The organism is Pseudomonas sp. H3_C08 (assembly GCF_054669455.1).
The window spans coordinates 1,139,211-1,600,583 of record NZ_CP162803.1; the positions used below are offsets into that span (position 1 = coordinate 1,139,211).

Below are 461,373 nucleotides of genomic sequence, written 5' to 3' on the forward strand. Positions count from 1 at the left end.
TGCCGGGCGCCGGCAGCAGCGAGCACATGTACGAAGGTGCGCCGGGCGTGCTCGGCACGCGAGAGCTGAGTGCTTTGGACAGGCACAGATCCAGGGTGCGACCGTGGGTGTCCTGATACCAACTGGCGAAACCGCCAGTGGCCACCGTGTACGGACCCGGGTCAACAGCAAACAAAGCGGCCTGGGCTATGCCCTGGGCCAACGCGCTCACGACCAGGACAGTCGCGGTTTTGGACAGTAAAGGGTGCATGAGTTAATCCCTCTATCGAAGTACCTGCCCCTTGGGGATGGGTCAGTTGCACAGGGCCTGTACACCTTCCATGCCAAGGTGTGGTGGATGGGCGGGAGAGGACCGGGGTAGAGGGCTTGACGCGCAGAAGGGTCAGGTTTTTGGCCAGCGGGGAAAGGGCGTCATTCCCCAGGATTGGGGACGGTGGGGATGAACACTCATGGCCTGCCGAACACAGATCCTTGTAGGAGTGAGCCTGCTCGCGAAAGCGGACTTCCTGTGACGAAAATGTCGATTGATCTGCCGCCTTCGCGAGCAAGCTCGCTCCCACAGGGATTTGTGGTGGTTTGGGCGGTCTTATCGGGTCGATATCCCCGCATCCGGGCAAACCCCCACCCGTGGGCTATAACCCTATAGGACGTATCGGGAAGTCGCCGCCATGAACATGCAGTCGAAATCGCTTCCGGTTGAGGAGGGCACGCTACGCTTGGGTTCGCGCAAGCAACCGTTCAACCTGCTGCGCTGGTTTTCGCTGATCAGCATGGCCGTGATCGGCACCGTGGCCATCGCACTAGGCGCGGTTTCAACGCGTTTCGTGATCGAAGAAAGCGTGCAGCGCGATGCCTTGCTCACCGCGCAGTTCATCCAGGCCATCGCGTCTGCCGAAGTGCGCCACGTGTCGATTCCCAACATCCGCACGATGGGCGAGTTGCTCGATCCACGTCAGGACAAGGATTTTCCCGATGTCGACCCGCAGGCCCGGGCAGGTGCGCGCGGTGAATTTCTCGACCACATCGAACACCTGCCGGACGTGATTCTCGCCAACATTTACGCGCCGGACCGCCAGGTGATCTGGTCGACCAATCCAGCACTCATCGGCACCAGCATCCATGCCGACGACGACCTTGATCGCTCCTTTAACGAAAAGATTCCGGTGTCGGCCAGCTACCACGATGTCGACAAGGCCCGTGAGGAACAGAAGTTCGTCATCCCGCCGGATTACATCTTTATCGAGAACTACATTCCGCTGTTCGACGCCGAGGGCAAGAACGTCACGGCGATGGTCGAGATCTACAAGGAACCCAAAGACCTGATCGCGCGCATGGAGCGCGGGCTGGCCCTGATCTGGCTGGCCACTGCGCTTGGCGGCGGGCTGATTTACCTGGGCCTGTACTGGATCGTCCGGCGCGCGGCGATTCTGCTCGCCGCCCAGCAAAAACAACTGATCGCCAACGAAACCTTTGTCGCCTTGGGCGAGATGTCCTCAGCTGTGGCGCACAGTTTGCGCAACCCGTTGGCGACGATCCGTTCCAGTGCAGAACTGGCGCTGGAGTTCGATGCCGGCCCGGCAGAAAAGAACATCAAGGACATCATCGGCCAGGTCGACCGCATGTCGAAATGGGTGCGCGAGCTGCTGCAGTCCCTGCGTCCGCTCAACGATGACCCGGAACCGGTGAACCTGGTAGCGGCGCTGCACGAAAGCCTGGTCGCGTTTGAACAGCAGATCGCCAAGGCCGGCGTGCAGGTGGTGTTTCATCCGCAACACACGCCGATGGTGCTCAGCCAACCGGTACAACTGACGCAGATCCTCAACAGCCTGCTGGCCAACGCGCTGGAGGCGATGGACAAGGGCGGCACATTGACTGTCAGCCTCGAACCGAGTGATGACCGTGGCGTGTGCGTGGTGCTCAGTGACACGGGTAAAGGCATGAACGAAGAACAACGGACCATGGCCTTCCGGCCGTTTTTTACCACCAAGTCTGGCGGCCTCGGGGTCGGTCTGGTGCTGGTCAAACGCATCATGGAGCGCTTCGGCGGCGGCGTGACCCTCGACAGCCGCGAAGGTGAGGGCACCTCGGTTCGATTGGCATTCCAATTAGTCCAATGACGGGCCTATTCCATTTCGCGGACTGCCGAAGACTGCGATCTATCGACTGATCGTTCCCTCGCTCTGCGTGGGAATGCAGCCGGGGACGCTCTGCGTCCCATGGAACGCGGAGCGTCCCTTGAGGCATTCCCACGCAGAGCGTGGGAACGATCAACACTTCCACCGCTGCAGAATTTCACGGGCCAAAATTTTATGAACTTCCCCCATCACTGGGTGTCAAGCCCCGGTCACCGGGGAGTGGGGAAACCCGCAGACCTTCCAAGTCCCTGTTACAACTGGAAATAATTTCTTGGCGCACTAGTTGCAAAACACCATCACCCCTTCCTTGATGAGGCGGCTGGTGATGGACAGAACAACGCGTAACCCAAGCAATACCTTTCTGCTGACGCCTCTGAGTGTCTTTCTGATGTTGACCCTCGGCACCATGGCCGGCGTTCGCGCCAGTCCGATCGATGACGAACGACAGCCAGAAACCTCCGACCCGTCGGCGTACTACGACGAGCCGGCAGACGAACCAACGGCGCTCAACGCCATCCTGACCATGCCCGAGGCCAACGAAGACTCCTTCGATTTGCCCGACGGCGTCAAAGGCACCCGTGCCTCGACACGCACGGAGAACGTCCTGCCGCCGGCCGTGCAGACCAGTTTCAACTACCCCACCAACGGCAAGCCGAGCCCGCTCTATGGCGCGCAGCCGTTCACCCAGCAGTTGACCCTGTTCGAAGAGTTCGGCCCGGAAAAACTCGACCCGACCACCCCGGCCGCGCCATTGCCGTTTCCGCCCGCTGCGATCGGCCCGGCACCGGCTCAGGACCCGAACAACGTCGCCCGCAGCGCGCCACCCGGCACCGCCCTTGATGCGTTTTTGCGCCAACCGGGGCTGACGCCGTTTCCCAGCCAGTTCTCTAACGTGGTCGACCGCAACCCGTGGCAGGCGCAGATCGAAGTGTTCCTCAATCGCCACATCGGCTCGTCCGCTGAAGGCCGGCCACCAGGAAAAGGCTGGGCACACCAGCGCTGGAACGAGTTCTACCCACAGGTCGCCTATAAAACCGCGCAGACCGGCGCGCGCCTCAATGGTGGCCTGCGTGACAGCGTGCAAATGCACCATTACGCGGTGGGCGAATTCGGCCCCGGCGGCCTTTACCACAACGTCGCGGGTGTACCGCTGACTGACGGTACTGCGAAAGGCGTCGACCCGCGTTTCCACCCGGCCATGCCGGTGCAGAACCACAACGCAGTGTGGACCTTCGACGGCACGTTGCCGCCAAAACTGTTGATGGTGCGCTACGGCCAACCGGTGATGATGCGTCACTACAACGGCTTGCCGATCGATCCGTCGGCCAACCGTGGTTTCGGTCTGCACACCATCAGCACCCACGAGCACAACGGTCACGCGCCGGCAGAAAGCGACGGTTATGCCAACGCGTTCTTCTTTCCGGGGCAGTTCTATGACTATCGCTGGCCGATCCAGCTTGCCGGTTACGACAGCATCAACACCAAGGCTGAAGACCCGCGCGCCGCGTTCCCGTGCGCACCGGGTGAAACCCTGTGGGTCAACGACCTCGCACCGGCGAAAAAGACCTGTGACAACGGCACCATCAAGATCCGGGGCGACTGGCGCGAGACCATGAGCACCCACTGGTTCCATGACCACATGCTCGATTTCACCGCGCAGAACGTCTACAAGGGCAACGCGGCGATGATGAACTACTACAGCGCGCTGGATCGCGGCAACGAGTCGGTGAACGACGGCGTCAACCTGCGATTCCCCAGTGGCAGCGCCTTGCCATGGGGTAACCGTGACTACGATGTCAATCTGGTGTTCGCCGACAAGGCGTGGGATCAGGAAGGCCAGTTGTGGTTCAACCCGTTCAACACCGACGGCTTCCTCGGTGATCAGGTGCTGGTCAACTGGCAGTGGAAACCGGCCCTCGACGTGCGTGCGCGCAGTTATCGCTTCCGCATCCTCAATGGCTCGGTGTCGCGCTACTTCAAACTGGCGTTGGTGCGCGAAATCAAAGGCAGCGGCGGCGAGTTCCAAGGGCCGAAAAACTCCGGCGTGACCTACAGCCGCGTGCCGTTCCACATGATCGCCAACGACGGCAACATCATGGAGCACAGCGTGCCGTTCGACGGCAGCATGGACCTCGACGCCGATGGCGATAAACAGAACCACAACGCGATCCTGCCGACCCAGGGCATCGCCGAGCGCTTCGATATCATCGTCAACTTCTCGAAAAACGGCATCAAGCCGGGGGACAAGCTGTTTTTCGTCAACCTGCAGGCCCACGACGACGGCAAGGGACCCAAAGAGGTCATTCCGTTGGGCGACATCCTGTCGGAAAAATACCTGGCAGTGATCAAGCAGACCAGCAAAGGCCCGCAATGGGACAGAGGCGATCCGGCGGTGGGCAAGGTCTTGCAGCTCAACGTCAAGGCTTACACCGGTCAGGATCTGGCGATGAACCCGGCAGCCTACGAACCGGCGAAACCGGGCAAGGCGGAAGGGCTGGTGATGATCCCGTTGAAGCTCCATCGCGACAACGCCGCCGACAAAGCCGTGCTGGCCAAGGCTCGCCACCGCACCTTCACCTTCGGCCGTTCCGACGGCACCGATGAAGCGCCCTGGACGGTCAAGACTGACGGCGGGTTCGGCTTCCACATGGACCCACGCCGACTCAATGCCTCGACCCAATTGTCCAGTGGCCCGACCGATGCCGGTGTCACCGGGTTCGGCACCCTCGAAGTGTGGAACATCAAGGCCGGCGGCAAGGGCTGGAGCCATCCGGTGCATGTGCACTTCGAGGAGGGGATCATCCTCAGTCGCGGCGGCAAGGCCCCGCCAGAGTGGGAAAAGTGGGCGCGCAAAGACGTCTATCGCATAGGCTCGGAAGCGGATGGCCTGGACAGCGTCGAGATGGCGATCAACTTCCGCGAGTTCGCCGGGACCTACATGGAGCACTGCCACAACACTCAGCATGAAGACAACTCGATGCTGCTGCGCTGGGACCTTGAGAAGCCCGGGCAATTGCAGTTGATGCCAACCCCACTGCCAAGCTGGGACGGTGTGCGCTACGTCAACTCGGCCGCGCTGCCTACCTTCCGCAGCGGCGACGGTATGGGCCCACAAGTGGTGATCAAGCCATGAACCGTCGCCACGGTGACAGCCAACCCGTGCATACCCCGCGCTCCCGGGCGCTGGGCATGCACCTGGTGCTGATGCTGGTGGTCTGTGTGTTCGCCAGCCGTGTGCTGCTGGCGCATCAGGCCAGCGTCGGCGAGCCACCAGCGGCGAGCGAATCCGCCACCCCGTGGGGTGGCGACTATTTCCCCAACACCTTGCTGACCGATCAGGACGGTCAGCAGGTGCATTTCTTCGATGACCTGATCAAAGACAAAGTGGTGGTGATCAACTTCATCTTCACTTCGTGCAGCGATTCCTGCCCCTTGGAAACCGCGCGCCTGCGCCAGGTGCAAAAACTGCTCGGTGATCGGGTCGGCCAGGACATCTTTTTCTACTCGATCAGCATCGATCCGCTCAGTGATACGCCCGAAGTGCTCAAGGCCTATTCGCAGCGCTTTAAAGTTGGCCCCGGCTGGAGGTTTCTCACCGGCGAGTTCGAAGACGTCACCGACCTGCGCAAAAAACTCGGGCTGTTCATCGAAGGCGTCGACAACGGCCGCAACAAGGACCACAACCTCAGCCTGATAGTCGGTAACCAGACCACCGGGCGCTGGATGAAAGCTTCGCCGTTCGAAAACCCGTGGATCCTCGCCGATCAACTGGCCAACACCTTGCAGAACTGGAAGCAGCCGAGCATCGAAGAAAGCTACGCCAATGCCCCGGACATTCGTCCGCCGAGCAATGGCGAAGAACTGTTCCGCACCCGCTGCGCCTCCTGCCACAGCCTCGGCCCAATGGATGGCCAGGGCCTTGGCATGCGCAGCATCGGCCCTGACCTGATCGGCGTGACCCGTCACCGTGATCCGAAGTGGCTGAACCGCTGGATCCGCGAGCCGGATCGCCTGCTCGCGGAAAAAGACCCGATTGCCCAGCAACTCTACGAACAGTTCGAGCGAATTCCGATGCCCAACCTGCGTCTCGACGAGGCATCTGCGCAGTCGATCATCGATTTCCTCCGTGATGAAACCGAGCGTCAACAACCGTCCACCCCGGCCGTGGCCGACGGTGCATTGACGCCAGTAAAACCGGGCGATTCAGCCGCGACGGTGAGTCAGATGCGGTAGCGGCGAAATAGCATCATTGAACCGTGTGTCGCGGTCAGAGCCACCTACACTGATGGCAGTAACTGGCTCGATACAAAACCTCCAGGGCACTCCCATGCAGCGACTGGAAGCACAACAAACACCTGCGCCGGACACCCCGGCGGCAATGGGCAAGAGCTGGCGCGAACAGTTCAATCTGCTGCGCTGGTTCTCGCTCGCGAGTTTTTTCATCATTGCCGCCGTGGCGGTGGGCCTTGGCTATATCTCCACGCGCTTCATCGTCACTGAAAGCGTTGAGCGCGATGCGTTGCTGACGGCGCAATTCGTTCAGGCCATCGGCGCAGCGGAAATACGCCACGCCGGTATCACCCCGGCGCGCACCATGGGCGAAATGCTCGACCCGCGCCAGGACGACAACTTTCCCGATGTCGATCCCGTTGCCCATGCAGCCGCCCGCGCCGAGTTCCTCGACCATGTCCAACACCTGCCCGACGTTCTCCTGGCCACGGTGTACGCGCTGGATCGCACGGTGATCTGGTCGACCAATCCGGAACTGATCGGGGTCAAATTCGAGGATGACGACGAACTCGACGAATCGTTCGAGATGAAAGTCGCGGTGTCTTCCAGTTATCACAAGATCGACGATGAGAAACCCGAGCAGCAGTTACTGCGCGAGCCGAAGTATTTGTTCATCGAGAACTACATCCCGATGTTCAACGCCGACAAAAGCAAAGTCGTCGCCATGGTCGAGATCTACAAGGAACCGGCGGATCTGGTCGACCGCATCGACCGTGGATTCGCCTCGATCTGGGCGGCGACCTGTTTCGGTGGTGCGGTGATCTTTCTCGCGTTGTTCTGGATCGTCCGCCGCGCGGCGAAACTGCTGCAGAGCCAGCAGCAACAGTTGATCAGCAATGAAACCTTTGTCGCCCTCGGCGAGATGTCTTCGGCGGTGGCGCACAGTCTGCGTAATCCGCTGGCGACCATTCGCTCCAGCGCCGAACTGGCCCAGGAAATCGCCAGCCCCGGTGCGCAGCGCAACATCGGCGACATCATCAGCCAGGTCGATCGCATGTCGCGCTGGGTGCGCGAGTTGCTGGTGTCGCTGCGGCCGATGAACGACGACGGCGAGGCGGTGGACCTGGTGATGGCGGTCGAAGACACCGTTGGCGCCTTCGAAGCATTGATCAAACGCTGCAACGTCGAAGTGCGCTTCACTGCGCAGAATTGCGCGCCGGTCGTCAGCCAGAAGGTGCTGCTCACGCAAATCCTCAATAGCCTGTTTGCCAACGCCCTGGAAGCGATGCCCAAGGGCGGTGTGCTCAGCGTCGAATTCGAATCGCCGCAGCCCGACCGCGTGCGCCTGACCGTGAGCGACACCGGCAAGGGCATGAGCGCGCAGCAGCAACTGTTGGTGTTCAAACCGTTTTTCACCACCAAACAGGGCGGCCTCGGGGTTGGTCTGGCGTTGGTCAAAAGAATCATGGAGCGTTTTGAAGGTTCGGTCGTGCTGACCAGCCGCGAGCAGGAGGGAACCCGCGTCAGTCTCAACTTCAAAGTGGCATCGGGAGGGGAATATGGAACACAGCATTCTGCTGGTCGAGGATGACGAACTGCTGGCCGAGAATATTCAGACCTACCTGGAGCGCAAGGACTTCGAGGTGACCGTCTGCCATTCGGCCGAAGACGCGTTGGCGCAACTGGAAACCTTCATGCCCGACATTGTGCTGACCGACAACTCGCTGCCGGGCATGAGCGGTCACGACCTGATCCAGAAGCTGCGCATCAGCGCGCCGGATCTCAAAGTGATCATGATGACCGGTTACGGCAACGTCGAAGATGCGGTGGTGGCGATGAAGGAGGGCGCCTTTCATTACGTCACCAAACCGGTGGCTTTACCGGAGCTGAAACTGCTGCTCGACAAGGCTCTGGCCACCGAACGAATGGAGCGCACGCTGTCGTTCTATCAGGAGCGCGAGGCGCAGAAATCCGGGGTGCAGGCGCTGATCGGCGACTCGGCGCCGATGCAGTACCTGAAAAATACCATCGGCCAGTTGCTCGACGCCGAGCGACGCATGGCCAACACCGATCTACCGCCGGTTTTGGTGGAAGGCGAGACCGGCACCGGCAAAGAGTTGGTGGCCCGCGCGTTGCACTTCGACGGTCCGCGTAGCAAAGGGCCGTTCATTGAATTCAACTGCGCGTCGATTCCATCGAATCTGGTCGAGTCGGAGCTGTTCGGCCATGAGAAGGGCGCATTCACCGACGCCAAGGATCGTCGCGTTGGTCTGGTGGAAGCCGCGGATGGCGGCACGCTGTTTCTGGATGAAATTGGCGAGATGGATCTGCTCTTGCAGGCGAAGATTTTGAAGTTGCTGGAGGATCGCACCATTCGCCGGGTCGGTTCGGTGAAGGAGCGCAAGGTCAATCTGCGGGTGATCAGTGCGACCAACTGCAATCTTGAACAGATGGTGCAGCAGGGCAAATTCCGCCGCGATCTGTTTTTCCGCCTGCGGATCATTTCGATCAAAGTGCCACGCCTGTATGCCCGGGGCGACGATATTCTGTTGCTGGCGCGGCACTTTCTCGCCAGTCATGGCAAACGCTACGGCAAACCGAATCTGCATTTCAGTCAGCAGGCCGAAGAGCTGCTGCTCAGTTACACTTGGCCGGGCAATGTGCGCGAGCTGCGCAACATGCTCGAGCAAACCGTACTGCTGGCGCCGAGCGACACCATCGCTGCGCATCAGCTCAACGTGTGCATGAGCCTGGTCGACGAGCCGCCGCTGCATATTCATGAAGCACCGATGCACTACGAACCGCGTCCGGCGAGCAACACCGAGTCGATGAACCTGCCGGAAGTCGAGCGCGACATGGTGCGCAAAATGCTCGACAAGACCGACTGGAACGTCACCAAATCCGCGCGCCTGCTGGGCCTGAGCCGCGACATGCTGCGCTACCGCATCGAAAAACTCGGCCTCGCCCGCCCGGATAAACGGCAGTGGTAACCCAGGCACACCGCATTTCCCCTGTAGGAGTGAGCCTGCTCGCGATAGCGGTGTGTCAGTCGACCTCTTTATTGCTGACACACCGCTATCGCGAGCAGGCTCACTCCTACAAGGGATCGGTGGTGCCGCAGATGTTGTGAGCAACCCGGATCAATGCTGCTGCCGACTCAAACACTCCAGCAAACAACCCGGATCCAGCACCTCGTCATTCACATAAATCCCGCGCTCGGCATCGTACGTGCGGATAAACACCCGCACCGTCGCGTCCGCCACAGTCGGCAGTTGTGAATCGTAGAACTCATGGTCACCCGGAATCACCACAAAATCCTGCGGCGCCGTATCGTCGTAAGGCTTGGGCGGCGTGGAACTCAGTGAATACGGGGCAGGGTGGGCGAAGGGCTGGTTCGGCCCGTAATAATTGAAATTGCTGTCCAGCGCTTGCGCCTGAGTGGCAGCGAGCAGACAGCCGGTCAACAACAGCCGATCGAGCATATGCATGGCGGCACCTGCGAGTGCGGTTTTCCCCAAGGCTATTAACTATAGCTGCCCGACATTCAAACAACCGGGTGATTGATCACATGCTCCGGTTGTGCGCAGGCCTTGAGCACATAGCCGATTGCGCGAAGAAACTCTTCGTTATCCCCATTTGCAAGAACCTGAGACAGGTATTCGTTGATGGCTTCGTCACTGTCCAGCAGTGCTATCACGTCGAAATTCGTCAAAGTCTGGCTCATGGTTAAACCTCCTTAGCCATTTTTGTGCGCGTCGGATGACTGCGCTTTGTGAGGGTATCCACGTGAGCAGAGTTGAATAGTCAGCCGTGTCCTTTATCTGTTTTGATAATTCGCCGACATTTGTAGGCCAGAACACCCTGATATGTAGGAGTTGCCGCAGGAATTGGCTTACAAGTTTGCAACAACCGCAATTGCCGGGCTGATCTAGACTCGGATCCGCTCAATCACGAGCATCGTCCGGAGTGCGCCATGGAAGTGCCTAACAACAAAACCGCCATCGAAAGCAATCGACAGGCGTGGAACGATTCCGCCCGCCATCACCAGGATTCGCCTGATTGGCAGGCCTTGCTCGGCGAAGTCGCACAGGCGGATTTCTCTTGCCTCGATGAGACCCTGAGCGGGTTGCTGGAGGTCGATGGCAAGGATGTGATTCAACTGGGCTGCAACAATGGCCGTGAGAGTCTCTCGCTGTTTGCGCTTGGTGCCAGAAGCGTGGTCGGCGTCGATCAATCGGCGGCGTTTCTAGAACAGGCCCGCGAGCTGAACAAGCGTTCACCGCACAAAGCCGAGTTCATCGAAAGCGATATCCATCATTTGCCAGCGTCCTTGCACAATCGCTTCGATGTGGCGCTGATCACCATCGGTGTTTTGAACTGGATGCCGGACATCGGCGAGTTTTTCCGCCATGTCGCTTCAACGCTGAAACCGGGCGGGAAACTGGTGATCTACGAAACCCACCCGTTTCTGGAAATGGTCGACCCGGATGGGGAAGATCCCTATCGCCTCGCGAGTTCGTACTTCCGCGCCGAACCGTTTGTGCAGGAAGAACCGATTGTCTATGTCGGCAAGGTTGAGCAGCAGGCGGCGAAGTCGTATTGGTTTGTGCACACGCTGGGGGCGATTTTCGGTGGTGCCATCGGGGCAGGGCTGAATATTGCGCACTTCAGGGAGTATGCGCATTCGAATCGGGAAGAGGTGTATGACCGGTATCTGAATCGAGAGGCGCAGATGCCGATGTGTTTTACCTTGGTCGCCAGCAAGGCCTGAAAATAATCAGCGCGGCTACCGGCCTCATCGCGAGCAGGCTCACTCCTACAGGGGAATGCATTTCAAATGTAGGAGTGAGCCTGCTCGCGATGACGGCATCACTGCCGCTGAATATTTCAGAGTTGAATCAAGCCTGCGCCGCCGCACTCACCACCGGCCGCCCTGGTTTGCGCAGCGGTTCCAGACGCGAACCCTCATACCGCGTTTCGCGGAAAAACTTCCAGCGCCCGAACAGGCAGTAAACGTGCATCACGCGGCCCTGCTCGTGGTAACCCATGCGCAGATGCAGCTTCAGCGCCGGAATATTGTGCGTCTCGCAAACATCCACCACCTTGTCGCAACCCTGCGCCGCCATCGCCTCCCACAGCGCCACCTGCACGTCCACCGACAGGCTGCTGCCGAAATACGCACGGGTCATCTCACCACCGAATTCAAAGAACTCACCGGGCTTCACCGGGAAGGTGCAGCCATAATAGTGCCGGTCGTGATAGTCGCGGATGCTGCCCCAGATAAACGCAACGGCGTGGTCATCCTTATCGAGGTACATGTGCCCGGTGTGACCCTCGGCCGCCAGTTCCGCCATGGTGCCTACCCGGTCACCAAAATGCTTGGTGAACGCGATGGCATTCTGCGGCGTGATATCGACTTTGCGTAGCCCGTCGTAAGGCCGCAGCTTGTGCGGCGGTACCGGGCTGACCAGGTCACGCTCCATCCACAACAGTTCCCAATGGAAGAACACGTAGCGTTTCCACAACGTGCCGAACGTGCGGCCGAAGCCTTTTTGCCGGATGCGCTCTTGTAGTTTTTCGATCACGCTCATGATGCCCTCCGTGGCCGCAGCCCGGGTGTGGTGGATGGTGCTTTTGTGGGTATAGATCACGCTGGCCAGTTAATTTCAAAGGGCCACTTTGGAAAGTATTTCAACGTGTGTAACTCAATCGAGTGCCGTCGCCCCGCGTAGAAAATCCTTGTTCAGATCGCTATAGGAAACCCGCGCAACGCCCGTCAGCCGCTGCTCTAGCACAAGGCTCAATGACTCGTTCGGGTTGAGATAGGCGTCACCGAAATCGGCGCCGAGTTGCGTCGGGTGGGCGACGATTTCCAGCACGCCGTCGGTCGGCGCGTTGCCGTTGCGCAGGTCGATCGGCGTGCACACATAGTCGGCGGTAACGCCGGCCAGACTCTGCAAACGCCAATTGAGCAATCCCTTGAACACACGCTTGGGCAGATTGAGGTTCTGCCCTAGGTTGCGCGCCAGCCGAATCGGTACACCTTGATGCGCGGCAAACCGCGCGACGATCTCGCCGATCGGCCAGATGTTGTGCACGTGCTGGTGAGAATCGATGTGGCTGGGACGCATGCCGTGATCGACGCAGCGCTGCCACTGCGCCTGCAATTCTTCGCGTACCGCCTTGCGATCCTCGCGGCCCAGCCAGAAACTGTGGCGCGGCAGGCTGAGGTCAAACACGCCGAAGTCATCGCAAAAGGTGCGACGCGCCAGAATCCCCAGGCTCAGTGGTCGTCCGTAAGTCAGGTTGAAGTGCAGCCCGACCCGACCTTGCAACGTCGGATGCCGCGCCATGGCACACGCCGCTTCGAACGCCGGCATGTTGGCCATGGCGGTGGCAGAACTGATGACCCCAGCCTGAAACGCGGCGAAGATCACCGAATTTTCGTTCGGACTAAGGCCGAAATCGTCAGCGTTGACTATGACTTGGCGAGGCATGTTCGCCCTCCGTGGTGATCGCGACAGGTTTCGGTGTGGGTTTCGCAGGCTCGGTACGACGGGCGCGCCAGGCTTGTACGTGCGGTTTGAGGCGATGCCACAGGCGCAGGCCCAGGCCGAGCACCAGACCACTCGGCCGCCAGGAATAAAAACTCCAGCGCCAGTGCTCCAGTTGTCCGGTCATGCGTTCGTGCAGTTGATGACTGGAGTTTTCCAGGCTGACCCGCGAGGCGTCGATCCAGCGCCAGTTGTCGTCCAGCCCCCAGCGAATCCATTCCTCCAGCAACACCCGGCCGCTGCCCAGATCCGCGTATTGCGGCAGGAAGGCGAGGTTGTAATCGTAGAGCCGTCCTTGCTCCAGCAGACCGAGGCGATAACTGATGCAGTGGCCATTCAGTTCCAGCGTCACCACCCGCACCAGGCCCTGGCCGGCGAGGGCGGTGAAGGCGCGCTCGATCAGTTGGCGGCTGCGTTCGCTGGCGAAAATCCCCACGCCTTCGTCGCCTTTCCAGCTCACCGCTTCGACGTCGCTGATGACCTTTAACAGCGGGCCCATGCTCAACGCATCGGGCACGATGCGCCGCACTTCGGCACCGCACGCGGCGATCCGCTTGCGTGCCCGCCGCAGCTTGTAGCGCGGGTCGCCGGAGACTTCCTGATGATCGGCCTCGCTGATCAGATGCACCGGCACCCGACAACTCAGGCGTCGTTCAGCGGCGGAACTGCGCGCCATCCATTCGGTCAGCGCACTTTCCTCACCCGCAGGTTCGGACAACTCATTGAGTTGCAGCAACGCGTGGGGCAGCCGTTGGTGAATCAACAGCAAGGCCTTGCGCATGTCTTCATGGCCAAGCAAAGACAACAGCGCCAAACGATCGGCCAGTGGATACCCCAAGTGATGCACGACCCGGAACGGCAGGCCGGCAAAGCGCTCGCGACTCGCCACCAATGGCAGGCACAGACGCAATTCGTCCGCTTCCCACCCCAGCAGAATGTGCAAACGCTCATCCGCGCCAAGGGCCTGCTCGGCCGCGCACAACCAACCAAGGTGGTTGAACGGCGTGTGATCCGTCACCCGCAGGCGCAGCGCTTCATACGCCGCTTCAGGGAAATCGGCGACGCACAATGAAGTGCGCCATTCAAATCGCGTCACCATAGGCTCAGGCCGCCGTGGCTGTTACGGGTGGACGGGAAGGTTTGCGCAGCGCATCCAGACGCGAACCGCTGTAGCGGCTTTCGCGGTAGAAACGCCAGCGACCGAACAAGGTGTACACATTCATGATGCGGTTCTGCTCGGTATAGCCCATGCGCAAGTGCAGCTTGAGCGCCGGGATGTTGTGGAATTCGCAGACGTCGACAACCTTGTCGCAACCCTGTGCAGCCATGGCTTTCCACAGCTCCAGTTGCAGATCCACCGACAACTCGCTACCCCAGTAGGCGCGGGTCAGTTCACCGCCGAACTCGAAGAACTCGCCGGGTTTCACCGGAAACATGCAACCGTAATAGTGCCGGTCGAAATAGTCCCGCGAACTGCCCCAGATAAACGCCACGGCATCGCCCTGATCGTCCAGGTGCATGTGCCCGGTGTGACCTTCTTTGGCCAGCTCCGCCATGGTGCCGACGCGGTCGCCGAAGTAGCGCGCGAAGGCGCTGGCGTTGTCCGCCGTGATCTTCACCACCCGCAGCGGCGGGTACGGTTTGAGGTTGTGCGGCGGCACCGGGCTGACCAGATCGCGCTCCATCCACAGCAGTTCCTGATGGGAAAAGATGTAGTGTTTCCACGCTTTTTTGGCGGTAGCAGTGAGTCCTTTCTGCCGCAGGTGTTCAGTCAGTTTGCTTAGCATGTTCATGGTTTTGGCTCCTGATGACGAGGCATCGCGCGGCCACAGGCCTGCGCGGCTGAACATCAACGGACGGTTCATGAAGCGCTCCAGCCGAGGGCGAACAGGGTTTGCCCCGGCAGCTCGAAACGCACACGCCCGTCCTGGCAGGTAAACGGCGCGTCACGACTGCGATTGTCAGCACCGAAGTAGCGCAGGGCGCCGTTGTTCAGCGGACACTTGGCGCCGGCCAGGTCTACACGTTGCAGCCGAGTGCCTTTATTTACCCCAAGCAAGCCGCGCTGATCGTCGCCGGCCATCGCCAGCACATCGACTTCAAAGGCATCGTTTTCCAGCCACAGCACTTGATGCAGCCAGTGTTGGGCTATGAATTGCTGGGCCTGGCCTACCGGCTTCAGCTCGAAGTGTTGTTCATCGGCCGAGACACGCAGCATGCCCTTGGGGTACTGCGGCTCATCGGCGGCCTGGAACCAGTTGAGCATCGTCAACAAGCCATCCTGCGACGCGTTGATCACCACCGACGCCCACCACAGCGAGGTGTAGTGGGTTTCCTGATCATAAGGGCTGAGGCTGGAGCCGCTGGACAGATTGGTCTGGTCGAGCAACAAGGCTTTGTGCGGCTGGCCTTTGCCATCGAGGCCAACCAATTCGGCCGCGCGGCGCACGCTGTCGCGATAGACGCGTGTGGCGAGCAGGTCGCGGATCATCCATTCGTGCCACGCCAGCGCGTCAACCTGATCGCCGGATTCGCTGAGCAGACGCCGCGCCCAATCGATGCCGCGCTTGTCCGCAGCGTTATTGGCAAACGGCCCGTTGACCAGCCGCGAACTGGCCGGCATGGCGATGCGCACGCCGGCCTTGGCATTGGCCGGATCGCTGCGCACTTGCCGCGCCATGCTGGTGAAAATCGCCTGATACTGCGCGTAACTGGAATAGTTGAGGTTCGGCTCATCGGCAAAACCGATGTAGTGGGTGCCCTTGCCACCCAGCGCTCGGGTGCCGGCCAGCCACGCATCAAGCCCGCCGTTGCTTTGCACATCGGCGCGCAAGTCAGCCTGGCGCTGACTGCCGGCGAGCAAGGTGATGTCCTGCCTGATGCCGAAACGCTCCTGATACACCTGACGGAACGCGTCTTCGAACTGCGGATTCTTCGCCGTCACGTCGACAAAACTGTAGTAACTCGCCGCCGTCGGTTTCAGCGCATCGAGCGCGGCATGACTGGCGGGTGGCGGCATCAAGTAGGGCAGGGCGATGCCCAGATCCGGCGTGCGCCCGAGCACTTTGTCGTGCAAGACCAGATGCGTCTGACCGGCGTCTTCACGCAGCGCTTTCAGTTGCTGCGGGTTCTGCGCGAACAGGTTGGCCGTGCCATCCAGCCAGAACGCCGCTTTGCCGCTGCCTTGCAGACGCAGACGCCAGACTTGCTCGCGCTCGCTGACGGGCAGGGCAACCTGATCGAACTGCCAATAGGCGCGATAGGGTTTCAGCGCCAGCGTCAGTTGCTGCTCAGCGCCGACCCGCTGTGCCTGCAACCCGCTGACACCTCCGTGAAACTTGCCCGCCAGCACCGCGTGTTCACCTGGCGCAACCTTGAAATACAACTCGTCGCCGTTGCGGGTGTCGACGCTGAAATGCACTTTCGCCGGGGCGAACAGCGCGACCGTGTGCTCGTCATGTTCGACGCGGTAATTGCGGAAGCTGTAGCCGGGAATTTCCAGCCGATAACTCGCCGCGCCGGGCAGCAGTGGCCAGCTCTGACTGCCACGAATTTCACTGGCCTTTATAAAACGATCACCTGCCAGTTTGCCCTGACCATCGAGCAAATACAGATGCTCTTCATTGGCATCGGCCTGCCACGCCGGCGTCCAGCGCACGGTCAGCGTGTCCGGGCGATCGGTTTGCAGATACAGGCTGCCGTCACGAATCTCGGCCCAGCGCATCGACGCCGCGAAGGCGTCCAGCGACAGGCCGAGACCGAGCAGCAGGGCCAGGCCTTTCATGCGGTTTTGCGCCGTTGCAGCATCAGCCACATCGGTGTGACGTCGCGCGGCAGAATGATCAGGGTTTGCCAGAACGGCACGTCGCTCAAACGGCAGTAAAGCACCAGCATTGCCACGGTCACCGCCAGGTAGGCAATCGACGAAGCCGCCGCCGCGCCGACGATGCCGTAAGCCGGAATCAGCACCAGATTCAGCGCCAGATTGAGCAGGGCACCGAGGCCCATCAGCAACGACACCGTGCCGGGACGATTCTTGCCCAACAGGTCCAGACGCAAAATGCTCGCGTAGCACAGGCCCAACAGCCCCGGCAGCAAGGCGAGCAGCGCCGGATACGCCGGTTGGTACGCCGCACCAAACAAGGTGACGATCAGCCATTCGCCAATCACCGCCATGGTCAGGCACGCGCCGAGCATCACCGTGGCGGTCAGGCGCAGGGCCAGCGGCGTGACCTTGTCCATGCCTTCGTCTTGCTGCAGCAGGCGTTTCATCAGTGGCGTGGTCACCGCTTCCGGGACGATCAACAGCAATTCAGCAGCGGCGCTGGCCATGGCGTAGTGACCGAGGGCGGTGCTGCCGAGCAGGGCGCCGATGAACAGGTAATCCGAACGCAGGATCACTTGCTGAAACAACAGATCCGGATGGCTGCGCGCGCTGTAGCGCAGCAGTTCGTTCTGGCTGGCGCGGTCCCATTGCAGTTGCAACGGTTGTGCGCGTTTGAGCCAGACCCAACCGACCAGCACTACCAGACTGATGCCGGCCAGCCAACTGATCAGCGCCGCTTCCAGGGCCGCGCTTTGCCACATCCAGAACAATGCGAGAAACAGCAACAGCGGCGCCAGCGACTCGACCAGGCGCAAGGCATTGAATGCGACTACGCCACCCGAGGCGTTGTGCAGTGTCAGCAGGCCGCTTTTCAATACCGTTAGCGGCACTGCCAGCAACAACAGCCAAGCGAGCAAACCGAGCTGCATCGTCACATCCAGCTCGGTGCCAAACTCACGCACCAGTGCCACCACCAGCAAGGTCAGCAACGCCGCGAGCAAACAGCCGAACACCAACACCTGACTCAGCAACAAACCCATCGGCCGCTGCTTGGCGGCCTGATAACCCACCGCCGAATTCAAGCCGCCACTGGTGGCGGCGCTGATCAGATCCGGCAGGGTGCTGAGCAACGCAAACAGCCCGCGCTCGCTCGGCCCGAGAATCCGCGCCAGCAGCACATTGCGCAGCAAACGCAGGGCGATCATCGCCAGTTTGGTGCCCATGCTCAGCGCCAAATGTTTGAGGTAATTGCTTCGGCTCATGGCCGCGCCCCGCGAAAAATCCGCCACGACAGCAACTCCGGATTACGCGCGGTGCGCTGACTGACACCGAAGCGCGGCAGGTTCAGCGGATCGCCTTCGCCGCGATAAATGCCGGTGCCGGTGCCCAGCGCAAACGGGTAATCGTGACGGGCAATCTGTTGGCGCACGCGTTCATCGTTGTCGCCATTGGGGTAGCAATACACCGGCAGCGCACGATTACAGCCGTTGTGCAGGGCGTCACGGCTGCGGCTGATTTCTTCGCTCAGGCGCACATCGTCGAGACCGGTGAGGATGGCGTGACTGGCGCCGTGCGGACCGAAACGCACCAGCCCGGACGCCTCCAGTGCGCGCACCTGATGCCAGTCCAGCGCTTGCGGTTGCGACTCCTGCGGGCATTCATCGGTCAGCCGTTCCAGCTCCTGCGAGTCAATCGACTTCAGCCCTTGCAGGTAATGGAGCAATGCCAGGCTGCGACGGTCGACGTCGATGTCATCCAGCAGCACCGGCAACGGGTGATGCATGGCATGCAGGCATTCGATCAGATGCATCCGCGCCTTGTCGCCATGACTGCCCCACAGGGTTTCGCCGAGGCTTTCCCACCAGAAGCGCTGACGGCTGCCGATGAAATCGGTGGAGAGAAAAATGCTCGCCGGCACCTGATGTTTTTGCAGCAGCGGGAAGGCGTTCACCGCGTTGTCGCGCCAGCCGTCATCGAAGGTCAATGCCACCCGTGGACGTTCGGTACGCAGTGAGTTGGGCTGAAGGATTTCCATCAGCGGCACGCAATCGAAATGCTTGCGCAGCCACATCAGCAAATGCTCGAAGGCTTTCGGCCCTACGCAGAGTTCGTTGCGGTGCGGCAGGTCGGCGGCGCGGTCGTTCGATAACACCCGGTGCAGCATCAGAATCACCCCGGCGCCCTGCAATTGGTTGCGGCCCATGGACGAGTTGAGATAGAGCCAGCCACTGGTGCGTTTGAGTAATTGTTTGATCGCCATGGCTTCGGTCCTCTTAACGGTTCTGTTCCGGATTCCACTGGGCATACCGCTGACCGCGCAGGAACTGCCACAGGCCAAGACTCATCCCGGCGAGCGTGACCAGCAAAAACGCGGCGAGGCGGAAGGGTTTCGGCAAGCGGTGTTGCGAATCCAGCAGCCCGGCAATCGCGATGGCATAGCCGAACAATTGCGCGATCAGGGCCAGGCGATAGAAACCGTGGTCGTCCCACAGCCAGAAGTTGCTCAGCAGCAGCGGTAGCAACAGGATCGGTGCGAGACGGCGGATCAGTTTGTGGCTGATCAGCGCGATCGAATACAGGCCATATTTCAGCGGATTGAGCAGTTCGCGGCGTTGGGCGAGGCTTTGCAGACCACCGACGGTGACGCGCTGACGGCGGCGGAATTGCTTGTTGGCCTCATCGACACCGTGATCGATCACTTGCGCTTCCGGCACATAGACGATGCGTTTGTGCGCGACCGGCGCGCAGGTGCTGATAAAGAAATCGTCGTTGACCTCGGCCGGCACGTTCTGGAACAACTCGCGGCGCAGGGCGAGCAGGGCGCCGTCGGCAGAGACCATGCACCCGGTGCGATTCTCGACCCGGCGCAGCCAGCCTTCGTAATGCCGATAGAGGCTGTCACCCACGCTCAAACCGCCGCCGGTGACCGGAATCACCATGTGCCCGGCACAACCGCCGACATTCGGATCACTCAGTGGCGCGAGCAAATACCCAAGGGTTTCGCGCGACCATTGATTGTCGGCGTCAGTGAACACCAGAATGTCGCCGGTGCTGAGGGCCACGCCGGCATTCAACGTCGCCGCTTTGCCTTGGCGCGGTAGATCGAGGACGGTGATGCGCGGATCAACGATCTTGTGTGCGCAGGCCACGGTGTCATCGGTCGAACCGTCACTGGCGAGAATGATCTGCAGCGAGGCCGGCTGGTAATCCTGCGCCAGCAAGGTGCGCAACTTGTGTTCGATGTGCCGCGCCTCATTGTGCGCGGCAATCACGATGCTGACGCTCAATGGCGGCGCCGGCGTGTGACGCCAGGCCGGGAACAGTGGCGCCAGAATCGTCAGCAGCAGCGGGTAGCCAATATAGGCGTAGACCGGCAGCAACAGGCACATCCAGAAAATGAATTCAGCCACGGGCAGGCCTCCTGGCGTTCCAATGACACAGACTCAGAATGAACGCGGCGCCGGCCAGGTGCAGACGCACCCAATGCAGGCCCCACAGCTGCAGGGTCAGGCCGATATTGCGGTGTTTGGAGCTTTGCCGCAGGCTGAGCACCAGTCCCGGTAGGAGTGTCAGGCTGACCATGACGATCGCGTGATGCGGAAAGCCATCGAGCAGCGCCGAAATCGCCAGAAAGTCCAGCAACCACACCAGCAGCGACAGCACCGGAAAGCGCAACAGGCGCAGGCTGAAGCCATGGGCGCGCAGCAGTTGCAGGTGACTGCCCTGACGCCACAACTCCTTGCCCATCCATTCGCGCCAGTTCATTTCGTAACCCCAATGCAGGGCGACGTTGTCATTGATCGACAGCAGCCGCGCACCCTGTTCGTGCAGGCGCAGGGTGAATTCCTTGTCTTCGCCGGTGCGCAGGCTTTCGTTGAAACCGCCGACCTTGTCGAACCAGCCCCGGCGCATCAGCAGGTTTGAGCTGGGCAGCCAGTCAACGACGTGGGACGCCTGCGACGACGCGCGCGCGGTGCGGCGTTGCCAGGCGGTGGCGTACCACGGCGCTTCGGCGGGGGTGTGCAGATCAAGGCCGAAGACATCGGCCTGGCCGCTGGCCTCAATGTCGAACAACGGCTTGAGCCAACTCTCCGGCATTTCAATGTCAGCGTCGATGAAGGCCAGCCATTCACCCGTGGCGATGGCCGTGCCGCGATTGCGCAGGGCGCCGATCAACAAACCCGGCTGCACCAGCACCTGCGCGCCGAACTGGCGGGCGATGTGTGGTCCCTGATCGGTCGAGCCGTTGTCGACCACGATCAACTCGCACTCGACATTGGCCGCATGGGCAGCTTTTTGCGCGGCAAGCAAGGTGCGGCCAATGTGCCGCGCCTCGTTGAACATCGGGATGACGATGCTGATGCGGCTCATGCCTTTGCCTCCGTGCTCAGGGGCGCCTGCTCGGCTTTCAGGCGCAGGACGCTGGTCATGGCGAGCATGATCCACACGTATTTCTGGTTCGGTGCGCTGAGGAACATCAGGAACAAGGTCAGCGACAGGAAGCTCACACCGAGGTGGGTCATCATGTCGGCCTGATGCCATTCGCGGCGCAACATCCACGCGGCGCGTGCGCGGATCAGGTTGTACAGGCCGAGACCGAGCATGCCGACGAACAACAGCCCGGCGGGAATCCCCAGTTCGCTGAAGATTTCCAGGTAGGTGTTGTGCGCACGACGATAGAGGTCGCCGATTTTGCGGTTGGCCGAAAACGCCTTGGCGTAACCCGTGGTCGCGTAGTGCAGCGGGAAGGTGCCGGGGCCGGAGCCGAGCAGCGGGTTCTCGCGGATCATCTGACTGCCGACGACGATGTACGAAGCGCGGCGGCCGAGGGATTCGTCCTGAGCCTTGGAACCGGCGCTGAGAATACTCAGGGACTGGATGCGCGCCATGTAACCGGCGGGCATTGCGTAGATCGCCAGCGGAATCACGATCGCCGCGCCAAGCATGGCGAAGCCCAGATGCCGAGGGCGAATCCGTGTCAGTTGGGTGCGGTAATGCCAGCAGCCGATCAGCAGGCTCAAGGCCAAGACCACCAGACCCGAGCGCGATTCGGTTTTGGTCATGCCGCCCAACAGCATCAGGCAGCAACCGCCCCAGAACAACCGGTGCAGCAGGTTCGGGCTGCGGATCACCAGTAGCAGCCCCAGCGGAATCGCAAAAGCGATCAGCAGGGCGAACGCGTTGGGGTCTTCGAGCAGTCCGGCGGCGCGACCCTGATCCTGAAACTTGGTCGAGAACATTGCCATCGCACAGGTGGTGCTGACGGCGAGGGTGACCAGCCGGGCGAACAGATCGAGGTTCAGCTCGCGACCGATCAACAGGGTGATGACAAACAGAATCAGACCGACGCTGAGCTCGCGCAGGTGGCCGAGCGACATGCCCAGGTCATCGGTATTGAGCAAACTCAGAAAGTACAGCACCAGAAACCAGATCAGGAAGCGCCAGATATTGCTGCGCAGGCGCTCCGAGGGAATTTGGTGCAACGCCAGTTGCAGCATCAGGATCACCGCCAGTGAAGCACCGATCAGCTTGCTGCCGGAGAACGACGTGTCCTTGAAAAAGCCCTCGAACGGCACCAGTGCAGCAATGCCGAGCAGGCCCCAGGTCGGCTTGCGGTACAGCAGCGCAAATCCCACCAGGCCCAGCACCGCCCCCGGCGCCAGAAACGGATAAGGGCTGGCCAGCAAACCGATGCAGACCAGACCGAGCAGACTGACGATCGAGAGCGGGAAAATCATGCGCGTGCCTCCCGTGCCGTGCGGATGTACAGCTGCGACCAGCGCTCAGCGAGCGCCTTGAGGTCGTAGCGATCCTGTTGTGTGCGTTTTGCGTTGTCGCGCAGTTGCCGGGCCAGTTTCGGCTCGCTCAGCAACGTGTCGAGCTGACGGGCGAGGGCGGCGCAGTCGGCCGGTGTGGCGAGTAAGCCGTTGTGCCGGTGCTCGAGCACATCGGGAATGCCGCCGACGCCGAACGCCACCACCGGCACCCCGGCCTGCATGGCTTCAAGCAAAATCATTGGTGTGCCTTCGGTGCGCGAGCTGATCACCAGCGCATCGAGTTGCCGCCACCACGGTTGCATGGCGATCTGATAACCGGGCAAACGAATACGTTGCTGCAAACCGGCATTGTCGATCCGCGTCTGCAACACTTCGCGTTCCGGGCCGTCACCGAGCATCACCGCATCCAGTTGTGGATGCTGGTGACACAGCGGAATCAGCGCATCAAGAAACAGATCCGGGCCTTTCTCGCTGCTCAAACGACCGACGTAACCGACCAGCCAGCGCTGCCGATCCGCGTCAGGCACCAGCGCCGCAGCGGCTGGCAAACCATTGGGGATCACCTGCAATTTCTCCGCGCGGACGCTGGCCTGACGGTGCAGCGCGGCGATACTTTCCGCCACGCAGACCACCCGATCCACCGACGCGGTGCGGCACAGTTGCAGACTTAGCCAGGTGTAGAACTTCTGCTTGCGACTGCGCGGTGTGAAGCCGTGCTGGGTGATCACCAGCGGCAGGCGCAACAGGCTTGCGCCGACCCAACCGAACAACAGCCCTTTGAAGTTGTGCGTATTGATCAGCGGTTTTTCACTGCGGCGCTGACGCAGATACTGCAGCAATTCTCCCAGCCCGGCACAGCCGCGACAGTCGACCCCGGCCGTGCGAAAGCGCGCGATCAGTTCTGGCGGCGCGTCGAGGAACAGCACCTGATGCTGACCCGGCGTCGCCAGACAATGATCCAGCAACATGCGCTCGGCGCCATAGAAGCCGCCGCTGCTGAGCAAATGAATGATCGGCAGCGCGGCAGTCGGGGAGGATGCGGTGCTCAATTGCGCACCCAGTGCAGGAAGCTTGGCACCGTCCAGTTCTTGTGCGGATTGCTCGGCAGCGCGTTCTGGTCGTTGATCACCAACAGCACCGGCAGACCCAGTTCGTGGCTGATTTGCGCCGGGTGTTTGAAGCGGTGATCGAAGAACTCACGCACGTAGACCAGGGCAATCGCCAGCAACAACCCGGTGAACAAACCGAATGGAATGATCAGGCCCGGTTTCGGGAACGCTGCTTCGGTCGGTTCGAACGGCGGGCTGAGCACCCGGGCGTTGGACAGATCGTCGTTGAGCGCGCCGGTGGTGCTGCTTTCGGCGAAACGTTGGGCGTAAGTCGAGAAGGCGGCGTGCAGCGCATCGATTTCGGTGTCCATCTGCCGCAGCTTGCTTTGCGTCTGCTGCAACTCGTGGATGCGATTCTTGAACTCGGCGATGCGCGCGGTTTTCTGATCGATCACTTGCTTGACCACCGCCAGATCGTTGGTGCGTTCCTGAATGCGGTTGCTCACCACTTTGAGGAACTGGCCACGGGTGCGAGCAATCTGCTCGCGGGTCAGCAGCATCGGTTCACTGCCGGGCTGGAACACCGCCAGGTCATTCATGTAGCGGCTGACCTGGGTGGTCAGTTGCTCGCCCATCTGTTTGATTTCCCGATCTTCGAACGCCACGTTGTCGACGGTGGTGGTGAAGGTGTAGGGGAAGGTGTAGTCGTTGAGCTTGTTGTTGCTGGCCGCAGCCAACGCGGTTTTCAGATATTCGAGCCAGCGCTGGCTCTGCAACAGGCGATCCTGATACAGGTTCAGGGCTTGCTCTTCGGTGTTGATCGCGTTGAGGCGGAAGGTGATTTCTTCCTTCGGATCCGACGAGCCGACACTTTCCAGCAAGGCTTGGCGATTGCCTTCCAGGCCGTCGAGGCGCACCTGGTAGAGATGCTTTTTCGACTCATAGAAGGACTGCGGCAAGTCGATCGACTGCAAGGCCTGACGGCTGAACAGATAGTTCTGCAGCAAGGCTGAAACAAACGTCGTGCCCTGATGCGGATCGGGGAAGCTGTAGATGATCGAGATCACGTTGGAGCCGGGCAGGGTCTCGATTTTCAGGCTATCGATGGCTTGCTGGGTGAAGGCGTCGAGCGCGGTGTCACGAACCGGATCGGTGTCCAGCCCGAGCACATTGCGCAGCGGATTGATCACGTATTGGCGCAGCGGTGAAGTGACGTAGCGCTTGAACGGCTCGGCCACCAGTCTGCTGAAAATGCCCGGCGAAGGCGTGTATTCGCCCTTGTCGCGCAGTTCGCTGATGGTCTGACGGATCAGCGCCGGCGAGCGGAGGATGTTGCTCTCGGTTTCCATGTCCGCCAGCGACGGCGGAATGAACGTGGCGTTGTCCACCGTGAGTGACGTGGTGGCGTCACCCTGGGAGAGTTTTTTCGACTGCACGATCACCTGCGCGGTGATATCGAAGCTCTGTTTGAGCACCAGCGGCAGGAGCAGGGCGATGACTGCAAAGATCAGGAAGACCCGTTTCACCAGTTGCTTGTTGGCAAAGAAGATCCTGAAGAACTCATGCAGGTAGTTTTCCTTTGGATTCATGTCGGTCACCTGAGAGTCAGTTGTTGTTGCTGTCTTTGTTGTCGACGCGGTAGCCGAAGCTGAACCCGACGCCCTGGAACAGCACCACATCGGCCAGTTGGCGAGCGAGTTCGCCGGCGCTGGCCAGTTTGGTTTTTGGTACGAACAGCATGTCGTCCGGTTGCAGGTAAGCGATTTGCGAGGCATCGCCGGACAAGGCTTTTTCGACGTCGTAATGCACCGCCTGCACCTGATTGCCATTGCGCCGCATGATCACCACCGAATCCAGGCGCGCCTTGACGTTAGTGCCACGGGCCAGGGTCAGTGCTTCAAGCACCGACACCGGCCGGCGGATCGGGTAGGAACCTGGTTGACCGACTTCGCCCAGCACATAGATTTCGTTGCCGGCGGTGGATTTCAGCAGCACGTCCACGGTCATCCGGCCCGGCAGTTGCGCGTATTTCTGGTTGAGGAAGGTTTCCAGTTGATTGACGGTCATGCCTTGCAGCGGCACGGCGCCGATTTCCGGGAAACTCGCGTAGCCGTCAGTGCCGACGGTGATCTCGCGGCTCATGCCGGTGGCCGGGTGGTTCAGCGCGCTTTTCAGGTTCTGCTCATTGGTCAGCGGGCTGATGATTTGCACGGTCAGCTGATTGCGGTTGGGCTGGAACAGTTGCTTGCGCTGATAGGCACGCTGGATTTCTTCGCGGGCCTGATCGCTGGTCAGCCCGGCGATTTTCACCGAGGTGTTGGCGCCCGGCAGTTCGATGGTGCCGTCGGGCAGCACCAGTTGATTGCCGTTGAGCTGGCTGGCAGCGGTGAAGTTCAGGCCGATCTGGTCACCCGACTGCACACGGTAGGCGTCCGAGCCGCTGGTGCTGATATGGAAGATCACGTCGAGCACGTCCTGCGGGCGCAGGGTCTGCTCGATCTTCGGCATATCGGTCGCCTGGGCGTTGGCCGGGGTGGCGGTGAGGATATTCACCGGCATGCTCTGGGTTTCGGAGGTGCTCGAGCAGCCTGCAAGCGGCAGCATCAGCAGCACAAGAATCTTGGCGTTCATGGCGTCATCCTTCGCGTTCGCTTAGAGGTTTTTGTAAAGCCATTTGGGCATGTAGTACTTGCGCCGGTTGAACACGCTACCGACCACTTTGGCTCCGGCCTGAGTCAGGCGTTGCACGGCGGCCTGGGCGGCTTCCCAGCGGGTGTCTTCGGCGCGTACGACAAACACCACGCCGTCGACCTGAGTGCTGATGACCAGGGTGTCGGCAGCGGAATACACCGCGTCGCCGTCGATCACCACGAAGCGGTACTGGCTGCCCAATTGATCGAGCAACGGGCTCAGGCGCTCGGCGGTCAGGTGTTCCATGGTGCGGATCGGCCGGCCATTGGGCAGCACGTGGAAGGGCAGGCTCGACACCTGCACCACGCAGTCCTGCAACAGCGGCGGGTTGTCCGGGTTGAACAGCAAGTCGCGCAGGCCGCGCTCCTTGCTCAGGTTCAGCTGCTGCGTGAGGTTGCTCGCCGACTGGCTGGCATCGACCAGCAGCACCTGGCCGCTGCTCATTTGCGCCAGTTGGCTGGCCAGCGCCAAGGCACTGGTGGTGGTGCCGGCGCCGGGATTTGCGGCGGTCAGGAACAGGATCCGCAGGTCGAGATCCAGCACGGTCGAGGTCAGGTTCGATTCGCTGGGGTTGGCAATGCTCAGGCTTTTGTTGGTTGAACCGTCCATTAGCTTGCTCCGTGGCCGCTGAATACTTTGAAGGGGGTTTTCAACAGAATCTTCAGATCAAGCAAAAGGCTCTGCTCGGCGATGTAGCTGAGGTCCAACTCAACGCGCTGGTCGAAGTCGATATTGCTGCGTCCGGAGATCTGCCACAGGCCGGTCATGCCGGGGTAGATCGCCAGACGGGCGAGGTGATTGTCCTTGTAGCGGTAAGCGTTGAACGAGGTCGGGCGAGGGCCGACCAGGCGCATGTCACCGGTCACCACGTTGATCAGGTTCGGCAGTTCATCGAGGCTGGTGCGCCGCAGAAAACCGCCGATGCGGGTGATGCGCGGATCGTGGTCGATTTTGAAATCGATGGCGTCGGCACCGTGCTTGTTGAGGTGGCGCAGCGATTCTTTCAATTCTTCGGCGTTGGCGACCATGGTGCGGAATTTGTACATGCCGAACTTGCGGCCGCGGTAACCGGTACGCTTTTGCACGAACATCACCGGACCTGGGCTGCTGAACTTGATGACCAGTGCCAGACCCAGCAGCAGTGGCGAGATCAGCACCAGAATCATTAGCGCACCGAGGCAGGCGACCACGCGATTGGTGCGTGATAGTTGCCATGGGCGACCGCCGTCGCGGCCAGTGAACCAGCCGCGACCCTGGCGATGGATTGCCGCGTCGAGACGCATTCGGTGCTCGGGGTCAACGCGCTTGTCACGGCGCATTTCCTGGATCGGCACACCTTTCTCATGTCCAGTCATGGAGTCCTCCGCATTAATTCAGCCGCGAGCGGCGCGTGGGCGATAGGCAGTGGGGTAGTAGTCGCGGAACCAGGCGATGAATCGCCCAAGTCCCTCATCCAGCTCGATCCGGGGCTGAAACCCGGTGGCCTGGGCCAGGTCGCTGGCCTCGGCGCAAGTGTTGAGCACGTCGCCCGGTTGCAGCGGCAGCAGCTCGACAATGGCTTTCTGGCCGAGATGTTTTTCCAGCAGCGCCAAATAGGTTTTCAGCTCGACCGGGTGCTGCCCGCCGATGTTGAACAGCCGCCACGGCGCCATGCTGCTGGCCGGGTCGGGCAGCTCGCGATCCCAGTGCGGGTCGGCGTGCGGAGGGCATTCGGTGAGGCGGGCTATGCTTTCGATGATGTCGTCGATGTAGGTGAAATCGCGCTGGTGCTCGCCATAGTTGAACAGCTTCAGTGGCTCGCCTTCGCTGATCGCCCGGGCAAACTGGATCGGCGACATGTCCGGCCGGCCCCAAGGCCCGTACACGGTGAAAAAGCGCAGGCCGGTGCAGGGAATGCCAAACAGATGGCTGTAACTGTGCGCCATCAGCTCGTTGGCTTTCTTGGTCGCGGCGTACAGCGACAGCGGGTGATTGACGCCGTCTTTCACAGAGTAGGGCGTGTGCTGATTGGCGCCGTACACCGAGCTCGATGACGCGTAGATCAGGTGTTCGACCGGGTGATGCCGGCAGCTCTCGAGAATATTCAGGAAACCGTTGAGGTTGCTGTCCAGATACGCCTTGGGATTGTCCAGCGAGTAACGCACCCCGGCTTGCGCGGCGAGGTGAATCACCACTTGCGGCCGTTCGCGGACAAACAGCGCGTCAATGGCCGAGGCGTCGGCCAGGTCAACCGTGACGAGCTGGAAATCGCCGGCCTGCTCACGCACCCACTGCACGCGGTCGTGCTTGAGTTGCGGGTCATAGTAGGCGTTGAAATTGTCCAGACCGACCACTGAATGCCCGTCGCGCAGCAGCCGCAACACGCAATGGGCACCAATGAAACCGGCCGCACCGGTGACCAGCACCTTCATGGCCGTAGCCCTTCGGGGGCAATGTGGCGCAGGCCGATGCCGCTGTAATGCAAACCGGCGGCAGCCACTTGTTCCGGGTTGTACAGGTTGCGGCCGTCGATGATCACCTTCGAACGGAGCTTTTCGGCGAGCAACTCGAAATCGACCACGCGGAAGTTTTTCCACTCGGTGCAGATCACCAGTGCGTCGGCGTCTTCCAGGGTGTCGTCGCGGGTGGCGCACAGGTGCAGGTCGTTGCGGTAGCCGTAGAGGCGCCGGCATTCGGACATCGCTTCCGGATCATAGGCCTGCACGCTGGCGCCTTCGGCCCACAGCGCATCCATCAAGTAGCGGCTGGGCGCTTCGCGCATGTCATCGGTGTTGGGTTTGAATGCCAAGCCCCAGATCGCGATGGACTTACCGGCAAGGCCTTGCGGGAATTGCGCTTTCAGTTTGCTGAACAGGATGTGCCGCTGCAGGTCGTTGACGTCGGTGACGCTGCGCAGCAGTTTCAACGGCATGCCGTTGTGTTCAGCGGTGTGCAGCAGGGCGCGCAGGTCTTTGGGAAAGCATGAGCCACCGAAGCCGCAGCCCGGATAGATGAAGTGGTAACCGATGCGCGGGTCAGAACCGATGCCTTTGCGCACCGCTTCGATGTCGGCACCGAGCAGTTCGGTGAGGTTGGCCAGTTCGTTCATGAAACTGATGCGCGTGGCGAGCATGGCGTTGGCGGCGTACTTGGTCAGCTCGGCGCTGCGGTTGTCCATGAACATCAGTTTTTCGTGGTTGCGGCAGAACGGCGCGTACAGCTCGCTCATCTGCTCGCGGGCTACGTCGTCACGGGTGCCGACGATGATCCGGTCCGGGCGCATGCAGTCGGCGAGGGCGCTGCCTTCCTTGAGAAACTCAGGGTTGGAGACCACCCGTACGGTCAGACCTGCCTTGTCGCGGCGCTGCAATTCGCTGTTGGCGGTGGCCAGCACCTGATCGGCCGTGCCGACCGGTACCGTGGATTTGATGATCAAGGTGCGATCGGCCTCCATGTGCGAGGCAATTTGCCGGGCAACGTTGAGCACGTGGCTGAGGTCGGCAGAGCCATCCTCATCGGCCGGGGTGCCGACGGCGATGAAAATCAGCTCGGCATGCTCGACGGCGTCGCTTGCCTGGGTACTGAACAGCAGACGGCCAGCCTTGATGTTTTCTTCGAGCGTGCTGGATAAACCGGGCTCACTGATTGGCGGCACCGCTTGTTGCAGTTGTTTAATCTTGTTTGGGTCAATATCCACGCATAAAACGCGATGACCGACATCTGCAAGTGCGGCGGCTTGTATTAATCCAACATAGCCCGTGCCAAATACGCTCACGTCCATCTGCGCACCCTCGATAGAGCGAAAAGAAGAAGTTCGGAAGAAGACTGTAAATGGGGTATAGCGCAGGGTTTGCAAAGCGTGTCAGCAAAATGACATGTTGCATCTGTATAACACTTGAGCATTTTTTGGCGATTGGCCATCAAGTCATTGCTGCGATTGAGTTTGTTGGTTTTTTGCAGATTTGTTCAGATTCAAAATAAGCGATAAACGGTCGTAAGCCTTTAATTTAAAGGCTTCTGGGGTTTGATGTGTGTCAGATTTGAGTCATCGGTTTTTTGACGCTTTTTACAAAAGGCAGTCAATTCTTGCGCTTTGATGGCCGGGTGCTAGTGTCAGATTCTGATTGACAAGCTTTTGACTCTCCGCCGTTTTGCAAGACCGGTATCGCCATGTTCAGATATGCGAAAGAATTGCTTTTAATTATTTATTTTCTGCTTTATGTCGAATATTACATAGAGCGGTTAAATGCTATCGGCCTCGGTTTTGCTGTACTTCTTTTTGGCGCGATGTTTTTGGCGCTAACTTTAGCGTTATATCTAACGGCCTATATACGGCAGAGTCTCATCCGGCATGCATTCGCATTGGTGATGTTCGCCTCCGCGGTGTTTTTCGATGTCTACACCCGGGTAACGGCGGATTACCTGAGCTACAGCAGCTTCGTCTCGCTGGTGTATTCCGGCGGCTTCATCCAGGAAGCGGCGTACCAGTATCGAGACGCGATCCTGCACGGCGCCCTCAGCGGTTTGTTGTTGCTGTTCGGCATCGGTCTGAAGCCTCGCCACGGCCTGGCGATTCCCAACGCGTTACGTGTGGCGGCGCCGCTGTGCGGCGTGTTGCTGCTCAGTGCGGTGCTGTTCTTGCGTGCGGGCGAGGGCGCGCGGGGTTTGCCGATCATGTACACGCCGCTGGCCTACCTGAACCTGTTTGCCTATGAAGCCCTGCACAGCACCGTCGGCCCGCGCGAACCAGTGACACTGACGCGCACCTCGCCAGCCGTCGGTCACGATATCGTGCTGATCATCGATGAAAGCATCTCCGGCAATTATCTGGACATCAACGCGCCGTTCGGCGTGCACAGCAACCTCAAGCAGGCGCATCCCGGTGTCGACATCTTCAATTATGGCTACGCCGCGTCCATCGCCAATTGCAGCGCCGACACTAACGTGACCCTGCGTTACGGCGGCACCCGCGCCGACTACATGCGCATCAACAGCACGCTGCCGTCGATCTGGCAGTACGCCAAGAAGGCTGGGCTGCGCACGGTATACATCGATGCCCAGCGCACGGCTGGCAATCTGCAGAACCTGATGACTGATACCGAGAAGAAGGACATCGACCAGTTTGTGCAATTCGACCAGACCAGCGTGCGCGATCGCGACATGGCGGCGGCAGCGAAGCTCATCGAATTGCTCAACGACGACCAGTCAGAGCTGGTGGTGATCAACAAGGTCGGCGCGCACTTCCCGGTGCACGACAAATACCCTGACGCGTTCATGGCCTATCGCCCGACCTTACCGCGCGGGCAGTTCACCGAGGTGGCCGATACCGGTGAACGCACAGGTTTCAACGGTCAGCCAGACGATTGGGTACTGTACCGCAACGCCTACAAGAACACTGTGTTGTGGAATGTCGGCGAATTCTTTGCGCGGGTGTTCGCCGAGGCCAATCTGAACAATGCGTTGCTGATCTATACCTCTGATCATGGTCAGGATTTACATGAGCGCGGTAATCCGGGCCTGAACACCCATTGCGGTGGCGATCCGGTGGAGGAGGAAGGGCTGGTGCCGCTGGTGGTGATTCAGGGCAGCGATCTGAAGACACTGGACTGGTCGGCGCAACTGGCGGCGAACAAGGATCGCTCCAGCCACTACAACATCTTTCCGACGTTGCTGCAGTTGATGGGCTATGACCTGGCGGGGATCGAGGCTGTTTATGGCAAGCCACTGAGTGTCGCGACGGCGGATGAGTTCACCTTCAACTACCGCTTCAATGCACGGTTGGGGGCCAAGCCTGAGTGGAAGCACATTGATCTGGGCAGCATTGTCACGCCGTCGCAGGCGCCGACGAGTGTGGCGGCGGGGCAGTAAGTTTTGAGTTGGCTGGGCTGACGCTTTCGCGAGCAGGCTCGCTCCCACATTTGAAATGCGATCAACCTGTGGGAGCGAGCTTGCTCGCGAAGGGGCCGGTCAATTCAACGCTGAGTTCAAGTCGGTCATCGCCATCCGCTATCCTTGCCCCACACTGACCGATCAGGTGGCGGCATGCTTCGTGTTGAAAACGTCTTCAAAAGCTATCTCACCCCGCAAGGCCCATTGCCGGTGCTGCAAGGCGTCGACCTGACGCTGGAATCCGGCAGCAGCCTGGCACTGATGGGCGAATCCGGCAGTGGCAAAAGCACCTTGCTGCACCTGGTGGCCGGTCTCGACAAAGTCGACAGCGGCAGCATTCGCAGCGGCGAGCATCGGCTGGAAAACATGAACGAGGCGCAACTGGCGAACTGGCGGCGGACGGAAATCGGTCTGGTGTTCCAGCAGTTCAACCTGATCGGCAGTTTGCGCGTCGAGGACAACCTGGCGTTTCAGGCACGCCTGGCCGGGCGCCATGAGCCGCGTTGGCAGGCGCATCTGGTGCAGCGTCTGGGCCTGGGCGATTTGCTCAAGCGTTATCCCGAGCAACTTTCCGGTGGCCAACAGCAGCGGGTCGCCTTGGGGCGGGCATTGGCCTCGCAGCCGAAATTGCTGCTGGCCGATGAGCCCACCGGTAGCCTCGACGAAGCCACCAGCGACGAAGTCCTGCGGCTGTTGCTGGAATTGCTCGATGACACCCCGACCACCTTGTTGATGGTCACCCACAGCCCGCGCGTCGCGGCGCGCCTGGCGCAGCGAGTGGTGTTGTCCAGCGGACGGCTGACGTGATCGTTTTCCGTCAGACCCTGCGCGCGCTGCTCAGCCATTGGCGGCGTCATCCGGTGCAGTTTTTCAGTGTGCTGACCGGGTTGTGGCTGGCGACCAGTCTGTTGACTGGCGTCGAAGCGCTGAACAGTCAGGCGCGTGACAGCTACGCGCGGGCCAGCCAGTTGATTGGCGGCGAACCCCAGGCCAGTCTCAGTACGCCGAACGGCGCGACGTTCGCACAGCAATGGTTCGTTGACCTGCGCCGAGCGGGCTGGCCGGCATCGCCGCTATTGCAGGGGCGGTTGTTGCTCAAGGGCCATGAAGATCAGCGCCTGCAACTGATGGGCATCGAGCCGGTGTCATTGCCGGCCGATTCCGCAGTGGCCGGGCAGGCGCTGCCGATTGAGCGTGTTGTCGAGTTTTTCACGCCGCCGGGCAATACGTGGATTTCACCGGAAACGCTGCAAGCGCTGGATCTGCGTGAAGGCGACACGCCGCAAACGGCTAATGGGCTGCGCTTGCCACCGTTGCTCGCGCAAAAGGATATGGCGCCCGGCCTGTTGCTGGTGGACATCGGCGTCGCGCAAACGCTGCTGGAACAACCCGGGCAATTGTCGCGGCTATTGCTGCCCAAGGATTTCCACGGCGAGTTGCCCGCCGTGTTCAAAGGTCAGTTGCAGCTCAAAAGCAGCGGCGAGGAAAACAATCTGACGCGACTGACCGAGAGCTTTCACCTGAATCTCGATGCGTTAGGTTTTTTGTCATTCGTGGTGGGCTTGTTCATTGTCCACGCCGCGATTGGCCTGGCTCTTGAGCAACGACGCGGTCTGCTGCGTACGTTGCGCGCCTGCGGGGTCAGCGCGCGGATGTTGATCGTGTGCCTGATCGTCGAACTGGGTGTGCTGGCGCTGATCGGCGGATTGTTCGGTGTGATCAGCGGCTATTGGCTGGCGAGTGTCTTGCTGCCGGACGTCGCCGCCAGCTTGCGCGGTTTGTATGGCGCGGAAGTGGCGGGGCAGTTGCGCCTCAGTCCGTGGTGGTGGTTCAGCGGCATCGGCTTGAGCCTGCTCGGCGCGTTGCTCGCCGGGTCCAACAGTCTGCTGCGCGCCGCCCGCTTGCCGTTGTTGGCCGTGGCGGATCCGCAAGCCTGGCATCAGCAATATGCGCGTTGGCTGCGCCGACAAGGCTGGCTGGCGGCAGTGCTCGGTTTGCTGGCCTTGGTGGCGTTGATCTGGGGTGACAGTCTGGCCAGCGGTTTTGTCCTGATGGCCGGGTTGCTGATCGGCGCCGCGTTGGCTTTGCCGGTGTTGCTCAGCGCGTTGTTGAATCAGTTGCTCGGGCGCAGTCGCTCGGTGCTGGGGCAGTGGTTTCTCGCCGATTGTCGTCAGCAATTGCCGGCACTGAGCCTGGCGCTGATGGCGTTGCTTTTGGCGCTCGCCGCCAACATCGGTGCCGGCAGCATGACCGCCGGTTTTCGCCAGACCTTCGATGACTGGCTCGAACAACGCCTGAGCGCCGAGCTGTATATCAACCCGAGCAATCCGGCACAGTCGCGGGAAATGTACAGTTGGCTAAAGCAGCAGCCGAACATCGCGGCGATTCTGCCCAACTGGCAGGTCGCGGTGACGTTGCAGGGCTGGCCGGCGGAAGTGTTCGGCATCATCGATCACGCGCATTATCGCCAGCACTGGCCGCTGCTCGATGCCGTTGGCGACGACCCGTGGGCGCATCTGGCCACCGATGATGCGGTGATGCTCAGTGAGCAAATCGCCCGGCGCCTGAAATTGCACGTGGGTGAACACGTGGCGATTCCGACACCCAATGGCCCATGGTCGCCGCGCATCGTTGGCATCTACGCCGACTACGGCAATCCCAAGGGGCATTTGCTGGTCAACATCAACCACCTGTTGCGCGGCTGGCCGCAACTGACGCCGAACCGTTTCAATCTGCGCATCGAACCGCAGAACATCCCGGGATTTTTAGCTGCATTGCAGACGCGTTTTCAACTCGATGACAGTCGCATCGTTGATCAGGCGCGGCTCAAGGGCTGGTCGGTGCAAGTCTTCGAACGGACCTTTGCGGCGACGGCGGCGTTGAACAGTTTGACCCTGGCGGTGGCGGGTGTGGCGCTGTTCATCAGCCTGCTGACGCAAAGCCAGAGTCGCCTCGGACAACTCGCACCGCTGTGGGCATTGGGCGTAACGCGGCGGCAATTGATGCTGCTCAATCTTGGTCAGACCTGGCTGTTGGCGGTGCTGACGCTGGTGTTAGCGTTGCCGCTGGGGATCGCATTGGCGTGGTGCCTGGATGCGGTGATCAACGTTCAGGCGTTTGGTTGGCGGTTGCCGTTGCGGATATTCCCATGGCAATTGCTGCAACTGATGGGACTGGCGTTACTGGCGACATTGCTGGCGTCGGCATGGCCGCTGTACTCGTTGTACCGCACGCAACCGGCGGACCTGTTGAGGACGTTTGCCCATGAGGATTAACCGCTTTGTGCTCCTGGTTTTGCTGCTGCTCGGCGGTTGCGATCAATCGGCGCCGGAGCAGAAGGGCTTCGCCGGGATGGGCAATCAGGCGTTGGCGTTTACGCCGGTGGTGCCGGGGCGGGTGTTCAGTTTTCCCGCAGATCACGGTGCGCATGACGGTTTTCGCATTGAGTGGTGGTACGTCACCGCCAATCTCAAGGATCAGCAGGGCAATGAATTCGGCGTGCAGTGGACCTTGTTTCGCAGCGCTTTGAAACCTGTGGCGGAGACGGCAGGGTGGGGCAATCAAACGATCTGGCTGGGGCATGCGGCGGTGACGTCGAGCACGGTACATCACGCTGCCGAACGTTATGCGCGAGGCGGGGTGGGGCAGGCGGGTGTGCAACTGGCGCCGTTCGAGGCGTGGATCGATGATTGGCGGTTCGCCAGTCAGGCGCAGGATCCCCTGAGCGACCTGCAACTCAGCGCTCGCGACAAGGATTTCGCCTATCAACTGCACCTCACGTCCAGCCGTCCGCTGGTGCTGCAGGGCGACAAGGGCTTCAGCCAGAAATCCGAAGAAGGTCAGGCGTCGTATTACTACAGCCAGCCGTTTTTTCAGGCCAACGGCACGTTGCAGATCGACGGCCAGCGCTACACCGTCAGCGGCCCGGCATGGCTCGATCGCGAATGGAGCAGCCAGCCGCTGACCGCCAATCAAACCGGTTGGGACTGGTTTTCCCTGCACCTGGACAGTGGTGAACACGTGATGCTGTACCGCATGCGCCAGAAGGACGGCGCGCCGTATCTCACCGGCACGTGGATTGCTGCCGACGGTCAGACGCAAACCCTGAGTGGCTCGCAGATTCAGCTCACCCCGCAAATCACGGCCAAGGTCGCCGGCCGGGCGATGCCGGTGAAATGGTCGATCAGCATCCCCGACAAACACCTCGACATCAGCCTCGACGCGCTCAACCCCAATGCCTGGATGAACCTGCGCATCCCCTATTGGGAAGGCCCGGTGCACATCAGCGGCAGCCATCCCGGCCAGGGCTATCTGGAAATGACCGGGTACTGACAGCGCCTCGTAAAAACTGCGAGTTGTAACGGGCGCAGAATCCGGATCTGACCGAAATCAAAATGTGGGAGCGAGCCTGCTCGCGAAAGCGCCCGCCCAGACACCACAGAGAAATTGGCTGGAACTCCGCTACTTCTCAACCCCTCTACCGAATATCTCTCACACCTTTGCGAAACGCCGTCGAGGACTCCCCCATGAGCGACGACCTGCAACCTCCAGACATGACCACTTGGCAACGCCTGTTCGACGACGAAACCTACTGGCAGCAATCCCCCGACGAACATTACTTCGACCTGCAACGCATCGCCGACGACCTGCTCGGCCAAGGCGCCATCGACCTTGAGCAATGGCAGCTCCTGCGCGCCAAGGCCGACGACCTGCACAAGGATTCACCCGCGATCAACGTCGCCCGAGAACTCGACGACCCCGAAGCTTGAGGACAACCCCATGAAACCCATCACCCAAGGCGAACACCCCGACGAACCCCGTCCACCGGGCGAGACCGAACGTGACAACGACGCCCTGCGGCCCACCGACCCGAAACAGCGTGAAAACAATGGCAAAGGCACGCCCAGTGGCGAATCCACCGCGCAGGACACCGCCAAGCAACAAAGCTCGCCGTCACAAACCAAAGCCAAGCCCTGAACTGCGTCTATGCTCAGTGGCACGCTCGTCGCCGAAGTCGATTCGGCGGCGAGCGCTGCCATTCATCACAGGGAAAGTATTGATTATGAAGCTCGACGCACTGGCCAAGGCCATCACCCTCGCAACCGTACTGTCCGCCACCAGCTTCGGCGCCTTCGCTGCCGATATTCCGCTGTCCGCTTCCATCGAGGCGGATAAGGTCACCACCAAAGTGATCTCCGTCGATGCCGCCAACCATCAAGTTGTGCTGGAAGGTGCCGAAGGTAAGCCGGTTCACGTTCAGCTCAGCGACAAGGCGAAAAACCTCGACAATCTCAAGGCCGGCGATCAGGTCACCATCCAGGTGCAGCGTTCTGTCGCCGCTTACCTCGACACCGATGTGGATAAAGGTCTGCCTGGTACCACCGAACGTACTGGTGAGTTGCGTAAGGCTCCGGGCAGCGATAACCCCGGTGGCGAGGCGTATCGTCAGGTTCAGGTGCAGTTGAAAATCACCAAAATTGATTTGAAAACAAATCAGGTGACCCTGCAAAACCCGCAAGGTCAATCGAAAGTCCTCGACGTGAAACAGCCTGAAATTCAAGCCAAGCTGAAAGATCTGAAAGAAGGGCAGAGCGTTATTGTCACTTACACCGATATCTTAAAAGTGACCAGTCAACACGAAAGTTGAGCTTTAACTCTACGGGATGACTGCTCTTGTACAGTTTTTGTATGAGAGTAGTCATACTATTAGTGTGGTTTGACCTCATTGAAAGTTTCATGAAAGGAATCGTCGATAAATATCTATTAACGTTTCCGTACATAAATTTCATATTCAAGAATGAGGACATAAGCGCCAACTTCTATTAAAATCCTACCCGTTCGCCCAGTGTCAGGGCTCTTTACCGGTGCATGGATTGCCAGGCCATTACACTGGGCGAACACCTCTTCGGAGTGAATGTATACAATTTCTGCAAACAAAAAGGGCGACTTTATAGTCGCCCTTTTTGTTTGCTGTGAATTAGACCGAGGTGTGCGCTTCAGTTGTGTCTAGCTGCCCCTTGAAAGCGCTTCAGCGTGGCCTGATACATTTTTGTCCTGCGGTGATTTACCCCGTAGGTGCCCGCCGCCGCGACGGTTCCTGACTGAATGTGATCCAGATAGCTGAAAATCTTGCGCGGTGACAGGAACTTGATGCCATAGCCCAGGCTGCTCATTTGATCTTGCAGCGCATAACCGGGCACCTGCTCATCCATGCAGAAGTGCAGGCCCAGGGACTTCATCAGACGGACATTCCACAATGTGCAGAAACTTTTCAGATGAGTTTCCTTGTAGGGTCTTGGCATTTTCGAACGCAGACCCAGACGCACTTTCGCTTTACGAGCATAGTGCTTGCAGAAACGCGAAGTTAACCGCCAAGTGTCACGAACAACCCCGCGATTGAGTTGTTCTACACAACCGACTGCGGCCATATCCGGTTTTTTCGTGCATTCACGCATCATCATCGCAAACACTTCCTTGTCGTAGACAAAGGTGTCGGTGTGCAACAGAAACAAATAATCGGTGTCGACTTTTTCCAGCGCCAGATCCAGCGCCTTGCCATGCGCAATATGGCCGATTTCCTTGCCCGGGGAAGGCCGTTCAATCAAGTTGATCCAATCGAGCGAACGCAAGTAATCGAGACTGGCATCCGCCGAATCGTTGTCCACCACCCACACCGGAATGCGTTGTTCCTGGACATGCTCACGCAAAAGCTCGAGGCACATTCGGGTGATGTCCGGGGTTTTGTAATTTACCAAGACAAGGCTGAAATTCGACGCTGGCTGGGCTGGTAAATCAAACGCTTTCATGTCGGAAGGACTCATCTGCGATTCAAGGACAACAGGGTTTCGTTGCCGCGATCGTAGCGAGGCAACCTTAGTCGAACCTTAATTTGCGGATGTGACGGTAGATGTATGCCGAAGAGAGGCTGCTGGTCTAATGAAATGCATGGGGTGCTGCCGGTCATTACCGGATAAAATGTGCGCCCCCCTCACGGCTCAAGGAAGAAACGGCGCGCGCCGTTGTGTCACGGATGAAACCACTCTCCCTCTACCACCCAGCCCTCTACTGGCTGCGCGTGTGGCAAAAAAGACTGTTCCGCCAGATTGCCTGGCGCTGTTCCAGCAAACGCTACGCACGCCCCGTCGCCACGGCCGAGCGTCTGCCATATCGCTACCTCAAACACACCTCAAAACTCATCCGCAAACTCGGCGACTCCGACCTCGCCCTGCAACACAACAAAGTCATCAACCTCAAACTCGCCGTCGCCGCCATCGACAGCGTCATCATCGCCCCCGGCGAACACTTCTCCTTCTGCCGCCTGGTCGGCCGCCCGACCTTGAAGCGCGGCTACGTTGAAGGCATGGAACTGTCCTTCGGCGAGGCACGACGCGGGGTCGGCGGCGGCATTTGCCAACTGAGCAACCTGATTCACTGGATGGCGATTCATTCACCGCTGGTGGTGGTCGAACGCTCCAACCACAGCTTCGACCCGTTTCCGGATGAGGGGCGGGTGCTGCCGTTTGGATCCGGGGCGGCGATTTTCTACAACTACGTTGATCTGGTGCTGCATAACCCGACGGATCGGAGCTTTCAGTTGAAATTGAACGTCGGCGAGACACAACTCGAAGGGGAGTTGCTGTGTGATCGGGTGAGGGAATATCGCTATCACGTGTTTGAAGAGGCGCATCGGTTTGTGCGGGAGGGTGCGCGGGTGTATCGGGAGAACGAGATTTGGCGAGAGGTCAGGGAAAAAGGGCAGGTGGGGGCTTTGGTCGAAAGGGAGAGGCTTTATCGGAATCGGGTCGTGGTGAAGTATGAGGTGGCTGGGGAACTGGTTGAATAGATGCATTGTGAATGCGGGGCTTCAGCTTTGCGCAGATTTTTATGCGGGTTAGTCGTTTACCGAGTAAGCGGGGAGGCTGTTCAAGGGGAGACCACTTCTAGAAGAAAGAAAACGTGGTTCATCCCCGATTGCCTATTTACTGTGCTTGATCAGGTCGCTTGAGTTTGAAATGGTCGAGAAAAGTTTTCCCCTTTGAAAAGGTTGAGCGAATCTCGGCGGTTTTATGTAAAAGTTCCTCGCTGGGATTTGCATGCTGATCAGCGGGTATTGGCTTCGACCACTGCTCCACCTCTTTAGGAAATTTCGCCTTTGGGCGGCTATTTACCCAGCCAGAAATATAGCAGGGCAAAGTCCAGCCGCTAAAAAACTGTATCGTCAGGAAACCCCAGGCGTAACGGATTACGGAGTGTTCTGCTCGGTAAGCCCGACGACATAAATGGAAAAACGCCACACTTCCTTCTTCAAGTTCGTCTGTTTGTGGCGCAGGCAAGGCTGAGGTTCCTTCTTCCATATATGCCCGTATAGCCTCCCATTCGGAAATGGCTAAACTTAAACTCCCACAAGCCACCGATGACCAAAGAATGTTTCCGGTTTCTGCTTCACGCAAGCCGATCATTAATTTGAATTCAGGTATCGTTGCATATTGCGTTACTAGTTGGCCAGCAGTTACGCAAGCAATAGTACTTTCCCAAGCTACATAATGAGGGCGACTTCCTTTTTTTGGAATGAAAACGATCTCGCGACGTTGACGGTTAAAACGTAAGGGTGGATGTTGTGTGATCTGGCGTGTGGAAAGATAAAAGATCACGGTATAGAGCAAGGCTAATGGTATTACAATGGCCCACACAACCGGGCCGGAGAAAAACTCCCACCAACTTGATAAGAACGGTTCAAAATTTCGTCGTAGCCAGGACAAATATCCGGTTGCAAGAAATAGAAAAATAATAAAAAACATGACGACGCCAATACCCACTCTCGCCATGAACTCAAAGTTTCCGCGTCCTACGGAAAAATCCAGATAGGTTTCGTTTGCCTCTTGATGTAAGTTGCGAGCGCTGAAGGCTTGCACCCCTGTTGGAACTGGCATCGGCGAAAGATAAATAAATTCGGTTCCGAATTTGTTTTCAGTGTCACCGGCTTGAGGCAAACGGTAGGATTTTTTATCAGGCATTCAATTGATCCGGTAGAGTGTGGCATCCTTCGTGGTTGCTCTATTTCGCCGTTGTATATGGCATCTTACGGGAACTCGGAATGCGCCATATATACTAGCGACGCAAAGTCCGAGGTAGTAATTATTCACTTGTCTCGGATTTTGTATCCTCATCAGAGAATTTTACGCTGAAGTAATCTAAAAGAGTGTTCCCTCTTGCGAAGTGCTTGCGGATTTCTTCGGTTTCCGCAACTAGCTCTTTGCTGGGCTTTGCATGATCTGCTAGTGGCAGGGGCTTTGACCACTCTAATACTTCCTTGGGGAAAAGCGCTTTAGGACGATTGTTAATCCATTCGGATATGTAGCATGGTAAAGTCCAGCCACTAAATAACTGAATTATGATAAAACCCCAGATGTAACGTACTAGGGAATGTTCTTCGCGATAGCTCTCACGGCATAATTTGAAAAACTCGACAGTACCTTCTTCAAGTTCGTCGCTATAATTGGTTGGGAGGCTGTCTATACCATTCTCCATGTAAGCTCTAATAGCCTCCCATTCTGATATCGCCAGACTTAAGCTACCACATGGTATTACGCTCCAAAGGACTTCGCCGCTGGTCGTTTCGCGCAGACCGATCATTAGCTTGTGCTCTGGGGTTACAGAATATTGTGTTATCAGTTTGCCGGAAGATATGCAGGCTATAACGCTTTCCCAACATATATACTTGGGTTTGTCTCGCTTTTTAGCTACGTATACAACTTCGCGGCGCTCACGATTAAAACGTAGAGGCGGGTTTGAAGAGAACTCATTGGCTAACTTTATAAAATAATAAAAATAGAGTGCGGCAATCGATAGAATTATGAACCATATCACGGGGTTGAAGAAAAAGCTGGCCCAGGCACTCAGGAACGGTTCTGAGTATCTTCTGATCCAAGAAGCGAAAGCTGAGAAGAAAAAAGTGAGGTGATAATTAACATTATCGAACCAATACCAATTCGCGCCATGAACTCGAAGTTCCCTTGTCCTGTAGAAAAGTCCAGGAAGGTACTATTGGCATTGCGGTGTAGTTGCCGAGAGCTGATCGCAGGCATCCCGGTTGGTATCGGTTTTGGAGACAAGTATAGTATTTCTAGTCCGTTTTCTTTTTCAAAGTCCCCCGTTTGGGGTGAACGCTCATATTTGTTGTTAGGCACAAGGGGCTCATCTTTTCGGTAATTTCAGAAAGGCTTCTTCGATTTATAAAAGCAATAATTTCTGACGTGTGTTATTTTTCAATAAAGAAAAAACCGGTCTTATTATGTACCAATTCTTTTTTGAGTAAACCGGCAGACTTTTACGCATCTACAAACGTTGCGCTTTTTTATCCATTGTGTTTTTTATAAACTGATTGGCTTTCGTTTAGGTTTGTCTTGAAGTACGTCATAAAATCTTGTCCTTGAGCAAAGGCTTTTTCGATTTTCGCGCTTTGCTCTTTAAGCGCTGGGCTTGGCTTGCCCCATTGTTCAGGTGGAAGAGGTTTGGACCACTCAGCAATGGATTCAGGTAGAGATTTCATGTTGAAACGATGGTCCCATTCTGCTACCCAATACGGAAAACGCCACCAAGTGATCAGGTGTGTCAAGTACCACCAGCAAACTCCTAATGCGGAACGTTCGTTGTGCTGGTATTCCTCGTGCATGTCTTGTCGTTCTTTATCGAAGGTGTGGCGACCCTCGTAGGGTGCTTTAGCAGGGCAGAACTCTGGTCCTTTTTCCATGTAGGCACGTATGGCTTCCCATTTGCCTAGTCCATGAACAGGAGTCATGACCTCCTGTGTGAAGAAGTGCACCGTATCGGCCTTGGGATTATCTATGGCCATGCCAAAGGTGTAGCTACTGATTACGCCTACTCCAGTGAATCCGGTGCTGACAGAGATCCACGCAACTGTGTCTTCCCAAGGCTGGATCACGGCTTCGTCGGAGCCATTCGGGAAGTAACAGACCTCTCGGCGTTGACGGTTAAATCGGATGGGTCTGGCGCGGGCTTTGTTCCTTGTGGTGCTGATAATCGCGTACAGGCCAATCAGCGCTGCTCCCCCTCCACACCAGAGCGCTAGTGATATTCCGAACTCAAAAAAATCGTTGAAATAAAACCAGAAGCTTCTGCCGAATGGGTTTATGAATGCTGCGAAGCCCATCAATGTTGGGAGACCAAATAGACAAACGATAACTACGACTGTTGGGAGTGCCACAGCTAATCGTGCTTGGAAAGACTTGGTGAGATTGCTGCTACCCAAGTCCAGATATGTGTCGTTGACTTCAACAAAACTTCCGCCGAGATTCATTGGGTTTTGCCCGGTCGGAACTGGCAGCGGTGAGAAAAATAATGCTTCGCCTGTGGCAAAACGACGAGTTTCACCCGCCGTGGGGCGGTGATTTTTGAGGTCAAGTTCGACTTTCTGTTCAGGTTTGGATGGCATGCAATTCAACCGAAAAAATGTAGGCGGTTTAGGCAACTACAGGGAGTGGCTTGTTACTAGCAACCAAGGAGCATTCGTGGTGCGCGTCCTTAACACAGATACTGATTGAAGCAGCTTGCCATTCTGCGCGTTTAGGGTCGTGGTTTCGAATCGCTTCTCTCGGAAAGATTTATCACCGGCTACGGGGTGGTAGCGTAAAACGACGGCAAGGCCATGCTGGGCGTTAGCTTGGTATTGGAATATTTCCAAGCCGAGCTTAAGAGGTTCACCCGGAGCACCTAGCAGATTGAGTTGATACAGTAATGGTTCGCTCCACGCTTCCCAGTCATTGCGCTGTTGGTTAGTTAGCCAGTAAGCACTGAGGCCGAGATTGACATCTTCTAGAACATTGGCTGTCATCCCCAGCACGCTCAATATTAATGAATCCGTCCCCTTTAGTGCTTTGGTGTGGCTTCTGTCTACTTTAGTTTGAAGTGGTTGTATGCTGATTAAATACCTAATTAAAGTACTGTAAATTCCAAAGGCTACGTATATAAATAAAGCTGCTCCTTTGATGCTAATCCTTGAAAGAGGCTTTGAAGTAACTAATAAAATCTTGTCCGTGGGTGAAAGCTGTTTTCATCTTCCTGCTCTGCTTCACTAACGCCTCACTCGGAGGAGTCCATTGAGTTTTTGGTAGTGGTTCAGACCAATTGATAATGCACTCTGGCATAGGTTTCATACTATATTTGTGGTCCCATTCCGCTATTAGGTAAGGGACTTTCCACCAGGAAATCACGTGAGTTAAAATCCACCATAATTTTCCTGTGATAGACTTTTTTTCATTTCTAAATTCTTCGATCTTTTTGTCAAAAGTGTCGCGCCCCTCAGCAGCTACTTTTTTCGGGAAGTAGTCTGTGTCATATTCCATATAGCTTCTTATGGCCTCCCATTGTGAAAGTCCGTGAAATATGGAAGGTGCTGTGTTGCTTATGTAGTGTGTCAGCCCGTTGGCTTTGTCTTCTATTGCAATACCAAGGTTGAAGGTTTTGATAATACCGACGCCAGTAGTACTGATGCTGGCAGATAACCAAGTAATAGTTTCTTCCCAAGGTCTGATTATCGGTGTATTAGAGTTTTTCGGGAAATAGCAAATTTCTCGTCTCTGACGGTTGAAGCGTAATGGTCTGGTTTTGGATTTTCGTAATGTGCTACCAATAATTACATATACTGCAATTAAGGCCGTCGTTATTGTCAATCCAATAGCTAATGGGAAAGTGTAATTGAGTACAGATTCAGCTCTTGACCAGAACGACACTCCATGATGGTTGCCCCAGGCAGTCGTACCAGCGATGAATGGAGTGAAAATGAAAAAAAATAAAAAAACAAGCATGACATTGGCTATCATAAACTGGGCTTGAAACGCCTTGCCTGAGTTTGTGCTGCCAAAGTCAAGATATACGTCGTTAGCCTCGGTGAAACTTCCATTTAAGTCCGCTGGGATTTGACCTGTAGGAACAGGTAGTGGAGATAAGAATAAAACCTCTCCGGTTGGCAATTTTTTCATACTGTCCGCTCTAGGTCTCAAAGTTTCTAGAGCAAGCTCGCGATTTTTATTTTTCATGAAACTAAATTTTACCAAGGGCCGATAGTGTTTTTAATAAAAGGGAAGAGGAACGTGTTGGATTTGTCCGGTAAGTGGGTCTTTCATACAGTTAGTAATAAAACGGTTCCCTTTAGTGTCGCCACCTTTAGTAACCATTCTGGGGATTTGTAAATAGTCGGAATGCAGTGCTCATTATTTGGCGTCGGAGATTCTTAACCTTGTGGTGAAAAAAAGGGGATTGATCGCTGAATATTCTGTCCCCCTCTTTGCTTGTATTTTATGATTCTTCTGGCTGAGGGGGTTTAACTTTAAAGTAATCTAGTAAGAAAAGGGACTAAGAAAAGGTGATAGATTTATTTCCTAAAAAATACATCTATCCCCCTGTCACCTTTTGCTCTTTTGGCTCCTATGCCTCGTTAATTGTGCTGTGCTTCCTGTTCCGTCGATGAGCGCTCTAGATCTATTTTAAAGTAACTCATGAAATCTTGACCACGAGCAAAAGCTTTTTCGATTTTTGCTGACTGTTCTTTCAACGCTGCGCTCGGTTGTGCCCACTGTTCGGGTGGAAGATCTTCAGACCACTTTTCAACTGACTCGGGAAATCCTTTCATGCTGTAGCGGTGATCCCATTCCGCTATCCAGTACGGAAGACGCCACCACGTAATTAAATGAGTCAAATACCACCATGCCACACCCAGTGCAGAGCGTTCCTTGTGTCGGTATTCCTCTCGCATGTTATCGCGTTCTTTATTGAAACTATGACTGCCCTCAAAAGGGGCTTTGCCGGGGCAAAATTGAGTGCCCTTTTCCATGTAGACGCGGATGGCTTCCCATTTTCCTAAACCATGAATCGGTGTCATTACCTCTTGATTCAGAAAGTGTACCGTATCAGCCTTGGGGTTATCGATGGCCATGCCAAAGGTATAATTTCTCATTACACCTACTCCCGTAACTCCCGTACTTATTGAAAGCCAGGCAACAGTATCTTCCCAAGGTTGGATTGTCGGTTCATCAGAGCCGTCAGGGAAAAAACATACTTCACGCCGTTGGCGATTAAAGCGAATTGGACGAAGCCTTGATTTTTTGAGGGTACTGCTGATTACTACATAGCTACCGAGGATCGCCACTCCTCCAGCGCACCAGATAGATAGTCGCAAGCCAAACTCAAAAAAATCGCTAAAGTACCACCAGAAACTGCGACCAAAGGGATTATTGATTCCAGCGAGACCTGCAAGTGTTGGAACAATTAATAAACATGAAATGAGTACGAGCATTACACTTGCGATCATCACTCTCGCTTGGAATGCCTTGTTCACATTACTGCTGCCTACATCAAGAAACGTATCGTTAACTTCAATGAAGCTTCCTCCCAAATCCATGGGCGTTTGCCCCGTCGGAATTGGTTTCGGTGAGAAAAATATTGCTTCACCTGTAGCGAAGCGCCGGCGTTCTCCCGCAAAAGGTCGGTTTTGTTTGAAGTCAAACTCATCGTTTTTCTTAAGGTTCGAATACATGCTTTCAACCTGTCAGGTTTGGAGAACTCAAGGCTTCACTGTTGATTACTAACCATGGAGAATTGGATGTTCGAGTTCGTAGTACTGAAACTGGTGGAAATGGCTTGCAACTTTGGGCGTTAAGCGTAACAGCGCTCGAAGCGATTTTCTCGAAATGTCTCTTCGCCTCCCACAGCGTGGTAGCGCAGAGCAAGGGGACTTCAGGGACATATCACGTTTAGTGTCCGTGAGGGTAAAATTCATTGAAAGGTAGACCATGTCTAAAGAGGAGAACATGGTCTGTCTTCGTTTGCTCTGTGGTTGGATTTTTTAATAACCATAAATTGGGCCGTAGTAAGAAAGTGGTGGGTGTGTTCTTTCCCAGTCTTTGGCAAAGCGAATCCCATCCTCGATTTCTTGAGGACTCATCTTTTCGGCAATTTCAGAGAGGCTTCTTCGAGCATCCTTAGGGGCTACGCCACCGCCTTGCAAATGGGAGATAAGGTAGGTGATTCCATAGGCTTCTACCAAGTCCAAAGGGAATCCGTAACTGTCAGGGAGATGCGCGACAGTGAGGGCATATCCACCAGCAGCATCAATATGACCTGACTCAGCCGCTTTCTTTAGCCAATATCCTACATCTTCTTTGCGCGCATTATTTTCATATAAAAAATTTGAATATAGGTACATACCCGGCGGGTAACCGCTGTCAGCTGAAGCTTTGAGCCATTTTTCAACGGCTTTCTCGCGACTACCAGGAATAAGGAACCAACCCTCACCATCTTTGTACTTACCAGCGAGCGTTTTTTGAGCAAATCCACTGCCTGCTGTCGCTGCCTTTTCTAACCATTGCAAACCTTGGCTAGCGGTAAATAAAACAATCATTGCCTCAGTATCGCCTTTCTCAGCGCGTTCATTTGCAATCTGCAGCGCATAACTCCGCCATTCTTCATCGTTTTTACCTGAGCAACTTTCCATCTCTTTGCACAAGTTATGCGCACTCAGCCGAAGCATTGCGTACAAATTTCCTTGATTGGCTGCGGATTTGTACCATTTTTTTGCATCTTCGGTGGTGTAGCGGTTGCTGAGGCGGATAGCCTCTCCCAGGTAATATTGCGCTGTACTGTCCCCTGCATCTGCCGCGATTTTCAGTAGTGGCTGTGAATCGTACCAATCACTTTGTTGATAAAGGATAATCCCGTAATTTCTTGCTAATAGCTGTTGTGTTGTTAGCTGTGCGAAAGCCGGAGTGAATAAGAATATTGAGTATAAAATGATGGTATATATTATTTTAGTCAATCCTGTATGGAAAGCTTTGACTACTTGAATGGAGAAAAATTATGACCAGTGTATACGTTCGATTAAGTATGGTGGCTATGGATTCTTATCTCTGGTGCAAAAAAGTCTAATCTGTCAATGGTGTTTTTAATCGGGGCATGCTATGTGTAAAACATGACAAACTGTGTTCTGCCCCTGAATGTAATTGAGCGAAGGTTGGGTTGTTAAGAATATTTGATCGTCTAGTATCCGTATATTGGGTCAAAATAGGATAAGGGAGGGTGATTTTTTTTCCATTCTTTCGAAAACTCAATCCCTGCTGTTATTTCTACAGGGTTCATCTTTTTAGCTAAATTCGGGAGCAGTCGCTTTGCATCTTCTGGTGCTGTTCCTGCTTCCAGTTTTGAAAGTAAAAGCGTCAAACCGTATGCTTCAATCAGATTTTCTGGGTAACCAAGTTCATTGGACGGATCTGAAATTTTGTAAGCGTAGGTGCCAACTGCATCTATATGACTGTGTTCCGCTGATTTTTTCACCCAGTATGCTATCTCTTCTTTACTACCATTATGGTCGTATAAGTAATTCGCATAGAGGAACATACCTCTCGGGTTACCGCCTTCCGATGACGCTTTAAACCATTTGATAATCGCTTTTTCTCGACTACCTGGAATCAAAAACCACCCGGCACCGCTTTTGTAAGCGCTAGCCAGCATTTGTTGTGCGTAACTGTCACCTGCTTCGGCCGCTTTCTCAAGCCATAGCAGGCCCTGACCAGCCGTATACAGGACGGTCATTGCTTCTGTGTCGCCTTTTTTTGCTCGTTCTTGAGCCGTTGTTAGTGAACGCTCTCGCCAGTCGACTCCATTTTTATCTGTGCAAGTTCCCATACTTCCGCACAAATCATTTTTGTTGCTTAAGCGGAGCATTGCATATAAAAAACCTTGCTCAGCTGAGGCCTCATACCATTTTTTTGCGTCCGGAGTGATATAGCGCTGACTGAGTCTAATAGCTTCGCCCAAATAGTATTGTGCGTCACGATCCCCTGCCTCTGCAGCAATGTTCAGGAAGGGCTGGGAGTCGTACCAGTCGCTCTGCTGAAAAATAGCGATACCCGTGTCTTTTGCACTTTTTTGTGTTGGTGTCAGTTCGGCGTTTGCTGTGCCGCACAATGCAAAGTAGGCAAAAAATAACCAAGTGTAATGCTTAATCAATGTTTGGCCCTTTATAGATGCTTTTGATTTTTTGAATAGGTGCGAACGCTGGACCTTTGTATTCAGTTTGATAACTGCAATGGTCGTTCAAGCGAGCGCCCATAGTCGAAACTAGCGCTCTGTATCGATTTCTCATTTCGTCGGTGCCAACTTGCAATGACAAAACACGCTCGGCCATGAAGGTGTCCAATTTAAGCTTGTTTTTGCAGTAAACGGATCCTGCCTGACTTGACCGCGCTCCGTCTCTGTTCATGCGAATAATCGCTTCTTCAAACTGTAACGAAGCATTAGTCTTGTTTGAAATCCAGGTTAAACACTTCTCAATTGCTCGCTGTTGTAGGAGATGTGTCTGTTCTTCATCAAAAACTTCAGCTTGCTCATCTTCTTCGGAGGTGAAAGCTTTTGGAGGAGAGCATAATGCTAAAAGGAGCGGCCCTAAAGCCTCTGGCTGAAGATTAAAAACCCAATCCTGTATAGCTTTCTGGTTCTTATCTCTAATTAATGTATAAGCAATCAACCCACCACGCCCCCCTCGGTCAGCGCATCAAATATCCCTTTAACAATGGCATACCCACGCACATAGGCAAACGCCACATCGATACCAGTGGCGCCGAGGAAGCTCAGTTTTTGCAGGTAGTCCATGGCTTCGCCATCGACCCACTCAAGATCCTTGTATTGGTTCGCGGCCATTTCCTGTCGCACCAGTTCCGTCAAGGCTACGATGCTGTCGTAGCCGACTTCAAAGGTCAAATACCCTTTGACGCCTGCGCCCCAGACCAGCGCGCCCTTGATCGATAACAGCAGTAGGCCGTTTTGCATCCGCAGTTGCATGTCGCCGGTGTAGCCGGCACCGATGGCCACGGCCACTTCAACTTCCAGTTTGGCCATAGGGCGCCACTGGTTGGCCGAAATGCGATTGGGCACGGGAGCAGGCGGGAGGACGCTTGGGGGAGGGCACCAGAACAGTTTGCCGGTGACTTTGCACCCGGCTTGGGCGCCGGCAAACACTTCGAACTTGGCGAGGTCGCCAGATTTTTCAGCGATGTCCACACCGACCAGGCTGGTGTAGCCAGTTTTCTGGTCCAGGGTTAGGTCGCGCGACAGCATGAGGCTTGCGCCAGCGAATCCCCAGGCCTTGGCTTCCAGATCCAGAGACAGTTTGCCGAAGTTGACGCTGCGCACGCTGCCGTCCTGGGCCTTGTATTTCGCGACCCAAGGATCGGCTTTTGCCCGTTTCGGGAATTCGACTTTGAGTAAGCTGACTTCCCCGCGCCACGCTGTTACATCCAGTGCAACTTCTACGTTGGCAATCTGAGGGGAACCACTTTTCAGAGTGGGGCCTTCCATTTTCACTTCGGACAGCAGGTTGGCACTTTCCGGGAGTAAGCATCGAACCAGTTGGGCCTGTGGGCTGTTGTCGAACAGCATGAGGTTGCGCAACTGCTTATCTTCGAAAACCATGGCTTTGAGGTTTTCGCCCCAGCTTTTGCGTTTGGCTTCGGCTTTGATGCTTTCGACTCTGTAGCCTTTGGCTTCCAGTGCGGTGAAGAATTTTTCAGGCACGAAAAGTCCATGTTCATCGAACCATGGTCCCTTTTCATCGAACTGCAGCGCGCCTTCCTGTTCCAGCCAATCACTGAATATCCGGTCGTCGTCGGATTCTTTGGCAATCGACTTTGGCAAACTGGTCGCGAGTTCTTTGAGTTGACCCTCGAATGCGTTGCCGCTGACCTGTGCCAGATGTTTCAGGCTGATGTGGTTCAGGATCGTCGTCGACGATGCGCTGCTGAGCTCACGCAGTGGAATGTTTGTTTTGGCCAGTCGTTCGAGGGGTTTTGGCTTGTAGCTTTCCGCGTCCCAGAGAAACAGACGGGGCGGCTTCAGTGTTCGAACGCGTGCTTCGGCGGTGTTCTGAATTCGCTCTGCCTCGTCATTCAGGTCGTACCACTGTTTCTGCAAGCTGACGAAGAGCACGCCGGGTGGCGCAGATTTGCCGCCAGTGGCCGAGACCCATTGGGAGTAACGTTCTTCGATCTTTTTCTCAAGCTCATCGCGTTTGGTGGTCAGCTCGATGAATGCCTGAAAATCCTCGGTACCGGCGTATTGGTCATCGGGACTCAGCGCAAACTCGGGAACTGCAATCCCGCACTCGGCAAGCTCGACGATGGCATTGATGTACTTGGACATCAGGTCTTTCAACGCCAGGATGTTGATTTGCACACCCTTGAGTTTCTTTTCGTCGATCTCGCCGGTTTCAATCAGCTTTTTGTGAAGGGCCTTATATTCTTTCAGATGTTCCCAAGCCGAGGCGATCTTCTTGGTGCCTGGATCGAACATTTTGTAGCCGTGGGCTTTCGCCTTGTCGCGCTCTTTAATGTACGTATCGATGGCTTCACAGGCCTTTAACGCGCGCGGGGTATAGAAGACGCCGTTTTCTCGTTTGTACCCCAACGTTTTTGCTTTTTCGTCGGAAACTTTTTCGAGGGTTTCCATGTTTTTCTGGTTTTTCTCGATGCGTTGTCCCGCGTGGAACATCTCGCGCTCGGCGTGCATCGTGGCGTCGCTATCACCCTTTGCTTTTGCCGTTTCCCAATCCTTGCGGCACTGCGCCTTTTTGGCAGTGTCTTCGGGGATTGCCGACTTCGACGCCAGGTAACTGCTATGTTGCTCGCCTTCGAGAAAGGCTTCCGGGCCAGGGGTGAGGAAGTAGTCCATCAAACCCGCGTCGGCGATGTTGCTCATGCGCGTGGCTTTATCAGCGTCGACGGTTTTCTGTTTGAGCAGGCTGACGCTTTCCTTGAGTTTCTCGGACGTGCGCTTGGGCAACAGCCAGAAACGGCGCTGACCGGTGACGTAGATGATGTCGTCATAGCTGCTGCTGCAGCCCGGCTTCTTGTCTTTGCAGAACGTTTCCGCGTCGGCAGTCTTTTTTGGTGGATCGGCCGGAATGACAACAGGTGGTTGTTCTGGCGCGGGTGTTTGTTCGGACGTACCTGTCATCTCAGACTTCCAGTCGTTGTACTTTCTCGAATGCCGGCATGTCGCTGCTCAGCACGTTCATGATGTCGGTGCGGGCCTGCAACGGACCTTGATTCAGATTCGGCAGCAGGTGCTCAAGATGACGTCCTTCTTCAATGCCGTGATCCACCAGCAGTTGCAAATTATCGGCCACGTCAGACAATTGCGAATCCGATAAGCCCGCTGCGGACTCGGCGTTCCGCAGCCGAATCCAGTACCACCAGCGGATCTCATCGAACGCTATCAGCGTGTCGCTCTTCAGGTGCAGCGGATATTTTTGTTCGCCATTAGAGGCATCAACTTTCTCTGTTTGTTCCCAAACACGCCATTGTTGATCGTCGCTGTGGGCGGGCGGGGTGTAGACGCTGGCCCAAGGGCCGAACAGCGCTCGGGCGGGTACCGTCAGCGCCAGCGCGCTCCAGAATGCCGGGTCGTAGTAGCGCGCCAGCGAGTCACCATGAGACGGGTCGTTCATGCGCAGGAGGCGACGAGCATGCAAGAGCGGGGTCTCTGGCTTTTCACGCGAGGTCAGCAAAATTCCCGCGCGGTTGTCGCGGCATAGCTCTATGGCTTGGGCGGCGGCAGGACTTCCCGGTGTCAGTTGCAGCCAGATCGGACTGACATCATTCATTTCGGCAAACGGCGTGTCCTGAAACAGCTTTTCAACACCATTCAACCCGGACTGTTGATAAAGCTTTTCCAGAGCCCGAGGCTGGCGAACGCTGTCGATGATGCCATACAGGGTGCGGTTTCCACTGTTGCCCGATGGCGTTGTGGCCACGGGTTGTTCAAGGAAATGACTCAGCCATTCAGACATGGGCAAACCTCTCGCGAGCAAGCGCCATTGGCTTGCTTTCCACAGATCGGAACAAGGGGCAGGCCTTGAACGCTTTTTCGTACAAACGGATTGGTCATTGGCGGGACTAATACCTTGCCAGCCTTGTCGGCGTCAGCCTGTTTCACGACGCCCGGCAACAAAGGAGCCGCACCGGTGCCGCTCCCCGGACTACCCCCCGAGTTCATATTGATCACCGGCCCACTCATCGTCACACCACCAGCATCAATCTTGATAAAGCTGCCGCCGCCGATCAGGGTCAGCTCGGCGCCTGCTTCCATTACCACTTTCATGCCGCTGCTGAGGTGGATTTCCTGGCCGGCGTCGATGAACTGACCGGTGCCGATCTTGATGTGTTGGTTCACGCCGACTGTCAGGTGGTCGTTGGCGCGGGTTTCGACTTTGCGGTCGGCGTAGACGGTGTGGTGTTCTTCGGCCTTGAATTCGCTGTAGCTGTTCTTTTCTACGGTGTCGTGGCGTTCGTTGCCGACGCGGATTTTCTGGTCGTGCTCGACGTTTTCGTCCCAGTCACGCTGGGCGTGCAGGTAGATCTGTTCCTGACCTTTTTTGTCTTCGATGCGCAGCTCGTTGTAGCCGCCACCGCCCATCGAGCTGAGGGTCTTGAAGGTGCTGCGGGTCTTGTTCGCCGGCAGTGGATAGGGGACGGTGTTTTCCTTGTGGTACAGGCAGCCGCTGATCAACGGTTGATCGGGGTCGCCTTCAAGGAAGGTGACCAGCACTTCCATGCCGATGCGTGGGATGGCGATGCCGCCGTACTGGGCGCCGGCCCAGGCGCTGGAGACGCGCAGCCAGCAGCTGGTTTTGTCGTCGGCTTCGCCTTCGCGGTCCCAGTGGAACTGGACTTTGACGCGGCCGTATTCGTCGCAGTGGATCTCTTCACCTTTCGGGCCGGTGACCACGGCGCTCTGGCTGCCGAGGATGCGTGGTTTCGGGTGGCGCAGGGGCGGGCGGTTCGGCACGTCCCACGGGGTGGCCTGGAAGCGGTTGCGGTAGCCCTGGTGGAAATCGTCTTTGAGTGCGGTGGTGTCGCTGGTCACCGACTCTTCGAGGACCTGCGGCTGCTTGCCTTCGTGGTGGACTTCGGTGAGCAGCCAGAGGTCATTCCATTTGGCTTTCGGGTGCGCGGTCAGGGCGAGGAAGTGGCCGCTGACCAGCAACGGCTGATCGCTCTTGCCTTCAGCCAGCTTGAAATCGCTGCGATGACGTTCGAGGGCGCGTTTGGCCAGGTGTTTGCCGCGCTCGCGGTCGAGGAAACGACCTGGATAATCGTAGTCCTCAAGGTCGGGCAGGGCGTCGCCACGGTTTTCGCTTTCGAGGGTGAGGCGCGGTTTTTCGAAGTCGTAATCGCGGCGGGTGGTGCGGCTGGTGCGGGTTTCCAGGCGCAGGTCGAAACGCTTGATCACCGGGTCGCTGGCGACCATGCCGGAGTCTTGCTGATAGGCCACAGGCTTGAGTTTCGGGAACACCGTCTGGTCATCGCCGAATACCAGTTTGTGCGCCGTCGCCGTGTGCTCGAAGTGGTAATGAATACCTTCTTCCTCGCACAGGCGCTGGATGAAATGCAGGTCCGATTCATCGTATTGCACGCAGTAGATGCGCTCGGGATAGATCGAACCGGTCTTGAATTCGTAGGCGTTGCTTTGAATGCCGTGCTCTTCGAGGACCATGCCGATGATTTTCGGCACGGTGAGGTTCTGGAAGATGCGCTGATTGACGCGGTGCGCCAGGTAGGACAATTGCGGGCGCAGGGTCACTGAGTAATGGGTCAGGCGTTTGCCCGAATCACCTTGCGCGGCGCGGTAGATCTGGCCGTGGATGCCGCTGCCGTCGGGCGACAGTTGCAGGAAGGCTGGTTTGTGCAGCAGGGTTTCGAGGTCCAGCGACGGCTGCTCACTGACCAGCTCCACCTCGAACACAAAAGGCTGGCTGATGGCTTCGCGACCTTGCAGGGTGAATACCTGAAAGTCAGCAGAAAGACCTTCGATGGTCAGGGCAAAGTGGGTTTCATTGGCCGGCGCGAACATCCCTTGTTCCTCGTGCTGTACAGCGGCGTACGTCGACGACCGCAAAGCGGCTCAACTTACGCGAAATTCTGGAGGGCGAAAACAACATCGACCAGCAGAGCTGGCCGATGCTTGTAACGATCAGCCGTAATTAAACGACTGGAGCACGCCAGTCATCGGAACCCGAAGTACCGGATACTTCGTGGGTCCAGGTGATTTTGCGATAGGTGAACTGCACTTCTTCCAGGTGGGTGAAGTGCGAATTGCCTGGATCCTGGCAGTTGTGCATTTTGTTGTTGATGGCGACGATGATCGCGTCTTCCAGTTTGGTGGTGTAGTAGTGCTCTTGGGTACCTTGAGCAGAAGTACGGAACCACTGGATAACGATTTCGCTCATGCGCTCGCCGGAGGTCAGAGCGGCTTGCAGCAGTGGCGAAGCCTTGTCGTAGACCTTGGTGATCACAACTGGCTTGTGAACGCGCTGACCGGTTGGCTGACCGGATTGTGGGTCACGCGGGATGATTACGTCGTGGCTGAAAGCCTGAACCATAACCTGGTCTTCGTGGCCTTCCTGGTAGGTGTTGCCTACGGAGTCAGCGGTGAAAGCGCCTGCAGTGATCAGGCCTTGTTTTTCGCCGGTAACCGACATGTACGCTGGTGTTGCCATGGGGTGCTCTCCTTGCGGAATAATTTAAGGTGCCCGGGAGGCGAAATCGCCCGGTGGGTGCCTCACTGTTATCAAGGAGCGTGCCAACAATTGTGCCGGCCATACGGGCCGGGGTGTTTGTCTGATTTTTCAGGCGCTTGTGCGAAATAAAGCGCTCGCCCAATGCAAAAGTGCGCAAGAAGTTGCGCAGTACTGCGCAACTTCTTGCGCACTTGGCTGCAGGCCTTGTACGACGTGGCTCTCAGCGGTTTTATCAGGCTTTTTTACAAAACAAGTGCGCAACTTCTTGCGCACAATGGCCACACGCCATCATTCGGTCGAGGCGGCAACTTAAAACTTTTAGATCAAAAGATCGCAGCCTGCGGCAGCTCCTACCTTTGGAATGCATTTCCCCTGTAGGAGCTGCCGAAGGCTGCGATCTTTTGATTTTTCAACGCGCAAGTTGTGTCAGACACTCATCAATGGAACGCTGCTGCGTCGCCGCATACAACCGCAACTCATCAATGGTCGCGCGCCCCAGCGCCTGCTCGAAGGCCTGCCGATTGGAATGCTCGCCATAATGCGCCTGCGCCGCATCGCCAAGGTTCGACTGAAAAATCCCCGCTGCGCTCACCGGCAGGAAATCTTCGTACACCAACGGTTCCGCTTTCACATAACCATCGCGCAACAAGTCCTCCAGAGACGACTGCCCAAGCCCTCCAGCAGCCAGTCCTTTTTCCGTAGCGAAATAGCGAAAGTACGCCAGCTCTTGTTCACGCATACCCTCGACACTGTCAGGAAATTCGCCAAAGTGCTGAGCCATCAGCGCGTTGTAGCGTGCGGCGTTGGCTTCGTTGGGGAAGTCGCCGAGTTCATCGCGTGCGGCATTCAACAAGCGGTCGTACAGGGCCCGGCCTTTGGGCGTGAGTGCCGCGCCGCGCTGTTCGATCTCGCCGAAACGCGCGCTGTGGCTGCCACGGGTCTGGTTCTGATCGGTGAAGGCGATCGGCTCGTCCAGCGCCTTGAAACTGGTCTGGCGCAAGAGGATCGGGCACTGCCGGCGCGGCGGGCCTTCGATGACGGCTTTCGGGGTGATGCCATGGGCCGGCATTTGTTCCTGCACGCTGTCGATGTCCAGCGTGCGTGGCGTCAGGTGATTGATGTGCGGGCCTTTGAACGCGACCACGTCGGCGATCAAGCGGTGTTGGGCGCTTAAAGTCTGGTATTGCGCGGCAGTCACCGTAGCGCTGTGATGCCAGCGAAAAGTTTCCAGCGCCTGCAGGACGAATGCCTCGGCCTCGCTTTCATTCAAACCACCTGCGGTTTCAGCTTGCGCGATCAGGCGCAACGCCTCCGAGGTAAAGATCGAACGCTTGGCCAATACCGATTCTGCAAAGGCGCGCAGTTGCGCATCCTCAATCAACTCCAGGCGCAACAACGAGGTGAACACGCGAAACGGACTGATCTGCAGCGCCTCTTCATGCACCGCGCGAAACGCCGTGGAATGCACCGGCACGCCCGCCGGGGTCAGGTCGTAATAGCCCACCGGTTGCATGCCCATCACTGCAAACAGACGGGCGAGGGTGGCCAGTTCCGTGGCAGTGCCCACGCGGATCGCGCCGTGACGCTCCATGTCCAGCCGCCCGATTTCACCGGTGCTGTTGAGCTGCTCGGCGATATCCGGCTGACGGGCCAGCACCTCGCGGTTGGTTCGCTCCACCAGCTCCATCAGCGCGCCGTACAGCGGCACTTCTTCGCGGTACATGTCGGACATCGCTTTGGAGAAGCGTTGGCGGATCAGGTCGGGGCTGACGAACGGCTGCACGGTCATGAAAAAAATTCCTGCCACGGTCACGGAATGGATGAGGGAAAAGATCGCAGCCTTCTCGCACGCGGGCAAACGAAGAATCCTACGAACTTCATTCTGCCAACGACTGATCCACCAGTTCGATCCAGTGCATCACCCGCGTGCGTCCGGCACTGGCCAGATGGCTCTGGCAGCCGACGTTGGAAGTGACGATCAGCTCAGGCCGGTCGCTTTCCAGCGCATTCAAGCGGTTGTCGCGCAGTTGTCGGGCGAGCACCGGTTGCGTCAGCGAATACGTACCTGCCGAGCCGCAGCACAAGTGGCCGTCGGGCACGGCGGTGAGATTGAAACCCAGGCGTGTCAGCACGGCTTCCACCGCGCCGCCCAGTTTCAACGCATGCTGCAAGGTGCATGGGCAATGCACGGCAATCCGCCGTTCAGTGGCGGCGCAGATCTGTTCGAGCGGTTCCTGCGCGAGTATCTGCACCAGATCCAGCGTCCGCTCGCTGATTTCCCTGGCCTTGGCCGCATACACCGGATCGTCTGCCAGCAAATGCCCGTAATCCTTGATGAATGCACCGCAACCGCTGGCGGTCTGCACAATCGCTTCGGCACCGTTTTGCAGGTGCGGCCACCAGGCATCGATGTTCTGCCGGGCGCGGTCGAGGCCTTTGGCTTGCGCGTCGAGGTGATAGTCCAGCGCACCGCAACAACCGGCCTCGGCCACCGGGGTGACACTGATACCCAGGCGATCCAGCACCCGCGCCGTGGCGTCATTGGTATTTGGCGATAACCCCGGTTGCACACAGCCCTCCAGCAACAACACGCGACGGGCATGCCGAGGGGCAGGGCGCGAACCGTAAACCGGCAAGTGCTGCGGAAGTTTGCTTTCAAGCAAGCGCGGCAACAGCGGCCGAAACGTCGTGCCCACGCGTAGCAAGCCTTTGAACAACCCTGGATTCGGCGCCAATGCGCGCAAACCCTCGCGCAACAGGCGTTGCGCCGCCTGACGTGGCACCGCGTGATCGACCACCGCGCGGCCGATGTCGAGCAGGTTGTGATAGTCGACGCCGGACGGGCAGGTGGTTTCGCAGTTGCGGCACGACAGGCAGCGATCCAGATGCAGTTGAGTCTGCGCCGTCGCGGGTGCGCCTTCGAGCACTTGTTTGATCAGGTAGATGCGCCCGCGCGGGCCATCCAGTTCATCGCCGAGCAACTGATAGGTCGGACAGGTCGCGTTGCAAAAACCACAGTGCACGCAGGTGCGCAGAATCTTTTCCGCCTCGGCGGCGCGGGGCAGTTGTCGCGATTGTTCGCTGAGGGTGGTTTGCATGGCTAGAACTCCGCGTACATCCGACCGGGATTGAACAGCCCTTGCGGGTCGAGTTGCGCCTTGAGTTGTCGGTGATAGCGCAGCAGTGTCCAGGCCAGCGGCTGGAACGGCGAAGAGCTGGCGCCGTGGGTAAAGCAGGTGGCATGGCCGCCGAGTTCCTGAGCGAGAATATGAATGTGCTCAGCGTCGGATTTCAGCCAGCGTTGCGCGCCGGCCCAGTCGATCAGTTGCTCGCCGGGCAGATCCAGTGGCCCGAGATTGTTCGGCAAAGACAAGCGCCACAGCGGCAGGCCTTCGTCGAAAAACCCTAGGCGCTGCTCATTCAGATCGCGCCAGAACCCTGAATCCAGCGGCTCGCCACCGAGGCGCTGATGCGCCGCCGTCACCGAACCTTCGCCGCCCTCAAGCCGCAAATACAGGCTCTGGCCATCGTGGCAGGCGGCACTGATTGGCAGCGGTTGCTGACCCCATTCGGCAAGCTTGGCCAGTGCCCGCGCGCATTCCATATCGAGGCGAATGCTCAGGCATTGCCGTGGTTTCGGCAGGACTTTCAGCGACACTTCGGTGAGCACGCCGAGGCAGCCGTAACTGCCGGCCATCAGCCGTGACAGGTCATAACCGGCGACGTTTTTCATCACTCCGCCGCCGAAACGCAGGTGTTGCCCAAGGCCAGTGATCACTCGCGTGCCCAGCACGAAGTCGCGCACCGAGCCAGACCACGGCCGTCGTGGCCCGGACAAACCCGTGGCGATCATGCCGCCAACCGTTGCGCCTTCGCCGAACGCTGGCGGCTCGCAGGGCAGCATTTGTCCGGCAGCATCCAGCGCCGCCAGCAGCTCGGACAACGGCGTACCGGCGCGCACCGTGACCACCAGCTCGGTCGGCTCGTAACGGACGATGCCGCAGTGGGCGCGGGTGTCGAGCACTTCGCCGGCGACCTCGCGGCCGAGAAACGCTTTGCTGTTGCCACCCTGAATTTTCAGCGGCGTGGCATTGGCCCGCGCCTCGTTGACCTGATCGAGCAGAGCGCTGGCGGCGTCGACGTCAGCCATCAGAAACGCTCCAGTTCGGGGAAGGGCAATTGCCCGGCGTGAATGTGCATCGCGCCGAATTCGGCGCAGCGGTGCAGGGTCGGAATGTTCTTGCCGGGGTTGAGCAGGCCTTGTGGGTCGAACGCGGCTTTTACGGCATGAAACAGGCTCAGTTCGTCGCTGTTGAACTGCGCGCACATCTGGTTGATTTTCTCGCGGCCAACCCCGTGTTCACCGGTGATGCTGCCGCCGACCTGCACGCACAGTTCAAGGATCTTGCCGCCCAAGGCTTCGGCGCGATGCAGTTCGCCGGGTTGGTTGGCGTCGAACAGAATCAGCGGGTGCATATTGCCGTCGCCGGCATGGAACACGTTGGCCACGCGCAAACCGTATTCCTCACTGAGGCGGGCGATGCCTTGCAGGACGCCGGGCAATTCGCGGCGCGGGATGGTGCCGTCCATGCAGTAATAGTCCGGCGACAAACGGCCGATGGCCGGGAAAGCATTTTTGCGCCCGGCCCAGAAGCGCACGCGCTCGGCTTCGTCGCGGGCCTGACGCACTTCGGTGGCGCCGGCCGCGGTCATGACCTCGCGCACCCGCTGGCAATCATCGTGGACATCGGCCTCAACGCCATCGAGTTCGCACAGCAGAATTGCCTCGGCATCGACCGGGTAACCGGCGTGGATGAAATCTTCGGCGGCGCGAATGGCTAGGTTGTCCATCATCTCCAGCCCGCCAGGAATGATCCCCGCCGCGATGATTTCGGCCACCGCGCGACCGGCCTTTTCCACGGAATCGAAACTGGCCAGCAGGACTTTCGCGACCTGCGGTTTGGGCAGCAGTTTGACCGTGACTTCGGTGATGATCCCCAGCAAACCTTCGGAGCCGGTGAACAGCGCGAGCAAATCGAAACCCGCTGAATCGAGGGCGTCCGAACCGAGGGTCAGGCGTTCGCCTTCGATGGTCAGCACTTCGATTTTCAGCAGGTTGTGCACGGTCAAACCGTACTTGAGGCAATGCACACCGCCGGCATTTTCGGCGACGTTGCCGCCGATCGAACAGGCGATCTGCGAGGATGGATCCGGCGCGTAATACAGGCCGAAGGGCGCGGCGGCCTGGGAGATCGCCAGATTGCGCACCCCCGGCTGAACCCGCGCGGTGCGCGCGGCCGGGTCGATGTGCAGGATGTTGTTGAAGCGCGCCATCACCAACAGCAGGCCCTGTTCCAGCGGCAAGGCGCCGCCGGACAACCCGGTGCCGGCACCACGGGCAACCACCGGGACGTTTTTTTCATGGCAGAGTTTGAGCAGGATTTGCACTTGCTCAAGTCGTCGGGGCAGGGCGACCAGCATCGGTGTGGTGCGGTAGGCGGAGAGGCCATCGCATTCGTAGGGTTTGAGTTCTTCTTCACGCCACAAAATGTCGAGGTCAGGCACGGCGTGTTGCAAGGCCTTGAGCAGGTCAGCCTTGTTCACCTGCGGCAACCGGCCGTCGAGGCGTTCGTCATAAAGAATGTTCATCTCAAGCCCTTACCCTTGATCGTTCCCACGCTCTGCGTGGGAATGCAGCCCGTGACGCTCCGCGTCACTGGACGCGGAGCGTGGGAACGATCAGGGGCAGAGTGCATTGTCATCTTTGGCTTCCCAGAAACTCGCGATACAGGCGCGCAGTATTCCCCGGCTGTTCAACCATCGGCATGTGCCCGACGTGATCCCAGACATCCACACGCAAATTCGCAATGCCCTTGCTCCACACCGGCACGCTGCTGACGTCGATCAGCCGATCCTTGCGCCCCCAGAGCAATAGCGCCGGGCACTTGATGTCGACCAGTTTCGGCTCCATCGGCGGGCTGGCGCGAAAATCGCGGAAGATCTCTTCCAGTTCATCGCGTTGTTGTTCGTAGCGCTGGGCGATGGCGTCCAGCACCAATTTGGGTACCCATGGCGGCGTGGCCATGGTCATCGCGTAGAACTGCTGGAACTCTTCCCGGGAATTGATCAGAAACGGGTTATGCCCGCGCGCCAGATGGCGCTCCATGTCGCTGGCCTCGGGTGCGGTGACGCCCGCCGGGTCGATCAGTGCCACCGAAGCGATGCGATCCGGATAAGTCGCCGCCAGCCACGCGGCGATGTAGCCGCCCATCGAGTTGCCGATCACATGGACTTTCTCCACGCCGCAAACGTCGAGCAACTGGATCATGCGCTTGGCCTGCAGCGGAATGTCGTAGCCGCCGCCCGCCTTGAAGCCGGTTTCACCATGGCCGGCGAGGTCTGGGATGATCACCCGATACTGGCGCACGAAGTGCCGGGAAAAGCGCAGCCACAGGTTCTTGTCGGCGCTGTAACCATGCAGCATCAGAATCGCGCTGGCCGCTTCATACGGCCCGCCCTGCCAAGTCGAGACGGTCATCTCGGCGATCGGCACTTCGATCTTGTGCAATTTGTACAACTTGGCCTCGATGGCCATGTTCAGGTCGTACAGCCAATGACCGACCGCCGGATAACTCAACCAGCTCCAGGCCACGAAAACCGCGAGGGCGACAAACAGCAAAAGCATCGACGTCTTCCTTTTACGTGTTCAGGACAGAATGTGGTCGGCCGGTTTCAGCGCTCGGGTCAAGCGGTGATAGCTGAAACTGAAGCCGGGAAACATCGCGATCACATGACCGCTCTTGCTTTGATACCAACTGTGGCAGCCGCCGGACTTCCAGACCGTGCGCTCCATCTCCCGATGAATCATCTCAGTGTAGGTACGTTCCGCTTCACGGCGCACTTCGATGCTGCGCAGACCCTTCGCCTGCACGGTACGAATGCAGTCAAGGATGTAGTTCATCTGCGATTCGATGATGAACAGCGCCGAGGTGTGCCCAATGCCGGTGTTCGGGCCGGTGACGATAAACAGGTTGGGGAAGTCCGGCAGGCTGGTGCCCAGATACGCGCGCGGGTATTGCGCCCAGACATCTCTCAGTTGCACGGCGTTTTTTCCGCTGACCGGGTAGGAAATTACTCCGTCGGTGGCGTCGTAACCGGTCGACCAGACGATCAGATCAACATCGATGTGCTGACCGTCCTGAGTGTTGATGCCGGTTTCGTCGATGGAAGCGATGCCTTGCTCGCGGGTATGCAAGGTGACATTGGGACGACTCAGCGTCGGGTAATAAGTGCTGGACACCAGCACCCGTTTGCAGCCGATGGTGAAGTCCGGGGTGAGTTTTTCTTGCAGCGCCGGGTCTGGCACCTGGCGTTTGAGAAAGCGCAGGGCGTGCTGCTGGACCATGTGAATCGCCGCTTTCGAGTATTTGAACGCGATGACGCGGGTTTCGAATTGCCAGTAAATCAGCCAGCGCAACAATTTGTAGGCGGGTTTCAGGCCGAATAGCCAGCGTTGCAGCGGCCCGAACTGCCGATCGGCGCGGGGCAGCACCCAATGCGGCGTGCGCTGAAACACGTGCAATTGCTCGACCTGCGGCGCAATCGCCGGAATCACCTGCACCGCACTGGCACCGCTGCCGACGATGGCCACGCGTTTACCGCGGTAGTCGTAGCTGTGATCCCAGTTGTTCGTATGAAAAGTCTTGCCTTTAAAGCGATCCTGGCCAGGAAAGTGTGGGATGACCGGTTGGCTCAATGGTCCGGTGGCATTGATCAGGAACTGCGCATAAAAGGTGCCTTTGCTGGCGGTGTGCACAGCCCAGCGTTTTTCCGTGTCGTCCCATTCGACGCGCTCGACATTGGCCTCCAGCTCCACGCGCTCACGCAAACCGAACTGCTCGATGACATGCTCGGTGTAGCGCTGCAGTTCGGCCTGTCCGGCGAACATCTGCGACCAGCGGTACGGCGCGAACGACAGCGAATACAGGGGCGACGGCACGTCCACCGCCGCGCCGGGGTAGGTGTTCTGGCACCAGGTGCCGCCAAAGAAGTCCCGTCGCTCCAGCAGGCGAAAATCGTCGATCCCGGCCTTGAGCAGGTTGACCGCAGCACATTGACCGCCAAAACCGCTGCCGATGATCAACACGTGATAGGTGTGCATGGGTCTCCTTCTTATAGTTTTTTTTCCATTTTGCTCCTTTCATGTATAGCCAAATATTTGCCCTGTGTGCGGCCCTGATGTCGCGCTATTCAGCCCGCTGGCCGGTGATGGCTATTTAACGTCGCCCTGTTAGACTTCCAGCACATCCGTCCTGCGGTGTGCGTGATCGAGGTCCTTATGGGAAATACCGGAGGAAAGGGACTTTCATTGGCCAGGAGGCTTTATACGTCGCGCATCCTCGGGTTGATTCTGGGGCTCGTGTGCGTGAGCGTGTCGATGTACTCGCTCGATCCGCCGCTGTGGGTCTGGGCACTGATGTTCTTCAACGGCCTGGTCTGGCCGCATCTGGCGTTTCAATGGGCGCGCCGCGCCCGGGTTCCTTACCACGCTGAACACCGCAATCTGTTGATTGACGCTTTTTTCGGCGGCTTTTGGCTTGCCGCCATGCATTTCAATCCGCTGCCCACTGCCACGACCATTTCGATGATGGCAATGAACAACGTCGCAATCGGTGGTTCACGTTTTCTATTGGCAGGCTCTGCGGCGCAGTTGCTCGGGGTCGGCGTCGGGCTGGTGGTGTTTGCTCCGGCATTCATTCCGCAAACTACGCCTGCACAAATGTACGCCTGTTTCCCGTTACTGCTGCTGTACCCCTTGGCGCTGGGCTGGATCTGCTTTCGTCAGGCCTACACGCTTGGCTTGCATAAACGCGAATTGCTCGCCTTGAGCCGCACCGACAGCCTGACCGGGCTGCTCAATCATGGCGCCTGGAAGGATCAACTGGAGATCGCTTTTCAGCGCTGCAAGCGGCAGAAGCAGGGTGCGGCGATTGCGCTGATCGACATCGATCACTTCAAGGCGATCAACGACACCTACGGCCATGTCGCGGGCGACATCGTGTTGCGCCAGTTGAGCAAGTTGCTTAAACAAAACCTGCGGGCGACGGACGTTGCCGGGCGTTATGGCGGTGATGAGTTCTGCGTGATTTTGCCGGATCTGCCGCTGTTCAACGCCGCGCAGGCGATGGAAGCGTTGCGTGAGCGCTTCGCGATTCTGGGTTATGAGCAGAATCCGGCGTTGAAGGTCAGCTTGAGCATCGGCCTGGCGGCGTACGATCCGGCGCATGCCGACGCAACACGCTGGCTCAATGATGCCGATCAGGCGTTGTACGAAGCCAAGGCCAGCGGGCGTAACCGGGTGATCTGCAATTGCGATGACAAGTCCCGGCAGACGTTACTGGATTCGGTTTGATCCGCATCACCACAAATCCCTTGTGGGAGCGAGCCTGCTCGCGAAAGCGCTGGGTCAGCCAACATTGATATCGCCTGACACGACGCCTTCGCGAGCAGGCTCGCTCCCACAGGGGTTGTGTGTTGTCGGTTAGATCAGTGTCGCATTCGGTGTAGAGCCTCGCGCCGATGTCGGGTACGGTTAAATCCCCCCCGACGCGAAACAAGGATCGCTTCATGACGTGCTCATTTTCTCGCTCCCTGCTGGCCGCTAGCCTCGGCCTGTCTCTCGCCTTCTCGGCTGCCCACGCCTTTGCCGAACCGCACAAACAAGTGCTCGCCGATGCCGAGCAGTACCAGCCAGAAGCACTGAAACTGCTGGAGCGGCTGGTTAATATCGACTCCGGCTCAGGTTATGAACCCGGCCTCAAGCAAGTCAGCGACATCGCCATCGATGAGCTGAAAAAACTCGGCGCCACCATCGAACTGGTGCCCAATACGCCGGAAAAATCCAACCATGTACTGGCGACGCTGACAGGCACCGGCAAGGCGAAAATCCTCCTGATGGCGCACATGGACACGGTGTTCAAGGAAGGTTCGGCGGCCGAGCGGCCGTTTCACATCAAGGACGGCCGCGCTTACGGGCCGGGGGTGATGGATGACAAGGGCGGCATCGTCGCCGGGATCTATGCACTGAAAGTCCTGAAAAACCTCGACTTCAAGGACTATGCGCAAATCACCTTCCTGCTTGATGCCAGCGAGGAAACCGGCTCGGACGTCGCCACCGATCTGATCAAGAAAACCGCCAAACAGCACGACGTGACCCTCAACCTTGAGCCGGGCCGCCCGGCCGATGGCCTGGTGGTGTGGCGCAAGGGCAGCGCGACGGCGCTGGTTGAGGTCAAGGGTAAAGCCGCACACGCCGGCGTCGCCCCGGAACTGGGGCGCAACGCCGCGATGGAAGCGGCGCACCAGATTCTGCAGTTGGGCAAACTCGGCGATGAGGCGAAGAAGACCACCATCAACTTCACCGTGCTCAAGGCCGGCGACCGCACCAACGTGATTCCCGATCAAGCCACCGCCAAGGCCGACGTGCGCGCGGCGGTGCCGGAGGAGTTTGACCGGATCGAAAAGGATCTGGCGCGGGTGTCGCAGGACAAGTTGATTGCTGAGACGGAAGTGAAGACTTCATTGCAACGCGGCTTGCCCCCAATGCCGCAAACGCCTGAGTCGGATCGCCTGATGGCGATGGCTCAAGGGATTTATGGCGAGATTGGTCGCAAGTTGACCGAGGAGGGCAGTGGCGGCGCGGCGGATGCGAGTTTGTCTGCCGGGGTTGGCACGCCGACGCTGGATGGTTTCGGGATTGTCGGCGGCAATATCCACACGCCGGAGGAATACGCCGAAGTGGCGAGCGTGGCGCCGCGGATTTATCTATTGTCGCGGATGATTATGGAGTTGGCCAAACCGCGGTGAGTGGGTTTGTGGTGTGACTGATGCGGGTGGGGTGTCAGGTGCATTTGCCCTCACCCTAACCCTCTCCCAGAGGGCGAGGGGACTGACCACGTTGTTTGTGATTAACACGGCGACCTGAAAGATTAACTTTGAATTCAAAATCGGATTCAGCGCGGTATCACAAGTCGGCGTAGCTCCCAAGCATCCCCCAATCAGTTCCCTCTCCCTCTGGGAGAGGGCTAGGGTGAGGGGCTTTTGTGGGAAAAGTGGAAGTCGCGAACGGCGTACAAAAAATACCGAAAAGTCTGACAGAAGCTCTCGTTGCAGCCGTTGAGCGCGGCTTTTATAGTCTCGGCTCGCAGAAAAATCTGCGACGATCTTGGCCGGTCGAATACAGCACCTGACCCCTATTTGGAGTGAACTCTATGACCGACCAAGTAATGCCCCGCTTCCTCCCCATCGACACCTACGACGCCGAATCCCCGGTGCTCTTCCTTAACACCCACTCAGAACTCAGCGACATGGCCGCCTGTGCGATGCACCGGTTTGTGGTCGTGCGCGATCTGGCCGACACCTTTGCCAGTCTCAACCTCAAGGGCATTTCCGATTGTGATCTGACGCGGGTGACCAGCGCGGTGCATCTGTTGATGCGCGTGGGCTGTGCGATTCTGAATGTGATTCAGGCGCGGGCGGTGCAGCGGGAAGAGGCTTACAAGACGCCGGTTTAGCGGTGTAGCGGCGGACGCCTTCGCGAGCAGGCTCGCTCCCACATTTGATCGGTGTCGAACACGAATGTTGTGTTCAACCAAGATCCACTGTGGGAGCGAGCCTGCTCGCGAAAGGGCCGGTGAAGCGTGCGCATCACTCCTTGACGCTCATGTATTCCTTGGCCCAGAGAATGTATTCCTCAGGTTGGGTATAAGTGTGCGTCAACTCGGTCGCGCTCAGGTCGGAGGCCTGGGTGAAGATCTGCCGCTGTTCACGCAAGCTGTCATACGTCGCTTTGATCGCCGCAAAGTAAGCGCCATGCCCATCGATGGTCACGCGTACACCGAGTTCGGCCAGACGTTTGTCGTCGCGCAGCGCCGGGTTGCCGTAGGTCACCAGCATCAGCGGTACGGTCAGGTGTTCGGCGATTTGCTCAAGCTGATCGAAATCCTGAATCCCGACCATGCAGATGCCGTCAGCCCCGGCCGCCTGGTACTGGCGAGTGCGGCTGATGATTTCCTGGTTCGGCAAAATGCCGGCATTGGTACGGGCGATGATCGCCATTTCCGTATCAACCCGGGCTTCCAGCGCCGCGCGGATCTTGCCGACGCCTTCGGCAACGGTGATCAGATCGGTGGATTTGCGCCCGAATTGCGCCGGCAGCAAGGTGTCTTCGATGGTCAGGGCGGCGACGCCGGCGCGCTCCAGTTCGACGATGGTGCGCATCACGTTGAGGGCGTTGCCGTAGCCGTGGTCGGCGTCGGCGATCACCGGCAATTGGGCGACGCGGCCGATGCGGGTGGCCTGTTCGGCGAACTCGCTGAGGGTGATCAAGGCAAAGTCCGGGGCACCGAGCACCTGCAACGAGGCCACGGAACCGCCGAGAATCCCCACTTCAAAACCGAGGTCAGCGGCAATCCGTGCGGACATCGGATCGAACACCGAAGCCGTGTGATAGCAGGTGTCGGAAGCCAGCAGTTGACGGAAGTTACGGCGCAAATCTTGATGGGAAAGCCTGGTCATACGAGTTCCACCAATACAAAGGAATGGAAGGGCTTGAACAAAGGTGTCAACGCCGAAGAATGAAAAGGCTATCACGCGAATGGGTCAAGGATCATGACGAATTTGCAAGGGACAGGTTGTCGCGGACTCTTTTGCTGAAAGGATTTACCTTTTTGCGGTGGTGACCGTCAGGCCGCCACCGCCTGTTGCTGTTGATTGGGCAGCATCACCGCGCGTACCGAATTGCCCGGTTGCAGTTGCAGGCGCTTGGCGGTGAGGCGGTCGATCACCAGGCTGCTGCCGACCCGGCGGGCGCGGGCGACGGTGATGCGGCAGTTCTCCAGGCGCCGGTTGTGAATCAGCCACAGCGGCGCCTGTTCGTCGGGGCTGCCGAGGCTCAGAGCCAGCTCGACGCTCTCGCGCACGGTGCGGATATTGCGCACGGGCGCTTCGATCACCGGGCCGCCGTCGAAGATGTCGATGTAGCCTTTGTGGGTAAACCCTTCGGCCTGGAGGATCTTCAGCGCCGGTTCGGTATTCGGGTGTGCCTGGCCGATCGCTGCCTGGGCCTGTTCGGTGAGCAGGCAGGTGTACAGCGGCTGGCGCGGCATCAGTTCGGCGATGAACGATTTGTTGCCCAGCCCGGACAAGTGGTCGGCATGGCTGAAGTCCATCTGAAAGAAATGCCGACCCAGGCTGTCCCAGAACGGCGAACAACCGTGTTCATCGGCACTGCCGCGCAGTTCGGCAATCATCTTCTCGCCGAACAAGTGGGGAAATTCGGCAACGAACAGCAAACGCCCCAGCGACAGCAGGCGGCCATTGCTGCCGTGGCGCTGGTCATGGCCGAGAAATAGCGAGCACAGCTCCGATTGGCCGGTGAGTTCGTTGTTGAGAAACAGCGTCGGGATTTGCCGTTGAATGCCCAGATCCGGCGCCGAACTCACCGTCAACCCGACCCGATAGTTGTACCACGGCTCACGCAGGCCGACCGCCCCGGCCAGAGCGCTGACGCCGACCACGCGCATGTCGTCGTCTTCGAGCACAAACAGATAGTCTGCGTCGGCTCGTTCCACTTGTTCGGCGAACGCCCGTTGCGCCCAACGGACCCGGTGGGACAGGCGATCTTCGTTGGCCGGCAGGGTGGTGAACCCCGGGCCGGCCTGTTTTACCAGCGCGAGCAAGGCAGGCAGGTCGCTGACTTTGACCGGACGGACAATCATGCTGTAACTCCTTCTGCGCGCCTGTTCGGGCACTGTCGTTGACTGCGCAACCGGGCGGGTTTCACAGGGCAATCAGCCGGATCGGGCTGCCATCGGTCACGTTCAGCGCCGCACACATTGCAGGGGTGAGGGACAACGGTTGATCGGGTTGGTAATCGAGTTCGGCCATGATCGATCGGAAGCCGTGCAGCGCGTCGTTGCTCAGCAGATAACGACCGCGGGCATCGATTTGGGGTTTTTGCTGCACCGTTGCCGTCTGGCTGCGGGCGATCGAACGAATGTTGCTGGTGCGCGCATACAGGGTCGGGCCGGCGTCGAACAAGTCGATGTAGCTGTTGGTTTCGAAGCCTTCACGCTCGAGGATGTCGAACGCTTCCTGGCCATCCGGGTGGATGCGCCCGATGCAGTCCTGCGCGGCTTGCGGCAGCATCGGCACGTAGATCGGATATTGCGGCATCAGTTCGGCGAGAAACGTGCGGCTCTGCAGCCCGCACAGGCGTTCGGCTTCCGCGTAGGGCAGGTCGAAGAAGTGTTTGCCCAGCGCATCCCAGAACGGCGAATGGCCTTGCTCGTCGCTGTAGCCGACCAGTTCAGTAATCACCGCTTCGGCAAAGCGCCGCGTGTGAGCGGCGATGAACAACAGGCGCGCCCGTGACAACAATTCGGAAAACGGCGTACGCACCAGTTCGGCATTAATGTGAAAACCACGCAGCAATGTGTGGCCGCTGAGGTCATGGCACAGCGACAGCGCCGGTACGCCGTGTTCAATGTTCAGTTCGCGGGATGCACTGGTGAAATGGCGGTTGCGCAGGCTGTAGAACGGCTCGTCGAAGCCCGCCGTCGCGAGAATCTCCGAGCAGCCGACCAGCCGTTGGCGGTCCAGGTCTTCCAGCACGAAGAAGTAGTTCTCCGGGCCTTGGGATGCCGCTTCGCTGTCAAACGAGGCGCAGGAGCCGGCGATTTTCTCGCGCAGGCGTTCGCTGTCGTCCGGCAGGGAAGTTACGCCCACCAGACTGTCGCGGGCCAATTGTTGTAGCTGGGGCAGGTCAGTCTGTTCGACTGGGCGTAAGACCAGCATGGATGTACTCCTGTATCAAAAGGTTCGGCGATGTCGCCGAACCTGACTATCACTGTCGGTGTCCACGCGATAAATCGGCGGTCGCCTGATTTGTTGTCAGACGCCGCTCTTTTTCTTGTCAGCCGTTGCTCGGGTCAGGCAGCGCGGTACTGGCGCCGAGTTTATTCAGGAAGAACAGATACACCAGGCCCAGGGCAATCCAGATCAGGCCGAGCTTCTGCGCATCGACGCCCATGTTGTACATGATGGCCGCGACGATGATGAAGCCGATGACCGGGCAGATCAGGTGACGCACCACCTGGCCGGACTTCTGCCGACGCCAGTAGTAGTTGATCACTGTCAGGTGCAGCAGCATGAAGCCACTGAGCGCGCCGAAGTTGACCAGCGAGGTCAGGGTGTCGACCGAGTTGATGAACAGGTAGCAGATCACCAGCGACAGCACCGCCACCAGATAAATGCTCAGGTACGGCGTGTTGTGTTTCGGGTGCACCTTGGCCAGCACTTTCGGCAGCTTGCCGTCGCGGGCCATGCCGAACAGCAGACGCGAGACTGCGGCTTGCGAAGTGATCGCCACGGCCACGCCCCAAGCCAATGCCGTCGCGACAGCGGTCAGGGTCGCCAGCCAACTGCCGGCGGCAATTTCGGCGATTTCATAGAACGCGGTGTCGGCGGATTTGAAGCCCATGCCTGCCGCCAGGTCGGTGGCGATCCAGGTTTGTGCAACGAAAATCACCCCCATGACTACCAGCGTGATCAGCGCGGCTTTGCCGACGCTCTTGCCCGGATCGCCCTTGATTTCTTCAGCGAGTGTCGAGATCGCATCGAAGCCAAGGAACGACAGCACCGCAATCGACACCGCTTGCATCAGCAGGGCGAAGTTAAAGGTTTCCGCGTGATACAGCGGCGCCAGGGTCAGCTCGCCGTTACCGCCACCGTTGTGCAGGGCATTCCAGGCGTAGAACAGGAAGATCCCCAGCACCACCAGTTGCGCGAGCAGGAAGATGATGTTCATCCGTGCGGTGAAGGTGATGCCGCGCAGGTTGACGAAGGTCGCGCTGACCAGAAACGCCAGAATAAAGCCGACTTTCGGAATGTCCGGGTACAAGTGGTTGAGCGCCATCGCCGCGTAGACGTAGAGCAGCGGCGGGATCAGCAGGTAATCGAGCAGCATCAGCCAGCCGGCGATAAAGCCAACGTGTTGATTGAGGCCACGCTGCGCGTAGGAATAGACCGAACCGGCAATCGGAAAAGCCTTGGCCATGTTGCCGTAACTCAGCGCGGTGAACAGCATCGCCACCATGCCGATGATGTACGCCAGCGGCACCATCCCCGGTGCCTCGGCGTTGACGTAGCCATACACACCGAACGGGGCGATGGGGATCATGAAGATCATCCCGTATACCACCAGGTCGGTCAGCGTCAGGCTACGTTTCAACTCTTGCTTGTAGCCGAATTCTTCAATTTCCATGAAGCGCAACTCCTTGTCAGCCAGTCGGTCGTTTTAGTTGTTATCGATCCATCGTTTACAGCGTCAGCAGTCTTTCATTCATTACAGCAAAGGCGCGAGGTATCCGGCCCAGCGCGATACGGCTTCGGGGCTGCGCAGCAAATCGTTGCGCACCTCGATCAGCACCGAGTCGAGGCCACGGGCATCGCCGTGCACCGGCACGGTCATGTCGCCCAGCGGATCGATCTTGTACGGCTGATTACCGGCCACTTTCAGCGGGAGTTCGCCGAGGCCGTCGAGCAGGCGTTGCGCGTAGGCCTTGGCCTGACCGAACAGCACGCCGGCCTCCAGCGGTCGCGGCTGGCCGTAAAACACCGGGGTGAAACTGTGAATCCCCACCACACGCACCGCTTGGCCCTGAGCAACACGTTCGTCGATCAACGTTTGCAAGCGCGTGTGAAACGGTTTGAACAAGGTCTGGCGGCGGTATTCGCGGGTGGCTTCGTCCAGCTCGCGGTTACCCGGCACCTGATAGATTTCGCTCTGCGCCGGAATACTGTCCGGGGCGTGGCGTGGCCGGTTCAGATCGATCAGCAGGCGTGAATAATTGGCGCTCAACAGGGTTGCGCCGAGCCTTTCCGATAACTGTTCGGCGAGTTGCAGCGCACCAATGTCCCAGGCGATGTGTTCAGCGGCGGCGGCCTCGTCCAGGCCCAGATTGTTCAGGGCCTCGGGGATGTAGCGGCTGGCGTGCTCGCACACCAGAATCAACGGGTGCGTCGAGTCGGCGCGGCTCAGGTTGTAGGCCGGTCGGGTGTACAACCCCAGCTCGGCGGATTCAGTACAGGCGTGCATAGTGCTCACACAAGTCAGCGGGCGAGAGCTGTTCCGTCAGCGCCAGTTCCTCGGTTTTCAGGGCGTAGTAAGTGTCGAGCAGCGGCTTGGGCAGCCATGCAGTGAAGGTGCCACTGTTGCGCAGGCAATCCAGCGCCTGGGCCAGCGAGGCGGGCAGGGCGACGATGCCCCGGGCCTTGCGTTGCTCGTCGTTGAGTGAATCGGGAATTTCGTTGGTGATGGCGTTCAGCGCCAGACGCTGTTCGATGCCCAGACGTCCGGCGATCAGCAGCGCGGCCATGGCCAGATGCGGCGAGGCGGTGGCGTCCATGGCGCGGAACTCAAGGTTGAACTGCTGGGCCACGGATTTGCCGCCGAGGCTCACGGTCGGGCAGATGCGCAGCGCCGCTTCGCGGTTCTGTTGGCCCAGACAGGCGTAGGACGCGCTCCAGTGATGCGGTTGCAAGCGCTCGTACGACACCGGCGTCGGCGCGGTGAACGCGCAGAGTGCTGGCAAGTAATGCAGGATCCCCGCCGCCCAATGCTGGCCGAGACTCGACAGACCGTTGCTGGTGCCGGCGTCGTAAAGCATCGGCTGGCCGGCCAGATCGAGCAGGCTGACGTGTAGATGCACGCCGTTGCACACTGCATCCGCCGCAGTTTTCGGCGCGAAGCTCAGATCCAGGCCCATTTGCCGGGCGATCTCGCGGGTGATCTCGCGCACGTTGACGGCACGATCGGCCGCCGCTACGCCGAGCGTCGGGCGGCAGGTGATTTCGTATTGGTGCTTGCCGTATTCGGGTAGGAACATTTCCGGCTCGACACCGCCGGCGCGCAGGGCGCTGAGCAGCCAGCCGCCGAACTCGGCGCCCTGACGCTGGGCTTCGAGGGAAAACGCCAGATGCTCGGCGAAACCGGCGTGCAGGTTGAATTCGTGTTCGAACGCGGCGTTGACCTGCAAGCCTAGTTCATCGCGATAACGCTCGATTTCATCACGCAACAACGTGCGCGGGCAGGCGCCCCACGGGCGGCCATCGGTTTCGCGGATATCGCCGTGGATGAAATCCAGCGCCGGTGCGTCGACGTCCGGACCGTTGCCGACGGTGACGCGGCTGCCCAGATCGGGAATCAACCGCAGATCGCCATATGCACCCCACGGATTGGTTGAAGCAATTATGTCCTGCGGCGTCAACGCGCTGTTGGCCGGCACCCAGCCGCAGCCGGCGGCTTGATAGTGCTCCAGCTCATCAGTGGGAAACGAGCGGCCACGGGTGATGCCGATCAGGTCAGTGGTGACCAGCGTGGTCATCGGCAGCGGCGTCAGGCGCGTGCTCATGGCTGCATCTCCTGCAGGCGGGCGAGCACGGTGTCGGTGTCGGTGATCCAGCAGTAACCCTTGATCGCATTCAGGCAGGCGTGATGGCGTTCGGCGCTGTAGGTGGCGCAGGCGTCTTCGACCAGGGTGACCAGATAGCCGCGATCGGCGGCGTCGCGCACGGCCATGTCCACGCACTGGTCGGTGACGATGCCGGCGATGATCAAGTGACGGGTTCCGAGGTTGCGCAGCACGTAGTCGATGTTGGTCGAGTTGAACACCCCGGACGAGGTCTTCGGCAGGACGATTTCGTTTTCCACCGGGCTCAGGTCTTCAATGATTCGCGCCTGCGCGCTGCCTTTGGGCAGGTGCATGTCCGAGAGTTTGTGGTCGAGCGAGCGGTCACGGCCATCAGCCGTAAGGCTTTCGATAATGGTGTGCAGTACATTCTGCCGCGCTTCGCGAAAGGCACTGAGCAAACGACGTTGGTTGGGCACCACCTGCATGTGTGCACGGGTCAGGAAATACTCGGCGTCAGGCCCATTGAGGTGCGCGTCGAACTGCGGTTCGAGCCAGGCACGCTGCATGTCCACCAGCAACAGTGCGGTGTGATCGGTGACAAACGGCAAGTCCCGCGGCGAGCGGTGGGGAAGGCTGAACATCCTTATTTATCCTCCAGCAGGTGGGTGTTGAAGTCATTGCGCAGGGCATCGATGCCTTCCAGGCGATCGGCGAGGTTTTCGGTGCGCAGGGTCAGGCAGGCGATCAGTGCTTCGACCTGAGCCAGCGCTGGCACCATGGTGTCGAACGGCGAAGCCGATTCCACCGGCGCGCTGATGATCAGATCGGCCAGCTCACGCAGCGGCGAGGCATAGATGTCGGTGAACAACACCACGCGCGCGTTGTTGTTTTTTGCCGCGCTGGCGACTCGCAAGGCCTGGGTCTGGTAGCGGCGATAGTCGAACAGCAACACCACATCCTGGCGTTGCAGATCGAACAGGCGATCGGGCAGTTGCGCGTTATCTTCCAGGGCAAAGCAACCAGGCCGCAGCAGGCGCAGGTGATTGAGCAGGTAGGTGGCCATCAGACTGCTGAAGCGCCCGCCGAAGCAATACACCTGATGACGGGCATCGAGCAGCCAGTCGGTGAGAATGCGCACGTCTTCGGGTTGGGTCAGCGATTGGGTTTCGACCAGCAGGCGATGACTGTCGCCCAGATAGTGGCTCCAGGCGTCGTCCCTGTGTTGATGGGCGCGCGGTTGCAACAGCGTGCGCGGCGACCGCAGGCGGTGATCCATGTCGCTGAGCAGGGCATCCTGGAATTCGGCGTAACCACCGAAGCCGAGTTTTTTCACCAGCCGCACAATGGTCGGATCGCTGACGCCGGCATGTTCGGCCAGACGAGCCATCGGCCCCAGACCGTTGCGGGGATACTGATCAAGCAAGGCGCGAACGACTTTGCGCTCCGACGGCGTAAGATCCAGGCCGGGATCGGTGATCAGGTCTCTAAGAGGGGGCATCCGGGCTCCTGCTGGATGAGGGGGTGTTGAATTCGCTTCATAATCCGTCAAAACAGTATTTATGTAACTGACGTTACATGTCTAGTGAATTTTTCAGCGTGTTGAAAAGGCCCCGAAATGGGGCGAGACGCCTGTATAACAAGGGCCACACGGACTTCTACAGGGCTTGTAGTCCATCGCCCACGATAGTGTCAGAGATTGCCGTATTTTTTGCTTTTGTCCGCACTTGCCGGGGCGATGCAACAACCCGGCAGCCCTCGGTTTACGGCACAATTGCCGACAGAACGGCTTTGCGCCGCTGTTTTTCATGAAGGCCCACCGGAGCGATCCCTGTGCAGACCACTCGTTTGACATTGATTTGCCATGCGCGAACCGTCGCACAGAAATTGGCGTGTTTTCCTACGAATGAACCTGTTGAAAATAGCCAGCTGGCATCGTGCGAATTGGCCGAGCGTTTCGACGCCGCGCGACGCTTGATTTGCGCGCCGGAGTTGCGCACGCGCCAGACAGCGGCTTGGTTTGGCACCGACGCGCAGATTGATGAGGCGCTGCGCGATTGTGACTGGGGACGTTGGCATGGCCAGTCGATCAAAGCCCTGCAAGCCTCGGAAGACGCCGCGCTGCAGGCCTGGCTGGACGATCCCCACGCCACTCCGCATGACGGTGAGTCAACGGCGCAGTTGTGCCAGCGCGTGGCGACTTGGCTAGCTAACCTGCAAGGCACGTCGGGACATGTCGTGGCGGTGACGCATCCGTTTGTCATCCGCGCCGCGCTGATCCACGTGCTGCGCTGTTCGGCGTTGCATGACATCGATGTCGAACCGTTGTCGCTGCTCGAACTGCGCTTCACCGGGCGCTGGCGCCTGTGTCTTAAAGGAGCTTTGTGATGAAACAACTGCTGGTGATCGGCATCGGTGCCGGCAATCCCGACTACATCACGATGCAGGCGGTGAAGGCGTTGAATCGGGTCGACGTGTTCTTTCTGATGGATAAAGGCCAGAGCAAGGACAAGCTGATCGACCTGCGCCGCGAGATTTGTGAGCGCTACATCGACAACCCTGACTATCGCTTCGTCGAGGCCCACAGTCCGGAGCGCGAACGCGGCGATGTCGACTACGCCGCCAGTGTTGATGAGCTGAACCGCGCCAAGCAGCAGACCTTCGAACGCCTGATCAATGACCAATTGTCTGACGGTCAGTGCGGCGGTTTCCTGGTGTGGGGCGACCCGGCGTTGTACGACAGCACCGTGCGCATCCTCCAGGCGATTCTGGCCTCGGGCGCGTGCGCCTTTGAGTTTGAGGTGATCCCCGGGATCACTAGCGTTCAGGCGTTGGCGGCGCAGCACAAGGTGCCATTGAACACCATCGGTCGTTCCATCGAAATCACCACCGGGCGGCGTTTGGCGGCAGGGCAGGTGAGTGATGCGGACAGTCTGGTGGTGATGCTCGATGCTGAAGACTCTTATCACCAAGTCGCCGATCAGCAGACCGAGATTTACTGGGGGGCTTACCTGGGCACACCGGACGAGATTCTGATCAGTGGCAGGCTTGCCGATGTCGCGGATGAGATCAAGCGGGTGCGCAAAAAGGCGCGGGCCGAGCATGGGTGGATCATGGATACGTACTTGCTGCGTAAGCCCTAGATTTTCACTGGCCGGTAAGGCCCCTTCGCGAGCAAGCTCGCTCCCACAGGGGAACGCATTTCAAAATGTGGGAGCGAGCTTGCTCGCGAAGGCGCCGGAACATTCAACGCACATTTCGAACAGGCAAAAAAACACCCGGTGCAACGCAAGTCGCACCGGGTTTTTGTTGCCAGCCAACGACGGATGTCGTGGATCCGCCGATCACTGTTGAACTCTGGTTATGCGCGTTCCAGCGCCAGCGCCACACCTTGGCCACCGCCGATGCACAGGGTCGCGAGACCCTTTTTCGCATCACGCTTGATCATTTCATGCAGCAGGGTCACCAGCACGCGGCAACCCGAGGCACCGATCGGATGGCCCAACGCGATGGCGCCGCCGTTGACGTTGACCTTGTCCAGATCCCATTGCAGATCCTTGGCCACCGCCAGCGATTGCGCAGCGAAGGCTTCGTTGGCCTCGATCAGGTCGAGTTGACCGATGTTCCAGCCGGCCTTGTCGAGGCAGCGGCGAGTCGCCGAAACCGGGCCGATGCCCATGATTGCAGGATCAACACCTGCGTTGGCGTAGGCAGCGATTTTCGCCAGAACCGGCAGACCGAGGGCTTTGGCTTTCTCGGCGCTCATCAAGATGACCGCAGCGGCGCCGTCATTCAGCGACGAAGCGTTGCCGGCCGTGACGCTGCCGTCCTTTTTAAATGCCGGGCGCAGTTTCGCCAGGGATTCGGCAGTGGTGTCGCCGCGTGGCTGTTCATCAACCTTGAAGGCAACCGGTTCGCCTTTGCGCTGCGGGATCAGGATCGGGGTGATCTCATCGACAAAGCGACCGGCCTCAATCGCGGCGGCGGCTTTCTGCTGCGAGGCTGCGGCGAAGGCGTCCTGCTGTTCGCGGCTGATCTCGTATTTGTCGACGAGGTTCTCGGCAGTGATGCCCATGTGGTAGTCGTTGAACGCATCCCACAGGCCATCGCTGATCATGGTGTCGACGATTTGCGCGTGGCCCATACGCAGACCGGTGCGTGCGCCCGGCATGACGTAGTTGGACAGGCTCATGTTTTCCTGGCCGCCGGCGATGATTACGTCAGCGTCGCCGCAACGGATCGCTTGCGCACCCAGATGCAGGGCTTTGAGGCCCGAACCGCAAACCTTGTTCAGGGTCATTGCTGGCACGGCATGGGGCAAGCCGGCCTTGATCGCTGCCTGACGCGCCGGGTTCTGGCCGGCGCCAGCGGTCAGCACCTGGCCCATGATCACTTCATCGACCTGCGCACCGTCCAGACCGGTTTGTTCGAGCAACTGGCGGATCACCGCCGCGCCCAGATCAACGGCGGACACGCTGGCCAAGGAGCCCTGGAAACTGCCGATCGCGGTGCGCGTGGCGGCAACAATTACGACGTCTTGCATTTTCGAATTCCTCACTGGGCAGCGAACTGCATTTCCGGTACGTGATCCGGGACGATCAGTTTACCAGCGGTTTTGGCGACGATTTCCTCGACGCTGACGCCAGGTGCGCGTTCCTTGAGGACAAAAGCGCCATTTTCGATTTCCAGGTAGGCGAGGTCGGTCAGCACGCGCTTGATGCACCCGGCGCCGGTCAGCGGCAGGCTGCACTTGGATAGCAGTTTCGACTCACCATCCTTGGACGCGTGGGTCATGATCACGATGATGTTGTCGGCGCCGGCCACCAGATCCATCGCACCGCCCATGCCCTTGACCAGTTTGCCGGGGATCATCCACGAGGCGATGTTGCCTTCGACGTCCACTTCGAACGCGCCGAGCACGGTCAGGTCGACATGACCGCCACGGATCATCGCGAATGATTCGGCGGAGTTGAAGATCGATGCGCCGATGCGTGCGGTCACGGTCTGTTTGCCGGCGTTGATCATGTCGGCATCGATGGTGTCTTCAGTCGGAAACGGACCCATGCCGAGCAGGCCGTTTTCCGACTGCAGCATGACTTCCATGCCTTCGGGAATGTAGTTGGCGACCAGGGTCGGAATGCCGATGCCGAGGTTCACATAAAAGCCGTCCTGCATTTCGCGGGCGACGCGCTGAGCCATTTGTTCGCGGGTAAGTGCCATGGTTTTATTCTCCGTCAGCCTGAATTATTTGCGGATGGTGCGCTGTTCGATGCGTTTTTCGAACGTGCCGCAAATGACCCGATCGACGTAGATGCCCGGGGTGTGGATCTGCGAGGGGTCGAGTTCGCCGGGTTCGACGATTTCTTCGACTTCAACCACGGTGATCTTGCCGGCGGTAGCCGCCAGCGGGTTGAAGTTCTGCGCAGTGTGACGGTAGATGACGTTGCCGAAGTGGTCGGCTTTCCAGCCTTTGACGATGGCGAAGTCGCCGGTGATGGATTCTTCCATCAGGTACTTACGACCTTTGAATTCGCGTACTTCCTTGCCTTCGGCGACCGGGGTGCCGACGCCGGTGGCGGTGAAGAAGGCCGGAATGCCGGCGCCGCCTGCGCGCATCTTCTCGGCGAGGGTGCCTTGCGGGGTCAGGATGACTTCGATGTCGCCTTTGAGCAGTTGTTCTTCGAACAGCTTGTTTTCGCCGACGTAGGAGGCGATGACTTTGCTGATCTGACGATCGGTAAGCAGCACGCCGAGGCCAAAACCGTCGACGCCGCAGTTGTTGGAAACGACGGTGAGGTCGCGGGTGCCTTTGCGTTTGATCTCGGCGATCAGGTTTTCCGGAATGCCGCACAGACCGAAGCCGCCGGCGATAACGGTCATGCCGTCCTCAAGCCCGGCCAGGGCTTCCTCGTAGGAACTCACGCGCTTGTCGAAACCTGCCATATGCACCTCTTTTATTATTTGCGGGCGGCTGGCTAGCCGAATGGTTGGAGTGTCTCGCTGGAGGATATATTTGTTAAGTTGATTTTTAAGGTTGATTGATAGATAAAACTCAATAATCGCGTTATGGCTTGCCGCTTAACGCTTGATCGTTCCCACGATGCACCGACGATCCTGAGGCTTGAGTATGACCATCAAACAGATCCGCGCCTTCCTCGCTGTGGCACAGAGCCTGAGCTTCGCCGTGGCCTGCGAGCGTCTGCACCTGTCGCAATCGGCCTTGAGCCTGACCATCAAAGCGCTGGAAGAGGGCCTGGGCGGGCGCCTGTTCAGCCGTAACACACGCAATGTCGCGCTGACTGCGGAAGGTGAATCCTTGCTGCCGCTGGCGCGGCGGCTGATCGCCGACTGGGATAACGCCGAAGACGAAATGCGCCAACGCTTCAGTTTGCAGCGCGGGCGGGTGACGCTGGCGGCGATGCCGTCGTTTGCCGGCAATCTGCTGCCGCCGATCCTCAAGACGTTTCGTGCGCGCTACCCGAACGTCAACGTCACGGTCAATGACGTGATCAATGAGCAAGTGCTGGAAATGGTCCGTGACCGTCAGGTGGAACTGGGCGTGGCGTTCGAGCCGATGCAAAACACTTCGATGACGTTTACGCCGTTGTACGTGGATCGCTTCGTCGCGGTGGTATCGAAGGATTCGCCGCTGGCGCAGCGCGACGAGATCGATTGGCAGACGTTGTTGCAGGAGCCGTTCATCACCTTGCAGCGGCCTTCGACGGTGCGAGTGATGCTCGAAGAGCACCTGCAGGCGCGAGGCATGAAGTTGCCGGTGGAATTTGAAAGCCATCAACTGGCCACGGTTGGGCGGATGGTCGCCAGCGGTCTGGGCGTCAGTGCCGTGCCGGCGTTGTGCGCCGAGCAGATGCAGGAGCTCGGCGCCCACTGCCTGACCCTGGATGACTCGGTGCAGCGGGCCATCGGCGTGCTGACTGAGCCGGGCAATGAACTGTCGGCGGCGGCGCAGGCATTGTTCGATATTCTCAAGGCTGAAGATCTGGGGCGACTGTGAGATCTACCCCCTCACCCCAACCCTCTCCCCCAGAGGGGGCGAGGGGGAAGGGAGCTGATCGGGGGCATTTCAAAAAATGGGTTCGGCTCGAAATTTTCAGGTCGCAGTATTAAGTCCTGACAACTCGGTCAGTTCCCTCTCCCTTGGGAGAGGGCTAGGGTGAGGGGCTTGGGTCCGGAGTCGAGCGCAAAGTGCAGCAACTCACCGATCCAGCACTTCAACCAACAACGGCAAAAGCTGTTCACACGACGCTTCAATCTTCAAATCCAGCAAATCATCCGCGCGGGTCTTGCCCAGATTGATCGCAATCAACGGCTTGCCACGATCGGCAATCACCCGGCACAGGCGAAACGCCGAGTACGCCATCAACGACGAACCCACCACCAACATCCCCGCTGCATTCTCTGCCGCCGCCATCGCCCTTGCCGCCGTGGGCTGCGCGACGTTCTCGCCGAAAAACACCACGTCCGGTTTCATCCGCTCGCCAGCGCAATGCGGGCAGCGCGGCACCTGAAAGCGCGCTTCGAAGGCCGGGTCGAGCAGGGTGTCGCCATCCGGCGCCTGCACGGCATCGACCCCGGCCAGATACGGGTTGTGCATTTCCATTAATTGTTGAATCGAATCGCGCTCACTGCGCTGGCCGCAGTCCAGGCAGAGGACGCGATGCAGGCTGCCGTGCAGTTCGATCACATCGTGACTGCCGGCTTGATCGTGCAGGGTATCGACGTTCTGGGTGATCAAACCGTGGATCAGCCCATGGCGCTGCAAACTGGCCAACGCTTGGTGCGCTGCATTCGGCTGCGCCTGACGCACCCTCGGCCAACCCAGCATGGCCCGCGCCCAGTAGCGGCGGCGCGACTCGGGGGCGGCGAGGAACTCCTGGTACATCATCGGCTGCCGGCCACGGCGCACACCGTCGCTGTCGCGGTAATCCGGAATGCCCGACGGCGTGCTGATGCCGGCTCCGGTCAGGACGAGGAAGTCGCCATCGGCCATCACCTCTTGCAAGGTGTCGAGGTGTTCGCGGGTCGGGCTGTCGAGCATGGTCAGCGCTCCGAAATGGGCAGTGCCAGCAGGTTAGCACGCGACCCGCGCGGGTTACTTGCGTGCCTCCAGAATCAGGTTGAACGGCGTTTGCGTGGCCCGGCGGAACTGCTTGAAACCGGCCTCGGTAAACACCTTGCGCAAACGCATTTCCCCTGCTTGTGCGCCCAGGCCCAGGCCGACTTCCTGCGACAGCGAGTTCGGTGTGCAGATAAACGTCGAGGCCGCATAGAACAGCCGCCCGACCGGGTTGATGTTGTCGTCCAGCGTGTCGTTGGCGAACGGCTCGACCAGCAACACCGTGCCATCGTCTTTCAGCGAGTCATAGGCGTGACGGGCGGCACCGACCGGATCGCCCATATCGTGCAGGCAGTCGAAATAGCAGATCAGGTCGTAGTCGTCGCCGGGGTAGCTTTTCGCCGAACCCTGAAAGAACTTCGCCCGGCTGCTGACGCCACCTTCCTCGGCGCGCTGGGTAGCGACGGTGATCGAGGGGGCGTGATAGTCATAGCCGACGAAACGCGAGTTGGGAAACGCCTGGGCCATGATCACGGTCGAGGCGCCATGACCGCAGCCGATATCGGCGACTTTCGCGCCTTGCTCAAGCTTGGCTACCACGCCGTCCAGCGCCGGCAGCCATTCGGCGATCAGGTGGCCCTTGTAGCCGGGCCGGAAGAACCGCTCGGTTCCGGTGAACATGCACGGGTGGTGATCGCCCCAGGGCAGGGCACCGTTGCCGCGCATGGCTTTGACCAGTTTGTCCTTGTCGTGGAAAAACGATGCCACCACCCCGAGGCCACCAGCGACATACACCGGGGAATCTTCAACGGCCAGGGCCAGTGCCTGTTCTTCAGGTAAACGGAACTGACCGTCGTGGTGCTCCATGTAGCCGGACGCCGCATGAGCGCTGAGCCATTCGCGCACCAGACGCGGGTTGCAGGTGGTTTTGGCAGCGAGGGCATCGGCACTGATCGGCTGACTGTCGGCCATTGCCCGGTACAGCCCGAGCTCTTCGCCGACGATGACATTGGCCAGCATCGCCGCGCCGCCCATGTCGTTGACCAGTTTGCCCATGAATTGGTTGAGCTTCGCCTCATCCATCATGTGTGCTCCTGAAACAGGATCACGGTCCGGCGGCGTCGAGGGTCGAGGCGTGCGCCACCGGGCGGTGGTCACGGAGTTGGGCAGGGCACGGCTGACGTCCTGCGTCCCCCTCGACTGGGTAATAAAGGAGTCTAGCCCCGGTCCGGGCGTGTCGCTGGATTTGTGAGCAACGAAAACCTGTGGGAGCGAGCCTGCTCGCGAAGGCGGCATTTCAGGCAATTCTGGTATTGGCAGTGCTGACGCTTTCGCGAGCAGGCTCGCTCCCACAATATTGATCGGCAGAGAATCTGTATCACTGTGTATCGCCGTGATGGTGGGACACACAGGGCTGCAAATGCCCGGTCATCTGCACACAACCGCAATACATCCGGCGGCTCAAATGTGGCAAACCCACTGCTGAGGTACATCCCATGCATACGCCGCCCTCATCAATGCCACCCAGTGTTGGCCTCGGCCTGCGCCGTGGTCTGCTGAAAGACCTGCAGGCTGCCCGTAGCGGCGCCTTCGACTTTCTCGAAGTCGCCCCGGAAAACTGGATCGGAGTCGGCGGCGCGCACGGTGCGGCGTTACGCGAACTGGCCGAGCGCTATCCGTTGTCCTGTCACGGCTTGTCGCTGTCGCTGGGCGGGCCGGCGCCGCTGGATGTCGGATTCTTGCAGGAGGTTCGGGTGTTTCTCGACCATTACAACGTGCCGCTGTACAGCGAGCACCTGAGTTACTGCAGCGATGACGGGCATCTGTATGACTTGCTGCCGTTGCCGTTCACCGGAGAAGCGGTGCAGCACGTTGCCGCGCGGATCCGTCAGGCTCAGGACATTCTCGGCCGGCGCCTGGCCGTGGAAAACGTCTCCTACTATGCCGCCCCGCGTCAGGACATGGACGAGCTGAGCTTCACCAATGCCGTGTTGCGCGAGGCCGATTGCGACCTGCTGCTGGACGTCAACAATGTCTATGTCAACGCGATCAACCACGGCTTCGATCCGCAAACCTTCCTCGCCGGTATCGAGCCGGACCGGGTGGTCGGGATGCATGTGGCGGGGCATTTCGATGAGTCCGAGACGCTGAAAATCGACACCCATGGTGCCTCAGTCAAACCGGTCGTGTGGTCTCTGCTGGCGGAGGCTTATAGGCGGTTTGGCGCGCAGCCGACGTTGCTTGAACGGGACTTCAATTTCCCGGCATTTTCCGAACTGGTCGCCGAGTTGCAGACCATTCGCAATTTGCAAGTCGGAGGTCGCCCTCGTGGATAACCTGATACTGCAACAACAGGCGCTGACCCGGTATTTGCGCGATCCTGAACATCAATCGGCACCGGCCGACATGAACGTGGCGCGGGTCAACGTTTATCGCGATCTGGTGTTCAACAACGTTTCGCAATTGTTGAGCGGCACGTTTCCGGTGTTGATCCGGATCATCGGGGAACAACGCTGGAGCCTGCTGGTACGAGGCTTTTTGCGCGAGTGGCGGGCGCAGACCCCAAAGTTTGGCGAGATTGCCGAAACGTTTCTCGACTATCTCGCGTCGCCACCGCAGGTGTTGCGCGAGGGCGAGTGGCCGGCGTTTCTGCTGGAGCTGGCGCATTACGAATGGGTCGAGATGATCTTGCAGCAGTCCGATGCTCAGGCGCTGCCGCCAAGCGATCCGGCGCTGTTGCTGGAGCGTCCGCTGCAGATCTCGGCACTGGCCTGGCCATTGGCGTATGTGTGGCCGGTGCATGCACTTGATCCGAACCATCAGCCCGCCACGCCGCCGGCGCATCCGACCCTGTTGCTGGTGCGGCGCACGGCAGACTGGAATGTGCAGTTTTCCGAGCTGAGCCCGCTGGCCTGGCGCCTGTTACAGCGCATTGAAGCGTTTCCTGACCTTGATGGCCGCCAGCAATTGCAAGATCTGGCAGTAGAAGCAGGGGTGGCCGACACCGAAACGTTCATGGACAGCGGATCGGCGTTGTTGCGGCAGTTTCACCAGGAGGGCGTACTCGCCGGCGTCCTGTAAGTCATGCGGCAGGCAGCCACGACGGCGGGCAGGGATGCAGACGATAGAAGTCGCGCAGGTGCGCCACATCGCGTGCGAATCCAGCGTTCAGCCATTGGCGATATTGCGCCTGCGCCGCTGTTTGCAAGGCCGGTTGGCGCAGACCATCCGTTACGGCTTGCGCGGCTTGCATACCGCTCATCAACGCTTTGAGCACGCCGTGGGAGGACGCCGGGTCGAGCCGGTTGGCAGCATCGCCCACCAGAAAATAACCAGCACCGGTGACGGCCGGGGTGATGCGCCAGGTTACATCGGCGCCGCGTATCCGCCCTACGGCTGGCAATGCTTGCAGGGCCTCGGGAAGCCTCGTCGAGCGCCTGTTGTTCTCGAACGTCAGGTGCGTCCAGTGCAACAACTGCGGCTCGACCTGGGCGATCCAGGTCCATCCGTCAGGATCGGCCAGCAAGTGCGCGGTTGTTGCATAGGTTGCGCTGTGACCTTGCAAGTAGCCGTAACGCGCCACCAGCGGCGGTGAACAGTGGCGAACCGGCAGACCGAGTTGGCGAGCGAGCCAGTTGCAAGCGCCACTGGCATCGATCAGGCAGGTCGCGTAAAGGCGTGCGCTGTCGGTCTCCACGCCGATCACCCGATTGGCCTGAGTCAGCACTCGCCGTGCCCGGCAGGGCTGACTGATCTCCACCCCTAACGTGGCCGCTTGCGCCAGTAACGTCGCGTCCAGTTGCGCCCGCTCCAGATGAAAACCCTGCCAGGCGCCGCGATCATCGGCGCCAAAGACATTGAAGCGCGGGGCACCGTTCCAGTGCACCCAGTGGCCGTCAAAGCGCCGGGCCCCGCGGCCACACAGCTGCTCGGCGACCCCCAGTTGTCGGAGCAGTGGTTCGATGCCCGGATGCAGGCTTTCGCCGGGGCGAAACCGGGGGAACGCCTGCCGTTCGATCAAGGCCACGCGCAGCCCGTGACGGGCGCAACTGATTGCCGTTGCGCAGCCCGCAGGGCCGGCACCGACGACCACGACATCAAAATGTTTCATGGGCGACCCGCCATGGCAGGGTGTCGCGTTTGATCAGGATTGCATCGGCGCTGAGCAGCAAGATCACCAGCTCTTCGACTTCGACGTGGCGCAACCTGAAATCACTTGCAGGGATCTGCACGGCACCGCGCTTGTACAGCAAAAAGCGCTGCACCCAGCCGTCGAGGAGCTGCCCGGCTTGCGCCTGCGCGCTGTCCAGTTCCGCGTTCGGCCGCTGCACGTCAACGAACGACAACAGCGGCCAGGCATTGCGCAGGGATTTATCGCTGGCGGCGCCGAGCGCACGGTACACGCGATACATCGAACGCACGCGCTGCTGATAGATGGTTTGCGCAGTGTGGCCGGTCGTGCTCAGGGAGAACTGGCCATCGAGGGCCACCTGTGTGTAATCGGCATGGGCGTACGCGTGGTACTGGACGATCAGCCGATCGTCTTGAGTGATCAGTTGCGGGCCGCGCTGATTATCCCAGGCCACGCCGCCCATGCCGATTTCCTCATCGGTCAGGGGAATGATGCTGTGCAGCGTCGAGCGCGGCTCAAAGACCCGTGCCGAATCCGGTGCCACGCCAGGCCAGAAAGAACCTAGCGCTGCGCAGATCTTCGCATCCTCGGGAAACGGGCTGGCCATCTGATAGCCGGCGAGGACGTTGATCCATTCGTCGTCTGCCGTGCGCTGGCGAACCCAGCCGACCTCCCAGCCAGGCCCGAACACCCCGGCGGCGCCGTCGGGCAGCGAGGTCGGCCGCGATGACGGTGGTAGCCGGGCAATGGATTGCACCGTGTCGGTTTGATCGGCGAGGGCAACGATGGCGCTCACCCCTCGGTCAGTCGGGGAGAACAGTTGATCCTGCAGATCGAGGTTGGCGCAGTAGCGTACGTTGGAGAGCGCTTCAAGTCGGGCGTGCCAGAGACCGGTACTTGGTAACGCTGGTTCGTCGCTGACCCAGTGCAACAGCTTGCGTTGACTGCATAACGGATAGAAGTCCGGAGGGCCGATCAGCGAATAGGCCGCGACGAACGGCAAATGGTTTTCCAGCATCGGGCAGCGTGGCAACACCCAGCCATCGGCAGTGCCGTCCTGATAATGCAAGGCGCGATAACCGCCCTGACGTACCAACGCCTCGACACCTTCATGCTCGTTCAGGTCTTCGATGCTGCCATCCGCTTCGACCCGGTGACGTCCGTGCACCATGCCGCCGGTATTGGCCGGCAGCACAAAGGACAAGGGCTGCCCCTGATATTCGACGGGCGCCACCAGCCGGGCTCTGGCTTCAGGCACCAGCAGACCGGGGCCGAGATCTACAGTCGAGGCCCAATGCGCAAGATTTTCCGTGACGACGAAGGGTGGCTGGCTGATCTGCGGTTCCTGCCAACCGGTACCGCTGTGGCGCAAATGGACATGCCGCAGTTTTTCGTTGATCTGGTGGTTGCCCAGCGTCACCGTCAGGTTCAGACCCTCCAGGCACTGCGAACCATTGAACAGCTTGTGCACGGGCACCCAGAAATCCAGTCCGGGGTCGAGGTCCACCTGAAAATCCATCGGCCCGAAGCGCTCGGCATCGCCCTTGAGTTGCACGGCAATGTAGGCGCTGTAGCGCACTGGCATCACCCGGATGCCGTGCGGGTCATCGTCGACGAAGGGCAGGAAACTGCGCAGCGTTGCGTCATAGCACGGGGGGGCGGTGCCGACGCGGGCGATACCGGTACGCGAGAAGCACAGGTCGGCATGCCGGCCATGCACGGTGTCGGCGGCGCAGCGATATTCACTGGCAAACGCGACCACCGCCAACGGCGCGCCCCGGGCTTTGTCGCGCAGGCTGTCGAGCGTGGGCGGACTGACGCTGTAGACATAGTCGAGCACGGTCTCGATCTCGGCGGCAGTGGGGAACAGCTGTGGTGTCTGGCCGTTTTCATCGCTGAGCACGTTTGGCGAGGCCAGCGCGTGATACAGCAGGCTGTGCGCCGGTGCGCCAGCCTCGATCGCCCGGCTGCCGGTTGTTGCGAAATCGGTAAATCCGGGTATTGACCGGTCGATTTTCAGGGGCTTGTGCAGTTCCGCCGCCAGCGGTTCAGCCAGCAAGTCCAGGCCGTGGGCGAGCATCAGCGAATGCCAGCCGCCGGGCGCCAGGCGCGTACACACGTGGGTAACGGATTCGAGCAGAGTCATGTTGCGCCTCGACAGGTTGGGCCAATTGTCATGGAACCGTAGCCCGGCGCTGACTTGCTACTGTCAGATCTGACAGTGGCGACCAATGGTGAACAGTGCGAAACGGGCAACACAACCATAAGCGCATCAGCCAAGGCGCACAGTCAGTGGATTCTGATGAAGTTGTAGGCATTGGCGCGGCGGTGTGCAGGCTACCGACCGGTATCGGTCGGTAGCGTTTAAACAGGCGCCGTTGAAGCGTTTATGGATGCAGCGGCAGCTTCAGTTCAGCGCACAGCCCGCCACCCTGGCGATTGCTCAACGTCAGCGAACCACCGAGCGCCATGGCCAGTTGCTGGGCAATCGCCAGTCCCAGCCCGGTGCCGCCGGTATCGCGATTACGCGAGTTTTCCACGCGGTAGAACGGTTGCAGCACCTGCGCCAGTTCGGCGTCGGCGATGCCCGGGCCGCGGTCCATAACGGTGATCGCCAGGTTGCCTTTGTTGGCTTCGACCCAGACTTCGGCGGCGCCGGCGAATTTCAGCGCGTTGTCGGTCAGGTTCACCAGCACCCGGCGCAACGCATGGGGGCGGGTGTCGATGACCGCCGCACTCTTGCCGACCAGTTGCACCTGCTTGCCCATGTCCTGATAGTCGAACACCAGGCTTTCGAGGAAGGAATCCATGTTGGTGCGGCGGCTTTCTTCGGTCGAACCATGGATGCTGCGCGCATACGCCACGCCTTCGCGAACCAGGTGTTCCATCTCGTTGAGGTCATTCCACAGTTTGTCTTTCTCGGCGCAATCGTCCATGAGTTCGGCGCGCAGTTTCATCCGCGTGATCGGCGTTTGCAGGTCATGGGAAATCGCCGCCAGCAGTTGCATGCGTTCCTTGAGATAAGCGGCAATGCGCGCCTGCATCGTGTTGAACGCCCGTGCTGCGTAGACCACTTCGTTCGGGCCGCTTTCGTCGAGGTTGATCGGGTGGGCGTTGGGGTCGAGGGTTTCCACGGCGTTGGCCAGACGGGTCAGCGGACGGATCGCGATACGCACGGCCAGCCAGGTGCAGGCGATCATCAACGCCAGTTGGCCGAGCAGAACCGCCGGCAACCAGGGCGATAGCGGGACCATGGCGGGGCGCACGTCGATGGTCACCGGGCTGCCGTCGCTCAGGCGCAGATGGCCCTGAAAGTGTTTCTTCGGCCCGGGAATATCGGTGAAGGTCAGCGGATAGCGTTCACCGATGGCTTCGGTGATCGAGGTGACCGCCACCGGCACATCACTGGCCTCGATCGGTGTGCCCGGTTCGCCTTCGCTCAACAGGTAGCCATAATTTTTTCGCGCCAGACGCTCGAGCCAGGCAGGGCGCTCTTCGGCAGGCAAGCGATCAAGGATCGCAACCGAGGTCGAGACGTCGGTTTCCAGATTGCCGAGCATGGTGTTCTTGGCGCTTTGGTAACGCTCGTAATACTGCGCACCGAACGACAGCGCCTGAGCGAGCAACAGGCCGATCAGGAAAATCAGCGACAGGCGCGAGGCGAGGGTGCGCGGCCAGTGCAGATTGATGCTCATGCCGGGGCCCCGAGAATCTCGACCGGCAGTGAGAACACGTAACCTTCGCTGCGCACGGTCTTGATGTAGGCCGGCTCGCGCGCATCATCCAGCAGGCGCTGACGCAAACGGCTAACCAGCAAGTCGATCGAGCGGTCAAACAGATCGGCGTCGCGGCCCTGGGTCAGATTGAGCAGTTGGTCGCGGCTGAGCACCCGCTGCGGGTGATCGAGAAACACTCGCAGCAAGCGATATTCGGCACCGCTGAGGGCGACCATGGTGCCGTCCTTGTCCAGCAGGTGACGGGCCGAGGTGTCCAGTTGCCACCGGCCGAAAGCCAGCAAGCGCCCGGCCTCGGTCACCACCAGATTCGGCGGCAGCATCCGCGTGCGGCGCAGCACAGCGTTGATCCGTGCGAGCAATTCGCGGGCGGCGAACGGTTTGGTCAGGTAATCATCGGCGCCCATTTCAAGGCCGATGATGCGGTCGGTTTCATCGTTGCGCGCGGTCAGCATCAGGACCGGCGTGGCCTTGTGTTTGCCCACCCGCAGTTCGCGGCACAGCTGCAGGCCATCGTCGCCGGGCATCATGATGTCGAGCACGATCAGGTCGACAGTGTTGGCTTCGAGAAAGCTGCGCATCTGCCGGCCATCGGCGACCACCGTGGTGCGCAGGCCGTTTTTCTTCAGGTAGTTGCCCACCAGTTCACGGATCTCGCGGTCGTCGTCGACGATGAGAATGTGATCGACATGATCCATCGGTGCAAACCTCTATCAAAAGGGACTGCCGTGCAGTGTATCGAGCCTGCGGTGGGCCGCCTGCCTGCCTTTGTATTGCAGTGTATCTGCCGTCACAACGGATACACGGGGACGCAAAAACGCGATTTTTTCAGGGTTTTGTATCGCTGTGTATCCCCCGATGGCAAGGATACACAGCGATTGAAACGCGCCTGTTCCTGACACAGAGGCGATACCTCGCGAGCCTCAAATAGGCTCCATCGAGGCCCACACAGATCGCCTCGGCTCAAACCCCACTGAAGCCTTGAGGAAACGCCATGAACAACAAATCCGTAATCGCCGCCTGCCTGTTTGCCGCGCTGAACATCTGCACGCTCTCGGCCCGGGCCGAAGCCGCTGTCACCGCGCAAACCTACACCTACGGCACCCACCTGGATATCCAGAAAGTCATCTCGCTGAAACAGGACAACTCGGTGTCCTGCGGCATCGTCGAGGCGCGCATGACCTACCTCGATTCTGCAGGCAAAACCCGCGTACTCGATTACAGCAAATTTGCCGACGGCTGCAACAACGACAACTGAGTCATCAACGGGAACCAAGCCATCAATGGCACCAGGCCAACTCTTCATAGAAGGAACAACACCATGAACAACGTCGTGCGCTTTTTCACCGCCATTGTTTTCTCCCTGGCCGGCGTCGCCGCCCATGCCAACGCTGCGGTTGAACAGCATAGCTGCCACAGCAGCACCTGCTTCCAACTGACGCCGGTGGCCCAGCAGGGCAGCGCCGGCCTGATTGCAGCGGACGGCTCCAGCCGCACGCCACAAGGGCAGATGTTCGCCGAGAACGGCGCCAGCCGTACGCCGCAGAGCCAATGGCTGGAAAGCCAGAGCGTCTGAACGGCTCGTCACAATCATTGATCAAGGGTGACTCACTATGTACCTCATCGCATTTCTCGGCGGTCTGCTGACCGTGCTCAGCCCCTGTATTTTGCCGGTGGTGCCGTTTCTGTTTGCCGGCGCGCAACGCAGTCGCGCTTCGATACTGTTGACCCTCGGCGGCATGGCCCTGACCTTCGCGCTGATCTCCAGCCTCGCCGTGGTCAGCAGCGAATGGGTGATCCAGGCCAGCAACAGTGGCCGTTACGTCGCGCTGATCGTGATGAGCGTGTTCGCCCTTTCGCTGATCTCGGCGCGCATCGGCGGCTGGCTGACACGCCCCTTGGTGATGCTCGGCAATCGTCTGGACCCGGACACCCGGAAAAAGGCCGGGCCGATGGGTTCGATCATGCTCGGCGTGGCCACCGGACTGCTGTGGGCACCGTGCGCGGGACCGATTCTCGGGGTGATTCTTACCGGTGCCATGCTGCAAGGCGCCAACGCGCAGACCAGCCTGTTGCTGCTGGCCTACGGCGCCGGCAGTGCGTTGTCGCTGGGCACGTTGATCTTCACCGGGCGCGGGCTGGTCAACCGTTTGAAACCGTCGATCCCGTTCACCGGTTGGTTGCGTCGTGGTGCCGGGGTTGCGGTACTGGCGACGGCAGCGGTGATTGCCACCGGCGTCGATAAAACCTTGTTGGCCAACACCTCCTCCGAAGGCGTCGCCAGTGTCGAAAAACGCGTGTTGGAAAACGTGCCGAAAGTGGTCGACTACTTTGTCAGCAAAGTCCGCGCGGACTCGCCGATGGAGGAGGGCAAAGGTGCGATGCCGTCACTCGCTGGCGCCGTGCAATGGTTGAATTCGCCTGAACTGAACGCAGACGCCCTGCGCGGCAAAGTGGTGCTGGTGGACTTTTGGACCTACGACTGCATCAACTGCCAGCACACCCTGCCGTACGTCAAGGACTGGGCGAAGAAGTACGAGAAGGACGGCCTCGTGGTGATCGGCGTGCACACCCCGGAATACGGCTACGAGCGGATCATCGACAACGTCAAGGATCAGGTGAAAAAGCTCGGCATCACCTACCCGGTGGCCATCGACAACAACTACGCGATCTGGCGTAACTTCGATAACCAGTACTGGCCGGCGCATTACCTGATCGACGCCAAGGGGCAGGTGCGTTACAGCCACTTCGGCGAAGGTCGCTACGAGGCGCAGGAACAGATGATCCAGCAGTTGCTGGAGGAGGCTAAGGCGCCTGCGGCGTGATCAGCAAACCAATGGCTCAAAGGTCGCGGACCATGAGCCATTGTTCATTGTTCCAGGCGCGAAAACGCTCCAGGACCTGCCAGCCGCGTTTGGCGTAGTAGTCCTGCTTGGTCTGCGTATGCAGATACAAACGCGCAAACCCGCACTCTTTCGCTTCCTGACAAATCCCTGCAATCAAGCGTTCTGCCAGGCCTTGCCCGCGCGCTTCAGGACTGACGAACACGCAGGCCAGCCAAGGACCAAGATCAGTGCGCAGGGCGAGGTCATCGCGTGCCAGCGCCGCGCCGCCGACCAGATGTTCACCGTCCATGGCGATCAGGCAAGACCAGTCGCCATTGCCTTGGCCCTCGGCAAATTCACGCTGCCATTCAGCCAGCGGTTGGTCGATGTATTCGTAGGGGAATTGCTGGTGGATCCATTGAGCATAACGGTCGCTGTGGTGCATGTGATGCGCGAGCCAATCGAGTTTCAGTGACATCGGTAGAGTCCGTTCCAGAAGCGAGCGGGCATCAGAAACCAATCCTCGAACGTTGGCAATCTTCCAGGTGTTCCAGACGCTTTACAGATTTCCACCGCTCATCGGCAAACCCCCGTTTTTACGGGGTTGCCAGACGATTGGCAGGGACGCCGAGCGGTCTCGGCGCGATAGTGCCTGAGCAGGGTCACTGCCGGCCTTGCCCCATAACAAGAGCGCGAGGTTGCCATGCCGAAATTCGTGATTGAACGCGAGATTCCAGGGGCCGGGAAGCTGTCCGAAGCCGAACTCAAAAACGTCTCACAAACGTCCTGCCAGGTGTTGCGCGAACTTGGGCCACAGGTGCAGTGGCTACAGAGTTATGTCACCGCCGACAAAATCTATTGCGTGTACATCGCGCCTGACGAAGAGCAGGTACGCGAACACGCCAGGCTTGGAGGATTTCCTGCCAACAGTGTGGCGCGAGTGATGACGGTCATCGATCCGACGACGGCCGAATGATTACCGACCCCACCCGCAGCGGAGTTCACTCTTATGAGTACCCCGATTGATCTGACAGCCCTGAAGGAACGCCAGAAAGTCGCCTGGGCCAGTGGCGACTACGCCGTGATTGGCACGACGTTGCAAATCGTCGGCGAAAACCTTGCCGAAGCCTGTGACCTGCGGTGCGATGAAGAGGTGCTGGATGTCGCTGCCGGCAACGGTAATGCGACGCTGGCGGCGGCGCGCCGTGGCTGCCAGGTCACCTCGACCGACTACATCGCGGCTTTGTTGGAACGCGGCCAGGATCGGGCCCGGGCGGAGCATCTGGACGTGACGTTTCAGGTTGCCGATGCTGAGGCACTGCCGTTCGCCGATGAGAGTTACGACGCGGTGCTGTCGACCTTTGGTGTGATGTTCGCGCCGGATCAGGACACGGCTGCGGCCGAGTTGGGCCGGGTTTGTCGCCGTGGTGGGCGGATAGGTCTGGCCAACTGGACGCCGGAAGGTTTTGTTGGGCAGATGTTCAAGGTTTTGGGCCGGCATCTGCCACCGCCGGCTGGTGCCCAGCCTCCCTCGAATTGGGGCTCCGATGCCTGGCTGCACAAACATTTCGATGACCGTGATTTTCTGCTGCGGGTGACACGGCGCGATTTCAATTTCCGCTATCGCTCGGCGGCGCATTTCATCGACATCTTTCGCCATTGGTACGGGCCAGTGCACAAGGCCTTTGCGGCATTACCGCCGGAGAGCGGGCAGGCGCTGGAGGGTGATCTGGCGGATTTGCTCAATCGGTTGAATCGGGCGGGAGAGGGTTCGCTGGTGGTGCCGAGCGAGTATCTGGAGGTGGTGATCACTAAACGCTGATTCACCCCCGACTTTCGAATCTATTGCGATCCCTGTAGGAGTGAGCCTGCTCGCGATAGGGGTCTTTCAGTAAAAAATATTCAGCTGACAGACCGCAATCGCGAGCAGGCTCACTCCTACAATGGATTTGTGTTGGGTTCTGGAGCCTATTTCACCTGCGGCCGATCAAACCACTCCAGCGCCGTGCGCCAGATGCAGATCCCCAGAAAGTACGCCGACATCAGCAACCACAAGCCCATCACCAACGGGTTGATCACCGGGTGGTTGAGCACCAGCGACAAACTGCACAGCAGCCAGATCGCCGTCACCGCAATGTTGATCGGCATGAACCGGCGTACCCGAAACGGGTGCAGGAACTTCATCCGCGTCACGGTCAACAGCGCCAAACCTATTACCGTCAGAAAAGTGATCCACGGCCCCGGCCCAATGATGTAAAGGCACAGTGCGACCACATTCCACGCCGCCGGAAAGCCGACAAAGTAGTTGTCCTTGCTCTTCATGTTGACGTTGCAGAAACAGAACAGCGACGACACCAGAATCAGCGACACGGTCAGCAGCAGGGTGTAATCCGGCAGCGGAATGTAGCGATAGATGAACAGCGCCGGGATGAACACGTATGTCAGGTAATCGATCACCAGATCGAGGATCGAACCGTCGAAGCTCGGCAGCACCGATTGCACGTTGACCTTGCGCGCCAGTGCGCCGTCGAGGCCGTCGACAATCAGCGCCACGCCCAGCCACATCAGGCAATGGGTCGGCTGGTTTTCCAGCAGGGCGAGGGTGGCCAGGAAGGCTGTGACCACGCCAGTCGCGGTAAAACCATGGGCGCCCCATGCTTTGAGCCTGGCGATGTGTACGGTCGATATCACGGGGGCGTTCTCCAGAAAGTGAAGCAAGCCGGGTATCACCCTTGAGTAGCAGGGCGCCGGCAAACCGGGTCGGGGTTGCAGCTATCGACCGGTCTGGCCGGGATAAGGTTCACCACTGATCAATCTTAGCTGGCCGGCGAAAAAATACGCGGGCGAAATCCGTCAGGGCTTCGAGCGTCAGCCAAACGGTGCTGGCGCTATGGCTTAAGGGGTCTATCGTTGCCAGACGCAGTCACTGCCAATGCCTGAGGATAACGTCATGAACACCAGCGATTTGCTCGAAAAACTGCTGCAAGGCCAGGCCTCGGCGGGACAACAATCTGCCAACCCGGCTGGCGGGTTGGGCGGTTTAGGTGGGTTGCTGGGTGGACTGCTCGGTGGCGGCTCGGGGGCATCCAGCGGTAGTGGATCCGCAGGTGGACTTGGCGGCCTGGGCGGCTTGCTCGGTGGTTTGCTCGGCGGCGGTGCCGGTGGTGGTCTTGGCGGCGCTTTGGGTGGGGCGCTGGGCGGCGCGGGCAGTACACAAAGTCGTTCCGGCGGGACCAATTATGCGGCGCTGGCGTCGCTGGGCATGATGGCGTTCCAGGCGTATCAGGCGTGGCAACGCAGCCAGGCGAGTTCGGCACCGCAACAAATCCCGCAGACGGCCAATCTGCTTGCCGGCCCGGAAGTCGAGGAGCGCAGCCACGCTGTGTTGCGCGCTTTGATTGCGGCGGCCAAGGCTGACGGTGAGATCGACGCCCGGGAACAACAGATGATCAGTGGGGAAATCAGCAAACACACCGACGACTCACAATTGCAGCAATGGTTTGAGGACGAAGTCTCGAAACCGCTGGACGCCAACGAAGTCGCGCAGGCGGCCAAAGGCGATCCGGCCATGGCCGCTGAAATGTATCTGGTCAGCGTGATCCTCGTGGATGACCAGCAGGACGCCGAGCGCAGCTATCTGGATGAACTGGCAGCAGCCTTGCGGATCGACCCGGATTTGCAGGTGCATCTGGAGCAGCAGGCCAAAGGACAGGCCTGATGTAACGGCAAAAAATCATAACCACCCGCAGCTCCGTCAAGGAGCTGCTTCGCCGTCCGTCCGGGCATTTTTCACGTCGATTGAATTTTTCGCAGGCGCCGCCTCTCTGCTGCTGTAGAGGCGTGTGGAACAGCGCCCTGCCAACCGACCGAGAATTTTGCCATGACTGTCCTGACACCTCTGCAAGCCGCGCCTGCCCAACCGCACCTGATGAACGCCGCTGGGAACATGCGGCTGGTCTATGAAGCGTTGTTGCGCAATGACGATTCTCAGGACCTTGCGCAGGCGTTTTTGCAGGAGCAACTGCAACACGCCGCGCAACTTAGCGATTCGTTGCCTGAAGACCCGGCAACGTGGCACGCCTGGGTGGCCGAACATTGCGCCGATGTCGCCCGGCAATACGCCGACTATCTGCAGCAGCGCAAGGCCGGCGGGCCTCGGCAATTTTTCCGTGGCAAGGCGCAGGCGCTGTATTTCCTGCAAGCGGTGGCACCGACCAAACTGGTCGACGGCGCTTGGCTCTATGGTCTGTTGCCGCGCTGGCAAGACCCACGTTTCCAGGGCCTGCTGCGAACCTTTCTGGAAGAGCTGGGCGAAGGCAATCCGGCGCAGAACCACGTGGTGATTTATCAGAAATTGCTCGCCGAGCACGATCTGCAGGACAGCAGCGCCATCGACGATGAACGCTACCTGCAAGGCGCGATACAACTGGCCCTCGGTGTCTGTGGTGCTGATTATCTGCCCGAGGTGATCGGCTACAACCTCGGCTACGAACAACTGCCGTTGCACCTGTTGATCAGCAGTTACGAACTCAGTGAACTGGGGATCGATCCATACTATTTCACCCTGCACGTGACCATCGACAACGCCAGCACCGGCCATGCGCAAAAAGCCGTGCAGGCGACGCTTGACCTGCTGCCGCTCGAGGCCGATCGCGCTGAGTTTCTGCGCCGGGTAGCGCTGGGCTATCGGCTCAACGATCTGGGGCAGGGCAGCCGCGCAATCATTGAAGGCTTCGACCTTGAGCAGCAATTGCTGGCGATGCTCGAGCGCAAGTGCCCGTTTGCCCAACACATGCACTCCGATTACTGCCGTTTCGAAGGGCAGACCGTCAATCAGTGGCTGGCTGCACCCGAGCAATTGCCCGGTTTCCTCCAAGCGTTGCAGAACAAGGGCTGGATCAAGCGCCACGAAGACCCGCAGGCCAGCCGTTTTTGGCAACTGATCGCGGGCGACGGTGCGGCGATGTTCGGCGTGTTCAATGCCTACGAAAAACAACTGGTGCACGACTGGATTGCCGGCGACTGGACGCCGTCGGATAAAGCGAAACCCGTTCGGCGGCACAGTCAGACCGCAGCGCCCATCGAAGGGCTTGCACAGGATCCCGACGTACAGGCGCTCAACACCGCGCTGCAAGGTCAGGATGCCTCGGCGCAAATGGCGATTCTGATCCCCTGGCTCGCCCCGGCCCGCCATGCACACCCGGCCGGGCTGCTCGCCACCCGGCGTTTTACCGAACTCAAATCCCGCTTGCCTTAAGGACACCGCCGATGAATCAGGAAGAACAACTCTGCCCCAACGACCTCGTGCTGCTGCAATTGGGCCGGCGCTTGTTGGCAGACGGATATCGGTTCACCACGCCGACGCCGTTGACCCATCAACGGGTCAACCAGCGTGACGAGGGCCAGATGGCCGACTCTTTGCGCGATGTGTTCGGCTGGTCGCGTCCGTTCACGCCGGGGTTGTTGTCGGCCGATGAACAGCGGCAACTGCAAGACGCACAGATCATTGATCACTACGAAGGTGAGCTGAAGAGTCGGGTGCGCTGGTCGAGCCTGGATGATTTGCTGTTCGTCCATTCGGCATTTCCCACCGAGGCCGCTGACGCGGTGTTTTTCGGCCCCGACACCTACCGTTTCGCGCAACTGATCCACGCCCACCTGCAGCAGAACTTCGCGCCGATTCATCGCGCGGTGGACATCGGCTGCGGCGCTGGCGTCGGTGCGATTCTGATCGGCCGGGCCCGTCGCGAGACAGAGGTGCTGGCGCTGGACATCAACCCTGCGGCGTTGCGTCTGACCGCGATCAACGCGGCACTGGCGGAAGTCGCTAACGTCGACGTGCGCGCCAGTGATCTGTTGCAGGGCGTCGACGGCGAGTTCGACCTGATCGTCGCCAACCCGCCGTACATGGCCGACCCGGCGGAACGCGCCTATCGCCACGGTGGCGGGACGCTGGGGGCAGGGCTTTCGCTGCGCATCGTCGAACAGGCCTTGAATCGATTGGCGCCTGGTGGCTCGCTGCTGCTCTACACCGGTGTGGCGATGGTCGATGGTCGTGATCCGTTTCTCGACACCGTGCTGCCGCGCCTCGATGAAAAACGCTTCGGCTGGACGTACCGCGAACTCGACCCGGATGTTTTTGGCGAAGAACTGCTCAACCCCGGCTATCAACGGGTCGACCGCATCGCAGTGGTGGCGCTGACCGTGACCCGAATGGGCTGAAACAAGGCAGGTGCACGATGAACAGGAACCTCGACGACTACAACCGCATGCGCGATTTTTCGGCGACCTCGGAACCGGCTGCCGTCAAGCGCTCGGGAGGTAAAACCGCTGCCGAGCATGCTTTGCAGTTCTGCATCCAGAAGCACGACGCTTCACACCTGCATTACGACTTTCGCCTGGAACTCGATGGCGCCTTGAAAAGCTGGGCGGTGCCGAAAGGGCCGTCACTCGACCCCAAGGTCAAGCGGCTGGCGGTGCATGTCGAGGATCATCCGCTGGATTACGCAACGTTCGAGGGCAACATTCCGCAAGGGCACTACGGCGCCGGTGATGTGATCGTCTGGGATCGTGGCGTGTGGATTCCGCTGGAAGATCCGCACAAGGCCTACGCCAAGGGCAAGCTCAAGTTCGAGCTGCAAGGCGAGAAGCTCGGCGGTATCTGGAACCTGGTGCGCACGCACATGCCGGGCAAAAAAGAACAATGGTTTTTGATCAAGCATCAGGACAGCGCCGCGCGGCCGCAGGATGATTACGACGTGTTGGTGGCCGAACCGGACAGTGTGCTGAGCGAACGCACGTTAGTGGGCAAACCCAAACTGGCCGCCGAGCAAAGCAAACCGCTGAAAAAGCCCCCGGCCAAGACACGCAAAACTGCGACCGGCAAGCTCAACGGTGCGCAAAAAGCCAAACTGCCGGCACAACTGAAACCGGAACTGGCAACGCTGGTCGACAGCGCGCCGGAAGGGCAGTGGAGTTACGAGATCAAATTCGATGGCTACCGGATCATGGCGCGCATCGATCATGATCAGGTGCAACTGTTCACTCGCAACGGTCATGACTGGACGCACAAATTGCCGCAACAGGCCGCCGCCCTGGCCGCGCTGGGATTGGAATCGGCGTGGCTCGACGGCGAAATGATCGTCGCCAACGAACACGGCGTACCGGACTTTCAGGCCCTGCAAAATGCTTTTGAAGCTGGAAGCAGCGGCAACATTCTCTACTACCTGTTCGATCTGCCGTATCTCAACGGTGTCGACCTGCGTGAAGTGCCGGTCGAGGAACGTCGCGCTGCGCTGGCCACGGTGCTCGGCAGTCATGAGCAACCGTTGTTGCGCTTCTCCGAAGCCTTCGACGAAACCCCGGATGCGCTGCTCAATAGCGCCTGCCAGATGCAGATGGAAGGCCTGATCGGCAAACGCCTCGGCTCGCCCTATGTATCGCGGCGCAGCAGTGACTGGATCAAGCTCAAGTGCAAACATCGCCAGGAATTTGTCATCGTCGGCTACACCGATCCGAAAGGTTCGCGCAGTGCTTTCGGCGCGTTGCTGCTGGGGCTGCATGATCGTGACAGCGGCGAGTTGCGCTACGCCGGCAAAGTCGGCACCGGTTTCAACGAGTCGACGTTGAAAAGCATTCTGGCTCAACTCAAACCGTTGCAGGTGAAGAAGGCGGCGGTGGTCAATCCACCCAGCGGCTTCGAGGTCAAAGGCGTGCACTGGCTCAAGCCGAAACTGCTGGCGGAAGTCGCATTCGCCGAAATGACCAAGGACGGTTCAGTGCGCCACGCCGTGTTCCATGGCTTGCGCGATGACAAACCGGCCAAGGGCATCACTGAGGAGCGAGCGAAACCGGTGAAGAGTGCAGCGAAGAAATCAGCCACGAAGAAAGCGCCGAAAAAAGCCCCGACGAGCAGCGCAGAAACCGCGCCGTCACAACTCGGACTGGCCAACGGCAAGGTGCGCATCACTCACCCGGATCGCGTGATCGACGCGGTCAGCGGCACCACGAAGATGCAACTGGCCGAGTATTACACCAGCGTTGCCGAATGGATTCTGCCGCAGCTCAAGGATCGTCCGGTCGCACTGGTGCGCGCGCCGGACGGCATCGCCGGTGAGTTGTTCTTCCAGAAAAACGCCGAACGCCTGGCGATCCCCGGCATTACCACGCTGGACAAAGACGTCACCGGGCAACCGGTGATGCTGATCAACAATGCCGAGGCGCTGATCGGCGCGGTACAGATGAGCACCGTCGAACTGCACACCTGGAACGCGACCACGGTCGATCTGGACAAGCCCGATCGCTTCGTTCTCGACCTCGATCCGGATCCGGCACTGCCATGGAAAAGCATGGTCGAAGCGACGGCACTGACATTGACCGTACTTGATGAACTGGGCCTCAAGGCGTTTCTCAAAACCAGCGGCGGCAAGGGTATTCACCTGGTGGTGCCGCTGACCCGCAAACTCGGTTGGGACGAGGTCAAGGACTTCAGCCACGCCATCGTCAGTCATATCGCCAAGCTGTTGCCGGAGCGCTTTTCTGCGGTGTCCGGGCCGAAAAACCGCGTCGGGCGGATCTTTATCGATTACCTGCGCAACGGTCTGGGCGCCACCACTATCTGCGCTTACGCCGCGCGCACCCGCGAAGGCTTGCCGGTGTCGGTGCCGCTGTTTCGCGAAGAGGTCGCCGAGCTCAAGGGCGGCAATCAGTGGAACGTGCACAACGTTCATGAGCGGTTGGCTGAGGTCGGTGACGAGCCGTGGGCCGACATGAAGAAAACCCGCCAGAGCATCACCGCCGAAATGCGCAAACGCCTGGGGCTGAAAAAGTGATCAGGTGTCGCGCAGCAAGTCGTGAGCGTTGAGCAATTCGAAGGCGATTTCCGGGTGGTTTTCCAGTCCGCGGCGAATGGCGGCCGGGATCGCTGCACGTGTCTTGCGGCACAGGCCCGGTAACTCGTCGATTTGAATAGCGATCCCGCGCATGGTGCGCACTTCGTTGAAACCGGGAGCGACGTCGACGCGAATCCCCAATTGCTCGAACATGCGCTGTTGCAGATGTTTGAGGTCATTCAGGTCTTTGAGCATTTCGAGGCGAGCGAGCAGGCGTTTTTCTTCCTCTCGGGTCAGGCGCAGGATGCGCAAATCCGCGCCGGGCGTCTCCAGCAACGGATCGCGCCCGCAAATGCAGGCGCCGGGCGGGCAGGGGGAACGCAAGGGCACAGAAGTCGTCATGGCCTCCATCATAGAGGCCGTCGGACAGTTTTGCCTATGCGCCTTCAGCAGCCATCCATCGGCTGCGTTTTCCGTGACGGCTACTGATTCAGGCCTTCGTAATGCACCAGAATCGCGTTGGCCAGATCTTCATCACTGGCATTGAGTCCAGGATTTTCCTGGCGAGCCTGTTGCAGCACCGATTCAAGATAAACCCCACGAATGGCCCCGCCACTGGCGACAAATGCAGACAAGTCGTCACGGGCCGGAATCACCATTTTGTGATCCTTGAAGGTCGAGTACAGCGACGCGGAGACACCTGCCGAAGTGGCGACATCACCCGCATCAACGCGGGCCAACGCCGAACCGACCGGCAGGCATAAGAGTAAAGAAGAAACGAGCACTAACTTGCGCATGACGGTGTTCCTCCACAAGCGCGAAGCAAAAAGGGAAGGATTACATAATGTGAGAGGGGCGCGCGCGGCGGGAGTTCCGTGGCGCAGCAAAGTCTGCGTTATTGCAAAACAGACGCGGGCAACGCCATGGCGGGTTGCCTGTCTTTCACGCTGGAATGAGTCAGATCACCCCGCAAGCCATGCGATCACCGCCACCGCCCAGTGGTTTGGGCGTGTCGGCGTGGTTGTCGCCGCCGGCGTGGATCATCAGGGCGTGACCTTTGATCTCGGATATCTTCTTCAGGCGCGGCGCCAGTACCGGATAGTTGGCGATGCCGTCCGCAGTCACATAAATCGCCGGAAGGTCACCCAAATGGCCGTCGGCGTAAGGGCCGAGGTGCTTGGCGGTTTTTTGCGGATCGAAATGCCCGCCCGCCGCCAGTGCGGCCCCTTTCACGCCATCCTTCATGCCGGCCTCGCAGCTGCCGTTTTCATGCACGTGGAAACCGTGCACGCCGGCCGGCAGCGATTTCAAGTCAGGCGTGAACAACAGGCCATAGGCCGTTTCACTGATGGTGACCGAGCCGATCGCCTGCGGCGCGCCGTCAGCGCTGACCAGATTGACGGCGACTTTTTCCGTCGCCGCTTGTGCGGTGCCGATGGCGAAGGTGCCGAGCAGACCCAACCACAATGCGCGTTTCATAGGCGTTTCCTTTGCTGTACGAATGTTCAGAGCGACGGACTCAATAGCCTGCCGGCATTAACCGGCGATGAAGGCCGTTTCCGCTGCGTTGCAAAGTGAGACTTGCCGCGCAATCCGAAAGTTTTGCTGCCTTCAGCCAGCATGCCGACACCTGCTGACACGCTCTGGCGCGGCAGACCTGCGCAAATAGGCTTAACTGAAGGCTGACAAGCGCTTACGGGCGTAATGAGTGAGGAAAATCCTGTGTCGATCAAACTGCGTTTAGTGTTGCTGATTGTGACAAGTCTGCTGACAGCCTTGATCGTGAGTCTGGTCAGTTACGTCGGCAATCAGCGGATGGCCTCGGCGGTCAGCGATAACGCGGTCAGCATGAGCGCGCTGCGCAACCACATGGAAGCCGACATGATGCACGACGCCCTGCGCGCCGATGTCTACTCGGCAATGCTGGTCGGGCTGGGCAAAAGCACCAGCACGGCAAGCGAGGTGCGCGATTCGATCAACGAGCATGCCGGGCATTTTCGTGAGGTGCTCGAGGAAAACCTCAAGTTACCGATCAATCCGGCATTGCGCACGGCGCTGGAGCAGATCAAACCGAGCCTCGATACCTACATCAACGCGGGCGAACGGATTGTCGGGCTGGCGCTGGACAACCCTGATGCGGCTCAACAGGAACTGGGCACCTTCAACACGGCGTTTGGCCAGCTTGAAGAACAAATGGCCGCGTTGAGCGAGTTGATCGAGTCCAATACGCGGCAGACCAGCGCTGCAACCGAATCAGCCATCCACAGCGCCAACGTTGCGCTCGGTGTGGTGTTGATCGCCAGTCTTGTGCTGCTGTTGATTCAGGGACGCTGGGTGATTCTGAGCATCATGGGGCCGTTGAAGACCGCCAGTCGCATCGCCGAAAGCATCGCCCACGGCAACCTCAGCGAGCCGATCACCGAGCCGTCCGGCAAGGACGAAGCCAGTGTCTTGATTCGTACGCTGGCGACCATGCAGCGCGACTTGCGCAACATGATCGATGTGGTGCGGCGCAATGCTCACGGTGTCAGTGGCATGAGCGAACAACTCAGCCACGGCTGCCATCAGGTCGCCGACAGCAGCCAGCAACAAAGCGTCGCCGCCGGCACCATGGCCGCTGCCGCCAGCCAGATGACCGCGAGCATCGAGGAAATCACCCGCCACGCCGAACGGGCACTGAGCATGGCCAGTCAGGCCGAAACCCTGGCCAAGGAGGGCGGCGGTGTCATTCATCAAGTGGTCAGCGACATGGACGATATCGCCCGATCAGCACAACAGTCGGCCCAGGTGATCCGCACGCTGGATCAGGAATCCGAAGCCATTTTCAACATCATTCAGGTGATCAAGAGCATTGCCGACCAGACCAATCTGCTGGCGCTCAATGCCGCCATTGAAGCGGCCCGTGCCGGTGAGCAGGGTCGGGGTTTTGCGGTGGTCGCGGACGAAGTGCGTAGTCTGGCGGCGCGCACCAGTGCCTCAACCCAGGAAATCGCGGCAATGGTCGCGCGCATTCAACACAGCACCCGCGAGGCGGTCAGCAGCATGGAGGCGGGTGTCGCGCAGGTGGACAAGGGCATGGCGGTGACGGCGGATGTCGAGCGGGCCATCCGCGAAATTCTCGATGCGACGTTGAGCACGACGCAACTGGTCAACGACATCACCCGCACGATTGGTGAGCAGAGCCAGGCCAGTAACGAGATTGCCCATCAGGTGGAAATGATTGCCGGGATGTCCGAAGGCAACAGCCGGGTGATCGGGCAAACGGCGAATACCACGGATGAATTGTCGAGTCTGGCGGGGCAGTTGGCGCAGTCGGTGGATCGGTTTCGGTTGTAGTGGTGAAATCCATCGTATTTGTGTTGGCCGGGCTAGCGCTTTCGCGAGCAAGCTCGCTCCCACAGGTTTCGTGGTGTAAATGCAATATTCGCTGCGCCACCGAACACAGTGGGAGCGAGCTTGCTCGCGAAGAGGTCAATTCAGCCAACACTAATGCTGGATAAATTCACCACAATCAGAACTTGAACGCCTGCCGCCCAACCAGCAACCACTTGCCATGCTGCTTCTGCCAGATCTGAAAGTTCTCGATCTCCGTCGGCACCACCTCGGTCCCCTTCAGCGCCTGTGCGGAAAAGTGGTGGCGGACCAGCGCGGTGTCGCCGGACAGGGTGATGGTCTGGTGCTGCATTTCCAGGGTCTTGAACGCGCTCTTGCCGGTTTCGATGTCGGCGATGAACTCTTTCTTGTCCTGGATCTTGCCGCTGGAATGGCCATAAGTCAGGTTGGGCGCGGTGAGCGCGTTCAGTTCGGCGATGTCCTTGTGCAGCATCGCCTGGGTCAGATGATCCACCGCTTGGGCAACGTCTTTTTCCGCCGGGGCAGAGGCGGCCATGGCGTAACCGTTGAAGGCACAGAGAAAGCCGATCAGGAGTCGGGTCTTGGTCATTGAGGTTGTTTCCTTGTTGTTATGGGGTTGACGACTGATTTGTCAGTCGTCGTACAACGTAGCAGATAATGCTTGAGCAACGCACTGCCCAAAAGTACTCAATGTCTGGGCAACTACACTTGAATGCAGGATGGTTTGCGTCGACGCACTCATCAGAGGGTCATGTTCAGCGACTGGCGGCCGATAAGTCCCTGAGCGGAAAAAGACTCTCAAGTCGGGAACAGACGCGCGGGTTTGCCCTGACGTGATATTCTTCGCGCCAACTTGGTTTGACCTTATTCAGTTTGCTTGCCTTCGGGCGGGCTGACGGAATCCCTGTCGCTCAAGTAGCTGAGCCAATAATGATAAGAAGTCAGTTCAGAAGGGACATTAACTGAGGTCGATGCAGCATGTCGGCCTTGTGTGCCCACCCGTCAAAATTGAAGTGTGCCGGAATCTGCGACGCGAGCCTGAGCGTCATCAAAGCGGATCGCATACAGATAACAGCGGCGGGCGGAAGGCGTTTTATCATAGGTGCAACAGATGTTTAAGAAAGTGAACACAGCCCTGCTGGGTCTGGCTTTGGCGATGGGGATGACATCCGCCAATGCTGACGAAGCAAAGAAAGTCGACGTCCTGCTGATCGGCGGCGGCATCATGAGCACCACCCTCGGTGTGTGGATCAATGAGCTGGAGCCAAGCTGGTCGATGGAAATGGTCGAGCGCCTCGACGGCGTCGCCCTGGAAAGCTCCAACGGCTGGAACAACGCCGGTACCGGTCACTCGGCACTCGCCGAGCTGAACTACACCCCGGAAGACGACAAAGGCAACGTGACGATCCCGAAAGCCGTCGAGATCAACGAAGCGTTCCAGGTCTCCCGTCAGTTCTGGGCCTGGCAGGTTCAGCAAGGCGTTCTGAAGAACCCTCGCTCGTTCATCAACACCACGCCGCACATGAGCTTCGTGTGGGGCGATGACAACATCAAGTTCCTGAAAAAGCGCTACGAAGCCCTGCAAGCGAGCCCGCTGTTCGCCGGCATGCAGTACTCCGAAGACCCGGCTGTGATCAAGAAGTGGGTCCCGCTGATGATGGAAGGGCGTGACCCGAACCAGAAAATCGCGGCCACCTGGAGCCCGCTGGGTACCGACATGAACTTCGGCGAAATCACCCGCCAGTTCGCTGCGTACCTGCAAACCAAGCCTAACTTCGATCTGAAACTGTCGAGCGAAGTCCAGGACATCACCAAGAATGCCGATGGCACTTGGCGCGTCAGCTACAAAAACCTGAAAGACGGCACTAAAACCGAAACCGATGCCAAGTTCGTGTTCATCGGCGCTGGCGGCGGTGCACTGCACCTGCTGCAGAAGTCGGGCATTCCTGAAGCCAAGGAATACGCTGGCTTCCCGGTTGGCGGTTCGTTCCTGGTGACCGATAACCCGGCCATCGCTGAACAGCACCTGGCCAAGGCCTACGGTAAAGCGTCGGTTGGCGCACCACCGATGTCCGTTCCGCACCTGGACACCCGTGTTCTGGACGGCAAGCGCGTCATCCTGTTTGGCCCATTCGCGACCTTCAGCACCAAGTTCCTGAAAGAAGGCTCGTACCTGGATCTGCTGACCAGCACCACCACCCACAACATCTGGCCTATGACCAAGGTCGGCATCAAGGAATACCCGCTGGTCGAGTACCTGGCTGGCCAACTGATGCTGTCGGATGAAGACCGTCTGAACGCGCTGAAGGAATACTTCCCGAACGCCAAAGCCGAAGACTGGCGCCTGTGGCAAGCCGGCCAACGCGTGCAAATCATCAAGCGTGATGAAGCCGCTGGCGGCGTGCTGAAACTGGGCACCGAAATCGTTGCTGCACAAGACGGTTCCATCGCCGGCCTGCTGGGCGCATCGCCAGGCGCGTCGACCGCTGCACCGATCATGCTGAGCGTGCTGCAGAAAGTCTTCAAAGACAAAGTCGCGACCCCAGAGTGGCAAACCAAGCTGCACCAGATCGTTCCAAGCTACGGCACTCAGCTGAACAACGATCCAGCCAAAGTGGCTGCAGAGTGGGCTTACACCGCCAAGATCCTCGAACTGCCGACACCTCCAGTGATCGGTCAGGCTGCTGCCCCGGCCGCACCTGCAGCTGAAAAGGCTGAAGCTCCGAAGGAAAACGCTGCACGTGACATGGCGCTGTAACTAAACGCCTGACACACAAAGCCCGCTGAACCGGCGACGGTCAGTGGGCTTTTTTATGGCAAATAGTTTTGTAGGAGCTGTCGAGTGAAACGAGGCTGCGATCTTTTGATCTTGATCTTGCTTTTGAAAGATCAAGATCAACAGATCGCAGCCTGCGGCAGCTCCTACATGGCTTTGGCGGACGCCAGATAAGCGCCGAGTCGCCGTCCCATCTCCTCACCCAACGCCTGCAATCCGCTCAACGGGCGAACCATCACCTCGAACTCGACAATCTTCCCGCCCTCATCAAAGCGAATCATATCGATGCCTTTCAGCTCCTTCGAACCCACCTTGGCGCTGAACTCCAGAATCACATTCAAGCCATCGGCAGTCGCCAGCTCACGGTGATAGGTGAACTCTTCAAACACCTCGAACACGGTATTGAGGATCATCGACACCACTGGCGCGCCCGGATAAGGCGTGTGGGCCATCGGCGAGCGGAACACGGCTTGCGGGTCGAGCAGGCCGGGCAAGGCGCTGAGGTCGCCGGTGCGGATCATTTCGTGCCATTTGCCCAGCGATGCGGCGACGTTGGGTTGCAGGTTCAGGTCGGTCATGTTCACTCCAGGATTTTTCTTGTTGTTGTCGCGACGGCAATGACTCTAGATCAACCTCGCCGAAATTGAACCCTTGTGCCGCGATCTGAATATCGGCCCATCGTCCATGCGGATCAGATGCGCATCTGATCCGTATTTTTTCACTGGATCTGCCTCTGTTACCAGCTCAGTCATCCGCTCAAAATAGCCCCACGGTTCGGCACTCGCGGCAGTCCTTCATCCCGAAGCGCCCAGTGCACCGCAAGCTCAGCATTGAGGAGAGCAACATGAACAAGATGGCGTTTTTTCTGGGTGGCTTTCTGACACTGACCATTCTGATCGGCCTGCTCGCGACGATTTCTCCGGTCTGAGATATGGCCACAAGATGATGTCCGGGGTGTTGCGCGCGAATCGTGTTTGTACGCCGCGCCATTCCCCCCTCGAAATAAATGTCATCCATGGCCCAAGCGAATTCGCGCCCTCGCACTTTGCGTTTTTCATCCCCTCTCAAATGTGTCGCGACGTCGACCGTTAATCCAGGTATTAGACTCAGATGACGATTCAGCCATTGGGGAATAATGAACCGTGGATTCGCTGATCAACGCTGCCGGCAGAGCGCTGTCCGCCGGTGACCCGCTAGGCGCGTTGAACTACGTCGCTCTGCGTGAGGACCCGCCGGCGCTGGCCCTGCGCGCAATTGCCATGGCTCAGCTCGGTGATCTGCCCCGTGCCACGGCGTTGTTACGGCGCGCAGTGAAGGCGTTCGGCAGCAATGAACCGCTGTCGCGGGCGCGTTGTGTGGTCGCCGAGGCCGAGGTGGCGCTGGCAGCGCGGGATCTGGGCTGGCCGGTGAAGGCGCTGGAGGCGGCGCGGCGGGTTTTGCAGGAGCACGGTGACGGCGTGAACGCGGCGCACGCGCGCTATTTGCAGATTCGCCGGTTGCTGTTGATCGGCGAACTGGATGAGGCCGAAACGTTGCTGGGTGAAACTGACCCGGCGCCGTTGCCGCCGGCGCTGCGTACTGCTCATGAGTTGATCGCCGCCGGAATCGCCGTGCGTCGGGTCCAGGCACACAAGGCCAGCGCGGCGCTGGCTCGGGCGCAGGCTGCGGCGCAACAGGCCGGGATCGCCGCACTGAGCGCCGAGGTCGATCACGCCTGTCACATGCTCGCTGCGCCGGCAGCGCGGTTGATCGTTGCCGGTCAGGCGCAACGGGTGAATCTGGCGCAGGTTGAAGCTTTGTTCAACTCGTCGACACTGATCGTCGATGCCTGCCGCTATAGCGTGCGCGGTGCCGGCATGACGGTGGCGCTGGCCACGCGGCCGGTGCTGTTCAATCTCGCACGATTACTCGCGCAAGCCTGGCCGGACGATGTGGCGCGCGAAACGCTGTTTGCCAAGGCTTTTCGTTTGCCCCTCACGGATGAATCGCACCGTGCTCGCCTGAGGGTCGAAATTGGCCGCTTGCGTGCGGCACTGAAGCCGCTGGCGAATATCGCCGCAACACCAAGGGGCTTTGCGCTGGTGGCTGAGGACGTTGCGTTGCTGACGTTGCCGGTTGAAGACAAATACGCGGCGTTGCTGGCCTTGCTTGCCGACGGCGAGGCTTGGTCGAGTTCGGCGTTGGCACTGGCCTTGGGCAATAGTCAGCGCCAGGTTCAGCGGGCGTTGGAGGCATTGGCGCTGGCGGACAAAGTGCAGGCCTTCGGCGTGGGCCGGGCGCGGCGCTGGATGACACCGCCGCTGCCGGGTTTCGCGACGATCTTGTTACTCCCGGTGTCGTTGGGCAATGGCTAGGCTGGACCCACACATCCACGAGGAAGTTGCCATGAAACAAGCAAACGCAGAAATCCTTCGCGAGTACGGTCCTTTTGATGACATCAAAGGCGTTCACGGCGTGACCTTCGATGGCCAGCAGGTCTGGTTTGCCAGCGATGGCCAGCTCAATGCACTGGATCCGGCCAGTGGCGAAACCGTGCGCACGATCAAGGTTGGCGCCGACGGCGGCACCGCTTTTGACGGCCAGCACCTGTACCAGATTGCTGATCGCCACATCCACAAGATCGATCCGGCCACGGGGCGCGTGCTCCACACCATCCCGGCCCCGGGCAATGGCGGTGATTCAGGCATGGCCTGGGCGGATGGCTCGTTATGGGTCGGGCAGTATCGCGAGCGCAAGATTCATCAGATTGATCCGCAGACTGGCGAGATCCTGCGTACGTTGGAGTCGAACCGGTTTGTCACCGGGGTGACCTGGGTGGAGGGTGCGTTGTGGCATGGCACCTGGGAGGATGATGAGAGTGAGCTGCGGCGGATCGATCCGCAGGACGGTGAGGTCATCGAGTCGCTGAAGATGCCCGAGGGACAAGGTGTCTCCGGGCTGGAGGCGGACGGTGCGGATCGATTCTATTGCGGTGGCGGCGACAGTGGGCGGGTGAGGGCGGTGCGTCGGCCTCAATGATCAAGGTATCTGCACCGGCCTCTTCGCGAGCAGGCTCGCTCCCACAGTGATTGCGGATGAACACAAATTTTGTGAGCAACCCTAAACCCTGTGGGAGCGAGCCTGCTCGCGAAAGCGCAGTGTCAGGCACCGCTGTTTCGACGACGTTCAATACCCTCCGGGCCGCCGATGTCCAGCAACCTTCTTTCCAGCAAAACATTCTCAAGTGCCTGACGCTCGACGGGCGCCATTTGGTGTTCACGCTTTTTCAGCTCCAGCAGAATCGGGCTGGACCAGGTGCGATAGGTCTGTTCGATGTTGCGACGCGACGTCATCAGTCTCTCCTTGATCAAGAGCCCGGTGTTGCGGGCAGGGGCTCTGTCCGATGAGGTAATAACGTTAGTCGAGAAAGCAGGAAGTCGCGAATGCGACGGCTTTATGTGGGAGCGAGCCTGCTCGCGAAAGCGTTGGATCAGTCAATGTTGCAGTGGCTGACAATATGCCTTCGCGAGCAGGCTCGCTCCCACATTGAAGTTGTGGTGGATTGGAATCAGTCGTCGACGTTCATCAGTTGCTGCACACCTTCCCATGCTTCGGCGCGCATGCGTTCGATGTCCAGGCCCGGAATCACGCCGTTCTCCACGACCACGCGGCCGCTGACCAGGCTGTATTTCACCGTGATCGGTTCACCCGCTACCACGGGCGCGACGGCGCTGTCGTGGAAGCCATAGAAGCGTGGATGGTCGAGGCTGTAGATCACCAGATCCGCCGCCTGACCGACTTCAAGTGTGCCAACGGCGCCGAGGCCTAGCACTTGCGCGCCGCCCGCCGTGCCCCAGTGAATGACATCTTCCACCGTGGTCGCCGAGGCGCCTTGTTCTGCGCGGTGGATCAGCCATGCAGTGTTGGCTTCGCCAACCATGCTTCCGGACTCGTTCGAGGCTACGCCATCCACTCCCAGGGAAATCGGCACGCCGGCCTCATACATCTGCGGCACAGGCGCCACGCCGCTGCCCAGCCGAGCGTTACTCACCGGGCAGTGGGAGACGCCGGTGCCGGTCTGCGCGAGCATGCGGATTTCACCGGGTTGTAGATGCACGGCATGGGCGAACCAGACGTCCGGGCCGAGCCATTCGTGCTCGGCGACGAATTCCACCGGCAGGCAATTGTATTTTTCGCGGCAGAAATTCACGTAGTTTTGCGTTTCCGATAAGTGTGTGTGCAGGCGTAAGCCAAGGCCGCGCGCGGTGTGCGCGAGTTCGCGCAACAGGGTTGGCGGCAGCGAGAACGTTGGCGTGGTCGGGGCGACCACCACGCGACGCATCGCGTCCGGGGTGTCCTGGTGGTACCGCGATTTCAACCGTTCGATATCGCCGACCATTTGCTCAAGGCTTTCCGGTTGCAGCGCGGTTTTCGAGAAGCCCGGATGGGCGCTCGCCGACTCCAGCGCGCCGCCACGGCACAGGACAAAGCGCAGGCCAAACTCATCCGCCAGATCGAACAGCAGATCACCGGTCTCGGTGCTGCCGTGGGCGTGGTAGAGATAATGGTGATCGGCGCAGGTGGTGACGCCGGACAGCAGCAATTCGACCATGCCCAACCGCGCGGCGATCCGCGCCAGTTGCGGGGTAAAGCGGTTAAGGCGCGGGTAGGGCACGCTGGCCAGCCAGCCTTGCAGGTCTTGATTCAAACCTTCGGGCACGGCTTTGAGCAGGTTCTGGAACAGGTGATGGTGGGTGTTGATCCAGCCCGGGTAGACCACGCAGTTGCGCGCGTCGATCACCCGTTCGCCGGGTTGTGGCTCAAGGTTCGCAGCCATTTCGGCAATGCGGCCATTGACCACGCGGATGTCCACGGCACCGGCCCGCGCGCGGGGGCCGCGCAGGCCGGTCATCACCGCGACCGGGTGCTTGATCAGGATGTTCTGAAGTTGAGTCATGGGCAGCTCCAAACTAAAGGATGTGCGAGGCGGATTTGCTGGCGGTGGTTTCCGCCACACTGACGCCATTCAGCGCGGCGTTGAGCAGCACCGACACCAGGCAGGCGATGACCACGCTGCTGTGCAGGAACGGCTGCGACCACTCTGGGAGTTGTTTGAACAAGGTTGGCGCGAGCACCGGTACCAGCGCGGCGGCGATGGTGAAACCGACGATCAGCACGTTGTAGCGATTGCGCTCGTAGTCGACTTTGGCGAGGGTCTGAATGCCCGCCGCCGCGACCACGCCGAACATCGCAATGCCAGCGCCACCGAGGGCAGCGGTCGGCATCGAGGCGATGATTGCGCCGGCCTTCGGCACCAGGGCAATCGAGCACATCAGCAGGCCGCTGACTGCGACCACCCAACGGCTGCGCACGCCGGTCAGAATCACCAGGCCGACGTTTTCCATGAAGGCGATAAACGGAAACGCGGCGAACATCCCGGCGATGGTGCTGGCCAGGCCGTTGGCGCGCAGGCCATTGATGACTTGTTTGTCCTCGACCGGTTTTTCAACGATGTCGCCGATGGCCACGAACAGCCCCATCGACTCGACCATCTGCACGATCATCACCACCACCATGGTCGCGATCGGGATCAGGCTGAAAGTCGGCAGGCCGAAATAGAACGGGTAGGGTACGGTCAGCCACGGCGCTTCTTCGACGCTGTGGAAACTGCCCATGCCGAGGCCATACGCGAGGCCTGCACCGATCAGCATGCCGATCAGCACCGCCATGTTGCGCAGTAGCGGGCTGCCGTAGCGGTTGACCAGCAGAATCGTCAGCAACACCACCACCGCCACACCGAGAAACGCCGGGGCGCCGAAGTTGCTCGCGTTGCGCCCGCCGCCGACCCATTCATAGGCAATCGGGAACAACTGCAAGCCGATCACGGTGACGATGCAACCGGTCACCACCGGCGGAAAAAATCGCCGCAATCGACCCACGAACGGCGCCATCAGCATGGTGAACAACCCGGCTCCGATCACCGCCCCGCAGACTCCGGCAAAGCCCACCTCCGGGTTGCTGCCGATGGCGATCACCGGGCCGACGCTACTGAACGCCACGCCTTGCAGAATTGGCAGGCGCACGCCGAATTTCCAGAAACCAACGGTTTGCAACAGGGTGGCGATGCCCGAGCAGAACAGCGTGGTGCTGATCAGCACCACCGTGTCGGCATGGGACATTTTCAAGGCACTGGCGACAATCAACGGCACGGCGATGGCGCCGATGTACGACACGGCCATGTGTTGCAGGCCGAGGGTGAGCATCTGTCGCACCGGTAAAATGCGGTCGACGGGGTGCACGGTGGCGGCGGATTGCGTTGGAGATGGGGCTGACGACATGGGGAAACACCTCTGGCTGTTTTTATGCGGTAGAGAGGGGTATTCGTCTGATGCCGATCAGCTCAAGGACACAGTGGAACCCTGTGGGAGCGAGCTTGCTCGCGAAGGCAATATGTCAGTCAACTGAGAGGTTGAATGTGACGGCCTCTTCGCGAGCAAGCTCGCTCCCACAGGGACTTGTGCAGCCCCAAGTGGCGAACATCAGTCATTCGTGCTGCGAAGCCGCCATCCACCGGCTCCGATGCCTTGTTTCAGCCTGCCAGGCAGGCGGCGAAGCCCTGGTTCAGCGCCGCGCGGTCGAGGTCGCGGCCGATGAATACGATCTTGCTCGAGCGGGGCTCCGTGCCCCACGCGGTCGAGGCGCGGAATTCCACCAGACTGTGCACGCCTTGCAGCACGTAGCGCTGGTCCTCGTTGGCCACCGCCAGCACGCCTTTCATGCGGTACAGATTGTCGGCCTGAGAGGAACGTAGTTCGCTGATCCAGCGGTGGAAGGCCATCAGGTTGACTGCGCCGTCCACGGCGATGCCCACTGATGACACGCTTGGATCGTGTTCGTGATCGGGCGCTTCGTGATGATGATCGTGGTGGTCGTGGTGCTCAGGTTCAGCACCGATTTCCATGAGCTTCTGCGTGCATTCGAATGCGCCGATGCCGAGGATTTTCGTCAGGTCGATTTGCGCATGGGTCGAGGTCACCAGATCCGCTGTGGCGTTCAAGCCACGGATCTTGCCGCGCAGAACGTCCACCTCGTCGCTGCTGACCAGATCAACCTTGTTGATGACGATCCGGTCGGCGCAGACAATCTGATCCACCGCCTGATTGTCGACGCCATCGAGTTGCAGATCCTCCAAATGCTGAGCGATGTGTTTGGCGTCGACCATGGTGACGATCGCGTCGAGTTCTACTTCTTCGGCGATCGGGTCATTGATGAAGAAGCTCTGCGCCACTGGATACGGATCGGCCAGGCCACTGGTTTCGATGAGGATGTGATCGAGGCGCACCGGCCGCGCCACCAGTTCGCGGACGATGCGCACCAGGTCCTCGCGAACCTCGGCAGTGCAGCACACGCAGCCGTTGACCATCTCGTAGATTTCTTCGGTCTCGGAGCTGAGGACGAGGTCGCCGTCGATACCGACTTCGCCGAACTCGTTTTCGATCACGGCGATTTTGCGGCCGTGGTTTTCCTTGAGGATGTAATTGAGCAGGGTGGTTTTACCGGCACCGAGGAAACCAGTGAGGATGGTTACAGGGATTTTGGTGTTGCGGGTTGGGGCGTTGAAGGGGGTGTTCATGGTGAGGCTCCTTTGATTGACCGGTGCACACTGAATTCGGGTGATGCTGCTTTTCTGTAGGAGTGAGCCTGCTCGCGATGGCGGTGTATCAGCCGACATTTATGTGATTGATACAACGTCATCGCGAGCAGGCTCACTCCTACAGGGGGTTGTGTGTTCTCGCCAGCGGGTGGCGACGCCCGCATCGAGACCAAACAGATCGAGCACGCGACCGAGGCTGTGGTCGACCATTTGCGCAAGGCTTTCCGGGCGGGCATACAAGGCGGGCACCGGCGGGGCGATGATCCCGCCCATCTCGGTAACGGCAGTCATGTTGCGCAGGTGGGCGAGGGTCAGCGGCGTTTCGCGGGCCATCAACACCAGCGTGCGACGTTCCTTGAGCGTGACGTCGGCGGCGCGGCTGATCAGCCCCGAGGACGTGCCGTTGGCAATCTCCGCCAACGTCCTCATCGAGCACGGCGCAACCACCATCCCGAGGCAGCGAAACGATCCGCTGGCGATCCCGGCGGCGACGTCATCGGCGCGGTGGTAATGACTGGCCAGCGCAGTGACGTCGGCGAGTTTGTAGTCGGTTTCGTGGGCCATGGTCAGCAGCGCGGCACGGCTGATGATCAGGTGGCTTTCGATGTTCAGCTCGGCGAGCAATTGCAGGAGTCGCACGCCATAGATAAACCCGGACGCGCCGCTGATACCGACCACCATCCGCTGGCGGTTCATGATTCAAGTCCTTTGAGCAGAACCCGCGCGCGTTCGAGTACCTCTTGATCGAGCTGCGCCTTGATTCCGTCAAACCCGGAACCGCGAGTTGCATCGAGGCCCATCCGCGAGGTGGTGCCAATCACCGAGGACGATGGATCGAGCGGACTGCCCGGCAAGCCATCAATGGTAAAAATATCCAGATGCGGCTGGAAATGCGTGGCCAGCGCCCACAGCACCTGGCTGTCATCGCTGATGTCGATGTCGCTGTCCACCGCGATCACGGTTTTCAGGTACGGATCCCAGCCGAGCAAGGCGAGCATGATCTGCCGCGCCTCACCGTCGCGACTCTGATCCAGCGCCACGTAACAGTGAAAGTGCGTGCCGGAATTGGGGTAATGTACGGCGGTGACGGCGGGGAAACGCGCTTTCAGCTTCTCGCTCATTTCCGCTTCGCGCGGCAGGCGGGCAAGGGTCAGGTGTTCGGCGTAGCGGCCGCCCATGACGTCGACCAGCCAAGCGTCTTTGCGCTTTAACAGCGTATCCACGCGCAGCACGTTGTTGGTCGAACGATCCGAGGAGTAACCGCTGAATTCACCGAACGGGCCTTCCTCGGCGTAGGCCGCCGGGTCGATCGCACCCTCCAGCACGAACTCGGCATACGCCGGCACACCGATGCCGTAGCGTGGGGTTTTCACCAGCTCCAGCGGCGCGCCGAACAGCCCGCCAGCGACGGCACGTTCATCGGCGCCATAAGGCAAGCGCGCAGCAGCGGCGAGCATGAACAACGGATGCGCACCGACGACCATCGCCACGCGCAACTCTTCGCCACGCTCGCGAGCGGTCTGCAACATCCGCCACAAGTGCCCACGGGAATGCAGGCTGGTCGCAAGTGCTTGCCGGGCGTGGCGCATCGAGCGGTGATAGCTCATGTTGGCGATGCCGGTCAGCGGGTCCTCGGCAATGATGATGGCGTTAGTGATGTATGGGCCGCGATCGCTGGCGAAATGTTTGAGCATCGGCAGCAGCGCCAGGTCCAGCGCTTCGCCTTCGAAGACCTCATCGAGGATCGGACCGCTCTCCACATAGCGTGGTGCGATGGGCTGGTTGGCGCGGGTCTGGAAGGTTTCGTGCAGTTGCGCCGCAGTGACGCCGAACAGCCGGGCAATGCGGGTTCGGGAGGCAAACAGATTGGTCGCCACCGGCACACCGAGGTTGCCGACGTGTTCGCAGATCAGCAGTGGATCGCGACCTTGGGTGGCGAGGGCATCGACCAGGGCGGTGACGTCCTGATCGGCGGAAATCGCTGGGGTGACAGTCAGCACATCGTCCGGGTACTCACGGCGATAGGCGTCGATGAACACGTGAAAGTCCTGAGAATCGCCGAGCGTCGAACGGGTCATGGTGTCACCTCGTAAAAAGCAGGCACGCAGGGGTGAGAGGGCGATCGCGCGGCCAGCCGTTGGCCTGCCGGTCGAGCGAACGCCGGGTCATCTTCGTGCCTGTAAAGTCGCTGTGCTTTTAAATTCTGGCAACGAACCCTGTGGGAGCGAGCTTGCTCGCGAAGGCATTGATTCAGTCACCATCGTTGTTGAATGACACACCGCATTCGCGAGCAAGCTCGCTCCCACAGGTTTTGTGTATGGCTACAGATAGGTTGTGGTCAGGCGTATGTCGGCCTCGACCAGATCCTTGGGCGGTGGCGTCGGTTCGATCCCGCACAACCGGGCGATGTTGTTGCCCAGGTAGTCTTCGAGATGATCCTCATCGATGCCCAGACCTTGCGGCGCCGGTGAGCACAACACCTCAAGTTCGCGCAGCCACATGCCCGGTTCGTTCGGCGGCGAATCGGTGCCGAACACGATCTTGTTGCGCGGCAGCTCCTTGGCGAATTCGACGATCCGCGACTGGAAGCACCAGCCCGATTCGCAGTAAACGTTCGGCGTGTCCATGGCCATCCAGAACGCTTCGAATGAGTAGTTGCCACCAGTCTGGATACCGAAGTGGCCGATGATGAAATTGACCATCGGAAACTCGCGGATGATCGGGTAGAACATCGTCGGAATCGTGTACGGGCCGTCGCCGGTGTGGATCAGCACAACGATGTTGTACTTGGCGCAGACCTTCATCGCCGGGCGCAACCAGTCGAGTGCGCGATCCGGGCGATAGCCGTGCATGTTGGCGTGCAGTTTGAGCATCTTGAAGCCGTATTCCTTGATGTGGAATTCCAGCTCCGCCGCACCGTTTTCCGGCCCCCAGCGCGGGTTGAAGTTGAAGTTGCCGATAAAGCGATCCGGGTACTTCATGCACAGTTCGGCGATGTACGACATGTAATCGCGCACGCCCTCGCGGCCCCGGCGGTTGCCGTCGCGATAACCGGTGTTGCCCGGTGGCGGCTGGATGAAACCCATGTCGATGCGGCGCGGTTTGCCGTTGATCATGTACGGGCCGTCCATCAACTTGAGCATGCGCTCACCGGTGAACGGTTCGCCGGTGTGGCGCCAGGCCTCGTCGACCAGATTGGTGGGGTGCAGATGGGTGTCGATGATCATCGGTTCAGCTCCTGGCCAGTTGAGTAGTGACGGGACGCTTGAGTTGCGCCTCTGCTTCGGAAACGGAACGCGGTGGCGGGGTCGGTTCGAGGCCGATCATCCGCGCGGTGTTGTTGCCCAGGTATTCTTCGAGGGTGTCCTCGTCGAGGTTCAGGCCTTGCGGCGGCTCGTGGCAGAGCACTTCGAGCAGGCGCAGCCACATGCCCGGTTCGTTCGGTGGCGTGTCGGTGCCGAAGAGGATCTTGTGCGTCGGCAAGACCTTGGCGAATTCGACGATCCGCGATTGCAGGCACCAGCCGGATTCGCAGTAGACGTTGGGCAATTCCATCGCCCATTGCATCGGTTCGAACACATAGACGCCGCCGGTCTGCACGCCGAAGTGGGCCATGATGAAATTGACGTTGGGAAACTCCTTGATCATCGGCACCCATTCCGACGGGATGCTGTAAGGCCCATCGCCGGTGTGCAGCTTGACCGGAATGCCCAGCTCGGCGCATTTCTCGAAGCATGGGCGCACCCAGTCAAGTGCACGGTCAGGCCGGTAGGCATGCATGTTGGCCTGCATCTGCACCATGCCGAAACCGTGTTCCTTGACGTAGCGCTCGATCGCCTCGACGCCGTTTTCCACACCGCAGCGCGGGTTGTAGACGAAGCAGCCGATGAAGCGGTCCGGGTAGGTCTGGACCATTTTCAGGGTGTAGGCCATGTAGGCGTCGATGGATTCGCGGCCGGTAAGGTCGCCGTCGGTCCAGGTGTAAATCGTGTTGCCTTGCGGCGGCTGGATGAAGGCTTTGTCGATACGGCGCGGCTTGCCGTTGACCATGTACGGGCCATCCATCATCTCCAGCAGACGCTCGCCGGTGAACGGGTCACCGTCATGCCTCCAGGCGAGGTCCACGAGATCCGTGGGATAGCAGCTGATATCGATGATCATTGCAGTCGATCTCCTGATAGCGGGGAAGGGAGCCTTGCGGCTCTCGGCATCCACGTCCCGGGCAATCGGCCGTTGCTATGCGCAAGACATGCGCATTCCCTCGCCTGTTCGCATCCGGCCCGGGTGGGTGGTTGCTGAGGGCGAGTATTGGAAGGCGGGGTTGGGTTCGTACAATATTAATTGGGCGCGGTGGTGATACTTGGGCGATATGGGCAGATCAAGAGCTACCCTCACCCCAGCCCTCCCGAAACGTCGGACCGCCCGGAGGGAGAGGGAGCCGACCGAGGTGTCTTGTGCCTGACATCGACCTGAAAGACCGAGTCGATTATGGATTCAATGCTGATCTCTCAAGTCGGTGTAATTCGTCAATATCCCCCAATCAGTTCTCTCAATTTCCAGGAAGGAGAGGGAGCCTACCGAGGTGTCTCGTGCCTGACATCGACCTGAAAGAACCAGTCGATTATGGATTCCCAGCAGGAGGTGCACGTCGGTGTCATTCGCCAATATTCCCCGATCGGTCCCCTCTACCTCTGGGAGAGGGCTAGGGTGAGGGCAGGGTTCTCAAGCGTACACAGGACTAACTGTCTAACCGCATCAACCACCGGCGCCACACGCTCCGCCTGCCCATGCGGCCACACCGCATAAAGGTTGTAATGCGCCGCAATCTGCGCCTCGTTCAACGCCACCAATCGCCCACAGCGCAATGCATCAGCCGCCAGTAATCCACGCACCAACCCCGCACCAACGCCGGCCTCAGCCGCCGCAATCAGATTCGCCGCATTATCAAAAATCACCCGCGCCGACGGTTCGGTCGGTGTCATCCCAGCCGCATCCAGCCATGGAATCCACGACCGCCGCGTATACCCCAATAGCGGCAACTGCAGGATCTGCGCCGGGCTAAGCGGCACTTGCAAACCATAGCGTTCCAGCAACTCTGGCGAAGCCACCGCCAATACCCGATCGCCACAAATCTGCGTAATCTCGCAGTCGTCCCAATCGCCATAGCCATAACGCAACGCCAGATCCACTCGCTCAAACGTGCTGCGATCACTGCGCGGCATCGACAGCAGCGTCACTTCGTAATCCGGCAGTTCATCGAGCAGCTGCGGCAGGCGCGGATTGAGCCAGCTCTGCGCCAGTTCACTGTCGACGTCGAGGGTCAGGCGTTGCGCCATGCTGCGGTTTTTCACCGAGGACAAGGCGCGATCAATCTGCGCCAGACCGTCCGACAGCACACTGGCAAACAACTGCCCGGCGTCGGTCAGATTGCTGCCGCCACCTTCACGCACGAACAGCGGCTGGCCGATGAAATCTTCCAGCGCGCGGATCTGCTGACTGATGGCGCTGTGGGTCAGATCGAGCTTGCGCGCAGCACTGGAGAAACTGCCGCTGCGCGCCGCGTGGATAAACGCGCTCATGGACTGCACCGACGGGTATCGCTTGTACATGTTGTTAGTCCTGCTTACAGCGGTTGGCAGAAATCGTCGCTGGCCGCGTTTTGCCCGGGGTTCCAATAATCGGTCACCAGGCCCGCACAAAGACGGGCCGCTCTTTTGGAGCCTGACAATGATTGCATTCACGGTTAACGGCGAACGACGCGAGCTGGATGAAGCGTCCTCCTCCATGCCCTTGTTATGGGTACTGCGTGATCAACTGAAACTCACCGGCACCAAGTTCGGTTGCGGCATGGGCCTGTGCGGTGCCTGCACCGTGCACCTGGACGGCGTCGCGGTACGTTCCTGCCAATTGCCGGCGGTGGCCGTCGCGGGCCACCGCATCACCACCATCGAAGGTTTGTCGCCGACGCAAAACCACCCGTTGCAACTGGCCTGGATCGCCGAAGATGTGCCGCAATGCGGTTACTGTCAATCCGGGCAGATCATGTCCGCCGCCGCGTTGCTCAACACCGGTGCGGCGGTGACCGACGATTCGATCCGCAACGCGATGTCCGGGAATATCTGCCGCTGCGGCACTTACGGGCGCATCAACAAAGCGATCAAACGCGCGGCGAATGCGCCGAAGGAGGCGTGATGAGCCTTATCGACGACAGCCGCATAGAATTGCCGCGGCGAGTGTTTCTCAAGCAAGCGGCGACGGTTGCTTCGGGCTTGGCGATTGCCCTTTATCTGCCGGGTGGCATGGCGGCGACTGACCCAAAAGCGCCGGCCCCGGCGAGTGAATTCGAACCCAATGCCTGGGTGCGCATCTTTCCCGACGGCACGGTGAAACTGGTGGTGCACAAGCACGACTCCGGCACCGGCACGCAAACAGCGCTGGCCGCGTGCGTGGCGGAAGAACTGGACGTCAACCCGATGACCGTGCAGGTCATCACCCCGGAAGATCCGTTTTTCGAGACTTACATTCATCCGGTCTGGAAGGTCTTTTCCACTGGCGGCAGCACCAGTGTTTCCCTGGAATACGAGCGCCTGCGCATGGCCGGAGCCATGGCGCGGGCGCTACTGATCACGGCAGCCGCCAAGCAGTGGAAAGTCAGCCCTGACAGTTGCACCACCGAAGAAGGTCGGGTCGTTCACATTGCGAACAAACGCAGCCTCGGTTACGGCGAACTGGTCGGCGTCGCGGCGAATCTGCCAGCCCCGAAAAACGTCAAGCTGAAGGATCCGGCGCAGTTCAAATACATTGGCAAACTGCGCCACAAACGTGATGCGGGGGCCAAGGTCTGCGGGCAATTCAAGTACAGCATCGACGTGCAATTGCCAGACATGCTGGTCGCCGTGATTCAGCGCGCGCCGGTGGTTGGATCGACAGTGCTCAGCGTCGACTCAGCGGCCGCGTTGCAGGTGCCGGGCGTGCGCAAAGTGCTGGCGATTGCGGGGCGCCCTGATGTGCTCGGCGGCAATCAGGAAGGCGTCGCTGTGTTGGCGGATACGTTCTGGGCCGCGCAGCAGGGGCGCAATCTGCTGGCGATCAAATGGAGCGATTCGCCCTTGGCCGGGTTCGACAGCGAGCAACTCTCCAGCGCGCAGGTCAAGGCCATCGGCGATCCGCAAGCACAAACCGTCAAAGCCATGGCCCAGGGTGATGTCGCCGGGCAATGGTCAGGCGCGGCGAAGCTGATCGAAGCCGATTACACCATGCCCTACAAGGTGCAAAACCCGCTGGAACCGATCTGCATCACCGCCCACGTCAAGGACAAAGCGATCACTTACTGGGGCGGTGTGCAGGTGCCGTCCTCGGCACTGGAAGCGGCGCAAACCGTGTGCGGCATCGACAAGGCCAACGTGACCATTCATGAAGTGGTCTCCGGCGGCAGCTTCGGCGCGCGGGAGGCTAAATACTGGTTGTTCGAAGTCGCGTATCTGGCGCAGAAAACCGGTGTACCGGTGAAACTGCTCAACAGTCGCGAGGACGAAATGCACGCGCTGTTCAATCACCCCGCGACCTTGCATCGAGTCAAAGGCGCGCTCGACGCCCAGGGCAAACTCACCGCGCTGCAACTGCACGCGGTGTCGCCGGCCTCGCCGGAGCAGTGGGAGCCGGGTTACTTCGAACGGCCGGACCATATGGATTACAGCACCACCGAGGCGATCACCGCGTGGGACTTCGCCTATCGACCGCCGCACCTGGAACTGAACTGGGTCAAGCATGAAAGCCACGTGCCCAGCGGCTGGTATCGCTCGGTGAGCTTCATCCCCAACGTGTTCGCCGTGGAAAGCTTCATGGATGAGCTGGCCCACGCCGCTGGCGAAGATCCATTGGCGTTCCGGCTGGCCAATATGCAGGAGCGGCCACGACATGTGGCCGTGCTCAAGCAGGCTGCCGAGCGCGCCGGTTGGGGCAAACCGTTGCCGCCGGGCACGGCGCTGGGGATCGCGACCAATCAGGGTTACACCAGTTTTATTGCGGTGGTTGCGCGAGTGGCAACGGTTGATGGCAAGGCCCAGGTCGAGAAACTCACCTGTGTGGTCGATTGCGGTCTGGCGGTTTCGCCGGGCGGTGTCGAGGAACAGATCTACGGCGGTCTGATGTGGGGACTTGGCCATGCGTTGTTCGATCGGCTCGACATCAAACAGGGCCGGGTGGTGCAGAGCAATTTCCACGATTACCGGGTGATGCGCATGTCCGACATGCCGGCCACCGACATCGTCGTGTTGAATGGCGAGCCGAGTAAGCCCGGTGGCGTCGGCGAGTTGGGCAGCCCTTCGGTAGTGCCGGCCATCGCCAATGCCTTGTTCGCGCTGACCGGCGTACGCCAGCGTTCGACGCCGCTGAGTCTGGGGTAAGCCGTCATGGATCTGCGTCTGCTGCGGTACTTCATGGCGTTGGCCGATGAGCTGCACTTCGGTCGCGCCGCCGAGCGCCTGCATATCTGCCAGCCGCCGCTGAGCCAGCAGATTCGTTTGCTGGAAGAGGAACTCGGCACGCCGTTGTTCGAGCGCAGCCATCATCGGGTCGAACTCACGGCGGCGGGGCAGATGCTTAAGGAGCAGGCGCCGCTGGTGTTCGAACAGCTTGAGCGGGCGTTGGACCTGACGCGGCAGACCGGGCGCGGACAACTTGGTGAGCTGGAAATCGGCATGATCAGTTCGGTGATGGTCGGCGTGCTGCCCAAGGCCTTGCACCTGTTTCGCCAGCGTTATCCGCAGGTCAACTGGCGTTTGCATGAAATGACCCCGGCGGCGCAGGTCAAGGCGTTGAAGGAGAAACGCATCGACGCTTGTGTGTTTCGCGTCGGCTATGACGATCCGCAGTTGCGCAATGAACTGCTGATCTACGAGCCGATCAACGTGGTGATGCCGGCGGATCATCCGCTGGCTGGCCGCGCGGTGCTGGCGCCGGCGGATCTGGCACAGGAGCCGTTTGTGGCGCTGGAATTGAAGCAGTCGCGGTTCGCCCATTTTCTGTTTCAATGCTGCATTCAGGCCGGGTTCACGCCTCAGATTCGTCAACAAGTGATCGAGGTGCAGACCTTGCTGAGTCTGGTGCGCGCCGGGTTTGGCGTGGCGCTGTTGCCGGCGTCCATTGAGCAACTGGCCCCGGCGGGGTTGGTGTTCCGGCGCCTGACCCCGGCGTTGCCGGAGGTGCCGCTGTATGCCACTTATCGGGCGGACGATGCTTCGCCGGTGCTCAAGCTGTTTCTCGATACGCTGCGCGAGTTGGTCGAAACCTCAAGCCAACATTGAATCCTGTGGGAGCGAGCTTGCTCGCGAAGGCACAGTGACAGTCGAAAAATGTTTGAATGAAGTACCGCATTCGCGAGCAAGCTCGCTCCCACAGGGGATTTGCGTTGTTGCAAGAATTTAACGCTGGCACGATCGCAAGCTCGTGCGGTCGTACTCTTCACATGGCCGTATCACTTGTGGAGATCCAATGAGCCAGGAAGTCCTGACCACCGAAACCAACCGCCGCCAGTTGCAGCAGATCATCGCCGGGCTGTCCGACGGGGTGATCCTGTTGGAGCTGGATCAGAGCATTCTCTGGGCCAACGAAGCTGCGCTGGCCATGCACGGTGTCAAACGGATCACCGATCTGGGCCACAATGCCGACGAATACGCCAAGAAATTCAACCTGCGCTATCGCAATAATCACTCGATCACCGCCGAAAACTACCCGATCAGCCGGGTAGCGCGCTGTGAGAGTTTCAATGACGTGCTGATCGAAGTGTCGCCGACCGACGACCCGGAACGCATCTGGGTGCACAGCGTACGCAGCATGATTCTCACTGACCGCGAAGGGCAGCCCGAGTCGCTGGTGCTGATCATGAGCGATGTCACCGATTGGGCCAATGCCGAGCAGCGCTTCGAAAGGACGTTTAACGCCAACCCGGCACCGGCAGTGATCTGCCGGCTCAGTGATCTGCGTTACATCAAGGTCAATCCGGGGTTTCTGGAAATGACTGGGTACACCCGCGAGCAGGTGATTGGCACGTCCTCTTATGAAATCGACATTTTCGAGCAGGCCGAACACCGGGACCTGGCTATTCAGCGCCTGCGCGACGTCGCGACCATCCCGCAGATGCAAGCCGAGCTGCGCCTGCCCGATGGCAGTAGCAAGCAGGTGATCGTGGCCGGTCAGCCACTGACGCTCAACGATGAGGATTGCATGCTGTTCTCCTTTGTCGACATGGAGCTGCGGCACAAGGCCGAGGTGGCGTTGCGGCAGAGTGAGGAGCGTTTTGCCAAGGCGTTTCGCCTGACGCCGGTGCCGATCCTGATTTGCAGTGCTGACGAACAGCAGGTGATCGACGTCAATCAGGCGTTCCTCGAAACCCTGGCTTATGACAGCGACGACGTGCTCGGCAAAACCGTGCCGCAGCTGGACTTTATCGATGACAGCGGCGCGTGCACGCGGTTGCTGGCGGCGCTGGCGAAAAACGGGCGAGTCGATCGGGTGGATGTGCGGGTGCGCAGGAAGGATGCGGATCTGCTCGAGTGCGCGCTGTCCGCTGACACCGTGAATATCCAGGACACACCGTGCTATTTGCTGGTGCTGATGGACATTACCGAGCGCAAGCGTACCGAGCTTGAGTTGGTGGCGGCGATTGAGGAGGTGATGAAAGACGCTTCCTGGTTTAGCCGTACGTTGATCGAGAAACTGGCCAATGTGAAAAAGGTCAACTCGCCGCAACTGCCTAGCGTTTCGTTCACCGATCTGACGGCGCGTGAGCGCGATGTGCTGGGGTTGATCTGTGAAGGGCTGGCGGACAAGGAGATCGCGGCGCGGCTGAAACTGGCACCGAACACGGTGCGTAATCATGTCGCCACGGTGTATTCCAAGCTCGATGTGCACAGTCGCAGTGAGGCGATTGTCTGGGCGCGCGAGCGTGGATTGTTTTCCGGGGAGTGGGGCGCCAAGGGCCAGCGCTGAGGTGCAAATGCACTAGTTCATCAGGTGCATATTGAGGTGTTGGCGGTCGACGGCTGTTCTTAGTCTGGCGGGGTGCGATACGAGTTTTTTCTGGCTCGGGATCGCGGCCCTTCGCAGTCGTTATAGGAACAGTCTGATGATGAATCTTGCGCAGTTGCGCACGCAGCTTGAACGCAGTTTTTCGCCGCTGGCGTGTGAGTGTCTGGTGGATGGGGATCATTCGCTGACGGTGAAGCTTTATCACCCGGTGTCGGGGCAGGTGGATCTGGTGATCAGTGGGTTGAAGCTTGATGCGCTGCGGACGCGGGAGTCGGTTGAGGCTTTGATTGAAGAATTGCGGTATGAGTTGGAGAGCAACACTTTGCGTTCTTTTCGGGATCCTGATTTGGCTTAGGGCTTTTAGGCTTGGCGGCCTTTGGGCCGACCATGCTCTTGGGGGTTGGGTGGATATCCGTTTCTTTGGGTGCTGCGGCTGGCGGTTTCGCTCTTACAGCGACTCACTTTTCCAGACGCCGAAAAGTAAGCAAAAGGCTGGGCCCCGGCGTTCGGCCCGCTCGCTGGGGCTCGGGGTTCCTTCGCTCCGGGATCGATCCGGGGGCAGCGCCTACGGTTTGCTTCGCTGCACCTCCTCTCGCTGTGTTTGGCTTCGCCAAACGGTCGCTGCGCTCCCACCCCCGGATCAATCCCTCCACTCAGCCTGCCGAAGGGGCCAGCACGGCAAGATCAAGAGCTGCAGCCGAGCTAACGCTCATCCTGTTGAGTGGTGAGGAGCGGAAGCGATACGCGGTGTGCGCTGTTTTGCTTTGGCTGTTTTGTGGGAGCGAGCTTGCTCGCGAAGGCGGCCTGACAGCCGACCAATTTCTGCCAGATGTACTCTGTTCAATTGTAGGAGTGAGCCTGCTCGCGAAGGCGGCCTGACAGCCGACCAATTTCTGCCAGATGTACTCGTTCCAACTGTGGGAGCGAGCCTGCTCGCGAAGGCGGCCTGCTAGCCGACCAATCTCTGCCAGATGTACTCTTTTCAATTGTAGGAGTGAGCCTGCTCGCGAAGGCGGCCTGACAGCCGACCAATTTCTGCCAAGTGTACTCTGTTCAATTGTAGGAGTGAGCCTGCTCGCGATGAGGCTCTATCAGGCAAAGCACATTTCAATTTGCCAATCCTCTCGAATCTGAACGCAAAATCGACAGCCACTTCCTCCCGATCCGGCCGATTCACTGGCGCTTGCGGGGGGCTCGGCTATAAAGAATGAGTGGTCAGGTCTTCCGTGGTCGGTTCGGTCGCGGGAGTTGCTCTTCCATTTGTCGCGGGTCGTCCTATGAACAATCTTGGGAAACGCGTGTTGCCGTTGGCTTTCTTTACAGTGTTGTTGGCGGGTTGCGCCAGTCCTCCACCCCCTCCACCGGCAGCGCCGCCGCCACCGCCGGAGCGCACGTGTCAGGTGCTCGAAAACACTGAGGTCGCCGGTGACGTGTACGCCGACGGGCAGGTTACTCGACACATCACGACCACCCGTTGCGTCACGCAATAGCGCCTGCGGGGCGGCAGTCCCGGGTTGAGCGGATTGTGCTGGTGGCCGACCTGGCCGGCACTGCGGTGTTTGCCGTGGAAGGCGCTATTGCGGCGATGCGCAGTCAGCTCGACTTGCTCGGTGTGATGGTGATTGCGTTTATCGTCGCCCTCGGTGGCGGGGTGACTCGTGATTTGTTGATCGGTGCGACGCCACCCAATGCCGTGGCCGATTGGCGCTACCCGGCGCTGGCGTTTTTCATGGGCGGGCTGGCGTTTGCCTTTCATGAGCAGGTGCTGGGCTGGTCCGGTTCAACCCTGATTGTGCTGGATGCAGCAGGCTTGGCGCTGTTTGCCGTGGCCGGTGCGCAGAAAGCGTTGAATTTCGGGATTACGCCGTTTGTGGCGATGCTGATGGGCACCATCACCGGCGTCGGTGGCGGGGTGATACGCGACATTGTGCTGGCGCGGATACCGGTGGTGTTGCAGGCGGATTTGTATGCGAGTTCGGCGTTTGTCGGTGCGGCGGTGTTGATCATCGGCCGCAGGCTGGGCGTTTCGCCGGTAGCGGCGGCGTTGCTGGCGGGGGCGGCGTGTTTGCTGTTGCGTTTGCTGTCGGTGCATTTCGGCTGGCAGTTACCGAAAGTCCTCGATGCCTGATTCAAGCAGTGACCTGTGGGAGCGAGCTTGCTCGCGAATGCGGTGTGTCAACCAAATCATTGTCGATTGACACTACGCCTTCGCGAGCAAGCTCGCTCCCACAGGGTTAATCATTTGCCGTTTAAATCAGGACAGAAACCCACCGTCCACATTCAGCGCAACCCCGGTGGTGTAGCTCGACGCATCGCTCGCCAGGTACAGCACCGCGCCGGCCATTTCGCTCGGATCAGCCACACGCTTGAGCGGGATCTGCGTCAGCGCTTGCTTGAGAATCGCATCATTCTTCACCAGCGCCGAGGCAAATTTGGTGTCGGTCAAACCCGGCAGCAGCGCGTTGCAGCGAATGCCGAACTGCGCGCACTCCTTGGCGAAGACCTTGGTCATGTTGATCACCGCCGCTTTGGTCACCGAGTAGATGCCCTGGAAGATCCCCGGCGAAATGCCGTTGATCGACGCGACGTTGATGATGCTGCCGCCACCGTTTTCGCGCATCAGCTTGCCGGCTTCGACCGACATGAAGAAGTAGCCACGGATGTTCACGTCAACGGTTTTCTGGAACGCACTCAGATCGGTGTCCAGCACATTGCAGAATTGCGGGTTGGTCGCGGCGTTGTTGACCAGAATATCGAGGCGGCCGAACTGTTCCTTGATCCCGGCGAACACCTGGCTGATCTGTTCCATTTCACCGATGTGGCAGGCCACGGCCGTGGCTTTGCCGCCGGCGGCGATGATCGCGTCGGCGACATGCTGGCAGCCGTCGAGCTTGCGGCTCGACACGATCACATGGGCGCCTTGCTGGGCCAGCAGTTTGGCGATGGCTTCACCGATGCCACGGCTGGCGCCGGAAACGAAAGCAATTTTACCGTCGAGGTCGAACAACTGAGTCTTGGACATAAGGGTTCCTGGGTGTGGGCCGTCAGAGGCTCGATTTCGCAATGACCTGCAAGCTCATCTGCTCCAGCAGTTTGTTCATGTGAATGAACTGCGCGAAGCGTTTGTCCTGGGTCTGGCCGTGGTAGAAGCGGTAGTAGATCTGCTGCACGATGCCGGCCAGACGGAACAGGCCGTAGGTGTAGTAAAAGTCGAAATTGTCGATCTGGATGCCCGAACGTTCGGCGTAGTAATCGACGAACTCGCGGCGGGTGAGCATGCCCGGCGCGTGGCTTGGCTGGCGGCGCATGAGTTGCACCGGCGCCGGATCGTCCGCCTGAATCCAATAGGCGAGGGTGTTGCCCAGATCCATTAACGGGTCGCCGAGGGTGGTCAGTTCCCAGTCGAGTACGCCGATGATCTGCATCGGGTTGTGCGGGTCGAGGATGACGTTGTCGAAGCGGTAGTCGTTGTGGACGATACTTGAGGTCGGGTGGTCGGCCGGCATCTTGTCGTTGAGCCAGGCTTTCACTGCTTCCCAATGCGGCGCATCCGGGGTCAGGGCTTTTTCGTAGCGCTCGCTCCAGCCTTTGATCTGACGGGCGACGTAGCCTTCCGGTTTGCCCAGATCGCCCAGGCCGCAGGCGTTGTAGTCGACGCGGTGCAGTTCGACGAAGCGGTCGATAAAGCTTTTGCACAGGGCTTCGGTCTTTGCCGAATCAAGGCCCAGCTCCGGCGGCAGCTCCGAGCGCAGGATGATCCCTTTGACCCGCTCCATGACGTAGAACTCGGCGCCGATCACCGATTCGTCGGTGCAGTGCACGTAGGCCTTCGGGCAATACGGAAAACCGTCGCGCAATTGATTGAGGATGCGGAATTCACGGCCCATGTCGTGGGCGGACTTGGCCTTGTGGCCGAACGGCGGACGGCGCAGGACGAATTCCTGTTCCGGGTATTCCAGCAGGTAGGTCAGGTTCGACGCACCGCCAGGAAACTGGCTGATCGCAGGTGTGCCGCTCAGGCCTGGAATGTGCGCCTTGAGGTACGGATCGATCAGGCTGGCATCGAGTTCTTCGCCAGAGCGGATACGGGTGGACTGGTCAGTAAGCGCCATGCTTATCCCTTCTGCTTATTTTGGAGGCCAGACATCATTGGCTAATCTAATGGCGCGCTCGGGGCGCCACAAGCGCGAGTCGGTCTTATAGGCTAGCGTGTTGCCCGATAATCACCTTTGGGAATGTGCGCGAAAAGTCGCGGTGAACCAGGGTTTTGCGGATATGCCGTGGCCGAAAAGGAGGGCTGGGACGAGCGCTCGACACGTCGTCCGGCGTGCTTCAGTGCACGCGCTGGTTGTTGAGTTTCGGAGGCAAGGCAATGGGCGTCAGTACCGGTTCGCCCGAAAAAAACGCCACGAGATTTTTGCCCACCAACTCCACCGTGCCTTGAGTGGCTTCCGGTGACAGGCCGGCGACGTGTGGCGTCAGTAGCACGTTGCTTAGGGTTTTCAGCGCATCCGGCACTTGCGGCTCGTGGTCGAACACATCCAGTGCGGCGCCGGCAATTTTGCGTTGCTCAAGCGCCGTGATCAGATCCGCAGTGGCGATCACACTGGCGCGGGCGATATTGACGACAAAGCCTTTCGGCCCCAGCGCATCGAGCACCGGGCGAGTCACCAGATGCTGTGTGCCGATGCCGCCAGGCGTGGCGATGATCAGGAAATCCGAGGCCCGTGCCAGTTCGGTCGGCGTCGAGCAGAACGTGTAAGGCACATCGCTGCGCACCTGGCGGCTGTGATAGCTGATCTCCATGTCGAAGCCAAAGTGGGCGCGTTTGGCTATCGCCATGCCCACGGCGCCCAGCCCGAGAATCCCCAGGCGTTTGCCGGCCAGCGACGGGCGCATGATCTTCGGCCATTCACCGCGGCGTACCGCAGCGTCACAACGAGGGATATCCCGGACCAGCGCCAGCAGCATCGCCATCGCATGGTCGGCCACCGACGAGGCATTGACCCCGGCGCCGTTGGTGACGGTAATGCCACGGTTACTGGCGGCTTGCAGGTCGACCTGCTCGTAACCGGCGCCGATCACCGTGATGATTTTCAGCGCGGGCAGGGCGGTGATTTCATCGGCGGTCAGGCCCAGCGGGCCGCGGGTCAGCACCGCGTCGATGCGGCTGCCGTGAGTGGCGATGGCTTGCGCACGCTCGGCCGGCGTGGGGGCGAGGATCAGGTGAAAACCCTGATGTTCGAGGATCGGCAAATAGTCATTGATGGTTTCAACCAGTACCAGAACGGTTGCGGGCATTGCGCGGCTCCTGTGAACGTCGGCGGGTCGGTCGCGAAAGTCGTTTCAGAGTGCTGAATCCGCAGCGGCTTGGCAATCGTTGTCATTCACGCAGTGGTGCTTTGATTCTGGACGGCTTCGGGCAAGAAGCAAGGGTAGGCAGCACACCGGTGATCCGGTGTGCTGTCGGCATCATTGAGCTGCTTGGGCTTTGGTTTGTTCTGCGAGGGCAATCGGCTTGAAATCATAGGTTGGATAAAACTCGGTTCGGTAACTGCCCCATGCGGTGTTTTCCAGGGCGAGGTTCACTTCTGCCAGCCGTGAGGCGGGGAAGCGTACGGTCACCACTTGGCCAATGCCCATCATGATGTTCCAGCTCACCACTTCGACCCCGGCGGGGGGAAGGTCTTGTAGAAGCCTTGTTGTGTGAGCTGGGCCTTGAGTTCGCTCAGCGGGCGGGTCTGATCATGTTTCAGAAACACGGTCAGCATCATTGCATTGTCGGCGGTGGCAACAGTATTTGTGGCGGGTTGGGTGGCGGCTTGCGCACTGACTCCGGCGCAATACACCGTGGAGGCCAGCAACGTCGACATCAGCAGGGTTTTGACTGTCTTTTGCATGTTGAACTCCTGGTTTTATTGTTTGATGGCGGATTTGGTTTCTACGGTGCCGGTATACGGCGCGTGAACGACATGAATACGTACAAGTGGATTGTTGTCGATCATGTCGCGGGGGACTTCCCGAGAGTAAGTGAATTCACTGTTGTTCAGTGTTTCCAGGCGCCTGACAATTGTTTTGGTCGGACCGATATCGGGTACCAGAATGTGCTGTTTCTGGTTGCCGGTGACAAAGAAATAACCGCCTCCGCCTTTGTTGTACTTTGACTCGCCTGTGTCGGTGTAAAAGAACTCGTATCGATTACTCTCGGGATCCCAGGTCGATATACCTACGACGCCGGGATACTTCGCCTTGACGTCTGTTTCAGGAGCGCCATCGATGTAGACCTTGGTAGTCAGCCATCGCGGCGAAGAAGCCAGCTCGCGGACATCAGCGCTGGCAAGCGGGGTGAAAAGCAGTCCGGTCAACAGCAGTCCGGTGATCGTGCGCTTTTGCATGCTTTTTCCTCTTTATCAAACTTCGAAGATCGTTTGCGATTGGTCTCTCGTCATTCAGGTCGTGAAAAATATAGGCCTGAAAAAGAGGATTGTTCAATGGCTGCGTAGTTGCTTGTAACAAATGACTGTTATTCGGATTTCGGTAATATTTCGTCGTGGTTTTATTAGGTGTTTTTGGTTGTAGGAGTATTCTGAAGTATCGATAAGCGAAGGGCTTTTTATTGGTGCTTTCTGTAATTCATAGCGCAGATGACATTAGAGAAGTACACGCAGTTGTAGGACGGAGGATAAGGTTACAAATTCGTGATTGACGCAACCGCAGCCGGCGAAATTGCGTCAATTCCAAGGAGCGTTTCTTTTAAAACCTGACATCCGCACTGTCGATTACTCGTGCGAAGGCAGCGCCGAGGGTTGCGTTGTGGTGTTTGATGATCGCTTCGGCCGGTAGTTGGCTGTCAATTGCGGGGTCAGGTGACGTACTGGGCAATGCCATTGCCGAATGACCAGTTTTCTTTTCTCACCTCGACCAGATTGATGAACACGTCTTCCAGGCGCACCGCCAACTGCGCGTGCAGGCGCTCGGCGATGGTTTTGAACAGCAACTGTTTTTTCTCCACTGTGCGCCCTTCGCTGATGGTGATCTGAATGAATACCACGCCGTCGCTGCGCTGGATCCCCAGATATTGCGGATCGTAGACCAGGTGCTGGCCATCGTGCTCGGTCAGGATCTGAAAGTTGTCGTGCTCGGGCACATCTATACAACTGCGCAGGGCGGCGTAGATCTGCTCGCCGATGCGTTTGGCGAAGTTGGGGTCGGGGTTTTGTCTGATGTCGACGCGAACCAATGGCATGGGAAGGCTCCGCAGGGCAGGGGGGACTCATTTCACGCTAGATCATGTGGGCCAAATTGAAAGGCACGGGTACTTGATCGCGAGGTGTTTTCTGAAAGGTCTCTGTATGAGGCTGCCTACCTGACTCGCGGATTTTGCCTACGAAAACGCCGGATTCATCCGCTATCTGGCGCGAGATGATTTAGGAAATCATGAGGGCACAAAGCAGTCCCGCCAGTCACTGCCAATAGCCAAGGAAGGCGCATGCTTCAGGACGATCGCGAAAACCTGGAGCTCCAAAGGCTCCTGAATGAAACACGGAAACTCGTGGCGGAAAGACAAAAGCTTCTGTCTGAAGCAAAAAAGCTAAAGAGAGAGACGAGTTTTTATCCACTCGCGGTATTGGCTGGAGTGGTGACCGCAATCACTGCAGTAGTAGGCGTTTTTTTCAAGGTTTGAGTGTTCACGCTTCACAACAATCAGACCCATGACCCAAAAGGAAATCAAGATGAGCACATTTGACCGCAAGGCTATGATTGAACTATCGGATCGTGAGTACGATGAGTCGGTCGAAAGAATGCGTATCAAGGACAAGGACGATATGTATCCAATCTGGGGGATGCTGGCGTTCGGCATTTTTTGTATGTCGCTCGGATTCATCCTGGCACGATCAATCTGATCGATTCCTCGCGACTGCATCAAACGTTGGAGCTTGCCAGAAAACGACACGGCGCCTACCTGAAGCCGACAGTTATTTTCTCAAAAACGACACACCTCTAAACTGCTCCGCATAACCATTCCTCAGCTAAGTCTTTGCTTCTGCTCATTTATCGCGGAGAATCGCGCCCCTGTTTCGGCCGGAGCATGTCTGTCGGTTTTTTCCGACGCGTCTGACCGAGTGGCAAGTGACCGGAATGCGGAGATCCGACCGGATGAATGATCAGGCCAATAGCGTCGAAGAGCGCTTTGATGCAGCAGCACCCGCTGAACTTTCGAGCTGGAATCGCCAGGACACCACCTGGATGTTGGGACTGTTTGGGACGGCCATCGGCGCCGGTACCCTGTTTTTGCCGATCAACGCAGGACTGGGTGGCTTCTGGCCGCTGGTGGTCCTTGCGCTGCTGGCCTTCCCGATGACGTTCTACGCGCACCGTGGCCTGACCCGCTTTGTGCTTTCCGGTCGTGAAGGCGCCGACATCACTGAAGTGGTCGAGCAGCATTTCGGCATCAAGGCCGGCGCGCTGATCACCTTGCTGTACTTCTTCGCGATCTTCCCGATTCTGCTGATCTACAGCGTCGGTCTGACCAACACGGTCGCCAGTTTCCTTGAGCATCAATTGCACATCACGCCGCCACCGCGCGCGCTGCTGTCGTTGGTGCTGATCCTCGGTCTGTTGGCCGTGGTGCGTTGCGGTGAGCAGGCGATCGTCAAGGCGATGAGCCTGATGGTGTATCCGTTTATCGTCGCGCTGCTGTTCCTCGCCGTTTACCTGATTCCACACTGGAACGGCGGCATTCTCGCCACGGCTTCGCACGTGCCGGCACCGTCTGCGTTGCTGCACACGCTGTGGCTGGCGATTCCGGTGATGGTGTTCTCCTTCAACCACTCGCCGATCATCTCGGCGTTTGCGGTCGATCAGAAGCGTCGTTATGGCGTCCACGCTGAAGAGCGCAGCTCGCAGATCCTGTCCCGCGCGCACCTGTTGATGGTGGCGATGGTGTTGTTCTTCGTCTTCAGCTGCGTGTTGACCCTGTCGCCGGAGCAACTGGCCGAGGCCAAGGCGCAGAATCTGTCGATCCTGTCGTACCTGGCCAACCACTTCAGCAATCCGACCATCGCTTTCGCAGCGCCGTTGATTGCGTTTGTGGCGATCTCCAAATCGTTCCTCGGTCACTACATCGGTGCCAGCGAAGGTCTCAAAGGCCTGATTATCAAGAGCGGCAAGCGCCCGGGCGCCAAGGCGCTGGATCGCATCGTGGCGGCCTTCATGCTGGTGGTGTGCTGGATCGTGGCAACCCTGAACCCGAGCATTCTGGGCATGATCGAAACCATCGGTGGCCCGGTGATCGCGGCGATTCTGTTCCTGATGCCGATGTACGCAATCCGTAAAGTGCCAGCGATGGCCCGCTATCGCGGCCAGGCGTCGAATGTGTTTGTAACGGCTGTCGGCCTGGTAGCGATTTCGGCGTTGATTTATTCGCTGACCGCGTAAGCTACAACTCCAGATACTCAGCTACAGTGGCCGCTGCATACGACGTATGCAGCGGCTTTTTTTCGTCTGGAGAAAGTGGATTGTCGAGCGCCCCGCAACCTGTAGAACAACCCAATCGCTGGCGGGATGTACTCGCCGGTCTATCGATAGCCGGTCTCTTGCTGCCCGAAGCGGTGGCGTATTCGACCATTGCCGCGCTGGCGCCACAGGCCGGGGTGATCGCCCTGTTTGCCGGGTTGCTGTGTTATGGGGTGTTCGGTACCAGTCGTTTTGCGATTGTGTCGGCAACGTCCTCGTCGGCCGCAGTGCTGGCGGCCGCGACGGCGACGCTGGCCAATGGTGACCCGCAATTGCGCTCGACCCTGGCAGTCGGCCTGGTGTTGGTCACGGGCGGGTTGTTTCTATTGGCTGGGCTCTTTCGTCTGGGCAGTGTCACCTCTTTCATCGCCAAACCGGTTTTGCGCGGATTCGCCTTCGGCCTGGCGCTGACCATCATTCTCAAACAGGTCGCCAGCGTGGTCGGCGTGCATCTGACCGACGCCAATCTGGTGCGCTTCGCCCCGCAATTACTTGAACAGCTGCCGCAATGGAACTGGCCGGCCGCGGCTGTTGCGGCCCTCGCGCTGGTATTGCTCGGAGTATTTTCACGATTCCCGCGGGTGCCCGGTGGCTTGCTGGTAGTAGTGATCGGCATCGCCGCCGGGCAATGGTTGAATCTGTCGGCGTACGGCGTGCAGATGATCGGCATTATCGACCTGAGCCTGGAAGTTCCCAACCTGCCGGTGCTGCCATTCGCCGACTGGCTACGGCTGGGGGAGGTGGGTTTTGCTCTGGTGATGATTCTGTATGCGGAGTCTTACGGGTCGATCAGTGCGTATGCGCTCAAGCATGGCGACCGCGTCACCTCAAACCGTGATCTGTTGGCGCTAGGCGCATCGAATCTGCTCTCCGGGTTGTTTCATGGTATGCCGGCCGGGGCAGGGTACTCGGCGACCTCGGCGAATGAAGCAGCAGGTGCGACGTCACGCTGGGCCGGCGGTGTGGCGGCGTTGGTGGTGTTAATCATCGTGCTGTCGGTGTTGCCGTGGATTGCCCTGACCCCGGAGCCGATCCTCGCCGCGATTGTCATGCATGCGCTGGGTCGCGGTTTGAGTCTGCAGCCACTGGGCCGCTACTTCATTTGGCGCCGGGATCGTGTGCTGGTGATCTGCGCGGTTTCGGCCGTGTTGGTATTGGGCGTGCTGGACGGTCTGCTGGTTTCGGTGGCGATCAGTGTGCTGCTGATGCTCAAGCAGATGTCGGCCGCGGACATTCAAGTGCTCGGGCGGATTGATGGCGGGCACGATTTTGTCGATGTGCAGCGTCATCCCGTTGCGCAAACGGAGCCTGGCGTACTGATCATTCGGCCCAGTGAGGCGTTGTTCTTTGCCAACGTTGAACGGATTCTGGGCGCGGCGTTACGGCTGATCCGCCATGCAGAAATGCCGGTGCATACAGTGATTCTGAGTCTCGAGGAGACGCCGGACCTGGATGGCACCAGCATTGAGGCGATGCAGGAGTTCTTCGTGCGGGTGCATCAGGAAGGCAAGCGTTTGATTCTGGCGCGGCTCAAGCATGAGGCGCTGGCGGTGCTGGAGGCGTTGCCTGAAGTGCAGGCCAACGCTGTGATCCTCAGCGGTTTGAGCGTTGATGGCGCCGTGCAGAAAGCCCTCACACTAAACCCGTAACCCTATCGGGGAAATGCAGGTCTCTTGTCTGGTAAGAATCAAATGTGGGAGCGAGCCTGCTCGCGAAAGCGATTCATCATCCAATAGTTACATCGACTGACACACCGCTTTCGCGAGCAGGCTCGCTCCCACAGGGTCTATGTGTGAGGCATAAAAAAACGCCGCTCATCTCACGATGGGCGGCGTTTTTCAGTGCGTTGTAACGTTAGGCTTGAACGACCGGGATATTGGCGTTCGCAGCAGCTTCACGGAACTCGGCGATCTGGTCGAAGGACAGGTAGCGGTAGATATCAGCCGCCATGCTGTCGATCTTGCCAGCGTATTCCATGTACTCCTCGACGGTCGGCAGGCGACCCAGGATCGAAGCCACGGACGCCAGCTCGGCCGAAGCCAGGTAGACGTTCGCGCCGTCGCCCAGACGGTTCGGGAAGTTACGGGTCGAAGTCGAGACCACGGTGCTGTTCGGCTCAACGCGTGCCTGGTTACCCATGCACAGCGAGCAGCCTGGCATTTCCATGCGTGCGCCAGCCTTGCCGTAGATGCCGTAGTAGCCTTCTTCGGTCAGTTGGTGAGCGTCCATTTTGGTCGGCGGCGACAGCCACAGACGGGTTGGCAGCTGACCCTTGACCTGATCCAGCAGTTTACCGGCAGCGCGGAAGTGACCGATGTTGGTCATGCACGAACCGATGAACACTTCGTCGATCTTCTCGCCAGCAACGCTGGACAGCAGACGGGCGTCGTCCGGATCGTTCGGCGCGCACAGTACCGGCTCGTTGATGTCGGCCAGATCGATTTCGATGACTTCGGCGTATTCGGCGTCGGCATCGGCTTCCATCAGTTCCGGGTTGGCAACCCAGGCTTCCATCGCTTGGGCGCGACGTTCCAGGGTACGTGCATCGCCGTAGCCTTCGCCGATCATCCAGCGCAGCAGGGTGATGTTGGAGTTCAGGTACTCGGTGATCGACTCTTTCGACAGCTTGATGGTGCAACCGGCAGCCGAACGTTCGGCCGAGGCGTCGGACAGTTCGAACGCCTGCTCCAGGGTCAGACCTTCCAGACCTTCGATTTCCAGGATGCGGCCGGAGAAGGCGTTTTTCTTGCCTTTCTTCTCGACGGTCAGCAGACCGTTCTGGATGGCGAAGTAAGGAATGGCATGAACCAGGTCACGCAGGGTGATGCCAGGTTTCATTTTGCCTTTGAAGCGCACCAGGATCGATTCCGGCATGTCCAGCGGCATAACGCCGGTGGCTGCGGCAAACGCAACCAGACCGGAACCGGCCGGGAACGAGATGCCCATTGGGAAACGGGTGTGCGAGTCACCACCGGTACCCACGGTGTCTGGCAGCAGCATGCGGTTCAGCCACGAGTGGATGATGCCGTCGCCCGGACGCAGGGAAACGCCGCCGCGGGTCATGATGAAGTCAGGCAGGGTGTGGTGGGTGGTCACGTCGATCGGCTTTGGATACGCCGCGGTGTGGCAGAAGGACTGCATCACCAGGTCAGCCGAGAAGCCCAGGCACGCCAGGTCTTTCAGTTCGTCACGGGTCATTGGACCGGTGGTGTCCTGAGAACCCACGGTGGTCATCTTCGGTTCGCAGTAGGTGCCAGGACGGATGCCTTTGCCTTCTGCCAGACCGCAAGCCTTGCCGACCATTTTCTGCGCCAGGGTGTAACCCTTGGTGCTTTCGATCGGTGCATCAGGTTTCTTGAACAGATCGAACGGTGGCAGACCCAGTTCGGCGCGAGCCTTCTCGGTCAGGCCACGGCCGATGATCAGCGGGATACGGCCGCCGGCACGGACTTCGTCCAACAGCACCGGGGTTTTCATTTCGAAGGTGGTCAGGACTTCGTCGGTGCCGTGTTTGCAGACTTTGCCAGCATGCGGGTACAGGTCGATCACGTCGCCCATGTTCATGTTGGAAACGTCGAACTCGATTGGCAGTGCGCCGGCATCTTCCATGGTGTTGTAGAAGATCGGAGCGATTTTGCTGCCGAAGCAGAAACCGCCAGCACGCTTGTTCGGCACGTAAGGAACGTCGTCGCCGAAGAACCACAGCACCGAGTTGGTGGCCGATTTACGCGACGAACCGGTACCGACCACGTCACCGACGTAGGCGATCGGGAAGCCTTGACCGCGCATTTCTTCGATCTGCTTCATCGGGCCAATGGCGCCCTGCTGATCAGGAACGATGCCGTCGCGGGCCATTTTCAGCATGGCCAGGGCGTGCAGCGGGATGTCTGGACGCGACCAGGCATCGGGAGCAGGGGAGAGGTCGTCGGTGTTGGTTTCGCCGGTTACCTTGAACACGCGCAGGCTGATCTTGTCGGCCAGGGTCGGACGGTTTTTGAACCACTCGCCGTCAGCCCAGGATTGCAGCACGGCTTTAGCGTGAGCGTTACCGTTCTTGGCTTTTTCCGCGACGTCGTGGAACGCATCGAACATCAGCAGGGTGTGCTTGAGCTGCGCGGCAGCGACTGGCGCCAGCTCGGCGTCGTCCAGCAGGTCAACCAGAGTGACGATGTTGTAGCCGCCCTGCATGGTGCCGAGCAGTTCTACAGCGCGTTTTTTGTCCAGCAGAGGGGAGGAAACTTCGCCCTTGGCCAGTGCAGACAGGAAGCCGGCTTTGACATAGGCCGCTTCGTCCACGCCTGGTGGAATGCGATTGGTGATCAGGTCAACGAGAAATTCTTCTTCGCCAGCCGGAGGGTTTTTCAGCAGCTCGACCAGGCCTGCTGTTTGTTCGGCGTTAAGCGGCTGGGGAACGATACCCAGGGCTGCACGCTCTTCGATATGTTTGCGGTAGGCTTCAAGCACAGTTATTACCCTCATCAGTGGTCCCAAATGGGTGTCCGGGACGCTCATCCCGAAATTGCCGTACTCATGCTCCTCACGACGTTGTGGGTCGTTCGGCCAGAATTACCGGCAATTCCTTACAGAAGCTGCTTTCAAAGTTTTACGCCTGCAGAACGGGGAGCTGATGAGGGTTGGCGCTGGATTTTTCCCCGCTGGAAAAATCCCTCGCCAACACCGCTCTGAAGGAACGACTGTGCTCGTGACGCTTTGAAAACAGCTTCTAACGGACATTGGCGCCTTAAAAGGCTGGCTGATTCTACGGCAAAAAAAATTTAAAGGTAAGTCGGGCTCTATTGGACTTTCGTGGCAATGCGCGTGGCCAGGGCAAACGCCGCGCGTGGCTGTGACCCTGAAGTTTGAGGGGTGATCAATGCCCGACAAAGGGCTAACATGCCGACCTGTTCCGCGTTTCAGTGTTTTACCTACCTTATGCCCAATCAGACCATCAAGACCCCCTGCGTCGGCCTCTGCTCCACTGTTTACGGTGATCTGGTGTGCCGTGGCTGCAAGCGTTTCCACCACGAAGTGATCCACTGGAATGGCTACAACGAGGAAGAAAAACGTGCGGTGTGGTTGCGTCTGGAGCAATTGCTGTCACAAGTGATGGCGGCGAAGGTCGAGATTTTCGATTCGGCGCGCCTGCGCGAGCAACTGGAACAGCGCAAGATCCGCTTCGTGCCGCATCAGTCGGAATATTGCTGGGCGTATCAGCTGATTGCCCGTGGGGCGCGGGTGATCATTAATCTGGAAGCGTACGGGATGGTGTTGCTGCCGGAGTTTCGCGACTGGAACCTGCCGGAATTGCGCGATGCCATTGATCGGGAATTCTTCCTGCTGTCGGAAGCGCACTACCAGCGCTATATCGCCCCGGGCTTTCTGAAAGACGCCTTCGGCGCCTAGAAGCTTCGCGAGCAGGCTCGCTCTCACATTTTGCAATGCATTCCAATTGTAGGAGTGAGCCTGCTCGCGATAGCGATCTATCAGTCAACATTGTTGTTGTCTGGCACACCGCCATCGCGAGCAGGCTCACTCCTACAGGGATCGCATTTCAATTTGAGCTGTTTAGTGCTTCACCGCCAACTCCACCAGGTGATCCTCAACCTCCTGCGGCTTGAGCACCAGCACATCACTCTCCAGTTCATCCAAAACCACTTCAGCCGTATTGCCAATCAGCGCCCCTGAGAACCCGGTCCGCGCCACCGTGCCAATCACGGTCACCGCCGCTTGCAGCTTGTGCGCCATGAACGGAATCAACACGTCCGCCGGGCCTTCCTCGATGTGCAAATGCTCATCATCGACATCGAATTCCGCCTGAAACGCTCGACATTGCTCGCGGTAACGCGCCTCGATGGTTTCGCTCAGTTGCAGCGTCGGGTCTGCAGCCGACAGCATCGGTGATGGATGCGCAGCGATCACATGCAGATGCGCCTTGGCCAGGCTGGCGATGTCGTAGCCATGATCAATGATCGTCGTGTGCAAATGCCGATGTTCACCATCGGCATTGCCCACGTCCACGGCTGCCAGAATCACCTTGTCCTTCCACGAACCGGCGGTTTTCACCAGCAGCACCGGGGTAGGGCAGTGGCGCAGGAGCTTCCAGTCCGCCGGGGTCAGCAGGGCCTTTTTCAGTGAGCTGTCGGGGAAATGCTGCTTGATCACCAAACCGCAGCCCTCGGCCTGCTGCACCTCGATGATGGTTTCATGCAGGCTCTCGTTCCAAGCCTGTTCGGTGGTCACGCTGTAGCCGTCGGCGATCAGCGCGGCTTTGAGTACGCCAAGCATGCCGGCGTGGTCGTGCTTCTTGTCGCACACCAGCAGGTGCAGATGGGCCTGGGTCACGCCGGCGATCAATTTGGCGCGCTTGAGCGCCAGGCTTTCCGAATGTTCGGGTTCAATGACCACCAGAATGCTGCGAATGGCTTGCATGAGCGGAGTCTCCAGCAAAGAAAAGGCACGGCGTTGCACAACTATAGTTGCTGTCCGATCGTGTGCGACTTGATGCATATCAACGCCAGCCGCTGGTGGTCTGCGGACAGGCCGGTATAATCGGCGCCCTTCGCTCGAACACCTTTTACCGTGAGCCCCATGATCCTTCCCGAAATCCACGAATTCCTTGGCTGCCGCACCCCCGACGCCTGGGTTCAGGCCGCCCTGGCCGATCAGGAAACCCTGCTGATCGACCACAAGAACTGTGAGTTCAAGGCTGCCAGCACCGCCCTGAGCCTGATTGCCAAGTACCATTCCCACGTCGACCTGATCAATATGATGTCGCGTCTGGCCCGGGAAGAACTGGTGCACCACGAGCAGGTCATGCGCATCATGAAACGGCGCAAGATCGAACTGCGCCAGCTCCACGCCGGTCGTTACGCCTCGGGCTTGCGCAAGGTGGTGCGCAGCCACGAGCCGGTGAAACTGGTGGATACGCTGGTGGTCGGCGCGTTTATCGAAGCACGCAGTTGCGAGCGTTTCGAAGCACTGGTGCCGCATCTGGACGAAGAACTCGGCAAGTTCTACTTTGGCCTGCTGAAAAGTGAGGCGCGGCATTTTCAGGGTTATCTGAAACTGGCCTATCAGTACGGCGATGCGAAGGATATTGCTCAGGTCATCGACAAGGTCCGCGCCGCCGAGCAGGAACTGATCGAGTCGCCGGACGAAGAATTCCGCTTCCACAGCGGTGTGCCTGCACAAGATTGTTAAAAACTCTTAAGAGTATGAAACATCACTGAAAACCGGCCCCAGCGGCCGGTTTTTGCTGCCTGAAGCAAACGCCTTCATCGCGATTGCCGCCATAATGCCGACCACTTCACACATGGGCGGCAGACGGTCGTTATGGATAACCTGGGTTTTGGCAAACTCCTGCTGGTGGAAGACGATGAGCGCCTCGCCGCGCTGATCGCCCACTTTCTCGAACAACACGGCTACGAGGTGCGCACGGTGCATCGCGGTGATCTGGCCGTGGCTGCCTTTCTCGAATTCAAACCGAAAGTCGTGGTGCTCGACCTGATGTTGCCGGGGCAGAGCGGTCTGCACGTGTGCCGGGAGATTCGCAGCGTGTCGGACACACCGATCGTGATTCTGACGGCCAAGGAAGATGACCTCGACCATATCCTCGGTCTGGAGTCCGGCGCCGATGACTACGTGATCAAACCGATCAAGCCACCGGTATTGCTGGCCCGGCTGCGAGCGCTGCAGCGGCGGCAGGTGCCGGACAGCAATGTGGTGAGTTTTATGGAGTTCGGTCAGTTGAGCGTCGACCGCAGTTGCCGTGAAGTGCGGCTGGCGGGCGAGGTCATCGAAATGACCACCATGGAATTCGAGCTGCTGTGGTTGCTGGCCAGCGCGGCCGGCAAAGTGCTGTCGCGGGATGACATTCTCAATCGCATGCGCGGGATTGCCTTCGACGGGCTCAATCGCAGCGTCGATGTGTACATCAGCAAATTGCGCAACAAGCTCAAAGACAATCCCCGCGAGCCGATGTGTATCAAGACTGTGTGGGGCAAGGGTTATCTGTTCAATCCGTTCGCGTGGGAGCTGTAGATGCTGCGGTTATTTCTCGGGCTGTTTCTGGTCATGACGTTGGGTCTGGTGCTGGCCTTGCAGACGGTCGAGCGCACTTTTGATGCCTTGCTCGATTATCAGATGCAGAACTACAACCGTGAGGCCGTGCGCGGCCAAGCCTGGACGTTGGGCCAGCAGTTGCGCGACTTCGACGGCCCGGCCCGGGAACAACAGCTGGAAACGATCCGCCCGCATTATGGTTTGGGGCTGACGCTGGTCGACGCCTCTGAACTGGCCCTGAGCGACGAGGAAAAAGCCGAGCTGGCCAAAGGGCTGTTGGTGATCCGCGACAAGTACACCCAGTACATTTCTGCGATTGACGAGGGGCCGCAGTTGCTCAGCATCCGCTTGCCGGCCGAGCCGAGCCTGATGCCGTTCTACATCGCCGCTGCCTACCTGATGATCGCCGTGCTGATCGGCATCGTGCTGTTTTTCTGGGTACGTCCGCACTGGCGTGATCTGGAGAAACTGCGCCTGGCCGCCGAGCGTTTCGGCGATAACGACCTGTCGGTGCGCATTCAATTGTCGAAACGCTCGAACATTCGCGATCTGGCCGAACACTTCAATCTGATGGCGGCGCGCATCGAAGGGCTGATCGCCAATCAGCGTGAGCTGACCAATGCCGTGTCTCACGAACTGCGCACGCCGATCGCACGGCTGTCGTTTGAGCTCGACCAGCTCAAGCAACAGCCGGACGCCAGTCAGAACCGCGAGCTGATCGCCGACATGTACGCCGACCTTGGTGAACTGGAGGAGATGGTGTCCGAGCTGCTGACCTACGCCAGCCTTGAGCGCGGCGCAACGGTGATCAAGCGCGAAAACATCCAGGCTGCCAATTGGCTTGATAGCGTAGTTGGCAGCGTGGCGCTTGAAGCAGAGGCGGCGGGCGTGCAGTTGCTGATCGCGGATTGCCGGATCGACACAGTGCGCATCGAACCGCGATTCATGGCGCGGGCGGTGATCAATCTGCTGCGCAACGCGATTCGTTATGCCGAGCAGCGCGTGGAGGTGACGCTGGAACGCACGGGCGATTATTACCAGGTGCGGGTCAACGACGACGGGCCGGGCGTGCCGGTGGATGGGCGCGAGAAAATCTTTGAACCGTTTTCGCGGCTGGATGCCAGCCGCGATCGCCGTACCGGCGGATTTGGTTTGGGCCTGGCGCTGGTGCGGCGGGTGTCGCAATCCCATGGCGGGCAGGTTGAGGTGGGCGATTCGCCTTGGGGTGGGGCGTCGTTCCGGATGACCTGGGCGCATCTGGATTAAATGCGCTGCCCTGTGCCGGCCCCTTCGCGAGCAGGCTCGCTCCCACATTGGATTTGTGAACGCCAGAGATCATTGTGGGAGCGAGCTTGCTCGCGAAGGGGTCAGTCCAATCGGCATTTTTGCTACTGCCCCACCGCTATCGCGAGCAGGCTCACTCCAGGGGGGGAGCCTGGAGTTACGCGGTCAGCGGGTCAAACCGAGGCGTTCATGCCATTGGGCAATGGATTCTTCGGGGTAGACGTCAAACTGTTTGTCTTTCGCTTTAACGTCGATTTCCACCCACGGTGCTTTCGAGCCGAGCATCAAATGCGTTTGCTCCGGCGGCACCGGCAACGGCGTGTCGATGGCCGAGGCAAACGGGTGGATCAGTTCCGGCCATTCCGGGCTGAACAGCCACAAGCCGCTGCCGCACAATGAACAGAAATGCCGCTCGGCCGTGCTGCGATGGGCGCGCTTGGCGCCTTCGTCTTTCATCTTCGCGTGGTAAATGCTGATGTGTTTGCGCCCGCGCACCTTGAGGCTGGTCGCGTCGCCGCCAAGGTTGATCGCATAACCGCCGCCGCCCTGAGTCTTGCGACAGATCGAGCAATAGCAGCGTTGATAAGGGTAGGGATGGGCGCTGGTGAGGCTGAATGTGACCTCGCCACAATGGCAGGAGCCTTCGAGTTGCATGGTTGCTCTCCCGTTTTTGGATGTGCGGTTGAGCCTAGAACATTCACCACGATGGCGGCCGGTGTGATTCGACGGGCGGGCGCAGCGTCTAGCCCCAGTGTCCCCGCAATCCCATGGGGCGAGACTTCGGAACCCGGCATGCAAGCGCTGTTGAACGAGATTCTTGACGCTGTCCGCCCGTTGATCGGGCAGGGCAAGGTGGCTGATTACATTCCTGCCCTCGGCACCGTGCCGGCCAATCAGCTGGGCATCGCCGTGTACGGCAACGACGGCGAGATGTATTGCGCCGGTGACGCCGAGACGCCGTTCTCGGTGCAGAGCATTTCCAAGGTGTTCAGCCTGGTGCAGGCGATCGATCATTCCGGCGAAGCGATCTGGGAACGCCTCGGTCACGAGCCGTCCGGGCAGCCGTTCAACTCGCTGGTGCAGCTGGAATTCGAGCGCGGCCGGCCACGCAATCCGTTCATCAATGCCGGCGCGCTGGTGATCTGCGACATCAACCAGTCACGCTTCGCCGCACCGACCCTGTCGATGCGTGACTTCGTCCGGCGTCTGTCAGGCAATCCGCAGATCATGATCGACGGCAAAGTCGCCGATTCCGAATACCAGCACCGCGCGCGCAATGCGGCGATGGCGTACCTGATGCAGTCGTTCGGCAACTTCCACAACGACGTCGAAGCGGTGCTGCGCAGTTATTTCAGCCACTGCGCGTTGCGGATGAACTGCATTGATCTGGCGCGGGCGTTCTGCTTTCTGGCCAACGACGGTTTCTGCAAACACAGCGGCGAACAGATCCTCACGCGTCGGCAAACCCAGCAGGTCAACTCGATCATGGCCACCAGCGGGCTGTATGACGAAGCGGGCAACTTCGCTTATCGCGTTGGCTTGCCGGGCAAGAGTGGCGTCGGCGGCGGGATTGTTGCGGTGGTGCCGGGGCAGTTCACGGTGTGCGTGTGGTCGCCGGAGTTGAATGCCGCCGGGAACTCGCTGGCGGGCATGGCGGCGTTGGAGATGCTTAGCGCGCGGATTGGCTGGTCAGTCTTCTGACCCGATCACACAAACACCACAAAACCTTGTGGGAGCGAACTTGCTCGCGAAGGCGTCAGGTCAGCCAACATTGATGTATCAGATCCACCGCTTTCGCGAGCAAGCTCGCTCCCACAGGATGTTGTTGTCCACAAGGGTTTTGTGTTGCCTGGGGAGAGGGTGTTCCTATACATTTTCCGGCCGCTCCCTGCATGGTGAATCCGCTTCATGTCTCTCGCGCTCGAACGTCTAGTCGCTGGCACGCCGATCCCTTTCGCTGGTAACCGCGTCACCGTGGTCAGCCCCGAACTGGCCGCGCGCTTTCAGCCCGGAGACCATCTGCTGGTGGAGCAGGTCAGTGGCGAGTTGCTGTTGATTCCCGTGGCGGATCAGCAAGCTGCGTCGGTAGCGATCGAGCGCGCGGCAGCGGCATTCACGGCGTTGTCGGCGGTGTCCGATGAGGCCATCAGCCAGTTTTTCGACCTGTTTGCGCAACGTCTGGAAACCCCTGCGTGCTGGGCTCACATCGAAACCGCCAACCGCGCGGACATCGAACGCGCCAAGGCGCGCGGTCGTTCCACCACCCGATTGCTCGCCGATGAGCGCATGCGTGGCGACATGATCGCCGGCCTGCGCGCCTGGCGGGATGCCGCAGCCACGCGCGGCAAAGTCCTCAGCAGCGTTGAGCATGATGGCTGGAAGGTCGAGCAAGTGGTTTCGCCGTTGGGCATCGTCGCGTTTGTCTTTGAAGGCCGGCCGAACGTGTTCGCCGACGCGGCCGGTGTCTTGCGCACTGGCAACACCGCCGTTTTGCGCATTGGCAGCGATGCGTTGGGCACCGCGCAGGCCATCGTCACTCATGCGTTGAACCCGGCGCTGGCCGATGCCGGTCTGCCGGCCGGCGCGGTGTCGTTGGTCGAAAGCGTCAATCATGCCGCCGGTTGGGCGATGTTCGCTGACCGGCGTTTGTCGCTGGCGGTGGCGCGCGGTTCGGGTCGTGCGGTCAGTCAGTTGGGCAGTATCGCCCAGCAGGCTGGCACCGCTGTCAGCCTGCACGGCACGGGGGGCGCGTGGTTGATTGCCGATCGTGATGCCGATGCCCAACGTTTCGCCGCCGTGGTGCGCAACTCGCTGGATCGCAAAGTCTGCAATACGTTGAACGTCTGCCTGATCCAGCGTGATCGCGCGGCGGAACTGGTGCCGTTGTTTCTTGAGGCATTGCAACAGGCCGGCACCGCGCGTGGCCAGGGTTGCAAACTGCACATCGTCGAAGGCAGCGAAAGTTACTTGCCGAGCGAGTGGCAGAACGCGACGGTCGAGGTCTATCGCGCCGAGGGTTATCAGGCCGAAGCACTGGCCGAACCCTTGGCGGAATCGGCGTTGGGCCGCGAGTGGGAATGGGAAGAAACCCCGGAAGTCAGCCTGATGATCGTTGACGATCTGGATCAGGCGATTGCGCTGTTCAACCGCTACAGCCCGCAGTTCACTGTGTCGTTGATCAGTGAAGACGCGCAGGTTCAGGAGCGCTTTTACAACGCGGTCAACGCGCCGTTCGTGGGCAACGGCATTACCCGTTGGGTCGATGGGCAGTACGCGCTCAACAAACCAGAGTTGGGGCTTTCGAACTGGGAGAGTGGGCGCTTGTTTGCGCGCAGTGCGATTCTTTCGGGGGATGGCGTGTTCACCGTGCGTAGCCGCATGACCCAGATCGATCTCACGGTAAAACGTTGATCTGGCGGACAATGATCGTTCCCACGCTCCAGCGTGGGAGCGATCAGTTGCTCAGGCGGCGTGGGTGGTTTGTGCATGGATCGCGCAAGTCGCTGGTTGCTCGGCCAGCGGCACAAACGTGCGGCGGTCGGCGGACAGCGCATCGATCGAGCCGGTCTCGATGTCATACACCCAGCCATGCAGATTCAGCAGGCCTTTTTCCTGAGCCAGACGCACACTTGGGTGGGTCTGGATATTCGCCAGTTGCGCGATCACGTTTTCGCGCACCATCGAACTCAATTTCGCCGCGTCATTGGCATGCGGTCGTGATTCGTTAACCACTTTCGCCGACTCGGCATGCTGCAGCCAGCCGCTGACGGCGGGCAGGTGATCCATGCATTTGCACTGGGCGATCGCCGTCATCGCACCGCAGTCCGAATGGCCGCAGATCACAATGTCGGTCACGCCGAGCACCGCCACCGCGTATTCCACCGTCGCCGAAACCCCGCCCGGATGCGGGCTGTAGGACGGCACAATATTGCCGGCATTACGGATGACGAACAGCTCGCCGGGCTCTTGTTGGGTCAGCAGTTCCGGCACTACACGGCTGTCGGAACAGGTGATGAACAACGTGCCGGGCTGTTGCGTGGTCGCCAGGTGTTTGAACAGTTCGGTACGTTGCGGAAACGCTTCGTTCTGGAATTTCAGGAAGCCATCAATCAGGTTTTTCATGGTGTTGTCCTCTCAGTTCGAGCAACCGCTGCCGAATTCGCTGTATTGAAGAATGTGCTTGCCGCCGTGGCTGTCCAGATACGTCATCTCGACCGGCACCACGCCACACACATCGGCGACCGGAGTAATGTTCAGCACTTGGGCGATATCCAGTTGCATGCCGTAGCGATAGGCGACGGCTTCGTCAGCGGCAGATGCCTGGACGGAAAAGCCGCCGAGCAGGGCCAGGATCAGTAGAATTTTTTGCATGGGGCAGCCTCCAGACGCAGTGGTGACGGGTAACCATTTGGGGTGGGTTGGCCCGCACGCAGGGTGCGGGCCGGTGCGGATCAGAACGGACGCAAGGGCAGGAACTTGCCGTCGAGGGTGACCACCGCGCGGGAGCCGCCTTCCGGGTCTTCGACTTTCTTGATGTCGAGCTTGAAGTTGATCGCGCTGATGATGCCGTCGCCGAACTGCTCGTGAACCAGGGCTTTGAGGGTGGTGCCGTAGATCTGGATCATCTCGTGGAAGCGGTAGATGGTCGGGTCGGTCGGCACACCGCTGAGGCTGCCACGCAGCGGGATGATCTGCATCGCCGCGACGTCTTCAGCGCTCAGTTCCAGCTTGTCACCGACCACTTGGGCGGCGTTTTCCGGCAGCGGGTGCTGACCGAGCAGGGCAGCGGTGACGTACGCCAGGCTCAGGCCGGTGTCATCGGCGAGATCCTGCCACGACAGATCTTTGCGTGCCTTGGCGTCGAGAATGCGGGTGGTCAGGGCCAGGCTGGTGTCGTTGTAGGCGTGGGACTGTTGCATGGTGTCACTCCTTTCAGGGGTTGGCTTGCTGTGTGGGAGTGATCTTCTGCCGATTCATCCATAGCGTCCAAGACCGATATACAATACTTGGCATAAGCCCTGCCTATAGATGGTGTTCCCATGCTGCTGCGACATTTGCGTTACCTGCTGGCCGTTGCCGATCACGGCGGCTTTACCCGTGCCGCCGAGGCGTTGCATGTTTCACAGCCGACCCTGTCGCAGCAGATTCGCCAACTGGAAGAGACACTGGGGGTCAATCTGTTTGATCGCACCTCGCGGACGGTCAAACCCACCGATGCTGGCGAGGCCTACATCGAATGCGCGCGACGGGTGCTGGTGGAGCTGGAGGCGGGCAAGCGCGCGTTGCATGACGTGAAGGATTTGTCTCGCGGGACGTTGCGTCTGGCGATGACACCGACGTTCATGGCTTACCTGGTCGGCCCGTTGGTGCGCGATTTTGCTGCGCGCTATCCGGGGATTCATTTACAGATTTTCGAGCTGTCGATGGACGACATCGAGGCGGGGCTGGCAGATGACTCGCTGGATATTGCGATTGCGTTTACGCCGGTGCGCAATGCTGATATCGAATGCATTCCGGCGTTTACCGAAACGCTGGGGATTATGGTGGGGCGTGAGCATCCGCTGTATGACAGTGTGGCGGTGCTGACGCCGGAAGATATCGCTTCACTGGATTTCGCCTTGTTGGCGCCGGACTTCATCACGCGGTTATCGGTGGATGAGTATTTTCGTCAGCATGGGATTACGCCGCAGGTGCGGATCGAGGTGAATTCGGTGAGTACGTTGCTGGAAGTGGTGCGTTTTTCGCCTTTGGCGACGATGTTGCCGCAGGCGATTGCGACGGAGGATCGGGCATTGCGCCGGTTGCGCGTGGAGAGCGAGGCGCCGCAGCGTGGAGCGGCGGTGTTGCGGCGGCGCAATAATTATCACAGTGCGGCGGCGGTGGCGTTTGCTGAAATGGTGTTGGGCTGGGGGATGCCCTCACCCTAACCCTCTCCCAAGGGGAGAGGGGACTGACCGATAGATGTTGGAGTAATACGCCGACCTGAAAGTGTTTTGCTGAATCCATAATCAACTCAGTGTGTCCGGTTGACGGATGATTTTATACAACTCGATCGGCTCCCTCTCCCTCGGGAGAGGGCTGGGGTGAGGGGCCACAATTCCAGTCACGCCAAATCAATGCAAGCGAACAAAAAAAGGCCTGCTTCCTTTAAGGAAGCAGGCCTTTCAATTATTTAATGACTAGCTCAGCAGAACCGATCAATCACCCGAACTTCGTTGTGGTTCTGCATCGAATCCCACGCCTGTTTCAGCGTTTGCAGAACATTCCCGATGAAGTCCTTGTCGGCCGCGGCTTTCTTGCCAACATAACCGTGGCCGCGGCGGTACATCTTCAGGCGGGCCAGCAGGTTCTGATGGTTGCGGTCGAACTCGTCTTCGTCAGCATGGGTCGCCAGGCAGTCGATATGCACCTGACCCGACTTGCTGATCCAGAGAATATGGCTGTCATGGCTGTCTTTCTGCGCAGCGAACATACGAGCCAGTTCTTCGATAGTAGGTTGATTGTTCAGATTCATGATATTGCCCCTTGACCAGTCTGGTGATCTTTCAAAGTTGATTCGCTAATACAGGTAGCCCATCGGTTAGTTGATCCCTGGCACCGAAACCAGGACGTCAGCGCTCGCCCGTGTGAAGTACGGGGTCGTGCATCTGTTGCATGTAGTCGTGTTGAATAACTGCTACGCAATAGCGTCACAACGAGGAGAAGCAGCGAAAACCGGGAGGCTCCTTGACGACATTTACCGTGTCAGCCACAAGCGTCTTGAGAATTTTCGCCAGCGCTTCTCGTCCTTGTACTGGACGTTCAGGCCAGGTCAGCTTCTTCAATCTGCCTTGTGGGCAGCGTGTATCCGGAAAAAACAACTCGGCGGTCAGACGAGTTTGCTCAAGCGTGTTACTGGTGTTCCCGATCGGGGAACGTCTTCATCATGCAAAAGCAAAACGACGCCGTCAACGGTTTTGTAGTGATTATTTTTGTTCACTACATATTGTCGGACAAAGCTGTTTTGGAATGAGAAAGAATCCGTTCAGGCGACGGAAAAAGGCGTATTCAGCACGTAGAAAGTGCACGGATAACCGTCCACTTCGCGCTGCTGGCGGGTGAAATCGCCGCCGCTCAATTGCGGGATGAGCCCAGCCCAGAAGCGTTGTGCCGGCAGGTTGGCGTCGATATGGAAAATCTGCCACTGACCGGGGATCTGGCTCAAGAGGGCAGAGACGACAAACTGCGCGACGCCTTGGCCACGAAAGCGTCGGGCGATGAAGAAATAGCCGATGTTGTGTTCGGCCCCGGCGATGTGGATTTCGTTATCGACGGTCACGAAACCGGCGAGTTCGCCATCGACGCGAATCAGGAACGGTTGTGTGGCCGGATGGCGCCAGTAGTCGATTTTCGGCTGGATCGAGAAAAAGCCGTGCTCGGCGAGCTTCAGTGGCAGCCACTCGCTGAAGTCGTACATGTAGAACTGCATGAGGTTTTCGACGATATCCAGCTCATCGCGCTGGGCGGGGTGCAGTTCGATATTGGCCATGCGCCGAGTTCCTGAAAGTGCTGAGCCTTGCAGAAACACTAGCGGGTTTTATTTGCCTGACGGTTTCGCTGTGCGTTTTGTCGTACCCGTGGTTTTGCTACGGGTCGATTTGCGTTTTTTCTTCCACGGGGCCGCCGCTTTACCGGCTGGTGGCGGGCCGCTGATGGTCAGGCTGAGACTGGAACAGCGCGTCACCTGTTTGCTCATCCACGCCGCCTGTTTGGTGACGAACTCTTCCAGACTCATTTCGCCACTTTGCACCATGTCCAGCGCCTGCTCCCAGATGGCTGTGGTGCCGGGGTCGGCAATTGCGCGGGGCACCGCGTCGATCAGGCTGAACGCCGCCGGGGTAGCGGCGAGGGCTTTGCCGTTTTTCACCAGATAGCCGCGGTCAAGCAAGCCCTGAATGATCGAGGCGCGGGTCGCTTCTGTGCCGATCCCGGTGGTGTCCTTGAGCTTCTGTTTGAGCAGCGGATCTTCCACCAGTTTGGCGACGTTTTTCATCGCCTTGATCAGATCGCCTTCGGTGTAGGGTTTGGGCGGTTGCGTCCACAGATCCTTGAACTTGACGTCAGCCACCGCGCACTCAACGCCTTGCGTCAGTGCCGGCAAGGTTTGCGGTACCGGTGCTTCGCGGCCCTTGGCCGCTGCCAGCGCCTCGGGCAGTGCGCGTTTCCAGCCCGGTTCGATGATCTGCTTGCCGACCGCACGCAACGCTTCACCAGCGCAATCGAAATCGGCCTGGGTGCGATCGTATTCGTGATTGGGCAGGAACTGCGCCAGATAGCGCGCGCGGATCAGCGTGTAGACCGCGCGGTGTTTGCCGGTCAGGCGTTCAAGATTTTTCGCCGCTGCGGTGGGAATGATGCCGTGGTGCGCGCTGACCTTGGCGTCGTTCCACGCGCGGGATTTGCGTTGCGGCTCCAGAAACCCGTTGAGCGCCTCAAGACCCGGATCGGCCTGCCGCAACGCGGCGAGAATCCCCGGCGCCTCGCTGTGCTGGCTCAGCGGCAAATAACCGCAATCACTGCGTGGATACGTGACGACTTTGTAGGTTTCGTAGAGAGCCTGGGCGATGTCGAGGGTTTCCTGCGCGCCGAGGCCGAGTTTCTTCGAGCAGACTTCCTGCAAGGTGCCGAGATCGAAGGGCAGGGGCGCCACTTCACGCATGCGCTCGGTTTTCAGCTTGACCACCCGGGCACTGGCAGCGCTGCTGATCGCAGCCGCCGCTTGCTGGGCCAACGCCTGATTCAGGCAGCGATCCTGATCGTCACAGGCATCCGACGGCGCACGCCACTGCGCAGTAAACGGTATGCCGTTGTGCAGCAGATCGACATCAATCGCCCAGAACGGCACTGGCACGAAATCGGCGATGCTGCGGTCGCGATCCACCACCAGGCGCAAGGTCGGCGTCTGCACCCGGCCCACCGGCAACACGCCCTGATAACCCGATTGCCGACCCAGCAGCGTGAACAGCCGGCTCATGTTCATGCCGATCAGCCAGTCTGCCCGCGAGCGGCCCAGCGCCGAGTGATACAGGCTGAAGGTTTCGGCCCCCGGCTTCAGTGCAGCCAGGGCTTTGCGGATCGAAGCTTCGTCCAGCGCCGACAGCCACAAACGCCGGATCGGCCCGCGATAGCGACAGTGCTCGACCAGTTCCCGGGCGATCATCTCGCCCTCACGGTCGGCGTCGGTGGCGATGATCAGCTCGCTGGCCTCGCCGAGCAGGCGTTTGACCGCTTTGTACTGGCTGGCGGTGCGCGGCTTGACGGTCATTTTCCACTTGTCCGGAATGATCGGCAGATCGGCCAGGACCCAGCGCTTGTAGCGGGCGTCGTAGGCGTCCGGCGGGGCGGTTTCGAGCAAGTGGCCGATGCACCAGGTCACCGTGACGTCTGTTCCCAGCCAGCAGCCGTCGCCCCGACGCCTGGCGCCGAGCACGGCCGCAATGTCTTTGGCCTGAGAAGGTTTTTCACAGAGGTACAACCGCATAACCACCCACGTCGATCAAGGTCCGCACAGGTGCACAGAATGGCCGGACTTGGCGTCAGCGGCAACTTTTATCTGTATGGATATACAGATAAAAAGCATTGCAGCACATGACGGGTAATACAGGGACGCAGGCCGGGCTATCGAGAAATTGATTAGCGCCCGGTTTGCGCCTGTGTCAGGTTTTTCGCCGATGCAAACACGCGAGTGACAGGACGATCTCGCCAGAAGATCGCCGTGGTCTGTCGACACTGACTACTCAGAAACAAGGAAGTCCACCATGGCTCAAGCCAAATCCAAAACCACCAGCGCCTTCGACCAGGTCGATGCTTTCAGCCACTTGTATGACCGTGGCGTTGGGCTGGTCAACGGCAAACCCTCATTTACCGCTGACCAGGCCGCTGATGAAATCCTGCGCAAAGGCCTGTCGTGGGGCGACAAGAATGCTGATGGCAAGATCGACCTCAGCTACAGCTTTCTGACCGACAAACCGGCGAATTACAACGTCAAGCTGGGCAACTTCAGCGAGTTCAGCGCCCAGCAAAAAGCCCAGGCTGTGCTGGCCATGCAATCCTGGGCCGACGTCGCCAACGTCACCTTTAGCGAAGGCAAGGGCGGCGATGGCCACATGACGTTCGGCAACTACGACGTCAGCACCGGTGGTGCGGCATTCGCTTACCTGCCCAGCGGCGGTGGCTATGACGGCCAGTCGTGGTACCTGATCAACGATCAATATCAGGTCAACAAGACCCCGGACACCAACAACTACGGGCGCCAGACCCTGACCCACGAGATCGGTCACACCCTCGGCCTGTCGCACCCGGGCGCCTACAACGCTGGCAACGGCAACCCGACCTATAACGACGCCAAGTACGCCGAAGACACCCGTGGCTACAGCCTGATGAGCTACTGGAGCGAAGCCAACACCGATCAGAATTTCAGCAAGGACGGCAGCGGCGCGTACGCCTCGGCGCCGTTGCTCGACGATATTGTCGCGGTGCAAAAATTGTATGGAGCCAACTACGCTACCCGTGCCGATGACACCACGTACGGTTTCAATTCCACTGCCGAGCGCGATTTTTACAGCGCTACTTCGGCGTCCTCCAAAGTGGTGTTCTCGGTGTGGGACGGCGGCGGCAACGATACGCTGGACTTCTCCGGCTTCAGTCAGAACCAGAAGATCAACCTCAATGAAGGTTCGTTCTCCGATGTTGGTGGCTTGGTCGGCAACGTTTCCGTTGCTTACGGTGTGACCGTGGAGAATGCGCTGGGCGGTTCGGGCAATGACCTGCTGATGGGTAATGCGGCCGCCAACGATCTGGTCGGCGGTGCCGGCAACGACATCCTCTATGGTGGTGGCGGTGGGGACACCTTATGGGGTGGCGAGGGGGCAGACACCTTCGTGTTTGGCGCGGCCAGCGACTCGAACATGACCGCACCGGACTGGATCATGGATTTCACCAGCGGTCTGGACAAGATCGACCTGTCGGGCATCGCCGGTTTCGCCACGGGTGCGGCGTCGTTGAATTTTGTCAGTGGCTTCACCGGGCATGCGGGCGATGCGATTCTGACTTACTTCGCGCAGACCAATCAGACCAGTTTGATGGTTGACATGACGGGGCAGGGGGCGGTGGACTTTGCTGTGGGTGTGGTTGGGCAAGCGGTGGCGGCTGATATCGTTGCGTGATGCCTGGAGAGCGGCCCTCACCCTAACCCTCTCCCAGGGGGAGAGGGGACTGATTGGGGGATATTGGCGAAATTCACCGACTTGAACGATTGGCTTTGAATCCATAATCGAAACCGCACGTTCAGGTCGATGTAGAACTAAAGACACCTAGGTAGGCTCCCCTCTCCCTCGGGGAGAGGGCTGGGGTGGGTAAAGACCGGGTACATCCTTTACGTTTGAGACCGGGGACATGGTTTACAGGTATTAATCATGGTCAGGAGGTGCTGACCATGCCCTGGAATCAAGAGTCCCCAATGGATCAACGAGTGAAGTTAGTCAGTGACTGGCTCAGCGGCAGCTATACCAAGAGCCAATTAAGCCGGCGCTACGGCGTCAGCCGTCCAACCATCGACAAGTGGCTGGAACGGTATGCAGCGTTGGGCGTAGATGGCTTGAAAGAGCTATCGCGCAAGCCGTTGAACTGTCCTCATCAAACGGCCGACGAAATCATTGCCACGCTGCTGACCAAGAAAAATGAAAATCCCGATCGGGGACCCAAGCAGATCATTGGTCGCCTGCGCGATTCCGATCCGCATATCCAATGGCCGGCGGCGAGTACCGCCGGGGAGTGGTTGAAGAAAGCTGGTTTGGTGGTGGCGCGACGGCCCTATCCCCCGCGTCCCCGTGCTCCAACACATTTGCGTCCGGTCGACGCGCCCAACCAGACTTGGTGTGCTGATTACAAAGGGCAGTTCAAAATGCAGGACGGTAATTGGTGCTATCCGCTGACCATTACCGATCAGATGAGCCGCTTTTTATTCGTCTGTCGCGCTTTGCCCAGTACGCACGGAGCGCCGACGCGGGAAGGCTTCGAGTGGGCTTTTCGAGAATATGGGCTGCCGGATGTGATCCGCACTGATAATGGCGCTCCTTTTGCGTCGACAGGTCTGGCGCGACTTTCGAAGTTATCGGTTTGGTTCATCAGGCTCGGAATCCATGTCGAAACGACTACACCTGGCCGTCCCGACCAAAATGGTCGACATGAACGGATGCATCGAACGCTAAAGGCAGCAGTGCCACCGGCGGAAAACCTGGTGCGCCAGCAGCTGGCTTTTCAGGATTTCATCCAAGACTTCAACCACCACCGACCGCACACCGCGCTGGGCATGAAACCGCCGGCATCTGTCTATCGCCCGTCGATACGCGCTTATCCCGGTTACTTGCCTGCGCTTGAATACGGTTCCGATGTTGAAGTACGTAAGGTTCGGTCAAATGGGGAAATTAAATGGAAAGGACAGCTGATTTTTCTAGGAGAGGCTCTAATTGGAGAGGACATCGCGTTGAAGGAAGTGGCTGGTGACGCTTGGGAACTGTACCTTTGCAGCCACTGTTTAGGCAGGCTTGAAAGAGGCGCCAAACGCGTTTCAAGCCTGTAAAGGTGTAAACGATGTCCCCGGTCTAATTTGTAAAGGATGTACCGGTCTCTACAGTGAGGGGCTTTTGAAGTTGATGGGGCCGTTCAGCTGCAAACCCACCCCAACCAGAACCAATGAGCTATACCTGAACCGGTCTCTTCGCCGTATTCAGGAGAACCCCATGAAAAGCTCCGGCCCTAGTCCCGTCATTGCCCTCGAACAACTTCCCGGCTGCCTGATAGTGAAATTCCACGGCATCCAGGTCGCCGCCTCGTCCCACGTATTGATCCTCAACGAAGCCAACTACCCGCCGGTCTATTACGTCCCCCGCGAAGATATCGACGAAAAGTACTTCGCCCGCACCGACCACACCAGTTATTGCCCGTACAAGGGCGACGCCAATTACTTCAGTCTGCAAGTGCCGGGGCATGAAGGGGCAAACGCGGTGTGGACATATGAGAAACCGAAAATCTCGGTCGGGCCGATCAAGGACTACGTGGCGTTTTATCCCGATCAGGTGAAGTTCGAGGTGATCAAGGCTGATGCCTGAGCAAAAAAACGGCGAGGGTCAAAGCCCTCGCCGATTGAGTTGCCTGGTTGAGTTTCAGTTCTTGTCGAGATCGATATTCTTCGTCTCACGCAAACAGATCATCCCCACCACCAGGCTCACCCCGGTAATCAACACCGGATACCACAGCCCATAAAAAATGTCCCCGGTGTACACCACCAGCGCAAACGACACCGTTGGCAGAAATCCACCAAACCAGCCGTTGCCAATGTGGTACGGCAGCGACATCGAGGTGTAGCGAATACGCGTCGGGAACAGTTCGACCATCAGCGCCGCGAGCGGGCCGTAGCACATCGCCGAGATGATGATCAGCGCCACGATCAGGGCGACGATCATTGGCTTGTTGATCTGCTGCAGATCGGCCTGTTGCGGGTAGCCGGCGAGGGTGATCGCGCCGCGCAGTGCGGCCTCGTCGAAACCATCGAGCTTGACGTCGCCGACGCTCACTTGCACGGCGCTGCCGGCCGGGGCGGCGGCGCTGGAGTAGGGCAGGCCCTGTTTGACCAGAAAGGTTTTTACCTTGTCGCACGGGCTGTCGAATTTGGCTTTGCCCACCGGATCGAACTGGAAGGTGCAAGTCGCCGGATCCGCCAGCACGGTGATCGGTGCCTGACGGCTGGCCTGATCGATCGCCGGGTTGGCGTAGTGCGCGAGGGATTTGAATATCGGGAAGTACAGCGCCGTGGCCAGCAGCAAGCCGAGCATCAGCACCGGTTTACGGCCGACCTTGTCCGACAGCCAGCCGAAAAAGATGAAGAACGGCGCGCCGATCACCACACTGATGATCAGCAAGGTGTTGGCCACCGCCGGGTCCATTTTCAGGAACTGGGTGAGGAAGAACAGTACGTAGAACTGCGCCGCGTAGAAGGTCACCGCTTGCCCGGCGTTGATGCTGAACAGGGCGATCAACACGACCTTGAGGTTTTCCCATTTGCCGAAGGATTCGCGGATCGGCGCTTTCGAGGTTTTGCCTTCCTCTTTCATTTTCAGATAGGCCGGGGACTCATGCAGACTCAGGCGGATCCAGGTGGAAATGCCCAGCAGCACGATCGACAGCAGGAACGGAATCCGCCAGCCCCAGACTTCAAACTGATCGCCGGTGAAGTAGCGGCAACCGAGCACCACCAGCAGCGACAGCAACAGGCCGAGAGTGGCGGTGGACTGAATCCAGCTGGTGTGGAAACCGCGCTTGCCGATTGGCGCGTGTTCGGCAACGTAAGTTGCTGCGCCACCGTATTCACCGCCGAGCGCTAGACCCTGGAGCATGCGCAGTAGCACCAGAATGATCGGCGCGGCGATGCCGATGCTGGCGTAGGTCGGCAGCAGGCCGACGCAGAAGGTCGCCACGCCCATCAGAATGATCGTCGCCAGAAAGGTGTATTTGCGCCCGATCATGTCCCCCAACCGACCGAACACCAGCGCCCCGAACGGCCGCACGATAAAGCCGGCGGCGAAGGCCATCAGCGCAAAGATGAACGCCGTGGTGTCGTTGACCCCGGCGAAAAACTGTTTGCTGATCACCGCCGCGAGGGCGCCGTAGAGGAAAAAGTCATACCACTCGAACACCGTCCCCAGTGAGGAAGCGAAGATGACTTTGCGTGTATCCGGGCTGGTCTCCGCGCTGCGCACGGCGTCCAGCGGCTGAACGTGTTCTGACATATCGGTATCCCTCACAGTGATTGTTTTTGTTGTTCCACTGGTGTTGCGTGTCCGGGTGATGCGCGATGCCGTTAATGTGTAGCAGATCCCTGTGGGAGCGAGCTTGCTCGCGAAGGCGTCGTGTCAGTCAACGTTTATGTTGAGTGAACTTCCGCTTTCGCGAGCAAGCTCGCTCCCACAGGAGAGGTGTGTACAGGTTTAGCCAAGATGAGTTGAGCAGCCTTTTCCGCAATCATCAGCGTAGGCGAACACGTATTGCCCGAGGTGATGCGCGGCATGATCGAAGCATCAGCGATGCGCAAACCGGGCACACCGTGCACGCGCAGCTGCGCGTCGACCACCGCATCGCCGTCATTGCCCATGCGGCAGGTGCCAACCGGATGGAAAATCGTCGTGCCGATCTTCGCCGCCGCTTGCTGCAATTCTTCGTCACTTTGCAGGCTGGCGCCGGGCAGATATTCCATCGGTTTGAATGCGCGCAGGGCCGGGGCGCTGACGATGCGGCGGGTCAGGCGGATGGCATCTGCTGCCACGCGCAGGTCTTCGGGATGGCTTAGATAATTGGGTTGAATCAGCGGCGCTTCCTGTGGATCCGCCGAACGAATATCGATGCGTCCACGACTCTGCGGACGCAGATCGCACACCGAAGCGGTAAACGCCGGAAAGCTGTGCAACGGCTCGCCAAAACGCTCCAAGGACAGCGGTTGCACGTGATATTCCAGATTCGCCGAAGTCTGCTCCGGCCCTGAACGCGCAAACGCGCCCAACTGACTCGGCGCCATCGACAGCGGCCCACTGCGGTCATACAAATAACGCAGGCCCATGCCCATCTTGCCCCACACGCTGCCAGCGATCTGATTCAGCGTGCGCGCGTTTTCCAGTTTGTAGATCAGGCGCAGTTGCAGGTGATCCTGCAGGTTGCCGCCAACGCCCGGCAGCTCATGAATCACGCCGATGCCCAAGCGTTCGAGCAGCGGCCGCGGACCGATTCCGGAACGCTGCAGAATGCTCGGCGAACCGACGGCGCCGGCGCACAGGACGATCTCCTTGCGCGCCTTGAACTGTTTGCTCTGGCCTTGGTGACGCGCACTGACCTTCGAGGCGCGTCCGTCCTCCAGCAGTACCCGATCCACCTCAACCCCGGTCAGCACCGTCAGATTCGTCCGTTCGCGTACTGGTTTCAAAAACGCCTTCGCCGCGTTCCAGCGTACGCCGGATTTCTGATTGACCTGGAAGTAGCCGCAACCCTCGTTGTCGCCCTGATTGAAGTCGTCGATGCTGGCGATGCCGCTTTGCTCAGCCGCACTGCGAAACGCATCCAGAATCGGCCACGACAGGCGCTGTTGTTCGACCCGCCATTCACCCTTGGCGCCGTGGAATTCAGCCGCGCCAGCGAAGTGGTTTTCGCTCTGTTTGAACAGCGGCAGCACGTCATTCCAGGCCCAGCCCGGATTGCCCTCGGCCGCCCAGCGATCGTAGTCGTTGGCCTGGCCACGCATGTAGATCATGCCGTTGATGGACGAGCAACCGCCCAGCACTTTGCCGCGCGGATAACTCAGCGCGCGGCCATTGAGACCCGGTTGTTGTTCAGTCTTGTAGCACCAGTCGGTGCGCGGGTTACCGATGCAGAACAGGTAACCGACAGGAATGTGAATCCACGCATAGTTGTCGCGCCCGCCGGCTTCGAGCAACAGCACGCGCTGCTGCGGATCCGCCGACAGTCGATTGGCCAGCAAACACCCGGCAGGGCCGGCGCCGACCACGATGTAGTCGTATTCATCAAGGGAAGTCTGCATTCCCTGACCTCGCTTTTTGTTTTTATTGTCGGACACTCTAGTTGTTAGCTTTCGTTAAAAGAATGTTAGTTTTTGCGCAGCCGCTGTGCGTTTTTAAACAGCCTGCATTGACCATAGCCGACAAGGACACGCCATGTTCGACTGGAACGACCTGCGGTTTTTTCTCGAGCTGCAACGCAGCGGCCGCCTGCTCACCGCCGCCCGCCGCCTCAACACCACCCACGCCACTGTTGCCCGCCATATCGAAGCCATCGAAAAAAGCCTCGGCACCGCGCTGTTCGTCCAGCACGCCCAAGGCTACGAAATGACCCCGGCGGGGGAGGCGCTGCTTAAGCATGCTGAGGCGATGGAAAACGTGGCGTTGCTGGCGCAGGAAGAGATCACCCAATCCACTGCGCCACTGGGCAAGATTCGTGTCGGCGTCACCGAAGGGCTGGGCATCAAGTTTCTCGCCAGCCGCATGATCGGCTTGTTCGAGCGTTATCCGGGGCTGGAAGTGGAACTGGTCGCGGTGCCGCGCTTCGTCAGCATCCTCAACCGTGAGGCGGAAATCAGCATCCATCTGGAGCGCCCGGCGGCGGACATGCTGGTCACGCGCAAACTCACCGACTATCGACTCGCGTTGTACGCCAGCCAACGCTATCTCGATAGAGCCCCGCCACTGCAAAGCCGCGAAGACCTTGGGCGGCATGCGTGGATTGGTTATGTCGATGATTTGCTGTTCAGCCAGGAATTGATGTTTCTCAACAGCTTCTGCCGCAGCCCTCGGGTTGTGTTCCATAGCACCAGCGTTATTGCTCAGCAGGAAGCGGCGCGGTCGGGATTGGGCATTGCGGTGCTGCCTTGCTACATGGCCGAATCGGATCCCGATCTGGTGCCGTTGCTGCCGGATGAAAGCATCGAGCGCAGCTACTGGATCAGCACCCGGCGCGAGTTGCACAAGTCGGTGCGGCTGCGAGTGGTCTGGGATTATGTGGTGGGGTTGTGTGAGGCGGAGCAGGGGCTTTTACGCGGACAGTCCCGCCAACCGTAGATCCTTTGTAGGAGTGAGCCTGCTCGCGATAGCGGTGTGCCAGTCGACATCTGACTCACAGACATACCGCTATCGCGAGCAGGCTCACTCCTACAGGGAGGGCGACAAATTCAAAGTTGATTTATATATGGATATCCGTATATTCGAATTTCCGTATGTGATGAGCCCGTTCCATGATCACCCCCACCGAAGTCTTCAAGAGCCTCGCCGACGAAACCCGCGTCCGCGCCATGCTGCTCATCGCCGATCAAGGTGAACTCTGCGTCTGCGAACTGATGTGCGCACTCGGCGACAGCCAGCCAAAAATCAGCCGCCACCTCGCGCAACTGCGCAGCAATGGTTTGCTGCTCGATCGCCGTCAGGGGCAATGGGTCTATTACCGCCTCAACCCTGATCTTCCTGCGTGGGTTCGCGAAATCCTGCAAGTGACGTCCAAAGCCAACGCCGATTGGCTCAAGGACAACGCCGCCCGCCTGCAGAACATGGACGGGCGTCCGGTTCGCGGAGCTGCCTGCTGCTGAGGAAAGAGAAAACATGCGAGTCCTGTTTATGTGCACGGCCAACAGCTGCCGCAGCATCCTGTCCGAAGCCATGTTCAATCATCTGGCGCGCCCCGGATTCGAGGCCGTGAGTTCCGGAAGTTTCCCCAAAGGCCAAGTGTTGCCACGCAGCCTGTCGACGCTGCAAAAGGCTGGCATTGCCATCGATGGTTTATCCAGCAAGGGCAATGACGCGTTCGAAGACAATCCGCCAGACATTGTCATCACCGTCTGTGACAAGGCCGCAGGTGAGAGCTGCCCGGTGTACTTCGGCCCCGCGCTCAAAGCCCATTGGGGCCTGGCAGATCCCTCGGATGTGATCGGCGACGATGTCGCCGTGGACGCGGCGTTTGCTGCCACGCTGGCGATCATCGAACGGCGCTGCGCGACCTTTCTCGGCCTGCCATTTAAAGCACTCAGCCGCGCTGATCTCCAGCGTGAGCTGGATCGTATCGGCTCTCTCTGAGCTGGAGGACATATGTCAGAACACCTGCCCCATCTTGATCATTCGCTGTTCGAAGGAGCGTCCCCTTTGGGCGAACACAAACCGCGCATCCTTCTGCTCTACGGCTCGACCCGCGAACGCTCGTTCAGCCGTCTGCTGGTCGAGGAGGCCGCGCGCCTGCTTGAACACTTCGGTGCCGAAACGCGGATCTTCAATCCGTCCGGCCTGCCGCTGCCCGACGACGCTCCGGTCGACCATCCCAAGGTGCAGGAACTGCGCGAGCTGGTGCTGTGGTCGGAAGGTCAGGTCTGGTGTTCGCCAGAGCGGCACGGCGCGATGTCCGCCGTGTTCAAGGCGCAGATCGACTGGATCCCGCTGGAACTCGGCGCCGTGCGCCCGACTCAGGGCAAAACCCTGGCGGTGATGCAGGTCTGCGGCGGTTCGCAGTCGTTCAACGTGGTCAACCAGTTGCGCGTGTTGGGGCGCTGGATGCGCATGTTCACCATCCCCAACCAATCCTCGGTGCCGAAGGCCTACATGGAGTTCGACGACGCCGGGCGGATGAAGGCGTCGCCGTTCTACGATCGTGTGGTCGATGTGATGGAAGAACTGGTGAAGTTCACCGTGCTGCTGCGCGATCAACAGGCGCATCTGGTTGACCGTTATTCCGAGCGCAAGGAAAGCGCCGAGCAACTGATGGCACGGGTCAACCAGCGTTCGATCTGAGGCCGTCCCGCAACGAGGGTCTGCTGCGTTCACGTGCGGCAACGGCGGGCGCCTCGCTCCGCACCTTTGGCGGGTACGGGGCGCAGGAATGGCGCTACAGACTCAGGCGATGAATGACCTGGTGGGCATCGTCAGGATCGCTGTGGGTTTCAAAGCCCAGTGATCGGGCGAGGTCGCGCATGTCCGTATTGCTGGCCGAATCCACCGAATACAGATGCTTGAAACCGTTGTGCCGGGCGGTCTTGATCAGGTGTTCCATCAGCAGCGTGGCCAGGCCCAGATGCATCCACTCATCGGCGACCGTCACCGCGCACTCGCAATCCTGTTCGCCCGTGGCGGCGTAGCGGCTGATACCGATCTCGATCAATTCACCATTTTCGTGAGCCAGTGCAATGAAGGCCGCGCGTTGCTTGCAGTCGACGTCCATCAACTGATCGAGCAACGCGGTGCCGGGCTCACTGATCTGCGCGAGAAAGCGCAGGTGTCGGGACTCGGGCGACAAGCGTTTGATGAACGCGTATTCGCGTTCGCGATCCTCGGCGGCAAGTGCGCGGATCAAGACGTGGCGGCCATCCTTGAGCGACTCGATCCAGTATTCACCGGGGTGCGCGGCATAGGCCGGCGCCGCGCGGTCATTGTGGTCTTTGACAGTGAGCATGAGCTGAGCCTCCATCGGGGCTGAACGAGCAACGCGCAGGGGCGTGCGCTAACTCTGTTCTACGCCGATGTTTGCCCCGGGAACTGATCTGGATCAGATTACGACGTGCGGCCACTGTTTTTACCGGGTGATGGCGCTCCTGGCGTCGCAATCAGACTCAAATCTGCGGCGGCTCGCGAGTGCTGCGTTGCCCAACGGTGCGCGGTTGCCCGTCGGGGATCGACAACGTTGCGCGCAGGCCACCTTCGGCACGATTGACCAGAGTGATTCGCCCGCTCAATCGCGTGGCGATGGTGTTGACGATGGTCAGCCCCAGCCCCGCACCCTGGGCATTGCCGCGACTGTAGAAACGTTCGAACAAGCGCGCCCGGTCCGCTTCATCAATGCCCGGCCCCTGATCTTCAACGCTCAAGTGATAAAACCCATCGGCCTGGCTGAGCAGCACGGTGATCACGCCGTGTTCGGGGGAGAAGTTCGCAGCGTTGGTGATCAGGTTGTTCAGGGCAATGTCGATCGTGCCGGGACTGGCCATGATGTTGAACGGCTGGGCGCTGTCTTCAAAGGCCAGTTCCAGGTGTTTGCTCAGCAACCATGGCGTCAATTGCACCAGGCTGTTGCGCACGGTTTCGCTGAGGTCGATGGATTGCAGCGGCGGCGGGTTGGGTTTCGGTTCCAGGCGCGCCATGGTCAGCAACTGGTTGACCAGGCGACTGGTGCGGTCGACCCCGGCGATCAGAAACGCCAGCGATTCGCGGCGTTCCTGTTCGGTGCCGGCCTCCTGCAGGTTCTGCGCATGCACCCGCAGCACCGCCAGCGGCGTGCGCATTTCGTGGGCGGCATCGGCGATAAAACGGCGCTCGCGGCCGAGCACTTCCTGGATCTGCGCGAGCATACGGTTGAGCGCCGCCTGCATCGGTTCCAGCTCACTGGGCAGCGGCGCCAATTGCAACGGTTCCAGCGAACCGCTGTGGCGGGCGCGCAGAGTTTCGGCCATGTTCGCCAACGGCTTGAGGCCCCAGCCAATCGCGAGCCACACCATCGCCGCGAGCAGCAGGCTGCCGACCACGTTCGGCCACAGCGTGTGACGGACGATGCGGTCGACCAGATCGGCGCGCACATCGTCGCGCTCACCGACCCAGATGCGCAGGCCGTTCTGTTTGTCTTCAAGGAGAAAGGCGCGCCAGTGCCGATTGTTCAGATCCACCACGTCGCTGAAGCCGGGCTGAGTCGGTGGCGCCCTGAAGGACGGTGCGCTGGCGGTGTGCACCAGCACATCACCGGCAGGATTCCACACCTGAAAAGCGATTTTGCGTTCGTACGGATGACCTTCGCCGCGCGGCACCGCTTCGCCCAGCGCCGAGTTGAACGCCTGGTACAGTTCGGCGTGCTGTTTGCTGGCCAAGGGCATGCGCATCACGCCTTGCAGCAGGCGCGCGTTCTGCGCCAATTGCGCGTCGTAGACTTCGGCGATTTCGTGGTTGCTGTCGTGCAGGTTGAAGGTGCTGAGCACCGCGAGGCCGGCCAGCAACAGGCCGATGATCAAGGTCAGCGTGCGGCGGCGGATCGAGGTCATCGACGCTCCTCCACCAGATAACCGACACCACGGATGGTGCGGATCAGGTCGGTGGAAAACTTCTTGCGCAGGTGATGGATGTGCACTTCGAGGGTGTTGCTTTCGGCTTCTTCGTTCCAGCCGTAAAGCAGCTGCATCAACTGATCGCGGGTCATCACCCGGCCCGGTGGCGACAGCAGCTCGTGCAGCAACTGATATTCCTTGGGCGTCAGGGCCACAGGCTGGCCCTGATAGCTGACTTGCTGGGTGCCGGGGTTAAGGCTGATGCCGGCATGCTCGATCAACGCCTGGGCGCGCCCGGCACTGCGCCGCAACAAGGCGCGCAAGCGTGCCTTGAGTTCGTCCAGGTCGAACGGTTTGATCAGGTAGTCGTCGGCCCCAGCGTCGAGCCCGGCGATGCGATCTTCAGTAGCGTCGCGGGCGGTGAGAATCAGCACCGGCAGATTCGAACCGCTGTCGCGCAGGCGGCGCAGCACTTGCAGGCCGTCCATGCGCGGCAGACCGAGATCGAGCACGGCGACATCGAAGGTTTCACTGAGCAGCGCATGCAACGCACTGCTGCCGTCCTTGAGCCAGTCGACGGTGTAACCCTCGCGGCCCAGCGCCTGATGAATGCCTTCACCCAGCGCCACGTCATCCTCAACCAGTAATAAACGCACGCGGACTCCTGTCAGTCGAGTTTCTTGTTCACGTCCACCAGCAGGGCGGCGATCTCTTTGCGGCGCCCGGCATCGGCACTTTCCCGGCCCGGGCGCGGCGCGGCTTGCTGAGCTTTGAGCAGCGCAGCTTTGGCTTCAGCGTAGCGCTTCTGACGGTAGAGGTGATCGCCCCAGAAGTACAGGCTGTCGATGCCGTTGGGGTTGAGTTGCAAGGCTTGCTTGAGCAGTTGCTCGGCCTTGTCGCTGTCGCCGAAACCGATGGGCCAGCCGGGCACGCGGTCATACAGCGCGGCGAGGCTGGTGTAGGCCGAGCCTTGCAGGGCTTTGGGATCGAGGGTCAGGGATTTCTCCAGGTCAGCCTTGGCGTCCTTGGCTTTGCCCAAGGCACCGAGGCCACCCTCGGCACCGGCCCAACTGCTGGTGACGATGCCTTTCCAGATCCACGCTTCGGCCACCGCCGGGCGCTGCGTGGTGAACGTGTTGGTTTCGCTGGCCAATTGTTCGAACGCGGCGGCGCGCTGTTTTTCCGCCACCTCATATTGGATGTGCGCCCAGCTCTGCTGGATGCCATCAAGACGTTGCTGGTCGGCCGGTTCCAGCGCCCAGACACTTTGACTCAAGGCGGCGAGCAACAGGCATGCGGATAGTTTTTTCATGGCTTTGGCGACTCGTGGTCAGGTTGTTCACTGAGACGGCGGATCAGCGGCAACTGCTTGCGCAGGCCTCGATCCACCAGATGCGGGAGCAGATTGTTCAGGCGGACGAAGAAGCGTTCCGGCCAGCCCAGGTAAAGATCGCGACGATCACCGGCAATCGCATGGATCACCGCCGAGGCCACGGTTTGCGGATCGTCGACGTTGGCCTTGAGCGCGTCGTTCAACGCTTGCGCGGCGGCGCTGTTCATCGAGGTGCGCGTGGCGCGGGGCGCGACGTACAGCACGCTGACGCGGGTGTCGGCGAGCTCCCGGCGCAGCGCTTCGGAAAACCCGCGCAAAGCGAATTTGGTCGCGCAATAACTGGCGTAACCCGGGTAGCCGATCGAGCCATAGGTCGAACCGACGTTGACCACCATGGCGCTGTCGGCCTGCTTGAGCAGCGGCAACAGCAGTTTTGTCAGGCACATCGGCGCGCTGATGTTTACCGCCAGCATCGCGTTGATGTCGCTGTCATCCAGTTGTTCGAGCATGGCGAAGTGATTGACCCCGGCGGCGTTGATCAGCAGGTTGATGCCGCCGATGGCTTCGGCGGCGACCAGCACTTTGCGCCGATCGCTGAGGAAGGTCAGGTCAGCCGCGACCCAGCACAACGAGTCGGGATAGCGCTTGAGCAACGGCAGCAGAGCCTCCTGATGCCGTGCCACGGCCAGCACGCGGGCGCCGGCAGCACACAAGGTTTCGGCGATGGCCAGGCCGATGCCGCCACTGGCACCGGTCAGCACCACCCGCGCATCACGCAGCTGCATGTTGAGCCTCCGCGTCACGCGGCAAGCCACGGAACATGTCGGTGTACAGGCGATAGACGACTTTCGAGGCATGGATCACGGCGGCTTGATCGGCAGGATCTTCCAGCTGATTCATCAGGCGCCGATAGGTCTGCATGTGCTCGATATCGAGCGAACCGTGGGAGCTCAGGTAACTGAACGCCGTTTCCGGCAACGCCAGGCGCTCGCGAATGCTGCCCGCCGCGTGGGTGGCCAGGGCGATGCTGGTGCCTTCGAGCACGTTGACCATGCCGAACAGACCGACCGGATTGCCCCGGGCGATCAGGTCGTAAAGAAAGCTGACCATCAGTTCGATCGACAACGACGGCTGACCGTCGCGCACCGCATCACGATCACCGCCACATGCAGCGATGTCGTTGAGCACCCAGTGCTCGTGGCCGTATTCGTCTTCGATGTACTCGGCCACCGCTTTGCGCAGCCATTCCAGACGCGTCGGCAGGCGCGCACCGCAAGCCATCATCAGCGGCACGGTGTGGCGCACGTGGTAATACGCTTGCGCGAGAAACGCCCGATAGCTGTCGAGGCTGACCTTGCCTTGCAGGGCATCGACGATGATCGGCAGGTTGAACAGTTCGTGGCGTTCCTGTTGCGTGGCTTCTTGCAGGGTGTCAAAAAAACTCATGATGCGGACTCCTCGGAAACAGCGGATTCGGTCAATTGCGCGTGGTACTGCGCGACGATGGCGTCGCGGCGCGGGCGGCCATTGGCGGTGAGCAAGCCATTGGCGGCGGTGAAGGGTTGCGGCAGGCGCGTCCACTGATGCACCTGGGCGTAATCGGGCAAAGCCTCGTTGGCTTCGGCGACGGCAGCGGCCAGTTCGGCATCGGTGCAGTCCGGACGATGTGGCCAGAGCAGTGCGTGGTTATGCGGCAAGGCCTCGCCGTAAACGAACGCCTGAGCGATGTGGCGGCGCTGGGTCAGCTCGGACTCGACCCATTCCGGGTTGACGTTGCGCCCGAAACTGGTGACGAACTGGTGCTTCTTGCGGCCCTTGAGATAGAGAAAACCTTCCGGGTCGAACTCGCCCAGGTCGCCGCTCGGCCACCACTCATCGGCGTACGGCGCGTCGCCCAGATAACCGAGCAATGTGGACCCCTTGATCAGCACCTCGCCGTCCTCGGCCAGCCGCACTTCAACATGTGGCAGCGGTCGGCCGACACTGCCGGGGCGGCGTGCGCCGGGGCGATTGAGGCACACCACCGAGGCGCATTCGGACAGGCCGTAGCCTTCGTAAACTGGCAGCCCGACCCGTTGCGCACGGTGCAGCAGATCCTCCGAGACCCGCGCACCACCGACAGCGGCAAAGCGCAGGTTTCGCGGGTCGAAGGCTTTCTGTTCGGCGGCGCTGACCAGTAACAGCAGCAACTGCGGCACTAGGATCAGACTCTCCGGCGCGCGGCTGGCCAGATAACCGAGCAGGCGCGGAATCTCGACGCCGCTGGCGCCCTGAATGCCGAGGGTTTTCTGGCTCGGCAAACTGAGCGTCGCGCCGGCATACAGCGCGGCGTAACAGCCAAGGTTCTCCAGCAGAATCGCCAACGGCAGCAGCGCCAGATGATGCTGCGGGCCGGTCACTTCGCTGGCCTGATACAGCTCCCGTGCAACCCGCAGCAGGCTGTCGGCGCTCAGGCACACACCTTTCGGCGTGCCGGTGGTGCCGGAGGTGAAGGTGAGTTTCGCGGTGCCGGCCGGCATGCGACTGGGGCCACTGAACGCGCTGCACCAGAACTCGCCACGTTGTTCATAGCCGGCCGCGAGCAATTCGGCGCCCAGATCCGGCTCGGCGATCACCCGTTCGGCCTGGCTCTGTTGCAGACAATGAGCGCGTTGCGCCGCACTGAAAAACGGCGGCAGCGTCACGCAGGTCAGGCCTTCGAACAGCACGGCCAGATCCCACAGCATCGCGTCGACGCCGTTGTCCAACGCCAGCGCAATCACCTGCGCTTGCTCATCGCGCAGGCGCTCCTGGCGATAGAGCACCTCGGCGTACAGCGTGGCGTAATCGAGTTTCAACGTGTCGCCCCACAGGGCTGTCGCGTTGTCATTGCGCCGGGCATGGTCGCGCAGGGTTTCCTGGAAGCGTTGCAGTTCAAGCGACATGACAGGCTCCTTCAATCGAACTCGGCAAACCCAGGCGGGTAAACAGGCCGATATTGCGCAAATGGATGAACCCGGCGCGGATGTTGCCGACGTGCACCCAAGGTTTACTTTCGTAATAACTGCCCCAGTGTTGACGCTCGTCACCCAATCGTTCCGGGTCAGCGGCGCACAATGTCACTGGCTTCAAACCTAAACGATGGAAACTGTTGACCAGGCCGATGTTGCCGGTGAACGTCACCCATTCCAGGCCGCCCATGGCCAGCAGATAGGTGATGGCGATGATGCTCAGGCGCGCGCTGCCGGTGTCGCTGGCGGCGAGGTTGCCGACTTCGACAATGGCGCTGCGCTCGACCGGGCGATCTGCCGCCGCGCTGATCAAGGGCTCGATCGGCTCATCCAGATAGCGCTCGAGAAACAGTGGTTCGAGATGCGCGCGACGCACCCCGGCCACGGCGCACAACTCGCCGTCGCCGTTGTGCATGCCGAACAGCTCAGGCATGAAATGACGGATGTCGGCGCCATGGGCCTTGCGAAAACGTTGCTGGATAAAGGCTTCGAACGGCTCTCGCAGGGCATCGTCGGGCCGGGCACCGGTCAACGTCATCTGCGGCGTTTCGGCTTGACCGAAGAGCAGGGGCAGGGGGATGTTCCAATCAAATTCGGGCATGGGCAGAACGCCTCCCTCAATAGGTTTGAGGCGAGTATCGGAGGCATTTCTTAACGAAGTCTGAAGGTGAAAAAAGGTTAACCTGACGCTCTGTCTTCAGACTCTCTTAAGACTGGGCGGGCAGGGTAACGCCGTCGGTTCGCCCGGCAACCGGATCGAGACGGTCGAACGAATCGACTGTCATTCACGACAATCACGAGGCGCAGCTTATGACCCGCGACATCGCCGTAACCCGTTATGGAAAACTCTCAATCACCCTGCACTGGCTGATGCTGGCGCTGTTCGTCGGCGTCTACGCCTGCGTCGAAATCAAGGGCTACATGCCCAAGGGCAGCGAAGCACGCGGCTTGCTGATGGGCTTCCACGGCCTGTTCGGCGCGAGCATCTTCGCCCTCGTGTGGATCCGCCTGCTCGGCCGCCTCAGCCCACGCCCGCCGATCACCCCCAAACCACCGGCGTGGCAGACCGGCGTCTCGCACCTGATGCACCTGGCACTGTATGGGCTGATGATCGCCACCCCAATCCTCGCCTGGCTGATGCTCGCCGCCGCCGACAAACCGTTCCCGTATTTCGGCTTCCACGTCCCGGCACCCGTGGCCATCGATCCGGACTTCGCCAAGCAACTGAAGTACTGGCATGAACTGATTGGCAGCGCGGGTTACTGGCTGATCGGGCTGCACGCGCTGGCGGGGTTGTTTCACCATTATTGGGTGCGGGATAACACGCTGGTGCGGATGCTGCCGGGCCGCACCGAATAACCCTGATCCACTACAACCCCTGTGGGAGCGAGCCTGCTCGCGAAAGCGGTGTGTCAGCCTACGATGATTTTGGCTGACACGACCCCTTCGCGAGCAGGCTCGCTCCCACAGGTTTTTCTGGTGTTTTCGAGTAACCAACACTTCAGGTTTTGCGCCTGCCTGCCGATGAAATCTGCACGATTTCAACGGATGCCATTCATGAACAAGGTAGTTGCTGTACTGGCGCTTACTGCCCTCGTTGCAGGCTGCAAATCCCACCATCGCACCAATCTTGCGGACGATGAGTTCCCCAGCTTTCGTTGTGCGGCGTACTTCAAGCAAGCGTCGATCAGTGAGCAGCAGTTCGACGAAATCCGCTATCTCAGCACCCAGAACGCCAACTGCAAGGTGATCCTCGGTGAGATGTACGAGCAGGGACATGGCGTGCCGAAAAACATCGAGAAGGCCAAAGACATCTATGAGTCGGTGGCCCGACGTGCGCCGAATGTCTACAGCCGACTGGGCGATATGGCGGCAGCCGGTGTCGGCGGGCCGGTCGATCTGGTGGCTGCCCGGGACTTTTATGAGCGCTCTATCGCGGAACCCGGCAATACCGCAATGGAGCTCAAAGTCGCCGAGTATCTGGAGAACGGCAAAGGCGGCCCGCAAGACCTTCAGGGGGCGCTGAAGCTGTATTTCAAAGCCGACTCATGGGACAACCTCCAACGCCTGCACACCAAGGGCGTGGTGATGACGATCGAACAACAACAGCAGTACAACAAGGTTTATCTCAATAGGATGCAGTACGGCATCAGGGAGAAGATTGAAGGTATCGAGAAAGCCCTGGCGCAAGAAAAGCTGTCGACCCCCGAACGCAAGTCGGTGCAACTGGAACTGACTTACACCCCCGGCTCGTTGGTGCCAGTGATTGCCTTGCGGCAAAGTTGCGGTAACAGTGCCATCGACCAAAAAGTCATGCAGGGCTTTAGCGATTACCGATACCCCGGCGAACCGATCCTTTCGCCGCAGCAGAAAAACCACACGACTGTCGCCAGCGTCAGGACCGATGGGCTGACCGATAGAGAGCGACTCAGAGCGCTATCGAAAAAATAAGGGGTGCCGTTTGGCCCGAACTGATCGGCGGGCCACTTGCCGGAACAGTCTCTCGCGTCCACTCTATGACCTGCCGACAAGGAGCGTCCGCCGACCCTCCGTCGTGACCACAGGGAGCTTGCAGCATGAGCGAAGACAACAGGGTAAAAGGCCCGGCGTCATACTTCCCCTCCATCGAGAAAAAATACGGCCAGCCCATTGATCACTGGCTGAGCCTGCTCGCCGGCATCACCGACAAGAAACACATGGAACTGGTGGCGTGGCTCAAGGAGGAACACGGCATGGGCCACGGTCATGCCAACGCCTTGGTTGCGCATCATTTGGCGGGTAAAAAGTGAGGGCAGGGCAGCGATGAATTTCTCCCACCGGCCCGTGACGGCCGACGACGTCAACACCCTGTGCAGCTTTCCCCAAGGCGAACAAGAGCTGTTCTTCATGTTCCCGAAAGCCAACTTCCCGCTGACGGAAGAACAGATGCACAGCGCAATCAGCCAGCGCTTCGACTCCACGGCTTTTCTGGCCAACGGCGAGTTCGTCGGCTTCGCCAATTTCTACCGGGCTGAGCACGATGGCATTTGCTGCATCGGCAACGTCATCGTCGCGCCCTACGCTCGAGGCCAAGGTGTTGCGCGGTATATCGTCGAGACCATGACCGCCGTCGGCTTCGAAAAGTACCAGGCCAAGGAAGTGCAACTGTCCTGCTTTAACGAAAACACTGCAGGACTGCTGCTCTACCCGAAACTTGGCTTCGTGCCGTACTCCATCGAAGAACGCCCGGCACCGGGTGGCAAACGTTCAGCGCTGATCAACATGACGCGCAACAGAGGCCAGCCCCAAGGTTTGTGAATCCTGGCCATGCACACTCGTGATTCAGAATTGACCGGTAGTCTGAAGTGATGCACTAAACGTCATGGTCACCTGATTGTCAGGTCCCGACTGCCAGGTTTTTACATCGTATGGAGGTTTCTCGTTGCGAATGATGCATTTCCATTCAATGACATCACCAGGCTTCGCTTTGGTGAATTTTATTTTTGCGGACCAGGAGGGATAGGCAGCAGAGCCGAGCAGAACGGCCTTTTCCGTATCCCAATTGCCCAACTCCGCGACATTGCCCACTGCATAGACGCTGTATCCCTGTGCAGTGACGCCGTTATCACAGCGAAAGTTTGCTTCGAGATAAAGATAAGTCCAGGTGGCACCGGCATCAGCTACAGCAGGCAGCATTGCCGACAACACAAAACCCAGCGGCAACAGATAACGATTGCGGCTCATGCTCAATTCCTCAGGACGTATTCAGTCGGGCCAGCTTAGCCACGCGCACCCAAAAAATGACCTGTAAGAACTGACAGTCCTTTAGAGTTCTTCGCGATAATCGCACTGCCTGTTTATAGTCGGGAGAAGCCGCTACTGACGCGGGACCGTTACACAAACCTGCCTTGCAAAAGCGACGAAAATCCGGCCAGATCACCGCGAAACTCACTCCATCAAGGATCGATCAATGCCGTTGGATTTCCATAAAATGCACGCCAACGGCGACGACTTCGTCATGGTCGACGCGCGCAACCACGCTAACCCGATCACCAGCCAACTGGTTCGGCGCCTCGGCGATCGCCACCGCGGCATCGGGTTTAATCAGCTCGCCGTAGTACTCAATTGCGAGGACGCCGATGCGCGCGTGGAGTTCTGGAACGCCGACGGCTCAGCACTCGACGTGTGTGGCAGCGCCACCCGTGGCGTGGCGGACAGGTTGATGCGCGAAGTCAGCCGAACCTCGATCACCCTGCGCACAAACCGTGGCTTGCTCACCTGCGAACGCGCGCCCAGCGGACTGATCGCCGTCGACATGGGCGAACCGTTGTTCGACTGGCAAGACATCCCTCTGGCGCAAGAACACGACACGCTATTTCTACCGCTCGCCGGCGCTCCAACTGCGTGCAACATGGGCAATCCGCACTGCACCTATTTCGTCGATGACCTCAGCACCGTCGACATCACCGCCCTCGGCCCAAGCCTCGAAACCCATCCGTTATTTCCGCAAAAAACCAACGTCCACTTCGTGCAGATCATCGACCGCCAACACATCCGCCTGCGCATCTGGGAGCGCAACGGCGCCATCCCGCTCGGCTCCGGCTCATGCTCATGTGGCGCGGCCGTCAACGGCATCCGCCGAGGCCTGCTCGACCACACCGTCAACGTTGAATGCGACGGCGGCCCCGTCACCGTCCATTGGAATGGCTCAGGCTCCGTAACCCTGAGCGGCCCGGTAGAACCCACTTTCTCCGGCACCCTCCCAGACACCCTACTCGACCTCAAGTGAACACAATCCCCTGTAGGAGTGAGCCTGCTCGCGATAACGCCAACCCAACCACAAACCCCTGTGGGAGCTAGCCTGCTAGCGAAGACGCCAGCCCAACCACCACAATTCCAAAATCCACCACAACCCCCCTGTGGGAGCGAGCTTGCTCGCGAAGACGCCCGCCCAGTCACCCCATCAACCACTGACCGAAATAAACAGTAAAAACCGCCACTGTTTAAACGAAGCCTCAAGTAACCACCGAAACCCTACAACGCCTTGCGCCGTTACCTACGACTAAGCCAGAATCCGCCGGCTTGTGCGTCTAGGTCGCGGGTTCTATCGTCTGTCGGTCGCTGAAAAACAGTGATCGGGTTTGGTAGCCCGCCATAACTAGTCGCATCGCGAACCGTTCGCAGACCTCATCAGGTCTCTGCTCAATGGTGGCCATGCGCAGGACACCTTCGGGTGTGCCGGGTCCTAGTTACCGGTCTACCAACCCGCGTATGGCCGCCACCTTCGTTTGGTAGCGAATGTGAAGGCTCCTTTTTATTAACTAGGAGTTTCACCATGATCAAACCAACACCCAACCCACCAGAAACCGACCCCACATCCCCCTACGAATCCCCCGACTCCAAGCGATTCCACGAAGCCGCCGAACGCGCCCTCGACCACTACCTCAAACCCGCCAGCCAAATCATGGCCAGCACCCAACAACCCGAACGCATGTACCTCGCCAACCCGAAGTACAACAGCGAATCCCTGCTCGCCAACGCCAGCGAAACCCTCGGCTCCGCCAGCGAAATGCTCCTCAACTTCGCCGCCATGCTCGACACCCCCCACCGCAAAACCGCACTGGGCATCGCCCAAGTCGTGATGCTCGGCGAAATCGCCGTCAACCAAGCGCTGGATAACGTCGAAATCGCCAGCTAGATGTGAACGATCTCTGTAGCGATTCCTCTGTTCTTCGCTACAGAGATTTATTACCTCACATTGTTCAGGCGACGCTTTACATAGACGAGAGTTACATCGCTTGTAATGGCCTGACTTGACGCGATAGCGTTGGCGTCCATCTCTCGACCGAGCGGTTCTCCAATGGCGTTACACGAATGCATGCACACATTTGAAGAGTTAGCCAAAACGGTTCTGCCCGGCCATATGAGCAGAATGAAAAGCTCTCTTGAAACTCCGCGAGAGATGAAGGACTTTTCAGTGCCCGGTGTTGGCGTTAAATCGTTGCTGAAGCAGTTCAAACTGGCGCAAGATTTTTCGGGCTGCTACGTGTTGATCGACAACGGCGTGCCTATCTATGTTGGTATTTCAAGAAGCGTGATCAGTCGGCTTCGTCAGCACGTCTTCGGTAAAACACACTTCGACGCTAGCCTGGCTTTTCGAATTGCGATGGCAAAACATCCAGATCAAACGATTTCCAAGCTGACGCGCGCGAAGGCAATGGATGATCCTCTATTCGGTACATCATTCGCAGAGGCTCAGTCCTATCTCAAGTCACTCCAGGTGGCAGCGATAGATATTGAGAATCCGCTTGTGCTTTACGTTTTCGAACCCTACTGCGCGCTGGATCTTGATACTCACCAGTGGAATTCGTTTGAGACCCATTGATTCGGAATTCTCTGCATCTCAACTGACCTGTTAAACAGATGATCTACATGTTTGTTTAATAGGTGTCTCTCGTTGCTGGCTACGCCCTACAACTCCTTGCGCCATCGCCTACGACTAAGCCAGAATCCGCTGGCTTGTGCGTCTAGGTCGCGGGTTCTATCGTCTGTCGGTCGCTGAAAAACAGTGATCGGGTTTGGTAGCCCTGAGTTTTCGTAGATTGCATAAGCATCATGATTCGCAGTGTCTGTTCGACACGGCTTTTATGGTGGTCATGCACAGGGCGTCTTCGGGCGCGCCGGTTTTCTACGTCCCGGTCTACCAACCTGCGCATGGCCGCCACCCTCGTTTGGTAGCGAGAGTGATGGCTCCTTTTTTTGACGTAGGAGCTTCATCAATGATCAAACCAACACCCAACCCACCCGAAACCGACCCCACATCCCCCTACGAATCCCCCGATTCCAAGCGATTCCACGAAGCCGCCGAACGCGCCCTCGACCACTACCTCAAACCCGCCAGCCAAATCATGGCCAGCACCCAACAACCTGAACGCATGTACCTCGCCAACCCGAAGTACAACAGCGAATCCCTGCTCGCCAACGCCAGCGAAACCCTCGGCTCCGCCAGCGAAATGCTCCTCAACTTCGCTGCCATGCTCGACACCCCCCACCGCAAAACCGCACTGGGCATCGCCCAAGTCGTGATGCTCGGCGAAATCGCCGTCAACCAAGCGCTGGATAACGTCGAAATCGCCAGTTAACCAACCCCATCTCGACGAGGGGAAACCCTCGTCGAACCCCGCGGTCACACCCCGGCTGGCAAACGGCCACGGCTTGCGCCCCCCAGCCACGGCTGTCACCCTTCGGGCCGTTCTCAAGGATCAGAACCAGGAATCACGGATGAGTGGCTACGTACCCAACCCCCCGAAAAACTACCGTTACGAAGAAGCCAAACCCGTCGATATTCACGCCCAGCGTTGGGCGGAATATGAGAAACACGGGAAAGAACCTGCGCGCGAACCTGAGAAAATCGGGATCGCGTTGAGGATTGGAGTTTTCTTTGATGGCACTGGGAATAATGCGAACAACACGGCGGCGGGATTGCTGTGTGGGGCGCAGCATCCGATTGCGCCGGCAGATATTCCGGCTAGTTGTCAGCCCTATATGAAGGATCCGGACAGCAGTTATGGCGCCGGGCCTACCAACGTAAAAAAATTGTTTTCATTGTATGAAGAGATCAAAGAAGACGGGGGTGAAGGTTCTTTGAGGCGCGTTTCGCGTGCTATCTACATCGACGGTATCGGTACGGAGAACGATAAAAAAGACAGTGCGCTGGGTTCCGGTATGGGGCGTGGTGACACAGGCGTCGCCGGCCGTGTACAGACATCCTTCACGCAGATCAACCACATTATTGAAGAAGCATTGCAGGAAAATTCAAACAGCGAAATAGCTTCTTTGACTTTTGATACGTTTGGCTTTAGTCGCGGAGCCGCTGCAGCGCGGCACTTTTCGAACGAGGTTGTCAGGGGCAAGCAAGGACCGTTAGGAGCGTTACTAAACGGCAGCGCCAGAGACTTCAGCCGAACCTTTGATAGTCAATACGGAAGCGGCATCAACATGGGGTTCATCGGGCTGTTCGACACCGTACCCTCGATCGCCGGTTTCACGAATTTTGGGCGAGTGAAAAGTCCTATCGCTCCCGGTGTGAAGCTCTATCTGGATCGGAAGTATTTCAAGGACGTTGTCCACTTGGTTGCTCGTGATGAATGCCGCGCAAACTTTGCGCTCAGCCGGGTGAAGCCCGCTCACCCGGAGTTCACCTTTCCCGGCGTCCACTCTGATATCGGCGGCAGCTATCTCGACGAAGTTGAAGAGTGCGTGCTGGTGAGCCCCATGCAAACCCTGGCGGTATCTACTTTTACCGACGTCGCAAGTACCTCGATCTACCGTGATGCTGCACGAGCAAAAAGTGAATGGGTTGCAAAGGGATGGCCTGCTCATTTGCTGGAAATTGTCACCCCCGCGTCTGTAGAACTCCCACGTGAAAATCAAGACAGGTTTTCCCCCGGTCAGAAGCGCGTGTTCGCAGCTCTGCAACTCAAACGCGCAGTTAGCGGCAAGCTTTCGAGGGTTTATTTGAAAGTCATGTATGAATTGGCAAAAGAAAAAGGTGTACGCTTCATCGACATTCCCGATGATGGTGAGTATTCCGTACCCGAGGAGCTCCAACCGCTATGCGATCGATTTGTCGCCGGTGATTACACAACCACTCCAGAGGAAGAGGCACTTCTTAAACTGAGGTACATTCATACCTCCGCAAACTGGAATCATCCCCTCGGAAGAAGAGATGGAAGTGGCATCGACGCCGTTTATATCAATGCCCCCACGGAAGACGGGATTCGCGTACAAAACCCCCATGTACCTGACTGGACGCTTTGGTAATGAAATCAATGATTGCCCTCTTGGGCGTTTTACTGTTGTCGGGGTGCCAGTCCGGAGGAGCCGAAACCGGCGGAAACGACCCAAAATACCCATGGTGGGAATTAGTGTTCGTTGAGCCGAACTACATGAAAGTTTGGGTAGAGGACAGCTCCGTTCAGGACATCAACGACAAGCTATTTTCCAAAGCCGGCAAAAGCACTGCCGCTTCAGGAGAACCCGACATTGGCACCGAGTCGGCACGTGGCTGGGGGGCTGTGACAGGATCGGGAATGCCGGTAACAGGGGCCGACCTTCCAAAACGCATTTCCGTACGTTGGCAGTCCATCACAGAACAGAAAACCTATCGCGGGTTAATTGATATTCCTGAAGAAGCCAGGCAGTTGATGGTGACATCCACACATCAACGCTGCCCGGAAACCCCAGATAAAACTGCTCGATTCATGGCGTCTCTTTATGTAGGTCTTGCCCCTGGCGGTGTTCTACAGGCTTGGGTAAAAGACTCATGCCGAAATCCTATCAAGGTCGCTCGAGGCCAAGGCGAGGTTGAGCCGCTAGGTGCGCAGCAAGGAAAAAACGGTGGTCGTTATGCTTATCCAGTGAGTGAGAAGGCTAAGTTGTACGTCGAAAAGTACGGCATACCTTATGGGAGTTGGTAACCCGTCAGCCAATGAAACAATTCATTACGATGCTTTGCATCTTGCTAGTCACGGGATGCCAGGTCGCTGATCCACTATCAGCCAAAAACGACCCGAAATCCGAATGGTGGGAACTGGCTTTTACGGAGCCGGATTACATGAGGGTTTGGGTAGAGAACAGTTCTGTTCAAGACATTAACGGCAGGATTTTCTACAAAACCGGTGGCGGCACCGCTGCTGGGGGAGAGCCTGAAAATGGAACGGAGTCCGCCCGAGGCTGGACAGGTGGGGTAGGTGGCAGCGGAAAGAGAGTGGTGGGCGCAGATTTACCTGTCCGCATCTGGGTCCGTTGGCAATCAATCGTCGAGCAGAAAACATGGCAAGCGTGGGTGGATATCCCGGAGAAGGCCAGACAAATAATGGTGACCTCCACAAATCGACGTTGCCCGGAAACGCCGGAAAGAACAGCGCGTTTCATGGCTTCAGTTTATTTGGGACTCGCACCGGGTGGTGTTGTTCAGGTATGGGTGAGGGATTCATGTCACCGACCAATCAAGGTTGCTAGAGCGCAAGGCGAAATCGAACCGCTAGGCCCGGAGCGGGGGGAAAACGGTGGTCGTTATGCCTACCCTGTGAGTGAAAAGGCCCGGCGCTATATCGGCAAGTACGGTATTCCGTATGGAAGTTGGTAACCGTCATCCGATGAAACAACTTAAAACGATGCTTTGTGCCCTGTTGATTAGCGGTTGCCAATCAAACGATCCGCTATCAGCCAAAAACGACCCCAAATCTCCTTGGTGGGAGCTAGGCTTCACCGAACCTTATTACATGAAGGTTTGGGTTGAGGACAGTGCCGTCGAAGACATAAACGGCAAGCTATTCACGCGCACGGGAGGAGGGACGTCCGCTGGCGGAGAACCAGAAAATGGCAAAGAGTCCGCGCGCGGTTGGCATGCGGTAGGCGCGGCTGCGAAACCAGTGATTGGCGCTGACTTGCCCACGCGTATCTACGTGCGCTGGCAATCCATTGTCGAGCCGCAGACTTACAAGATTTGGTTGGATGTGCCTGAGGAGGCGAGGCAACTGATGGTGCAATCGGTCAGTCAGCGGTGCCCGGAAACACCGGAGCAGCAGGCCAGCTATAGCGCATCTATTTATCTGGGACTGGCCCCAGGGGGCGTTGTACAAGTTTTTGTCCGGGACGAGTGCCATCGTCCCGTCAAGGTCGCCAGAGCACAGGCAGAAGTTGAACCGCTAGGGCCTAGTCAAGGTAAGAACCAGGGGCGCTATGCGTATCCCGTCAGCGAAAAATCCAAGCGCTATATCGAGAAACACGACATACCGTACGGGAGTTGGTAGTAGAAAGGCAGTCTCTTGCCTGTCTTTCAGTGGCGCTGTTTTGAGTAATCATCTTTGACAGCTACCGCGTCAATTTTGGTTTCAACGAAGGTCCGCTTTCGGCCAAAAGCGGACATACGATAGTCTCTAAAACATCTATCTTGTTTCTGAAGCTCTGCCCGACGAATGGGAAGGTGAGAGAATGATATTAAATTGACATGCTGATAAATTCGGGCTCACGATTGGTACTGATCTACAGGGAGCGTAGACGTGGCCTTGGATCATTAACGTGTCTGAGGGTTGCAAAATGGCAAAGCAGAAAGCAGCTGTTTTGGAAGCAGTTTCGTTAACCGCACCCGATTCTCCCCGCCCACGCCTACACAAACTAATAATTAAAAACTTTAGATCTATCGGCTCAGAACCTGTCGAAATCGAACTTGACGATATAGTCGTACTCGTCGGCGCGAACAATGCTGGAAAAAGTAGCATTCTAAAAGCGTATGAAACTGTTATGTCTCATGGTTCAAATGACGGGAAATTAAATATTCAAGATTTTCCGAGCGGCATGGTTGATGTTGAAAAACTTCCAAATATTGAATTGCAGACGATAGTTTTTGATAAAGCACCCGGAGACCGCTGGCTAGGCTTGCTACCAAATAACGAATATTTGGTCAGGGAACAATGGACTTGGGAGAATCCTGGCAAAGACCCTATACGCCAAGGTTGGAACGTCCAAAAAGGAAGTTGGGACAAGCAAGTCCCTTGGGGCGCACCTAATATAGCTAATTCAAAGAGACCAAGGCCTCATAGAATTGATGCTTTTGCTTCTCCCGATGACCAAGCTACTGAAATTTCAAAACTGATAACATCATTATTAAAAGACAAGCTAACAAAAATAAAAAGCGATCCCGACCAAGAGAAGTCTGACTATGAGTTGGTAATAGAAAAATCAGAGACTTGCAAACAAAAGCAGTGGCAGCGACAGATAAAGAGGTCAAAGTAATTGAGGCCGAGATCTCCAAATATCTAGACAAATTATTCCCCAATCACCATGTCATGTTTGATGCCAAGTCTGAAATGGACATTGAAAAGGCTTACACTCCCTTCAAGGCCACTACAGATCTTTTAATGGGGCCAAAAGACGGGTACTTGTCGGGTATCGCAAATCAGGGAAGCGGAGCCCGTCGAACGCTTCTGTGGGCGGCATTAAAATATCTCTCGGAAGTAAATGATGGCGAAGGAACCCGGCCTCACGTACTGCTTATGGATGAGCCAGAAATCTGTTTGCACCCTTCAGCTATTCGAGAGGCTCGCGCTGTACTTTACGACCTACCTCAAAGCGGTAATTGGCAAGTAATGATTACATCTCATTCGCCAATATTTATCGATCTATCTCGGGACAACACGACAATAGTTAGAGTGTTCCGTGGCGAGAATGAAAACGTTAAAAGCACCACATTGTTTCGACCTGAACGGGCAAGACTCGATAGTGACGACAAGAAAAATCTGAAGATGCTCAATATTTGCGATCCTTACCTTAATGAGTTCTTTTTTGGAGGCCGACAAGTAATTGTTGAAGGCGATACTGAATACACTGCCTTTTCGATTATAAGAGATATGTATATCGATGAATATAAGGATGTACAAATTATACGCGCTCGTGGCAAGGGGATAATTCCGTCAGTCGCTAAAGTTCTTCTTCAATTCTCTAAACAATTTACTATTTTGCACGACACTGATTCTCCCGAGACAGCCAAAGGAAAAGCCAACCCTGCCTGGGGGATGAATAAAACTATCCAATCGGTTTTTGACTTGGAAAGTGCCAAGGGAAAAATTCGGCTAGTCGCTTGTAAAACCTGTTTTGAAACAGCACTTTTTGGAAGTGAAGAGAAAGATGAAAAGCCGTATCGAGCATTCGTTAAAATTCAAAACGATCACGAAGCTGCGAACAAGGTTAAGGCGCTTTTGGATTTTCTCTTGGATCCTGGTAAGCCAAAGCCAGAGAATTGTATTGAATGGAACAAAGTCGAAGATTTAGTAGCATAAAGTACCCTGCACTTACGCATCAGTTTCGTTGATGCGTAAGGGCGGGGATTTATCCGAGTTCATAGTGACGTCAATTGTCAACTTTTGGCCGGTTAGCGACCCTTTCTCTGGTCAGCCATCCTTGTCCTTCGACACGTGGAGGACTCGTCATGAACATCTTCGCTACCTGCAGCCACCAGCCTTGGAACAAAGGAAAACTGGTCGGGCAGAAAGCTCCACTCAGACTGAGGGATATCTGGGCCATCCGGGTAAGGCTTCAAATTGCAGAACGAACCCGTGATCTTGCGCTCTTCGATCTGGCCATCGACAGCAAGCTTCGGGCCTGCGACTTAACCAAACTTCGTGTGCGCGACGTCGCCCATGGCGAGCACGTATCACCACGTGCCATCGTGATGCAGCAGAAAACGCTGCGGCCAGTGCAATTCGAGATCACCGAACAAACACGGTTTGCTATCGCGGCGTGGATACACCAGGCCCAACTCCGGAGCGAGGACTGCCTTTTTCCGAGCCAGTTGCATACCTCAGACCATCTATCAACACGTCAATACGCACGTATCGTCAAAGGCTGGGTGGAAGCAGTTGGCCTTGATCCAGCAATGTATGGCACTCACACAATGAGGCGTACGAAGGCATCGCTGATCTATCGCAGGACGAAGAATCTGCGAGCGGTTCAACTGCTGCTTGGCCATACGAAGCTGGAGAGCACCGTTCGATATCTGGGAATTGAAGTCGACGACGCCCTAGAGATGGCGGAACAGACCGAGGTCTGAATATGCATAGCGACGGTTGAGCCCTGACCGTCGCTAACCGTCCAAAAGCAGACCGTAGACACAGCGCTCGTGGCACCGTAATGTGCGCAGAGGTCATGACGTTTTCCCTCCTGAGTAAATGTCGCGCTCGCTGATGCGACACTCAAGTAGATCAAGGAGTTACGCACAAACAAGGAAAGTTACCAGGTAAAGTGGAACAAAATATTACTCATTTTTATCGTCTACTTTTTAATTAGGCGTTTAACTTAGCAGAAGAAAGGAGAAGTCTGTGTTTGCCAATATTGTATTCAACAATTTCCCCGGAATTGACGCTCGAATCAACGAAGATCCAGTACTGTCTTTCAAGAACGTTCTTATATATGAACTGGTAAACTCATCATTCCCAAACGACATAGTACAAACCATCAACGGAGAGTACGCCGCGACTTTCCGACATATCGCTTTAGATACCAATGGAAATGGCTATCTTTTCGATTACAAAAATAAAGAACTCGCATCCCCTCTTGGCCCATGTACTTACGCCGCTTAACAACTGGCTCAGATCGTTCGCTTCGCTCACTCGGGACCGGCTTCGCCGGTCCCTTACCAAAACGTTAGCTACTCCAGTCAATGACTGTTTATGGCCGAAAGCAGACCTGGCTGGGGGATGGGCCGGATGATCGGTGAAAGCGTTTTAGGGCATATTTAGGGCAAATCGGAGGCCGCTGTAGGCCGCAGAGAACCCAAACGCGTGACCTGAATGCCCGATATTTTGGGCCTGAAGCGGTCTGCAAAGATATTAGAAGGGGTTCGAATCCCTATCCCGCATATTGAGTCGCTGCAATGGGTGGTTAGCTAGCCACTTCATCCACTCCCCAAAGGCCCATGCTCGCCCGCTTCAATTGCTCATCGAGTGATTCCCATGCGAAACCGACATTGCGGATAATTATCCCGATGATCTCCACAAGCCGTTGCATCTGCTCTAGGGTTGGGTAACAGCTTGCCGATCCGAGCTGAGGCAGTACAGCGAAAAGCCCATTACAGCACACTTCAAGTTTACTTAAATGCGCCGCGCCCCAACTCAATGCGATCTACAAATTTATGGATATCCGCAAGGTACTTATCCACTTTTACATCAGAGACGGACTTTTCTGAATCTCTCTCTTGGTACCCATGAGCGATATTATTTCTAATATTTGCGAGTCTTCGAAAATCCTGTACGGCTGGTGAGTCAAGGAGTCCAAGTTCCTCTGCTCGCTGAAGTTTTTTGGATAAACTACTTTCGCGTAAATTTACCGCTTCATCTAAAAGTGTCTCTAGACTGGAGTATGCTAACAGCATACTTGGCAAGTCAGCGCCAGCATCTTTTGCCCTGTCCGCTGCCTTCAGCAAATCTTTATATCCTTGAAAGTGATTTTTTCCCGCTCGAAGAAACAGTTTCATAACCGCAAAGACGCTTGATGCCGCAAGGCCCGAAACTATACCTAACGCTATAGCTATCATGCTAAATTCTTCCATAATTAGCGTCCCGCCATGACAAAATAAATACAAGAGCTTAAATTCGCAACACCTAGAAAAACAATTGCAATCATGCTTAATCTTTTAAAGCGCACTTGAGTATTTGTAACTAATATTTCTCTCCACCAGTATAGCCCCATCCACAAAAAAAGAGACAATAATGTTGTGGCCAGCAGAATGGGATAGTTGCTTGGCGAGGAAAACAACCAAGGGCTAATCACCTTTTTGACAGGTTCGGCCGCATAGAAAAAAGATAAAAATATAGTAATAATTAATGTAAGGGACAGGAATGAAAATTCGGGGCCTGGTATTACGGACGTAGTAAGTTCTCGCTTAGCAGTGAGCTGAGCCTGCCGCCCAGCCGTCTGGATGGAAGCAAGTCGATCGGCCTCCTTTCCTTTATAAGTCGCTGCGGCAAAAGCCATTGCGGCAATAGAGCGGTTCTCAGCCTGATGCCGAACGACCGCCCACTTAGCAATAATGATGCCAATTGTCTCAATAAATACCAACAAAACTGATATTCCACCTGAAATTATCACGTCCAGCATTTAGTCTGTTCCATTCGTATAATCCTGTTGATCCATTGGCCATGGCTAAATGCCATATGTTGAGTGATATTTTGGGGAATGTGAATCGCCCTATTCTCGTAGACAGTATCAGGCATCATTTTGCGGCCAGAAATTGTACTCGGTCGTGTCAACTTCTGGCCGCAAGGTGCCGCTCTCAAACGTCTGCTTTTGGCCGAAAGCTGCCCCATCCGTAATTTTCTATCAGTCCGAGTACTGCCAGATCAGCGGAATCCATTAGCGGTATCAATCAGCGACGATGTCGAATTTGGCACTCCCCAACACCTCTCCATTAACCATCACCCGCACCCCATGCCGCCCCACAAAATGCTTCCGCGTCGTAAAGTCCCTAATCACCTGCCGCCTCCCCACAACCACACTACCAAACCCCGCCAAAACCACCGTCTTCAACTTAAAAACCTTCCCCGAAACCCCACCATTCGCCTTCACATAGTCAATCGCATAATCAATCACCAACCGCTGCTCATGCGCCACCGTCGACTTCACTACAAACGACAACGTAATCGCTTCCCCCAACCGCACCACCGCCGGTTCAACCCGCACATGCAACAACTCAACCTCAGCCTTCGCCCCCGCACCAATCACCGTCAGCGCCCGCAAATCCCCCTGCTTGATCAAACTCCTCAAAGCATGCTTCGCAATCCAACCCGTGTGCTTGTTCTCCAACGACCAACCTTCAATCGTGTCCAGCACCCACTCCGGATGCACCTTCGTCACATCATTCAAATGATTCGCCACGGACTTGCGCACGTACAAACTCTCATCCGCCTTCAACCGATCGAGTATCCCGGCGGCCAACTGCGGATCGGCCTGAACCGCTTCCAACCGAAACGACCAAGGCAGGCGAGGGCGGCTGCCTTCGCTGGCGAGTCGTCGGACGTGGTGGTTCTCATCGCGGGTCCAGTCGTGCATCAGCTCTAACGACCGTTCCAGGTCGCTGCGCAAAAAGTGGCGGATGGCGAATTCGGAGGAGCCGAAGGTGGTGAAGTACTTCAGGGCGTCCATCGAGGTGTCGAACGCATGTCCGCCGTAACTCGCGACGTAGTGCGGCAGGCACATGCTGACGAATCCGCTGTTCAGCCGTGGTGCGAGTTCGAAAAGCACTTCTAGGGAATCTTGGTAATCCAGCGGCAACACGGCGTGCAGGCTTTCGCTGACACGCGCCATGCGTTGCATCACCGATAATTCGGCGAGTCCGTCCTGGGCGTGTTTGAGAAACGCCTTGGCCTTGAACGCCGGGTACACGGCGCTCATTTCGCTGGCGATGTGCTGCAAGCGTTCGGCGTTGAAGATTTCCTTTAACGCCGGGGCGGCGGTTTCGGTGGTGCTCATGGTCAGGTCATCGGGGTGCTGACGAACGCTTCGAGGGTTTCGGCGTAGGCGGTGTATTGAGCGATGTGTGGGTAGCGGCGGGTGTCGATCTGGTCGGGGACGACGAGGTCGGTGAAGCTCCAGGCGACGGCGAGGCTGATGCCGGCCTGGGTGAGGGTGCCGTCGGTGGGCAGGCCGGTTTTTTCCAGTTCTTGCTCGAGGGCGGTGAACGCGGCGGCGAGTTGGCCTTCGACGCGTTCGACCCACGGCTGGTATTGAATGTCGGCTGGGCGCAGGTTGCGTTCGTAATAAAGTTGCACGGCTTTTTCGCAGGCGGCGAGGCTGAGGCCGATCAGGCGCAGGGCGTGGGCGCGTTGTTTCAGTTCGGTCGGCAGCAGGCTTTTGCCGGAACTTGCTTCGAGGTAATCGAGGATGAGGGTCGAGTCCATCAGGACCGCGCCGTCGTCGAGGATCAGTGTTGGGGCTTTGACCACCGGGTTGATCTGCTGGAATTGCTCGAAGTGGCGGAACACCGAGACTGACTCGTGTTCGAGGTCGATGCCAAGGCGTTTGGCGGAGATCGCCACGCGGCGCACGTAAGGGGAGTCCAGCATGCCGATCAGTTTCATGACGCGTTCCTTCAAGTCAAACCGGTGGGAAGGCATAACCTAGCCGACGCTGAGGCAATTGTCAGTCGTCGAAGCCGGGTTGTTCGTGAATCTCATCGACATTCAGTTCCAGCCGATACGCCACAGCCACAAACAACGCCTGGCACAAACACAACGTCGCACTCAGCGAACGAAAGGCGAGGGCGCTGCCTTCGTTGACCAGCAATACGCTGTTGGCGAGTTTCGCCAGCGGCGAGAGCTGGCTGTCGGTGAGGATCAGGGTGTTGGCCTGTTGCTGGCGGGCGAAGCGCAGGCAGTGTTGGGTTTCCTTGGCGTAGGGCACGAAGCTGATGGCGATGACCAGATCGTTCGCGCGCACGCTGCGCATTTGCTCGCGATAGCTACCGCCTAGCCCGGACACCAGATGAATTCGTTTCTGAGTGTGTTGCAAGTTGTAAACGAGGTAGTCGGCGACGGCGAAGGAGCGGCGCACGCCGACGACATAAATGTTGTCGGCGTTGACGATCAGGTCGACGGCTTTTTCGAAGGCGGCGTCGTCGAGTTCGCGGCCCAGGCGTTCGATGCCGGAGCGGGTGGCATCGATGCATTCGCGGGCGAGGTCGCCGGCGCTGACTTGCTGCGACTGGTTAGCGATCATGTTGCGGATGCGTTGCTGGTAGTTTTGCACCGGTGAGGCTTTGTGCGTGTAGGCGCTGCGGAACAAGGCCTGCATTTCGCTGAAGCCGCTGAAACCGAAGCGTTGCGAGAAGCGCACGATGGCGGACGGGTGCACTTCGCACTCGCGGGCGATGTCGCTGATGCGGTCGACCATGATCCGGTCGCTCTGCTGGCTGATGTAACTGGCGATGCGTTTGAGCTGGCGCGGCAGGGCGTCGTATTCGTCGGTGATCAGTTGCAGCAGGCGCTCGGCATTGATCGGGGGGCTGGCGAGTGAAACCTCGTCGATGGCCGGCAGATCGGGGCGGGGCATAGGTCATCCTTCAGGCTGATTGATCACACGGTGGGCCTGATATTAGGGGGGCTTTTGCGGTTCTGCTTTGCTGAAACGATGCAGTGCGTGGTAAAAAACTGCGTCTGGGCGCTGCGTGGTTAGCCGTTTGTCTTCTATATACAGCCGCTCGACTGAATTTCTTGCTATAAACGCACTCCGATGGCCGTGTGAACCCTGTGTCAGAGCAGTTTCCGGGCGTTGTCGGACAAATTCCCTGTATTTACAGTTGCTGAGGCCTCGATCGGGCCTTAGACTGCCGCCCCTCGTAAATTGAGTGCCGGGTGGCATTTGCAATAAACGATGCCTTTTCGCCGACCGCACGCGGTTCGCCGAAACGCTCCCTAATTCGCCTTAATGCACGTTTTTTTATAGAGATATCAATGACAAAGGACAAGTTGCTGGCCATGCCGGCAGATGACTACATGAATGCAGAGCAGCACGCTTTCTTCACTGAGCTGTTGCAGAACATGAAAGTCGAAACCCACGAGCGCATTGAGCAAAACCGTATCGCCATCGAAAGCCTGGACACCCCGGCTGACCCGGCGGACGCGGCTTCGGTTGAAGAAGAGCGCACTTGGCTGGTGAACGCGATCGATCGCGACCAGCGCATGCTGCCGCAACTGGAACAAGCCCTTGAGCGCATCAAGGAAGACAGCTTTGGCTGGTGCGATGACAGCGGCGAGGCCATTGGCCTGAAGCGCCTGCTGATCAGCCCGACCACCAAGTACTGCATCGAAGCTCAAGAGCGTCACGAGCAGATCGACAAGCACCAGCGTCAGGCCTGATTCTGTGGGGTGACCCTTTCAACAGGGCACCTTGAAAAGATCGCAGCCTTCGGCAGCTCCTACATGGGCGTTGCTGAAGGCTGCGATCTTTGTTTTTGCTCGTCTGCAATAAGCCCGCGCCGTTCCATTGACCTGCCACAGACCCCACGACTAACGGACCATGGATAATGGCGTTGTAGTGGCGTTTAATGCAGTCACAATAATGAGAACAAGCGTGGGGTGTTGATATGACGAGAGACGGATCTCTGGTTGGGGCTTTGCCTGCACCAGTGCTTTTGCCGAAAAACCGCTGGATCGCGCCGACCCTGCAAAGCATCGCCCTGATGCTGTTGCTGGCCGGCATGACGCTGGGTGGATGGTCGCTGTACATTGGCATGCCGCTAGCGGTGCTGATTGTCTGGCTGCCGCGCCTGCGCTCCCGCGCTATCCCCGATGCCCAGCCTGCCGATACCGGCAGCGCAATGTCCGACCTGACCCGCGACCTTTCCTACACCACCAGTCATAACGCGTTGTCGGCGGCCGGCGTGGCGTTTTCGGTGAAGGAACTGGCGAGCAAACTCGAATCGCAACTCGATGCGGCGGCGCAGATCGTCAGCAACGCCGAGGTGATGATCGCGACTGAACACGCCACTTCACAACTCAGCCGTGCCGCGCTTGAAGCAGCCAGTCAGGCGCATCACAGCAGCGCGGCGGGGCGCACGGAACTGGTGGACTCGATCGCGCGCATGCATCAGCTCAGTCAGCGCGCCAATGCCAGCCGTGAATTGATCGAAGCCTTGAGCCTGCGCAGTGACGATATTCAGCGCGTGACCCTGGTGATTCAGTCGATTGCCAGTCAAACCAATCTGCTCGCATTGAACGCGGCGATCGAGGCAGCGCGAGCCGGAGAGCATGGTCGCGGTTTTGCCGTGGTCGCGGATGAGGTGCGTGGATTAGCGGCGCGCACGGCGTCGGCCACCGGTGAAGTGGGTGAGATGGTCGCCGACATTCAACAACGCACGGCGCAGGTGGTGGAGCAGATTCGCGAGTTGTCGAGTGATCTGCAGATCGGTGTCGAGCAGGTCGAACACACCGGCCAGCATCTGCAGAACATCGCGCGACTGGCCGCCGGAGTGGAAACTCAGGTCGGTGAAATCGCCCAGGGCGCGGAAACCAATCGCGAGCAACTCGACAGCCTGTTCAAGGCCATCGAGCAGATGCGCAGCGATCTGGCGATCAGCGATCAACAGACTCGCCGTCTCGCTGAAGCGGCGGTGCAAATGGAAGGGCAGGCGGAAACCATCAGCGAGCGGCTGGCCGAAGTCGGTCTGGATGACTATCACCAGCGCATCTACGATCTGGCCCGCGAAGGGGCGAGCCAGATTGCCGCGCGGTTCGAGGCGGATGTCGAACAAGGAAAGATTAGCCTGGAGGATCTGTTTGATCGCCAGTATCAACCGATCCCGAATACCCAACCGGCGAAGTTTCAGACCCGTTTCGACCGTTACACCGATCAGGTGCTGCCGGCGATTCAGGAGCCATTGTTGCCGCGTCACGAGGGGTTGGTGTTCGCCATTGCCTGCACGCAGCAAGGTTATGTGCCGACGCACAATCAGCTCTTCAGTCAGCCGTTGACTGGCGATGCGCAGGTCGATGCGGTGAACAATCGCACCAAACGCAAGTTCGCGGATCGCACCGGTATTCGCTGCGGCAGCCATCAGCAACCGGTGCTGTTGCAGACTTACACCCGCGACACCGGTGAACTGATGCATGACCTGTCGGTGCCAATCACGATCAAGGGGCGGCACTGGGGTGGATTGCGTTTGGGCTATAAGCCGGAGAAACCGCGCTGAGGGATTGTTACTTGCGGTGCAATGAATCTGTGCACGGAGCTTGCTGTTTCCGCTCGAAAGAAACCATTAATCTGCCCGCTTAGTTAGGTTGCTAATGATTTCGGGAGGACTGCATGCAGTGCAGAGTTGATGTTGCTGTGATGATCGGCAGTGGCGTGCCGGCCGGTTTGCGCGCAATGGGGCAGAGTGTCTGCTGGGTGGTTTTGCTCAATGGCGAGCGTCGCGGCACCGCGTTTGCCAGTCGCAACGAGGCCGAGGAGTGCAAGGCTGCGTGGCTCGCGCAGTTGCACGCCGAGCCGGGTGACAGCCTTCACTGAGCCCTGGTTATTTGCCTCGGTGCAGGCGGACATTCAGTTCATCGACCATCACCGCTTCCTCTCCATCGGCCCTTAGCCATTCCTTGAGCAGTTGCGCCTGTTGCGGTGACCAGAAATCGGCGTCAATCAGTTTAATGTTGGCGTCCAGTGGATGTGCCTCGATGAAATCGTCGATTGCGTTACCTTCTGAAGGCAACCCCAGTTGATCGAACAGGGTTTTCAGATCGTATGCTGGCAGTTCCATCGTGTACTCCTTCAATAGGCGCCGGTAGGGCGCAGTTGATCGCTCTCTTTATCTGAGGCATCCACTCGCCAGGAGTTCGATCTTTGACTCAAGTGAGCGGGCGAGGGCGCAGGCTTCGTTGTGATCTTCACGGAAACCTCTTACGCGCCCGGTCGATGTTTCCTTTATATGGAAGAAGGCGTTGCCGGCGGGTACCACTTGGAAACGCGGGTAATCGTCGTTGATCGTGGTGGCACTTAGTATCAGCGGCGATTCGATCCGGGCGTCAACGGTCATGGCAAAGTGAGTCCGAGTGCACATATGAAGTCCTTTTCATCAGTTGGCCGGTATTTACCGGCCGTTTCGGGTAGTCGGAATGAGCATCGCTGCTCTAGAATCGCCAGTACCTGTTGACGACAGGGCTTATCTAAAGCAATTTTTCGCCAGCGATATGTCGGAGAAGTGCTTTTTTTCGTGAGAATTTTCCCTAAAGTTCGTAGTCAGACTGCTCTTGCCGACGCTGAGGATTTTTCCTTCAGGTTTTGGCGACATCGGGATGAGTTTCCCGAGTGACAATCCAGTAGTCTTACCAACCTCGCGTTGAATGAGCACTCTGCTCGATTCGGGCTTTATTGATTTGTTTGCAGTGACATCGGCCTGGCCGTTTTTTTGCCGTGCGCGTTTTCCGTGTGCGGTTTTTTCAGATGTGGGGATGTTTCTTTGGCAGTCAGTAATCTCGATATGCATGCTTTGTTCGTGTTGGGTGATTTGCGTGCAAAGCTGGTCAAGCTGTTCCAGTCGCGTTTTGTTTACATCACCGAGCAGAACGCCGAAGGCATTTACGTGGCCGAGATCGACACCGAAAGTGCCTTGGTGGTCGATGACAAACCGGGGCTCAAGCTCAAGGTCGGCGATCATTTCAGTGCATCGGTCTTGCCCAGCCGCGAAGGCGGCAAGATGGATCTGCGTTTTCGCGAAATCAAACTCACGGTCTATGGACTGGGCGATTACGCTTTCGTCGATACCGCTGACGGGCACGCCATCCTGTTCAAGGAAGGCCATAGCGTGGTGACCGTGTTCGCCGCCCATGAGCAATTGCAGGAAGGCCTGACCAAGACGCTGAAAGCCGTTACGGCCAAAGCCGCCAAGTGGCGCAAGGGCGAACTGGTGACGTTCAAGGCCAGCGAGTGAGCCGCGCGGATTTCCATTCGCAGAACCTCGACACTGCACGCGAGGAAGCCCAGCGGTTGTTCGCCGCCAAGGCGCAACTGCAAGGTGCCTGGCTGAATTGGGTGGCTGCGCAGATCTATCAGTTGCGCCCCGCGGAATACGCCAGCATGGTCAGACGCGAGCTGCAAAGCCTGCAGGAAAAGTCTGATTCATAACCTCGTCCGCAGCATGGCCCGGAAAAAGCAGGAACCTCGGCTACAGTCAGTTGACTGAGTATTCAGAGGCTTGCGGTCTTCTGTCAGGCCATCCTGCCATTGCTGTGAACAGCACGAGGTGCAATGCATGAACGGATTTCGACGGTTATTGGCCGCCAGCGTGTCCACGTTTGGTTTGCTGACATCAGCGCCATCGGTGCTGGCCGCGCAGGCGCCGATCCATTTTGCCGACCTGAACTGGGAAAGCGGCAGCCTGATTACCGATGTTCTGCGGGTCATCGTCGAGAAGGGCTACGGCTTGCCGACCGACACCTTGCCCGGCACTACCATCACGCTGGAAACCGCCTTGGCCAACAATGACATTCAGGTCATTGGCGAGGAGTGGGCCGGGCGCAGTCCGGTGTGGGTCAAGGCTGAGGCCGAAGGCAAAGTCGTCAGCCTCGGTGACACGGTCAAGGGCGCCACCGAAGGCTGGTGGGTGCCGGAGTACGTGATCAAGGGCGACCCGGCCAAAGGCATCAAGCCGCTGGCGCCAGATCTGCGCAGCGTCAGTGATCTGAAAAAGTACAAGGACGTGTTCAAGGACCCGGAAACCCCGAGCAAGGGGCGTTTCCTCAATAGTCCGATCGGGTGGACGTCGGAAGTGGTCAACAAGCAGAAGTTGACGGCTTATGGTCTGCAGGACGATTACACCAATTTCCGCAGTGGCTCCGGTGCGGCACTGGACGCTGAGATCAGTTCTTCGATTCGTCGCGGTAAGCCGGTGCTGTTTTACTACTGGTCGCCAACACCGCTTCTGGGCAAGTTCAAACTGGTGCAACTGGAAGAGCCGCCATTTGATGCCGAAGCCTGGAAGACGCTAACCGATGCGGATAATCCCAATCCGAAACCGACCCGGTCGCTGGCTTCGAAGCTGTCGATTGGTGTGTCGACGCCGTTCCAGAAGCAGTATCCGCAGATTGCCGAATTCTTCAGCAAAGTGGACTTTCCGATCGAGCCGTTGAACAAGGCGTTGGCCGAGATGAGCGAGAAGCACACGGCGCCGCGTGATGCGGCGGTGGCCTTCATGAAGGCCCACCCGGATGTGTGGCAGGCGTGGTTGCCGAAGGATGTGGCGGAGAAGGTTTCGGCTGATCTTAAATAGAGGCCGTAGCGGCCGGCCTCTTCGCGAGCAAGCTCGCTCCCACAATGGATATGTGTCGTTCACAACACTGTGGGAGCGAGCTTGCTCGCGAAGCTCTTAAAATTTCGTCATCACCGCCAATTCGAAGGTACGCGGTGTCCCGAGGTAATACGCCGGCGAAACATGCGCAAACTCGGCATACACCTCATTGGTCAGGTTACGCACGCGCCCGGTGACGGTGGTATGCGAATCAACCTTGTAGCTGAGAAAGCTGCCGAACAATGTGTAAGACGGCATGGTCATGGTATTCGCAGTATCGGCATACACCGACGCCACATATCGTGCATCCACCCCACCTTGCCATTGCGGCGAAAAATCATAAGTCAGCCACAGATTGCCAACCCGATCCGGCACGTTGGTCGGCGTGTTGCCCTTGCGTGATACCACCGCGCCGGCGGCATTCTTTTCGGTGAAATCATCGTATTGCGCATCGACCCAAGCGAAGTTGCCTTCAGCCAGCAGCTTGTCGGTGATCCGCAACGAGCTGGCGATTTCTAACCCTTTCGACGTCTGCTGACCGACCGGAATACTGCTGGTCGGGTCCAGCGGATCGGTCACGGCGAAGTCCTTTCGCTCAATGGTGTAGGCCGCAATCGTCGCCGAGCCGCGCCCGTTCAGATAGTCAAATTTGCTGCCAATCTCCCATTGCTTGCCGGTGGAAACGTCGAAGTCCTGCGTGCCGTTCGGTTGCTCGGCGGCGGTGCTGTATTGCACGTAGACGTTGGCCGATGGAATGAATTGGTACGTCAGGCCGGCGCGGCCGGTGACTGGTTCCCAACTGCGCTTGAGGTGTTTCGGGTTGGTGGCGGTTACCGTGCGATGGTTGGTCACGTCGAGGTCAATGTCGTCATAGCGCAGGCCGGTGAGCAGCGACAGTTTGTCGGTCAATGCCAGACGGTTTTCCACGAACAGTGCCTTGGTGGTGACCTCGTTGGTTTTGTCGCTGATCAATTTCGGGTTGGTACCGGGAATGTCGTAAAAATGCCCCGGACGGTAGTTGTCCGGATCCACCGTGCTCGCACCTTTGACGTTCAGTGGCGAATTGGTGGTCTGGTTGACCTTGTATTCGAAGCCCCCCGACCACGTCGTATCGAGACCGAACAGCGTGTTGTCATGGCGCAACTCGAACTGGTTGCCGTTCTGCTCGCCTTGATGACGCACCTGATACGCAGTGGAGCGATTCACCGCGGTGTTGTCGGCGTTGTACTGGTAGGTTTCGAGGTTGCGGTAATCGCGTTGGCTGTCGAGGTGATACAGCGTGTTGCGCAGGGTGGTGTTGTCGTTGATCCGGTAGTCGACGATCGAGCGAATCCAGATCGTTCGCTGCTCGTAACGACCGTCCTCGACGTTGTAGTTGTTGAAGCGGTTATGTTTATCGATCTTCAACTCGCCGGCCTTGGGATTGAGCACGGGCGTGCCCCAGTACGGACTGTCTTCGTGTTCATCCTGATATTCCAGGGCCAACGTGTGCGACAGGTCGGGGGTGAGGTCACTGAGTAGCGAGAACGCCACGCTCCAGGCATCGCGCTCCTGGCGGTCGATGTAGCCGTTGCTGGTGTTGTGACTGACGTCGAGGCGCGCGTAGTGCTGCACGTCGGCGCTCGGGTCGGTGAGGGCGTGGTTGAGGCCGAAAGCGGTTTCGCTGCTGTCGTAGGTGCCGTAGCTGACCCGGCCTTCAACCGCTTGCTCATCGCGGGTGGCCAGTTTGGTCACGTAGTTCAGCGATCCCCCCACCGAGCCTGCGCCGTTGATCAGCGACGACGGGCCGCCGACCAGTTCCACCCGATCATAAATCCATGAATCGACGGGTCGCGCGAGTCCGCCGGAGACGTTGATGCCGTTGAACATCTGGGTGATCTGGCTGCTGGTGAAGCCACGATAGGAGACGAAGCCGCCGAACCCCGGCGGTGCGCTGGCGTTGACCCCGGGCAAGGTGTTGGCGGCGTCCTGGAAGTTCTGCGCGCCATGGCGGTCGATGTCGTTGCGATTGGCGATGGCCACCGAGGCCGGCGTGTCGCGCACGCTCAAACCCAGTCGCGAGGCCATGCCGCTGGATTGGTCGAGGCTCAGACCCGGTTCTGCGCCGGACTCGCCATCAATGGTGATTGGCGCCAGATCCACGGTGGATTGCGCCCAGACGTTAATGGACAGGCAGCCGCACAGGCTCGCCAGCAGAGTGAGTTGTTTCATCATTGAATCCTGAATGCTTGTCTAGGAGTCAGCGCACAGGCGAACGCGGCGCGTTGGCGCAGTAGGCTGACAAATCAAAAAGGCAGAGACACTCAGGCGAGCGGTGGGGCGCGAGGGTTGGCCGAAGGCCAGGTGAAGCGGGCAGGGAGGTCGGCGCTGACGATGGGCGCCAGTGGTGGGCTGTGTTGTTCGGGCAGGATCGCCAGCGTCAGGCTGGAGTTGAACGCCGGGCCCATGCCTCCGCCGACTGAACACAGCGGGCAGCCAAATGCCTTGGACAGGGTCGGCAGTTGTTCTTCATTGGGGTTGCTGGCGAGCGGCGCTTGAGTGGCCGGGTCGACTGTACAGAACTGGCCGCCGATACCGTTCAGTTGCATGCCGACCATTTGCCCGTGACCGATGCTGCAGGCGAACACGTTGAACAGGACGCAGCAATAGAGCATCCAGGCCAGCAGTGAGCGATCGGAACGGGAGAATTTCATGGGGCGGCACTTTACCGTACCGCTGATCGGTCGTGCACTTGGAAAAAATGCGACTAGGCTGATTTGTTCAAATCCCTTTCCAAGGATTTCAACCATGACCTTTGTGTTGGCTCAATGGCTGGTGACAACTTTTGCGGTGATCGCCTTGATGCACGTGTATTGGGCGCTGGGTGGGCAGTGGGCGGCAGCGGTGGTGGTGCCGCAGGTGCCGGTGCGCGGATTTGTCGCAACGGTACGGCCGGCGTTCAAGCCGTCAGGCTGGCTCACGTTGATTGTGGCGGCGGCATTGTTGGTGATTGCGGCGTTGGTGTGTATGCGGGTTGGCTGGGGAGTGCCGGCGGTGACACACAAAGCGCTGCAATGGGTGATCAGCGCGATTGCGCTGTTGATGTTTGCCCGGGCGATCGGTGATTCGAATCTGGTCGGATTCTTCAAGGACGTGAAGGATTCGCGGTTTGCGCGGCTGGACACCTGGGTGTATTCGCCGTTGTGTGCGGTGTTGGGGGCGGGGTTGTTGGCGGTGGCTTGGGTTTGAGGTGAGTCGGATATCGCTATCGCGAGCAGGCTCACTCCTACATTTGGAATGCGTTCCCCTGTAGGAGTGAGCCTGCTCGCGATGGCGTCATATCAGCCCCTACAAATCTTCAGCTACCACTCTCGGTACGGCGGCTACTGACCTCTGCCGGCACATCATCCCCAGCCATGCGCTTGCGGAACAACGCCGCCCGCGCCAGCAGCAAAGTAGTCACCGGCACAGTAATCGCCAGCAAAACCGGAATCAGCCAGGCATGTATGACCGGCCCGGACTTCAGCGCCGAAAAACAGATGATCGATGCCAGCGCCACACACCATGCGCCTAGCGTCGAAGCCAGTGCCGGCGGATGCATGCGCTGGAAGAAATCCTTCATGCGCAATAATCCGATCGCACCGATCAGCGCAAAAAGCCCGCTGAGCACCAGCAGGATCGCCACTGGAATCTCGATCCATAGCGACAATTCAGCATTCATTCGATCACCTCGCCACGCAGCAGGAATTTCGCCAGGGCAAACGAGCCGACGAAGCCGAACAGCGCAATCAGCAGCGCCGCTTCGAAGTAAGTGTCACTGGAATACCGAATGCCCAGGGTCAGCATCATCAGCATCGCGACGATGTACAGGTAGTCCAGCGCCAAGACCCGATCTTGCGCCGAAGGGCCTTTGAACAGGCGCACCAGGGTCAGCACCATCGCCAGCGAGAACAGGAACAGCGTCAGCAGGATCGCGTTCGACAGTAATGGGCTCATTCGAAAATCTCCATCAGCGGCCGCTCGTAGGTGCTCTTGAAGTGCTCGATGAACTGCGCTTCATCATCCAGATCCCAGACGTGCAACAACAGAATGCTGCGATCCAGCGCCAGCTCTGACCATACCGTGCCGGGCACCACCGTGCAGATCATCGCCAGCGTTGCGAGGCCGTGAGCGTCGCGCAGGTCCAGCGGGACTTTTACAAAAACCGAGCGCGGAGGGCGGCGACCGGCGTTGAGCACGCCCCACGCGACGATCAGGTTGGACATCACCACGTCACGACCGACAAGCAGGAACAGACGCAGAATCGTTCCCGGACGGCGAATGCGTACCTGTTTCGGACGCAGTTTGCGCATCATCAACGGCGCAGCAAAACCCAATATTGCGCCGAGCAGCAGATTGCCCGGGCTGATCGACAGGTTCAGGGTCAGCCACAGGGCGCACAGCGCCAGCGACAACAGCGGTGCAGGAAACACACGCTTCATGGCTGCACCTCCAGCATCGCCGATTTGGCTTCCGGACTCGGGACGGCGCGGGTGCCGAGCACCGCCATCACGTATTGCTGCGGATTGTTCAGTGCCTCGGCGGTGGCCTGGGTGTAACGCAACAGGGGTTCAGCCTTGAAAGTCAGGACGATGCTCAGCCCCAGCAACAGGAAGATCGGCGCGCATTCGAGTTTGCGCAGCAGTGGTGACGGCCGCTCTTCGGGCGTCCAGAAGCGCTGGATGCCGAGGCGCGAGAACGCCATCAACGACGTCAGCCCGGTGAGGATCAGCAACGCCAGCAACGCCCAGGCCGCGTTGGATATCGGCGCGCCAGTGCCCAGGCCTAGCGGATTGAGCAAGGCGCCGATCAGGCTGAGTTTGCCGATAAATCCGGACAGCGGCGGCATGCCGATAATCAGCAAAGCGCAGGCGATGAAGCTCAGGCCGAGAAACGCCATGGTCCACGGGATAACCTGGCCGACCACGGCTTTCTGCTCGTCATCGAGGTTGATGCCTTTGGGCGGTTGCAAAGATTCCTGCGGACGTGGCAGCAGTTCGCTTTCGTCTTCCAGCGGGATCTCGTTGGCCGAACGGGAGCGTTCGATCAGTTCTGCCAGCAGGAACAGTGCACTCAGCGCCAGGGTCGAGCTGACCAGATAAAACAGCGCCGCGCCGATCAGGTTTGGCTGGGCGAAACCGACGGCGGACAGCAGAATCCCCGCCGACACCAGAATGCTCAGGCTGGCCATGCGCTCCAGCCGTTGCGCGGCCAGAATCGCCAGCGCCGCGCAGGCCATGGTCGCCATACCACCGTAGATCAGCCAGTCGCCACCAAAGAATGCCGACGCTCCGGCCTGCCCGGAAAACAGCAACGTCCACAGGCGTAGCAACGTGTACACGCCGACCTTGGTCATGATCGCGAACATCGCCGCCACCGGCGCACTGGCCGAGGAATAGGCTGGCACCAGCCAGAAGTTCAGCGGCCACATGCCAGCCTTGGCCAGGAACGCGACGGCGAGAATCCCCGCACCGGCGTGCAGCAGGCCACGGTCGGCTTCCGGCACCAGCGGGATCTTCAGCGCCAGATCGGCCATGTTCAGCGTGCCTGTCACGCCGTAGATCAGTGCCGCGCCAATCAGGAACAGCGATGAGGCGAGCAGGTTGATCGAAATGTAATGCAGCCCCGATGAAACCCGCGCCCGACCCGAGCCGTGCAGCAACAGGCCATAAGACGCGGCGAGCAAGACTTCGAAGAATACGAACAGGTTGAACAGATCCGCCGTCAGGAACGCACCGTACAGGCCCATCAACTGGATCTGGAACAGCGCATGGAAGCTTGAACCGGCGCCGTCCCAACGGGCCATGGCAAACAGCAGGGCGCTGACGCCGATGATCCCGGTCAGCACCAGCATCAGCGCTGACAGGCGATCAACCACCAGCACAATGCCGAACGGCGCCTGCCAGTTGCCCGGCAGGTAAACCCCGATGGAGCCGGGCACGCCGGTGGTTTGCGTCCAGTGCAGCAGCATCACCGAAATGAACAGGCCGACGAGGCTGGAGAACAGGTTGATTTTCGCCTTCAACGGTCGGTGCCGCTCGCCGAGCATCAGCATGATCGCGGCAGTCAGCAGCGGCAGCAGGATCGGTGCGGCGATCAGGTGAGTCATCGCCATCATTCTTTAGGCTCCCGGCCGTCGACGTGGTCGGTGCCGGTCAGGCCGCGCGAGGCGAGCAGAACGACGAGGAACAACGCGGTCATGGCGAAACTGATGACGATCGCGGTGAGTACCAGTGCCTGTGGCAGCGGGTCGGTGTAGTGCAACAAGTCCTGGGTAACGCCGTCCTTGATCACCGGCTCCTTGCCGATGAACAGGCTGCCCATGCTGAAGATGAACAGGTTGACGCCATACGACAGCAGGCACAGGCCCATGACCACTTGGAATGTCCGTGGCCGTAGGATCAGCCAGACGCCGGAGGCGGCGAGCACGCCGATGGCGATTGCGATGACTTCTTCCATCAGACGGCTCCTTTACTGGCGACGGACTTGGGCAGCGATGCGGTCTTGTGACCCCGCACCGATTGGTGGGCGAGGGCGGTGAGGATCAACAGCGTCGAACCGACCACCACGCCGTACACGCCAATGTCGAAGAACAGCGCGCTGGCGACATGGATGTCACCGAGCACTGGCAAGCTGAAATGCCAGGTGTGCGTGGTCAGGAACGGATAACCGACCAGCATCGCGCCCAGACCTGTAGCGGTGGCGAATAGCAATCCGGTGCCCATCCAGCGCAACGGCCGCAGGCTCATTTGCGCCTCGACCCACTGGGTGCCGGCGACCATGTATTGCAGGATGAACGCCACCGACATCACCAGACCGGCGACGAAACCGCCGCCCGGCTGGTTGTGCCCGCGCATGAACAGGTAGAACGACACCACCAGCGCAATCGGCAGCAGCAGACGCACCAGCACTGCCGGCACCATCATGAAGCCGAGCGCGGTATCGCTGGCGGAACGCGGGTTGACCAGATCGGTGACCACGTCCGGCGCGAGCAGGCGTTGCTGGGCTGGCAATTGCAGGCTTTCTTTCGGAGGACGGAAGCGCCGCAGCAGGGCGAATACGGTCAGCGCCACGGCAACCAGCACGGTGATTTCGCCGAGGGTGTCGAAGCCACGGAAATCCACCAGCATCACGTTGACCACGTTGCTGCCGCCGCCCTCGGGCATGGCGCGGCTCAGGTAGAACGAGGAGATGTCGTTCGGCGTTTGCCGCGTCAGCATCGCGTAGGACAGTAGCGCCATGCCACCGCCGACGGCAATCGACAATAGCAAGTCGCGCAGACGACGAATGCGTGCTTTGCGCAGGCTGCTCGGCAGTGGCGAGACTTCTTCGATGCGGCGTGGCAACCAGCGCAGGCCGAGTAGAATCAGTACGGTGGTGACCACTTCCACTGCCAATTGCGTCAGGGCCAGATCCGGTGCGGAGAACCAGACGAAGGTCACGCAGGTCATCAACCCGCAGACGCTGACCATGGTCAGGGCGGCGAGACGGTGATACTTGGCTTGCCACGCGGCGCCGAGGGCGCAGGCGATGGCCAGCAACCACAGGGTCACGAAGACGATCGAGCCGGGAATTTTCGGCCGGTCGCCCCAGCTCAGGCTGCTGTGCAACATCGGGATCAGACCGGCGAGCACCGCCGCCAATACCATCAGGAACAATTGCATCTGCAGACGCTTGGTGCCGAGGCGCCGCTCCAGGCGTCGGGCCAGGCGCATCATCACCACGAGGCTGCGCTCGAACAGGCGCTTGCCGTTGAAGCGGCCCACCAGTGGCGGATATTTGAAACGCCCGCGCTTGAGCTGATTGCGCAGCAACAGATAGACGATGATGCCGCCGGACATGGCAATCAGGCTCATGATCATCGGTGCGTTCAGACCGTGCCAGATCGCCAGGCTGTATTCCGGCAGTGTGCCGCCAACCACTGGCAATGCCGCCGCCGCGAGCAATGGGCCGACGATCTGCGCCGGGAAAATCCCCACCAGCAAGCAGGTGAATACCAAAAGCTCTACCGGCGCACGCATCCAGCGCGGCGGTTCGTGCGGTGTGTGCGGCAGGTCGGTGGCCGGTGGGCCGAAGAACACATCGACGGTGAAACGCAACGAGTAGGCAACGCTGAATGTACCGGCGATGGTCGCGACTATCGGCAGCGCCGCTTCGACCCAGGCCGTGGCATTGATGAACACGGTTTCGGCGAAGAACATCTCTTTCGACAGGAAGCCATTAAGCAGCGGCACACCTGCCATCGAGGCGCTGGCAACCATGGCCAGCGTCGCTGTGAAGGGAATCAGTTTGATCAGGCCGCTGAGTTTGCGGATATCGCGAGTACCGCTTTCATGGTCGATGATGCCCGCGGCCATGAACAGCGAGGCTTTGAATGTCGCGTGATTGAGGATGTGGAATACCGCCGCTACAGCGGCCAACGGACTATTGAGACCCAACAACAGCGTGATCAGGCCGAGGTGGCTGATGGTCGAGTAAGCCAGCAGACCTTTGAGATCGTTCTGGAACATCGCGCAATAGGCGCCGAGCAACAGCGTACACGCACCAGCGCCGCTGACGATGTAGAACCATTCTTCGCTGCCGGACAGCGACGGCCACAGACGCGCAAGCAGGAAAACCCCGGCCTTGACCATGGTGGCCGAATGCAGATAGGCCGAAACCGGTGTCGGCGCCGCCATTGCGTGCGGCAGCCAGAAGTGGAAAGGGAACTGCGCACTTTTGCTGAGGGCGCCAATGAGAATAAGCGGAAGGAGGATAGGGTAGAGGGAATGTGCACGAATCATGTCGCCGGCGGCCAGGACCTTGTCGAGGTCATAGCTGCCGACGACATGGCCGAGAATCATGACCCCCGCCAGCAGGCATAACCCGCCGGCACCGGTGACCATCAACGCCATATAAGCGCCGCGACGGGCGTCGGCGCGGTGGTGCCAGTAGCCGATCAACAGGAACGAGAAGAGGCTGGTCAGCTCCCAGAAAAACACGATCTGAATCAGATTGCCGGAGATGACCAGGCCGAGCATGGCGCCCATGAACGCCAGAAAAAACGCGAAGAAACGCGGCACCGGATCGTCCGGCGACATGTAATAACGGGCATACAGAGAAACCAGCGTGCCGATGCCGAGTACCAGCATCGAGAACAGCCAGGCGAAACCGTCCATACGCAGAACGAAGTTCAGACCGAGGCTGGGCAGCCACATGAACTCTTCGCGGATTACGCCGCCGTGGGCAATTTGCGGGTACAACATCGCGACCTGGACGGTGCCGATCAAAGCGACCAGACCTGCCAGCAGGGATTCGGTATTACGCGCATTGTGTGGCAGCACCGCTGCCAGACAGCTGCCAATGAATGGCAGAAGCAGTAGAACTATCAGGGACATAGGCTTCTAATCTGCGGAAGTTTGTGAAGCATCATACGTGCCAGCTCCCCGATCACCAAACGCCAGGATGTCTCAGAATCCTACAAAGTAGTCTGGAATTTTCTGTTTGGCATTGTTTCAGGTAGATCGATGTTGCTTGGAATGGCCTCATCGCGAGCAGGCTCATTCCTACAGGGGGGAACGCATTTCAAGTGTAGGAGTGAGCCTGCTCGCGATAGCTATAGTCCAGGCACTAAAGATATTGCAGATTAACCTTGGGTTTCCCGCTCCAGCTCAGCTTCGGCTTCTGCAACCTTACCCTTGGTCTTCAACTCACTGACAATCACCGCCGCCACAATCAACCCGGCGCCCACCAGCGCAATCGCCGGCAACCGTTCCCCTGCAATTCGCCCGACAATCCCGGCCCATACCGGCTCACCGGCATAGATCAATGTCGCCCGGGTTGGCGAAACACTTTTCTGCGCCCAGTTCATCGCCACCTGAATAGCCGCACTCGCCGCGCCCAACCCCAGCGCAGTCACCAGCAGGGTCCAGGAAAAGTCCGGTATCAATTCGCCAGTCGGCACCACGAGCAGGAACGACAACACCGAAGTCGTGGCCAGTTGCACCACAGTGACCCGACGCACATCCACCTGGCCGGCGTAGGTACTGATCAAAATGATTTCAGCGGCAATCGCGATCGCACTGATCAATGTGGCAATCTCGCCCGGACTGAAATTCAGCGCAGCCCCGGACGGCCCCGACAACAACATCAACCCGGTAAACGCCAGCATGATCCCGATGCTCGGCATCAAGCCCGGACGACGCCCGAGCACCAGCCATTGCAGCAACGGCACGAACGGCACATACAACGCAGTAATGAACGCCGATTGACTACTCGGAATGGTTTGCAACCCGACCGTCTGCAAACCGTAACCAAGCATGATCGCCACGCCGATAAAGGCGCCGGCCTTGAGTTCGAACAGGGTCAGTTCGCGTAGATGACGCCATGAGAACAGCGCCACAATAGCCGCCGCTGCAGCAAAGCGCAGACCGACAAAAAACATCGGGCCGCTGACCGTCATCGCGTGCTGTACCAGCAGGAACGTGCCGCCCCAGACCATGGTAATCAGCACCAGCACACACTCGGCTTTGCTGAAACGAGAGAAACTGAGGGGAGTGGGGGAGTTGTTCTGCGACGTCATGACCTTGCGCACTATAAAAAGGAGGCCGCACAATGCGCCCAACGTTGCGCAGTATACTGCCCAACCTCACCGAGTGAGCAATATAGTGCACAAAGATTCAATGCAACGGGCATCCGTCCTGCAACACGTCAGCCAGAACGTCCGGCGTCTGCGGCATGCCGCCGACCTGAGTCAGACCGCGCTGGCAGAAAAGTCCGGTGTCAGCCGGCGAATGCTGGTGGCGATTGAGGCGGGCGAGAAGAATGTCAGCCTGACCACCCTTGATCGCGTCGCCGAAGCGCTCGATGTCGCGTTCAGCGATCTGATCCAGGCGCCGGATGCGCGTGATCCGAGCCGCATCAATGAGGTGGCCTGGGCGGGCACTCACCCGGGCAGCAAAGCGGTGCTGCTCTCCAAAGCCACGGCGACGCGCGAAGTCGAGCAATGGGAATGGTGCCTGCAACCGGGCGAGGTCTACCCCTCGCAAGCCGATGCCGAGGGCTGGAGCGAGCAGATTTTCGTCTTTGAGGGTTGCCTGACCCTGATGCTCGGCGATCAGCCGCAGCACATCGGCACGGGCGAGTTTTTTATGTTTGCCAGTAACCAACCGCATTCCTATCGCAACGATGGCGATGTGCCGGCGCGGTTTGTTCGTAATGTGGTGATTTGAATGAATCAGCGTGCAGACATCCTGATTATCGGCGGCGGCCTCAGCGGCACGATGCTGGCCGTGCAATTGTTGCGTCTGCCGGGCCGGCGCCATGTCCTGATTATCGAACCGCGTGCCGAAATCGGTCGAGGCGAGGCCTATAGCGCGGTCGAGTTGGGTCACACACTCAACGGAAACGCCGCGCGCATGAGTGTTGATCCGGATAATCCTGATGATCTGACGCAGTGGCTGACTGAGCACATTACCGCTGGCGGCTGGCCGGAGTCTGCCGAGCAGAAGGTGCCGATCAGTGAACTGTTTCCGCCGCGTGGATTGTTCGGGGTCTATGTGCAGCAGCGCCTGGCCGAAGCGCGCCTTGTCGGTGCGAGAAATGGCTCAAGCGTTGAACACCTTCGCGCGGAGGTCGTCGACCTGCAGGTCGAGGCCGATTCGGTGCAGCTCACACTGAGCAATGGTCAGGCACTGCGCGGAGGCTACGCGGTCCTGGCGACTGGAATGTTCCCGGCCGCGCGAACCCCGCAGACAACCTCCAGCGGCCTCAACGCCGCCGCGCTCGATCCGTGGGATGTCGCGGCCATGCGCCAGCTCGACCCGCAATCGACCGTGCTGATCATCGGCTCCGGCCTGACCATGGTCGATGCCGTGGTGTCGCTGGAGCAAGCCGGGCATCGCGGGTCGATCGAAGTATTTTCCCGCCATGGTTTGTTGCCCCATGTGCGGCGACAACCGCCGGCCTGGGTGGATTTTCTTGGTGACGATCACAGCCTGCGTACGCCTCGGCAGCTGTTGCGCGAATTACGCCAGCAATGCCAGGCAGCCATCGCACAAGGCATCGATTGGCAAGCGCCGCTGGACACTGTTCGAGTGCACATCGCCCGCTTATGGAGCCAGGCGACTGACACGCAGCGTCGACAATTCGTACGGCATGTGCGGCCGTGGTGGGAAAGTCATCATCACCGTTCGCCGCCGTTGAGTGCGGCGCTGGTTGAACGGTTGCACGCAGAAGGGCGGTTGCGGATTCAGGCGGCTTCGTTCAAAGGGCTTGTGCCGAGTCCGCAAGGTGGCGTCAGCATTTGTATTCGGCGTCGCGGTGAGTCTGGAACTTGCGTAGTGCAGGGCGCTGCACTGATTAATTCCAGTGGCATCGAATACGACTGGCGCCGCGTCGCACGACCGTTGCCGCAGCAGCTGCTGGCGCGGAGTTTGGTGCAGCCGGGGCCGTTGGCGTTGGGAATCGCAGCGGCCGTGGATGGCGCGGTGCTGGATGCCGAGGGGCGCGCGGCTGGCCGGTTGTTTGCCATGGGGCCGCCATTGCGCGGGATGTGGTGGGAGAGTACGGCGGTGACGGATGTGGCGTTGCAGGCCAAGGCGCTGGCTGTGCGATTGGCGGGTTGAGGTTGTTCTATCGGGCCCCTTCGCGAGCAAGCTCGCTCCCACAGGGGATTCAGGTTGCAAATACCATTTGTGCCACGCCACAGAACCTGTGGGAGCGAGCTTGCTCGCGAAGGGGTCATCTGCTTCAACATCTCTGTTGACTGGAAGACCGCTATCGCTGGCAAGCCAGCTCTCACATGGATTGTGTGATGGCTTAAAGGTTACGCCACCACTCGATAACACGGCACATACGCCGCGCCGCCCGGCAGTTTCATCCGGTGCTGGGCGACGAAGGCTTTGAGCAGCGCATCTAGCGGTTGCATGATCGCCGCGTCACCACGGATCTGGTACGGCCCGTGTTCTTCGATCAGGCGAATGCCCTTGTCCTTGACGTTGCCGGCGACGATGCCCGAGAACGCTCGGCGCAGGTTGGCCGCGAGTTCGTGCGGTGGCTGGTCGCGGTGCAGTTTGAGGTTGGCCATGTTTTCGTGGGTCGGATCGAACGGGCGCTGGAAGCCTTCGTCGATTTTCAGCAGCCAGTTGAAGTGGAACGCATCGTTACGCTCGCGGCGGAATTGCTTCACCGCTTTTAGGCCTTGAGTCATCTGCCGCGCCACTTCGGCCGGGTCGTCGATGATGATTTCGTAGTGCTGCTTGGCCGCTTCGCCGAGAGTGGCGATGACGAAGGCGTCGAGTTGTTCCAGATACGGCGCGGCATGTTTCGGCCCGGTGAGGATCACCGGGAACGGCAGCCCCTTGTTGTCCGGGTGCATCAGGATGCCCAACAGGTAGAGGAACTCTTCAGCCGTACCGGCGCCGCCCGGGAAGATGATGATGCCGTGGCCAACGCGCACGAAGGCTTCCAGACGTTTCTCGATGTCCGGCAGGATCACCAGCTCGTTGACGATCGGGTTCGGCGCTTCGGCAGCAATGATGCCCGGCTCGGTCAAACCCAGGTAACGACCGCCATGAATACGCTGTTTGGCGTGGGCAATGGTCGCGCCTTTCATCGGGCCTTTCATCACGCCGGGGCCGCAGCCGGTGCAGATGTCGAGGCTGCGCAGGCCCAGTTCGTGGCCGACTTTCTTGGTGTATTTGTATTCTTCGGTGTTGATCGAGTGGCCGCCCCAGCACACGACGATTTTCGGCTCGACACCCGGACGCAACGTGCGCGCATTGCGCAGCAGGTGGAAGACGTAATCACTGATGCCTTGCGAGGTGCTCAGGTCGATGCGTTGACTGTCGAGTTCGTTTTCGGTGTAGACGATGTCGCGCAGGGCACTGAACAACATTTCGCGGGTGCTGGCGATCATTTCGCCGTCGACGAAGGCGTCGGCCGGAGCGTTCAGCAGCTCCAGGCGTACGCCGCGGTCCTGTTGGTGAATGCGGATTTCGAAGTCCTTGTAGGCTTCGAGGATGGTCTTGGCGTTATCAACATGGGCGCCGGTGTTGAGGATGGCCAGGGCGCACTGGCGGAAGAGGGTGTAGGTACTGCCGGATCCGGCTTCGCTCAGTTGCTGAACTTCACGTTGAGAAAGGGTTTCCAGGCTGCCTTTCGGGCTGACCGAGGCATTGATTACGTGTCGTTGGGTCATGCAATGATCCTTAAAACGATGTCATCTCAAGACTAGGCGATGGCATCCGAATAGTGTGTATCCATGAATGAAGATGGCACGATCTGCGCTGTACCGCCATGTCCCCGTTGGACGCTGAAAAGATGAAAAGGAGCCCCAGCATAGCTAAATCCGCGGTAGAGGCGATAATGCGCCGGCCGGTTTTTTCAGTTAGCCCTTTTGTCGCTCAAGGAAGTCATTTGTGATGTTCGAGATTCAGCCGATGGATGCCGCCACTTTTCGCCAGCAGACCCGCCGCAGCACGATCATCATCGCCGTGCTGTTCCTGGTGCTGGCGATGTTGTTTTCCAGCGTGGCGGTGGCGCTGTTCGGCGAGCCTGGCGGCGATAACCTGCGCTTCAATGTCGGCGGCGTGTTTGTGGCGTTTCTGCTGACCGCAGCGTTACTGCGCGGGCGCTTCTGGAATCAGAGCTGGATGGCGCCAGCCGTGTACAGCTGGCGACTCAAGCGCAGTCTGATGAGCATCACCAACGTCATGCATCAGGTCACTGCAGCCGTGGAGAAGAATGATCCGACGGCCATGAAGGTTCTGCGCTTTTACCATCTCGGCTTGACGCAAATGCACGAACTGGACGGCAACTCCAGTGATCACGGGCAACTTTGGCGGGAAGTTGAAACGCACAAGGAGCGGATGCAGGCGCTGGGACTCGATACCGAGCAGACGCGCCTGGATCCGGTCTGGCTGGAAGCCTTGAAGACTTCGCGTTGATTACACGGCTCGACGCAGTTTCCATGAGCGTATTAAACGGCCATACACCAGCAGGTTGATCGCCAGTACCACGCTGCCGAGCGCCAGTTGAATCTGCGGGGTAAGGCCTGCCGGGTAGATAATTGGCCAGATGTAATGCTCGATGAAGCCGCCGGCATATTCGGTCTGCCCGGCGGCGTGGCGCATGAGATTTTCCCAGTAAGTCAGCGGGCAGGTCAGGTGCAGCACCTCGACCGCCACGCCCCAGGCCGCAGCCGGCAAATGCAGCCACATCAAACGTGGCCATTTGAGGACCAGCAGCCCGCCAAACAGCACAAACAGAATGAAGGACAAATGAAACAGCACCAGCCCGTCGGCTGCGATTCGGTACAGCATGTCGTCTCCCTGACGCATTTGTGAATGGCTCACATGGTACGCCGATGGCCGTCCACAGTCGGCGCGATTTAGCGCAATTGCGCAAGATTGTTCAAGCCGGACAAGGGGATTTGCTGGCAGAGTCTGTTGCTGTTTCCACTGTTGAAGAGCGATATGTCTGACTCACTTATGCCGCGCAGTGCGTTCCTTCGCGGCGCTATCGCGATCATGCCGTTGTCTTTGGCCACCGCGCCTTGGGGATTACTGGCTGGCTCCATGGCGATCGAGGCCAACCTCACACCGCTGCAAGGGCAGGGCTTGTCGAGCATTGTGTTTGCCGGCGCGGCGCAATTGGTCGCGATCGGTATGCTCAAGGGCGGCGCGGGGATTTTTTCGATTCTGTTGACCACGCTGCTGCTGACTTCACAGCACTTGCTGTATGGCATGAGCATGCGTTCGGTGATTTCGCCACTGCCGGGGCGCTGGCGCATCGGGCTGGGCTTTTTGCTCACCGACGAGTTGTTTGCGCTGACCAGTCAACATGATCGCCAGCAGTTCAACCGCTGGTATGCGCTGGGTGTCGGCCTGACGTTTTACATCGCGTGGAATCTGTTCACCCTGGCCGGCATTGTCCTCGGCAGCAGCATTCCGGGGCTTGAGCACCTGGGGCTGGACTTCTCGATTGCCGCCACCTTCATTGCCCTGATTACACCGGTGGTGCGCAACGTGCCGACAGTGGTTTGCGTGGCAGTGTCGCTGTTTTGTTCGGTGCTGTTCAGTTACTGGCAATGGGGCTCGGCCCTGGTGTTGTCGGGGTTGGCAGGAATGACCGCAGGGTTTATCTGCAACAAGCTGTATCGGGAGCGCACATGATGGTTTGGGCGGTGATTTTCGGCATGGGGATTCTGGTTTTTCTCAATCGCTACGTGTTTCTTGAACCGCGTTTGCCGGTGCGCTTGAGTAGCAATGCGCGGCAGTTTCTCGGTTTTGCAGTACCGGGGATGCTCACCGCGATCTGCGGGCCGATTGTCTTCATGCCGGACAAACAGCTGAATCTGCAGTGGGACAATCCGTACCTGCTTAGTTCGCTGGTGGCGATCGCTCTGGTGATTTACACGCGCAGTACTTTGCTCAGTATGTTGTTGAGCATGGCGTTCTTCTTTTTGCTGCGGTGGTGGTTGTAAGTTGTACGTTTGAAACTGTTCTACGCTTCAAGGATGACGGGTAACTGATGACGGGAGGTGTACATGACGACTGAGCCAAAGCAGCCAGAGACGGATGACCAAGACACGGACGAACCGACGCAAGAAGAAATAGAGCGGGAGAAACACAACGAACAGACCTGGAAGCGCGATGAATCCACAGAGCTTTCAGATCCAGACCGCAAGTTTTGAAGATTTTTACGAAAAAGCCCCGCACATGCGGGGTTTTTTTGGGGTTCAGAGATCGTCCAGCTGCGTGAAATCGGGGTGTGAAGCCCGATATCCCAATGTTCGGTCGATCCATGCGTTCAGCTCGTTGACCATCACCGGCGCGTGGCCGGGATACCCTTCGAGGGTGGTGCGCAGGATGCGTTCGATATCGGGAACGGCACGCAGGTTTCGGGTCTTGATGTAGTGGCCGATAAAACAGTCGAGTTCAAAGCGTTCTGTCATGGACAGATAAATACACTCCAGGCCGCTGACCTGTTTGATTGCAAAATCGTCGCGCAACTTATTTCTCTGCAAGGCTTGTAGACGTTATGGGGATTCCTGGTTTGTTGACTCTTTGGTCAACTGGTATACCAATCGGAAAGGCGGCGCGCATGCTAGCCGTAGTGCATCTAAATGTATGTATGACGGTTGAAATGTCAGACAGGCGGTTTGTTCATTCGAACGTGTGTTTTATTTGCAGCGTTTCAAAGATGAAACAGAGTTTGTAACGGCAGTGATTCGCCTTTATGAGTCGCTGAAGGTTGCAATAGTTTTATTCTTCTAACGCTGCGTCAAAAGATCGCAGCCTTCGGCAGCTCCTACATTGATAGACGCGTGAAGTCGGCAGATGTTTAAGTCTGCTCAATAATCAAACTGGCCCCCTGATTGCGTGCGTTACCGACCGCTTTGCCGACTTTGTACCATTCGAACACTTCACTGCCTTCACCTTCGAACAACAGCATTTGCTCGGCGCGCTCAACAGGGGTTGCGGGGTCGAGCCATTCGCGCACCAACTCTGCGCGGAACACCACCGGTCGACGATCGTGGATATCGAGCATGCCGCCGGCGGCATCGGCGGTGATGATCACGAAACCGTCGTCGTCCCGGGTCGCTGTTTCGGCTGTCGGAAATTGGCCGATGGCAGCGCAGAAAACCGCCCCATGATCCGCCCGACGAATCAGCCACGGTTGTCGGGATTTGTCTTCGCTATCAACCCATTCAAACCAGTTGTCCACGGGCACAATCAAGCGATGTCGCCAGATCGTCCGGAAGAACGGGCCATGGGCGACTTTCTCGACCCGGGCATTGATCGGTGGTGGGCGATCCTTGGCCCAGTGCGGGCGCCAGCCCCAGCGCAGATTGTCGGCCTGCAGCTGTTGCCCTTGTTGGTGCAGGACGGCCAGCGCGGTAGTCGGCGCGGCGTTGTAGCGGTCGAGCGGTGCATCGCCGACGTGATTGATCAACGCGTCGGGAATGCTCAGCACCGCGACGAAGTCGTGAATGCCACGGTACTGCGAGAGTCTTCCGCACATCGGCTGAATCTCCGGTTGGAGATTTCAGCTTAGTCGCTGGCGCCTTGGCCGGTGAATGTGTCACGCCAGTTCAACCAGCGGCGTTCGAGCATGGCCAGCAAGCCATCGCTGAGTTTACCGAGCAAGGCGAGCACGATGATTGCGGCCAGCACGATGTCCGGCCGCGAAGTTTCCCGGCCGTCACTGAGCAAATAACCCAAGCCTTTGGTGGCCGCGATCAGTTCCGCCGCCACCAGAAACATCCACGCCAGGCTCATGCCACTGCGTAGCCCGGTGAACAGGCCGGGCAGGGCGGCCGGCAGCAAAATCCGCCTTACCAGTTGCAAGCGGCTAAAGCCGTAGATGCGGCCGACTTCCACCAGTTTGCGGTCAATGTTGCGTATGGCCGCGACGACGTTGACGTACACCGGAAAGAACGCACCAATGGCGATCAAGACGATTTTCGAGGTCTCGTCGATGCCCAGCCACAACAACAGCAGTGGCACCCAGGCCAGGCTCGGGATTGAACGCAACGCGGCGAAAGTCGGTTCCAGATAGGCCTCGGCTTCGCGGCTCAAACCGACCCAGGCGGCAAACACCAGCGCCAGACTGGCGCCAATGGTAAAACCCAGCAGCACGCGTATCAGGCTGGCGCCGATGTGTTTCCACAGCGCACCCTCAGCGAGGTCGGTGAGGGTCAGAGCAATCTCGCTCGGTGCCGGCATCTGGTAGGACGGCAGCCACCCGATGCGTACGATAATTTCCAGCGCAACGATGATCAGCAGCGGCAGGGCCAGGCCCTTGCAGCGGCGCTGCCATGCCGGATTTAAACGCGCAGGACGCTGGCGCGGAACGGCAAGTGGCGCGGGCAAGTCTTTGCAGTGAGTGGTCATGGTTTTTGGCTCCGCTCACAACAAATCCGCGACGGGCGCGGATTTGTTGTGAGGCTGATCGGTTACTGGCGGGCGACGGCTTGCTGTACACCGCTGTCGAGCAGTTGGTCGATGACTTGATCGACATTCACCCCACGGCGCACCAGTTCCTCGGAGACCAGAATCGGCGCCGCAGCCTTGGAGGCGCTGATGTCCTGTTGGGTCAGTTGCGGGCTGCTCAGGTCGGTGCGCGATAGTTGCAGCTTGGCTACGTCCAGCGGCAAGCCGGACTCCTTGGCGAGGAGGGCGGCGAACTCATCAGGATTTTTCAAAGCCCAATCGCGGGCCTGTTCGTAGGCTTTGATCACGGTGTCTATGGTCTGCGGATGTTCTTTGGCGTATTGCTCAGTGACGCTGACCACGCCGTAGCTGTTGAACGCCGGGTTGCGGTAGAGCAGGCGCGAGCCGGCCTGAACCTGACTGGCGGCCATGTGCGGATCGAGGCCGGCCCAGGCGTCTACATCGCCTTTTTCCAGCGCGGTGCGGCCGTCCGGATGTTGCAGGTGAACCAGTTCCACATCGTCTTTTTTGAGTCCGGCCTGTTGCAGGCTGCGTAGGGTGAACAGGTACGGGTCGGTGCCCTTTGTGGCGGCGATCTTTTTGCCCTTGAGGTCGGCGACCGTCTGATATGGCGAATCCTTGCGCACCACCAGCGCTGTCCATTCGGCGCGGCTGTAGACGTAGACCGATTTGATCGGGCTGCCATTGGCCCGGCTTAGCACGGCGGCAAGGCTGGCGCTAGAAGCGAAATCCACGCCGCCACTGTTGAGGTATTCCAGCGAACGGTTGCTGCCTTGGCTCAGTACCCAGCTGACTTTGGTTTGCGGCAAGGCCTTTTCGAGGAAGCCGAAGTGCTTGAGCACCAGGCTGACTGGCGAGTAATAGGCGTAGTCGAGATGCACTTCCGCCGGCGCGGTCTCAGTCGCGTGGGCGAACGGTTGCAGACTCAGCATCACGGCGCTGGCGGCCAGCAGTGTTTTGAAATAAGGAAAGAACGATGTCATGGAGCGCTCCGGCAAAGGCACAGGTTTCTTATGTCCAAAAAAATATTTTTAGCGAATGCTTCCTGCATGAATGGAATATTGCAGGCTCTGTGCCATGTGCTTGAGAGCCCCGGTTTATAAGGGTTTTAACGCCAGGTGCAGGATTTCAGCTGTTGCGGGGGAAACAGTGTGATTCGCTACTGTTGGCAAGCAAACAGCAAGTATCAACCGTGAGGAGCTTATGCATTTATCGAATTTCAAAACCTTGAATCAACAGCGTTATGGTCTATGCAATTACTTTCGCAGGACTCGCCATGAAGCTTTCTCGTTTCCTCCGCAGTGCGTTAATCACTGCATTATTTACCTCGCCACTTTCCTACGCAGCCGAGCCCTTGGTCCTGCACGTCGGTGATCAGAACTACTACAACATCCGTGCCTCGGTGGAGGCGTCCGGCGTGTTGAAAGACGCGCCTTATACCGTCGACTGGAAGCACTTCCAGGCCGCTGCACCCTTGGCGGAAGCCTTGCAAACCGGTTCGCTGGATCTGGGCTTTCTGGGCGATTCCGGTTTTCTGTTTCTGGCTGCCAAGCAGGCGCCGGTGAAGCTGATTGGCGTATCGCGGCAGAATCCGGACACCATCGCGTTACTCGTGCCGAAGGACTCGCCGGTAAAAACCATCGCTGATCTGAAGGGCAAGAAAGTCGCTTATTGGCCTGGCGCCTGGAGTCAGCAGTTGACCTTGCGCGCCCTGGAGCAGGGCGGTCTGCCGGAAAACTACGTCGACTTCGTCAAGCTGATGCCGATCGATGCCGCCGCAGCCCTTCCACAGGGCAGCATCGACGCTTTCCCGGTATGGGAACCGTACATTTCCCAGCAGATCGTATTTTCCGGCGCGCGGCCGATCCTGACCGCAAAAAATCTGATGCCGGGGCTCAGTGCAATCGCGGCATCCACGCCGTCGATTGACAGCAAACGTGCAGCCATCGCGGATTTTCTCGGGCGCTTGAAGCAGGCGCGGGCCTGGGTCGACAGCCACACGGATGAATACGCCGATCTGTGGGCGAAGAAAGCCAATCTCGATCAGCAGGTGTCGCGCCACTGGTTGCGTCAGGCGCACATGACTCTGGGACCTGTAGACGAGCAGGCGGCTTCAGACCTGCAAAGTACCGCTGATTTCCTGTTCAAAGTGAAAGCGCTGCCGGCACCGTTGGTCACCGCAGGGATTATCGACACGTCCTTTCAACAGGCATTGGCTCACTGAGCGAGCGCCGGAACCAAACCCTGTGTACCTTATCCAACCTCCGCTCGCAGATCGGGGCGCAAGGATGGATAAGGGCGAGGGAGTTTTGCCAATCGACAACATGACGGCAGCCGCCGTGCTCAAGGCAAAACATGACATCCGGATTCAAGCTTCTCTGTGCAGCGCTCATCGCCCTCGGGCTGGCCGGTTGTATCGCCGCCCCGATAGAAATGACCGCGCAAACCGAAACGCGCCTGAAAACTCAGGCACCGGTGCGCTTCCTGTTGACGTTCGATGACGGCCCCAGCGCATCCAGTTTCTGGAATCCGTCGGCGACGGTGCTCGACAGCCTCAAGGACAATTCGCTGATGCCGAATATCAAAGCGGTGTTCTTCGTGCAGACGCGCGCACCGCGAGCTGGCAACAGTGACATCGGTCGCGGCATCATGCGGCGTGAGTATGAGGAAGGCCACATACTGGCGTTTCACACGGCCACCCACTGGCACACCAATCATCGCTTGCTCGATCCGCAAGAACTCGAAGAGTCGCTGACCAACGGCACGGCTGATATCGCTGCCATCACTGGCGCGCCGCCGAAGTTGCTGCGCCCGCCGTTCTGGAATTACGACAAACGTACCTTTGCCGCTTATCAACAGCATGATTTGCATGTGTTGCTCACGGATTTAAGTGCCAACGATGGCAAGATCTGGGGCTTCAATGCCAGCCCGAGGCGTCGGGCAAACATGCTGCGACAATTATCAGAAGTTCGTGAACGGATTGCCCTTGGCGAATTTCCGACCGTTGACGGGGTGATTCCGGTAGTAGTGACGTTTCATGATCTGAATCGCTATACCGCGCGGCACACGCGCGAATACCTGCAGATTCTGCTCGATAGCGCCGCCGCCACGGGCGTGAAGCTGGCTGACAAGCCTTTCTACGATGATCACGCTGAACTTGAGAAAGCCGCATTGGCCCGTACGGTGGAAAAAAGTTCGGAGCCGGTAAATTTGCCGGGGATGTGGAACTGGATCTGGGATCACGACGCACACTGAGGGCGAGGTGGATTGTTGTGATCGGGTTGGCATTTTGTATCGGGCAAGCCACAAATGGCTCATCTATGCTCAACGAGTCGACCGACCAACGCCTGCGAGGCGTGCACTCATGCTTGCCATTGACGATATTTGCCGGATTGTCGAATCCGGCTTTCCTGCGTTCAAGTGTGACTGCATTCCGAGTGCGCAGGGACTGCTGCAAATCAAGGTTTATGAGCCGGACAGCGGGCGTGTCGAATTGCTGCTCACTGGCGTTTCCCCGGAACACCTCGTCACGATCCGTGACATTTCCAACTTCATCGGTGAGTTACGCACCGAAATGAGCGCCGGTCGCCGGGCCTTTGCTGGTTAACGCCTCATAAACGTCGTCGAAACGCTTCAACAATGCGCAATGTCGCCTCACTGGTGTGCAGATTGCGCACTGCGTCCAGCGGATGCCAGATGCAATCAATGATCTCGTTCTGCGGCCGCACCTGTTCGAAGTCCAGCACGGAGACCTCGTAGACATGATGCTGTGTGCTGCCGCTCTGCAATTCCATTAAATACAACACATCGTCGGCGTCCAGGCCGGTTTCTTCTTGCAGTTCACGTACGGCAGCCTGCGCTCGGGTTTCCCCGGGCTCGACCTTGCCGCCGGGCAATGTCCAGCGGCAGCGGGGTTTGCGTACCAGGAGAACGTGGCGATCCTGTTCGCATATAACGGTTGCGCGTACTTTCATCTGTTACCTGTTTATTGCTTGTCACGAAATAGTAATAAAACTGCAATATTTGAGCCGGGGCCAGCAACAAAGGTTTCATTTGGATTTGGAGCGTTGGCTGCAGCGTAAAGTGCCCGCGCCATGATGGTCGCGGCTTGCGACATTCGGTCGGCATTTCGGCCGGATCAGGGTGTAAGGTAAAAGCGTGAAGCTGGATCTGACCGTTAGCGAAAATGGAGGTGTCCATGAGCATGCCGATGTTGATCAAGATGCACATGAACGGCTATGACGTGCTTAGCGTGAACAATGGCCCATGGCGGGTTTGCACTCAGGGCGATCGGCTGGCGTCGTTTGGCAGCAGGGAGGAAGCACTGGCCTATGCCGCTGCGTTGCCTGGCTACAAAAAACGCTCGGCGCGCGCGCAAAGTCACAAAACCCACTGACAGGCAGGCCGTAACGAAAGAGCCCCGGCATGTGTCGGGGCTTTTGTTTGAGGTAGGTGGGTGGGTCTCAGTGGACCTTGGTCCGGCTGATGGCGCGGGCTTTCACTTCCTTGGCATAGAGTTGCAGCCGTTCCTCATCGCTTTGCAGCACCTCACAGGATCTCAGCACGCTTTGCGCATCTGCCTCGTTGCCGGATTTGCGCAGTTGTTCTGCGATACGTTTGAGGTCGACCGCCGACCATCTCAAGTCCGATGCAACGCTTTGCAGGTCGCGTTGAAGTTCGTGTTCGTATTCATTGAGCCGCATGATCACCTCCAGAACATTCTCGGTAGAAAAGAGTAGTCGCATTTTTCGTCGATGGGCAAAGCCTGTTCGTCAGCACGCTGAACGGTTGTGAAAAGTTGTGCAGATTGCGCCAAGGGCGCGGTGCCACGATGGATGTAGCGCCGCTTACACGCTACATTCACTTTTTTCAGATCAGGAATACACCATGCGGATATGGATCGGGAGTCTGGCGTTGGCCATGTTGGCAGGTTGCTCGTTGCCGGCCTCGCTGGTGCCGGGTGAGCCGAATATCAGCAAGACCAGTACCAAGTCGCCCAAGGACTATGCTGCGTGTTTATTACCGTTGTGGCAGAAGGATGTGGCCAAGACTTCGCAGACGTCGATTTCCAACGGCTACCGCATCACCGCGCCAAGCATCATCACGGCGGACGAGATCCTCGACATCGTCAAGTACAAGGATGGCAGCCGGGTTTCGTTGTATCAGGGGCCGCCGTGGGCCAAGTCCGGGTCGTTGCGCCAATCGGTGCGTGACTGTCTGTAGCGACGCCTGCAGGCGGTGTGAATCGAGCACCGGCCATCAATGGCCAATCCGGACGCATCGCCTTCAACCATCCCGCTCTCTGAGCGGTTTTTTTTTGCCCTCGAGAAGGGCTATGACTAAAACTCATTGCCCCATGATTTTTAATGGTTACAGCCGGCTCCAGCCCCGGTGTTAAAAAATCGCAAACACAGCTCATCAATAACAACCAGAGAGCGTTTGCAGCCATGTCCCGTTTCTTCCGCCGTCTCTCCCCACGCCCGTTATTGACCGCGCTCGCCGTCCGGCCTGCGTGAGCTATCGAACATCCCTCGTATCGCACAAGAGTAATGACTGATGAAAGAACTCGACCTGTACATCGGTGAAGGTTTCGAAGGCCCGGGCGTCAACGCCGCACACATCAATATTCTGATCGGCCCGCGCAATGGTCCGGCGGGGCAGGCGTTCGCCAACAGCCTCGCATCGCCTAGCCAGGGCCACTGCCCGTTCATGGTGATCGCGCAACCGAACATCCCGGTCAAACCGATGATCTTGTACGTGAATAAAGCCGCGATCAGCAGCGACCTGCACGGCAACGCCACGTGGGGCGCCTCGCAGGCCGGGATCGCCAAAGCCGTGCTCGAAGCGCTGCTCGACGGCACGCTGCCGCCAGAAGCCGAAGACGAATGGGCAATCGTCACCGCCAATTGGGTCAATCCTGCGTGCGACGACCTCGATGCGGTGTACCTGAACAACTACAACGCCTGCCGCACCGCGATCCGCGCGGCACTGACCGGCAAGCCGGAAACCGCGCAACTGAAAGACGTCGTTGCGCACATCAGCAATCCTTTCTACACGCCAAAAGCCTGAGGTCGACGCCATGCAATACATCCGTTTGGGCAACTCCGGCCTGCAGGTTTCGCGTCTGTGCCTGGGCACCATGAACATGGGCACGCCGGACTGGAAACCGTGGATCTTCAATGAAAAGCAGAGTGAGCCGATCGTCGCGCACGCACTGGACAACGGCGTGAACTTCATTGACCTCGCCGACTTCTATTCCGCCGGTGTCGGCGAAGAGGTGGTGGGTCGCATCGTCAAGCGTCTGGCCCGTCGCGAAGACCTGGTGATCACCACCAAAGTCGGTTACGGCACCCGCAGCGGCATCAACGCCAGCGGCCATTCGCGCAAGCACATCATGGACAGCATCGATGCCTCGCTGAAGCGTCTGGACATGGATTACGTCGACGTCTTCATGCTGCATTACTTCGATGTGAACACCCCGGTCGAAGAAACCATGGGCGCCTTGAATGACATCGTGCGCTCCGGCAAGGCCCGTTACATCGGCGTTTCGACCATGCTCACCGGGCAGCTGGCGAAGATCCTCATGGCCTGCGAGCGCAATGGTTGGGTCAAACCGATCAACATGCAGCTGCAACTGAACTGTGCTTACCGCGAAGAAGAGCGCGAAATGATTCCGTTCTGTCGCGATCAGGGCATCGGCGTATCGGTGTTCAGTCCTTTGGCGCGTGGTCTGTTGACCGGTGACGTGCAGTCGACCCGCAACCAGACCGACTTTTTCACTCAGCAGATGTACAGCGACGAAGCCTCGTTCGAAATCGCCCACTCGGTGCAGCGCGTAGCCCGTGCTCGCGGTGTGTCGAATGCGCAGATCGCCCAGGCTTGGGTGGCGAACCATCCGGGCGTTGATTGCATGCTGGTCGGCGCCGACACCACCGCGCAATTCGACAGCGCATTGGCCGCACTTGAAACCAGGCTCGACGCTGATGAACTGCATGAGCTGGAACGCAATTACACCCCGTGCGACGTGATCAACGATTACACCGCCGGAAAACGCATCCTCCGCTCGGCGCGGCCGGGGCTTGAGCGTTTCACTCTGCAGGGAGCGGTGGCATGAGCGATTTGATCCGTCACGGCAACTTCATCGATGGCCAGTGGGGGCAGGGCGGCGCGACCTATCCGGTGCGCAACCCGGCCAACGGCGAGCTGATCACTGAGGTGCAGAAGGCTGGCGCCGAAGCGACCAGCCTGGCCATCGACGCCGCCCACCGCGCACTGCCGGCGTGGCGCAAATTGACCGCGAAGGAACGCAGTCAACGCCTCAAGCGCTGGAGCGAATTGATGCTCGCCAACCAGAAGGATCTGGCCACGCTGCTCAGTCGTGAACAAGGCAAGCCGCTGGCCGAGGCCATGGGCGAAGTGGTTTACGCGGCGAGTTTTCTTGAGTGGTTCGGCGAGGAAGCCAAGCGGGCCTACGGCGATGTGATCCCGAGCCACAAGGCCGATGCGCGAATCATCGTGGTCAAGGAAGCCATTGGTGTGGTCGCGGCGATCACCCCGTGGAATTTCCCGTTGGCGATGGTCACTCGCAAGGTCGGGCCGGCGCTGGCGGCGGGTTGCACGATGATTCTCAAACCATCGGAAGAGACGCCGCTGTCGGCCTTTGCCTTGGCCGTGTTGGCCGAGCAGGCGGGGATTCCGGCTGGTGTCTTCAACATTGTGTCCGGCGATGCCGTCGCCATCGGTGGCGCGCTGCAGGCATCGAGCATCGTGCGCAAATTGTCCTTCACCGGCTCTACTCGCACCGGCAAGTTGCTCATGCGTCAGGCCGCCGACACCTTGAAAAAGGTCTCGCTGGAACTGGGTGGCAATGCGCCGTTCATTGTCTTCGACGATGCCGATCTGGATGCCGCAGTCAAAGGCGCAATGGCCTCGAAATTCCGCAACACCGGGCAGACTTGCGTGTGCGTGAATCGCTTCTTTATTCAGGACGGCGTCTACGAAGCCTTCACCGGCAAGCTTGCGGAAGCGGTGGCGGCGATGCGCGTCGGCAGTGCACTGGACGGTGATACCGAACAAGGTCCACTGATCAACAGCGCGGCGCTGGCCAAGGTGGAAAGCCATGTCAGCGATGCCCTGGAGAAGGGCGCGACATTGTTGTGTGGCGGTCGTCGTCACGCCTTGGGCGGCACGTTCTACGAGCCGACCATCCTCACTGAGGTCAACGGCGACATGTTGATTGCCCAGGACGAAACCTTCGGTCCGGTGGCAGCGTGCTTCCGCTTCAAGGACGAGGCCGAAGTGCTGGAACGCGCCAATGACACGCCTTTCGGGTTGTCGGCGTATTTCTACAGCCGCGACATCGGCCGGGTCTGGCGTATGGCTGAAGGCCTGGAGGCGGGCATGGTCGGGATCAACGAAGGGATCATCTCCACGGAAGTGGCACCGTTCGGCGGAATCAAGGAATCGGGCCTCGGCCGCGAAGGTTCGAAGTACGGTCTGGATGACTATCTGGAGATCAAATACCTGTTGATGGGTGGTCTCTGATTCCCCGAAAACAACAATCTTTGTGGGCGCTGAGCCTGCTCGCGAAGACGGTCTATCAGTGGAAAGTAATGTGACTGACATGCCGCCTTCGCGAGCAAGCTCGGCTCCCACAAAAAGCAAAAGCAAGAGCAATCGGTTTCTCCGTCAATAACAACAATTGGAGACGAACATGTCCGCTCAACCCATAAAAATCGATGACCTGCCGATCGGCCGGTTTCACATCAAGATCGCCGGCCTGACCTTCGGCGCGCACTTCACCGACGGCTACATTCTCGGCCTGATCGGTATCGCGTTCACCTTGCTCAGTCCGCAGATGCAGCTGGATGCGTTCTGGCAAGGCTTGATCGGCGCGTCGGCGTTGATCGGGCTGTTTCTCGGCAGTCTGTTTTTCGGCTGGATCTCCGACAAGGTCGGCCGCCAGAAAATCTTTCTGGTCAGTTTTGTGCTGATCACCGTGGCCTCGGTGATGCAGTTTTATGTCGAAACAGCGATGAGTCTGTTTCTCTGCCGGGTGCTGATCGGCATCGGCTTGGGCGGCGATTTCAGCGTCGGCCACGCGATGCTGGCCGAGTTCTCGCCGAAGAAACATCGCGGCGTTTTGCTCGGTTCTTTCAGCGTGATCTGGACCTTCGGTTACGTTGCCGCAACCTTCGTCGGCACGGCGATGCTCAGCCTTGGCGATGATGCCTGGCGCTGGATGCTGGCATCGTCGGCGATTCCGGCGGCATTGATCCTGATCGCGCGCATCGGCACGCCGGAATCGCCACGCTGGCTGGTCAATCAGGGACGCATCGCCGAGGCGCGGGCGATCGTCAAAAAACACTTGGGCGATAACGTCGAACTCGACGAAACCCGCTCCACGGAAACCCGTTCCGGGTATGCGGTGCTGTTCAGCCGTGAGTACCGCAAGCGCACCGCGTTCAACTGCCTGTTCTTCGTGTGCATCGTGATGCCGTACTTTGCGATCTACACGTTCCTGCCGTCGATTTTGCAGAAGATGGGCCTGGCCGAAGGATTTGGTACCGAGTTGATGTTGAACATGCTGCTGATCCTCGGCGCGCTGATCGGTATCTGGTGCACGATCAAATTCACCCGGCGTGGATTCCTCATCAACTCGTTCATCATTCTCGCGGCGGCGCTGTTTCTGCTGGCGGTACTGCCGGGCAGTGCGGCGTGGCTGATGGTGCTGGTGTTTGGTCTGTTTACGTTGGTGTTGTCGGCGGTGAGCAATCTGGTCGGGGTGTTCCCGGCGGAGAGCTTTCCGACCGAGGTTCGCGCCAGCGGTATCGGGCTGGCGACGGCAGTGAGTCGCTTGGGGTCGGCCGTCAGTACGTTCCTGCTGCCGGTGAGTGTGGCCGGGATCGGCTTGAGCCCGACGATGGGCATTCTCGCGGCGATTCTGGCGATTGGCGCATGGCTGTCGTGGGCGTGGGCGCCGGAGACCAAGTCGCTGACGTTGAGTCAGGCGTGCAAGGCGCAGACCACGGTGGAGGGGAGTTCGATTGTGGTGAGCAAAATCGCTACGCCGATTTGATGTGCAAGGCTTAAAACCTCCCCCTCACCCCAGCCCTCCCGAAACGTCGGACCGCCCCCAAGGGGCGAGGGGGAAAGGGGGCGATCTATGTAATATTCAAAATCTACGTTCGACTCGGTATCTCAGGTCGGCGTAGTTCGAATAATCACCTCGGTCAGTTCCCTCTCCCTCCGGGAGAGGGCTAGGGTGAGGGGCTCTTTCAGGGATTGCTCACCAGGCTCAGCCAATCGGTGAACAGCTTCACTTTCGACAGGCCTTGCTTGTCATTCGCCACATCCAGCCAATACCCATACGGGCCGATCACTTCAATCGGAGTGATCGGCACCAGGCTGCCGTTGGCCAACTCCTTCTCGATCATCTGCCGATCAATCACCGCCAGTCCGCCACCCGCCAGTGCGGTGTGAATCACCTGATCGAGTGTGCTGAATTCCAAGCCTTGTCCCGCATCGATATCCTCTCGCCCCATCGCCGCCAGCCAGTTCTCCCAGACCTTCAGGCGTTTGCCGTCATGCAGAATGTGCAACAACGGAAACTCGTGCAGGTCTGGCGCTTGATCGCCGTTAAACAGCTCCGGACTGGCCACCGCAATATGCCGTTCCATGACCAATAGCTGACTGGCGCAGTGCGTTGACGCGGCGAGGCCAAAACGAATGTGGCAATCGATGTCCGCGAGGCTGTCGTGACTGGCCTGATTGGTCACGCTGAGGCTGATGTCGGGGTAGCGCTGGCAGAACGCGCGCAGGTGTGGCGACAGCCAGCGCGTGGCCCAGGTCGGTGGGGCGAGTACGCGCAGGCGCTGGCGCAGATTGGGCACGCGTACCGCTTGCAGGGCGCGTTCCATATGATCGAAGGCTTCGGCCAGATGCGGTTTGAGATTGCTGCCGGCTTCGGTCAGCGAGAGGCCTTGCGGGGTGCGCACGAACAGCGCGACGCCGAGGTAGTCTTCGAGTTGTTTGATCTGGCGACTGACTGCGCCCTGGGTGACGTTAAGGCCGAGTGCGGCCTGGCTGAAGCTGCGATGACGCGCGACTTCTTCGAACACGCGCAGGGTGTTGAGGGAGGGCAGTTGACGCATGGAGGCAGAACCCCGGATCGAGCGTTTGGCTCGGTTTGTTTTTGTAGGTTTTGTTTGTAGGGGGTATCTGACTATTGGTGAGGGTTTGATGCAAGTGGAGTTTGTGCGGGCGCCTTCGCGAGCAGGCTCGCTCCTACCCTGGAATGCATTCCAATGTGGGAGCGAGCCTGCTCGCGAAAGCTATCTCATCGGCGCAATCATGTCGGGATCAGAAGTAGTAACCAACGTTCACATACACCTGGTTCTCCCACTGATCCAGCCCACCCGCAGCCAGACTCTGGGTGTAACTGCTGCCGCCAATGTACGGATCATTCCGACCAAACAACCACTCGGCCGCGACCCACAATTTGCTCACCGAAAACGAGCTGCCGAGGATCATCCGCTCTGACGTCTTGTAGCCGCTGGCGGATTTGTCGAAGGCGCTGTAGTTGGCGTAAAGCTTGACCCCGCTGACCTGATCAAAGAGGTATTTGCCTCCGACGTCATAGCTCAGGTCGGCCACGTACAGATTGCCGCGACTGGCGACGTTGTAGGTGCCGTCGTAGCCGCCGAGGGTGACCACTTCATCACTGCCGGGATTGCGCGGCGACATCTGTTGCCGCGCCGCTTGCAGTTGCACGCCCCAAGGCCCGTTCTTGCCCAGATAGTGAATGGCCACGGCGTTGCGCCGGCCATCGTTGTGGGTGTCGCGGTTCTGCAGGCTGGAAGTCAGGCCGGAGACGCCGACCTCGGATTTCCACGGACCCAGATCGAGTGCCTTGGCCACGCGCAGCACCACGGTGTTGCATTCCTGGTTGTCGCTGCCATCGGCGACATAGCTGTCGGCCTCGGAGACGATGCTGGAGTAGCTCACGCCATTGCTGGTGCCTTTGCCTTGCCACGCCGGGCGCAGGTAGTAACCGGCCTGGACGTTCCAGTCGCCACTTTGCTGGATGTACTTGGCGCCGACCTGTTGCACGTCTTCGAGGCCGATAACGTTGCCAAGGGTTTCGTAGAAGGTGCTGCCGAAGTACGGCTGCAAGCCGAACGGCACGGTGTTCAGGCCGACCTGCACTTGCTGATCGGGATTGAATTTGTAGCCGACCCACGCGAACTTGGCGAACTGGATGTCGCCGTAGTTTTTCGTGTACTGGTAGGGATACGAACGACCGTAAAAGCGGTACTGCGCTTCACCGATCCAGCTGTCGGAATTGTACTTGGCACTGAGGAATACCGTGTCGAGACCGAACTTCTGAATGTCGCGATCCGGGTCCAGGTCCCAGCGCGCACGAATGGCGCCGCCCAGATCAAGATTGTCGGTGACCTGCACAGCCATCGCCGGAGCGGCAATGCTGCAGAACAGGACGATGGACGTGGTGCGCAAGCGAAAGGAAGCAGAGAAGGGCATGGAGCGGCTCTCGATTGTTTTTATTAGAGATGCCGCGCAGTTTTGCCATCCGCTGGTGGTTGAACAAACGATAAAAACGGTGAGTAAACCTGCATCGAATGCATGTTACTCGGAAATTCCTGTAGGACAGTCCGGCACAGTCGTGGGATGCTTTGTGCCCTGTCAGTGGTTTTCGAGTGCCTTGATATGAAACGCAAAATGCCCGGCCTGAACGCACTCAAAGCGTTCGAGGTGGCCGGCAGCACCGGTAGTTTTACCCGCGCCGCCGAGTTGCTCAATGTCACCCAAAGCGCCGTCAGCCGGCAGGTGCGGCAATTGGAAGAACAGCTCGGCGAGAGTTTGCTGGAGCGCCGCCATCACCATTTGGAGCTGACCGGTGCCGGCAAGATTCTCCTGCGGGCATTGCACCAGTCATTCGACAAGATCGAGCTGACAGTGCGCAGTATTCAGCAGAAAACCCACTCCAACCGCTTGCACATCAACGCACCGCCCACCTTCACCAGCCGCTGGTTGATGCCGCGTCTGGGGCGTCTGCGCGAACAGCATCCGGAGCTGGAATTGAGCATCACCACGCGCTTGCAGGACAGCCTCGCGGAAACCAGCACGCTTGATTGTGCGATCCGTTTTGGCGACGGCGAGTGGGACGGTCTCGACAGTTCATTGTTGATTCAGGAGCGCCATATCGCCGTGTGCACCCCCTCTCTGTATGCCCGTGAGAGTGGCGAGTCGGGCATTGATCTCAATCGCCTGACGTTGTTGCACGTATTGGCCAAAGAGGATCAGCGTTATCTGACCTGGAAACATTGGCTCGATGCGGCGCGGATCACTGGTGTGGATACCCAGGGCGGCTACGAGTTCGATCTGCTGGATCTGGCGATTCGGGCGGCGACCGATGGTCTGGGCATCACCATAGCCGACTGGCACATGGTCGCTGCGGAACTGGCCAGCGGGCAGTTGACGCAAGTGCTGAATGTGCATGTGGAGGGGCACCAGTCGTATTGGCTGGTGACCCGGCCGGAGCAGACCGAGATGCCGCAGTTGCAGGTTTTTTCGCAATGGCTGCAAGAGGAAATCTGGCTGGCGCAGCGCCAGTTAGAGCCCTCGACCGCTGCTATCTGAATCAGCCCAGATTCCCTTGTAGGAGTGAGCCTGCTCGCGATGGCGGTGTATCAGCGAAAAATAGGTGGCTGACACACCGCCATCGCGAGCAGGCTCACTCCTACAGGGGATTTGTGCCGATGCGGGGGTAACCTGCATTTTTCGAATGTTTAACCGCCCGATAAATCGTTTGTTCAACCCGCCATCGATGACAAGACTGGTGGCATTGATAAAAACAAACGATGGGCGATGCACATGCGAATCGAGCGAAATTTTGTTAACGGCCAATTTATCGAGCCTGCCAGCGCGGCGCTGATCGCGGTCTACAACCCTGCCACCGAAGCGTTGCTCGGCCATGTGTCGGGTGCCACCGCCGAAGAAGCCACCGCGGCGGTCGATGCGGCGGCAGCGGCACAAAAGGTCTGGGGCAAACTCACCAGCATCGAGCGCGCCGAACATCTGCGAGCCTTGGCCGCCGCCCTTGAAGATCGCGCTGAAACCATCGGTGCCGCACTGGCCGCCGAATCCGGCAAAAGCGTCAGCGATGCCAGCAACGAAGCCCGTTACGCCGCGCAGATCACTCGTTACCACGCAGAGTGGGCGCGCCGTATCGAAGGCGAAATCATCCCCAGCGACAGCCCTGACGAAAACCTGTTTCTGCACCGCGAGCCGATCGGCGTCGTTGCCTGCCTGATCCCGTTCAACTACCCGGTTTACACGTTGCTGCGCAAAATCGCCCCGGCACTGATCGCCGGTAACACCGTGGTGGTGCGCCCGAGCAACAACACGCCGACCTCGGCATTTGAAATTGCCAAAGCGGTGCAGCAATCGGGCATGCCGGCCGGTGTGATCAACATCCTGACCATGGATCACGCCACGGCAGCGGCCGTTTGCACTCATAAGGCCGTGGGCCTTATTACCCTGACCGGCAGCGTCAACGCCGGGCGCATCGTTCTCGATTATTGCAAGGCAAACATCGCCAAACCTTCGCTGGAACTGGGTGGCAAGACCCCGGCGATCATCGAAGCGGATGCCGACCTGGAAGCGGCCGCGACAGCAATCATCGCGTCGAAAACCACGCATTGCGGCCAGTTGTGCACGGCGGTAGAGCGTGTCTATGTGCAGGAAAGTGTCTACGACCGGTTCCTCGCACTGCTCAAGGCCAAAATCGCTGAAGTGAAATTCGGCGACCGCGCCACCGACGCCAACCTGATGGGACCGCTGGTCAACGCCAGTTCGCAGCGGAACATCCATGCTTTGGTCGAGCGCGCCATCGCTGACGGCGCGACGCTCGAAAGCGGTGGCGTGCTGCCGCAAGGCCCGGGGCATTTCTACCCGCCGACACTGCTCAGCGGTTGCCGTCAGGACATGGAAATCGTTCAGGAAGAAATCTTCGGCCCGGTGCTGCCGGTACTCAAATACCGCGACATCGACGAAGCGCTGGCCATGGCCAACGACCATCAGTTCGGTCTGTCGTCGGTGCTCTACACCGAGAACTACCGCACCGCACAGAAAGTCGCCAACGCCATCGAGGCCGGCGAGTTGTACGTCAATCGCACCCCGGCCGACCCGTATCAGGGCTACCACGCCGGCTGGAAACGCTCGGGCCTGGGCGGCGATGACGGCAAGCACGGCATGCTCGAATTCACCCAGACCCGACTCGTGGTCATGAAGTACTGATCCACCGCAACACGCCTCACGCTGCACCTATAAAAACAATTATCAGGGGCGCCCGGAGCACGGGTCGCCCGAGGTCACTTCAATGTCCAAGCATGCATCCTCTGCTGCCACTGTTCAGGGTTCCACGTCGGCTGTGAAAAGCCAGAGCGACAAGGGAAGTCGCTATTTCCAATTGATGTTGCTGGTGCTCGCCGCCGGCGCAATCTATCCGATTCTCTATCTTCGTCAGGTCTATCAAACGACCATGCTCGAGGTGTTCCAGATCAACCACAGCGAGTTGGGTTATCTGTACTCGATGCTCGGCACGATTTTTCTGCTCAGCTACTTGCCTAGCGGTTGGCTGGCCGACCGCATTGCGCCGCGCTTTCTGATTTTCTTCTCGCTGGTGGCTACCGGTGCTCTGGGCCTTTGGTACTCGACGGCACCGTCGATGAGCGGGCTGATGATCATCTTCGGTTGCTGGGGGGTGACCACCGGTTTGACCTTTTGGGCTTCGGTGCTCAAGCGCGTGAAGATGATTGCTCATCACACGGAACAGGGCCGGTTCTTCGGGATTCTCGACGGTGGTCGCGGGCTGGTTGAGGCGTTGCTGGCGACGGTCGCGCTGGGTCTGTTCGCGTTTGCCACGGAGACACGGGGCGAGTCGACCGCCGAAGGCTTCAAACACGTGGTTTATCTGTATGCCTTCACCTGTATCGCCATCGGCTGCTTGCTGGTGCTGATCAAGGACCCGAAGTCGATGGAAGACACGCCCGCGGTGGAGAAGGGCAAGTTCAATCTGCTCAGCGATCTGGGCACGCTGGTGAAGATCCCGGAGCTGTGGCTGGTGACCGCCATCGTGTTCTGCGGGTATCACATCTTCTGGGCGACCTACAGTTTCTCCGATTACTTGCAAGGCAGCGGCATGACGGCGGTCATGGCCGGCACCATCACCACGATCAAGTTGTGGATGCGCCCGATCGGCGGCATCGGTGGCGGCTGGCTGGGCGACAGGTTCTCGAATATCTCGGTACTGATCGTCGCGCTGCTGCTGGCCAGTCTGGCCATCGTCGGGCTTATCGTATTCCCCGCGCTCAACAGCATTGGCCTGTTGATTGCCACGGTGATTTTCATCGGCCTGATGACTTACGCGATTCGTGGTCTGTACTGGGCGATTCTCGACAGCTGCAACATTCCGCTGCGCATCACCGGTCTGGCCATCGGTATCGTCTCGGTGGTCGGTTACATGCCGGATGCCTTTATCCCGCTGATCAACGGCTACCTCACTGAGCACTTTCCCGGCGCCCTCGGCTACAAGCTCTACTTCGGCTACATCGCGACTATCGGTCTGATCGGTACCCTCGCTGCCGTGACCTTGCGTGCCCGAATCAATCGTCAATCTTCGAAAAAAGCAGGTGCTTGAGATGAAAATCATCGCCCTTGAAACCCATATCGTTGCCGTACCGCCACCGCACATCGGCGGCATGTACTGGCTGTTCGTCAAGCTGAAGACCGACTGTGGCATTGAAGGTGTCGGCGAGATCTACGCCGCGACCTTCGGCCCGAAAGCCATGTTGCCGATCATTGAGGACGTGTTCGAACGCTACCTGCTCAATCACGATCCGCACCACATCGAGCGCTTCTTTCGCCAGGCGTATTCCAGCGGATTCACCCAGCGTCCCGATCTGACCATGATGGGCGTGGTCAGCGGTCTGGAGATGGCCTGCTGGGACATCATCGGCAAAGCCGCGAACAAACCGGTTTACGAGTTGCTCGGCGGCAAGGTCAATGAACGTCTGCGTTCCTACACCTACCTGTACCCCATCAACAGCCGTGGCGAGTACGACTACGACGACCCGGATCTGGCCGCCGAGTGCGCGATAGAGAACATGAACACGGGCTTCACCGCCGTGAAGTTTGATCCGGCCGGCCCTTACACCGCGTACTCCGGGCACCAGATTTCGCTGGAAGTGCTGGAGCGATGCGAAACCTTCTGCCGCAAGATTCGCGAAGCAGTCGGCGACAAGTGCGACCTGCTCTTCGGTACCCACGGGCAGATGGTGCCCTCGTCGGCAATCCGCCTGGCCAAGCGTCTGGAGAAATACGACCCGCTGTGGTTCGAAGAGCCTGTGCCGCCGGGACAGGAAGAGGCCATGGCGCAGGTCGCGGCGAAGACCAGCATCCCGATCGCCACTGGCGAGCGCCTGACCACCAAGTACGAATTCTTCAAGCTGTTGCAGGCTGGCGGCGCGTCGATTCTGCAGATGAACGTGGCGCGCTGCGGCGGTCTGCTCGAAGCCAAGAAGATCGCCAGCATGGCCGAAGCCTACTACGCGCAAATCGCCCCGCACTTGTACAACGGGCCGATTGGCGCGGCGGCGAGTTTCCAGTTGGCGACCTGTACGCCGAATTTCCTGATTCAGGAAAGCATCGAGACGTGGGGTGGCTTCCACGCGCAAGTGCTGACCAAACCGTTGCAGTGGGAGGACGGCTACATCATTCCGTCCACCGAGCCGGGCCTGGGGGTTGAGCTGAACATGGACGTGGTGCGCAAGCATTCGCCGTACACCGGCGAGCGTTTGCACCTGCAGATGGCGCCGACCCCGGTGGACGTGAAAGACAGCTCACCAGCTCGCGGCTGACACAGGCTTTGATTGCCAGGCCAGTCCCCTGTGGGCGTGAGCTCGCTCGCGAACCGACGGGGTGTCAGGCAATGAAAATGCGAGCTGACAGGCAGTCTTCGCGAGCAAGCTCGCTCCCACAAGGGCGGCGAATTTTGTACAACGACTTACGCGGTAACCGTGCATGACATACGACTACATCATCGCTGGCGCCGGCGCCGCTGGCTGCGTGCTGGCCAACCGGCTTTCGGCCTCGGGCAAACACACCGTGCTGTTGCTGGAAGCGGGCGGCAAGGACAGTTCCCTGTGGTTCAAGATTCCGGTCGGCTTCGCCAAAATGTATTACAACCCGACCTTCAACTGGATGTATTACAGCCAGCCACAGAAACAACTGAGCAACCGCGAAATCTACGCACCGCGCGGCAAGGTGCAGGGCGGCTCCGGCTCGATCAACGCGATGATCTACGTGCGCGGCCAGGCTCATGATTTTGATGATTGGGCCGCCAATGGCAACGACGGCTGGGGCTTCAAGGACGTGTTGCCGTACTTCCGCAAACTGGAAAATCATCCACTGGGTGACAGCGAATATCACGGTGGCAGCGGCCCGATCAGTATTACGCCGATGAAGGGCCAGACCCATCCGATCTGCGATGTGTTTCTTGAGGGCTGCTCGGAACTCGGCTATCCGCGCAGTGAAGATTTCAACGGAGCGAAGTTCGAAGGGGCGGGTCTCTACGACGTCAACACCAAGAACGGTCAGCGCTGCTCCAGCAGCTTCGCGCATCTGCATCCAGCACTGAAGCGGCCGAACCTGACGGTCGAGCACTTCGCGCTGGTGGATCGGGTGTTGTTTGATGACGCGCAACAACAGGCGACCGGGATCTCGATTACTCAGCATGGCGTGGTACGAACCTTTACTGCACGCAAGGAAGTGATCTTGTGTGCAGGTGCCGTCGACACACCGAAGATCCTGCAACTGTCCGGCGTGGCGGATCGTGAGCTTCTGGCCAAACATCAGATTCCCTTGGTCAAACACCTGCCGGCAGTCGGGCAGAACCTGCAGGATCACCTGTGCGCCAGCTATTACTACAAGGCCAATATCCCGACGCTCAACGATGAACTGAGTTCGCTGTTCGGTCAGTTCAAACTCGGCGTGAAATACCTGCTGACGCGCAAGGGCGCCTTGGCCATGAGCGTCAATCAGGCCGGTGGTTTCTTCCGTGGCGACGCGCAGCAGAATCACCCGAACCTGCAGCTGTATTTCAACCCGCTGTCGTACCAGATCCCGAAAAACAACAAGGCCAGCCTCAAGCCTGAGCCGTATTCCGGCTTTCTGCTGTGCTTCAATCCGTGCCGGCCGACCAGCCGTGGGTATATCGAAATCGCCTCGAAAAATCCCCGGGATGCGGCGCTGATCGATCCGAATTACCTGAGCACGCAAAAGGATATCGACGAGGTGATACAAGGCAGTCGCCTGATGCGCAAGATCATGAATGCGCCGGCGCTAAAGGCCATTACCGTTGACGAGGTTTTGCCTGGGCCGGCGGTAGAAACAGACGAACAGATGTTGCAGTACTTCCGCGATAACTGTGGCTCGATCTATCACCTCTGCGGTTCGTGCGCGATGGGCGCTGACGAGCAGACGTCGGTGGTCGACAAGCGGCTGAAGGTGCACGGTTTCCAAGGGCTGCGGATTGTTGATGCGTCGATCTTTCCGAACGTGACATCGGGCAATACTCACGCGGCGGTGTTGATGGTGGCGGAGAAGGGCGCGGATCTGATTTTGCAGGATGCGTAATGAGTGGTGACAGTTGCGCGTGAGGGTTTTCAGCCGTGTGCACTAGGCTTTTGAGGGGCGGTCGATAGTCAGATCGGCCGGTCTTTCAAGGAGCCTCGGATCATGGATGATCTGGTCAAAGAAGTCATTCCGCTGTTGCAGTACCTGATTCCCGGTTTTTTGTCGGCGTGGATTTTTTATTCGCTGACGGCATTCAAACGACCCGATACGTTCGGGCAGATTGTCCAGGCGCTGATTTTTACATTTGTGATTCAGGGAGCGGTTTTGGGGATTGGGGCGATGTGTTTGTGGGTAGGCTCGAAAGGCTTTTCTGTAGGACGTTGGGATGCCAAGGCCGAAACAATTTGGGCATTCGTTGTGTCGGTGACGCTCGGGTTGCTTTCCTGCTACCTGGCCACGAATGACAAATTGCATGGCTGGTTACGCAGTCGAAATGTCACGAAACAAACTTCCTACCCCAGCGAATGGTTCAGCGTTTTTGCCCAACATCATCGTCTGGTCACGCTACATTTGAACGATGAAAGGCGCGTTTTTGGCTGGCCCGTGGAGTGGCCACCGGAATCCAGCAGTGGCCAGTTCGTGATGCAGAATCCCTGTTGGCTGGATGCCGAAGGGGCAGAAGTGCCTTTTGGCGCTGAGTTTTTGCTGATAGATTCCGGCAAGGTCAAGTGGGTCGAATTCGGCCCGAAATCGGAGGTTTCTTTATGACAGCCAGAGCACCGCAACCAATGCCGGAATGGGTAGCGCGTCGTTACACGAAAGATGGCAAGCCAGTGGCAAATGCGCAGCCTAGAGCACCGAGCGCTCCACCACCGCTGAAGAGCTAGTATTTCCTTAGCCCCAACCCTCAGCCACCGCCCGGCGAATCGCTTCCAGCAACATCGCAAACGCCGGGTTGTCGTTGTTCTCGCGCCAGATCAGATGCAGCTCGCTCTGCACGCCTTCACCCAGATCAATGTCGCGGAACACCACATTCCTGAACACCACACTGGTAGCGCAGCGCGGTACCAGCGCCAGGCCCATCCCGGCATTCACCAGTGCCAGAATCGTCAACGATGAGCCCAGCCACTGCACATAATCCGGCGCAACCCGAGCCGAGCGCAGCATTCCGGTGAGCAATTCGTTGAATGGCGGATACGCGGCATGGGAGTACATCAGGAACGGTTGTTTATCCAGATCACTGACCGCCACTTCAGCCGCCGACGCCAATGGGTGTCCGCTCGGCACCGCCAGTACAAACGGTTCGCGCACCAGGCATTCAGTCGCGTAGCCAGGCTCCAATAGCGGCGCACGGGCGATGCCCAAATCGATGCGTCGTGCGCGCAGGGCTTCGTGTTGCTGGTAAGTGTTCATCTCCGACAGATCGATTTTCACCTGCGGTTGTTTCAGGCGCGCCTCGGCAATCACCTTAGGCAGAAATTCATACACCGCGCTGCCGACAAAACTGATGTTCACCGTACCGATGTCGCCCTCTGCGAACCGTCGGGCAGTGACGGCTGCTTGCTGTGCGCGCTCCAGCAGGTTCTGTGCTTCGACGAAGAACGCCCGACCGGCAGCCGTTAGCGCGACGCTGCGAGTGCTGCGGGTAAACAGTTCGACGCCGAGGTGATGCTCAAGCAACTGAATCTGCCGGCTCAGTGGCGGCTGGGTCATGTTCAGTCTCTCAGCGGCGCGGCGAAAGTTGAGTTCGGTGGCGACGGTGGTGAAGCAGCGCAGTTGAGTCAGTTCGAACATTGATCTAATCCGGGTATCAATCGAATGCCAAGTTAGATTAGACGGGATCAATGATCGCCGTCCATGATCGGCCCATCGCTTTACGCCATCCCTAAAAAAACAAGATCGGGAGTCGCCCCTTGAAAACCCTCCAGAGTCCGCTGGACGTCACGGTGCTTGCCCGTGCCGCCGCCAAGGTCAAGCGCCACGTGCTGCCGCTGTTCGTGGTGATGTTCATCGTCAACTACATCGATCGGGTCAACATCGGTTTTGTGCGCAGTCACATGGAAACCGACCTCGGCATCGGTGCGGCGGCTTACGGCCTCGGTGCCGGTTTGTTCTTCGTTGGCTACGCGCTGTTCGAAGTGCCGTCCAACATGCTGCTGCAACGTTACGGCGCACGGGTCTGGCTGACGCGGATCATGTTCACCTGGGGCGCGGCCGCCATGGCCATGGCGTTCGTTAGAGGTGAAACCAGTTTCTATGTGCTGCGCTTTATTCTCGGTGCGGCGGAGGCAGGGTTCTTTCCGGGGATCATTTATTACTTCACCCAATGGCTGCCAGCCTCCGAGCGCGGCAAGACCATGGCGGTGTTTCTCAGCGGTTCGGCGATTGCCTCGGTGATCTCCGGCCCGGTGTCCGGTGCGTTGCTGCATATCAGTGGCCTGGGTTTGCATGGCTGGCAGTGGATGTTCCTGATCGAGGGTGCCGCATCGGTGGTGCTCTGCGCATTTGTCTGGTTCTGGCTGCAATCGCATCCGCGTCAGGCCAAGTGGCTGAGCGAAGAGGAACGCGAAGCGCTGGTGGCGGCAATTGCCGAAGAGCAGCGCGCTCGTGAGGCGGTGCAAGTGGCCAAACCGTCGATGTTCAAGCTGTTGGCGGATCGGCAGATTGCGCTGTTCTGTTTCATCTACTTCTCCATTGCCCTGACCATTTACGGCGCGACGTTCTGGCTGCCGAGCATGATCAAGAAGATGGGCAACCTCGGTGACTTCCAGGTCGGCCTGCTCAATTCGATTCCGTGGATCATTTCGATTGTTGCTATGTATGGTTTCGCGGCGATGGCCGGCAAGTGGAAATTCCAGCAGGCCTGGGTCGCGCTGACGCTGGTGATCGCGGCGATCGGCATGTTCATGTCGACCACCGGCGGGCCGATCTTCGCCTTCGTCGCGATCTGCTTTGCGGCCATTGGCTTCAAGGCTGCTTCGGCACTGTTCTGGCCAATTCCGCAAAGCTATCTGGATGCGCGTATCGCCGCTGCGGTGATCGCCCTGATCAACTCCATCGGCAACCTCGGCGGCTTCGTTGCACCGACGGCGTTCGGCATCCTCGAAGAAACCACCGGCTCCATCGAGGGCGGTCTTTATGGCCTGGCGGCGACGTCACTGGTCGCTGCAGTGGTGATCTTCTTTGCTCGCACGGCCCCGGGTGCCAAGGGTAAAACTCCGGCAAAGCCCCATGACGAGACCGCCGTTGTCGCGACGGCCAGACCGGCCGCGAACCATTGAATTGATTGTTGATCTGTCAGGAGCGTTATCTTGAAAATCACTCGTGTCACCGTGACCCCGATTGCCTTTCGTGATCCGCCGCTGCTCAATGCCAGCGGCATCCACGAACCCTTTGCCCTGCGCTCGATCATCGAGATCGAAAGCGATAACGGCTACATCGGCCTCGGCGAAAGCTATGGCGATGCCCCGGCGCTGGCGATCCAGCAGCAGTTGCAGGCGCAGTTGATCGGCCTCGACCCGTTCAACCTCAACCAGTTGCGCGCGATCGTGCAGGCCACCGTTGCCGCGAACAAACCTGCAAGCATTGCTGGTGCCGAACTGGCGCCCGGTTCCCACGCCAGTAAAGCAGTGAGCAATGCCTATTCGGCGTTCGAAGTGGCGTTCCTCGATTTGCAGGCGCATTACCTCAATGTGCCGCTGGTGGATCTGCTCGGCGGCGCGATTCGTGAAGAGGTGCCGTTCAGCGCCTACCTGTTCTTCAAGTATGCGCAGCATGTCGATTCGCCGTACAAACCGGACAATTGGGGCGAGGCGCTCAGCGAGCAGCAGATCGTCGCGCAAGCCGCGCGGATGATCGAGGCGTACGGTTTCAAGAGCATCAAGCTCAAGGCCGGCACCTTGCCGCCGGAGCATGAGGTGGCGTGCATCAAAGCGTTGAAAAAGGCTTTTCCCGGTTACCCGTTGCGCATCGATCCGAACGGCAACTGGTCGCTGGAAACCTCGATTCGCATGGCCGAGTTGCTCGGCGATGATTTGCAGTATTACGAAGACCCGACCCCGGGCCTCGACGGCATGGCCGAACTGCACAAGCGCACCGGTCTGCCGCTGGCGACCAATATGGTGGTCACCGATTTCGACGAGTTCCGTCGCAGCGTTGCGCAGAACAGTGTGCAGATCGTGCTTGCCGATCACCATTACTGGGGTGGCCTGCGCGACACGCAGACGCTGGCGAAGATGTGCGATGTGTTCGGTCTCGGTGTGTCGATGCATTCCAATTCACACCTGGGTATCAGCCTGATGGCGATGGCGCATGTCGCGGCGGCGGTGCCGAATCTGGATTACGCCTGCGACACCCATTACCCGTGGCAGGAGCCGGATGAGGAGGTGATCAAGGGTGGCAAACTGCCGATTGTCGATGGTTGCGTGAAGATCACCCGCGCGCCGGGGCTTGGGCTGGAGCTGGACCGGGATCAGTTGGGCAAGCTGCATGATCAGTACCTGACGTGCGGGATTCGTCAGCGCGATGATGTGCGGCAGATGCAGCGCTACAAGCCGGACTGGAGGGCGGTAAAGCCGAGATTTTGATGTCGTGCTCGCTGGCCTCTTCGCGAGCAAGCTCGCTCCCACATTTGATCTGTGGCGTTCACAAATCCTTTGTGGGAGCGAGCTTGCTCGCGAAGGGGGCGACTCATTCCTTCAGAGTGTATGCACCAGCCAATCCCGAAACGCTTTCAACGACGGCAAATTCTCATTTCGTGGCGGATACACCAGGTAATAGCTGCGGCGACTGGTAATCGCCTCACCCAGCTGCAGCAACTCACCCTTCAACAACTCATCCTCAACCAGAATCCGCGGCACCAACCCCACGCCAATATTGGCCCGCACTGCCTGAATCAAGTGCGAAGTCATTTCAAAGCTCGGCCCGATACGCATGCTGCGGTGCGGCAGACCTTGATGGCTGAACCACTCCGCCCACGCCTGGGCATTGCTGCTGACATTGAGCAGCAGTTGCCCGGCGATGTGTTGTTCGGCGTCGTCGCGCTCGGCGTCGGACAGCTGCGCACTGGCAATCACCACCAATTCTTCCGTGTGCAGGGGCAGGGCGGTCAGCCCCGGCCAGTCACCACCGCCGACACAGATTGCCGCATCGATTTCGCTGGTATCGAAGTCGATCGCTTCGATCCGGGAATGCAAATGCACGGTCATGCCCGGGTGCGCGGTGTAGAAATCCTTGAGTCGCGGCAATAGCCACTTCGAACCGAAGGTCGGCAGCGTTGCCAGGCGCAAGCTGTGAATGCCCGAACCAAACGCCATGGCCTGCAACGTCGCGCTGCGAATCTGCCCGAGCGCTTCGGCGAGTTCGCGTTGATACATCCGTCCGACATCGGTCAGCACCACTTGCCGGCCTTCGCGCGTGAACAGGCGCATGCCGAGCATTTTCTCGAGAATCTGCACCTGACGGCTGACCGCACTCTGCGTCAGCGACAGTTCATGAGCAGCGCGGGTGTAGCTTTCGTGGCGTGCGGCGGCCTCGAAAGCCAGCAATAACGACATGGAAGGCGTGAGCGTGCGCGGATTCATTCGTAAAAGTCATCAATAGCGGGTCGAATTTACGGTTGTCCCGGCGTTCGCCAGCAATGAACATGGACACCATGAGATGGCGGAGCCTGACGCAATCATTCGTTGCGTACAACTGTTCACCGCCACGCGGCCCGATTTGACCGAGATAACCGACCGATGATTGCCCAGCTGTCCCCCGCCAAAGCCCTGACCAGCGATTACCAGCAGTTCCTCAAAGCCCTGAAAGCCAGCGGCTTTCGCGGTGAAATCAGCGCCGATTACGTCAGCCGTGTCGTGCTGGCGACCGACAACTCGATCTATCAGCGCCTGCCGCAAGCGGCGGTGTTTCCGCTGGACGCTGATGACGTGGCACGGGTGGCGCGGCTGATCGCCGAGCCGGCCTATCAACAAGTGGTGATCACCCCGCGCGGTGGCGGCACCGGCACCAACGGCCAATCACTGACGGACGGCATCGTCGTCGACCTGTCGCGGCACATGAACCGCATTCTGGAGATCAACGTTGAAGAGCGCTGGGTGCGGGTGCAGGCCGGGGTGGTCAAGGATCAGCTCAACGCCGCGCTGAAATCCGCCGGGCTGTTTTTCGCCCCGGAATTGTCGACCTCCAACCGCGCCACCGTCGGCGGCATGATCAACACCGATGCCAGTGGTCAGGGCAGTTGCACCTATGGCAAGACCCGCGACCATGTGCTCGAACTCGACATGATCTTGCGCGGCGGTGAGCGTCTGCACGGGCAGCCTCTTGCGGAAAGCGAACTCGAAGCCCTGTGCGCCCGCGAAGATCGCGTCGGTGAAGTCTACCGTTGCGCCCGGCAGATCATTGATGAGCAGGGCGAGCTGATCAAACAGCGTTTCCCCGATCTCAACCGTTGCCTGACCGGTTATGACCTGGCGCACCTGCGTGAGGCGGACAATCGCTTCAACCTCAACAGCGTGCTGTGCGGTGCCGAAGGCTCGCTGGGATTTGTCGTCGAAGCGCGGCTGAACGTACTGCCGATTCCCAAACACACGATGCTGGTGAACATCCGCTACGCCGGGTTCATGGACGCACTGCGCGACGCCCGCGCCTTGATGGCGCTCAAACCCTTGTCGATCGAAACCGTTGACTCGAAAGTCTTGCTGCTGGCGATGCAGGACATCGTCTGGCACGGCGTCGCCGAGTATTTCCCGGAAAGCACCGAGCGCCCTACGCTGGGGATCAATCTGGTGGAGTTCTGCGGCGACGATCCGGAGGATTTGCAGCACCGGGTCGAGGCGTTTGTCGAGCACTTGAGCAGCGACCGCACTGTCGAGCGTTTGGGCCACACGCTGGCGGTCGGACACGCAGCGGTGAACAAAGTCTATGGCATGCGCAAACGTGCAGTAGGTTTGCTCGGCAACGTTGCCGGTGAAGCGCGGCCGCAGCCGTTTGTGGAAGACACCGCGGTACCGCCGCAGCACTTGGCCGAGTACATCGCTGAATTGCGCGACCTGCTCGACAGCCACGGTTTGCAATACGGCATGTTCGGTCACGTCGATGCAGGCGTGCTGCACGTGCGGCCGATCCTCGACATGAAAGACCCGCAGCAAGCGGCGCTGGTGCGTCCGGTGTCCGATGGTGTCGCCGCGCTGACCCAGCGTTACGGTGGCCTTCTGTGGGGCGAGCACGGCAAAGGCTTGCGCTCGGAATATGCGCCGGCCTTCTTCGGTGAACTGTACCCGGCGCTGCAAGCCTTGAAAGCCGCGTTCGACCCGTTCAACCAGTTCAACCCAGGCAAAATCGCCACGCCGGCCAACACCGACGCGGCGCTGCTGAAAATCGATGAAGTCACTTTGCGCGGAGAACTCGATCGGCAGATCGACGAGAAGGTTTGGCAAAGCTACGGCGCCGCGATGCACTGCAACGGCAACGGCGCCTGCTACAACTTCGACCCTGATGACGCCATGTGCCCGTCGTGGAAAGCCACCCGTGAGCGTGCGCAATCGCCCAAGGGTCGCGCCTCGTTGATCCGCGAGTGGCTGCGTTTGCAGGGCGAGGCGGGTGTCGATGTGTTGTCCGAGGCGATTCGCAAGCCGGCGTTTTTCAGCACGTTGTGGCAGCGCTGGCGCAACAGCCGTGCGCAGGCCGAAGACTTCTCCCACGAAGTCTACGACGCCATGGCCGGTTGCCTGGCGTGCAAATCCTGTGCAGGGCAGTGCCCGGTCAAGGTCAATGTGCCGGAGTTTCGCTCGCGCTTTCTCGAGCTGTATCACAGCCGTTATCTGCGCCCGGCGCGGGATTACCTGATCGCCTCGCTGGAATATAGCATCCCGTGCATGGCGCGGATTCCGGCGCTGTATAACGGGTTGATGGGCGCTGCATGGGTTCGCGGGCTGCTGGAACGCGTCGGCGGCATGATCGATGTGCCGTTGCTCAGTCGCTTTGATTTTCATGCGGCGATGCGCCGTTGGCAGGTGCAGCCAGCGACGGTGTCGACCTTGTCGGCGCTGACCCCGGCGCAACGCGAGCGCAGTGTGGTCATCGTGCAGGATGCCTTCACGCGCTACTTCGAAGCGCCGCTGTTGGCTGATCTGGTCGAGCTGATTTCGCGTCTGGGTTATCAGGTGTATCTCGCGCCGTTCAGCGCCAACGGCAAGCCATTGCATGTGCAAGGCTTCCTCTCGGCGTTCAACCGCGCGGCGCTGCGCAATGCCCGGCAGTTGCGCGAATTGGCGGACATCGGTGTGCCGTTGCTGGGCCTCGATCCGGCGATGACGCTGGTGTATCGCCAGGAATACCTGAAAGTCCCGGGCATGGAGCAATGCCCGGAGGTGGCGCTGGTGCAGGAATGGTTGCTCAAGGTCATGCCAGAGCAGGCGGCGCAGGATAAAACCGCCTCGTTCCGACTGCTCGCCCATTGCACCGAGAAAACCAACGCCCCGGCCGCGACTCGGCAGTGGGAACAGGTGTTCGAGCGCGCAGGGTTAAAACTGGCCACGCAAGCCACCGGTTGCTGCGGCATGTCCGGGACCTACGGCCACGAAGCGCGCAACCGCGAAACCTCAGCGTTGATCTACGAGCAGTCGTGGGCCCGTCAGGTGGCGGCGCCGGCAGAGCAGGGTGAAGCGTTGGCCACGGGGTATTCCTGCCGCAGTCAGGTCAAGCGCCAGTCGGATCAGGCACTGCGCCATCCGTTGCAGGTGTTGCTGACGGCTCTGCGTCGCTGAGTGGTTCATCGTCCGGAGCGTTGTCCCAGATCAGCCGGGGGTCGAAGCTCATTGCCGAGAGCATGGTCAGCACCACGACCATGCCGAAGAACAGGATGCCCGGTCGCGGTTCGATATCGCCCAGTGTCTGGAACTTCACCAACGCTGCGACCAGTGCGACCACCAGTACATCAAGCATTGACCAGTAGCCGATCAGCTCGACGAAGCGGAACATTTTCGAGCGCTCCCGGCGTGCCCAGCCACTGTCGCGTTGCACAGTGATCAACAACAGCGACAGGGCGACGAACTTGACGCCCGGCACGGCGATACTGGCGATGAAGATGATCAGTGCGATGTCCCACGCGCCATGCTGCCAGAACTCCAGCACGCCGCTCATGATCGTGCTGTCAGACCCGCTGCCAAGCATGGTGGTGTTCATCACCGGCAGCAGATTGGCCGGCACGTAAAACGCCAGCGCCGCGAGCATATAGGCCCAGGTGCGCGTCAGGGAGTTGGTCTTGCGCCGGTGCAGCGGCGCATCGCAGCGCGGGCATTCATGCGGCTCGTCGGTCATGTCGCAGGCCAGGCCACAGCTGTGGCACAGGCACAGATTGAGTTCGCTGGCAGTCGCGGGTCGGTTCATGGAATATCCCATAGGTCGCGGATATCGCGGCCGGCAATCCTGATCATCATCAAACTCAGCACGGCCAATGCGAACAGGCCGATGCCGGGCAACACGTCGAGCAATCCCGCCAGTTTGAACACCGCGACCATCGCCCCCAGCAGGCACACTTCGAGCATGCTCCACGGCCGCAGGGTTTCCAGCCAGCGCATGCACAACTTGAACCCCGGTGCGCGTCGCGATGACAGCGCGAAGCTAAGCACCCAGGTCAGCAGGACCAGTTGAAATGCCGGGGCAATAATGATCGAAATCGCCGCAACCATCGCTATGAAGGTGATCGGCCCCTGACTCAGCGCCAGCACCGAATCCCACAGCGTCGCACTGTTTTTCAGGCCTTTGAGGCTGATGCTCATCACCGGATAGAAATTGGCAAACAGCCACAGCATCGCCGCCGTGAAGGTCAGGGCCAGGCGCTGTTCGACGGTCAAACCGTTGAAGCGCTGGAGCACGCCGCCACAACGCACGCACGAGGTTTTCTGGTGTTTGGCCAGCACGGCTTTTTCGTACACGCAGTCGCAGTGCTCGCAAATGATCAGGTGTTCGGTGTTGACCATGGACAACGCTCGACAACAGGCCGCAAGGGCAGGGGGACCTGATCACTATAGAAGCCTGAGGCTATTGGGCAACCTGGACGGTGTGATCGGCTGCGGTTTTCTGAGAATTGCTATCGATTGGGCTTTGGATTTTGCTTTTTAGTGTTATAAGGTAACGCAAAATTTTCAGGGTCGTCCTTGTCGGCGCCCGCTGTTAACCCTTCGATTGCGAAACGCTCATGACAATTGCGCTCCCCCGTTCTGCCTCGCCCACTGGCCGGCTGCTGTCCATTGACGCCCTCAGAGGCCTGGTCATTCTGTTCATGCTGCTGGACCACGTGCGCGAAACTTTTTTGCTGCACCGCCAGGTCGCCGACCCGATGGACATTGCCAGCACTGAACCGGCGTTGTTTTTCAGTCGCACGCTGGCGCATCTGTGTGCGCCAGTGTTCGTGCTGCTGACGGGATTGTCGGCGTGGTTGTTCGGCGAAAAGTACGCAGGCAAGGCCGATGTCAGTGCGTTTCTGTTCAAACGCGGTCTGTTTCTGGTGGTGCTGGAGTTCACGCTGGTGAACTTCGCGTGGACCTTCCAACTGCCACCGAGTGTGATTTATCTGCAAGTGATCTGGGCGATCGGCTTGAGCATGATCGCCCTGTCGCTGCTGGTGTGGCTGCCGCGCTGGCTGTTGCTGACGTTGAGCCTGACGATCATCGCCGGACACAACCTGCTCGACGCGGTGCATTTCCCGGTGGAGTCGGCGCTGCATGTGCCGTGGGCGATTTTGCATGATCGTGGCTGGATCGAAGTCAGTGAAAATCTGCGCCTGCGCACCTCCTATCCGTTACTGCCGTGGATCGGTGTGATCGGCCTGGGTTATGCGCTGGGGCCGTGGTTTGCTCGCGGCGTTGAAGCGGGTTTGCGTCAGTGGCAGCTGCTGATCGCGGGTAGCGCCGGACTGCTCGGTTTTGTCGGGTTGCGGCTGATCAACGGCTATGGCGAAAAACCATGGGCCGTGGGTGACTCGTCGGTGCAAACCCTGATGAGTTTTTTCAACATCACCAAGTACCCGCCGTCGTTGTTGTTTATCGCGCTGACCGTGGGCGCCGGGCTGTTGCTGCTGCTGGCCTTCGAGCGCTTGCAGGATCGTCGCTGGATTCGCTGGCTGACTGTGTTCGGTTCGGCGCCGATGTTTTTCTATCTGCTGCATCTGTACGCGTTGAAGGTTTTGTACCTGATTGGCGTGGCTTTGTTCGGGCTGAATCAGGGTAGCTATTTCGGTTTTTCGTCCGTCTCGGCAATCTGGCTGGCCGCAGTCATTCTGGCGATTGCGCTGTTCCCGGCCGTGCGCTGGTTCTCTGCGTTGAAGGCTCGTCGCCGTGATATCGCTTGGCTGAAGTATCTGTAAACGCCTAACGCCGGTTGCGCACAAAGTCGATAAACGCTTTGAGCGGTGCTGGCACATGACGCCGGCTCGGGTAGTACAGGTGCAGGCCCGGATAGAACGGGCACCAGTCTCCCAGCACTTGCAGCAGACGCCCGCTGGCCAGGTGTTCGCTGACCATGTCTTCGAACACATAGGCCAGGCCCAGCCCTTGCAGCGCGGGCCCGACCATCAGGCTGACATCGCCGAGGGTCAACGGGCCGTTGACTTCGATTTCCTGGGCGATGCCGCCGCGTTCGAGTTCCCAGCGGTACATCGAGCCGCTGGGAAAGCGGTGGCGGATGCACGGCAGTCCGTGCAGGTCCTCAGGCTTTTGCGGTGCCGCGTGGCGTGCAAAAAGGCTGGCGATCCGACCACCACCGAACGCATTGTCGGGCCGATCGGCAGCGACACCATGTCGGCTTCCAGACGATTGCCGAAGCGCACGCCGGCATCAAAACCGTTGGCGACGATATCCAGCAGTGCATCGCTTTCCACCACTTCCAGGCGGATGTCCGGATAGGCCAGCAAAAACTCGCTGGCAATCGGCAGCAACACCAGTTCGCAGGCTTGCCGCCCGCAGGTGATGCGCAGGTTGCCCGAGGGTTTATCGCGGAAATGGTTGAGGTCTTCCAAAGCATCGTCGATGTCGCGAAACGCCGGTCTCAGCCGCGCATACAGACGCTCGCCAGCCTCGGTCAATGCCACGCTGCGGGTGGTGCGATTGAACAGGCGCACGCCAAGACGATTCTCTAGTGCCTTTACCGAATGGCTTAACGCGGACGGCGTCAGGCCTAGCTCGATTGCCGCTTTGCTGAAATTCAACTGCTGAGCGGTGCAGAGAAATACCGAAAGATCTGCCGCTGAAGGGGTTTTCATCTGTGAATGCCTTTCACAAAGTCATGCAAAATTGTTGGGATTATCGCATCAGTAACATGGCCTTAAAGTCGCTTCAACTCATCAAGAAGACCCCGGCACCACCGCTAGGGTCGCAGACAGGAGGGGTTGATATGCGTACTTGGTTCATTACTGGCGCTTCCCGTGGTTTTGGTAGCTTCATTGCAGAACGCGCCCTGCGTGCCGGCGACGCGGTGATCGCCACCGCACGTAACCCGCAAGACATCACTGACCGTCTCGGCGAGCAACCGAACCTGCTGGCGGTGCGTCTCGACGTCACCCGTGAAGACGAAGCGCACCAAGCGGTTGCCGAAGGCATCAAGCGTTTTGGCCGTATCGATGTGCTGATCAACAACGCCGGGTTTGGCGTACTCGGCGCGGTGGAAGAAACCAGTGCCAGCGAGACCGAGCGCCTGTTCGCCACCAACGTGTTCGGCCTGCTCAACGTCACCCGCGCGGTGTTGCCGCCTATGCGGGCGCAACGCAGTGGCCGGGTGATCAACATCTCGTCGATCGGCGGCTACCAGGCTTATATGGGCTGGGGGGTTTACGGCTCGACCAAATTTGCCGTCGAGGGCATTACCGAGGCGTTGCATCAGGAACTTGCGCCGCTGGGCATTCAAGCCACGGTGGTCGAGCCGGGCTTCTTCCGCACGGATTTCCTTGATGAACAGTCGCTGATCAAAACCCGGCTTGAGCTGGCGGACTATGACGAAACCGTTGGCAAGATGCGTGCGTTCGCCGAGGCGGCCAACCATGCGCAACCGGGTGATCCGTTGAAGTTGGCCGAGGCGATGCTGGCGCTGGTCAATGCACCGAATCCGCCGCTGCGCCTGGCGCTGGGCAGTGACACGGTGGCGCGGATCGAGGCGAAGAATCGGTTGGTGGCGCAAGAACTGGCCGAGTGGAATGAGCTGGCACTGTCTACCGATTTCGCCAACTGAGCGCCGGAGCTGTGAGAGCGAGGTTGCTCGCTCTCATCTTTTTCGTGCGCAAACTTCGGTGGATTATTCTGTGTATTTCGTGCCTTGTTCGCTGCGCAACGCAGCTTTGTGATTTCTCAAAGGATGGAACGATGATCTCTATGACTCAGTCGCACGGAGCGCGCGACAAGTTGCTCATACTCGCGGCCGTGTGCCTCTCGGCACTGGTCCTGCCGTTAAGTTTTACTGGCGGTGCGGTGGCGACACCGGCCATCGGCCGGGACCTGGGCGGCAGCCCGGTGGCGCTGACCTGGATCACCAATGCGTTCATGTTGTCGTTCGGCAGTTTGCTGATGGCCGCCGGCGCGTTGGCTGATGTGTATGGACGCAAACGCCTGTTCACCTTCGGCATGTTGCTGTTTACCGCCGCGTCGTTTGCGCAGAGTCTGGCGCCTTCGGTGTTCTGGCTGGATGTATTGCGCGCTGTACAAGGTGTGGCGGGGGCGGCGGCGCTGGCCAGCGGCTCGGCGGCGCTGGCGCAAGAGTTTGAAGGGCATGCCCGGACTCGAGCGTACAGCGTGCTCGGCACTACGTTCGGCATTGGTCTGGCTTTCGGTCCGCTGGTGGCCGGCGCGTTGATCGAGGCATTCAATTGGCGGGCGATTTTTGTCTTTACTGCGTTGATTGGAATCATCGCGCTGGTTTTCGGTGTGCCGCGCATGCGTGAAACCCGCGATCCGCACGCCAAAGGGCTGGACTGGCCGGGCACGCTGCTGTTCAGCGCAATGCTGGCGCTGTTTACGTTTGGCCTGATCCAGGCGCCGGACAGTGGTTGGGACAGTCCACTTGTGCTCGGTTTGCTGGGCGCTTCGGCGGTGCTGCTGGCAGCCTTCGTGATCGTCGAGATGCGTGTCGAACGGCCGATGCTGGATCTGACGCTGTTTCGTTATCCGCGATTCATCGGCGTGCAGATGCTGCCGATCGGCACCTGTTTCTGCTACATCGTGCTGGTGGTGATGTTGCCGCTGCGCTTCATCGGCGTTGAGGGGCTGAGCGAGATCGACGCCGGTTTGCTGTTACTGGCGTTGTCGGCGCCGATGCTGGTGGTGCCGATGCTGGCCGCGTCGCTGGCGCGCTTCGTTTCCGCCGGTATCTTGTCCGGTGCCGGTTTCCTGATTGCCGCTGTGGGCCTGCATTGGCTGAGTTTGTTCAACGTCGGTGACGCGAAATTTGCGCTGGTGGTGCCGATGTTGCTGATCGGTATTGGCGCCGGTTTGCCGTGGGGGCTGATGGATGGTTTGTCGGTCAGTGTCGTGCCGAAAGAGCGCGCCGGCATGGCGGCGGGTATCTTCAGCACCGTGCGGGTGGCGGGTGAGGGGATCGCCTTGGCGATTGTCGCGGCAGTGCTGGCGTCATTGCTGCACGCTGATCTGTCGAGTGCCCTGCACGCAGTGACAGGCAGCGCTGAGGCGTCGCTGATCGCCGAGACCGCGCACCGGGTGACCACCGGCGATATGGCGCATGCGATCAACACCGTGCCAGGTCTGGCCAATGAACGTTTGGTGCAAGGTTATGCGGCGGCGTTTCAGTATCTGCTGCACATCCTGACGGTGATCACCCTCGCATCGGCGGCGGTGGTGCTGGGGTTGTTGAGCAAAGATCGCAGCGTCGCCGAGCCACAACAGGCTGCTGCATAAACCCAATGTGGGAGCGAGCCTGCTCGCGAAAGCGGTGAGTCAGCAACGGATGTGTTGACTGATATTGCCTCTTCGCGAGCAAGCTCGCTCCCACTTTGGATTGTGCCAAGCCAGCTATTTTCAATCTGTCTGCGAATCCCTGTGGGAGCGAACCTGCTCGCGAAAGCGGTGAGTCAGACAATGGAGATGTTGACTGGGCCGGCCTCATCGCGAGTAGGCTCGCTACAGGGTTTTCCGGTGTCTGGATTATTTACGATCCAGCCACACGGTCTGTGCGTTACAGAACTCGCGCACGCCGAAGTGCGACAGTTCACGTCCGAAACCGCTCTTCTTCACACCACCAAACGTCACGCGCGGGTCGCTGGCGGAGTAGCCGTTGATGAACACGCCGCCGGTGTCCAGTTCGCTGGTCAGTTGCTGGGCCAGTGCGACGTTGGCGGTGTAAATGGTTGCGGTCAGGCCGAATTCGCTGTCGTTGGCCAAGGCCACGGCATGCGCGCAATCGCGAGCGGTGATGATCGAGGCGACCGGGCCGAACAGTTCCTGTTTGAACGAAGTCATGCGGTCGGTGACATCGGCCAGCACGGTCGGCTCGTAGTAGTTGCCCGGTCCTTCAGACTTGCCGCCGCCGAGCAACAGCGTTGCGCCTTCTTCAAGGGTGTCGCGCACTTGCTGGTCGAGTTCATCACGCAGGTCGAAACGTGCCATCGGGCCGATGTAGGTCTCGGCAGACAGCGGATCACCGACCTTCAACTTGCGCGTGGCCTCGACGAACTTGCGGGTGAACTCTTCAACCACGCCTGCTTCGATGATCAATCGTTTGGCCGCTGCGCAGACCTGACCGGAGTTCTGATAGCGACCGATCACAGCGGCTTGCACGGCTTCATCCAGATCGGCGTCGTTGAGCACGATAAACGGATCGGAACCGCCGAGTTCCAGCACGCATTTCTTCAGCGCGGCACCGGCCTGAGCGCCGATGGCCATGCCGGCACGCACGCTGCCGGTCAGGGTCACGGCGGCGATACGCGAGTCGGCGATGGCAGTGGAAACGCCTTCCGGGGTGACGTTGATCACTTCAAACACGCCATCGGCGAAACCTGCGCGGGTGAAGGCGTCGCGCAGCAGATAGGCGCTGCCCATCACGTTCGGCGCATGTTTGAGCACGTAAGTGTTGCCGGCGATCAGCGCCGGCACGGCACCGCGCAGCACTTGCCAGATCGGGAAGTTCCACGGCATTACCGCGAGGATCGGGCCGAGCGGACGGTATTCGATGCGCGCCTTGCCGCCTTCAACCTGGGTCGGTTCAGCGTCAAGCATGGCCGGGCCATTCTCGGCGTACCACTCGCAGAGCTTGGCGCATTTCTCGATTTCACCACGGGCCTGAGCAATCGGCTTGCCCATTTCCTGGGTGATCATCGTGGCCATGGCTTCGCTGGTTTCACGCAACGCACCGGCCAGGGCGCTCAACAAGCGCGAGCGATCTTGCAGCGGCTTGCGCTTCCACTTGCCAAAGCCATAGGCGGCGCGGGTCAGCGCAGCGTCAAGGGCAGTGGCGGATTCAAACGCGTAGTGACCGATCTGCTCGCCGGTGGCGGGGTTGATCGAGATGGCGTGGGTCTGGCTGGAAATCTGGCTCATGGCATCGTCCTGCATGTTCGTCGGATGGGCCTAGAGTAGGGTGGTGTTTGTTTTCTGGAAACTGAATAATAAAGATCGTTTCTTTCACGATTGGAGAATGACTGTGGATCTGGTGCAGCTGGAAATCTTCAAAGCCGTTGCCGAGCACGGCAGCATCAGCGCCGCCGCCACGCAGATTCATCGCGTGCCGTCGAACCTGACCACGCGGATCAAGCAGCTTGAGCAGGATCTGGGCGTTGATCTGTTTATCCGTGAGAAAAGCCGTTTGCGCCTGTCGCCGGCCGGGTGGAGTTTTCTTGAATACGCGCGACGGATTCTCGATCTGGTGCAAGAGGCCCGGGCAACGGTGGCGGGGGAGGAACCGCAAGGCGCGTTTCCGCTGGGGTCGCTGGAAAGCACGGCAGCGGTGCGCATTCCCGAGTTGCTGGCGGCGTACAACCAGTTGCACCCCAAGGTCGATCTCGACCTTTCGACCGGCCCCTCGGGCACGATGATCGACGGCGTGCTGTCCGGGCGTCTGGCTGCAGCGTTTGTCGACGGCCCGGTGCTGCATCCGACGCTGGAAGGTGTGCCGGCATTCGAGGAAGAAATGGTCATCATCGCGCCGCTCAACCACGCGCCCGTCAAGCGCGCGGCGGATGTCAACGGCGAGAATATTTATGCCTTCCGTTCCAACTGTTCCTACCGTCACCACTTTGAAAAATGGTTCAGCACCGACGCCGCCGTACCGGGCAAGATTTTCGAAATGGAGTCCTATCACGGCATGCTCGCCTGCGTCAGTGCAGGCGCCGGGCTGGCGCTGATGCCGCGCAAAATGCTGCAGAGCATGCCCGGCAGCGCGACCGTCAGCGTCTGGCCATTGGCGGCGGATTTTCGCTATCTGACCACGTGGCTGGTATGGCGGCGGGGCACGGTATCGCGCAGTCTGAGCATGTTTGTGCGCTTGCTGGAAGAGCGCGGGGTGGTGCGTGCAGATGCATGATCGCGTCTGCCGCGCACTGGGTTGCCGTTATTGCCCGTCGATGCTGCGCGGCAGATTCAGCGGATTACTCTCGCGCAACACCTCTGGCAACAACTCATCCGGAAACCCCTGATAAGCCACGGGTCGCAAGAAGCGCTCAATCGAAGTCATGCCGACCGAAGTGAAGCGGCTGTCCGATGTAGCCGGAAAAGGGCCGCCGTGCACCGTAGCAAAGGTCACTTCCTGTGGGTGGGCGAAGGCGTTGACCACGATGCGTCCGGTGCGGCGTTCAAGAATCGGCAGCAGGCGCCGCGCCAATCCCAGATCGCCACCTTCAAGGTGAATCGCCGCGCTGAGCTGTCCCTTGAACGAACGGGCGACTGCCAGCAGCTCGGCTTCATCGTTGACAGCAACCAGGAGCGCCGATGGACCAAACACCTCATGAGCCAATGCCGGCTCGCTGAGTAATTGGTGGCCCTCGACTTCCAGCAACACAGCGCGTCCAGCGAATGTGGCATCGGCCGGCGTGCCTGCCGCTATCACCTGCGCGCCGGTACCTTCCATCGCAATCAGACCCTCGACGTAGGCACCATGAATGCCCGGCGTCAGCATTGTCCGCGCCGATGCCTCGCTGACCCGATTGCGCATGGCGTTGCGCAGCTCTTCAAACCCCGCACCACGGATGGCGATCAGGATCGACGGACACAAACAGGCCTGCCCGACGTTGACCAGCATGCGCTCGATAAAGCCGTCGCCGATTTCGGCGCCGCGAGCCGCCAGCGCCTCGGGCAGGATGAAGGTCGGGTTGACGCTGGTCATTTCGGTGAACACCGGGATCGGCTCGGGGCGCAATTGCGCACGGCGATAGAGCGCCATGCCACCCGGTTCGGAGCCGGTGAAGGTCACGGTTTTGATCAACGGATGATCGACCAGCGCTTCGCCGATGGCATTGCCGCCGCCACGCACCATTGAGAAAACCCCTTCGGGCAAGCCATGCGCCTGCACGGCTTTACGAATGGCTCGCGCCTGGATTTCCGAGGCGCCGGGGTGGGCGTTGTGCGCCTTGAGAATCACGGTAGCGCCGGCCGCCAATGCTGACGCGGTATCGCCACCCGCCACCGAGTAGGAAATCGGGAAGTTGCTCGCGCCGAAAATCGCCACCGGGCCGATGGCGATTTTTTGCAAGCGATGATCCATCCGTGGACGCGGCTGACGCTGGGGTTGTGCCGGGTCGATCGCCAGTTGTAGAAAGCGGCCCCGGCGCACCACATCGGCGAACTGGCGGAACTGGATCGCGGCTCTCAAAGCTTCGCCCTCAAGCTGAGCTTCGGGCAGCCCGGTTTCGAGTGCCGCGCGTGCCGCCAGTTCGCTGCGCACCTCATCGAGGTTGTCAGCGATGCTCTCGAGAAACGCGGCACGCTCGGCCAGCGAGGTGTGGCTGTAGTGGTCGAACGCGGCATCGGCGAGTGTTGCAGCCTGATCAACCTGTGCCGCGCCGCCGAAAGCGAAGTCCGGTTCTATCCGTTGATCGGTGGCCGGGTTCAGCGCTTTCATCGTGCCTTCGGTGGCGGCGACATCCGCCGCGCCGATCAGCAAATGGCCGGTCAGGCTCATTTCGATTCACCTTGGGATTTGAGGTTGGCAATCAGTTCGTCGGTGCTGGCAATCACGTGAGCGAATGTCGGGCCGTTGAGTTCGTGGGCGGCGTGCATCATTTCCGCTTTGAAGGCCGCTGTTGCATCGCGGACCAGGGTGACGTGGTAGCCCAGTTCCGAGGCATAGCGCGCGGTGGCTTCGATGCAGGTGTTGGCCAGCAGGCCGACGATGATTACGTGGGTGATGCCTTGCTGCTTCAGGCGAAAATCCAGGTCGGTGTTGGCGAAACCACTGGAACCCCAGTGTTCTTGAACCACGATGTCGCCGTCCTTCGGCGCAAAATCCGGGTGCCATTCGCCGCCCCATTCGCCCCGGGCAAAATGATGCATGTGCATGATTTTGCATTGGGTCGGGGTCGGGTGGTCCCAGGTTTCGTAGTCGCCTTTTTCCCAGCGATGATGGGGTACGATGACCACCGGAATGTTCAGGTCGCGCACCGTGCGGTCGAGTTTGCGCAGGTTGTCGAGCAGGCCGTTCTGCTCGGCCATGGGTTTGATCAAAGGGAAAATCTTGCCACCCTCCGAGAGAAAATCGTTGTACGGATCGACCAACAGGTAGGCGGTTCTGTCCAGCGGATAGGGGATATTCGACATGGCTGCTTGCTCCGGCAATGGGATTATCGGTGCACAGGGCTTGTCCCGGCATCGTGTGGATATGATAATCATAGTAACTGTAAAAGAGGCAAGCCCTGATGGCAGTAAACGATAGCCTTCCCGACACGCTGTGCCCGATTTCCCGGGCCGAGACGATCGTCGGCGACCGCTGGACCGTGCTGGTTTTGCGCGAGTTGTTCATGGCCAATCATCGCTATGACGAGATTCAGGCGCAGACCGGCGGCACGCCGCAAATGGTCGCCGCGCGTCTGAAAAGTCTGGAAGCGGATGGGCTGGTCGAGCGCCGGTTGTACAACGAACGGCCGAAACGCTACGAATACCACCTCACCGCGAAGGGCGAGGCGTTCTATCCGGTGATCATCGCGTTGCGTGCGTGGGGAGAGACTTGGTGCAAATCACCGGAGGAGGGGCTGGCGGTGAACATGACCCACAAAAACTGCAACCACAGCGCCGGTCTCGGGCCGCTGTGCGAGCACTGCGGTGAACCGTTGCGTCGGCAAGATTTGGTCAGCCAGCCACAAGCAGCCTACGCCGCCGAACGGCAGGCGCGGCGTGAGGCGTTCAAAAGCAAATAACCGCGATCACGGCGTGCCATTGCGACCGTGCAGTAAGTAGTCTGGGCGCTGGCTCAAACGTTCGTAATAGGCTTTCACAGCGGCAAAATCCGGGTGAGCCAGTGGGGTTTCGAACCAGCGGTTCACCGACAGCCCGATGGGAATGTCCGCCAGGGAAAACTGTTCGCCGCTGACGTAGGCGCCGGTCTTCTCCAGTTGCCGGTCGAGGATGGCCATGTTCTTCGACCATTGCTCAATCCCGACCGCCAGTGCGGCGCTGTCCCGATGCTCAGGCGACTGTCGCACCAGCGACAGAAAGGCGTACGACCACGAGCGATTCAGCTCCGACGCTTGCCAGTCGATCCACTGATCAATCCGCGCCCGTGTTTGCGCGTCAGTCGGGTAGAGGTGCGAACCGTTGTAGCTCGACACCAGATAACGAATGATCGTGTTCGATTCCCACAACGTGAAATCGCCGTCCTGAATCACCGGCACCATGGCACAGGGATTGAGCGCGAGAAACTGCGTATCGTGCGTCGATCTGAATCCCGAACCCCAGTCTTCACGCTCGAAGGGAATCTGCAATTCAGCGCAAGTCCACAGGACTTTGCGCACGTTGATCGATGAGGCTTTACCCAGTATTCGCAGCATTGGATTTCCCTTACCCAATAATCGTCAGGCCTGAAGTAATACCACACCGCAATAGACAAGGCCCGCACTGGGCGGGCCTTGGTTGTTCATCAGGTCAAAATCACAGACTGCTCGCCAGTTTCCCGCCCATCATCCGCCGACGGTAGGACGTGTCCCGATTCGCCAGCCAGAAATACAGCGGCGAGGTCACCAGCAGTCCCACCAGCCAGGACAGGTCCGCGCCGTTGATGTGCGCCGACACCGGGCCTACGTACAGCGGCGTGTTCATGAACGGGATCTGCACGGCGATGCCGATCGCGTAGGCCAGCAGCGCTTGCGGGTTGTAGCGGCCGTAGATGCCGCCGTCGACCTGGAAGATCGACTGGATGTCGTACTGACCTTTGTGGATCGCGTAGAAGTCGATCAGGTTGATCGCCGTCCACGGCACCAGCACCACCAACAACACCAGCACCATGTCGACGAAGTGGCCAATAAAGTCCTTCGAGGCGCCGACGGCGGCAAAGCAGCAGGCCAGCAACACGATGATCGAGATCACCGCGCGGCTCTTGGCGGTGGGGATCCAGCGGTAGGCGAAGGTTTGCACCAGAGTGATCAGCGACAGCACCGCGCCGTAGAGGTTGAGGGCGTTGTGGCTGATTACGCTGAGCAGGAACAGCACCAGCATCAGTGGGCCAATCGAGCCGGTTGCGAGCTTCACCGCGTCCATGGTGTCCATGCCGACGGGCGTTGCCAGCACCGCGACGGCACCGAAGATGAACGCCAGACTCGAGCCCAGCGCTGAACCCAGATACGTGGTCCAGAACGTCGACGAGACTTTGACGTCGGCCGGCAAGTAACGCGAATAATCGGACACGTAGGGCGCAAACGCGATCTGCCACAACGCCGCCAACGACACAGTGGCCAGCCAGCCGGACAGGTTGAAGCTACCGCGAGTGAGGAAATCATCGGTTTGAATGTGGGTAAAGATGTAGCCGAAACCGACAACGATGCCGATCCCCAACACCCACGTGCCGATGCGGTTGAGCACGTGGATAAAGCGGTAGCCGATGATGCCGATGATCCCCGAACCGACTGCGCCGATGACGATGCCGACCGGCACCGGAACGCTGTCGACCACGCCATGCAGCGACTTGCCGGCCAGCACGATGTTGGAGGCGAAAAAGCCGATGTACATGACGCCGGCAATCAACACCACCAACAGCGCGCCGAGGGAGCCGAACTGCGCACGGCTCTGGATCATCTGCGGGATGCCCATCTGCGGGCCTTGCGCCGAGTGCAGCGCCATCAACACGCCGCCGACCAGATGGCCGACGAGAATCGCGACGATGCCCCAGAGCAGATTCAAGTGAAACAACTGCACGCCCAGTGCACCGGTGACGATGGGCAACGGCGCGATATTGCCGCCGAACCAGAGCGTGAACAGATCCCTGACCTTTCCGTGGCGATCTTCGGGGGGCACGTATCCTATCGTGTGTTTTTCAATCAGCGGAGCGGAGGATGCTGTTGGGGTAGCCATGACGAACTCCAAGGCAAGGATGAGTACGTGGACGTACTTCGGCAAGCGCCGGCACGGGCGGCGCATTTCTTGTTGAAGTGATCATGTGCAAAGCGTCGGGATAGATAAATTAGTAAGTTTGTTGCTACAGACCTTAAAAAAAATATGCTTCGGCTGGCGCCTGCGTCCGGTATGTTCAAGCTTGATCGTGCGCCAGGGAAACAGGGCGAACACTCGCGCTCTTCGGGAGACTCACATGGCTGCCTACAACCTGCGCCAGCTCAAATACTTCGTCACCACCGCCGACTGCGGCAGCGTTGCCGAGGCCTCGCGCAAGCTCTATATCGCGCAACCGTCGGTCTCCACGGCCATTAAGCATCTGGAAGAAAGTTTCGGTGTGCAGTTGTTCATCCGCCATCACGCCCAAGGGGTTTCGCTGACGCCGAGTGGCTCGCGGTTCTATCGCAAGGCACTGGAGTTGCTACGGGTGGCGCACGAGTTCGAGCAGAACGCGCTGGCTGACAATGATGTGGTCGCGGGGCAGATCGATATTGGTTGTTTCGAAACCGTCGCGCCGCTGTACCTGCCGCGCTTGATCGCCGGGTTCAAGGCGCGCTGGCCAGGGGTGGAAATCCGCATTCGTGATGGCGAACAACAAGAGTTGGTGCAGGCCCTCACCGCCGGCAGCATCGACGTTGCGATGATGTTTGAACACGACCTGGACAGCACCATCGAAACCACGCCGCTGATGCCGCCGCAGCAGCCTTATGCGTTGCTGCCGGCCAGCCACCGCTTTGCGCAACAGGCAAAGGTCTCGCTGGCTGATCTGGTGCTGGAACCGATGATCCTGCTCGACGTGGTGCCGAGCCGAACCTATTTCGTGAGCATCTTCGAAGAGCGCGGGCTGACGCCGAACATCGTCTTCAGCTCACCGTCGATCGAGATGGTGCGCGGTATGGTCGGCAACGGTTTCGGCTTTTCGATTCTGGTGACCAAACCGTTCAGCGACTACACCTACGACGGCCAGCAAGTGGTGTGCGTGCCGCTGGCGGAAAACGTCACCGGTTCGGGATTGTCGGCGGCCTGGCTGCGTCGTGTGCAACTGACCAAACCGGCGCAGTTGTTTGTCGATCATTGCCGCGAAGAGTTGGCCCGACTGCACTCGTGAGTGCCGCCAAGCCGCCTGTCAAAGACTGATAAACGCCAGCATGCGCTGGAGCATTTCATTGCACGCCTGCAACTGATCGAGGCTGACAAACTCATCGGGCTTGTGACCCTGATCCATGCTGCCTGGACCGCAGACCACCGTGGGAATGCCTACTGCATCAAACAACCCGCCTTCAGTGCCGAAGGCCACGGTGCCGAAATCCGTTGAACCGCAGAACGCAGAGATCAACTCGGCGGCCTGGCTTTGCGCATCGGTGGCCAGTCCCGGATACGCCGACAAGGCGCTGAAGCGAATATCACTCTGCGCACTGACCGCGCGCATGCGTGGCAGCACTTCGCGTTCGGCGTAGGCTTGCAGCGCTTCGGCGACGAGGGCCGGATCCTGCGAGGGAAGGGCGCGGATCTCGAAATCGAAACGGCAATCGGCCGGCACGATGTTCAAGGCCTTGCCGCCGCTGATCACACCGGTCTGCACCGTGCTGTAGGGCGGGTCGAAGCGCGCGTCGTGATGCTCCGGCGCTTTCAGTTGCTGGCCGAGGCGACCCAGTTCGCCGATCAGTTCGGCGGCGTATTCAATCGCGTTGACCCCGAGCGGCGCGTACGCCGAATGGCACGGATGGCCCTGCACATCGCAGCGCATCGCCAGTTTGCCCTTGTGGCCGAGCACCGGTTTCAGTTCGGTCGGTTCGCCGATGATGCACAGCAACGGTTTGATTGGGCGTTGCTGCAAAACCTTGAGCAACGAACGCACGCCGAGGCAGCCGACTTCTTCGTCATAGGACAAAGCAATGTGCACCGGCATGCGCAGCGGCGTTTTAACCAGTGACGGCACCAGGGCGAGCACACAGGCGATGTAGCCCTTCATGTCCGCCGTGCCACGGCCGAACACTTTGCCGTCGCGCTCGGTCAGTTCGAACGGCGGCAGCGTCCACGGCTGGCCATCGACCGGCACCACATCGGTGTGCCCGGACAGCACAATGCCCGGTTGATCCACCGGGCCGATCGTGCCGAACAGGTTGGCTTTGCTGCGCTCATCGTTGTAGATCAGTGCGCACGGCACGTCGAAACCTTCGAGGTAATCGCGGACGAATTCGATCAGCTGCAAGTTGGATTCACGGCTGGTGGTATCGAAACCCACCAACGTCTTGAGCAACTCGACGCTGTTCATCGGTCATCACCGGCCACGCCATAACCCGGTGCCTTGGCCGGATCGAGGGCGCGGTCGATGTAGTCCTGAAGCTGCGGCGCATAGGCATCCCAGAGAGTTTGCAACTCGCCGATCGGGTCTTCATCAGCCCAATCCACGCGCAGATTGACGATCGGCCAGGTCTGTTCACCGACCACCACGACAGCGGCCGAATGCACCGGGCCGGCTTCACCACCGAGGGCTTGCGCGGCGTGCAGGGCCTTGAGCAGACGATCAGCGAGTTGCCCTTCGCCATCCTCGAAGGCGCTGACCATGGCTTCGATCACCGAACGCCCGGCGAGCATGTTGCCGGCGGCGACGCATTGTTCGCCGGTGACGGCATTGTGCACGCCGAGGGTTTGCGCACCGCTGAAATGTGCAGTCTGGCCGAGGTGGTTGATCGCGGTGATCTGGCGGTACTGGCTGTAGCCGTTGCGCGTGAGGACTTTATCCAGCGCATCGTCCGGCGCCAGACCTTGCTCCATCAGCGCGAGGACTTCCGGGCCGAGAGACGGCAGGGTGATGTTCTGGCTCGACACCGCGCCAACACCCGGCAGCAGCCACGGGCAACGGGCGCCGACGGCGATGCTGGAGGAACTGATGGCGACACCGAACTGGCCGGTTTCGGCGCAGCGGGCTGCGATTGAAAAGGTCATCTATTGAACTCCTTGTGTGTCTGGACTGGCCTCTTCGCGAGCAGGCTCACTCCCACATTGAAATACATTCCCCTGTGGGAGCGAGCTTGCCCGCGAAGGCCGCGACTCGGTGTGATGCCTTACTCAGGAATCACCGCAATCACATCAATCTCCATCAGCCACTGCGGCTGCCCCAGTGCCGACACCACCAACCCAGTTGAAATTGGGAACACACCCTTGAGCCACTTGCCGACTTCGCCATACACCGCCTCGCGATAACGCGGATCGATCAGGTAAGTGGTGGTTTTGACGATATGGCTCATGTCGCTGCCAGCCTCTTCGAGCAATTGCTTGACGTTGCGCATGGCCTGTTCAGCCTGCGCGCGCGGATCTCCAAGGCCGACCAGATTGCCGTCGAAATCCGTGCCGACCTGGCCGCGCACATACACCGTGTTGCCGGCGCGCACGGCCTGGCACAGGTCATTGTCCAGCGTCTGGTTCGGGTAGGTGTCCTTGGTGTTGAACATGCGAATGCGAGTGTGGGTGGGCTGGCTCATGGAAAGCTCCTGAAGAAGGTATGCCCGACGCAATCGGCGCCGGGGCGTAAAGGGCTGTCAAGCGTCGACGGTGTCGGCGGCTTTGCTGTGGCTGTTCTGGTGCAACTCGGCCTCGCGCTGTTCGGCATCGCGGTAGTCGAGGTACTTGCGCTGGGTGGCGATGTGGTCGGCGACATGTTTGGCGTCGTGCCAAACGCCCCAGATAAATGACGAGCCACGGCGCGACTGCCACGGCAGACCGAGGAAATACACCCCCGGCTCACTCGACACGCCGCGCTGATGCACAGGCTTGCCCTTGTCATCGAACGCTGCGACCTGCAACCACGAGTAATCCACGGCAAACCCGGTGGCCCAGATGATCGCGGTGACGCCAGCCTTGGCCAGATCCAGATCGACTAGCGGATTTTTCACGCACTCAGGGTCGGGATAGGTTTCGCGCGCTTCTGGTTCTTCCGGCAGATCGAGGCCGTTGCGCTCAATGTAGGCATCGGCGGCATCGAGCAGCGCCAGATAATTCTCGTCGCCGCGAGTGAGGTTGCCGACCAGGTCCTGCTTGAAAGTCACCACGCCGTTATTGAACGATTCGGTGACGCCGACCAGGGTCATGCCGCGATGGGCCAGACCACGGAAATCGATGGTGCGACCGCCATGGGCGCCGCTGACTGCGATGGTCACGTGCTCACGACCGGGTTTCATCGCCGCTTGGTCCCACTCGCCGAGCACGCCCAGCCACCAGCAGAAATCGCGGTTGCGATAAGCGCGAGGCGGGCGGTCATGGGCGCCGACCGACAGGTAAACCTGTTTGCCGGAACGTTGCAGCTCATCGGCGATCTGCACGCCGGAAGAACCGGCACCGACCACCAGCACTGCGCCTGCCGGCAGTTGCTGCGGGTTGCGATAGTCAGCGGAGTGGATCTGCAACAGACGTTGGTCTTGCGGGGCAATCGCCGGGATCACCGGTTTCTGAAATGGTCCGGTCGCGGCGACTACGCGGCTGGCTTCGATCACGCCTTCGGAGGTCTCGACAGTGAAACCCGGGCGGCCGACATTGCGCACCACGCTTTTCACCTCAACGCCGGTACGGACCGGTGCATTGAATTTCTTTGCGTAGGCTTCGAAGTAGTCAGCTACACGTTCTTTCGGGGCGAAACCGTCGGGATCGACGTCATCGAATTCCAGGCCGGGAAAGCGGTCGTGCCACGCCGGGCCGTTGGCCACCAGCGAGTCCCAGCGCCCGCTGCGCCAGCGTTCGGCAATGCGATTGCGCTCCAGCACGAGGTGCGGCACACCGAGTTTGCTTAGGTGCTCGCTCATGGCGACGCCTGCCTGGCCGGCACCCACGATCAGCGTATCTGTTTTTATTATTTCAGGGGTCATCTCTACATCCTTCCTAGCAAGGCAGTGGGATTCGGGCCGCTGTTGGCTTGTCCGTTTGGCTTGAGGTCAGACTAGGGAGGAGGGGGATATCGGTAAAATATTATTAAGCTGGGATGTGAAGATAAAATTCTGATGCAGCGCTTGGAAACCCTTGAAACACAGGGGTTGCAGGAAATCGGCTGTGGGGTTGGAGATTAAAAAACCGTTGGCGTAACGTGCAGTGGTGAGCAGAATCTTCCCCTCACCACTGCGCCGGTTTCAACGATTCAGAAACGCCAGCAAATCCTCATTCAGGGCCTGCGCGTGCGTCACCACAAACCCATGTGGCGCACCTGCATAAACCTTCAGCTCGGCGCCCTTGATCTGCGCCGCCGCCTGCTTGCCGGTGGTTTCAAACGGCACGATCTGGTCGCCGTCGCCATGGATCACCAGTGTCGGTACATCGATCTTGGTCATGTCCGGGCGGAAGTCGGTTTCCGAAAACGCGGTGACGCAATCCACGGTGCCCTTGAGCGAGGCCAGCAGCGCAATGTTGAGTGTTTGCGCGAGCACGCCGTCAGAGACTTTCTGGCCTTGATTGGTGCCATAGAACGGTGCGGCGAAATCGGCGATGAACTGCGCACGATCCTTCAACAAGCCAGCCTTGATGCCGTCGAACACCGAGGTGTCGACACCTTGCGGGAAATCGGCTTTCTTGCCGAACAACGGGGTCACCGCGCCCAGCAATACCACACCGGCAACGCGTTCGCTGCCATGACGAGCGATGTAACGGCTGACATCGCCGCCACCCATGGAAAAGCCCACCAGCGTCACCTCGCGCAGGTCCAGATGGTTGATCAGTTGCGCGATGTCATCGGCGAAAGTGTCGTAGTCATACCCAGTCCACGGCTGGTCGGAACGCCCGAAACCACGGCGATCGAAGGCAATGGTGCGATAGCCACGGCTGCTCAGGTATTCCATCTGGTATTCCCACATGTCGGCATCCAGCGGCCAGCCATGGCTGAACAGCACGGGTTTACCGCTGCCCCAATCCTTGTAGTAGATCTCGGTACCGTCTTGCGTGGTGAAAGTGCTCATGGAAACTCCTGCGTCAGGGATCGCGCGTGATGCCGAAATGGCGACATTCACTATCAGCGCAAAGCGCTCCGGCTACTTGTACGCAGGTGCTGGTTTTGCGCCGGTTCAGCCATGGATCCGCTCCAGAGTTGTATGATGCAACCCAAAGCCGCACGGTCGGCCACTGATACGAGGGAGTACGTCTAAGTGAAACGCAAAAGTTTGCAGGGCAACGCCTGCCCCGTTGCCCGCACGCTGGACCTGATTGGTGACTGGTGGTCGTTGCTGATCATCCGTGACGCGCTGGACGGGATTCGCCGCTTCAATGATTTTCAGAAAAGTCTGGATATCGCCAAGAACATGCTCAGCGCACGCCTCAAAGGTCTGGTGGAGCAGGGAATCCTGCAAGCGCTGCCAGCGGCCGATGGCGGCGCTTATAAGGAGTACGTGCTGACCGAGCGCGGCAAAGCCCTGCAGACCGTGATCGTCGCGCTGTCGCAATGGGGCGGCGAGTTCATGTACGCGCCGGGTGAGCCGGGTTCGGTGATGGTCGATGCGAAGGACCGTCAGCCGATTCGCAAGCTGGCATTGACGGCGGCTGATGGTCGCGTGCTGGCCCCGGAAGACGTCGCGACACGACTTGGCGTTGAACACTGAGGGGCGGCGCTGCTTGAGCTGAGGGGCCCGCTGTCGTCAGCTCAATGAGCCAGGGTCTGGCCAGCGAATCCATTTGTACATTCCTCGTTACAAACCCGACAAGAGGTCGAAACGATTGTTTGACGTCAAAATGATGGCCATCTAATATCGCGCCACTATTTTGATGTCACTTTCGTATCGAGGGATCGAACATGTCCTCACCCGCCCTCGTGGCGAGGTTGTGCGTAGCGTTGCTGTGCCTGTCTCCACTCCAGATTGCCATTGCGGCCCCTACACCCGGCGACACCGACCTTATCCGTGACCGCCAGAACCGCCTGCTCGAAGAGCAGCAGCGGCGCCTTGAAGAACTCAAGGATCTGCCCGGCAAAGATGCCAGGCCTGCGCAACCGGCAGCCCCCACCGATACTCGCTGTTTCCCGATCAAAGACATCGAGCTCAAGGGCGCCGACAGCCTTTCCGAGCGCGACAAGACTCGCCTGCTCAAACCCTACATCGGCGAATGCCTGGGCGTGCCGCAGCTCAACGAGCTGCTAAAGGTCATCACCGATCACTACATCGAGAAAGGACTGGTCACCAGCCGCGCCTACCTGCCGCAGCAAGATCTGTCCACTGGGCACCTGCAAGTGCTGGTGGTCGAAGGCAAACTGGAAGGCATGAAGGGCGCGGATAACAGCCAGCTCTCTGAGCGCGAACTGGCCATGGCCTTTCCCGGCAAAACCGGTGACCTGGTCAACCTGCGCGAGATCGAGCAAATGGTCGATCAGCTCAACCGCCTGCCTTCGAACCAGGCAAAAATGGAACTGGCGCCCGGCCAGAACGTCGGTGGCAGCGAGGTGCTGGTCACCAACACGCCGCAAAAACCATGGCGTGCCGGCCTGTCACGCAGTAACGACGGCCAGCGCAGCACCGGCGAGCAGCAGTGGGGCACCACGTTTGACTGGGACAGCCCGCTCGGCCTGGCCGATCAGTTGAGCCTGCGCGGCGGTCACGATGCAATGACCGACCACCAGCACACCTCCAACAACGCCATGCTCAATTACAACCTGCCGTGGGGCTGGTGGAATTTCACCTACACCTACAGCCAGAGCGAGTACCGCTCGCAAATCGCCGCCAATGGCTACAACTTCAAACAGACCGGCGACAGCGAAAACCATCAGTTGCGCGCCGAGCGGGTGGTCCATCGTGATGCCGTCAGCAAGACGTCCCTCAGCGCCGGCCTGTCGTACCTGCGCACCAATAACTTCATCGAAGACAGCAAACTCAAGCTGAGCAGCAACCGCATCAGCGAAGCGCAGTTCGGCTTCAACCACGGTCGCCGCGTCGGCAGTGCCTTCGTCAACTTTGACGCCGGCATGCAAGAGGGCATCGGTGCCTTCGATGCGCAGGGCAGTCACGATCCCGGCCCCGGCGAGCCTAATGCACGCTACCGCAAATACACCGCGACCCTGAGCTACCTGCAACCGTTCAAGGTCTGGGGCGAATCCTTCAGTTTCAGCAGCCTGATGACCGGCCAGCACAGCGAAGACGTGTTGTTCAGCCCGCAACGCACCAGCCTTGGCGGCTCGTCGTCGATTCGTGGCTACAAGGATCAGTCGCTGTCCGGCGACAGCGGTGGTTACTGGCGCAATGACCTGCGCTGGAGTCGTCCGGTAACTGTCGAGTGGCTGCAACCGGTGTTCTCCGAATACGGCACCAGCCTCGGTTACGACCAGGGTGTGATCCAGAACGGTCGCTACAACGGCGATCAGCACGGGCGTATGTCGAGCAACTCGCTGGACCTGTTCGCCCGTGGCCAGCACGTCGCCGCCAGTGTGACCTTTGCCCATTCCCTGGAACGGCCGGACGCGCTGACCGAGCGCGAAGCGCCGATCTATTTCCGCCTCGACTTTTTTATCTAAAAACAACTTTTCGAGACCATCGACATGGATGTTCGTCAGTTCGCCTTCCTTGCAGAACAACCGTCTGCGGCCGTGAAAACACGTGAGTCCTTCTTGGGCATGCCCAAACGCGGGTTGGCGTTCCTGTTGGCGAACGTCATGTTCTGGCAACCGATGTGGGCGCAGGCCGACGGCATCGTGGTGGCCAACCCGAATACCTCGCTGGATCGCGCCGGCAATGGCGTGCCGATCATCAATATCGCCACGCCCAATGCCAGCGGGCTGTCGCATAACCAGTTCCACGACTACAACGTCGGCGCGCAGGGGCTGATCCTCAACAACGGCTCGACCCAGAACACGATCACGCAGCTGGGCGGGCACATCATCGACAACCCGAACCTGAAAAACAGCGGTTCGGCGCAGGCGATTCTCAACGAAGTCATCAGCGGCAACCCGAGCCAGTTACGCGGTTACACCGAAGTGGCGGGGCAGTCGGCGCGGGTGATCGTCGCCAACCCTTACGGCATTACCTGCAACGGGTGCGGTTTCATCAACTCTCCGCGTGTGACCTTGACCACCGGCAAACCAGTGCTCGATAACGGCCGACTGGATCGCTTTCAGGTCGATCAGGGTTCGGTGGCCATCGAGGGCGCGGGCCTTAACGCGACCAATGTCGACCGTTTCGAAATCATCACTCGCAGCGCGAAGATCAACGCGCAACTTCAGGCGCAAAACCTGACGATCGTCGCCGGTCGCAACGACGTCAACGCACAAACCCTTAACGCCACCGCGCGCGCCGACGACGGCAGCAGCAAACCGCAACTGGCCATCGACTCTTCGGCCCTCGGCGGCATGTATGCCGGCGCGATCAAACTGGTCGGCACCGAGGCCGGGGTCGGGGTGAAACTCGACGGCAAACTGATTGCCAGCGGCGGCGATATTCAGCTCGACGCCAATGGCCAGTTGAGCCTCGCAGAAACCTCGGCCACTGGCGCCGTCAACGTCAAGGCTGCCAGCCTCGATACCCAAAGCGCGATCTATGCAGGCACCGCGCTCAATGTGCAGACTCAAGGCAACCTGACCAACCGCCAGACCCTCGCCGCCCGCGACAGCATTAACCTCAGCGCCGGCGGGCAACTGACCAACGCCGGCACCATTGAAGCTGGCGTCAATGCCGACGGCAGCCGCAATGCCAGCGGCGATCTGAGCCTGACCGCGCAGCATCTGGACAACACCGGCAAGAGCTTGCTCGGCAGCCGTAATCTGACGGTCAACGCCGCCATCCTGAACAATCAGAACGGTACGCTCAGTGCAAAAAACATCGCCCTCACCGGTGGGTCTCTGGACAACCGCAGCGGTCAGATTCTTGGCGATCTGGGCCTGAACATCGATCTCAGCGCGGCGCTGGACAACCGTGATGGCGTGCTCGGTTCCGGGCGGGCGGTAGACCTCAAAGCCGCCAGTGTCGATAACCGCGATGTCGGCTCGGTGGTCAGCGATGGTGGTCTGACGCTGCGCGTCAGTGGCTTGCTCGACAATCGCAACAAGGGCGAGATCACCGCCAAAGGCGCGACGACCCTGACCGGCCAAAGGCTGGACAACAGCGGCGGCAATTTCAGCAGTCTCAATGGCTTGGTGATTACGCTTGATGATGCGCTGACCAATGCTGGCGGCGTCATCAGCAGTGAAGGTACGCTGACCCTCAACGCCGGGCGTATCGATAACAGCACCGGCAACCTGAGCAGTGCCGGCAAGCTCACGATCACCAGCGCGGGAGTATTGCTGAATCGGGCAGGTTCGATCAGCACCGATAGCCTATTGGCCGTCAACAGTGCAAGCCTGGACAACAGTCAAAAAGGCCTGATCATCAGTAAACAAAACAGCCGGATTGATACTGGCCTGTTCAACAACAGCAATGGTCAACTCCTCGGACAACAAGGCTTGACGCTACGCATGGCGCAAGCATTGAACAACGTCAAAGGTGTGATTTCCGGCGCCTCTGTGGACAGCCACAGCGCCAGTCTCGATAACCACGAAGGCCTGATCAGCAGTCGCGGCGTGTTGCTGTTGACCACCGACAAGACGTTGGATAATCAGTCGGGCACGGTGATTGCCGACGGTCAGCTCTCGCTTACGGCGGGTATTCTGGACAACCGTGGCGGCAACGTCGCCGGCAAATCGGACGTCAGCGTGCTGGCAGAGCACGCCGACAACCAGAACGGAAAGTTGATCGCCACCGGTGTGCTCAAACTCAACGCCGGTCAACTTGATAATCGTCAAAACGGTCTGTTGGGTTCAACCAAAGCCATGACCCTGACCGTGGGTGAAATGGATAACCGTGGCGGCGAAATCAGCACCAACAGCGATCTGCTGCTCACCGGTAAAAAACTCGACAACAGCGATGGCGGCAAGCTGTTCTCCGGCAAGGCGCTGAAGCTGACCATCGATGAAGTGCTCAACCGCAACAAAGGCCTGATCGATGCGGGCACGCTCTTGACTGTGCAAGCGCGTACTCTGGCCAACAACGGCGGTGAATTGCGCAGTCAGCAAACCATGCACCTGACCGCCGACGACGCCTTCGATAACACTCAGGGCAAGGTCAGCAGTGAATCGACGTTGACGGTCGACACTGCACAGATGAACAACGTCCAGGGCAGTCTTTCCAGTGCCGCCGATTTGAAACTGGTCAGCCGTCGTGGCATCGATAACCAGGGCGGCAAGGTTGTTACTGATGGTGCACTCGTCATTGAAAGCGGCAGCCTCGACAACCGTCAGCAGGGCACGCTCAGCGGTAAAGGTGCAGTCACCGTTACCACCGGCGCATTCGATAACAGCAATGGCCTGCTCAGCAGTGCCGACACCCTGAACCTCATCGCCGCTCAGGTCACCAATGCCGGTAACGGCATTATCGGTAGTCAAGGCGCTCTGACAGCTTCGGTCACAGGTCTCGATCAACAGGGCGGCAAGCTGTTCAGCAACACGCGTCTTAGCCTGGATTTGAATCACGGTCAGTTGAACAACGGCGGTTTGATCAACGCCCCCGGCGCGCTGCTGCTCAAACAACTCAACGGCGTCAACAACCAGGGCGGGACGATTTCCAGCGCGGAAGCCTTCACGCTGACCGCGCAAAGTCTGGATAACGGCAACGGCAATCTTTTGAGCAATCAGGGCCTGACTCTGCGCATTGCCGCAGCACTGGATAACGTCAAGGGCATGATCGGCGCCGCTTCCATTGATGTCCGCGCGGGAAGCGTGAGCAACGGCGGTGGTGGCCTGGTCAGTCGAGGCGATCTGGAAATCACCGTCGACGGCCAACTGCGTAACGACGCCAGAGGGTTGATCAGCGCTGCACAAACGCTGCACATCGACAGTGCCGAGATCAATAACCGCAACAGTGGTTTGATCAACAGCAAAGGCAACCTGACGCTGAAGGCGACCGGTCTTGACTCCAGCAACGATGGCGAAGTCTCCGCCAACGGTGACGTTGATCTGACACTGACCTCGTTGACCCAGAACGGTGGGCGACTGCTGAGTGACAAATCGCTCACCGTGGATCTGGCCAACGGCGACCTCGACAACCAGAACGGTCTGCTCACCGCCAAAGGCCCGCTGACCCTCAAGCGCCTGCGCGATCTGAGTAACCAGAACGGCGAAGTCTCCAGCAACCTCGGTTTTGACCTCATCGCCCGAACGATAAACAACAGCGCCGGTAAAATCATCAGCGGTGAAAAGCTGCTCGTACGGGGCACCGGACTGATCAACCAGAAAGGCCTGCTGTCCGGCTGGCAAGGGCTCACGGTCAGCGGCGACAGCCTCGATAACCGCGACAGCGGCACGCTATCCAGCAAGTTCGCCGATGTCACTGTTGATCTCAAGGGGGCGCTACTCAACAGCGGCGCGGGTGCCGTGGTCGCTCAGGGCAATCTGAGCGTCAATGCTGGCAGCGTCGATAACAGCGACAAGGGCAACCTTAGCAGTGGAGCAGGGCAGACCCTGACGCTGGCCGGTGCGCTTAATAACAATCAGGGCGGCCTGATTGCCAGTGCTGCGGCGCTGGATATCGTCAGCACGGCGTTCAGCAATATCGGCGGCGTGATCAATGCAGAGCAGGTCTTCAACGCCACCGCATCGAGCCTCGACAACCGTGGTGGACAGATCGCCAGCAACGATGCAATCACCCTCAACCTGAGCGGTGAGCTGAACAACAACACCGGTAAACTCGCGGCTGCCGGCCCGCTGCTGATCAAGGGTGTAACCGATCTGAATAACCAGAACGGTCAGCTCGCCAGCCAGAAAAATCTGGACCTGCGTACCGGCTCGCTGGACAACAGCAACAAGGGCACCGTCGCCGCCAATAACCAATTACTGATCACCGCCTCGGGCGCCGTCAGCAACAATGCCGACGGCCTGATCTACAGTAAAAGTGCCGATGTGCAACTGCACGCGGCCAGGCTGCTTAACGGCAAAGGCGCGATCCAGAGCGACAGCGCGCTGACTCTGGAAATCAGCGGCGATTTCGACAACCAGAGCGGCAAAGTCATCGCCCAGAACGGTGATGTGCTGATCAAGGCAGCCAACATTGATAACCGTGGCGGTACGCTCGCCAGCATCAAGGGTGCACTGGAAGCGCGCACGGTTGGTGTTCTGCGCAATGGTTTCGACCTGAACAACAACCGTCAGGGTGGCATCATTCAGGCGCAGAGCCTGACGCTGTCGGCATTGGCGGGCCTCAACAACAACGGCGGACGGATCTCGGCGCAAGCGGCAGACAGCAGCATCACCACGGCTGCGCTGGATAACAGCGCTGGTGTGCTTTACGCGAAAGGACTGCTGGGTGTTACCGGCGCGAGCCTCGATAACAGTGGCGGACAGATCGCCGCCGAGCGCATCGACTTCGGCCTCAGCGGTGCGCTGCGCAATGGCGCGGGCGTCATCGAAAGCGACACACAACTGAGCGTCAAAGCGGGAACGCTCGATAACCAGAACGGGCGCCTGCGCTCGCTGGGCGTCACCGGCAAGACCGAATTTCAGATTGCAGGTTTGCTCGACAACCGCAATGGCGTACTGGAAACCGCTAACACTAACATGACCCTGGCGGTCGGCAGCTTCCTCAACAGCGGCGGGCAGCTCAACCACGTTGGGCGCGGCAAGTTCGATATCTCCACAGCCAATGTGCTGGGCGCGGGTGGCAGCATCGTCACCGGTGGGCTGCTGGAACTCAATGCCGATAGCTGGAACAACACCAGCGCGATTCAGGCCGGTCGCCTGAACGTGAACGTGCGCGAATTCAGCCAGAGCGCCAGCGGCAAACTGCTGGCTTCGGAGTCTTTGCAGGCTCGGGGCGGCAACTGGACCAACAACGGACTCATCGCCAGTGATGGCACCCTCGACATGCAGTTGGGCGGTGTTTATGCGGGCACCGGCCGCTTGACCAGCCTGCGTGGCAGCGAACTGACCGTCGCACAGATGAACATTGGTGCAGGCGGCAGTTTCGCTGCAGGCGCGACATCGACCCTCCGCGTCGGTGGGCAACTGCTCAACTCGGGACGCATATCATCTAGCGAAGATCTGACCGTCAACGCCGGCAGCGTTGTCAACTACGGCAGCCTGGGTGCAGCGCAGAACCTGTCCATCAACACGCCATCGTTGCTCAACGATCGCGGGCTGATTTTCAGCGGCAATGACATGACGCTTCGCGTTAATACATTGACCAACCAGAGCGGTGATTCCTACAGTCTGGGCAATGTCCTGATCGGCGGGTATGGCGGTGCGGCAAGGGCTGCCGGGGTCTACAACATTTCCGGCTCGATGGAGAGCGTGGGCGGGTTCACGCTCAATGCCGATGTGTTCGAGAACCGAACTGAAGGCCCGACGACGGTGGCTGAACGCAAGCTGATATCGGGGTATATCGCGGCAAGCTGTGGCGACTGCGTCGGAGGTACTTTCAGCAACTTCCTCACTTCCCGTGAGATTTATGAAAGTGTCGACACTGACGTCAGTGCCTCTGCCGTTCTAAACGTCGGCAAGGATTTTGTGTTCCAGGGAGGCACGTTTCTCAACAGTAAAAGCACCGTGGCAGCCGGTGGCAACGTCGATATTAACGCCGTGAGCCTGAAGAACATTGGCGCAAAAAGCGGAACTATCGAAGTCACCCGCAATTACGCCTTTGAGATGGGGGGCGGCAGCACGGAAAATTTCATGGCCGACTACGTTGCGCCTTACAACCAGCACAACAACCCCGATTTTCCGTATGTGTATTACCTCGCCCCTGATAGCACGGTGCGCAAAGCCATCGCGAAATCAGGCAGTAAAAGGGAGGGCGGGCGAGACGGAGAGACCTTTCGAGTCGTTATTCTCACAGACAGTGAAACAGGCGAAATCGTTAGTGATCGCAAGTATGGTCGGGGGCTATCGGGGCTGAAATATGGCTTTGAAACCTCGATGCCATCGCTGTACGACCCCAATAACCTGGTTGCGTTACCGAGCGAACTGGCGCCATACCAGCAAGGCGATGCCATCGAGCTACCCACTGACAGCACCGGCTCCACCGGTACAGTCACCAGTCGCAACGCGGTCATCCAGGCGGGCGGCAAAGTCTCGATCACGGCCACCCGGGAAGTCGAAAACAGCGTTATCCATGAGGACTACAGCTCCGCTGGCGGTACTAACAAAATCGCCGACACCAACGTCGGCAAGAGTGGCACCACCGTTGTCCGCATCAACAGCCAATTGCCGCCAGATCTTGCGCAGCAGCAAGTCAATCCGCTGAGCTTGCCGGGCTTCTCCCTGCCCACCGGTGAAAACGGCCTGTTTCGTTTGAGCGGGCAGGGCAGCAGCACCGCGTCGTCCGGCAACGGCCCAGCGCCGACCTGGACTGTCGGCGGTGGCGCGATCAGTGCTCAGGACCATGTGGCCGTCGCGACCACTGGCGGTCCGCGCAATCTGTTTATTGACGCGCCGGCTCAGGTCTCCGACAGCACCCGCGCAGTCGATACATTCCGTCGCACGCCGAGTGTTGGCAGCGACGCCAAAGACTCGATCGACAACCGCCCGGTGACCCGCGTCGCCGGCCTGCCGGACACCAAGGCGCCGTCCAGCGCGCACAAATACCTGATCGAAACCAACCCGGTGCTCACCGACCTCAAGTCGTTCATGAGCTCCGACTACCTGCTGGAAAAACTCGGTTATGACCCCGACCAGAGCGCCAAGCGCTTGGGCGACGGTCTCTACGAACAACGCCTGATCCAGCAAGCCGTCACCGCCCGAACCGGCCAGGCTTTCCTTGATGGCCAGACCTCCAACGAGGGCATGTTCAAATACCTGATGAACAACGCCATCGCCAGCAAAGACGCACTCAACCTGTCGGTCGGCGTCGGTCTCACCTCGCAGCAAGTCGCGGCACTGACCCACGACATCGTCTGGCTCGAAGAGCACGAAGTGAATGGTGAAAAAGTGCTGGTGCCGGTGGTGTATCTGGCGCAGGCCAATGGCCGTTTGGGCCCGACCGGGGCATTGATTGCCGGTAATGATGTGACGCTGATTGCCGGTGAGAACCTGGACAACGTCGGGACGTTGAAGGCGACGAATAATCTGTCGGCGACGGCGGGAAATAACCTGATAAATAGTGGACTGATTCAAGCTGGGAATCGGTTGGACCTTCTGGCTGGCAACGATCTTGTCAACAAGGCTGGGGGGATTATTACTGGGCGAGATGTTAGCTTGACCACTCTGGGTGGTGATGTGATCAACGAGCGAACGACCACCTCTTCTGAAATGAGTACCCGCTTTGGTACTCAGCATAAAGACTATGTTGATACCGCTGCGCGGATTGAGGCAGTTAACGACCTGAAGATCGATGCAGGTCGTGATGTGGTCAACGTCGGCGGTGTTATCAACGGCGGCCGCGATGTCACTATCGACGCGGCTCGCGATGTCAATATTGTTTCGGTTGCAGTGCAAGACACTGTCAGTGGTCACAACTATCTCAAGGAAAATATTGAGCAGGTGAGCGCAAGTATCTCAGCAGGTCGTGATCTAACCGTCAATGGTGGGCGCGATATAAATTTGGTCGCCAGCCAGCTAGAAGCTAAACGAGACGTAGAAATTTCGGCTGTTAAAAATCTAGTGATCGCTTCGGCTGCCGACGAAGAGCATTTTTACTCGAAGGGTAAAAAGACCACTCGTCAAGAAGATCATGTTCATCAGGTGGCCAGCTCAATCAGCGCTGGAGGCAATGTTGACTTAAATGCCGGTGAAGACATGACTCTTGTCTCCAGTCGGGTCGTGGCGGGAGAGGAGGCCTATCTGGTTGCGGGCGATAAGTTAGAGCTTCTTGCCGCGCAAGATAGCGATTACTCGCTATACGACAAAAAGAAAAAGGGCAGTTTCGGTTCAAAACAAACCAAACGCGATGAAGTCACTCATATTTCCAATATAGGTACCGTGATCTCTACCGGGGGAGACCTGTATCTGCAGAGCGGGGGAGATCAGCGCTACCAGGCTGCCAAACTGGACAGTGGTAAAGACCTGGTTTTGGAAAGTGATGGAGCGATAACTTTTGAGGGGGTCAAGGATCTCCATCAAGAAAGCCACGAAAAGAGCAAGAACAGCCTGACCTGGAACTCTGCTAAGGGTAAGGGCAATACCGATGAGATGCTGCGTCAGAGTGAACTGACGGCCAATGGTGATGTGGTGATCCGTGCCGTGAACGGGCTCCATATCGATATCAAGCAGATCAACAACAATACCGTCAGCCAGACCATCGATACGATGGTGCAGGCCAATCCTAATTTGGCTTGGCTGAAGGAAGCCGAGCAACGTGGGGATGTCGACTGGCGCCAGATAAAAGAAGTCCACGACTCGTTCAAATACAGCAACTCCGGCATGGGGGTCGGAGCGATGCTGGTGGTGATTATCATAGTTACCGTGTTGACCGCAGGCTCAGGCACTGCAGGCACCATTAGCGCCACTGCGGCCGAAGCAACGGCCGCGGCAGGTCCCGCTATCAGTACAGCAGTGGGGGCCGCAGCTGCCGCAGCCTACACCGCTGTGGTCACCCAAACAGTGGTTAGCGCCATCAATAACAAGGGCAACCTTGGTGATGTTCTAAAAGACGTCACTGCCAGGGAAAACTTGAAAGGCTATTTGGCAACTGGTCTCGCAGCGGGTTTCGCTGCGGGAGTGCTGGATAAGGCTTTTGGTGTTTCGGCAGAGAACGCAGGCAAAGCCACTCACGGCTTTGATCTCACTGATATGACCGACTTCACGAAATTTGCAGGTTATTCGCTGGCTGAAAAAGGTTTTGGCGCTTTTACCAATACAACATTGAATGGAGGAAGCCTTAAGGATAATTTGGCTCAGGCCAGTATCAGCGCGATTGCTGACATTCTGTCGGCGTCAATCTATAAACGGTTGGGGAGCCAGTTAGAGTTCACGGGTGTGCCGGCGAAAGTCGGTGCCCACGCGATAGTAGGCGGTTTAATCGCCGAAGCGGTGGGTGGTAGTTTTAGAACGGGGGCGCTGGCGGCCGGAGCAAACGAGGCGTTTATTGCCTCAGTCGGTGACAAGATATTCATTGGTGATCTGCATGATCAGCTGTTGGCGATGACGTCCGAGCTTATCGGAGTAGTGGTTTCTGCTGCGGCCGGCGCCTCTGAAAAGGATCAGCAAGTTGCCAGTTGGGTGACCCGGCAAGCAACAAACTTTAACAGCCTGGATCACCCCACGGCTGAGCGATTGTTGAATGAGTTGAAAGCATGCCGGGCAGGTAACAACTGCTCGGAAGCTAAAATTCGCGACGTTATCAAAAGATATGAAGAAATTTCGACTCGCCGCTCTCAATACATCAATGAGTGCGAATCGCGTACCTGCGTAGAAAACCTGAAAGCCAAGACCATCGTCATGGATGACCCGGTTGCAAAAGAGCTTCTGGGATTCTTCAGAAACTCTATTTCCTATGACATGACAGGTCTCCTTGGAGGCAATCCGGGCATGATTGCTACTCCGCCAGCAGGATATGATAGCTGGGGGGCAACGTATGTCACTGACGACCAGATCATCACTGCCAAGTATCTGAAAGAGGGCTGGCTGACAACGGAGGAAAAGGCCCGCCTGGACAAGTGGGATAAGGAAACAGACTGGCTTGATCGAGCAGTGGGGCGCACGCTGAGTGCCGCTGAAAAGGCAGTGCTTATCAGTAATATGGGCCAAACCGCATTGACTGACGGCTGGAGCAATAAAATAAGTCGTAATGAGCCAGAAATACCGCTAAAAGATTTATTGACGCGGAAGGATTTTCCGGCTGTGGCTGAACGAATCAGCCAAAAACAAAATCGACATATCGGCGGAAGGGCGGAGCATGAGGCAAGGGGCGGCGGTTATATGAGCAGTCGTGAAGATGCTCAAGCGGTACTCGATGCGTACCATGCCGGGAAAGTCGAAATTTTAGGAAAAAATGCTAGCGGATTTCCAATTGTTAAATATGAAGGTGTGACAGGCTTCAATGTTAATAAAGGCGCCGGTGTTGTTGATCAGGCTACTAACGTATTTATTATTAAAGGGACCAAAAGCCCGAGCATTGTTCCTACGAATCCTAACTGGACACAACGATGAATACTGGTACCGAATTGAAGGACTGGAATTTTCAGGTGTTGATGCTTATGCAGTCGATGCTGGGCGCTATCACTCCAAATTTCAGAATGGTCGTGCTGTCTAGAGATGAAGACGGCTGGCTAATAAAGTTTTATCTCCAAGATGATGTGGGCGAGGATGTTGAGGAGGTCGATGATATTATCTGCCAATATTCCGCCTATCAGGACTCTGGCTTTAAGTGTAAGTGGACAATTGTGATAGGTGGTGATGAACTGCCTCTTGTCGCGCAAGCTGATAGGGTTGTATATCGCCGCAAAGAAATTTTTGACTAGAGTAAAATGGGGGCAGACCACGTTTAGAAAGCACTCCGAGAACGTGGTCTTTCCCCTTTTTACGCTTTTTACGTCGTGGCGAATCGCGGACCATAGTCGTCTCTGGAGCCGGTTCGAATAATAAGCACTTGAACGAGGTTTAATATGGATCAGATGTTGCTGAGGAAAAGTGCAGAATGTCTGGAAGAAGTTATTAATAAATATGCATTCACTGATGCGGAGGTTGATGGTTTATATAAGTCGTTATCAACTTTGATCGCTGATGCTCTTGCTGGAAAAATTTTACTTCCCATGCAATGGGGAGATGTACCCGGTGCCTACGGTTTTCTTGAGGGTGGCCTGCGACAATATCGTGACATTGAAACCGCATATGCCATTTTTAAAATAGAAGTTACTGGTGGTGAAAGTCCCCTTCTGAAAAGGGTGAAGGGGGACAGACCACGTTTAACGTAATTGACTGCAACAATAGGTAAAAATTTGCCGTCATTTGTACCTTGCGGCCCGCTAAGCTTTCAGTTCGACCAATTGAAGGAGATAAATGGGGACAGACCACGTTTAAAAAAGTACTCCGAAAACATGGTATGTCCCCGTTTTCTCTAAAATTCACTCCCTCGATCCGCCCAAGGACGGGCAGGTAGTTCCTAGGTGTGATAACTGCCCTAATATTTCCGGAGTCGAATAATGGAAATGCACGGCGAATTTCTGGAAATCAATGATCTTGATTGGTTTGCCTCATGTCGAGGTGGGGTCATCGCTCATTTCGCTACAGGTGGACATGGAGTTGTGCCCGACGATGTCCGGCAGTCAATTTCCAGATATGAAGAAATTTATGATTACTTCTATTCAAGGCCTGAGGGCGTGGGCGTTGAGATAGTAGAAGCCAATTTGCTTGAGTTTGCCGATGAAGCTCAGCGTGTGCGCTATTTAAAAACTTTTGTTGAAATGGCCGGCAGAGGGTTATTCAGTCATGACGCTTCCGAGCAGGGTGGTTATAAATTAATTGCTAAACCAAAATCGGCGCTAAAGTTAGTGGATCTCCCGAAGTTGATGCAGTCTTCTATTTGCAAGCTACCATTAGAGCTCACCGATTGGATACGTTGCGACGACTTCACTAAAGATTAAATGGGAAAGACACATAAAAAGTGCTTTGAAACGGTAAAAGGGGACAGGCCATGTTTGGAAAGCACTTCGAAAACGTGGTCTGTCCCCCTTTTTACTTGTTGCGTGTAGATAAATAATGAGAATTTTTTATTATCAATCGCTTCCTGACTTGATGCCTGCAGAAGATATGGCAAACGAGTTCCATGAGCTGCTGACAGAAAAGTCTTTCTCTGGACAGTCGAAGCATGATTTTTTAGAAGCTTTGTTAGAGCTCAGTGATCGTCAGTGGCACACCTATGAACTGTTATGCGAGCCACTAAAGACTCAAATTGAAAAAGTCTTGATCGCTGAGTGGGATGGGTTTGATTTCGATTTTGCTGAAGGATCGATCGTCGTTGCGGCACATCTTGGGTTGGTTGGACTGTTCGACTTTATATCAAGCCAAAATGTCAGTGAGCTTTCCTCAGAAGTGGCTATCGAGATCAAAGAGGCAATTACCGAGCTGGGTGATAATATCGCTGATCCGTACAGTGGTATGAAATAAATGTGGGTAGACCATGTTTAGCGAATATTTTGAATCAGCCGGCTGACCCCGGTTTTCACCGTTTTCGAGGTCAACGTAGCTTCATAGGAGCCTGAGCCATTTGAAATTACACATTCATTTCCCTGACAACCTCATCTCTGATGACTTGCTCAGACAGCAACGGATTCCCTGTCTTTGCAAGGTTTCAACGCAGTTCGAAATTTCCTTCTCGGATACAGTTCCTGAATCATCCGGGATCGTATCTGGCTGGAATCGTGAGGAGCTGGAGCGCCGGGCGGTCGCCGGGGCGGGTGGTCAATACACCCACTATGCCAATAGTCTGATTACCTTAAGCAAAATTAGCGAAGGCCTTTACCAGATCATTGATCTTGAAATGTTCTACCGAAGCTTTGGTTGGTGCGCTGTTTTCCGAGATGGACAATACGCACCCGCCGGAAATTTCTGGGACGATGAGCCCACGAAAAACTAAAACGCCCCGAACTCTATCGGGGCGTTTTCATTTACCGGGCCGAGCCAGCAAAGTGTTTACCGAAACGCCGGCACCACATGCTTGATAAACAGCTCCAACGACTTCTTCTTCTCCTCATGCGGCAAGCTGTTGTCACACCAGAAACTGAACTCATCCACCCCCAGTTCCTGGTAGTACTTGATCCGCGGAATGATCTCCTCCGGCGTCCCGATCATCGCCGTTTTGTGCAAACTCTCCAGCTCAAACTCCGGACGCCCGGCAAACTTCTCTTCCGGGCTCGGCGCGAGGAAACCGTTGACCGGCGTCTCCTTGTTACCAAACCACGCATCGAAAGTGCGGTAGAAGCGTGAAATAGCTTTCGCGCCGACTTTCCAGCCATCCGGATTATCAGCGGTGTGCACGTGAGTGTGGCGCAGCACCATCAATTGCGGACGCGGCACATCCGGGTTGTTATCCAGCGCAGTCTGGAACTTGTTCTTCAGGTCGAGGACTTCTTCGTCGCCCTTCATCAGCGGCGTGACCATCACGTTGCAGCCGTTGGCCACGGCGAAGTTATGCGAATCCGGGTCGCGGGCGGCGATCCACATCGGTGGGTTCGGCTTCTGGATTGGCTTCGGCACGCTGGTGGAGGTGGGGAATTTCCAGATGTCGCCGTCGTGGGCGTAGTCGCCTTGCCACAGGGCGCGGACCACCGGGACCATTTCGCGCAATGCCTGGCCACCGCTGGAGGCTGGCATGCCGCCGGCCATGCGATCGAATTCAACCTGATAGGCGCCACGGGCCAGGCCGACTTCCATGCGGCCATTGCTGATCACGTCGAGCAACGCGCATTCACCGGCAACCCGCAGTGGGTGCCAGAACGGCGCGATGATGGTGCCGGCGCCGAGGTGGATGGTGGTGGTTTTGGCGGCGAGGTAGGCGAGCAGTGGCATCGGACTCGGCGAAATGGTGTATTCCATGGCGTGGTGTTCGCCGATCCACACGGTGCTGAAACCGCCGGCTTCGGCCATCAGGGTCAGTTCGGTGAGGTCTTCGAACAGTTGGCGGTGGCTGACGCTTTCGTCCCAGCGTTCCATGTGGATGAACAGGGAAAATTTCATGACGCTTCCTCGGATCTTTTGTTGTTGAGGCTACAAAACTTGTAGGAGTGAGCCTGCTTGCGATGGCGGTGTGTCAGAAAACATATCGACATCGGATAAATCGCTATCGCGAGCAGGCTCACTCCTACAGTTGATTTGTGCGGGGCTGACGATCAGGCCAGGACGGGCAGGGCGCCCATCTTGCCGTGGCAATACACCAGCGGGCCGGCGATTTGCTCGGGAACGATCAGGTTCTTCACCGCGCCGACCATGATGGCGTGGTCGCCGCCTTCGTATTCGCGCCACAGCTCACACTCGATGATAGCTGTCGCGTTGGCCAGGATCGGGTTACCCAGTTCGCTCAAGGTCCATTCGAAAGAAAAATGGGGACAGACCAAAAGAAAAATGGGGACAGACCACGTTTAGAAAGCGCTCTGAAAACGTGGTCTGTCCCCTTGTCCCCTTTATTGATCTATTTAAGGCTAAATATCCAAACATTACTGTAAATGTTTTCGATAATGGTGGTGTAATTCGTCCAACCAAGAAAAAAGGAATCTGAGATGTTGCACGAAGAGCGCGTTACGTACGAAATCCTTAAATCATGGGCGCTGGAGTGCTATTACGAGGGGTGCCGTGATCATGCGGTGACGAAATAAATGGGGACAGACCACGTTTGAAAAGCACTTTGAAAACGTGGTCTGTCCCCGTTTTACAAGGGTTGAAGTGATGAAAATTTATAAAGGTAATATTTCTAAAGAGTCATTGAACCTGTTTGTATCGGATATTGGTTCCGGGGAGTTTTTTTCGTATGTAGGAAATCTGGTTTCACTGGAGCAAACGATTTCTGTTCTAGGTTTGCTTTCTCCTGATTTTATTGAACTTGACGGCCACGTTTTCTGGTTGCCCAACGCTGAGCAATACGACCCACAAAAGTTTCCGCTGAAGGGGCTGGTCGAGACCGACAGTGGTGTGTTGGAGCAAAGTGCATTGCGTAGAGACGTTGAACGATACAGAAATATTTTTTCAATAAATCAGTTCTTTTCAAAGTGGGAAGATGCGCCGGATCGACCCGTGTTTAAGGTTGGTCTGTCGGAAGAAGACTATCGTCTTTGCCACTTGTTTGCCGAGCAGCTCACTGGATATTGGAAGCGCGCGTTATCAGACTGCTTTCCAGAGAAGGTGTTTCAGTTTGAAGTTGCTGACGATCTTCTCGATGAATATGGGGTTTGTCTGACATTCTGGCAATCGTAGTTGTAACCCCCCCAGCAGTTCGCCATAGGTCAGGAAAAGTCAGGACATGCCACGTTTAGTTCGCGCTTGGGAGGCAGGCGATGCTCAAGAATTATCCGTAAATGGGCCGTCCCCGTTTTTCCGTTTTTCGCTGGAACTGTCGCGCTGGAGGGCACTGCCCATATAGGGTGAGACGGCATTGTCAGCGTGGATTCACTTTATTCAGACTCCTCAGGTACCAGGTAGTACCGAAGAAATTGCAATTTAGGATAAATGGGATAAATGGGATAAATGGGATAAATGGGATAAATGGGGACAGACCACGGCTTTGCAATTTATTCAAAAAACGTGGTCTGTCCCCCGTTTTACCCCTGGTAGCCAAAGGCATTCCGGCCGTGGATGCGGGAAGGATCTCCAATTACTTAGGAACACAAGAGGTTTGGAACAATCTTGTAAAGGAAGCGGCTGATACCTATACCCATTAATTCAATAATCGCAGCGCTTTTTAAACACCACCACATGGCAAGATAAATGGGGTCAGACCACTTTAATGTAGTAAGATAAATGGTCAGGCCACTTTAATGTAGTTGGCTGCAACAATACGTAAAAATTTGCCGTCATTTGTGCCTTGCGGCCCGCTAAGCTTTCAGTTCGACCAATTGAAAGGATTCATCGATGCCGCGTAGACCACGAGTTTTGATACCAGGCGTTCCGTTGCACTTGATTCAGCGAGGAAACAATAGGTCTGTGTGTTTTTTTACCGACGAAGACTATCTTTTTTATCTGGAGCTTTTAGACGAACAGGCTTCTAAAAATGAATGTGATATTCATGCGTGGTGCCTAATGACCAATCATGTTCACTTGTTAGTCAGTCCTCATTATGTCAACAGCGCAAGCCTGCTGATGAAAGGTGTCGGCCAGAGGTACGTCCAATACATAAATCGTGCGTATAGTCGCAGCGGAAGTTTGTGGGAAGGCCGGTATCGTTCATGCCTTGTTGAGAGTGAACGATATTTGTTGTGCTGTTATCGATACATCGAAATGAATCCCGTCAGAGCGAAAATGGTAAATCATCCGGCAGAATATCGCTGGTCAAGTTACCGTGTTAACGCACACTCAGAGCGATCACACATTGTTACCCCTCATGCTCAGTATTTGGCGCTTGGAGGGCAGGGAAGGCAGCCGGCAGAAGCTTACCGCGAACTGTTCAAAAATGACTTAGAGTCAGAATTGGTTGACCAGATTCGTGACGCGACCAATGGAAATAATGTTTTTGGCGGTTCAAAGTTTGCTGTTGATGTCGAGGAAATGATCGGTCGTCGCGTGCAGCGAGGGAGCCCGGGACGGCCAAAAAAATCGATCATTTAGTGAAAACGTGGTCTGTCCCCTTTTTATGTGTCCCCGTTTCTGCCATGCACAATCAGAACGCTCACACATTGTTACTCCTCATGCTCAGTATTTGGCGCTTGGAGGGCGGGGCGGGCACCCGGCGGATTCTTACCGCGAACTGTTCAAAAATGACTTAGAGTCTGGTGGACCAGATTCGCGACGCGACCAATGGATATAATGTTTTTGGCGGTTCAAAATTTGCTGTTGATGTCGAGACAATGATCTGTCACCGCGTACAGCGAGGGCGCTTGGGACGGCCGAAAAAGTCGACCATTTAGTGAAAACGTGGTCTGTCCCCGTTTTCCTTCATTGCGACGGTCGTGGGGGCAGCGACACAGGGGAAAGGATTCTGGGTGACACAGGCTGCAGGGGGCGGCGGCTCTCTGACAGGTAGCGTGATAAAGAGGGAGGATCCGATCTCTCCAGTAGTAGGATCAGTTGCCGGCACACACTCGGCTTCTATGGGGGACCCGTGATCTCGAATATGTTGAAACCCATTGTGCCGGAATCCACATCATAGGTTTTGGGCAACATGGGCGGATCTTATGGATCTGAAGCGCTTTCAGACTGGATTCAAAATGTGGTGGGTAAAAAGTGAGGCCAAAAAAAATAGGAGTGGGAACCTTCCTTCTGGTTTCCATCCTCTGTTATCTGCTGTTTGTTGCAGTGGGTTTAATCTCCGTGTTGTGCGGTGCGATTTTCGTTTTTCTGCAAGACGGAGTCTGGTTGTACAGTTATGAGAGCGTATGGCGTGTACTGAAAGGTGCTGGAGCCTATGCGATGGCGGCAGTGGTTTACCTGGTAATCAAAACGATCCACGGGATATGGAAAGCCAGGCAACAGAACAAGCATGGTGGTTAACCGGCTTTCTTCTCTCTGTGGTTCGGGGTCGTTGTAATGCGAAGCCGATCCGGGAGGACCGTTACAGCTCTGCGCCTGATGATTCACTTCATCACGCACAGCTTTCGCCAGACTTTCCCGGTAATGCTATTCCCCGTAGATGACAATGAAGTCATGGCCGTGGGTAAATGGGGGCAGACCACGTTTAGAAGGCACTCCAAAACGGGTCTGTCGCCGTTTTCACAAATCAGACTGCTCGTCCACCATTATTAGCAAATGCCAATGAACCTACGCTAATTTCTAATCGAGTCACGACCAAAGCGACGTCCAAAAAGAAAGTTCTCCCAAATGGCAATATGGCTGATGCACATGCAGAAATTGGCGTGATCCAGCAGGCGTTCACTGCAGGAAAAACGGTCGGGGCGAGCATGGAACTCAGGATATCTGGAAAGGCAGTATGCGGGTTCTGCCGTGGAGACATTGCTGCAATGGCTAACGAGTCTGGTCTGTCCTTTCTTACCATCAAAGAGCTTGCGACAGGTAAAACGCTTTATTGGCGCCCTGGAATGAAATCAGTAAAAGAGGTGAAATAATATGAAGCGCTCTCTCTCTTGGACGGTCGGTTTTGGCAGAACCTGTGAAGGTGGCACGCAAAGAGATCCATCTTGGAATGATGTCGTTGCGCACCTTGAAGAGTCCTGCCGAAATTTGGGGAGTGTAACCCTGGATATTGAAGAATTAGCAGGCTTCGAACTCTTGACATTGCAGGTTGTTGCAGAGACAGGCAAGTACGCACTGACTCTCGGCGTTGATGATGGCGATGACTACGATGTCAAAGTATTTTGCGGCGATAAAAATCGTGGCGGAATCATGCATATCCAAGGCGACGCCGTTGCTGGTTCAGCCATCTGCTCAAATTTTGAGATTGTCGTGGAGATATTCAAGCAGCTCTTCGACAGTGGCGGAGTGTCGCCAGCGCTCATGAACTGACGTTTAACTCGAGCGACTCCGGCCAAAACAAAAAACGCCCCAAATCACCCGGGGCGTTTTTCATTTATCGAACACTAAATTTCGGACGCTCACCGAAATGCCGGCACCACATGCTTGATAAACAGCTCCAACGATTTCTTCTTCTCCTCATGCGGCAAGCTGTTGTCACACCAGAAACTGAACTCATCCACCCCCAATTCCTGGTAGTACTTGATCCGTGGAATGATCTCTTCCGGCGTACCAATCATCGCCGTCTTGTGCAAACTCTCCAGCTCAAACTCCGGACGCCCGGCAAACTTCTCTTCCGGGCTCGGCGCGAGGAAACCGTTGACCGGCGTTTCCTTGTTGCCAAACCACGCATCGAACGTGCGATAGAAACGTGAGATCGCTTTCGCCCCGACTTTCCAGCCATCCGGATTATCAGCGGTGTGTACGTGAGTGTGACGCAGCACCATCAGTTGCGGGCGTGGCACGTCGGGGTTGTTGTCCAGCGCAGTCTGGAATTTGTTCTTCAGGTCGAGGACTTCTTCGTCGCCTTTCATCAGCGGCGTGACCATCACGTTGCAGCCGTTGGCCACAGCGAAGTTGTGCGAATCCGGGTCGCGGGCGGCGATCCACATCGGTGGGTTCGGCTTCTGGATTGGCTTCGGCACGCTGGTGGAGGTGGGGAATTTCCAGATATCGCCGTCGTGAGCGTAGTCGCCTTGCCACAGGGCGCGGACCACCGGGACCATTTCGCGCAATGCCTGGCCACCGCTGGAGGCTGGCATGCCGCCGGCCATGCGATCGAATTCAACCTGATAGGCGCCACGGGCCAGGCCGACTTCCATGCGGCCATTGCTGATCACGTCGAGCAACGCGCATTCACCGGCAACCCGCAGTGGGTGCCAGAACGGCGCGATGATGGTGCCGGCGCCGAGGTGGATGGTGGTGGTTTTGGCGGCGAGGTAGGCGAGCAGTGGCATCGGACTCGGCGAAATGGTGTATTCCATGGCGTGGTGTTCGCCGATCCACACGGTGCTGAAACCGCCGGCTTCGGCCATCAGGGTCAGTTCGGTGAGGTCTTCGAACAGTTGGCGGTGGCTGACGCTTTCGTCCCAGCGTTCCATGTGGATGAACAGGGAAAATTTCATGACGCTTCCTCGGATCTTTTGTTGTTGAGGCTACAAAACTTGTAGGAGTGAGCCTGCTTGCGATGGCGGTGTGTCAGAAAACATATCGACATCGGATAAATCGCTATCGCGAGCAGGCTCACTCCTACAGTTGATTTGTGCGGGGCTGACGATCAGGCCAGGACGGGCAGGGCGCCCATCTTGCCGTGGCAGTACACCAGCGGTCCGGCGATTTGCTCGGGGACGATCAGGTTCTTCACCGCGCCGACCATGATGGCGTGGTCGCCGCCTTCGTATTCGCGCCACAGTTCACACTCGATGATAGCTGTCGCGTTGGCGAGGATCGGGTTACCCAGTTCGCTCAAGGTCCACTCGATGCCCTGCGCCTTGTCTTTGCCTTTGCGGGCGAAGGCGTAGGCCTCGCTTTGCTGGCCGCCGGACAGAACGTGAATGGCAAAGCGCTTGTTCTTGATCAGCACCGGGTAGGAATCAGAACTGTAGTTGGGGCAGAACAGCACCAGCGCCGGGTCCATCGACAGCGAGCTGAACGCACTGGCCGTCAGGCCGACGATCTGGCCGTCATCGTCCAGCGTGGTGATAACGGTTACGCCGGACGGGAACGAACCCATGACTTGTTTGTAGATGGCGGCATCGATCATTGGTCGGTCCTCGGGTGTGGTGCTGCTATTTTTATGTGTTTGTTGGTCTGATGGTATACCAGTATTCGATCTTTGCAAGGCCTTTTAAGCTGAACCGATAAACGTGCCGCGTTCGTCGGAAACTCAGTATTTACGGGGCTTTCGGCTGGTCTGCAGGCCACGGTTTCAGCGAGGATGGCGTATCAGCTGGCGTCGTAAACTACGGATCAGTCTTGTGAATTGTTTGGAATACCATAATATGGTCTGCATCTGAGGGGCGGCCAGAGAGTCCCCCCGGTTTGGCTTCATACAACGATAAGAACAGACAAACTCGAGTTCATGCATATGTCCCAGATGTCCCGGCAAGATCCGTTGATCGAGAACCATACGGTCGACTACGTCCCACTCGCGGAACGCCACGGGAAGGCCCGCGACCTATTCACTCTTTGGTTCAGCACCAACATTGCGCCACTGCCCATCGTCACCGGCGCCATGGTGGTTCAGGTGTTCCATCTCGATTTGCTCTGGGGGCTGCTGGCGATTGCGCTGGGGCACATGATCGGCGGCGTGGTGATCGCGCTGGCCTCGGCGCAAGGCCCGCGCATGGGTATTCCGCAAATGGTCCAGAGTCGCGGCCAGTTCGGGCGTTACGGCGCGCTGCTGATCGTGTTCTTCGCGGCGCTGATCTACATCGGTTTCTTCATTTCCAACATCGTGCTGGCCGGTAAATCCATCGTCGGCATTGCGCCGTCTGTGACGGCGCCATTGAGCATTCTGATCGGCGCACTGGCGGCCACGGCGATTGGCGTGATCGGCTACAACTTCATTCACACGCTGAACCGCATCGGCACCTGGGTGATGGGCAGCGCGTTGCTCGCTGGGTTCATCTATATCTTTGCCCATGACTTGCCGGCGGATTTTCTCACTCGCGGCAGTTTCAACCTGTCCGGCTGGCTGGCGACGGTGTCGCTGGGGATCATCTGGCAGATCAGTTTCTCGCCGTACGTGTCCGATTACTCGCGATACTTGCCGGCGGATATCGGCATAGCCAAGCCGTTCTGGGCGACTTATCTGGGCGCGACGCTGGGGACGATTCTATCGTTCAGCTTTGGCGCCGTTGCGGTGCTGGCGACCCCGGAAGGTACCGAAGCGATGGTCGCGGTCAAGCAATCGACCGGGTGGCTCGGGCCGATTCTGATGGTGTTGTTTTTGCTGAATATCATCAGCCACAACGCGCTGAATCTGTATGGCGCGGTGTTGTCGATCATCACCTCGATCCAGACCTTCGCCAGCCAATGGACGCCGAGCATCAAGGTGCGTGTGGTGTTGTCGAGCGTGGTGCTCGCGGGTTGCTGCGTGGTAGCACTGGGTGCGTCGGCGGATTTCATTTCCGAGTTCATCGGTTTGATTCTGGCGCTGCTGCTGGTGCTGGTGCCGTGGGCGTCGATCAACCTGATCGACTTCTACCTGATCAAGCGCGGCTGCTACGACATCACCTCGATCTTCAGCGCTGATGGCGGGGTTTACGGGCGCTTTAATCTGCACGCGATCATTGCTTACTTCATCGGCATTATTGTGCAGTTGCCGTTCGCCAACACCTCGCTATACGTCGGGCCGTACGCCAATCTGGTCGAGGGCGCGGACTTGTCCTGGCTGGTGGGCCTGGTGGTCACCGTGCCGTTGTATTACTGCCTGGCCACACGCGGCCAGACTCAGCAGAGCAGGGCGGCGAGATTGGGTTACACCGACTGAGCTGATCCGTTACTCGACAATGCCCGGCCAAGTGCCGGGCATTGTTGTTTCCGCATCCCGGCGGTCAATCAAATTGGCCACATCGATCCCCTTTTGGCCCATCCCCCACTGTGCTCCAGCTACGCTGTCAGCAAGAATCAAAACCACAACAAGACGCTCGACCCTTTTTACCCTTGGCTACCTTTACAGCCGCTGCCGTGTACAGAACATAAAAACCATCGAACTCACGCTGCCTTTTGGGGAACAACCATGGTCACGATGAAACGCATTCTGGGTGCCACTATGTGTGGGCTGACGCTGCTGGCCGGCGCTGTCCAGGCTGAGCAACGCGAACTGCGCGTGTACAACTGGGCGGACTACATCCTGCCGTCCGTGCCCAAGGATTTCGCTGCAAAAAGCGGCATCAAAGTGACCTGGGACACCTTCGACACTAACGAATCCCTCGAAGCCAAGCTGCTGACCGGCAACTCCGGTTACGACCTGGTGGTGCCGTCGAACCAGTTCCTCGAAACGCAGATCAAGGCTGGCGTATTTCAGAAACTGGATAAATCGAAACTGCCGAACTGGAGCCATCAGGATCCGGAACTGTTGAAACTGCTGGGCAAGAACGATCCGGGCAACCAGTACGGCGTGCCTTACATGGTCGGCACTGTGCTGATTGGCTTCAACCCGTCCAAGGTCAAGGCTGCATTGGGCGACAACGCGCCGGTGGACAGCTGGGATCTGGTGTTCAAACCGGAGAACATGGAAAAACTCAAATCCTGCGGTGTAGCGATGCTTGATTCGCCGACAGAAATCCTGCCGTTGGCCCTGCATTACCTGGGCCTCGACCCGAACAGCCAGAACCCCGCCGACTATGAAAAAGCCAAGGAGTTGATGCTCAAGGTTCGTCCATACGTGACGTACTTCAACTCGGCCAAATACATGACCGACATCGCCAACGGCGACATCTGCGTGGCGATCGGTTACTCCGGCAGCTTCTATCAGTTCGGCAACCGCGCCAAAGAGGCGAAAAACGGCGTAGTGGTCGACTGGCGTCTGCCCAAGGAAGGCGCGCCGATCTGGTTCGACACCTTCGCGATTCCGAAGAGCGCGAAGAACGTCGCCGAAGCGCATGAATTCCTCAACAACCTGCTCGATCCGAAAGTGATCGCACCGATCAGCGACTTCCTCGGCTACCCGAATGCGAACAAGGATTCGATGCCGCTGATCAACAAGGAAATCACCGGTAACCCGAACCTTACACCGACCCCGGAAGCACTGGAAAACCTCTACGTCGTGCAGCCGTTGCCGCAGAAGCTCGAGCGCGTGCGTACGCGGGTGTGGACCAACATCAAGTCCGATAAGTAACACGATCCCCTGTAGGAGTGAGCCTGCTCGCGATAGCGGTCTGTCGGGCAACGCGGTGTTGACTGGCAGACCGCTATCGCGAGCAGGCTCACTCCTACAAGGTTTTGTGGTGTGTCATTCAGTGCGGCGTTCGGCATCTTTGGTCATCACCAGGCTCAGCAAAACCGAACTCAGGATGACCCCACCCACCACCGCCAGCGACCACTCCACCGGCATGTGCAACCACGGCATCAACACCATCTTGCCGCCGATAAACACCAGCACAATCGCCAACCCATACTTGAGCAGATGAAAGCGGTCCGCCATATCTGCCAGCAGAAAATACAGCGCACGCAGGCCCATGATCGCGAAGATATTCGAAGTGAAGACAATGAACGGGTCAGTGGTCACGGCGAAGATCGCCGGAATGCTGTCGACCGCGAACATCAAGTCACTGGCCTCGATCAGCACCAGCACCAGAAACATCGGCGTGGCCCAGCGCACGCCGTTTTGCAGCACAAAAAACCGTTCGCCATGAAACCCGCTGGTGATGCGCATATGCCCGCGCACCCAGCGCAGCAACGGATTCTTGTCCAGGTCCGGCTGGTGGTCGGCAAACACCAGCATCTTGATCCCGGTGATGATCAGGAACACGCCGAACGCGTACAGCAGCCACTCGAACTGCGACACCAGCCACACGCCGGCGAAAATCATCACCGCGCGCATCACGATCGCCCCGAGCACGCCGTACAGCAGCACCCGCCGCTGTAACTCCGGCGGTACGGCGAAGTAGCTGAAGATCATCACGAAGACGAACATGTTGTCGATCGACAGCGATTGCTCGATCAGATACCCGGTAAGGAATTCGAGGGTTTTCTGCCGGGCAATGTCAGCGCCGAACGCGCCGTGCAGATACCACCAGAGCAGCGCCGCGAAACTCAGTGCCAGCAAGCACCAGGCGATGACCCAGGACAAGGCTTCGCGAACCGACACCCGATGCGCCTTGCGCCCACCGAAGACAAACAGGTCCAATGCCAGCATGGCAAGCACGAAGACGATGAAGGCGGCCCACATCCACGGTTCGCCGATATTGATGTTGGTGGCTGGCATGTCACGCTCCCTGTCTATTCTTGGATTGGCGTCAGACGAGGCCATGCTAGCGACGAGTTTGCGACAAAGAAAAATCGTTTATTTCTGCGCAACAGTTCGTTAAAAACGAACTATCTGCCCTCGTTAACAGCTCGGGCAATTTTTACGGAGCAATGTTTTCAGCGATGAATACCGACATTCTCGAACCTCAAGCGGTGTGCAGTCCGATCACCAGCAGCGCAATATTCATCGTCGCGACGCTGAATGCCGGGCCTGAAACCGCGCAAACCGTCAAAGACTGGTGCGGCGATGTCGCCGGGCTGGTGCGTTCGGTTGGCAAGCGCGTACCGACCGGCAATCTGACCTGCATCTGCGGCTTTTCCTCGAACGCCTGGGATCGCCTGTTTGGCCATCCGCGCCCGGCGTCGCTGCACGATTTTCGCGAGTTTGGCGAGGAAGGGCGGCACGCTCCGGCAACCCCGGGCGATCTGCTGCTACACATTCGCGCCGATCAAATGGACCTGTGTTTTGAACTGGCCACGCAGATCATGGCGGTTCTCGGTAATGCGGTGACGGTGGTCGACGAAGTGCAAGGTTTTCGCTATTTCGACATGCGCAGCATCATCGGTTTTGTCGACGGCACGGAAAACCCGGTCGGGCGCAAAGCGGTCAACTTCACCATCGTCGGTGACGAAGACCCCGAGTTCAGCGGCGGCAGCTACGTGCTGGTGCAGAAATACCAGCACAACATGACCGCGTGGAACGGCCTGAGTGTTGAAGCACAGGAGCGCGTTATCGGTCGCACCAAGCTCTCCGATATCGAACTGGATGACGCGGTCAAACCGAGCAACTCGCACAGCGCGCTGACCACCATCACCAACGCAGCCGGCGAGGAAGTGAAAATTCTCCGTGACAACATGCCGTTCGGTCGGCCGGGGGCAGGGGAGTTCGGCACTTTCTTCATCGGTTACGCGCGCTCGCCCGAGCCGATCGAGCAGATGCTGGAAAACATGTTTGTCGGCAAGCCACCGGGTAATTACGACAAGTTGCTGGATTTCAGCACCGCCGTCACTGGCAGCCTGTATTTCGTGCCGTCAGCGGACTTGCTGGAAGCACTGGCGGATCGCTGATCAGCGAAAAAACTCCCCCGGCGTTTCGCCAAACTGTTGGCGAAACGCGGCGATAAACGCCGAGGTCGAGTCGTAACCACAGGCCAGCGCAACGTCGGTGACGCGTTCGCCTTTTTCCAGCGGTGTCAGTGCACCGAGCAGGCGCAAACGCTGGCGCCAGGCGCGGAAGGTCAGGCCGGTGTCACGTTGAAACAGGCGGGTTAGGGTCTTTTCGGTGACGCCGAACTTCTCGCTCCAGTGGCTCAGTGTGGTCTGCTGTTCCGGGTGTTGCTCAAGGCTCTGGTAGATCTGCTTCAAGCGGGCGTCTTGTGGCAACGGCAGCATCAGATCGATCTGCGGCGCCTCGGCCAATTGATCGAGGATGACCTGGGCCAGACGTCCGTGCGGGCCGCTTTGCTCGTATTCCACCGGAACCTCACTGAACGCGCGAATCAGTTCCCGGAGCAGGTCGCTGACACCGAGCACATGGCAGCGCTCAAGCGCCCATCCGGCGACGCTGCAATCGATGTAGAGACTGCGCATTTCCGTGTGCGGCGAGCTGAACACCCGATGCGGCACGCCCGCCGGGATCCACACGGCGCGCTCCGGCGGAGCGACAAAGCGGCCGGCGCTGGTCTGGATTTCCAGTACGCCCTGAATCGCGTAGGACAGCTGCACCCACGGGTGACTATGCCGCCGGGTCAGGGCGCGATTGGGCAGTGATTCGGTGCGGCCGTAGAGCGGGCGCGGCAGGCTGGGCAGCCCGGGAATGCTGCGACGGACGCTTTTCTCATGTCCTTTAGGCGGCATCTTGTGACCCTTCGGCGTTAGTCGGTAATTGGCAGTCACGTTAGAGTCGTCGGCACGCACTGGCAACCCCCGGATGAACCGACCATGACTCGCCCCCGCTTTTTGCCTGACAACTTCACCCTGACGCTGATCGGCGTCGTGTTGCTGGCCAGCTTCCTGCCGGCCAGCGGCCAGGTCGCCGTCGGCTTCGGCTGGCTGACCAACCTCGCCATCGCGCTGCTGTTTTTCCTGCATGGCGCCAAGCTCTCGCGCGAATCGATCATTGCTGGCGCCGGCCACTGGCGCCTGCATTTGCTGGTGTTTGGCCTGACGTTTGTCCTTTTCCCGCTACTGGGCCTGGCGCTGAAACCGCTGCTGTCACCGCTGATCGGCGACAAGCTGTACATGGGCATGCTTTACCTGTGCGCATTGCCGGCCACGGTGCAGTCGGCGATCGCCTTCACCTCGCTGGCGCGGGGGAATATTCCGGCGGCGATTTGCAGCGCGGCGGCGTCGAGTCTGTTCGGGATTTTCCTCACTCCGCTGTTGGTGACGCTGCTGCTCGACGTACACGGTGATGGCGGTTCGACGCTGGATGCGATCCTGAAAATCAGCGTGCAATTGTTGCTACCGTTCATTGCCGGGCAGATCGCCCGTCGCTGGATCGGTGCGTGGGTCGGACGCAACAAGAACTGGCTGAAGTTTGTTGATCAGGGTTCGATTTTGCTGGTCGTCTACGGCGCATTCAGCGAGGCGGTCAACGAAGGCATCTGGCATCAGATTCCGCTCATCGAGCTGCTGGGGCTGGTGGTGGTCTGCTGCATTCTGCTGGCGCTGGTGCTGTTGGCGTCGACGCTGTTGGGCAAGGCGTTTGGCTTCAGCCAGGAAGACCGCATCACCATTCTGTTCTGCGGTTCGAAAAAGAGCCTGGCCACCGGCGTGCCGATGGCGCAGGTGTTGTTTGCCGGCAGCACGATTGGCGTGTTGATCCTGCCGTTGATGCTGTTCCATCAGATCCAGTTGATGGTCTGTGCGGTGCTCGCTCAGCGCTACGCCAAGCGCCCGGAATCGGTGCCAGAGCTGATGGCACAAGTCGATCCATAACACACCCCACCGTGTAGGAGCTGCCGCAGGCTGCGATCTTTTGATCTTGTCTTTTAAAAAACAAAGATCGCAGCCTTCGGCAGCTCCTACAGGGGCGGGGAGATCAGACGATGTCGTCGATCAGGATATGCGATAGCCCTTTGCTGCACTGCTCGATGCGTGCTTCGACCTTGTAGACCTCGCGCAGCATCTGCTCGGTGATCACCTCATTGCTCGGGCCGCTGCCCTGACTGGTGCCATCGGCAATCACCAGCACCTGATCGGCGAAGCGCAACGCCTGATTCAGATCATGGATGGCAATGAACACAATCACCTCGCGTTTGCGCGCGAGGTTGCGCATGAAATTCAGCACTTGCACTTGTCGATGCATGTCGAGGGCGCTGGTCGGTTCGTCCATCAGCAGGATTTCCGGTTCGCGCACCAGCGTCTGGGCGATGGAGACCAACTGCTGCTGACCGCCGCTGAGTTCACCAAGGTTACGGAACGACAGCCCGGTGATGCCCAGCGCGGCGAGAATCTCGTCGACCAGTTTCAGCTCATCATCGTGGACCACCCAGCCCGGGGTCAGTTGCTTGCGCGCCAGCAGCACGGATTCGTACACCGTCAAACGCGCACTGGCGTTCAGGCCTTGAGGCATGTAGCTGATGCCGCTCGGGCCTTTTTTTGAGTCCTGCAAAATCACTTGCCCGGGGCCATCGATCAGCCCGGCCATGCGTTTGAACAGGGTCGATTTACCGGCCGCATTGGGCCCGACCACGGCAACCACCTGACCGCCAGAAAACGTTGCCGTCGAGACACTACGAATGATCTCGCGCTGGCCGTAGCGCGCGCCCAGATTGTCCAGTTGCAGCGTCACCATGAGTTTTTCTTCCCGCCGAGAATCAGTGAAATGAAGAACGGTACGCCGATCAGCGAGGTGACCACGCCGATAGGGAAAATCGCACCGGGGATCAAGGTCTTGCTGACCACCGAACTGGCCGAGAGAATCAACGAGCCGGTGAGCAAGGAGGCCGGCAAAAAGAAGCGCTGATCTTCACCGATCAGCATGCGCGCGATGTGCGGCCCGACCAGACCGATGAAGCCGATGGTGCCGACGAAGGCCACGGGAAACGAGGCGAGCAGGCTGACCATGATCAGCGTCTGAAAGCGCAGGCTGCGCACGTTGATGCCGAAACTGGCAGCCTTGTCGTCGCCCAGGCGCAGGGCGGTCAGGGCCCAGGCGCGTTTGGCGAAGATCGGCAGGGTGATCAGGATCACCAGGCAGATCACCCCGAGTTTCGGCCAAGTAGCTTTGGTCAGGCTGCCCATGGTCCAGAACACCACGGCGGCGACGGCTTGCTCGGTGGCGAAGAACTGCACCAGCGCCAGCAGCGCATTGAAAGTGAACACCAGCGCGATGCCGAGCAGCACGATGGTTTCGGCAGTGACGCCACGACGCATGCTCAGAAAGTGAATCAACAGCGCCGAGAGCATGGCCATGATGAAGGCGTTGAGCGGCACCATGAATTGCGCGGCCAGCGGGAACAACGCCACACCGAACGCCAGGCCCAGCGCCGCGCCGAAACTGGCGGCAGCGGAAATGCCCAAGGTGAACGGACTGGCCAACGGGTTATTGAGGATGGTCTGCATCTGCGCGCCGGCCAGCGATAACGCCGCGCCAACGGCCACTGCCATCAACGCCACTGGCAGACGAATGTCCCACATCACCACGCGCACTTGTGGAGACGCGCTGTCCGGTGAAAACAATGCGCCGAGCACTTCGCTGAAGCTGTAACTCGCTGGCCCCAAAGCAAGGTCGAGCAGCACGCTGCACAACAGCAGAATCACCAGCCCGGCGAGGATCAGGCGTTTACGCAACACCAGTCGCCGATAGGTTTCGCGCTGCACCTCGACGGTGTCGGTCAATGAACTCATGGTTTGACCTCAGGATTGCGCAGGCTGACGAAGTAGCCCGACTCATACGGCACGGGCAGAAAACGCTCGTGCAGTTCGCGGAAGGAGGCGTCCGGGTCGAGATCGGCAAACAGCTCCGGGTGAAACCATTTGGCCAACTGCTGAATGGCCACGAACTGGTAAGGGCTGTTGTAGAACTGATGCCAGATGGCGTGGAAGGCTTGTGTCTCCTGAGCCTTGATCCCGGCGTAGGCCGGACGCTGCGTATACCACGCGAGTTTTTTCCGCGCCTGGTTCATGTCGGCGCCGGGCCCGACACCGACCCAATGGCCACCGGGTGCAAAGGCTTCCCAGTTGGCCGTGGTGACCACCACGTGCGCCGGATTGGCGACGATGACCTGCTCGGGATTCAACTGGCCAAACGTGGTCGGGATAATCCCCCGGGCGATATTGTTGCCGCCGGCCATGTCGACAAACAGACCAAAGTTCTCGTTGCCGAAACTCAGGCAGCAATCGTCGGTGTAGCCGCCGATGCGCTCGATGAACACGCTTGGACGCGTTGGGTGCTGTTTCTCGATGACGTCGGTGACGCGGTGAATCTGCTGGTTGCGAAAATCAATGAAGGCTTCGGCGCGTTGCTCTTTACCGAACAGTTTGCCGAACAGGCGCATGGTCGGTTCGGTGTTCTGCATCGGGTTGTTGCGAAAATCGACGTACACCACCGGGATGCCCAAAGCGTCGAGCTTCTCGATATAGCGCGCATCTTCGGTGGCGTGCTGCGCTTCTATATTGAGGATGATCACGTCCGGGCGCTGCGAGATCGCCTGTTCGATATCAAAGGTGCCGTCTTCAAAGCCGCCGAAGGTGGGGATTTTGGCAATGCCGGGGAATTGTCGCAGGTAGGCATTGTAGGTGTCCGGGTCGGACTGGACCAGGTCCTTGCGCCAGCCGACGATGCGTTCGATCGGGTTTTGTGTGTCCAGTGCGGCGAGCAGATACAACTGCCGGCCTTCACCGAGGATGACCCGTCTGACCGGCAGATGCACCTTGACCTTGCGCCCGAGCAGATCGGTCACTTCGGTGCGCGCCGTATCCGCTTCGCTGGCGTTTGCATTGCGCGGCGCCAGCGCAGACAGGCTCAGCAGTCCTGCCAGTAACAGCGCAGCCATCGCGAGGCTGCGTCGATCGAAAATCACCATGGTCAAAGCCTTTGCAAAGGTCAGTTCGGCAACGGCTCACACCGCTGTCCTGCTGAACGTTTCAGAAATCGACAGTCGCCGACAGTAATAAGGTGCGCGGTGAGCCTTGGGAGAACGCGCCGTAGGAAGCGACGCCCGACCAGTACTCGTGATCGAACACGTTCTGCACGGTGGCGCGAAACGTGGTCGGTCGATCATCGATGCGCGTGCTGTAGCGGGCGCCGACATCGAAGCGGGTCCAGTCATCGAGTTTTTGTGTGTTGGCCTGGTTCACGTACTGGCTGCCGGTGTGGATCGCGCCTCCGGTCAGTGTCAGCCCCTCGACCCAAGAGGTGTCCCATTCGGCCCAGAGGTTGGCCTGAACCTCGGGCACGCCGACCGGTTTGTTGCCGCGGTTGGCGGCCACGCCGGTTTTCGTCAGTTCGGCATTGAGCAGGGTCACGCCGCCGAGCAGGCGAGTGCCCGGCGTGACTTCGCCGAACACGTTCAGCTCCAGCCCGCGATTGCGTTGTTCGCCCTGCACCGAGAACACCCCGGAGGCCAGTTCGCCGCTGGGTTTGGTGATCTGAAACAGGCTGATGGTGGAGGTGAACGTGCCGTAATCGGCTTTGACCCCGAGTTCGTGCTGGCGGGAAACATAAGGGGCAAAGATCTCGCCAGCGTTGGACGCGGTGGAAGGCGCGATGTCGCCCTTGCTAAGCCCTTCGAGGTAGTTGTAGTAGAACGAAACGTGATCCCAAGGCTTGATCACCGCGCCGAACAACGGGGTCGTCCGGCCGTCGTCGTAGGACGTGGTCACCACGCCGGCGGCGTTGTAGTTGTCGGATTTGATGTTCTGTTTGCGCAAGCCCAGGGTTACCTGCGCGCGGTCATCGAGAATCGACAGCGTGTCGGCGAGCGCCACTCCAGTCAGCTCGCTCTGCGAGACTTTCGGCGTATCCGGCTTGGGGATGTAAGGTTTCGGGCGATCCACCGGGTGATAAATGTTCGACAGAATCGGTGCGCCGGAAATGATCCCGCGCGACAATACATCGCGATAGCGACTGACTTGCACGGTGGTGCGGTGACTGATCGGCCCGGTATCGAAGCGCAGCCGCGCACCGGCATCAACGGTGTAACGCTCGACTTCGAACTTGTAGTAGCCGGGGATCGACGAGGTGTCGCCAGCGGCATTGATAATGGTCGGCGTCTGGTCGGACATTCGCGCCACATCCGATTTGCCGCCGCCGGCATGGGCGAACACCGTCAATGCGTCGCTGAGGTCATATTCGCCGCTGAGCAGCGCCGATTTGTCACGGGTTTTCGACCAGCCCCAATCCTGACTGACGTTGCTGCGACCGTTGGCGGCGGAAGGAATGTCCACGCCCGAAGCAATGAGAAATGGCCGCGAGGCAGCGTCGAAGCTTTCTTTTTGGCTAAGCCAGTCGAAGGTCGTGCGCAGGCGCTCACCCTGATAATCGAGAGAGATCGCACCAATATCGACATGCCGCGATTGATCGTCGATCGCCGTGTTGCCCAGTTGCGTACTGCCGTTGAAGCGCACGCCAAAACGACGCTCTTCACCGAAACGTCGACTGACATCGAGATGGCCACCGGCCTGAGCATCCATGGCGTAACTGGCGGTGAAACGGGTCAGGTCTTCATCGAGGGAGCGTTTCGGCACCACGTTGATCACGCCGCCCACCGCGTTGTTGGGTGACATGCCGTAGAGCAGGGCGCCGGGGCCTTTGACCAGTTCGATGCGCTCGGCGTATTCGGTGAAAACCCGATAGTTGGGCGCCACACCGTAAACGCCGTCGAAGGCCAGTTCACCGAGGTTGCCTTCGCCGACGGGAAAGCCACGGATGAAGAACGAGTCGACAATCCCTCCGGTCTGGCCAGTGGAACGCACCGAAGAATCACGTTCCAGCACATCGCCGACGGTGACGGCCTGTTGATCCTTGATCAGCGCCGAGGTGTAGGTGCTGACGCTGAATGGCGCGTCCATCACATCCGTATTGCCAAGAATGCCCAGGCGCCCGCCGTTGGCCACTTGTCCACCTGCATACACTTCTGGCAGGGAATCGGCGCGCTTTTCGGTGCCGATGATCGATGTTTCATCCAGCGTCACCCGGCGCTGCACCAATGTGTAGCTGCCGTCGCTGCGCAAGACCATGTCCAGGCCACTGCCTGCCAGCAAGCGATTGACCGCCTCCTGCGTCGAGTAATTGCCGATCAGCGCAGCGCTCGTCAGGCCTTCGGCCAGCGAGGGCTCGAAAGACAGGGCAATGTTGGCGTCCACGGCGAAGTTCGACAGGGTCGCACCCAGCGGCCCGGCGGGAATGTTGTAGGCACGAACCGCGACAGCGTCCAGTTGCACCGGCACGGCGGCCAAGGCAAACGGGCAAACGGCACCGATCAGGACAAGGCTTAGCAACGCACTGCGAACAACGGGTTTGAGCTGACGTTCTGGGCGCAGATGGCGTGCGGCAAGCATGGATGAATGAGCCTATAAACAGGACGAAAAGGTGTTTCTCCCCAATAGCCAGTCGAGATCGAAAAAAGTATCACCGCAGCGGCAATTATTTTTTCACTCAGGCCGGGGAGAGCATGACCCAGTAGCCATTCAAATGGCCGCTGACGAGGATCGGGTAGGTTTGCGCCAGCATGTTCAAGGTGCGTTGACTGTCGCTGATCGGGTAGGCGCCGGAAATGCGCAGATCGGCAATCACCGGATCGAGGCGCACGAAGCCGCGGCGATAGCGCGTGAGTTCGTCGACAAAATCGGCCAAACGCATCTTGTCAGCCATCAACATGCCTTGGCTCCAGGCGCCGACGTAGCGGTCGGCAACGCTGAGCTGGCCGAAGGTGTAGGAAGAGAAATCAGTGCGTTGACCGGCGTTGACGATCAGCGGCGTGGTCTGGCGATTGTCCGCGAGCTCGACTTTGACCGCGCCTTCCAGCACGGCGAGGTGGGTGCGCGGTTGCCGTTCGCGCACGGTGAAACGCGTGCCCAGCGCCTGCATCCGACCTTGACGGGTACTGACCAGAAACGGTCGCGCCAACGGTGAAATGTCCGGCGCGGTCTGCACCAGTATTTCGCCTTCGCGCAGGTGGATGAGGCGTTGATCGGCGTCGAACAGCACGTCGATGGCGGTGTCGGTGTTCAGGGTGATTTTCGAGCCGTCGGCCAGGGTCAGCTCGCGTTGCTGGCCAACGGCAGTGCGATAGTCGGCTGACCATTGTTGGGTTTCGGCCAGCTTCCAGCTGCCCCAGCCGGCCGGCAGGATCGCCAGAATCATCGCCAGTTTGCCCAGCGCCACACGGCGCTCCGGGCTGCTCGGGCGATCGAGCGCCGACATCGCCAGTGACGGTGGCAGGCCGCCGAGTTTGCTCTGCAACAACTGCGCCCGCGCCCAGGCACGACCGCGCTCGGGCGTGCTGGCTTTCCAGTATTCCCATTCGCCGCGTTCGCTGTCGCTGAGTTCGCCTTCACTCATGCGGATCAACCAGTCGGCGGCTTCTTCCAAGGCCTGGTGATCGAGATGCGGCTCATGGCGGCGGCTGAGCATTCACTCCACCAGCAACAGGCACTGCACGAAGGCTTGCTTCATGTAGCGTTTGACGGTGATCAGCGATACGCCCAACTGCTCGGCGATGTCGTCGTATTTCAGCCCGCTGATCTGCGACAACAGAAAGGCGCGTTTGACCAGTGGCGGCAGGGCGTCGAGCATCGCGTCGATTTCGTGCAGGGTTTCCAGCACCATGAAACGCAATTCTGGCGAAGGCACTTCCGGCGCCGGCACATGGGCGAGGGCTTCCAGATAGGCACGTTCCAGCGCCTTGCGTTGATACCAGTTGACCAGAATGCCCTTGGCCACGCAGCTCAGATACGCGCGTGGCTGCTCAATGACGGTGACTTGCGAGGCGAGGATGCGGGTGAAGGTGTCCTGCGCCAGATCCGCCGCATCCATGGCGTTTCCCAGTTTTTTCTCAGCGTCGCGTACAGCCAGCCGTGATGGCCGCTGTACAGGGCTTCGATCGCGCGCAGGTGATTGGCATTATTCGCGGGAAGGGTTTCGCTCATGGCTGCAGATTTTCATGCAATTGAGAAGTATTCCCAATGCTAGTTTACAACCCCTCTTTGACGCAAGCGCCGATTGGCGTCCTGTTCAGGCGCCCTATAAACCGCGCAGTGCAGCAACCATTGTGTCGATTTCCGCCTCAGTGTTGTACGCATGCACCGACGCACGGCTGACCTCCAGCAAGTCCCTGTGCTGCATGTCGAGCAGGGTCGAGCGGACCGTCGAGGTGCTGACGTTGATGCGCTTTTCCTGGCCGGTCAACCACTGCTGAACGTGCGTGGCGCTGCTGTCGCGATGAGTAAACGTGACGATGCCGGACTTCTGCACCCCGAGGTCTCGCGGCGTGATACCGGGGATATCTGTCAGTTGTCGGCGCAGGTAATCAGCCAGTTGCTGAATCCGCAGCCACATCGGTTCGATGCCTTGCGCCAGCGCGTATTCCACTGCCGCACCGAGGCCGAGTTTGGCGGTGACGTTGCATTCCCAGTTCTCGAAGCGTCGGGCATCGGCGCGGATCTTGAAAGTCTGGGCGTCCTGCAATGAGGCGGCATGCAAGTCGAGAAATGCCGGTTCCAGGTTCTGGCACAGGGACTTTTCGACATACAAGAAGCCCATCCCGCGCGGTCCGCGCAGGTATTTGCGACTGGTGGCCGCGAGCATGTGGCAGCCGATTTTCTGCACGTCGATCGGCATCTGCCCGACACCCTGACAGGCATCGAGCAGAAACAGCACGCCAGCCGAACGGGCGAGGGCGCCGATCTGCTCGATGGGTTGCACCGGGCCGCCATTGGTGGCGATCACCGGCAGCGAGATCAGCGCGACCCGATCATCGTCGAGCATGGCCGTTAGCGCCGACAGGGAAACCTGGCCGTGTTCATCGTTGGGGATGACCCGAATCTCGATGCCACGCCGCTGCTTCATTTGCAGATAGGGAATGTAGTTGCCGGCGTATTCGGTGGTCGACGTCAGCACCACATCGCCGGGTTTCAGCGGCAACGAATAGAACGCCATGTCCCAGGCGCGGGTCGCGTTCTCGATCACCGCAATTTCGTCAGGCTGAGCGTTGATCAATTGCCCGATGGCGGCGTAGACATTTTCCACTTCGGCCGATTGTTGCCCGGCGGCTTCGTAGCCGCCCAGATTCGCTTCAAGCTGAATATGACGGGTCATGGTTTCGATCACCGGCGCGGGCATCAGCGCCGCGCCGGCATTGTTGAAGTGGATCAGTTGCGCGACGGCGGGGGTGTCGGCGCGCAGTTGTTCAATGTTCAAAAGCAGACTCCTTGATCATTCCCCGTCTGGGGCTGGGCTCGGTTGCATCACCGCCGGCCAGTAGCGCAACGCGACGATCGGGATCAGTGCGACGACGTAAGCCAGGCAAACAAACAGATAGGTGTACTGCAAACCGTAGACCTGACTGAGCAGGCCGCCGGCGGAAATCCCCGCAATCGAAGCGAATTGCGCAGTGCCCTGAGCGATGCCCAGTACATGACCCTGTTGCGAGCTGTCGGCGGTCTTCGAGATCAGCGCCATCAACACCGGTGTAGTCGCACCCAGCAACACACCCCAAATGAAGTAGGCAATGACGAACACCAGCGGGTTGTGAGTGATTCCCGCCACCGCAGTGAGGACGATGCAGCCGATGACCACGTAAGTCATGCGCTGCAAGGTGTCCTGCTGACCACGGTGTTCGAAATAACGCGACCACGCCGTGGCCGACAGAATGAAGCCCAGCGCCAGCAAGCCGTAGCAGAGGCCGACCACCGAATTGCTGACCTCGAACACCGAGCTGACATACAGCGAAAACGAGGTCTGCGGCAGCATCCGCGCCAGCAACAGAATGCCCATCACACCGAGCAGCGACAGCAATGGTGAGCCTTGCCAGAGGCTGCCGGAACGCGCCGGTGCAGTTTTGTCGACGGCCACGGCTTTCTTTACCGGCGGCACGTCCGGCAAGGTCACGGCGGCGATCACGGTACACACCGCACACAGCGCCGAAGCGATGATGTTGATCCAGAAGAACGTCGCGTAATCGAGGATCAAACCGCCGACCACCGCACCCAGCAGCGAGCCGACGTTGGTCGAGATTTGCAGAATGGCGAACAGCCGTGCGCGCCGCGACGGCGCTTCAATGCTGACACCGTAGGCCTGTGCCGGCGCGATATAGCCGGCAAACGCACCTTGCAGAAAACGCAGGATCAGAATGATCCAGATATCACTGAACAGGGCCAGCCCAAGCTGGGTCAACGACAAGCCGGCGAGGGCGCGGATCATCATCAACTTGTGGCCGTAGCGATCACCGATCCGGCCCCAGAATGCACTGGTGAGAATAATGCCCAGCATCGGCCCGACGTACACGGCGATGCTGGCGAAGCTGAAAAGCGACTCTGACGTCGTCAGCCCACGCAGGTGGACAGGCCAGAACGGCCCGCTCATTTCCATCGCGCCCATCGATACCAACTGGATCGCAAATAGAAGATAAATCAGGATTCTTACTCTCGAACCCTGGATGGCACCTGCTTGGGACATGAGTCAGCCTCGGTTAAACGCTAGCGAGCGGGTTGGTCAGGGTGTGTTGCAAACGATAGTTGCTGTACTGCATCAAGTGCATGCGCAACAGCGAACGGGTTGGCCATGGCTCTTCGACGAACGCCTTGTGCTCGGTTTCCCACACGTCTGCCGCGACCCGGTCACGCACCGCTTCGAAGGCAAGGTCGGTTTCTTCGCGTAAGATTTGCCATAGCCGCGTGTTGTTGAAAGCGTATTCCTTGTTCAGCCACAAGGCCATTTCATGCAGGTGCGTGAGGAACGCCGCGTCGAGCACAAACATGCGCACCGGCTCGATATCACCGGAGAATACTGTCGGCAGAATACCCGGCTGCACGTGCGGTTGCAGGCTGTAACCACGGCCCTCGAGCAACGGCGCGTAAGTGCGGCCATCGCCGAAATCGCGGATCAGCAGACTACGTGCTTTGCCATCCGGGGAGAACAGCACCATGGTGTTTTGCTGGTGCGCCTCAAGGCCGATGCCGTACATCAAGTAGATCGCCACCACCGGGTGAGTCACCACCTTCGCGTACTCGCGGAACCAGCTCTCGACCTGCGCAGCATTGGCGCGCACACCGTCACGTTCAATCAGATCGGTGAACAGCGGACGACCACTGCCGGGCAAACGGGTGAACAGTGAAGCCACTGTTATCGGCAGGCATTCATCGTTGCGTTCAAACGCTGGCGCACTGGCGCGATAAACCACGGACAGATGACGGCCCGGGTGATCGTCCTGCGTCACCGCGTTTTTGTAACGCACACCGATTTCTTCCGGAAAGATTTCCAGGCGCTGATCGAAGCCGTTTTCCGTCTCGAGAATCTTGCTAATCACCGTGCTGATGCGCGGACCCATGTGAATCGACTTGGCTTGCAGGCTGCGCAGTTCGCTGGTCATCCATACCGCGATGGGCAGTTTGATCAGCGGCGCGGATTCGTCCAGTAGCGGCATCATCGTGCGATACGACATGGTCGGCAGGGTTGGCAGGTCCGGGCCATCGGTGATCAGAATGCCGTCGGCAATTTCCTGCGCGAAGGTTTCCAGCACGTAGGCTTGTAAATGCCAGCTGTGGATCGGCAAGGGCAGCCATTGGTTTTCGTCCAGCCCCTTGCTGTTGAGCGAGGCTTTCCATTGCGCCCATTGCGTCGGGAAATGCTCGGCGAACCAGGCGCGGTAATCGATCACGTGCGGCATGCTTTCGCTTTTCGCGTTGTCGGCGCGCAGTGCGGCGATGCGCAGCGGCACCTGTGCGTTGAACTCGGGCGACAGTTGCTCGACCTCTTCATCGGTCAGGCCCGGGCGGGCTTTCCAGGTCGGGTAATACGGGTGGCCTTCCAGCGAACCCCACTGGTCGAGCAGGATCGCGGCGTCCTTGGTTTTGGCGTGTTGGCGCAAGTAATCAGTAAAGCTGTGCAGTCCTTGATCCTTGGCGGCTTGTGCCAGTCGGGCGTTCCAGTGCTGGCGATGCTGACGGGCGTGGGCGTCGTTGGTCAGGCTGTTTTCCATGTCGGACTTGAGCCCGGCCACGCCTTCGTCGGTCGGGGCGAAGTCGAAACTGTCGCGCAGCACATCGAGCATGTCCTGGTGGCTGGTGATCACCTGGCGCACGCCTTCATCGGTGACCAACACCACGTCGCCGTCGTTGACCACGGTATCGGCCGGGCCTTTGGCGATGTCGGAAAAAGCCAGGTGGGCGCGGCCGCCCTTGAGCGGATACGTGGCCTGGTGGCCCTCGACGGAAAAGCTCAGGGCCGCTCGGTCGAGGATGTTTTCCGCAAACAGGCAACGCACCAGACGGCGCATGGCGTTTTTGCGGGAGTAGGCGATCAGTGTCTTGAAGTCATCCATATCAGCGGTCTGCTCGTCGAAAATTGAATAAGAAGATCAAGCGGCGGCGCTTGTCGTGTGCGGCCATTGGCGCGGGAAATAGTCGAGTGCCGAGTCGCGCAGGCCTTCCATGTAGGCCACGCTCCACTGCAGGACTTCCTCGATGTAAGGCACCTTGAGGTCGAAACGCTTGGCCATTTCCACCAGCAGCACCAGGCCGTAGGCGACGTCTTCGTTGAAGGCACGGCTCTCGCGCTCGATCACGTAACCGGCGCGGTTGTCCGCGGCCGGTACCATCGGCGCAAGGATGTCGTTGTAGGCCTGATTGGTGCGCAGGATCGACAGCATGCTGCTCGGGTCGCGGATCTGCTCACCGTAAGCCTCGACAATTTCCTGTTTCAGCGATTTCACCGAAGACAGGTCGATGCCCAGTCGCTGGCTGATCACCGCACACAGTTCCTGGCTTTCCTGATCCATGCGTTCAAGGAAGTACGCGCCGAGTTCCGGGCATTCGGTCCACCAGCACATGCGCTGCGGGAAGATCTTGCGGTGCCACTGGCCGTAGGGGCCGATGAGGCCGTAGATCACCGAGCTGTGCATGATCGGGTTGCCCGGCGTCAGGGTGATTTCCAGAAAATGCTCGAGCATCGTCACGCACGGGCCGTACAGTCGCGTGAGTATTTTTTCCAATTGGCGGCGCGCGGTTTGTGGCTCCCGGGCGTGGGTAGCGACGTACAACTGGCTTTTGCCGCCGCCCATTTTGATCGAGCGTCCCGGGGTCAATTCGAACGCCGTGTGCGGCACATCTTTCATGCCCCAGATCACCACGTTCGGTCGGTCGGGCAGGGTCGCTTCGGCCAGCCAGTCGAAACCGCAGAAGCCTGGAATAGCGCCGATGAACACTGGTTTGCTGGTGGTCAGATGCGGCGCGATATCTTTCAATGTTTGCGGGCGCGCATGGGCCGGCACAGTGATGATGACGATGTCTGCATCTTCCACCGCGGCTTTCGCGTCGCTGGTCACCCGATCCAACCGGGCGCTCAGGGTCGAGCCGTCGGGCAGCAGCGCCTGCATCGGCGTCTGGCGAGCGTGTTGTTCGATGACCTCCTGATTATGGGTGTGCATCGAAACCTGAACATTGGGTAGCTGCTTGAACAGGATGGCGTTGAGATGGCCGGTCCTGCCGCCACCACAGATGGCGACTTTCAACAGATTCATCGAGAGGCGTTCCTGTGTGAGGGGTGGGTCATGCGACGCTCAGTTGCAGCGGCGCGGAAACGCTGTCCAGCCAGTGGGTCTTGCCCAGCCAGGCGTCCAGTTGCGGGGCGATGCTCGGGTCGATCAGATCGCGCTCCTGCAGCCACTTGTCGTCGAACACGGTGTGCAGGTATTTCTCCCCACCGTCGGCAATCGGCACCACGACGTTGCCGCTCAGCACGCCTTTGTGGATCAACTCCAGTGCCTTGAAAATCGCACCGCCAGTGGAGCCGCCGACTAGCAGGGCGAAGTTACGCGCGATGTAGCGGGCGGTTTCGAACGCCTGCGAGTCGCTGACTTGCACGCCCAGATCGATGCAGCTGTAGTCGAGCACCAGACCCACGGTGTCGCCGGCCGGCGTACCGGTGCCGGATTGGTAGTACGGGTAGCCGGGGTGGCCGAAGACAATCGAACCGGCCGGTTCCACCGCGACGGTGACGGTGTCCGGGTTGTGCACTTTCAAGCCGCGTGCGATGCCGGTCATCGAACCGCCGGTGCCGACGCAGCCGACGTAAGCGCCGACCGCGCCTTCAGCCTGCACAATGGTTTCGCGGACGAAATCGCTGTAGCCGCCGGCATTGGCCGCATTGTCGGACTGGTTCATGAACACCGCGCCGGGAATCTCGCTGGCCAGTTCGGCAGCCATCTGTTGGCGCTCGACCACCGCGACTTCGTCTTCGCGATAGGTGCCTTTGACGAAACGAATGTCGGCACCGAGGGCCTTCATCACGGCGATCTTGTCTTGCGCGGCGTGGTGATCGACCACGGCAATGAAATGCAGGCCGAACTCGACTGCGGCCATGGCCAAGCCAATCCCGGTATTGCCCGACGACGATTCGACAACCACACCGCCGGGTTTCAGGCGACCGGACTTGAGCGCCGCCAGCACCATGTTGCGCGCCATGCGGTCTTTGATACTGCCGCCGGGATTGTTCTTTTCAATCTTCAATAACAAACGCGCGTTGGTATCCGGAACATCGATGCCCAACATCGGTGTATTACCAATAAGGTCAGAGACTTTATTCAAGATCATTGCAATTGTTCCCTTTAGTAGTCAGGTGAAAACGCATAGTTACCTTCCGTACAACAGGTCGCCGTCAACCGCCGGGGCAGGGGGTGGCGATGAAACTCGTTTTCCAGCAAGTCCATCTGGTAACCGGCGGTATTGATATAAATCAATAAGTCACCGGCTTGCGGTGCCGTCGAAAAGTTGATCAGGCGATGGGTAATGACGTCATCGTCCAGGCAACTATGGCCGGCGATATAAGCTTGAATCGGGGGGTGTGGCTGGTGTGTGGTGCTGATAAGTATCGGATCTACCAGATATTCCGAGGCAAACCAGGTTTCGCAAGCGCTGAAACTGCTGCCCTCCACGAAGATCACGGTTTTATTGTCAGCCAATTGTTTGCTTCGCGTGACGCGAAATACTGACATGGCGGCTTGATCGACCAGACTTCGGCCGGGTTCGAGTGCGAGCGTTATATTCTGAGTCTGCAAGTAATTGGCAATCGACAAACCTTGCGAATGCTCGGCTTCGAGCAATAACGTCAGCCATTGTGTCGCGGTCAGTTCACTGCCGTAAGGGTAATAAGTGGCGGGAACTTTCTGGTTGTAATAGTGGCTCGGGTTATTGTCATTTTGCAGGAACTGAGCGTAGGTCTGAGGTTCGACATAACGAATCGGCAAGCCACCACCGATGTCGATCATCTGCGGATTCAAGCCCATTTCCCTGGCCGCCTCGATAAATCCGCTGACCTCACGGAAGGCCTGTGCGCGGGATTCGAATCCATAGCCGCCGAGGTGAAAATGGAAACCTTCAAAATGAAAAAGCTCAGGTTTTTCTGTCAACCGTTGCAGGCATTGCAACAGGTCTTGCGAGCCCATCCCGAATCGGCTGTTCTGACTGCTTTTCGGTCTGTGACGCAGTAGCACTCTGGTTTTCGTCGGACCTGGTTGTGTGGGGATCACGCTATGCAGGTGATCGAATTCCTCTAGCGAATCCACACAAATCAATGAACCGGCGCTGATCAGCGCTTGATGGAAAACGGCTGTTTTGGCCGGTCCTGTGGCGCAGATTTTGGTGCCCGGCACACCTGTGCGCAGGGCAGCATTCAACTCGTGAATGCTCGACACATCGACGCCGATCCCCGAATTCGCTGCAGCGCCGAGCATGCTTTGCGACTTGTTGGCCTTGGCCCCGTAGAAAATGGCATGGGGAACCTGGTATTGCTTCAACACGTTCAGCAGCGCTTGCGTGTTTAATTCAAACGCATGGGGCCAGACCAGATTTAACGGCGAGCCATATTGTTCCACCAAGTCTGTAAGTTTGTTCGGGAACTTGTTGATAAACGTGGAAATAACCGGCTCGATCAGCGGCGTTAACATCTCCGGGTGATGAACTTTATACGGCTGCTCAACAGCAGATTTATTTGTTGTAGGCATAGTTAACCCCTGGCGTCGAAAGTTACGTCGCCATTGATAGTTCGATCACCGATCGTTATCGATGCAGGTCGTCTTTTTTGCTCGTCAGCGTCGAGGCTTTAAACAACTTGGAGGCGGATGCCAAGTGAAATCCGCTATTGGATCTGTAGCCCTGATCGTAATAAATGGTTCACAAAACAATTGCATGAGAACCCCATCCCATAAGGTTTTCGCGGATGTATTGAATGGCCATTAGTTGCTGGCCATTGCCCTGTAACAGCCTGTGGCTGATGTTTAAGTGACATCACTGACAGGTACTTTTGCAGATACCGATGACTTGCTTTGAAACGAGAATAGTTCCTCTTGGCGGCGTGAACAATATTGCGAACAGGAACGATTATCAAGTAAGGTTTTCAAATATTTTTCAATACCGACCTGCTCAAGGCGAATCCATGAACGTGTATTTACACGCTCAAGGACTCGTTCGTCCCTAGATTAAAAAGTCTCTTAATTGCTTGATCAATAAGGCGTTAAGGGCTGTTGCGATAAGCCTCGGAACGGCAGGCAAATCTGCCGTTGAACGGGCCTGAAAATTTTCACAAACCACGACGGGTTCACGTCAAAGGAGCAACGCCATGCAATCCGATCGACTCAGCCGCAAAGCGCCACTCGCGATCAGCTACCTGTTCGTGCCGGGCGACCGTCCCGAGCGTTTCTCCAAAGCCTGCGAAGCAGGGCCGGACGCGATCATTCTTGACCTCGAGGATGCCGTTCATCCTGACAGCAAAGCCGCCGCCCGTGACGCCATCCAGGCGTGGCAGGAGAAAACGCCGAGCGTTGCTTGTGAGCGTTACATTCGTCTGAACAGCGTCAGCAGTTCGCTGTTTCGCCAGGACCTGAGCTGGCTCAGCGACATGCGTTACCCCGAGCGTTGCAGCGGGATTTTCCTGCCCAAGGCCGAATGTCCCGAGACGCTGGCGCGGGCGGTCGAGCGCTTGCTGGAGTGGCAGCCGACGCTGGCGATCGTCGCGATCATCGAGACCGCCAAAGGTCTGCAGCAGGTCGAGTCGATCGCTGCGATTGCGGGCGTGGCGCGGCTGGCGTTTGGCTCGCTGGATTTCTCGCTCGATATCAACTGCAGCCAAGTGCCCGAGGCGTTTCTGTTTGCCCGCAACCGCATCGTGCTGGCGTCGCGCACGGCGGATCTGCCGTCGCCGATCGACGGCGTGACGCCGGCAATCAACGACTTGGCGGTGGTTGCCCAAGACGCGCAATACGCGCGTTCGCTGGGCTTCGGCGCCAAGCTGTGTATCCATCCCGGGCAACTGGCGACGGTGCAGTGCGCCTTCCTGCCGGACTCGCGCCAACTGGCGTGGGCCGATCGAGTGATGCGAGCGGTGGCCACGGGCAGTCACGCGGTGCAGGTGGACGGCGAGATGGTCGACTTGCCGCTGATCGAACACGCCCAACGCCTGCTCGATGTGGCCAGTCAGCATGCGCCATTGGCCCGCGCCGATGCCTGCTGAATCCCCGGCGAATCAGGAGATCACCATGGACCACGGTTATCAGATTGCGCTGCGGCCACTTTGCGAAGTGTTGCAGTCGGAGCAGGTTGATCCAGCAAACGTGACGCTGCTGCGCGAGTCGATTGTCCGTGCCGGGCATTGGCTGGAACCGATCATCGTCGAGCGTTCGCGCGGCATCGTGATGGACGGCAATCACCGTTTCACCGCCGCGTTGCAGTTGGGCTTGAGACGGGTGCCGTGCATCCAGCTCGACTACTCCGATCCGCGCGTCTGTGTGCGGCATTGGCAAACCGGACAAGCGTTCGAGGTGGCGCGGATTTTCACCACCATCGCTCGCGGCGAGATTTTTCCGTACAAGACCACCCGGCACGCGTTTGACCCCGCGCTGCCGCTGATCGCGATTCCGCTGGAGCGCCTCTACGCCTGACCCTGATCGGGCGACGGAAAAAAACTTTACTGCGGGTGATACTTTTTCGCAGATCGACTGGCAATAGGAGTGATTACCATTTTCCCTCGATGAAAAGGATCCTCACGTCATGCCTGTTGTCAGTCGTCCTTGCGGTGAGCGGGTGTTAGCACTCGCCGTGCGTACCGCCATGCTGAATTTCGTTTTAGTCGCAGGAAGCGCCAACGCTTGGGCCGCCAGCCCCGAGCAACCAGGCGTTGCCGCCGACCCGACTGCGAACGCCGCGCCGGACGCGCTGACCCTCGACACCACCAACGTCAACGCCCGTTACAACGGTGCGACTGCCTTGCCGGAAACCCTCGCCGGTGGTCAGGTGGCGCGCGGCGCACGGCTGGGCATGCTGGGCAACAAAGACGTGATGGACACGCCGTTCAGCGTCACCAGTTACACCGCCAAAACCCTCGCCGATCTGCAAACCGTGACCGTCGCCGATGCGCTGGAACGTGATCCTTCAGTGCGCTCGACCGGGCAGACTGGTGGTATCGTCGACTCGTTTTTCATCCGTGGCTTCCCGATTGGCGAAGGCAACCTTGGTGAGCTGGCGTTCGACGGCGTCTACGGTGTCGCGCCGAATTATCGGGTGTTCACCGACTACGCCGAGCGCGTTGAAGTGCTCAAGGGGCCGGGTGCGTTGATGTACGGCATCTCGCCGAACAGCGGCGTCGGCGGCGTGATCAACATCGTGCCCAAGCGTCCGCTGGATGAAGACCTGACCCGGTTCACCGGCACCTATGCCTCGGATTCTCAGGTCGGTGGGCATCTGGATCTGAGCCGGCGCTTCGGTTCGGAAAACCAGTTCGGCGTGCGTTTCAACGGCAACCTGCAGGGGGGCGATACCGCCGTCGATGATCAGCATCGCGACCTCGGTGTCGGTGCGATCGCCCTGGATTATCGCGGCGAGCGTCTGCGCCTGAACCTCGATTACATCAGCCAGAAAGAAAGCTGGGAGGGCGCTTCGCGGCCCTTCACCATTGCGCCGGGCGTTGATGTGCCGTCTGCGCCGAACGGCCGCACCAACCACTCGCAGGACTGGGGCTGGTCGGATACCAAAGAGCAGTCGGCGTTGCTCGGTGGAGAATATGACCTGACCGACAACGTCACCGTGTTCGCCCATGCCGGTGGCGGCAAGTCCGACGTCAAACGCCTGTCCGACCAGGTGCCGAGAATCCTCAACGACGCTGGCGATACCAGCAACATTCCCGGTTACTACAAATTCAACGTTGATCGCTCGACGGCTGACGTCGGTATGCGTGGTGTGTTTGCCACTGGCCCGATCACTCACACCACCACGGTCATGGCGACCCGTTATCAGGATGAGCTGTCACGCGGCATCAACAACGGCACGGCTATCCTGTCGAATATCTACCACCCGATCGACAGACCGCAGCAGTACATCAACTCGCCAAAAGTGTTGCGCGTTTCCGAATCGGAGCTGTCCGGCGTGGCGTTGACCGACACAATGTCGATGCTCGATGACCGCTTCCAGTTGACCCTCGGCGTGCGTCGTCAGGACATCGAATCGCGTAACTACAACGCGGCCGGTGCGGTCAGTTCGAAATACAAGGACAACGCCACGAGCCCGCTGGTCGGCGTGGTGGTCAAGCCTTGGGAAGACGTTTCGCTCTACTACAATTATGTCGAAGGCTTGAGCAAGGGCGACATCGCCCCGGGCACGGCGTCCAATGCCGGCGAAACCTTTGCCCCGTACGAATCCAAGCAGCATGAGATTGGCGTCAAGTACGAGCACGGTACGTTCATGACCACGCTGGCGTTGTTCCAGATCCAGAAGCCGAGCGGTGAAGTCGGTGCCGACAACGTGTTCTCTGTGCAGGCCGAACAACGCAACCGTGGTGTCGAGTTGAGCATGTTCGGCGAAGTGGCACCGGGCACTCGCCTGATGGGCGGCGTGACCGTGCTCGACGGCGAGCTGACCGATTCGGCGACCAAGGCCAACCGTGGCAACAAACCGGTCGGCGTGCCGGACGTGCAAGCCAACGTATGGGCCGAATGGGACACGCCATGGCTTGAAGGCTTCACCCTTACCGGCGGTGCGATTTACACCGACAGCCAGTACGTCAACCAGGCCAACACTCAGGAACTGGATGCCTGGACCCGCTTCGATGCCGGCGCGCGTTATGCGACCAAAATCGAAGGCCGGCCCACCACGTTCCGCGCCACCGTGCAGAACGTCTTCGATCGTGAGTACTGGTCGGGCGTGGCGTCCTACGGCGCATTCTCTCCGGGTTATCCACGGACCTTGCAGTTGTCGGCCACGGTCGATTTCTGATGTGAACGGGCAGGGCGTAACGGTCGCCAACGGCGGTTACCGATTTTCCTTCTATATATAGTTTCACGATCACGTTGGCTGTCCGAGACGTGGTCCGGCAGGCGGGCAGCAATTGCTGTCCGCCTGAACCTTTCAGAAAAGGAGTATTCGCCATGTTTAACAACCCAGGCGTGGGGGCGGTAAATGCACCGTTGGCTTTTCGGACAGCGAACAACCCATTGGCTTTTGAGTGTGATCGCAGCGCCAATGCGCATATTCGCGAACTGCTGCGCCACTTTGAGCTGCGCACTAGTCTGATCCGCTTCAAAGTCATCAATGCACTGGTGGTGGCCGGCCGTGATGGACATGGGATCGGGGTGAATGGTGTACATGCGTTTGTCGAGTCTTCATCGCCCGAGCTGTCGTTCGTCAGTGTGCGTGAAGTGCTCAAGCGTCTGGGGGAAGTGGGGCTGATCGTGCTTGGGAGTGACAAGACCTACCGATTTTCCTCTGCGGCCATGGAATTGCTGCAGCTACAGAGCCCCCGTGTATTTCACGGCGGCGGCTGCCCGGGAGGGCACGTTCAGCGTGCGTAATAAAGAAGACACATGAATGCGTACCGTGAACGGTGAGATCTCCAGTTCGCGGGCGATTTCCTTGTTGGTCTTGCCTTGGGCAATCAAGCGCAGTACGTCTTGCTGACGAGGCGTGAGAGCGGCGCCGGTTTCCAGCGGCAGCAGGCCTGACGGCGCGAACTTCACCAGTACATCACCTTCGCGAATTGCCAGAATTGCCTGACCGATTTCGTCCGGAGCGATGTTTTTGCCGATAAAACCGTCGATACCGGCGGCCATGACTTCGCTGATCAGCGACTCATCATCGACCATCGACACCACAATCAGCGTGGTGCGCGGCAAGCGCTGGCGCAGCCCGGCGAGCTGGCTGACGCAGGTCAGTCCAGGAAAACGCAGATCGAGTATCAGGGTGTCGGGCTCTTCACCCGAGAGCAGCAGCGTCAGCACCGTGTCGAGATCGCCGGCTTCGTCGATGACGGCTGCGGGGAGTAAACGCTGCACCGTGCGCAACATTGCCTCGCGAAACAGCGGGTGATCGTCGGCTATGATAATTCGGCATGTCATGGCATGACCCTCCCTGGGTCAGGCGTTGCTCAAGTCCTGCACATTAGCACCGAGCGCAAGGGTTGCCTGTAGGCTGCTTCTGAATCTGACGAATACCGCACAAGGACGTTTCCCATGAAGTTCGAGAAAAACACCGAACTGGACCAGGCCAATCTGCGCATTATCATCGCCGCGATTGCCGTGGTTTACATGCTCGTCCTCGGTTTTTTGCCGGGACAGCGCTTCGATACGTATTTGCCCGTGATCACTTACATTGGCCTGTTTTTGCTGGCCTCGATCGGTTTGCGTCAGGCGATTGCACGCTGGCCGGGGCATTACCCGGCGCGGCGGATTTTTTCCATGGTCCACGATTACACCGGCACCTGTTTCGGTCTGGTGGTCGGTGGCGAGGCGGCGTTGCCGCTGTATACGGTGATCATTTGGGTCAACCTTGGCAACGGCATGCGCTACGGCTCGCGCTATCTAGCGATTGCCACCGGGCTGGCGTTGCTCGCGCTGCTGTGTGTGTATCGCCTGTCGCCGGTGTGGCAAGCGCAACCTTTCATGGTGTTGATGCTGATGCTCACCAGCACGGTGATTCCGTTCTATGCGCACTTGTTGCTGGAACGCACGCGCAAGGCCTCCGAAGAAGCGGTGGCGGCGAATCTGGAAAAGTCGCGGTTTCTCGCCCAGGCCAGTCATGATTTGCGTCAGCCGATTCATTCCATCGGCCTGTTTACCGCTTGCCTGCGGGAATCACGGTTGGGCGATGAGGAGCGGCGTCTAGTCGATAACATCGACCGATCGCTGCTCAATGTTTCGCAACTGTTCCGCTCGATTCTCGATCTGTACACCCTCGATAACGGCCGGGTTCTGCCCAAACTGCAAACCGTTAATTTAGGTGAGTGGCTCGCCGATCTGATTCGCCAGAACGCTGAAGCAGCACGTTGGGCCGGAGTCGAGCTGCGGTTGCGCCCCTGTGAGTATTGGGTGCGCACGGATCCGGCGTTGCTGGCGACCCTGGTGCAGAACGTGCTTTCCAACTGCTTCAAATACGGAGCGCAGCGGCCGGTGCTGATCGGCGTGCGCCGGCGCGGAGCGGGGCTGGCCATCGTGATCTATGACCTTGGCAACGGCATCGCCGAAGCGCATCTGGCCAAGGTGTTCGAGGAGTTTTATCGGGTGCGGCAAGTGCGCGACAAAGACGTCGAAGGCGTCGGGCTCGGGTTGTCGATCGTCAAGCGTCTGGGCGAGTTGATCGGTGTCGGCGTTGACCTGCGTTCGCGGCTTGGGCGGGGAACGGCAGTAACCTTGTACGGCCTGTCAATCGCTGCGCCCGCGCCGTTAACGGTCAATCGCGACGAGGCGCGTCAGGTCGGTTTGCTCACCGGGTTGAAGGTATGTCTGGTGGAGGATGATCGCAACGTATTGCTCGCGACTTCGGCGCTATTGGAGCGTTGGGGCTGTGTAGTTCAAGCGGAACTGAGCGGGCAGGATTTGATGACCGACTGCGACATCATCGTTGCCGACTATGACCTCGGCACCCACGCCACTGGCATCGAGTGCATTGACGATGTCCGCAAGCGGAGAGGCTGGGCGGTTCCGGCAATGATCATCACCGGGCACGACGTCGAAAAAATCCAGGCGGCTTTGCACGACCGCCAGATCGCCATTCTGTCCAAACCGGTACGCCCGGCCGAACTGCGCGCGACCCTACGAGCCCTGCGTGACTGCGAAACCCAAACCGTGTAGGAGCTGCGGCACGCTGCGATCTTTTGCTCTTCATTTTCAGGATCAAAATCAAAAGACCGCAGCCTCGTTGCACTCGACAGCTCCTACAAAGTTAGTGCTTGTTCAGCGCTTGCACAGGTAATCCTGGGTGATGGTGGTCTGCAGGCAGTTGTACTGGCCCATGGTCCGGCAGATGTTTTTTTCGGAGCCAGTGACTTCGGCGTTTTTGTAGCCCCAGGTCTTGCAGCGTTGTGCGGCGACGGTCAGACCTTGTTCGGCGCTGGTCTGGCCGCTTTCGAATTGGCCCAGTTCATAGGAGACCTGGACGACGCCATCGTTTTTGCTGCCGCCAGTGGCTTCCCATTGTTTCGGCGTGGCGCAGCCAGTGAGGAACAGGGCGCTGAGGGTGAGTGTTGCGATCAGGGTTTTCATGGTGTTTCTTCCTTGGTGTTGTTCTGATTTCCAGGCACAACGATCCCGTACGCTGCGAACAGGCAACGTTGAGGAGCATCGAGGGGTGCGGGGGAATATAACGCCAGCGGACAGGGCGGTCGATTAGCACAAATGTGCTAGTGCAGTGGGGGGGATCGACGGCCGTTAGGCGCTTCTCTTCCTGCCCGATTCGGGCAAAGCTCGAATCAGTCTAAAAACACTGAACCGCGTCGGCGAGCCTTTGCTAGGCTCAAAGATGTAGGCGAAGACGCAGACTGATGCGCAATCGGATAGCAAGGGGGCGTGGGGCGCGCTCCGAAAGGTACACGGTTAGAAAGATCTCCGCGCTGAGATCCAGCCCTTATGCCGTGTGAAGCAGCCGAGGCACTAACTTTCAATTTGACCCGGTACTGTGGGAAGCCCGATAAACCTTGTAAGCCAGAGACCAGCACTGGCCGCCTACTCGAACACCAAAGCCCGCTTCGTGCGGGCTTTGTCGTTCCTGCAAGGTCAGATCGATTGCAGCGCCTGCGCCAGGTCGGCACGCAGGTCTTCGACGTCTTCGACGCCCACCGACAGACGCACCAGGCCATCGCCAATCCCCAGTTTCGCCCGGGTATCAGCCGGAATGGTCGCGTGAGTCATGATCGCCGGATGCTCGATCAGGCTCTCCACACCGCCCAGACTTTCCGCCAACGCAAAGATCTTCACGTTCTCCAAAAACCGCCGCGCACCTGCCAGATCGCTGTTCAGATCAACAGAAATCATCCCGCCAAAACCACGCATCTGGCGCTTGGCTAACTCATGCTGCGGATGCGAGGCCAGTCCCGGGTAGTAGACGCGTTTGACCTGCGGCTGCTGCTCCAGCCACTGCGCCAGATCCAGTGCGTTGCTGCAATGACGTTCCATGCGCAGGGCCAAAGTCTTCACCCCGCGCAGGGTGAGAAATGCATCGAACGGCCCGGCAATCGCACCGACCGCGTTCTGCAAGAAGCCCAGCTTCTCGGCCAGTTCTTGGTTCTGGCCGACCACGGCGATGCCGCCGATTACATCGGAGTGACCGTTCAGGTACTTGGTGGTCGAGTGCAGCACGATGTCGAAACCCAGCTCCAGCGGCCGCTGGATATACGGGCTGGCAAAGGTGTTGTCGGCCACGCTGATGATCCCGCGAGCGCGGCAGATACGGGCGATAGCGGCGAGGTCCGACAGGCTCAGCAGCGGGTTGGTCGGTGACTCGACAATCACTAGGCGGGTGTCGTCCTGCAGCGCCGCTTCGAACGCCGCCAGGTCAGTCAGATCGACGTAGCTGAAACGGTGTCCGGCACTGCGCTGACGGACCTTGTCGAACAGGCGGAACGTGCCGCCGTACAAGTCATTGCCGGAGATGACGTGCGAACCGGCATCGATCAGTTCGAGCACCGTGGAAATCGTTGCCAGCCCGGAGGCGAACGCGAACGCCTGGGTGCCGCCTTCCAGGTCCGCCACGCAACGCTCCAGGGCAAAACGCGTCGGGTTGTGCGAGCGCCCGTAATCGAAACCCTTGTGCACGCCGGGGCTGTCTTGCAGATAGGTGGAGTTGGCGTAGATCGGCGGCATCAGCGCGCCGGTGGTCGGATCCGGCGTCTGCCCGGCGTGGATCACCCGGGTCGCGAAGCCTTGGGATTTATCGTCGTGCTGACTCATGCGAGGGATCTCCGTAATTGGTTGAGCATGTCGGTGCGGGTGATCAGGCCATGGAAGCCCGATGCATCGGCAATGATCGCGACGAGGCCACGGCTGAGCACCGCTTCCAGCTCAGCAAGGCTGGCGCCAGGGGCGAGGGTTTGCAGTTTGTCGGTCATCACGCTGGACACTGATTGGCTGAAGCGGGCGGCGTCTTCGTGCACCGCCAGCAGGATGTCCGACTCGTCGATCACGCCGACCAGTTGCTTGCCTTCCACCAGCACTGGCAATTGTGAGACATCCGCCAGGCGCATGCGCTGGAACGCGGTCAGCAGAGTGTCGTCGGGGCCGACACTGATCACGCGGCCGTCCTCGAAACGCCGGGCGATCAGGTCGCGCAAATCGCCGTAGCCCTTGCGCTGCAACAGGCCCTGATCGGTCATCCACTGGTCGTTGTAAACCTTCGACAGGTAGCGCGTGCCGGTGTCGCAAACGAAGCTGACCACACGTTTCGGCTCGGTCTGTTCGCGGCAGTAACGCAGCGCCGCAGCGAGCAGAGTGCCGGTCGACGAGCCGCCGAGAATGCCTTCGGCCTTGAGCAATTGGCGGGCGTGAGCGAAGCTTTCTTCATCGCTGATCGAATAGGCGTGGCGCACGCTGGAGAGGTCGGTGATCGACGGAATGAAGTCCTCGCCGATGCCTTCCACCGCCCATGAACCGGGCTTGGGCAGAGAGCCGTCGCGGCTGTATTGCGCCATCACCGAACCGACCGGGTCGGCTAGGACCATTTCCAGATCCGGCTGCACGCGTTTGAAGAAGCGGCTCAGGCCCGTCAGCGTACCGGCCGAACCGACACCGACGACGATTGCGTCCAGATCATGTTCGGTCTGCGCCCAGATCTCCGGCGCGGTGCTGCATTCGTGGGCCAGCGGGTTGGCCGGGTTGTTGAACTGGTCGGCGAAAAATGCGCCGGGAATATCTTTCGCCAAACGTGCGGCGACATCCTGGTAATACTCGGGATGACCCTTGCCGACGTCGGAGCGGGTGATGTGCACTTCGGCGCCCATGGCCTTCAAGTGCAGGACTTTCTCGGTGGACATTTTGTCCGGCACCACCAGCACCACGCGATAACCTTTGGCGCGGCCAACCAGTGCCAGGCCCAGGCCGGTGTTGCCGGCGGTGGCTTCGACGATGGTGCCGCCGGGTTGCAGACGACCATCACGCTCGGCAGCGTCGATCATGGCCAGACCGATACGGTCCTTGATCGAACCACCGGGGTTCTGCGATTCGAGCTTGAGAAACAGTGTGCACGGGCCAGTATCGAAACGAGTGACTTGAACCAGCGGAGTGTTGCCTATCAGCCCAAGTACGGCAGGGCGTGATTCCTTTGACATTTCTTCACCTCTTAATGGTGTTGATCGCGTTCCAATCGCGGGGAAAAGACTCGCGTGCAACATAGGCTCAGACATCAGCTGTCGCAACCTTTAGTCGGCCGCAAATGCTGCCATTTCGATCTAACGATAGATCGAAATCAGAGACCTGCCTGGGCGGGTTCGAGTGCGTTTACACAGAGGCGTCATTGAGTTTTCAAAGGGCGTCTTCAGGGCGACGAACAGCTTGAATTGGCGAGAAATTCCCTGCCGCAAAAAACCGTTCATCCTTCACGCGCGCTCTCGGCTCCGGAGTGTTTACAAGCGACAAGCAGCAATCTTTTTATCATGAGGGAAACTCGTGTTGATCGCGATTAAAATGAGTTTGTCTCACCAGTGACCGATGCCGACAATGGCCGCCATCAACAGAACATTGGAGTTGTTTGTTATGGCACTGGCCCATTCCCTTGGATTTCCGCGCATCGGTCGCGACCGCGAACTGAAGAAAGCACAAGAGGCGTTCTGGAAAGGAGAACTGAACGAGGCTGGTCTGCGTGCAGTCGGTCGCGAGCTGCGCAAGACCCACTGGGACCTGCAGAAAAACGCCGGTATCGAATTGCTGCCGGTCGGCGATTTCGCTTGGTACGACCAGGTCCTGACGCACTCGCTGATGTTTGGCGTGATCCCTGAGCGCTTCCGCCCGCACGATGGCAAAGCCAATCTGCAAACTTTGTTTGGCATGGCTCGTGGCGTCAGCGACAGCTGCTGCGGCGGTGCGCACGCCCAGGAAATGACCAAGTGGTTCGACACCAACTATCACTATCTGGTCCCGGAATTCAGTGCGGATCAACAGTTCCAGTTGGGCTGGGAGCAGTTGTTCGAAGAAGTCGAAGAAGCCCGTGCGCTGGGCCACAACGTCAAACCGGTGATTATCGGCCCACTGACGTATCTGTGGCTGGGCAAGGCCAAGGGCGCGGAATTCGACAAGCTGGAATTGCTCGATCGTTTGCTGCCGCTGTACGGCCAGATCTTCGCGCGCCTCGCCGCTCAAGGTGTGGAATGGGTACAGATCGACGAGCCGATTCTGGTCCTTGATCTGCCGCAGGAATGGAAGAACGCGTTCGAGCGTGCCTACAACCAGATTCAGCGTGATCCACTGAAGAAACTGCTCGCGACTTACTTTGGTGGTCTGGAAGAAAACCTTGGTCTGGCTGCCAACCTGCCTGTCGATGGTCTGCACATTGATCTGGTGCGCGCACCGGAGCAGTACCCGACCATTCTCGATCGTCTGCCGGCCTACAAAGTGTTGTCCCTGGGCGTGGTCAATGGCCGGAATGTCTGGCGCTGCGATCTGGAAAACGCCTTGGCGACATTGCGCCATGCCCATGAGCGTCTGGGTGATCGCCTGTGGGTCGCGCCGTCCTGCTCGCTGCTGCACAGCCCGGTGGATCTGGGTCGTGAAGACAAGCTCGATGCCGAACTGAAAAGCTGGCTGGCCTTTGCCGTCCAGAAGTGTGAAGAAGTGGCAATTCTGGCGCATGCCGTCAATCAGCCGGAAGCGCCGAAAGTGCTACGTGCATTGACTGAAAGTCGCTCGGTGCAGGCTGCACGTGCAGCTTCCCCGCGCATTCACAAACCTGCGGTTCAGGCGCGAGTTGCGGCGATCACGGCCAAGGACAGCCAGCGTCAGTCGCTGTTTGCCCAGCGCATCGCCAAACAGCGCGCGGGTCTTGATCTACCAATGTTCCCAACCACGACGATCGGATCGTTCCCGCAAACCGCGTCGATCCGCCTCGCTCGTCAGTCGTTCAAACAGGGCAAGCTGACCGAAGCCGAATACACCGAAGCCATGCACAGCGAGATCCGCCACGCGGTGGAAATCCAGGAACGTCTGGGCCTCGATGTGCTGGTGCACGGTGAGGCCGAGCGTAACGACATGGTCGAGTACTTCGCCGAGCAACTGGATGGCTACGTATTCACCCGGTTTGGCTGGGTGCAGAGCTACGGTTCGCGTTGCGTGAAACCGGCGGTGATCTTCGGCGACCTCAGCCGCCCGAAAGCCATGACGGTCGAATGGATTCGCTACGCCCAAGGTCTGACCGACAAGGTCATGAAAGGCATGCTGACCGGCCCGGTGACCATGCTGATGTGGTCGTTCCCGCGTGAAGATGTCAGCCGTGAAGTGCAGGCCCGGCAACTGGCGCTGGCGATCCGCGATGAAGTGGTCGATCTGGAAGCCGCCGGTATCAAGATCGTGCAGATCGACGAAGCGGCGTTCCGTGAAGGTCTGCCGTTGCGTCAGGCGCAGTGGCAGCCTTATCTGGACTGGGCGACGGAAGTGTTCCGTTTGTGCGCCTCCGGTGTGCGCGACGAAACGCAGATCCACACGCACATGTGCTACAGCGAATTCAACGATGTGATCGAGTCGATTGCAGCGATGGATGCCGACGTGATCACCATCGAAACCTCGCGTTCCGACATGGAGTTGCTGGATGCCTTCAAAGCCTTCGCCTACCCGAACGAAATCGGCCCGGGCGTCTACGACATTCACTCGCCACGCATCCCGGATGCTTCGGAAATGGCTAATCTGCTGCGCAAGGCTGCCAAGCGGATTCCGGCCGAGCGGCTGTGGGTCAACCCGGATTGCGGTTTGAAAACCCGTGGCTGGCCGGAGACGGAAGCGGCGCTGGTGCACATGGTTACCGCCGCCCGGCAACTGCGTAAAGAGCTGGCGTAACGCTCGGGTTGCATGAAATAAAACACCTGTGGGAGCGAGCTTGCTCGCGAAAGCGTCCATTCAGTCAACATCAATGTTGGATGATCTGCCGCCTTCGCGAGCAAGCTCGCTCCCACAGGGTTTTGGGCAAGTCATGAGATTCTGAATGGCCTCGCGGGACCTGTTGTTGCTACTGTGGCCAGCCGCAATCCAGGTGTTTGCCGCTGCATGAATCATCAACCCATTATCCAAACCGTGTCTGACGCAGACATTCCCGAGGTGCTGGATTTTGTTCTAAACGCCCGTGCCGAGCTTTTCCCCAAGCTCAGCGCGACCGGCATACCCGACGATCTGGCGCGTTTTGCCGAGGTTTATCTGCGTGGGGCAGGGCGCTTTCTGATCGCTCGTCATGCGGGGCAGATCGTGGCCTCGATCGGCTATCTCTCCTACGACCGACGCTTCCCGAACCTTGATTATCCCGGCCGCAAGGTAGTGGAAATCGTGCGCCTGTTCGTCGTGCCTTCACAACGGCGTTCCGGGTTGGCCGCGGCGTTGTACCGATCACTCAAAGACCTGGCATTCGCCGACGGCGTCGAGGTGATCTACCTGCACACCCATCCATTTCTGCCGGGCGCCATCGAATTCTGGCAGCGCCAAGGCTTCAAGATTATCGACGTCGACGCTGACCCGGTCTGGCAAACAACCCACATGCACAACGTCATGAGTGAAATCTGAGAATTTGCGCCCCATCGAACGGGTCCGTCAGGTAATGCGCCCTGACCCCGAACGTCTCCTGTAAGCGCTGCGGTGTCAGCACCTCCAGCGGCTTGCCCAACGCCACCAGCCGCCCGCGTTCCAGCACCGCCAGACGATCACACTTCAGCGCCTGATTGAGATCATGCAGAGCAATCAGCGTGGTCACCGGCAACGCCCGCACCACGTTGAGAATGGTCAGCTGATGTTGAATGTCGAGGTGGTTGGCCGGTTCGTCCAGCAACAGGATTTGCGGTCGCTGCGCCAGGGCTCGAGCGATGTGTACCCGTTGTCGCTCACCACCGGACAGGCTGCGCCAGAGACGGGTACGCAGGTGCATCGCGTCGACGTCGGTCAGCGCCTGCTGAACAATGGCGTCGTCGGCCGCCGACCACGGTTGCAGCGCCGACAGCCAAGGCGTGCGCCCCAGCGCGACAGCGTCGAACACGCGAATGCCGTCGTCGGTGTCGGCCTGCTGTTCGACCACCGCAAGCTTTTGCGCAATGCTGCGCCGGGCCATTTTGCCCAGGCGCAGACCGTCGAGCAGCACCTCGCCAGCGCTCGGTTCACGCAGCCCGGCCAGCAACTTCAACAGAGTGGATTTGCCCGCGCCATTCGGCCCGACAATGCCCAGGGTTTCGCCACGCTGAACCTCAAGGCTGACACCGTTGAGCAACTCGGCGCCGCGCACCCTGAAGCTCAGGCCGGAACAACTCAAAACACTGTTCATCGTGCCGACCTGCGGCCAACCAGAATCAAGGCAAACACCGGCGCCCCGACCAGCGCGGTAATCACCCCGACCGGAATCACCTGGCCCTTGATCAGTGTGCGCGACAGCACATCGGCGGCTATCAGAAACACCGCGCCACCCAACGCACTGGCCGGCAGCAACCGCGCATGACCGGTGCCCAGCAACAGACGCGCGGCATGAGGAATGACCAGACCGACAAAACCGATCGAGCCGACAATCGACACCATCACTGCCGTCACCAGCGCTGCACAACCGATCAGCAGAATCTGCACACGCCGCACCGGAATGCCGAGCGACGCCGCCGAATCCGCACCAAAGGTAAACGCATCTAGCGCCCGCCGATGCCACAGGCACACAACCAACCCCAATACGGCCACTGGCACCGCCAGCCACACCGATGGCCAGCGCACGCCGCCAAGATTGCCCAGCAACCAGAACATGATGCCGCGTGCCTGCTCGGAGCTGGCCGAGCGGGTGATCAGAAACGCCGTCAGCGCATTGAACAGCTGCGAACCGGCGATCCCCGCGAGAATGATCTGCCCGGTACCGCTGGCCGAGCCGCTGACCCGCGCCAGCACAATCACCAGCACGAACGCCGTGACCGCGCCGGCGAAGGCACCGACCGAGAGTGAGATGATCCCGGCACCTACGCCAAGCAGCGCGACCATCACCGCCCCGGTCGAGGCGCCGGCAGAAATGCCCAGTAGATAGGGGTCGGCCAACGGATTGCGCAGCAGCGACTGCAAAATCACTCCGCAGGTCGCTAACCCTGCACCGCATGCCGCCGCGACCAATGCCCGGGTCAGGCGGTAGTTCCAGACGATGCCTTCATCGATCGGGTCGAGGACATGCCCGGCGCCCCACAATTTGTTCGCCAGCACTTGCAACACCACGTCCGGTGCAATCGAGGTTTCCCCGATGGCCACGCCGGCGACCACTGCAATCAACAGGGTCGCCAGGGCCAGGAGCGTGCGGATCAGGCTGGCACTCATTGCGACAGGTCATAGCCGTTGATGGCCGTGGCCAATTGTTCGATGCCCTCGAACATGCGCAGGCTCGCCTGCAGGGCCATGGCGTCGAGAATGATGATGCGGTTGTGTTTCACCGCGTCCATGTTGCGCGTCACCGGGTCGCTGCGCAGGAAGGCGAGCTTCTTTTCATAGTCGTCGGCGGGGAAGCGTCGGCGATCCATGCGCGCGATGACGAGGAAGGTCGGGTTGGCCTTGGCGATGGTCTCCCAGCCGACCGTTGGCCACTCTTCATCGGACTCCACCACGTTGAGCACGCCGAGGGTGCTGAGCATGAAATCGGGAATGCCTTTGTGCCCGGCCACGAATGGCTCGATGTCCATTTGTGCGCTGGAGAACCACACCAGCGCACTGGCGTCTTTGAGCTGTTTGCCTTGGGCGGTGGCAATCGATTTGGCGAGACTGGCCTTGAGTTGATCATTGAGCTGCTGGCCACGCTCTTGAACATCGAAGATCTGCGCCAGTTGGCTCACGCTCTTGTAAATGGAGTCAATGCGAAACGGCGCCAGTCGCGTGCCATCGGCGCCGACGAGGTTGTCCTTGGCTTCGCAATCGGAAGGCAGCAGGTACGTTGGAATCTTCAGTTCATGAAACTGCTCGCGCGTGCCCACCGCGCCTTGCGGGCCGACCATCCATTCCAGTTCCACGGCGACCAGTTCCGGACGCTTGCCGATTACCGACTCGAAACTCGGCTCGTTGTCAGCCAGACGCTCGATCTTGTCATCCTGCGCTTTGTATTTGGCCAGCACATTGTTGAACCACAGTGAGGTGCCGACGACTTTGTCGCCCAGGCCCATGGCGTAGAGCATCTCCGTGCCGGCCTGGCCGATGGTCACGGTGCGCGTCGGTGCGTGCTGGAAGGTCAGGGTGCTGCCGCAGTTCTCGATCGTCAGTGGATAGACAGTCGGTGCCGCCTGCGCCAGGGCGCCAAGGCTCAGGCCGGTAATGAGGGTGGCAACGCGGGGCAGCAGCATGGGGCAGTCTCCAGGGGAACCGTACGGGGAGCGGGAGAGTACGGTCTGGAAACACACCATCGAACGCGGTCAGGAAAACAGCGCAAGGCCGGGCAGCCAACGAAGACGCGCACGGCACGATGTCCTTCCCGGACACCCCGCCGGTTAGTAATCACTGTGCCGGCAGGTCTCCTGACTGATGCGTCATCGCCTGGCTCCGGCCTTCCCGGGATTCACCCAGTGGCAGTCGTGGAGCAGGCTCGGCACCTACAGTTGCGGGGGCAGTTCCGGTCAATGCTGTGCAAGCACCCCGGATTCCCTATTAGTCCCGTTCGGGAACCAGCGGCGGCATGTTAGTCGATCAAGCCGCCGAAGGGGAGACGAATCTGTTGCGGCGAGGATTAGTGCTGGCTCATCAAACCGTGCAACACGCCCAGACGCAGGCCCGGTTCGGAGGGCAGCATTTGTGCGATACCGAACACTTTGAATGCCGCCAGCATTAACACCAGACCGCCGGGCAGAATGCTCTGGCGGTGTGGTTGCAGGCCTGCGAGCTTGAGCTGTTGCACGTTGTTTACCTTCAACAACAGCAGCGACAGGCGCAGCAGGCCGCCGTAGGTGATGCCGTCCTGGCCGAAGTCGTTGAGGCGATTGGTCTTGAGTACTTTGGCGAGCATGCGCGCGGTGCCGGAAGAGCCGATGGTTTGCTGCCAGCCCTGAGCACGGTAGCGCCGGGCAACTTTTTCAAACTGCAGGATGGCGAAGCGTTCGGCCTCCTGTAGCGCGCCGGCGGACACATCGCCGCCGCGAAAGAATCGCGTGCTCAAGGTGCCGCTGCCGATGGCGATGCTTTCGGTTAACAAGGGTTGTGAGCCCTGGCCGAGGATCAGCTCGGTGGAGCCGCCGCCGATGTCGACCACCAGGCGCAGGTCGTCGGCGCTGGGCAAGGCGTGAGTTACGCCGGCGTAGACCAGCCGCGCCTCTTCATGGCCGCAAATGACGTCGATGGGAAAGCCCAGATGCCGCTCGGCACTGGCCAGAAACAGTTGCGCGTTGTCCGCTTCACGCACCGCGCTGGTGGCCACCGCACGAACCCGGCCGGCCTCGAAACCACGCAGCTTCTTGCCGAACCGCGCCAACGCCTGCCAGCCGCGATCCAGTGCCAGTGCATCCAGCGCACCGCCGTCAAAGCCTTCGGCGAGGCGCACCGGTTCGCGCAGGGTTTTCACTTCCTGAATCTGCAAGCCTTTGCGGCTGCGCACCGACTGGCCGATCATCAGGCGAAAGGCGTTCGAACCCAGGTCGATGGCGGCAAACAGCGAGGCGTCGTCTTTCATGGGAATCCTTGCAGAGCATCCGTCGCGAGGCTCAAGACGGTTTGCGAGGATTCTGCCGTGATCTTGATGACATCCTGATGACGGGGGCGGGGCGATTGAATGAATTTGCGACTGTCACGACACTGTCATTATCCGGCGTCTATGCTGAGGTCAATACATCGCGTGTTCTTAAAGTTTTTGCTGCCAGTTTTGGCAGCTTTTTTTTGCCCGCGATTTGGCTGTTGATCGTTCCCACGCTCCGCGTGGGAACGCCTCTAGGGACGCTCCGCGTCCAGTGACGCGGAGCGTCACGGGCTGCATTCCCACGCAGAGCGTGGGAACGATCAGCGCGGGGTGCGGACGATCAATCAGCAGGACTGAGGAGTTTCGCCCCGGGCCAGGCGCGCATTGATGTCTTCGATCACTTCGGGCAGTTCGGCGATGGTGTCGATCAGGTAGTGCGGGCGCGAAGGGGCGAACATCTTGCCGATCCGCGCGCGTTCTTCCGCCAGTCGATCCGACGGCAACGCCTTGTATTGCTCATAGGTCAGGCCCAGTGCGTTGCCGGAGCAGGTCAACGCCACCGTCCACATACCGGCGGCGCGCCCTTCGAGAATTCCCGGCCAGGTGTCGTCGACCTTGACGCAGGCGGCCACGTCATCGATGCCCAGGGCAATCACGTTGGCCAACGCCTGCGCCGGATACGGCCGGCCATTGGGCACTTCATCGGTGGCGACGACATGGTCAGCGACGTAGCCATTTTCCCGCGCCAGTTCGACGACCTTGGCCATTACCACCGCCGGGTAGCCCGAGCACGAACCGATTTTCAAACCCTTGTCGCGCAATGCTGCAATGGCTTCGAGCGCGCCCGGAATCAGCGCCGAATGCAGGGCGATTTTCTCGATCTGCAGCGGCATGAAACGTTCGTAGATTGCCGTTACATCGTCGTCACTCGGCAAGCGATCAAACGCCGCGCGGTAACGCTCGGCAATCTGCGGCAGGTTGCACAGGGTGCGGATGTGATCCCACTTGCCCATGCCCATCGGCCCGCGCGCTTCTTCCAGCGATACCGCGACGCCGAACTCGGCAAAGGCTTCGACGAAGATTTGCGTTGGCGCAAACGAGCCGAAATCGACAACGGTGCCGGCCCAGTCGAGGATCGCGGCTTGCAGGTGAGTCGGTTGTTGGTACTGCATGGTCAATCTCCGTTTTCAGGTAAGCGTGGGCCGTCCCTCGGCAATGAGGTAGGCGGTTCAAGGGTCAGTGCTGATCAGGTCAGCGGTGGGTTCGCATCAAACAGTTCGGCAATCACTGGCCGGTTCCGGCGGATGCCGAGGCAGCACAGGTGGTATTCGATGAAAAACGGGTGATCGACAAAGGTGATCGGCGTGGTGCCCGGGGTTTCGGCGTACTCGACCGCCGAGACAAATCCGATGCCGATGCCTTTGACGATCGCGTGGACGATGGCTTCGCGGCTGTTGAGTTGCATGACGCAGTTGAGATCGATATTGAGGCGCTTGCAGCTTTCTTCCACCAGTTGCCGGGTGCGTGCACTGGATTCGCGCATCACCCATTTTTCGCCACTGATTTCACTGATGTGAACCTGCGCCTGACTGGCCCACGGATGGTCATCACGCACCACGGCGATGATCGGATAGCGGTGATACAACCGCGTGTGGAAGCGCTCATCGAATTCCGACAAGGCCAGAATCGCCACGTCGATATCAAAGTTGAACAACCGCGCCAGGGTGTCCTTTTCCGAAGAAAACGAGGTTTCCAGTTCGATATCCGGATGGCGCTGCATCAGCTCATAGGTCAGGTTCATGGCAATCGGCGGTGACACCGCGCCGAGGCGCAGCATTCCGGTCTTGCGCTGCTTGAAGCTCTGCAACAGTTGCACGGCTTCATCCTCCTGACCGAACAGGCCCTGAGTGATCGCATAGAGCTTGTGCCCGGCGGCGCTCATTTCGATGTAGCGGCCACGGCGATGGAACAGCTCGACCGAGAAGGTGTTTTCCAGCGCATTGACCTGTTCGCTGACGGTCGGCTGACCGACGCTCAGGTACTCCGCCGCAAGGGTAAAACTGCCGGTCTTGGCCACCGCATGAAACGAACGCAACCACTTGTGATACTGGTACATGCAAGCCCCGTCAGCGTCGAATGAACAATGCCACTGCCGCGCTGCACAGGCAGGCGCTGGTGACCACTATGAAGATGAGAGACGTGTTTGCCGTGGTGTCAAGCAAACGACCTATCATCGGCTCGGCCAGGCCGGCGAACAGGTATGAGGAAAAGTTCATGATTCCGGTCGCCGTACCGGCGCGTTTGGCCCCGACCAGATCCGGGCACAGCGCCCAGAAACTCGAGGCCGGGCCGTAGACGAAGAAGCCGCACAGGAACAGGGCGATCAGGCCGATGACGCTGTGTGGTGGCAGGCTCCACATCCACAGGCTGGTCGCCGCGCCCAGCACCATATAGAGCATGATCGCCAGATACCGCTTGGAGCCGAACAACTTGTCCGACACCCAGCCATTGCTCAACGCGCCAACCGCCATGCCGACGGGGAGGGCGACGGTGATCCATTTCGGGTCGACCATGCTGTCGCCGCTTTTCCAGTTGGCGCCGAGAAAGTGCACCGGCACCCAGACGATCAAGCCGTAGCGCGCCGCGTTCTGAAAGCCCAGGGACAGCGCAGCGATCAGCAGGCGGGGATTCTTCAGCACGGCTTTATAGCGTTGTGCCGAGGACTCGACTTCGCCCTGCGCGGCTTCCTGATGTTTGTCGTCAGCGTTGGCCACACCGGTATCACCCACCGGTTCGAAGCCCAGATCCTGCGGGCGTTCGCGGGCAACCAGATAGAAAATGATCCCGCCGGCGAGCATCAGCAGCACTGGCAAGCGGAAGATCCAGCGCCATTCCAGTTGCAGCACTTCGAGCACGACGATAGAGGTGACGTACGACAGAATCGACGCGCAGCCGGCGGCGAAGGTGTAAAAACCATAGACCTTGCCGCGCTCACCTGCTGCCCACCAATTGGCAATCAGTCGACCACCCGGCGCCCAGCCCAAGGCCTGAAAGTAACCGTTGACGCCCCACGGCAGAATCAGGCTGGTGAAACCACCGGCAAAACTGGTCACCCAGTTGGCACCGCAGGACAGCACCGCACCCAGCGTCATGATCCGTCGGCCACCGAATTTATCGGCGAGGTTGCCGTTGATCGCCTGGCCAATCGCGTAGGCCCAGAGCATCGCTGCAGAGGCCCAGCCGAGGGTTTCCTTGCTCAGGCCGAACTCGGCCTGAATCCCCGGAATGGCAAAACCGAAGGTCTGCCGACCGGTGTAGAAAAACAGGTAACAGAACATCGCTGCCAGCAGCATGCGCCACTGGGCGACCCGGAACGAGGCAGAACGTACGGCGAGACCAGGCATTGTTTCGGCACGATTCATGATCTTTTCCTTATTGTTGTCGGTTCCCGCCGGGTGTCGTCGGCGGGGTGCACTCTTTTTTGGTGCGACAGGAAATCACCGCGGCTGCATGCCGCTGGTGGTGCTTGGGTGACTCGGGTGTTATCAGGCGTCAGGCGGCTTGTGAACCGATGAAGTTCTTGCCGCGCGCACCTTGCATTGCGAGCTGGATGATGGCTTCGGCGTCCTTGGCCGAGACGCCGTAATCGGCAAACTCGGTCTTCACCCCGAGGCTGTGCAGGAACTCGCGCAGTTGCTGTTGGGCTTTGCTCAGGTCCGCGCCGAATACCCGTTGCAAGGTACGGTCGCGAGTAGCGTCGTGGCCCCAGGCCAAACCCAAAACCAGCGGCAAGGTGAAGGAGCAGGCGATGCCGTGGGGCAAACCGTGGCGCAAGGTCATCTCATAGGAAATCGAGTGCGCCAGCGCGGTTTTGGTGTTGGAAAACGCCAGCCCGGCCTTGAGTGCGGCCAGTGCCATGCGCGTGCGCAACTCTTGGCTCGACAGATCTTTGTGCAAACGCGGCAGGCATTCGAGAATGTCTTCAATCGCAGAAATGGCGAAAGTGTCGGAGACCGGGTTGGCGTTGACGTTCCAGATCGCTTCCAGCGCATGCGACAGCGCATCGAGCCCGGTGGAAACGGTGACGCCGGCCGGCACGGTGAGCATCAGTTGCGGGTCGATGATCGCCACCCGTGGCCAGGTGCAATCCAGATGAAGCGAGTATTTCTTCTGGCTGGCGCTGTCCCAGATCGTCGCCCACGGCGTGACTTCGCTGCCCGTGCCGGCAGTAGTCGGTGCGGCGATCAGTTGTTTGCAACGGGCCGGGGTGAACGGTTTGCCTGTCGCCAGCAGGCTCAGCAGTTCATCGAAACGGCCGGATTCGGTGCCGACGATCAACGCCTTGGCGGTATCGATGGCGCTGCCGCCGCCCACGGCGAGGACCACGTCACAATCAGCGGCGTGCTGCCAGAAGTGCTCGTAAGTGCTGCGCAGATGGGCGACGTCGGGGTTGGGCTGGACGTCTTCGAAAACGTAGATCAGGCGTTCGCCGAGCAAGCTTTGCAAACGGTCCACCAAGCCCAGCCCTCGGGCTTCAGGGAAGGTTACGAGGGCGACGCACTGCTGCTCGGTGATGGCGGCAAGGTCTTGCAGGCTGCCCCAGCCGAAACGGGTGTCGACGGGGTTCTGGAAGCGGGCAGTCATGGTCAATCCTTCTTGTTGTTGTCGTGTGGCCACATAGTCGAGGGCGACCGACAACGGCACAAATCGATAAATCGCAGGTTTGAATCGGCTGAGCCGATAGCAGCTTTACGCTAGTGCGCCGAACCGCTCTGGATCGCCGCGCGCAGGCGGCTGGAGATGGCGTCGGCGACTATCACCATGAAGGTGATGACGATGATGCAGGTCGCGGTTTCCTGATATTTGAACAGCTTGAGACTGCTCACCAGCTCGAACCCCAAACCGCCGGCACCGACCATGCCCAGCACCGTGGCCGAGCGCAGGTTGACCTCGAAGCGGTACAGGATCACGGCAATCCACGCGGTGATGACCTGTGGCAGCACACCAAACACGATCACCTGTAGCGGCCGAGCTCCGGTCGCTTGCAGCGCTTCAATCGGGCCTTGGTCGATCTCTTCGATGCTCTCGGCGAAGAATTTGCCGAGCATGCCCAGGCCATGCAGCGCCAGCGCCAATACGCCGGGGAACGGGCCGAGTCCAACCGCCGAGACGAAGATCAGCGCGAGGATCAGTTCGTTGATGCTGCGGGTGAAATTCAGTGCCTGGCGGGTGGCGTGAAACAGCCAGCGGTTGCGGCTCAAATTGCGCGCGGCGAGAAACGACATTGGAATCGCCAGTAAGACGCCAAGCAGGGTTCCCCAAATGGCGATCTGCAAGGTTTCCACCGCAGGCGCGATCAGACGCGGCAGGATGCTCAGGTCCGGCGGAAAGGTGCGCGAGAGAAAGTCGCCGATCTGCGGCAACCCGGCGGCCAGTTCACCGAGGCTGAGCTGCGCGCCTTGTGCGCTCCAGTTCAGCGTCCACAGCACGATCAGGACGACGGCGCCGGTGGTCAGCCAACTGCGCGGGCCACGGGGACGATCGCCGACCCACTGATAGTTTTGCGATTGCATGCTCAGGCCCTCGATACAGTGCGGTAGGACAGGGTGGTCGTCGGGACGTCAGCGGAGGACTCTGTTGATTGCCCCGGATAGATTCGCGCCAGATCGGCTTCAGTCATGCTCGACGCTTTGCCATCGAACACCAGACTGCCGTGCGCGAGGCCGACCACGCGGTCGCCGAACTCACGGGCGTATTCGACCTGATGCAGATTGCACAGCACGGTGATGCCCAGTTCGCGGGTGGCATCGCGCAAGTACTGCAACACCAGGCGCGCGGTCTTCGGGTCAAGGCTGGCAATCGGTTCATCGGCCAGAATCACCTGCGGTCGTTGCGCCAACGCGCGGGCGATGCCGACGCGCTGTTTTTGTCCGCCAGACAACGAATCGGTGCGCTCGCCAGCCTTGTGCGCCAGTTCGACGCGCTCCAGGCATTGCATCGCCAACGCCACATCGTCACGGCGGAACAGCTGCAAAATCGAGGCGAGGGTGCCGACGGAACCGAGGCGACCGGTCAGCACGTTCTTCAGCACACTCAGGCGAGGCACGACGTTGTGGTGCTGAAAAATCATCGCCACTTCACGGCGCAGAACGCTGGTGTCAGGGCAGGCGAGGGCGTCGATGCCGGCGACGTTCAGCGTGCCGCTGTCGGCCTGCGCCAGACGATTGATGCAACGCAGCAAGGTCGATTTACCGGCGCCGGACTGACCGAGCACCACGACGAACTCGCCGGCCGCGACCTCCAGGTCGATGCCACGCAACACCGGGTTGCTGCCGTAGTGTTTGGTCAGTTGGCGGATGCTGATCATTTCATGCTCCGTAAATCGAGATCGAGCACCTTGGCGGTGTCGCGCACCACGTCATACGACGCGTCGGTGGTCGGCTGGAAACCATTAAGCACGCCCTGATCACCCCACGGCACGTCCTTGATTGAAGCCAGTGCGTCGGCGATTTTCTTCTTCAGTTGCGGATCGAGCGCCTTGCGCCAGACCATCGGCGACTCAGGAATCGGCTTGGAACTCCAGACAATTTCGAAGTCATCCTGCTTCACCACACCTTTGGCCACGGCACTGGCGAAGATGCGGTCAGCCACGGCCGCCGCGTCGACTTTCTTGTTCTCGACCGCGAGGATGCTGGCGTCGTGGGAGCCGGAGAAAATCACTCGTTTGAACAAGTTGTCCGGGGCAAAACCGGCTTGTTCCAGACCTGCTTTTGGGAACAGGTGACCAGACGCTGAACTCGGGTCGACGAATGCAAACGTATGGCCCTTGAGGTCGGCCAGCGAATGAATGCCGCTGTCCTTGCGCGCCAGAATCACGCTTTTGTACGCGCTCTGGCCGGTCTTCTTGGTCACCGCCACCGAGAACGCCTCGACATCCGCCACCGAGGTCGCGAGCACGTAGGAGAACGGCCCGAGGTAGGCGACATCGAGCTTGCCCGAACGCAGCGCTTCGATGATGCCGTTGTAGTCGGTAGCCACGAACGGCACCACCGGCATGCCGATTTTGGCTTGCAGATCGTCGAGCACCTGTTTGCTCGATTCGATCATCGCCTGGGAATCTTCCGAGGGGATCAAGCCAATGGTCAATTTGTCCTTGGCCCAGACCTGGCTGGCGCCGAGGGCAATGACGGTGAGGCTGGCGACACGCAGAAACTGTTTGATTGTTTTCATGGCATTCCACGGTGTGGTTGGGAGTTGCCACAGGCTAGGTCTGTCACGTGACAGTCATTCAATCAATTCAATATGCGAAACGACAGCTAACTATTGATGGAGTCTATGGATGTCCAGCGCCAAACTGCGGGCCTTTCTCGCCGTCGCCCGTCACGGCAGTTTCAGTGCCGGGGCGCGGGCGTCAGGGTTGAGCCAGCCGACCCTGACCACGCAAGTACAAGCCTTGGAACGCCAGCACAATGTTGAGCTGTTCCATCGGCGCGGGCGGCGGATCGAGCTTTCCGATGTCGGGCGGCAGTTGCTGCCGATCGCGCAACGGATTGCCTTGCTGGAACTGGAAGCGCACAACCTGCTGCGCGACTCCGGACGGCTCGACAGCGGCCAGCTCAAGGTTGGTGCGGTGGGGCCGTTTCATGTGATCGAAATGGTCGACAGCTATTTGCAACAGCATCCGAATATCGATGTGTCGATCCGCGTCGGCAACTCGGCGCAGGTATTGTCGGACCTGGAAAACTATGTGACCGACATCGCCGTGCTGGCCGGGTGTCAGGATGATCCGGCGTTGTGTTCGGTGCGTTATGCGCGGCACGCGATCATCTTGTTCGCCCACCATGAACATCCACTGGCCAATCGTGGCAGCGTGCGGCTGGAGGAACTGGAAGGGCAGCGGCTGCTGCAACGCGAATCCGGTTCCACCACGCGGTTGGTGCTGGAGCAGGCTCTGAATGCGGCGCAGGTGAAACCGAGGATCGCCATGGAAATTGGCAGTCGTGAGGCGTTGCGTGAGGCGGTGGTGCGCGGGCTGGGGTTGGGCGTGGTGTCGGAAGCAGAGTTCATAGCCGACCCGAAAATCCGCACGATCAGAATCGAGGGCGAAGAGCTGTTCACCGAGACGTATCTTTATTGTTTGGCGGAGCGCCGCTCCAGTCGGCTCATCTCATCTTTTTTCGACGCGGCGCTGGGTTGATTTGCAATTTCGCGTGAGGCTTGGATAATATACGATCCATATACACATCGTATCGGATTCATATATGGGCATCGTAAAGATTTCAGAGGACATGCACGAGAACCTGCGTATCTCCAGCAACGCCCTCAGCCGCTCGATCAACGCGCAGGCCGAGCACTGGATGCGCATCGGCATGCTCGCCGAACTGCACCCCAACCTCGACCACAGCGCCATTTGCCGCTTGCTGATCCGCGCCGAACAGAACGGCGGGCTGGATCTGCAACAACTGACTCAGGAAGCCGTCAGCGCATGAGAAACCAGATCAAGATCAACACCCCGGCCGACATCGCGCAATCGCGTGCTGCCGGCAAACTCGCCGCTGAAGTGCTGGCCATGCTGGTGCCGCATGTCAAGGCGGGTGTCACCACCGATCAGCTCGATCAGCTGTGCAATGACTACATCGTCAATGTGCAGAAAGCGGTGCCGGCCAACGTCGGTTATCACGGCTTTCCGAAAACCGTCTGCGCCTCGGTCAACGACGTGGTGTGCCATGGCATCCCATCGGGCACGCCGCTGAAGGATGGCGACATCGTCAACCTCGACATCGCGGTGATCAAGGACGGCTGGTTCGGTGATACCAGCCGCATGTACGTGGTCGGTGAGGCGACACCTGAAGCGCAGCACCTGATCAAGACCACCTACGAGGCGATGTGCGCGGGCATCCGCGTGGTGAAACCGGGCGCCACGCTGGGCGATATCGGCCACGCGATCCAGAGCCTGGCGGAGAAAGAAGGCTTCAGCGTGGTGCGCGAGTACTGCGGGCACGGGATCGGCAAGGTCTATCACGATGAGCCGCAGATCCTGCATTACGGCTTTCCGAATCAGGGCATGAAGCTCAAGGCCGGGATGATTTTTACCGTGGAGCCGATGCTCAATGCCGGCAAGCGTCATGTGAAAAACATGGCGGATGGCTGGACGGTGCTGACCAAGGATGGCTCGTTGTCGGCGCAGTGGGAGCATATGGTGGCGGTGACGGAGACGGGGTTTGAGATCTTGACCGCGTGGCCAGATGAGATTGAAGGCTACCGCGCTATTGTCTGATACCGCGTCGACTGTTTCCCTCACCCTAGCCCTCTCCCAGAGGGAGAGGGGACTGACCGGGTTGTTTTGGCGTTATACATCGACTTGAAAGTCCTGAGTCGAACTCAGGTCCTGAAAAGCCCCCGATCTGCTCCCTTTCCCCCTCGCCCCCCTTGGGGGAGAGGGCTGGGGTGAGGGGGTAAATCTCACAGACAACACGCTATCAGTGAGAACCCGCAGCCTTGTTCAGGTCGCTGTCGGTCCATTCGGTGTAGACGCAGGCATCAGCGGTGGCCCAGCGTACTTGCACTGGGTCGCCAGCCTTGAGCGGCATGCCGGCGGCTGACAGTGCTTTCACCGTCATTGATGTGCCGCCCGACGTGACCACACTGCAAGTCTGGCTCTCACCCAGAAACAACACCTCCACCACCTTCGCTGAAACCTCGTTCCACCCCGACGGCAGCGGTTCGCTGATCGCTTGCGCCACGCTCAACGCCAAGGCTTTTTCCGGCCGCACCATCAGCAACACATCCTGATCCGTATGCAGCCCAGCGGTCAGTCGAATCGACAATGACTGTCCTTCAAACGAAGCCGCCGCATTGCCCTGCGCCTTGAGCTTGAGGAAGTTCGAGTTGCCCAGGAACGACGCCACAAACGCATTCGGCGGATTTTGATAAAGGTCATAACCACTGCCCAGACCAACAATCTTGCCGTGACTGAAAATAGCAATGCGCTGCGACAAACGCATGGCTTCTTCCTGGTCGTGGGTCACGTAAACAATGGTGATGCCCAGGCGACGATGCAGTTGGCGCAGTTCATCCTGCAGATCTTCACGCAGCTTTTTATCCAGCGCACCGAGCGGTTCATCCATCAGCAGGATGCGTGGTTCGTAAACCAACGCCCGGGCAATGGCGACACGTTGCTGCTGGCCGCCAGACAGTTGCGAAGGGCGGCGATGGGCGAACTGTTCGAGCTGGACCAGTTTCAACATCGCGTCGACACGCTTGTCACGTTCGGCGGCGGCCAGTTTGCGGATCGCCAGCGGAAAGGCGATGTTGTCGCGCACCGACAAATGCGGGAACAGCGAATAACGCTGGAACACCATGCCGATGTCACGCTTGTGCGGAGGCACATTCACCAGCGACTGACCGTTGACGAGGATCTCGCCACTGCTCGGCGTTTCAAATCCGGCGAGCATCGACAGGGTCGTACTCTTGCCCGAGCCGCTGGAGCCGAGGAAGGTCAGGAATTCACCGTCCTTGATGTCCAGCGAGATGTTGTCGACGGCGGCAAAGTCGCCGTAGTGCTTGTTCAGATTGCGCAGGCTGACCAGGGGTTTGTTATTCTGCTGGGAAGCGTCTTTGATCACGGCACTCATGTCGTACTCCTGGGCGCTCAGGCGCTGATTTCGTTGCGCCGGCGCAGCGCGGCGGCGATGACCATGACCAAAACCGACAAGCCGATCAGCAGCGTCGAAGCGACGGCGATCACTGGCGTCAGGTCTTGGCGCAGGGTGGTCCACATTTTCACGGGAAGGGTTTGCAGTGTGGGACTTGCCATCATCACGCTGAGCACCACTTCGTCCCACGACACGAGGAAGGCGAAGAGGGCGCCGGCGACCATGCCCGGACGAATCGCCGGGAACGTCACCTTGAACACCGCTTGCAGGCGTGAAGCACCGCAAATCACCGCCGCGTCTTCAATCGACTGATCGAACAGCTTCAGTGAGTTGATGATCGAGATAATCGTGAACGGCAGCGCGACGATCACATGGCTGACGACAAACGCGAACATCGTCCCGGTGTAACCGAGCTTGAGAAACAGCGCGTACACTGCCACGGCGATGATCACCAGCGGCACGATCATCGGCAGGGTGAACAGGCCGTAGAGCATTTCCCGACCGGGAAAACGCCCGCGAACCAGCGCAAACGCAGTCGGCAGACCGAGGGCCACGGCGCAGATCGTGGTCAGCACGGCGACCTTGAGGCTGGCCGCTGCGGCGTTCATCCAATCGGGGTTGGAGAAGAACTGGCCGTACCATTTCAGCGTCCAGCCCGGTGGCGGAAACACCAGCCACTGGGAAGAGCCGAACGACAGCAGCACGATAAACACGATCGGCAACAGCAGGAACAGACCGATCAGCCCGGTGGTTGCATACAAGCCGAAGCGCATGCGCCGGCTCATCGCATTGGGGGTCAGGAGCATGTCGGCTTACCTCGCGTTACTGGCGCCAACCGGGGATTCCGGCTGAAGCTTCAGGTAGAAGTAGAACAGCACCAAAGTGATCGCGATCAGCAACGCAGCGCCGGCACTGGCCAGGCCCCAGTTGAGGAACGATTGCACCTGCTGAATGATGAACTCCGGCAGCATCATGTTCTGCGCCCCGCCGAGCAGTGCCGGGGTGACGTAGTAACCGAGCGACATGACGAACACCATCAAGCCACCGGAGGCCAGACCCGGCCGACACAGCGGCAGGAACACCCGGAAGAAGTTGGTCCACGGACTGGCGCCGCAAATCGAGCCGGCCTGCAGGATCATCGGGTCAATGGCCTGCATGGTTGCCTGCAATGGCAACACGATGAACGGGATCATGATGTAGCTCATGCCGATCACTACGCCGGTGAGGTTGTGCACCATTTCCAGCGGCTGATCGATGATGCCCATCGCCATCAGAGCCTTGTTGATCACGCCGGACGCTTGCAGCAGCACCAGCCACGAATACGTGCGGGCGAGCAGGCTGGTCCACATCGACAGCAGCACGATGTTGAGAATCCAGCGACCCCAGCCGCGCGGCACCAGGGTGATCGCCCAGGCCAGCGGAAAGCCCAGCAACAGGCTGAACAGCGTTACCAGCCCGGCCACCGAGAAGGTGTTGAGCAGCACTCGGGCATACGCCGAGTTGGCGAACAGTTGTTCATAGTTGCCAAGGCCCGGGGTCGGTTCGAGCACGCCGCGCAACAGCAGGCCAATCAACGGCGCGAGAAAGAACAGGCCGATGAACAACAGCGCCGGAGCGAGGTTGCCGGCGCCGCGCCAGCGTTGTCTGAGGGACGGGGCTTGCTGCATCGCAACCGCCTGTGTTCCGTGGGCCGAACCGGCAGCGCTGGTCGCGCTCCCGGTGGCAGTGGAGGGACGGGACGCGGTGGCCGCCATTTTCATTTGACCAGCCATTCGTTCCACCGTGTCGCGATGGCCTGGCCGTTTTTGGCCCAGTACGCGAAATCTAGAGTGATCTGATCCTTAGCGTAGGCAGTCGGCAGGTTGGGGGCCAGCGTCGAATCCAGACGCTCCACACTGTCGAGGTTGACCGGGGCGTAGGCGGTCAGGTTGGAGAAGTCGGCCTGGCCTTTGGCGCCGCTGGCGGCGGCGAGGAACTTCATCGCCGCGTCCTTGTTTTTCGAGCCTTTTGGAATCACCAGAATGTCGGCCATGACCAGATTCTGTTTCCAGCTCACGCCGACCGGTGCGCCGTCTTCTTGCAGGGCGTGAATGCGACCGTTCCAGAACTGGCCCATGCTCGCTTCACCTGACGCCAGCAGTTGCTGCGACTGCGCGCCGCCGCCCCACCAGACGATGTCTTTCTTGATGGTGTCGAGTTTTTTGAAGGCGCGATCCAGATCCAGCGGGTAGAGCTTGTCGGCCGCCACGCCGTCGGCCAGCAGCGCCAGTTCGAGCACGCCAGGGCTTGGCCATTTATACAGCGCGCGTTTGCCGGGGTAGGTTTTGGTGTCGAACAGGGCACTCCAGTCCTGTGGCTTGTTGGCGCCGAGTTTGCCCTCGTTGTAGCCGAGGACGAAGGAGAAGAAGAACGAGCCGACGCCGTGATCGCTGACGAAACGCGGGTCGATCTTGTCGCGCTGGATCACTTTGAAATCGAGGGGTTCGAGCAGGCCTTCAGCGGCGGCGCGCAGGGCGAAATCGGCTTCGACATCGACCACGTCCCACTGCACGTTGCCGCTCTCGACCATGGCTTTGAGTTTGCCGTAGTCAGTCGGGCCATCCTGCACGACGGTGATGCCGCTGGCCTTGCTGAACGGATCGGCCCAGGCCTGTTTCTGCGCATCCTGGGTGCTTCCGCCCCAGCTGACGAAGTTCACGCTCTCGGCAGCCATTGCAGCCTGGCCGGTAACGCTGAGCAGTCCCGCAAAAAAGATCGCGGTTGCAGCTTTGTTCAACACCATTTTTACGCCCTCATTGTTGTGTTTTTGAGCGGGCTTGCGTTGTTGCCCGCCTGTCGGGAGCAGTAGATGGACCTTCGTTGGAATGTCCGGTCTATGGAATATCATATTATGGTATTCCAAACTTTGTGCAAGCACTTTGCCTTACCGGTTATCTGGCCGGGCGGTTATTTGATGCGTTCGGCTTGGATGTTTTTTGTGAATGTCAGATCCAGCCCCTCACCCCAGCCCTCTCCCTCCGGGAGAGGGGGCCGATTGGAGGCTGTTCAAAACCTGAGTTCGACTCGGTATCTTAGGTCGGCGTATAGCGACTAAACACCTCGGTCGGCTCCCTCTGCCTTCGGGAGAGGGGGCCGATTGGAGGCTGTCCAAAACCTGAGTTCGACTCGGTATTTCAGGTCGGCGTATAGCGACTAAACACCTCGGTCGGCTCCCTCTCCCTCGGGGAGAGGGCTGGGGTGAGGGCAGCTTCACTCGGTAAACGGAATACTCTCGACCACTTCCAGGTCATACCCGGTCAACCCGGCGTATTTCAGAGGAGGGCCCAGGTGACGCAACTTGCCAACCCCAAGGTTCTGCAGAATCTGCGCCCCGGTCCCCACCTCCGAATAAATCCGCGATTGCGAACGGCTGAACTGCCTCGGCGGCTGAGTCAATTGCGGCACTCGCTCCAGCAGCGCCTGCGAAGACTCGTGATTGGCCAGCACCACCACAACCCCATGCCCCTCAGCAGCGACCCGTTGCAACGCCGCCCAAAGCGTCCAGTTCGTCGGCCCGCTATATTCCGCGCCAACCAGATCACGCAGTGGATCGATCACATGCACGCGCACCAGCGTCGGTTCTTCACGGCGCAGATCGCCCATGACCATCGCCATGTGCACGCCGCCCTCGATGCGATCCTCAAAAGTGATCAAGCGGAACGTGCCATGCACCGTCGGCAGCTCCCGTTCGCCGATGCGTTCAATGGTGTGTTCGGTGCTCAGGCGATAGTGGATCAGGTCGGCGATGGTGCCGATCTTGATCCCGTGCTTGCGCGCAAACACTTCCAGATCCGGGCGACGGGCCATGGTGCCGTCGTCGTTCATCACCTCGACGATCACCGAGGCCGGCGTAAAACCGGCCAGACGCGCCAGGTCACAACCGGCCTCGGTGTGGCCGGCGCGGGTCAGCACGCCACCTTCCTTGGCGCGCAGCGGGAAGATGTGGCCGGGCTGCACCAGATCTTCAGCGCGGGCATTCGGCGCGACGGCGGCGGCCACGGTGCAAGCGCGATCTGCTGCGGAGATGCCGGTGGTCACGCCAACCGCTGCTTCAATCGATACGGTAAACGCGGTGCTGAACACGCTGCCATTGGCCGGCACCATTTGCTCCAGGCCCAAACGCTGGCAATGTTCGTCGGTCAGGGTCAGGCAGATCAGACCGCGCGCTTCACGGGCCATGAAGCTGATCGCCTCGGGCGTGCAACGGTCGGCGGCCAGCAGCAGGTCGCCTTCGTTTTCGCGGTCTTCGTCATCGACCAGCAAGACCATTTTGCCAAGACGATAATCTTCGATGATTTCTTCGATGCTGTTGAAGGCCATGCTGGACTCTCAGGGTTCGTTGGAAATATATTGGTATACCATAATACACAATCAACAAAGAGGTCATTATGAAGGCGTACTGGATTGCTCACGTGGATATAGCCGATGCCGATCATTACAGCCAATACACCCAGCGTGCGCCGGCAGCGTTCGCCGAGTTTGGCGCGAAGTTTCTGGCCAGAGGCGGGCGCAGCGAGGCGATGGAAGGGCGCCAGACGCCGCAACGCAGCGTGGTGATCGAGTTCGAGAGCTATGAGAAGGCTGTGGCGTGCTACCACTCGGCGGCGTATCAGGAAGCGAAACGTTATCGCGAGGAATGGGCGAGGGCGGAAATCATCATCGTTGAAGGCATCGCCCCAATTTAAGCAACACCACTAAACCCCTGTAGGAGTGAGCCTGCTCGCGATAGCTGTGTGTCAGTCGGCAATTCTCTACCTGACACACCGCTATCGCGAGCAGGCTCACTCCTACAAAGAGCGGGTTGCGTTGTCAGCGGATGAAGTGAATCTTGCCGCTATCATCATTGCCCATGTAGATCCCATACACCCCAGCCTGGCGTTCTTCGATATAGCGCTCGAGAATCTGCCGGATCGCCGGGTAATAGATCTGTTCCCATGGAATCTCTTCCGGCGCGAAGAACTTGTAATCCATGGTTTCGGGGCCGTACTGCCCGGTGATCTCCAGCGCGATCGCACGAAAGATGATGTACACCTCGCTGATCTTCGGCACGCTGAAAATCGAATACGGCGAGACGATTTCCGCGCGCACACCGCTTTCTTCCCAGACTTCACGGACGGCCGCTTGCTCGGTGGTCTCGCCGCTTTCCATGAACCCGGCGGGCAGCGTCCAGGTGCCCGGGCGCGGTGGGATCGCGCGTTGGCACAAGAGGTATTTGCCGTCCTGCTCGATGATGCAGCCGGCAATGATCTTCGGATTGACGTAATGGATGTAGCCGCAGCCGCGACACATCAGGCGCTCGTGCGTATCGCCCGCCGGTATCTGCTGACCGAGGTCAGGGCCACCGCATTTCGGGCAATAGCTCGGGCTGAACATATCAGTGACCTATACGGGGTTCTTTCAGCGCGATGGGCAGGGTCATGGCCGGGGTTGCGCCGGTCTCTTCCTGCTTGCGCTTGAGATAGTCGAGCGCCACGGCAGCAGCGGCGCGAACGTGATCGACACAGGCCTGATGCGCCACCAGCGGATCACCGCTCTTGATCGCTTCGACCATTTTTTCCATTTCCTGATTACTCGCGCCGCGACGGTTTTCCTGCGATACCGAAGTCGCGCGCAGGTAGCTGATGCGCGCCTGCAACTGACGCAACTGAGTGGCCGCCACGTGGTTACCCGAGCCTTCGAGCAGCACGTCGTAGAAACCCTGCACCGAGTCGATCACCTGCTGCAACTCGCCGTCCTTCAACGCCTTGCGGTTGTCGTCGAGGGCTTTTTCCAGGGCTTTGATGTCCTTGGCTTTAGCGCGCAGAGTGAACAACTGCACGATCAGTCCTTCAAGTACGCAGCGCAGCTCGTAGATATCGACCGCATCGGCGAGGGTGATGATCGCCACGCGCGGGCCTTTGGCATCGGCGAACTCGACCAGACCTTCGGATTCCAGGTGACGCAAGGCTTCACGCACCGACGTACGGCTTACACCGAGGCGATCGCACAGATCGCGCTCGACCAGACGATCGCCGGGCATGAGCTGGAAATTCATGATCGCGCTACGCAGTTTATCCAGCACGATTTCGCGCAGGGTAACGGGGTTGCGATTGACCTTGAAGCTGTCGTCGAGTGGCTGGCGTTTCATGGGGTCCGCTCATTCGGTTGGCTGTCCATGCCAGACGGGCATCTAAACAGCCGAGGGTTTAACTGGAGGCCTCGGCGTCGGCTTCGGCAAAGGCTTCACGGGCCAGCCGGAAACTGTCCACGGCTGCCGGAACGCCGCAATAAATGCCGACCTGAAGCAGAATTTCGCGTATTTGCTCACGACTCAGGCCGTTACGCAAGGCGCCACGCACATGCAGCTTGAGTTCATGCGGACGGTTGAGCGCCGAGATCATCGCCAGGTTGATCATGCTGCGCTCCTTGAGCGACAAACCCTCACGCCCCCAGACATGGCCCCAGCAGTATTCGGTAACCATTTCCTGCAGCGGACGGGTGAAGTCGTCGGCGTTCTCTATCGAACGCTGCACGTAGGCTTCGCCGAGCACCTGAGTGCGGATCTTCAGGCCCTTCTCATACTTTTCGTTACTCATCATTCCTCCTGTGACCACGATCCCTTGTAGGAGTGAGCCTGCTCGCGATAGCGGTGGATCAGTCGACATCAATGTTGAATGTCAGTCCGCTATCGCGAGCAGGCTCACTCCTACAGGGGGATTTGTGTGAATCCGTCAGGCCAGGGTCGGCAACGGCCCGAGCTTGCCTTTGTGGTAAATCATCGGCGTCACCGGTTGCGCGGGCAGGATCAGGTTCTTCACCGCGCCAACAATGATCGCGTGGTCGCCACCATCGTATTCCCGCCACAACTCGCACTCGATGATCGCCGTCGCTTTGGCCAGAATCGGGTTACCGAGTTCGCTCAAATGCCACGCGATGTCCTTGGCCTTGTCCTTGCCTTTACTGGCGAAAGCATAGGCCTCAGCCGTCTGGTCAGCCGACAGCAAATGGATCGCAAATTTCTTGCTGTCACGCAGCACCGGGTAAGTATCGGAAGCATAGTTGGGACAGAACAACACCAGCGCCGGGTCAATCGACAGCGCGCTAAAAGCGCTGGCGGTGATGCCGACGATCCCACCCTCAGGGTCAAGGGTGGTGACCACCGTGACGCCGGACGGGAACGAGCTCATGACGTCTTTGTAAATGCCGGGTTCGATCATTTCGCAGGACTCCTAGCGCATCACAAACGGATCAGGCATCGGTGCCTGGGAGAGGTTGATCCACACCGTTTTCAGTTCGGTGTAGGCCAGCACCGAATCGATGCCGCTTTCGCGTCCATAGCCACTGTTCTTGAAGCCGCCGATCGGTGCCATTGCTGACACCGCGCGGTAAGTGTTGACCCAGATGATCCCCGAACGCACATCGCGAGCGAGGCGATGAGCTCGGCCGAGATCACGGGTCCAGATGCCGGCAGCAAGGCCGAACTGCGAGTCGTTGGCGATCGCCAGTGCTTCGGCTTCATCTTTGAAGCGAATCACCGACGCCACCGGGCCGAAGACTTCTTCCTGCATGATCTTCATCGAATTGCGGTCGCATTCGAACAGCGTCGGCTCGTAGAACCAGCCTTCGCCGAGATCGGTCGGACGCTTGCCGCCAGTGCGCAAACGCGCGCCTTCAGCGATGGCGTCGGCGACCAGACCTTCGACCACCGCCAATTGCTGCGCGGTGGCCATCGGGCCCATCTCACTGTGGTCTTCTTGCGGGTTGCCGATGCGAATGCGCTGGGCGCGTTCGACCAGTCGGCTGACGAATTCGTCGTAGATCTCGTCCTGCACCAACAGTCGCGAACCCGACACGCAGCTCTGTCCGGAGGCCGCGTAGATCCCGGCGATCGCGCCGTTGATCGCGCTGTCCAGATCGGCGTCGGCGAAGATGATGTTCGGTGATTTGCCGCCCAGTTCCAGCGACAGCTTGGCGAAGTTCTCGGCGCTGCTGCGCACCACATGCCGTGCTGTCGCCGCGCCGCCGGTGAAGGCAATCTTGCGGATCAGCGGATGGCGGGTGAGGGCGGCGCCAGTGCTTGGGCCGTAACCGGTGACGACGTTGACCACGCCCGGCGGAATCCCGGCTTCGAGCGCCAGACGTGCCAGTTCAAGAATGGTCGCCGAAGCGTGCTCGGAAGGCTTGATCACAATTGTATTGCCAGCGGCGAGGGCCGGGGCGAGTTTGATTGCGGTCAGGTACAGCGGGCTGTTCCACGGAATGATCGCGGCGACCACGCCCATTGCTTCGTGCACGGTGTAGGCGAACAGGTCGGGCTTATCCAGCGGCAGCGTGCCGCCTTCGAGCTTGTCGGCGAGGCCGGCGGTGTAGTGGAAAAACTCCGGCAGATAGCTGACTTGCCCACGGGTTTCGCGGATCAGCTTGCCGTTGTCGCGGCTTTCCAGCTGCGCCAGTTGTTCTTTATTTTCGGCGATCAAGTCACCGAGACGGCGCAGCAGTTTGCCGCGTGCAGTCGCGGTCAGACCACGCCAGGCCGGGCTGTCGAAAGCAGTCTGTGCCGATTGCACGGCGCGTTCGACGTCCGCCTCATCAGCGTCGGGCAGTTCGGCCCAAGCTTGCGCCGTGGCCGGGTTGAGGCTTTCGAAGGTCTTGCCGGAGAGGGCGTCGACCCATTCTCCGCCGATGCACATCTGGAAGCGTGCGAGTGTCATGCAACGATCCCCTTTATATGGTTTTGTCGGGAGTGTGCGAATTGCAGAAATTCCAGCAGCGTCTGGTTGACCAGGCGCGGCGACTCTACCGGCATCATATGCCGTTGCTCGGCCAGCACGGCAACCTTCGCACCGGGGATGCGTCGGGCCAGTTGCTCGGCCATTTCCGGGGTCGAACCCGGATCGAGTTCACCGGTGGCGATCAGCGTCGGCGCCTGAATGCTGCCCAGGTCGTCGGCGCGGTACATGTCTTGGGTGGCGAACAATTCGTAGGTGGTCAGGTAACCCTGAGGATCATTATTGGCGAGGGTCTGGCGCAATGCGGCGATCTGCGCCGGGTTGGCCGCCTGATACTCGCGGCTGAACCAGCGCGACAACGCCGCTTCGGCATTGGCGTCCGGGCCATGTTCGGCGGCTTGCGCGGTACGGGCGATGACGCCGGCACGCTGTTCTTCGCTGCGGTTGAACACACTGTTCAACACCACCAGGCTTTGCAGGCGCTGCGGGTAATGCAGGGCAAAGGCCCGCGCGACCAGACCGCCCATGGAGAAACCGATCACCGCTGCCTGCGGCAGATTCAGGTGATCGAGCAGCTCCAGCAACTGATCGGCGTAACCGAGCAGGTTGGTGCCGCTGGCCGGTCGCGGGCTGGCGCCATGGCCGAGCATGTCGTAGGCGATCACCCGGTATTGGCTGGACAGACCGACGATCTGCCCGCCCCACATTTCTTTGTTCAGGCCCACGCCGTGGATCAAAACCACGGGCTGGCCTTGGCCGGTCGCCAGGTAACTGGTGCCAGCCGGGGTGAGTTCAGCGGTGAGCCGAATCATGGAGCGCTCCTGCAATGCCTTTTTATTGTGATTACTGGGCTTTTTCGGCGGCCAGTTCTTCCAGATCGATGTAGCGATTGCCGATGCGCGGGTGCAGACGGCCACCGTCAGCGCAACCCAGCACGACGACGATTTCGTCGGCACGCGGTGCGTCTTCGATCTGCATTTCCAGAGTGATGTAGTGCGAACGCTGACCTTCGTCGTCCTTGTGCATCATCGGAATCTGAATAGACGTGCCCGGGCCGCCGCGCTTGTTGGTGAAGCTCAGGTAGCTCTTGGCGTTGACGGCTTCGCGGTAGTGGTTGCCGAAGCGCAGGGTGTGGATCACGGCGGAGGCGTGTTCGATCTCGCCATCAGCGCCGACCACAGCGGCTTTGCCGTAGGCCTCGATCTTCTCGGCACCGCCGATGATGCCGACCAGACGCTCCACCATCAGCGCACCGAGGTCGGAGCAGTTGGCGCGGATCTGCGGCTTGAGGTCTTCAACGAAACCGTTGCCTACCCAAGGGTTTTTCATCACCACGGCGAGACCGACCATGGTCACTGGCTTGTCAGTGGCCTTGCCGCCTTCAATGAAGGTTTCTTCGACATAGCTGACGATCTTGCGAATTTCGAAACTCATGAGCTGCTCCGTTGGGGGATTAAGAGTGTCTGTGCGTCTGATGGTATACCATAATACCGATCGTGCAAGTCCCTCCGGTAACTTTTGCCGCATCACCCCGGCGAATGGTCATGTATTCAAATCCCAAAGCCCCCACAACTCCCTGTAGGAGTGAGCCTGCTCGCGATAGCGGTGTGTCAGCTGAGCAATTGCTAACTGATACACCGCTATCGCGAGCAGGCTCACTCCTACAGGGGGGAATCCGTCGGCAATGCGGTTAACAAAAGATAACGTGGCGCCGATTGTCAGACGTTTCGAAAGCCCGATAGGATGAGCCAGCTTCCGAAGTGGCTCTGGATTGCGGGTTTCAGGACTATGCTTCTGACCAGCCATCAGCGGAGCACACTTGCGGCGCCCTTGAAGGCCAATGGCCTAACAATAATAAATAGGGGAAGGTCTATGAGTCGTTGCCGCCCGCCGGCGTTACGCAACACCGCGTTGCTGGCCACAGCACTCTCCATGCTGGGCTTGGCCACGTTATCGGCACCTGTGATTGCTGCCGAGGCGCCAGCCGATGTGGTCTATGCCACCGAATCCGCCAAAGCCGCGAAAAGCCTGATTCTTGATGTTGTCCACGCCGGCAAACGGTTGGTGGCGGTCGGGGATCGCGGGCACATTCTCTATTCCGATGACCAGGGCAAAACCTGGACGCAAGCCAAAGTGCCGAGCCGACAACTGCTGACGGCTGTGTACTTTGTCGACGACAAGCACGGCTGGGCGGTCGGCCACGACGCGCAAATCCTCGCCAGCGCAGACGGCGGTCTGACTTGGACCAAACAATTCGAAGACCTCAAACGCGAATCGCCGCTGCTCGACGTCTGGTTCAAGGACGTCAACAGCGGCCTCGCCGTGGGCGCGTACGGTGCACTGCTGGAAACCACCGACGGCGGCAAAAACTGGGAAGACGTCAGCGACCGCCTCGACAACGAAGACCAGTTCCACCTCAACGCCATCGCGGCGGTGAAGGACGCTGGGCTGTTCATCGTCGGCGAGTCGGGCAGCATGTTCCGCTCCGCCGATGACGGCCAGACCTGGGAAAAACTCGAAGGCCCGTACGAAGGCTCGCTGTTCGGCGTGATCGGCACGGCGCAACCGCAGACCCTGCTGGCCTACGGCTTGCGCGGCAACCTTTATCGCTCGACGGATTTCGGCAGCACCTGGGAGCAGGTCGAGCTGAAAGCCGCGCGCGGATCGCTGGAATTCGGCTTGTCCGGCGCGACCCTGCTCGAAGATGGCTCGATCGTGATCGTTGGCAACGGCGGTTCGGTGATCAGCAGCAGCGACAACGGCGAGACCTTCAGCGTGTTCAACCGTCCGGATCGTATTTCCTTGTCGTCGGTCACCGCTGCCGGCGACGGCAATCTGATTCTGAGCGGGCAGGGTGGCGTTCACACCACGCTGCCAAACGGTGCCGAGATCAATAATAAGAAGGCGGGGCTATGACTTCCTTGATCACTCCTCAGCAGGACAAGGCGACGTTTCTTGAGCGCCTGATCTTCAACAACCGTCCGGCAGTGATCCTTATCTGCCTGGTGGTGAGTATTTTCCTGTTCTGGCAGGCCACGTTGATCCGGCCGTCGACCAGTTTCGAAAAAATGATCCCGCTCAAGCATCCGTTCATCGAGAAGATGATGGAGCACCGCAACGATCTGGCGAACCTGGGCAACACCGTGCGCATTTCGGTGGAAGCCAAGGACGGCGACATCTTCTCCAAGGAGTACATGGAGACTCTGCGCCAGATCAACGACGAGGTGTTCTACATTTCCGGCGTCGACCGTTCTGGCCTGAAGTCGCTGTGGAGCCCGAGCGTACGCTGGACCGAAGTGACCGAAGAGGGTTTCGCCGGCGGTGAAGTGATCCCGCAGAGCTACAACGGCTCGCAAGACAGTCTCGATCTGCTGCGCAACAACGTGCTCAAGTCCGGCCAGGTCGGGCGGCTGGTGGCCAACGACTTCAAGTCGAGCATCGTCGACATCCCGCTGCTGGAGTCCTACCCGGACCCGGAAGACCAGGGCAAGTTGCTCGCGCTGGACTACCGCAAGTTCTCCCATGAACTCGAAGACAAGATCCGCAACAAGTTCGAAGCGCAGAATCCCAACGTCAAGATCCACATCGTCGGTTTCGCCAAGAAGGTCGGCGACCTGATCGACGGTCTGGTGATGGTCGTGCTGTTCTTCGGCATCGCGTTTGTCATCACCCTGATTCTGCTGTTGTGGTTCACCAACTGCGTACGCAGCACCATCGCGGTGTTGAGTACGACGCTGGTGGCGGTGGTCTGGCAGCTCGGCTTGATGCACTTCTTCGGTTTCGGGCTCGATCCGTATTCGATGCTGGTGCCATTCCTGATTTTCGCCATCGGTATTTCCCACGGCGTGCAGAAGATCAACGGCATCGCCCTGCAATCCAGCGAGGCCGACAACGCGTTGACCGCAGCGCGGCGCACTTTCCGGCAACTGTTCCTGCCGGGGATGATCGCGATTCTCGCGGATGCGGTGGGCTTCATCACGCTGCTGATCATCGACATTGGCGTGATCCGTGAACTGGCCATTGGTGCGTCGATCGGCGTCGCAGTGATCGTGTTCACCAACCTGATTCTGCTGCCGGTCGCCATCTCCTATGTCGGCATCAGTAAACGCGCGATTGCCAGGAGCAAGAAGGACGCCAACCGCGAACACCCGTTCTGGCGCCTGCTGTCGAACTTCGCCAATCCGAAAGTCGCACGCGTCTCTGTGGTGCTGGCGCTGATCGCCTTCGGCGGCGGCCTCTGGTACAGCCAGAACCTGAAAATCGGCGACCTCGACCAAGGCGCGCCGGAACTGCGTCCGGACTCGCGCTACAACAAGGACAACAACTTCATCATCAACAACTACTCGACCAGTTCCGACGTGCTGGTGGTGATGGTCAAGACCAAGGCTGAAGGTTGCTCGCGTTATGAGGCCATGGCGCCGATCGATGAGCTGATGTGGAAGATGCAGAACACCGAGGGCGTGCAGTCGGCGATCTCGCTGGTGACCGTGTCCAAGCAGATGATCAAGGGCATGAACGAGGGCAACCTGAAATGGGAAACCCTGTCACGCAACCCGGACGTGCTGAACAACTCGATTGCCCGCGCCGACGGTCTGTACAACAACAGTTGCTCGCTGGCGCCGGTGCTGGTGTTCCTCAACGATCACAAGGCTGAAACCCTCGATCGGGCGGTACACGCGGTGCAGGAATTCGCCAAGGACAACAACAAGGACGGTCTGGAATTCATCCTCGCCGCCGGTAACGCCGGGATCGAAGCGGCCACCAACGAAGTCATCAAGCAGGCTGAGCTGACCATCCTGATTCTGGTGTACATCTGCGTGGCAGTGATGTGCATGATCACCTTCCGTTCGTGGGCGGCGACGCTGTGCATCGTCCTGCCGCTGGTGCTGACCTCGGTACTCGGCAACGCGCTGATGGCGTTCATGGGCATCGGCGTGAAAGTCGCGACCTTGCCGGTGGTGGCGCTGGGTGTGGGGATTGGTGTCGACTACGGCATCTACATCTACAGCCGTCTGGAGAGTTTCCTGCGCGCGGGGCTGCCGTTGCAGGAAGCCTATTACCAAACGCTGAAATCCACCGGTAAAGCCGTGCTGTTCACCGGTCTGTGCCTGGCGATCGGTGTGTGCACCTGGATCTTCTCGGCGATCAAGTTCCAGGCCGACATGGGCCTGATGCTGACCTTCATGCTGCTGTGGAACATGTTCGGTGCGCTGTGGCTGTTGCCGGCACTGGCGAAGTTCCTGATCAAGCCGGAGAAACTGGCGGGGCAGAAGGGCAATTCGCTGTTTGCGCATTGATCTGAAGGGCTGAAATGACAAAGCCGCAACCTTAGGGTTGCGGCTTTTTTTGTGTTTTAAGATCAAGAGCCCCTCACCCTAACCCTCTCCCGGAGGGAGAGGGGACTGACCGAGTGGTGCGGCTTGATACATCGACCTGAAATACCGAGTTGATTATGGATTTAAAGGAAATCATTCGATCGAGATAACAAGTCGAATATGGATTCACGAGCAAATCGTTCGACTGGAGATGCCGAGTTGATTATGGATTCACAGAAAATCGTTCAAGTCGGCGTAAATCTCAAATATCCCCCGGTCGGTCCCCTCTACCTCTGGGAGAGGGCTAGGGTGAGGGCAAGCGATCTCAAGCCCTAAGACAATTCAGTTCCGAGCACGACACTGAGCGCACTACGCGCATCATCCAGCTGCACCAACGTCGCATGCCGAGCACCCAGCGCATCACGATTCTCGATCGCCGTCAAAATCGCCTTATGCCGCGGCAACGCCAATTCATGCAGATTCGGCCGCTGATTCGAATGCTTCAACGCCTCGGCAATCGCCACCGACAACATATTGCACAGGTTCGCCAACAAGTCGTTGTGCGTCGCATCGGCAATCCGGCTATGGAAATCCAGATCCGGCTGCAACAACGCTTCCGGTGTCGGCGCCGCTTCCATGCGCTGATACGCCTCGCCAATCGCGGCAATATCAGCCTCGGTCGCATGTTGAGCGGCGAGAGCGGCAGCCGCCGGTTCGATAATGCTGCGCACACTGGTCAGCACATTGAAAAACTCATTCTGCGGGCTGCTTTGCATCAGCCAGTGCAGCACGTCCGGGTCGAGCATGTGCCATTCGCGCCGGGCCTTGACCACCGTGCCAACCCGAGGCTTGGAATACACCAGCCCCTTGGCCACCAGCACCCGCGTGGCTTCACGCAACACCGGCCGGCTGACCGCGTACTCCTCGCAGAGCAGGGCTTCGGCGGGCAGTTTGTCGTCGGGCAAGAAGCGTCCGGAGACGATCTGCATGCCCAGTTCCTGGACGATGCGCGAATGCATGCTTTTGCGGTCGGAAGGTTTGCGGTAATCCATGGGGGGTGGCGCGATCCTGAGCGATGGAGATGCCGCGCATCATAGCAGGCACGGCGCAATCTTGAGGGAGTACACAAAACCAAATGTAGGAGTGAGCCTGCTCGCGATAGCGGTGTGCCAGATGAACAGTTGCTAACTGACACACCGCTATCGCGAGCAGGCTCACTCCTACAGGGGAATGCATTCCAATGCAGGCTATGATGCTGGGCTGTTAATGGGAGTGGCGGGGCACTTCAGCGCCTCGGCAACCTACCAGGAAGTCGAAGTCACAGCCCTGATCCGCCTGCAGCACATGGTCGATGTACAACTGACGATAGCCGCCCACCAACAACTGCTGCGGCGGCTGCAGATCCGCCATGCGTGCCGCCAGTTCGGCATCCGGAATATCCAGGTGCAGCCGCCCGGTGGCGCAATCCAGCTCGATCCAGTCGCCTTCCTGCACCGTCGCCAAAGGCCCGCCGGCCGCCGCTTCCGGCGCCACGTGCAGAACCACCGTGCCGTAGGCGGTGCCGCTCATCCGCGCATCAGATATGCGCACCATGTCGGTCACACCCTGGGCCAACAACTTGGCCGGCAAGCCCATGTTGCCGACTTCGGCCATGCCCGGATAACCCTTCGGCCCGCAGTTCTTCATCACCAGAATCGAATCCTTATCGACCTCCAGTTCCGGATCGTTGATCCGCGCCTTGTACATGTCGAAGTTCTCGAACACCACCGCGCGGCCGCGATGCTGCATCAATTCCGGCGTCGCGGCGGACGGTTTGAGCACAGCACCCAGCGGCGCCAAGTTACCGCGCAACACACAAATCCCGCCATCGGCGCGAATCGGATTGTCGAGCGTGCGGATCACCTCGTCCTCGCCATAGATCGGCGCATCTTTGGTGTTCTCGCCGATCGACTTGCCGTTCACCGTCAGTGCATTCGGGTTAGGGATCAGATTGGCTTCACCGAGACGCCGCAGCACTGCCGGCAAACCACCGGCGTAATAGAACTCTTCCATCAGGAAACGCCCCGACGGTTGCAGATCGACAATGGTCGGCATGCCGCGCCCGATGCGCGTCCAGTCATCCAGATCCAGCTCGACACCGATGCGTCCAGCGATAGCTTTCAAGTGAATCACCGCGTTGGTCGAACCGCCGATGGCAGCGTTGACCCGGATGGCGTTTTCGAAGGCTTCCTTGGTGAGGATCTTCGACAGTTTCAAGTCTTCGCGAACCATCTCCACTGCACGCATACCGGACATGTGCGCCAACACATAACGTCGCGCATCCACCGCCGGGATCGCCGCGTTGTGCGGCAGGGAAGTGCCCAGTGCTTCCGCCATGCAGGCCATGGTCGACGCCGTGCCCATGGTGTTGCAAGTGCCTGCCGAACGCGACATGCCACCCTCGGCCGCAAGGAAATCGTCAATCGTGATGGTGCCGGCCTTGACCTGCTCGCTGAGCTGCCAGACCACGGTGCCGGAACCGATGTCCTTGCCTTTGTGCTTGCCGTTCAACATCGGCCCGCCGGTGACGACGATCGCCGGCACATCGCAGCTGGCCGCGCCCATCAGCAGCGCCGGGGTGGTTTTGTCGCAACCGGTCAGCAGCACCACGCCGTCGATCGGGTTGCCGCGAATGGCCTCTTCAACGTCCATGCTCGCCAGGTTGCGAGTGAGCATGGCGGTCGGGCGCAGGTTCGATTCGCCGTTGGAGAACACCGGGAATTCCACTGGAAAACCACCGGCCTCGATCACCCCGCGTTTGACGTGCTCCGCGATCTGGCGGAAGTGCGCGTTGCACGGGGTCAGTTCCGACCAGGTGTTGCAGATGCCGATGATCGGCTTGCCGTGGAACTGGTGGTCGGCGATGCCCTGATTCTTCATCCAGCTGCGGTACATGAAGCCGTTCTTGTCGGCCGTGCCAAACCATTGGGCGGAGCGCAGGGTGGGTTTCTTATCAGACATGATCGATTCTCTTATTGTATGACTATAGTGTTCCAGCTACGGCCTAATCTAAGCGCAAAATCCTAGGTTTGGAAGTGTTGTTGGTGAATTAGTAATACTATATAGTCGTTTTCGACGGAGGGATGGCCCTGACGGTTTTCCGTGAGAGGCGTCCCCCGAGGTTCTATAAAAACAACAATCGGAGACCGATCTCATGAGCCAGGAACTGCGGCTAATCCGGCGCATTACGCTGAAACTGATTCCCTTCCTGATCCTGCTGTACCTGATCGCCTATGTGGATCGCTCCGCCGTCGGCTTCGCCAAGCTGCACATGGGCGCCGACATCGGTATCGGCGACGCCGCCTACGGCCTCGGCGCCGGGCTGTTCTTCATTGGCTACTTCCTTCTCGAAATCCCCAGCAACCTGATGCTCGAACGCTTCGGCGCACGGCGCTGGTTCGCGCGGATCATGATCACCTGGGGCGCGATCACCATCGGCATGGCCTTCGTTCAGGGCCCGCACAGTTTCTACGTGATGCGCTTTCTGCTCGGCGCGGCCGAGGCGGGGTTCTTCCCCGGCGTTCTCTACTACATCACCCAATGGTTCCCGGTGCGCCATCGCGGCAAGATCCTTGGCCTGTTCATCCTCTCCCAGCCGATCGCGATGATGATCACCGGCCCGGTGTCCGGCGGCTTACTCGGCATGGACGGCGTCCTCGGTCTGCATGGCTGGCAGTGGCTGTTCATCGTCATCGGCACCCCGGCGATCCTCCTGACCTGGCCAGTGCTGCGCTGGTTGCCTGACGGCCCGCACCAAGTGAAATGGATGGATCAAGCCGAGAAAGACTGGCTGACCAGTGAGCTGAAAAAGGATCTGCAGGAGTACGGCCAGACCCGCCACGGCAATCCGCTGCATGCGCTGAAAGACAAACGTGTGTTGTTGCTGGCGCTGTTTTATCTGCCGGTGACGTTGAGCATTTATGGCCTCGGTCTATGGTTACCGACGCTGATCAAACAGTTCGGCGGCAGTGATCTGGTCACCGGTTTCGTGTCGTCGGTGCCGTATATCTTCGGGATCATCGGCTTGCTGATCGTGCCGCGCAGTTCCGATCGTTTGAATGATCGTTACGGGCATCTGGCTGTTCTGTATGTGCTGGGCGCGATTGGCCTGTTCCTGAGTGCGTGGCTGTCGTTGCCCGTGGCGCAACTGGCGGCGTTGTGTCTGGTGGCGTTTGCGCTGTTTTCCTGCACGGCGGTGTTCTGGACCTTGCCGGGGCGCTTCTTTGCCGGCGCGAGTGCGGCGGCGGGGATTGCCTTGATCAACTCAGTGGGGAATCTCGGCGGGTACATCGGGCCGTTCGTGATCGGGGCGTTGAAGGAGTACACCGGCAATCTCGCGTCCGGCCTGTATTTCCTGTCGGGCGTGATGGTGTTTGGCTTGATCCTGACCGGCGTTGTCTATCGCGTACTTGAGCGCAAACACGTCCTGCCAGTCGACCAATTCGCCGCCAGCGCCCGTGGCGCCACCCGAACCTAACTGACCAAAACCGGCCCCTGTAGGAGTGAGCCTGCTCGCGATAGCGGTGTATCAGCAAAAAAAATGTCGACTGACACACCGCTATCGCGAGCAGGCTCACTCCTACAAAGGGCGGCGGTGTTTCGAATAACACAGGAGAAAATCATGCATCTGGTTCAATTCGAATTAAGCAACCGCGAACGCCGCGTCGGCGTGGTCGACAACGATCTGGTGCGCGAAGTGCTAGACGCGCGCAGCGTGCGCGAGCTGGCGCTCGCCGCCATCGAAGCCGGCAACACCCTCGAGCAGCAAGTGCAGACCCTCGGCCTCGGCATCAGCCACGACTACGCCGAACTGCTCGCGCAACTGCGCATTCTGCCGCCTCTCGATCACCCGGACCCGGCGCACATGCTGGTCAGCGGTACTGGCCTGACTCACCTGGGCAGCGCCTCGGCGCGGGACAAAATGCACCAGCAGGCCGGCGACGAAGCGGCGATGACCGACACCATGCGCATCTTCAAATGGGGCGTGGAGGGCGGCAAACCGGCGGCGGGGCAGGCCGGTGTGCAACCAGAATGGTTCTACAAAGGCGACGGCAGTATCGTCGTTCGCCCGGGTCAGCCGTTCCCGGTCCCGCCGTTTGCTGAAGACGCTGGCGAAGAACCAGAGATGGCCGGCCTCTACCTCATTGGCAACGACGGCAAGCCTTATCGCCTGGGCTTTGCGGTGGGCAACGAGTTCTCCGATCACATCATGGAGCGCAAGAATTACCTGTACCTCGCGCACTCGAAATTGCGCAGTTGCAGTTACGGCCCGGAACTTCGCACCGGTGAACTGCCTCAACATCTGGCAGGCACCAGTCGCATCCTGCGTGACGGCGAATTGCTCTGGCAGAACGAGTTTCTCAGCGGCGAGGCGAACATGTGCCACAGCCTCGCCAACCTCGAATACCACCATTTCAAGTACAGCCAGTTCCTGCGTCCGGGGGATGTGCACATTCATTTCTTCGGCACCGCGACCCTGTCGTTCGCCGATGGCATCCGCACCCAGCCGGGCGACGTCTTCGAAATCAGCCAGGCCGAATTCGGCGCCCCGCTGGTCAACGGCATCGTCCCGGTTCCAGCGGCATTTGAACCGGACAGCATCGGCACCCTTTAAGGAGATCCCATGACTCAGATTCTCGGTCACAACTACATTGGTGGTCAGCGCAGCGCCGCTGGCGACGTCAAACTGCACTCCGTCGATGCGACGACGGGCGAACAGTTGCCGCACGATTTCATTCAGGCCACGGTTGAGGAAGTCGACGCAGCGGCCAAAGCTGCCGCTGCCGCGTACCCGGCCTATCGCAGCCTCAGCGCCGAACGCCGCGCGCAGTTTCTCGACGCAATTGCCGATGAACTCGATGCCCTCGGTGATGATTTCGTCGCCGTGGTCTGCCGCGAAACGGCGTTGCCCGCAGGACGCATTCAGGGCGAGCGCGGACGCACCAGCGGGCAGATGCGTCTGTTCGCCAAGGTTCTGCGTCGGGGGGATTTCTACGGTGCGCGGATTGATCTGCCGTTGCCGGATCGCCAGCCATTGCCACGTCCTGATCTGCGCCAATACCGCATCGGCCTCGGTCCTGTCGCGGTGTTCGGTGCAAGCAACTTTCCACTGGCGTTTTCCACGGCCGGCGGCGACACCGCAGCGGCGCTGGCCGCCGGTTGCCCGGTGGTGTTCAAGGCCCACAGCGGTCATATGGCCACGGCTGAGCTGGTCGCTGACGCGGTGATTCGTGCAGCGGAAAAAACCGCGATGCCTGCCGGTGTGTTCAACATGATCTACGGCGGGGGCGTCGGTGAATGGCTGGTCAAGCATCCGGCGATTCAGGCAGTCGGTTTCACCGGTTCGCTCAGAGGCGGACGCGCACTGTGTGACATGGCCGCCGCACGCCCGCAACCGATCCCGGTGTTTGCCGAGATGTCGAGCATCAACCCGGTGATCGTCCTGCCGCAGGCACTTGCCGAGCGTTCGGAAACGGTTGCCCGCGACTTGACTGCTTCAGTGGTGCAGGGCTGCGGTCAGTTCTGCACCAATCCGGGCCTGGTCATCGGCATCCGCTCGCCAGAGTTCAGCGCGTTCGTGCAGCAGGTTGCGGGTTTGATCGGTGATCAACCGGCGCAAACCATGCTCAACGCCGGCACCCTCGGCAGCTACGGTAATGGCTTGCAGAAACTGCTGGCGCATCCTGGCATCGAGCATCTGGCCGGCAATCCGCAGCAGGGCAATCAGGCACAGCCGCAATTGTTCAAGGCCAATGCGAGCCTGTTGATCGATGGCGATGAAGTGCTGCAGGAAGAAGTGTTCGGCCCGACCACGGTGATTGTCGAAGTGGCGGACAAGGCGCAACTCAGCGCTGCGCTGCATGGCCTGCACGGGCAACTGACCGCGACGATCATTGGCGAGCAGGCGGACTTTGAACGTTTCCCTGAGCTGACGCCGTTGCTGGAACAGAAGGTCGGGCGGATCCTGCTTAACGGTTATCCGACGGGTGTCGAGGTGTGCGATTCGATGGTGCATGGCGGGCCGTATCCGGCGACGTCCGATGCCCGTGGCACGTCGGTGGGCACGCTGGCCATCGACCGTTTCCTGCGTCCGGTGTGCTTCCAGAATTACCCGGACAGCTTGCTGCCCGAGCCGCTGAAGAACGCCAACCCGCTGCGCATCCAGCGCCTCGTCGACGGCAAGCCCTCGCGCGACGCGTTGTAACTGACAGCCAATATCCCCTGTGGGAGCGAGCTTGCTCGCGAATGCGGTGTATCAGAAACATATTTATCGACTGACACACTGCATTCGCGAGCAAGCTCGCTCCCACAGGGATTGAGTCCACAATGAGCTATCATTGCCGGTTTCCCCCCTGAAAGACTTTACTGCCATGACTGCCCAAACCCTTCTCAACGCCCTTGAACACTGCGGCATGGTCGAAATCGACGGCTTGCACGCCTTCGAATTCGCCCTCGACGAAGACGACAATCTGCACATCGAATGCATCGATGGCCGCGCGGCCAAGCATTGGGAATTCACCCCGGCGCAGGTTGCAGCGGCAACGTTTGACGAAGACCTGCAGAGCTGGCTGGTCATTGGTTATGCCAGCGACACCAAAACCACTGGCGAACACCGCTTGGTCTGCCTTGGCGATGTAGTCAGCAGCAGCGACGACGAGGATGACACTGATGAGAATGCGTAAATTCTGGCCGCTGCTGATGGCCGGCAGCGTCGGTGCCATGGGCCTGTCCACGGCGTCCGCCGAAAGCTTCCAGTTGCTGGTCGGCTCCTACACCGCTGGTACCAGCCAGGGCATCTATCGCATGAACTTCGACAGCGCCACCGGCCAGATCGCCGCTAAACCGCTGCAAGTGGTGAAGAGCGAAAATCCGTCGTGGCTGACCCTGTCCAAAGACCAGCATCGCTTGTTCGTGGTCAATGAAAACGGCCCCGGCCAGAAAGACCCGGTCGGGCGTGTCAGCAGCTATTCGATCGACCCGAAGACTCACACCCTGAGCCTGATCAATCAGGTGCAGAGCCTGGGCAACGAGCCGACTCATTCGAGCCTCAGCGGTGACGCCAGCCACTTGTTCGTCAGCAACTACTCGGTGGTGGAAGACCCGGGTGGAACGCTGGCGGTACTGCCGGTGGGTGCTGACGGCAAACTCAAACCTGTCGTGCAGATGAGCGCGCACCCGGCCAGCCGGGTCAACCCGGAGCGCCAGGCCTCCAATCACGTCCATTCGACGGTCTCTTCGCCGGACGGCCGCTACGTGTTCTCCAATGACTTGGGCGCGGACAAGGTTTTCATTTATCAATTCGATCCCAAGGCCAACCCGGAGCTGCCGCTGACCGCAGCGAAAACCGCATCCGTGGCATTGCCTGCCGGCAGCGGCCCGCGTCATTTGCTGTTCAGTGCTGACGGTAAACACGCCTGGCTGACCATGGAAATGAGCGCGCAGGTCGCGGTGTTCGACTACCACGACGGCGTGCTGACCCAGACGCAACTGGTCGATCTGGCCGCCGGCCAACCGACTTCGGACAAGGCAGCGGCGGCGCTGCACGCCTCGGCGGATGGCAAGTTCCTCTACGTCAGCAACCGTGGTACCGCCAATCAACTGCTGGTCTTTGCGATTGATCCGGTGAGTGGCCAGCTCAAGGAACTGCAAAAGCGCTCGGTGGAAGGTGATCACCCGCGCGAGTTCAGCCTTGATCCGAGCGGTAAGTTCCTGCTGATTGCCAACCAGAAGAGCAACGAAATTGTCGTCGTCGAGCGCGATGGCAAGACCGGTCTGCTCGGCAAAACCGTGCAGAAACTGCCGATGGACGCGCCGAGCGACCTCAAGTTTCTAGTGCGACAATAAGCCACAGGCCCCGGTTTACGGGGCCTGCCTCTTTGTATTAATCGCGCTGATATCGGGTAATGCTACAAAGCATTTCAAGCGATCAACCCTCGAGCGTTAAGTTTGCTTCACGGCCCAACCGGGCAAACATGCCAACCGAACACGAGGGTTACCGCCATGAACTTCAATCTCTTCTCCGTGATTGCCGCTTCCGCCATCTCCGCTACCGTTGTACTGCCAGCCAGTGCCAACGTTGAAATCAACAGCAAAAAATCCCACACCCAGAGCTACACCCAGAAATACCTGCAACAGAGCGCCAACTTCTACGCCGCCCTGGATCACAAAGCCCAACACTGAAATCTTCGCCTCGACCACAGCTGCCGAAGGCTGCGATCTGTTGAATTTGTTGATCGTTCCCACGCTCTGCGTGGGAATGCCTCTAGGGACGCTCTGCGTCCAGTGACGCGGAGCGTCACGGGCTACATTCCCACGCAGAGCGTGGGAACGATCCGTACAGCAAACTCAACAGATCGCAGCCTTCGGCAGCTTTTGTGTGTGGGCGAATCGAAAAATGGGCCTGATAGGTTTTCTTCAACACGCAAATAGACTGGCTAAATAATCAACGAAGCTGATGTTTACTATGGCAAACCCTGAGTGGTTGCCACGGCTTTTTTGATTGATTCTGTGGGCATCGAAACATGCCCACGGGAGAACACCATGGCCAGCGCAATCCTTCATTCAGCCAAACGCGGCGCCTATCTGGCCATCGGTCTTTACCTGGCCGTGGTGTTGGTCGTCAGCATCGCCTCGCAGATGGAACACAGTTTTGAAGCGCCGATTCAAGTCGCCCACCCCGGCGTGCAGTTCGAAGTTCGCTCGCAAAGCGTGATGGTCGACCGGGCTGAACTCGCAGGAGTTGGCGGAGCATGAAAGGCTACAGACTTTGGGTTGTCGCCGGTTTAGCGTTCTTCACCAACGGCGCTTCATTATTGGGTATCGGCCAAGGTTCGGTAGGTGCATTGGCCCGCGCCATAGAGGCCAATCACACCATCGCGCACAACATCGAACGGGCGAATACCCTGGGGCTGATGGCCGGCAATCCGCCGGTAAAAGTCTCGGCTGATTTTCTCGGGCCGTTCGAGATAGATTGCATGGCACTGGGCATGTGCCAAGCACTGGCTTGACCCTATAGGAGTTGATCGTTCCCACGCTCCGCGTGGGAATGCAGCCCCGGACGCTCCGCGTCCGATTGGAACGCAGAGCGTCCCTTGAGGCATTCCCACGCAGAGCGTGGGGAACGGTCAAAGCAGGAAGGTAAGGGTTATTTCTTCATGATCGAAGTGAAGAGCTCGGATTCGAGGAAGCGCTGCAACCAGGTCTGTAAGCGAACATAAGGCGTCTGCGCAAACCACTCACGATCAACATGGGCGAACTGCCGAACGAAGGGCAGCAGGGCGATATCCGCCAGGCTCGGATGATCAGCCAGCAAGTAATCGCGATCGGTCAGCAGCTCCTCCAGCCTCTGCAAGTACAGCGCCCCCTCAGCCCGATAAATCTCCATCGGTTGCTCCGGGTAACGTTCGGCGTACTTGTAGCGATTCAAATGCACTTTGAACCCTTGATCATTCGCTTCGATCAATTCAGCAATCCGCGAGTCGCCATCAAGCAACCAATCCTGCGGATCATTCTGCGCCAACGCCCAGCGCATGATCTCCAGACTCTCGTCTATCACCTGCCCACAGGCATCCAGCACCGGCACAGTGCCCTTGGGCGAGATCGCCAGCATCTCGGCCGGCTTGGCCTTGAGGCTGACTTCGATGATGTCCACCGGCACACCCGAATAACGCAGCGCCATCCGCGCGCGCATCGCGTACGGGCAGCGGCGGAAGGAGTACAGCGTGTTCATTTCACCTCCAGCGTGCTCAAACCATTGCCCTGACGCTGCACCTGAATCTGTACCGGAATCCGCTCGTGCATTTCCTGTACGTGGGAAATCACCGCAACTTTGCGGCCCTGCGCCTGCAAACCGTCCAACGCATCCATCGCCAGTTGCAGCGACTCCGGATCAAGGCTGCCAAAACCTTCATCGATAAACAGCGATTCGATTTTCAGCGTGCTCGACGCCATCGATGCCAGCCCCAACGCCAAGGCCAGCGACACCAGGAACGTCTCGCCGCCAGACAACGAATGCACCGAGCGCAGCTCATCGCCCATTTCCGTGTCCATCACCAGCAGGCCGAGCATGCTGCCGCCGCGTTTCAGGCGATAGCGCTTGACCAGTTGGCGTAACTGCACGTTGGCGTGATGCACCAGTAAATCGAGGTTGTAGGCCTGGGCGATCTTGCGGAAGGTGTCGCCGGTCGCAGAACCGATCAAGGCACTCAATCGCGCCCAGCGCTGATACTCGGCATAGGCCGAGGCGATCTGCTGCGCCAGCGCCTGATTGGCGTTTTGCCGGCGCTGGTCTTCGACCTGCTCGGCACGCAGTTCGGCGCACTGTTGCTCGCTGAGGTTGAACTGGTTCTGCAGGTCGGTGAGGGCGCTGGCCAGTTGTTCGGCATCGAGATTGCCGTTGTGTTGCGCCTGATGATCGAGCAACAAGCGATCACGCTCCTGCAACAACACCTTGGCCTGTTCGATGGCTTTTTCGTTGTGCTGCAAGCGCTGGCGCAGTTCGGCGACTTGCCCGTCATCGACTCGCAACAGATCTTCGAGGCCACCGTCATCCAGCTCAGGGTGGCGGGCGCGCCAGTCGGCAATCTTGCCGGCCAGGTCCTGCTCTTCGTTTTCCAGTGCCTGCAAACGCTCTTGCTGCGCCCTGAGTTCGGCGGCGATCTGCACGAGTTGCGTGCGCACATTCTGCAGTTCCTGCGCGGTAGCGGTTTCGGCATTGCGCGCCTGTTCGACCGCTTGCTCAAGCTGCTGCTGCCAGTGCTCGGCGCTGCTGTGCTCGCCAAGCAACTGGGCGAGTTTTTGCTGGCAGGCTTGCTGTTGCTCGGTGAGTGCCGTGAATTGCTGTTCGGCGCTGAGCAACTGCTGTGCGCGGGTCTGCTGGCGATCCTGTTCTTTCTCCAGCGTCTGTTGGCGCTGTTGCTGCTCGGTCTGTTCCTCTTTCTGCTGCTCGACTTGCGCCAGGCGCTCGGCGATCTGCCGGTCAAGCTGCATGAACGTCGCGGCCGGTTCCTGGCGCAAGGCTTCGAGGGTGTCGGCTGGCAGCAGATTGCCGAACGCGCTGAGTTCTTCGTCGAGACGCTGACGGTCGCTGCTCAGCTCGCGCTGCTGATTGCTCAGGTGCTGCGCGGCTTGCTGGTGCGCAGTTTCGGCCTGACGCAATTGCTGGGTCAGCCGCGCGGCATCCTGTTGCAAGGTGAGCAGGGCGTTCTGGCGTTGTTCGTCCTGAGTGATGCTCTGGTTCAGTTGCTCGTTTTGCCGGGCGAGCCAGGCATCGCGTTTGTCGGCGTCCTGATTGAACAACTGCGTGGACAGCGGATGCGCGTCGAGGCTCGGCGCCAACGCTTGTTGCTGGGCGGCCAGTTGTTCCTGCTGTTGCAGCAGTTCTTTCTGCTGAGCAATGACGCCAACGACTTCGGCGCGCAGTTCAGTGAGTTTTTCCTTGAGCTGATCGACGACTTTCTGGGCGCTGGCCTGCTCGCTTTCATCATGACGACCAAGGCTTTGCAGCAGCGCTTCAGGCTGATGATACGGGTGCTCGTTGCTGCCGCAGACCGGGCACGGCTGATCGTCCTGCAACTGCGCGCGCAATTCTTCGACACTGGCACTGCGCGCCAGACGCTGGCGTTCAAGTAGTTCGCGAGTGACGTTAAGGGTTTGCTCGGCGACGGTCAGTTCAGCCTTGGTTTTCACGCCGTCCTGAGTCAGCCGTTCGCGTTCCTGCTGGGCGTTGAGCTGACGCTGTTGCAGCTCGCTGCTGCGCTTGTCCAGATCCTGTTGCGTGGCCCACAGGCGTGATAAATCTTCGAAGGCGCGCAGTTGCTTGCGGTTGTCCTGCAGCAGCGTACCGAGAATGCCGATCTGCTCAGCGACGGCATCGGGTTCGGCGCCGGCCTCCTTGAATAGCACTTCCAGTTGCTGCTTTTGCGTGGTCAGCTCTGCGGCGCTGCGCGTGGCGTTTTCTTCGAGGCTCGCCAGTTCGGTCTGGCCCTTGTTCAAGCGATTGCCGATCAACATCAACTGTTGCAGGCGATCGCGGTAGGCATTCCACGCATCACTCAGTGGTGCCAGATGGGTACTTTGCTCCAGCTCAGCGGCGATGCGTTGCAGGCGTTCGGCGACTTGGGTCTGTTTATCCAGCAAGGCTTGAATGGCATTCTGGCCCTCGGTGCAAGCCTGCTGCGCATTGAGCCTGGCTTCGGTACTTTGCGCGACATCCTTGGCCAGACGGGCGAGGGTGCTTTGCTCTTCGAAGGCCTGACGCAATAGCGGCGCGTTTTCACTTTGCCGTTGTTGCGCTTCGCTCAGAGCGACTTTCGCTGCTTCGAGATTCTGCTCCAGTTGCGTCTGGCGCTCAGTCAGTTCGGCATGTTGCCGGGTGTGCGCAGCAATTTGCGCGGCCAGTGGCGTCAGCAGGGCATCGAGTTCGCTTTTGCGCGCGAACTGATGCCGCTGCGGGCCGAGCTGCTCCAGTCGCGTCAGTTTCACCCGCTCGCCGGCCAGACTTTCCGAATGCTGTTGCGCGCTGTGCAATTGCTCGGCGGCCGCTTGCTGCGCGTCCTGCAACACACGCAAATCCTTGAGCCAGCCGTGCTGTTGCTCAAGCTGCTTGAGCTGCGCCTGCTGCAACTTCATTTGCTGTTGCGCGGCATTGAAGCGCTCATCCAACTCGGCCCGCGCTTCGGGCGCCAACGGGGTCACGCCGGTCGCCTGATCCTGCAACAGCTTATGCGCTTCGCGGGCTTCTTTAGTCTTGTCGAAGGCGCGGCGGCCGAGACGGGTGTACAGCGCGGTGTCGGTGAGTTTTTCCAACAGTTCGCTGCGGTCGTTGTCGTCGGCCTTGAGGAACGCGCTGAACTCGCTCTGCGCCAGCAGCACGGCGCGGGTGAACTGTTCGAAGTTCAGGCCGAGTGCAGCTTCCAGCTGAGTTTTGTATTCGCCTTTCTGACTGGCGAGCAGTTGATCCTGATCGATGTCGCGCAGGCTCTGCCGGCTGGCCTGCAGCTTGCCGCCGGCCTTCTCGCGGGCGCGATTAGCTTCCCAACGTGCCCGATAGCGACGGCCATCGACACCGACGAAATCCACTTCGGCATAACCTTCGCCGGTACCGCGACGCAGCAAGGTGCGCGGGTCGCCGGTGGCAATTTCGCCGTCGGCATCGGGGACTTTGGCGTCACGGCCGGTGTTGTTCAGGCGCGGCACCGCGCCGAACAGCGCCAGGCACAAGGCGTCGAGCAAAGTACTTTTACCCGCGCCGGTCGGGCCGGTAATCGCAAACAAACCGGCACTGGCCAATGGTTCAGCGGTGAAATCAATCTCGAACGGCCCGGCCAGCGAGGCGAGGTTCTTCAGGCGAATGGCGAGAATCTTCATGGCTGCTCGCCCTCCAGTTGTACGTCTTGCAGCAGTTCGGCGAAGTCCTTCAGCGTTTGCTCGTCGACCTCGCTGCCATAGTTGTCGAGCCAAGCGCGGCTGAACAGTTCCTGCGGAGTGAGCTGGTCGAGTTCGATCAGCGCGGTGCCGTCCTCGCTGCCATCCGCGCCACGGTTGCCGGCATATTCGGCGGCGATGCGCACCAGGCGCACAGCTTTGCCTTGCAGGGCGCTTTCGACTTGATGGCGCAGATCCGGCTGTGGCTCGTCGAGGGTTACGCGCACTTCCAGCCACGGCTGGCGTTGGGTTTCGGCGAGCAGATCGACGTTCGGCAGGTCCGCCAGTTGCAGAAGAATCTCGGCCAGCGGTGCCGGGCCGATGCGCTGCAGATTGACCGAACGCGGGATCAGTTTCGGCTCGACGCTGACCAGGGTTTCGCCGTCGAGGGTGACGTCGAGAATCTGGTGCTGATAGCCGATCTCCGAGAACGACAACGGAATCGGCGAACCGCTATAGCGGATGCGCTCTTCACCGTTGACCTTCTGCGGCTTGTGCAAATGGCCGAGGGCGACATAACTGATGCTCGGCCCGAACAGGCTGGCGGGCAGGGCTTCAGCGTTACCGATGATCAGGCTGCGCTCGGAGTCTTCCGACACCGAACCACCAGCCATGTGCGCGTGGCTGATGGCGATCAGCGCCTGACCGGGTTGGCGCTTGGCGTTGGCAGCCTCGATCAGCCATTCGTGCACCTGACCGATGCCACGCAAATAGTTGTCGCCCAGATGCGCGCCCGTCACCTCTGCTGGGCGCAGGAACGGCAGCGCCAGGCACCACGCGGCGACTTCGCCGGTTTTATCCGGCAACGGCAGCAGCAGGCGTTCGGCATCCAGTTGCCCGTCATCCAGCCACAACACCCGGCCCAGCGCATGCGTGCGCAGACGGCGCATCAGCGGCGCGGGCAGTTCGATCCGCGAGCCGGAATCATGGTTGCCGGCGATCATCACGATGGTCAGCAACGGCTGCTGTTCGTGGGCGCTGACGATGAAATCGTAGAGGCGTTCCTGGGCTTTGACCGGCGGATTGACCGTGTCGAAGATGTCCCCGGCAATCAGCAGCACATCCGGCTGCGCCAGTTGCAGTTGGCGCAGCAGCCATTCGAGGAAGCACGCATGCTCGAAATCGCGCTCCTGGCCGTGCAGGTTTTGCCCAAGGTGCCAGTCGGAGGTGTGGAACAGACGCAAGGTGGACTCCGCAACATATAAAGAGGTGATGGCCGCGAGGAAATGAAGGGCGGCGAAAGAGGGGAGAGTTTACAGATTATTGCGCGAGTGGGGCTTGTCGGGTCAGGGTACAACAGGGCATATCGATGAATCCCTTCATTGACGCCCAAATGGCGGCTATCTAGTATCTGGCCATCATATTGATATCGCGTCGACCGCATGCGCTTGTGCGAGGTCATTGGGTTTTCGGAAACCTATCTTCAGATAGCCGAGCGCTTGGTTGTTGTGCGACAAACTCAACAATAACTCGTGTCAAGTGGGAGTGCGCATGGTGGGCTGGAATTGGGGGGGGGCAGACTACGTTTAAATAAACTGTAGTCTGCCCTCGGTTCTGTATTTGGCATTTGTTCGTGCGCGATACACCCTTGCAGCATCGGGGGCTTGGCGGAGTGGCGTGATGCTTGAGGGACGTGTGTGAAACTTAACAGTGACATGGAGCAAATGCTCGCTCGTGTGGGACGTGCTTCTCTGGACGGCGAGTTGGCGGATATCGCAAGGTCCGGTTTCGTGGAACGGGATGGCTGTGTTTTTCTGGCGAGTCTGGAGAGATTTCAGAAGCATGTAAGCCTGAAGAATTTCCCAGATAGAACGGGATATGAATGTTTCGTAAATTCGATCCATGCCGATGATTATGTAAACGCTGATTTTTTGGCATGCGCGTGCTCCTACCTGTCTTTAGTGTTTGAGGCGTGGAACAAGTCATGTATGCCGGGGGTTCTGCAGGGAGTTATTTCGGGTGACGAATTCGATGCGACGGTGAAGTTTCATCTGCTGCGCCGAGGGGAAACCTGGCTGAGCGATGACCTTGAGGGGTATGAAGAAGCAGTGCTTACCGTTGAATCGAATGACAAGGGATTTCTTGAGACATACGGGTAAATCATGGGGACAGACCACGTTTAGAAAGTACTCCGAAAACGTAGTCTGTCTCCGTTTTACTAACCTTACGTATCGGACGCATTCATGGAACTGAAGTTTTTTCATCATTCAGCCGGTCCTCATCCTGTTGTGGGTGAGGTCTTTTATGACATGGCGCAAGTGAGTCCTGGACAGGAAGGGGCTCAACGCTATGAGCTTTATGTCTGCAGTGTGCTGGATGCCATCGCACAAGTTCCGGAGGATTGTGATCGTCTGCTGGCAGCTATTTCAACTGTAGAGTCGGGCGCGCAGACCTCAGTCACTGAAGGGGGAAATGATGTTCTGCTGAATATGAGCTCCGAGGGAGTACAAGTCGATATTCTGATCAACGATGACTGGACTGGGCAGCCGCAAAGCAGGTTTACGCTGGAGGAGTGGCGCAAGGTACTGGAGCAATGGAAGCACACTTTAGAGCTGCCAAAAGGTTCCGATGAGGTCGTGATACTGAAATTGCCATAGTAAAAAATGAATCAGCGGAGAGCAGCACAGCGTGTGGTGTCGTCCCAAAAGCGGGAATCGATTCGGAGAGTTCGACAGTTGCCTTGACCTCCGCTCCGAATCCCGAGGGTGACTGGACCTACTTGGGATAAAGCGGCGGCAACCCACTATCACCCACTGGATCCTGCACCCGTTCCGCCGCCGGAATAGTCCGGATCGCCCGCCACAAATCCTCACCCTGCCAATGCTGCCCCGTCTCGCTGTACAGCGCCCCATTCAACCCATCCAGCGCATCCGACAACGGCACAAACCGCGCTGCCATGTCCGCCAGTGTCTCCGGCTGCTGCCGCGCCCACGCATCCAGTGCCTGCCGCGTCGCCTGCGGGTCATTCGCCTGACTCGCCCGCTTGATGTCATCCATCAACGTGCGCGGGCTCGGGCCGGTTTGGGCGGCGCGGTGTACCGCCGGTTGCCAGCGTGCGCGCCACCACAGGCCGAAGCCGAGGAGGGTGGTGCAGGCGAGGATCAGGGTGCTGAGTTTCCACCACCACAGCACATCGTTATCGACGGCGCTCACTTGCAGAGTGCCGGCCGGCGTGTCGACTTGCAGGCTCGGGTTGTTGGCCACTTGCAGCGTGCGTGCGGGCAGGCTGCTGTGTTCCAGATGGTCTTCGAAGGTGTTCCACCAAACCACGTCCACCGTCGGCAATTCGATGGCGCCGCTGCGGCTCGGCACCAAGGCTTCGCGTTCTTCACGGCTGCCAACAATGCCCCGGTCGGTGCTTTGGTTGCTCAGCACCGGTTGGTCGGGGTAGCGGCGCAGGCCGTTGACCTCGGTGGCGGGCAGCGCTGGCAGTTGCGAGCTGGCCAGGCCTTCGACTTTCAGGGTCAGGCTACGCGTCATGGAATCGCCGACCTGCGTGTGTTCCGGTTCCGGGTTCCAGCTTTCGCTGAGGCTCAGGCTGCGTGCGGGCAGCCACGGTGCGTCGACCGGGTAGGTCAGCGGTTTGGGTTTGACGGTCAGGGGGATTTCGGCGGAACTGACGCGCATCAGTTTGCCCGGCTTTGGCCCCTGCGCATTGGCGTCCTGAGACGGCTGCGTGTCGACCAGTGTGGCGCTGAAGGTCTGCGGCGCGATGGTCAGCAAACCGCTGTGCTGCGGGTAGATCGCGTAGCGCATTTCGATCACGCCATGGCGCACGCCGTTGAGGTCTTTTTCGTAGGTACGCGTATCGCCAAGCTGTTCGATGCGCGCATCGGCGATTTGCAGCGGCGTCAGGCTGCTGTCGTCGTACAGCGAAACGGAATGGTAGATGCGCAGGGTCAGGATCGCCTGCGCCTGCACATAGACGCTGGACTGATCAAGGCTGGCCTCGATGAACACCGGATCAAGGCTGTTCTGGTTCTCGCGGGTGTCGCTCTCGACCACTTGTACGGTGATCGGCTGGCTCTGCGCGTCGCCCAGTTGCAGCGGCGGGATCACCACGCTGCCGTTCTCTTTCGGCAGCAGGGTGATGATCCAGCGTGTGGTCGCGCGGTTGTCGCCATTGAGGGTATTGAGCTGGTTGACCTGCCGCGTGCCACGCACTTCGAACAACGTTTCCAGCGCGGTCAGGTCGGGTTTGCCGAACTGGGTGACGTCGCTGGTTTCGAGGGTGAGTTCGACCGTCTCGCCGGAGTTCAGGCGACTGCGATCCACACTGGCGGTCAGCTCGGCCGCCTGGGCGGTGGCCGTGCAGAGCAGCAGGGGCAGCAAGAGAGCGGTGAAGCGGGTCATCGAGTGTTTTCCTGATCCTGATGTTGTTGCTGTTCGTACCAGAATTTGCGTCGCAGCAGTTCGCCCGGATCATCCGGGATCTTGCCCAGCCATTGTTCCAGTGCCTGACGTTGCTCGCCTTCGAGGTTGTCTTCACTCGGGCGCAGCGTCGGCACGGTGTCCGTTTGTTCTTCTTCGTCGCTGCCCGGTACCTCGTTGGGGCCAGGCTGCGGCGGTGTGGTCGGTGGCGGTTCGCTGGCCGATTCGGTCGGTTGCGCCTCGCTCTGGGTTTCACTTTTTACCGCCGGTGGCGGTGCGGCCGCTGGCGGTGGTTCGTCGCCCGGCAGACTTTGCTGTTCGCTCGGTTTGGTGTCCGGCTCGGCGGGCGGCGGTGTGTTTTTCTGCTTGAGCAGGTTTTCCACCAGCGCCTTGTTGGTCTGCGCCGGACGTAAATCCGGTTGCAGTTCCAGTGCCTGTTCATAGGCGTCGATTGCCGCTTCCAGCTCACCGCTTTTCGCCAAGGCGTTGCCACGATTGTAGTGGGCGCGGGCATCGCTGCCTTCGGCGAAGCGCTGGGCGGCGCCACTGTAGTCGCCGGCCTCGTACAACGCCACCCCTTGCCACTGATGATCTTCGAAATGTTGGGCGGCTTCGACCGGGCGCTTTTGCTTGAGCAAATGCAGGCCCTGTTGGTCGGGACGCAGCCACAGGTCTTCGAAGTCGAAAGCGTAGCTGGGCTGCGGCAAGCAAAACAGCAGCGGCAGGCAGAACAACCACCCACGGCGGCCGGCGCAAGCGGCGAGCAACAACAGCGGCAACAGCAGCCAGTAACCCTGATCGGCCCAGGTATCGAGGCGCACGGTCTGGCCGTCGTCGCGCAGGCTGCGCGGACCGTTGAGCAGTCCGAGCGCGCCGAGATCCGCTTCGTCGAGACGGGCCGGGTGGTATTCACCGCCGACGCTGTTGAGGAATGCGCTCAGGCCCGGACTGTCGAGTTGCGGTACGCGAATCGCGCCCTGTTCGTCCTTGAGGAAACTGCCGTCCTCCTGAGCAATCGGCGCACCTTCGGCGGTGCCGACGCCGAGCATCAACAGTTGCGTCGATTGCCCACTCAGCGCGCGGCGAATGCCTTGGCGTTCGTCTTCATTAAGTGATGAGCCGATCAGCAGAATCCGCCCCTGACCGAGCGCGCCCTGTTTCAGCAGGGCCAGCGCTTTACTCACGGCCAGATCAGCGCGATGGCCGCTTTCCGGCATCAGCGACGGTTTGAGCGCGTCGAGCAGATTGCGGCTGGTCGCCAGGTCATCCGACAGCGGCACCAGCGTGTGCGCGCTGCCGGCGTAGACGACGATGGCGGTCTGCGCATCGCTGCGCGCCTGCAACAGGTCGAACAGCTTGCGCCGGGCCTGTTCCAGTCGCGTCGGCGGCGAGTCGGTGGCGAGCATTTCCGGGGTCAGTTCCAGTACCACCACCAACGGATCGGCGGGTTTCTGACTGGTCTGTTCGACGCGCTCCCAACTCGGTCCGAGCAGCGCAAGAACCGTCAGCAGCCACGCCACGCCAAGGGCAACCCACGGCAGTTTGCTGTCGCGACCATTGCCGCCGCTGAGCAGGGTGGCATGAAACGCCGGCGGCAAAATCATCTGCCAGCGCCCGGCGCGCTTCTGCCGATGCCAGAGTTGCCAGATCAGCCAGCCCAGCAGCGGTAGCAACAGCAACCACCACGGACGGAACCAGTGCGGCCAGAGCGCGATCATCGGCGCCTCCGCAGACGCAAGCGCTTAAGGCGCTCACGCCAGTCAGGCAGCGGACTTTGCAGATACAGCTCCTTGGTGAACAGGCGTTGCAGCGGGTTGTCCGGCCACAATTCACGCGCGACCAGCAACAGACTCAGCCACAGCGCCAGCGCCAAAGGCCAGTGATACAAGGCTTGCGCCGGACGCGCCTGGGTCGGTTGCTGGGTGACCGGTTCGAGTTGATCGAGGGTGTCCTTGATCGCTTGCAGTTCTTTGCCGTCGTGGGCACGGAAGTACTGGCCGCCGGTGACTTCGGCGATGGCTTTGAGCGCTGGTTCGTCGAGGTCCAGACTTGGATTGACTCCAAGCAAACCGGTCGAACCGCTGTCCTCGGGATTGGCGCCGATACCGATCGGATAGATTTTGACGCCTTCGCTGGCGGCCAGTTTTGCCGCCGTCAGCGGATCGATTTCGCCGCCATTGTTCGCGCCGTCAGTGACCAGAATCAGCACACGACTTTGCGCCGGACGCAGGCGCAGGCGTTTCAGCGCCAGACCGATGGCGTCGCCGATGGCGGTGTTTTTGCCGGCAATGCCGATCCGCGCTTCGTCGAGCCAGACGCGCACGGTGCGGCGATCAAAGGTCAGCGGCGCTTGCAGATAAGCCTGACTGCCGAAGAGGATCAGGCCGACACGGTCGCCATCGCGGCTTTCAAGGAAATCACCGAGCAGATGCTGCACCAGCGTCAGGCGACTGACCTCTTCGTCCTGCCACTGCATATCCGGGAAATCCATCGAGCCGGACACATCCACCGCGACCAGCAGATCACGCCCGCTGGCGGCAATCGGCAGTGGTTCGCCGAGCCATTGCGGGCGCGCGGCGGCGGTCAGCAGCAACAGCCACAAGAGCATGAACGGCGCCTGTTGACGCCACGCCGGCAGATTAGCCCGAGCGCGACGGCGGGCGAGACCTTCGAGGTCGGCGAGGAAACTGACTTTCAGCGCGGGCTCGCCGCTGTCCGCCACTGGCAGCACCAGGCGCATCAGCCACGGCAGCGGCACCAGCACAAAGATCCACGGCCAGGCGAACTCAAACATGTTTGCGAATCCACGTGTCGACAGCCTGGGTCAGGCCGGCGATGGCTTTGTCGTCGAGTTTGCATTCCGGTTTGTACGCGCCTTCAACCAGCACCATCCAACGGGTGAGGCCGGCAGCCGGGCAACGGTTGTCGAGGAACGCCAGCCATTTACGCCCATTGAGGGTGTGGCTCTGGCTGTAGGGATAGTGGTTGCGGCACAGGCGTTTGAGCAGGCCGTTGAGTTGCTGCAACCACGCCCCGGCCGGCGCGCCGTCGTAGGGTTTGGGCATTTGTGCGAGTTCAGCGAGGGCGGCGATGCGCACCGGGTCGAGCGGCTGTTCGGCACGGACGATCGGGCGTTTCTTCATCGGGATGAAACGGCGCAGCTTCCACACGGCGAAACCGAGCAGCGGCAATAACAACAGCAGCAGCCACCAGCCCGGAGCCGGTGGCCAGAAGGCAATCGGTGGCGGCGAGATCAGCGGTTGCAGTTGTTCGAGGCCGTTCATCGACCTTTCCCCGGACGCTGCGGATTGAGGAATTCGCGCATCTGCTCGACCATTTCACTTTGCGTGCTCAGCGGCATCAGCAATACCCGCAATTTTTGCGCGAGCAATTCCCAACGCGCGATGCGTGCTTCGGCCTGGGCGCGATAGGTCTGGCGCAGGTCGAAATTCAGCGTATCGAGTTCGAGTTGCGCGCCGCGTTCGGCGAATCGGAGAAGACCGGCGGCGGGCAGGGCGTGATCGAGGGGATCGGACAGCGGCAGCATCAGCAAATCACAATGGCGCGAGAGCAGGCTCAATTGTTGTTCAGCGCTGTCGGACAACGCGCGCTCGTCGCAGATGACGATCACCAGACTGCCCGGGCGCAATACTTCACGGGCACGGCGCAGCGCCACGCCAAACGCATCGCGATCCGGCTCGCGCTCGCTGTGCAGCGACTGATTGACCTTGACCAAACGGTTGAGCAATTGCAGTAGGCTTTGTTTGCTGCGCCGAGGCTTGATTTCGTAGTGCTCGTTGTCGCCGAACACCAGCCCGCCAACCCGGTCGTTATGGCCGAGCGCGGCCCAGCCGATCAGCGCCGCTACTTGCGCTGCCAGTACCGATTTGAACATCAGCCCCGAGCCGAAAAACAGCCGTGTGCTTTGCTCGACCATGATGAAAATCGGCCGCTCGCGTTCTTCATGGAACAGCTTGGTGTGCGGCTCTTGCGTGCGCGCCGTTACGCGCCAGTCGATGGTGCGCACGTCGTCGCCGGCCTGATAGACCCGCACCTGATCGAAGTCGACGCCGCGACCACGGAATTTCGAGTGATGCAGGCCGATCAGCGGGCTGCGCTGGCTCGGCGTGGAAAACAGCTGCACCTCACGCACGCGGTGGCGCATCTCGATCAGCTCGGCGAGGCTGACGCGAATACCGGGTTCGGACGGCAGGGGGGCGTTCATCGGGGTCAAGCGACGGCTACGACGTCGAGAATCCGCTGCACCACCCGATCCTGATCGATGCCGGCGGCTTCGGCTTCAAACGACAAAATGATGCGGTGACGCAACACGTCGAACAGCACTGCCTGAATGTCTTCCGGGCTGACGAAATCGCGACCGGCCAGCCAGGCGTGGGCGCGGGCACAACGGTCGAGAGCGATCGAGCCGCGCGGGCTGGCGCCGTAGGCGATCCACTCGGCCATTTCCGGGTCGAACTTGGCCGGGTTGCGCGTGGCCATGACCAGTTGCACCAGATATTCCTCCACGGCGTCGGCCATGTACAGACCGAGGATTTCCTTGCGTGCGGCAAAGATCGCCTGCTGGCTGACGCGGCGTTCAGGCTTGGTCTCGCCGTTCAGCGCTTCGCCACGGGCCTGCTGGAGGATGCGGCGTTCGACGGCAGCGTCCGGGAAACCGATTTTCACGTGCATCAGGAAACGGTCGAGTTGTGCTTCCGGCAGCGGATAGGTGCCTTCCTGCTCGATCGGGTTCTGCGTGGCCATCACCAGAAACAGCGGCGACAGCTCATACGTGCTGCGGCCGACACTGACCTGACGCTCGGCCATGGCTTCGAGCAGCGCCGATTGCACCTTGGCCGGGGCGCGGTTGATTTCGTCCGCCAGCACCAGGTTGTGGAAGATCGGCCCTTGCTGGAACACGAAACTGCCCGTTTCCGGGCGATAGATCTCGGTGCCGGTGATGTCGGCCGGCAGCAGGTCCGGGGTGAACTGAATGCGATGGAACTGGGCTTCGATGCCCTCGGCGAGCTCTTTGATCGCTTTGGTCTTGGCCAGACCCGGAGCGCCCTCGACCAGCATGTGGCCGTCGGCGAGCAGGGCGATGAGCAAACGCTCGATGAGTTTTTCCTGGCCGAGAATCTGCGTTGAAAGAAAGGTTCGCAGCGCCAGCAGCGCTTCACGATGTTCCATCGGTGACTGTTCCTGGAAAGGGGTGGCCACAGGCGTTCGGATAACGCCGGGGCTGGGGGCGTTACTTTAATCCATCGCGGGGGGTGGCGACTAACGGCATTTTGCGCAAAGTGCGGGAAATGACTGGGGCATTTGTTGGAATTTTGTAGAAGCGGGGAGGGGTAGTGTTCTTTCGGGCCTCTTCGCGAGCAGGCTCGCTCCCACATTTTGAGCGGCGTACATCCGTCAATGTGGGAGCGAGCTTGCTCGCGAAGAGGCCTATTCAGACACCATCAAACTTCGTTAATGAAGGTACCCGTCCCATCAAGGATATTCGTCAAGGTCTCGACCACCTCATCCAGATCAACCATATCCGGGTTAAAGCTGATCTCCAGCACATCATCCCCGTTCAACGCATCGGCATCCGCCGCACCAATCTCGATCTTCAACAGGTTCGAGGTCAGGGTGACTTTCACCCCGTCCAGCGTCGAAGGTTCGCCATCCAGGGTGATCTCCAGCTCATCCTCGTCCGGGTAGCGGCTCATCAGGAACATGTCGCCCTTGTCGCTGTGGCAGCAGAGCATGGCCATGTTGTCTTCTTCGTCATCGCACGGGTTGACGATCAGTAGGGCGGTGGTCATTTGCATGGTCAATTCCTGCCTCTGGGGGCGTGTTGGTCGCTAATGGGCGCGATTCTGCCAGTCCTTGGGAATTTCTGCATGTGAGAGTGTCAGAGGATGTGTCGTGAACGCGACATGGATCAATGGTCATTTCTGGCACGCATGTACCGTAAAAACGGGCATTCAGACCAACATTTTTCGCCACGACTGCTAGTGTTTACCGGTGCCAGACCCTCGGTTTACGTGCCAATGACCGAATATGTCGCAGCACCGCAAGCAGACACATTGTCGCACCCTTTAAGCTGCGCAACGGATGAGCACCCGTAAAGGCATTGTCGGCACCGCTGGCAGTCGCTTTTGCAGATGCTCATTCTATGGAAGGTGAATGTGACCTGAGTGTCCCGTCCAGCTTCACCCACCTGTCCCCCTGTTTCCTCTGCCCGAGAATCAGGAACAGGGCGACACAAGCCCCGAAAGGGGTGTTGCACGCGACGCTTTCCATCAATAACAAGCTTAAGCGGAGTACCACAGATGGCGTTCTTCACCGCAGCCAGCAAAGCCGACTTCCAGCACCAACTGCAAGCGGCACTGGCGCAGCACATCAGTGAACAGGCACTGCCACAAGTGGCGCTGTTCGCTGAACAATTCTTCGGCATCATTTCTCTGGACGAGCTGACTCAACGTCGCCTCTCCGACCTCGCTGGCTGTACTCTTTCCGCGTGGCGCCTGCTTGAGCGCTTCGATCACGCGCAACCGCAAGTGCGCGTCTACAACCCTGATTACGAGCGTCATGGCTGGCAGTCGACCCACACCGCGGTCGAAGTCCTGCACCACGACCTGCCATTTCTGGTCGACTCGGTCCGTACCGAGCTGAACCGCCGCGGCTACAGCATCCACACCCTGCAAACCACCGTGCTCAGCGTACGTCGTGGCAGCAAGGGCGAGCTGCTGGAAATCCTGCCGAAGGGCAGCACCGGCGAAGGCGTGTTGCACGAATCGCTGATGTACCTGGAAATCGATCGCTGCGCCAACGCGGCCGAACTGAATGTGCTGAGCAAAGAGCTGGAACAGGTTCTCGGTGAAGTCCGCGTCGCGGTCGCCGATTTCGAGCCAATGAAAGCCAAGGTGCAGGACATCCTCACCCAGCTCGACAACAGCGCCTTCGCCGTCGACGCCGATGAAAAGAACGAAATCAAAAGCTTCCTGGAATGGCTGGTGGGCAACCACTTCACCTTCCTCGGCTACGAAGAATTCGTGGTCACCGATCAGGCCGATGGCGGCCACATCGAGTACGACCAGAACTCCTTCCTCGGCCTGACCAAATTGCTGCGCACCGGCCTGACCTACGATGACCTGCGCATCGAAGACTACGCCGTCAGCTACCTGCGCGAACCGACCCTGCTGTCGTTCGCCAAGGCTGCGCACCCAAGCCGTGTTCACCGTCCGGCCTACCCGGACTACGTGTCGATCCGTGAGATCGACGCCGACGGCAAAGTCATCAAGGAACACCGCTTCATGGGCCTGTACACCTCCTCGGTGTATGGCGAGAGCGTGCGGGTCATCCCGTTCATCCGCCGCAAGGTCGAAGAAATCGAGCGTCGCTCCGGCTTCCAGTCCAAGGCTCACTTGGGCAAGGAACTGGCGCAGGTGCTTGAAGTACTGCCGCGTGATGACCTGTTCCAGACCCCGGTCGACGAACTGTTCACCACCGTGATGTCGATTGTGCAGATCCAGGAACGCAACAAGATCCGCGTGTTCCTGCGCAAAGACCCGTACGGTCGTTTCTGCTACTGCCTGGCCTACGTGCCACGCGACATCTACTCCACCGAAGTTCGCCAGAAGATCCAGCAAGTGCTGATGGAGCGCCTGAAGGCTTCCGATTGCGAGTTCTGGACGTTCTTCTCCGAGTCGGTACTGGCGCGCGTGCAGTTGATCCTGCGTGTCGACCCGAAAAACCGTCTCGACATCGACACCGTGCTGCTGGAAAAAGAAGTCGTACAAGCGTGCCGCAGCTGGCAGGACGACTACGCCGCACTGACCGTCGAGAGCTTCGGCGAAGCCCACGGCACCAACGTGCTGGCCGACTTCCCGAAAGGTTTCCCGGCCGGTTACCGCGAGCGTTTCGCAGCGCATTCGGCCGTGGTCGACATGCAGCACCTGCTGAGCCTCAACGAAAAAAATCCGCTGGTGATGAGCTTCTATCAGCCGCTCGGTCAGGTCTCCGGCCAGCGCGAGCTGCATTGCAAGCTGTACCACGCCGACACGCCGCTGGCGCTATCCGACGTCTTGCCGATTCTGGAAAACCTCGGTCTGCGCGTACTGGGTGAATTCCCGTACCGTCTGCGTCACACCAATGGCCGCGAGTTCTGGATTCATGACTTCGCGTTCACTGCCGCTGAAGGCCTCGACCTCGACATCCAGCAACTCAACGACACCCTGCAGGACGCCTTCGTCCACATCGTTCGCGGCGACGCCGAAAACGATGCGTTCAACCGTCTGGTGCTGACCGCCGGCCTGCCATGGCGCGACGTGGCGCTGCTGCGTGCTTACGCGCGTTACCTGAAGCAGATTCGTCTGGGCTTCGATCTGGGTTACATCGCCAGCACCCTGAACAACCACACCGACATCGCTCGCGAACTGACCCGGTTGTTCAAGACCCGTTTCTACCTGGCGCGCAAGCTCAGCGACGACGATCTGGAAGACAAGCAACAGCGTCTGGAACAAGCGATTCTGACCGCACTGGACGACGTTCAGGTGCTCAACGAAGACCGCATCCTGCGTCGTTACCTTGACCTGATCAAAGCCACCCTGCGGACCAACTTCTATCAGACTGACGCCAACGGCCAGAACAAGTCGTACTTCAGCTTCAAGTTCAACCCGCACGCGATCCCTGAACTGCCGAAGCCAGTGCCGAAGTTCGAAATCTTCGTCTACTCGCCACGCGTTGAAGGCGTGCACCTGCGCTTCGGTAACGTCGCGCGTGGTGGTCTGCGCTGGTCCGACCGTGAAGAAGACTTCCGTACCGAAGTCCTCGGCCTGGTAAAAGCCCAGCAAGTGAAGAACTCGGTCATCGTGCCGGTGGGCGCGAAGGGCGGCTTCCTGCCGCGTCGCCTGCCACTGGGCGGCAGCCGTGACGAGATCGCGGCCGAGGGCATCGCCTGCTACCGCATCTTCATTTCCGGTCTGTTGGACATCACCGACAACCTGAAAGACGGCGCGCTGGTACCGCCGGCCAACGTCGTGCGTCATGACGACGATGACCCGTACCTGGTAGTAGCAGCGGACAAGGGCACTGCGACCTTCTCCGACATCGCCAACGGCATCGCCATCGATTACGGCTTCTGGCTGGGTGACGCGTTTGCGTCCGGTGGTTCGGCCGGTTACGACCACAAGAAAATGGGCATTACCGCCAAAGGCGCGTGGGTTGGCGTACAACGTCACTTCCGCGAGCGCGGCATCAATGTTCAGGAAGACAGCATCACTGTTGTCGGCGTCGGCGACATGGCCGGTGACGTGTTCGGTAACGGCCTGTTGATGTCCGACAAGCTGCAACTGGTCGCTGCCTTCAACCACATGCACATCTTCATCGACCCGAACCCTAACCCGGCAACCAGCTTCGTCGAGCGTCAGCGCATGTTCGACCTGCCGCGTTCGGCCTGGACCGACTACGACACCAGCATCATGTCCGAAGGTGGCGGCATCTTCTCGCGCAGCGCGAAGAGCATCGCGATCTCCCCGCAGATGCAGGAACGCTTCGACATCAAGGCTGACAAACTGACCCCGACCGAACTGCTGAACGCCTTGCTCAAGGCGCCGGTGGATCTGCTGTGGAACGGCGGTATCGGCACTTACGTCAAGGCCAGCACCGAAAGCCACGCCGATGTCGGCGACAAGGCCAACGATGCACTGCGCGTCAACGGCAACGAGCTGCGCTGCAAAGTCGTGGGCGAGGGCGGTAACCTCGGCATGACCCAGCTGGGTCGTGTCGAATTCGGTCTGAATGGCGGCGGTTCCAACACCGACTTCATCGACAACGCCGGTGGCGTGGACTGCTCCGACCACGAAGTGAACATCAAGATCCTGCTGAACGAAGTGGTTCAGGCCGGTGACATGACCGACAAGCAACGTAACCAGTTGCTGGCGAGCATGACCGACGAAGTCGGCAACCTGGTGCTGGGCAACAACTACAAGCAGACTCAGGCCCTGTCCCTGGCGGCGCGTCGTGCCTACGAACGCATCGCTGAGTACAAGCGTCTGATGGGTGATCTGGAAGGCCGTGGCAAGCTGGACCGTGCCATCGAGTTCCTGCCGACCGAAGAGCAGATCAACGAGCGCATTGCCGAAGGCCACGGTCTGACCCGTCCTGAGCTGTCGGTACTGATCTCGTACAGCAAGATCGACCTCAAAGAGCAGCTGTTGGGCTCCTTGGTACCGGACGACGATTACCTGACCCGCGACATGGAAACGGCGTTCCCGCCGACCCTGGTCAGCAAGTTCTCCGAAGCCATGCGTCGTCACCGACTGAAGCGCGAGATCGTCAGCACCCAGATCGCTAACGACCTGGTCAACCACATGGGCATCACCTTCGTTCAACGACTCAAAGAGTCGACCGGCATGAGCCCGGCGAACGTCGCTGGTGCTTACGTGATCGTGCGTGACATCTTCCACCTCCCGCACTGGTTCCGTCAGATCGAAGCGCTGGACTACCAAGTCAGCGCTGACGTACAGCTGGAGCTGATGGACGAGCTGATGCGTCTGGGCCGTCGCGCTACGCGCTGGTTCCTGCGTGCCCGTCGCAACGAGCAGAACGCTGCCCGTGACACCGCGCACTTCGGTCCGCACCTGAAAGAGCTGGGTCTGAAGCTCGACGAACTGCTGAGCGGCGAAATCCGCGAAAACTGGCAGGCGCGTTATCAGGCGTACGTCGAAGCCGGTGTGCCGGAATTGCTGGCGCGTATGGTTGCGGGCACCTCGCACCTGTACACCTTGCTGCCGATCATCGAAGCGTCCGACGTGACCGGGCAGAACCCTGCCGAAGTGGCCAAGGCCTACTTCGCCGTAGGCAGTGCGCTGGACATCACCTGGTACCTGCAACAGATCAGTGCTCTACCGGTTGAAAACAACTGGCAGGCCCTGGCCCGTGAAGCGTTCCGTGATGACGTCGACTGGCAGCAACGCGCGATCACCATCTCCGTCCTGCAACAGGGCGACGGCACTCAAGACGTGGAAGCACGTCTGGCGCTGTGGATGGAACAGCACGAAAGCATGATCTCGCGCTGGCGCGCCATGCTGGTGGAAATCCGCGCTGCGAGCGGCACGGACTACGCCATGTATGCAGTGGCCAACCGTGAACTGCTGGATCTGGCGTTGAGCGGGCAAGCGGTCGTGCCTGCGGTGGCTGCGAATGCCGAGCTTGAACTGGCATAAGTAAGCGCTGAATGAAAAAGCCCCGGTGTCGAGAGATGCCGGGGCTTTTTTATGTTTGAGGGTTTTTGTGGTGCCTGTTGCGGCCCCTTCGCGAGCAAGCTCGCTCCCACATTTGAAATGCATTCCCCCTGTGGGAGCGAGCTTGCTCGCGAAGGGTCCCTTGGTATCAATACAACTTAGATGACTGTTTACTATCCAGCATCGAAACTTTGTCCGAAGGTCTGGCGACCAAATTGTTGAGCGACTGGTCAAACTTCTGCAACGCCCGAACTTGCACATCCTGCTGCTGGTTAATATCGGCAACTATCTCTTCCGAGCCCTTGAAGTCCGCCCACACCGGTGTCAGCTCTCTTGCCTCGGAGCCTTTCGCCGTACCGATATAGTTCAACTGCGCATCATAAAAATCGGCACTGACGTCGGCCTTGATGTCGGAACTGCGCGAAGTGATCAACTGGCTGTGGGTATCGATGATCGCCACCACATCCGGTCTGGCCGCACGCAGGCTTTGCATGTCCGGATACACCGTCACCGAGCCGAACTGACGCTGCAGCGAGGCGTTGACCCATTCCACCGCCATGTCCGGTTTCGAGCTGGCGACGTAGGCGTCATGGATCGGTTGCACCAACAGGCTCTGGCCGAAACCGGTGCCGGCGTTGGCCTGGTAGTCGCGCAGGTATTCGCGGTTGGTCTGAGTGCTTGGGCTGTAGACCACGCCGAGCGACACGCCGGGACCGCTTTTTACCTGGGTGGCGCTGCTGCGGCCGGTGGGATGGGGGAGCAGGGTGTCCAGTGAGGAAACGGCTTGGGGCGCGGAGGGTACCGAACAGGCTGACAGAGCTAAAACCGATATCGCCAGTACACTGGCAAAGGCAAGTTTCATGGTGTTTCTCCCGTGAAACAACATCAGTCGGAAAGTTTAAAGGTCGTAAATCACGACCGTTAATTCAGACTAAACCCGCCAACCTGACAATTTGCTGAGCTAACAGCAGTTGATTAGGTTCATTTGCTGTAACCCGGCGCGGTTAATTGCCCCGGGCAATAAAAAAGGCCCAAATCTACGATTTGAGCCTTTTTATTTATGGCTGGTTAAACAGCCATCAGTTTTTCAGCGGGATCAACACTTGTTCGTCCGGGGCCAGCACCATGAATACCAGCAACTTGGCCGATTTGGTTTTGCTGGCATTTTTCGACACCAGATGTTCGGAGCCGGCCGGTTCGTACCAGAACTGGCCCTTTTTGTAGGTAATCGCCTGTTCGCCCTTCACTTGGGAAATCACTTCACCTTCGAGCACGTAAGCCATCGCCGTGCCGTCGTGTTTGTGGGCGATCGAGGATTGGCCGGGTTTGTAGTCGACCTCGATCATCATGGCTTTTTTGCCGGGAGCGTTTTTCAGCATCTGGTCTTGCAGGACGGTGACTTTTTCCGACGGGTCGTGGGCGAAAACGGCCGAAGTGCAAAGGCTCAGGGCAAGGGCAGCGGCGAAGAAGGGCAGGGCTTTCATGGCGGGTTACCTGTGATGATCGGGGTGTTGCTGACCACAGTAGTCCGCAGGGCGGGGTATTCAAACGGCCAATATTCGGGAAGATCGGGTGACCAATTTGCGGGGTGTCAGAAAGGTTATTGGTGTGGCGGAATACGTCTTCGCGAGCAAGCTCGCTCCCACAGGTTCTACGGTTGTTCACCGATCTTGTGAGCAACCAATAACCCTGTGGGAGCGAGCTTGCTCGCGAAGGGGCCAGATCAGACGATAGGGAAGCTATTGAAGTCGACGCTATTGGCCAACCGACTATCGATCAGGTCAATAAACCCCTGCGCCTCGGGCCGGTTGAAATGCGCCTGCATCGCCGCTTCCGACTGCCAGCGGGCACTGACCGTCCAGCGGTGGCCGTCCTCGGGGCAGCGGTCGACCAGGTAGGAATCGCAGCCCGGTGTTTCGCGCAGGGTTTCGACGATCTTCTGCAGTTGCCTGCCCAGTTCATCCGAGCGGCCGGCCGCAGCCTGCACCTGGACCGTATTGATCACTTCGTTGGACATTGCTCACACTCCTGAATCAGGCCGGACGAATCCTGCTCATTGAGGGATAACGCCTGTGCAGAATAGGCCTGCACCTGTCGATCACCAATAACCAATCGGCGGTTAATCGCCCAGACCAATCATTCAGGCAACTTGTTGCAGAATGTCGCGCAGACGATCCAGCGCGGTATCGATATCGAGCGTTTCGATGGCGCCGAAGCCGAAGTACAGGCCGTTTTTCGGCGTTTGCTGGTAATAGAAACCGTTGATCGCATACAGGCCGACCTCGACCTTTTTCGCCAATTCGATCACCAGCGGCAGGTCGATCGGCACCTTGCAGAACACCGCCATGTGGAACCCGGCACTCGGCGGCACCGCCTGCAGCCACGGCGAAAGATCGTCGGCCATGCGCGCCAGAATGCGCTCGCGGCGTTGCGCATAAATGGTGTGGCAGCGGCGGATGTGCTTGAGCAGGCAACCCTCGGCGATGAACTTGGCCAGCGCCCATTGCGGCAAGGTCGAGGCGTGCAGGTCGGTGAGCTGCTTGGCGCGGATCACCGCTTCGAGAATGGCCGGCGGCAGGATCGCATAACCCAGGCGCAGCTCCGGCAGCAGGGTTTTCGAGAAGGTGCCGACGTAAGCGACGATGCCGCGCTGGTCGAGGTTGAACAGCGAATCAGTGGGTCGGCCTTCATAGCGAAACTCACTGTCATAGTCGTCCTCGATGATGATCGCGCCCAACTCATGCGCGCGAGCCAGCAAGGCTTCACGGCGCGCCTGACTCATCGGCATGCCCAGCGGGAACTGGTGCGACGGCGTGACATAGATAAGGCGCGTGCCCTCGGGAATGTGTTCGACCTGAATGCCCTCGGCATCTACCGGAATCCCGACCACCTCGGCGCCATGGGTGGCGAACAGCAAACGTGCCGGCGGATAACCGGGATCTTCCATCGCCACCAGACTGCCCGGGCGGATCAGCACACGGGTGATCAAATCCAGCGCCTGTTGCGCGCCATTGCACACGACGATGTCTTCATCCTGGCAGTTGATGCCCCGGGAAAATGCGATGTGCCGGGCAATCGCATTGCGCAGCGCCGGCAAGCCCTCGGGCAGGCTGTAGAAACCCTTGGACTGCGCCATCTGCCGCATCGCGTGAGACACGCAGCGGCGCCAATCATCCTGCGGGAACTGGCCCTTGCTGGTGGCGCCGCCGATAAAGTCATAGCGCAGCGAACCTTCCAGCGTCGGGTGACGCAGAAACACCGGCAGATTGCGCCAGCTCTCGATCACCTCGGCGCCGGCCAGTTCGGTGTGGCTCTGTTTGCGCTGGATCTGCGCCGGACGCGCGTTGACGTAGGTGCCTTTGCCGATCACCCCGGTGAGGAAATTTTCGTAGGTTAGCTGTGCGTAGGTGTCGGAAATGGTCTTGCGCGAGATGCCCAATTGCTCGGCGAGCAGACGGCTGGGCGGCAATTGCGTACCGGCGGCCAGACGCCCGGATTCAATGGCCCCGCGCAGTTGCTGATACAACTGACCGGCAAGATCCTTGCGGCCGTTGATCACGACGTGAAGTTCCATACCGACGAGGCTCCTGGGGCTGTTTGGCGTGCCTGCCAGATTACCGCTGTTGCGGGATCGGCAATAGTTGCCTACCCGAAAAAACCGAAATTGGCCTAGATCCCTGTAGGAGTGAGCCTGCTCGCGATCACGGTGGCACATCCGACAAAAATGTTGCCTGACACACCGCTATCGCGAGCAGGCTCACTCCTACAGGGATTTGTGCTCGGCTCATGGTGATTGGTGTAGCGACTTTCCGTGCAATTGGGGCTGTAACGCACCACTGTCGGCGTTTACGGTGAACTCATTATTCCGTCTACCGAGACCCGCCCATGTCCCCGCGCCTGGATTACTACAACGCTTCGCCCAAAGCGATGAAAGCGATGATTGCCATGGAGGCGCTGACCGCCAACCTCAGCATCGAGCAGCCGCTGCTGCAACTGATCCGCATCCGTGCTTCACAGCTCAATGGCTGCGCGTTCTGCACCGATATGCACTCGGTGGATGCGCGGAGGGCCGGGGAGAGTGATCGGCGTTTGTATGCGATTGCGGTGTGGCGCGACAGCAACTTCTTCAACCCGCGTGAGCGTGCGGCGTTGGCTTGGGCGGAGGCGGTGACGTTGTTAGCGGAGAGCCGGGTGCCCGATGAGGTGTATCAGCAAGCGCGCGAGCAATTCAGCGAAGGCGAACTGGTCGACCTGACCATGGCCGTGACCACCATTAACAGCTGGAATCGCCTCGCGGTGAGCTTCCGCCAAACCCCCAGCGACTGAGCCCGCCCTGATCGTTCCCACGCTCTGCGTGGGAATGCAGCCCGGGACGCTCCGCGTCCCCTCCAGAGCCGAACGCGGAGCGTCCGCTGAGGCATTCCTTTGCTGCGCGTGGGAACGATCGGTGGGGTGTCATTGCGGTGGGCGTTGCGGTTTCACTGATGTGCCAAAGGTATTGCCCATCCGCGTACTGGTCGCCGCCGGCGTCGCCAGCCCGACCTGATTCGGCGGCCGTTTGTTCACCGGCACATTCAGCGCTTCCTGATTCTTTTCCGCCGCCGCAGCGCCTTCCGGGTTGTTGCCCATCTGCTGGCTCAGACAATCGTAATTCGGCGCCTTGTAGCCGCCGACCGTCACCTCGACACAGCCCAACGGTTCCTCGGCATAAGCGCTCGACAGCGCCATCAACAACAGTCCGCCAAGGCTCAATCGCCACAGTGTGTTCATGCTCGCCTCCTGGCCGGCCCGGAGGGGCCGCGCTATGGCTTGAGTCTAGTGCAAGCCTTGCGCAATTCCCGTGATGGTTTTTTTGCACCGCCCGTCACACCAGATTCATAAACAGCCCTCAGGATGACGATTTCCAAGGATTCGTCAGCCGTGCAGCGAGGCAATTCCACGGACGGTTTTCAGCGTTCAACGAGGCTTGTGCGCCGGATGTGTCTGGGGTGGCTGCTTGGCTGTGCGGCGGGCCACGCCATGGCTGACGCGGTGCCGGCGGACCTGCGCATGACGCTGCACATTCCGGCACAGGATCTGGCGCACGCGCTGGATCAGTACAGCCACGCCACCGGCGTTGCGGTGCTGGTCGACAGTCAGTTGAGTCGCGGTCGTCGCTCGCTCGCGGTGGACGGTGAATACACCGCCGCCGATGCTCTGCGTCGTTTGCTCGGCGGCAGTGGTTTGATGGCGCGGTATGCCCGCGACGATGCGTTTACCTTGCAAGTGGCGCAGGTCGAAGACGTGCCGGCGCCACCGCAAAAACAGACGCCGGAAAGCGTCGCGGTCAACCGCAGTTACGCGACGGCGGTGCAAGCGGCGATCGAGCGCAACCTGTGCCGCTCGCCGCTGACCCGGCCGGGCAGTTATCGCGCGGTGTTGCAGGTGTGGGTCGGCCGCGATGGCTTGGTGCAGCACAACCGGTTGGTCACTTCGACCGGTGATGTACGGCGCGACAACGCGCTGGTGGAAAGTTTTCGCAACCTCAAAATCGACCGGCCGACGCCCAGCGCCTTGCGTCAGCCGGTCACGTTGCTGTTGTTACCGGAGTCGTCAGGGAAACGCATGGAATGCACCAAATGGGAAGGAGTTTCCGGGGGATGAAAGACGCCGGACAAGGTTCGATGGTCCAACTGTTCCTGGCCTCCTACGAGGACTTTCGGGTGCGCCTGCGCAGGCGTCTCGGTTCGGAAGACCTGGCCAACGACGTGCTGCACGAAACTTACCTGCGGGTCGACCGCATGGAGACGCCGCCGAACGTCCTGCGGCCCAATGCCTACCTCTATCGCATGGCCCTGAACATCGCCGCCGACCGCCGTCAGGCCGATGCGCGTCTGCTCACCGGCGAGGAAGTCGAGGAGCTGCTGCAAATCGGCGACGAAGCCCTCGATCCGGCGCGAGTAGTGGGTGGGCAGAAGGAAATCCAGTCGCTGCTCAGTGCGTTGTACGAGCTGCCCGCACGGCGCCGGAAGATCTTCATCGCGGCGCGTCTGGAAGAGGCGCCGCATCTGGAAATCTCGCAGCGCTTCGGCATTTCCACGCGCATGGTCGAGAAGGAAATCAAAGCCGCGTTGGGCTTCTGCGCCGCGAAACTGGAAAGAAAAGTGTTTCAGCGGTTCGGTCGCGGGGCCGGAAAACCGTCTTCTGAGTAGTGCCCGATCAATTCGTTGAGAATCTGCGCGTTTGAACATCTTTCGACTGACACCTGCCGAGCCATCGGCGGTCGACAATTTGCACTGCGAAGCCCGCGACTGGCTGGTCCTGCTGACCTCCGGACGCGCCACCGTGGCCGATGCCCGCGCCCTGCGCGAATGGTGCGCGCAGAGCGCCGAGCATGCCCGCGCGTTCGAAGAGGCCAAGCGGTTGTGGCAGCAACTGCAACCGGCCGTGGAGCAGATGCAGGCGCCGCGCGGGTTTGGTCGACGTGCTTTTCTCGGTGGGGCGATTGCTGCGTCGGCGGCGTTTTTGCTGGTGCGCGGGACGATTCCTGGTGGTTTTGAAGGGCTGGGCGCTGACTACATTACTGAAGTTGGCCAGCAGCGGCGTTTTGAACCTGTGCAGGGTGTGAGCCTGGAGCTGAATACTCAGACGCGGATCAATCAGCGTGCGGTGTCTGAGGGTGTGCAGGGTTTTGAGTTGGTCAGTGGTGAGGTTGAGGTGCAGACCGCGCGGTTGCCGTTGGCGATGCAGGCTGGGGGAGGGTGGTTGCGTGCGAGTCAGGGGCGGTTCAACTTGCGTAATACTGATCAGCAAGTCTGTGTGACTTGTCTTGATGGCGCGGTTGAGGTGGATGTTGAGGGTCGTAGCCTGCGTCTTGAACCGGGGCAGCAGGTGACTTACGACGCGCGGCAGGTTGGCAGTGTGCAGAGTGTCGACACGGCGGCGGTGATGAATTGGCGTCAGCAGGTGCTGGTGTTTAACGGCGCTACGCTGAGCCAGATGATTGATGAGATCAATCGGTATCGGCCGGGGATGTTGCTGTTGCTTAATCGTGAGCTTGGGCAGCGGCGGGTGCAGGCGCGTTTTAGCCTTGATCAACTTGCTGGCGTTGCATTGCTGATTCGCGATGCTTATGGCGTCAAATGCACTGAGCTGCCTGGCGGCGTTGTCGTTTTGAGTTAGTGGGTTTTATTGGGGACATATCCGTTGCTGCGGTTATGGCTGCTTAGGGTTCCGCCCTTACGGCGGGTCACTTTTGACAAACGCCTCAAAAGTAACCAAAAACGCTTGCTCCTACGTGCGGCCCGCTCGCTGGGGCTCGGGGTTCCTTCGCTCCGGGATCCATCCGGGCGCATCGCCTACGGTTTGCTTCGCTGCACCTCCTCTCGATGCATTTGGCTGCGCCAAACGGTCGCTGCGCTCCCACCCCCGGATGAATCCCTCCACTCAGCCTTCCGACGTCGCCCGTGGATCAAGATCAAGAGCTGCAGCCGAGGCTAACGCTCATCCTGTTGAGTGGGGCGGCTTTGCCGCTGGGGCTGTACGCAGATTAAAAACTGTGGGAGCGAGCTGCTCGCGAAGGCGGCCCACCAGCCAACCAATCCCCAACTGACTCCACCCAATCCCACTGTGGGAGCGAGCTTGCTCGCGAAGACGGCCTCACATCCAACCAATCCCCAACTGACTCCACCCAATCCCACTGTGGGAGCGAGCTTGCTCGCGAAGACGGCCTCACATCCAACCAATCCCCAACTGACTACCCCCAATCCAATTGTGGGAGCGAGCTTGCTCGCGAAAGCGGCCCTCCAGCCAACCAATCTCTCGCAGACTGCACCCGATCCAATTGTAGGAGTGAGCCTGCTCGCGATGACGACCTACCAGCCAACCAATCCCCAACTAACTACCCCCAATCCAATTGTGGGAGCCAGCCTGCTCGCGAAGGCGGCCTCTCAGTCAACCGATCCCCAACTGACTGCAGTCATACCTTCTTCAGCGGGGCCACGTCTTACTCGAGCAGGTGAACTGGCCTAATACAGCTCTCGAATTGCGGTACAGCAGGTGATACAGCGATGTGTCAAAGTGCTAGCATTCCGAGATTTGATGGCCACTGATTCTTTCGAGGATCCCGTGGCCTCCTAGGTGAACGGGGAGAAAGAGTGGTGCAGGTCATTACAGTGAACGCTCGGCTTCGTAGAGGCATTCGATCTTTCCAAAAGGTTCTGATCGATCAGGCAAAGCCCCGCGGGAAAGAGGTGTGGGCATTTCCGAGTGGAGATAAAGCACTTTGCCTTACCTATGCATTGGAAACCGATCTGGGGGAAATGCTATTCGCTATTCCTCCGCCCTGGGATGGGAGACAAGCACACCTATTCAAGCTGGGTTTTGAGGGCGGAACACTTTCTCCGGATGCTGAGATCAACATTCCTGACGGCCTCAACCGCAAGGTTTCAGGGGTTTTGATAGCTGGTCCTGACGGCGAAACTCTAATCGGTCATCGCGGCACCTTCACGGCATTCCGTGGCCGGGTGCCCCGCACATACGCCTTTGAGCACTTTCAGGATTGGTTGATAGAGGTAGAAGACGACGGTAGGAATGCGGACGTAATCGCTGTGTCCTCAACAAACTCCCCGAGTATCGCAAATGACATTGCCGAGTTCCTCTTCAAGGTGAAGCGGCTGAAGGAGCAAAGGAAGGCGGAGTTGGGAGATTATGCCGAGAACCCAGTTCCGGCTCCCTACGACGAAGATGAAGTTGAAGTCGAATCTAGCTCGAAGTGGCGGGAGCAAGAAGAGTTTGAGGGCAGCAAGTCTTATGTACCTAGGCAGGACAAATGCGAATACCAGTATCTACACGGACCGCTCTGTAATGCCCTCCATCGCAAGCTGGATGAACTCGTTAAGGGAAATTCCGAGCTCAAGGTTGGCAAGCACCGTGTCGATTTGGCGCTAGTCAGCAGAGCCACAGAAAAGGCCAAGGTGATTTTTGAGGTCAAAACCAGCAGCGCCATGTCAGCACAGCTCTACGCTGGATTTGGCCAGCTTGCCTACTACCGGCATCGTTTCGGAGATATTGATACCAAGCTCATATTGGTGCTGCCGGCGAGCACAGCATCAGATTTTGCAGCAGCGGACTTCTTCAAACAGGCCAACATTCAGGTGTTGTTTGGTGAGGGCGGTCTTTTTGAGAACTCAGATGGTGACAGCTTGGAAGAAGTGCTGAGCGGCATCCTGTAATCGCCTATGACGCCGGTCAGTCCATGAAGGCCAGCTCGGTCTTCGTCGGCCCGTCAACGTAGTGACATTTCCAAGACGAAGGGCGTGAGGAATTCAAGCCCGCTCCCTCGGACTTGTGCGGTGATGCTGGTTTATTGCAGTGGACCAATCACTTGACGGTATTTTTCAGGCCCTTGGGGTGTTTGGCGGGTCAGGTATATCTCCAACCCCAACGGATCCTCCCGCCGATTCCCGCTCAACTGCCGCCAGCCCTTATCCACCTCCCAAACCCGCACCTGCACATCACTGACATCACTCAAAACAGCCACCCCATTCCCAGGCGCCGGCAACGGATACCGACTCCGCGCCTCAGCCACCGCTCGATACAACGTGTCGCCCTTGACCCACCAGCGCACCCGCTGCAAAGCCCCCGGCTGATCCGCCGCCGTCCGAATAATATCCAGCCGAAAACCCTTACTGTCGCTACTGCGCACAGTCAGAGCGGCCGGCGCCGTCACCGGCTCATCATCCACCCCAACCTTCTTCGGCTCGGTCAACTCAATCCCCGCCCGCATCTCCACATCCCGCTGCAACTGATTCAACGCCCGCAACAAACCGTCACTCTGCTCACTGCTGGCCTGCAAATGACTGTCCGCCCGCGTCACACTGTCCAGCCCCCGCCAGGCAATCAGACTCACCACCGCCATCAACAGAATCGCGACCATCACCTCAATCAACGTAAACCCTTGCTGGCGCTTCATTGCAGGCTGATCCTTCCGCTGCCATCACGCAGCACACTCAAGCGATTCAACCCATCCGACAACGTCAATTGCAGCGGCGGATTGATCCATTCAGCGTTCAGCACAACCCTCTGTTTCGGCTCCACCCGCACCTCCATCTTCGGACTCTGCCAGGCACGCGGCCGCAACTGCGGATCCTGCGCGAAATGATCAAACCCCTTGCCACTGTCACTGCGCCGACTAAACCGAAACCCCTTGGCATCACTCACCCACACAATCGGCCGGCCATCGGCGCGGGCCTCCGCCTGCGCCACCTGCAGCAACTGCGCCACACGCTCGGCATCCTTGCGCAGCAACTGCAACGGATCGGGCTTGATACTCAGGCTGATCGCCGCACTGGCGATGCCGATGATCACCAGCACCACCATCAACTCGATCAGCGTAAAACCCTGTTGCCTGTTCATCGCGCGCGCTCCTTTGCGTCCTGCGCCATCGTGCACGGCCAACATGTAAGGCGTGTGAAATAAAACGGAGAGAATTGCCGCGTAGGCTGACAGCAGGGATAAAAAGGAGATTCAACCCATGACCTTCACCGCACGCGTTTCCCCACCCCAAATGGTCCAGGCCCTCGCACTGCTCGCAGCGCTGGTCGGCGTGGCGACGTGGTCGTCGCTGCTACTGACCTCCGCCGAATCCCACACCCCGGCAGCGGCCCCGCAATTGCTCGCGGCGCGCAGTGATAGCCCGGCGTTGCAGTGGTTTTCCAATCAAACGGCGCCGGTGGACATCAAGGTGAGCGGGGTGATGGCGGGGAGTCGGGGGGCGGTGGCGATACTGAGTCTGAATGACGGGCCGCCGAGGAGTTTTTTGCAGGGGGAGAGGGTAGGGCCTGGGGTGAAGTTGGTGGCGGTGGAGGGGGATGGGGTGGTGATTGAGCAGGGTGGGGAGAGGGTGCGGTTGGTTCTGGATAAACTGCCTGAAGGACTGGTGTTACCGAGGTTGGTGAGGCCGTGATTTGTGGGGAGTGAAGGCAGTTATTTTTGACGTTTCGGTAGGGCTTGAGGACAAGGTGATTTCCTGACGCAGAAGCTTCGTCCATATACTGGACTAAAGGCCAGTTGACATCATTGTTTCCCTTTTGCAATCTAAGCCCCTCAACACGACCAAAAACAAGGATGAAAAATGCGTAAAGCATTAATTTTTGGCAATGGATTGGGCATGGCTCTCGCGCCCAATCATTTTAATTTAGCTCAGGTCATGCATGATGTATGGAACATCGCTCACTTCCTAACGCCAGAAGACAAAAGGCTTATCAGCCTTACTTTAGGGGACGAAAATGCGATACCACAAAATGAAGAGCAGCTCGACGTACTCCACCAAGCTGTCACGGCATGTAAAACGCTAAATAGAATACTTTCACCAAATTTGCATTGGCTTACAGCACAGGGGCAAAACTTTCCTGTGGCAGTGGCGAAATACATGCATATGGTAGCGAGTAGGCTGCACCTCACCGATGCTGACTTGCCTGCGCCATTCATAACTGCATTGTGTACTTTTATTCAGCAAACTAACTCTCATGTCGCTACCTTGAATTATGACCGGCTTTTATACGGTTCGTTTATTGATCGCGGTATCCTTTCTGGTTTTGGTGGTAGTCTAGTTGACGGGATAACAAATCAAGGGTTTGATGCCGCGAATTTGGAAAGACTGTGGGGCAGAACCTTTGGGTATTACTTGCATTTACATGGCTCTCCTTTGTTTTATACGGATATTGATGGGCGCATTCGAAAGCTTCAGCGTCATGAGATTAGTACGTATACAACGAATCCTTCCGAACATATAGTTTTAACCCACGTTGCGCACAAGCGGTCAGTCATAAGTGCTTCGCCAATTCTTACTGAATATTGGCATTATCTGCATCGTGCACTTCAAGAAGCAACTCAGATTGTTGTGGTTGGTTATTCTGGTTGCGATGTCCATTTGAATGAGTTGATTGCCATGTATGGAGCATTTAAACCTATTCGGGTGATTGAATGGGCTGCTGCCCATCACCACCCAACTAGGCTAGGTCAATGGCAGAATGCATTCAAATCAACAAATATCACTCTGGATCTCCAGGGGAATATTCTCAATAACTACATATGGTAGCGGTCGTCTGCACTCGGATAGTTGTAGTGAAATAGCTGATGCGCGCTAGAAATGTTCTTAAAGCAGAATTTTGTAATTTTTAGATGTGTGTTTCTTGTTGGTGGGTGATGGGCTGTGAAAAACTCGGCGTAAATTTGTTTTTTTGTTATTGAATGAGTTGGCGCCCGAAGGTCTAATGAGCTTCGCGAGTTTTTGAAGATGCGGATAAAATAGTTGAGAGATTCATCAATCAAGACAGAAGGGGTTACTTTATTTTCGAACATAAATTCGTCGCCTCAGTCGCGTTCCGGCAATGCTTTTCGTCGATGTCTTTTCCACTGCCAGAAGACAAAACCAGTGGCAATTACGATTACGTACTGTCTAGTCCAGCTCCGCCATGCCGGAAATGACACCCTCAAAACTTGTAGGAAACGAGACAATGACCTTTGATGCCACAATCTACGCCGAAGCCTATTACAAAAATATCCTGCCCTCGCCAGGCAACGATTATCCACGCCTAAAAGCTTGGGAGTTCCTTTACGAGTACATATGGGACGAATCTCGTACTGACTGGGATGACCTCACTTCAGAGGATCAGATAGAGACTACGGCGTTACACATTGGCTTTTACTTGGCGAACTGGGGGATGTTTCGCGGCTCCTCAGGGCTTTTACAGAATAGCAATTTAGATTTGATGAAGGCTCTAGCCAAGCTTCTTTTTGAAGGCCAAGGCCCGGAGCTGTTGGAACTTTCCATGGCTGATTTCGCCGAAGACGCTCCAAATTTGGCAAACAACCAGAAAATACTTGATTCACTACTGGGCTCGATGGAGTCATTAGCATCTAACGTCTCCTGGACAGATACTCTTAAGACCAAAATCCTAATGGGAGTGTGGGGAGAGTGTCCGGCACTTGACCGTTTTTACATCTCTGCTTGCCGAGATTTATTTCCGCGCCGTCCATTTATCACCAAGGCCAGCGGGAAGGGGCTTACTGCTCTGGCTGGCGTGGTTCGGGAGCTAAATTCCCCGACCCTGCACCTAAAAACAGGGCGTCTAAATCTCCCATACCCCACAGCCCGGGTTATGGACATGGCGCTATTCCAATACGGATTAGAAATAGCGTAATTAAACAATACGTCCATTTAGGCAGATGTAATGACCGCTTTTGCGCGACAAGACTTGCAACCCGGCGCAACTCAAGCCAAAAATGAGTAGTCACGAGACTACCAATAACCCATAAAACAAGGATCTAAGGTCAGTATGGATTACGCATTATGGTCGGAGAAAATGATCACCGAGTTGGTCAGCAAGGGCCTCGAAGAGGTATCGGTTCGCAAATCTTTCGAGGACGGCGACGTTGAGATCCGTGCCGCATACGAAAATCAAGAGCTGAATTCTGCAGGTGCAGTCTTCGTAAAGAAGCTTGAGAAGTATGACCTCGACCTGGAGCTGGCTTGGCAACGCGGCCAAGGACGATTGGATAGTGATCTTGCAGCTTCCTACCAAATTCCAAAGGAGGAGGCGAGGCAGAGTTTTAAGCGGGGTTCGATGAAAAAAACGAAAATCCTGGGCTGGTTCCGCGGTGAAGAAGTAGATCTCAGCGTCTCGTTGAATTTCTGACTGCTCTGTTGCAGCGGTGCGCTCTTAGGATCGCACCGCACCTTCTATCCAGCAAAAATGAGACAGCAAAAATGGGACGGGTTAATTTTTCTGAAAATAAACTTGTCCCCTTCTTTTGCCTTTTTCTGTGTCCCCTTTTTTCTGATACCCCTCATGCAAATCACGTAGTCTGCCGAGATGAGACAAACGGTTTGATATCACTGTCGTCTACCGGCCGAAGCTCGAAGTACTGCCCGTTGGCTTTCAGCGCATGGATGATGCAACATTGGGCATAAACGGTGCTGTATGAGGTGCTCGGGCCTTGGATGTTGAGCACTATTTCCCCTCCGTAGCCCCGCTCGTACCTCAAGTCTTTCAAGGCTTCCGCCGCTTCACCATTGGCCTCTGCGATTTCGATCACCAACTCCCGTAAGGCCGATTGATCGGTGTCCGCTACCTCAGCGGAAAACCTGACTTGGCGCTGGCTTTGAAAGCCTCCGCGACCACTGGCTGAGCCTATTCGGTTAAATGTGATGTGGGCAAGCAGGACTACTTCCATGGTCTGAGCCTTCTATGTGGGTCTTACTTCTTGGTAGCAGGGGCAGTGTAAACGACGCCAGTTGCCCCCTGTGCTCTGGTTGATTCGCATCCAGCGATGACTCACCGATTGCGTTGCAGCGGTGCGATGAGAAGGCTCCAAAGCGTCTCGGCCCCGCCTTCTTGGGATAGCTTCTGGTCTTGCCGAGTGTGGAACGCCATGCCAAAAGTCTTCAAGTACAAGGATTGGTCGTCTGTATCTACTGTGAGTGCCTCGTTGTACGAGCTACCCGCAAACGAATCCCCATGGCTGTAATAGATCCCTGCGCCTAGCTGGCCACCGGTGAACACAGTCGCCTTCGCAACGTCGTGGCCATCCTTGTAGATATTCGCAGAAAAGCGATTGGCATCTATACGACGAAATACACCTTCGTACCCCTGATTGCGTGCCTGCAGCTCCACCAAGGAGTTCTCGAAGTAGCGGGCGATGTACTCGAAGCTGTCGAGCAGGAAGCAGTCTTTGTCCAGTTGGGTGAAGCTCTTAGCCATCCGAAGGTTACTCGACCTAGGGCTAGTCGGGGCCGTGGGGGTGGGCACTGAGCCGGCATTGAAGTCTTTACGCTCAGATCGTGGTGTTGTACTCGGTTGGCTGCGGCTACATAGCTCGGCGGCCTTCCGCACTTCCTTCGCGACTTGCAAGAATGCTTCGTCCCGATCAGGCCAAAGTGTCACCGGTTTTCCATCTTGGGGCGTGCCGAGCAGCTTGCCGAACGGTGCGTAGTGCCAATCACATGGGCGAAGAATCACAGGAATGATGATCGCTTCCCCCGTTGCGTGGCGCTCCATCGCTCGGGCCATCTCGATGTTGTAGCAGTAGTCGGAAGCAATGAAGTCCGGGCTGACCAGTAACAGGATGATTTCGTCGCTGTTGATGTGATCATCGATTGCTGCATCGATCTCTTGGCCCGCACCGATTCTGCGGTCGTGCCATGTATCAATGACACCCTGGCGTTTGAGCATAGAAAGCTGCTTTTCAAGCTGGTCGCGCAAGGCTTCGTCCGCATGGCAGTAAGAGAAAAACACGTTCGGCAAAATGATTACTCCCTTTCAGGTAGGTGCTGTTCCGATCATATGATCTGCTTGCCGTAGAAGTACAGGTTAGGGTTAGGCTGAACATTTAATGCGAAGCATCTAATTCCACCATTCTAGGTGAGTACCGGCACAGCAGGTTCGCATTGAATGGCTAAAGGGACGGATCTATTTAGGGGCGGATGGGGGGAATGAGGTCTCGACAAACACTGATGTTTAAAAAGACATTTCCAAACACTCTCTCAGGCTACACATCCTTGCGCCTTTGCCTACAGCTACGCCAGAATCCGCCGGCTTGTGCGCTTTTGGGTCGGATTCTATTGTGGTCCGGTCGCTGACGAATCAGCGATCGGGTTTGGTAGCCCGGCTTAGACTTGGCGCATAGCGTCACCCGATACAGGCCTTTTTGGGGCTGTGTATTTATGGTGGCCATGCGCAGGGCGTCTTCGGGCGCGCCGGTTCTCCAAGTCACCGGTCTACCAACCTTCGTATGGCCACCACCCCTTCGTTTGGTAGCGAAAGATGATGGCTCCTTTTCTATGATTTGGAGATTCACTCATGATCAAGCCAACACCCAACCCGCCCGAAACCGCCTCGGTTTCCCCCTACGAATCCATCGATTCCAAAAAACTCCACGAAGCCGCCGACCGCGCGCTCGACCATTACCTCTGTCCACCCGGTTCCACGCCGCCTCCACGTAAAAACCGTGGGATGTACGCCGTGACGGCGGACAACAAAACCGAAGAACTGCTGGTCGATGCCAGTGCAACACTCGCTTCGGCCAAAACCATCGCCCAGAACGTCTCCAGCCTGTTGCCGGCATCGCAGCGTCGGGCGTTGTTGGGGATTGCGCAGTTGATCATGCTCGGAGAGTTGGCGGTGAATCGGGCGTTGGATAATTTGCAATTGCCGGGTTGATGCTGAGTAGGGCTGGCAGCGATGGCAATAGCACATGTGCCGTTTCTTTTGCCTGATAGTCCGCTATCGCCAGTTCAGGCTGGCTCCCACAGGGTTTTGTGTTGGTCACGGACATTGTGTTCGACGCTGAAACCTGTGGGAGCTCGTTGGCTACACCGTTGTGTCATTGAATGGTTCGTGCTCGAGAAATCGGCGGCGAATCTATTTAAGGAGGGAGGTGATCGACCACCACCCTCACGGGCGATGGGTTCGACGTATCGAGCGGATTAGATATTCGGGGTATAAGAGAAACCTTGCGAAGCTCCGGTTATCAGAGAACGGCGTTACCAGCGTGCTATCAATGGCATGCCGGCGGTCGTTACTGGAAGTTTAGGGAGCCATGGGAACGTAGTCGTGGGTGGATCGGGCACCATCATCATTGGTGCCAATATTTCTACAGCCGGTTACAAGGCCGCACACGCAGGAAGAGTACGCTGCAATGACGTCTGGTTCCCGATTGAGGTTGAAGGCACAACAGGGAATAGCAGTCGGTATATTCACATCGGTCATTTATCAGAAGGCTGCGTGACCTTTTACGAATTACTGAAGTGGAATGATATTTACGACTACTTAATTGATAAGCGCATGAAAGAAGGTAAAGGGAAATACATTGGCAAACTTATCGTGGAAAAATAAATGAACAGACTAATCTCCTTACTTTTTTTGATAAGTTTATCAATGCTTGCCAGCTGCGCGATGGCTAAGCCTCGATGCGATGATTTTCTGGCAAAACTAAGCGACAAACCTGATTTTGTAGAGTACGTGGAATGCACTCAAAACAATGATGAGCAGGGAAAGCCTCTCATTGCTCGGTACCGCGTAAAAGGCTCAGACGCCCTTGAGGCGGAAAAATACATGAACCAGACTTTCAACCTTCCGATGCTCCGGTTTATCTGCTGCGGCTGGGACTCAACATTTTATTCTTATCGCGATAAAAAAACACAGCGATGGTATCTGCTCGGCATGGGCTCCGAGGAGACGCCGGTGAACAAACGTAATTCGTGGTCAGAAATAAAATTCTTCAACATCACTGTATCCGTCAATACCGAAGAGATCTGAAAACGGACAGCACCGATGCTCACCTCAGGTGATGTGTCGGTGGATACATGTTGACGGTTCCTTATGTCTGAACACTCGGTAGATCTAAGGCTGCGAAAGCAAGTTCGGCCGATCGGCTGTACCCCAGTCAGCAATTGGCATTCGATAAACACCAACGTTTAAAAAGACATCTCCAGACACTCTCCCAGGCTACATATCCTTGCGCCTTTGCCTACAGCTACGCCAGAATCCGCCGGCTTGTGCGCTTTGTACCTGGTCTTTATCGTCTACGTGTCGCTGGCAACCCAGCGACCGGGTTTAGCGACCTGACCAGGTATAAGTACAACACGCTCCAGTTTGTCGCAGACGTTTGCGACGACGATATGGTGGCTGTGCGTGGGAGACCTTCGGGTCTGCCGGGTCTTATACCTCTCGGTTCGCTAACCCGCGTACAGCTGCCACCCTTACTTGTTTAGTGACAGGTGTTGGTGGTTCCACCAGGTATAAATATGGAGCTTCACCATGATCAAACCAACACCCAACCCGCCCGAAACCGCCTCGGTTTCCCCCTACGAATCCATCGATTCCAAAAAACTCCACGAAGCCGCCGACCGCGCGCTCGACCATTACCTCTGTCCACCCGGCTCCACGCCGCCTCCACGTAAAAACCGTGGGATGTATGCAGTGACGGCGGACAACAAAAACGAAGAACTGCTGATCGATGCCAGTGAAACGCTCGCTTCGGCCAAAACCATCGCCCAGAACGTCTCCAGCCTGTTGCCGGCATCGCAGCGCCATGCGCTGGCGGGGATTGCGCAGTTGATCATGCTCGGGGAGTTGGCGGTGAATCGGGCGTTGGATAATTTGCAGTTGCCGGAGTGATGCGGGGGGCGGGATCACTTGGTGATTGATCAGGTGTTAATTCTGGCGCTTTCGCGAGCAAGCTCGCTCCCACAGGGTTTTATGCTGATGGCAGATGTTGTGTACGACGCTGAAACCTGTGGGAGCAGTCGATTATTACCGTGTCGTCTTCGGGTGGTTATTGGGGCGCCTCGGGACATTCGCGGGTCCATCGCGTCACGGTTATGTCATTGAATTGCTCTCCGATGGTATCGACGCGTAGGCACGTTCCTTTCTTCGCGTAGTACAAGATGCAACGCGAGCTATCAAACGAGCAGGTGTCTAGTTCGAAGAACTTGCGTGTAGCCAGCTCCTTCTCCACGCCACTGTATTCATAGCCGTCGTTGGTATGCATCCGCGTCGGCTTCCAGCCTTGTTTGACTAGCTTGGACTTGGCCGCAGCCAAACGCTCAACGACGACGATGCCTGCTGGCCCGCGATTGTCGTTTGGCGCCTGTGAGTCATCGGCAAACGTTGCGCTGATAACCGTGCAATAAAGTGCGACGAGTACGAGGGTTGAGGCCTTCATTGGACAGCTCCTCCGCAGATTTGTAGGTCGATAAAAAGTCTGGATACTCGGCGTAAGGTTGCGGAGGATAGTGATTCTTCTTGCCTGGACCTTCGGGAAGCGCCGCCCACTTCGTTGTCGATTTCTGGTTTCAATCCTTTTCAGGGCATTTGAAGTTCCAGGAATAAATTTTCATGTCTTTGACTTCTTCGCCGACAGTTCCTACACCTAAACAAGCTCCGTTCTTGATGTAGTTGAAGCTGCAGAAACGGACGCCCTCCGTGCAAGACTCGATTTCAATGAAGCCTTTTCTATGGATGACGTTTTCGACCCCGAACTCACCTGAGTAGGACGGATTCGGCTTCCAGCCATTTTCAATCAAAGCTTTTCGGGCTTTCGAAAATGGCATTCCCTCTTTGATAGGAACGTCTGCTGCGCTAGAAAATAAACTGACGCAACATAAAAGGCTGATGGCTAATATTTTTAGTTTCATTTAACAGTACCGCCAAAAATCTACCGTCCATGTACATTTGCGTCGCACAGAATGCCTGAGGCATAAGTTGCGCTCAACATTTCTTACAGTCCTTTGATTGACTGTTGGTGAGTGGCTTCTGTCGAGTCACTCGCAATGCCTTTACGCCCCGACTGGGTTTACGTTTTGTGCGCGGGAAAAATTGCCGGTAATGGGGCAGATTCGTTTAAGTGGGGGAGGTGCCGCATTAACGTCTCGATAAACACCAACGTTTAAAAAGACATCTCCAAACACTCTCCCAGGCTACATATCCTTGCGCCTTTGCCTACAGCTACGCCAGAATCCGCCGGCTTGTGCGCTTTTGGGGCGGGTTCTATTGTGGTGCGGTCGCTGACGAATCAGCGATCGGATTTGACCGTCCGCCCAATATCAAGGCGCGCCAGCGTTCTGCACGTGTTCAGGCATTGTCTGAAATCATGTCGCGGTGGCTGTGCGTGGGACACCTTCGGGTGTGCCGGATTCCTTGATGTCCGGTCGGTCAACCCGCGTACAGCTGCCACCCTGTTTGTTTGACCGCGAACGGTGGCGGCTCCAGTCATCAAGGAGCTTCACCATGATCAAACCAACACCCAACCCGCCCGAATCCAACTGCACGTCCCCCTACGAATCCATCGATTCCAAAAAACTCCACGAAGCCGCCGACCGCGCGCTTGATCATTACCTCTGTCCACCCGGTTCCACGCCGCCCCCACGTAAAAACCGTGGGATGTACGCCGTGACGGCGGACAACAAAACCGAAGAACTGCTGGTCGATGCCAGTGCAACACTCGCTTCGGCCAAAACCATCGCCCAGAACGTCTTCAGCCTGTTGCCGGCATCGCAGCGCCATGCGCTGGCGGGGATTGCGCAGTTGATCATGCTCGGGGAGTTGGCGGTGAATCGGGCGTTGGATAATTTGCAATTGCCGGAGTGATGCGGGTGTCGGGATCACCTGTTGATTGATCGGGTGTTCATTCTGGCGCCTTCGCGAGCAGGCTCGCTCCCACCTTTAAGTCTGTTTCAAGGTGGGAGTGCGCTGGTTCTTCAGCCGCGATAAATGTCGAGACGATGTACGCGTATCTGTACCTGCGAGTGGGTTGCTTTCGTTGCGTCAATCGACTGCCAGGTTGTCCCGAGCCCACTGTTCAGCCGTAGTGACCTGAATCGAATGCTGTTCGTTGAACGTCCCCGCTTTCGGCCACGACACGCCTCTGCCTTGGGCAAATACGGCGCGGTATTTTTTGATGTGGTGGGTGGGGTCTTTTTCCAGTTCCTGCATCAGGTACGGAACCGTCCAGACGTTACGCTTGAACGGCCGCCCCAGCACACGCTCGAGCAGGTTCGCCACCTGCCCATACGTCACCGTGTCGCCAGACAGGTAGACGATCTCATTGCGAAAGCGCGGTTCGAAGAAGACGATTTCCGCTGTCAGCTTGCCGATGTCCTCGGGTGTCGTGAGCGTCACGCTGGTTTCCAGGCTGCCCAAGGCGTTGACGGTGTGGTTCTCAAAGTCGACGACTTCAAATACTGGCTCGAACAGAAAACTGGTGAACATGCCGGTCGAGATGATCACCCATTCGGTTTTATCCTGGGCACGAAGCAGCTCGCGCACGTCGAGTTGCGCATCGAACAAATCCTGCGGGCTGCCCCGGCCAATCACTTCGAAATCGACGCCAAACTGCCAGGGGAAATAGCGCTTCACGCCAGATCTGAGCGCGGCTGTCGCCAGTTTCATCGGCGTTTCCCGGCCCGCGACCATGCCTGCGCAGCCTATGACCGTATCGAATGCTGCGAACACTTCGGCCAGTTGATCGATGGAATCGTTAACCAGGTCTGCGGCGACCAGTTGGATGCCCAGACTGCGCAGCTCATCGATTTCCAGTTTTTTCTCAGGGGCTTGCGTGTTGATGGTCGAATCCCTGAGCAGGACGCTGAGGGTGCTGCCGGGCGAGCGCTTGGCTACCCGCGCAAGATTGCGCAGCACCGGCAGGCCGAGTTCACCGGCGCCGAGTACGAGAATGGATTGTGGGGAAGGGTGGGTCGCTGCGGTCATGATGTCTCCTGAGATCCGTCGTCTGTATGATTTGGCGATGCTGGCACGATTGCGCAGCGCTCAGAAGAAGGCACACGCGTGATACCAGGGGGACACATGACCGATGAGGAAACCCTTAGCCAGGCAGAAGCGATCTGCCAGACGCTAAGACGAGACGATGATGGCGTGCGGCGCGAAGTCCTGGCTCACGCCGGTAGCCGCTGGTCACTGGGTATCCTGCATGCCCTGGGTGTGTACGGCACGATGCGTCATGCCGAGATCAAACGGCAAATGACGGGCGTGACTCAGCGCATGTTGACCAAGACGCTGCGTGCGCTGGAGCGCGATGGTTTGCTGATTCGGCGGGAGTTGGATCAAGTGCCGCCCCATGTCGAGTATGAGCTGACGGCGTTGGGGATGGAGTTGTTGGTTCGCATGTCGCCGATTTGGACTTGGGTTGTGGAGCACGTCGATGATTTTCGCGAGGCGCGTCGGGTGTTTGATGGGCAGAGTGGGAAAAAGCCTTCGTGGCAGGTTCCGGTGGTGGGGCTGGTTGATTCAGAAGGGGCTGATTGAACGCTCGTGTCATTGAATGGTTTGCGCCCGAGAAATCAGCGGCGGATCTATTCAAGAAGGCAGGTGATCGACCACCACCCTCACGGGTGATGGTTGATTGCTTAACGCAGGTTAGATATTCGGGGTGTAAGAGAAACTCTGCGAAGCTTCGGTATCGGTGAATGGCGTAACTCGCGGTTTCTTGTTGAACAGGCCATTGACGACCGAGCCGGGGAACATTTCGACGGTGTTGTTGAACAGTTCGACGTTGCGGTTGTAGATGGTGATGGCCGCGCTGACGTTCTCTTGCTGTTCGGCAATTTCACGCATCATGTTGTTCGCCGCTTCTGATGCTTTCAGGTCAGGGTAGGCCTCGAAAGCGATGCGCAAGCCACCCATCAGCTCTCTAGAGGCGGTTTCAACTTTCGTGAGGGCATGGCCGTCCGCACCAGCAGGCAGGGCGTGGACCGCGCTGCGCAGGCCGGTGATTTTTTCGAGGAGGCTGGCCTCAAAGACCATGAAGTCGGCGAGCACCTTTTGGAGCTGATCGAGCACCTTGGTCTTCTGGCGTTCGTAAACGAGGACGTCCGACCAGGCACGTTGTACTGCGTTGTGTCCCCCGATAATGTCGTTGTAGATGCCCAAGCCCACTAAGATGATGACGACGGCGATAACAGCGGAGAGGATGAGTGCAATGTCCATGGCTTACTTCTCTTTGCGTTTTTTTGGGGGAGTGGCGGTCAAGGCAAAGTTGTCATCGTGCAGTTCACTGAGTGCATGGCTCCATTGGAGCACAGACATCAGGCGCGGCAGATCGACACCTGCATCAATCTCTGCGTAGAACTCGTTGGGTGAAGCCAGCGTATGCTCAGTGCCGAACGCGAGCAGGTCGCTGCTCGCGAAGCTGAGGCACAGCTTGCCATTGTCGGAGAACTCCAGATTCGGACGATGGAGGATGTCGAATAGCTTCAACAAGTGCAGCACTGTCGAAGGTTTGATGAATTTCGCGCAGAGTATCTCGCTCTGCCCAGTCAAACAGAACGCTTTATTAAAGTCCGGAGATGCCGTGTCCATCGGCCATGAGTAGTCGTTCTCTGATTGGTCATCAGATCTGACCGATATCCCGGTGACCCAGGGAAAGTCGATGACCAAACTGTACCGGTCGTAGTGGTCATACACCACTCGCGTCTCCGTTTTGGTTTTGCCGTCTTTGTCGGTCACCGTGACTTGCACCTTTCGTTTGTTGACGTAGTGCAGTTGGCGGTAATTGTAAGGAAGCTCACGCAGTGTGCCGGTAAATACTCCCTCTATCGATTCGACAAACTCTCGGCTGTAGTTGCCTCGAGAGTAGTCACCAAATTGCGCATCCAGTTCGTCGAGGGTCCAGTCCGAGTCTTCTTCCAGGAACATCAACCCGTTGTGGAAGTAGGAGGACAGTTCAGCAATTCTTCGGCTGAGCGATGGCAAGCGATCAGCTTTGGATGTCATCCAATTCATGCTCCCAACGGCGAACCCGATGCCCAGCACACCAGTGACTGCGCCGACCAAGCCAGGCTCAATGTGCAGACGTTGAAAAAAAGAAACGACGGAATAGGTATTCATATACCCAAAAAGGACTACAGCGCCCGCAATCAATAGCAGGCCAGTACCGAAAAAACACCATGCGCGTGTGCAATTGAATTTGAGCGGGCCATCGCAGGAGGCGAACTCGTGGATCACCTTCAATAGGTCGGCTGTGGATTCAGCACTGTCAATATTGGCTTCGCTCACAGTCAGCAACTCATTCAGTCGCGCGTTCTGCGATGTGTTGGGCCTGTAGACATCCATCAACGAGAGCACGGGAGAATACTCACGACAGCATAGGGCGGCTCGAAGCAAGCGGGTCGAAGGTTTGCAGACTCAATTGGAAGAGCGGGTGATTCAGGGATGCCTGGTGCGGGAGCAATGGCCCAGATTGTGGATTTGGTTCTATTCATAATCTGTCAGAAATTTGGAAAAGGAGGGGACGATACCATTGTCATGGCAATGATGGCTTCTGGCCGGTCTCAGTTTCTGTAGATGATTCTTCCGGGATGGGGGGGCAAAAGCTACCCTCACCCCAGCCCTCTCCCGGAGGGAGAGGGGGCCGACCGAGGTGTCTTGCGGGGTACGTCGACCTGGAAGATTTTGGTGATTATGGTTTTGGTGAAGGGCCTTCGATTTGGCTTTGTGAGCTTGGCCATTTTGGATTCAATGAAAGACGTTCAAGTCGGTATAGCTCTCGAATATCCCCGAATCGGTTCCCTCTCCCTTTGGGAGAGGGCTAGGGTGAGGGGCTTTCCGTTCGTGACAACAACGTCTCAAGCCTGGCCAACGGCGGCGCATCCTGGTTGCGGTCAAACACCTGAATCCCAACCTTGAGCAAGCGGCCGTTCTCGGCTGCGCTGATCAGCTGTTCGCAGCGCAGCAATAGCCGCCCCTGATCACAATCCAGCGCTTTCATCCCCATCGGCAACTTCCCTTCCAACCGCAACTCCGCCATCCGACTCTGCGCCGCTATCATCGCCACCGACCGATCCCGCAAAACCCCACTACTCTGCGTCATCAACCCCGCCACCCGCACAGCCGCCGACATCGCCACGGCAATAATCGCCAGCGCCACCAGCACCTCAATCAACGTGAAACCCGCTTCCCGCGAACGCGCACACATAAACGGCCCAAAGCCAAAACCCAGCCCTCGACGCTAACCCGCGTCCTTGACGGCTTGACGACGAAAACACCCGAGGATTTTCAACATCACTGACATATCTTCTTGCAACACTGCGCGTCGAATCGAATCAAGCCAGGGAATGTCGAGATGGATATCGCACCTTTCAAATCGCTTCAGCAACCGATGCGCGCGCCGCGTGGGCAGCAGGGTTTTACCCTGATCGAGATCATGGTGGTCGTGGTGATTCTGGGGATTCTCGCGGCGATGGTGGTGCCGAAAGTGCTCGACCGGCCGGATCAGGCGCGGGCGACGGCGGCGAAGCAGGATATTGGTGGGTTGATGCAGGCGTTGAAGCTGTATCGCCTTGATCACGGTACTTATCCGTCGATGAATCAGGGTTTGAAAGTCCTGGTTGAGCGGCCGGCGGATGCGAAGAACAGCAATTGGCGCTCGTACCTGGAGCGTTTGCCGAACGATCCGTGGGGGCGTCCTTATCAGTACCTCAACCCTGGCGCGAATGGCGAGATCGACATCTTTTCCCTCGGTGCCGACGGTCAGCCGGACGGCGACGGCGTGAATGCCGATATCGGTTCCTGGCAGTTGTAAGGCCGGCCATGAACAGCCGCTCGCCTGAGGGGGCGAAGCAACAGGGCATGGCGATTATCAGCGCGTTGCTGATTGCGGCCGTGGTGGCGGTGATTGCGGCGGGCATGTTGACGCGTCAGAGCGTGGCGACCCGGGCGCTGGAGGCGGATCAGCAGCGTGTGCAGGGCCGTTGGCTGGTGCAGGGTGGGTTGGAGATCAGCCGTCAATTGCTCTGGGACGCACGTCAGCGCGATCCGTTGACCCGGCTTGATCAGCCGTGGGCGCAGCGTCTCTCCGCGCAAGGTTTTCAAGGGAGGCTGGAGGATGAACAGGGCAAGTTCAACTTGCGCAACCTGGTCGCCAACGAGCGGGTTGATGAGGCGCAGGTGGCGGCGTTTCAGCGCTTGTGTGAGTTGATCGGGGTCAGTGCCGGGTTGAGTCAACGCATCAGTCAGCGGGTGATTGCTTCGTACCCGCGACTGCTGAATGCGCAGATTGCCGAGGCGCCGAAAAGCGGGCTCGACAGTGGCCGCGCCACCTCGCCAAACGCTTCACACAAACCGCAGAATCCGACAATGCCGATGCTGCGCAGCATTGATGATTTGCGCAGTGTCGACGGCGTGAATGAGGCGGTGATCGGCAAACTGGCGCCGTACCTGACGGTGATCCCCGCAACCACTTGGCTCAATGGCAACACTGCCACGGCGCCGGTTTTAGCCGCTTACGTGCCGGGGCTGTCGCTGGAGCGTGCCAATGCGCTGATCGCCGAGCGCGATGCCGGGCGCTGGTTTATCAACCGTGGCGACTTCGTTAACCGCTTGCGCATGCCGCAACTGGAGCTGACCAGCGTCAGGGTCGGCATCACCAGTGACTGGTTTCGCCTACGCGGCGAGGCGCGGCGTGATCAGCGTCGGGTCAGTCTTGAGGCGTTGCTGCATCGCAGCGAGGACCGCTTGCCGCAGGTGATCTGGTCGCGGGTGGGCGTATGAGCCAGTTGAAAGTGGCGTTGCCGCCCTTGGCGGAGCTGGATCTGCACAGTCAATTGCACTGCGCCTGGCTGGATCGTCAGGGCGTGGTCACGCGGGAAGAACGCCACAGTCTGAGCCAGTTGAGTCAGCAGTCGAAACTGCCGCCGCTGGTGTGTTTTCTGCACCCGGCTGACAGCCTGTTGGCGAGTCTCGATTTACCGCCGTTGCCGGCCAACAAGATTGTCGCGGCGGTGCAGTGTGCGGCGCAGGCCTTGATGCTCGGCGACAGCAGTGCGATGCATATCGCGCACAGCTCGCGGGATGAGGCCGGGCAGGTGCAGATCGCTTGGGCGCCTCGGCAGCAGTTGTTGGGTTTTGGCCAGTTGCTGAAAAGCGCTGGGCTGAATCTGCGCGGTCTTTATCCGGCACCTTACAGTTTGCCGGTGTTGCCCGGCACCGTCGCTTGCGTGCAGGACGGGCATTTGTTGCTGCGCGATAGCGTGCAAGCGGCGCGGGTGCAGCCGTTGTTCGATGACGGTTTCGACGGTGTTATGTGGGAACCGGGCAGCACGTTGCATTGGATCGGTGAGCAACCGCCGCCGGGCGCCGAATTGCCGATGAACGATGCGCAGCGTTGGACTGGGCCGTTGCCCGGTTGGGGTCTGCATGGCGCCGTGCAAACGCAAAACACCGAGCATCACGGCTGGGGCAGGGCGATCGCCCTGTCAGCGTTGGCCGTGGCCATTTGGGTGATCGGTTTGAACCTTTACGCCGCTCGCGAGGCCGGGCAGGGCCAGCAACTGAAAACCCAGATGAACCTGCGGGTAAAGCAGGCGTTTCCCGAGTTGCCGGTGATCCTCAACCCATTGCAACAGGCCCGTCAGCAACTGGCGGCGCGGCAGAAGGGCGCGGCGGATGATCCGGCGCAGACCTTCAATCGTTTGGTGTTGCAGGCCGGCAGCGGCATGCCTTCGATGGCCGGCAGTGTCGAGCGGTTGGCGTTTGTCGATGGCGTCTTGCAACTGAGTCTGCTGAGTGAAGCCCGTCGCGGCGGCAATGATCAGGAGTGGCAAAGTACCTTGGCTCAGGCCGGTATCAGCGTTACGGCGGATGACGAGGGCTGGACCTTGCGTCCGGCCACTGAAGCCAGCCCAAGCGACAGCGATGACAGCGGCGGAGCAGAAGAAGATGAATAAGGCCTCGCTCGCGCTCTATCGCGCCAAGTGGCAACGCTTTAACGCCCAGTTGCAGGCCCGTTGGCAGCCGTTGGCCTTGCGTGAAAAACGCATGGTCGCCGGCATGGCCGTTGCGCTGGTCGGCCTGCTGTTGTGGGTTGCGCTGATCCAGCCACCGCTGAAGAAAATTGCTTATTGGGAAGCCGAGACGCCAAAGCTGCGCGCCCAGACCGAAGCGTTGGAAGTATTGCTGCGCGAAGTCAGCGTGCGTCCCACCGGGCAAAGCGTGGCGCAGTCGCTGGAGCAGACCCTGCAGGCAAGTGGCTTGGCGGGGCATTACCAACTACAGGAGGCACAGGGCGCTTGGCAGTTGACCTTCGACGCGGCGCCGGCCGACGCCGTGCTCGACTGGCTGTTGAGCAACCCGGCACAACATTCTCTGCAAGTGGTCGAGGCCCGTTTGCAACGCGCAGACAACCCCTCGACCGAAGTCACCGCCGGCACTTTGTCAGGCACCGTTCGCATGGATCAGGCGCTGGGCGCTAAGGAAGCTTCATGAAGGGGTCAGGATCCAAACCGGCACGTCTGGCGTTGCCGATGTTGCTGATGGCGTTGAGCGCGTGCAGCAACACCAGCACACCGCAAAACCAGCCGCCGTTGTTGGTCGACAGTGAGCTCGGTCGGCCGCTGGCCAACACCCAGCGCAGCGGCGACGCGGTGCTCGACCGCGAGCGCGCGCAGGCTCAGGCGCGCCCCGTGCCGAAGCAATTACACAACATCACCAAGAGTGCGCGCAGCGGTGCGGCGGCGTCGGGCATTGCCTTGCCGAGCAATCCTTTGGGTGATCAACCGGTGACGCTGAATTTTGTCGACGCCGATATTCAAGCGGTGGTGCGGGCGTTAGCGCGTTCGACCGGGCAGCAGTTTTTGGTCGATCCTCGGGTCAAGGGCACGTTGACGCTGGTCTCGGAGGGTCAGGTGCCGGCGCGGCAGGCTTACGACATGTTGTTGGCGGCGTTGCGCATGCAGGGTTTCAGTGTGGTTGACGTCGGCGGTGTGGCGCAGGTGGTGCCGGAGGCGGATGCGAAGCTGCTTGGCGGGCCGATTTACAGTGCCGACAAACCGGCCGGTAACGGCATGCTCACGCGCACGTTTCGTCTGCAATACGAGAACGCGGTGAACCTGATTCCGGTGCTGCGGCCGATCGTTTCGCCGAACAATCCGATCAACGCTTATCCGGGCAATAACACCATCGTCATCACCGATTACGCCGAGAACCTGACCCGCGTTGCGCAGTTGATCGCGAGTATTGATTCGCCGAGCGCGATCGACACCGATGTGGTGCAGATCCAGAACGGCATTGCCGCTGACATCGCGCCGATGGTCGCGGATTTGCTCGATGCGCCGGGCAATGATCCGACGCAGAAAATCGCCGTGATCGGTGACCCGCGCTCCAACACCATCATCATTCGCGCCGGCAGTCCGGAGCGCACGGAACTGGCGCGTAACCTGATCTACAAACTCGACAACGCGCAGAGCAATCCGAGCAATTTGCATGTGGTTTATCTGCGAAACGCGCAAGCGGCAAAACTGGCGCAGGCCTTGCGCGGTTTGCTCACCGGAGAGAGTGACAGCGGCACCAGCGACAGTGCGCGTTCGGTGCTCAGCGCGATGGGCGGCAGCACCGGTGGCAGCGCTGGGCAGAATGGCCAGAGCGGCACGCAAAGCAGCGGCAGCACATCGACCACTAACAGCAGCGGCAGCACGGGCGGCAGTTACGCGCAGGGCAGCAGTGGCAGCACAACCGGTAGCGGCGGTGCGCAGAACAGTGAACAGAACGTTGCCTTCAGTGCCGGCGGCGTGACCATTCAGGCTGACGCCACCACCAACACCTTGCTGATTTCCGCGCCGGAGCCGTTGTACCGCAACCTGCGCGAGGTGATCGATCTGCTCGACCAGCGCCGCGCGCAAGTGGTGATCGAAAGCCTGATCGTCGAAGTCGGCGAGGACGATGCCAGTGAGTTCGGCGTGCAATGGCAGACCGGCAATCTCGGCGGCAACGGCGTGATCGGCGGGGCCAATCTCGGTGGTTCGGGGATCAACGTCAACGGCAAGACCAGTATCGATGTGCTGCCGCAAGGCTTGAACCTGGGCTACGTCAACGGCACCGTCGACATTCCCGGGATCGGCAAGATTCTCGACCTGAAAGTGCTGGCCCGGGCGTTGAAGAGCAAGGGCGGCACCAACGTGTTGTCGACGCCGAACCTGCTGACCCTCGACAACGAAGCGGCGAGTATTTTTGTGGGTCAGACCATTCCGTTTGTCAGTGGCAGTTACGTGACTGGCGGTGGCGGTACCAGTAATAACCCGTTCCAGACCGTGACCCGTGAAGAGGTCGGTTTGAAGCTCAATGTGCGCCCGCAGATTTCCGAGGGCGGTACGGTCAAGCTTGATATCTATCAGGAAGTCAGCAGCATTGATGAGCGGGCTTCGGCCAGTGCCAATTCGGCGGGGATTGTCACCAACAAACGGGCGATCGATACCAGCATTCTGCTCGATGACGGGCAGATCATGGTGCTCGGCGGGTTGCTGCAGGATGGCTACAGCCAGAGCAATGACTCGGTGCCGTGGCTGGGCGACATTCCGGGGATCGGCGCGCTGTTTCGCAACGAACGCCGGGCGATCACCAAGACCAACCTGATGGTGTTTTTGCGCCCGTACATCATCCGCGACAGCGAAGCGGGGCGCAGCATCACCCTCAATCGCTATGACTTCATGCGCCGCGCGCAAGGTGGTTTGCAGCCGGAGCGCAGCTGGGCGATGCCAGACATGCAGGCGCCGCAGTTGCCGACGGCGGCGCAGGGTGTGCCGGCGGTTATGCCCGCCTCAGGGCCTCGCGCGACGATCAAAGCGGTGCCTATCCAATGAGTGCGCTGCCTTACGCCTGGGCCAAGGCGCAGCGGATTCTGTTGTGCGATGGCGTGCTGACCGTTTGCCCGTCAACGCCGGGCTGGTCGATCAGCGAAGCGCGGCGCCAATTCGGCGCGACCACCATACAACGCGTGCGCGATGACGAACTCGATGGCTTGCTCGCCTCTGCCTATGCCGACACCGGCAGTGCCGCCGCTGTGGTCGGGGCTGCGGAAAACGAAGTCGACCTCGATCGCCTGATGCAGGACATGCCGGAAATCACCGACCTGCTCGACACCCAGGACGGCGCGCCGGTGATTCGCATGATCAACGCCTTGCTCACCCAAGCGGCGCGCGACGAGGCCAGCGACATTCACATCGAACCGTTCGAAACCCATTCAGTGGTGCGCTATCGCGTCGACGGCACGCTGCGTGACGTGGTCTCGCCGCGCAAGGCTTTACATGGCGCACTGGTGTCGCGGATCAAGATCATGGCCCAGCTCGACATCGCCGAAAAACGCCTGCCGCAGGACGGTCGCATTGCTTTGCGCGTGGCCGGGCGGCCGATCGATATTCGTGTTTCCACGGTGCCGACCGGGCATGGCGAAAGGGTGGTGATGCGTCTGCTCGACAAACAGGCCGGGCGCTTGCATCTGGAAACGCTGGGCATGGACGCGCAGGTGCTGGCCAAACTCGATCACCTGATCCGCCAGCCCCACGGCATCGTGCTGGTCACCGGCCCGACCGGCAGCGGCAAGACCACCAGCCTCTACGCCGCACTGGCCCGGCTCGATGCGAGCACCAGCAACATCCTTACTGTTGAAGACCCGGTGGAGTACGACCTGCCGGGCATCAGCCAGATTCAGGTCAATGCCAAGATCGACATGACCTTTGCCCTGGCACTGCGGGCGATCCTGCGCCAGGACCCGGACATCATCATGATCGGCGAAATCCGCGATCTCGAAACCGCACAAATCGCCGTGCAGGCTTCGTTGACCGGTCACTTGGTGCTGGCAACCTTGCACACCAACGACGCGGTGTCGGCGGTCAACCGCTTGATCGACATGGGCGTCGAACCGTTTCTGCTGGCGTCTTCAATGCTTGGGGTTTTGGCGCAGCGACTGGTGAGGCGACTGTGCAATCAGTGCAAGCAGGAAGACCCGGCGACACCCGGCACTTGGCGCCCGGTCGGCTGTGCAGCGTGCAATCAAACCGGTTACAGCGGCCGCACCGGCATCCACGAATTGTTCTGCATCGACGACGACATCCGCACCCTGATTCACCAAGGGGCAGGGGAGCAGGCCTTGCGCGCTTCGGCCGCGAAAGCCGGGATGTTCAGCCTGCGCGAGGACGGTGAGCGCTGGATCCGCAGCGGCGCCACCGCGCCTGAAGAAATCCTCCGTGTGACACGGGACGCCTGATGAACCGCTATCGTTTTGAAGCTGCCGACGCCAGCGGCAAGATCGAATCCGGACACCTGGAAGCCGACAGTCAAACCGCCGCGTTCAGTGCCTTGCGTGGGCGCGGTTTGACCGCGTTGTCGGTGCACAAGGAAAGCAACGTCGCCCACCACGGCGGTGGTGGATTGTTCAGCGCCAAACTCTCGGACAACGATCTGGCCTGGGCCACGCGGCAACTGGCGAGTCTGTTGGGCGCGAGTCTGCCGCTGGAAGCAGCGCTGAGTGCCACGGTCGAGCAGGCCGAGAAAAAGCACATCGCCCACACCCTCAGCGCCGTGCGTGCGGATGTGCGCAGCGGCATGCGTCTGGCTGAGTCTCTAGCCGCACGACCGCGAGACTTTCCCGAGATCTACCGTGCGCTGATTGCGGCCGGCGAGGAGTCCGGCGATCTGGCGCAGGTTATGGAGCGGCTGGCCGACTACATCGAAGAACGCAACAACCTGCGCGGCAAGATTCTCACCGCGTTTATTTATCCGGGTGTGGTCGGGCTGGTGTCGATCGGCATTGTGATTTTCCTGCTCAGTTACGTGGTGCCACAGGTGGTCAGCGCGTTTTCCCAGGCGCGGCAGGATTTGCCGGGGTTGACCTTGGCGATGCTCAATGCCAGTGATTTCATCCGCAGTTGGGGCTGGCTGTGCGCAGGGATCATGGCGGGCGCGTTTTGGAGCTGGCGCCTGTATCTACGCAATCCGGCGGCACGTTTGAGTTGGCATCACCGGGTGCTGAAACTGCCGTTATTCGGGCGTTTCATCTTGGGGCTGAACACCGCGCGTTTCGCCTCGACGCTGGCGATTCTCGGCGGCGCCGGGGTGCCGCTCTTGCGTGCGCTGGAGGCGGCGCGGCAGACCTTGTCCAACGACCGCTTGAGTTTGAGTGTCACTGAGGCCACGGCGAAGGTGCGCGAAGGGGTCAACCTTGCCGCTGCATTACGGGTGGAGAACGTATTCCCGCCAGTGCTGATTCATCTGATCGCCAGCGGTGAGAAAACCGGATCGCTGCCACCAATGCTTGAGCGCGCTGCGCAGACGTTGTCCCGTGATATCGAACGCCGGGCAATGGGCATGACCGCGTTGCTGGAGCCGCTGATGATCGTAGTGATGGGCGGGGTGGTGCTGGTGATTGTGATGGCGGTGTTGTTGCCGATCATTGAGATCAATCAATTGGTCCAGTAGCCGTGTATCTGATGTCATGGTGGTGGCTGGGCTGGCCCCTTCGCGAGCAAGCTCGCTCCCACAGGGGGAACGCATTTCAAATGTGGGAGCGAGCCTGCTCGCGAAGGGGCCAGTCAGGGTAATAAATAATCCAGATTTTTTTCCAAACCATTGGCATCACCCGACCCTCGATTTCGCCATCCTCGGGTTCTCCTTTCTGTCATCTGCAACCACCCGCCAACGCCTCCAGCCCGATTCTGCCAAACCCGCGATCCAGACACTGCGCAGCAGCCGACAAACACCCGAGAAAATCCCTTCGGAAACAGCTCTCAGCTCCCGAGGTTTTTTCCTTTATCTGTCACCGGAAACTGCGAATTTCTCAGTGCGACTTAACCAAGGCCAACGCTAGCGAGGGCCCCGGTGAGTCCTCCCAGTGTCATGCAAGTCACCCGAAAACCTGTGTTCCCAAACCTAGTTGAAAAGGAGATTCTTCATGTTCAAGCGCACTCTGATCGCAGCTTCCCTGACCGTCGCCGCTCTGGCTTCCGCTCAAGCCATGGCCGTTACCGGTGGTGGTGCAACTCTGCCAGCCGCTCTGTACAAAGGTTCTGCCGACAGCATCCTGCCAGCCAACTTCTCCTACGCCGCTGTAGGTAGCGGCGCTGGTAAAACGGCGTTCCTGACCAACGTTGCCACTGGCTTTGGCGCCACCGGCACCGTGCACTTCGCCGGTAGCGACTCGGTACTCAGCGCTTCGGACATCAGCACCTACAACAGCGCTTTCGGTGCTTCGTACGGTCCGCTGATCCAACTGCCGTCGGTGGCCACTTCGGTTGCCATCCCTTACAAAAAATCCGGTCAGACGGCTCTGAACCTGACCAGCGCGCAACTGTGCGACGCCTTCTCGGGCACCGTGACCACTTGGGGCGGCCTGCTGGGCACTGCTGACACCACGCCGATCCGCATCGTTTATCGCAACGTTTCCAGCGGCACTTCGGAAATCCTCACCCGTCACCTGAACGCTGTGTGCCCAACCAAGTTCACCACCAACTCGACGTTCGTCAACGCCCGTCCAGCCGGTTCGACCCTGCCGTCGAACTGGGTCGGCGTCGCTGGCACTGCTGACGTGGCGCCTACCGTTGCAGCCGTTGATGGTTCGCTCGGTTATGTCGGTCCGGACGGCGTGGACGCCACCAGCAACGCCCTGGTTTCGCGCATCAACAACGTACAGCCAACCTCGGCCAACGTTGCCCTGGCACTGGCTTCGGTAACTCCACCGGCGACCGCTGCTCTGGCCGCTGACCCGACTCGCTGGTCGCCAGTGGTGGCTAACCCGGCCATCGGTTACAAACTGGCTGCCTACACCAACCTCATCGTCGGTCAGTGCTACAAGGATGCAGCCGTGGCCAACGACGTGAAGGCGTTCCTGACCACTCACTACAACACCACCACCAACGACCTGGCCGTCAAGAACCACGGTTTCGTGACTGTGCCATCGGCCTGGAAAACCAAGGTGTATGAGACCTTCGTTTCCAACGCTACCGGTTACAACCTGAACATCAACAACACCAGCGTTTGCAACACCATCGGTCGTCCTTTGTAAGGCGCCCGATTCACACCGCAACACGAATGGCAGCCCCTCGGGGTTGCCATTTTTTTTGCCTCCCGGTTTACGGGGCATTCGATAAGGAGATTGAACATGTACAAACACATTGCAAAGGTTGCGCTGCTGTCGGCGGCGCTGATGTCGGGTCACGCGTTGGCGGTGACCGGTGGCGGGGCGACGTTGCCTGCCGCGCTGTACAAGGGCTCGGCCAACAGCATTTTGCCCGCCAGTTTCAGCTACGCCGGTGTTGGCAGCGGGGCAGGCAAAGTGGCGTTTTTGAGCAACAACGCTGCGCCGTTCGGTACTACAGGCACTGTGCATTTCACTGGCAGCGATTCGATCCTGACGGCAAGCGAAATCAGCCAATACCAGAGCGCTTTTAACGCCAGTTATGGCCCGCTGATTCAACTGCCATCCGTTGGCACTGCAATCGCCGTGTCCTATAAGAAAAGCGGTATCAGCAATCTCAATCTGACGAGCAGCCAGTTGTGCAGGGCGCTGTCGGGTGAGGCTCCAACGTGGGGGCTGCTACTGGGGACTGCCGACACCACACCGATTCGCGTGGTCTACCGGAACAACGCCAGCGGCACCTCGGAAATCCTCACTCGCCATCTCAACTCTGTTTGCCCGGTTAAGTTCTCGACCAATTCCCTGTTCACTGCGGCACGCCAGCCGTCAGGTTCGACAGTGCCGAGCAACTGGGTCGGCGTGTCGAGCGACAGTGATGTCCTGCCTACGATCAATCAGGTCGACGGCTCAATCGGTTACTCCGGCCCGGACGGTGTACTGGTGAGCGATAACACTGTCGTTGCGCGTCTTAATGGTGTGTTGCCAACCCTGATCAACGTCGCGCTCGGACTGTCGTCGGTTGCGCCACCGGCGTCAGCGTCTCAGGCAGCCAATCCCGCCAATTGGTCGCCCGTGGTGGCGAACCCTGTCAACGGCTACAAAATGGTCGCCTACAGCAATTTGATCATCGGGCAGTGCTACAGGGATGCCAACGTGGCCAACGAGATTCGTGCCTTCCTGACCACCCACTACAGCAATCCTGGCAACAATGCCGCGGTGGTGGCGCACAAGTTACTGGTGATGCCACTGAGCTGGAAAAACGCCGTCACTGCCAACTTCATCACCAACACCACCGGCAACAACCTCGACATCAACAACCCGGCCGTGTGCAACGGCATCGGTCGTCCTCTTTAAAAGTGACTGCCGCCAAACCGATGGCAGCCCCATATAGGGCTGCCATTTTTTTTGAAGGCGCAGAACGGCCCGGCGCGAATACTCCCCCAACATGAAGTTTGTGTGACATCCGTTCGGTCGCGACCGCCGCCAACTGCCTATGACGTAACAGCAGGTTTTTCCACGCCTGCGGCATGTGTGGCAACCAAAGTGTGGCAACCAAAAAGGATCTCGTAGTGATGCTCGCTCGCCCATCCCGTCGTACCAACGTCCAGTCGTTCAAACGTGAAGCCGTGGAGCCGGCGCTGTGGTTGCTCAAACCGCTGGCGCAAGCGGTGGCGTTGTGTCTGGTGGCGGGCAATGCGCACGCGGCAACGGCGTTCAGCTCCAACTGGTTCGCCGCCAAGGGTGCCGCGCAGCAAGCCGCTGCCGCACGGCCGAGCACTGGCGGCTTGCCGGGGATGACGCCACCCCTGGCGCAGCAGCAAAAAGCCAATCAGCAATTGCAGCGCTCGATCCAGACCTTGAACAACACCGTCGCCGCGATTGCCGCGCAGCAGGCGGCTCAGGCGGCCGGTCGTGCCGCTGCGCTGGGTTCGGTGCAGTTTGTCCCGGACGGTCTGGGCGAGGGCGGTCTGAAGGTCGATAACAGCCTCACCCAAGGTTGGCAGAACGCCAAAGGCCCGCAGCAAACCCAGGCTGACGGCAAGACCACGGTGACGATCGAGCAGACCGCCGACAAGGCCATCCTCAACTGGGAAACCTTCAACGTCGGGCGCAACACCAGCGTTGAGTTCGCCCAGCAGGCGAACTGGGCGGTGCTCAACCGGGTCAACGACCCGAACGCACGGGCCAGTCAGATTCAGGGCCAGATCAAGGGCGACGGCACGGTGATGCTGATCAACCGCAACGGCATCGTCTTCAGTGGCAGCAGTCAGGTCAATGTACGCAACCTGGTGGCCGCGGCTGCCAACATCACCGATATCCAGTTCCGCGACCGTGGCCTGTATTTCGACAGCAGCGCCACTCAGCCGACCTTCACCGATGCCGCCGGCAAGGTGTTGGTGGAGCGCGGCGCGAGCATCACGACGCACAAACCGGCGACGTCGACCGATGCCGGTGGTTATGCCTTGCTGCTCGGCAGCGAAGTGCAGAACGATGGCAATATCAGCACCGCCAAGGGCCAGACCGTGCTCGGCGCCGGTGACCGCTTCTACATCCGCAAAGGCGCGGGCACCGAGGGCAATGCGCTGTCGACCACGTTCGGCAACGAAGTCACGCCGGGCTTCAAGGCCGGCAACGTCAGCGGCAAGGTCAGCAACAACGGCTTGATCCAGTCATCTACCGGCGACATCACGTTGACCGGCCATGAAGTCGTGCAGAACGGCGTATTGCTCGCCAGTACGTCGGTGGCGTCTCGCGGCACGATTCACTTGTCCAACCCCGCGAGCGACAGCGGCGGCAGTGTCACCCTGGCGCAGGGCAGTGCCACGGCGATCCTGCTCGACAGCAGCGATCTGACCGCACTCGACAGTCAGCATCAGGCTGCCCTCAGTGCGGTCAATGCGAACAACCGGATTCGTGGCGATCAGTCGCGCATCGAGATACAGAGCGGCGGCAGTGTCGAGTTCCAGAACGGTTCGATCACCCTCGCCACCGGCGGGCAAGTGGCGGTGACGGCGCAGCGTCGCAGCCTGGTGCGTGACGGGGCAATGATCGATGTTTCCGGTGCCCTCGGCGTCAAAGTGGCGATGGAAAACAACAACATCAAGATCAACGTGCAAGGCAACGAGCAGCGCGACGCGTCGGTCAACCGCGACAAAGGCGCGCTCAACAGTAACGATATCTGGGTCGATGTGCGTGAGCTGGTTTACGTGCCGGCGGGCACCAACGGTTATGCCACGGATCGCTGGTACACCGCTGGCGGATTGCTTGAAGTCGGCGGTTATCTCGGCACCCAGGCGCACAGCGTCGGCGAGTGGATGGCGCAGGGCGGTACGGTGAGCTTTGCCGGCAACGATGTGGTCACCGAGAAGGGCTCGTTGATCAATTTGTCCGGCGGCACCCTGGATGTGCAAAGCGGCGAAATCCGCCAGAGCTGGCTGCGCGGTGCGGACGGCAAGCTGTATGAAGTGTCGCGTGCGCCGGGTGATGTGCTTTACACCGGGCTGTACAAAGGTTTCGAGGACAGTAGCGAACGCTGGGGCCAGACCAGCTATTTCTACAACCCGCTGATTGCCCCGCGTTCGCGTTTCGAGTCGGGTTACACCGTGGGCCGTGACGCCGGGCAACTGGTGATTGCCACGGCCAACGCCGCGCTCGACGGGCAGATGCTCGGCGAGGTGTATCAGGGCGAGCGGCAGAACCAGGCGCCGAAGCCGGTGCTCGACGGTTATGAGCAGAGCCAGACCGCACTGGCACGCCGCGCGCAATTGATTGTCGGCAGTTATGACCCGGCGTATGTGGCGGCAGCGGGCGGGGTGTTGTATGCGCTCAATCCGTTGCTGGATCAGGTGCAGATTGGCGGCGAACGTCCGCTCGCCGGCAGTGATCAGGAACTGGCCGGCGCCGTCGCGGATGCGCGCAAAGGCAAGCTGTTTCTCGATAACGAGCAGCTCGACAGCTTCCGTCTCGGCGCGCTCAAGGTCGCGGCCAAAGATCAGGTGGTCGTGGAGGGCGCGCTCAGCGTCGACGCCGGTGGCGACATCACCTTGTACGCGCCGGATGTGCAGATCTCTGGCGACCTGACCGCGCGCAGTGGCAGTCTGCATTTGGGCAACGTACTCAATCAGTTCAGCGGCACCGAGAGCAGCGACACCCGGCTGGCGGCGAAAACCGGCCAACCAACGCAAGTGACGGTGGCAAAAGGCGTACGGCTCGACACTCGCGGATTGTGGAGCAACTTGCGCTCCCAGGCGGACGATGGCGCGAGTCTGGCGTATCTGAACGGAGGGTTGCTGTCGATTCGCAGCAGCGGTGACATCGATATCGGCGCCGGCAGCCTGCTCGACGTTTCGTCCGGCGGCGCCATCCTGGCCAACGGCAAGACCCGTGGCGGCAAGGGCGGTGATCTGACGCTGGAGTCCAGTGCGATTTCTGCCCCGGGCCAGTCGCATTTGACCCTCGATGGCCAATTGCGTGGCTACGGGGTAACGGGCGGCGGCAGCTTGACCGTGCAGGCCAACCAGATCTTGATCGGCCAGACCGACAAGTCGTTGAGCGAGACCACGCTGCAATTGTCCGCCGAGCTGTTCAACAAAGGCTTCTCTGCCTACAACCTGATCGGCTTGAGCGGTCTGCAAGTGGCCCACGACACGGTCGTGGACGTGAGCATGCCGGTCTATCGTTTTGGCGATGCCGCGCCCAATCAGGCCAGCGGTGGCGACCCGCAATCAGCGCTGGAGCTGTGGACGCCGGGACTGTTTCAGGAAAACCCGACCCAGGGCGTGCTGACGCAACGCGCTGGTGCCAGCCTGACGCTGCAAGGCGGGGCCAGCCTGGTCAACCTGATTGATGCGGCCAGCAGCAGCCTGAGCCTCGGCCGTGGTTCACGCATCAGCGTCGATCCGGGGCAGAGCATCAAGCTGCGCGGCGCCGGGCAGATCACTGTGGACGGTGAACTCAATGCCTGGGGCGGCACCGTTGATATTCGCCAGCAACAGTTCGGCTCGATCAAACCGGCCAGCTCCAATCAGATGGCTGACCCGAATGCGCACAACCGCTCGATCTGGATCGGTGAGCATGCGCTGCTCGACGTGGCCGGGCGCGTGAACACCGCGGTAGATGCCTTGGGGCGCACTTACGGGCAGGTCGGCAAGGGCGGCAGCATCATCCTTGGCGGAGAGATCGACGGGAAACTTGCCACCGCCAGCGCCGCCGATGCTTACGTGATTGTGCGTCAGGGCGCGCGGCTGGAGGCTTCCGGTGCCGAGGCGCAGCTGGATATCGCCGGGCAGGGCCTGACACGCGTGGCAACTGACGGCGGACGCATCGGCATCAGCTCCTATAACGGCCTGTTCATCGACGGTGCTCTGCGTGCGGCAGCGGGCGGGATCGGTGCGGCCGGTGGTCGTCTGGAGGTCGCGCTGGAAACGCCGTTGTACGCGGACGCAGCGGACAACAACGTGCGCGCACCAAGAGAGCTGATCATCGACCAGACGTCGACCGGGCAGACGCTCGCTGCTGACGTGCGCCCTGGTGAGGGTGACGTCGGTTGGCGTTACGGTCAGGGCCGTTTGCATGCCGACAGCCTGATGTCCGGCGGCTTCGACAACCTGAGCTTGTTGAGTAACGGCCTGTTGTCGTTTGACGGTGACGTCAACCTGCAGATGAACCAAAGCCTGAGCCTGTATGCCGGGGCGCTGTCGCTGGCCGAATCTTCCAAGGGCTCTGCACGGGTCAATTTGAGCGCGCCGTATCTGCGCTTGTCCGGCGTCGGCAGCTATTACAGCGTGGTCGGCACCGTGCGCCCGCGCCTGACGAATAACCCGACCGGCACACTCTCCGACGCTCGCTTTAGCGCCACGGCGAACCAGCTCGACCTGGGCAACGGTCTGTCGTTCGGCACTCAGGGCTCGATTGCGCAACTCCAGGCGCCGGCCGCCGAATACAGCCGTCGCGCGTTTGCCGAAGTCAGCCTCGATAGCAGCGGTGATCTGCGTTTCCTTGCACCGACCGATGGCGCCGAGAAAAGCCGTTTGTGGACGCCGGGTGATTTGAGCCTGCGTGCGGCGCAGATTTACCCCGCCAGTGATGTGAAAGCTGAAGTGCGTGTCGGTTATCAGGGCGCGCAGACGGTTGCCGATCACATCCTGCGGATCAGCGGTCACGGGCCAGCGCCCGTGGCCGCACCGTACTCGGCGTTCGGCGAGTTGACGCTGTCGGCGGCATCTATCGAACAGGGCGGCGTGTTGCGTGCGCCGCTGGGCAAGATCGTGCTGGGCGATGACTTGCTCACCACCACCCATGAGGTGCGCTTGCTGCCCGGCAGCCTGACGTCGGTCAGTGGCGCCGGGCTGGTCATGCCGTATGGCGGAACCACGGATGGCATCGACTATCGCTATGGCGGTAAATCGGTGGTGTTGAACGGCATCACCGGTGAGGCGACCGGCGTGTCACTGAGCAGCCAGTTCATTGATGTGCAGAGTGGTGCGGTGATCGATTTGTCGGGTGGTGGCGAGCTGCGCGGCGCCGGGTTCATTTCCGGGCGCGGTGGCTCCACCGATGCCCGTTTCAATCCGCTGGTGCGCAATGCCACGGACGGCAGCTTCAGCCTGCCGGGGCTGGCCAGCAATCCGGTGTACGCGATCATGCCGGGTAATCAGAGCGTCTATGCGCCGGTGTTGGCCGAGGCGGGCGCGGTCGATCCACGGATCGGCCAGCAGATCACCATTGGCGCCGGTGTGCCGGGGCTGGCCGCCGGTACTTACACATTGTTGCCGTCGACGTTTGCCTTGCTGCCCGGCGCCTTCCGGGTCGAGGTCAACGGTCAGGCCGCACCGGGTGCGACCAGCGGCGCGTTGCCCTTGCGTAACGGCTCGTGGACCGGCAGCGGGCAAATGTCGATTGCCAATACCCTGCAGCGCGACAGTTTGCCCCGACAGATCATCGTGACTTCGGCGGATGTGCTGCGCCGTTACTCGCAGTACAACGAGACCAGTCTTAGCCAATTCATACAGAGCGATGCCGCGCGCCGTGGTGTACCCCGCGCGCTGGCACCCAAGGATGGCAAGACCCTCGACCTGCGCCTGGTGGACGGCGGCGAGCAGGACATCGCGTTGCAGTTCAACGGACAGGCGCGGTTCGGCGCTGCCGAAGGTGGTCTGGTCGGTACGGCGGTGGTGCGCAGCGGCAACGCCCGCAGCAGCTTCGAAATCCTCGGGGCCGGGCAGGCGCCGACCGAGGGCTTCAACGGTATCTCGTTGTATGCCGAAACGCTCAACAACCTCAACGCCGCACGTTTGACCATTGGTGCGATGCCCACCGTCAACTACAACACGGCGGGCAATATCATCGGTTTCACCGGTGACACCTCAAGCATCGTCCTGCGTGACGGTGCACTGTTGGCGGCGCCGGAAGTGTTGTTGCGCAGTAACGCGATCAATGGCGGCATCACCGTCGAAGCCGGGGCGGGGATCAACGCCTTGGGGCGTGGCAACGTGGCGTATGACTCGAGCGCCGGGTACATCTATCAGCCAGGAGCGTCCAGCGTGGTCGTGGTCTCCAACGGCTGGACCAATGTGCTGGCGCCGGAGACGGGCGGTGGTTTCACCGGGGCCGGCAGCATCCGCATCGGCAGCTGCGCCACGGCAGTGTGCGCCAGCCCGGCGCTGCTGTATTCGAACGGCAGCATCACCGCCGCGACGGACAATCAGTTCGAACTCGGTGAAGCCGTGCGTTTCGGCACGCGTCATCTCGCGCTGGCCGTGGGGGCGGTCAATGCAGGCAGTGCCGAAGCGTTGTCTGCTGCAGGCAATCGTGTACCGGCCGGTCTGACGTTGAATCAGAATGTGCTGGATCGTTTGCTGCGCGGCGATAATCAGTTTGGTGCGCCAGCCCTGGAGACGCTGAGCCTGACCACGCGCGATGCCTTCAATCTGTACGGCAGCGTGACCCTCGATACGTTCGATGCGCAGACCGGTCAGAGCAAATTGCAGAACCTGGTGCTCGCCACCCCGGCGATTTACGGCGCGGGCGATGCCGACGATGTGGCGACGATCCGCACCGCCCAACTGATCTGGAACGGCGCCACTCAGGATCCGGGCAGTGTGATCAATGGCGGCGCCGGTACTGGTAGCGGCACGCTGGATATTCAGGCACAACGCATCGAACTGGGTTACGGCCCGATGCCACAACCCAACGGCCTCGATCAGAACAACCGGTTGGCGCTGGGTTTTGCCAACGTCAATCTGAGCGCCAGCGAGCGCATCACCGCCAATCACAAGGGCAGCCTGGCGGTGTATCAACAGCAGGGCGCCTTCGATCCGGTCAAAGGCTATGCCTACAGCGGCGGCAATCTCACGCTGCGCACACCGTTGCTCACCGGTGAAGCGGCGTCGGTCAACCTGCTCAAGGCTGGCAACAGGCTCACGCTCAGCGGTGCCGGTGCTGCTGGCGTGGCCGATGCCCTCGGCGCAGAACTCAATCTGCAAGCCCGCGACATTGTGCTCGACAGCCGCATCGCATTGGCCAGCGGCAAGCTCACGGCCAAGGCCGAGCACGACTTGACCCTGGCCGGCGGCGCGCAACTGGACATGGCCGGACGCACTTTGCCGTTCAACGACGTGAGCAAGTACAGCTGGGGCGGCGATGTGTCGCTGTTGAGCGCCGCTGGCGATATACGCCAGCTCGCTGGCTCGCGCATCGATCTGTCGGCGAAAAACAATCAGGCCGGCAACCTCAGCGCCGTTGCCTTGGCAGCGGATGCCGGCATCGTCGATCTGCAGGGCGAGATTCTCGGTGCCAGCAGCGGTTATTACGATGCCGGCGGCACGCTGGTGCCGTACAAGGCCGGTGGCGTGGACATTCGCGCGCAGCAACTGGGCGGTGAGGCGAGCGCCCAGTTCGCGGCACTCAACCAACGCTTGAACGCAGGCAAAGTGTTCGGCAGTCGCAGTCTGCAACTCAAGCAAGGTGATCTGTTGATCGGTGACGGGCTCAAGGCCGGCGAGGTCAATGTCTCGGTGGACAATGGCAGCCTGACGGTCAATGGCTTGATCGATGCCAGTGGCGAACGGGTCGGCAGCATTCGTCTGGCGGCGCAGAACGGCCTGACCCTGGCCGGCGACAGTGTGCTCGATGCCCACGGCCGCGTACTGCGGGTCGACAGTTACGGCAAGATCATCGACGCGCCAAACCGGGCCATGGTCGAGCTGAATTCCGGGGCCGGGGTGTTGACCCTGGCGTCCGGTACGCGCATCGACTTGCGCCATGGCACCGATGCAGTGCCGGGCTTTCTCGCCGGGCAGAATGATCAGATGTTGCGCGGCACCCTGGAGCTCAACGCGCCGCGTCTGGGCGCCGGCGACATCGCCATCGATGCCAGCGGCACGGTCAATATTCAGGGCGCGCGTTCCATCGGCCTCAATGGCACGCGCCGTTACACCGATGCGCGTGATGGTGTCGATCCGGCGGTCAGTGGCCGGCCGTATCAGGTGATCGATCAGGCGCTGTTGACCCGCATCGACGGCGACAACACCACGTTCATCGACGCCGCGCTGACAAACGCCGATCTGTTGCAACGCAAGCTGGCGGGTCTGAACAACGCGACCTACGCCGATGCCTTCCACCTGCGCCCCGGCGTGGAGATCGCCAGCAAGACAGCGGACGGCGACCTGGTGGTGGAGGGTGATATCGATCTGTCGCGCTACCGCTACGCCAGCCTCAATCGGCACACGGGCAAAGTCGATGGCGTCTACGGTTCCGGTGAATCCGCCAGCCTGGTGATCCGTGCCGGCGGCAATCTTGATATTTACGGCAGCATCAACGACGGTTTCGCGCCGCCACCGGAGACCGTCGACGACGCTGGCTGGAAACTGTTGCCAGGCGTGCAGCCATTCGGCGGCGATCTGGTTGTACCTGGGAGCGGGGTGACGCTGGCGCCGGGCACGCAATTCCCGTCGGGCGTGACCCTCAATTACGATTTGCCGATTCAGGACACGACGTTGGTCAGCGGTACGCTGTTGCCGGTTCAGGTGGAGCTGGCCGCGCCGTACACCTTCAGTGCCGGCACCGTGCTCGCGGGGGCGGTGCATGACGCCTCGGGCAATCTTTTGTATGCCGCCGGAACACTGCTCGACAGTGACCTGACCGTGCCGGCCAGCAGCCGACTGGGTGCCGGGATTCGCTTGAATCGCAACACCGCGTTGAAGGCGATGAACTGGCCCAAAGGTGTGCCGTTGCCGGGCGCCTTCGATGCCGACACCGGCAGCAGCAAGAATTTGATGTTGAGCAGTTCACTGGCGCTGTTGCGCGGTTCGTTGATTCCGTCGATGACCAATGTGGTGCTCGCTGACGGCGCCGCGTTTGTCGAGTTGCGTGGATTCAATGGCACACAGCAGGGCGCCAACTGGGCACTGGCGAGCATGTTGCCGTCGGGCAGTTCGTCGTGGTCGATCCGCGCGGTGGCGGGGGCGGATCTTTCCGCCGCCGATAGTCGTGCGGTGAAACCGCTCACCACCGAGGGCAATTTGCGTCTGGCGGACACTCATTACGGTGCGAAGATCACCGAAGGCAATCCACGCGCGGTGTGGTCGGAAACCAACCAGTACGGTTTCCCCGCCTTCGAACCGGTGCCCGAGGAATACCTGATTCTCTGCGAAACCGATCCCGGTGCCTGCGCCCCGATGGCGCGCTGGACCTGGGCCCCCGGCAACCAGTTCGGCTTTCAGGATTACGCGCCGATTCCCGAGGAATACCTGACGCTGTGCGACAGTTACCCCGAGGTGTGCGTCGAGAGCAATCCGGCGAAAAGCGCCAGCATCCACAGCCAGATGTTCAGTGTCCTGCGTACCGGTACCGGCGATCTTGATTTGCTCGCTGCCGGCAATTTGAGCATGGCTTCGCCGTTTGGTGTGTACACCGCTGGCACCCAGTCGGCCGATGTCGATCCGCGCTTCAAGCAGATGCGCGGACGCTTGTCGGACAAGGATTCGGTATTGGGCAGTGCCGGTGGCGACGTGGAAAAATGGGTCAACGGTGGCACCGACAGTCTCTATCAAGCCTGGTATCCGCAGCTCGGCGGCAACCTGACGATCAATGCCGGCGGCTCTGTCTCCGGTGACACTCTTGGGCGAAAAACCGCCAATACCGGCGGTTACCGTGAACAGGTGCCTGGCGTGGCGGTGGGCAACTGGTTATGGCGTCAGGGCACCGGCAGTGATGACGTGCCGACCGCCTGGTGGATCAATTTCGGCAGCTATGCGACGCAGCCGCTGCCCGACGCCGACATGGACGCGGCGCCGTACCTGGTGGGCTTCACCGGTTTTGGCACTTTGGGCGGTGGCAACATCAGCCTGCGCGCCGGAGAAGATGCCGGCATGCTCAGGCCGATGGGGGATGCGCGGACCAACCCACGCAGCCAGGGCCTGATCGTGGCGGTGGGTAGCACCGGTCGTGTCGGCAGCGACGGTAGCCTGCAATTGACCGGTGGCGGCGACATGGACATTCGCATCGGTGGTTCGCTCAATCCGTCCCTGCAAGCGCGCGCCGGCAACAATGGGATCACGCCACCCAAGCATGATCTGCAAGGCGCGCTGATCAACCTGCGCGGCGCGGCACAGGTGAGTGGCAGTGCGGTCGGCGGCATCAATCTGCAATATGGCGCCAACAGCGTGTTGCATGATGCTCGGGAAACCCGCGCGCTGGACCCGTTTACCGCGACCACCGGCAATGCCTCCGGCGGGCTGGTGCTGATCCCCGGCGATTCGGGCATGCGCATCAACACCCGTGGCGATCTGGTCCTGGGCGGCGCGGCGGACCCGGGCCGCGTGCGTTTGCAGAACGCCACGCCGCTGTTTGACGAGGCGGGGAACGTCAGCCAGGGCGGGATTTTGAGTGGCTTCTCGCTGTGGACCGAGCACACGGCCATCGATCTGTTCTCGGCGGGTGGCAACCTCACGCCGAGTACCCAGTTGGCCGAGACGGACACCAACGGGCCCATCAAAGGGCAGAACACTTCACCGACTGACAGTCGTTTTGTTTATCCGTCGATTCTGCGCGCCGTCGCCGGTCAAGGCTCGATCTACGCAGGTTCATCGGCGGCTTACAGCGTCGGCAATACCGCTCCCGCCACCGCTTACTCGCTGCTGTTGGCGCCTTCGGCTTCAGGTCAGCTGGAGCTGTTGGCCGGTGATTCGATTTATGCCGGCGGCTATGCGATCAACCAGTCCGGGGCCAGTCCACTGGCGATTGCCACGCCGTTTGCGCCGGCATTCAACGGCTATGACAGCAACTCGGCGCAAATCCCGTTCATCTCCAACAGCGGCAGCGATGGTGTCGCCGCAGAACCGAATCTGCGCTTCCCATTGTTCGCCTTCGGTAGCAACTCGTACTCCGGCCTCAGCGATGTCATGGGGCCGGCGCGAATCTACGCGTTGACCGGCGATCTGGTCGGCATCCGCAGTGGCGAGTCACTGCGCGCAAGCGATTCGCAGCGAACCTGGTACGAAGCCGCCGGGCCGGTGTGGATGATGGCCGGTCGCGACATCGTCGCCTCTGGCACCAACCTGGGCCAACCGACGATTTCGCCGAAAGATGGCGTCGGCACCACCAAGGACACGATTTACTCCACCGGCAACCTGTTCGTGCATAACGACCCGAGGGATGTGTCGAGAGTGTCGGCCGGGCGCGACATCCTTTACAGCAGCTTCGACGTCGCCGGTCCCGGCACGCTGGAGATCAATGCCGGGCGCAATATCCTGATGGAGGACCGTGCCAGCATCACCAGCCTTGGCTCGTTGCTGGCCGGTGATCAGCGTCCGGGGGCCAGCGTGGTCTTGCAGGCCGGCGTGGGCGCGCAGGGGCCGGATTATTCTCGGTTTATCGCGCGCTACCTGAACCCGCAGAACGTGGCGAGCGCGGACGCAGCCCTCAGCGCGCAACCGGGCAAAGTGGTCAAGAGTTACCAGGACGAATTGCAGAGCTGGCTGACCTTGGGTTACGGCTTCAGCGGCAACGCCGAACAGGCACAGGCGTTCTACGCCGCACTGCCGGGCACCGAACAGGCCATCTTCGCCCGCCAGGTGTACTTCGCCGAACTGCGCGCCGGTGGCCTGGAATACAACGATGTCGATGGCCCGCGCAAAGGCAGTTATCTGCGTGGTCGCAACGCTATCGCCGCGTTGTTCCCGAGCACAGATGTGGCGGGCAACCCAATCCGCTACGACGGCGATATCACGCTGTACGGCGGAGCAGGGGTCAAGACCCTGTTCGGCGGCGACATCCAGATGCTCACTTCCGGCGGCGGTCAGGTGTTCGGCATCGAAGGTGCGGCGCCGCCATCGACGGCGGGGATCATCACCCAGGGTTCGGGCAACATTCAGCTCTATTCGCAGGGCAGCATTCTGCTCGGCCAGAGCCGGATCATGACCACGTTCGGCGGTTCAATCCTCGGCTGGTCGGCCGAGGGCGACATCAACGCCGGTCGTGGCTCGAAAACCACCGTGGTCTACACCCCGCCGAAACGGGTTTACGACACTTGGGGCAACGTCACCCTGTCGCCATCGGTGCCGAGCACCGGCGCCGGTATCGCCACGCTCAACCCGATCGCCGAAGTGAAACCCGGCGACATCGACTTGATCGCGCCGCTGGGCACCATCGATGCCGGCGAGGCGGGGATCCGCGTGTCGGGTAACGTCAACATCGCCGCGCTGACGGTGGTCAACGCCGCGAACATCTCGGTGCAGGGCAAGGCAACGGGTGTGCCGGTGGTCTCGGCGGTGAACACCGGGGCGATTACTTCGGCCAGTTCGGCGGCATCGTCGGCCACGCAAGCGGCGGAAGATGTCGCGCGTCAGCAGCAAGCAGCTTCGCGGCAGAATCAGGCGTCGGTGTTTACCGTGCAGGTGCTGAGCTTCGGCAACGAACAACTGGCGCCGACCCGCGATGGCGCCAGCCGCGCACCGGCCCCGGGTTACAACCCGAACAGCCCGGTGCAAGTGTTGGGGGCAGGGGCGCTGGATGAACAGGCGAAGCAGCAGTTGACCGAGGAGGAGCGCGGGCAACTGACGCTGTAAAAGACTCTCGTGCAGTACGTTTGGGCGGCCGGTTGGTCGCCCTTTTTTTATACTTTTAATGTTCGTGGGTATTGTTGATCGCTCAATTCAAGCGGCAGTGCGGCGATTCTTGCGTTTCTCTTCTAACTAGTTGGTCAAGCCGCACCATGGCTTCCTCATGGGGAATGCCCGGGCGAGGATCATCCAGTGCAGCCTGCACGTTGGCACGAAACCAGCGATCGTACCCTTGCTCATAGGGGTCTGAGACACCATGACACCAAAGGTGTGTTGAGACCGGTGTGACAAATGACTCCTCCATTCCGGTATTGGAAAATCGCTTTGTAACCATCGGGACATCCTGCTTCATCACACATTCGGTAAACTCCTCCAGGCACTAGTGGCCAATTGGAGTCCGGGCCATAGACTCGAAGCATGGCAGACAGTGCGTAGCTCACGGGCAATGAGCCGGCAACGCTATATCTCCAGTTGACTGCTTGCGCATGGTTATATCCAACGGTGCTTATTTCCAACCTGAAGACATTGCTGACATACACCGAATAAGTGAGGGTAGTGAACCGGTCTTGAACCGTGATCACTGCACCACCGTTTCTTGCGCCGATGACCTTGCCATTGCTCTCCACTGACGCGACGGCTGAGTTACTGGAAGAGTAGGTGATTGGCGCTACACCGAAAGATGCTGTGCGGATTTCGGTATTACCCAAGAAGTCCAGTCCCGTCGTTGGCCAACCGGTGTGCACTCGATACCCGTTCAGTGTCATGTTGGTCTGATTGATTTGCAGGGGCTGAAATACGACAAATGACCGAATGGCTGATGTCAGTTTTTGTCCATACAGTGCCCGAATCTGGATGTCTGTCCGCTCGTTGAGCTTGAAACCATCCAATGTTGCCAAATAGCTGCCATCCGCCTCGGTCGTCATCTCCAATTCTCGATGATCATTCACAAAAATCTCGATAGGTTGTTGGATACTCGCTAGACCTTCGACAGTGATGCTGGTCGCTATAGTCGCTTCGTTATGGGGGATTTCAATGCCATCAGATGATCCTTTGACTGAAGTTAATGTCGGTTCCATGTCGTCTGTCACCGTCAACCTCCTCGCTGCCGACACGAGGCTCGGTTGCTCCAGATCTCTGGCGGTAAAGCTGTGCTTGGCTTTGCTCAGGTCTGCAATGGGCAGACTCCAGATGCCGGTTACTCCATCGGCAGTCTCTTTACCTTTGATATCCGTACCGTCGAGCACTTCGACGTCTCGCCCGGCTGCGGCAACGCCGCTCAAGATGACGGCCGTTTCCACGGTGAAGCCATTCTCGGGGATCTCGTTGTCGCTCAGCGAGCCTTTGACGGACGATAACGTCGGCGCCCTGAGGGTTTCCACGGTCAGGAGTCGCACATTGGAATAGGTCGATCTGGGGTGATAAAGGGATTTGACGTACAACCGGCGCGCGCCGACTGCAACCTCGATCGTGCATTCCCACAGGCCTGTAGTTTGATCCGCTGTCGCCTTTCCCTTCGACACTGCGCCTGAACCGCTGCCATCGAAAGCCTCTACATCCTGCCCCTTGCTGGCGCTGCCTTTGAGTATCAGCGATGTACTGAAAGTGCTTGTACCCTCCGGCACTTCCTTGTAGCGGTCGTCCAGCACATTGCTCAGCGTCGGCACAATAACCGCCGTGACAGTGAGGGTGTAGGCCGCGGAGGCAGGTTCGGCACCATACTTTCCTATCGCGCTAAAACTGTGTTTCGTCACAGTCAGCCCCGACGCGGTGTAGGTCCAGATTCCAGAAACCGGATCCGCCGTGACCTGATCCTTGACGATGGCGCCATCGCGTATCTCGACGTTCTTGCCCTTGGCGCCCGTGCCGCTCAGTACCACGCTGGTTTCAACGGTAGTGCCACCTTCGTCAATGTCCTTGCCGCTTGTCGATCCCTTGACCGAGTCGATGGTCGGCGGATCGAGCGCCACCGGCTCACCGATGACAAACTCCAGCACATTCGAATAACTGGTTCTATTACTCGCTGCCCGGAAAATTTCGTAGTGCACCTGCATTTTTTTCTCGCGATTAGGTTCGAAATGCTGGGCCACAAACGCCGCGTTCAGCGGGAAATCCACGTTTTTGTCCTTGGACAAAGCGTTGAGTGTTTTCGAGTCGGTAACAGGCTCATTGCCTTCAACGATACAGAAATACTTCACGATATCGTTGGCCTCGCTCGGAACAGCCACCGGCCGTGGCGCGGTGATTTTGCTGGCGCCACCGGGCAGGTCTTTGGGTTCGAGCACGCCATCCTTTTCACCCAGCACGATAGGTTTGACCAGTTCGCGTTGCGCTTCGCCGACGTTGAGTAATGAGGCGTGCAGTGAGGCACGGCGGGTGATGGTGCCGTTTTCATCGGCCAGCAGGTTGTACGACAGATCCAGCGTGCCACCCTCGAGGGTTTTGCCGTGTTTACCCTCGACGGTGATGATGAAACCGTTGGGGTCATTGGCCTCGTCTTCGCTGGGGAAATACCAGTCCAGTTCCGGGTCGTAGGTGGTCAGGTCGGGCCGGGTGCCGAACCATTTCAGTTCGATCGCGTTCTCCGGGGTGATCAGTGGATCGTAGGGAATGCAGATGCGGTATTCGGGCGCGTTGGGGTCGAGCGCGCCACTGATCTGGTCGATTGCGATGGGAGCTGGCAGGCGTGTCGGTTCGCCGATGACGCTGTAGGCGCGGGACTTGGATCTGGAGTTGTCGACCACGACGCCGCCGCGGCGTACGTGATAGGAGTACACCACCGTGCGTTTGGCCAAGGCACGCAGGGTGCTGTTCTTGTGCTCGATCGAGACCCGCACTGGCGGCGTGCTTTCAATACGCTGGATCACCAATTCGCTGATCTCTTTACCATCGTCGTCGGTACCGAAGACGCTGAGGTAGATCTCGTCGTTCTTTTTGAAGATGTTCACGTCATCCGCCCAGACCTCCACCATCGGCGGTTCGTCCCCCAGCACCTCCAGATCGACGATGAGACCGTCGGCCTGTTTGAGGATGGGCGCACCCAGCCGCAAGCCCTGGGTGTCGACGACAATACGCACGGCCTCGCACCAGTCTTCGGACTCGTTGTACACGCGGTCGCGGATCTTGTAGCTGACCGACACGCCGTCGGAGTCTCCGGCTGAGAGGATGGTGGCCTTGTCGGCCAGAACCACGATGGGATTACTCTCCGGATCATCGATCTGTTCCTGGGTGACGGGTTCGGACTCCACGGTTTTCCCGGCCCAGGCCAGGATGAGCACGTCACCGACGGCGCAGTTCAGGTAGAGCCAGCCATCGCCGGGCTTGGGTTTGGCGTAGACCAGCACGCCTGCCTCGGCGGTGGCCTTGTCGACACCGTCGCGCACGACATCCGGAGGATCGAAGGCCATGGTCAGTTCGGAGTGGCCATAGTCGGGATTAAGATCCTGCCCACCGGGCAGTTCGAGTTTGACGAAGAGCTTGATCGTCGGTCCTGGCTCGGGCTTCTGCCCGAAACGCGTGATCTGGTAAGACAGCTCCCAGTCGCCGCTGGGCAAGCGTGACGGCTCGATGAACAGAGTGACGTGCTTGTCCACCTCGATGTCTTCGGTGATGGTCTTTTGCGCGACCATGGTGGTGCCCACGTACACCTTGCAGTTATCGCTCTTGCTCATGTTGTTCCAGGCGGGAACCTGGACTTTCAACCCCTTGTCGGGGTAGTTGAGTCGTGCGGCGGCGAGGTTGATGCCCCAGGAGCCGTCATCCAGCAGCCGGCCGCCGGGGATTTCCGGATCGAGCAAGGCCAGGGCGGAGATTTGTTTGTGCGGTTGGATGAGCATCGCGGGGCACTCCTGCCGTAGGTGGGGCGATGGAGTGATTAGGGGATAAAACCGGGAAATGCGCACCTGTCAGATCTGACAGGTGAAAACTATTTACGACGAGCGGTAATAGCTGCGGGTGCCTAAGCGTTCCAGTTCATTGACTTAGTCCTTTAAAAAGCAACGGACAAATGAATGCTCATTTGTCCGTTGCTTGTCAGCGATTGGCTTTGATCAGGTCCGTAACAGGACGCCGATACAGCCCACCCTGCCGTTGTCATTTGAACCATAAACAACCCCGTCTCCTGGGCGTAGCAACCAATGGGATCCCAATTGGTGTCTGTCGGCTACCCAGTAGAAGTCATAGGAATACCCACCTGGATCCCCTCCGTACACTGAGCGCAGTTTGTTGTAGTCGCCAATGGCTGGAAATTGGCCTCCAGCGTTGTTCACTGTTGCTGACATGGTTGCCAGGTTATGGCGGCCGCCCCCGTAATTGGCGATATACCAGACGTTTTGAACAGAAACAGAATACGACGCCGTAGATCCTCGACTATCTGTAACGATCACGCGAGCACCGCCATTACGTACACCAATCACTCTCCCTGTTGAAACGTCGACCTGGAGATAGGCTGTATTGTCAGTGCTATAGCGATAGGGCGGTATGCCACCGCTGGCGCCTCGAGTTAAATAGGCTCCAGCGGGAGGATTGGTCACGGGTCTATTGGTATGTCTGACCATGTATCCACTGAGATAAGCGGTGGATGTGTCAATGTACAACGGTGGAATGGGATCTCTTCTGAAATTTCGGGTATCGGATTTCTGGTTCGTTGACAGCGCTTTGACGTACACCGCATGTTCACCAGTATCAATAGCAAGACTGGTTGTCCAGGTACCGTTTTGGCCGGTAGGTACGATCTGTTTCTCGCCGCCATTATCGTAAACCTGTACGTCATATAAGGGAGTGAACTTGCCCGTCAGAGTGACCGAGCTGTCATAGGTTCTTCCTCCCTCTACCAGTTCACCTCCTGAGTGCCTGATTGAGGTCAGCGTTATTGCGTCGTGCGGCTTGATAGTAAAGTTATGAACTGGTGACTCCAACTGATCACCATAAATCGCCCTGGCTTTGAGGGAGTATGTTGTACCCGTCAGATCAGTCAATGTAGTTGCGCCGACGCCATCACCGTCGAGGGAAACAGGCAAGCCAATAGTATTGGTGCCATTGTAAAGCTGCACCGATTGATTCGGATCTGCTGAGACGACCACTGCAATTTCGGTATCGTAGGTTGTTCCGTTATTGGCGACCGGCCCCAGTGAGTCATTGACCGCGGTAATACTGGGCCGGGTGGCGATACCAATGGTGAACGTTCGTGGCTGACTGATTGGCGGGTCGGCATCATACAAAGCCTCAACCGTTATGCTCTGCAAGCCTTCGAGCAAATCCCCGGTAGTCAACTCCCAGGTCCCGGGAGCGATGACATCGACTATGTCTTGTGGGGCGTTGTTGATCATGACGCGGACTTTTTCCCCCCGAGTGGCGGTACCCTGAGTTTTCACGCGCTTGTCGTAGGTCACGGTCGCTTCTGGAATCTCCTTGTCTTGCGGATCTTTCACACTGGTGATGATCGGTGTTACGTAGTCGTAGCGTGTGCGTATCGTCAAAGGCAGGTTCGGAAATTCGACTGCCGCATCCTCACTGCCATTGAATATCACCGAGCATGTCACGGTGGCTGGAGAGCTGTGGAGCAACTTCAGCACATCAGACCTGAGCAACGGTTCATTAAGCCCGGTGACGGCTTGCTCCTTGCTGATCCTATGTGTTTTGAGCACTTCGATGATGTGGACGCCGGTACTGGCACGACCTACAAGACTGAGATCCACGACTTGCCCTTCGGCAATGAAGGGCCACGGTTTGACCAGAATATTGGCGTCGCCGCTGAACTCCATCAGATCCAGAACGGCATTGACGGCTTGCGGAACTTCGGGCGCAGGCAAGTCTTTTTCCGGGTCCTGGAAACCCAGAATGTTCAGCGGCAACTCCTCTGATTGCGTCCATAACTTATGGCGCTGCACAGCGTATTTGACCGATACAGTGCTCAGGATGTTGGCACCCACCACAGAGGCGGGGAGGTGGAAGGTGACAGTACCGTTAGCTTCGGCGGGTTTTTCGAGGTCCTCTGATGTTCCGGGGCCGGGCGTACCTGTCCATAACAGACGTAACAGATCCAGCTTCTCATCCATGGTGTCGTAGCTGCATTCGACATCGACACCGTTGAGCGCATCCATCGGATCAAGGGTGTCGTCGGAGGCCTGAATGACCACAGGCGGAAGCAGTCGACCCAGCGGAACCCCGACGATTACCCGCAACGGTGCTGAGTAACTGTATTTCCCGGTGGCGGCATGCAGCAGAGTGTAAATCACTGTGACCGGAAAGCCGATGTTGGTAGTCACGTATTGCGCATCCACCCGAAAGCGCGCGGTCTTGTCGATCGACAACTCAGTGATGGGTATGCTGCCTTTGGTTGAGCCATCAAAGGTGTAACCAATCCAGTGATACGTCAGCGTGTCGCCCTTCATCCAATTGACCGGTTTGACCAGCACATGAGCCTGGGTATACACCAGCGTCGGGTCGATCACGCCATCTTTGGCTTCCTCTACATCGGGGGCTGGTAGTGTGGCGGGGAGTGCGCGTACTTCGACCCGCAAAAAGTCAGACTCGCTGAGTCCATAATCGGCAGGATCGTCGTTGTACACCCGGTAATAGAGTTTGAGGCTGCCGTTGTTCAACGCGAGGATGTGCTCTTGCAACACAGTGATGTAAATACGCTTTGCCTCCTGATCGTTACTGCTGACGTCATACAGTTCCTCATACACATAGGCACTGCCGTCTGATTTCGTGCCTTCCCAGATCATGTTGATCGTGTCACCGGTTTTAAGGCTCGGGTAGGCAATTAATACGGTCGCTGTTTTGCTGTCCCCAGGCAAAATGGCGCCGATAACCTCTTCTATGCCCGGAGCCGGCAACAGTGCCGGGTTGCCTATCACTTTGACGAAGGTGCGTTTGGAATAGAGCTTCGAGCCATCGCTTTTTTTGTGCAGTACATAGGAGCCATCGAGCGTTCCGGTGGCGAAGAGACTGACGAATGCAAAAGGGATCGGGAACTCGAGAATGTAGGGCAGATTGCCGACGGTGACTTCCTCGGTCAGAGTACGAGGCGCTGTTCCGGTGCCCCCGACACCGGCGACATTGATTACGATCGTGTCGCCCGTGGTGAACTCTTTATTGATTTCGAGGCGGATCAGCAGGTTGGTCGCCTGATGGTCCAGTCGATCGAGATGGAGTTCGCCATCATCGGCATCTTCGAAAAAGGCCGGGTCCAGGCGAGCAGCACCGGCATCCACCTGAACCGTAGTCTCCTTCGACCATTTCTCGCACCAGTTCCAGACCTCATCATGGATTTCGTACCTGATCGGCAACGAATTGCCATCGCCGCCGGTCAGGATGTCACCGGGCGACGCGGTGATGACAATTTCTTGCGTGCCGTCGGCCTCGGCTTCTGTTACTACGTGCGGGGTCAGAAGAACACTGCCCCAGCGCACCCAGATGACATCGCGCAGCGTAATCTCTCGATAGCGCTTGATGGTTATGGGCACGCCCTTGCTCGACCATTCTTTGCTGACACCATTGTCGATGACATCCTGCGGCAACCCGACAATGTCGAGGTGTGAGTGCCAGGGAAGATGCTGCTCTTCATCCTCGCCTGCGGGCAAATTCAATTTGACCAACAGCGTCAATACGGCAGAAGGATTATCCGGCAGCGGTTCGCCTGAACGGGTCACCTGGCAATAACACTCGGAGTAACCGGGGGTAATTTCAGTGGTCGGGAGAAAGAAGAACAATCTTTCATCGACATCTTCGGGCTTTATTTTCAGTTCGAGAATGACGTTGCCGTTCCAGAAAATCTCGATTTCATCACCAGTCCCCATCCCGAGGTAAGGGTCGATAATACTGAATATGCCAGCCTCGGAATTTTCGAATGTTGCCAAGTTGATACCGCCGTCGCCATTCACAACCGGCTGAGTCATGTCAGCGATGTACACCGGATAGATTTGCAACGGTGTGACGTATAAGTCTCTGCGTGGGGGAAGTCGAAAAAGTCTGAAAGTAGTCATGAGCAACACCGCCTGAAAGGGAAAAAACGGGTGATTCCCTTTTAGTCCCATCGATTGCTCATTGACTACTGTCAGATCTGACAGGGGTAAGCGGTTTTCAGACGGACGGTCAGGTGTGGGGTGAGTCTGTTTATGGGGCGCCCGTCTGAGCACTGTTCGCTTCTGAGCGCAATCTGGCAGGGTCAAAAGGCGTACGGAATACTCACCTTCGCCCACAACATTTCCCCTTCCGGCCGGTTCTCCACATCAAACTCTTTGGCCCAGCGAATCTCCGCACTGGCGTACTTGAGAAAGGTGAAGTGCAGCGCCGGGCCAATCGCGAACACCTTGCCGCGCACGCCATCATCAACGTCCTGCCCGGCGAACTGCACGGTGTGGCCGAACTGTTTGTCGTCGGTGGTTTGTTTGAGGAAATAGCCGTTGACGCCGAGCATCAGGTCGTCGGTGATCTTGTAGCTGGCCGAATAATCGAAGTGGAAAATCTGTCCTGATTTGTAGTCGGTGTCCTTGTTCTTTTCGTTGAAGCTGTAGGTGGTCTTCATCGAGACTTCGGTGTTGTCGGTCGGCAACCAGGTGAACGAGAACAGCGGTTTGTAGGTGTAGAAATTGTTGCTGGTGTTGGCCAGTCGATCGACGCTGTATTCGCCGGTGGGCACGGTGACTTCCACGGCGGCGCCGAGGGTCAGGTTTTTGCCCATGTCCCACAGAATGATCGGCGCGAAGGTGGTATCGCCCATGCCTTCGCGGGTGTCGCTCAGGCCGAACACCGAGACTTCCTGCTTCAACCACGGCTGGGCGATGTAGCCCGCCAGACGTCCGCCGAACACACGCACCGGGCTCAAGTAATCGAGACGCGGAATCACCGCGGTGGATTCGATTTCGACATTCGGCACCTTGCCACCCAGCGAGCTGATGTTGAACCTGGTTGCCTTGTAATGGTTGTAGTAGAGGTTGAACGCGACCATGTTCTCCGGAAGGCTGTCGACTTCCAGCGGCAGCATGAAGAAACCGTCGGTGCCGGTGCCGATGTTGTCGACCCCGGCTTCGGTGGCCAGCGCGGGCAACGTCAGGGTGCAACCTGCGATGAAAAGGGCGAGCGGCAAGAAGGATGTTGCACGGTTCTGGCTCATGACTGTCCTCATTATTATTGTGATTGGGACCTGGTACCGGTCGCTCGGAGCGCCGGTACGCTAGAAATAAGCGTTTGGCGTACGTTGGGGCAGGGTATTGGCGGACACCAAGGGGGCATCTGCGGACAGTTCGCGCACCCTGTGCTAACTTCCTTCGACATAACCGGTTACAAAAATAACAATCAAGCGTGATCCGGAATGTCAGCCCCATGAACGTAAAAGTCCAAGACCCGACCTTCGAACTGGCGCTGGTCTCGCCGTTCCTCCTGCAAACCCTCGCCGAAGTCGTGCAGAACAGAGGAATCGATTCCCAGAGCCTCTGCCGTGGGCTGGGTTTCACCCTTGAGGATCTGCAGGATCCGGCGCAGCGGATTTCCTATCGCCAGGCCGTGGCGATGATTCAGCGCGCACTCAAAGTGCTGCCCAATCAGGGTTTGGGGCTGTGGGTCGGCGCGCAGAATGTACTCGGCACACTGGGCCTGCTCGGGCACGTGTTGTCGCTGTGCAAGACCTTGCGCGATGCCTTTGCCCTCGGCATTCGTCACCAGCACACGTCGGGCGGCATCGTCGTTTCCAGCGTCGATGTGGTCGGCGGGCAGGTGCATCTCGATGCTGAATGCCGCTTGCCATTTGCCGACGTGCAGGTGTTTGCGGTCGAGGAGTTCTTCGCCAGTTTGCTGGTGTATGGCCGCGCACTGGTGGGGGCCGAGTTCAAGGCGATTGCCGTGGAATTTGTGCATGCCGCGCCGGATTACCTGGCCGAATATCACCGCCTGCTGGGGCCGGATGTACGCTTCGGTTGCCTGCACAATCGCATGCTGATCGATGGGCAATGGCTGGACGTGCACCTGCCTAATCATCATTCGCTGGCGTTGCGTCAGGCCGTTGCATTGCTGGAGCTGGAAGCAGCGCAGGTGCATCAGAAGCTCGATCTGATTCAAGCGGTGGAGCGGGCGATTGCCCGGGATTTGAGTAGCGGCAGTCACATTGAAAAGATTGCCGGCGATTTGAACATGAGCAGTCGCACGTTGCGCCGGCGGTTGACTGAGCATGCGTTGACGTTTGAGGCGTTGCTGGAGCAGGTGCGGCAGGCGCGGACCTTGAGTCTGCTGGCCAATCCCGATATGCCGATTGAGCGGATTACCGAGGAGGTGGGCTACAGCGATGTGCGCAGTTTTCGGCGGGCGTTCAAGCGCTGGACGGGGCTGAGCCCTAGCGCTTGGCGTAATGACGCTAACCCTCACCCCAGCCCTCTCCCAGAGGGAGAGGGGGCCGACGGGGGTGTCTTGCGTCATACATCGACCTGAAAGATTTTTGTCGATTATGGATTCGGTACAGCGCGTTCAAGTCGGCGTAGCTCTTCAATATTCCCGAATCAGTTCCCTCTCCCCCCGGGAGAGGGCTAGGGTGAGGGTGCTTTTGACTTCCATCCAAACCCACACAAACCCTCCGGCCACAGGTAAACTCCCGCGCACTTTCCCAAGGAGTTCACATGAGTTACTACCAGCCGGGCATTCTCGCCACCCCTGTTCCTGCGCAAGCGCGTCACCTGTTTTTCGCCCTTGAGTCGGTTGAAGCCCTGCCTCAGGCGCTCGACAGCCTGCTCAATCAGGTGGACGGCAAGTCGGCGGTGGTCGGTTTTGGTGAATCCCTGGTCAAGGCGCTCAACGTGCAGATCGGCGGCCTGCGCAGCTTCCCGGCGCTGACCGGCGTTGGCGTCGAGAACCCGTCGACCCAGCACGCACTGTGGGTGTGGCTGCACGGCGTCGACCGTGGTGAACTGCTCAACCGCTGCAACGCTCTCGAAGCCGCACTCGCACCAGCCCTGCGTCTGGTCGAGATGCAGGAAGCCTTCCGCCACAAGGACGGTCACGACCTGACCGGCTATGAAGACGGCACCGAAAACCCCCACGACGAAGCCGCCATCGCTGCCGCCCTGCAAAGTGCCGGCACTGACGGCATGGTCGGTGGCAGCTTCGCCGCGATCCAGCAATGGCAGCACGACCTCAAGGGTTTCCACAAACTCTCGTCCGAGGACAAAGACAACATCATGGGCCGTCGCCTCAGCGACAACGAAGAGATCGACGACGCGCCAGTCTCCGCCCACGTCAAGCGCACCGCGCAGGAAAGCTTTGCCCCAGAAGCGTTCGTCGTGCGCCGCTCGATGCCGTGGATTGAAGGTGATCGTGCCGGTCTGATGTTCCTCGCCTTCGGTTTCTCGCTGGATGCCTTCGAAGCGCAACTGCGCCGTATGAGCGGCCTGGAAGACGGCATCACCGATGGCCTCTATCGCATCAGCCGCCCAATCACTGGCGGCTACTACTGGTGCCCGCCGCTCAAGGACGGTCACCTTGATCTGCGCGCCTTGCGCGTCGGCTAAAGGAAGAGACATGGACGTGGTGCGTTGGGGCATGATCGGTTGTGGCAGCGTCGCCGAGCGCAAGAGCGGGCCGGCCTTCTACAAGGCGCCCGGTTCGGCACTGGTGGCGGTAATGGGCCGACGCCTTGAGGCCGTGACTGACTACGCCGCGCGCCACGGTATCGAGCGGGTCTACACCGACGTCGATGCACTGATCAACGATCCCGAGGTGGACGCGGTGTACATCGCCACGCCGCCCGACAGCCACCACGCCTACAGCCTGAAAGTCGCTGCGGCCGGCAAACATTGCTGCGTGGAAAAGCCCATGGCGCTGAATGCCGGGCAAAGTCGCGAGATGCAAAAAGCGTTTGCCGACGCCGGTTTGCACTTGTTCGTGTCCTACTACCGCCGTTCGTTGCCGCGCTTTGCACAGGTGCGGCAATGGTTGGAGGAGGGGTGCATCGGTGACGTACGGCACTTGAGCTGGACGCTGACCAAGGCGCCTTCGCCGGCGGATCTGGACGGTCGCGACAACTGGCGCACCGATCCGGCAGTGGCCGGTGGCGGTTACTTCGCCGACCTCGCCAGCCACGGCTTTGACCTGTTTCAGTATCTGCTCGGTGACATCGTTGAAGTCGCTGGATTCACCGCGCGTCAGGCCGGTTTGTATGCAGCTGAAGATGCCGTCAGCGCCAGTTGGCGGTTCGCCTCCGGGGCGCTGGGCATGGGTTGCTGGAGCTTTGTCGCGGATCGGCGTGAGGATCGCGTCGAGATCATTGGCAGCCTCGGGCGGATCAGTTTTTCGGTGTTTGATGAGCATCCCGTGCAGTTGCATGCCGATGAACACCTCAGCCTGGAAATCCCCCATCACGAGCACATCCAGTGGCATCACGTGCTGGGCATGAATGCGCACATTCGTGGCGACTCACAACACCCTGCCGTTGCCGAACAAGCGCTCAAGACCGACTGGGTCATGGACCAGATCCTCAAACGCCAGTAGCGCACAATTCCCCTGTAGGAGTGAGCCTGCTCGCGATAGCGGTGTGTCAGACAACACATCAATGACTGACCCACCGCTATCGCGAGCAGGCTCACTCCTACAAAAAGCGACCGTGTGAAGTATCTAAGGTTATGCCCAAACAATATTTCTCAACCTTGTCATAACATCTCTAAGATCACGTCATAACTCGTTATAACAAGTGATCCCGTGATGACCGATAACGTTCTCTCCCTAAGCAGTGTCCCGCTGCACACCCAACTGCGCGACGTCCTCCGTGCGCGGATCCTCGACGGTGAATACCCGCAAGACAGCCAGATGCCCTCCGAAAGCGAACTCGGTGCGCTGTTCAAAGTCAGCCGCATCACCGTGCGCCAGGCGCTGGGCGATCTGCAAAAAGAAGGGCTGATCTTCAAGATCCACGGCAAAGGCACCTTCGTCGCCAAACCGAAAACCTTTCAGAACGTCAGCAGCCTGCAAGGCCTCGCCGAGTCGATGACCGGGCGTGGCTACGAGGTGATCAACCGCCTGCGCAGCTTCAAATTCATCCCGGCCGACAAGCGTGTCGCCGAGCGTTTGCAAGTCGCCGAGGGCGAGATCGTCGCGCAGATCAAACGCGTGCGCCTGATCAATCGTGAACCGATCTCGCTGGAAATCACCTACCTGCCCAAAGCCGTCGGCGAGCGGCTGGAGAAGGCCGATCTGGTCACCCGCGACATCTTTCTGATCCTCGAAAACGACTGCGGCATCGCCCTCGGTCACGCCGATCTGGCCATCGACGCAATGCTGGCTGACAGCGATCTGACCCAGGCGCTGAACGTCGAGGCCGGCTCGCCGATCATGCGCATCGAGCGTCTGACCCACGACGCGCAAGGCCAGCCGCTGGACTTCGAACACCTTTACTACCGTGGCGATGCGTTCCAGTACCGCCTGCGGATCGACCGGCAAAAAGGGGAGCAGGCATGACCCGCAACGTGCTCGAACAGGAATACGACATCGTCGTCATTGGCGGTGGCACCGCAGGCCCGATGGCCGCGATCAAGGCCAAGGAAAAGAACCGCGACTTGCGCGTGCTGCTGGTCGACAAGGCCAACGTCAAACGCAGCGGCGCGATCAGCATGGGCATGGACGGCCTGAACAACGCGATCATTCCCGGCCACTCGACGCCCGAGCAGTACACCAAGGAAATCACCATCGCCAACGACGGCATCGTCAATCAGGCCGCCGTTTACGCCTACGCCACCCACAGCTTCGAAACCATCGAACAGCTTGATCGCTGGGGCGTGAAGTTCGAGAAGGACGAGACCGGCGATTACGCGGTGAAAAAAGTCCACCACATGGGTGCTTACGTGCTGCCGATGCCGGAGGGGCACGACATCAAAAAAGTCCTCTATCGGCAGTTGAAACGTGCGCGGGTGAGCATCACCAATCGTCTCGTCTGCACGCGGTTGCTGACTGACGAGGAGGGCACCGTCAACGGTGTGATGGGCTTCGATTGTCGCACGGCCGATTTCCATGTGATCAAGGCCAAGGCTGTAGTTCTCGCTTGTGGCGCTGCCGGGCGACTCGGTCTGCCTTCGTCGGGCTACCTGATGGGCACCTACGAGAACCCGACCAACGCTGGCGACGGTTACGCGATGGCCTATCACGCGGGTGCCGAACTGGCCAACCTCGAGTGCTTTCAGATCAACCCGCTGATCAAGGATTACAACGGCCCGGCCTGCGCCTACGTGACCGGTCCGCTGGGTGGCTACACCGCCAACAACAAGGGCGAACGCTTCATCGAGTGCGACTACTGGAGCGGGCAGATGATGTGGGAATTCCACCAGGAACTGGAAAGCGGCAACGGCCCGGTGTTCCTCAAACTCGATCACCTGGCCGAGGAAACCATCCAGAACATCGAAGAGATTCTGCACAGCAACGAGCGCCCGAGTCGCGGCCAGTTCCACGCCAATCGCGGCACCGATTACCGCACGCAAATGGTCGAGATGCACATCTCCGAAATCGGTTTTTGCAGCGGTCACTCGGCCTCCGGGGTGTGGGTCAACGAACGCGCCGAGACCTCGGTGAAAGGTTTGTACTCGGCGGGTGACATGGCCGCTGTGCCGCACAATTACATGCTCGGCGCGTTCACCTACGGCTGGTTCGCCGGGCATAACGCCGCAGATTTTGTCGCCGGTCGCGAGTTTTCTGCGCTGGATGCCGCGCAGATCGAAAAGGAAAAGGCCCGGGTCTACGCCCCGCTGGATCGCGAACATGGACTGCCGCCGGCGCAGGTCGAATACAAGCTGCGGCGCTTCGTTAACGATTACCTGCAACCGCCGAAAGTGACCAAGAAAATGCAGATCGGCCTGCAACGCTTCAGCGACATCGAGCGCGATCTCGAGCAGATGAAGGCCAACAACGCCCATGAACTGATGCGCGCGATGGAAACCAGCGTGATTCGCGACTGCGCCGAAATGGCTGCACGCGCCTCGCTGTTTCGCGCCGAAAGTCGCTGGGGCCTGTACCACTATCGCGTCGATCACCCGCAGCGCAACGACAGTGAATGGTTCTGCCACTGCCATCTGAAGAAGGACGAGGACGGCCGGATGACCAGTTTCAAGAAAGCCGTCGAGCCTTACATCATTCCGCTCGATGCCGAAGAAATGCAGGCGTACGACCGCTTGCGGGTTGGCGCTTTCGCCGCTTGATGCATCCCTAAAAGAGAATCCGGACCATGGCCTATCAAGCTCAGGAAATCTTCTTCCGCTCCAACGCCCCCGTCACCGTGGACGAGGACAAATGCATCGCCGAAAAGGGCTGCACCGTGTGTGTCGACGTCTGCCCGATGGACTTGCTGGCGATTAACCCGGCGACGCAGAAGGCTTATATGGCGTTCGACGAATGCTGGTATTGCATGCCGTGCGAGAAGGATTGCCCGACCGGCGCCGTCAAGGTCGACATCCCCTATCTCCTGCGTTGAAACCCGATCCCTGTAGGAGTGAGCCTGCTCGCGATAGCGGTGGGTCTGATGTAGATGTGCTGGCTGACACACCGCTATCGCGAGCAGGCTCACTCCTACAGTAGATCTACGACACCCCAAAGCCATCCGGAAACACCGGACGCTGAATTGAAAAACACCCCTCGTTTCCCACCGCGCCCTGATCGCGGCGGAGACGAACTCAAATAAATGATTCGAGGGGAAACACTCATGTTGCGTGCAGCAATCGCCGGTCTGGTACTGGCTTCGTTCACTTTGTCGGCCTCAGCCGAAACCATCCGCATCGCCATCGGCACCCAGGACACCACCATCAATTGCGCCGCTGGCGGTCTGTTGATTCGTGAACTCGGTCTGCTCGACAAATACCTGCCCCACGACGGCACTTACAAAGACGCCAAGTACGACGTGCAGTGGAAAAACTTCACCAGCGGCGCGCCACTGACCAACGAGATGGTCGCCGGCAAACTCGACTTCGGCGCCATGGCCGATTTCCCAGGTGCGTTCAACGGTGTTGCGTTCGAAACTGCCGGCAAGCACAGCCTGTTCATCAGCGTACTGTCGGGGAGCATCAAGGGCAGCGGCAACGGCATCGTCGTGCCGAGCGCGTCCGGCGTGCAATCGCTGAGCGAACTCAAGGGCAAGACCATTTCTGTGCCGTTCGCCTCCACCGCCCACGGTATGTTGTTGCGCGCGGTGGCGGAGCAGGGCTGGGATCCGCTCAAGGACGTCAACATCATTGCCCAGCCACCAGAAGTCGCCGGCTCGGCGTTGCAGGCCGGCAAGATCGACGCCCACGCTGATTTCGTGCCGTTCGCCGAGCTGTTTCCGAGCCGGGGCTTCGCCCGCAAGATCTACGACGGCGCTCAGGCCAATGCGCCGACGTTCCACGGTGCGCTGGTGGATCAGGCTTATGCGAAGAAGTACCCGGAAGTCGTCGTCGCCTATTTGCGGGCGAGCATCGAGGCCAATCAACTGCTCGCCGCCGAGCCTGAGAAGTACAGCGAACTGATCGCCAAAGTCACCGGTGTCGATGCCGAAGTGAATTACCTGTTCCACGGCCCGCTCGGTGTGCAGACCCGCGACTTGAGCTGGAAGCCGGAATATCGTCAGGCGGTTGGCACGGCCATCGATACGTTGAAGCTGTTGAAGAAGGCTGATCGCGGGCTCGATCTGAACAGCTTCATTGACGATCAGTACATCCGTGCGGCGTTCAAGGCGTCGAACCTCGATTACACGGCGCAACTGGCCAATTACGCGCAGACGCCGTTGAAGGCCACGGATGCGGCGACGGGGAAAGCGATTACTGACTTCAGCCATGTCGCCGAAATCTGGGTGCGGGGTGAGGACAAGGTGCGCCAATACGCTTCAGCGGAAGAGGCGTTCACTGCGCTCGCCGCGTTGAAGCAGGAAGGCAAAAACATCCGTGCCGTGTATGCACAGGCCAGTGACAGCGGAATCAAGTTGCTGGCTGAGCAGGCGTGGTTTGCCAGTGATGCGAAGGGCCGGTTGAGTGCGTTTTTGCTTAAGGGGCAGGCTCAGCAATATGCGTCGGCGCAGGGTGGCAAGGTTCTCGATTTTACGGATGCCACGACCCAGGCGGTCGTCGCCCGCTAGTTGAAGATCAAGAGCCCCTCACCCTAACCCTCTCCCAGAGGGAGAGGGGACTGACCGTGGTGTTTGGACTAGCTACGCCGACCTGAAATACCGAGTTGAACTCAGGATTTGAAAAGACTCTATCGAGCCGAACGCAGGTTTTGAAAAGCACGAAGATCGGCTCCCTTTCCCCCTCGCCCCCTTGGGGGAGAGGGCTGGGGTGAGGGGGTAAATCTCAGCCACAACACAGATCCACAACTGGAAACCCGCTCCATGAAAACACCCACCCTACGCTGGACATCAAGAGCCGCCTCCTTGCTGCTCTGCCTGCTGTTCTGGCAACTCGCCGCCAGCCACCACTGGAACCTCGGCCTGGTCACCTTCGCCAACGTGCCGACACCTATCGCGGTGCTCGAAGCCGCTTTGGGCCTCGGTGACTCAGGCAAACTCCTAGAACACCTCACCGCCAGCCTCAGCCGCGTCTTCGCCGGTTACCTCACCGCATTGCTGATCGGCGTCGCCCTCGGTTTAGCCATCGGCCGTTCGAAGTGGGCCGAAGACCTGCTGCTGCCACCGCTGGAAGTCCTGCGCCCAATCCCCGCCGTCGCCTGGATTCCACTGGCGATCCTGATGTTCCCATCCTCCGAACTGTCGATGGTCTTCATCACCTTCACCGGCGCGCTGTTCCCGATCCTGCTCAACACCGTACACGGCGTCGAAGGCGTCGACCCACGCCTGATCGCCTCGGCGAAAAGCCTCGGGGCAGGGCGCCGGGCGATCCTGCTGGAAGTGATCCTGCCCGGCGCCGCACCCAGCATCATCACGGGCCTGGCGATCGGCATGGGTACCTCATGGTTCTGTCTGGTCACCGCGGAAATGATCTCCGGTCAGTTCGGCATCGGTTATTACACCTGGGAGTCCTACACGATTCAGAACTACGCCGACATCGTCGTCGGCATGCTGCTGATCGGCGTGTTGGGCATGGGCAGCAGCCTGCTGATCAAACGCCTCGGCGGGCTGTTCACGCCCTGGCATCGACCGCGAGGAAAAGCCTGATGAGCGTGATGCAAACCCCGGAAGGGCGGATCGACATTCGCCAGTTGTCCATCGTCCTCGGCGCAGGGCGTGAAGCGTTCGAAGCCGTGCGCGAACTTGATTGCCAGATTGAGCCGGGCCAGTTCGTGTGCATTCTTGGTCCGTCTGGTTGTGGCAAATCGACCTTGCTCGGCGCCTTGGCCGGGCACCTCAGCGCTCATGCCGGCAGTCTGAAAGTCGATGGCGCGGCGGTGTCCGGGCCGTCTCCACAGCGCGGCATGGTGTTCCAGCACCACACGTTGTTTCCGTGGCGCACGGTGCGTGACAACGTGGCTTTCGGCCTGAAAATGCGTGGCATCGGCAAGGCTGAGCGCCACCGCGCCGCCGATGAAATCCTCAAACTGGTCGGCCTCGAAGGTTTTGCCGAACGCTGGCCCGATCAGCTTTCCGGCGGCATGCAGCAACGCGTCGAGATCGCCCGAGTGTTGGTCAATCGTCCGCGCTTGCTGCTGATGGACGAACCGTTCGGCGCGCTGGATGCGCTGACCCGGCTGAACATGCAGGAACTGCTGCTGGACATCTGGACGCGGATCCGCACCACGGTGGTGTTCGTCACCCATGACATCGACGAGGCGCTGTTTCTCGCTGACCGCTTGCTGGTGATGAGCGCGCGACCGGGGCGAATCATCGAAGACTTGCGCCTGGATTTCGCCCGGCCACGCACCAGCGAACTGGTCACCAGCCCTGAATTCTCCCGACTCAAACGCCACTGCCTCGATCTGCTGCGCCACGACAACGACCGACCGCTGCCGCGCCTCAACCCGCTCGGTCTGCCTCCTGAAAACCCTTTGCCGCGATTTGCCCTATGACCTCTATTTTTGCTGTGACCGATAACCAGGACATTCTCGATCTGCAACCGCGCCTCGCCGCTGAAGACGCCGGTGTGCGGCGCATTGCGCTGATTGATCTGGCGGATCTGGAAGAACCGGATGGCTTGCTCTGGCTGGTTGATCGCCTGAGGCAAGATCCCGCCGAAGAAGTTCGCGCTGAAGCCGCACGTTTGCTGGAGGCCTGGGAGGATGAGGACGTCGTGCAGGCCTTGTGTGAAGCCTTGACCGACCCGTCGCTCGCCGTGCAATCGGCCGCCGCGCAGAGCCTGAGCTTGCTCAAAACGGAAGCGGCGGGGCAGGTGATTTTGCCGTGGACCGATCATGCCGACGTCAGCGTGCGTATCGCCGCATTCCGTGCCTTGCGTGAGTTGCGTTTCGCCGCCGCCGCGCCGGCAGCGGTTTCGGCGCTGAACGATGCCGACGCCAGCGTTCGTCGTGAAGCCGTTGGCGTGCTCGGCTGGCTCAAGCAGCTCGACGCTTTGCCCGCCCTGGCACGATTGGCCAGCGCTGACCCCGACACCGAAGTACGCCGTGCTGCGACTGGCGCTTTGGGCTTGGCCTCCAGCGCCGAAGTGTTGCCAGCCCTGCGCCAGGCCTTGCGGGATGACGCCTGGCAAGTACGCGAAGAAGCCGCGACGACCTTGGGCAAGGTCGGCCACATTGACGCTGGTTCCGCGCTCGTCGAAGCCTTGAGCGATGATTATTGGCAAGTGCGCCTGCGCGCCACTCGCAGCCTCGGCCGTTTGCGTTTCGCCCCGGCGCTGGACGCTCTGATCGACACCCTCGGCCATCGCATCAGCAACTTGCGCAAGGAAGCCGCGCTGGCCTTGGGCGAACTGCATGATCGCGGCGCCGTGGCCGCGTTGCAGGCCGCGCAGGACGACGGCGACCCGGAGGTGCGCAAAGCCGTGCGCATCGCCTTGAGTCAGTTGCAATGAACCCGCTGTCGATGGCTAATTCGCAAAGCGAAGGCACCTTGCGCTTGAGCTGGCCGGACGGCCGCGAACAACAGCTCAATCACGCCGAACTGCGCCGCCAGTGCCCGTGCTCGCAATGCCGCGCGTTTCGCCTCAAAGGCATGACACCACGGGTGGATGATCGCGTGCGCCTGATCGGACTCAACCCCCAGGGCTACGGCGTGCAACTGATCTTCAGCGACGGCCATCAACGCGGCATCTACCCGTGGGCCTATCTGGCAAACCTCAGCCCCTGATCCACCACATCCCCCTGTAGGAGTGAGCCTGCTCGCGATCGCGGTGTGTCATTTAACAATGATGTTGGCTGATCCACCGCTATCGCGAGCAGGCTCACTCCTACAAGGGATCTGCGCAGCATCCAGGTTATTGCGCAGCCGTCATCGAAGGCCGGCAGCCATGAAAAATATCCAGCCCCGGCTGATACACCGACGTCCTCACATCAAACAGCCCCAGCACCGAGTGGAACAGGTTGTCGTGGCTCAGATCGGCCTGCCCGGTCTTACCTTGCAAACAACCGCGATCGATCCCTTCACTGGCGAGCGTGCCATTGCCGAACCACATCACCATCGGCACGTGCGTCTGCGCTTCAGGTGCCAGCGCATACGGCGCCGCGTGCAGATACAAACCGTTTTCGCCCAGCGATTCACCGTGATCGGAGACATACACCATCGACGTGTCCAGTGAGTCCTGATTGCGCTTGAGCAGTTCGATGACCTTGGCAAGGAAATGGTCGGTGTAGAGGATGGTGTTGTCGTACACGTTCACCAGTTCATCGCGGCTGCAACTGCCCAACTGGTTGGTGTGGCAGATCGGTTTGAAGCGCTCCATCTCTTTCGGGTAACGCTCGTAGTATTCCGGGCCGTGACTGCCATCGGCGTGCAGGACAATGATCGCGTGGCCCTTGAGGCTGTCGATGTAGCTTTGCAGGTCTTGCAACAGCGCCTCGTCGAGGCAGTTGTTGCCATTGCAGAATGGCCCCGGCTGATTCTTCGAAATGTCGCGATGCGGTACGCGCAGGCAGGTGCCTTTGCAGTCGCTGTTGTTGTCCAGCCACAGCACTTGCACGCCGGCACGCTGGAGGATATCGAGCAGGCCTTGGTAGGTTTTGCCTTTCTTGTCGCTGTAATCCTCACGCGGGAACATCGAGAACATGCACGGCACCGAGACGGCCGTCGACGTGCCGCAGGAATGCACCTGAGTGAAGTTGAGGATGTCGAGTTTGCTCAGTTCGGGATTGGTCTCGCGCTCGTAGCCATTTAGCGAGAAATGATCGGCGCGGGCGGTTTCACCGACCACGAAGACCATCAGCGATTTCCTCTCGCGGCTGGCCGCGTTGGCACTCATCACCGCGTCTTCGCCGATGGCCTGCACCACGAAATGTTTTTTGATGCCCAGGCGTTGCTTGGTGTACTTGCTGATCGCGTAGATGTAGTTGGTCGGGTTGATGAAGTGGGTGAGCTTGTCTTCTTCGCGGAAGATTGGCGCGTAGGTCGAATAGAACGCGCCCACCGACGCGGCGATCACCAGCACACAGGCGATGATCACCAGCAGCTTGTTGAGCAGGCCGCGAAAGAACGGTCGATAACTCACCGGCCAGCGCCAGATCAGCGCCGCCGGCAACACCCCGAGCAGCAGCAGGTAAGCCAACAGCTTGCCGCTGAACAGCGCGGTGGCTTCGGCGGGGTTGGTTTCGAAGACGTTCTGAATCATCACCGTGTCGATGGTGATGCCGTATTCGTTCATGAAATAGGCAGCGCAGGCCGAGAGCAGAGCGACCACGGTGAGCGCCGGTTTCAGTGTCCAGCGAAACGATACCAGGGTCAGCAGCAGGGTGATCGCGGCCCACAAAAACAGCGCGAACGAGGCGAAAAACGCCAGTTTGTGCGCGCCTTGCAAAGTGATCAGGGTGCCCAGCGCCTTCCAGGTCGCCAGGTTGTACAACGCCACCAGCGCCAGGGAAAACAGCAGCACCAGTCGGGTAGGAGTGATGGACGGTAAACGCAGTCCGTTGCCCAAAGCCATGTCAAACATTCCTCTACTTGAATAGAAAACCACGCGGTTGCGCGTGTAACTGTAGAAGAACATTAGTAAAAAATTCGTAAACATCCTGTAACAACTAACGAATTCGAAGCAAATCCTTGTAGGAGTGAGCCTGCTCGCGATAGCGGTGTGTCAGGTGTCGATGTGTTGTCTGACACACCGCTATCGCGAGCAGGCTCACTCCTACAATGGATCTCGGTGCGGTCAGAAAGATTTGCTGACGCTGGCGACGACGGTGGCGGTGCAGACGTCTTTGAAACCCCAATTGCTCAGGCATTGGGTTTGTGAGAGATCGGTGTCGATGTAGCTCAGGCCCAGTACCACGCCGGCGAGGTTATGGGTGAGTTTGACTTCCCACTCGCGATAACTGTCCTCGGCCTGCCCGGACGCCGAGTACAGATGCGGATCCTTGAAGTCCATATTGCCGTAACGCAGCTTCAGTCCCGAGTCGAACGGCAACTCGGTTTCATAACCGATGTAGCTGTACAGCGAACTCTGCTTGCTATCGATCCCCGGCGCATCACTGGAGTAATACGCCGCCAGCTTCACCCCATAAACCCCGAGAATCCCGTAGACCTCGCTCTGGTTGAACTGGCTTTCCTTGGGGTAGGCGTACTTGATGTAGCCCAGATCGAGGCTGATTTCCTCGGTCGCCTGCCACAGCCAGCCGCCGTAGTAATCGACTTCCTGACGGGTTTTCAGGCCTCCGCCGAAATCGACGTTGGAACTCCACGCGCCGAGGTACAGACCGCTGCTGTGCGCGAGGGTGAGACCGGCCTGCACGGCAGGGTCGTTTTGCGTTTGCGAGATGCCACGCGTGCGGTAGTCGCTGGCGAGAGCCAGGTCTACCTCCAGCGCAAAGTCATCGTTCAAGGGGATCGCAAAACTGCTCAAGGGCAGCACGCTCAAGAAACTCAGGGCGAACAGGGGCAAGGCTTTCATGTGAGGTCCCGATGTTGTGATTATTTTTGGGCAGTACGAAAACTGTGTGTGGGAATGCCATATCGGCCACTCTCACAAAACCTGTGGGAGCGAGCTTGCTCGCGAAGGCGGTGGGTCAGTCAGTGAAGATGTTGAATGGACTGGCCTCTTCGCGAGCAAGCTCGCTCCCACAGGGTGGGATGGTTGTTGTTATTGGGTGGCGGTATAGACCTGACGGCCGCCGAACCAGGTCTGCAAAACCTGGGTGTCATGCAGGGCTTTGTTGTCGACGCTGAACACATCGCGGTCGAGCACGATAAAGTCAGCCTGCTTGCCCGGCGTCAGCGAGCCGATCTGCTTCTCCAGGCCAATGGTCCGCGCGGCGTTGACGGTGTAGGCGTAGAACATGGTTTCACGGTCCAGACGCTCATCGGCATTGAGCACACCCAACGGTCCGACACGGGTAATCGCCTGGGCCATGGCGTTGAACGGATTCGGTGTCGACACCGGCCAGTCACTCGCGCCGGCGATTGTCGCGCCCTGTTTCAGCAGCGAATGCGCCGGGTACTGGTAGCGGAAGGCGAGGGCGCTGACGTAGGGCTTGATCATGTCGGTGGTGTAGTCGTCGGCGCTGGCCCACAGCAGTTGCATCGAGGCGATGACATTGAGCGGTTTGAAGCGGGCGAACTCTTGCGGGTTGACCATTTGCAGGTGAGTGATCGAGTGGGTCACGCCGCTCTTACGATCCTTGCGCGCCTGAGCAATGCCGTTCAGCGATTCCCGCACCGCACGGTCGCCGATCGCGTGGATGTGCACCAGCCAGCCGCGCTGGTCGATGGCGCTGACCAGTTCACCGAAATGCTGCGGATCGATCAGCAGTTCGCCCTGTTTGTGCGAATTGCTGTACGGGTCGATCATCGCCGCGCTCTGCGCCGGGAATTCAATCACGCCGTCGGCGAAGATCTTGATCCCGGGCAGGGTCAGGTTGGGAATGCCCTGGAATTGCTGGCGCACCTTGTCCAGCGTATCGAGGTCGGCGGGTAGGCTTTTCGGGTTGGCCACCAACAGCGCCGCGACGTGCACGCTCATGTCGCCGCTTTCCGACAGGGCTTTATAGGCCGGCAGCACGCCGACGGTTTTCTCGGTCGGTTTGAGGGCGAACACCGCTTCACCCGGTGCGGCGTTGGCGGCAGGGTCCATCCACGCGGTGATGCCCAGGCTGTTGTTGTAGCGCACCGCTGATTTGGCGGCGTTCAACATGTCGGCAGGGCTTGGCACTGGCATTTTCGAGGCGACCCGGTCCCAACCGGCGTCGACCACAAAGCCGTTCGGCTCACCGTTGGCCAGTTTGCCGATGGTGTCTTTTTCTGCGTCGGGCAATGTTTTCAGCAGGGCCGCATCAATCCCGGCGCGCTTGAGCATGACGTTGTTGGCCCACGCCGTGTGGTGGTCGCTGCCGATAAACACCACCGGTACGCTGGCCCATTCGCCGTTGTTGAAGGTGTTGCCCAAGGCTTCGGCCTGCGCCCAGTAAACCGAACTCATGCCGGCAATGCTCAGCACATCGCCGTGCCTGGCCTTGCCGTCTGCACGCCAGCCACGCAGGCGTTTTTGCAGTTCGTCGAGGCTGACGACTTCGTCTTCCATGTTCGCCGAGACCATTTCCAGTCCGCCGAAAATCGCGTGGGAATGGCTGTCGATCAGGCCGGGCATCAGCGCTTTGCCTTTGAGATCGATGACTTGGGTGCCGGATTCGATCAGGGCTTTGATCTGCGCGTCGGTGCCGACCTTCAGCACTTTGCCGTTCTCTACGGCGAGGGCTTGCGCCTTGGGTTGTGCGCGGTCGGCAGTGAAAATCTTGCCGTTGAGCAGGATCAGATCAGCAGCGGCCATGGCTTCCATCGAGGCAAAACTTACAGCGGCTACCAACAGACTCGGGATGAATCTTTTCATTGAAGATTTCCTTGTTATTGCGTCTGATGGCGAGATTAGTGGCTGACAGCGGCCGACAGAACGCCTCCCTCACGAAAAACGTTTTTGCCTGAATGGAAAAAGTATGGACAAGCTGGGTGCATTGAAAATGTTCGTGGTCACCGCGCAGCTCGGCAGTTTCAGCCGCGCCGCCGAGCAGTTGGGCAAGACCCCGTCGGCGCTGACCAAAGCGGTCAATCACCTGGAATCTGAGCTGGGTGCGCGCCTGTTTGAGCGCAGTACACGGCGGATCCTGCTTACCGAAATCGGCCGGGTGTACCTGGAAACCGCACGGCTGGTGTTGCAGCGGCTGGACGAGGCCAGCGAGGAAATCGAGCAGTTACAGCACGGCTTGCGCGGCAACCTGAAAATCACCGCGCCGCTGGCGTATGGGCGGGCGTTTCTCGATCAGGTGTGTGACGGCTTTCTGCAGCAATATCCGCAGATCAGTCTGCAAGTGGACCTGTGCGATGCCTTCGTCAACCTGCTGGAAAGTGGTTATGACCTGGCGCTGCGTGAAGGCCACGATGACTTGCCGGGGCTGATCGCGCGGGTGGTGGGTAGCAATCGACTGGCCCTGTGCGGCAGTCCGGAGTACCTGGCGCGCAAGGATTTGCCGGTGACTCCGCAAACCCTTGAGCAGCACGAGTGGCTGCTCTATCAGCACCCGTTGCTCAGCCGCGAATTCTGGTGGGCCGAGCGCGACGGGCAGCGCTTGAGTCTGGCGCAACCGGCGGCGCCGCGGTTGCGCAGCGACAACTACGACTTGCTGCTGGCCAGTGCTTTGGCCGGGCGCGGTTTGCTGCACACGCCGCTGTGGAGCGCCGCACCGTATATTGCCGACGGGCGACTGGTGCGGGTCATGGCTGATTACGACATCGACCCGGATACCTTCGGCCCGCATATTCTCGCGGTGTACCCGAGCCATCGGCGGGCTACGGCGAAGGTGGTGGCGTTCATCGATTACATCTCGGCATTCCTCACCGAACGTGGCCTGAGCTGACAGCCCATTCCTCCGTAGAAGCAGCCTTCGGCAGCTCCTGCAGGGGCGTTATGCCAGGACGGTCAGCCATGCCGAGAGCAGCAGCAACAACGCCAGTGCCGCATTCATGCGCTTGAACGCCCGTGGCGAACCCATCAACCGTGCGCTGCCCACACCCAGCAATGCCCAGAACGTCATGCACGGCAGCGACACCAGCAAAAACGCTAGTGACAACACTAGCAGCCGCAGGGGCTTGTCACCCCCGCCCACAAACACGCTGACCACTGCCACCGCCATCATCCATACCTTGGGATTGACCAGTTGCAGCATGGCAGCGCCCAGCACGCTGAAACTTTCTTCCTGGGCATCCGCCGGGTTCAGTGATGGCGGCGTGCTGCGAAAGATCTGCCACGCCAGCCAGCTCAACCAGAGCACGCCGCCCCAGGCCATGGCTTGCTGCACACGCGGGTAGCGCAGCAACGTTTCGCCGGCACCGAGGCCGACCACCAGCACGATCAGGGCCGCCGCCGCGCAGGCGCCAAAAATGACCGGCAACGTGGCGAGCAGGCCTTGGCGCGAACTGTGGCTCAACACCAGAATATTGGTCGGCCCCGGCGTGATCGAGGCAACAAAAGCAAACAGCAGGAAGGGCAGTAATGACGCCATGATCGGGATTTCCTGAAAATCAACACAGGTCTCCATGATCGCCAGACGGCGTGCGTCAGTCTGGAAGGTTTGAGCAGCGTTTGCGGTAATCCGCCGGCGTCAGTTGATAGGCACGCCGGAACCAGCGACCGAGGTGGCTCTGATCGGCAAAACCGAGCACGCTGGCGACTTGCGCCGGCGTTTCACCGCGCGCCAGCAACTGCCGCGCCTTGGCCAGGCGCAACTGGATCAGGTAGGCGTGCGGCGCCAGACCGAAGGCAGACTTGAACGCCCGGCTGAGACGGAAACGGTCCACCCCGCAGACCCGCGCGAGATCATCGAGACCGATATCTTCATAGGTATGCGCGTGCAGGTAATCCCGCGCCAGTTGCGCCACCAAGGGCAGGCGCGGATCGAAAACCTGGCGCTTGCGCCAGTCGAGATGACGCGTGAGCGAGTTCAGCAGACCGTCGATGGCGGTCTGCCGGACGATGCGCAGATCGCCGTCATGCAAGGCATGGAAAGCGTGATTGATCGCTGTGGCCAGACGCGGATCCTGACTCAGCGTGTCGGCAAAACCGGGCTGGCTGTCGGACGGTGCGTCTTCGAACAGCGCGTGCATTTCACGCTCCAGCCAGTGCGGATCGAGGTAGAGCATCGAATAGGTAAAACCTTCCTCGGTCGGCGCCTGGCCATCGTGGATTTCCCCCGGCTCCAGCAGGAACACATTGCCCGGGGTACTGCGATGACGCACGCGGCGGCAGTTGAACTGCTGCACACCTTGCTCGGTGACGCCGACGAGGAAGCTGTCATGCCAGTGCGGATCGTAGGCATGCCCCTGAAAATGAGCACGAATCGATTCAATCCCGGTGTCGGCATCCTGGGACAGCTCGATCCAGTTGCGTTTATCCACGAAGGCTCCAGTGTTCGCCATTGAAAGGTGCGGCCCCATAAAATACCGCGCAATGCTCATCGAGGTTTAGAAGATTTGTGCAGGTGAAGGGGGCTAGACTCAACAGGTCACGACCCCTTTGGCGACAGGTGAAATGCGATGATTAACCGATGCTCGCGCGGGGTTTTACTCACCTTGATCGTCTTCAGCCTGGCGCTGACGGCAGGCTGCTCAGGCCGCAAACACTATCCGCCTTCCGGCGTCGGGGACGCCTGCTACGCCAAAGCCCTGCCGTCGGTCGGCGAGGGCGGTCTGGCCTGGGGTTCCAGTTTGAACATGGCCCGGCAGAAGTCGATGATCAACTGCATTCGCTATGCCGGACGCTCCGGGGGCACGCCGGATACCTGTCAGGTGGTGTTGGCCAAGTGCCGATAGCTTTCTGTTGACATGGTTGCTTTTGGCAAATATATAGTTGCTTTAAGCAATTAACTGAGCATTTGTCATGTCCAGCAGCCATCTCCTCGAGCAAGCCGACGTCGTGCGCGGTTTCAACCGCTTCTACACCCATCAGATCGGTGTATTGCAGGAGCATCTGCTGCAAAGCGACTACTCGCTGACCGAGTTGCGCATTTTGTATGAACTGGCGTCGCGCGGTGACCTGACCAGCGCTGAACTGCGCCAGATGCTCGGCCTCGATGCCGGCTACATGAGCCGCATCATCAGCGGTTTCGAAAAGCGCGGCTTGATCCAGAAAGTGCCGTCGCCTACGGACGGCCGCGCTGCGCAATTGCACCTCACCAACCTCGGGCGCGAAATTCTGGTCCCGCTGGAAAAGGCTTCCCGCGAACAGATCGTCGCCATGCTCGAGCGATTGCCAGAACCGCAGCAGAAACAACTGATCGGCGCCATGACGCTGATCCAGACACTGCTGCAAGGCAACAAAGACTCAACCTACGTATTACGCGATCCGCAACCCGGCGACATGGGTACGGTGATGCAACAGCAAACCGCACTGTATACCCGCGAATACGGCTGGAATTCGGAGTTCGAGGCGCTGGTGGCCGAGGTGGTCGCCAAGTACCTGCGCGATTACGACCCCACCTGTGAGCGCTGCTGGATTGCCGAAAAGGACGGCAAGGTCATCGGTTCGGTGTTCATCGTCCACCAGGATGAAACGACCGCCAAACTGCGCATGCTCTACGTCGACGCCAGTGCGCGGGGCTTAGGTATTGGCAGTCGTCTGGTCGAGGAGTGCCTGCGCTTTGCCCGGCAGATTGGCTACAAGCACATGACCTTGTGGACGACCAGCAACCTGACGGCCGCACGCAAGATTTATCAGCAGGCCGGGTTTGAGTTGGTGGAGGAAGAAGCGGTTCACAGCTTTGGCAAGGATCTGCTGAGTCAGACGTGGGCGCGGGTGTTGTGATCTGTTTTTCGTCGGCGGGTGCAGTGAAAAGGCAGACGAAAAAAAACCGCCTTTGCGGGGCGGTTCTTTTGTAAACCCTGGTTTGCGACCGAGGTTTGTTGCTTCACTAGCCGAACTGACGTGTGAGGATAGTATGAGCCTTTGCGCCACCTTGCAACGGTAATAGCTTTTTTTGAACGACTTTTTCCAGATCTGTTTATTTTAATAAACAGGCAGAAATAACGGTTTACAAAGGCAATAGAACTCTCTGCATGAAATCTTTTTATTGAGGTTATGATGCAGGCGCTCATATGTTAGTTCGGTAGTGAGGTCTGGCTGGAAAACTTAACAGTTTCATTCCCTTTGACACGGTTTTGCACCCGTGCCGGGATGATGGCTCAGAGGGCTTTCAACCGGCCGCCTCACTAGTCGAACTGACGTTCAGGCTGAAAGCAAGCATGGTCCGGTAAGCTTGCTGGAGGTTTGGCCCCCAGCCCTGGAGGCCAAAACGTATGAAGCTTTTGCTGCGTACGCTGAGCCTTGTATGGAGATTGTTTAAAGCCTTTCGCTTTTACGAGTTCCTGCGAGACCACTTTGATGACCTGAAGTAACGGCCGTTGAGGTGGGAGAAGCCCGTTTCAGTTTCGACTGAAACGGGCTTTTTTTGTCTTTTGAAGCTGTCATAAGTAGGATTTTTCTGTATCGGTTTTTTTGGCGTGTAGGGCATTTCTTCGGCAAGTGTAGGCGTTGGACAAACCACGCCGTAATCCGCAAGAAGTGTTCGATTATCGAATACCCAAACCTTCGTCCAATTGCCCACCGTGACACTCCGGCGTACTGTGAGTGGTGATGCCTGAAACCCCGTGATCCCAAAATAACGACAACAATGAGCAATGCCCCATGGACAGCCATCTGCTGAGCGATCGCAGCAGCGTGTTTCGTCACGCTGACCCTTATGCCGTCTCCGACTACGTCAATCAGCACGTCGGCCAGCACTTCATCGGTCTATCCAGAACCACCCACCCGCAAGCCAGCCTCAACCATCGTAAACTCGCCGATCTCGATCTGGCCCGCATCAGCTATGGCGGCAGTGTACGCGTGACCTCCGTGGCCCTGGAGACCGTTTACCATCTGCAAGTGCTGCTGCAAGGCAATTGCCTGTGGCGCGGGCACAAGCGCGAGCAGCATCTGGTGCCGGGCGAGTTGCTGTTGATCAACCCGGATGATCCGGTCGATCTGACTTACTCGGATGATTGCGAGAAATTCATCCTCAAGGTGCCGGTCAGCGTGCTTGAATCGGTGTGTGACGAGCAGCGCTGGCAGCGTCCGGCAAGCGGTATCCGTTTCCTGCGCAATCACTATCAGCTTGATGAACTGGAAGGCTTCACCAACCTGCTCGCGATGATCTGTCAAGAAGCCGAGGCCAGCGATCCGTTGCTGCGGGTGCAGGAGCATTACGCGCAGATCATCGGCAGCAAACTGATCTCGCTGATGAGCACCAACGTCAGTCGTGAATGCCTGAGTGCACCGAACATCAGCTTCGAACGCATCGTCGATTACATCGACCGCAACCTGAAACTGGATTTGCCGGCTGAACATTTGGCCGCACAGGCGAGCATGAGCCCGCGCTCGCTGTACACCTTGTTTGAACGCCAACTGGGCGTTACGCCGATGCAATACATCCGCCAACGCAAGCTTGCGCGCATCCACGCCTGCCTCAGTGATCCAAGCTGCCCGGTGCGCAACCTCACCGAGCTGGCGCTCGACTACGGCTTCCTGCACCTGGGCCGTTTCTCCGAAAGCTATCGCCAGCAGTTCGGTGAACTGCCGTCGCAGACCTTCAAACGCCGCCACTAACACTCCCCGCTGAAACTTCCCCGAATCACCTGCCGCGCCATCCTGCACAAATCGGATAGCGATCTGCAGGATTCGGCTATTGCCTCCTGCATCGCCTCCCTAATCTGACCTGGCCTGAACAATAACAATGGAGGCCCCGGCCATGTCCCTGGGAATCGACTACCTCAATGCCATGCTTGAAGAAGACAAGGAGAAGGGCGCCTACCGCTGCAAGCGGGAGATGTTCACCGATCCGCGGCTGTTCGAACTGGAGATGGCGCACATCTTCGAAGGCAACTGGATTTACCTCGCCCACGAAAGCCAGCTCCCCAACAACAACGATTTTCTGACCACGACCATGGGGCGTCAGCCGATCTTCATCGCGCGCAACAAGGACGGTGTGCTCAATGCGTTCCTCAATGCCTGCAGCCATCGCGGCGCCATGTTGTGCCGGCACAAGTCCGGCAACCGCTCCAGCTACACCTGCCCGTTCCACGGCTGGACGTTCAACAACAGTGGCAAACTGCTCAAGGTCAAAGACCCGAGCGAAGCCGGTTACCCGCAAGGCTTCAATTGCGAAGGCTCCCATGATCTGACCAAAGTTGCGCGTTTTGAGTCCTATCGCGGCTTTCTGTTCGGCAGCCTCAATGCTGATGTGAAATCCCTCGCTGAGCATCTGGGCGAATCGGCAAAAATCATCGACATGATCGTCGACCAGTCGCCAGAAGGCCTGGAAGTGCTGCGCGGTTCCAGCTCCTACATCTACGAAGGCAATTGGAAACTCACCGCTGAAAATGGTGCCGACGGTTACCACGTCAGCTCGGTGCACTGGAACTACGCCGCCACCCAGAACCAGCGCCAGCAACGCGAAGCGGGTGAAGCGATCAAGACCATGAGCGCCGGCAGTTGGGCGAAAAAGGGCGGCGGTTTTTACTCCTTCGACCACGGCCATCTGCTGCTCTGGACCCGCTGGGCCAACCCCGAAGACCGTCCCGCCTACGAGCGCCGCGACGAACTCGCCCGTGATTTCGGTCAGGCTCGAGCCGACTGGATGATCGAAAACTCGCGCAACCTGTGCCTGTACCCGAACGTGTATCTGATGGATCAGTTCAGTTCGCAGATCCGCATCGCCCGGCCAATCTCGGTCGACAAGACTGAAATCACCATTTACTGCATCGCCCCCAAAGGCGAGAGCGCCGAGGCCCGTGCCAAACGCATTCGTCAGTACGAAGATTTCTTCAATGTCAGCGGCATGGCCACGCCGGATGACCTGGAAGAGTTCCGCTCGTGCCAGACCGGTTACGGCGCCGGGCGTGGCTGGAACGACATGTCCCGGGGCGCGACTCACTGGGTCGAAGGCGCCGACGCAGCAGCCGAAGAAATCGACCTTAAACCACTGCTCTCCGGCATGCGCACCGAAGACGAAGGTCTGTTCGTGCTGCAACACAAGTACTGGCAGGAAACCATGCTCAAAGCCGCGGCCACCGAACCACAACTGATCCCCGTGGAGGCCGTGTGATGAGCAACCTCTACGACAGCGTGCGCGATTTTCTCTACCGCGAAGCGCGCTATCTCGATGACGGCCAGTGGGATCAATGGCTGGAGCTGTACGCCGCCGATGCGACCTTCTGGATGCCGGCCTGGGACG

The 461,373-nt window shown here is 59.1% G+C and carries 407 protein-coding genes, 10 pseudogenes and 1 riboswitch (2 of these 418 running past the window's edge); of the genes and pseudogenes, 195 read left to right on the forward strand and 222 right to left on the reverse strand.

Annotated features, from left to right (window positions below):
• A protein-coding gene (locus tag AB4N74_RS05300) for a hypothetical protein (RefSeq protein ID WP_093439210.1) crosses the window boundary here: on the reverse strand, positions 1-250 show its 5' end (the start). It extends 1,097 nt beyond the left edge of the window; the window shows 250 of its 1,347 coding nt (coding positions 1-250); the start codon lies at positions 248-250; its stop codon lies off the left edge, out of view.
• 418 nt (positions 251-668) lie between these two features.
• Here AB4N74_RS05300 and AB4N74_RS05305 point away from each other — a divergent pair, with 418 nt between their 5' ends.
• The 5 genes from AB4N74_RS05305 (at position 669) to AB4N74_RS05325 (ending at position 9,355) form a co-directional block, all read left to right on the forward strand.
• Complete coding sequence (locus AB4N74_RS05305) at positions 669-2,117, forward strand: sensor histidine kinase (RefSeq protein ID WP_460098532.1); 1,449 nt, start codon at positions 669-671, stop codon at positions 2,115-2,117.
• A gap of 343 nt (positions 2,118-2,460) precedes the next feature.
• Positions 2,461-5,268: a multicopper oxidase domain-containing protein gene (locus tag AB4N74_RS05310; protein WP_460098534.1), complete on the forward strand. Its 2,808-nt coding sequence runs from the start codon at positions 2,461-2,463 to the stop codon at positions 5,266-5,268.
• A complete protein-coding gene (locus AB4N74_RS05315; RefSeq protein WP_093439201.1) occupies positions 5,265-6,368 on the forward strand; it encodes an SCO family protein in 1,104 nt (367 codons plus the stop codon). Before AB4N74_RS05310 ends, AB4N74_RS05315 begins: the two co-directional genes overlap by 4 nt.
• Before the next feature lie 94 nt (positions 6,369-6,462).
• A complete protein-coding gene (locus tag AB4N74_RS05320; RefSeq protein WP_257358154.1) occupies positions 6,463-7,956 on the forward strand; it encodes a sensor histidine kinase in 1,494 nt (497 codons plus the stop codon).
• Entirely contained in the window at positions 7,925-9,355 is a 1,431-nt protein-coding gene (locus tag AB4N74_RS05325; protein ID WP_099758598.1) for a sigma-54-dependent transcriptional regulator, read from the forward strand. The genes AB4N74_RS05320 and AB4N74_RS05325 overlap by 32 nt, the downstream gene beginning before the upstream one ends.
• A 150-nt stretch (positions 9,356-9,505) precedes the next feature.
• On the opposite strand, the gene AB4N74_RS05330 is transcribed toward AB4N74_RS05325, so the two are convergent.
• Together AB4N74_RS05330 and AB4N74_RS05335 are read right to left on the reverse strand one after the other, a co-directional pair.
• On the reverse strand, positions 9,506-9,853 hold the full coding sequence (locus AB4N74_RS05330) for a hypothetical protein (RefSeq protein ID WP_093439192.1): 348 nt from the start codon (positions 9,851-9,853) through the stop codon (positions 9,506-9,508).
• A 98-nt stretch (positions 9,854-9,951) separates the two neighbouring features.
• Positions 9,952-10,089, reverse strand: a pseudogene (locus AB4N74_RS05335) (helix-turn-helix domain-containing transcriptional regulator); the annotation flags it as partial.
• Between the two features lie 249 nt (positions 10,090-10,338).
• Between AB4N74_RS05335 and AB4N74_RS05340 the strand changes: the two are divergent.
• Complete coding sequence (locus AB4N74_RS05340; RefSeq protein WP_460098537.1) at positions 10,339-11,136, forward strand: class I SAM-dependent methyltransferase; 798 nt, start codon at positions 10,339-10,341, stop codon at positions 11,134-11,136.
• 127 nt (positions 11,137-11,263) lie between these two features.
• Here AB4N74_RS05340 and AB4N74_RS05345 read toward each other — a convergent pair whose 3' ends face one another.
• The 17 genes from AB4N74_RS05345 to AB4N74_RS05425 all read right to left on the reverse strand — a co-directional run bounded on the left by AB4N74_RS05345 (position 11,264) and on the right by AB4N74_RS05425 (position 30,022).
• Complete coding sequence (locus tag AB4N74_RS05345) at positions 11,264-11,956, reverse strand: GNAT family N-acetyltransferase (protein ID WP_093439495.1); 693 nt, start codon at positions 11,954-11,956, stop codon at positions 11,264-11,266.
• 114 nt (positions 11,957-12,070) lie between these two features.
• Positions 12,071-12,862, reverse strand: coding sequence for a ChbG/HpnK family deacetylase (locus AB4N74_RS05350; RefSeq protein WP_460098539.1), 792 nt, complete (start codon positions 12,860-12,862; stop codon positions 12,071-12,073).
• Positions 12,834-14,018: a GNAT family N-acetyltransferase gene (locus tag AB4N74_RS05355; RefSeq protein ID WP_460098541.1), complete on the reverse strand. Its 1,185-nt coding sequence runs from the start codon at positions 14,016-14,018 to the stop codon at positions 12,834-12,836. The genes AB4N74_RS05350 and AB4N74_RS05355 overlap by 29 nt, the downstream gene beginning before the upstream one ends.
• Positions 14,019-14,022: 4 nt before the next feature.
• Complete coding sequence (locus AB4N74_RS05360; RefSeq protein WP_099759405.1) at positions 14,023-14,712, reverse strand: GNAT family N-acetyltransferase; 690 nt, start codon at positions 14,710-14,712, stop codon at positions 14,023-14,025.
• 68 nt (positions 14,713-14,780) lie between these two features.
• A complete protein-coding gene (locus AB4N74_RS05365) occupies positions 14,781-16,703 on the reverse strand; it encodes a hypothetical protein (RefSeq protein ID WP_460098543.1) in 1,923 nt (640 codons plus the stop codon).
• Positions 16,700-18,007 (reverse strand): lipopolysaccharide biosynthesis protein, encoded by a 1,308-nt coding sequence (locus AB4N74_RS05370; RefSeq protein ID WP_093439482.1) that lies wholly within the window; start codon positions 18,005-18,007, stop codon positions 16,700-16,702. The genes AB4N74_RS05365 and AB4N74_RS05370 overlap by 4 nt, the downstream gene beginning before the upstream one ends.
• Positions 18,004-19,005 carry a polysaccharide deacetylase family protein gene (locus AB4N74_RS05375; protein ID WP_186624626.1) on the reverse strand — a complete coding sequence of 334 codons (1,002 nt, stop codon included), beginning with the start codon at positions 19,003-19,005 and terminating at the stop codon, positions 18,004-18,006. The genes AB4N74_RS05370 and AB4N74_RS05375 overlap by 4 nt, the downstream gene beginning before the upstream one ends.
• Positions 19,006-19,018: 13 nt before the next feature.
• Entirely contained in the window at positions 19,019-20,155 is a 1,137-nt protein-coding gene (locus AB4N74_RS05380) for a glycosyltransferase (RefSeq protein ID WP_460098546.1), read from the reverse strand.
• On the reverse strand, positions 20,148-21,116 hold the full coding sequence (locus AB4N74_RS05385) for a glycosyltransferase (protein ID WP_093439171.1): 969 nt from the start codon (positions 21,114-21,116) through the stop codon (positions 20,148-20,150). Before AB4N74_RS05385 ends, AB4N74_RS05380 begins: the two co-directional genes overlap by 8 nt.
• Positions 21,113-22,483 (reverse strand): O-antigen ligase family protein, encoded by a 1,371-nt coding sequence (locus AB4N74_RS05390; RefSeq protein ID WP_093439168.1) that lies wholly within the window; start codon positions 22,481-22,483, stop codon positions 21,113-21,115. The genes AB4N74_RS05385 and AB4N74_RS05390 overlap by 4 nt, the downstream gene beginning before the upstream one ends.
• A complete protein-coding gene (locus AB4N74_RS05395) occupies positions 22,480-23,571 on the reverse strand; it encodes a glycosyltransferase family 4 protein (RefSeq protein ID WP_093439165.1) in 1,092 nt (363 codons plus the stop codon). Before AB4N74_RS05395 ends, AB4N74_RS05390 begins: the two co-directional genes overlap by 4 nt.
• On the reverse strand, positions 23,568-25,160 hold the full coding sequence (locus tag AB4N74_RS05400) for a GumC family protein (protein WP_093439161.1): 1,593 nt from the start codon (positions 25,158-25,160) through the stop codon (positions 23,568-23,570). Before AB4N74_RS05400 ends, AB4N74_RS05395 begins: the two co-directional genes overlap by 4 nt.
• A gap of 16 nt (positions 25,161-25,176) precedes the next feature.
• Positions 25,177-26,202, reverse strand: coding sequence for a polysaccharide biosynthesis/export family protein (locus tag AB4N74_RS05405; protein WP_460098549.1), 1,026 nt, complete (start codon positions 26,200-26,202; stop codon positions 25,177-25,179).
• 21 nt (positions 26,203-26,223) lie between these two features.
• Positions 26,224-26,871 carry a CpsD/CapB family tyrosine-protein kinase gene (locus AB4N74_RS05410; RefSeq protein WP_093439152.1) on the reverse strand — a complete coding sequence of 216 codons (648 nt, stop codon included), beginning with the start codon at positions 26,869-26,871 and terminating at the stop codon, positions 26,224-26,226.
• On the reverse strand, positions 26,871-27,617 hold the full coding sequence (locus AB4N74_RS05415; protein WP_093439148.1) for a sugar transferase: 747 nt from the start codon (positions 27,615-27,617) through the stop codon (positions 26,871-26,873). Before AB4N74_RS05415 ends, AB4N74_RS05410 begins: the two co-directional genes overlap by 1 nt.
• A gap of 18 nt (positions 27,618-27,635) precedes the next feature.
• Positions 27,636-28,673, reverse strand: coding sequence for an NAD-dependent epimerase (locus tag AB4N74_RS05420; RefSeq protein WP_093439143.1), 1,038 nt, complete (start codon positions 28,671-28,673; stop codon positions 27,636-27,638).
• Positions 28,670-30,022 carry a UDP-glucose dehydrogenase family protein gene (locus AB4N74_RS05425; RefSeq protein ID WP_116255338.1) on the reverse strand — a complete coding sequence of 451 codons (1,353 nt, stop codon included), beginning with the start codon at positions 30,020-30,022 and terminating at the stop codon, positions 28,670-28,672. Before AB4N74_RS05425 ends, AB4N74_RS05420 begins: the two co-directional genes overlap by 4 nt.
• Before the next feature lie 389 nt (positions 30,023-30,411).
• Between AB4N74_RS05425 and AB4N74_RS05430 the strand changes: the two genes are divergently transcribed.
• The 7 genes from AB4N74_RS05430 (at position 30,412) to AB4N74_RS05460 (ending at position 37,777) form a co-directional block, all read left to right on the forward strand.
• Positions 30,412-32,109, forward strand: coding sequence for a sulfatase-like hydrolase/transferase (locus tag AB4N74_RS05430; RefSeq protein WP_460098550.1), 1,698 nt, complete (start codon positions 30,412-30,414; stop codon positions 32,107-32,109).
• A 174-nt stretch (positions 32,110-32,283) separates the two neighbouring features.
• A complete protein-coding gene (locus AB4N74_RS05435; protein ID WP_099758613.1) occupies positions 32,284-32,937 on the forward strand; it encodes an ABC transporter ATP-binding protein in 654 nt (217 codons plus the stop codon).
• On the forward strand, positions 32,934-35,405 hold the full coding sequence (locus AB4N74_RS05440; protein WP_460098552.1) for an FtsX-like permease family protein: 2,472 nt from the start codon (positions 32,934-32,936) through the stop codon (positions 35,403-35,405). Before AB4N74_RS05435 ends, AB4N74_RS05440 begins: the two co-directional genes overlap by 4 nt.
• Entirely contained in the window at positions 35,395-36,462 is a 1,068-nt protein-coding gene (locus tag AB4N74_RS05445) for a lipocalin-like domain-containing protein (protein WP_460098554.1), read from the forward strand. The genes AB4N74_RS05440 and AB4N74_RS05445 overlap by 11 nt, the downstream gene beginning before the upstream one ends.
• Before the next feature lie 194 nt (positions 36,463-36,656).
• Positions 36,657-36,899, forward strand: coding sequence for a hypothetical protein (locus tag AB4N74_RS05450; RefSeq protein ID WP_460098556.1), 243 nt, complete (start codon positions 36,657-36,659; stop codon positions 36,897-36,899).
• Between the two features lie 10 nt (positions 36,900-36,909).
• Positions 36,910-37,107 carry a hypothetical protein gene (locus tag AB4N74_RS05455; protein ID WP_093439111.1) on the forward strand — a complete coding sequence of 66 codons (198 nt, stop codon included), beginning with the start codon at positions 36,910-36,912 and terminating at the stop codon, positions 37,105-37,107.
• Between the two features lie 85 nt (positions 37,108-37,192).
• A complete protein-coding gene (locus AB4N74_RS05460) occupies positions 37,193-37,777 on the forward strand; it encodes a hypothetical protein (protein ID WP_099758617.1) in 585 nt (194 codons plus the stop codon).
• A gap of 349 nt (positions 37,778-38,126) precedes the next feature.
• Here AB4N74_RS05460 and AB4N74_RS05465 read toward each other — a convergent pair whose 3' ends face one another.
• Entirely contained in the window at positions 38,127-38,936 is an 810-nt protein-coding gene (locus tag AB4N74_RS05465; RefSeq protein WP_093439102.1) for a glycosyltransferase family 2 protein, read from the reverse strand.
• Between the two features lie 224 nt (positions 38,937-39,160).
• Here AB4N74_RS05465 and AB4N74_RS05470 point away from each other — a divergent pair, with 224 nt between their 5' ends.
• Positions 39,161-39,973: a VanW family protein gene (locus tag AB4N74_RS05470; protein WP_460098558.1), complete on the forward strand. Its 813-nt coding sequence runs from the start codon at positions 39,161-39,163 to the stop codon at positions 39,971-39,973.
• A gap of 136 nt (positions 39,974-40,109) precedes the next feature.
• On the opposite strand, the gene AB4N74_RS05475 is transcribed toward AB4N74_RS05470, so the two are convergent.
• The 19 genes from AB4N74_RS05475 to AB4N74_RS05565 form a co-directional block, all read right to left on the reverse strand.
• Positions 40,110-41,144 carry a DUF6708 domain-containing protein gene (locus tag AB4N74_RS05475; RefSeq protein WP_460098560.1) on the reverse strand — a complete coding sequence of 345 codons (1,035 nt, stop codon included), beginning with the start codon at positions 41,142-41,144 and terminating at the stop codon, positions 40,110-40,112.
• A gap of 121 nt (positions 41,145-41,265) precedes the next feature.
• The gene (locus AB4N74_RS05480; protein ID WP_460098562.1) at positions 41,266-41,997 is read right to left on the reverse strand and encodes a DUF6708 domain-containing protein; all 732 of its coding nucleotides are present in this window, start codon (positions 41,995-41,997) and stop codon (positions 41,266-41,268) included.
• A gap of 29 nt (positions 41,998-42,026) precedes the next feature.
• Positions 42,027-42,317, reverse strand: coding sequence for a hypothetical protein (locus tag AB4N74_RS05485; RefSeq protein WP_460098564.1), 291 nt, complete (start codon positions 42,315-42,317; stop codon positions 42,027-42,029).
• Positions 42,318-42,484: 167 nt separating this feature from the next.
• Positions 42,485-43,582, reverse strand: coding sequence for a DUF6708 domain-containing protein (locus AB4N74_RS05490; RefSeq protein ID WP_460098565.1), 1,098 nt, complete (start codon positions 43,580-43,582; stop codon positions 42,485-42,487).
• Positions 43,583-44,138: 556 nt separating this feature from the next.
• A complete protein-coding gene (locus AB4N74_RS05495; protein ID WP_460098567.1) occupies positions 44,139-45,128 on the reverse strand; it encodes a DUF6708 domain-containing protein in 990 nt (329 codons plus the stop codon).
• A 455-nt stretch (positions 45,129-45,583) separates the two neighbouring features.
• Positions 45,584-46,681, reverse strand: coding sequence for a DUF6708 domain-containing protein (locus AB4N74_RS05500; RefSeq protein WP_460098569.1), 1,098 nt, complete (start codon positions 46,679-46,681; stop codon positions 45,584-45,586).
• A gap of 309 nt (positions 46,682-46,990) precedes the next feature.
• Positions 46,991-47,959, reverse strand: coding sequence for a tetratricopeptide repeat protein (locus AB4N74_RS05505; RefSeq protein ID WP_460098571.1), 969 nt, complete (start codon positions 47,957-47,959; stop codon positions 46,991-46,993).
• Positions 47,960-48,180: 221 nt separating this feature from the next.
• Positions 48,181-49,149: a tetratricopeptide repeat protein gene (locus tag AB4N74_RS05510; protein WP_460098573.1), complete on the reverse strand. Its 969-nt coding sequence runs from the start codon at positions 49,147-49,149 to the stop codon at positions 48,181-48,183.
• Positions 49,142-49,666, reverse strand: coding sequence for a hypothetical protein (locus tag AB4N74_RS05515; protein ID WP_460098575.1), 525 nt, complete (start codon positions 49,664-49,666; stop codon positions 49,142-49,144). Before AB4N74_RS05515 ends, AB4N74_RS05510 begins: the two co-directional genes overlap by 8 nt.
• Positions 49,663-52,149, reverse strand: coding sequence for a hypothetical protein (locus tag AB4N74_RS05520; protein ID WP_460098577.1), 2,487 nt, complete (start codon positions 52,147-52,149; stop codon positions 49,663-49,665). The genes AB4N74_RS05515 and AB4N74_RS05520 overlap by 4 nt, the downstream gene beginning before the upstream one ends.
• Before the next feature lies 1 nt (position 52,150).
• A complete protein-coding gene (locus tag AB4N74_RS05525; RefSeq protein WP_257358172.1) occupies positions 52,151-52,984 on the reverse strand; it encodes a DUF4123 domain-containing protein in 834 nt (277 codons plus the stop codon).
• Positions 52,969-55,047 carry a type VI secretion system Vgr family protein gene (locus AB4N74_RS05530; RefSeq protein ID WP_460098579.1) on the reverse strand — a complete coding sequence of 693 codons (2,079 nt, stop codon included), beginning with the start codon at positions 55,045-55,047 and terminating at the stop codon, positions 52,969-52,971. The genes AB4N74_RS05525 and AB4N74_RS05530 overlap by 16 nt, the downstream gene beginning before the upstream one ends.
• A gap of 130 nt (positions 55,048-55,177) precedes the next feature.
• Positions 55,178-55,693 (reverse strand): Hcp family type VI secretion system effector, encoded by a 516-nt coding sequence (locus AB4N74_RS05535; protein ID WP_007919523.1) that lies wholly within the window; start codon positions 55,691-55,693, stop codon positions 55,178-55,180.
• Positions 55,694-56,123: 430 nt separating this feature from the next.
• Positions 56,124-57,503, reverse strand: a complete 1,380-nt coding sequence (gene hglS, locus AB4N74_RS05540; RefSeq protein WP_460098581.1) for a 2-oxoadipate dioxygenase/decarboxylase HglS — start codon at positions 57,501-57,503, stop codon at positions 56,124-56,126.
• 88 nt (positions 57,504-57,591) lie between these two features.
• Positions 57,592-58,812, reverse strand: a complete 1,221-nt coding sequence (glcF, locus tag AB4N74_RS05545; protein WP_257358174.1) for a glycolate oxidase subunit GlcF — start codon at positions 58,810-58,812, stop codon at positions 57,592-57,594.
• A gap of 2 nt (positions 58,813-58,814) precedes the next feature.
• Positions 58,815-59,864 carry a glycolate oxidase subunit GlcE gene (glcE, locus tag AB4N74_RS05550; protein ID WP_257358175.1) on the reverse strand — a complete coding sequence of 350 codons (1,050 nt, stop codon included), beginning with the start codon at positions 59,862-59,864 and terminating at the stop codon, positions 58,815-58,817.
• Entirely contained in the window at positions 59,864-61,363 is a 1,500-nt protein-coding gene (glcD, locus tag AB4N74_RS05555) for a glycolate oxidase subunit GlcD (protein WP_460098584.1), read from the reverse strand. Before glcD ends, glcE begins: the two co-directional genes overlap by 1 nt.
• 109 nt (positions 61,364-61,472) lie before the next feature.
• Entirely contained in the window at positions 61,473-62,399 is a 927-nt protein-coding gene (locus tag AB4N74_RS05560; protein WP_093439060.1) for an alpha/beta fold hydrolase, read from the reverse strand.
• Positions 62,400-62,420: 21 nt separating this feature from the next.
• Entirely contained in the window at positions 62,421-63,875 is a 1,455-nt protein-coding gene (locus AB4N74_RS05565; protein WP_460098586.1) for a flavin-containing monooxygenase, read from the reverse strand.
• A gap of 177 nt (positions 63,876-64,052) precedes the next feature.
• Between AB4N74_RS05565 and AB4N74_RS05570 the strand changes: the two genes are divergently transcribed.
• The 3 genes from AB4N74_RS05570 to AB4N74_RS05580 all read left to right on the forward strand — a co-directional run bounded on the left by AB4N74_RS05570 (position 64,053) and on the right by AB4N74_RS05580 (position 67,287).
• Positions 64,053-65,126 carry a diguanylate cyclase gene (locus AB4N74_RS05570; RefSeq protein ID WP_093439052.1) on the forward strand — a complete coding sequence of 358 codons (1,074 nt, stop codon included), beginning with the start codon at positions 64,053-64,055 and terminating at the stop codon, positions 65,124-65,126.
• A gap of 215 nt (positions 65,127-65,341) precedes the next feature.
• Positions 65,342-66,580, forward strand: a complete 1,239-nt coding sequence (locus AB4N74_RS05575) for a M20/M25/M40 family metallo-hydrolase (RefSeq protein WP_460098588.1) — start codon at positions 65,342-65,344, stop codon at positions 66,578-66,580.
• Between the two features lie 404 nt (positions 66,581-66,984).
• Entirely contained in the window at positions 66,985-67,287 is a 303-nt protein-coding gene (locus tag AB4N74_RS05580; RefSeq protein ID WP_460098590.1) for a hypothetical protein, read from the forward strand.
• A gap of 133 nt (positions 67,288-67,420) precedes the next feature.
• Here the strand turns inward: AB4N74_RS05580 and AB4N74_RS05585 are convergent, their stop codons facing one another.
• From AB4N74_RS05585 to AB4N74_RS05620, 8 genes are all read right to left on the reverse strand, one after another.
• Positions 67,421-68,290: an isocitrate lyase/PEP mutase family protein gene (locus AB4N74_RS05585; protein WP_007919546.1), complete on the reverse strand. Its 870-nt coding sequence runs from the start codon at positions 68,288-68,290 to the stop codon at positions 67,421-67,423.
• A 167-nt stretch (positions 68,291-68,457) separates the two neighbouring features.
• The gene (gene astA / locus AB4N74_RS05590) at positions 68,458-69,492 is read right to left on the reverse strand and encodes an arginine N-succinyltransferase (RefSeq protein ID WP_460098592.1); all 1,035 of its coding nucleotides are present in this window, start codon (positions 69,490-69,492) and stop codon (positions 68,458-68,460) included.
• A gap of 61 nt (positions 69,493-69,553) precedes the next feature.
• Positions 69,554-70,570 (reverse strand): arginine N-succinyltransferase, encoded by a 1,017-nt coding sequence (locus tag AB4N74_RS05595; RefSeq protein WP_460098594.1) that lies wholly within the window; start codon positions 70,568-70,570, stop codon positions 69,554-69,556.
• A 118-nt stretch (positions 70,571-70,688) separates the two neighbouring features.
• Positions 70,689-72,038, reverse strand: coding sequence for an APC family permease (locus AB4N74_RS05600; protein WP_460098596.1), 1,350 nt, complete (start codon positions 72,036-72,038; stop codon positions 70,689-70,691).
• An 81-nt stretch (positions 72,039-72,119) separates the two neighbouring features.
• On the reverse strand, positions 72,120-72,872 hold the full coding sequence (locus tag AB4N74_RS05605) for an N-formylglutamate amidohydrolase (RefSeq protein WP_099758632.1): 753 nt from the start codon (positions 72,870-72,872) through the stop codon (positions 72,120-72,122).
• Positions 72,856-74,187 carry a type I glutamate--ammonia ligase gene (locus tag AB4N74_RS05610; protein ID WP_460098598.1) on the reverse strand — a complete coding sequence of 444 codons (1,332 nt, stop codon included), beginning with the start codon at positions 74,185-74,187 and terminating at the stop codon, positions 72,856-72,858. Before AB4N74_RS05610 ends, AB4N74_RS05605 begins: the two co-directional genes overlap by 17 nt.
• On the reverse strand, positions 74,184-74,828 hold the full coding sequence (locus tag AB4N74_RS05615) for a cysteine hydrolase family protein (protein WP_093439026.1): 645 nt from the start codon (positions 74,826-74,828) through the stop codon (positions 74,184-74,186). Before AB4N74_RS05615 ends, AB4N74_RS05610 begins: the two co-directional genes overlap by 4 nt.
• Positions 74,829-74,830: 2 nt before the next feature.
• Positions 74,831-75,685, reverse strand: a complete 855-nt coding sequence (locus AB4N74_RS05620; RefSeq protein ID WP_093439023.1) for a MurR/RpiR family transcriptional regulator — start codon at positions 75,683-75,685, stop codon at positions 74,831-74,833.
• A gap of 332 nt (positions 75,686-76,017) precedes the next feature.
• On the opposite strand from AB4N74_RS05620, the gene AB4N74_RS05625 reads away from it, so the two are divergent.
• Both AB4N74_RS05625 and cobF read left to right on the forward strand, forming a co-directional pair.
• Positions 76,018-76,572, forward strand: a complete 555-nt coding sequence (locus AB4N74_RS05625) for a histidine phosphatase family protein (protein WP_460098600.1) — start codon at positions 76,018-76,020, stop codon at positions 76,570-76,572.
• Positions 76,572-77,327, forward strand: coding sequence for a precorrin-6A synthase (deacetylating) (gene cobF, locus AB4N74_RS05630; RefSeq protein ID WP_460098602.1), 756 nt, complete (start codon positions 76,572-76,574; stop codon positions 77,325-77,327). Before AB4N74_RS05625 ends, cobF begins: the two co-directional genes overlap by 1 nt.
• Before the next feature lie 218 nt (positions 77,328-77,545).
• Here cobF and AB4N74_RS05635 read toward each other — a convergent pair whose 3' ends face one another.
• The 3 genes from AB4N74_RS05635 to AB4N74_RS05645 are packed head-to-tail and all read right to left on the reverse strand — an operon-like array spanning position 77,546 to position 80,127.
• Positions 77,546-78,727 carry an acetyl-CoA C-acetyltransferase gene (locus AB4N74_RS05635; RefSeq protein WP_460098604.1) on the reverse strand — a complete coding sequence of 394 codons (1,182 nt, stop codon included), beginning with the start codon at positions 78,725-78,727 and terminating at the stop codon, positions 77,546-77,548.
• A gap of 11 nt (positions 78,728-78,738) precedes the next feature.
• Positions 78,739-79,404, reverse strand: coding sequence for a CoA transferase subunit B (locus AB4N74_RS05640; protein WP_093439005.1), 666 nt, complete (start codon positions 79,402-79,404; stop codon positions 78,739-78,741).
• 24 nt (positions 79,405-79,428) lie between these two features.
• Positions 79,429-80,127: a CoA transferase subunit A gene (locus tag AB4N74_RS05645; RefSeq protein ID WP_016983257.1), complete on the reverse strand. Its 699-nt coding sequence runs from the start codon at positions 80,125-80,127 to the stop codon at positions 79,429-79,431.
• Between the two features lie 184 nt (positions 80,128-80,311).
• On the opposite strand from AB4N74_RS05645, the gene AB4N74_RS05650 reads away from it, so the two are divergent.
• Entirely contained in the window at positions 80,312-81,199 is an 888-nt protein-coding gene (locus AB4N74_RS05650; RefSeq protein WP_099758637.1) for a LysR family transcriptional regulator, read from the forward strand.
• Between the two features lie 201 nt (positions 81,200-81,400).
• On the opposite strand, the gene AB4N74_RS05655 is transcribed toward AB4N74_RS05650, so the two are convergent.
• Together AB4N74_RS05655 and AB4N74_RS05660 are read right to left on the reverse strand one after the other, a co-directional pair.
• On the reverse strand, positions 81,401-82,243 hold the full coding sequence (locus AB4N74_RS05655; RefSeq protein WP_093438997.1) for an NAD-dependent protein deacetylase: 843 nt from the start codon (positions 82,241-82,243) through the stop codon (positions 81,401-81,403).
• A 54-nt stretch (positions 82,244-82,297) separates the two neighbouring features.
• Complete coding sequence (locus tag AB4N74_RS05660; protein WP_093439469.1) at positions 82,298-83,344, reverse strand: class I SAM-dependent methyltransferase; 1,047 nt, start codon at positions 83,342-83,344, stop codon at positions 82,298-82,300.
• A gap of 413 nt (positions 83,345-83,757) precedes the next feature.
• On the opposite strand from AB4N74_RS05660, the gene AB4N74_RS05665 reads away from it, so the two are divergent.
• Together AB4N74_RS05665 and AB4N74_RS05670 are read left to right on the forward strand one after the other, a co-directional pair.
• Positions 83,758-84,597, forward strand: coding sequence for an HvfB family MNIO-type RiPP peptide maturase (locus AB4N74_RS05665; RefSeq protein ID WP_460098607.1), 840 nt, complete (start codon positions 83,758-83,760; stop codon positions 84,595-84,597).
• Positions 84,590-85,342, forward strand: coding sequence for an HvfC family RiPP maturation protein (locus AB4N74_RS05670; RefSeq protein WP_460098609.1), 753 nt, complete (start codon positions 84,590-84,592; stop codon positions 85,340-85,342). Before AB4N74_RS05665 ends, AB4N74_RS05670 begins: the two co-directional genes overlap by 8 nt.
• Position 85,343: 1 nt before the next feature.
• On the opposite strand, the gene AB4N74_RS05675 is transcribed toward AB4N74_RS05670, so the two are convergent.
• The 4 genes from AB4N74_RS05675 to AB4N74_RS05690 all read right to left on the reverse strand — a co-directional run bounded on the left by AB4N74_RS05675 (position 85,344) and on the right by AB4N74_RS05690 (position 90,825).
• A complete protein-coding gene (locus AB4N74_RS05675; RefSeq protein ID WP_460098611.1) occupies positions 85,344-86,372 on the reverse strand; it encodes an NAD(P)/FAD-dependent oxidoreductase in 1,029 nt (342 codons plus the stop codon).
• Positions 86,359-88,539, reverse strand: coding sequence for a hypothetical protein (locus AB4N74_RS05680; RefSeq protein WP_460098613.1), 2,181 nt, complete (start codon positions 88,537-88,539; stop codon positions 86,359-86,361). Before AB4N74_RS05680 ends, AB4N74_RS05675 begins: the two co-directional genes overlap by 14 nt.
• Positions 88,540-88,780: 241 nt before the next feature.
• Positions 88,781-90,088 carry a sensor histidine kinase gene (locus AB4N74_RS05685; protein ID WP_460098615.1) on the reverse strand — a complete coding sequence of 436 codons (1,308 nt, stop codon included), beginning with the start codon at positions 90,086-90,088 and terminating at the stop codon, positions 88,781-88,783.
• A complete protein-coding gene (locus tag AB4N74_RS05690; protein WP_007919579.1) occupies positions 90,085-90,825 on the reverse strand; it encodes a response regulator in 741 nt (246 codons plus the stop codon). Before AB4N74_RS05690 ends, AB4N74_RS05685 begins: the two co-directional genes overlap by 4 nt.
• A gap of 296 nt (positions 90,826-91,121) precedes the next feature.
• Between AB4N74_RS05690 and AB4N74_RS05695 the strand changes: the two genes are divergently transcribed.
• The 3 genes from AB4N74_RS05695 to AB4N74_RS05705 all read left to right on the forward strand — a co-directional run bounded on the left by AB4N74_RS05695 (position 91,122) and on the right by AB4N74_RS05705 (position 92,952).
• Complete coding sequence (locus AB4N74_RS05695) at positions 91,122-91,385, forward strand: DUF2790 domain-containing protein (protein WP_236431798.1); 264 nt, start codon at positions 91,122-91,124, stop codon at positions 91,383-91,385.
• 63 nt (positions 91,386-91,448) lie between these two features.
• Positions 91,449-91,703 carry a hypothetical protein gene (locus tag AB4N74_RS05700; RefSeq protein ID WP_257358190.1) on the forward strand — a complete coding sequence of 85 codons (255 nt, stop codon included), beginning with the start codon at positions 91,449-91,451 and terminating at the stop codon, positions 91,701-91,703.
• Between the two features lie 37 nt (positions 91,704-91,740).
• Positions 91,741-92,952, forward strand: a complete 1,212-nt coding sequence (locus AB4N74_RS05705; RefSeq protein ID WP_460098618.1) for a cytochrome c biogenesis protein DipZ — start codon at positions 91,741-91,743, stop codon at positions 92,950-92,952.
• A 16-nt stretch (positions 92,953-92,968) separates the two neighbouring features.
• Here AB4N74_RS05705 and AB4N74_RS05710 read toward each other — a convergent pair whose 3' ends face one another.
• Positions 92,969-93,430, reverse strand: a complete 462-nt coding sequence (locus AB4N74_RS05710; protein ID WP_460098620.1) for a GNAT family N-acetyltransferase — start codon at positions 93,428-93,430, stop codon at positions 92,969-92,971.
• 225 nt (positions 93,431-93,655) lie between these two features.
• Between AB4N74_RS05710 and AB4N74_RS05715 the strand changes: the two genes are divergently transcribed.
• Together AB4N74_RS05715 and AB4N74_RS05720 are read left to right on the forward strand one after the other, a co-directional pair.
• A complete protein-coding gene (locus AB4N74_RS05715) occupies positions 93,656-93,928 on the forward strand; it encodes a DUF4242 domain-containing protein (protein WP_093438958.1) in 273 nt (90 codons plus the stop codon).
• A 33-nt stretch (positions 93,929-93,961) separates the two neighbouring features.
• A complete protein-coding gene (locus AB4N74_RS05720) occupies positions 93,962-94,774 on the forward strand; it encodes a class I SAM-dependent methyltransferase (protein WP_099758645.1) in 813 nt (270 codons plus the stop codon).
• 146 nt (positions 94,775-94,920) lie between these two features.
• Here AB4N74_RS05720 and pcsA read toward each other — a convergent pair whose 3' ends face one another.
• Positions 94,921-95,643 (reverse strand): phosphatidylcholine synthase, encoded by a 723-nt coding sequence (pcsA, locus tag AB4N74_RS05725; RefSeq protein ID WP_007919592.1) that lies wholly within the window; start codon positions 95,641-95,643, stop codon positions 94,921-94,923.
• Between the two features lie 259 nt (positions 95,644-95,902).
• Between pcsA and AB4N74_RS05730 the strand changes: the two genes are divergently transcribed.
• The 4 genes from AB4N74_RS05730 (at position 95,903) to ligD (ending at position 101,783) form a co-directional block, all read left to right on the forward strand.
• Complete coding sequence (locus tag AB4N74_RS05730; RefSeq protein WP_460098623.1) at positions 95,903-96,670, forward strand: tellurite resistance TerB family protein; 768 nt, start codon at positions 95,903-95,905, stop codon at positions 96,668-96,670.
• Between the two features lie 162 nt (positions 96,671-96,832).
• Positions 96,833-98,209: an iron-containing redox enzyme family protein gene (locus AB4N74_RS05735; protein WP_460098625.1), complete on the forward strand. Its 1,377-nt coding sequence runs from the start codon at positions 96,833-96,835 to the stop codon at positions 98,207-98,209.
• A gap of 11 nt (positions 98,210-98,220) precedes the next feature.
• The gene (locus tag AB4N74_RS05740; RefSeq protein WP_460098627.1) at positions 98,221-99,174 is read left to right on the forward strand and encodes a methyltransferase; all 954 of its coding nucleotides are present in this window, start codon (positions 98,221-98,223) and stop codon (positions 99,172-99,174) included.
• 17 nt (positions 99,175-99,191) lie between these two features.
• Entirely contained in the window at positions 99,192-101,783 is a 2,592-nt protein-coding gene (gene ligD / locus AB4N74_RS05745) for a DNA ligase D (RefSeq protein WP_460098629.1), read from the forward strand.
• Here ligD and AB4N74_RS05750 read toward each other — a convergent pair whose 3' ends face one another.
• The 3 genes from AB4N74_RS05750 to sodC all read right to left on the reverse strand — a co-directional run bounded on the left by AB4N74_RS05750 (position 101,784) and on the right by sodC (position 103,262).
• Positions 101,784-102,185: a hypothetical protein gene (locus AB4N74_RS05750; RefSeq protein WP_175559657.1), complete on the reverse strand. Its 402-nt coding sequence runs from the start codon at positions 102,183-102,185 to the stop codon at positions 101,784-101,786.
• A gap of 80 nt (positions 102,186-102,265) precedes the next feature.
• A complete protein-coding gene (locus AB4N74_RS05755) occupies positions 102,266-102,580 on the reverse strand; it encodes a DUF2388 domain-containing protein (RefSeq protein ID WP_093438930.1) in 315 nt (104 codons plus the stop codon).
• Between the two features lie 160 nt (positions 102,581-102,740).
• Positions 102,741-103,262, reverse strand: a complete 522-nt coding sequence (gene sodC, locus AB4N74_RS05760) for a superoxide dismutase family protein (protein ID WP_099758650.1) — start codon at positions 103,260-103,262, stop codon at positions 102,741-102,743.
• A gap of 225 nt (positions 103,263-103,487) precedes the next feature.
• Here sodC and AB4N74_RS05765 point away from each other — a divergent pair.
• Positions 103,488-104,213 (forward strand): annotated as a pseudogene (locus tag AB4N74_RS05765) (MCP four helix bundle domain-containing protein); the annotation flags it as partial.
• Positions 104,214-104,525: 312 nt separating this feature from the next.
• Positions 104,526-105,119 (forward strand): annotated as a pseudogene (locus AB4N74_RS05770) (methyl-accepting chemotaxis protein); the annotation flags it as partial.
• Positions 105,120-105,294: 175 nt separating this feature from the next.
• Here the strand turns inward: AB4N74_RS05770 and AB4N74_RS05775 are convergent.
• Positions 105,295-105,726 (reverse strand): nuclear transport factor 2 family protein, encoded by a 432-nt coding sequence (locus AB4N74_RS05775; protein WP_093438922.1) that lies wholly within the window; start codon positions 105,724-105,726, stop codon positions 105,295-105,297.
• 522 nt (positions 105,727-106,248) lie between these two features.
• Between AB4N74_RS05775 and mqo the strand changes: the two genes are divergently transcribed.
• Positions 106,249-107,895, forward strand: coding sequence for a malate dehydrogenase (quinone) (gene mqo, locus AB4N74_RS05780; RefSeq protein WP_093438917.1), 1,647 nt, complete (start codon positions 106,249-106,251; stop codon positions 107,893-107,895).
• A gap of 164 nt (positions 107,896-108,059) precedes the next feature.
• Here the strand turns inward: mqo and AB4N74_RS05785 are convergent, their stop codons facing one another.
• Positions 108,060-108,491 carry a nuclear transport factor 2 family protein gene (locus tag AB4N74_RS05785; RefSeq protein ID WP_460098633.1) on the reverse strand — a complete coding sequence of 144 codons (432 nt, stop codon included), beginning with the start codon at positions 108,489-108,491 and terminating at the stop codon, positions 108,060-108,062.
• 564 nt (positions 108,492-109,055) lie between these two features.
• Between AB4N74_RS05785 and AB4N74_RS05790 the strand changes: the two genes are divergently transcribed.
• Both AB4N74_RS05790 and AB4N74_RS05795 read left to right on the forward strand, forming a co-directional pair.
• Complete coding sequence (locus AB4N74_RS05790; RefSeq protein ID WP_460098635.1) at positions 109,056-110,267, forward strand: helix-turn-helix domain-containing protein; 1,212 nt, start codon at positions 109,056-109,058, stop codon at positions 110,265-110,267.
• A 31-nt stretch (positions 110,268-110,298) separates the two neighbouring features.
• Positions 110,299-110,931 (forward strand): Vgb family protein, encoded by a 633-nt coding sequence (locus AB4N74_RS05795; RefSeq protein ID WP_460098637.1) that lies wholly within the window; start codon positions 110,299-110,301, stop codon positions 110,929-110,931.
• Positions 110,932-111,053: 122 nt separating this feature from the next.
• Here the strand turns inward: AB4N74_RS05795 and AB4N74_RS05800 are convergent, their stop codons facing one another.
• From AB4N74_RS05800 to AB4N74_RS05840, 9 genes are all read right to left on the reverse strand, one after another.
• A complete protein-coding gene (locus AB4N74_RS05800; RefSeq protein ID WP_077572215.1) occupies positions 111,054-111,245 on the reverse strand; it encodes a hypothetical protein in 192 nt (63 codons plus the stop codon).
• Positions 111,246-111,460: 215 nt separating this feature from the next.
• Positions 111,461-112,849 (reverse strand): amidohydrolase family protein, encoded by a 1,389-nt coding sequence (locus tag AB4N74_RS05805; protein ID WP_460098639.1) that lies wholly within the window; start codon positions 112,847-112,849, stop codon positions 111,461-111,463.
• 13 nt (positions 112,850-112,862) lie between these two features.
• Positions 112,863-114,230, reverse strand: a complete 1,368-nt coding sequence (locus AB4N74_RS05810) for a nucleobase:cation symporter-2 family protein (RefSeq protein WP_093438891.1) — start codon at positions 114,228-114,230, stop codon at positions 112,863-112,865.
• 251 nt (positions 114,231-114,481) lie between these two features.
• Positions 114,482-115,525: a CobW family GTP-binding protein gene (locus AB4N74_RS05815; RefSeq protein ID WP_257358202.1), complete on the reverse strand. Its 1,044-nt coding sequence runs from the start codon at positions 115,523-115,525 to the stop codon at positions 114,482-114,484.
• Positions 115,526-115,624: 99 nt separating this feature from the next.
• Positions 115,625-116,242: a UbiX family flavin prenyltransferase gene (locus AB4N74_RS05820; RefSeq protein ID WP_460098642.1), complete on the reverse strand. Its 618-nt coding sequence runs from the start codon at positions 116,240-116,242 to the stop codon at positions 115,625-115,627.
• Complete coding sequence (locus tag AB4N74_RS05825; protein ID WP_460098644.1) at positions 116,239-117,624, reverse strand: UbiD family decarboxylase; 1,386 nt, start codon at positions 117,622-117,624, stop codon at positions 116,239-116,241. The genes AB4N74_RS05820 and AB4N74_RS05825 overlap by 4 nt, the downstream gene beginning before the upstream one ends.
• Positions 117,625-117,867: 243 nt before the next feature.
• Complete coding sequence (locus tag AB4N74_RS05830; RefSeq protein WP_034152486.1) at positions 117,868-118,773, reverse strand: amidohydrolase family protein; 906 nt, start codon at positions 118,771-118,773, stop codon at positions 117,868-117,870.
• 4 nt (positions 118,774-118,777) lie between these two features.
• Positions 118,778-119,707, reverse strand: coding sequence for an amidohydrolase family protein (locus AB4N74_RS05835; protein ID WP_099758662.1), 930 nt, complete (start codon positions 119,705-119,707; stop codon positions 118,778-118,780).
• Between the two features lie 524 nt (positions 119,708-120,231).
• A complete protein-coding gene (locus AB4N74_RS05840) occupies positions 120,232-121,155 on the reverse strand; it encodes a LysR substrate-binding domain-containing protein (protein ID WP_460098647.1) in 924 nt (307 codons plus the stop codon).
• A 118-nt stretch (positions 121,156-121,273) separates the two neighbouring features.
• On the opposite strand from AB4N74_RS05840, the gene AB4N74_RS05845 reads away from it, so the two are divergent.
• The 6 genes from AB4N74_RS05845 (at position 121,274) to AB4N74_RS05870 (ending at position 128,702) form a co-directional block, all read left to right on the forward strand.
• Positions 121,274-121,738 (forward strand): (2Fe-2S)-binding protein, encoded by a 465-nt coding sequence (locus tag AB4N74_RS05845; protein ID WP_460098649.1) that lies wholly within the window; start codon positions 121,274-121,276, stop codon positions 121,736-121,738.
• A complete protein-coding gene (locus AB4N74_RS05850) occupies positions 121,738-123,951 on the forward strand; it encodes a xanthine dehydrogenase family protein molybdopterin-binding subunit (protein ID WP_460098651.1) in 2,214 nt (737 codons plus the stop codon). The genes AB4N74_RS05845 and AB4N74_RS05850 overlap by 1 nt, the downstream gene beginning before the upstream one ends.
• Before the next feature lie 6 nt (positions 123,952-123,957).
• A complete protein-coding gene (locus AB4N74_RS05855) occupies positions 123,958-124,851 on the forward strand; it encodes a LysR substrate-binding domain-containing protein (RefSeq protein ID WP_093438857.1) in 894 nt (297 codons plus the stop codon).
• A 187-nt stretch (positions 124,852-125,038) separates the two neighbouring features.
• Positions 125,039-126,535, forward strand: coding sequence for a helix-turn-helix transcriptional regulator (locus AB4N74_RS05860; RefSeq protein ID WP_460098653.1), 1,497 nt, complete (start codon positions 125,039-125,041; stop codon positions 126,533-126,535).
• A gap of 136 nt (positions 126,536-126,671) precedes the next feature.
• Positions 126,672-126,929 carry a DUF1652 domain-containing protein gene (locus tag AB4N74_RS05865; protein ID WP_099758667.1) on the forward strand — a complete coding sequence of 86 codons (258 nt, stop codon included), beginning with the start codon at positions 126,672-126,674 and terminating at the stop codon, positions 126,927-126,929.
• A gap of 1,119 nt (positions 126,930-128,048) precedes the next feature.
• Positions 128,049-128,702, forward strand: coding sequence for a trimeric intracellular cation channel family protein (locus AB4N74_RS05870; RefSeq protein WP_257358207.1), 654 nt, complete (start codon positions 128,049-128,051; stop codon positions 128,700-128,702).
• Positions 128,703-128,828: 126 nt separating this feature from the next.
• Here the strand turns inward: AB4N74_RS05870 and AB4N74_RS05875 are convergent, their stop codons facing one another.
• The 6 genes and pseudogenes from AB4N74_RS05875 to AB4N74_RS05900 form a co-directional block, all read right to left on the reverse strand.
• Entirely contained in the window at positions 128,829-129,596 is a 768-nt protein-coding gene (locus AB4N74_RS05875; RefSeq protein WP_034152479.1) for an SDR family oxidoreductase, read from the reverse strand.
• A 22-nt stretch (positions 129,597-129,618) separates the two neighbouring features.
• Positions 129,619-130,686: a phosphotransferase family protein gene (locus AB4N74_RS05880; RefSeq protein WP_093437060.1), complete on the reverse strand. Its 1,068-nt coding sequence runs from the start codon at positions 130,684-130,686 to the stop codon at positions 129,619-129,621.
• A 220-nt stretch (positions 130,687-130,906) separates the two neighbouring features.
• Positions 130,907-131,875, reverse strand: coding sequence for a 2-hydroxyacid dehydrogenase (locus tag AB4N74_RS05885; protein WP_093437063.1), 969 nt, complete (start codon positions 131,873-131,875; stop codon positions 130,907-130,909).
• A gap of 171 nt (positions 131,876-132,046) precedes the next feature.
• Positions 132,047-132,474 (reverse strand): annotated as a pseudogene (locus AB4N74_RS05890) (hypothetical protein).
• Between the two features lie 15 nt (positions 132,475-132,489).
• A complete protein-coding gene (locus tag AB4N74_RS05895; protein WP_099758669.1) occupies positions 132,490-132,969 on the reverse strand; it encodes a DUF4822 domain-containing protein in 480 nt (159 codons plus the stop codon).
• Between the two features lie 467 nt (positions 132,970-133,436).
• Entirely contained in the window at positions 133,437-133,820 is a 384-nt protein-coding gene (locus AB4N74_RS05900) for a tautomerase family protein (protein WP_320337103.1), read from the reverse strand.
• Positions 133,821-134,063: 243 nt separating this feature from the next.
• On the opposite strand from AB4N74_RS05900, the gene AB4N74_RS05905 reads away from it, so the two are divergent.
• From AB4N74_RS05905 to AB4N74_RS05920, 4 genes are all read left to right on the forward strand, one after another.
• Positions 134,064-134,258, forward strand: coding sequence for a hypothetical protein (locus AB4N74_RS05905; RefSeq protein ID WP_460098657.1), 195 nt, complete (start codon positions 134,064-134,066; stop codon positions 134,256-134,258).
• A gap of 49 nt (positions 134,259-134,307) precedes the next feature.
• Complete coding sequence (locus AB4N74_RS05910) at positions 134,308-134,478, forward strand: hypothetical protein (RefSeq protein WP_016982944.1); 171 nt, start codon at positions 134,308-134,310, stop codon at positions 134,476-134,478.
• A 253-nt stretch (positions 134,479-134,731) separates the two neighbouring features.
• Positions 134,732-136,012, forward strand: a complete 1,281-nt coding sequence (locus tag AB4N74_RS05915; RefSeq protein WP_116255391.1) for a serine/threonine transporter — start codon at positions 134,732-134,734, stop codon at positions 136,010-136,012.
• An 80-nt stretch (positions 136,013-136,092) separates the two neighbouring features.
• The gene (locus tag AB4N74_RS05920) at positions 136,093-137,739 is read left to right on the forward strand and encodes a SulP family inorganic anion transporter (protein WP_460098659.1); all 1,647 of its coding nucleotides are present in this window, start codon (positions 136,093-136,095) and stop codon (positions 137,737-137,739) included.
• 205 nt (positions 137,740-137,944) lie between these two features.
• Here AB4N74_RS05920 and acnB read toward each other — a convergent pair whose 3' ends face one another.
• The gene (acnB, locus tag AB4N74_RS05925; RefSeq protein WP_093437081.1) at positions 137,945-140,554 is read right to left on the reverse strand and encodes a bifunctional aconitate hydratase 2/2-methylisocitrate dehydratase; all 2,610 of its coding nucleotides are present in this window, start codon (positions 140,552-140,554) and stop codon (positions 137,945-137,947) included.
• 468 nt (positions 140,555-141,022) lie between these two features.
• Here acnB and AB4N74_RS05930 point away from each other — a divergent pair, with 468 nt between their 5' ends.
• Positions 141,023-141,493 carry a DUF1289 domain-containing protein gene (locus AB4N74_RS05930; RefSeq protein ID WP_064117650.1) on the forward strand — a complete coding sequence of 157 codons (471 nt, stop codon included), beginning with the start codon at positions 141,023-141,025 and terminating at the stop codon, positions 141,491-141,493.
• 162 nt (positions 141,494-141,655) lie between these two features.
• On the opposite strand, the gene AB4N74_RS05935 is transcribed toward AB4N74_RS05930, so the two are convergent.
• The gene (locus AB4N74_RS05935; protein WP_320337101.1) at positions 141,656-142,519 is read right to left on the reverse strand and encodes a universal stress protein; all 864 of its coding nucleotides are present in this window, start codon (positions 142,517-142,519) and stop codon (positions 141,656-141,658) included.
• A gap of 159 nt (positions 142,520-142,678) precedes the next feature.
• Between AB4N74_RS05935 and AB4N74_RS05940 the strand changes: the two genes are divergently transcribed.
• From AB4N74_RS05940 to AB4N74_RS05950, 3 genes are all read left to right on the forward strand, one after another.
• The gene (locus AB4N74_RS05940) at positions 142,679-143,290 is read left to right on the forward strand and encodes a MiaE family protein (RefSeq protein ID WP_093437087.1); all 612 of its coding nucleotides are present in this window, start codon (positions 142,679-142,681) and stop codon (positions 143,288-143,290) included.
• A 132-nt stretch (positions 143,291-143,422) separates the two neighbouring features.
• On the forward strand, positions 143,423-144,130 hold the full coding sequence (locus AB4N74_RS05945; RefSeq protein WP_093437091.1) for a winged helix-turn-helix domain-containing protein: 708 nt from the start codon (positions 143,423-143,425) through the stop codon (positions 144,128-144,130).
• On the forward strand, positions 144,131-145,417 hold the full coding sequence (locus AB4N74_RS05950) for an ATP-binding protein (protein WP_460098662.1): 1,287 nt from the start codon (positions 144,131-144,133) through the stop codon (positions 145,415-145,417). It begins immediately after the preceding gene.
• Between the two features lie 183 nt (positions 145,418-145,600).
• Here the strand turns inward: AB4N74_RS05950 and AB4N74_RS05955 are convergent, their stop codons facing one another.
• On the reverse strand, positions 145,601-146,089 hold the full coding sequence (locus AB4N74_RS05955) for a GFA family protein (RefSeq protein WP_460098664.1): 489 nt from the start codon (positions 146,087-146,089) through the stop codon (positions 145,601-145,603).
• A 138-nt stretch (positions 146,090-146,227) separates the two neighbouring features.
• On the opposite strand from AB4N74_RS05955, the gene glsB reads away from it, so the two are divergent.
• Complete coding sequence (gene glsB / locus AB4N74_RS05960; RefSeq protein ID WP_007911001.1) at positions 146,228-147,136, forward strand: glutaminase B; 909 nt, start codon at positions 146,228-146,230, stop codon at positions 147,134-147,136.
• Between the two features lie 207 nt (positions 147,137-147,343).
• Positions 147,344-148,846, forward strand: coding sequence for an aldehyde dehydrogenase family protein (locus AB4N74_RS05965; protein WP_460098666.1), 1,503 nt, complete (start codon positions 147,344-147,346; stop codon positions 148,844-148,846).
• Positions 148,847-148,897: 51 nt separating this feature from the next.
• Here the strand turns inward: AB4N74_RS05965 and AB4N74_RS05970 are convergent, their stop codons facing one another.
• The 3 genes from AB4N74_RS05970 to cynS form a co-directional block, all read right to left on the reverse strand.
• Positions 148,898-149,557 carry a carbonic anhydrase gene (locus AB4N74_RS05970; RefSeq protein WP_257358211.1) on the reverse strand — a complete coding sequence of 220 codons (660 nt, stop codon included), beginning with the start codon at positions 149,555-149,557 and terminating at the stop codon, positions 148,898-148,900.
• 12 nt (positions 149,558-149,569) lie between these two features.
• Positions 149,570-149,806, reverse strand: a complete 237-nt coding sequence (locus AB4N74_RS05975; RefSeq protein ID WP_093437110.1) for a DUF2790 domain-containing protein — start codon at positions 149,804-149,806, stop codon at positions 149,570-149,572.
• Between the two features lie 80 nt (positions 149,807-149,886).
• Positions 149,887-150,354 carry a cyanase gene (cynS, locus tag AB4N74_RS05980; RefSeq protein ID WP_093437115.1) on the reverse strand — a complete coding sequence of 156 codons (468 nt, stop codon included), beginning with the start codon at positions 150,352-150,354 and terminating at the stop codon, positions 149,887-149,889.
• Between the two features lie 120 nt (positions 150,355-150,474).
• Here cynS and cynR point away from each other — a divergent pair, with 120 nt between their 5' ends.
• Positions 150,475-151,362, forward strand: coding sequence for a transcriptional regulator CynR (cynR, locus tag AB4N74_RS05985; RefSeq protein WP_460098669.1), 888 nt, complete (start codon positions 150,475-150,477; stop codon positions 151,360-151,362).
• 257 nt (positions 151,363-151,619) lie between these two features.
• Here the strand turns inward: cynR and AB4N74_RS05990 are convergent, their stop codons facing one another.
• The 3 genes from AB4N74_RS05990 to AB4N74_RS06000 form a co-directional block, all read right to left on the reverse strand.
• Positions 151,620-151,949 (reverse strand): hypothetical protein, encoded by a 330-nt coding sequence (locus AB4N74_RS05990; RefSeq protein WP_160039397.1) that lies wholly within the window; start codon positions 151,947-151,949, stop codon positions 151,620-151,622.
• 510 nt (positions 151,950-152,459) lie between these two features.
• A complete protein-coding gene (locus AB4N74_RS05995) occupies positions 152,460-152,963 on the reverse strand; it encodes a GNAT family N-acetyltransferase (RefSeq protein ID WP_460098671.1) in 504 nt (167 codons plus the stop codon).
• Positions 152,964-153,011: 48 nt separating this feature from the next.
• On the reverse strand, positions 153,012-154,955 hold the full coding sequence (locus AB4N74_RS06000; RefSeq protein WP_093437133.1) for a DNA topoisomerase III: 1,944 nt from the start codon (positions 154,953-154,955) through the stop codon (positions 153,012-153,014).
• A 277-nt stretch (positions 154,956-155,232) separates the two neighbouring features.
• Between AB4N74_RS06000 and AB4N74_RS06005 the strand changes: the two genes are divergently transcribed.
• From AB4N74_RS06005 to AB4N74_RS06015, 3 genes are all read left to right on the forward strand, one after another.
• Positions 155,233-156,639 (forward strand): serralysin family metalloprotease, encoded by a 1,407-nt coding sequence (locus AB4N74_RS06005; RefSeq protein WP_460098673.1) that lies wholly within the window; start codon positions 155,233-155,235, stop codon positions 156,637-156,639.
• Between the two features lie 269 nt (positions 156,640-156,908).
• The gene (locus AB4N74_RS06010; RefSeq protein WP_460098675.1) at positions 156,909-158,054 is read left to right on the forward strand and encodes an integrase core domain-containing protein; all 1,146 of its coding nucleotides are present in this window, start codon (positions 156,909-156,911) and stop codon (positions 158,052-158,054) included.
• A gap of 160 nt (positions 158,055-158,214) precedes the next feature.
• Positions 158,215-158,583, forward strand: coding sequence for a DUF427 domain-containing protein (locus AB4N74_RS06015; protein ID WP_093437143.1), 369 nt, complete (start codon positions 158,215-158,217; stop codon positions 158,581-158,583).
• Between the two features lie 54 nt (positions 158,584-158,637).
• Here AB4N74_RS06015 and AB4N74_RS06020 read toward each other — a convergent pair whose 3' ends face one another.
• The gene (locus AB4N74_RS06020) at positions 158,638-160,260 is read right to left on the reverse strand and encodes an MFS transporter (RefSeq protein ID WP_016982967.1); all 1,623 of its coding nucleotides are present in this window, start codon (positions 160,258-160,260) and stop codon (positions 158,638-158,640) included.
• 134 nt (positions 160,261-160,394) lie between these two features.
• Positions 160,395-162,056: a GMC family oxidoreductase gene (locus tag AB4N74_RS06025; protein ID WP_460098677.1), complete on the reverse strand. Its 1,662-nt coding sequence runs from the start codon at positions 162,054-162,056 to the stop codon at positions 160,395-160,397.
• Between the two features lie 133 nt (positions 162,057-162,189).
• Here AB4N74_RS06025 and AB4N74_RS06030 point away from each other — a divergent pair, with 133 nt between their 5' ends.
• The 4 genes from AB4N74_RS06030 (at position 162,190) to arsH (ending at position 164,799) form a co-directional block, all read left to right on the forward strand.
• Positions 162,190-163,089: a LysR family transcriptional regulator gene (locus AB4N74_RS06030; protein ID WP_460098679.1), complete on the forward strand. Its 900-nt coding sequence runs from the start codon at positions 162,190-162,192 to the stop codon at positions 163,087-163,089.
• A 173-nt stretch (positions 163,090-163,262) separates the two neighbouring features.
• Positions 163,263-163,610 (forward strand): metalloregulator ArsR/SmtB family transcription factor, encoded by a 348-nt coding sequence (locus tag AB4N74_RS06035; protein WP_460098681.1) that lies wholly within the window; start codon positions 163,263-163,265, stop codon positions 163,608-163,610.
• Between the two features lie 13 nt (positions 163,611-163,623).
• On the forward strand, positions 163,624-164,094 hold the full coding sequence (locus AB4N74_RS06040; RefSeq protein WP_093437157.1) for an arsenate reductase ArsC: 471 nt from the start codon (positions 163,624-163,626) through the stop codon (positions 164,092-164,094).
• 12 nt (positions 164,095-164,106) lie between these two features.
• Positions 164,107-164,799, forward strand: a complete 693-nt coding sequence (gene arsH, locus AB4N74_RS06045; protein WP_093437161.1) for an arsenical resistance protein ArsH — start codon at positions 164,107-164,109, stop codon at positions 164,797-164,799.
• A gap of 94 nt (positions 164,800-164,893) precedes the next feature.
• Here arsH and AB4N74_RS06050 read toward each other — a convergent pair whose 3' ends face one another.
• From AB4N74_RS06050 to AB4N74_RS06085, 8 genes are all read right to left on the reverse strand, one after another.
• Positions 164,894-165,457, reverse strand: coding sequence for an N-acetyltransferase family protein (locus AB4N74_RS06050; RefSeq protein ID WP_460098684.1), 564 nt, complete (start codon positions 165,455-165,457; stop codon positions 164,894-164,896).
• Positions 165,458-165,614: 157 nt separating this feature from the next.
• Positions 165,615-167,030, reverse strand: coding sequence for an ATP-binding protein (locus AB4N74_RS06055; protein ID WP_460098686.1), 1,416 nt, complete (start codon positions 167,028-167,030; stop codon positions 165,615-165,617).
• Positions 167,027-167,689, reverse strand: a complete 663-nt coding sequence (locus tag AB4N74_RS06060) for a response regulator (protein WP_007910671.1) — start codon at positions 167,687-167,689, stop codon at positions 167,027-167,029. Before AB4N74_RS06060 ends, AB4N74_RS06055 begins: the two co-directional genes overlap by 4 nt.
• Positions 167,690-167,700: 11 nt before the next feature.
• The gene (locus AB4N74_RS06065) at positions 167,701-168,345 is read right to left on the reverse strand and encodes a tetratricopeptide repeat protein (protein ID WP_460098688.1); all 645 of its coding nucleotides are present in this window, start codon (positions 168,343-168,345) and stop codon (positions 167,701-167,703) included.
• Positions 168,342-169,151, reverse strand: coding sequence for an SDR family oxidoreductase (locus AB4N74_RS06070; RefSeq protein WP_460098690.1), 810 nt, complete (start codon positions 169,149-169,151; stop codon positions 168,342-168,344). The genes AB4N74_RS06065 and AB4N74_RS06070 overlap by 4 nt, the downstream gene beginning before the upstream one ends.
• The gene (locus AB4N74_RS06075; RefSeq protein ID WP_095047431.1) at positions 169,138-169,812 is read right to left on the reverse strand and encodes a TenA family transcriptional regulator; all 675 of its coding nucleotides are present in this window, start codon (positions 169,810-169,812) and stop codon (positions 169,138-169,140) included. Before AB4N74_RS06075 ends, AB4N74_RS06070 begins: the two co-directional genes overlap by 14 nt.
• The gene (locus AB4N74_RS06080) at positions 169,809-171,290 is read right to left on the reverse strand and encodes an AMP-binding protein (protein WP_460098692.1); all 1,482 of its coding nucleotides are present in this window, start codon (positions 171,288-171,290) and stop codon (positions 169,809-169,811) included. Before AB4N74_RS06080 ends, AB4N74_RS06075 begins: the two co-directional genes overlap by 4 nt.
• Positions 171,280-171,957, reverse strand: a complete 678-nt coding sequence (locus tag AB4N74_RS06085) for a thermostable hemolysin (RefSeq protein ID WP_460098694.1) — start codon at positions 171,955-171,957, stop codon at positions 171,280-171,282. Before AB4N74_RS06085 ends, AB4N74_RS06080 begins: the two co-directional genes overlap by 11 nt.
• A 209-nt stretch (positions 171,958-172,166) precedes the next feature.
• Here AB4N74_RS06085 and AB4N74_RS06090 point away from each other — a divergent pair, with 209 nt between their 5' ends.
• From AB4N74_RS06090 to AB4N74_RS06105, 4 genes are all read left to right on the forward strand, one after another.
• Complete coding sequence (locus AB4N74_RS06090; protein ID WP_460098696.1) at positions 172,167-172,715, forward strand: cytochrome b; 549 nt, start codon at positions 172,167-172,169, stop codon at positions 172,713-172,715.
• A gap of 198 nt (positions 172,716-172,913) precedes the next feature.
• Positions 172,914-173,807, forward strand: a complete 894-nt coding sequence (locus AB4N74_RS06095; protein ID WP_414927430.1) for a tetratricopeptide repeat protein — start codon at positions 172,914-172,916, stop codon at positions 173,805-173,807.
• A gap of 125 nt (positions 173,808-173,932) precedes the next feature.
• The gene (locus tag AB4N74_RS06100; RefSeq protein WP_099758688.1) at positions 173,933-174,145 is read left to right on the forward strand and encodes a DUF4287 domain-containing protein; all 213 of its coding nucleotides are present in this window, start codon (positions 173,933-173,935) and stop codon (positions 174,143-174,145) included.
• A gap of 13 nt (positions 174,146-174,158) precedes the next feature.
• On the forward strand, positions 174,159-174,653 hold the full coding sequence (locus tag AB4N74_RS06105) for a GNAT family N-acetyltransferase (protein ID WP_460098699.1): 495 nt from the start codon (positions 174,159-174,161) through the stop codon (positions 174,651-174,653).
• Between the two features lie 24 nt (positions 174,654-174,677).
• On the opposite strand, the gene AB4N74_RS06110 is transcribed toward AB4N74_RS06105, so the two are convergent.
• On the reverse strand, positions 174,678-175,079 hold the full coding sequence (locus AB4N74_RS06110) for a carbohydrate-binding module family 20 domain-containing protein (protein WP_460098701.1): 402 nt from the start codon (positions 175,077-175,079) through the stop codon (positions 174,678-174,680).
• A 226-nt stretch (positions 175,080-175,305) separates the two neighbouring features.
• Here AB4N74_RS06110 and dapF point away from each other — a divergent pair, with 226 nt between their 5' ends.
• From dapF to AB4N74_RS06170, 12 genes are all read left to right on the forward strand, one after another.
• The gene (gene dapF, locus AB4N74_RS06115; RefSeq protein ID WP_460098703.1) at positions 175,306-176,124 is read left to right on the forward strand and encodes a diaminopimelate epimerase; all 819 of its coding nucleotides are present in this window, start codon (positions 175,306-175,308) and stop codon (positions 176,122-176,124) included.
• A 546-nt stretch (positions 176,125-176,670) separates the two neighbouring features.
• The gene (locus AB4N74_RS06120; RefSeq protein ID WP_016982978.1) at positions 176,671-177,033 is read left to right on the forward strand and encodes a DUF6124 family protein; all 363 of its coding nucleotides are present in this window, start codon (positions 176,671-176,673) and stop codon (positions 177,031-177,033) included.
• A gap of 180 nt (positions 177,034-177,213) precedes the next feature.
• A complete protein-coding gene (locus AB4N74_RS06125; RefSeq protein ID WP_026000442.1) occupies positions 177,214-177,720 on the forward strand; it encodes a GIY-YIG nuclease family protein in 507 nt (168 codons plus the stop codon).
• Positions 177,721-178,114: 394 nt separating this feature from the next.
• Entirely contained in the window at positions 178,115-178,477 is a 363-nt protein-coding gene (locus AB4N74_RS06130; protein ID WP_016982978.1) for a DUF6124 family protein, read from the forward strand.
• A 139-nt stretch (positions 178,478-178,616) separates the two neighbouring features.
• The gene (locus AB4N74_RS06135; RefSeq protein WP_460098706.1) at positions 178,617-180,158 is read left to right on the forward strand and encodes a phospholipase effector Tle1 domain-containing protein; all 1,542 of its coding nucleotides are present in this window, start codon (positions 178,617-178,619) and stop codon (positions 180,156-180,158) included.
• Positions 180,158-180,814, forward strand: a complete 657-nt coding sequence (locus AB4N74_RS06140; protein ID WP_414927425.1) for a DUF2931 family protein — start codon at positions 180,158-180,160, stop codon at positions 180,812-180,814. Before AB4N74_RS06135 ends, AB4N74_RS06140 begins: the two co-directional genes overlap by 1 nt.
• Before the next feature lie 11 nt (positions 180,815-180,825).
• Positions 180,826-181,485: a DUF2931 family protein gene (locus tag AB4N74_RS06145; RefSeq protein ID WP_460098708.1), complete on the forward strand. Its 660-nt coding sequence runs from the start codon at positions 180,826-180,828 to the stop codon at positions 181,483-181,485.
• A 10-nt stretch (positions 181,486-181,495) separates the two neighbouring features.
• The gene (locus tag AB4N74_RS06150; protein WP_414927523.1) at positions 181,496-182,152 is read left to right on the forward strand and encodes a DUF2931 family protein; all 657 of its coding nucleotides are present in this window, start codon (positions 181,496-181,498) and stop codon (positions 182,150-182,152) included.
• A gap of 286 nt (positions 182,153-182,438) precedes the next feature.
• Positions 182,439-183,134: an AAA family ATPase gene (locus AB4N74_RS06155; RefSeq protein WP_460098710.1), complete on the forward strand. Its 696-nt coding sequence runs from the start codon at positions 182,439-182,441 to the stop codon at positions 183,132-183,134.
• Positions 183,089-184,177, forward strand: coding sequence for an ATP-dependent nuclease (locus AB4N74_RS06160; RefSeq protein ID WP_460098712.1), 1,089 nt, complete (start codon positions 183,089-183,091; stop codon positions 184,175-184,177). The genes AB4N74_RS06155 and AB4N74_RS06160 overlap by 46 nt, the downstream gene beginning before the upstream one ends.
• Before the next feature lie 149 nt (positions 184,178-184,326).
• Positions 184,327-184,947, forward strand: a complete 621-nt coding sequence (locus AB4N74_RS06165; protein WP_460098714.1) for a tyrosine-type recombinase/integrase — start codon at positions 184,327-184,329, stop codon at positions 184,945-184,947.
• Between the two features lie 268 nt (positions 184,948-185,215).
• The gene (locus AB4N74_RS06170; RefSeq protein ID WP_460098716.1) at positions 185,216-185,476 is read left to right on the forward strand and encodes a hypothetical protein; all 261 of its coding nucleotides are present in this window, start codon (positions 185,216-185,218) and stop codon (positions 185,474-185,476) included.
• 506 nt (positions 185,477-185,982) lie between these two features.
• On the opposite strand, the gene AB4N74_RS06175 is transcribed toward AB4N74_RS06170, so the two are convergent.
• From AB4N74_RS06175 to AB4N74_RS06195, 5 genes are all read right to left on the reverse strand, one after another.
• Positions 185,983-186,444: a hypothetical protein gene (locus AB4N74_RS06175; RefSeq protein ID WP_460098718.1), complete on the reverse strand. Its 462-nt coding sequence runs from the start codon at positions 186,442-186,444 to the stop codon at positions 185,983-185,985.
• Between the two features lie 2 nt (positions 186,445-186,446).
• Positions 186,447-186,992: a hypothetical protein gene (locus AB4N74_RS06180; protein WP_460098720.1), complete on the reverse strand. Its 546-nt coding sequence runs from the start codon at positions 186,990-186,992 to the stop codon at positions 186,447-186,449.
• A 264-nt stretch (positions 186,993-187,256) separates the two neighbouring features.
• The gene (locus AB4N74_RS06185) at positions 187,257-188,363 is read right to left on the reverse strand and encodes a DNA alkylation repair protein (RefSeq protein WP_460098722.1); all 1,107 of its coding nucleotides are present in this window, start codon (positions 188,361-188,363) and stop codon (positions 187,257-187,259) included.
• A 2-nt stretch (positions 188,364-188,365) separates the two neighbouring features.
• Complete coding sequence (locus AB4N74_RS06190; protein WP_460098724.1) at positions 188,366-188,971, reverse strand: glutathione S-transferase; 606 nt, start codon at positions 188,969-188,971, stop codon at positions 188,366-188,368.
• Positions 188,972-189,032: 61 nt separating this feature from the next.
• Complete coding sequence (locus AB4N74_RS06195; RefSeq protein WP_257358230.1) at positions 189,033-189,941, reverse strand: MurR/RpiR family transcriptional regulator; 909 nt, start codon at positions 189,939-189,941, stop codon at positions 189,033-189,035.
• 401 nt (positions 189,942-190,342) lie between these two features.
• Here AB4N74_RS06195 and AB4N74_RS06200 point away from each other — a divergent pair, with 401 nt between their 5' ends.
• The 3 genes from AB4N74_RS06200 (at position 190,343) to AB4N74_RS06210 (ending at position 192,896) form a co-directional block, all read left to right on the forward strand.
• Entirely contained in the window at positions 190,343-190,747 is a 405-nt protein-coding gene (locus AB4N74_RS06200) for a TraR/DksA family transcriptional regulator (protein WP_003225981.1), read from the forward strand.
• A 608-nt stretch (positions 190,748-191,355) separates the two neighbouring features.
• A complete protein-coding gene (locus AB4N74_RS06205) occupies positions 191,356-192,579 on the forward strand; it encodes a methyl-accepting chemotaxis protein (RefSeq protein WP_460101069.1) in 1,224 nt (407 codons plus the stop codon).
• 113 nt (positions 192,580-192,692) lie between these two features.
• Positions 192,693-192,896, forward strand: coding sequence for a hypothetical protein (locus AB4N74_RS06210; protein ID WP_194934386.1), 204 nt, complete (start codon positions 192,693-192,695; stop codon positions 192,894-192,896).
• Between the two features lie 7 nt (positions 192,897-192,903).
• Here AB4N74_RS06210 and AB4N74_RS06215 read toward each other — a convergent pair whose 3' ends face one another.
• The 3 genes from AB4N74_RS06215 to AB4N74_RS06225 all read right to left on the reverse strand — a co-directional run bounded on the left by AB4N74_RS06215 (position 192,904) and on the right by AB4N74_RS06225 (position 193,866).
• The gene (locus AB4N74_RS06215) at positions 192,904-193,140 is read right to left on the reverse strand and encodes a DUF2789 domain-containing protein (RefSeq protein ID WP_257358232.1); all 237 of its coding nucleotides are present in this window, start codon (positions 193,138-193,140) and stop codon (positions 192,904-192,906) included.
• A 48-nt stretch (positions 193,141-193,188) separates the two neighbouring features.
• Positions 193,189-193,440, reverse strand: a complete 252-nt coding sequence (locus AB4N74_RS06220; protein ID WP_099758699.1) for a hypothetical protein — start codon at positions 193,438-193,440, stop codon at positions 193,189-193,191.
• A 102-nt stretch (positions 193,441-193,542) separates the two neighbouring features.
• The gene (locus tag AB4N74_RS06225; RefSeq protein ID WP_139213432.1) at positions 193,543-193,866 is read right to left on the reverse strand and encodes a hypothetical protein; all 324 of its coding nucleotides are present in this window, start codon (positions 193,864-193,866) and stop codon (positions 193,543-193,545) included.
• Between AB4N74_RS06225 and AB4N74_RS06230 the strand changes: the two genes are divergently transcribed.
• From AB4N74_RS06230 to AB4N74_RS06240, 3 genes are all read left to right on the forward strand, one after another.
• The gene (locus AB4N74_RS06230; protein WP_175559647.1) at positions 193,861-194,310 is read left to right on the forward strand and encodes a hypothetical protein; all 450 of its coding nucleotides are present in this window, start codon (positions 193,861-193,863) and stop codon (positions 194,308-194,310) included. The two genes, AB4N74_RS06225 and AB4N74_RS06230, sit on opposite strands and share 6 nt — an antisense overlap.
• Positions 194,307-194,504 carry a hypothetical protein gene (locus AB4N74_RS06235; RefSeq protein WP_460098728.1) on the forward strand — a complete coding sequence of 66 codons (198 nt, stop codon included), beginning with the start codon at positions 194,307-194,309 and terminating at the stop codon, positions 194,502-194,504. The genes AB4N74_RS06230 and AB4N74_RS06235 overlap by 4 nt, the downstream gene beginning before the upstream one ends.
• Before the next feature lie 127 nt (positions 194,505-194,631).
• Positions 194,632-195,648, forward strand: coding sequence for an ABC transporter substrate-binding protein (locus tag AB4N74_RS06240; RefSeq protein WP_460098730.1), 1,017 nt, complete (start codon positions 194,632-194,634; stop codon positions 195,646-195,648).
• 96 nt (positions 195,649-195,744) lie between these two features.
• Here the strand turns inward: AB4N74_RS06240 and AB4N74_RS06245 are convergent, their stop codons facing one another.
• Complete coding sequence (locus AB4N74_RS06245) at positions 195,745-197,877, reverse strand: TonB-dependent receptor (RefSeq protein WP_460098732.1); 2,133 nt, start codon at positions 197,875-197,877, stop codon at positions 195,745-195,747.
• A 92-nt stretch (positions 197,878-197,969) separates the two neighbouring features.
• Positions 197,970-198,359 carry a DUF2946 domain-containing protein gene (locus AB4N74_RS06250; RefSeq protein WP_116255431.1) on the reverse strand — a complete coding sequence of 130 codons (390 nt, stop codon included), beginning with the start codon at positions 198,357-198,359 and terminating at the stop codon, positions 197,970-197,972.
• 94 nt (positions 198,360-198,453) lie between these two features.
• Between AB4N74_RS06250 and AB4N74_RS06255 the strand changes: the two genes are divergently transcribed.
• Positions 198,454-198,894 (forward strand): DUF3995 domain-containing protein, encoded by a 441-nt coding sequence (locus AB4N74_RS06255; RefSeq protein ID WP_093437296.1) that lies wholly within the window; start codon positions 198,454-198,456, stop codon positions 198,892-198,894.
• Positions 198,895-199,003: 109 nt separating this feature from the next.
• On the opposite strand, the gene AB4N74_RS06260 is transcribed toward AB4N74_RS06255, so the two are convergent.
• The 7 genes from AB4N74_RS06260 to AB4N74_RS06290 all read right to left on the reverse strand — a co-directional run bounded on the left by AB4N74_RS06260 (position 199,004) and on the right by AB4N74_RS06290 (position 206,245).
• On the reverse strand, positions 199,004-199,366 hold the full coding sequence (locus AB4N74_RS06260; RefSeq protein ID WP_093437301.1) for a Na+/H+ antiporter subunit G: 363 nt from the start codon (positions 199,364-199,366) through the stop codon (positions 199,004-199,006).
• Positions 199,363-199,641: a K+/H+ antiporter subunit F gene (locus AB4N74_RS06265; RefSeq protein WP_007910754.1), complete on the reverse strand. Its 279-nt coding sequence runs from the start codon at positions 199,639-199,641 to the stop codon at positions 199,363-199,365. The genes AB4N74_RS06260 and AB4N74_RS06265 overlap by 4 nt, the downstream gene beginning before the upstream one ends.
• Entirely contained in the window at positions 199,638-200,126 is a 489-nt protein-coding gene (locus AB4N74_RS06270; protein WP_257358236.1) for a Na+/H+ antiporter subunit E, read from the reverse strand. The genes AB4N74_RS06265 and AB4N74_RS06270 overlap by 4 nt, the downstream gene beginning before the upstream one ends.
• Positions 200,123-201,802: a monovalent cation/H+ antiporter subunit D gene (locus tag AB4N74_RS06275; RefSeq protein ID WP_099758705.1), complete on the reverse strand. Its 1,680-nt coding sequence runs from the start codon at positions 201,800-201,802 to the stop codon at positions 200,123-200,125. Before AB4N74_RS06275 ends, AB4N74_RS06270 begins: the two co-directional genes overlap by 4 nt.
• The gene (locus AB4N74_RS06280) at positions 201,799-202,143 is read right to left on the reverse strand and encodes a Na+/H+ antiporter subunit C (protein ID WP_007910763.1); all 345 of its coding nucleotides are present in this window, start codon (positions 202,141-202,143) and stop codon (positions 201,799-201,801) included. The genes AB4N74_RS06275 and AB4N74_RS06280 overlap by 4 nt, the downstream gene beginning before the upstream one ends.
• On the reverse strand, positions 202,143-205,061 hold the full coding sequence (locus tag AB4N74_RS06285) for a monovalent cation/H+ antiporter subunit A (protein WP_093437315.1): 2,919 nt from the start codon (positions 205,059-205,061) through the stop codon (positions 202,143-202,145). The genes AB4N74_RS06280 and AB4N74_RS06285 overlap by 1 nt, the downstream gene beginning before the upstream one ends.
• 248 nt (positions 205,062-205,309) lie before the next feature.
• On the reverse strand, positions 205,310-206,245 hold the full coding sequence (locus tag AB4N74_RS06290; protein WP_320337070.1) for a DMT family transporter: 936 nt from the start codon (positions 206,243-206,245) through the stop codon (positions 205,310-205,312).
• An 85-nt stretch (positions 206,246-206,330) separates the two neighbouring features.
• Between AB4N74_RS06290 and AB4N74_RS06295 the strand changes: the two genes are divergently transcribed.
• A complete protein-coding gene (locus AB4N74_RS06295; protein ID WP_093437325.1) occupies positions 206,331-206,894 on the forward strand; it encodes a helix-turn-helix domain-containing protein in 564 nt (187 codons plus the stop codon).
• Positions 206,895-208,289, forward strand: a complete 1,395-nt coding sequence (locus AB4N74_RS06300; protein WP_460098738.1) for an FAD/NAD(P)-binding protein — start codon at positions 206,895-206,897, stop codon at positions 208,287-208,289.
• 200 nt (positions 208,290-208,489) lie between these two features.
• On the opposite strand, the gene ppnN is transcribed toward AB4N74_RS06300, so the two are convergent.
• On the reverse strand, positions 208,490-209,863 hold the full coding sequence (gene ppnN / locus AB4N74_RS06305) for a nucleotide 5'-monophosphate nucleosidase PpnN (protein WP_007910770.1): 1,374 nt from the start codon (positions 209,861-209,863) through the stop codon (positions 208,490-208,492).
• A gap of 223 nt (positions 209,864-210,086) precedes the next feature.
• Here ppnN and AB4N74_RS06310 point away from each other — a divergent pair, with 223 nt between their 5' ends.
• Positions 210,087-210,611: a DUF3087 domain-containing protein gene (locus AB4N74_RS06310; RefSeq protein ID WP_257358240.1), complete on the forward strand. Its 525-nt coding sequence runs from the start codon at positions 210,087-210,089 to the stop codon at positions 210,609-210,611.
• Here the strand turns inward: AB4N74_RS06310 and AB4N74_RS06315 are convergent, their stop codons facing one another.
• The gene (locus AB4N74_RS06315) at positions 210,612-210,986 is read right to left on the reverse strand and encodes a DUF2784 domain-containing protein (RefSeq protein WP_186623561.1); all 375 of its coding nucleotides are present in this window, start codon (positions 210,984-210,986) and stop codon (positions 210,612-210,614) included. It lies immediately after the preceding gene.
• A gap of 153 nt (positions 210,987-211,139) precedes the next feature.
• On the opposite strand from AB4N74_RS06315, the gene AB4N74_RS06320 reads away from it, so the two are divergent.
• The 3 genes from AB4N74_RS06320 (at position 211,140) to AB4N74_RS06330 (ending at position 212,359) form a co-directional block, all read left to right on the forward strand.
• Positions 211,140-211,838: an AzlC family ABC transporter permease gene (locus AB4N74_RS06320; RefSeq protein ID WP_194934375.1), complete on the forward strand. Its 699-nt coding sequence runs from the start codon at positions 211,140-211,142 to the stop codon at positions 211,836-211,838.
• Entirely contained in the window at positions 211,838-212,149 is a 312-nt protein-coding gene (locus tag AB4N74_RS06325) for an AzlD domain-containing protein (protein WP_174244501.1), read from the forward strand. Before AB4N74_RS06320 ends, AB4N74_RS06325 begins: the two co-directional genes overlap by 1 nt.
• A gap of 63 nt (positions 212,150-212,212) precedes the next feature.
• The gene (locus tag AB4N74_RS06330) at positions 212,213-212,359 is read left to right on the forward strand and encodes a hypothetical protein (protein ID WP_194934374.1); all 147 of its coding nucleotides are present in this window, start codon (positions 212,213-212,215) and stop codon (positions 212,357-212,359) included.
• 45 nt (positions 212,360-212,404) lie between these two features.
• Here the strand turns inward: AB4N74_RS06330 and AB4N74_RS06335 are convergent, their stop codons facing one another.
• The 4 genes from AB4N74_RS06335 to AB4N74_RS06350 form a co-directional block, all read right to left on the reverse strand.
• Complete coding sequence (locus tag AB4N74_RS06335) at positions 212,405-212,677, reverse strand: hypothetical protein (protein ID WP_093437355.1); 273 nt, start codon at positions 212,675-212,677, stop codon at positions 212,405-212,407.
• Positions 212,678-213,009: 332 nt separating this feature from the next.
• Positions 213,010-213,690: an SOS response-associated peptidase gene (locus tag AB4N74_RS06340; RefSeq protein WP_320337069.1), complete on the reverse strand. Its 681-nt coding sequence runs from the start codon at positions 213,688-213,690 to the stop codon at positions 213,010-213,012.
• A gap of 29 nt (positions 213,691-213,719) precedes the next feature.
• Positions 213,720-214,562 (reverse strand): ABC transporter permease, encoded by an 843-nt coding sequence (locus AB4N74_RS06345; RefSeq protein WP_093437364.1) that lies wholly within the window; start codon positions 214,560-214,562, stop codon positions 213,720-213,722.
• A 62-nt stretch (positions 214,563-214,624) separates the two neighbouring features.
• Positions 214,625-215,605: an aliphatic sulfonate ABC transporter substrate-binding protein gene (locus tag AB4N74_RS06350; RefSeq protein ID WP_320337067.1), complete on the reverse strand. Its 981-nt coding sequence runs from the start codon at positions 215,603-215,605 to the stop codon at positions 214,625-214,627.
• 293 nt (positions 215,606-215,898) lie between these two features.
• On the opposite strand from AB4N74_RS06350, the gene AB4N74_RS06355 reads away from it, so the two are divergent.
• From AB4N74_RS06355 to AB4N74_RS06365, 3 genes are all read left to right on the forward strand, one after another.
• Entirely contained in the window at positions 215,899-216,846 is a 948-nt protein-coding gene (locus AB4N74_RS06355) for an ABC transporter substrate-binding protein (RefSeq protein ID WP_099758714.1), read from the forward strand.
• A 131-nt stretch (positions 216,847-216,977) separates the two neighbouring features.
• Positions 216,978-217,877 carry a polysaccharide deacetylase family protein gene (locus tag AB4N74_RS06360; protein WP_093437378.1) on the forward strand — a complete coding sequence of 300 codons (900 nt, stop codon included), beginning with the start codon at positions 216,978-216,980 and terminating at the stop codon, positions 217,875-217,877.
• Positions 217,878-217,986: 109 nt separating this feature from the next.
• A complete protein-coding gene (locus AB4N74_RS06365) occupies positions 217,987-218,229 on the forward strand; it encodes a DUF1652 domain-containing protein (protein ID WP_093437383.1) in 243 nt (80 codons plus the stop codon).
• Between the two features lie 4 nt (positions 218,230-218,233).
• On the opposite strand, the gene AB4N74_RS06370 is transcribed toward AB4N74_RS06365, so the two are convergent.
• On the reverse strand, positions 218,234-218,596 hold the full coding sequence (locus tag AB4N74_RS06370; protein ID WP_093437386.1) for an NUDIX hydrolase: 363 nt from the start codon (positions 218,594-218,596) through the stop codon (positions 218,234-218,236).
• Positions 218,597-218,820: 224 nt separating this feature from the next.
• On the opposite strand from AB4N74_RS06370, the gene AB4N74_RS06375 reads away from it, so the two are divergent.
• Entirely contained in the window at positions 218,821-219,018 is a 198-nt protein-coding gene (locus AB4N74_RS06375; protein ID WP_116255438.1) for a DUF2188 domain-containing protein, read from the forward strand.
• A 67-nt stretch (positions 219,019-219,085) separates the two neighbouring features.
• Here the strand turns inward: AB4N74_RS06375 and AB4N74_RS06380 are convergent, their stop codons facing one another.
• Positions 219,086-219,325 (reverse strand): hypothetical protein, encoded by a 240-nt coding sequence (locus AB4N74_RS06380; RefSeq protein ID WP_016983018.1) that lies wholly within the window; start codon positions 219,323-219,325, stop codon positions 219,086-219,088.
• Positions 219,326-219,509: 184 nt separating this feature from the next.
• Here AB4N74_RS06380 and AB4N74_RS06385 point away from each other — a divergent pair, with 184 nt between their 5' ends.
• From AB4N74_RS06385 to AB4N74_RS06405, 5 genes are all read left to right on the forward strand, one after another.
• On the forward strand, positions 219,510-219,845 hold the full coding sequence (locus AB4N74_RS06385) for a hypothetical protein (protein ID WP_099758716.1): 336 nt from the start codon (positions 219,510-219,512) through the stop codon (positions 219,843-219,845).
• Positions 219,846-220,178: 333 nt separating this feature from the next.
• Complete coding sequence (gene fae / locus AB4N74_RS06390; RefSeq protein ID WP_460098751.1) at positions 220,179-220,691, forward strand: formaldehyde-activating enzyme; 513 nt, start codon at positions 220,179-220,181, stop codon at positions 220,689-220,691.
• A gap of 10 nt (positions 220,692-220,701) precedes the next feature.
• A complete protein-coding gene (locus AB4N74_RS06395; protein ID WP_093437404.1) occupies positions 220,702-221,736 on the forward strand; it encodes an aldo/keto reductase in 1,035 nt (344 codons plus the stop codon).
• Positions 221,733-223,166 (forward strand): NAD-dependent succinate-semialdehyde dehydrogenase, encoded by a 1,434-nt coding sequence (locus AB4N74_RS06400; RefSeq protein ID WP_099758718.1) that lies wholly within the window; start codon positions 221,733-221,735, stop codon positions 223,164-223,166. Before AB4N74_RS06395 ends, AB4N74_RS06400 begins: the two co-directional genes overlap by 4 nt.
• A 169-nt stretch (positions 223,167-223,335) precedes the next feature.
• A complete protein-coding gene (locus AB4N74_RS06405; RefSeq protein WP_460098755.1) occupies positions 223,336-224,700 on the forward strand; it encodes an MFS transporter in 1,365 nt (454 codons plus the stop codon).
• A 199-nt stretch (positions 224,701-224,899) separates the two neighbouring features.
• Here AB4N74_RS06405 and AB4N74_RS06410 read toward each other — a convergent pair whose 3' ends face one another.
• A complete protein-coding gene (locus AB4N74_RS06410) occupies positions 224,900-225,775 on the reverse strand; it encodes a LysR substrate-binding domain-containing protein (protein ID WP_093437416.1) in 876 nt (291 codons plus the stop codon).
• A gap of 208 nt (positions 225,776-225,983) precedes the next feature.
• Positions 225,984-227,162 carry a hypothetical protein gene (locus AB4N74_RS06415; protein ID WP_460098758.1) on the reverse strand — a complete coding sequence of 393 codons (1,179 nt, stop codon included), beginning with the start codon at positions 227,160-227,162 and terminating at the stop codon, positions 225,984-225,986.
• Positions 227,163-227,348: 186 nt separating this feature from the next.
• Between AB4N74_RS06415 and AB4N74_RS06420 the strand changes: the two genes are divergently transcribed.
• The 6 genes from AB4N74_RS06420 (at position 227,349) to AB4N74_RS06445 (ending at position 235,046) form a co-directional block, all read left to right on the forward strand.
• A complete protein-coding gene (locus tag AB4N74_RS06420; protein ID WP_460098761.1) occupies positions 227,349-228,281 on the forward strand; it encodes a LysR substrate-binding domain-containing protein in 933 nt (310 codons plus the stop codon).
• Between the two features lie 234 nt (positions 228,282-228,515).
• Positions 228,516-229,940 carry an aldehyde dehydrogenase gene (gene aldA / locus AB4N74_RS06425; RefSeq protein WP_460101072.1) on the forward strand — a complete coding sequence of 475 codons (1,425 nt, stop codon included), beginning with the start codon at positions 228,516-228,518 and terminating at the stop codon, positions 229,938-229,940.
• 82 nt (positions 229,941-230,022) lie between these two features.
• Positions 230,023-231,342 carry an MFS transporter gene (locus AB4N74_RS06430; RefSeq protein WP_460098764.1) on the forward strand — a complete coding sequence of 440 codons (1,320 nt, stop codon included), beginning with the start codon at positions 230,023-230,025 and terminating at the stop codon, positions 231,340-231,342.
• Between the two features lies 1 nt (position 231,343).
• Complete coding sequence (locus AB4N74_RS06435; protein WP_460098767.1) at positions 231,344-232,561, forward strand: mandelate racemase/muconate lactonizing enzyme family protein; 1,218 nt, start codon at positions 231,344-231,346, stop codon at positions 232,559-232,561.
• Positions 232,562-232,724: 163 nt separating this feature from the next.
• Positions 232,725-234,338 carry a GMC family oxidoreductase gene (locus tag AB4N74_RS06440; protein ID WP_460098770.1) on the forward strand — a complete coding sequence of 538 codons (1,614 nt, stop codon included), beginning with the start codon at positions 232,725-232,727 and terminating at the stop codon, positions 234,336-234,338.
• Between the two features lie 102 nt (positions 234,339-234,440).
• Positions 234,441-235,046, forward strand: coding sequence for a DUF6338 family protein (locus AB4N74_RS06445; protein WP_093437445.1), 606 nt, complete (start codon positions 234,441-234,443; stop codon positions 235,044-235,046).
• 126 nt (positions 235,047-235,172) lie between these two features.
• On the opposite strand, the gene AB4N74_RS06450 is transcribed toward AB4N74_RS06445, so the two are convergent.
• Positions 235,173-236,072, reverse strand: coding sequence for a LysR family transcriptional regulator (locus tag AB4N74_RS06450; RefSeq protein WP_093437450.1), 900 nt, complete (start codon positions 236,070-236,072; stop codon positions 235,173-235,175).
• Between the two features lie 119 nt (positions 236,073-236,191).
• Here AB4N74_RS06450 and AB4N74_RS06455 point away from each other — a divergent pair, with 119 nt between their 5' ends.
• On the forward strand, positions 236,192-237,559 hold the full coding sequence (locus AB4N74_RS06455; protein ID WP_460098775.1) for an MFS transporter: 1,368 nt from the start codon (positions 236,192-236,194) through the stop codon (positions 237,557-237,559).
• 30 nt (positions 237,560-237,589) lie between these two features.
• On the forward strand, positions 237,590-238,864 hold the full coding sequence (locus AB4N74_RS06460; RefSeq protein ID WP_460098777.1) for a glucarate dehydratase family protein: 1,275 nt from the start codon (positions 237,590-237,592) through the stop codon (positions 238,862-238,864).
• Between the two features lie 111 nt (positions 238,865-238,975).
• On the opposite strand, the gene AB4N74_RS06465 is transcribed toward AB4N74_RS06460, so the two are convergent.
• A complete protein-coding gene (locus AB4N74_RS06465) occupies positions 238,976-239,860 on the reverse strand; it encodes a LysR substrate-binding domain-containing protein (RefSeq protein ID WP_093437464.1) in 885 nt (294 codons plus the stop codon).
• 156 nt (positions 239,861-240,016) lie between these two features.
• Between AB4N74_RS06465 and ydiJ the strand changes: the two genes are divergently transcribed.
• Positions 240,017-243,043 (forward strand): D-2-hydroxyglutarate dehydrogenase YdiJ, encoded by a 3,027-nt coding sequence (ydiJ, locus tag AB4N74_RS06470; RefSeq protein WP_460098780.1) that lies wholly within the window; start codon positions 240,017-240,019, stop codon positions 243,041-243,043.
• On the opposite strand, the gene AB4N74_RS06475 is transcribed toward ydiJ, so the two are convergent.
• Together AB4N74_RS06475 and AB4N74_RS06480 are read right to left on the reverse strand one after the other, a co-directional pair.
• The gene (locus AB4N74_RS06475; RefSeq protein ID WP_116255449.1) at positions 242,976-243,665 is read right to left on the reverse strand and encodes a paraquat-inducible protein A; all 690 of its coding nucleotides are present in this window, start codon (positions 243,663-243,665) and stop codon (positions 242,976-242,978) included. The genes ydiJ and AB4N74_RS06475 overlap by 68 nt on opposite strands.
• Entirely contained in the window at positions 243,662-244,258 is a 597-nt protein-coding gene (locus tag AB4N74_RS06480; RefSeq protein WP_093437478.1) for a paraquat-inducible protein A, read from the reverse strand. Before AB4N74_RS06480 ends, AB4N74_RS06475 begins: the two co-directional genes overlap by 4 nt.
• 218 nt (positions 244,259-244,476) lie before the next feature.
• Here AB4N74_RS06480 and AB4N74_RS06485 point away from each other — a divergent pair, with 218 nt between their 5' ends.
• Positions 244,477-245,643 (forward strand): DUF1624 domain-containing protein, encoded by a 1,167-nt coding sequence (locus AB4N74_RS06485; RefSeq protein WP_460098783.1) that lies wholly within the window; start codon positions 244,477-244,479, stop codon positions 245,641-245,643.
• A gap of 4 nt (positions 245,644-245,647) precedes the next feature.
• Here the strand turns inward: AB4N74_RS06485 and AB4N74_RS06490 are convergent.
• Positions 245,648-246,537 (reverse strand): annotated as a pseudogene (locus tag AB4N74_RS06490) (LysR family transcriptional regulator).
• Between the two features lie 131 nt (positions 246,538-246,668).
• Between AB4N74_RS06490 and AB4N74_RS06495 the strand changes: the two are divergent.
• Both AB4N74_RS06495 and AB4N74_RS06500 read left to right on the forward strand, forming a co-directional pair.
• Complete coding sequence (locus tag AB4N74_RS06495) at positions 246,669-247,499, forward strand: oxidoreductase (protein ID WP_460098786.1); 831 nt, start codon at positions 246,669-246,671, stop codon at positions 247,497-247,499.
• Between the two features lie 131 nt (positions 247,500-247,630).
• On the forward strand, positions 247,631-249,175 hold the full coding sequence (locus AB4N74_RS06500; protein WP_460098789.1) for an MFS transporter: 1,545 nt from the start codon (positions 247,631-247,633) through the stop codon (positions 249,173-249,175).
• A 246-nt stretch (positions 249,176-249,421) separates the two neighbouring features.
• Here AB4N74_RS06500 and AB4N74_RS06505 read toward each other — a convergent pair whose 3' ends face one another.
• Positions 249,422-250,813: an aldehyde dehydrogenase family protein gene (locus tag AB4N74_RS06505; protein WP_320337052.1), complete on the reverse strand. Its 1,392-nt coding sequence runs from the start codon at positions 250,811-250,813 to the stop codon at positions 249,422-249,424.
• A gap of 103 nt (positions 250,814-250,916) precedes the next feature.
• Between AB4N74_RS06505 and ptrR the strand changes: the two genes are divergently transcribed.
• Positions 250,917-251,795: a putrescine utilization regulator PtrR gene (gene ptrR / locus AB4N74_RS06510; protein WP_093437993.1), complete on the forward strand. Its 879-nt coding sequence runs from the start codon at positions 250,917-250,919 to the stop codon at positions 251,793-251,795.
• 27 nt (positions 251,796-251,822) lie between these two features.
• Here ptrR and AB4N74_RS06515 read toward each other — a convergent pair whose 3' ends face one another.
• Both AB4N74_RS06515 and AB4N74_RS06520 read right to left on the reverse strand, forming a co-directional pair.
• Positions 251,823-253,388 (reverse strand): aldehyde dehydrogenase (NADP(+)), encoded by a 1,566-nt coding sequence (locus AB4N74_RS06515; protein ID WP_460098792.1) that lies wholly within the window; start codon positions 253,386-253,388, stop codon positions 251,823-251,825.
• Positions 253,385-254,023 carry a cysteine hydrolase family protein gene (locus tag AB4N74_RS06520; protein ID WP_093437504.1) on the reverse strand — a complete coding sequence of 213 codons (639 nt, stop codon included), beginning with the start codon at positions 254,021-254,023 and terminating at the stop codon, positions 253,385-253,387. Before AB4N74_RS06520 ends, AB4N74_RS06515 begins: the two co-directional genes overlap by 4 nt.
• Before the next feature lie 98 nt (positions 254,024-254,121).
• Here AB4N74_RS06520 and AB4N74_RS06525 point away from each other — a divergent pair, with 98 nt between their 5' ends.
• The gene (locus AB4N74_RS06525) at positions 254,122-254,619 is read left to right on the forward strand and encodes a winged helix-turn-helix transcriptional regulator (RefSeq protein WP_093437509.1); all 498 of its coding nucleotides are present in this window, start codon (positions 254,122-254,124) and stop codon (positions 254,617-254,619) included.
• A gap of 6 nt (positions 254,620-254,625) precedes the next feature.
• Here the strand turns inward: AB4N74_RS06525 and AB4N74_RS06530 are convergent, their stop codons facing one another.
• Positions 254,626-255,249, reverse strand: coding sequence for a glutathione S-transferase family protein (locus AB4N74_RS06530; protein WP_257358260.1), 624 nt, complete (start codon positions 255,247-255,249; stop codon positions 254,626-254,628).
• A gap of 100 nt (positions 255,250-255,349) precedes the next feature.
• Positions 255,350-256,765, reverse strand: coding sequence for a purine-cytosine permease family protein (locus tag AB4N74_RS06535; protein ID WP_134173764.1), 1,416 nt, complete (start codon positions 256,763-256,765; stop codon positions 255,350-255,352).
• A gap of 235 nt (positions 256,766-257,000) precedes the next feature.
• Here AB4N74_RS06535 and AB4N74_RS06540 point away from each other — a divergent pair, with 235 nt between their 5' ends.
• On the forward strand, positions 257,001-257,912 hold the full coding sequence (locus AB4N74_RS06540) for a LysR family transcriptional regulator (RefSeq protein WP_116255455.1): 912 nt from the start codon (positions 257,001-257,003) through the stop codon (positions 257,910-257,912).
• Positions 257,913-257,930: 18 nt separating this feature from the next.
• Here AB4N74_RS06540 and argE read toward each other — a convergent pair whose 3' ends face one another.
• The 5 genes from argE to AB4N74_RS06565 all read right to left on the reverse strand — a co-directional run bounded on the left by argE (position 257,931) and on the right by AB4N74_RS06565 (position 262,743).
• Entirely contained in the window at positions 257,931-259,079 is a 1,149-nt protein-coding gene (gene argE, locus AB4N74_RS06545; protein WP_460098797.1) for an acetylornithine deacetylase, read from the reverse strand.
• On the reverse strand, positions 259,076-259,753 hold the full coding sequence (locus AB4N74_RS06550) for a DUF1028 domain-containing protein (RefSeq protein WP_460098800.1): 678 nt from the start codon (positions 259,751-259,753) through the stop codon (positions 259,076-259,078). The genes argE and AB4N74_RS06550 overlap by 4 nt, the downstream gene beginning before the upstream one ends.
• Positions 259,754-259,872: 119 nt before the next feature.
• Positions 259,873-260,289, reverse strand: a complete 417-nt coding sequence (locus AB4N74_RS06555; protein ID WP_007910844.1) for a RidA family protein — start codon at positions 260,287-260,289, stop codon at positions 259,873-259,875.
• Positions 260,290-260,346: 57 nt separating this feature from the next.
• Entirely contained in the window at positions 260,347-261,666 is a 1,320-nt protein-coding gene (locus AB4N74_RS06560) for a flavin-containing monooxygenase (RefSeq protein WP_116255458.1), read from the reverse strand.
• A gap of 258 nt (positions 261,667-261,924) precedes the next feature.
• On the reverse strand, positions 261,925-262,743 hold the full coding sequence (locus AB4N74_RS06565; protein ID WP_460098804.1) for an alpha/beta fold hydrolase: 819 nt from the start codon (positions 262,741-262,743) through the stop codon (positions 261,925-261,927).
• Between the two features lie 186 nt (positions 262,744-262,929).
• Here AB4N74_RS06565 and AB4N74_RS06570 point away from each other — a divergent pair, with 186 nt between their 5' ends.
• From AB4N74_RS06570 to AB4N74_RS06605, 8 genes are all read left to right on the forward strand, one after another.
• Positions 262,930-263,379, forward strand: coding sequence for a winged helix-turn-helix transcriptional regulator (locus AB4N74_RS06570; RefSeq protein WP_095120364.1), 450 nt, complete (start codon positions 262,930-262,932; stop codon positions 263,377-263,379).
• Positions 263,380-263,570: 191 nt separating this feature from the next.
• On the forward strand, positions 263,571-265,277 hold the full coding sequence (locus AB4N74_RS06575; protein WP_460098807.1) for a ShlB/FhaC/HecB family hemolysin secretion/activation protein: 1,707 nt from the start codon (positions 263,571-263,573) through the stop codon (positions 265,275-265,277).
• 24 nt (positions 265,278-265,301) lie between these two features.
• Entirely contained in the window at positions 265,302-275,867 is a 10,566-nt protein-coding gene (locus AB4N74_RS06580) for a two-partner secretion domain-containing protein (RefSeq protein ID WP_460098810.1), read from the forward strand.
• A complete protein-coding gene (locus AB4N74_RS06585; RefSeq protein WP_110720916.1) occupies positions 275,864-276,178 on the forward strand; it encodes a hypothetical protein in 315 nt (104 codons plus the stop codon). The genes AB4N74_RS06580 and AB4N74_RS06585 overlap by 4 nt, the downstream gene beginning before the upstream one ends.
• Positions 276,179-276,322: 144 nt before the next feature.
• The gene (locus tag AB4N74_RS06590; RefSeq protein WP_460098813.1) at positions 276,323-276,631 is read left to right on the forward strand and encodes a hypothetical protein; all 309 of its coding nucleotides are present in this window, start codon (positions 276,323-276,325) and stop codon (positions 276,629-276,631) included.
• Between the two features lie 228 nt (positions 276,632-276,859).
• On the forward strand, positions 276,860-277,300 hold the full coding sequence (locus AB4N74_RS06595; RefSeq protein ID WP_460098816.1) for a hypothetical protein: 441 nt from the start codon (positions 276,860-276,862) through the stop codon (positions 277,298-277,300).
• Between the two features lie 115 nt (positions 277,301-277,415).
• Positions 277,416-277,823 (forward strand): hypothetical protein, encoded by a 408-nt coding sequence (locus tag AB4N74_RS06600; protein ID WP_460098819.1) that lies wholly within the window; start codon positions 277,416-277,418, stop codon positions 277,821-277,823.
• 100 nt (positions 277,824-277,923) lie between these two features.
• On the forward strand, positions 277,924-278,292 hold the full coding sequence (locus AB4N74_RS06605) for a hypothetical protein (protein ID WP_460098822.1): 369 nt from the start codon (positions 277,924-277,926) through the stop codon (positions 278,290-278,292).
• Positions 278,293-278,348: 56 nt separating this feature from the next.
• Here the strand turns inward: AB4N74_RS06605 and AB4N74_RS06610 are convergent, their stop codons facing one another.
• Complete coding sequence (locus AB4N74_RS06610) at positions 278,349-279,392, reverse strand: LLM class flavin-dependent oxidoreductase (protein ID WP_093437590.1); 1,044 nt, start codon at positions 279,390-279,392, stop codon at positions 278,349-278,351.
• Positions 279,393-279,544: 152 nt separating this feature from the next.
• A pseudogene (locus AB4N74_RS06615) lies at positions 279,545-279,745 on the reverse strand (flavin reductase family protein); the annotation flags it as partial.
• A gap of 352 nt (positions 279,746-280,097) precedes the next feature.
• On the opposite strand from AB4N74_RS06615, the gene AB4N74_RS06620 reads away from it, so the two are divergent.
• From AB4N74_RS06620 to AB4N74_RS06635, 4 genes and pseudogenes are all read left to right on the forward strand, one after another.
• Positions 280,098-280,622, forward strand: coding sequence for a hypothetical protein (locus AB4N74_RS06620; RefSeq protein WP_099758763.1), 525 nt, complete (start codon positions 280,098-280,100; stop codon positions 280,620-280,622).
• Between the two features lie 654 nt (positions 280,623-281,276).
• Positions 281,277-281,969, forward strand: coding sequence for a transposase (locus AB4N74_RS06625; RefSeq protein WP_460098826.1), 693 nt, complete (start codon positions 281,277-281,279; stop codon positions 281,967-281,969).
• A 1,142-nt stretch (positions 281,970-283,111) separates the two neighbouring features.
• Positions 283,112-283,423: pseudogene (locus AB4N74_RS06630) on the forward strand (cytidine deaminase-like fold-containing protein); the annotation flags it as partial.
• Between the two features lies 1 nt (position 283,424).
• Positions 283,425-283,820: a DUF6911 family protein gene (locus AB4N74_RS06635; RefSeq protein WP_150693585.1), complete on the forward strand. Its 396-nt coding sequence runs from the start codon at positions 283,425-283,427 to the stop codon at positions 283,818-283,820.
• An 89-nt stretch (positions 283,821-283,909) separates the two neighbouring features.
• Here AB4N74_RS06635 and AB4N74_RS06640 read toward each other — a convergent pair whose 3' ends face one another.
• Positions 283,910-284,953: an LLM class flavin-dependent oxidoreductase gene (locus AB4N74_RS06640; protein WP_093437590.1), complete on the reverse strand. Its 1,044-nt coding sequence runs from the start codon at positions 284,951-284,953 to the stop codon at positions 283,910-283,912.
• 152 nt (positions 284,954-285,105) lie between these two features.
• Entirely contained in the window at positions 285,106-285,591 is a 486-nt protein-coding gene (locus AB4N74_RS06645; RefSeq protein ID WP_016987069.1) for a flavin reductase family protein, read from the reverse strand.
• 324 nt (positions 285,592-285,915) lie between these two features.
• Between AB4N74_RS06645 and AB4N74_RS06650 the strand changes: the two genes are divergently transcribed.
• Entirely contained in the window at positions 285,916-287,322 is a 1,407-nt protein-coding gene (locus AB4N74_RS06650) for a purine-cytosine permease family protein (protein ID WP_460098830.1), read from the forward strand.
• Between the two features lie 249 nt (positions 287,323-287,571).
• Complete coding sequence (locus tag AB4N74_RS06655; RefSeq protein WP_460098833.1) at positions 287,572-288,672, forward strand: polyamine ABC transporter substrate-binding protein; 1,101 nt, start codon at positions 287,572-287,574, stop codon at positions 288,670-288,672.
• 114 nt (positions 288,673-288,786) lie between these two features.
• On the opposite strand, the gene AB4N74_RS06660 is transcribed toward AB4N74_RS06655, so the two are convergent.
• Entirely contained in the window at positions 288,787-289,761 is a 975-nt protein-coding gene (locus AB4N74_RS06660; protein WP_460098836.1) for a TerC family protein, read from the reverse strand.
• 164 nt (positions 289,762-289,925) lie between these two features.
• Here AB4N74_RS06660 and AB4N74_RS06665 point away from each other — a divergent pair, with 164 nt between their 5' ends.
• Positions 289,926-290,870, forward strand: a complete 945-nt coding sequence (locus AB4N74_RS06665) for a Dyp-type peroxidase (RefSeq protein ID WP_460098839.1) — start codon at positions 289,926-289,928, stop codon at positions 290,868-290,870.
• On the opposite strand, the gene AB4N74_RS06670 is transcribed toward AB4N74_RS06665, so the two are convergent.
• Positions 290,871-291,659, reverse strand: coding sequence for an AraC family transcriptional regulator (locus tag AB4N74_RS06670; RefSeq protein ID WP_099758770.1), 789 nt, complete (start codon positions 291,657-291,659; stop codon positions 290,871-290,873).
• A gap of 84 nt (positions 291,660-291,743) precedes the next feature.
• Here AB4N74_RS06670 and AB4N74_RS06675 point away from each other — a divergent pair, with 84 nt between their 5' ends.
• Positions 291,744-292,742, forward strand: a complete 999-nt coding sequence (locus AB4N74_RS06675; RefSeq protein ID WP_093437618.1) for a bile acid:sodium symporter family protein — start codon at positions 291,744-291,746, stop codon at positions 292,740-292,742.
• A 103-nt stretch (positions 292,743-292,845) separates the two neighbouring features.
• Here the strand turns inward: AB4N74_RS06675 and AB4N74_RS06680 are convergent, their stop codons facing one another.
• From AB4N74_RS06680 to AB4N74_RS06735, 12 genes and pseudogenes are all read right to left on the reverse strand, one after another.
• Entirely contained in the window at positions 292,846-293,601 is a 756-nt protein-coding gene (locus AB4N74_RS06680) for an ABC transporter ATP-binding protein (RefSeq protein WP_093437622.1), read from the reverse strand.
• Positions 293,595-294,656, reverse strand: coding sequence for a FecCD family ABC transporter permease (locus AB4N74_RS06685; RefSeq protein ID WP_093437627.1), 1,062 nt, complete (start codon positions 294,654-294,656; stop codon positions 293,595-293,597). Before AB4N74_RS06685 ends, AB4N74_RS06680 begins: the two co-directional genes overlap by 7 nt.
• Positions 294,653-295,834: an ABC transporter substrate-binding protein gene (locus AB4N74_RS06690; RefSeq protein ID WP_460098844.1), complete on the reverse strand. Its 1,182-nt coding sequence runs from the start codon at positions 295,832-295,834 to the stop codon at positions 294,653-294,655. The genes AB4N74_RS06685 and AB4N74_RS06690 overlap by 4 nt, the downstream gene beginning before the upstream one ends.
• Positions 295,835-295,895: 61 nt before the next feature.
• On the reverse strand, positions 295,896-298,310 hold the full coding sequence (locus AB4N74_RS06695; RefSeq protein ID WP_257358275.1) for a TonB-dependent receptor: 2,415 nt from the start codon (positions 298,308-298,310) through the stop codon (positions 295,896-295,898).
• Positions 298,311-298,407: 97 nt separating this feature from the next.
• The gene (locus tag AB4N74_RS06700) at positions 298,408-299,385 is read right to left on the reverse strand and encodes a FecR domain-containing protein (RefSeq protein ID WP_257358276.1); all 978 of its coding nucleotides are present in this window, start codon (positions 299,383-299,385) and stop codon (positions 298,408-298,410) included.
• Positions 299,386-299,900: pseudogene (locus tag AB4N74_RS06705) on the reverse strand (sigma-70 family RNA polymerase sigma factor).
• Between the two features lie 94 nt (positions 299,901-299,994).
• On the reverse strand, positions 299,995-301,170 hold the full coding sequence (locus AB4N74_RS06710; RefSeq protein WP_093437650.1) for an aminotransferase class V-fold PLP-dependent enzyme: 1,176 nt from the start codon (positions 301,168-301,170) through the stop codon (positions 299,995-299,997).
• 15 nt (positions 301,171-301,185) lie between these two features.
• On the reverse strand, positions 301,186-302,427 hold the full coding sequence (locus AB4N74_RS06715) for an MFS transporter (protein WP_093437654.1): 1,242 nt from the start codon (positions 302,425-302,427) through the stop codon (positions 301,186-301,188).
• 13 nt (positions 302,428-302,440) lie between these two features.
• Entirely contained in the window at positions 302,441-304,291 is a 1,851-nt protein-coding gene (locus tag AB4N74_RS06720) for an IucA/IucC family protein (protein WP_093437659.1), read from the reverse strand.
• Positions 304,292-304,327: 36 nt separating this feature from the next.
• Positions 304,328-305,488 carry an NAD/NADP-dependent octopine/nopaline dehydrogenase family protein gene (locus AB4N74_RS06725; RefSeq protein ID WP_093437664.1) on the reverse strand — a complete coding sequence of 387 codons (1,161 nt, stop codon included), beginning with the start codon at positions 305,486-305,488 and terminating at the stop codon, positions 304,328-304,330.
• A gap of 28 nt (positions 305,489-305,516) precedes the next feature.
• Positions 305,517-306,560 (reverse strand): PLP-dependent cysteine synthase family protein, encoded by a 1,044-nt coding sequence (locus AB4N74_RS06730; protein ID WP_093437669.1) that lies wholly within the window; start codon positions 306,558-306,560, stop codon positions 305,517-305,519.
• Positions 306,561-306,574: 14 nt separating this feature from the next.
• Positions 306,575-307,969 (reverse strand): Y4yA family PLP-dependent enzyme, encoded by a 1,395-nt coding sequence (locus AB4N74_RS06735; RefSeq protein WP_460098852.1) that lies wholly within the window; start codon positions 307,967-307,969, stop codon positions 306,575-306,577.
• 614 nt (positions 307,970-308,583) lie between these two features.
• Here AB4N74_RS06735 and AB4N74_RS06740 point away from each other — a divergent pair.
• The 4 genes from AB4N74_RS06740 (at position 308,584) to AB4N74_RS06755 (ending at position 312,802) form a co-directional block, all read left to right on the forward strand.
• Positions 308,584-309,474, forward strand: a complete 891-nt coding sequence (locus AB4N74_RS06740; RefSeq protein WP_460098855.1) for an HpcH/HpaI aldolase/citrate lyase family protein — start codon at positions 308,584-308,586, stop codon at positions 309,472-309,474.
• A gap of 25 nt (positions 309,475-309,499) precedes the next feature.
• Positions 309,500-309,901 carry a ParB N-terminal domain-containing protein gene (locus AB4N74_RS06745; RefSeq protein ID WP_093437685.1) on the forward strand — a complete coding sequence of 134 codons (402 nt, stop codon included), beginning with the start codon at positions 309,500-309,502 and terminating at the stop codon, positions 309,899-309,901.
• 109 nt (positions 309,902-310,010) lie between these two features.
• Positions 310,011-312,227, forward strand: a complete 2,217-nt coding sequence (locus AB4N74_RS06750) for a TonB-dependent receptor (protein WP_093437693.1) — start codon at positions 310,011-310,013, stop codon at positions 312,225-312,227.
• A 152-nt stretch (positions 312,228-312,379) separates the two neighbouring features.
• On the forward strand, positions 312,380-312,802 hold the full coding sequence (locus AB4N74_RS06755) for a fe2+ zn2+ uptake regulation protein (protein WP_093437698.1): 423 nt from the start codon (positions 312,380-312,382) through the stop codon (positions 312,800-312,802).
• On the opposite strand, the gene AB4N74_RS06760 is transcribed toward AB4N74_RS06755, so the two are convergent.
• Positions 312,740-313,345, reverse strand: coding sequence for a LuxR C-terminal-related transcriptional regulator (locus AB4N74_RS06760; RefSeq protein WP_093437702.1), 606 nt, complete (start codon positions 313,343-313,345; stop codon positions 312,740-312,742). The genes AB4N74_RS06755 and AB4N74_RS06760 overlap by 63 nt on opposite strands.
• 114 nt (positions 313,346-313,459) lie before the next feature.
• Here AB4N74_RS06760 and AB4N74_RS06765 point away from each other — a divergent pair, with 114 nt between their 5' ends.
• Complete coding sequence (locus AB4N74_RS06765; protein ID WP_093437705.1) at positions 313,460-315,076, forward strand: ATP-binding response regulator; 1,617 nt, start codon at positions 313,460-313,462, stop codon at positions 315,074-315,076.
• A 102-nt stretch (positions 315,077-315,178) separates the two neighbouring features.
• Here AB4N74_RS06765 and yecR read toward each other — a convergent pair whose 3' ends face one another.
• The 3 genes from yecR to AB4N74_RS06780 all read right to left on the reverse strand — a co-directional run bounded on the left by yecR (position 315,179) and on the right by AB4N74_RS06780 (position 318,543).
• On the reverse strand, positions 315,179-315,487 hold the full coding sequence (gene yecR / locus AB4N74_RS06770; protein ID WP_007918065.1) for a YecR family lipoprotein: 309 nt from the start codon (positions 315,485-315,487) through the stop codon (positions 315,179-315,181).
• A 510-nt stretch (positions 315,488-315,997) separates the two neighbouring features.
• Positions 315,998-317,170, reverse strand: coding sequence for a cystathionine gamma-synthase (locus AB4N74_RS06775; RefSeq protein ID WP_102902144.1), 1,173 nt, complete (start codon positions 317,168-317,170; stop codon positions 315,998-316,000).
• Positions 317,167-318,543 (reverse strand): pyridoxal-phosphate dependent enzyme, encoded by a 1,377-nt coding sequence (locus AB4N74_RS06780; RefSeq protein WP_093437711.1) that lies wholly within the window; start codon positions 318,541-318,543, stop codon positions 317,167-317,169. Before AB4N74_RS06780 ends, AB4N74_RS06775 begins: the two co-directional genes overlap by 4 nt.
• 424 nt (positions 318,544-318,967) lie before the next feature.
• On the opposite strand from AB4N74_RS06780, the gene metE reads away from it, so the two are divergent.
• Positions 318,968-321,256: a 5-methyltetrahydropteroyltriglutamate--homocysteine S-methyltransferase gene (gene metE / locus AB4N74_RS06785; protein WP_460098863.1), complete on the forward strand. Its 2,289-nt coding sequence runs from the start codon at positions 318,968-318,970 to the stop codon at positions 321,254-321,256.
• A 207-nt stretch (positions 321,257-321,463) separates the two neighbouring features.
• Complete coding sequence (locus tag AB4N74_RS06790) at positions 321,464-321,970, forward strand: GNAT family N-acetyltransferase (protein WP_414925794.1); 507 nt, start codon at positions 321,464-321,466, stop codon at positions 321,968-321,970.
• Here the strand turns inward: AB4N74_RS06790 and AB4N74_RS06795 are convergent.
• From AB4N74_RS06795 to phnD, 11 genes are all read right to left on the reverse strand, one after another.
• A complete protein-coding gene (locus AB4N74_RS06795; protein WP_460098866.1) occupies positions 321,954-322,718 on the reverse strand; it encodes an ABC transporter ATP-binding protein in 765 nt (254 codons plus the stop codon). The two genes, AB4N74_RS06790 and AB4N74_RS06795, sit on opposite strands and share 17 nt — an antisense overlap.
• Positions 322,715-323,719 (reverse strand): FecCD family ABC transporter permease, encoded by a 1,005-nt coding sequence (locus AB4N74_RS06800; protein WP_175559651.1) that lies wholly within the window; start codon positions 323,717-323,719, stop codon positions 322,715-322,717. The genes AB4N74_RS06795 and AB4N74_RS06800 overlap by 4 nt, the downstream gene beginning before the upstream one ends.
• Before the next feature lie 8 nt (positions 323,720-323,727).
• A complete protein-coding gene (locus tag AB4N74_RS06805; protein ID WP_460098868.1) occupies positions 323,728-324,741 on the reverse strand; it encodes an ABC transporter substrate-binding protein in 1,014 nt (337 codons plus the stop codon).
• A 144-nt stretch (positions 324,742-324,885) separates the two neighbouring features.
• A riboswitch (cobalamin riboswitch) is annotated at positions 324,886-325,079 on the reverse strand.
• A 42-nt stretch (positions 325,080-325,121) separates the two neighbouring features.
• Positions 325,122-326,057 (reverse strand): Ppx/GppA family phosphatase, encoded by a 936-nt coding sequence (locus AB4N74_RS06810; protein WP_093437728.1) that lies wholly within the window; start codon positions 326,055-326,057, stop codon positions 325,122-325,124.
• A 347-nt stretch (positions 326,058-326,404) separates the two neighbouring features.
• Complete coding sequence (gene phnX / locus AB4N74_RS06815; protein ID WP_116256661.1) at positions 326,405-327,232, reverse strand: phosphonoacetaldehyde hydrolase; 828 nt, start codon at positions 327,230-327,232, stop codon at positions 326,405-326,407.
• A 74-nt stretch (positions 327,233-327,306) separates the two neighbouring features.
• Positions 327,307-328,176: a LysR substrate-binding domain-containing protein gene (locus tag AB4N74_RS06820; protein ID WP_099758780.1), complete on the reverse strand. Its 870-nt coding sequence runs from the start codon at positions 328,174-328,176 to the stop codon at positions 327,307-327,309.
• Positions 328,177-328,186: 10 nt separating this feature from the next.
• Entirely contained in the window at positions 328,187-329,482 is a 1,296-nt protein-coding gene (locus AB4N74_RS06825; RefSeq protein WP_093437737.1) for an MFS transporter, read from the reverse strand.
• A 130-nt stretch (positions 329,483-329,612) separates the two neighbouring features.
• A complete protein-coding gene (gene psrA, locus AB4N74_RS06830; RefSeq protein ID WP_460098873.1) occupies positions 329,613-330,704 on the reverse strand; it encodes an iron-containing alcohol dehydrogenase PsrA in 1,092 nt (363 codons plus the stop codon).
• Between the two features lie 110 nt (positions 330,705-330,814).
• Positions 330,815-331,633, reverse strand: coding sequence for a phosphonate ABC transporter, permease protein PhnE (gene phnE / locus AB4N74_RS06835; protein ID WP_093437743.1), 819 nt, complete (start codon positions 331,631-331,633; stop codon positions 330,815-330,817).
• A gap of 2 nt (positions 331,634-331,635) precedes the next feature.
• The gene (phnC, locus tag AB4N74_RS06840) at positions 331,636-332,427 is read right to left on the reverse strand and encodes a phosphonate ABC transporter ATP-binding protein (RefSeq protein WP_414925798.1); all 792 of its coding nucleotides are present in this window, start codon (positions 332,425-332,427) and stop codon (positions 331,636-331,638) included.
• On the reverse strand, positions 332,424-333,290 hold the full coding sequence (phnD, locus tag AB4N74_RS06845; protein WP_460098877.1) for a phosphonate ABC transporter substrate-binding protein: 867 nt from the start codon (positions 333,288-333,290) through the stop codon (positions 332,424-332,426). The genes phnC and phnD overlap by 4 nt, the downstream gene beginning before the upstream one ends.
• Before the next feature lie 109 nt (positions 333,291-333,399).
• Between phnD and AB4N74_RS06850 the strand changes: the two genes are divergently transcribed.
• The 3 genes from AB4N74_RS06850 to map all read left to right on the forward strand — a co-directional run bounded on the left by AB4N74_RS06850 (position 333,400) and on the right by map (position 335,337).
• Positions 333,400-334,257, forward strand: coding sequence for a LysR substrate-binding domain-containing protein (locus AB4N74_RS06850; RefSeq protein WP_460098880.1), 858 nt, complete (start codon positions 333,400-333,402; stop codon positions 334,255-334,257).
• A gap of 64 nt (positions 334,258-334,321) precedes the next feature.
• Positions 334,322-334,549: a ParD-like family protein gene (locus AB4N74_RS06855; protein WP_007918027.1), complete on the forward strand. Its 228-nt coding sequence runs from the start codon at positions 334,322-334,324 to the stop codon at positions 334,547-334,549.
• A complete protein-coding gene (gene map, locus AB4N74_RS06860) occupies positions 334,546-335,337 on the forward strand; it encodes a type I methionyl aminopeptidase (RefSeq protein ID WP_460098882.1) in 792 nt (263 codons plus the stop codon). Before AB4N74_RS06855 ends, map begins: the two co-directional genes overlap by 4 nt.
• A gap of 202 nt (positions 335,338-335,539) precedes the next feature.
• Here the strand turns inward: map and AB4N74_RS06865 are convergent, their stop codons facing one another.
• From AB4N74_RS06865 to ribBA, 5 genes are all read right to left on the reverse strand, one after another.
• The gene (locus tag AB4N74_RS06865; RefSeq protein WP_460098885.1) at positions 335,540-336,694 is read right to left on the reverse strand and encodes an ABC transporter ATP-binding protein; all 1,155 of its coding nucleotides are present in this window, start codon (positions 336,692-336,694) and stop codon (positions 335,540-335,542) included.
• A 17-nt stretch (positions 336,695-336,711) separates the two neighbouring features.
• Entirely contained in the window at positions 336,712-337,521 is an 810-nt protein-coding gene (locus AB4N74_RS06870; protein ID WP_007918021.1) for an ABC transporter permease, read from the reverse strand.
• Positions 337,522-337,527: 6 nt separating this feature from the next.
• Entirely contained in the window at positions 337,528-338,475 is a 948-nt protein-coding gene (locus AB4N74_RS06875; RefSeq protein WP_166674938.1) for an ABC transporter permease, read from the reverse strand.
• Positions 338,472-339,497 (reverse strand): ABC transporter substrate-binding protein, encoded by a 1,026-nt coding sequence (locus tag AB4N74_RS06880; protein WP_093437763.1) that lies wholly within the window; start codon positions 339,495-339,497, stop codon positions 338,472-338,474. Before AB4N74_RS06880 ends, AB4N74_RS06875 begins: the two co-directional genes overlap by 4 nt.
• 467 nt (positions 339,498-339,964) lie before the next feature.
• Positions 339,965-341,074 (reverse strand): bifunctional 3,4-dihydroxy-2-butanone-4-phosphate synthase/GTP cyclohydrolase II, encoded by a 1,110-nt coding sequence (gene ribBA, locus AB4N74_RS06885; protein ID WP_095050094.1) that lies wholly within the window; start codon positions 341,072-341,074, stop codon positions 339,965-339,967.
• A gap of 68 nt (positions 341,075-341,142) precedes the next feature.
• Between ribBA and AB4N74_RS06890 the strand changes: the two genes are divergently transcribed.
• The gene (locus AB4N74_RS06890) at positions 341,143-341,439 is read left to right on the forward strand and encodes a DUF1330 domain-containing protein (protein ID WP_460098889.1); all 297 of its coding nucleotides are present in this window, start codon (positions 341,143-341,145) and stop codon (positions 341,437-341,439) included.
• 124 nt (positions 341,440-341,563) lie between these two features.
• On the opposite strand, the gene AB4N74_RS06895 is transcribed toward AB4N74_RS06890, so the two are convergent.
• The 7 genes from AB4N74_RS06895 to AB4N74_RS06925 all read right to left on the reverse strand — a co-directional run bounded on the left by AB4N74_RS06895 (position 341,564) and on the right by AB4N74_RS06925 (position 346,896).
• Complete coding sequence (locus AB4N74_RS06895) at positions 341,564-342,127, reverse strand: NUDIX hydrolase (RefSeq protein WP_242206107.1); 564 nt, start codon at positions 342,125-342,127, stop codon at positions 341,564-341,566.
• A gap of 1 nt (position 342,128) precedes the next feature.
• On the reverse strand, positions 342,129-342,881 hold the full coding sequence (locus tag AB4N74_RS06900; protein ID WP_077573257.1) for a GntR family transcriptional regulator: 753 nt from the start codon (positions 342,879-342,881) through the stop codon (positions 342,129-342,131).
• 58 nt (positions 342,882-342,939) lie between these two features.
• Positions 342,940-343,329, reverse strand: coding sequence for a carboxymuconolactone decarboxylase family protein (locus tag AB4N74_RS06905; protein ID WP_007968634.1), 390 nt, complete (start codon positions 343,327-343,329; stop codon positions 342,940-342,942).
• 135 nt (positions 343,330-343,464) lie between these two features.
• On the reverse strand, positions 343,465-343,950 hold the full coding sequence (locus AB4N74_RS06910; protein WP_093437777.1) for a flavin reductase family protein: 486 nt from the start codon (positions 343,948-343,950) through the stop codon (positions 343,465-343,467).
• Between the two features lie 12 nt (positions 343,951-343,962).
• A complete protein-coding gene (locus AB4N74_RS06915; RefSeq protein WP_095050099.1) occupies positions 343,963-345,444 on the reverse strand; it encodes an aldehyde dehydrogenase in 1,482 nt (493 codons plus the stop codon).
• Entirely contained in the window at positions 345,441-346,274 is an 834-nt protein-coding gene (locus tag AB4N74_RS06920) for an alpha/beta fold hydrolase (RefSeq protein WP_460098895.1), read from the reverse strand. The genes AB4N74_RS06915 and AB4N74_RS06920 overlap by 4 nt, the downstream gene beginning before the upstream one ends.
• 31 nt (positions 346,275-346,305) lie before the next feature.
• A complete protein-coding gene (locus tag AB4N74_RS06925; protein ID WP_007917992.1) occupies positions 346,306-346,896 on the reverse strand; it encodes an amino acid synthesis family protein in 591 nt (196 codons plus the stop codon).
• 438 nt (positions 346,897-347,334) lie between these two features.
• On the opposite strand from AB4N74_RS06925, the gene AB4N74_RS06930 reads away from it, so the two are divergent.
• The gene (locus tag AB4N74_RS06930; protein WP_116256672.1) at positions 347,335-348,378 is read left to right on the forward strand and encodes a WD40/YVTN/BNR-like repeat-containing protein; all 1,044 of its coding nucleotides are present in this window, start codon (positions 347,335-347,337) and stop codon (positions 348,376-348,378) included.
• Positions 348,375-350,759, forward strand: a complete 2,385-nt coding sequence (locus AB4N74_RS06935; RefSeq protein ID WP_093437794.1) for an efflux RND transporter permease subunit — start codon at positions 348,375-348,377, stop codon at positions 350,757-350,759. Before AB4N74_RS06930 ends, AB4N74_RS06935 begins: the two co-directional genes overlap by 4 nt.
• 350 nt (positions 350,760-351,109) lie before the next feature.
• Here AB4N74_RS06935 and AB4N74_RS06940 read toward each other — a convergent pair whose 3' ends face one another.
• Both AB4N74_RS06940 and AB4N74_RS06945 read right to left on the reverse strand, forming a co-directional pair.
• Positions 351,110-351,829 carry a FadR/GntR family transcriptional regulator gene (locus AB4N74_RS06940; RefSeq protein WP_007917986.1) on the reverse strand — a complete coding sequence of 240 codons (720 nt, stop codon included), beginning with the start codon at positions 351,827-351,829 and terminating at the stop codon, positions 351,110-351,112.
• A gap of 211 nt (positions 351,830-352,040) precedes the next feature.
• Complete coding sequence (locus AB4N74_RS06945) at positions 352,041-353,777, reverse strand: IlvD/Edd family dehydratase (protein ID WP_093437804.1); 1,737 nt, start codon at positions 353,775-353,777, stop codon at positions 352,041-352,043.
• A 193-nt stretch (positions 353,778-353,970) separates the two neighbouring features.
• Between AB4N74_RS06945 and AB4N74_RS06950 the strand changes: the two genes are divergently transcribed.
• The 8 genes from AB4N74_RS06950 (at position 353,971) to AB4N74_RS06985 (ending at position 360,823) form a co-directional block, all read left to right on the forward strand.
• Positions 353,971-355,293, forward strand: a complete 1,323-nt coding sequence (locus AB4N74_RS06950; protein ID WP_460098902.1) for an MFS transporter — start codon at positions 353,971-353,973, stop codon at positions 355,291-355,293.
• Positions 355,294-355,437: 144 nt separating this feature from the next.
• Positions 355,438-356,430: an AraD1 family protein gene (gene araD1, locus AB4N74_RS06955; protein WP_460098904.1), complete on the forward strand. Its 993-nt coding sequence runs from the start codon at positions 355,438-355,440 to the stop codon at positions 356,428-356,430.
• Between the two features lie 9 nt (positions 356,431-356,439).
• A complete protein-coding gene (locus AB4N74_RS06960) occupies positions 356,440-358,020 on the forward strand; it encodes an aldehyde dehydrogenase (NADP(+)) (RefSeq protein WP_414925805.1) in 1,581 nt (526 codons plus the stop codon).
• A gap of 166 nt (positions 358,021-358,186) precedes the next feature.
• Positions 358,187-358,498, forward strand: a complete 312-nt coding sequence (locus tag AB4N74_RS06965; RefSeq protein WP_116256676.1) for a DUF5629 family protein — start codon at positions 358,187-358,189, stop codon at positions 358,496-358,498.
• A complete protein-coding gene (locus AB4N74_RS06970) occupies positions 358,485-359,660 on the forward strand; it encodes a lactonase family protein (RefSeq protein WP_460098908.1) in 1,176 nt (391 codons plus the stop codon). The genes AB4N74_RS06965 and AB4N74_RS06970 overlap by 14 nt, the downstream gene beginning before the upstream one ends.
• Before the next feature lie 156 nt (positions 359,661-359,816).
• Positions 359,817-359,996: a hypothetical protein gene (locus AB4N74_RS06975; protein ID WP_007917967.1), complete on the forward strand. Its 180-nt coding sequence runs from the start codon at positions 359,817-359,819 to the stop codon at positions 359,994-359,996.
• A 360-nt stretch (positions 359,997-360,356) separates the two neighbouring features.
• Complete coding sequence (locus AB4N74_RS06980; RefSeq protein WP_093437841.1) at positions 360,357-360,569, forward strand: hypothetical protein; 213 nt, start codon at positions 360,357-360,359, stop codon at positions 360,567-360,569.
• On the forward strand, positions 360,566-360,823 hold the full coding sequence (locus AB4N74_RS06985) for a hypothetical protein (protein WP_093437845.1): 258 nt from the start codon (positions 360,566-360,568) through the stop codon (positions 360,821-360,823). Before AB4N74_RS06980 ends, AB4N74_RS06985 begins: the two co-directional genes overlap by 4 nt.
• Positions 360,824-360,960: 137 nt before the next feature.
• Here AB4N74_RS06985 and AB4N74_RS06990 read toward each other — a convergent pair whose 3' ends face one another.
• The 3 genes from AB4N74_RS06990 to AB4N74_RS07000 are packed head-to-tail and all read right to left on the reverse strand — an operon-like array spanning position 360,961 to position 366,424.
• Positions 360,961-361,545, reverse strand: coding sequence for a glutathione S-transferase (locus AB4N74_RS06990; RefSeq protein ID WP_320337011.1), 585 nt, complete (start codon positions 361,543-361,545; stop codon positions 360,961-360,963).
• Positions 361,542-365,183, reverse strand: a complete 3,642-nt coding sequence (locus AB4N74_RS06995; RefSeq protein ID WP_460098915.1) for an AAA family ATPase — start codon at positions 365,181-365,183, stop codon at positions 361,542-361,544. The genes AB4N74_RS06990 and AB4N74_RS06995 overlap by 4 nt, the downstream gene beginning before the upstream one ends.
• Entirely contained in the window at positions 365,180-366,424 is a 1,245-nt protein-coding gene (locus AB4N74_RS07000; protein ID WP_460098918.1) for an exonuclease SbcCD subunit D C-terminal domain-containing protein, read from the reverse strand. The genes AB4N74_RS06995 and AB4N74_RS07000 overlap by 4 nt, the downstream gene beginning before the upstream one ends.
• Positions 366,425-366,877: 453 nt before the next feature.
• Between AB4N74_RS07000 and AB4N74_RS07005 the strand changes: the two genes are divergently transcribed.
• Both AB4N74_RS07005 and AB4N74_RS07010 read left to right on the forward strand, forming a co-directional pair.
• Positions 366,878-367,339, forward strand: coding sequence for a hypothetical protein (locus tag AB4N74_RS07005; RefSeq protein WP_460098920.1), 462 nt, complete (start codon positions 366,878-366,880; stop codon positions 367,337-367,339).
• An 84-nt stretch (positions 367,340-367,423) separates the two neighbouring features.
• The gene (locus AB4N74_RS07010) at positions 367,424-367,837 is read left to right on the forward strand and encodes a hypothetical protein (RefSeq protein ID WP_460098923.1); all 414 of its coding nucleotides are present in this window, start codon (positions 367,424-367,426) and stop codon (positions 367,835-367,837) included.
• A 118-nt stretch (positions 367,838-367,955) separates the two neighbouring features.
• On the opposite strand, the gene AB4N74_RS07015 is transcribed toward AB4N74_RS07010, so the two are convergent.
• The 7 genes from AB4N74_RS07015 to AB4N74_RS07045 form a co-directional block, all read right to left on the reverse strand.
• Complete coding sequence (locus tag AB4N74_RS07015; protein WP_460098926.1) at positions 367,956-369,593, reverse strand: BatD family protein; 1,638 nt, start codon at positions 369,591-369,593, stop codon at positions 367,956-367,958.
• Complete coding sequence (locus AB4N74_RS07020) at positions 369,590-371,329, reverse strand: tetratricopeptide repeat protein (RefSeq protein ID WP_460098929.1); 1,740 nt, start codon at positions 371,327-371,329, stop codon at positions 369,590-369,592. The genes AB4N74_RS07015 and AB4N74_RS07020 overlap by 4 nt, the downstream gene beginning before the upstream one ends.
• Positions 371,326-372,405, reverse strand: coding sequence for a vWA domain-containing protein (locus AB4N74_RS07025; RefSeq protein ID WP_093437901.1), 1,080 nt, complete (start codon positions 372,403-372,405; stop codon positions 371,326-371,328). The genes AB4N74_RS07020 and AB4N74_RS07025 overlap by 4 nt, the downstream gene beginning before the upstream one ends.
• On the reverse strand, positions 372,398-372,895 hold the full coding sequence (locus AB4N74_RS07030; protein ID WP_038369283.1) for a DUF4381 domain-containing protein: 498 nt from the start codon (positions 372,893-372,895) through the stop codon (positions 372,398-372,400). Before AB4N74_RS07030 ends, AB4N74_RS07025 begins: the two co-directional genes overlap by 8 nt.
• On the reverse strand, positions 372,892-373,836 hold the full coding sequence (locus AB4N74_RS07035; RefSeq protein WP_093437905.1) for a DUF58 domain-containing protein: 945 nt from the start codon (positions 373,834-373,836) through the stop codon (positions 372,892-372,894). The genes AB4N74_RS07030 and AB4N74_RS07035 overlap by 4 nt, the downstream gene beginning before the upstream one ends.
• Positions 373,837-373,841: 5 nt before the next feature.
• On the reverse strand, positions 373,842-374,801 hold the full coding sequence (locus tag AB4N74_RS07040) for an AAA family ATPase (protein WP_007913915.1): 960 nt from the start codon (positions 374,799-374,801) through the stop codon (positions 373,842-373,844).
• Between the two features lie 272 nt (positions 374,802-375,073).
• Positions 375,074-375,427 carry a hypothetical protein gene (locus tag AB4N74_RS07045; RefSeq protein WP_093437909.1) on the reverse strand — a complete coding sequence of 118 codons (354 nt, stop codon included), beginning with the start codon at positions 375,425-375,427 and terminating at the stop codon, positions 375,074-375,076.
• Between the two features lie 504 nt (positions 375,428-375,931).
• On the opposite strand from AB4N74_RS07045, the gene AB4N74_RS07050 reads away from it, so the two are divergent.
• Positions 375,932-380,827 (forward strand): NAD-glutamate dehydrogenase, encoded by a 4,896-nt coding sequence (locus AB4N74_RS07050; RefSeq protein ID WP_093437914.1) that lies wholly within the window; start codon positions 375,932-375,934, stop codon positions 380,825-380,827.
• 166 nt (positions 380,828-380,993) lie between these two features.
• Here AB4N74_RS07050 and AB4N74_RS07055 read toward each other — a convergent pair whose 3' ends face one another.
• The 4 genes from AB4N74_RS07055 to pdxR all read right to left on the reverse strand — a co-directional run bounded on the left by AB4N74_RS07055 (position 380,994) and on the right by pdxR (position 384,419).
• Positions 380,994-381,707 (reverse strand): ATPase, encoded by a 714-nt coding sequence (locus AB4N74_RS07055; RefSeq protein ID WP_460098935.1) that lies wholly within the window; start codon positions 381,705-381,707, stop codon positions 380,994-380,996.
• A 217-nt stretch (positions 381,708-381,924) separates the two neighbouring features.
• Entirely contained in the window at positions 381,925-382,329 is a 405-nt protein-coding gene (locus AB4N74_RS07060) for a cupin domain-containing protein (protein WP_093437923.1), read from the reverse strand.
• 239 nt (positions 382,330-382,568) lie between these two features.
• Positions 382,569-382,862 carry a putative quinol monooxygenase gene (locus AB4N74_RS07065; protein WP_093437926.1) on the reverse strand — a complete coding sequence of 98 codons (294 nt, stop codon included), beginning with the start codon at positions 382,860-382,862 and terminating at the stop codon, positions 382,569-382,571.
• Positions 382,863-382,985: 123 nt separating this feature from the next.
• Positions 382,986-384,419: a MocR-like pyridoxine biosynthesis transcription factor PdxR gene (gene pdxR, locus AB4N74_RS07070; protein WP_460098938.1), complete on the reverse strand. Its 1,434-nt coding sequence runs from the start codon at positions 384,417-384,419 to the stop codon at positions 382,986-382,988.
• 311 nt (positions 384,420-384,730) lie between these two features.
• Here pdxR and AB4N74_RS07075 point away from each other — a divergent pair, with 311 nt between their 5' ends.
• The gene (locus AB4N74_RS07075; protein ID WP_008087990.1) at positions 384,731-385,171 is read left to right on the forward strand and encodes a carboxymuconolactone decarboxylase family protein; all 441 of its coding nucleotides are present in this window, start codon (positions 384,731-384,733) and stop codon (positions 385,169-385,171) included.
• Between the two features lie 129 nt (positions 385,172-385,300).
• Here the strand turns inward: AB4N74_RS07075 and AB4N74_RS07080 are convergent, their stop codons facing one another.
• Positions 385,301-385,615, reverse strand: coding sequence for a hypothetical protein (locus AB4N74_RS07080; protein ID WP_077573225.1), 315 nt, complete (start codon positions 385,613-385,615; stop codon positions 385,301-385,303).
• 207 nt (positions 385,616-385,822) lie between these two features.
• On the opposite strand from AB4N74_RS07080, the gene AB4N74_RS07085 reads away from it, so the two are divergent.
• The 4 genes from AB4N74_RS07085 (at position 385,823) to AB4N74_RS07100 (ending at position 390,057) form a co-directional block, all read left to right on the forward strand.
• Positions 385,823-386,488, forward strand: coding sequence for a secretin and TonB N-terminal domain-containing protein (locus AB4N74_RS07085; RefSeq protein WP_095122850.1), 666 nt, complete (start codon positions 385,823-385,825; stop codon positions 386,486-386,488).
• Complete coding sequence (locus tag AB4N74_RS07090) at positions 386,485-387,036, forward strand: RNA polymerase sigma factor (protein WP_093437948.1); 552 nt, start codon at positions 386,485-386,487, stop codon at positions 387,034-387,036. The genes AB4N74_RS07085 and AB4N74_RS07090 overlap by 4 nt, the downstream gene beginning before the upstream one ends.
• Positions 387,037-387,067: 31 nt before the next feature.
• Positions 387,068-388,006 carry a FecR family protein gene (locus AB4N74_RS07095; protein WP_460098945.1) on the forward strand — a complete coding sequence of 313 codons (939 nt, stop codon included), beginning with the start codon at positions 387,068-387,070 and terminating at the stop codon, positions 388,004-388,006.
• A 974-nt stretch (positions 388,007-388,980) separates the two neighbouring features.
• Positions 388,981-390,057: a hypothetical protein gene (locus AB4N74_RS07100; RefSeq protein ID WP_460098948.1), complete on the forward strand. Its 1,077-nt coding sequence runs from the start codon at positions 388,981-388,983 to the stop codon at positions 390,055-390,057.
• A gap of 131 nt (positions 390,058-390,188) precedes the next feature.
• Here AB4N74_RS07100 and AB4N74_RS07105 read toward each other — a convergent pair whose 3' ends face one another.
• The gene (locus AB4N74_RS07105) at positions 390,189-390,797 is read right to left on the reverse strand and encodes a prepilin-type N-terminal cleavage/methylation domain-containing protein (protein ID WP_460098951.1); all 609 of its coding nucleotides are present in this window, start codon (positions 390,795-390,797) and stop codon (positions 390,189-390,191) included.
• Positions 390,794-391,240 (reverse strand): type II secretion system minor pseudopilin GspH, encoded by a 447-nt coding sequence (gene gspH / locus AB4N74_RS07110; protein WP_008087980.1) that lies wholly within the window; start codon positions 391,238-391,240, stop codon positions 390,794-390,796. The genes AB4N74_RS07105 and gspH overlap by 4 nt, the downstream gene beginning before the upstream one ends.
• A 118-nt stretch (positions 391,241-391,358) precedes the next feature.
• Here gspH and AB4N74_RS07115 point away from each other — a divergent pair, with 118 nt between their 5' ends.
• The 4 genes from AB4N74_RS07115 (at position 391,359) to AB4N74_RS07130 (ending at position 394,524) form a co-directional block, all read left to right on the forward strand.
• The gene (locus AB4N74_RS07115) at positions 391,359-391,790 is read left to right on the forward strand and encodes a type II secretion system protein N (RefSeq protein ID WP_460098955.1); all 432 of its coding nucleotides are present in this window, start codon (positions 391,359-391,361) and stop codon (positions 391,788-391,790) included.
• A 168-nt stretch (positions 391,791-391,958) separates the two neighbouring features.
• Positions 391,959-392,924, forward strand: coding sequence for a hypothetical protein (locus AB4N74_RS07120; RefSeq protein WP_414892208.1), 966 nt, complete (start codon positions 391,959-391,961; stop codon positions 392,922-392,924).
• 418 nt (positions 392,925-393,342) lie between these two features.
• Positions 393,343-394,029 (forward strand): hypothetical protein, encoded by a 687-nt coding sequence (locus AB4N74_RS07125; RefSeq protein ID WP_460098958.1) that lies wholly within the window; start codon positions 393,343-393,345, stop codon positions 394,027-394,029.
• A 135-nt stretch (positions 394,030-394,164) separates the two neighbouring features.
• The gene (locus AB4N74_RS07130) at positions 394,165-394,524 is read left to right on the forward strand and encodes a hypothetical protein (protein WP_460098961.1); all 360 of its coding nucleotides are present in this window, start codon (positions 394,165-394,167) and stop codon (positions 394,522-394,524) included.
• Positions 394,525-394,684: 160 nt separating this feature from the next.
• Here AB4N74_RS07130 and AB4N74_RS07135 read toward each other — a convergent pair whose 3' ends face one another.
• Together AB4N74_RS07135 and AB4N74_RS07140 are read right to left on the reverse strand one after the other, a co-directional pair.
• Entirely contained in the window at positions 394,685-395,062 is a 378-nt protein-coding gene (locus AB4N74_RS07135) for a hypothetical protein (protein WP_460098964.1), read from the reverse strand.
• A 101-nt stretch (positions 395,063-395,163) separates the two neighbouring features.
• Positions 395,164-396,132 (reverse strand): toll/interleukin-1 receptor domain-containing protein, encoded by a 969-nt coding sequence (locus AB4N74_RS07140; protein ID WP_460098967.1) that lies wholly within the window; start codon positions 396,130-396,132, stop codon positions 395,164-395,166.
• A 555-nt stretch (positions 396,133-396,687) separates the two neighbouring features.
• On the opposite strand from AB4N74_RS07140, the gene AB4N74_RS07145 reads away from it, so the two are divergent.
• From AB4N74_RS07145 to AB4N74_RS07160, 4 genes and pseudogenes are all read left to right on the forward strand, one after another.
• Positions 396,688-397,047, forward strand: coding sequence for a DUF6124 family protein (locus AB4N74_RS07145; protein ID WP_116029079.1), 360 nt, complete (start codon positions 396,688-396,690; stop codon positions 397,045-397,047).
• Positions 397,048-397,392: 345 nt separating this feature from the next.
• Positions 397,393-397,470, forward strand: a pseudogene (locus AB4N74_RS07150) (hypothetical protein); the annotation flags it as partial.
• A 252-nt stretch (positions 397,471-397,722) separates the two neighbouring features.
• On the forward strand, positions 397,723-398,145 hold the full coding sequence (locus AB4N74_RS07155) for a DUF4952 domain-containing protein (RefSeq protein WP_460098971.1): 423 nt from the start codon (positions 397,723-397,725) through the stop codon (positions 398,143-398,145).
• A 501-nt stretch (positions 398,146-398,646) separates the two neighbouring features.
• Positions 398,647-399,006 (forward strand): DUF6124 family protein, encoded by a 360-nt coding sequence (locus AB4N74_RS07160; protein ID WP_116029076.1) that lies wholly within the window; start codon positions 398,647-398,649, stop codon positions 399,004-399,006.
• A 157-nt stretch (positions 399,007-399,163) separates the two neighbouring features.
• On the opposite strand, the gene AB4N74_RS07165 is transcribed toward AB4N74_RS07160, so the two are convergent.
• Both AB4N74_RS07165 and AB4N74_RS07170 read right to left on the reverse strand, forming a co-directional pair.
• Entirely contained in the window at positions 399,164-399,553 is a 390-nt protein-coding gene (locus AB4N74_RS07165; protein ID WP_460098974.1) for a hypothetical protein, read from the reverse strand.
• A 130-nt stretch (positions 399,554-399,683) separates the two neighbouring features.
• A complete protein-coding gene (locus AB4N74_RS07170) occupies positions 399,684-400,025 on the reverse strand; it encodes a hypothetical protein (RefSeq protein WP_256667855.1) in 342 nt (113 codons plus the stop codon).
• 592 nt (positions 400,026-400,617) lie between these two features.
• Here AB4N74_RS07170 and AB4N74_RS07175 point away from each other — a divergent pair.
• The gene (locus AB4N74_RS07175; protein WP_460098977.1) at positions 400,618-400,977 is read left to right on the forward strand and encodes a DUF6124 family protein; all 360 of its coding nucleotides are present in this window, start codon (positions 400,618-400,620) and stop codon (positions 400,975-400,977) included.
• Between the two features lie 177 nt (positions 400,978-401,154).
• On the opposite strand, the gene AB4N74_RS07180 is transcribed toward AB4N74_RS07175, so the two are convergent.
• The gene (locus AB4N74_RS07180; RefSeq protein WP_460098980.1) at positions 401,155-402,096 is read right to left on the reverse strand and encodes an aromatic alcohol reductase; all 942 of its coding nucleotides are present in this window, start codon (positions 402,094-402,096) and stop codon (positions 401,155-401,157) included.
• A gap of 96 nt (positions 402,097-402,192) precedes the next feature.
• Between AB4N74_RS07180 and AB4N74_RS07185 the strand changes: the two genes are divergently transcribed.
• The gene (locus AB4N74_RS07185; RefSeq protein ID WP_077573217.1) at positions 402,193-402,651 is read left to right on the forward strand and encodes a winged helix-turn-helix transcriptional regulator; all 459 of its coding nucleotides are present in this window, start codon (positions 402,193-402,195) and stop codon (positions 402,649-402,651) included.
• Between the two features lie 111 nt (positions 402,652-402,762).
• Here AB4N74_RS07185 and AB4N74_RS07190 read toward each other — a convergent pair whose 3' ends face one another.
• From AB4N74_RS07190 to gspI, 3 genes are all read right to left on the reverse strand, one after another.
• On the reverse strand, positions 402,763-403,332 hold the full coding sequence (locus AB4N74_RS07190) for a LemA family protein (RefSeq protein WP_460098984.1): 570 nt from the start codon (positions 403,330-403,332) through the stop codon (positions 402,763-402,765).
• A gap of 3 nt (positions 403,333-403,335) precedes the next feature.
• Positions 403,336-404,400, reverse strand: coding sequence for a hypothetical protein (locus AB4N74_RS07195; protein WP_460098987.1), 1,065 nt, complete (start codon positions 404,398-404,400; stop codon positions 403,336-403,338).
• Positions 404,401-404,932: 532 nt separating this feature from the next.
• Positions 404,933-405,319: a type II secretion system minor pseudopilin GspI gene (gspI, locus tag AB4N74_RS07200; RefSeq protein WP_093442439.1), complete on the reverse strand. Its 387-nt coding sequence runs from the start codon at positions 405,317-405,319 to the stop codon at positions 404,933-404,935.
• Positions 405,320-405,466: 147 nt separating this feature from the next.
• Here gspI and gspG point away from each other — a divergent pair, with 147 nt between their 5' ends.
• The 10 genes from gspG to AB4N74_RS07250 all read left to right on the forward strand — a co-directional run bounded on the left by gspG (position 405,467) and on the right by AB4N74_RS07250 (position 429,090).
• Positions 405,467-405,925, forward strand: a complete 459-nt coding sequence (gspG, locus tag AB4N74_RS07205) for a type II secretion system major pseudopilin GspG (protein ID WP_371748295.1) — start codon at positions 405,467-405,469, stop codon at positions 405,923-405,925.
• 8 nt (positions 405,926-405,933) lie between these two features.
• Positions 405,934-406,893 (forward strand): type II secretion system minor pseudopilin GspK, encoded by a 960-nt coding sequence (gene gspK / locus AB4N74_RS07210; protein ID WP_460098992.1) that lies wholly within the window; start codon positions 405,934-405,936, stop codon positions 406,891-406,893.
• A complete protein-coding gene (gene gspL, locus AB4N74_RS07215; protein WP_460098995.1) occupies positions 406,890-408,068 on the forward strand; it encodes a type II secretion system protein GspL in 1,179 nt (392 codons plus the stop codon). The genes gspK and gspL overlap by 4 nt, the downstream gene beginning before the upstream one ends.
• Entirely contained in the window at positions 408,061-408,606 is a 546-nt protein-coding gene (gene gspM / locus AB4N74_RS07220) for a type II secretion system protein GspM (RefSeq protein WP_460098998.1), read from the forward strand. Before gspL ends, gspM begins: the two co-directional genes overlap by 8 nt.
• Positions 408,603-410,975: a type II secretion system secretin GspD gene (gene gspD / locus AB4N74_RS07225; RefSeq protein ID WP_460099001.1), complete on the forward strand. Its 2,373-nt coding sequence runs from the start codon at positions 408,603-408,605 to the stop codon at positions 410,973-410,975. Before gspM ends, gspD begins: the two co-directional genes overlap by 4 nt.
• Positions 410,972-412,378 carry a type II secretion system ATPase GspE gene (gene gspE, locus AB4N74_RS07230; RefSeq protein ID WP_201233666.1) on the forward strand — a complete coding sequence of 469 codons (1,407 nt, stop codon included), beginning with the start codon at positions 410,972-410,974 and terminating at the stop codon, positions 412,376-412,378. The genes gspD and gspE overlap by 4 nt, the downstream gene beginning before the upstream one ends.
• Positions 412,378-413,589 carry a type II secretion system inner membrane protein GspF gene (gene gspF, locus AB4N74_RS07235; RefSeq protein WP_460099006.1) on the forward strand — a complete coding sequence of 404 codons (1,212 nt, stop codon included), beginning with the start codon at positions 412,378-412,380 and terminating at the stop codon, positions 413,587-413,589. Before gspE ends, gspF begins: the two co-directional genes overlap by 1 nt.
• A 472-nt stretch (positions 413,590-414,061) precedes the next feature.
• The gene (locus AB4N74_RS07240) at positions 414,062-415,171 is read left to right on the forward strand and encodes a substrate-binding domain-containing protein (RefSeq protein ID WP_099758879.1); all 1,110 of its coding nucleotides are present in this window, start codon (positions 414,062-414,064) and stop codon (positions 415,169-415,171) included.
• Between the two features lie 96 nt (positions 415,172-415,267).
• Entirely contained in the window at positions 415,268-416,377 is a 1,110-nt protein-coding gene (locus AB4N74_RS07245; protein WP_116255692.1) for a substrate-binding domain-containing protein, read from the forward strand.
• A 218-nt stretch (positions 416,378-416,595) separates the two neighbouring features.
• The gene (locus AB4N74_RS07250; RefSeq protein WP_460099009.1) at positions 416,596-429,090 is read left to right on the forward strand and encodes a filamentous haemagglutinin family protein; all 12,495 of its coding nucleotides are present in this window, start codon (positions 416,596-416,598) and stop codon (positions 429,088-429,090) included.
• An 87-nt stretch (positions 429,091-429,177) separates the two neighbouring features.
• On the opposite strand, the pseudogene relB reads toward AB4N74_RS07250, so the two are convergent.
• The 4 genes and pseudogenes from relB to AB4N74_RS07270 all read right to left on the reverse strand — a co-directional run.
• A pseudogene (gene relB / locus AB4N74_RS07255) lies at positions 429,178-429,316 on the reverse strand (type II toxin-antitoxin system RelB family antitoxin); the annotation flags it as partial.
• A gap of 4 nt (positions 429,317-429,320) precedes the next feature.
• Complete coding sequence (locus tag AB4N74_RS07260) at positions 429,321-432,917, reverse strand: hypothetical protein (RefSeq protein WP_460099012.1); 3,597 nt, start codon at positions 432,915-432,917, stop codon at positions 429,321-429,323.
• A 213-nt stretch (positions 432,918-433,130) separates the two neighbouring features.
• Positions 433,131-436,982 (reverse strand): Ig-like domain repeat protein, encoded by a 3,852-nt coding sequence (locus AB4N74_RS07265; protein WP_460099015.1) that lies wholly within the window; start codon positions 436,980-436,982, stop codon positions 433,131-433,133.
• Between the two features lie 269 nt (positions 436,983-437,251).
• Entirely contained in the window at positions 437,252-438,199 is a 948-nt protein-coding gene (locus tag AB4N74_RS07270) for a SphA family protein (RefSeq protein WP_460099018.1), read from the reverse strand.
• A 209-nt stretch (positions 438,200-438,408) separates the two neighbouring features.
• Here AB4N74_RS07270 and AB4N74_RS07275 point away from each other — a divergent pair, with 209 nt between their 5' ends.
• From AB4N74_RS07275 to AB4N74_RS07325, 11 genes are all read left to right on the forward strand, one after another.
• Positions 438,409-439,506, forward strand: coding sequence for an AraC family transcriptional regulator (locus tag AB4N74_RS07275; protein ID WP_320336969.1), 1,098 nt, complete (start codon positions 438,409-438,411; stop codon positions 439,504-439,506).
• A gap of 185 nt (positions 439,507-439,691) precedes the next feature.
• Complete coding sequence (locus AB4N74_RS07280) at positions 439,692-440,579, forward strand: Dyp-type peroxidase (RefSeq protein WP_414925831.1); 888 nt, start codon at positions 439,692-439,694, stop codon at positions 440,577-440,579.
• Positions 440,580-440,589: 10 nt separating this feature from the next.
• Positions 440,590-441,558 carry a Gfo/Idh/MocA family protein gene (locus tag AB4N74_RS07285; protein ID WP_460099023.1) on the forward strand — a complete coding sequence of 323 codons (969 nt, stop codon included), beginning with the start codon at positions 440,590-440,592 and terminating at the stop codon, positions 441,556-441,558.
• Positions 441,559-441,768: 210 nt separating this feature from the next.
• Positions 441,769-442,521: a GntR family transcriptional regulator gene (locus tag AB4N74_RS07290; protein WP_186624160.1), complete on the forward strand. Its 753-nt coding sequence runs from the start codon at positions 441,769-441,771 to the stop codon at positions 442,519-442,521.
• The gene (locus AB4N74_RS07295) at positions 442,518-444,248 is read left to right on the forward strand and encodes a fumarate reductase/succinate dehydrogenase flavoprotein subunit (RefSeq protein ID WP_460099028.1); all 1,731 of its coding nucleotides are present in this window, start codon (positions 442,518-442,520) and stop codon (positions 444,246-444,248) included. Before AB4N74_RS07290 ends, AB4N74_RS07295 begins: the two co-directional genes overlap by 4 nt.
• Before the next feature lie 26 nt (positions 444,249-444,274).
• Entirely contained in the window at positions 444,275-444,520 is a 246-nt protein-coding gene (locus AB4N74_RS07300) for a 4Fe-4S dicluster domain-containing protein (RefSeq protein ID WP_003225615.1), read from the forward strand.
• A gap of 207 nt (positions 444,521-444,727) precedes the next feature.
• Positions 444,728-446,152, forward strand: a complete 1,425-nt coding sequence (locus AB4N74_RS07305; protein WP_460099033.1) for an ABC transporter substrate-binding protein — start codon at positions 444,728-444,730, stop codon at positions 446,150-446,152.
• 252 nt (positions 446,153-446,404) lie between these two features.
• Positions 446,405-447,187, forward strand: coding sequence for an ABC transporter permease (locus tag AB4N74_RS07310; RefSeq protein WP_460099036.1), 783 nt, complete (start codon positions 446,405-446,407; stop codon positions 447,185-447,187).
• The gene (locus AB4N74_RS07315; protein ID WP_007912497.1) at positions 447,187-448,035 is read left to right on the forward strand and encodes an ABC transporter ATP-binding protein; all 849 of its coding nucleotides are present in this window, start codon (positions 447,187-447,189) and stop codon (positions 448,033-448,035) included. Before AB4N74_RS07310 ends, AB4N74_RS07315 begins: the two co-directional genes overlap by 1 nt.
• The gene (locus AB4N74_RS07320; RefSeq protein WP_093433519.1) at positions 448,032-448,994 is read left to right on the forward strand and encodes a HEAT repeat domain-containing protein; all 963 of its coding nucleotides are present in this window, start codon (positions 448,032-448,034) and stop codon (positions 448,992-448,994) included. The genes AB4N74_RS07315 and AB4N74_RS07320 overlap by 4 nt, the downstream gene beginning before the upstream one ends.
• A complete protein-coding gene (locus AB4N74_RS07325) occupies positions 448,991-449,269 on the forward strand; it encodes a DUF971 domain-containing protein (RefSeq protein ID WP_460099039.1) in 279 nt (92 codons plus the stop codon). Before AB4N74_RS07320 ends, AB4N74_RS07325 begins: the two co-directional genes overlap by 4 nt.
• 127 nt (positions 449,270-449,396) lie before the next feature.
• Here AB4N74_RS07325 and AB4N74_RS07330 read toward each other — a convergent pair whose 3' ends face one another.
• The 3 genes from AB4N74_RS07330 to AB4N74_RS07340 all read right to left on the reverse strand — a co-directional run bounded on the left by AB4N74_RS07330 (position 449,397) and on the right by AB4N74_RS07340 (position 453,947).
• On the reverse strand, positions 449,397-451,055 hold the full coding sequence (locus AB4N74_RS07330) for a phosphoethanolamine transferase (protein WP_427120565.1): 1,659 nt from the start codon (positions 451,053-451,055) through the stop codon (positions 449,397-449,399).
• Between the two features lie 222 nt (positions 451,056-451,277).
• Positions 451,278-452,015, reverse strand: a complete 738-nt coding sequence (locus tag AB4N74_RS07335) for a TorF family putative porin (RefSeq protein WP_093433507.1) — start codon at positions 452,013-452,015, stop codon at positions 451,278-451,280.
• 189 nt (positions 452,016-452,204) lie between these two features.
• The gene (locus AB4N74_RS07340; RefSeq protein WP_460099043.1) at positions 452,205-453,947 is read right to left on the reverse strand and encodes an amidohydrolase; all 1,743 of its coding nucleotides are present in this window, start codon (positions 453,945-453,947) and stop codon (positions 452,205-452,207) included.
• A 103-nt stretch (positions 453,948-454,050) separates the two neighbouring features.
• Here AB4N74_RS07340 and AB4N74_RS07345 point away from each other — a divergent pair, with 103 nt between their 5' ends.
• Positions 454,051-454,968, forward strand: a complete 918-nt coding sequence (locus AB4N74_RS07345) for a LysR family transcriptional regulator (RefSeq protein WP_093433501.1) — start codon at positions 454,051-454,053, stop codon at positions 454,966-454,968.
• A 48-nt stretch (positions 454,969-455,016) separates the two neighbouring features.
• On the opposite strand, the gene AB4N74_RS07350 is transcribed toward AB4N74_RS07345, so the two are convergent.
• Entirely contained in the window at positions 455,017-455,613 is a 597-nt protein-coding gene (locus tag AB4N74_RS07350; RefSeq protein WP_257358357.1) for a LysE family translocator, read from the reverse strand.
• Between the two features lie 55 nt (positions 455,614-455,668).
• Positions 455,669-456,505, reverse strand: coding sequence for an AraC family transcriptional regulator (locus AB4N74_RS07355; RefSeq protein ID WP_116255677.1), 837 nt, complete (start codon positions 456,503-456,505; stop codon positions 455,669-455,671).
• 138 nt (positions 456,506-456,643) lie between these two features.
• Between AB4N74_RS07355 and AB4N74_RS07360 the strand changes: the two genes are divergently transcribed.
• The 5 genes from AB4N74_RS07360 to benB all read left to right on the forward strand — a co-directional run.
• Entirely contained in the window at positions 456,644-456,919 is a 276-nt protein-coding gene (locus AB4N74_RS07360; RefSeq protein WP_460099048.1) for a hypothetical protein, read from the forward strand.
• Between the two features lie 67 nt (positions 456,920-456,986).
• On the forward strand, positions 456,987-457,910 hold the full coding sequence (locus tag AB4N74_RS07365) for a bifunctional helix-turn-helix transcriptional regulator/GNAT family N-acetyltransferase (protein ID WP_460099051.1): 924 nt from the start codon (positions 456,987-456,989) through the stop codon (positions 457,908-457,910).
• An 879-nt stretch (positions 457,911-458,789) separates the two neighbouring features.
• Positions 458,790-459,746: an AraC family transcriptional regulator gene (locus AB4N74_RS07370; RefSeq protein WP_257358362.1), complete on the forward strand. Its 957-nt coding sequence runs from the start codon at positions 458,790-458,792 to the stop codon at positions 459,744-459,746.
• A 142-nt stretch (positions 459,747-459,888) separates the two neighbouring features.
• Positions 459,889-461,244: a benzoate 1,2-dioxygenase large subunit gene (benA, locus tag AB4N74_RS07375; RefSeq protein ID WP_460099055.1), complete on the forward strand. Its 1,356-nt coding sequence runs from the start codon at positions 459,889-459,891 to the stop codon at positions 461,242-461,244.
• On the forward strand, positions 461,244-461,373 hold the 5' end (the start) of the coding sequence (gene benB, locus AB4N74_RS07380; protein WP_093433479.1) for a benzoate 1,2-dioxygenase small subunit. Its footprint extends 359 nt past the window's final position; 130 of the gene's 489 nt are visible here — the first part of the coding sequence; its start codon is at positions 461,244-461,246; the stop codon falls past the right edge of the window. The genes benA and benB overlap by 1 nt, the downstream gene beginning before the upstream one ends.

Bases quoted from the DNA above. Each gene is read 5' to 3' on its own strand.
- AB4N74_RS05305 (WP_460098532.1), top strand. From the start codon at position 669: ATGAACATGCAGTCGAAATCGCTTCCGGTTGAGGAGGGCACGCTACGC.
- AB4N74_RS05310 (WP_460098534.1), top strand. From the start codon at position 2,461: ATGGACAGAACAACGCGTAACCCAAGCAATACCTTTCTGCTGACGCCT.
- AB4N74_RS05315 (WP_093439201.1), top strand. From the start codon at position 5,265: ATGAACCGTCGCCACGGTGACAGCCAACCCGTGCATACCCCGCGCTCC.
- AB4N74_RS05320 (WP_257358154.1), top strand. From the start codon at position 6,463: ATGCAGCGACTGGAAGCACAACAAACACCTGCGCCGGACACCCCGGCG.
- AB4N74_RS05325 (WP_099758598.1), top strand. From the start codon at position 7,925: ATGGAACACAGCATTCTGCTGGTCGAGGATGACGAACTGCTGGCCGAG.
- AB4N74_RS05330 (WP_093439192.1), bottom strand. From the start codon at position 9,853: ATGCATATGCTCGATCGGCTGTTGTTGACCGGCTGTCTGCTCGCTGCC.
- AB4N74_RS05340 (WP_460098537.1), top strand. From the start codon at position 10,339: ATGGAAGTGCCTAACAACAAAACCGCCATCGAAAGCAATCGACAGGCG.
- AB4N74_RS05345 (WP_093439495.1), bottom strand. From the start codon at position 11,956: ATGAGCGTGATCGAAAAACTACAAGAGCGCATCCGGCAAAAAGGCTTC.
- AB4N74_RS05350 (WP_460098539.1), bottom strand. From the start codon at position 12,862: ATGCCTCGCCAAGTCATAGTCAACGCTGACGATTTCGGCCTTAGTCCG.
- AB4N74_RS05355 (WP_460098541.1), bottom strand. From the start codon at position 14,018: ATGGTGACGCGATTTGAATGGCGCACTTCATTGTGCGTCGCCGATTTC.
- AB4N74_RS05360 (WP_099759405.1), bottom strand. From the start codon at position 14,712: ATGAACATGCTAAGCAAACTGACTGAACACCTGCGGCAGAAAGGACTC.
- AB4N74_RS05365 (WP_460098543.1), bottom strand. From the start codon at position 16,703: ATGAAAGGCCTGGCCCTGCTGCTCGGTCTCGGCCTGTCGCTGGACGCC.
- AB4N74_RS05370 (WP_093439482.1), bottom strand. From the start codon at position 18,007: ATGAGCCGAAGCAATTACCTCAAACATTTGGCGCTGAGCATGGGCACC.
- AB4N74_RS05375 (WP_186624626.1), bottom strand. From the start codon at position 19,005: ATGGCGATCAAACAATTACTCAAACGCACCAGTGGCTGGCTCTATCTC.
- AB4N74_RS05385 (WP_093439171.1), bottom strand. From the start codon at position 21,116: ATGAGCCGCATCAGCATCGTCATCCCGATGTTCAACGAGGCGCGGCAC.
- AB4N74_RS05390 (WP_093439168.1), bottom strand. From the start codon at position 22,483: ATGATTTTCCCGCTCTCGATCGTCAGTCTGCTCGGTCTGGTCTGCATC.
- AB4N74_RS05400 (WP_093439161.1), bottom strand. From the start codon at position 25,160: ATGAATCCAAAGGAAAACTACCTGCATGAGTTCTTCAGGATCTTCTTT.
- AB4N74_RS05405 (WP_460098549.1), bottom strand. From the start codon at position 26,202: ATGAACGCCAAGATTCTTGTGCTGCTGATGCTGCCGCTTGCAGGCTGC.
- AB4N74_RS05410 (WP_093439152.1), bottom strand. From the start codon at position 26,871: ATGGACGGTTCAACCAACAAAAGCCTGAGCATTGCCAACCCCAGCGAA.
- AB4N74_RS05415 (WP_093439148.1), bottom strand. From the start codon at position 27,617: ATGACTGGACATGAGAAAGGTGTGCCGATCCAGGAAATGCGCCGTGAC.
- AB4N74_RS05420 (WP_093439143.1), bottom strand. From the start codon at position 28,673: ATGAAGGTGCTGGTCACCGGTGCGGCCGGTTTCATTGGTGCCCATTGC.
- AB4N74_RS05425 (WP_116255338.1), bottom strand. From the start codon at position 30,022: ATGGACGTGAGCGTATTTGGCACGGGCTATGTTGGATTAATACAAGCC.
- AB4N74_RS05430 (WP_460098550.1), top strand. From the start codon at position 30,412: ATGTTCAGATATGCGAAAGAATTGCTTTTAATTATTTATTTTCTGCTT.
- AB4N74_RS05435 (WP_099758613.1), top strand. From the start codon at position 32,284: ATGCTTCGTGTTGAAAACGTCTTCAAAAGCTATCTCACCCCGCAAGGC.
- AB4N74_RS05445 (WP_460098554.1), top strand. From the start codon at position 35,395: ATGAGGATTAACCGCTTTGTGCTCCTGGTTTTGCTGCTGCTCGGCGGT.
- AB4N74_RS05450 (WP_460098556.1), top strand. From the start codon at position 36,657: ATGAGCGACGACCTGCAACCTCCAGACATGACCACTTGGCAACGCCTG.
- AB4N74_RS05455 (WP_093439111.1), top strand. From the start codon at position 36,910: ATGAAACCCATCACCCAAGGCGAACACCCCGACGAACCCCGTCCACCG.
- AB4N74_RS05460 (WP_099758617.1), top strand. From the start codon at position 37,193: ATGAAGCTCGACGCACTGGCCAAGGCCATCACCCTCGCAACCGTACTG.
- AB4N74_RS05465 (WP_093439102.1), bottom strand. From the start codon at position 38,936: ATGAAAGCGTTTGATTTACCAGCCCAGCCAGCGTCGAATTTCAGCCTT.
- AB4N74_RS05470 (WP_460098558.1), top strand. From the start codon at position 39,161: ATGAAACCACTCTCCCTCTACCACCCAGCCCTCTACTGGCTGCGCGTG.
- AB4N74_RS05475 (WP_460098560.1), bottom strand. From the start codon at position 41,144: ATGCCTGATAAAAAATCCTACCGTTTGCCTCAAGCCGGTGACACTGAA.
- AB4N74_RS05490 (WP_460098565.1), bottom strand. From the start codon at position 43,582: ATGCCATCCAAACCTGAACAGAAAGTCGAACTTGACCTCAAAAATCAC.
- AB4N74_RS05495 (WP_460098567.1), bottom strand. From the start codon at position 45,128: ATGAAAAAATTGCCAACCGGAGAGGTTTTATTCTTATCTCCACTACCT.
- AB4N74_RS05500 (WP_460098569.1), bottom strand. From the start codon at position 46,681: ATGTATTCGAACCTTAAGAAAAACGATGAGTTTGACTTCAAACAAAAC.
- AB4N74_RS05520 (WP_460098577.1), bottom strand. From the start codon at position 52,149: ATGACAGGTACGTCCGAACAAACACCCGCGCCAGAACAACCACCTGTT.
- AB4N74_RS05525 (WP_257358172.1), bottom strand. From the start codon at position 52,984: ATGTCTGAATGGCTGAGTCATTTCCTTGAACAACCCGTGGCCACAACG.
- AB4N74_RS05530 (WP_460098579.1), bottom strand. From the start codon at position 55,047: ATGTTCGCGCCGGCCAATGAAACCCACTTTGCCCTGACCATCGAAGGT.
- AB4N74_RS05535 (WP_007919523.1), bottom strand. From the start codon at position 55,693: ATGGCAACACCAGCGTACATGTCGGTTACCGGCGAAAAACAAGGCCTG.
- hglS (WP_460098581.1), bottom strand. From the start codon at position 57,503: ATGACCGTGCAGCCGTTCGTCAGCCCCGACCTGATCCGCCAACGCTTC.
- glcF (WP_257358174.1), bottom strand. From the start codon at position 58,812: ATGCAAACCACCCTCAGCGAACAATCGCGACAACTGCCCCGCGCCGCC.
- glcE (WP_257358175.1), bottom strand. From the start codon at position 59,864: ATGGCTGACGTCGACGCCGCCAGCGCTCTGCTCGATCAGGTCAACGAG.
- glcD (WP_460098584.1), bottom strand. From the start codon at position 61,363: ATGAACATTCTTTATGACGAACGCCTCGACGGCCGGTTGCCGCAGGTG.
- AB4N74_RS05560 (WP_093439060.1), bottom strand. From the start codon at position 62,399: ATGCTTTTGCTGTTTGTCGCCCTCGCGGTTTTCGTGGCCTGGAGCTGG.
- AB4N74_RS05565 (WP_460098586.1), bottom strand. From the start codon at position 63,875: ATGCACACCTATCACGTGTTGATCATCGGCAGCGGTTTTGGCGGTCAA.
- AB4N74_RS05570 (WP_093439052.1), top strand. From the start codon at position 64,053: ATGGGAAATACCGGAGGAAAGGGACTTTCATTGGCCAGGAGGCTTTAT.
- AB4N74_RS05575 (WP_460098588.1), top strand. From the start codon at position 65,342: ATGACGTGCTCATTTTCTCGCTCCCTGCTGGCCGCTAGCCTCGGCCTG.
- AB4N74_RS05580 (WP_460098590.1), top strand. From the start codon at position 66,985: ATGACCGACCAAGTAATGCCCCGCTTCCTCCCCATCGACACCTACGAC.
- AB4N74_RS05585 (WP_007919546.1), bottom strand. From the start codon at position 68,290: ATGACCAGGCTTTCCCATCAAGATTTGCGCCGTAACTTCCGTCAACTG.
- astA (WP_460098592.1), bottom strand. From the start codon at position 69,492: ATGATTGTCCGTCCGGTCAAAGTCAGCGACCTGCCTGCCTTGCTCGCG.
- AB4N74_RS05595 (WP_460098594.1), bottom strand. From the start codon at position 70,570: ATGCTGGTCTTACGCCCAGTCGAACAGACTGACCTGCCCCAGCTACAA.
- AB4N74_RS05600 (WP_460098596.1), bottom strand. From the start codon at position 72,038: ATGGAAATTGAAGAATTCGGCTACAAGCAAGAGTTGAAACGTAGCCTG.
- AB4N74_RS05605 (WP_099758632.1), bottom strand. From the start codon at position 72,872: ATGCACGCCTGTACTGAATCCGCCGAGCTGGGGTTGTACACCCGACCG.
- AB4N74_RS05610 (WP_460098598.1), bottom strand. From the start codon at position 74,187: ATGAGCACGCGCCTGACGCCGCTGCCGATGACCACGCTGGTCACCACT.
- AB4N74_RS05615 (WP_093439026.1), bottom strand. From the start codon at position 74,828: ATGTTCAGCCTTCCCCACCGCTCGCCGCGGGACTTGCCGTTTGTCACC.
- AB4N74_RS05620 (WP_093439023.1), bottom strand. From the start codon at position 75,685: ATGCCCCCTCTTAGAGACCTGATCACCGATCCCGGCCTGGATCTTACG.
- cobF (WP_460098602.1), top strand. From the start codon at position 76,572: ATGAAACAACTGCTGGTGATCGGCATCGGTGCCGGCAATCCCGACTAC.
- AB4N74_RS05635 (WP_460098604.1), bottom strand. From the start codon at position 78,727: ATGCAAGACGTCGTAATTGTTGCCGCCACGCGCACCGCGATCGGCAGT.
- AB4N74_RS05640 (WP_093439005.1), bottom strand. From the start codon at position 79,404: ATGGCACTTACCCGCGAACAAATGGCTCAGCGCGTCGCCCGCGAAATG.
- AB4N74_RS05645 (WP_016983257.1), bottom strand. From the start codon at position 80,127: ATGGCAGGTTTCGACAAGCGCGTGAGTTCCTACGAGGAAGCCCTGGCC.
- AB4N74_RS05650 (WP_099758637.1), top strand. From the start codon at position 80,312: ATGACCATCAAACAGATCCGCGCCTTCCTCGCTGTGGCACAGAGCCTG.
- AB4N74_RS05655 (WP_093438997.1), bottom strand. From the start codon at position 82,243: ATGCTCGACAGCCCGACCCGCGAACACCTCGACACCTTGCAAGAGGTG.
- AB4N74_RS05660 (WP_093439469.1), bottom strand. From the start codon at position 83,344: ATGGATGAGGCGAAGCTCAACCAATTCATGGGCAAACTGGTCAACGAC.
- AB4N74_RS05665 (WP_460098607.1), top strand. From the start codon at position 83,758: ATGCATACGCCGCCCTCATCAATGCCACCCAGTGTTGGCCTCGGCCTG.
- AB4N74_RS05675 (WP_460098611.1), bottom strand. From the start codon at position 86,372: ATGAAACATTTTGATGTCGTGGTCGTCGGTGCCGGCCCTGCGGGCTGC.
- AB4N74_RS05680 (WP_460098613.1), bottom strand. From the start codon at position 88,539: ATGACTCTGCTCGAATCCGTTACCCACGTGTGTACGCGCCTGGCGCCC.
- AB4N74_RS05685 (WP_460098615.1), bottom strand. From the start codon at position 90,088: ATGAGCATCAATCTGCACTGGCCGCGCACCCTCGCCTCGCGCCTGTCG.
- AB4N74_RS05690 (WP_007919579.1), bottom strand. From the start codon at position 90,825: ATGGATCATGTCGATCACATTCTCATCGTCGACGACGACCGCGAGATC.
- AB4N74_RS05695 (WP_236431798.1), top strand. From the start codon at position 91,122: ATGAACAACAAATCCGTAATCGCCGCCTGCCTGTTTGCCGCGCTGAAC.
- AB4N74_RS05700 (WP_257358190.1), top strand. From the start codon at position 91,449: ATGAACAACGTCGTGCGCTTTTTCACCGCCATTGTTTTCTCCCTGGCC.
- AB4N74_RS05705 (WP_460098618.1), top strand. From the start codon at position 91,741: ATGTACCTCATCGCATTTCTCGGCGGTCTGCTGACCGTGCTCAGCCCC.
- AB4N74_RS05710 (WP_460098620.1), bottom strand. From the start codon at position 93,430: ATGTCACTGAAACTCGATTGGCTCGCGCATCACATGCACCACAGCGAC.
- AB4N74_RS05715 (WP_093438958.1), top strand. From the start codon at position 93,656: ATGCCGAAATTCGTGATTGAACGCGAGATTCCAGGGGCCGGGAAGCTG.
- AB4N74_RS05720 (WP_099758645.1), top strand. From the start codon at position 93,962: ATGAGTACCCCGATTGATCTGACAGCCCTGAAGGAACGCCAGAAAGTC.
- AB4N74_RS05730 (WP_460098623.1), top strand. From the start codon at position 95,903: ATGAACACCAGCGATTTGCTCGAAAAACTGCTGCAAGGCCAGGCCTCG.
- AB4N74_RS05735 (WP_460098625.1), top strand. From the start codon at position 96,833: ATGACTGTCCTGACACCTCTGCAAGCCGCGCCTGCCCAACCGCACCTG.
- AB4N74_RS05740 (WP_460098627.1), top strand. From the start codon at position 98,221: ATGAATCAGGAAGAACAACTCTGCCCCAACGACCTCGTGCTGCTGCAA.
- ligD (WP_460098629.1), top strand. From the start codon at position 99,192: ATGAACAGGAACCTCGACGACTACAACCGCATGCGCGATTTTTCGGCG.
- AB4N74_RS05750 (WP_175559657.1), bottom strand. From the start codon at position 102,185: ATGACGACTTCTGTGCCCTTGCGTTCCCCCTGCCCGCCCGGCGCCTGC.
- AB4N74_RS05755 (WP_093438930.1), bottom strand. From the start codon at position 102,580: ATGCGCAAGTTAGTGCTCGTTTCTTCTTTACTCTTATGCCTGCCGGTC.
- sodC (WP_099758650.1), bottom strand. From the start codon at position 103,262: ATGAAACGCGCATTGTGGTTGGGTCTGCTCGGCACCTTCGCCATCGGC.
- AB4N74_RS05775 (WP_093438922.1), bottom strand. From the start codon at position 105,726: ATGACCAAGACCCGACTCCTGATCGGCTTTCTCTGTGCCTTCAACGGT.
- mqo (WP_093438917.1), top strand. From the start codon at position 106,249: ATGTTTAAGAAAGTGAACACAGCCCTGCTGGGTCTGGCTTTGGCGATG.
- AB4N74_RS05785 (WP_460098633.1), bottom strand. From the start codon at position 108,491: ATGACCGACCTGAACCTGCAACCCAACGTCGCCGCATCGCTGGGCAAA.
- AB4N74_RS05795 (WP_460098637.1), top strand. From the start codon at position 110,299: ATGAAACAAGCAAACGCAGAAATCCTTCGCGAGTACGGTCCTTTTGAT.
- AB4N74_RS05800 (WP_077572215.1), bottom strand. From the start codon at position 111,245: ATGACGTCGCGTCGCAACATCGAACAGACCTATCGCACCTGGTCCAGC.
- AB4N74_RS05805 (WP_460098639.1), bottom strand. From the start codon at position 112,849: ATGACTCAACTTCAGAACATCCTGATCAAGCACCCGGTCGCGGTGATG.
- AB4N74_RS05810 (WP_093438891.1), bottom strand. From the start codon at position 114,230: ATGTCGTCAGCCCCATCTCCAACGCAATCCGCCGCCACCGTGCACCCC.
- AB4N74_RS05815 (WP_257358202.1), bottom strand. From the start codon at position 115,525: ATGAACACCCCCTTCAACGCCCCAACCCGCAACACCAAAATCCCTGTA.
- AB4N74_RS05820 (WP_460098642.1), bottom strand. From the start codon at position 116,242: ATGAACCGCCAGCGGATGGTGGTCGGTATCAGCGGCGCGTCCGGGTTT.
- AB4N74_RS05825 (WP_460098644.1), bottom strand. From the start codon at position 117,624: ATGACCCGTTCGACGCTCGGCGATTCTCAGGACTTTCACGTGTTCATC.
- AB4N74_RS05830 (WP_034152486.1), bottom strand. From the start codon at position 118,773: ATGATCATCGACACCCATCTGCACCCCACCAATCTGGTCGACGAGGCC.
- AB4N74_RS05835 (WP_099758662.1), bottom strand. From the start codon at position 119,707: ATGATCATCGATATCAGCTGCTATCCCACGGATCTCGTGGACCTCGCC.
- AB4N74_RS05840 (WP_460098647.1), bottom strand. From the start codon at position 121,155: ATGTACAAGCGATACCCGTCGGTGCAGTCCATGAGCGCGTTTATCCAC.
- AB4N74_RS05845 (WP_460098649.1), top strand. From the start codon at position 121,274: ATGATTGCATTCACGGTTAACGGCGAACGACGCGAGCTGGATGAAGCG.
- AB4N74_RS05850 (WP_460098651.1), top strand. From the start codon at position 121,738: ATGAGCCTTATCGACGACAGCCGCATAGAATTGCCGCGGCGAGTGTTT.
- AB4N74_RS05855 (WP_093438857.1), top strand. From the start codon at position 123,958: ATGGATCTGCGTCTGCTGCGGTACTTCATGGCGTTGGCCGATGAGCTG.
- AB4N74_RS05860 (WP_460098653.1), top strand. From the start codon at position 125,039: ATGAGCCAGGAAGTCCTGACCACCGAAACCAACCGCCGCCAGTTGCAG.
- AB4N74_RS05865 (WP_099758667.1), top strand. From the start codon at position 126,672: ATGATGAATCTTGCGCAGTTGCGCACGCAGCTTGAACGCAGTTTTTCG.
- AB4N74_RS05875 (WP_034152479.1), bottom strand. From the start codon at position 129,596: ATGTCCAAGACTCAGTTGTTCGACCTCGACGGTAAAATTGCTTTCGTT.
- AB4N74_RS05880 (WP_093437060.1), bottom strand. From the start codon at position 130,686: ATGGCGCTTACTGACCAGTCCACCCGTATCCGCTCTGGCGAAGAACTC.
- AB4N74_RS05885 (WP_093437063.1), bottom strand. From the start codon at position 131,875: ATGCCCGCAACCGTTCTGGTACTGGTTGAAACCATCAATGACTATTTG.
- AB4N74_RS05895 (WP_099758669.1), bottom strand. From the start codon at position 132,969: ATGCAAAAGCGCACGATCACCGGACTGCTGTTGACCGGACTGCTTTTC.
- AB4N74_RS05900 (WP_320337103.1), bottom strand. From the start codon at position 133,820: ATGCCATTGGTTCGCGTCGACATCAGACAAAACCCCGACCCCAACTTC.
- AB4N74_RS05905 (WP_460098657.1), top strand. From the start codon at position 134,064: ATGCTTCAGGACGATCGCGAAAACCTGGAGCTCCAAAGGCTCCTGAAT.
- AB4N74_RS05910 (WP_016982944.1), top strand. From the start codon at position 134,308: ATGAGCACATTTGACCGCAAGGCTATGATTGAACTATCGGATCGTGAG.
- AB4N74_RS05915 (WP_116255391.1), top strand. From the start codon at position 134,732: ATGAATGATCAGGCCAATAGCGTCGAAGAGCGCTTTGATGCAGCAGCA.
- AB4N74_RS05930 (WP_064117650.1), top strand. From the start codon at position 141,023: ATGCCCAATCAGACCATCAAGACCCCCTGCGTCGGCCTCTGCTCCACT.
- AB4N74_RS05935 (WP_320337101.1), bottom strand. From the start codon at position 142,519: ATGCAAGCCATTCGCAGCATTCTGGTGGTCATTGAACCCGAACATTCG.
- AB4N74_RS05940 (WP_093437087.1), top strand. From the start codon at position 142,679: ATGATCCTTCCCGAAATCCACGAATTCCTTGGCTGCCGCACCCCCGAC.
- AB4N74_RS05945 (WP_093437091.1), top strand. From the start codon at position 143,423: ATGGATAACCTGGGTTTTGGCAAACTCCTGCTGGTGGAAGACGATGAG.
- AB4N74_RS05950 (WP_460098662.1), top strand. From the start codon at position 144,131: ATGCTGCGGTTATTTCTCGGGCTGTTTCTGGTCATGACGTTGGGTCTG.
- AB4N74_RS05955 (WP_460098664.1), bottom strand. From the start codon at position 146,089: ATGCAACTCGAAGGCTCCTGCCATTGTGGCGAGGTCACATTCAGCCTC.
- glsB (WP_007911001.1), top strand. From the start codon at position 146,228: ATGCAAGCGCTGTTGAACGAGATTCTTGACGCTGTCCGCCCGTTGATC.
- AB4N74_RS05965 (WP_460098666.1), top strand. From the start codon at position 147,344: ATGTCTCTCGCGCTCGAACGTCTAGTCGCTGGCACGCCGATCCCTTTC.
- AB4N74_RS05970 (WP_257358211.1), bottom strand. From the start codon at position 149,557: ATGAAAAACCTGATTGATGGCTTCCTGAAATTCCAGAACGAAGCGTTT.
- AB4N74_RS05975 (WP_093437110.1), bottom strand. From the start codon at position 149,806: ATGCAAAAAATTCTACTGATCCTGGCCCTGCTCGGCGGCTTTTCCGTC.
- cynS (WP_093437115.1), bottom strand. From the start codon at position 150,354: ATGCAACAGTCCCACGCCTACAACGACACCAGCCTGGCCCTGACCACC.
- cynR (WP_460098669.1), top strand. From the start codon at position 150,475: ATGCTGCTGCGACATTTGCGTTACCTGCTGGCCGTTGCCGATCACGGC.
- AB4N74_RS05990 (WP_160039397.1), bottom strand. From the start codon at position 151,949: ATGAATCTGAACAATCAACCTACTATCGAAGAACTGGCTCGTATGTTC.
- AB4N74_RS05995 (WP_460098671.1), bottom strand. From the start codon at position 152,963: ATGGCCAATATCGAACTGCACCCCGCCCAGCGCGATGAGCTGGATATC.
- AB4N74_RS06000 (WP_093437133.1), bottom strand. From the start codon at position 154,955: ATGCGGTTGTACCTCTGTGAAAAACCTTCTCAGGCCAAAGACATTGCG.
- AB4N74_RS06005 (WP_460098673.1), top strand. From the start codon at position 155,233: ATGGCTCAAGCCAAATCCAAAACCACCAGCGCCTTCGACCAGGTCGAT.
- AB4N74_RS06010 (WP_460098675.1), top strand. From the start codon at position 156,909: ATGCCCTGGAATCAAGAGTCCCCAATGGATCAACGAGTGAAGTTAGTC.
- AB4N74_RS06015 (WP_093437143.1), top strand. From the start codon at position 158,215: ATGAAAAGCTCCGGCCCTAGTCCCGTCATTGCCCTCGAACAACTTCCC.
- AB4N74_RS06020 (WP_016982967.1), bottom strand. From the start codon at position 160,260: ATGTCAGAACACGTTCAGCCGCTGGACGCCGTGCGCAGCGCGGAGACC.
- AB4N74_RS06025 (WP_460098677.1), bottom strand. From the start codon at position 162,056: ATGCAGACTTCCCTTGATGAATACGACTACATCGTGGTCGGCGCCGGC.
- AB4N74_RS06030 (WP_460098679.1), top strand. From the start codon at position 162,190: ATGTTCGACTGGAACGACCTGCGGTTTTTTCTCGAGCTGCAACGCAGC.
- AB4N74_RS06035 (WP_460098681.1), top strand. From the start codon at position 163,263: ATGATCACCCCCACCGAAGTCTTCAAGAGCCTCGCCGACGAAACCCGC.
- AB4N74_RS06040 (WP_093437157.1), top strand. From the start codon at position 163,624: ATGCGAGTCCTGTTTATGTGCACGGCCAACAGCTGCCGCAGCATCCTG.
- arsH (WP_093437161.1), top strand. From the start codon at position 164,107: ATGTCAGAACACCTGCCCCATCTTGATCATTCGCTGTTCGAAGGAGCG.
- AB4N74_RS06050 (WP_460098684.1), bottom strand. From the start codon at position 165,457: ATGCTCACTGTCAAAGACCACAATGACCGCGCGGCGCCGGCCTATGCC.
- AB4N74_RS06055 (WP_460098686.1), bottom strand. From the start codon at position 167,030: ATGACCTCGATCCGCCGCCGCACGCTGACCTTGATCATCGGCCTGTTG.
- AB4N74_RS06065 (WP_460098688.1), bottom strand. From the start codon at position 168,345: ATGAAAAAACTATCCGCATGCCTGTTGCTCGCCGCCTTGAGTCAAAGT.
- AB4N74_RS06070 (WP_460098690.1), bottom strand. From the start codon at position 169,151: ATGCAGCTGCGTGATGCGCGGGTGGTGCTGACCGGTGCCAGTGGCGGC.
- AB4N74_RS06075 (WP_095047431.1), bottom strand. From the start codon at position 169,812: ATGAGTTTTTTTGACACCCTGCAAGAAGCCACGCAACAGGAACGCCAC.
- AB4N74_RS06080 (WP_460098692.1), bottom strand. From the start codon at position 171,290: ATGTCGCTTGAACTGCAACGCTTCCAGGAAACCCTGCGCGACCATGCC.
- AB4N74_RS06085 (WP_460098694.1), bottom strand. From the start codon at position 171,957: ATGCCCGAATTTGATTGGAACATCCCCCTGCCCCTGCTCTTCGGTCAA.
- AB4N74_RS06090 (WP_460098696.1), top strand. From the start codon at position 172,167: ATGACCCGCGACATCGCCGTAACCCGTTATGGAAAACTCTCAATCACC.
- AB4N74_RS06095 (WP_414927430.1), top strand. From the start codon at position 172,914: ATGAACAAGGTAGTTGCTGTACTGGCGCTTACTGCCCTCGTTGCAGGC.
- AB4N74_RS06100 (WP_099758688.1), top strand. From the start codon at position 173,933: ATGAGCGAAGACAACAGGGTAAAAGGCCCGGCGTCATACTTCCCCTCC.
- AB4N74_RS06105 (WP_460098699.1), top strand. From the start codon at position 174,159: ATGAATTTCTCCCACCGGCCCGTGACGGCCGACGACGTCAACACCCTG.
- AB4N74_RS06110 (WP_460098701.1), bottom strand. From the start codon at position 175,079: ATGAGCCGCAATCGTTATCTGTTGCCGCTGGGTTTTGTGTTGTCGGCA.
- dapF (WP_460098703.1), top strand. From the start codon at position 175,306: ATGCCGTTGGATTTCCATAAAATGCACGCCAACGGCGACGACTTCGTC.
- AB4N74_RS06120 (WP_016982978.1), top strand. From the start codon at position 176,671: ATGATCAAACCAACACCCAACCCACCAGAAACCGACCCCACATCCCCC.
- AB4N74_RS06125 (WP_026000442.1), top strand. From the start codon at position 177,214: ATGCACACATTTGAAGAGTTAGCCAAAACGGTTCTGCCCGGCCATATG.
- AB4N74_RS06130 (WP_016982978.1), top strand. From the start codon at position 178,115: ATGATCAAACCAACACCCAACCCACCCGAAACCGACCCCACATCCCCC.
- AB4N74_RS06135 (WP_460098706.1), top strand. From the start codon at position 178,617: ATGAGTGGCTACGTACCCAACCCCCCGAAAAACTACCGTTACGAAGAA.
- AB4N74_RS06140 (WP_414927425.1), top strand. From the start codon at position 180,158: ATGAAATCAATGATTGCCCTCTTGGGCGTTTTACTGTTGTCGGGGTGC.
- AB4N74_RS06145 (WP_460098708.1), top strand. From the start codon at position 180,826: ATGAAACAATTCATTACGATGCTTTGCATCTTGCTAGTCACGGGATGC.
- AB4N74_RS06150 (WP_414927523.1), top strand. From the start codon at position 181,496: ATGAAACAACTTAAAACGATGCTTTGTGCCCTGTTGATTAGCGGTTGC.
- AB4N74_RS06155 (WP_460098710.1), top strand. From the start codon at position 182,439: ATGGCAAAGCAGAAAGCAGCTGTTTTGGAAGCAGTTTCGTTAACCGCA.
- AB4N74_RS06165 (WP_460098714.1), top strand. From the start codon at position 184,327: ATGAACATCTTCGCTACCTGCAGCCACCAGCCTTGGAACAAAGGAAAA.
- AB4N74_RS06175 (WP_460098718.1), bottom strand. From the start codon at position 186,444: ATGGAAGAATTTAGCATGATAGCTATAGCGTTAGGTATAGTTTCGGGC.
- AB4N74_RS06180 (WP_460098720.1), bottom strand. From the start codon at position 186,992: ATGCTGGACGTGATAATTTCAGGTGGAATATCAGTTTTGTTGGTATTT.
- AB4N74_RS06185 (WP_460098722.1), bottom strand. From the start codon at position 188,363: ATGAGCACCACCGAAACCGCCGCCCCGGCGTTAAAGGAAATCTTCAAC.
- AB4N74_RS06190 (WP_460098724.1), bottom strand. From the start codon at position 188,971: ATGAAACTGATCGGCATGCTGGACTCCCCTTACGTGCGCCGCGTGGCG.
- AB4N74_RS06195 (WP_257358230.1), bottom strand. From the start codon at position 189,941: ATGCCCCGCCCCGATCTGCCGGCCATCGACGAGGTTTCACTCGCCAGC.
- AB4N74_RS06200 (WP_003225981.1), top strand. From the start codon at position 190,343: ATGACAAAGGACAAGTTGCTGGCCATGCCGGCAGATGACTACATGAAT.
- AB4N74_RS06205 (WP_460101069.1), top strand. From the start codon at position 191,356: ATGATCGCGACTGAACACGCCACTTCACAACTCAGCCGTGCCGCGCTT.
- AB4N74_RS06210 (WP_194934386.1), top strand. From the start codon at position 192,693: ATGCAGTGCAGAGTTGATGTTGCTGTGATGATCGGCAGTGGCGTGCCG.
- AB4N74_RS06215 (WP_257358232.1), bottom strand. From the start codon at position 193,140: ATGGAACTGCCAGCATACGATCTGAAAACCCTGTTCGATCAACTGGGG.
- AB4N74_RS06220 (WP_099758699.1), bottom strand. From the start codon at position 193,440: ATGTGCACTCGGACTCACTTTGCCATGACCGTTGACGCCCGGATCGAA.
- AB4N74_RS06230 (WP_175559647.1), top strand. From the start codon at position 193,861: ATGCATGCTTTGTTCGTGTTGGGTGATTTGCGTGCAAAGCTGGTCAAG.
- AB4N74_RS06225 (WP_139213432.1), bottom strand. From the start codon at position 193,866: ATGCATATCGAGATTACTGACTGCCAAAGAAACATCCCCACATCTGAA.
- AB4N74_RS06240 (WP_460098730.1), top strand. From the start codon at position 194,632: ATGAACGGATTTCGACGGTTATTGGCCGCCAGCGTGTCCACGTTTGGT.
- AB4N74_RS06245 (WP_460098732.1), bottom strand. From the start codon at position 197,877: ATGAAACAACTCACTCTGCTGGCGAGCCTGTGCGGCTGCCTGTCCATT.
- AB4N74_RS06250 (WP_116255431.1), bottom strand. From the start codon at position 198,359: ATGAAATTCTCCCGTTCCGATCGCTCACTGCTGGCCTGGATGCTCTAT.
- AB4N74_RS06255 (WP_093437296.1), top strand. From the start codon at position 198,454: ATGACCTTTGTGTTGGCTCAATGGCTGGTGACAACTTTTGCGGTGATC.
- AB4N74_RS06260 (WP_093437301.1), bottom strand. From the start codon at position 199,366: ATGAATGCTGAATTGTCGCTATGGATCGAGATTCCAGTGGCGATCCTG.
- AB4N74_RS06265 (WP_007910754.1), bottom strand. From the start codon at position 199,641: ATGAGCCCATTACTGTCGAACGCGATCCTGCTGACGCTGTTCCTGTTC.
- AB4N74_RS06270 (WP_257358236.1), bottom strand. From the start codon at position 200,126: ATGAAGCGTGTGTTTCCTGCACCGCTGTTGTCGCTGGCGCTGTGCGCC.
- AB4N74_RS06275 (WP_099758705.1), bottom strand. From the start codon at position 201,802: ATGATGGCGATGACTCACCTGATCGCCGCACCGATCCTGCTGCCGCTG.
- AB4N74_RS06280 (WP_007910763.1), bottom strand. From the start codon at position 202,143: ATGGAAGAAGTCATCGCAATCGCCATCGGCGTGCTCGCCGCCTCCGGC.
- AB4N74_RS06285 (WP_093437315.1), bottom strand. From the start codon at position 205,061: ATGTCCCTGATAGTTCTACTGCTTCTGCCATTCATTGGCAGCTGTCTG.
- AB4N74_RS06290 (WP_320337070.1), bottom strand. From the start codon at position 206,245: ATGACGTCGCAGAACAACTCCCCCACTCCCCTCAGTTTCTCTCGTTTC.
- AB4N74_RS06300 (WP_460098738.1), top strand. From the start codon at position 206,895: ATGAATCAGCGTGCAGACATCCTGATTATCGGCGGCGGCCTCAGCGGC.
- ppnN (WP_007910770.1), bottom strand. From the start codon at position 209,863: ATGACCCAACGACACGTAATCAATGCCTCGGTCAGCCCGAAAGGCAGC.
- AB4N74_RS06310 (WP_257358240.1), top strand. From the start codon at position 210,087: ATGTTCGAGATTCAGCCGATGGATGCCGCCACTTTTCGCCAGCAGACC.
- AB4N74_RS06315 (WP_186623561.1), bottom strand. From the start codon at position 210,986: ATGCTGTACCGAATCGCAGCCGACGGGCTGGTGCTGTTTCATTTGTCC.
- AB4N74_RS06320 (WP_194934375.1), top strand. From the start codon at position 211,140: ATGTCTGACTCACTTATGCCGCGCAGTGCGTTCCTTCGCGGCGCTATC.
- AB4N74_RS06325 (WP_174244501.1), top strand. From the start codon at position 211,838: ATGGTTTGGGCGGTGATTTTCGGCATGGGGATTCTGGTTTTTCTCAAT.
- AB4N74_RS06330 (WP_194934374.1), top strand. From the start codon at position 212,213: ATGACGACTGAGCCAAAGCAGCCAGAGACGGATGACCAAGACACGGAC.
- AB4N74_RS06340 (WP_320337069.1), bottom strand. From the start codon at position 213,690: ATGTGCGGAAGACTCTCGCAGTACCGTGGCATTCACGACTTCGTCGCG.
- AB4N74_RS06345 (WP_093437364.1), bottom strand. From the start codon at position 214,562: ATGACCACTCACTGCAAAGACTTGCCCGCGCCACTTGCCGTTCCGCGC.
- AB4N74_RS06350 (WP_320337067.1), bottom strand. From the start codon at position 215,605: ATGACATCGTTCTTTCCTTATTTCAAAACACTGCTGGCCGCCAGCGCC.
- AB4N74_RS06355 (WP_099758714.1), top strand. From the start codon at position 215,899: ATGAAGCTTTCTCGTTTCCTCCGCAGTGCGTTAATCACTGCATTATTT.
- AB4N74_RS06360 (WP_093437378.1), top strand. From the start codon at position 216,978: ATGACATCCGGATTCAAGCTTCTCTGTGCAGCGCTCATCGCCCTCGGG.
- AB4N74_RS06365 (WP_093437383.1), top strand. From the start codon at position 217,987: ATGCTTGCCATTGACGATATTTGCCGGATTGTCGAATCCGGCTTTCCT.
- AB4N74_RS06370 (WP_093437386.1), bottom strand. From the start codon at position 218,596: ATGAAAGTACGCGCAACCGTTATATGCGAACAGGATCGCCACGTTCTC.
- AB4N74_RS06375 (WP_116255438.1), top strand. From the start codon at position 218,821: ATGAGCATGCCGATGTTGATCAAGATGCACATGAACGGCTATGACGTG.
- AB4N74_RS06380 (WP_016983018.1), bottom strand. From the start codon at position 219,325: ATGCGGCTCAATGAATACGAACACGAACTTCAACGCGACCTGCAAAGC.
- AB4N74_RS06385 (WP_099758716.1), top strand. From the start codon at position 219,510: ATGCGGATATGGATCGGGAGTCTGGCGTTGGCCATGTTGGCAGGTTGC.
- fae (WP_460098751.1), top strand. From the start codon at position 220,179: ATGAAAGAACTCGACCTGTACATCGGTGAAGGTTTCGAAGGCCCGGGC.
- AB4N74_RS06395 (WP_093437404.1), top strand. From the start codon at position 220,702: ATGCAATACATCCGTTTGGGCAACTCCGGCCTGCAGGTTTCGCGTCTG.
- AB4N74_RS06400 (WP_099758718.1), top strand. From the start codon at position 221,733: ATGAGCGATTTGATCCGTCACGGCAACTTCATCGATGGCCAGTGGGGG.
- AB4N74_RS06405 (WP_460098755.1), top strand. From the start codon at position 223,336: ATGTCCGCTCAACCCATAAAAATCGATGACCTGCCGATCGGCCGGTTT.
- AB4N74_RS06410 (WP_093437416.1), bottom strand. From the start codon at position 225,775: ATGCGTCAACTGCCCTCCCTCAACACCCTGCGCGTGTTCGAAGAAGTC.
- AB4N74_RS06415 (WP_460098758.1), bottom strand. From the start codon at position 227,162: ATGCCCTTCTCTGCTTCCTTTCGCTTGCGCACCACGTCCATCGTCCTG.
- AB4N74_RS06420 (WP_460098761.1), top strand. From the start codon at position 227,349: ATGAAACGCAAAATGCCCGGCCTGAACGCACTCAAAGCGTTCGAGGTG.
- aldA (WP_460101072.1), top strand. From the start codon at position 228,516: ATGCGAATCGAGCGAAATTTTGTTAACGGCCAATTTATCGAGCCTGCC.
- AB4N74_RS06430 (WP_460098764.1), top strand. From the start codon at position 230,023: ATGTCCAAGCATGCATCCTCTGCTGCCACTGTTCAGGGTTCCACGTCG.
- AB4N74_RS06435 (WP_460098767.1), top strand. From the start codon at position 231,344: ATGAAAATCATCGCCCTTGAAACCCATATCGTTGCCGTACCGCCACCG.
- AB4N74_RS06440 (WP_460098770.1), top strand. From the start codon at position 232,725: ATGACATACGACTACATCATCGCTGGCGCCGGCGCCGCTGGCTGCGTG.
- AB4N74_RS06445 (WP_093437445.1), top strand. From the start codon at position 234,441: ATGGATGATCTGGTCAAAGAAGTCATTCCGCTGTTGCAGTACCTGATT.
- AB4N74_RS06450 (WP_093437450.1), bottom strand. From the start codon at position 236,072: ATGTTCGAACTGACTCAACTGCGCTGCTTCACCACCGTCGCCACCGAA.
- AB4N74_RS06465 (WP_093437464.1), bottom strand. From the start codon at position 239,860: ATGAATCCGCGCACGCTCACGCCTTCCATGTCGTTATTGCTGGCTTTC.
- ydiJ (WP_460098780.1), top strand. From the start codon at position 240,017: ATGATTGCCCAGCTGTCCCCCGCCAAAGCCCTGACCAGCGATTACCAG.
- AB4N74_RS06475 (WP_116255449.1), bottom strand. From the start codon at position 243,665: ATGAACCGACCCGCGACTGCCAGCGAACTCAATCTGTGCCTGTGCCAC.
- AB4N74_RS06480 (WP_093437478.1), bottom strand. From the start codon at position 244,258: ATGGTCAACACCGAACACCTGATCATTTGCGAGCACTGCGACTGCGTG.
- AB4N74_RS06485 (WP_460098783.1), top strand. From the start codon at position 244,477: ATGACAATTGCGCTCCCCCGTTCTGCCTCGCCCACTGGCCGGCTGCTG.
- AB4N74_RS06495 (WP_460098786.1), top strand. From the start codon at position 246,669: ATGCGTACTTGGTTCATTACTGGCGCTTCCCGTGGTTTTGGTAGCTTC.
- AB4N74_RS06500 (WP_460098789.1), top strand. From the start codon at position 247,631: ATGATCTCTATGACTCAGTCGCACGGAGCGCGCGACAAGTTGCTCATA.
- AB4N74_RS06505 (WP_320337052.1), bottom strand. From the start codon at position 250,813: ATGAGCCAGATTTCCAGCCAGACCCACGCCATCTCGATCAACCCCGCC.
- AB4N74_RS06515 (WP_460098792.1), bottom strand. From the start codon at position 253,388: ATGAGCCTGACCGGCCATTTGCTGATCGGCGCGGCGGATGTCGCCGCC.
- AB4N74_RS06520 (WP_093437504.1), bottom strand. From the start codon at position 254,023: ATGTCGAATATCCCCTATCCGCTGGACAGAACCGCCTACCTGTTGGTC.
- AB4N74_RS06525 (WP_093437509.1), top strand. From the start codon at position 254,122: ATGGCAGTAAACGATAGCCTTCCCGACACGCTGTGCCCGATTTCCCGG.
- AB4N74_RS06530 (WP_257358260.1), bottom strand. From the start codon at position 255,249: ATGCTGCGAATACTGGGTAAAGCCTCATCGATCAACGTGCGCAAAGTC.
- AB4N74_RS06535 (WP_134173764.1), bottom strand. From the start codon at position 256,765: ATGGCTACCCCAACAGCATCCTCCGCTCCGCTGATTGAAAAACACACG.
- AB4N74_RS06540 (WP_116255455.1), top strand. From the start codon at position 257,001: ATGGCTGCCTACAACCTGCGCCAGCTCAAATACTTCGTCACCACCGCC.
- argE (WP_460098797.1), bottom strand. From the start codon at position 259,079: ATGAACAGCGTCGAGTTGCTCAAGACGTTGGTGGGTTTCGATACCACC.
- AB4N74_RS06550 (WP_460098800.1), bottom strand. From the start codon at position 259,753: ATGACCTTTTCAATCGCAGCCCGCTGCGCCGAAACCGGCCAGTTCGGT.
- AB4N74_RS06555 (WP_007910844.1), bottom strand. From the start codon at position 260,289: ATGAGCCAGCCCACCCACACTCGCATTCGCATGTTCAACACCAAGGAC.
- AB4N74_RS06560 (WP_116255458.1), bottom strand. From the start codon at position 261,666: ATGACCCCTGAAATAATAAAAACAGATACGCTGATCGTGGGTGCCGGC.
- AB4N74_RS06565 (WP_460098804.1), bottom strand. From the start codon at position 262,743: ATGAGCACTTTCACCACGCAAGACGGTACCGAGATCTACTACAAGGAT.
- AB4N74_RS06575 (WP_460098807.1), top strand. From the start codon at position 263,571: ATGTCCTCACCCGCCCTCGTGGCGAGGTTGTGCGTAGCGTTGCTGTGC.
- AB4N74_RS06580 (WP_460098810.1), top strand. From the start codon at position 265,302: ATGGATGTTCGTCAGTTCGCCTTCCTTGCAGAACAACCGTCTGCGGCC.
- AB4N74_RS06585 (WP_110720916.1), top strand. From the start codon at position 275,864: ATGAATACTGGTACCGAATTGAAGGACTGGAATTTTCAGGTGTTGATG.
- AB4N74_RS06590 (WP_460098813.1), top strand. From the start codon at position 276,323: ATGGATCAGATGTTGCTGAGGAAAAGTGCAGAATGTCTGGAAGAAGTT.
- AB4N74_RS06595 (WP_460098816.1), top strand. From the start codon at position 276,860: ATGGAAATGCACGGCGAATTTCTGGAAATCAATGATCTTGATTGGTTT.
- AB4N74_RS06600 (WP_460098819.1), top strand. From the start codon at position 277,416: ATGAGAATTTTTTATTATCAATCGCTTCCTGACTTGATGCCTGCAGAA.
- AB4N74_RS06610 (WP_093437590.1), bottom strand. From the start codon at position 279,392: ATGAAATTTTCCCTGTTCATCCACATGGAACGCTGGGACGAAAGCGTC.
- AB4N74_RS06620 (WP_099758763.1), top strand. From the start codon at position 280,098: ATGAAAATTTATAAAGGTAATATTTCTAAAGAGTCATTGAACCTGTTT.
- AB4N74_RS06625 (WP_460098826.1), top strand. From the start codon at position 281,277: ATGCCGCGTAGACCACGAGTTTTGATACCAGGCGTTCCGTTGCACTTG.
- AB4N74_RS06635 (WP_150693585.1), top strand. From the start codon at position 283,425: ATGAAGCGCTCTCTCTCTTGGACGGTCGGTTTTGGCAGAACCTGTGAA.
- AB4N74_RS06640 (WP_093437590.1), bottom strand. From the start codon at position 284,953: ATGAAATTTTCCCTGTTCATCCACATGGAACGCTGGGACGAAAGCGTC.
- AB4N74_RS06645 (WP_016987069.1), bottom strand. From the start codon at position 285,591: ATGATCGATGCCGCCATCTACAAACAAGTCATGGGTTCGTTCCCGTCC.
- AB4N74_RS06650 (WP_460098830.1), top strand. From the start codon at position 285,916: ATGTCCCAGATGTCCCGGCAAGATCCGTTGATCGAGAACCATACGGTC.
- AB4N74_RS06655 (WP_460098833.1), top strand. From the start codon at position 287,572: ATGGTCACGATGAAACGCATTCTGGGTGCCACTATGTGTGGGCTGACG.
- AB4N74_RS06660 (WP_460098836.1), bottom strand. From the start codon at position 289,761: ATGCCAGCCACCAACATCAATATCGGCGAACCGTGGATGTGGGCCGCC.
- AB4N74_RS06665 (WP_460098839.1), top strand. From the start codon at position 289,926: ATGAATACCGACATTCTCGAACCTCAAGCGGTGTGCAGTCCGATCACC.
- AB4N74_RS06670 (WP_099758770.1), bottom strand. From the start codon at position 291,659: ATGCCGCCTAAAGGACATGAGAAAAGCGTCCGTCGCAGCATTCCCGGG.
- AB4N74_RS06675 (WP_093437618.1), top strand. From the start codon at position 291,744: ATGACTCGCCCCCGCTTTTTGCCTGACAACTTCACCCTGACGCTGATC.
- AB4N74_RS06680 (WP_093437622.1), bottom strand. From the start codon at position 293,601: ATGGTGACGCTGCAACTGGACAATCTGGGCGCGCGCTACGGCCAGCGC.
- AB4N74_RS06685 (WP_093437627.1), bottom strand. From the start codon at position 294,656: ATGAGTTCATTGACCGACACCGTCGAGGTGCAGCGCGAAACCTATCGG.
- AB4N74_RS06690 (WP_460098844.1), bottom strand. From the start codon at position 295,834: ATGGTGATTTTCGATCGACGCAGCCTCGCGATGGCTGCGCTGTTACTG.
- AB4N74_RS06695 (WP_257358275.1), bottom strand. From the start codon at position 298,310: ATGCTTGCCGCACGCCATCTGCGCCCAGAACGTCAGCTCAAACCCGTT.
- AB4N74_RS06700 (WP_257358276.1), bottom strand. From the start codon at position 299,385: ATGCTCAGCCGCCGCCATGAGCCGCATCTCGATCACCAGGCCTTGGAA.
- AB4N74_RS06715 (WP_093437654.1), bottom strand. From the start codon at position 302,427: ATGTCCCAAGCAGGTGCCATCCAGGGTTCGAGAGTAAGAATCCTGATT.
- AB4N74_RS06720 (WP_093437659.1), bottom strand. From the start codon at position 304,291: ATGGATGACTTCAAGACACTGATCGCCTACTCCCGCAAAAACGCCATG.
- AB4N74_RS06725 (WP_093437664.1), bottom strand. From the start codon at position 305,488: ATGAATCTGTTGAAAGTCGCCATCTGTGGTGGCGGCAGGACCGGCCAT.
- AB4N74_RS06730 (WP_093437669.1), bottom strand. From the start codon at position 306,560: ATGATCTTGAATAAAGTCTCTGACCTTATTGGTAATACACCGATGTTG.
- AB4N74_RS06735 (WP_460098852.1), bottom strand. From the start codon at position 307,969: ATGCCTACAACAAATAAATCTGCTGTTGAGCAGCCGTATAAAGTTCAT.
- AB4N74_RS06740 (WP_460098855.1), top strand. From the start codon at position 308,584: ATGCAATCCGATCGACTCAGCCGCAAAGCGCCACTCGCGATCAGCTAC.
- AB4N74_RS06745 (WP_093437685.1), top strand. From the start codon at position 309,500: ATGGACCACGGTTATCAGATTGCGCTGCGGCCACTTTGCGAAGTGTTG.
- AB4N74_RS06750 (WP_093437693.1), top strand. From the start codon at position 310,011: ATGCCTGTTGTCAGTCGTCCTTGCGGTGAGCGGGTGTTAGCACTCGCC.
- AB4N74_RS06755 (WP_093437698.1), top strand. From the start codon at position 312,380: ATGTTTAACAACCCAGGCGTGGGGGCGGTAAATGCACCGTTGGCTTTT.
- AB4N74_RS06760 (WP_093437702.1), bottom strand. From the start codon at position 313,345: ATGACATGCCGAATTATCATAGCCGACGATCACCCGCTGTTTCGCGAG.
- AB4N74_RS06765 (WP_093437705.1), top strand. From the start codon at position 313,460: ATGAAGTTCGAGAAAAACACCGAACTGGACCAGGCCAATCTGCGCATT.
- yecR (WP_007918065.1), bottom strand. From the start codon at position 315,487: ATGAAAACCCTGATCGCAACACTCACCCTCAGCGCCCTGTTCCTCACT.
- AB4N74_RS06775 (WP_102902144.1), bottom strand. From the start codon at position 317,170: ATGAGTCAGCACGACGATAAATCCCAAGGCTTCGCGACCCGGGTGATC.
- AB4N74_RS06780 (WP_093437711.1), bottom strand. From the start codon at position 318,543: ATGTCAAAGGAATCACGCCCTGCCGTACTTGGGCTGATAGGCAACACT.
- metE (WP_460098863.1), top strand. From the start codon at position 318,968: ATGGCACTGGCCCATTCCCTTGGATTTCCGCGCATCGGTCGCGACCGC.
- AB4N74_RS06790 (WP_414925794.1), top strand. From the start codon at position 321,464: ATGAATCATCAACCCATTATCCAAACCGTGTCTGACGCAGACATTCCC.
- AB4N74_RS06795 (WP_460098866.1), bottom strand. From the start codon at position 322,718: ATGAACAGTGTTTTGAGTTGTTCCGGCCTGAGCTTCAGGGTGCGCGGC.
- AB4N74_RS06805 (WP_460098868.1), bottom strand. From the start codon at position 324,741: ATGCTGCTGCCCCGCGTTGCCACCCTCATTACCGGCCTGAGCCTTGGC.
- AB4N74_RS06810 (WP_093437728.1), bottom strand. From the start codon at position 326,057: ATGAAAGACGACGCCTCGCTGTTTGCCGCCATCGACCTGGGTTCGAAC.
- phnX (WP_116256661.1), bottom strand. From the start codon at position 327,232: ATGCAGTACCAACAACCGACTCACCTGCAAGCCGCGATCCTCGACTGG.
- AB4N74_RS06820 (WP_099758780.1), bottom strand. From the start codon at position 328,176: ATGTACCAGTATCACAAGTGGTTGCGTTCGTTTCATGCGGTGGCCAAG.
- AB4N74_RS06825 (WP_093437737.1), bottom strand. From the start codon at position 329,482: ATGAATCGTGCCGAAACAATGCCTGGTCTCGCCGTACGTTCTGCCTCG.
- psrA (WP_460098873.1), bottom strand. From the start codon at position 330,704: ATGACTGCCCGCTTCCAGAACCCCGTCGACACCCGTTTCGGCTGGGGC.
- phnE (WP_093437743.1), bottom strand. From the start codon at position 331,633: ATGCAATCGCAAAACTATCAGTGGGTCGGCGATCGTCCCCGTGGCCCG.
- phnC (WP_414925798.1), bottom strand. From the start codon at position 332,427: ATGATCAGCATCCGCCAACTGACCAAACACTACGGCAGCAACCCGGTG.
- phnD (WP_460098877.1), bottom strand. From the start codon at position 333,290: ATGAAAACAATCAAACAGTTTCTGCGTGTCGCCAGCCTCACCGTCATT.
- AB4N74_RS06850 (WP_460098880.1), top strand. From the start codon at position 333,400: ATGTCCAGCGCCAAACTGCGGGCCTTTCTCGCCGTCGCCCGTCACGGC.
- AB4N74_RS06855 (WP_007918027.1), top strand. From the start codon at position 334,322: ATGGGCATCGTAAAGATTTCAGAGGACATGCACGAGAACCTGCGTATC.
- map (WP_460098882.1), top strand. From the start codon at position 334,546: ATGAGAAACCAGATCAAGATCAACACCCCGGCCGACATCGCGCAATCG.
- AB4N74_RS06865 (WP_460098885.1), bottom strand. From the start codon at position 336,694: ATGAGTGCCGTGATCAAAGACGCTTCCCAGCAGAATAACAAACCCCTG.
- AB4N74_RS06870 (WP_007918021.1), bottom strand. From the start codon at position 337,521: ATGCTCCTGACCCCCAATGCGATGAGCCGGCGCATGCGCTTCGGCTTG.
- AB4N74_RS06875 (WP_166674938.1), bottom strand. From the start codon at position 338,475: ATGAAAATGGCGGCCACCGCGTCCCGTCCCTCCACTGCCACCGGGAGC.
- AB4N74_RS06880 (WP_093437763.1), bottom strand. From the start codon at position 339,497: ATGGTGTTGAACAAAGCTGCAACCGCGATCTTTTTTGCGGGACTGCTC.
- ribBA (WP_095050094.1), bottom strand. From the start codon at position 341,074: ATGGCCTTCAACAGCATCGAAGAAATCATCGAAGATTATCGTCTTGGC.
- AB4N74_RS06890 (WP_460098889.1), top strand. From the start codon at position 341,143: ATGAAGGCGTACTGGATTGCTCACGTGGATATAGCCGATGCCGATCAT.
- AB4N74_RS06895 (WP_242206107.1), bottom strand. From the start codon at position 342,127: ATGTTCAGCCCGAGCTATTGCCCGAAATGCGGTGGCCCTGACCTCGGT.
- AB4N74_RS06900 (WP_077573257.1), bottom strand. From the start codon at position 342,881: ATGAAACGCCAGCCACTCGACGACAGCTTCAAGGTCAATCGCAACCCC.
- AB4N74_RS06905 (WP_007968634.1), bottom strand. From the start codon at position 343,329: ATGAGTAACGAAAAGTATGAGAAGGGCCTGAAGATCCGCACTCAGGTG.
- AB4N74_RS06910 (WP_093437777.1), bottom strand. From the start codon at position 343,950: ATGATCGAACCCGGCATTTACAAAGACGTCATGAGCTCGTTCCCGTCC.
- AB4N74_RS06915 (WP_095050099.1), bottom strand. From the start codon at position 345,444: ATGACACTCGCACGCTTCCAGATGTGCATCGGCGGAGAATGGGTCGAC.
- AB4N74_RS06920 (WP_460098895.1), bottom strand. From the start codon at position 346,274: ATGATTCGGCTCACCGCTGAACTCACCCCGGCTGGCACCAGTTACCTG.
- AB4N74_RS06925 (WP_007917992.1), bottom strand. From the start codon at position 346,896: ATGAGTTTCGAAATTCGCAAGATCGTCAGCTATGTCGAAGAAACCTTC.
- AB4N74_RS06930 (WP_116256672.1), top strand. From the start codon at position 347,335: ATGAGTCGTTGCCGCCCGCCGGCGTTACGCAACACCGCGTTGCTGGCC.
- AB4N74_RS06935 (WP_093437794.1), top strand. From the start codon at position 348,375: ATGACTTCCTTGATCACTCCTCAGCAGGACAAGGCGACGTTTCTTGAG.
- AB4N74_RS06940 (WP_007917986.1), bottom strand. From the start codon at position 351,829: ATGGATTACCGCAAACCTTCCGACCGCAAAAGCATGCATTCGCGCATC.
- AB4N74_RS06945 (WP_093437804.1), bottom strand. From the start codon at position 353,777: ATGTCTGATAAGAAACCCACCCTGCGCTCCGCCCAATGGTTTGGCACG.
- AB4N74_RS06950 (WP_460098902.1), top strand. From the start codon at position 353,971: ATGAGCCAGGAACTGCGGCTAATCCGGCGCATTACGCTGAAACTGATT.
- araD1 (WP_460098904.1), top strand. From the start codon at position 355,438: ATGCATCTGGTTCAATTCGAATTAAGCAACCGCGAACGCCGCGTCGGC.
- AB4N74_RS06960 (WP_414925805.1), top strand. From the start codon at position 356,440: ATGACTCAGATTCTCGGTCACAACTACATTGGTGGTCAGCGCAGCGCC.
- AB4N74_RS06965 (WP_116256676.1), top strand. From the start codon at position 358,187: ATGACTGCCCAAACCCTTCTCAACGCCCTTGAACACTGCGGCATGGTC.
- AB4N74_RS06970 (WP_460098908.1), top strand. From the start codon at position 358,485: ATGAGAATGCGTAAATTCTGGCCGCTGCTGATGGCCGGCAGCGTCGGT.
- AB4N74_RS06975 (WP_007917967.1), top strand. From the start codon at position 359,817: ATGAACTTCAATCTCTTCTCCGTGATTGCCGCTTCCGCCATCTCCGCT.
- AB4N74_RS06980 (WP_093437841.1), top strand. From the start codon at position 360,357: ATGGCCAGCGCAATCCTTCATTCAGCCAAACGCGGCGCCTATCTGGCC.
- AB4N74_RS06985 (WP_093437845.1), top strand. From the start codon at position 360,566: ATGAAAGGCTACAGACTTTGGGTTGTCGCCGGTTTAGCGTTCTTCACC.
- AB4N74_RS06990 (WP_320337011.1), bottom strand. From the start codon at position 361,545: ATGAACACGCTGTACTCCTTCCGCCGCTGCCCGTACGCGATGCGCGCG.
- AB4N74_RS06995 (WP_460098915.1), bottom strand. From the start codon at position 365,183: ATGAAGATTCTCGCCATTCGCCTGAAGAACCTCGCCTCGCTGGCCGGG.
- AB4N74_RS07010 (WP_460098923.1), top strand. From the start codon at position 367,424: ATGGAACTGAAGTTTTTTCATCATTCAGCCGGTCCTCATCCTGTTGTG.
- AB4N74_RS07015 (WP_460098926.1), bottom strand. From the start codon at position 369,593: ATGACCCGCTTCACCGCTCTCTTGCTGCCCCTGCTGCTCTGCACGGCC.
- AB4N74_RS07020 (WP_460098929.1), bottom strand. From the start codon at position 371,329: ATGATCGCGCTCTGGCCGCACTGGTTCCGTCCGTGGTGGTTGCTGTTG.
- AB4N74_RS07025 (WP_093437901.1), bottom strand. From the start codon at position 372,405: ATGTTTGAGTTCGCCTGGCCGTGGATCTTTGTGCTGGTGCCGCTGCCG.
- AB4N74_RS07030 (WP_038369283.1), bottom strand. From the start codon at position 372,895: ATGAACGGCCTCGAACAACTGCAACCGCTGATCTCGCCGCCACCGATT.
- AB4N74_RS07035 (WP_093437905.1), bottom strand. From the start codon at position 373,836: ATGAACGCCCCCCTGCCGTCCGAACCCGGTATTCGCGTCAGCCTCGCC.
- AB4N74_RS07040 (WP_007913915.1), bottom strand. From the start codon at position 374,801: ATGGAACATCGTGAAGCGCTGCTGGCGCTGCGAACCTTTCTTTCAACG.
- AB4N74_RS07045 (WP_093437909.1), bottom strand. From the start codon at position 375,427: ATGCAAATGACCACCGCCCTACTGATCGTCAACCCGTGCGATGACGAA.
- AB4N74_RS07050 (WP_093437914.1), top strand. From the start codon at position 375,932: ATGGCGTTCTTCACCGCAGCCAGCAAAGCCGACTTCCAGCACCAACTG.
- AB4N74_RS07055 (WP_460098935.1), bottom strand. From the start codon at position 381,707: ATGAAACTTGCCTTTGCCAGTGTACTGGCGATATCGGTTTTAGCTCTG.
- AB4N74_RS07060 (WP_093437923.1), bottom strand. From the start codon at position 382,329: ATGAAAGCCCTGCCCTTCTTCGCCGCTGCCCTTGCCCTGAGCCTTTGC.
- AB4N74_RS07065 (WP_093437926.1), bottom strand. From the start codon at position 382,862: ATGTCCAACGAAGTGATCAATACGGTCCAGGTGCAGGCTGCGGCCGGC.
- pdxR (WP_460098938.1), bottom strand. From the start codon at position 384,419: ATGGAACTTCACGTCGTGATCAACGGCCGCAAGGATCTTGCCGGTCAG.
- AB4N74_RS07075 (WP_008087990.1), top strand. From the start codon at position 384,731: ATGTCCCCGCGCCTGGATTACTACAACGCTTCGCCCAAAGCGATGAAA.
- AB4N74_RS07080 (WP_077573225.1), bottom strand. From the start codon at position 385,615: ATGAACACACTGTGGCGATTGAGCCTTGGCGGACTGTTGTTGATGGCG.
- AB4N74_RS07085 (WP_095122850.1), top strand. From the start codon at position 385,823: ATGTGTCTGGGGTGGCTGCTTGGCTGTGCGGCGGGCCACGCCATGGCT.
- AB4N74_RS07090 (WP_093437948.1), top strand. From the start codon at position 386,485: ATGAAAGACGCCGGACAAGGTTCGATGGTCCAACTGTTCCTGGCCTCC.
- AB4N74_RS07105 (WP_460098951.1), bottom strand. From the start codon at position 390,797: ATGAAGCGCCAGCAAGGGTTTACGTTGATTGAGGTGATGGTCGCGATT.
- gspH (WP_008087980.1), bottom strand. From the start codon at position 391,240: ATGAACAGGCAACAGGGTTTTACGCTGATCGAGTTGATGGTGGTGCTG.
- AB4N74_RS07115 (WP_460098955.1), top strand. From the start codon at position 391,359: ATGACCTTCACCGCACGCGTTTCCCCACCCCAAATGGTCCAGGCCCTC.
- AB4N74_RS07120 (WP_414892208.1), top strand. From the start codon at position 391,959: ATGCGTAAAGCATTAATTTTTGGCAATGGATTGGGCATGGCTCTCGCG.
- AB4N74_RS07125 (WP_460098958.1), top strand. From the start codon at position 393,343: ATGACCTTTGATGCCACAATCTACGCCGAAGCCTATTACAAAAATATC.
- AB4N74_RS07130 (WP_460098961.1), top strand. From the start codon at position 394,165: ATGGATTACGCATTATGGTCGGAGAAAATGATCACCGAGTTGGTCAGC.
- AB4N74_RS07135 (WP_460098964.1), bottom strand. From the start codon at position 395,062: ATGGAAGTAGTCCTGCTTGCCCACATCACATTTAACCGAATAGGCTCA.
- AB4N74_RS07145 (WP_116029079.1), top strand. From the start codon at position 396,688: ATGATCAAGCCAACACCCAACCCGCCCGAAACCGCCTCGGTTTCCCCC.
- AB4N74_RS07155 (WP_460098971.1), top strand. From the start codon at position 397,723: ATGAACAGACTAATCTCCTTACTTTTTTTGATAAGTTTATCAATGCTT.
- AB4N74_RS07160 (WP_116029076.1), top strand. From the start codon at position 398,647: ATGATCAAACCAACACCCAACCCGCCCGAAACCGCCTCGGTTTCCCCC.
- AB4N74_RS07165 (WP_460098974.1), bottom strand. From the start codon at position 399,553: ATGAAGGCCTCAACCCTCGTACTCGTCGCACTTTATTGCACGGTTATC.
- AB4N74_RS07170 (WP_256667855.1), bottom strand. From the start codon at position 400,025: ATGAAACTAAAAATATTAGCCATCAGCCTTTTATGTTGCGTCAGTTTA.
- AB4N74_RS07175 (WP_460098977.1), top strand. From the start codon at position 400,618: ATGATCAAACCAACACCCAACCCGCCCGAATCCAACTGCACGTCCCCC.
- AB4N74_RS07180 (WP_460098980.1), bottom strand. From the start codon at position 402,096: ATGACCGCAGCGACCCACCCTTCCCCACAATCCATTCTCGTACTCGGC.
- AB4N74_RS07185 (WP_077573217.1), top strand. From the start codon at position 402,193: ATGACCGATGAGGAAACCCTTAGCCAGGCAGAAGCGATCTGCCAGACG.
- AB4N74_RS07190 (WP_460098984.1), bottom strand. From the start codon at position 403,332: ATGGACATTGCACTCATCCTCTCCGCTGTTATCGCCGTCGTCATCATC.
- gspI (WP_093442439.1), bottom strand. From the start codon at position 405,319: ATGTGTGCGCGTTCGCGGGAAGCGGGTTTCACGTTGATTGAGGTGCTG.
- gspG (WP_371748295.1), top strand. From the start codon at position 405,467: ATGGATATCGCACCTTTCAAATCGCTTCAGCAACCGATGCGCGCGCCG.
- gspK (WP_460098992.1), top strand. From the start codon at position 405,934: ATGAACAGCCGCTCGCCTGAGGGGGCGAAGCAACAGGGCATGGCGATT.
- gspL (WP_460098995.1), top strand. From the start codon at position 406,890: ATGAGCCAGTTGAAAGTGGCGTTGCCGCCCTTGGCGGAGCTGGATCTG.
- gspM (WP_460098998.1), top strand. From the start codon at position 408,061: ATGAATAAGGCCTCGCTCGCGCTCTATCGCGCCAAGTGGCAACGCTTT.
- gspD (WP_460099001.1), top strand. From the start codon at position 408,603: ATGAAGGGGTCAGGATCCAAACCGGCACGTCTGGCGTTGCCGATGTTG.
- gspE (WP_201233666.1), top strand. From the start codon at position 410,972: ATGAGTGCGCTGCCTTACGCCTGGGCCAAGGCGCAGCGGATTCTGTTG.
- gspF (WP_460099006.1), top strand. From the start codon at position 412,378: ATGAACCGCTATCGTTTTGAAGCTGCCGACGCCAGCGGCAAGATCGAA.
- AB4N74_RS07240 (WP_099758879.1), top strand. From the start codon at position 414,062: ATGTTCAAGCGCACTCTGATCGCAGCTTCCCTGACCGTCGCCGCTCTG.
- AB4N74_RS07245 (WP_116255692.1), top strand. From the start codon at position 415,268: ATGTACAAACACATTGCAAAGGTTGCGCTGCTGTCGGCGGCGCTGATG.
- AB4N74_RS07250 (WP_460099009.1), top strand. From the start codon at position 416,596: ATGCTCGCTCGCCCATCCCGTCGTACCAACGTCCAGTCGTTCAAACGT.
- AB4N74_RS07260 (WP_460099012.1), bottom strand. From the start codon at position 432,917: ATGCTCATCCAACCGCACAAACAAATCTCCGCCCTGGCCTTGCTCGAT.
- AB4N74_RS07265 (WP_460099015.1), bottom strand. From the start codon at position 436,982: ATGACTCAGCCGGTTGTGAATGGCGACGGCGGTATCAACTTGGCAACA.
- AB4N74_RS07270 (WP_460099018.1), bottom strand. From the start codon at position 438,199: ATGAGCCAGAACCGTGCAACATCCTTCTTGCCGCTCGCCCTTTTCATC.
- AB4N74_RS07275 (WP_320336969.1), top strand. From the start codon at position 438,409: ATGAACGTAAAAGTCCAAGACCCGACCTTCGAACTGGCGCTGGTCTCG.
- AB4N74_RS07280 (WP_414925831.1), top strand. From the start codon at position 439,692: ATGAGTTACTACCAGCCGGGCATTCTCGCCACCCCTGTTCCTGCGCAA.
- AB4N74_RS07285 (WP_460099023.1), top strand. From the start codon at position 440,590: ATGGACGTGGTGCGTTGGGGCATGATCGGTTGTGGCAGCGTCGCCGAG.
- AB4N74_RS07290 (WP_186624160.1), top strand. From the start codon at position 441,769: ATGACCGATAACGTTCTCTCCCTAAGCAGTGTCCCGCTGCACACCCAA.
- AB4N74_RS07295 (WP_460099028.1), top strand. From the start codon at position 442,518: ATGACCCGCAACGTGCTCGAACAGGAATACGACATCGTCGTCATTGGC.
- AB4N74_RS07300 (WP_003225615.1), top strand. From the start codon at position 444,275: ATGGCCTATCAAGCTCAGGAAATCTTCTTCCGCTCCAACGCCCCCGTC.
- AB4N74_RS07305 (WP_460099033.1), top strand. From the start codon at position 444,728: ATGATTCGAGGGGAAACACTCATGTTGCGTGCAGCAATCGCCGGTCTG.
- AB4N74_RS07310 (WP_460099036.1), top strand. From the start codon at position 446,405: ATGAAAACACCCACCCTACGCTGGACATCAAGAGCCGCCTCCTTGCTG.
- AB4N74_RS07315 (WP_007912497.1), top strand. From the start codon at position 447,187: ATGAGCGTGATGCAAACCCCGGAAGGGCGGATCGACATTCGCCAGTTG.
- AB4N74_RS07320 (WP_093433519.1), top strand. From the start codon at position 448,032: ATGACCTCTATTTTTGCTGTGACCGATAACCAGGACATTCTCGATCTG.
- AB4N74_RS07325 (WP_460099039.1), top strand. From the start codon at position 448,991: ATGAACCCGCTGTCGATGGCTAATTCGCAAAGCGAAGGCACCTTGCGC.
- AB4N74_RS07330 (WP_427120565.1), bottom strand. From the start codon at position 451,055: ATGGCTTTGGGCAACGGACTGCGTTTACCGTCCATCACTCCTACCCGA.
- AB4N74_RS07335 (WP_093433507.1), bottom strand. From the start codon at position 452,015: ATGAAAGCCTTGCCCCTGTTCGCCCTGAGTTTCTTGAGCGTGCTGCCC.
- AB4N74_RS07340 (WP_460099043.1), bottom strand. From the start codon at position 453,947: ATGAAAAGATTCATCCCGAGTCTGTTGGTAGCCGCTGTAAGTTTTGCC.
- AB4N74_RS07345 (WP_093433501.1), top strand. From the start codon at position 454,051: ATGGACAAGCTGGGTGCATTGAAAATGTTCGTGGTCACCGCGCAGCTC.
- AB4N74_RS07350 (WP_257358357.1), bottom strand. From the start codon at position 455,613: ATGGCGTCATTACTGCCCTTCCTGCTGTTTGCTTTTGTTGCCTCGATC.
- AB4N74_RS07360 (WP_460099048.1), top strand. From the start codon at position 456,644: ATGATTAACCGATGCTCGCGCGGGGTTTTACTCACCTTGATCGTCTTC.
- AB4N74_RS07365 (WP_460099051.1), top strand. From the start codon at position 456,987: ATGTCCAGCAGCCATCTCCTCGAGCAAGCCGACGTCGTGCGCGGTTTC.
- AB4N74_RS07370 (WP_257358362.1), top strand. From the start codon at position 458,790: ATGGACAGCCATCTGCTGAGCGATCGCAGCAGCGTGTTTCGTCACGCT.
- benA (WP_460099055.1), top strand. From the start codon at position 459,889: ATGTCCCTGGGAATCGACTACCTCAATGCCATGCTTGAAGAAGACAAG.